This is a genomic window from Thioprofundum lithotrophicum (assembly GCF_055387065.1).
On record NZ_AP042379.1, the window covers coordinates 2,092,171 to 2,543,066 of the forward strand.

General features: G+C 66.0%; 438 protein-coding genes, 6 tRNA genes, 2 other RNA genes, 3 pseudogenes and 1 riboswitch (2 of these 450 only partly in view). Of the genes and pseudogenes, 308 read left to right on the forward strand and 141 right to left on the reverse strand.

All coding sequences use genetic code 11. The features are described 5' to 3' along the window. On the forward strand, window positions 1–131 hold the 3' portion of the coding sequence (mazG, locus tag ACZ5BH_RS09900) for a nucleoside triphosphate pyrophosphohydrolase (protein ID WP_464889097.1). 655 nt of this gene lie to the left of the window's left edge; the window shows 131 of its 786 coding nt (coding positions 656–786); its start codon lies off the left edge, out of view; the stop codon is at window positions 129–131. 192 nt (window positions 132–323) lie between these two features. Further along, a complete protein-coding gene (locus ACZ5BH_RS09905) occupies window positions 324–1,517 on the forward strand; it encodes an ammonium transporter (RefSeq protein WP_464889098.1) in 1,194 nt (397 codons plus the stop codon). A 353-nt stretch (window positions 1,518–1,870) separates the two neighbouring features. Here the strand turns inward: ACZ5BH_RS09905 and ACZ5BH_RS09910 are convergent, their stop codons facing one another. Further along, window positions 1,871–2,641: a ketopantoate reductase family protein gene (locus ACZ5BH_RS09910; RefSeq protein WP_464889099.1), complete on the reverse strand. Its 771-nt coding sequence runs from the start codon at window positions 2,639–2,641 to the stop codon at window positions 1,871–1,873. Window positions 2,642–3,005: 364 nt separating this feature from the next. On the opposite strand from ACZ5BH_RS09910, the gene ACZ5BH_RS09915 reads away from it, so the two are divergent. Together ACZ5BH_RS09915 and ACZ5BH_RS09920 are read left to right on the forward strand one after the other, a co-directional pair. Next, window positions 3,006–5,024, forward strand: a complete 2,019-nt coding sequence (locus tag ACZ5BH_RS09915; protein WP_464889100.1) for a sodium-translocating pyrophosphatase — start codon at window positions 3,006–3,008, stop codon at window positions 5,022–5,024. A gap of 117 nt (window positions 5,025–5,141) precedes the next feature. Then, window positions 5,142–5,657 carry a hypothetical protein gene (locus tag ACZ5BH_RS09920; RefSeq protein WP_464889101.1) on the forward strand — a complete coding sequence of 172 codons (516 nt, stop codon included), beginning with the start codon at window positions 5,142–5,144 and terminating at the stop codon, window positions 5,655–5,657. A gap of 57 nt (window positions 5,658–5,714) precedes the next feature. Here the strand turns inward: ACZ5BH_RS09920 and ACZ5BH_RS09925 are convergent, their stop codons facing one another. From ACZ5BH_RS09925 to ACZ5BH_RS09935, 3 genes are read right to left on the reverse strand one after another with little or no spacing between them, the layout of a single operon-like run. Then, entirely contained in the window at window positions 5,715–6,269 is a 555-nt protein-coding gene (locus ACZ5BH_RS09925) for a cob(I)yrinic acid a,c-diamide adenosyltransferase (protein WP_464889102.1), read from the reverse strand. A 2-nt stretch (window positions 6,270–6,271) separates the two neighbouring features. Further along, the gene (locus ACZ5BH_RS09930; protein WP_464889103.1) at window positions 6,272–6,973 is read right to left on the reverse strand and encodes an energy transducer TonB; all 702 of its coding nucleotides are present in this window, start codon (window positions 6,971–6,973) and stop codon (window positions 6,272–6,274) included. A gap of 1 nt (window position 6,974) precedes the next feature. Continuing rightward, on the reverse strand, window positions 6,975–8,786 hold the full coding sequence (locus tag ACZ5BH_RS09935) for a TonB-dependent receptor domain-containing protein (protein WP_464889104.1): 1,812 nt from the start codon (window positions 8,784–8,786) through the stop codon (window positions 6,975–6,977). A 117-nt stretch (window positions 8,787–8,903) separates the two neighbouring features. After that, window positions 8,904–9,124: riboswitch (cobalamin riboswitch) on the reverse strand. A gap of 244 nt (window positions 9,125–9,368) precedes the next feature. Here ACZ5BH_RS09935 and ACZ5BH_RS09940 point away from each other — a divergent pair. Together ACZ5BH_RS09940 and ACZ5BH_RS09945 are read left to right on the forward strand one after the other, a co-directional pair. Next, the gene (locus ACZ5BH_RS09940; protein ID WP_464889105.1) at window positions 9,369–10,052 is read left to right on the forward strand and encodes a nucleotide-binding protein; all 684 of its coding nucleotides are present in this window, start codon (window positions 9,369–9,371) and stop codon (window positions 10,050–10,052) included. Between the two features lie 100 nt (window positions 10,053–10,152). Continuing rightward, window positions 10,153–11,967 carry a sensor histidine kinase gene (locus tag ACZ5BH_RS09945; protein ID WP_464889106.1) on the forward strand — a complete coding sequence of 605 codons (1,815 nt, stop codon included), beginning with the start codon at window positions 10,153–10,155 and terminating at the stop codon, window positions 11,965–11,967. A 76-nt stretch (window positions 11,968–12,043) separates the two neighbouring features. Here the strand turns inward: ACZ5BH_RS09945 and ACZ5BH_RS09950 are convergent, their stop codons facing one another. The 4 genes from ACZ5BH_RS09950 to ACZ5BH_RS09965 form a co-directional block, all read right to left on the reverse strand. Then, window positions 12,044–12,709, reverse strand: coding sequence for a response regulator (locus ACZ5BH_RS09950; protein WP_464889107.1), 666 nt, complete (start codon window positions 12,707–12,709; stop codon window positions 12,044–12,046). Window positions 12,710–12,960: 251 nt separating this feature from the next. Then, window positions 12,961–13,758 (reverse strand): ABC transporter ATP-binding protein, encoded by a 798-nt coding sequence (locus ACZ5BH_RS09955; protein ID WP_464889108.1) that lies wholly within the window; start codon window positions 13,756–13,758, stop codon window positions 12,961–12,963. After that, window positions 13,755–14,744, reverse strand: a complete 990-nt coding sequence (locus tag ACZ5BH_RS09960) for a FecCD family ABC transporter permease (RefSeq protein WP_464889109.1) — start codon at window positions 14,742–14,744, stop codon at window positions 13,755–13,757. Before ACZ5BH_RS09960 ends, ACZ5BH_RS09955 begins: the two co-directional genes overlap by 4 nt. Window positions 14,745–14,747: 3 nt before the next feature. After that, complete coding sequence (locus ACZ5BH_RS09965) at window positions 14,748–15,449, reverse strand: histidinol-phosphatase (RefSeq protein WP_464889110.1); 702 nt, start codon at window positions 15,447–15,449, stop codon at window positions 14,748–14,750. 195 nt (window positions 15,450–15,644) lie between these two features. Here ACZ5BH_RS09965 and ACZ5BH_RS09970 point away from each other — a divergent pair, with 195 nt between their 5' ends. The 3 genes from ACZ5BH_RS09970 to tfpB all read left to right on the forward strand — a co-directional run bounded on the left by ACZ5BH_RS09970 (window position 15,645) and on the right by tfpB (window position 20,419). Then, window positions 15,645–16,148, forward strand: coding sequence for an RNA pyrophosphohydrolase (locus ACZ5BH_RS09970; RefSeq protein ID WP_464889111.1), 504 nt, complete (start codon window positions 15,645–15,647; stop codon window positions 16,146–16,148). Between the two features lie 200 nt (window positions 16,149–16,348). Further along, window positions 16,349–18,619 (forward strand): phosphoenolpyruvate--protein phosphotransferase, encoded by a 2,271-nt coding sequence (gene ptsP / locus ACZ5BH_RS09975; protein WP_464889112.1) that lies wholly within the window; start codon window positions 16,349–16,351, stop codon window positions 18,617–18,619. Window positions 18,620–18,634: 15 nt separating this feature from the next. Next, window positions 18,635–20,419, forward strand: coding sequence for a type IV pilus assembly ATPase TfpB (tfpB, locus tag ACZ5BH_RS09980; RefSeq protein WP_464889113.1), 1,785 nt, complete (start codon window positions 18,635–18,637; stop codon window positions 20,417–20,419). Between the two features lie 193 nt (window positions 20,420–20,612). On the opposite strand, the gene ACZ5BH_RS09985 is transcribed toward tfpB, so the two are convergent. The 4 genes from ACZ5BH_RS09985 to ACZ5BH_RS10000 form a co-directional block, all read right to left on the reverse strand. Beyond that, window positions 20,613–21,011, reverse strand: a complete 399-nt coding sequence (locus ACZ5BH_RS09985; protein WP_464889114.1) for a response regulator — start codon at window positions 21,009–21,011, stop codon at window positions 20,613–20,615. Between the two features lie 153 nt (window positions 21,012–21,164). Continuing rightward, complete coding sequence (locus tag ACZ5BH_RS09990; protein ID WP_464889115.1) at window positions 21,165–22,001, reverse strand: Dam family site-specific DNA-(adenine-N6)-methyltransferase; 837 nt, start codon at window positions 21,999–22,001, stop codon at window positions 21,165–21,167. Further along, the gene (gene argA, locus ACZ5BH_RS09995) at window positions 22,001–23,329 is read right to left on the reverse strand and encodes an amino-acid N-acetyltransferase (protein ID WP_464889116.1); all 1,329 of its coding nucleotides are present in this window, start codon (window positions 23,327–23,329) and stop codon (window positions 22,001–22,003) included. The genes ACZ5BH_RS09990 and argA overlap by 1 nt, the downstream gene beginning before the upstream one ends. Before the next feature lie 81 nt (window positions 23,330–23,410). Next, the gene (locus ACZ5BH_RS10000) at window positions 23,411–24,067 is read right to left on the reverse strand and encodes a TIGR04211 family SH3 domain-containing protein (RefSeq protein WP_464889117.1); all 657 of its coding nucleotides are present in this window, start codon (window positions 24,065–24,067) and stop codon (window positions 23,411–23,413) included. 240 nt (window positions 24,068–24,307) lie between these two features. Here ACZ5BH_RS10000 and phoB point away from each other — a divergent pair, with 240 nt between their 5' ends. The 7 genes from phoB to phoU all read left to right on the forward strand — a co-directional run bounded on the left by phoB (window position 24,308) and on the right by phoU (window position 33,282). After that, complete coding sequence (phoB, locus tag ACZ5BH_RS10005) at window positions 24,308–25,003, forward strand: phosphate regulon transcriptional regulator PhoB (protein WP_464889118.1); 696 nt, start codon at window positions 24,308–24,310, stop codon at window positions 25,001–25,003. Window positions 25,004–25,009: 6 nt separating this feature from the next. Next, window positions 25,010–26,338: a phosphate regulon sensor histidine kinase PhoR gene (gene phoR / locus ACZ5BH_RS10010; protein WP_464889119.1), complete on the forward strand. Its 1,329-nt coding sequence runs from the start codon at window positions 25,010–25,012 to the stop codon at window positions 26,336–26,338. A gap of 102 nt (window positions 26,339–26,440) precedes the next feature. After that, on the forward strand, window positions 26,441–27,415 hold the full coding sequence (locus ACZ5BH_RS10015) for a PstS family phosphate ABC transporter substrate-binding protein (protein WP_464889120.1): 975 nt from the start codon (window positions 26,441–26,443) through the stop codon (window positions 27,413–27,415). Window positions 27,416–27,797: 382 nt separating this feature from the next. After that, window positions 27,798–29,993 (forward strand): ABC transporter permease subunit, encoded by a 2,196-nt coding sequence (locus tag ACZ5BH_RS10020; RefSeq protein ID WP_464889121.1) that lies wholly within the window; start codon window positions 27,798–27,800, stop codon window positions 29,991–29,993. A 4-nt stretch (window positions 29,994–29,997) separates the two neighbouring features. Next, window positions 29,998–31,665 (forward strand): phosphate ABC transporter permease PstA, encoded by a 1,668-nt coding sequence (gene pstA / locus ACZ5BH_RS10025; protein WP_464889122.1) that lies wholly within the window; start codon window positions 29,998–30,000, stop codon window positions 31,663–31,665. A gap of 98 nt (window positions 31,666–31,763) precedes the next feature. Next, window positions 31,764–32,519 (forward strand): phosphate ABC transporter ATP-binding protein PstB, encoded by a 756-nt coding sequence (gene pstB, locus ACZ5BH_RS10030; protein ID WP_464891214.1) that lies wholly within the window; start codon window positions 31,764–31,766, stop codon window positions 32,517–32,519. Between the two features lie 31 nt (window positions 32,520–32,550). After that, entirely contained in the window at window positions 32,551–33,282 is a 732-nt protein-coding gene (gene phoU, locus ACZ5BH_RS10035; protein ID WP_464889123.1) for a phosphate signaling complex protein PhoU, read from the forward strand. Window positions 33,283–33,388: 106 nt separating this feature from the next. Here phoU and ACZ5BH_RS10040 read toward each other — a convergent pair whose 3' ends face one another. The 4 genes from ACZ5BH_RS10040 to sodB form a co-directional block, all read right to left on the reverse strand. Continuing rightward, window positions 33,389–33,964, reverse strand: a complete 576-nt coding sequence (locus ACZ5BH_RS10040) for a tetratricopeptide repeat protein (protein WP_464889124.1) — start codon at window positions 33,962–33,964, stop codon at window positions 33,389–33,391. A 266-nt stretch (window positions 33,965–34,230) separates the two neighbouring features. Beyond that, window positions 34,231–35,133: an ornithine carbamoyltransferase gene (argF, locus tag ACZ5BH_RS10045; RefSeq protein ID WP_464889125.1), complete on the reverse strand. Its 903-nt coding sequence runs from the start codon at window positions 35,131–35,133 to the stop codon at window positions 34,231–34,233. Between the two features lie 44 nt (window positions 35,134–35,177). After that, window positions 35,178–36,350: an acetylornithine/succinylornithine family transaminase gene (locus ACZ5BH_RS10050; protein WP_464889126.1), complete on the reverse strand. Its 1,173-nt coding sequence runs from the start codon at window positions 36,348–36,350 to the stop codon at window positions 35,178–35,180. Window positions 36,351–36,510: 160 nt separating this feature from the next. After that, the gene (gene sodB / locus ACZ5BH_RS10055) at window positions 36,511–37,089 is read right to left on the reverse strand and encodes a superoxide dismutase [Fe] (RefSeq protein WP_464889127.1); all 579 of its coding nucleotides are present in this window, start codon (window positions 37,087–37,089) and stop codon (window positions 36,511–36,513) included. Between the two features lie 234 nt (window positions 37,090–37,323). Here sodB and ACZ5BH_RS10060 point away from each other — a divergent pair, with 234 nt between their 5' ends. Both ACZ5BH_RS10060 and ACZ5BH_RS10065 read left to right on the forward strand, forming a co-directional pair. After that, window positions 37,324–38,889, forward strand: coding sequence for a hydantoinase B/oxoprolinase family protein (locus ACZ5BH_RS10060; protein WP_464889128.1), 1,566 nt, complete (start codon window positions 37,324–37,326; stop codon window positions 38,887–38,889). Between the two features lie 120 nt (window positions 38,890–39,009). Then, window positions 39,010–40,788 carry an N-acetylglutaminylglutamine amidotransferase gene (locus ACZ5BH_RS10065; protein WP_464889129.1) on the forward strand — a complete coding sequence of 593 codons (1,779 nt, stop codon included), beginning with the start codon at window positions 39,010–39,012 and terminating at the stop codon, window positions 40,786–40,788. Window positions 40,789–40,830: 42 nt separating this feature from the next. On the opposite strand, the gene ACZ5BH_RS10070 is transcribed toward ACZ5BH_RS10065, so the two are convergent. Next, entirely contained in the window at window positions 40,831–42,006 is a 1,176-nt protein-coding gene (locus ACZ5BH_RS10070) for a hypothetical protein (protein ID WP_464889130.1), read from the reverse strand. A 77-nt stretch (window positions 42,007–42,083) separates the two neighbouring features. Then, a complete protein-coding gene (locus ACZ5BH_RS10075; protein WP_464889131.1) occupies window positions 42,084–42,614 on the reverse strand; it encodes an outer membrane beta-barrel protein in 531 nt (176 codons plus the stop codon). 345 nt (window positions 42,615–42,959) lie between these two features. Here ACZ5BH_RS10075 and grxD point away from each other — a divergent pair, with 345 nt between their 5' ends. After that, window positions 42,960–43,301 (forward strand): Grx4 family monothiol glutaredoxin, encoded by a 342-nt coding sequence (grxD, locus tag ACZ5BH_RS10080; protein ID WP_464889132.1) that lies wholly within the window; start codon window positions 42,960–42,962, stop codon window positions 43,299–43,301. A 50-nt stretch (window positions 43,302–43,351) separates the two neighbouring features. Here grxD and rnt read toward each other — a convergent pair whose 3' ends face one another. Further along, window positions 43,352–43,996, reverse strand: a complete 645-nt coding sequence (gene rnt, locus ACZ5BH_RS10085; RefSeq protein ID WP_464889133.1) for a ribonuclease T — start codon at window positions 43,994–43,996, stop codon at window positions 43,352–43,354. 116 nt (window positions 43,997–44,112) lie between these two features. On the opposite strand from rnt, the gene ACZ5BH_RS10090 reads away from it, so the two are divergent. Next, a complete protein-coding gene (locus tag ACZ5BH_RS10090; RefSeq protein ID WP_464889134.1) occupies window positions 44,113–44,991 on the forward strand; it encodes a TraB/GumN family protein in 879 nt (292 codons plus the stop codon). 403 nt (window positions 44,992–45,394) lie between these two features. Here the strand turns inward: ACZ5BH_RS10090 and pyrC are convergent, their stop codons facing one another. The 7 genes from pyrC to ACZ5BH_RS10125 all read right to left on the reverse strand — a co-directional run bounded on the left by pyrC (window position 45,395) and on the right by ACZ5BH_RS10125 (window position 52,146). After that, window positions 45,395–46,429, reverse strand: coding sequence for a dihydroorotase (gene pyrC / locus ACZ5BH_RS10095; RefSeq protein WP_464889135.1), 1,035 nt, complete (start codon window positions 46,427–46,429; stop codon window positions 45,395–45,397). Window positions 46,430–46,618: 189 nt separating this feature from the next. Beyond that, on the reverse strand, window positions 46,619–47,542 hold the full coding sequence (locus ACZ5BH_RS10100; RefSeq protein ID WP_464889136.1) for an HPP family protein: 924 nt from the start codon (window positions 47,540–47,542) through the stop codon (window positions 46,619–46,621). A 105-nt stretch (window positions 47,543–47,647) separates the two neighbouring features. Further along, the gene (locus ACZ5BH_RS10105) at window positions 47,648–48,232 is read right to left on the reverse strand and encodes a DNA-3-methyladenine glycosylase I (protein WP_464889137.1); all 585 of its coding nucleotides are present in this window, start codon (window positions 48,230–48,232) and stop codon (window positions 47,648–47,650) included. Continuing rightward, window positions 48,219–48,863 carry a cytochrome b/b6 domain-containing protein gene (locus ACZ5BH_RS10110; protein WP_464889138.1) on the reverse strand — a complete coding sequence of 215 codons (645 nt, stop codon included), beginning with the start codon at window positions 48,861–48,863 and terminating at the stop codon, window positions 48,219–48,221. The genes ACZ5BH_RS10105 and ACZ5BH_RS10110 overlap by 14 nt, the downstream gene beginning before the upstream one ends. A gap of 69 nt (window positions 48,864–48,932) precedes the next feature. Next, entirely contained in the window at window positions 48,933–49,973 is a 1,041-nt protein-coding gene (locus tag ACZ5BH_RS10115) for an FHA domain-containing protein (RefSeq protein ID WP_464889139.1), read from the reverse strand. A 395-nt stretch (window positions 49,974–50,368) separates the two neighbouring features. After that, entirely contained in the window at window positions 50,369–51,757 is a 1,389-nt protein-coding gene (locus ACZ5BH_RS10120; protein WP_464889140.1) for a class II fumarate hydratase, read from the reverse strand. Beyond that, window positions 51,754–52,146, reverse strand: coding sequence for a Cif family virulence factor (locus tag ACZ5BH_RS10125; protein ID WP_464889141.1), 393 nt, complete (start codon window positions 52,144–52,146; stop codon window positions 51,754–51,756). The genes ACZ5BH_RS10120 and ACZ5BH_RS10125 overlap by 4 nt, the downstream gene beginning before the upstream one ends. Before the next feature lie 222 nt (window positions 52,147–52,368). Between ACZ5BH_RS10125 and pdhA the strand changes: the two genes are divergently transcribed. From pdhA to ACZ5BH_RS10150, 5 genes are all read left to right on the forward strand, one after another. Beyond that, window positions 52,369–53,379 carry a pyruvate dehydrogenase (acetyl-transferring) E1 component subunit alpha gene (gene pdhA / locus ACZ5BH_RS10130; RefSeq protein ID WP_464889142.1) on the forward strand — a complete coding sequence of 337 codons (1,011 nt, stop codon included), beginning with the start codon at window positions 52,369–52,371 and terminating at the stop codon, window positions 53,377–53,379. A 12-nt stretch (window positions 53,380–53,391) separates the two neighbouring features. After that, window positions 53,392–54,372, forward strand: coding sequence for an alpha-ketoacid dehydrogenase subunit beta (locus ACZ5BH_RS10135; RefSeq protein WP_464889143.1), 981 nt, complete (start codon window positions 53,392–53,394; stop codon window positions 54,370–54,372). Between the two features lie 74 nt (window positions 54,373–54,446). Continuing rightward, on the forward strand, window positions 54,447–57,530 hold the full coding sequence (locus ACZ5BH_RS10140; protein WP_464889144.1) for an FAD-dependent oxidoreductase: 3,084 nt from the start codon (window positions 54,447–54,449) through the stop codon (window positions 57,528–57,530). A 205-nt stretch (window positions 57,531–57,735) separates the two neighbouring features. Then, window positions 57,736–58,599, forward strand: coding sequence for a flagellar protein MotY (locus ACZ5BH_RS10145; RefSeq protein ID WP_464889145.1), 864 nt, complete (start codon window positions 57,736–57,738; stop codon window positions 58,597–58,599). Window positions 58,600–58,696: 97 nt separating this feature from the next. Next, window positions 58,697–59,914 (forward strand): argininosuccinate synthase, encoded by a 1,218-nt coding sequence (locus ACZ5BH_RS10150; RefSeq protein WP_464889146.1) that lies wholly within the window; start codon window positions 58,697–58,699, stop codon window positions 59,912–59,914. Between the two features lie 12 nt (window positions 59,915–59,926). On the opposite strand, the gene ACZ5BH_RS10155 is transcribed toward ACZ5BH_RS10150, so the two are convergent. From ACZ5BH_RS10155 to metG, 13 genes are all read right to left on the reverse strand, one after another. Continuing rightward, a complete protein-coding gene (locus ACZ5BH_RS10155) occupies window positions 59,927–60,403 on the reverse strand; it encodes an HvfX family Cu-binding RiPP maturation protein (protein ID WP_464889147.1) in 477 nt (158 codons plus the stop codon). An 83-nt stretch (window positions 60,404–60,486) separates the two neighbouring features. Further along, the gene (locus ACZ5BH_RS10160) at window positions 60,487–60,870 is read right to left on the reverse strand and encodes an HvfA family oxazolone/thioamide-modified RiPP metallophore (RefSeq protein WP_464889148.1); all 384 of its coding nucleotides are present in this window, start codon (window positions 60,868–60,870) and stop codon (window positions 60,487–60,489) included. 136 nt (window positions 60,871–61,006) lie between these two features. Continuing rightward, a complete protein-coding gene (locus ACZ5BH_RS10165) occupies window positions 61,007–61,666 on the reverse strand; it encodes an anti-sigma factor (RefSeq protein WP_464889149.1) in 660 nt (219 codons plus the stop codon). Beyond that, window positions 61,663–62,190, reverse strand: a complete 528-nt coding sequence (locus tag ACZ5BH_RS10170) for a sigma-70 family RNA polymerase sigma factor (RefSeq protein WP_464889150.1) — start codon at window positions 62,188–62,190, stop codon at window positions 61,663–61,665. The genes ACZ5BH_RS10165 and ACZ5BH_RS10170 overlap by 4 nt, the downstream gene beginning before the upstream one ends. Before the next feature lie 3 nt (window positions 62,191–62,193). Further along, window positions 62,194–62,622 (reverse strand): DUF1841 family protein, encoded by a 429-nt coding sequence (locus ACZ5BH_RS10175; protein ID WP_464889151.1) that lies wholly within the window; start codon window positions 62,620–62,622, stop codon window positions 62,194–62,196. 197 nt (window positions 62,623–62,819) lie between these two features. Next, window positions 62,820–63,455 carry an endonuclease III gene (gene nth / locus ACZ5BH_RS10180; protein ID WP_464889152.1) on the reverse strand — a complete coding sequence of 212 codons (636 nt, stop codon included), beginning with the start codon at window positions 63,453–63,455 and terminating at the stop codon, window positions 62,820–62,822. Between the two features lie 8 nt (window positions 63,456–63,463). Continuing rightward, window positions 63,464–64,153: an electron transport complex subunit E gene (locus ACZ5BH_RS10185; RefSeq protein WP_464889153.1), complete on the reverse strand. Its 690-nt coding sequence runs from the start codon at window positions 64,151–64,153 to the stop codon at window positions 63,464–63,466. Beyond that, the gene (rsxG, locus tag ACZ5BH_RS10190; RefSeq protein WP_464889154.1) at window positions 64,146–64,799 is read right to left on the reverse strand and encodes an electron transport complex subunit RsxG; all 654 of its coding nucleotides are present in this window, start codon (window positions 64,797–64,799) and stop codon (window positions 64,146–64,148) included. Before rsxG ends, ACZ5BH_RS10185 begins: the two co-directional genes overlap by 8 nt. A gap of 1 nt (window position 64,800) precedes the next feature. Next, window positions 64,801–65,841, reverse strand: coding sequence for an electron transport complex subunit RsxD (gene rsxD / locus ACZ5BH_RS10195; RefSeq protein ID WP_464889155.1), 1,041 nt, complete (start codon window positions 65,839–65,841; stop codon window positions 64,801–64,803). Next, window positions 65,838–67,484 carry an electron transport complex subunit RsxC gene (rsxC, locus tag ACZ5BH_RS10200; protein WP_464889156.1) on the reverse strand — a complete coding sequence of 549 codons (1,647 nt, stop codon included), beginning with the start codon at window positions 67,482–67,484 and terminating at the stop codon, window positions 65,838–65,840. Before rsxC ends, rsxD begins: the two co-directional genes overlap by 4 nt. Beyond that, on the reverse strand, window positions 67,481–68,056 hold the full coding sequence (gene rsxB, locus ACZ5BH_RS10205) for an electron transport complex subunit RsxB (RefSeq protein WP_464889157.1): 576 nt from the start codon (window positions 68,054–68,056) through the stop codon (window positions 67,481–67,483). The genes rsxC and rsxB overlap by 4 nt, the downstream gene beginning before the upstream one ends. 1 nt (window position 68,057) lies before the next feature. Next, complete coding sequence (gene rsxA, locus ACZ5BH_RS10210; protein ID WP_464889158.1) at window positions 68,058–68,639, reverse strand: electron transport complex subunit RsxA; 582 nt, start codon at window positions 68,637–68,639, stop codon at window positions 68,058–68,060. Window positions 68,640–68,865: 226 nt separating this feature from the next. After that, entirely contained in the window at window positions 68,866–70,911 is a 2,046-nt protein-coding gene (gene metG / locus ACZ5BH_RS10215) for a methionine--tRNA ligase (RefSeq protein WP_464889159.1), read from the reverse strand. 211 nt (window positions 70,912–71,122) lie between these two features. Here metG and apbC point away from each other — a divergent pair, with 211 nt between their 5' ends. Further along, a complete protein-coding gene (apbC, locus tag ACZ5BH_RS10220; RefSeq protein ID WP_464889160.1) occupies window positions 71,123–72,214 on the forward strand; it encodes an iron-sulfur cluster carrier protein ApbC in 1,092 nt (363 codons plus the stop codon). A 54-nt stretch (window positions 72,215–72,268) separates the two neighbouring features. Here apbC and ACZ5BH_RS10225 read toward each other — a convergent pair whose 3' ends face one another. The 4 genes from ACZ5BH_RS10225 to ACZ5BH_RS10240 all read right to left on the reverse strand — a co-directional run bounded on the left by ACZ5BH_RS10225 (window position 72,269) and on the right by ACZ5BH_RS10240 (window position 73,934). Beyond that, window positions 72,269–73,093 (reverse strand): hypothetical protein, encoded by an 825-nt coding sequence (locus tag ACZ5BH_RS10225; RefSeq protein ID WP_464889161.1) that lies wholly within the window; start codon window positions 73,091–73,093, stop codon window positions 72,269–72,271. Between the two features lie 81 nt (window positions 73,094–73,174). Then, the gene (locus ACZ5BH_RS10230; RefSeq protein WP_464889162.1) at window positions 73,175–73,504 is read right to left on the reverse strand and encodes a hypothetical protein; all 330 of its coding nucleotides are present in this window, start codon (window positions 73,502–73,504) and stop codon (window positions 73,175–73,177) included. After that, window positions 73,501–73,671, reverse strand: a complete 171-nt coding sequence (locus ACZ5BH_RS10235) for a hypothetical protein (protein WP_464889163.1) — start codon at window positions 73,669–73,671, stop codon at window positions 73,501–73,503. The genes ACZ5BH_RS10230 and ACZ5BH_RS10235 overlap by 4 nt, the downstream gene beginning before the upstream one ends. Then, window positions 73,668–73,934 carry a PqqD family protein gene (locus tag ACZ5BH_RS10240; protein WP_464889164.1) on the reverse strand — a complete coding sequence of 89 codons (267 nt, stop codon included), beginning with the start codon at window positions 73,932–73,934 and terminating at the stop codon, window positions 73,668–73,670. The genes ACZ5BH_RS10235 and ACZ5BH_RS10240 overlap by 4 nt, the downstream gene beginning before the upstream one ends. A 187-nt stretch (window positions 73,935–74,121) precedes the next feature. Here ACZ5BH_RS10240 and ACZ5BH_RS10245 point away from each other — a divergent pair, with 187 nt between their 5' ends. Beyond that, the gene (locus ACZ5BH_RS10245) at window positions 74,122–75,324 is read left to right on the forward strand and encodes a nucleotidyltransferase family protein (RefSeq protein ID WP_464889165.1); all 1,203 of its coding nucleotides are present in this window, start codon (window positions 74,122–74,124) and stop codon (window positions 75,322–75,324) included. 385 nt (window positions 75,325–75,709) lie between these two features. Here the strand turns inward: ACZ5BH_RS10245 and ACZ5BH_RS10250 are convergent, their stop codons facing one another. Genes ACZ5BH_RS10250 through ACZ5BH_RS10265 form a run of 4 tightly spaced genes read right to left on the reverse strand, consistent with a single transcriptional unit; the run spans window position 75,710 to window position 80,110 of the window. Beyond that, window positions 75,710–76,915, reverse strand: coding sequence for a glycosyltransferase family 9 protein (locus ACZ5BH_RS10250; protein ID WP_464889166.1), 1,206 nt, complete (start codon window positions 76,913–76,915; stop codon window positions 75,710–75,712). Next, entirely contained in the window at window positions 76,912–77,874 is a 963-nt protein-coding gene (locus ACZ5BH_RS10255) for a lysylphosphatidylglycerol synthase transmembrane domain-containing protein (RefSeq protein ID WP_464889167.1), read from the reverse strand. The genes ACZ5BH_RS10250 and ACZ5BH_RS10255 overlap by 4 nt, the downstream gene beginning before the upstream one ends. Continuing rightward, window positions 77,871–78,644 (reverse strand): phosphatase PAP2 family protein, encoded by a 774-nt coding sequence (locus tag ACZ5BH_RS10260; RefSeq protein WP_464889168.1) that lies wholly within the window; start codon window positions 78,642–78,644, stop codon window positions 77,871–77,873. The genes ACZ5BH_RS10255 and ACZ5BH_RS10260 overlap by 4 nt, the downstream gene beginning before the upstream one ends. After that, window positions 78,641–80,110, reverse strand: coding sequence for a glycosyltransferase family 39 protein (locus ACZ5BH_RS10265; RefSeq protein ID WP_464889169.1), 1,470 nt, complete (start codon window positions 80,108–80,110; stop codon window positions 78,641–78,643). Before ACZ5BH_RS10265 ends, ACZ5BH_RS10260 begins: the two co-directional genes overlap by 4 nt. Window positions 80,111–80,230: 120 nt before the next feature. Between ACZ5BH_RS10265 and dcd the strand changes: the two genes are divergently transcribed. After that, window positions 80,231–80,797, forward strand: a complete 567-nt coding sequence (gene dcd, locus ACZ5BH_RS10270; protein ID WP_464889170.1) for a dCTP deaminase — start codon at window positions 80,231–80,233, stop codon at window positions 80,795–80,797. Window positions 80,798–80,858: 61 nt separating this feature from the next. On the opposite strand, the gene ACZ5BH_RS10275 is transcribed toward dcd, so the two are convergent. The 3 genes from ACZ5BH_RS10275 to purM are packed head-to-tail and all read right to left on the reverse strand — an operon-like array spanning window position 80,859 to window position 83,386. Further along, on the reverse strand, window positions 80,859–81,596 hold the full coding sequence (locus ACZ5BH_RS10275) for a DUF3108 domain-containing protein (protein ID WP_464889171.1): 738 nt from the start codon (window positions 81,594–81,596) through the stop codon (window positions 80,859–80,861). Window positions 81,597–81,632: 36 nt separating this feature from the next. Then, the gene (gene purN / locus ACZ5BH_RS10280; RefSeq protein ID WP_464889172.1) at window positions 81,633–82,322 is read right to left on the reverse strand and encodes a phosphoribosylglycinamide formyltransferase; all 690 of its coding nucleotides are present in this window, start codon (window positions 82,320–82,322) and stop codon (window positions 81,633–81,635) included. Beyond that, window positions 82,319–83,386 (reverse strand): phosphoribosylformylglycinamidine cyclo-ligase, encoded by a 1,068-nt coding sequence (purM, locus tag ACZ5BH_RS10285; protein ID WP_464889173.1) that lies wholly within the window; start codon window positions 83,384–83,386, stop codon window positions 82,319–82,321. The genes purN and purM overlap by 4 nt, the downstream gene beginning before the upstream one ends. A gap of 152 nt (window positions 83,387–83,538) precedes the next feature. Between purM and ACZ5BH_RS10290 the strand changes: the two genes are divergently transcribed. From ACZ5BH_RS10290 to hda, 4 genes are all read left to right on the forward strand, one after another. After that, window positions 83,539–84,666, forward strand: coding sequence for a DUF2066 domain-containing protein (locus ACZ5BH_RS10290; protein WP_464889174.1), 1,128 nt, complete (start codon window positions 83,539–83,541; stop codon window positions 84,664–84,666). 66 nt (window positions 84,667–84,732) lie between these two features. Beyond that, a complete protein-coding gene (locus tag ACZ5BH_RS10295; protein WP_464889175.1) occupies window positions 84,733–85,296 on the forward strand; it encodes a CDP-alcohol phosphatidyltransferase family protein in 564 nt (187 codons plus the stop codon). Continuing rightward, entirely contained in the window at window positions 85,293–86,375 is a 1,083-nt protein-coding gene (locus tag ACZ5BH_RS10300) for an AI-2E family transporter (RefSeq protein ID WP_464889176.1), read from the forward strand. The genes ACZ5BH_RS10295 and ACZ5BH_RS10300 overlap by 4 nt, the downstream gene beginning before the upstream one ends. Next, on the forward strand, window positions 86,362–87,045 hold the full coding sequence (gene hda / locus ACZ5BH_RS10305; protein ID WP_464889177.1) for a DnaA regulatory inactivator Hda: 684 nt from the start codon (window positions 86,362–86,364) through the stop codon (window positions 87,043–87,045). The genes ACZ5BH_RS10300 and hda overlap by 14 nt, the downstream gene beginning before the upstream one ends. Before the next feature lie 9 nt (window positions 87,046–87,054). On the opposite strand, the gene ACZ5BH_RS10310 is transcribed toward hda, so the two are convergent. From ACZ5BH_RS10310 to arsC, 3 genes are read right to left on the reverse strand one after another with little or no spacing between them, the layout of a single operon-like run. Then, window positions 87,055–87,396 carry a DUF2069 domain-containing protein gene (locus ACZ5BH_RS10310; protein ID WP_464889178.1) on the reverse strand — a complete coding sequence of 114 codons (342 nt, stop codon included), beginning with the start codon at window positions 87,394–87,396 and terminating at the stop codon, window positions 87,055–87,057. Further along, a complete protein-coding gene (wrbA, locus tag ACZ5BH_RS10315; protein WP_464889179.1) occupies window positions 87,393–88,013 on the reverse strand; it encodes an NAD(P)H:quinone oxidoreductase in 621 nt (206 codons plus the stop codon). The genes ACZ5BH_RS10310 and wrbA overlap by 4 nt, the downstream gene beginning before the upstream one ends. Window positions 88,014–88,016: 3 nt before the next feature. Next, window positions 88,017–88,364, reverse strand: a complete 348-nt coding sequence (gene arsC / locus ACZ5BH_RS10320; protein WP_464889180.1) for an arsenate reductase (glutaredoxin) — start codon at window positions 88,362–88,364, stop codon at window positions 88,017–88,019. 130 nt (window positions 88,365–88,494) lie between these two features. Between arsC and ACZ5BH_RS10325 the strand changes: the two genes are divergently transcribed. The 8 genes from ACZ5BH_RS10325 (at window position 88,495) to ACZ5BH_RS10360 (ending at window position 94,536) form a co-directional block, all read left to right on the forward strand. Then, the gene (locus ACZ5BH_RS10325; protein WP_464889181.1) at window positions 88,495–88,818 is read left to right on the forward strand and encodes a DUF4398 domain-containing protein; all 324 of its coding nucleotides are present in this window, start codon (window positions 88,495–88,497) and stop codon (window positions 88,816–88,818) included. A 190-nt stretch (window positions 88,819–89,008) separates the two neighbouring features. Next, window positions 89,009–89,668, forward strand: a complete 660-nt coding sequence (locus tag ACZ5BH_RS10330) for a LysM peptidoglycan-binding domain-containing protein (protein WP_464889182.1) — start codon at window positions 89,009–89,011, stop codon at window positions 89,666–89,668. A 118-nt stretch (window positions 89,669–89,786) separates the two neighbouring features. Then, on the forward strand, window positions 89,787–91,049 hold the full coding sequence (locus ACZ5BH_RS10335; RefSeq protein WP_464889183.1) for a YihY family inner membrane protein: 1,263 nt from the start codon (window positions 89,787–89,789) through the stop codon (window positions 91,047–91,049). After that, window positions 91,046–91,609 carry a YqhA family protein gene (locus tag ACZ5BH_RS10340; RefSeq protein WP_464889184.1) on the forward strand — a complete coding sequence of 188 codons (564 nt, stop codon included), beginning with the start codon at window positions 91,046–91,048 and terminating at the stop codon, window positions 91,607–91,609. Before ACZ5BH_RS10335 ends, ACZ5BH_RS10340 begins: the two co-directional genes overlap by 4 nt. Window positions 91,610–91,611: 2 nt before the next feature. After that, window positions 91,612–92,172: a thioredoxin family protein gene (locus tag ACZ5BH_RS10345; protein ID WP_464889185.1), complete on the forward strand. Its 561-nt coding sequence runs from the start codon at window positions 91,612–91,614 to the stop codon at window positions 92,170–92,172. Window positions 92,173–92,198: 26 nt separating this feature from the next. Then, the gene (locus ACZ5BH_RS10350) at window positions 92,199–93,515 is read left to right on the forward strand and encodes a TolC family protein (protein WP_464889186.1); all 1,317 of its coding nucleotides are present in this window, start codon (window positions 92,199–92,201) and stop codon (window positions 93,513–93,515) included. Beyond that, window positions 93,512–94,270, forward strand: coding sequence for an efflux RND transporter periplasmic adaptor subunit (locus ACZ5BH_RS10355; protein ID WP_464889187.1), 759 nt, complete (start codon window positions 93,512–93,514; stop codon window positions 94,268–94,270). Before ACZ5BH_RS10350 ends, ACZ5BH_RS10355 begins: the two co-directional genes overlap by 4 nt. Beyond that, entirely contained in the window at window positions 94,267–94,536 is a 270-nt protein-coding gene (locus tag ACZ5BH_RS10360; RefSeq protein WP_464889188.1) for an acylphosphatase, read from the forward strand. Before ACZ5BH_RS10355 ends, ACZ5BH_RS10360 begins: the two co-directional genes overlap by 4 nt. A gap of 96 nt (window positions 94,537–94,632) precedes the next feature. Here the strand turns inward: ACZ5BH_RS10360 and ACZ5BH_RS10365 are convergent, their stop codons facing one another. The 4 genes from ACZ5BH_RS10365 to ACZ5BH_RS10380 form a co-directional block, all read right to left on the reverse strand. Then, entirely contained in the window at window positions 94,633–95,184 is a 552-nt protein-coding gene (locus tag ACZ5BH_RS10365) for a lytic transglycosylase domain-containing protein (protein WP_464889189.1), read from the reverse strand. 174 nt (window positions 95,185–95,358) lie between these two features. Continuing rightward, on the reverse strand, window positions 95,359–97,071 hold the full coding sequence (locus ACZ5BH_RS10370) for a proline--tRNA ligase (RefSeq protein WP_464889190.1): 1,713 nt from the start codon (window positions 97,069–97,071) through the stop codon (window positions 95,359–95,361). Between the two features lie 312 nt (window positions 97,072–97,383). After that, window positions 97,384–97,728: a phenylpyruvate tautomerase MIF-related protein gene (locus ACZ5BH_RS10375; protein ID WP_464889191.1), complete on the reverse strand. Its 345-nt coding sequence runs from the start codon at window positions 97,726–97,728 to the stop codon at window positions 97,384–97,386. Window positions 97,729–97,746: 18 nt separating this feature from the next. Beyond that, entirely contained in the window at window positions 97,747–98,190 is a 444-nt protein-coding gene (locus ACZ5BH_RS10380) for a DUF4124 domain-containing protein (RefSeq protein ID WP_464889192.1), read from the reverse strand. A 256-nt stretch (window positions 98,191–98,446) separates the two neighbouring features. Between ACZ5BH_RS10380 and ACZ5BH_RS10385 the strand changes: the two genes are divergently transcribed. The 22 genes from ACZ5BH_RS10385 (at window position 98,447) to radA (ending at window position 120,464) form a co-directional block, all read left to right on the forward strand. Continuing rightward, window positions 98,447–100,156, forward strand: a complete 1,710-nt coding sequence (locus ACZ5BH_RS10385) for an acetolactate synthase 3 large subunit (RefSeq protein ID WP_464889193.1) — start codon at window positions 98,447–98,449, stop codon at window positions 100,154–100,156. Continuing rightward, a complete protein-coding gene (gene ilvN, locus ACZ5BH_RS10390; protein WP_464889194.1) occupies window positions 100,156–100,650 on the forward strand; it encodes an acetolactate synthase small subunit in 495 nt (164 codons plus the stop codon). Before ACZ5BH_RS10385 ends, ilvN begins: the two co-directional genes overlap by 1 nt. 47 nt (window positions 100,651–100,697) lie before the next feature. After that, window positions 100,698–101,714, forward strand: coding sequence for a ketol-acid reductoisomerase (gene ilvC, locus ACZ5BH_RS10395; RefSeq protein ID WP_464889195.1), 1,017 nt, complete (start codon window positions 100,698–100,700; stop codon window positions 101,712–101,714). 181 nt (window positions 101,715–101,895) lie between these two features. After that, complete coding sequence (gene pssA, locus ACZ5BH_RS10400; protein ID WP_464889196.1) at window positions 101,896–102,687, forward strand: CDP-diacylglycerol--serine O-phosphatidyltransferase; 792 nt, start codon at window positions 101,896–101,898, stop codon at window positions 102,685–102,687. Window positions 102,688–102,700: 13 nt separating this feature from the next. Further along, entirely contained in the window at window positions 102,701–102,826 is a 126-nt protein-coding gene (locus ACZ5BH_RS10405; RefSeq protein WP_464889197.1) for a hypothetical protein, read from the forward strand. A 130-nt stretch (window positions 102,827–102,956) separates the two neighbouring features. Further along, entirely contained in the window at window positions 102,957–104,504 is a 1,548-nt protein-coding gene (locus tag ACZ5BH_RS10410) for a 2-isopropylmalate synthase (protein ID WP_464889198.1), read from the forward strand. Window positions 104,505–104,587: 83 nt separating this feature from the next. Further along, window positions 104,588–105,343 (forward strand): uracil-DNA glycosylase, encoded by a 756-nt coding sequence (locus ACZ5BH_RS10415; protein ID WP_464889199.1) that lies wholly within the window; start codon window positions 104,588–104,590, stop codon window positions 105,341–105,343. Then, window positions 105,340–105,810 carry a ribosomal protein S18-alanine N-acetyltransferase gene (gene rimI, locus ACZ5BH_RS10420; RefSeq protein ID WP_464889200.1) on the forward strand — a complete coding sequence of 157 codons (471 nt, stop codon included), beginning with the start codon at window positions 105,340–105,342 and terminating at the stop codon, window positions 105,808–105,810. The genes ACZ5BH_RS10415 and rimI overlap by 4 nt, the downstream gene beginning before the upstream one ends. Then, window positions 105,807–106,607, forward strand: a complete 801-nt coding sequence (locus tag ACZ5BH_RS10425; RefSeq protein WP_464889201.1) for an inositol monophosphatase family protein — start codon at window positions 105,807–105,809, stop codon at window positions 106,605–106,607. The genes rimI and ACZ5BH_RS10425 overlap by 4 nt, the downstream gene beginning before the upstream one ends. Window positions 106,608–106,961: 354 nt before the next feature. Continuing rightward, on the forward strand, window positions 106,962–108,542 hold the full coding sequence (locus ACZ5BH_RS10430) for a peptide chain release factor 3 (RefSeq protein ID WP_464889202.1): 1,581 nt from the start codon (window positions 106,962–106,964) through the stop codon (window positions 108,540–108,542). Window positions 108,543–108,774: 232 nt separating this feature from the next. Beyond that, window positions 108,775–109,506: a 6-phosphogluconolactonase gene (gene pgl / locus ACZ5BH_RS10435; RefSeq protein WP_464889203.1), complete on the forward strand. Its 732-nt coding sequence runs from the start codon at window positions 108,775–108,777 to the stop codon at window positions 109,504–109,506. After that, window positions 109,503–110,465: a glucokinase gene (gene glk, locus ACZ5BH_RS10440; protein ID WP_464889204.1), complete on the forward strand. Its 963-nt coding sequence runs from the start codon at window positions 109,503–109,505 to the stop codon at window positions 110,463–110,465. The genes pgl and glk overlap by 4 nt, the downstream gene beginning before the upstream one ends. Before the next feature lie 36 nt (window positions 110,466–110,501). Then, window positions 110,502–111,500, forward strand: a complete 999-nt coding sequence (locus ACZ5BH_RS10445; protein ID WP_464889205.1) for an HlyD family secretion protein — start codon at window positions 110,502–110,504, stop codon at window positions 111,498–111,500. 10 nt (window positions 111,501–111,510) lie between these two features. Further along, the gene (locus tag ACZ5BH_RS10450) at window positions 111,511–112,434 is read left to right on the forward strand and encodes an ABC transporter ATP-binding protein (protein WP_464889206.1); all 924 of its coding nucleotides are present in this window, start codon (window positions 111,511–111,513) and stop codon (window positions 112,432–112,434) included. Then, a complete protein-coding gene (locus ACZ5BH_RS10455) occupies window positions 112,427–113,395 on the forward strand; it encodes an ABC transporter ATP-binding protein (protein ID WP_464889207.1) in 969 nt (322 codons plus the stop codon). Before ACZ5BH_RS10450 ends, ACZ5BH_RS10455 begins: the two co-directional genes overlap by 8 nt. Further along, window positions 113,392–114,495 (forward strand): ABC transporter permease, encoded by a 1,104-nt coding sequence (locus ACZ5BH_RS10460; protein ID WP_464889208.1) that lies wholly within the window; start codon window positions 113,392–113,394, stop codon window positions 114,493–114,495. Before ACZ5BH_RS10455 ends, ACZ5BH_RS10460 begins: the two co-directional genes overlap by 4 nt. Next, a complete protein-coding gene (locus tag ACZ5BH_RS10465; protein WP_464889209.1) occupies window positions 114,492–115,568 on the forward strand; it encodes an ABC transporter permease in 1,077 nt (358 codons plus the stop codon). The genes ACZ5BH_RS10460 and ACZ5BH_RS10465 overlap by 4 nt, the downstream gene beginning before the upstream one ends. Before the next feature lie 112 nt (window positions 115,569–115,680). After that, window positions 115,681–116,301, forward strand: coding sequence for a class I SAM-dependent DNA methyltransferase (locus ACZ5BH_RS10470; RefSeq protein WP_464889210.1), 621 nt, complete (start codon window positions 115,681–115,683; stop codon window positions 116,299–116,301). 263 nt (window positions 116,302–116,564) lie between these two features. Next, window positions 116,565–116,837: a hypothetical protein gene (locus ACZ5BH_RS10475; protein ID WP_464889211.1), complete on the forward strand. Its 273-nt coding sequence runs from the start codon at window positions 116,565–116,567 to the stop codon at window positions 116,835–116,837. Between the two features lie 52 nt (window positions 116,838–116,889). Continuing rightward, window positions 116,890–118,689 carry a S8 family serine peptidase gene (locus tag ACZ5BH_RS10480; RefSeq protein WP_464889212.1) on the forward strand — a complete coding sequence of 600 codons (1,800 nt, stop codon included), beginning with the start codon at window positions 116,890–116,892 and terminating at the stop codon, window positions 118,687–118,689. A 128-nt stretch (window positions 118,690–118,817) separates the two neighbouring features. Beyond that, window positions 118,818–119,057, forward strand: coding sequence for a hypothetical protein (locus ACZ5BH_RS10485; protein WP_464889213.1), 240 nt, complete (start codon window positions 118,818–118,820; stop codon window positions 119,055–119,057). A gap of 39 nt (window positions 119,058–119,096) precedes the next feature. Continuing rightward, window positions 119,097–120,464 (forward strand): DNA repair protein RadA, encoded by a 1,368-nt coding sequence (gene radA, locus ACZ5BH_RS10490; RefSeq protein WP_464889214.1) that lies wholly within the window; start codon window positions 119,097–119,099, stop codon window positions 120,462–120,464. Window positions 120,465–120,618: 154 nt separating this feature from the next. Here the strand turns inward: radA and ACZ5BH_RS10495 are convergent, their stop codons facing one another. From ACZ5BH_RS10495 to ACZ5BH_RS10510, 4 genes are all read right to left on the reverse strand, one after another. Then, the gene (locus tag ACZ5BH_RS10495) at window positions 120,619–120,996 is read right to left on the reverse strand and encodes a PilZ domain-containing protein (protein WP_464889215.1); all 378 of its coding nucleotides are present in this window, start codon (window positions 120,994–120,996) and stop codon (window positions 120,619–120,621) included. A gap of 5 nt (window positions 120,997–121,001) precedes the next feature. Continuing rightward, complete coding sequence (locus ACZ5BH_RS10500; protein WP_464889216.1) at window positions 121,002–121,682, reverse strand: FHA domain-containing protein; 681 nt, start codon at window positions 121,680–121,682, stop codon at window positions 121,002–121,004. Between the two features lie 112 nt (window positions 121,683–121,794). Continuing rightward, on the reverse strand, window positions 121,795–123,090 hold the full coding sequence (locus ACZ5BH_RS10505; protein ID WP_464889217.1) for an HlyC/CorC family transporter: 1,296 nt from the start codon (window positions 123,088–123,090) through the stop codon (window positions 121,795–121,797). Window positions 123,091–123,150: 60 nt separating this feature from the next. Then, on the reverse strand, window positions 123,151–123,951 hold the full coding sequence (locus ACZ5BH_RS10510) for a cytochrome C assembly family protein (RefSeq protein ID WP_464889218.1): 801 nt from the start codon (window positions 123,949–123,951) through the stop codon (window positions 123,151–123,153). A 265-nt stretch (window positions 123,952–124,216) separates the two neighbouring features. Here ACZ5BH_RS10510 and ACZ5BH_RS10515 point away from each other — a divergent pair, with 265 nt between their 5' ends. The 7 genes from ACZ5BH_RS10515 to ACZ5BH_RS10545 all read left to right on the forward strand — a co-directional run bounded on the left by ACZ5BH_RS10515 (window position 124,217) and on the right by ACZ5BH_RS10545 (window position 130,834). Beyond that, on the forward strand, window positions 124,217–124,981 hold the full coding sequence (locus ACZ5BH_RS10515; RefSeq protein ID WP_464889219.1) for an MBL fold metallo-hydrolase: 765 nt from the start codon (window positions 124,217–124,219) through the stop codon (window positions 124,979–124,981). Between the two features lie 287 nt (window positions 124,982–125,268). After that, window positions 125,269–126,624, forward strand: a complete 1,356-nt coding sequence (gene ffh, locus ACZ5BH_RS10520) for a signal recognition particle protein (protein ID WP_464889220.1) — start codon at window positions 125,269–125,271, stop codon at window positions 126,622–126,624. 352 nt (window positions 126,625–126,976) lie between these two features. Continuing rightward, window positions 126,977–127,234, forward strand: coding sequence for a 30S ribosomal protein S16 (rpsP, locus tag ACZ5BH_RS10525; protein WP_464889221.1), 258 nt, complete (start codon window positions 126,977–126,979; stop codon window positions 127,232–127,234). A 44-nt stretch (window positions 127,235–127,278) separates the two neighbouring features. After that, window positions 127,279–127,803 carry a ribosome maturation factor RimM gene (gene rimM, locus ACZ5BH_RS10530; protein WP_464889222.1) on the forward strand — a complete coding sequence of 175 codons (525 nt, stop codon included), beginning with the start codon at window positions 127,279–127,281 and terminating at the stop codon, window positions 127,801–127,803. Window positions 127,804–127,812: 9 nt separating this feature from the next. Further along, the gene (gene trmD / locus ACZ5BH_RS10535) at window positions 127,813–128,556 is read left to right on the forward strand and encodes a tRNA (guanosine(37)-N1)-methyltransferase TrmD (RefSeq protein ID WP_464889223.1); all 744 of its coding nucleotides are present in this window, start codon (window positions 127,813–127,815) and stop codon (window positions 128,554–128,556) included. Window positions 128,557–128,591: 35 nt separating this feature from the next. Continuing rightward, entirely contained in the window at window positions 128,592–128,942 is a 351-nt protein-coding gene (gene rplS / locus ACZ5BH_RS10540) for a 50S ribosomal protein L19 (RefSeq protein ID WP_464889224.1), read from the forward strand. Between the two features lie 77 nt (window positions 128,943–129,019). After that, window positions 129,020–130,834: a hypothetical protein gene (locus ACZ5BH_RS10545; RefSeq protein WP_464889225.1), complete on the forward strand. Its 1,815-nt coding sequence runs from the start codon at window positions 129,020–129,022 to the stop codon at window positions 130,832–130,834. 84 nt (window positions 130,835–130,918) lie between these two features. On the opposite strand, the gene ACZ5BH_RS10550 is transcribed toward ACZ5BH_RS10545, so the two are convergent. Next, window positions 130,919–131,326: a flagellar basal body-associated FliL family protein gene (locus ACZ5BH_RS10550; protein ID WP_464889226.1), complete on the reverse strand. Its 408-nt coding sequence runs from the start codon at window positions 131,324–131,326 to the stop codon at window positions 130,919–130,921. Window positions 131,327–131,413: 87 nt separating this feature from the next. Here ACZ5BH_RS10550 and ACZ5BH_RS10555 point away from each other — a divergent pair, with 87 nt between their 5' ends. From ACZ5BH_RS10555 to dsbC, 3 genes are all read left to right on the forward strand, one after another. Continuing rightward, window positions 131,414–131,902, forward strand: a complete 489-nt coding sequence (locus tag ACZ5BH_RS10555; protein WP_464889227.1) for a methylated-DNA--[protein]-cysteine S-methyltransferase — start codon at window positions 131,414–131,416, stop codon at window positions 131,900–131,902. Then, window positions 131,899–132,807: a site-specific tyrosine recombinase XerD gene (gene xerD / locus ACZ5BH_RS10560; RefSeq protein ID WP_464889228.1), complete on the forward strand. Its 909-nt coding sequence runs from the start codon at window positions 131,899–131,901 to the stop codon at window positions 132,805–132,807. The genes ACZ5BH_RS10555 and xerD overlap by 4 nt, the downstream gene beginning before the upstream one ends. 272 nt (window positions 132,808–133,079) lie before the next feature. Beyond that, on the forward strand, window positions 133,080–133,817 hold the full coding sequence (gene dsbC, locus ACZ5BH_RS10565; RefSeq protein ID WP_464889229.1) for a bifunctional protein-disulfide isomerase/oxidoreductase DsbC: 738 nt from the start codon (window positions 133,080–133,082) through the stop codon (window positions 133,815–133,817). Window positions 133,818–133,981: 164 nt separating this feature from the next. Here the strand turns inward: dsbC and trxA (ACZ5BH_RS10570) are convergent, their stop codons facing one another. From trxA (ACZ5BH_RS10570) to mutS, 3 genes are all read right to left on the reverse strand, one after another. Further along, window positions 133,982–134,842 (reverse strand): thioredoxin, encoded by an 861-nt coding sequence (gene trxA, locus ACZ5BH_RS10570; RefSeq protein WP_464889230.1) that lies wholly within the window; start codon window positions 134,840–134,842, stop codon window positions 133,982–133,984. Window positions 134,843–134,953: 111 nt separating this feature from the next. Further along, window positions 134,954–135,277 carry a ferredoxin FdxA gene (fdxA, locus tag ACZ5BH_RS10575; protein ID WP_464889231.1) on the reverse strand — a complete coding sequence of 108 codons (324 nt, stop codon included), beginning with the start codon at window positions 135,275–135,277 and terminating at the stop codon, window positions 134,954–134,956. Window positions 135,278–135,644: 367 nt separating this feature from the next. Further along, window positions 135,645–138,197, reverse strand: a complete 2,553-nt coding sequence (gene mutS / locus ACZ5BH_RS10580; RefSeq protein WP_464889232.1) for a DNA mismatch repair protein MutS — start codon at window positions 138,195–138,197, stop codon at window positions 135,645–135,647. Window positions 138,198–138,418: 221 nt separating this feature from the next. Here mutS and ACZ5BH_RS10585 point away from each other — a divergent pair, with 221 nt between their 5' ends. Next, entirely contained in the window at window positions 138,419–138,724 is a 306-nt protein-coding gene (locus tag ACZ5BH_RS10585) for a PilZ domain-containing protein (protein ID WP_464889233.1), read from the forward strand. Window position 138,725: 1 nt separating this feature from the next. On the opposite strand, the gene ACZ5BH_RS10590 is transcribed toward ACZ5BH_RS10585, so the two are convergent. Continuing rightward, a complete protein-coding gene (locus tag ACZ5BH_RS10590) occupies window positions 138,726–138,998 on the reverse strand; it encodes a hypothetical protein (protein WP_464889234.1) in 273 nt (90 codons plus the stop codon). 108 nt (window positions 138,999–139,106) lie between these two features. On the opposite strand from ACZ5BH_RS10590, the gene pncC reads away from it, so the two are divergent. The 10 genes from pncC to ACZ5BH_RS10640 all read left to right on the forward strand — a co-directional run bounded on the left by pncC (window position 139,107) and on the right by ACZ5BH_RS10640 (window position 147,472). Next, window positions 139,107–139,625 (forward strand): nicotinamide-nucleotide amidase, encoded by a 519-nt coding sequence (gene pncC, locus ACZ5BH_RS10595; protein ID WP_464889235.1) that lies wholly within the window; start codon window positions 139,107–139,109, stop codon window positions 139,623–139,625. Further along, window positions 139,609–140,184: an RNA 2',3'-cyclic phosphodiesterase gene (gene thpR, locus ACZ5BH_RS10600; RefSeq protein WP_464889236.1), complete on the forward strand. Its 576-nt coding sequence runs from the start codon at window positions 139,609–139,611 to the stop codon at window positions 140,182–140,184. The genes pncC and thpR overlap by 17 nt, the downstream gene beginning before the upstream one ends. A gap of 129 nt (window positions 140,185–140,313) precedes the next feature. Further along, complete coding sequence (recA, locus tag ACZ5BH_RS10605) at window positions 140,314–141,357, forward strand: recombinase RecA (RefSeq protein ID WP_464889237.1); 1,044 nt, start codon at window positions 140,314–140,316, stop codon at window positions 141,355–141,357. A gap of 11 nt (window positions 141,358–141,368) precedes the next feature. After that, a complete protein-coding gene (locus ACZ5BH_RS10610; protein ID WP_464889238.1) occupies window positions 141,369–141,809 on the forward strand; it encodes a regulatory protein RecX in 441 nt (146 codons plus the stop codon). Window positions 141,810–141,867: 58 nt separating this feature from the next. Beyond that, window positions 141,868–144,495: an alanine--tRNA ligase gene (gene alaS, locus ACZ5BH_RS10615; protein ID WP_464889239.1), complete on the forward strand. Its 2,628-nt coding sequence runs from the start codon at window positions 141,868–141,870 to the stop codon at window positions 144,493–144,495. 96 nt (window positions 144,496–144,591) lie between these two features. After that, window positions 144,592–145,818, forward strand: coding sequence for an aspartate kinase (locus tag ACZ5BH_RS10620; protein WP_464889240.1), 1,227 nt, complete (start codon window positions 144,592–144,594; stop codon window positions 145,816–145,818). Window positions 145,819–146,101: 283 nt separating this feature from the next. Then, complete coding sequence (csrA, locus tag ACZ5BH_RS10625; RefSeq protein ID WP_464889241.1) at window positions 146,102–146,299, forward strand: carbon storage regulator CsrA; 198 nt, start codon at window positions 146,102–146,104, stop codon at window positions 146,297–146,299. Between the two features lie 172 nt (window positions 146,300–146,471). Next, window positions 146,472–146,564: transfer RNA gene (locus ACZ5BH_RS10630), tRNA-Ser, on the forward strand. 190 nt (window positions 146,565–146,754) lie between these two features. Continuing rightward, window positions 146,755–146,831, forward strand: a tRNA-Arg gene (locus tag ACZ5BH_RS10635). A gap of 119 nt (window positions 146,832–146,950) precedes the next feature. Then, window positions 146,951–147,472, forward strand: a complete 522-nt coding sequence (locus ACZ5BH_RS10640) for a hypothetical protein (protein WP_464889242.1) — start codon at window positions 146,951–146,953, stop codon at window positions 147,470–147,472. A 162-nt stretch (window positions 147,473–147,634) separates the two neighbouring features. On the opposite strand, the gene ACZ5BH_RS10645 is transcribed toward ACZ5BH_RS10640, so the two are convergent. Both ACZ5BH_RS10645 and ACZ5BH_RS10650 read right to left on the reverse strand, forming a co-directional pair. Then, on the reverse strand, window positions 147,635–149,245 hold the full coding sequence (locus tag ACZ5BH_RS10645; protein ID WP_464889243.1) for a cation:proton antiporter domain-containing protein: 1,611 nt from the start codon (window positions 149,243–149,245) through the stop codon (window positions 147,635–147,637). 171 nt (window positions 149,246–149,416) lie between these two features. Beyond that, complete coding sequence (locus tag ACZ5BH_RS10650) at window positions 149,417–150,268, reverse strand: N-formylglutamate amidohydrolase (RefSeq protein WP_464889244.1); 852 nt, start codon at window positions 150,266–150,268, stop codon at window positions 149,417–149,419. A gap of 194 nt (window positions 150,269–150,462) precedes the next feature. Between ACZ5BH_RS10650 and ACZ5BH_RS10655 the strand changes: the two genes are divergently transcribed. Both ACZ5BH_RS10655 and ACZ5BH_RS10660 read left to right on the forward strand, forming a co-directional pair. Continuing rightward, window positions 150,463–151,491: an IS110 family RNA-guided transposase gene (locus ACZ5BH_RS10655; protein WP_464891200.1), complete on the forward strand. Its 1,029-nt coding sequence runs from the start codon at window positions 150,463–150,465 to the stop codon at window positions 151,489–151,491. Window positions 151,492–152,017: 526 nt separating this feature from the next. Next, window positions 152,018–152,557 carry an NUDIX hydrolase gene (locus ACZ5BH_RS10660; protein ID WP_464889245.1) on the forward strand — a complete coding sequence of 180 codons (540 nt, stop codon included), beginning with the start codon at window positions 152,018–152,020 and terminating at the stop codon, window positions 152,555–152,557. A 61-nt stretch (window positions 152,558–152,618) separates the two neighbouring features. Here the strand turns inward: ACZ5BH_RS10660 and ACZ5BH_RS10665 are convergent, their stop codons facing one another. The 5 genes from ACZ5BH_RS10665 to flgA all read right to left on the reverse strand — a co-directional run bounded on the left by ACZ5BH_RS10665 (window position 152,619) and on the right by flgA (window position 155,266). Further along, entirely contained in the window at window positions 152,619–153,071 is a 453-nt protein-coding gene (locus ACZ5BH_RS10665; protein WP_464889246.1) for a host attachment protein, read from the reverse strand. A gap of 405 nt (window positions 153,072–153,476) precedes the next feature. Further along, window positions 153,477–153,553: transfer RNA gene (locus tag ACZ5BH_RS10670), tRNA-Arg, on the reverse strand. A gap of 154 nt (window positions 153,554–153,707) precedes the next feature. Then, on the reverse strand, window positions 153,708–154,181 hold the full coding sequence (locus ACZ5BH_RS10675; protein WP_464889247.1) for a flagella synthesis protein FlgN: 474 nt from the start codon (window positions 154,179–154,181) through the stop codon (window positions 153,708–153,710). A gap of 6 nt (window positions 154,182–154,187) precedes the next feature. Further along, on the reverse strand, window positions 154,188–154,505 hold the full coding sequence (gene flgM, locus ACZ5BH_RS10680) for a flagellar biosynthesis anti-sigma factor FlgM (RefSeq protein WP_464889248.1): 318 nt from the start codon (window positions 154,503–154,505) through the stop codon (window positions 154,188–154,190). Window positions 154,506–154,570: 65 nt separating this feature from the next. Next, window positions 154,571–155,266 (reverse strand): flagellar basal body P-ring formation chaperone FlgA, encoded by a 696-nt coding sequence (flgA, locus tag ACZ5BH_RS10685; protein WP_464889249.1) that lies wholly within the window; start codon window positions 155,264–155,266, stop codon window positions 154,571–154,573. Between the two features lie 147 nt (window positions 155,267–155,413). Here flgA and ACZ5BH_RS10690 point away from each other — a divergent pair, with 147 nt between their 5' ends. From ACZ5BH_RS10690 to ACZ5BH_RS10755, 14 genes are all read left to right on the forward strand, one after another. Next, on the forward strand, window positions 155,414–156,340 hold the full coding sequence (locus tag ACZ5BH_RS10690; protein ID WP_464889250.1) for a chemotaxis protein CheV: 927 nt from the start codon (window positions 155,414–155,416) through the stop codon (window positions 156,338–156,340). Between the two features lie 35 nt (window positions 156,341–156,375). Further along, window positions 156,376–157,221 carry a CheR family methyltransferase gene (locus tag ACZ5BH_RS10695; RefSeq protein WP_464889251.1) on the forward strand — a complete coding sequence of 282 codons (846 nt, stop codon included), beginning with the start codon at window positions 156,376–156,378 and terminating at the stop codon, window positions 157,219–157,221. A 319-nt stretch (window positions 157,222–157,540) separates the two neighbouring features. After that, window positions 157,541–157,939, forward strand: a complete 399-nt coding sequence (flgB, locus tag ACZ5BH_RS10700) for a flagellar basal body rod protein FlgB (protein ID WP_464889252.1) — start codon at window positions 157,541–157,543, stop codon at window positions 157,937–157,939. Between the two features lie 2 nt (window positions 157,940–157,941). Continuing rightward, window positions 157,942–158,358, forward strand: coding sequence for a flagellar basal body rod protein FlgC (gene flgC / locus ACZ5BH_RS10705; RefSeq protein WP_464889253.1), 417 nt, complete (start codon window positions 157,942–157,944; stop codon window positions 158,356–158,358). 13 nt (window positions 158,359–158,371) lie between these two features. Continuing rightward, a complete protein-coding gene (locus ACZ5BH_RS10710; RefSeq protein WP_464889254.1) occupies window positions 158,372–159,076 on the forward strand; it encodes a flagellar hook assembly protein FlgD in 705 nt (234 codons plus the stop codon). Window positions 159,077–159,103: 27 nt separating this feature from the next. Continuing rightward, window positions 159,104–160,360 (forward strand): flagellar hook protein FlgE, encoded by a 1,257-nt coding sequence (gene flgE / locus ACZ5BH_RS10715; RefSeq protein ID WP_464889255.1) that lies wholly within the window; start codon window positions 159,104–159,106, stop codon window positions 160,358–160,360. A gap of 18 nt (window positions 160,361–160,378) precedes the next feature. Then, window positions 160,379–161,119, forward strand: a complete 741-nt coding sequence (gene flgF, locus ACZ5BH_RS10720; RefSeq protein ID WP_464889256.1) for a flagellar basal-body rod protein FlgF — start codon at window positions 160,379–160,381, stop codon at window positions 161,117–161,119. A gap of 57 nt (window positions 161,120–161,176) precedes the next feature. Continuing rightward, window positions 161,177–161,962, forward strand: coding sequence for a flagellar basal-body rod protein FlgG (gene flgG / locus ACZ5BH_RS10725; protein WP_464889257.1), 786 nt, complete (start codon window positions 161,177–161,179; stop codon window positions 161,960–161,962). A 16-nt stretch (window positions 161,963–161,978) separates the two neighbouring features. Beyond that, window positions 161,979–162,668, forward strand: coding sequence for a flagellar basal body L-ring protein FlgH (locus ACZ5BH_RS10730; RefSeq protein ID WP_464889258.1), 690 nt, complete (start codon window positions 161,979–161,981; stop codon window positions 162,666–162,668). Between the two features lie 18 nt (window positions 162,669–162,686). After that, window positions 162,687–163,805, forward strand: coding sequence for a flagellar basal body P-ring protein FlgI (locus ACZ5BH_RS10735; protein WP_464889259.1), 1,119 nt, complete (start codon window positions 162,687–162,689; stop codon window positions 163,803–163,805). 284 nt (window positions 163,806–164,089) lie between these two features. Further along, the gene (locus ACZ5BH_RS10740) at window positions 164,090–164,299 is read left to right on the forward strand and encodes a hypothetical protein (RefSeq protein WP_464889260.1); all 210 of its coding nucleotides are present in this window, start codon (window positions 164,090–164,092) and stop codon (window positions 164,297–164,299) included. A gap of 60 nt (window positions 164,300–164,359) precedes the next feature. Next, window positions 164,360–164,809, forward strand: a complete 450-nt coding sequence (locus tag ACZ5BH_RS10745) for a hypothetical protein (RefSeq protein WP_464889261.1) — start codon at window positions 164,360–164,362, stop codon at window positions 164,807–164,809. Between the two features lie 65 nt (window positions 164,810–164,874). Further along, window positions 164,875–166,122: a hypothetical protein gene (locus ACZ5BH_RS10750; RefSeq protein ID WP_464889262.1), complete on the forward strand. Its 1,248-nt coding sequence runs from the start codon at window positions 164,875–164,877 to the stop codon at window positions 166,120–166,122. Between the two features lie 52 nt (window positions 166,123–166,174). Beyond that, window positions 166,175–166,573, forward strand: coding sequence for a phosphate-starvation-inducible protein PsiE (locus ACZ5BH_RS10755; RefSeq protein ID WP_464889263.1), 399 nt, complete (start codon window positions 166,175–166,177; stop codon window positions 166,571–166,573). Between the two features lie 119 nt (window positions 166,574–166,692). Here the strand turns inward: ACZ5BH_RS10755 and ACZ5BH_RS10760 are convergent, their stop codons facing one another. From ACZ5BH_RS10760 to ACZ5BH_RS10770, 3 genes are read right to left on the reverse strand one after another with little or no spacing between them, the layout of a single operon-like run. Beyond that, on the reverse strand, window positions 166,693–168,099 hold the full coding sequence (locus tag ACZ5BH_RS10760) for a PhoH family protein (protein WP_464889264.1): 1,407 nt from the start codon (window positions 168,097–168,099) through the stop codon (window positions 166,693–166,695). Continuing rightward, entirely contained in the window at window positions 168,096–168,596 is a 501-nt protein-coding gene (locus ACZ5BH_RS10765) for a peroxiredoxin (RefSeq protein WP_464889265.1), read from the reverse strand. The genes ACZ5BH_RS10760 and ACZ5BH_RS10765 overlap by 4 nt, the downstream gene beginning before the upstream one ends. A gap of 47 nt (window positions 168,597–168,643) precedes the next feature. After that, complete coding sequence (locus ACZ5BH_RS10770; RefSeq protein WP_464889266.1) at window positions 168,644–169,738, reverse strand: galactose-1-phosphate uridylyltransferase; 1,095 nt, start codon at window positions 169,736–169,738, stop codon at window positions 168,644–168,646. Between the two features lie 178 nt (window positions 169,739–169,916). Between ACZ5BH_RS10770 and dapA the strand changes: the two genes are divergently transcribed. The 7 genes from dapA to parC all read left to right on the forward strand — a co-directional run bounded on the left by dapA (window position 169,917) and on the right by parC (window position 180,313). Further along, window positions 169,917–170,798, forward strand: a complete 882-nt coding sequence (gene dapA, locus ACZ5BH_RS10775; protein WP_464889267.1) for a 4-hydroxy-tetrahydrodipicolinate synthase — start codon at window positions 169,917–169,919, stop codon at window positions 170,796–170,798. 59 nt (window positions 170,799–170,857) lie between these two features. Further along, the gene (bamC, locus tag ACZ5BH_RS10780; protein WP_464889268.1) at window positions 170,858–171,913 is read left to right on the forward strand and encodes an outer membrane protein assembly factor BamC; all 1,056 of its coding nucleotides are present in this window, start codon (window positions 170,858–170,860) and stop codon (window positions 171,911–171,913) included. Window positions 171,914–172,042: 129 nt separating this feature from the next. Beyond that, window positions 172,043–172,801, forward strand: a complete 759-nt coding sequence (locus tag ACZ5BH_RS10785) for an MBL fold metallo-hydrolase (RefSeq protein ID WP_464889269.1) — start codon at window positions 172,043–172,045, stop codon at window positions 172,799–172,801. Window positions 172,802–172,851: 50 nt separating this feature from the next. Next, a complete protein-coding gene (gene purC, locus ACZ5BH_RS10790) occupies window positions 172,852–173,568 on the forward strand; it encodes a phosphoribosylaminoimidazolesuccinocarboxamide synthase (RefSeq protein WP_464889270.1) in 717 nt (238 codons plus the stop codon). Between the two features lie 175 nt (window positions 173,569–173,743). After that, a complete protein-coding gene (locus ACZ5BH_RS10795) occupies window positions 173,744–175,813 on the forward strand; it encodes a HAMP domain-containing methyl-accepting chemotaxis protein (RefSeq protein ID WP_464889271.1) in 2,070 nt (689 codons plus the stop codon). Between the two features lie 298 nt (window positions 175,814–176,111). Continuing rightward, window positions 176,112–178,001: a DNA topoisomerase IV subunit B gene (gene parE, locus ACZ5BH_RS10800; protein ID WP_464889272.1), complete on the forward strand. Its 1,890-nt coding sequence runs from the start codon at window positions 176,112–176,114 to the stop codon at window positions 177,999–178,001. Window positions 178,002–178,075: 74 nt separating this feature from the next. After that, a complete protein-coding gene (parC, locus tag ACZ5BH_RS10805; RefSeq protein ID WP_464889273.1) occupies window positions 178,076–180,313 on the forward strand; it encodes a DNA topoisomerase IV subunit A in 2,238 nt (745 codons plus the stop codon). Between the two features lie 94 nt (window positions 180,314–180,407). Here the strand turns inward: parC and ACZ5BH_RS10810 are convergent, their stop codons facing one another. Further along, window positions 180,408–181,538, reverse strand: coding sequence for a hypothetical protein (locus ACZ5BH_RS10810; protein ID WP_464889274.1), 1,131 nt, complete (start codon window positions 181,536–181,538; stop codon window positions 180,408–180,410). After that, entirely contained in the window at window positions 181,535–183,091 is a 1,557-nt protein-coding gene (locus tag ACZ5BH_RS10815; protein ID WP_464889275.1) for an adenylate/guanylate cyclase domain-containing protein, read from the reverse strand. Before ACZ5BH_RS10815 ends, ACZ5BH_RS10810 begins: the two co-directional genes overlap by 4 nt. 196 nt (window positions 183,092–183,287) lie before the next feature. On the opposite strand from ACZ5BH_RS10815, the gene ACZ5BH_RS10820 reads away from it, so the two are divergent. Beyond that, window positions 183,288–184,193: a M48 family metalloprotease gene (locus tag ACZ5BH_RS10820; RefSeq protein WP_464889276.1), complete on the forward strand. Its 906-nt coding sequence runs from the start codon at window positions 183,288–183,290 to the stop codon at window positions 184,191–184,193. Between the two features lie 57 nt (window positions 184,194–184,250). Beyond that, entirely contained in the window at window positions 184,251–185,498 is a 1,248-nt protein-coding gene (locus ACZ5BH_RS10825) for a DUF1015 domain-containing protein (protein ID WP_464889277.1), read from the forward strand. A gap of 296 nt (window positions 185,499–185,794) precedes the next feature. Here ACZ5BH_RS10825 and ACZ5BH_RS10830 read toward each other — a convergent pair whose 3' ends face one another. The 4 genes from ACZ5BH_RS10830 to epmB form a co-directional block, all read right to left on the reverse strand. Beyond that, window positions 185,795–186,832: an IS481 family transposase gene (locus tag ACZ5BH_RS10830; protein ID WP_464889278.1), complete on the reverse strand. Its 1,038-nt coding sequence runs from the start codon at window positions 186,830–186,832 to the stop codon at window positions 185,795–185,797. Between the two features lie 215 nt (window positions 186,833–187,047). Continuing rightward, window positions 187,048–189,129, reverse strand: coding sequence for an EAL domain-containing protein (locus ACZ5BH_RS10835; protein ID WP_464889279.1), 2,082 nt, complete (start codon window positions 189,127–189,129; stop codon window positions 187,048–187,050). Between the two features lie 118 nt (window positions 189,130–189,247). Continuing rightward, entirely contained in the window at window positions 189,248–191,098 is a 1,851-nt protein-coding gene (locus ACZ5BH_RS10840; RefSeq protein WP_464889280.1) for a hypothetical protein, read from the reverse strand. A gap of 179 nt (window positions 191,099–191,277) precedes the next feature. Beyond that, window positions 191,278–192,288, reverse strand: coding sequence for an EF-P beta-lysylation protein EpmB (epmB, locus tag ACZ5BH_RS10845; RefSeq protein ID WP_464889281.1), 1,011 nt, complete (start codon window positions 192,286–192,288; stop codon window positions 191,278–191,280). Window positions 192,289–192,346: 58 nt separating this feature from the next. On the opposite strand from epmB, the gene efp reads away from it, so the two are divergent. Together efp and epmA are read left to right on the forward strand one after the other, a co-directional pair. Then, the gene (gene efp, locus ACZ5BH_RS10850) at window positions 192,347–192,916 is read left to right on the forward strand and encodes an elongation factor P (RefSeq protein ID WP_464889282.1); all 570 of its coding nucleotides are present in this window, start codon (window positions 192,347–192,349) and stop codon (window positions 192,914–192,916) included. Window position 192,917: 1 nt separating this feature from the next. Continuing rightward, entirely contained in the window at window positions 192,918–193,859 is a 942-nt protein-coding gene (gene epmA / locus ACZ5BH_RS10855) for an EF-P lysine aminoacylase EpmA (RefSeq protein ID WP_464889283.1), read from the forward strand. A 213-nt stretch (window positions 193,860–194,072) separates the two neighbouring features. Here epmA and asd (ACZ5BH_RS10860) read toward each other — a convergent pair whose 3' ends face one another. From asd (ACZ5BH_RS10860) to ACZ5BH_RS10870, 3 genes are read right to left on the reverse strand one after another with little or no spacing between them, the layout of a single operon-like run. Further along, entirely contained in the window at window positions 194,073–194,999 is a 927-nt protein-coding gene (gene asd / locus ACZ5BH_RS10860) for an archaetidylserine decarboxylase (RefSeq protein ID WP_464889284.1), read from the reverse strand. Window positions 195,000–195,010: 11 nt separating this feature from the next. Beyond that, entirely contained in the window at window positions 195,011–195,466 is a 456-nt protein-coding gene (locus tag ACZ5BH_RS10865; RefSeq protein ID WP_464889285.1) for a copper chaperone PCu(A)C, read from the reverse strand. Window positions 195,467–195,480: 14 nt separating this feature from the next. Beyond that, window positions 195,481–196,131: an SCO family protein gene (locus ACZ5BH_RS10870; RefSeq protein ID WP_464889286.1), complete on the reverse strand. Its 651-nt coding sequence runs from the start codon at window positions 196,129–196,131 to the stop codon at window positions 195,481–195,483. 110 nt (window positions 196,132–196,241) lie between these two features. Between ACZ5BH_RS10870 and lexA the strand changes: the two genes are divergently transcribed. Together lexA and ACZ5BH_RS10880 are read left to right on the forward strand one after the other, a co-directional pair. Beyond that, the gene (lexA, locus tag ACZ5BH_RS10875) at window positions 196,242–196,712 is read left to right on the forward strand and encodes a transcriptional repressor LexA (protein WP_464889287.1); all 471 of its coding nucleotides are present in this window, start codon (window positions 196,242–196,244) and stop codon (window positions 196,710–196,712) included. After that, window positions 196,709–197,173, forward strand: coding sequence for a DUF5615 family PIN-like protein (locus ACZ5BH_RS10880; RefSeq protein ID WP_464889288.1), 465 nt, complete (start codon window positions 196,709–196,711; stop codon window positions 197,171–197,173). The genes lexA and ACZ5BH_RS10880 overlap by 4 nt, the downstream gene beginning before the upstream one ends. A 262-nt stretch (window positions 197,174–197,435) precedes the next feature. On the opposite strand, the gene ACZ5BH_RS10885 is transcribed toward ACZ5BH_RS10880, so the two are convergent. Further along, on the reverse strand, window positions 197,436–198,254 hold the full coding sequence (locus ACZ5BH_RS10885; RefSeq protein WP_464889289.1) for a sulfurtransferase: 819 nt from the start codon (window positions 198,252–198,254) through the stop codon (window positions 197,436–197,438). A gap of 147 nt (window positions 198,255–198,401) precedes the next feature. Here ACZ5BH_RS10885 and ACZ5BH_RS10890 point away from each other — a divergent pair, with 147 nt between their 5' ends. Then, window positions 198,402–199,583, forward strand: coding sequence for a pyridoxal-phosphate-dependent aminotransferase family protein (locus ACZ5BH_RS10890; RefSeq protein ID WP_464889290.1), 1,182 nt, complete (start codon window positions 198,402–198,404; stop codon window positions 199,581–199,583). Between the two features lie 400 nt (window positions 199,584–199,983). Here the strand turns inward: ACZ5BH_RS10890 and ppsA are convergent, their stop codons facing one another. Further along, a complete protein-coding gene (ppsA, locus tag ACZ5BH_RS10895) occupies window positions 199,984–202,362 on the reverse strand; it encodes a phosphoenolpyruvate synthase (RefSeq protein ID WP_464889291.1) in 2,379 nt (792 codons plus the stop codon). A gap of 85 nt (window positions 202,363–202,447) precedes the next feature. On the opposite strand from ppsA, the gene ppsR reads away from it, so the two are divergent. The 8 genes from ppsR to ACZ5BH_RS10935 all read left to right on the forward strand — a co-directional run bounded on the left by ppsR (window position 202,448) and on the right by ACZ5BH_RS10935 (window position 210,732). Continuing rightward, on the forward strand, window positions 202,448–203,275 hold the full coding sequence (gene ppsR / locus ACZ5BH_RS10900; RefSeq protein WP_464889292.1) for a posphoenolpyruvate synthetase regulatory kinase/phosphorylase PpsR: 828 nt from the start codon (window positions 202,448–202,450) through the stop codon (window positions 203,273–203,275). A 103-nt stretch (window positions 203,276–203,378) separates the two neighbouring features. Next, on the forward strand, window positions 203,379–205,289 hold the full coding sequence (gene htpG, locus ACZ5BH_RS10905; protein ID WP_464889293.1) for a molecular chaperone HtpG: 1,911 nt from the start codon (window positions 203,379–203,381) through the stop codon (window positions 205,287–205,289). 135 nt (window positions 205,290–205,424) lie between these two features. Further along, on the forward strand, window positions 205,425–206,549 hold the full coding sequence (locus ACZ5BH_RS10910; RefSeq protein WP_464889294.1) for a 4Fe-4S dicluster domain-containing protein: 1,125 nt from the start codon (window positions 205,425–205,427) through the stop codon (window positions 206,547–206,549). Next, entirely contained in the window at window positions 206,546–207,373 is an 828-nt protein-coding gene (locus ACZ5BH_RS10915) for an FAD/NAD(P)-binding protein (RefSeq protein WP_464889295.1), read from the forward strand. Before ACZ5BH_RS10910 ends, ACZ5BH_RS10915 begins: the two co-directional genes overlap by 4 nt. Beyond that, window positions 207,370–208,155 carry an NADH-quinone oxidoreductase subunit B family protein gene (locus ACZ5BH_RS10920; protein WP_464889296.1) on the forward strand — a complete coding sequence of 262 codons (786 nt, stop codon included), beginning with the start codon at window positions 207,370–207,372 and terminating at the stop codon, window positions 208,153–208,155. The genes ACZ5BH_RS10915 and ACZ5BH_RS10920 overlap by 4 nt, the downstream gene beginning before the upstream one ends. An 80-nt stretch (window positions 208,156–208,235) precedes the next feature. Then, on the forward strand, window positions 208,236–209,531 hold the full coding sequence (locus ACZ5BH_RS10925; RefSeq protein WP_464889297.1) for a Ni/Fe hydrogenase subunit alpha: 1,296 nt from the start codon (window positions 208,236–208,238) through the stop codon (window positions 209,529–209,531). A gap of 169 nt (window positions 209,532–209,700) precedes the next feature. Beyond that, complete coding sequence (locus ACZ5BH_RS10930) at window positions 209,701–210,120, forward strand: hydrogenase maturation protease (RefSeq protein ID WP_464889298.1); 420 nt, start codon at window positions 209,701–209,703, stop codon at window positions 210,118–210,120. 303 nt (window positions 210,121–210,423) lie between these two features. After that, on the forward strand, window positions 210,424–210,732 hold the full coding sequence (locus tag ACZ5BH_RS10935; protein WP_464889299.1) for a DUF3301 domain-containing protein: 309 nt from the start codon (window positions 210,424–210,426) through the stop codon (window positions 210,730–210,732). A gap of 162 nt (window positions 210,733–210,894) precedes the next feature. Here the strand turns inward: ACZ5BH_RS10935 and ACZ5BH_RS10940 are convergent, their stop codons facing one another. Beyond that, a complete protein-coding gene (locus tag ACZ5BH_RS10940; RefSeq protein WP_464889300.1) occupies window positions 210,895–211,293 on the reverse strand; it encodes an RrF2 family transcriptional regulator in 399 nt (132 codons plus the stop codon). Between the two features lie 296 nt (window positions 211,294–211,589). Between ACZ5BH_RS10940 and ACZ5BH_RS10945 the strand changes: the two genes are divergently transcribed. From ACZ5BH_RS10945 to ACZ5BH_RS10960, 4 genes are all read left to right on the forward strand, one after another. Then, entirely contained in the window at window positions 211,590–213,992 is a 2,403-nt protein-coding gene (locus tag ACZ5BH_RS10945; RefSeq protein ID WP_464889301.1) for a Lon protease family protein, read from the forward strand. Window positions 213,993–214,069: 77 nt separating this feature from the next. Further along, entirely contained in the window at window positions 214,070–214,375 is a 306-nt protein-coding gene (locus ACZ5BH_RS10950) for a BolA family protein (protein ID WP_464889302.1), read from the forward strand. Window positions 214,376–214,961: 586 nt separating this feature from the next. Next, window positions 214,962–215,213 carry a type II toxin-antitoxin system Phd/YefM family antitoxin gene (locus ACZ5BH_RS10955; protein WP_464889303.1) on the forward strand — a complete coding sequence of 84 codons (252 nt, stop codon included), beginning with the start codon at window positions 214,962–214,964 and terminating at the stop codon, window positions 215,211–215,213. Next, complete coding sequence (locus ACZ5BH_RS10960) at window positions 215,210–215,632, forward strand: PIN domain-containing protein (RefSeq protein WP_464889304.1); 423 nt, start codon at window positions 215,210–215,212, stop codon at window positions 215,630–215,632. The genes ACZ5BH_RS10955 and ACZ5BH_RS10960 overlap by 4 nt, the downstream gene beginning before the upstream one ends. 103 nt (window positions 215,633–215,735) lie before the next feature. Here ACZ5BH_RS10960 and ACZ5BH_RS10965 read toward each other — a convergent pair whose 3' ends face one another. The 5 genes from ACZ5BH_RS10965 to ACZ5BH_RS10985 all read right to left on the reverse strand — a co-directional run bounded on the left by ACZ5BH_RS10965 (window position 215,736) and on the right by ACZ5BH_RS10985 (window position 221,045). Next, window positions 215,736–216,395, reverse strand: a complete 660-nt coding sequence (locus tag ACZ5BH_RS10965; RefSeq protein WP_464889305.1) for a hypothetical protein — start codon at window positions 216,393–216,395, stop codon at window positions 215,736–215,738. A 253-nt stretch (window positions 216,396–216,648) separates the two neighbouring features. Further along, window positions 216,649–217,851, reverse strand: coding sequence for a glycolate oxidase subunit GlcF (gene glcF, locus ACZ5BH_RS10970; RefSeq protein WP_464889306.1), 1,203 nt, complete (start codon window positions 217,849–217,851; stop codon window positions 216,649–216,651). A 5-nt stretch (window positions 217,852–217,856) separates the two neighbouring features. Continuing rightward, window positions 217,857–218,918, reverse strand: coding sequence for a glycolate oxidase subunit GlcE (glcE, locus tag ACZ5BH_RS10975; RefSeq protein WP_464889307.1), 1,062 nt, complete (start codon window positions 218,916–218,918; stop codon window positions 217,857–217,859). Further along, on the reverse strand, window positions 218,918–220,393 hold the full coding sequence (locus ACZ5BH_RS10980) for an FAD-linked oxidase C-terminal domain-containing protein (RefSeq protein WP_464889308.1): 1,476 nt from the start codon (window positions 220,391–220,393) through the stop codon (window positions 218,918–218,920). The genes glcE and ACZ5BH_RS10980 overlap by 1 nt, the downstream gene beginning before the upstream one ends. 271 nt (window positions 220,394–220,664) lie before the next feature. Next, complete coding sequence (locus tag ACZ5BH_RS10985; RefSeq protein ID WP_464889309.1) at window positions 220,665–221,045, reverse strand: RNA-binding S4 domain-containing protein; 381 nt, start codon at window positions 221,043–221,045, stop codon at window positions 220,665–220,667. Between the two features lie 71 nt (window positions 221,046–221,116). On the opposite strand from ACZ5BH_RS10985, the gene ACZ5BH_RS10990 reads away from it, so the two are divergent. Further along, a complete protein-coding gene (locus ACZ5BH_RS10990) occupies window positions 221,117–221,557 on the forward strand; it encodes an NUDIX domain-containing protein (protein WP_464889310.1) in 441 nt (146 codons plus the stop codon). Window positions 221,558–221,694: 137 nt separating this feature from the next. Further along, window positions 221,695–222,072, forward strand: coding sequence for a thioredoxin (trxA, locus tag ACZ5BH_RS10995; RefSeq protein ID WP_464889311.1), 378 nt, complete (start codon window positions 221,695–221,697; stop codon window positions 222,070–222,072). A 168-nt stretch (window positions 222,073–222,240) separates the two neighbouring features. Here the strand turns inward: trxA (ACZ5BH_RS10995) and moeA are convergent, their stop codons facing one another. The 3 genes from moeA to mobA form a co-directional block, all read right to left on the reverse strand. Next, on the reverse strand, window positions 222,241–223,512 hold the full coding sequence (moeA, locus tag ACZ5BH_RS11000) for a molybdopterin molybdotransferase MoeA (RefSeq protein WP_464889312.1): 1,272 nt from the start codon (window positions 223,510–223,512) through the stop codon (window positions 222,241–222,243). 62 nt (window positions 223,513–223,574) lie between these two features. Continuing rightward, a complete protein-coding gene (mobB, locus tag ACZ5BH_RS11005; RefSeq protein ID WP_464889313.1) occupies window positions 223,575–224,123 on the reverse strand; it encodes a molybdopterin-guanine dinucleotide biosynthesis protein B in 549 nt (182 codons plus the stop codon). Beyond that, the gene (gene mobA, locus ACZ5BH_RS11010; RefSeq protein ID WP_464889314.1) at window positions 224,110–224,721 is read right to left on the reverse strand and encodes a molybdenum cofactor guanylyltransferase MobA; all 612 of its coding nucleotides are present in this window, start codon (window positions 224,719–224,721) and stop codon (window positions 224,110–224,112) included. The genes mobB and mobA overlap by 14 nt, the downstream gene beginning before the upstream one ends. 82 nt (window positions 224,722–224,803) lie before the next feature. Here mobA and ACZ5BH_RS11015 point away from each other — a divergent pair, with 82 nt between their 5' ends. The 5 genes from ACZ5BH_RS11015 (at window position 224,804) to ACZ5BH_RS11035 (ending at window position 229,916) form a co-directional block, all read left to right on the forward strand. Further along, complete coding sequence (locus ACZ5BH_RS11015) at window positions 224,804–224,995, forward strand: hypothetical protein (RefSeq protein WP_464889315.1); 192 nt, start codon at window positions 224,804–224,806, stop codon at window positions 224,993–224,995. A 357-nt stretch (window positions 224,996–225,352) separates the two neighbouring features. After that, window positions 225,353–226,231 carry an HDOD domain-containing protein gene (locus ACZ5BH_RS11020; RefSeq protein ID WP_464889316.1) on the forward strand — a complete coding sequence of 293 codons (879 nt, stop codon included), beginning with the start codon at window positions 225,353–225,355 and terminating at the stop codon, window positions 226,229–226,231. Between the two features lie 14 nt (window positions 226,232–226,245). Next, entirely contained in the window at window positions 226,246–227,379 is a 1,134-nt protein-coding gene (locus ACZ5BH_RS11025; RefSeq protein ID WP_464889317.1) for a GGDEF domain-containing protein, read from the forward strand. Window positions 227,380–227,541: 162 nt separating this feature from the next. Next, window positions 227,542–228,423: a phosphate/phosphite/phosphonate ABC transporter substrate-binding protein gene (locus ACZ5BH_RS11030; RefSeq protein ID WP_464889318.1), complete on the forward strand. Its 882-nt coding sequence runs from the start codon at window positions 227,542–227,544 to the stop codon at window positions 228,421–228,423. Next, window positions 228,420–229,916, forward strand: coding sequence for a sensor histidine kinase (locus ACZ5BH_RS11035; RefSeq protein ID WP_464889319.1), 1,497 nt, complete (start codon window positions 228,420–228,422; stop codon window positions 229,914–229,916). Before ACZ5BH_RS11030 ends, ACZ5BH_RS11035 begins: the two co-directional genes overlap by 4 nt. Before the next feature lie 127 nt (window positions 229,917–230,043). Here ACZ5BH_RS11035 and queG read toward each other — a convergent pair whose 3' ends face one another. Further along, window positions 230,044–231,147 carry a tRNA epoxyqueuosine(34) reductase QueG gene (gene queG / locus ACZ5BH_RS11040; protein WP_464889320.1) on the reverse strand — a complete coding sequence of 368 codons (1,104 nt, stop codon included), beginning with the start codon at window positions 231,145–231,147 and terminating at the stop codon, window positions 230,044–230,046. A gap of 18 nt (window positions 231,148–231,165) precedes the next feature. Here queG and ACZ5BH_RS11045 point away from each other — a divergent pair, with 18 nt between their 5' ends. From ACZ5BH_RS11045 to ACZ5BH_RS11120, 16 genes are all read left to right on the forward strand, one after another. Beyond that, complete coding sequence (locus tag ACZ5BH_RS11045) at window positions 231,166–232,656, forward strand: NAD(P)H-hydrate dehydratase (protein WP_464889321.1); 1,491 nt, start codon at window positions 231,166–231,168, stop codon at window positions 232,654–232,656. Then, a complete protein-coding gene (gene tsaE / locus ACZ5BH_RS11050; protein ID WP_464889322.1) occupies window positions 232,656–233,123 on the forward strand; it encodes a tRNA (adenosine(37)-N6)-threonylcarbamoyltransferase complex ATPase subunit type 1 TsaE in 468 nt (155 codons plus the stop codon). The genes ACZ5BH_RS11045 and tsaE overlap by 1 nt, the downstream gene beginning before the upstream one ends. 242 nt (window positions 233,124–233,365) lie before the next feature. Next, complete coding sequence (locus ACZ5BH_RS11055) at window positions 233,366–234,673, forward strand: N-acetylmuramoyl-L-alanine amidase (RefSeq protein WP_464889323.1); 1,308 nt, start codon at window positions 233,366–233,368, stop codon at window positions 234,671–234,673. Window positions 234,674–235,063: 390 nt separating this feature from the next. Continuing rightward, window positions 235,064–236,764 (forward strand): DNA mismatch repair endonuclease MutL, encoded by a 1,701-nt coding sequence (mutL, locus tag ACZ5BH_RS11060; RefSeq protein ID WP_464889324.1) that lies wholly within the window; start codon window positions 235,064–235,066, stop codon window positions 236,762–236,764. After that, a complete protein-coding gene (gene miaA / locus ACZ5BH_RS11065) occupies window positions 236,761–237,699 on the forward strand; it encodes a tRNA (adenosine(37)-N6)-dimethylallyltransferase MiaA (protein WP_464889325.1) in 939 nt (312 codons plus the stop codon). The genes mutL and miaA overlap by 4 nt, the downstream gene beginning before the upstream one ends. A 137-nt stretch (window positions 237,700–237,836) precedes the next feature. Then, window positions 237,837–238,079, forward strand: coding sequence for an RNA chaperone Hfq (gene hfq / locus ACZ5BH_RS11070; RefSeq protein ID WP_464889326.1), 243 nt, complete (start codon window positions 237,837–237,839; stop codon window positions 238,077–238,079). A 38-nt stretch (window positions 238,080–238,117) separates the two neighbouring features. Next, window positions 238,118–239,440 (forward strand): ribosome rescue GTPase HflX, encoded by a 1,323-nt coding sequence (gene hflX, locus ACZ5BH_RS11075; protein WP_464889327.1) that lies wholly within the window; start codon window positions 238,118–238,120, stop codon window positions 239,438–239,440. Between the two features lie 75 nt (window positions 239,441–239,515). After that, on the forward strand, window positions 239,516–240,682 hold the full coding sequence (hflK, locus tag ACZ5BH_RS11080; RefSeq protein ID WP_464889328.1) for an FtsH protease activity modulator HflK: 1,167 nt from the start codon (window positions 239,516–239,518) through the stop codon (window positions 240,680–240,682). Continuing rightward, window positions 240,682–241,554: a protease modulator HflC gene (hflC, locus tag ACZ5BH_RS11085; protein WP_464889329.1), complete on the forward strand. Its 873-nt coding sequence runs from the start codon at window positions 240,682–240,684 to the stop codon at window positions 241,552–241,554. The genes hflK and hflC overlap by 1 nt, the downstream gene beginning before the upstream one ends. A gap of 27 nt (window positions 241,555–241,581) precedes the next feature. After that, a complete protein-coding gene (locus ACZ5BH_RS11090; protein ID WP_464889330.1) occupies window positions 241,582–241,770 on the forward strand; it encodes a DUF2065 domain-containing protein in 189 nt (62 codons plus the stop codon). Window positions 241,771–241,784: 14 nt separating this feature from the next. After that, complete coding sequence (locus tag ACZ5BH_RS11095) at window positions 241,785–242,960, forward strand: ATP phosphoribosyltransferase regulatory subunit (protein WP_464889331.1); 1,176 nt, start codon at window positions 241,785–241,787, stop codon at window positions 242,958–242,960. 192 nt (window positions 242,961–243,152) lie between these two features. Next, entirely contained in the window at window positions 243,153–244,463 is a 1,311-nt protein-coding gene (locus ACZ5BH_RS11100) for an adenylosuccinate synthase (RefSeq protein WP_464889332.1), read from the forward strand. A gap of 295 nt (window positions 244,464–244,758) precedes the next feature. Then, on the forward strand, window positions 244,759–245,193 hold the full coding sequence (locus ACZ5BH_RS11105) for a cupin domain-containing protein (RefSeq protein WP_464889333.1): 435 nt from the start codon (window positions 244,759–244,761) through the stop codon (window positions 245,191–245,193). Between the two features lie 138 nt (window positions 245,194–245,331). Then, the gene (locus tag ACZ5BH_RS11110; protein ID WP_464889334.1) at window positions 245,332–246,084 is read left to right on the forward strand and encodes a hypothetical protein; all 753 of its coding nucleotides are present in this window, start codon (window positions 245,332–245,334) and stop codon (window positions 246,082–246,084) included. 75 nt (window positions 246,085–246,159) lie between these two features. Further along, window positions 246,160–246,612: a hypothetical protein gene (locus ACZ5BH_RS11115; protein WP_464889335.1), complete on the forward strand. Its 453-nt coding sequence runs from the start codon at window positions 246,160–246,162 to the stop codon at window positions 246,610–246,612. A 69-nt stretch (window positions 246,613–246,681) separates the two neighbouring features. Beyond that, window positions 246,682–247,074 carry a hypothetical protein gene (locus tag ACZ5BH_RS11120; RefSeq protein ID WP_464889336.1) on the forward strand — a complete coding sequence of 131 codons (393 nt, stop codon included), beginning with the start codon at window positions 246,682–246,684 and terminating at the stop codon, window positions 247,072–247,074. A gap of 73 nt (window positions 247,075–247,147) precedes the next feature. Here the strand turns inward: ACZ5BH_RS11120 and ACZ5BH_RS11125 are convergent, their stop codons facing one another. Beyond that, window positions 247,148–247,810, reverse strand: a complete 663-nt coding sequence (locus ACZ5BH_RS11125) for an O-methyltransferase (RefSeq protein ID WP_464889337.1) — start codon at window positions 247,808–247,810, stop codon at window positions 247,148–247,150. Between the two features lie 73 nt (window positions 247,811–247,883). Between ACZ5BH_RS11125 and flgJ the strand changes: the two genes are divergently transcribed. The 41 genes and pseudogenes from flgJ (at window position 247,884) to ACZ5BH_RS11330 (ending at window position 288,280) form a co-directional block, all read left to right on the forward strand. Beyond that, window positions 247,884–248,930, forward strand: coding sequence for a flagellar assembly peptidoglycan hydrolase FlgJ (flgJ, locus tag ACZ5BH_RS11130; RefSeq protein ID WP_464889338.1), 1,047 nt, complete (start codon window positions 247,884–247,886; stop codon window positions 248,928–248,930). Further along, the gene (gene flgK, locus ACZ5BH_RS11135; protein WP_464889339.1) at window positions 248,920–250,986 is read left to right on the forward strand and encodes a flagellar hook-associated protein FlgK; all 2,067 of its coding nucleotides are present in this window, start codon (window positions 248,920–248,922) and stop codon (window positions 250,984–250,986) included. The genes flgJ and flgK overlap by 11 nt, the downstream gene beginning before the upstream one ends. 6 nt (window positions 250,987–250,992) lie before the next feature. Beyond that, window positions 250,993–252,225, forward strand: a complete 1,233-nt coding sequence (gene flgL / locus ACZ5BH_RS11140) for a flagellar hook-associated protein FlgL (protein ID WP_464889340.1) — start codon at window positions 250,993–250,995, stop codon at window positions 252,223–252,225. A gap of 403 nt (window positions 252,226–252,628) precedes the next feature. Beyond that, the gene (locus ACZ5BH_RS11145) at window positions 252,629–254,056 is read left to right on the forward strand and encodes a flagellin (protein WP_464889341.1); all 1,428 of its coding nucleotides are present in this window, start codon (window positions 252,629–252,631) and stop codon (window positions 254,054–254,056) included. A 79-nt stretch (window positions 254,057–254,135) separates the two neighbouring features. Beyond that, window positions 254,136–254,525, forward strand: coding sequence for a flagellar protein FlaG (locus tag ACZ5BH_RS11150; RefSeq protein WP_464889342.1), 390 nt, complete (start codon window positions 254,136–254,138; stop codon window positions 254,523–254,525). Window positions 254,526–254,636: 111 nt separating this feature from the next. Next, on the forward strand, window positions 254,637–256,682 hold the full coding sequence (gene fliD, locus ACZ5BH_RS11155; RefSeq protein ID WP_464889343.1) for a flagellar filament capping protein FliD: 2,046 nt from the start codon (window positions 254,637–254,639) through the stop codon (window positions 256,680–256,682). Window positions 256,683–256,741: 59 nt separating this feature from the next. Then, window positions 256,742–257,149 (forward strand): flagellar export chaperone FliS, encoded by a 408-nt coding sequence (fliS, locus tag ACZ5BH_RS11160; protein WP_464889344.1) that lies wholly within the window; start codon window positions 256,742–256,744, stop codon window positions 257,147–257,149. Continuing rightward, window positions 257,136–257,486, forward strand: a complete 351-nt coding sequence (locus tag ACZ5BH_RS11165; protein WP_464889345.1) for a flagellar protein FliT — start codon at window positions 257,136–257,138, stop codon at window positions 257,484–257,486. The genes fliS and ACZ5BH_RS11165 overlap by 14 nt, the downstream gene beginning before the upstream one ends. Continuing rightward, a complete protein-coding gene (locus tag ACZ5BH_RS11170) occupies window positions 257,483–258,016 on the forward strand; it encodes a PilZ domain-containing protein (protein ID WP_464889346.1) in 534 nt (177 codons plus the stop codon). The genes ACZ5BH_RS11165 and ACZ5BH_RS11170 overlap by 4 nt, the downstream gene beginning before the upstream one ends. Window positions 258,017–258,405: 389 nt before the next feature. Next, window positions 258,406–259,860, forward strand: a complete 1,455-nt coding sequence (locus tag ACZ5BH_RS11175) for a sigma-54 dependent transcriptional regulator (RefSeq protein ID WP_464889347.1) — start codon at window positions 258,406–258,408, stop codon at window positions 259,858–259,860. Window positions 259,861–259,963: 103 nt separating this feature from the next. Beyond that, on the forward strand, window positions 259,964–261,181 hold the full coding sequence (locus tag ACZ5BH_RS11180; protein WP_464889348.1) for a sensor histidine kinase: 1,218 nt from the start codon (window positions 259,964–259,966) through the stop codon (window positions 261,179–261,181). A 24-nt stretch (window positions 261,182–261,205) separates the two neighbouring features. After that, complete coding sequence (locus ACZ5BH_RS11185) at window positions 261,206–262,576, forward strand: sigma-54-dependent transcriptional regulator (protein WP_464889349.1); 1,371 nt, start codon at window positions 261,206–261,208, stop codon at window positions 262,574–262,576. Between the two features lie 19 nt (window positions 262,577–262,595). Beyond that, on the forward strand, window positions 262,596–262,928 hold the full coding sequence (fliE, locus tag ACZ5BH_RS11190; protein WP_464889350.1) for a flagellar hook-basal body complex protein FliE: 333 nt from the start codon (window positions 262,596–262,598) through the stop codon (window positions 262,926–262,928). 45 nt (window positions 262,929–262,973) lie between these two features. Continuing rightward, window positions 262,974–264,692, forward strand: coding sequence for a flagellar basal-body MS-ring/collar protein FliF (gene fliF, locus ACZ5BH_RS11195; protein WP_464889351.1), 1,719 nt, complete (start codon window positions 262,974–262,976; stop codon window positions 264,690–264,692). Between the two features lie 337 nt (window positions 264,693–265,029). After that, window positions 265,030–266,049, forward strand: a complete 1,020-nt coding sequence (fliG, locus tag ACZ5BH_RS11200; RefSeq protein ID WP_464889352.1) for a flagellar motor switch protein FliG — start codon at window positions 265,030–265,032, stop codon at window positions 266,047–266,049. Beyond that, window positions 266,036–266,680 carry a flagellar assembly protein FliH gene (locus ACZ5BH_RS11205; protein WP_464889353.1) on the forward strand — a complete coding sequence of 215 codons (645 nt, stop codon included), beginning with the start codon at window positions 266,036–266,038 and terminating at the stop codon, window positions 266,678–266,680. The genes fliG and ACZ5BH_RS11205 overlap by 14 nt, the downstream gene beginning before the upstream one ends. After that, window positions 266,673–268,052: a flagellar protein export ATPase FliI gene (fliI, locus tag ACZ5BH_RS11210; protein WP_464889354.1), complete on the forward strand. Its 1,380-nt coding sequence runs from the start codon at window positions 266,673–266,675 to the stop codon at window positions 268,050–268,052. The genes ACZ5BH_RS11205 and fliI overlap by 8 nt, the downstream gene beginning before the upstream one ends. Before the next feature lie 43 nt (window positions 268,053–268,095). Next, a complete protein-coding gene (gene fliJ / locus ACZ5BH_RS11215; protein WP_464889355.1) occupies window positions 268,096–268,551 on the forward strand; it encodes a flagellar export protein FliJ in 456 nt (151 codons plus the stop codon). A 333-nt stretch (window positions 268,552–268,884) separates the two neighbouring features. After that, on the forward strand, window positions 268,885–269,871 hold the full coding sequence (locus ACZ5BH_RS11220) for a flagellar hook-length control protein FliK (protein ID WP_464889356.1): 987 nt from the start codon (window positions 268,885–268,887) through the stop codon (window positions 269,869–269,871). Window positions 269,872–270,177: 306 nt separating this feature from the next. Continuing rightward, window positions 270,178–270,471 carry an STAS domain-containing protein gene (locus ACZ5BH_RS11225; RefSeq protein ID WP_464889357.1) on the forward strand — a complete coding sequence of 98 codons (294 nt, stop codon included), beginning with the start codon at window positions 270,178–270,180 and terminating at the stop codon, window positions 270,469–270,471. Window positions 270,472–270,493: 22 nt separating this feature from the next. Continuing rightward, the gene (locus ACZ5BH_RS11230; protein ID WP_464889358.1) at window positions 270,494–270,856 is read left to right on the forward strand and encodes a response regulator; all 363 of its coding nucleotides are present in this window, start codon (window positions 270,494–270,496) and stop codon (window positions 270,854–270,856) included. Between the two features lie 25 nt (window positions 270,857–270,881). After that, window positions 270,882–272,918 (forward strand): chemotaxis protein CheA, encoded by a 2,037-nt coding sequence (locus ACZ5BH_RS11235; protein WP_464889359.1) that lies wholly within the window; start codon window positions 270,882–270,884, stop codon window positions 272,916–272,918. A gap of 16 nt (window positions 272,919–272,934) precedes the next feature. Next, on the forward strand, window positions 272,935–273,450 hold the full coding sequence (locus ACZ5BH_RS11240; protein WP_464891215.1) for a chemotaxis protein CheW: 516 nt from the start codon (window positions 272,935–272,937) through the stop codon (window positions 273,448–273,450). Window positions 273,451–273,463: 13 nt separating this feature from the next. Beyond that, window positions 273,464–274,240 (forward strand): ParA family protein, encoded by a 777-nt coding sequence (locus tag ACZ5BH_RS11245; RefSeq protein WP_464889360.1) that lies wholly within the window; start codon window positions 273,464–273,466, stop codon window positions 274,238–274,240. Further along, on the forward strand, window positions 274,233–274,394 hold the full coding sequence (locus ACZ5BH_RS11250) for a hypothetical protein (RefSeq protein WP_464889361.1): 162 nt from the start codon (window positions 274,233–274,235) through the stop codon (window positions 274,392–274,394). The genes ACZ5BH_RS11245 and ACZ5BH_RS11250 overlap by 8 nt, the downstream gene beginning before the upstream one ends. Before the next feature lie 66 nt (window positions 274,395–274,460). Beyond that, a pseudogene (locus tag ACZ5BH_RS11255) lies at window positions 274,461–275,120 on the forward strand (globin domain-containing protein); the annotation flags it as partial. Between the two features lie 285 nt (window positions 275,121–275,405). After that, window positions 275,406–277,346 (forward strand): annotated as a pseudogene (locus ACZ5BH_RS11260) (methyl-accepting chemotaxis protein); the annotation flags it as partial. Then, complete coding sequence (locus tag ACZ5BH_RS11265) at window positions 277,347–278,198, forward strand: CheR family methyltransferase (protein WP_464889362.1); 852 nt, start codon at window positions 277,347–277,349, stop codon at window positions 278,196–278,198. A gap of 2 nt (window positions 278,199–278,200) precedes the next feature. Beyond that, window positions 278,201–278,842 carry a chemoreceptor glutamine deamidase CheD gene (gene cheD / locus ACZ5BH_RS11270; RefSeq protein WP_464889363.1) on the forward strand — a complete coding sequence of 214 codons (642 nt, stop codon included), beginning with the start codon at window positions 278,201–278,203 and terminating at the stop codon, window positions 278,840–278,842. 10 nt (window positions 278,843–278,852) lie between these two features. Then, entirely contained in the window at window positions 278,853–279,953 is a 1,101-nt protein-coding gene (locus ACZ5BH_RS11275; RefSeq protein WP_464889364.1) for a protein-glutamate methylesterase/protein-glutamine glutaminase, read from the forward strand. Window positions 279,954–280,181: 228 nt separating this feature from the next. Continuing rightward, window positions 280,182–280,895: an RNA polymerase sigma factor FliA gene (locus ACZ5BH_RS11280; protein ID WP_464889365.1), complete on the forward strand. Its 714-nt coding sequence runs from the start codon at window positions 280,182–280,184 to the stop codon at window positions 280,893–280,895. 220 nt (window positions 280,896–281,115) lie between these two features. Continuing rightward, window positions 281,116–282,564: a hypothetical protein gene (locus ACZ5BH_RS11285; RefSeq protein WP_464889366.1), complete on the forward strand. Its 1,449-nt coding sequence runs from the start codon at window positions 281,116–281,118 to the stop codon at window positions 282,562–282,564. Continuing rightward, entirely contained in the window at window positions 282,561–283,217 is a 657-nt protein-coding gene (locus ACZ5BH_RS11290; protein ID WP_464889367.1) for a vWA domain-containing protein, read from the forward strand. The genes ACZ5BH_RS11285 and ACZ5BH_RS11290 overlap by 4 nt, the downstream gene beginning before the upstream one ends. A 464-nt stretch (window positions 283,218–283,681) precedes the next feature. After that, a complete protein-coding gene (locus ACZ5BH_RS11295) occupies window positions 283,682–284,131 on the forward strand; it encodes a DUF1249 domain-containing protein (protein WP_464889368.1) in 450 nt (149 codons plus the stop codon). 17 nt (window positions 284,132–284,148) lie between these two features. Next, on the forward strand, window positions 284,149–284,829 hold the full coding sequence (locus ACZ5BH_RS11300) for an SPOR domain-containing protein (RefSeq protein WP_464889369.1): 681 nt from the start codon (window positions 284,149–284,151) through the stop codon (window positions 284,827–284,829). 227 nt (window positions 284,830–285,056) lie between these two features. Continuing rightward, entirely contained in the window at window positions 285,057–285,668 is a 612-nt protein-coding gene (locus ACZ5BH_RS11305; RefSeq protein ID WP_464889370.1) for an ankyrin repeat domain-containing protein, read from the forward strand. Between the two features lie 18 nt (window positions 285,669–285,686). Then, entirely contained in the window at window positions 285,687–286,325 is a 639-nt protein-coding gene (locus tag ACZ5BH_RS11310; RefSeq protein ID WP_464889371.1) for a YeeE/YedE family protein, read from the forward strand. Further along, window positions 286,322–286,747 (forward strand): YeeE/YedE thiosulfate transporter family protein, encoded by a 426-nt coding sequence (locus ACZ5BH_RS11315; protein WP_464889372.1) that lies wholly within the window; start codon window positions 286,322–286,324, stop codon window positions 286,745–286,747. Before ACZ5BH_RS11310 ends, ACZ5BH_RS11315 begins: the two co-directional genes overlap by 4 nt. Before the next feature lie 586 nt (window positions 286,748–287,333). Then, entirely contained in the window at window positions 287,334–287,666 is a 333-nt protein-coding gene (locus tag ACZ5BH_RS11320) for a hypothetical protein (RefSeq protein ID WP_464889373.1), read from the forward strand. Between the two features lie 12 nt (window positions 287,667–287,678). Beyond that, entirely contained in the window at window positions 287,679–287,957 is a 279-nt protein-coding gene (locus tag ACZ5BH_RS11325; RefSeq protein WP_464889374.1) for a hypothetical protein, read from the forward strand. Beyond that, complete coding sequence (locus tag ACZ5BH_RS11330) at window positions 287,942–288,280, forward strand: hypothetical protein (protein ID WP_464889375.1); 339 nt, start codon at window positions 287,942–287,944, stop codon at window positions 288,278–288,280. Before ACZ5BH_RS11325 ends, ACZ5BH_RS11330 begins: the two co-directional genes overlap by 16 nt. A 51-nt stretch (window positions 288,281–288,331) precedes the next feature. Here ACZ5BH_RS11330 and ACZ5BH_RS11335 read toward each other — a convergent pair whose 3' ends face one another. Together ACZ5BH_RS11335 and ACZ5BH_RS11340 are read right to left on the reverse strand one after the other, a co-directional pair. Then, a complete protein-coding gene (locus tag ACZ5BH_RS11335) occupies window positions 288,332–289,393 on the reverse strand; it encodes an AI-2E family transporter (protein ID WP_464889376.1) in 1,062 nt (353 codons plus the stop codon). A 516-nt stretch (window positions 289,394–289,909) separates the two neighbouring features. Then, window positions 289,910–290,938 carry an IS110 family RNA-guided transposase gene (locus tag ACZ5BH_RS11340; RefSeq protein ID WP_464891200.1) on the reverse strand — a complete coding sequence of 343 codons (1,029 nt, stop codon included), beginning with the start codon at window positions 290,936–290,938 and terminating at the stop codon, window positions 289,910–289,912. A 221-nt stretch (window positions 290,939–291,159) separates the two neighbouring features. Between ACZ5BH_RS11340 and ACZ5BH_RS11345 the strand changes: the two genes are divergently transcribed. Continuing rightward, window positions 291,160–291,813: a hypothetical protein gene (locus ACZ5BH_RS11345; protein ID WP_464889377.1), complete on the forward strand. Its 654-nt coding sequence runs from the start codon at window positions 291,160–291,162 to the stop codon at window positions 291,811–291,813. Between the two features lie 13 nt (window positions 291,814–291,826). On the opposite strand, the gene ACZ5BH_RS11350 is transcribed toward ACZ5BH_RS11345, so the two are convergent. Next, a complete protein-coding gene (locus ACZ5BH_RS11350) occupies window positions 291,827–293,413 on the reverse strand; it encodes a methyl-accepting chemotaxis protein (protein ID WP_464889378.1) in 1,587 nt (528 codons plus the stop codon). A gap of 249 nt (window positions 293,414–293,662) precedes the next feature. On the opposite strand from ACZ5BH_RS11350, the gene ACZ5BH_RS11355 reads away from it, so the two are divergent. The 3 genes from ACZ5BH_RS11355 to ACZ5BH_RS11365 all read left to right on the forward strand — a co-directional run bounded on the left by ACZ5BH_RS11355 (window position 293,663) and on the right by ACZ5BH_RS11365 (window position 297,554). After that, entirely contained in the window at window positions 293,663–295,819 is a 2,157-nt protein-coding gene (locus ACZ5BH_RS11355) for an EAL domain-containing protein (RefSeq protein WP_464889379.1), read from the forward strand. Window positions 295,820–295,923: 104 nt separating this feature from the next. Then, on the forward strand, window positions 295,924–296,133 hold the full coding sequence (locus ACZ5BH_RS11360; RefSeq protein WP_464889380.1) for a SlyX family protein: 210 nt from the start codon (window positions 295,924–295,926) through the stop codon (window positions 296,131–296,133). Window positions 296,134–296,399: 266 nt separating this feature from the next. Next, window positions 296,400–297,554 (forward strand): GGDEF domain-containing protein, encoded by a 1,155-nt coding sequence (locus ACZ5BH_RS11365; RefSeq protein WP_464889381.1) that lies wholly within the window; start codon window positions 296,400–296,402, stop codon window positions 297,552–297,554. Here the strand turns inward: ACZ5BH_RS11365 and ACZ5BH_RS11370 are convergent. The 4 genes from ACZ5BH_RS11370 to smpB form a co-directional block, all read right to left on the reverse strand. Further along, the gene (locus tag ACZ5BH_RS11370; RefSeq protein ID WP_464889382.1) at window positions 297,539–299,014 is read right to left on the reverse strand and encodes a protein adenylyltransferase SelO; all 1,476 of its coding nucleotides are present in this window, start codon (window positions 299,012–299,014) and stop codon (window positions 297,539–297,541) included. The genes ACZ5BH_RS11365 and ACZ5BH_RS11370 overlap by 16 nt on opposite strands. Before the next feature lie 164 nt (window positions 299,015–299,178). Next, window positions 299,179–299,622 (reverse strand): LAGLIDADG family homing endonuclease, encoded by a 444-nt coding sequence (locus tag ACZ5BH_RS11375; protein ID WP_464889383.1) that lies wholly within the window; start codon window positions 299,620–299,622, stop codon window positions 299,179–299,181. 505 nt (window positions 299,623–300,127) lie between these two features. Continuing rightward, window positions 300,128–300,470, reverse strand: a transfer-messenger RNA (tmRNA) gene (ssrA, locus tag ACZ5BH_RS11380). Window positions 300,471–300,567: 97 nt separating this feature from the next. Further along, window positions 300,568–301,053: an SsrA-binding protein SmpB gene (smpB, locus tag ACZ5BH_RS11385; RefSeq protein WP_464889384.1), complete on the reverse strand. Its 486-nt coding sequence runs from the start codon at window positions 301,051–301,053 to the stop codon at window positions 300,568–300,570. Window positions 301,054–301,183: 130 nt separating this feature from the next. On the opposite strand from smpB, the gene ACZ5BH_RS11390 reads away from it, so the two are divergent. Genes ACZ5BH_RS11390 through ACZ5BH_RS11400 form a run of 3 tightly spaced genes read left to right on the forward strand, consistent with a single transcriptional unit; the run spans window position 301,184 to window position 303,396 of the window. Beyond that, window positions 301,184–302,602: a sodium-dependent transporter gene (locus tag ACZ5BH_RS11390; protein WP_464889385.1), complete on the forward strand. Its 1,419-nt coding sequence runs from the start codon at window positions 301,184–301,186 to the stop codon at window positions 302,600–302,602. 34 nt (window positions 302,603–302,636) lie between these two features. Continuing rightward, a complete protein-coding gene (locus tag ACZ5BH_RS11395) occupies window positions 302,637–303,068 on the forward strand; it encodes a type II toxin-antitoxin system RatA family toxin (protein WP_464889386.1) in 432 nt (143 codons plus the stop codon). Further along, the gene (locus ACZ5BH_RS11400; RefSeq protein WP_464889387.1) at window positions 303,061–303,396 is read left to right on the forward strand and encodes an RnfH family protein; all 336 of its coding nucleotides are present in this window, start codon (window positions 303,061–303,063) and stop codon (window positions 303,394–303,396) included. The genes ACZ5BH_RS11395 and ACZ5BH_RS11400 overlap by 8 nt, the downstream gene beginning before the upstream one ends. A 10-nt stretch (window positions 303,397–303,406) precedes the next feature. On the opposite strand, the gene ACZ5BH_RS11405 is transcribed toward ACZ5BH_RS11400, so the two are convergent. Then, on the reverse strand, window positions 303,407–303,772 hold the full coding sequence (locus ACZ5BH_RS11405; protein WP_464889388.1) for an outer membrane protein assembly factor BamE: 366 nt from the start codon (window positions 303,770–303,772) through the stop codon (window positions 303,407–303,409). A 113-nt stretch (window positions 303,773–303,885) separates the two neighbouring features. Between ACZ5BH_RS11405 and fur the strand changes: the two genes are divergently transcribed. Further along, window positions 303,886–304,359, forward strand: a complete 474-nt coding sequence (fur, locus tag ACZ5BH_RS11410; protein ID WP_464889389.1) for a ferric iron uptake transcriptional regulator — start codon at window positions 303,886–303,888, stop codon at window positions 304,357–304,359. Between the two features lie 127 nt (window positions 304,360–304,486). Here the strand turns inward: fur and recN are convergent, their stop codons facing one another. Both recN and ACZ5BH_RS11420 read right to left on the reverse strand, forming a co-directional pair. Continuing rightward, complete coding sequence (gene recN, locus ACZ5BH_RS11415) at window positions 304,487–306,172, reverse strand: DNA repair protein RecN (RefSeq protein ID WP_464889390.1); 1,686 nt, start codon at window positions 306,170–306,172, stop codon at window positions 304,487–304,489. A 4-nt stretch (window positions 306,173–306,176) separates the two neighbouring features. Then, a complete protein-coding gene (locus tag ACZ5BH_RS11420) occupies window positions 306,177–307,058 on the reverse strand; it encodes an NAD(+) kinase (RefSeq protein ID WP_464889391.1) in 882 nt (293 codons plus the stop codon). Window positions 307,059–307,215: 157 nt separating this feature from the next. On the opposite strand from ACZ5BH_RS11420, the gene hrcA reads away from it, so the two are divergent. From hrcA to ACZ5BH_RS11470, 10 genes are all read left to right on the forward strand, one after another. Then, on the forward strand, window positions 307,216–308,253 hold the full coding sequence (hrcA, locus tag ACZ5BH_RS11425) for a heat-inducible transcriptional repressor HrcA (RefSeq protein ID WP_464889392.1): 1,038 nt from the start codon (window positions 307,216–307,218) through the stop codon (window positions 308,251–308,253). Window positions 308,254–308,320: 67 nt separating this feature from the next. Next, on the forward strand, window positions 308,321–308,923 hold the full coding sequence (gene grpE, locus ACZ5BH_RS11430) for a nucleotide exchange factor GrpE (protein ID WP_464889393.1): 603 nt from the start codon (window positions 308,321–308,323) through the stop codon (window positions 308,921–308,923). An 81-nt stretch (window positions 308,924–309,004) separates the two neighbouring features. Next, window positions 309,005–310,945 (forward strand): molecular chaperone DnaK, encoded by a 1,941-nt coding sequence (gene dnaK / locus ACZ5BH_RS11435; protein ID WP_464889394.1) that lies wholly within the window; start codon window positions 309,005–309,007, stop codon window positions 310,943–310,945. 246 nt (window positions 310,946–311,191) lie between these two features. Next, window positions 311,192–312,325: a molecular chaperone DnaJ gene (gene dnaJ / locus ACZ5BH_RS11440; protein ID WP_464889395.1), complete on the forward strand. Its 1,134-nt coding sequence runs from the start codon at window positions 311,192–311,194 to the stop codon at window positions 312,323–312,325. 176 nt (window positions 312,326–312,501) lie between these two features. Continuing rightward, window positions 312,502–313,317 carry a hypothetical protein gene (locus ACZ5BH_RS11445; protein WP_464889396.1) on the forward strand — a complete coding sequence of 272 codons (816 nt, stop codon included), beginning with the start codon at window positions 312,502–312,504 and terminating at the stop codon, window positions 313,315–313,317. A gap of 121 nt (window positions 313,318–313,438) precedes the next feature. Next, complete coding sequence (gene dapB / locus ACZ5BH_RS11450) at window positions 313,439–314,248, forward strand: 4-hydroxy-tetrahydrodipicolinate reductase (protein ID WP_464889397.1); 810 nt, start codon at window positions 313,439–313,441, stop codon at window positions 314,246–314,248. Between the two features lie 218 nt (window positions 314,249–314,466). Next, complete coding sequence (gene carA, locus ACZ5BH_RS11455; protein ID WP_464889398.1) at window positions 314,467–315,627, forward strand: glutamine-hydrolyzing carbamoyl-phosphate synthase small subunit; 1,161 nt, start codon at window positions 314,467–314,469, stop codon at window positions 315,625–315,627. Between the two features lie 121 nt (window positions 315,628–315,748). Beyond that, window positions 315,749–318,970, forward strand: coding sequence for a carbamoyl-phosphate synthase large subunit (carB, locus tag ACZ5BH_RS11460; RefSeq protein ID WP_464889399.1), 3,222 nt, complete (start codon window positions 315,749–315,751; stop codon window positions 318,968–318,970). After that, window positions 318,967–319,449 carry a transcription elongation factor GreA gene (gene greA / locus ACZ5BH_RS11465; protein WP_464889400.1) on the forward strand — a complete coding sequence of 161 codons (483 nt, stop codon included), beginning with the start codon at window positions 318,967–318,969 and terminating at the stop codon, window positions 319,447–319,449. The genes carB and greA overlap by 4 nt, the downstream gene beginning before the upstream one ends. A 206-nt stretch (window positions 319,450–319,655) precedes the next feature. Continuing rightward, the gene (locus tag ACZ5BH_RS11470; RefSeq protein ID WP_464889401.1) at window positions 319,656–320,099 is read left to right on the forward strand and encodes a DUF4149 domain-containing protein; all 444 of its coding nucleotides are present in this window, start codon (window positions 319,656–319,658) and stop codon (window positions 320,097–320,099) included. A 239-nt stretch (window positions 320,100–320,338) separates the two neighbouring features. On the opposite strand, the gene yhbY is transcribed toward ACZ5BH_RS11470, so the two are convergent. Continuing rightward, window positions 320,339–320,629: a ribosome assembly RNA-binding protein YhbY gene (gene yhbY / locus ACZ5BH_RS11475; RefSeq protein WP_464889402.1), complete on the reverse strand. Its 291-nt coding sequence runs from the start codon at window positions 320,627–320,629 to the stop codon at window positions 320,339–320,341. Window positions 320,630–320,734: 105 nt separating this feature from the next. On the opposite strand from yhbY, the gene rlmE reads away from it, so the two are divergent. From rlmE to ACZ5BH_RS11595, 24 genes are all read left to right on the forward strand, one after another. Next, window positions 320,735–321,361 carry a 23S rRNA (uridine(2552)-2'-O)-methyltransferase RlmE gene (gene rlmE / locus ACZ5BH_RS11480; RefSeq protein ID WP_464889403.1) on the forward strand — a complete coding sequence of 209 codons (627 nt, stop codon included), beginning with the start codon at window positions 320,735–320,737 and terminating at the stop codon, window positions 321,359–321,361. 256 nt (window positions 321,362–321,617) lie between these two features. Further along, window positions 321,618–323,498: an ATP-dependent zinc metalloprotease FtsH gene (gene ftsH / locus ACZ5BH_RS11485; protein ID WP_464891216.1), complete on the forward strand. Its 1,881-nt coding sequence runs from the start codon at window positions 321,618–321,620 to the stop codon at window positions 323,496–323,498. A 200-nt stretch (window positions 323,499–323,698) separates the two neighbouring features. Then, the gene (folP, locus tag ACZ5BH_RS11490; protein ID WP_464889404.1) at window positions 323,699–324,523 is read left to right on the forward strand and encodes a dihydropteroate synthase; all 825 of its coding nucleotides are present in this window, start codon (window positions 323,699–323,701) and stop codon (window positions 324,521–324,523) included. Between the two features lie 5 nt (window positions 324,524–324,528). Beyond that, window positions 324,529–325,872: a phosphoglucosamine mutase gene (gene glmM, locus ACZ5BH_RS11495; protein ID WP_464889405.1), complete on the forward strand. Its 1,344-nt coding sequence runs from the start codon at window positions 324,529–324,531 to the stop codon at window positions 325,870–325,872. Window positions 325,873–325,961: 89 nt separating this feature from the next. Then, complete coding sequence (gene tpiA / locus ACZ5BH_RS11500; protein ID WP_464889406.1) at window positions 325,962–326,714, forward strand: triose-phosphate isomerase; 753 nt, start codon at window positions 325,962–325,964, stop codon at window positions 326,712–326,714. A 23-nt stretch (window positions 326,715–326,737) separates the two neighbouring features. Further along, complete coding sequence (gene secG / locus ACZ5BH_RS11505; protein ID WP_464889407.1) at window positions 326,738–327,142, forward strand: preprotein translocase subunit SecG; 405 nt, start codon at window positions 326,738–326,740, stop codon at window positions 327,140–327,142. Between the two features lie 14 nt (window positions 327,143–327,156). Beyond that, a tRNA-Leu gene (locus ACZ5BH_RS11510) sits at window positions 327,157–327,241 on the forward strand. A gap of 650 nt (window positions 327,242–327,891) precedes the next feature. Further along, a complete protein-coding gene (locus tag ACZ5BH_RS11515; RefSeq protein WP_464889408.1) occupies window positions 327,892–328,248 on the forward strand; it encodes an NADH-quinone oxidoreductase subunit A in 357 nt (118 codons plus the stop codon). After that, a complete protein-coding gene (locus ACZ5BH_RS11520; protein ID WP_464889409.1) occupies window positions 328,239–328,715 on the forward strand; it encodes a NuoB/complex I 20 kDa subunit family protein in 477 nt (158 codons plus the stop codon). The genes ACZ5BH_RS11515 and ACZ5BH_RS11520 overlap by 10 nt, the downstream gene beginning before the upstream one ends. 4 nt (window positions 328,716–328,719) lie before the next feature. After that, entirely contained in the window at window positions 328,720–329,340 is a 621-nt protein-coding gene (locus tag ACZ5BH_RS11525) for an NADH-quinone oxidoreductase subunit C (RefSeq protein ID WP_464889410.1), read from the forward strand. Further along, window positions 329,333–330,586, forward strand: a complete 1,254-nt coding sequence (locus ACZ5BH_RS11530; RefSeq protein WP_464889411.1) for an NADH-quinone oxidoreductase subunit D — start codon at window positions 329,333–329,335, stop codon at window positions 330,584–330,586. Before ACZ5BH_RS11525 ends, ACZ5BH_RS11530 begins: the two co-directional genes overlap by 8 nt. Next, on the forward strand, window positions 330,583–331,095 hold the full coding sequence (gene nuoE, locus ACZ5BH_RS11535) for an NADH-quinone oxidoreductase subunit NuoE (protein WP_464889412.1): 513 nt from the start codon (window positions 330,583–330,585) through the stop codon (window positions 331,093–331,095). Before ACZ5BH_RS11530 ends, nuoE begins: the two co-directional genes overlap by 4 nt. 36 nt (window positions 331,096–331,131) lie before the next feature. After that, a complete protein-coding gene (gene nuoF, locus ACZ5BH_RS11540; protein WP_464889413.1) occupies window positions 331,132–332,421 on the forward strand; it encodes an NADH-quinone oxidoreductase subunit NuoF in 1,290 nt (429 codons plus the stop codon). An 8-nt stretch (window positions 332,422–332,429) separates the two neighbouring features. Then, window positions 332,430–334,805, forward strand: a complete 2,376-nt coding sequence (nuoG, locus tag ACZ5BH_RS11545) for an NADH-quinone oxidoreductase subunit NuoG (RefSeq protein ID WP_464889414.1) — start codon at window positions 332,430–332,432, stop codon at window positions 334,803–334,805. Then, a complete protein-coding gene (gene nuoH, locus ACZ5BH_RS11550; RefSeq protein WP_464889415.1) occupies window positions 334,802–335,899 on the forward strand; it encodes an NADH-quinone oxidoreductase subunit NuoH in 1,098 nt (365 codons plus the stop codon). The genes nuoG and nuoH overlap by 4 nt, the downstream gene beginning before the upstream one ends. Before the next feature lie 10 nt (window positions 335,900–335,909). Continuing rightward, window positions 335,910–336,398, forward strand: a complete 489-nt coding sequence (gene nuoI, locus ACZ5BH_RS11555; RefSeq protein ID WP_464889416.1) for an NADH-quinone oxidoreductase subunit NuoI — start codon at window positions 335,910–335,912, stop codon at window positions 336,396–336,398. Between the two features lie 18 nt (window positions 336,399–336,416). After that, window positions 336,417–337,016, forward strand: coding sequence for an NADH-quinone oxidoreductase subunit J (locus tag ACZ5BH_RS11560; RefSeq protein ID WP_464889417.1), 600 nt, complete (start codon window positions 336,417–336,419; stop codon window positions 337,014–337,016). Further along, entirely contained in the window at window positions 337,013–337,318 is a 306-nt protein-coding gene (nuoK, locus tag ACZ5BH_RS11565; RefSeq protein WP_464889418.1) for an NADH-quinone oxidoreductase subunit NuoK, read from the forward strand. The genes ACZ5BH_RS11560 and nuoK overlap by 4 nt, the downstream gene beginning before the upstream one ends. 19 nt (window positions 337,319–337,337) lie before the next feature. Beyond that, entirely contained in the window at window positions 337,338–339,302 is a 1,965-nt protein-coding gene (gene nuoL / locus ACZ5BH_RS11570) for an NADH-quinone oxidoreductase subunit L (RefSeq protein ID WP_464891217.1), read from the forward strand. A gap of 41 nt (window positions 339,303–339,343) precedes the next feature. Continuing rightward, window positions 339,344–340,867, forward strand: a complete 1,524-nt coding sequence (locus ACZ5BH_RS11575) for an NADH-quinone oxidoreductase subunit M (RefSeq protein WP_464889419.1) — start codon at window positions 339,344–339,346, stop codon at window positions 340,865–340,867. Window positions 340,868–340,889: 22 nt separating this feature from the next. After that, the gene (gene nuoN / locus ACZ5BH_RS11580) at window positions 340,890–342,329 is read left to right on the forward strand and encodes an NADH-quinone oxidoreductase subunit NuoN (RefSeq protein WP_464889420.1); all 1,440 of its coding nucleotides are present in this window, start codon (window positions 340,890–340,892) and stop codon (window positions 342,327–342,329) included. Between the two features lie 500 nt (window positions 342,330–342,829). Next, entirely contained in the window at window positions 342,830–344,785 is a 1,956-nt protein-coding gene (locus tag ACZ5BH_RS11585; RefSeq protein WP_464889421.1) for a sensor histidine kinase, read from the forward strand. Beyond that, window positions 344,775–346,154, forward strand: coding sequence for a sigma-54-dependent transcriptional regulator (locus tag ACZ5BH_RS11590; protein ID WP_464889422.1), 1,380 nt, complete (start codon window positions 344,775–344,777; stop codon window positions 346,152–346,154). Before ACZ5BH_RS11585 ends, ACZ5BH_RS11590 begins: the two co-directional genes overlap by 11 nt. Window positions 346,155–346,186: 32 nt before the next feature. After that, window positions 346,187–346,822, forward strand: a complete 636-nt coding sequence (locus tag ACZ5BH_RS11595) for a DsrE family protein (RefSeq protein ID WP_464889423.1) — start codon at window positions 346,187–346,189, stop codon at window positions 346,820–346,822. Between the two features lie 154 nt (window positions 346,823–346,976). On the opposite strand, the gene soxZ is transcribed toward ACZ5BH_RS11595, so the two are convergent. Both soxZ and soxY read right to left on the reverse strand, forming a co-directional pair. Next, entirely contained in the window at window positions 346,977–347,294 is a 318-nt protein-coding gene (gene soxZ / locus ACZ5BH_RS11600; RefSeq protein WP_464889424.1) for a thiosulfate oxidation carrier complex protein SoxZ, read from the reverse strand. A gap of 14 nt (window positions 347,295–347,308) precedes the next feature. Then, a complete protein-coding gene (gene soxY, locus ACZ5BH_RS11605) occupies window positions 347,309–347,761 on the reverse strand; it encodes a thiosulfate oxidation carrier protein SoxY (protein ID WP_464889425.1) in 453 nt (150 codons plus the stop codon). A 279-nt stretch (window positions 347,762–348,040) separates the two neighbouring features. Between soxY and ACZ5BH_RS11610 the strand changes: the two genes are divergently transcribed. Continuing rightward, window positions 348,041–348,117: transfer RNA gene (locus ACZ5BH_RS11610), tRNA-Met, on the forward strand. A gap of 97 nt (window positions 348,118–348,214) precedes the next feature. On the opposite strand, the gene ACZ5BH_RS11615 is transcribed toward ACZ5BH_RS11610, so the two are convergent. The 3 genes from ACZ5BH_RS11615 to nfo all read right to left on the reverse strand — a co-directional run bounded on the left by ACZ5BH_RS11615 (window position 348,215) and on the right by nfo (window position 351,103). Then, window positions 348,215–349,030: a class I SAM-dependent methyltransferase gene (locus ACZ5BH_RS11615; protein ID WP_464889426.1), complete on the reverse strand. Its 816-nt coding sequence runs from the start codon at window positions 349,028–349,030 to the stop codon at window positions 348,215–348,217. A gap of 146 nt (window positions 349,031–349,176) precedes the next feature. Next, complete coding sequence (locus ACZ5BH_RS11620; RefSeq protein WP_464889427.1) at window positions 349,177–350,112, reverse strand: TauD/TfdA family dioxygenase; 936 nt, start codon at window positions 350,110–350,112, stop codon at window positions 349,177–349,179. Window positions 350,113–350,251: 139 nt separating this feature from the next. Further along, window positions 350,252–351,103, reverse strand: coding sequence for a deoxyribonuclease IV (gene nfo, locus ACZ5BH_RS11625; protein ID WP_464889428.1), 852 nt, complete (start codon window positions 351,101–351,103; stop codon window positions 350,252–350,254). Between the two features lie 144 nt (window positions 351,104–351,247). Between nfo and guaA the strand changes: the two genes are divergently transcribed. From guaA to ACZ5BH_RS11665, 8 genes and pseudogenes are all read left to right on the forward strand, one after another. After that, window positions 351,248–352,825, forward strand: coding sequence for a glutamine-hydrolyzing GMP synthase (guaA, locus tag ACZ5BH_RS11630; protein ID WP_464889429.1), 1,578 nt, complete (start codon window positions 351,248–351,250; stop codon window positions 352,823–352,825). A 108-nt stretch (window positions 352,826–352,933) separates the two neighbouring features. Then, a pseudogene (locus ACZ5BH_RS11635) lies at window positions 352,934–353,353 on the forward strand (hypothetical protein); the annotation flags it as partial. Window positions 353,354–353,512: 159 nt separating this feature from the next. Next, a complete protein-coding gene (locus tag ACZ5BH_RS11640) occupies window positions 353,513–353,854 on the forward strand; it encodes a hypothetical protein (protein ID WP_464889430.1) in 342 nt (113 codons plus the stop codon). A 2-nt stretch (window positions 353,855–353,856) separates the two neighbouring features. Then, window positions 353,857–354,069: a hypothetical protein gene (locus ACZ5BH_RS11645; RefSeq protein WP_464889431.1), complete on the forward strand. Its 213-nt coding sequence runs from the start codon at window positions 353,857–353,859 to the stop codon at window positions 354,067–354,069. Between the two features lie 56 nt (window positions 354,070–354,125). Then, window positions 354,126–354,308 carry a hypothetical protein gene (locus ACZ5BH_RS11650; RefSeq protein WP_464889432.1) on the forward strand — a complete coding sequence of 61 codons (183 nt, stop codon included), beginning with the start codon at window positions 354,126–354,128 and terminating at the stop codon, window positions 354,306–354,308. Between the two features lie 597 nt (window positions 354,309–354,905). Beyond that, window positions 354,906–356,135 carry a phosphoserine phosphatase SerB gene (serB, locus tag ACZ5BH_RS11655; protein ID WP_464889433.1) on the forward strand — a complete coding sequence of 410 codons (1,230 nt, stop codon included), beginning with the start codon at window positions 354,906–354,908 and terminating at the stop codon, window positions 356,133–356,135. Window positions 356,136–356,139: 4 nt separating this feature from the next. Further along, window positions 356,140–356,595 (forward strand): tRNA adenosine(34) deaminase TadA, encoded by a 456-nt coding sequence (tadA, locus tag ACZ5BH_RS11660; RefSeq protein WP_464889434.1) that lies wholly within the window; start codon window positions 356,140–356,142, stop codon window positions 356,593–356,595. 128 nt (window positions 356,596–356,723) lie between these two features. Beyond that, window positions 356,724–357,704, forward strand: coding sequence for an MBL fold metallo-hydrolase (locus tag ACZ5BH_RS11665; protein WP_464889435.1), 981 nt, complete (start codon window positions 356,724–356,726; stop codon window positions 357,702–357,704). A gap of 79 nt (window positions 357,705–357,783) precedes the next feature. Here the strand turns inward: ACZ5BH_RS11665 and mltF are convergent, their stop codons facing one another. Next, complete coding sequence (gene mltF / locus ACZ5BH_RS11670) at window positions 357,784–359,196, reverse strand: membrane-bound lytic murein transglycosylase MltF (protein WP_464889436.1); 1,413 nt, start codon at window positions 359,194–359,196, stop codon at window positions 357,784–357,786. A gap of 412 nt (window positions 359,197–359,608) precedes the next feature. Here mltF and ACZ5BH_RS11675 point away from each other — a divergent pair. After that, window positions 359,609–359,699 (forward strand) — tRNA-Ser (locus tag ACZ5BH_RS11675). A gap of 59 nt (window positions 359,700–359,758) precedes the next feature. Here ACZ5BH_RS11675 and ACZ5BH_RS11680 read toward each other — a convergent pair. Together ACZ5BH_RS11680 and ACZ5BH_RS11685 are read right to left on the reverse strand one after the other, a co-directional pair. Further along, a complete protein-coding gene (locus ACZ5BH_RS11680) occupies window positions 359,759–360,538 on the reverse strand; it encodes an MBL fold metallo-hydrolase (protein ID WP_464889437.1) in 780 nt (259 codons plus the stop codon). Window positions 360,539–360,894: 356 nt separating this feature from the next. Beyond that, the gene (locus ACZ5BH_RS11685) at window positions 360,895–361,179 is read right to left on the reverse strand and encodes a hypothetical protein (RefSeq protein ID WP_464889438.1); all 285 of its coding nucleotides are present in this window, start codon (window positions 361,177–361,179) and stop codon (window positions 360,895–360,897) included. Between the two features lie 121 nt (window positions 361,180–361,300). Between ACZ5BH_RS11685 and ACZ5BH_RS11690 the strand changes: the two genes are divergently transcribed. Together ACZ5BH_RS11690 and arfB are read left to right on the forward strand one after the other, a co-directional pair. Then, complete coding sequence (locus ACZ5BH_RS11690) at window positions 361,301–361,483, forward strand: hypothetical protein (protein WP_464889439.1); 183 nt, start codon at window positions 361,301–361,303, stop codon at window positions 361,481–361,483. Window positions 361,484–361,505: 22 nt separating this feature from the next. Next, entirely contained in the window at window positions 361,506–361,925 is a 420-nt protein-coding gene (gene arfB / locus ACZ5BH_RS11695) for an alternative ribosome rescue aminoacyl-tRNA hydrolase ArfB (RefSeq protein ID WP_464889440.1), read from the forward strand. Between the two features lie 127 nt (window positions 361,926–362,052). On the opposite strand, the gene ACZ5BH_RS11700 is transcribed toward arfB, so the two are convergent. Next, window positions 362,053–363,759, reverse strand: a complete 1,707-nt coding sequence (locus tag ACZ5BH_RS11700; RefSeq protein ID WP_464889441.1) for a SulP family inorganic anion transporter — start codon at window positions 363,757–363,759, stop codon at window positions 362,053–362,055. 283 nt (window positions 363,760–364,042) lie between these two features. On the opposite strand from ACZ5BH_RS11700, the gene modA reads away from it, so the two are divergent. From modA to modC, 3 genes are read left to right on the forward strand one after another with little or no spacing between them, the layout of a single operon-like run. Beyond that, complete coding sequence (gene modA, locus ACZ5BH_RS11705) at window positions 364,043–364,723, forward strand: molybdate ABC transporter substrate-binding protein (RefSeq protein ID WP_464889442.1); 681 nt, start codon at window positions 364,043–364,045, stop codon at window positions 364,721–364,723. Between the two features lie 2 nt (window positions 364,724–364,725). Beyond that, a complete protein-coding gene (gene modB / locus ACZ5BH_RS11710; protein WP_464889443.1) occupies window positions 364,726–365,397 on the forward strand; it encodes a molybdate ABC transporter permease subunit in 672 nt (223 codons plus the stop codon). After that, complete coding sequence (gene modC, locus ACZ5BH_RS11715) at window positions 365,394–366,461, forward strand: molybdenum ABC transporter ATP-binding protein (protein ID WP_464889444.1); 1,068 nt, start codon at window positions 365,394–365,396, stop codon at window positions 366,459–366,461. Before modB ends, modC begins: the two co-directional genes overlap by 4 nt. Before the next feature lie 86 nt (window positions 366,462–366,547). Here the strand turns inward: modC and ACZ5BH_RS11720 are convergent, their stop codons facing one another. Then, window positions 366,548–368,416, reverse strand: a complete 1,869-nt coding sequence (locus ACZ5BH_RS11720; protein WP_464889445.1) for a TIGR00341 family protein — start codon at window positions 368,414–368,416, stop codon at window positions 366,548–366,550. 111 nt (window positions 368,417–368,527) lie between these two features. On the opposite strand from ACZ5BH_RS11720, the gene ACZ5BH_RS11725 reads away from it, so the two are divergent. Beyond that, window positions 368,528–368,809, forward strand: a complete 282-nt coding sequence (locus tag ACZ5BH_RS11725) for a polyhydroxyalkanoic acid system family protein (RefSeq protein ID WP_464889446.1) — start codon at window positions 368,528–368,530, stop codon at window positions 368,807–368,809. A gap of 4 nt (window positions 368,810–368,813) precedes the next feature. Here ACZ5BH_RS11725 and ACZ5BH_RS11730 read toward each other — a convergent pair whose 3' ends face one another. After that, on the reverse strand, window positions 368,814–369,020 hold the full coding sequence (locus ACZ5BH_RS11730) for a zinc ribbon domain-containing protein (protein ID WP_464889447.1): 207 nt from the start codon (window positions 369,018–369,020) through the stop codon (window positions 368,814–368,816). A 125-nt stretch (window positions 369,021–369,145) separates the two neighbouring features. On the opposite strand from ACZ5BH_RS11730, the gene ffs reads away from it, so the two are divergent. The 4 genes from ffs to recR all read left to right on the forward strand — a co-directional run bounded on the left by ffs (window position 369,146) and on the right by recR (window position 372,001). Then, an RNA gene (gene ffs, locus ACZ5BH_RS11735) (signal recognition particle sRNA small type) lies at window positions 369,146–369,242 on the forward strand. Window positions 369,243–369,428: 186 nt separating this feature from the next. Next, on the forward strand, window positions 369,429–371,027 hold the full coding sequence (gene dnaX, locus ACZ5BH_RS11740) for a DNA polymerase III subunit gamma/tau (RefSeq protein ID WP_464889448.1): 1,599 nt from the start codon (window positions 369,429–369,431) through the stop codon (window positions 371,025–371,027). Between the two features lie 51 nt (window positions 371,028–371,078). Further along, window positions 371,079–371,399, forward strand: a complete 321-nt coding sequence (locus ACZ5BH_RS11745; RefSeq protein ID WP_464889449.1) for a YbaB/EbfC family nucleoid-associated protein — start codon at window positions 371,079–371,081, stop codon at window positions 371,397–371,399. A 5-nt stretch (window positions 371,400–371,404) separates the two neighbouring features. Next, complete coding sequence (recR, locus tag ACZ5BH_RS11750; protein WP_464889450.1) at window positions 371,405–372,001, forward strand: recombination mediator RecR; 597 nt, start codon at window positions 371,405–371,407, stop codon at window positions 371,999–372,001. 51 nt (window positions 372,002–372,052) lie between these two features. On the opposite strand, the gene ACZ5BH_RS11755 is transcribed toward recR, so the two are convergent. After that, window positions 372,053–373,540 (reverse strand): HDOD domain-containing protein, encoded by a 1,488-nt coding sequence (locus tag ACZ5BH_RS11755; protein ID WP_464889451.1) that lies wholly within the window; start codon window positions 373,538–373,540, stop codon window positions 372,053–372,055. 188 nt (window positions 373,541–373,728) lie between these two features. Here ACZ5BH_RS11755 and motA point away from each other — a divergent pair, with 188 nt between their 5' ends. Next, a complete protein-coding gene (motA, locus tag ACZ5BH_RS11760) occupies window positions 373,729–374,586 on the forward strand; it encodes a flagellar motor stator protein MotA (protein WP_464889452.1) in 858 nt (285 codons plus the stop codon). Window positions 374,587–374,615: 29 nt separating this feature from the next. Then, window positions 374,616–375,572: a flagellar motor protein MotB gene (gene motB / locus ACZ5BH_RS11765; RefSeq protein WP_464889453.1), complete on the forward strand. Its 957-nt coding sequence runs from the start codon at window positions 374,616–374,618 to the stop codon at window positions 375,570–375,572. Window positions 375,573–375,974: 402 nt separating this feature from the next. On the opposite strand, the gene rsgA is transcribed toward motB, so the two are convergent. The 4 genes from rsgA to ACZ5BH_RS11785 are packed head-to-tail and all read right to left on the reverse strand — an operon-like array spanning window position 375,975 to window position 378,840. Further along, window positions 375,975–376,919 (reverse strand): small ribosomal subunit biogenesis GTPase RsgA, encoded by a 945-nt coding sequence (rsgA, locus tag ACZ5BH_RS11770; RefSeq protein ID WP_464889454.1) that lies wholly within the window; start codon window positions 376,917–376,919, stop codon window positions 375,975–375,977. Window positions 376,920–376,924: 5 nt separating this feature from the next. Continuing rightward, complete coding sequence (locus ACZ5BH_RS11775; protein WP_464889455.1) at window positions 376,925–377,257, reverse strand: 4a-hydroxytetrahydrobiopterin dehydratase; 333 nt, start codon at window positions 377,255–377,257, stop codon at window positions 376,925–376,927. After that, window positions 377,254–377,562: a c-type cytochrome gene (locus ACZ5BH_RS11780; RefSeq protein WP_464889456.1), complete on the reverse strand. Its 309-nt coding sequence runs from the start codon at window positions 377,560–377,562 to the stop codon at window positions 377,254–377,256. Before ACZ5BH_RS11780 ends, ACZ5BH_RS11775 begins: the two co-directional genes overlap by 4 nt. A gap of 15 nt (window positions 377,563–377,577) precedes the next feature. After that, window positions 377,578–378,840: a M48 family metallopeptidase gene (locus ACZ5BH_RS11785; protein ID WP_464889457.1), complete on the reverse strand. Its 1,263-nt coding sequence runs from the start codon at window positions 378,838–378,840 to the stop codon at window positions 377,578–377,580. Between the two features lie 103 nt (window positions 378,841–378,943). Between ACZ5BH_RS11785 and orn the strand changes: the two genes are divergently transcribed. The 26 genes from orn (at window position 378,944) to ACZ5BH_RS11915 (ending at window position 401,779) form a co-directional block, all read left to right on the forward strand. After that, window positions 378,944–379,495, forward strand: a complete 552-nt coding sequence (gene orn / locus ACZ5BH_RS11790) for an oligoribonuclease (protein ID WP_464889458.1) — start codon at window positions 378,944–378,946, stop codon at window positions 379,493–379,495. Window positions 379,496–379,976: 481 nt separating this feature from the next. Then, window positions 379,977–380,489, forward strand: a complete 513-nt coding sequence (locus ACZ5BH_RS11795) for a flagellar basal body-associated FliL family protein (RefSeq protein WP_464889459.1) — start codon at window positions 379,977–379,979, stop codon at window positions 380,487–380,489. A gap of 9 nt (window positions 380,490–380,498) precedes the next feature. Then, on the forward strand, window positions 380,499–381,512 hold the full coding sequence (gene fliM, locus ACZ5BH_RS11800) for a flagellar motor switch protein FliM (RefSeq protein WP_464889460.1): 1,014 nt from the start codon (window positions 380,499–380,501) through the stop codon (window positions 381,510–381,512). 22 nt (window positions 381,513–381,534) lie between these two features. Then, entirely contained in the window at window positions 381,535–381,978 is a 444-nt protein-coding gene (fliN, locus tag ACZ5BH_RS11805) for a flagellar motor switch protein FliN (RefSeq protein WP_464889461.1), read from the forward strand. 4 nt (window positions 381,979–381,982) lie between these two features. Further along, window positions 381,983–382,417 carry a flagellar biosynthetic protein FliO gene (gene fliO, locus ACZ5BH_RS11810; protein WP_464889462.1) on the forward strand — a complete coding sequence of 145 codons (435 nt, stop codon included), beginning with the start codon at window positions 381,983–381,985 and terminating at the stop codon, window positions 382,415–382,417. Then, window positions 382,414–383,151 carry a flagellar type III secretion system pore protein FliP gene (fliP, locus tag ACZ5BH_RS11815; protein WP_464889463.1) on the forward strand — a complete coding sequence of 246 codons (738 nt, stop codon included), beginning with the start codon at window positions 382,414–382,416 and terminating at the stop codon, window positions 383,149–383,151. Before fliO ends, fliP begins: the two co-directional genes overlap by 4 nt. A gap of 204 nt (window positions 383,152–383,355) precedes the next feature. Continuing rightward, window positions 383,356–383,625 carry a flagellar biosynthesis protein FliQ gene (gene fliQ / locus ACZ5BH_RS11820; protein WP_464889464.1) on the forward strand — a complete coding sequence of 90 codons (270 nt, stop codon included), beginning with the start codon at window positions 383,356–383,358 and terminating at the stop codon, window positions 383,623–383,625. Window positions 383,626–383,628: 3 nt separating this feature from the next. Next, on the forward strand, window positions 383,629–384,408 hold the full coding sequence (fliR, locus tag ACZ5BH_RS11825; protein WP_464889465.1) for a flagellar biosynthetic protein FliR: 780 nt from the start codon (window positions 383,629–383,631) through the stop codon (window positions 384,406–384,408). A gap of 1 nt (window position 384,409) precedes the next feature. Then, a complete protein-coding gene (gene flhB, locus ACZ5BH_RS11830) occupies window positions 384,410–385,537 on the forward strand; it encodes a flagellar biosynthesis protein FlhB (RefSeq protein ID WP_464889466.1) in 1,128 nt (375 codons plus the stop codon). A gap of 265 nt (window positions 385,538–385,802) precedes the next feature. After that, entirely contained in the window at window positions 385,803–387,920 is a 2,118-nt protein-coding gene (gene flhA / locus ACZ5BH_RS11835; RefSeq protein WP_464889467.1) for a flagellar biosynthesis protein FlhA, read from the forward strand. Between the two features lie 18 nt (window positions 387,921–387,938). Then, on the forward strand, window positions 387,939–389,192 hold the full coding sequence (flhF, locus tag ACZ5BH_RS11840) for a flagellar biosynthesis protein FlhF (protein WP_464889468.1): 1,254 nt from the start codon (window positions 387,939–387,941) through the stop codon (window positions 389,190–389,192). After that, window positions 389,179–390,066 (forward strand): MinD/ParA family protein, encoded by an 888-nt coding sequence (locus ACZ5BH_RS11845; RefSeq protein ID WP_464889469.1) that lies wholly within the window; start codon window positions 389,179–389,181, stop codon window positions 390,064–390,066. The genes flhF and ACZ5BH_RS11845 overlap by 14 nt, the downstream gene beginning before the upstream one ends. Continuing rightward, on the forward strand, window positions 390,063–390,797 hold the full coding sequence (locus tag ACZ5BH_RS11850; protein WP_464889470.1) for an RNA polymerase sigma factor FliA: 735 nt from the start codon (window positions 390,063–390,065) through the stop codon (window positions 390,795–390,797). Before ACZ5BH_RS11845 ends, ACZ5BH_RS11850 begins: the two co-directional genes overlap by 4 nt. 335 nt (window positions 390,798–391,132) lie before the next feature. Further along, entirely contained in the window at window positions 391,133–391,507 is a 375-nt protein-coding gene (locus tag ACZ5BH_RS11855) for a chemotaxis response regulator CheY (protein ID WP_464891218.1), read from the forward strand. Window positions 391,508–391,522: 15 nt separating this feature from the next. Beyond that, window positions 391,523–392,266 carry a protein phosphatase CheZ gene (locus ACZ5BH_RS11860; protein WP_464889471.1) on the forward strand — a complete coding sequence of 248 codons (744 nt, stop codon included), beginning with the start codon at window positions 391,523–391,525 and terminating at the stop codon, window positions 392,264–392,266. A gap of 289 nt (window positions 392,267–392,555) precedes the next feature. Next, window positions 392,556–394,619: a chemotaxis protein CheA gene (locus ACZ5BH_RS11865; protein WP_464889472.1), complete on the forward strand. Its 2,064-nt coding sequence runs from the start codon at window positions 392,556–392,558 to the stop codon at window positions 394,617–394,619. A 39-nt stretch (window positions 394,620–394,658) separates the two neighbouring features. Beyond that, window positions 394,659–395,708: a protein-glutamate methylesterase/protein-glutamine glutaminase gene (locus tag ACZ5BH_RS11870; protein ID WP_464889473.1), complete on the forward strand. Its 1,050-nt coding sequence runs from the start codon at window positions 394,659–394,661 to the stop codon at window positions 395,706–395,708. Next, the gene (locus ACZ5BH_RS11875) at window positions 395,708–396,448 is read left to right on the forward strand and encodes a flagellar motor protein (RefSeq protein WP_464889474.1); all 741 of its coding nucleotides are present in this window, start codon (window positions 395,708–395,710) and stop codon (window positions 396,446–396,448) included. The genes ACZ5BH_RS11870 and ACZ5BH_RS11875 overlap by 1 nt, the downstream gene beginning before the upstream one ends. A gap of 10 nt (window positions 396,449–396,458) precedes the next feature. After that, window positions 396,459–397,274, forward strand: coding sequence for a flagellar motor protein MotD (gene motD, locus ACZ5BH_RS11880; RefSeq protein ID WP_464889475.1), 816 nt, complete (start codon window positions 396,459–396,461; stop codon window positions 397,272–397,274). A gap of 142 nt (window positions 397,275–397,416) precedes the next feature. Beyond that, on the forward strand, window positions 397,417–398,217 hold the full coding sequence (locus tag ACZ5BH_RS11885) for a ParA family protein (protein WP_464889476.1): 801 nt from the start codon (window positions 397,417–397,419) through the stop codon (window positions 398,215–398,217). Next, on the forward strand, window positions 398,214–398,897 hold the full coding sequence (locus tag ACZ5BH_RS11890) for a chemotaxis protein CheW (RefSeq protein WP_464889477.1): 684 nt from the start codon (window positions 398,214–398,216) through the stop codon (window positions 398,895–398,897). Before ACZ5BH_RS11885 ends, ACZ5BH_RS11890 begins: the two co-directional genes overlap by 4 nt. A 460-nt stretch (window positions 398,898–399,357) precedes the next feature. Beyond that, complete coding sequence (locus tag ACZ5BH_RS11895; RefSeq protein ID WP_464889478.1) at window positions 399,358–399,834, forward strand: chemotaxis protein CheW; 477 nt, start codon at window positions 399,358–399,360, stop codon at window positions 399,832–399,834. Between the two features lie 11 nt (window positions 399,835–399,845). Next, window positions 399,846–400,013, forward strand: coding sequence for a hypothetical protein (locus ACZ5BH_RS11900; RefSeq protein WP_464889479.1), 168 nt, complete (start codon window positions 399,846–399,848; stop codon window positions 400,011–400,013). Window positions 400,014–400,022: 9 nt separating this feature from the next. Further along, a complete protein-coding gene (locus ACZ5BH_RS11905; protein WP_464889480.1) occupies window positions 400,023–400,439 on the forward strand; it encodes a DUF2802 domain-containing protein in 417 nt (138 codons plus the stop codon). A gap of 122 nt (window positions 400,440–400,561) precedes the next feature. Continuing rightward, the gene (locus ACZ5BH_RS11910; RefSeq protein ID WP_464889481.1) at window positions 400,562–400,912 is read left to right on the forward strand and encodes a hypothetical protein; all 351 of its coding nucleotides are present in this window, start codon (window positions 400,562–400,564) and stop codon (window positions 400,910–400,912) included. Between the two features lie 120 nt (window positions 400,913–401,032). Beyond that, entirely contained in the window at window positions 401,033–401,779 is a 747-nt protein-coding gene (locus tag ACZ5BH_RS11915; RefSeq protein WP_464889482.1) for a MipA/OmpV family protein, read from the forward strand. Between the two features lie 40 nt (window positions 401,780–401,819). On the opposite strand, the gene ACZ5BH_RS11920 is transcribed toward ACZ5BH_RS11915, so the two are convergent. Together ACZ5BH_RS11920 and fliK are read right to left on the reverse strand one after the other, a co-directional pair. Then, complete coding sequence (locus tag ACZ5BH_RS11920) at window positions 401,820–402,122, reverse strand: EscU/YscU/HrcU family type III secretion system export apparatus switch protein (protein ID WP_464889483.1); 303 nt, start codon at window positions 402,120–402,122, stop codon at window positions 401,820–401,822. Between the two features lies 1 nt (window position 402,123). Then, a complete protein-coding gene (fliK, locus tag ACZ5BH_RS11925; RefSeq protein WP_464889484.1) occupies window positions 402,124–403,416 on the reverse strand; it encodes a flagellar hook-length control protein FliK in 1,293 nt (430 codons plus the stop codon). A gap of 125 nt (window positions 403,417–403,541) precedes the next feature. On the opposite strand from fliK, the gene ACZ5BH_RS11930 reads away from it, so the two are divergent. Beyond that, on the forward strand, window positions 403,542–404,411 hold the full coding sequence (locus ACZ5BH_RS11930; RefSeq protein ID WP_464889485.1) for a pentapeptide repeat-containing protein: 870 nt from the start codon (window positions 403,542–403,544) through the stop codon (window positions 404,409–404,411). Between the two features lie 181 nt (window positions 404,412–404,592). Here the strand turns inward: ACZ5BH_RS11930 and amrA are convergent, their stop codons facing one another. Continuing rightward, window positions 404,593–405,156: an AmmeMemoRadiSam system protein A gene (amrA, locus tag ACZ5BH_RS11935; protein WP_464889486.1), complete on the reverse strand. Its 564-nt coding sequence runs from the start codon at window positions 405,154–405,156 to the stop codon at window positions 404,593–404,595. After that, window positions 405,153–405,956, reverse strand: a complete 804-nt coding sequence (gene amrB, locus ACZ5BH_RS11940) for an AmmeMemoRadiSam system protein B (RefSeq protein ID WP_464889487.1) — start codon at window positions 405,954–405,956, stop codon at window positions 405,153–405,155. Before amrB ends, amrA begins: the two co-directional genes overlap by 4 nt. Window positions 405,957–406,044: 88 nt before the next feature. On the opposite strand from amrB, the gene mog reads away from it, so the two are divergent. From mog to ACZ5BH_RS11965, 5 genes are all read left to right on the forward strand, one after another. Beyond that, complete coding sequence (mog, locus tag ACZ5BH_RS11945) at window positions 406,045–406,599, forward strand: molybdopterin adenylyltransferase (RefSeq protein WP_464889488.1); 555 nt, start codon at window positions 406,045–406,047, stop codon at window positions 406,597–406,599. Next, window positions 406,596–407,534 carry a 50S ribosomal protein L3 N(5)-glutamine methyltransferase gene (prmB, locus tag ACZ5BH_RS11950; protein ID WP_464889489.1) on the forward strand — a complete coding sequence of 313 codons (939 nt, stop codon included), beginning with the start codon at window positions 406,596–406,598 and terminating at the stop codon, window positions 407,532–407,534. Before mog ends, prmB begins: the two co-directional genes overlap by 4 nt. A 26-nt stretch (window positions 407,535–407,560) precedes the next feature. Further along, complete coding sequence (gene hemN, locus ACZ5BH_RS11955; protein ID WP_464889490.1) at window positions 407,561–408,943, forward strand: oxygen-independent coproporphyrinogen III oxidase; 1,383 nt, start codon at window positions 407,561–407,563, stop codon at window positions 408,941–408,943. A 278-nt stretch (window positions 408,944–409,221) separates the two neighbouring features. Then, a complete protein-coding gene (aroC, locus tag ACZ5BH_RS11960) occupies window positions 409,222–410,322 on the forward strand; it encodes a chorismate synthase (protein WP_464889491.1) in 1,101 nt (366 codons plus the stop codon). Between the two features lie 42 nt (window positions 410,323–410,364). After that, complete coding sequence (locus ACZ5BH_RS11965; protein WP_464889492.1) at window positions 410,365–411,513, forward strand: MFS transporter; 1,149 nt, start codon at window positions 410,365–410,367, stop codon at window positions 411,511–411,513. On the opposite strand, the gene ACZ5BH_RS11970 is transcribed toward ACZ5BH_RS11965, so the two are convergent. Further along, window positions 411,514–411,816: a BON domain-containing protein gene (locus ACZ5BH_RS11970; protein ID WP_464889493.1), complete on the reverse strand. Its 303-nt coding sequence runs from the start codon at window positions 411,814–411,816 to the stop codon at window positions 411,514–411,516. It lies immediately after the preceding gene. 181 nt (window positions 411,817–411,997) lie between these two features. On the opposite strand from ACZ5BH_RS11970, the gene ACZ5BH_RS11975 reads away from it, so the two are divergent. After that, a complete protein-coding gene (locus tag ACZ5BH_RS11975; RefSeq protein WP_464889494.1) occupies window positions 411,998–414,529 on the forward strand; it encodes a putative bifunctional diguanylate cyclase/phosphodiesterase in 2,532 nt (843 codons plus the stop codon). Window positions 414,530–414,815: 286 nt separating this feature from the next. Here ACZ5BH_RS11975 and ACZ5BH_RS11980 read toward each other — a convergent pair whose 3' ends face one another. After that, window positions 414,816–415,715, reverse strand: coding sequence for a LysR family transcriptional regulator (locus tag ACZ5BH_RS11980; RefSeq protein WP_464889495.1), 900 nt, complete (start codon window positions 415,713–415,715; stop codon window positions 414,816–414,818). 111 nt (window positions 415,716–415,826) lie between these two features. Between ACZ5BH_RS11980 and leuC the strand changes: the two genes are divergently transcribed. The 16 genes from leuC (at window position 415,827) to ACZ5BH_RS12060 (ending at window position 435,333) form a co-directional block, all read left to right on the forward strand. Next, window positions 415,827–417,245, forward strand: a complete 1,419-nt coding sequence (leuC, locus tag ACZ5BH_RS11985; RefSeq protein ID WP_464889496.1) for a 3-isopropylmalate dehydratase large subunit — start codon at window positions 415,827–415,829, stop codon at window positions 417,243–417,245. Window positions 417,246–417,405: 160 nt separating this feature from the next. Then, on the forward strand, window positions 417,406–418,062 hold the full coding sequence (gene leuD, locus ACZ5BH_RS11990) for a 3-isopropylmalate dehydratase small subunit (RefSeq protein WP_464889497.1): 657 nt from the start codon (window positions 417,406–417,408) through the stop codon (window positions 418,060–418,062). 127 nt (window positions 418,063–418,189) lie between these two features. Next, window positions 418,190–419,272 (forward strand): 3-isopropylmalate dehydrogenase, encoded by a 1,083-nt coding sequence (leuB, locus tag ACZ5BH_RS11995; RefSeq protein WP_464889498.1) that lies wholly within the window; start codon window positions 418,190–418,192, stop codon window positions 419,270–419,272. Window positions 419,273–419,304: 32 nt separating this feature from the next. Then, window positions 419,305–420,417: an aspartate-semialdehyde dehydrogenase gene (gene asd, locus ACZ5BH_RS12000; protein WP_464889499.1), complete on the forward strand. Its 1,113-nt coding sequence runs from the start codon at window positions 419,305–419,307 to the stop codon at window positions 420,415–420,417. Window positions 420,418–420,623: 206 nt separating this feature from the next. Next, on the forward strand, window positions 420,624–421,646 hold the full coding sequence (locus ACZ5BH_RS12005) for an aspartate-semialdehyde dehydrogenase (RefSeq protein WP_464889500.1): 1,023 nt from the start codon (window positions 420,624–420,626) through the stop codon (window positions 421,644–421,646). 122 nt (window positions 421,647–421,768) lie between these two features. Continuing rightward, the gene (locus ACZ5BH_RS12010; protein ID WP_464889501.1) at window positions 421,769–425,191 is read left to right on the forward strand and encodes a motility hub landmark protein FimV; all 3,423 of its coding nucleotides are present in this window, start codon (window positions 421,769–421,771) and stop codon (window positions 425,189–425,191) included. Between the two features lie 68 nt (window positions 425,192–425,259). Then, the gene (truA, locus tag ACZ5BH_RS12015; protein ID WP_464889502.1) at window positions 425,260–426,039 is read left to right on the forward strand and encodes a tRNA pseudouridine(38-40) synthase TruA; all 780 of its coding nucleotides are present in this window, start codon (window positions 425,260–425,262) and stop codon (window positions 426,037–426,039) included. 33 nt (window positions 426,040–426,072) lie between these two features. Beyond that, window positions 426,073–426,696, forward strand: a complete 624-nt coding sequence (locus ACZ5BH_RS12020; RefSeq protein WP_464889503.1) for a phosphoribosylanthranilate isomerase — start codon at window positions 426,073–426,075, stop codon at window positions 426,694–426,696. Continuing rightward, complete coding sequence (trpB, locus tag ACZ5BH_RS12025; RefSeq protein ID WP_464889504.1) at window positions 426,683–427,903, forward strand: tryptophan synthase subunit beta; 1,221 nt, start codon at window positions 426,683–426,685, stop codon at window positions 427,901–427,903. The genes ACZ5BH_RS12020 and trpB overlap by 14 nt, the downstream gene beginning before the upstream one ends. Beyond that, a complete protein-coding gene (gene trpA / locus ACZ5BH_RS12030; protein WP_464889505.1) occupies window positions 427,900–428,709 on the forward strand; it encodes a tryptophan synthase subunit alpha in 810 nt (269 codons plus the stop codon). Before trpB ends, trpA begins: the two co-directional genes overlap by 4 nt. Window positions 428,710–428,876: 167 nt before the next feature. Further along, window positions 428,877–429,737, forward strand: coding sequence for an acetyl-CoA carboxylase, carboxyltransferase subunit beta (gene accD, locus ACZ5BH_RS12035; RefSeq protein WP_464889506.1), 861 nt, complete (start codon window positions 428,877–428,879; stop codon window positions 429,735–429,737). 197 nt (window positions 429,738–429,934) lie between these two features. Further along, the gene (gene folC / locus ACZ5BH_RS12040) at window positions 429,935–431,215 is read left to right on the forward strand and encodes a bifunctional tetrahydrofolate synthase/dihydrofolate synthase (RefSeq protein ID WP_464889507.1); all 1,281 of its coding nucleotides are present in this window, start codon (window positions 429,935–429,937) and stop codon (window positions 431,213–431,215) included. A gap of 40 nt (window positions 431,216–431,255) precedes the next feature. Further along, complete coding sequence (locus ACZ5BH_RS12045) at window positions 431,256–431,867, forward strand: SPOR domain-containing protein (protein WP_464889508.1); 612 nt, start codon at window positions 431,256–431,258, stop codon at window positions 431,865–431,867. 8 nt (window positions 431,868–431,875) lie between these two features. Further along, window positions 431,876–432,361, forward strand: a complete 486-nt coding sequence (locus ACZ5BH_RS12050; protein WP_464889509.1) for a CvpA family protein — start codon at window positions 431,876–431,878, stop codon at window positions 432,359–432,361. Between the two features lie 52 nt (window positions 432,362–432,413). Next, complete coding sequence (gene purF, locus ACZ5BH_RS12055; protein ID WP_464889510.1) at window positions 432,414–433,922, forward strand: amidophosphoribosyltransferase; 1,509 nt, start codon at window positions 432,414–432,416, stop codon at window positions 433,920–433,922. 223 nt (window positions 433,923–434,145) lie between these two features. Beyond that, window positions 434,146–435,333 (forward strand): O-succinylhomoserine sulfhydrylase, encoded by a 1,188-nt coding sequence (locus ACZ5BH_RS12060; RefSeq protein ID WP_464889511.1) that lies wholly within the window; start codon window positions 434,146–434,148, stop codon window positions 435,331–435,333. A gap of 63 nt (window positions 435,334–435,396) precedes the next feature. Here ACZ5BH_RS12060 and ACZ5BH_RS12065 read toward each other — a convergent pair whose 3' ends face one another. After that, on the reverse strand, window positions 435,397–435,825 hold the full coding sequence (locus ACZ5BH_RS12065) for an NUDIX hydrolase (protein ID WP_464889512.1): 429 nt from the start codon (window positions 435,823–435,825) through the stop codon (window positions 435,397–435,399). 377 nt (window positions 435,826–436,202) lie between these two features. Beyond that, entirely contained in the window at window positions 436,203–436,409 is a 207-nt protein-coding gene (locus tag ACZ5BH_RS12070) for a hypothetical protein (protein WP_464889513.1), read from the reverse strand. Between the two features lie 92 nt (window positions 436,410–436,501). Here ACZ5BH_RS12070 and ACZ5BH_RS12075 point away from each other — a divergent pair, with 92 nt between their 5' ends. The 4 genes from ACZ5BH_RS12075 (at window position 436,502) to ACZ5BH_RS12090 (ending at window position 440,691) form a co-directional block, all read left to right on the forward strand. Next, window positions 436,502–437,725, forward strand: a complete 1,224-nt coding sequence (locus tag ACZ5BH_RS12075; protein ID WP_464889514.1) for a glycerate kinase type-2 family protein — start codon at window positions 436,502–436,504, stop codon at window positions 437,723–437,725. A gap of 84 nt (window positions 437,726–437,809) precedes the next feature. Further along, entirely contained in the window at window positions 437,810–438,610 is an 801-nt protein-coding gene (locus ACZ5BH_RS12080) for a ferritin-like domain-containing protein (protein ID WP_464889515.1), read from the forward strand. Beyond that, entirely contained in the window at window positions 438,607–439,395 is a 789-nt protein-coding gene (locus ACZ5BH_RS12085) for a hypothetical protein (protein ID WP_464889516.1), read from the forward strand. The genes ACZ5BH_RS12080 and ACZ5BH_RS12085 overlap by 4 nt, the downstream gene beginning before the upstream one ends. Before the next feature lie 267 nt (window positions 439,396–439,662). Beyond that, window positions 439,663–440,691 (forward strand): IS110 family RNA-guided transposase, encoded by a 1,029-nt coding sequence (locus tag ACZ5BH_RS12090; protein WP_464891200.1) that lies wholly within the window; start codon window positions 439,663–439,665, stop codon window positions 440,689–440,691. Between the two features lie 452 nt (window positions 440,692–441,143). Here ACZ5BH_RS12090 and ACZ5BH_RS12095 read toward each other — a convergent pair whose 3' ends face one another. The 4 genes from ACZ5BH_RS12095 to hpnC form a co-directional block, all read right to left on the reverse strand. Beyond that, window positions 441,144–441,893, reverse strand: coding sequence for a YciK family oxidoreductase (locus ACZ5BH_RS12095; RefSeq protein WP_464889517.1), 750 nt, complete (start codon window positions 441,891–441,893; stop codon window positions 441,144–441,146). After that, entirely contained in the window at window positions 441,890–443,224 is a 1,335-nt protein-coding gene (gene hpnE, locus ACZ5BH_RS12100; RefSeq protein WP_464889518.1) for a hydroxysqualene dehydroxylase HpnE, read from the reverse strand. Before hpnE ends, ACZ5BH_RS12095 begins: the two co-directional genes overlap by 4 nt. Continuing rightward, entirely contained in the window at window positions 443,221–444,078 is an 858-nt protein-coding gene (gene hpnD, locus ACZ5BH_RS12105; RefSeq protein WP_464889519.1) for a presqualene diphosphate synthase HpnD, read from the reverse strand. Before hpnD ends, hpnE begins: the two co-directional genes overlap by 4 nt. A 95-nt stretch (window positions 444,079–444,173) precedes the next feature. Further along, window positions 444,174–445,025 carry a squalene synthase HpnC gene (gene hpnC, locus ACZ5BH_RS12110; protein WP_464889520.1) on the reverse strand — a complete coding sequence of 284 codons (852 nt, stop codon included), beginning with the start codon at window positions 445,023–445,025 and terminating at the stop codon, window positions 444,174–444,176. A 48-nt stretch (window positions 445,026–445,073) separates the two neighbouring features. Here hpnC and ACZ5BH_RS12115 point away from each other — a divergent pair, with 48 nt between their 5' ends. Then, window positions 445,074–445,265, forward strand: a complete 192-nt coding sequence (locus ACZ5BH_RS12115; RefSeq protein WP_464889521.1) for a hypothetical protein — start codon at window positions 445,074–445,076, stop codon at window positions 445,263–445,265. Window positions 445,266–445,532: 267 nt separating this feature from the next. Here the strand turns inward: ACZ5BH_RS12115 and ACZ5BH_RS12120 are convergent, their stop codons facing one another. The 4 genes from ACZ5BH_RS12120 to ACZ5BH_RS12135 form a co-directional block, all read right to left on the reverse strand. Continuing rightward, the gene (locus ACZ5BH_RS12120) at window positions 445,533–446,834 is read right to left on the reverse strand and encodes a DNA recombination protein RmuC (RefSeq protein WP_464889522.1); all 1,302 of its coding nucleotides are present in this window, start codon (window positions 446,832–446,834) and stop codon (window positions 445,533–445,535) included. Continuing rightward, window positions 446,831–447,487 (reverse strand): phosphoglycolate phosphatase, encoded by a 657-nt coding sequence (gene gph, locus ACZ5BH_RS12125; RefSeq protein WP_464889523.1) that lies wholly within the window; start codon window positions 447,485–447,487, stop codon window positions 446,831–446,833. Before gph ends, ACZ5BH_RS12120 begins: the two co-directional genes overlap by 4 nt. 156 nt (window positions 447,488–447,643) lie before the next feature. Beyond that, on the reverse strand, window positions 447,644–448,405 hold the full coding sequence (gene ubiG / locus ACZ5BH_RS12130; RefSeq protein ID WP_464889524.1) for a bifunctional 2-polyprenyl-6-hydroxyphenol methylase/3-demethylubiquinol 3-O-methyltransferase UbiG: 762 nt from the start codon (window positions 448,403–448,405) through the stop codon (window positions 447,644–447,646). Window positions 448,406–448,715: 310 nt separating this feature from the next. Next, window positions 448,716–450,032: a TRZ/ATZ family hydrolase gene (locus ACZ5BH_RS12135; protein ID WP_464891219.1), complete on the reverse strand. Its 1,317-nt coding sequence runs from the start codon at window positions 450,030–450,032 to the stop codon at window positions 448,716–448,718. 211 nt (window positions 450,033–450,243) lie between these two features. Here ACZ5BH_RS12135 and mtnA point away from each other — a divergent pair, with 211 nt between their 5' ends. Then, window positions 450,244–450,896 carry the 5' portion of an S-methyl-5-thioribose-1-phosphate isomerase gene (gene mtnA, locus ACZ5BH_RS12140; RefSeq protein WP_464889525.1) on the forward strand. The gene runs 400 nt beyond the window's last position, so 653 of the gene's 1,053 nt are visible here — the first part of the coding sequence; the start codon lies at window positions 450,244–450,246; its stop codon lies beyond the right edge, outside the window.

A 450,896-nucleotide genomic window follows, 5' to 3' on the forward strand; every position in this document is an offset into this window, starting at 1 on the left:
CGGCCAACCGCAAGTTCGAGCGCCGTTTCCGGGCCATGGAGGAAAGCCTGGCCGCGGAGGGCGGCGTGGAGGCCGCGGAAGCCGACGCCCTGGAAGCGGCCTGGGCAGCGGTGAAGGACCGGGAAAAGTGAGTTCCTGCCCCATTTTGTTGCGCCAGGGCGGCTCCGTGGACATAATAGTGCGCCATCCGGACAGCGCAGCCCCACCGGTCGTTTTTCCAGGTTGTTGATTCTTAAGGGACAGGGAATCACGCCTGTCTCTTTCCGGTGCATGGGCGCGTTGCGTGATCAAAAAAAGCACACAACCATCCACTGGGGAATCACATGGAAAAACTCGTCGCCGCTTCCGATGTCCTGTTCGTTCTGCTGGGCGCGATCATGGTCCTGGCCATGCACGCCGGCTTCGCCTTCCTCGAAGTGGGGACGGTGCGCAAGAAGAATCAGGTCAATGCCCTGGTCAAGATCATCACCGATTTCGCCATCTCCACCATCGCCTATTTCTTCATCGGCTACCAGATCGCCTACGGGACCGACTTCTTCGCCAGTGCCGGTCAGCTGGCCGAGCGCAACGGCTACGAGCTGGTGAAGTTCTTCTTCCTGCTCACCTTCGCGGCGGCCATCCCGGCCATCATCTCGGGCGGCATCGCCGAACGGGCGCGTTTCTATCCGCAGCTCGTCGCCACCTTCGTGCTGGTGGCCTTCGTCTATCCCTTCTTCGAGGGCATGACCTGGAACGGCAATTTCGGCATGCAGGACTGGCTGCAGGCCACCTTCGGCGCCGGCTTCCATGATTTTGCCGGTTCGGTGGTGGTGCACGCCATGGGCGGCTGGCTGGCCCTGGGCGCGGTGATCCTGCTCGGCCACCGCCACGGACGCTATGGCAAGGGCGGTGAGATCTTCGCCCACCCCCCATCGAGCATCCCCTTCCTGTCGCTGGGTGCCTGGGTGCTGACCGTGGGCTGGTTCGGCTTCAACGTGATGTCGGCCCAGAGCATCGAGGGCATCTCCGGCCTGGTGGCGGTCAACTCCCTGATGGCCATGGTGGGCGGCATCCTCGCGGCCCTGTTCGCCGGCCGCAACGACCCCGGTTTCGTCCACAACGGCCCCCTGGCCGGCCTGGTGGCGGTGTGTGCCGGTTCCGATCTGATGCATCCCCTCGGCGCCCTGATCACCGGCCTGGTGGCCGGCGCGCTGTTCGTCTATCTGTTCACCGTCACCCAGAACCGCTGGAAGATCGACGACGTGCTCGGCGTCTGGCCGCTGCATGGCCTGTGCGGCGCCTGGGGCGGGATCGCCGCCGGCATCTTCGGGCTGGAAGCCCTGGGCGGGATGGGCGGTGTGACCTTCGCCGCGCAACTGGCCGGCACCCTGATCGGCGTGGGCATCGCGCTGGTCGGCGGTTTCGCCGTATATGGCCTGCTCAAGGCGATCGTCGGCATCCGCCTGACCCAGGAAGAGGAATACCAGGGCGCCGATCTGGCCATCCACAAGATCGCGTCGGAATCGATTGTCGACTGAGGCCGGCACAAGGAGTGTGTGGCGAGGTCGGTTTCGGGATCATCGGCCGACGCTTTTTGCTTCGTCTCTTGTTCCTTGCACTAGATTTAATTGTCTCAAAATGGTTTTCCCTCCCGTCCGTAGGGCGGCTCAAGCGTAGCGGAGCCGCCATGTTGGGACGACACGATTTTTGCCGGCTCCGCTGCGCTTGAGCCGGCCTACACCGTCACACACCGACTCCGTTTGTGCCAGCACAATTTTGAGACGTTCAATAGTTGTTCCGAATGCCAGCTCTTTGCTCGCTACATGCACAAAGCCCACGGATGGGCTTTTTCAACAGCCTGCTAAAGTAATGCGGCATTGGGAACAGCCATCTAATTGCCGATGTCTTCGGCGATGCGGCGCAGCTCGGGAACCGCGAGGCCGGCTTCGTCGGCCTGACGCAGGGCGCGCTCCAGCCTTGCCGGGGCCGAGCGGCCCATGCACTGGTGTTGCGGATCGCCTTCGATGCCTTCCACCAGTCCGGCCAGGAGCCGATCCCGATCCAGCGGCCCTTCCACCAGCGTGGCCTGGATGTCCATCACTTCGTGGGCGACCCGCGTGGCCAGCTCGCGGTGTGTTTGCCACAGTTCCTGCACCGTCCCTTCGGTCACCAGTCCGGCGATGTTGGTGGTGAGAATGTAGACGTTCTTGCGCACCAGCTCGTATTCCATCGCCGCGGCACTGTCCACCTCGCGGGCTGGAATGCCGAGGCGGGCCAGGGCCGCCACCAGGAGGCCGGCGCCCGGCCCGTGGACCGGCGAAGGGATCAGCACCTTGAATTCCTGTCCCGGCTTCTTTTCGAACCACACCGAGATGACGGTGGGATGGTCGAGCCCATGTGCCTGCCAGTCCCGCGGCAGCAACTCGTTCTGCAACAGGGCCACCCGGTCGCGCCAGGCTTCCGGCAGCCGCGCCAGGGTGGGATGCAGATCCTTTTCCGCCACCGCCACCAGTACCTGTTCCGGCGGGGGCAGCGCGTCCGCCTCGGCGGCGGGGTCCATTTCCCTGGTCACGGGATAGACCGGATGACCGAGCCGCAGCAGGCCGCGGGCGAACACGCCGCCCATCTCGCCAAGACCGATGATGACCACGGGGGATTTCATGCTGGCTGTTTCCTTGATTGATTGAGTGAAACCCGAACGGAAGGCGGGCAAGAATAGAGGAGTCACGGAGGCAGGCCAAGCCCCTGCGGCAGCACTGTCAGGTTGATCTGTATCAACACCTGCTAATGGAGTTTGTTGTTCAATGCACGCCGAAGCGGGCCGGAAAGCGCCTGAACACGGCCGGGATGGTAACCAAAAATCCATTCCGATCAATTCGTTAGCCTGTCGTTCTGGCGCCATTTTGCGACCCGTTCTAATATCAGGTGAATCCATGGCCGGATAAAAAGACACAATATCCGTTCGGAAACTTTTGGCGTAGCATTGGTCGCCAATTGCATTCCAACATCTCAATCGGGGGGAACCTATGTCAGAGGGTTTGGTGTTTGCACTTGTCGCCGCAGGCGCGGCCATCCTGTACGGAATCATCACCGCGTTCCGCATTCTCAGCCTGCCCCAGGGCAACGATGAGATGCAGCGGATCGCCAAGGCGATTCAGGAGGGCGCCTCGGCCTATCTCAAACGGCAGTACATGACCATCGGCCTGGTGGGCATCATCCTCACCGTATTGATCCTGTTCGCCCTCAACACCGCCACCGCGCTTGGTTTCGTCATTGGCGCCGTGTTCTCCGGGCTGGCCGGCTTCATCGGCATGAACGTCTCGGTCCGCTCCAACTCGCGCACCGCCGAGGCGGCCAGGAACGGCGTGCAGGCGGGCCTGTCCGTGGCCTTCCAGGGCGGCGCGATCACCGGTCTGCTGGTGGTGGGGCTGGCTCTGCTCGGGGTCGCAGGGTATTACGCCATCCTCGAATCCATGGGGGTCGAGGATTCGGTGCACTCGCTGGTGGGCCTGGCCTTCGGCGGCTCCCTGATCTCCATCTTCGCCCGGCTCGGCGGCGGCATCTTCACCAAGGGGGCCGACGTGGGCGCCGACATCGTCGGCAAGGTGGAAGCCGGCATCCCCGAAGACGATCCCCGCAACCCGGCGGTGATTGCCGACAACGTGGGCGACAACGTGGGCGACTGCGCCGGCATGGCCGCCGACCTGTTCGAGACCTACGCGGTGACCATCGTCGCCACCATGTTCCTCGGCAGCATGGTGCTCAAGGACGCCGGTGCCACCGCCGTCGTCTATCCGCTGGTGCTTGGCGGGGCGTCCATCATCGCCTCCATCATCGGCACCTTCTTCGTGCGCATCAAGGAAGGCGGCAAGATCATGGGCGCCCTGTACCGCGGCGCCATCGCCTCGGCCGTGCTCTCGGCCATCGCCTTCTACTTCATCACCGACAGCATGATGGGCGAGAACCTGCCCTACAGCGTCAACCAGCTCTATGGCGCCTCGCTCATCGGCCTGGCGCTCACCGTGGCCATGGTGGTGATCACCGAGTACTACACTGCCACCGAGTTCGCGCCGGTGCGCCGCATTGCCGAAGCCTCCACCACCGGTGACGGCACCAACGTCATCGCCGGCCTGGGCATCTCCATGAAGTCCACCGCCCTGCCGGTGCTGGCCGTGTGCGCCTCCATCTGGGGCGCCCATGAGCTGGCCGGCCTCTACGGCATCGCCGTGGCGGCCACCGCCATGCTCTCCATGACCGGCATCATCGTGGCCCTGGACGCCTACGGCCCCATCACCGACAACGCCGGCGGCATCGCCGAGATGGCGGATCTGCCCTCGGAGGTGCGCAACACCACCGATGCGCTCGACGCCGTGGGCAACACCACCAAGGCCGTGACCAAGGGCTATGCCATCGGCTCCGCCGGCCTGGCCACCCTGGTGCTGTTCGCCGACTACACCCACGCCCTGACCAACGTGGGCAGCGGGCATGTCACCTTCGACCTGTCCAACCACATGATCATCATCGGTCTGTTCATCGGCGGCCTGATTCCCTACCTGTTCGCCGCCTTCGCCATGGAAGCGGTGGGCCGGGCCGCGGGCGGGATCGTCAACGAGGTGCGCCGCCAGTTCCGGGAAATGCCGGGCATCATGGACCGCACCCAGACGCCCGACTATTCCAAGGCCGTGGACATGCTCACCATCGCCGCCATCAAGGAGATGATCGTGCCCTCCCTGCTGCCGGTGCTGGTGCCCATCCTGGTCGGCTGGGTGCTCGGCGTGGAGGCCCTGGGCGGGGTGCTGATCGGCACCATCGTCACCGGCCTGTTCGTGGCCATCTCCATGACCACCGGCGGCGGCGCCTGGGACAACGCCAAGAAATACATCGAGGACGGCAACTACGGCGGCAAGGGTTCCGACGCCCACAAGGCCGCGGTCACCGGCGACACCGTGGGCGACCCCTACAAGGACACCGCCGGCCCGGCCATCAACCCGCTGATCAAGATCATGAACATCGTGGCGCTGCTCATCGTGCCCATGCTGGTCTGATCACGCCATCAGCCATGACCGGGGAAACGGGCGCCAGCGGCGCCCGTTTCCTTTTGCGGGAGCCGCGTGCACGGTCTATGGTGAGAGGGCAGACCGATCTTTCCCAGGGAGAATGCCATGCCCGCACCCAATACCGTTCAGAAACGCTTTCGCCGTATTCGCGATCGATTCATCAATTCCCTGAATACCGGCCGTTTCCTCGGTCACTTCCGCCTGCAGTGGATCGGCCCCGATCTGTTCGAATACGCGCCCGATCCCGACGATCCCTTTCGCTACGAGCGCCGGGACAGGCAGGGCAACGTCATCGAGATCATCCAGCCCGAAGCCATGACCACCGACGGCGGCAGCATCCCCCGCCTGGCCCAGGGCCTGCCCGGCTACTCCCCCTGGGAATACGGCCCGGCCTATCTCATCCACGACTGGGAATTCGAGGCTCATGACCGCGCCCGCAACGGCGGCCCGCCCTTCGACAAATCCTTCGAGGCGGTCAATCTCACCCTCGCCGAAGGCATCCTGACCCTCATGCGCCACGGTTACCTGGACTACGCCAGACCGGCCATCAACAAGGATCACGTCTACAGCATCCACAACGCGGTCAATTCTGCCATTGGCCGGTCGATCTGGGACGAATGAGAGGGGCCGGATCTGCGCCGGGTAGCGCCGCGTACCCGGGCGGATTGGATGTTCCGGCTATTGCCGGTTGCGGCCGGGCTCCCAGAGCACTTCGCTGCCGCGTTCGTGGCGGGCGAGGACGCGGGCGATGACGAACAGCAGATCGGAGAGGCGGTTGAGGTAGGCGAGGGCCACGGGGTTCACGTCGGATTCGCGGGCCAGGGCGATGGCGCGGCGTTCGGCGCGGCGGCAGACGGTGCGGGCCAGGTGGCAGGTGGCGGCGGCGGGGCCGCCGCCGGGGAGGATGAATTCCTTGAGGCGGGGGAGGTCGGCGTTGAAGTCGTCGAGGATCCGTTCCAGCCGGTCCACATAGTCCTGGGGCAGGGCGGTGCGGCCCGGGGTGCTGAACTCGCCGCCCAGATCGAACAGGTCGTGCTGCACCGCTTCGAGACAGTCGCGGACGTTGGCGGGCAGATCACAGGCCAGCACCATGCCCACCACGCTGTTGAGTTCGTCCACGGTGCCGAAGGCTTCCACGCGGATGTCGTCCTTGTCCACCCGGCTGCCGTCGCCGAGGCCGGTGGTGCCCTTGTCGCCGGTGCGAGTGTAGATTTTCGAAAGGCGGTGTCCCATGGTCAGGTTCCTCGTTCCGGGATGAGCCGGTATTCCACCGGCAGTTCGATTTCGGTGGCCTGTCCGCCGCTGGCGGCCGGATACCACTGTACCCGATGCAGACGGCGGATGGCGCGCTCGGCGGCCAGATCGAGAATGGCGTGGCCGGAGCTGCGCATGATCCGAACATTGTGAATCGTCCCCGTGCCGTCGATGCCGAAGCCCAGCAGCACCCGGCCCTGGATGTTGCGCCGGCGGGCCAGGGGAGGATAGGTAAACCGGGCCCGCACTTCATCTTGCAGACGTGCCACGATCCGGGCGCGGTTCAGCGCCGGTGGCGGTTTCGCGTCCTCGGGCGGCTGCGCGGCGGCGGGCGTCTGACTGCGGGCCGCGCGCCGGGGCGTTTCGGCATGGGGCGCAGCGGCGCGCGCGGCCGTTGGCGGCTTTGCCGAGGCGCGCATGGGCTGCGGCAGCGCGGCCTCGTTTGCCGGCGGGCGCGTCTTCGCCTCAGCCCTTGTCTGCCGCGATGGTTCGCCGGTTGGCGATGCCGGCGCCGGAGGTTGTGGCGTGGGCCGTTGGCCTTCGATCACCACCGCCATGCTGGGCAGGGATTCGCGGAAGGCCAGTTCCGGCAGGGGGGGGCGTGCCAGGCCGAGCAGCCCGGCATGCAGGGCCAGGGAGAGGCCCAGCCCCCACCAAAGCCGCGCTGCCGGCCCGGCGTTCATGTCAGCCGCCGAAGTCGTACTTCACGCCGACCCAGGCCGTCAGGCCCGCCGTGCCGTAGCCGGAAACCAGTTCATAGTCGGTGGCCAGCAGGTTTTCGATACGTCCTTCCAGCCACAATCCCGTGTCCAGCGGGGTGCGGGCCGAGAGGTTGACGAGGTGGTAGGGATCGAGGACCACGTTGCCGTAGTCATGCCGCTTGCCGACGAACAGCCATTCGATGCCGTATTGACCACCGCTGGCGGTCTGGCGCTGGTAGGCGAGCGAGGCCTTCTCCCGGGCTCGGCGCAGCAGATCCTGTCCGGTGTCCGTGTCGATGGCTTTCTGGAGGGTGGCGGTGGCCTGCAGGGCCCAGCGGGGCCGCTGCCATTGCCAGGTCAGTTCCAGACCGTCGATCCGGGCGCGGCTGACGTTGATGGCCTGGCTGTTGGTGCCTTGGTAGGCAATCAGGTCCTCGATGGTGTTGCGGTAGGCATTGAGGGTCACGCGTTGTCCCGTTGCGGGACGGTAGCGCAGGCCCAGTTCCAGATTGAGCGAGGTTTCGGGTTTCAGGTTGGGGTTGCCGGCGTAGAAGCCGAAGAAACCGGGGTGATACAGCTCGTTGAGGGTCGGCGCCCGGAAGCCGGTGCCGGCGGAGGCGGTCAGGCGCAGGGCATCCGTGGTGTTCAGGCCCCAGGCGGCGTTGCCGGTGGTATGGGTGCCGAAGGTGTCGTAGTCGTCCACCCGGGCGCTGAGCTGGAAGTCGTGCCGACCCACAGTGGTCTGCAGCAGACCATAGGCGGCGTTGCTGTCGCGGGATTCATCGAAGACGGTACTGCCGGCGCCGGTGTCGATGTTCTCGGCCCGGTCGCGAATGGTATTGAGGCCCAGGCTCAGCAGGGCCGATTCGCCAAGGGTGATGTCGTGCTGCCAGTCGGCAGTCCAGCGCCGGGTGCGGATGAAGGAGGGGTAGGACGATTCGGTATCCACGTCGTCTGCGGCCCACCCGAGGCGCAAGGTCTGTTGCCAGCGGGCGGTGGTGCGGTGGACTAGCCGCGCGTCGAGGGTGGCATTGGTGCTGTTGTTGATGCCCTGGTCATATTCGGTGTAGCCGTCGCTGTACCAGCCGCTGAGCGTCAGATCGGCCTTTTTTCCGAGATCGAAACGCAGATCACCCGAAGCGCTGCGCTGGCGATAGCCATCGTCGTCCGGGTCATAGGAGAAACTGGTCGGGTCGGTGATGGCCGAAAAGCCTTCGGATGCCCGACTGGCGACGTTGAGGCTGTACTTCACGCGCTCGCCACCGCCGAAACCGGCTTCGACCTGCTTGCTTTCGTAACTGCCGATGCGGGCGCGGATATAGGCATGGCGATTGCGGCGAGTGAAGATCTGGATCACCCCGCCGATGGCGTCGGAGCCGTAGAGGCTGGCGTTGGGGCCGCGCACGATCTCGATGCGTTCCACGTCGGCCAGGTCGAGCTTGGACCAGGCGAAGCTGCCGGTGGTGGCGGAGGCGGCGCGCATGCCGTCGATCAGCACCAGTGTCTGGTTGTTGCCGGTGCCGCGCAGGAACACGCTGGTGGTGGTGCCGGGGCCGCCGTTGCGGGCCACGTCGATGCCGGCCTGCAGGCGCAGCAGGTCGATCACGTCCTGGGCGCCGCTGGCCTCGATGTCCTCGCGGGTGATGACGCTCACCGAGGCCAGGGAGTCGTCCACGGTCTGGGCCGTGCGGGTCGCGGTGACGATGACGGTGTCGGCGGTGTCGGCGGCGATGGCCGCCTGGGCCAGGGGCAGGGTCAGGAGCAGGCCGGACAGCAGGCCGGTTGGTTTGTTCATGGTTCGTTCCTCAGGGCTTGGCGCACACCCGCGCGCGTTGGCAACTGCGAGCCACGGAGGAGGACGAGGACGGGAAGAGGCTGGCTTTTCCGGTCGTGGCGCCGCCCTCCGCGGCACACCCGATAGCGACGCCAGGCCGGTCTCCGGGCTCGTGAGTGGACGTTGTGTCCCGGCTGGCGTCGCCTTCCCGCGGAAAGACCGCAGTGGCGTTGTGACGCAGCCTGACTCACCTACCGTTGCGGGGGCAGCGCCGGACTTGCTACACGTGGCAGCGCACCGGCTTCCCGTTTCACCCCGCTTCCGGCGGGAAGCGGGGCACCTGGCGTCGGGGATCCGGTGGCGGCCACCGGATCCGATCAGGCGCGCATTTTGGGACAAGGGCCGGAGCGAGTCAATGATTTGTGTCAATTGCAGATGGGTGGTACCAGATATAGTGATTGTGCAGGGACGGCTTTGGCAGGCCGTTGGTAATACCAATGTCACAGTGCAGGGTGGCGGGAAAAGGGGGACAATCTGCGCTGGAGTCCATTCTCTGCTTTAATTGAAGTCGGGGAATCATGTTCATCGGGAATGGTGAGAGGCATGCAACGCATTCTGGTCGTCAACGCCAAGGGGGGATGTGGCAAGACCACCGTGGCCACCAATCTGGCCAGCCTCTATGCCAGCCAGGGTTTCCGGACCGCGCTGATGGATCACGATCCGCAGGGGTCGGCCAGCCGCTGGCTGAAGCTGCGACCGGCCGACCGGCCGGAAATCCATGGGGTGAATGCCCATCAGCGCCAGGCGGTGAACGCCACGCGGGCCTGGCAGCTGCGGGTGCCGCCCGGCACCGAGCGGGTGATCCTCGATGCCCCGGCGGGCGTGGCGGCGCGCGATCTGCCGGGCTTTGTGCAGCAGGTGGACACGATCCTCATTCCGGTGCTGCCTTCGCCCATCGACATTCATTCGGCGACCGGCTTCATCCGCGATCTGCTGCTGGTGGGCAAGGTGCGCAGCCGGGGCGTGCGGGTCGGCGTGCTGGCCAATCGCACCCGGCGCAACACCCTCGTCTACAAGTCGCTCGAGCGGTTTCTCAACACCTTGCAACTGCCCTTCCTCACCACCCTGCGCGATACCCAGAACTATGTGCACGCCTTCGAGCGGGGCGTGGGGATCCACGAGATGTGGGATCGGCGCGTGGAGCAGGACAAGCTCGACTGGCTGCCCCTGTTCAACTGGCTGGAGAAGGTGTCCACGGCCCATGCCGTGCTGCAGGGCAACGGTTGACTCCGCATAGCCAAAGGGAAGACGGCATCATGACGCAAGAACCCCTGCCGGGCCGGTGCCCGGCACGAGGGGGCGGCGGGATCCCTGGGGAGGGAAAGGCATGAGTGTTCTCGATACCCTGTTCGGCCCCCGGCCGGACGATCGCATCCGCGCGGTCCAGCTGCGCACCCTGTACAAGAACGCCCAGGCCATCTACGTGGTCGGTTACATCAACACCCTGCTGGTGGTGCTGGTGATGTGGCAGAGCGGGGTTTCCCGGGTGGCCCTGTTGGGCTGGCTGGCGGCGATGTTCGTGCTGCTGACCTTCCGGGTGATCATCTGCCGCCGGTACTGGAAGGACCCCGAGCCCGAGCGGCAACTGGATCGCTGGCAGCACCTGTTCACCGCCGCCAGTCTCGCGTCGGGGCTGTTGTGGGGGCTGGCCGGCTGGCTCTTCTATGTGCCCGACGGGGGTATCTACCAGGCCTTTCTGGTCATCGTGCTGGTGAGCATCGGTTCCGGCTCGATGACCTTTCTGGCCATGCATCTGCCCACCTATTACGGTTTCTTCAGCCTGCTGATGCTGCCCCTGCTGCTGCGCCTGGCCACGGTGGGCGACATGGTGCACATGGTCATGTCCGTGATGCTGGTGCTCTACTACCTGGTCTTCGTCTATCTGGGCCGTAACGTCAATCAGGTCTTTCTCGAATCGGCGGTCCTGCGCTTCGACAATCTGGAGGCCATTTCGCGGCTGACCACGGAGAAGGAGGCCGCCGAACGGGCCAACATTTCCAAGTCCCGCTTCCTGGCGGCGGCCAGTCACGATCTGCGCCAGCCCCTGCATGCGCTCACCCTGCTCTCCGGCGCGCTCGCCGAACGTATCCAGTACAAGGAAGTGAAGGACATCGTTTCCAAGATGCGCTCGGCGGTGGCGGCGCTGGAGAACCTGTTCAATGCCCTGCTCGACATCAGCAAGCTTGACTCGGGAGTGCTGCAGCCGCAGGTGGAGAACGTGCCCCTGTGCACCCTGTTCCAGCGCATCGAAAACGATCACCGGCCCGAGGCGGAGACCAAGGGGCTGGAGTTCGTGGTGGAGGACTGCGGCGACGTGCTGGTACGCAGCGACGGCATCCTGCTCGAGCGGGTGTTGCGCAATTTCGTGACCAATGCCATCCGCTATACCGAGTCCGGGCGCATCACCCTGTCCCGGGAGATCCGCGATGGCGAGGTGATCATCCGGGTGGCCGACACCGGCATCGGGATTCCGCCCGAGGAGCAGGAGAACATCTTTGACGAATACTTCCAGGTGGACAATCCCGAACGCCAGCAGAGCAAGGGGCTGGGCCTGGGGCTGGCCATCGTGGCGCGCATCGCCCGCCTGCTGAATCACGAGATCGAGCTGGAGTCGGCGACGGGGCAGGGATCGGTGTTCTCGGTGCACGTGCCCCTGTGCGAGCGCCGTCTGCGGCGGCGGCCGGAAGCGCCCGTGCTGCCGGAGTTCCAGCGGGATCTGCAGGCCCTGCAGGTGCTGATCATCGACGACGAGACTTCGGTGCTCGAGGCCCTGCAGGTGCTGCTCGAAGGCTGGGGCTGCAAGGTGATCATGGCCCGCTCGCTGGACGAGGCCCAGGCCGCGCTGGCCGAACAGGATTCCCCGCCGGATGCGATCATTTCCGATTACCGTTTGCGCGGCGACATCAACGGCGTGGAGGCCCTCAAGCGGATCGAGGCGCAACTGGGGGTCAAGGTGCCGGCGATTCTGATCACCGGCGATACCGCAGTGCGGCCGGGCGAGGCGGAAAGCGGTGATTACCGTGTGCTGCACAAGCCGGTGCAGCCGGCCCGCCTGCGGGCCTTTCTCAAGCATGTACAGAGCCGCAGGCAGGAGGAAGGCGGTGAACGGGAAAGCGAGACGGCGGTGGCCGAAACCGACTGAGTGGGCGGCCTTGTTGGCGGCACCGCTGCGCTTGAGAGGTTGTTGAAAAGCCCGGAGAAGGCTTTTCAGCCGCCTGTCAGACCAGCAGCCCGGCCTCGCGGGCCATGATCACGGCCTGGGTGCGGTTGCTGGCATTCATGGCCTTGAGAATGGCCGTGACGTGGATCTTCACCGTGCCCTCGGCCATGCCCAGTTCGTTGGCGATGCTCTTGTTGGACAGCCCCCGGCACATCAGGGTCAGGACTTCGCGCTGGCGGGGGGTGAGATGGTATTTCTCCAGGCCCGGTGGCGGATTCAGGCCGGGCTGGATGCCCCCCTGCATGCCCTTGCGGATGTGGAAGGTGCCGGAGCTGGCGGCCAGGTCGGGCACGTAGACGTCGCCATCGAGGATCTGGCGGATCGCCTCGAGCATCTCCTTGCTGCTGGACGACTTGGGAATGTAGCCGGCCGCCCCGCATTCGAGCACCCGCAGCATGTCCTGTTCGTATTCCGAGGCGGTGACGATGGCCACCGGGAGTTCGGGATAGTCCTGCCGGAGCTGGATGAGGCCGTTGTAGCCATCGAGCCCGGGCATGTCGAGATCCATCAGGACCAGATCCAGATCCGGATAGTGGCGCACCATCTGCACCGCCTCGTTGCCGTTGCTGGCTTCGAGGATCTCCACGTTGTCGGCGAGGTTCTGGAGCGTGTAGTGCAGGCCTTCCCGGAAGAGGGTGTGATCGTCGGCGATGAGAATCTTCATGGTTTTGCTGCGGCTGCCCAGGTCGAGGAAATGGAAGCACAAATCCGTTTGTGGCTTCAAGTGATTGTAGCGGGTTTCCTGCGGGTCAGGCATATTGCACCCGCCATAGGCGAATGGTTCTAACAGGCGGTTGAAAAAGTCCATCCAAACCCGGGAACGGCAAATGCGGTTTCCCGTTTCCTCACATTTTCAATGACTTGGCGTGATTGGGAATGGCGATGCCTCACGGTGTTGCACGCGGCTGGCCCGGCTCAGGCGGTTTCCGGCGATTGGGTGGCGGCCGCGGGTTCCGGGAGGAAGACACGCTGGCGGCCGGCGTTGGGCAGTTCCCGGAAGGGGATGCCATAGAGCCATTCCAGACTGTGGCGGTCGAGCACCTCACGGGTGGGGCCCTGGCGCACCTGGCCGTCGGGGTGCAACAGCAGGACGTGGGTGCAGTAGCGGCTGGCCAGGTTCACGTCGTGCAGGCTCATGGCCACGCCCCGGCCCCTCTGGCGCAGGGCCTCGAGCCGGCCGAGGAGGGCGTGCTGATGGGGAAAGTCCAGGTGGTTGGTGGGCTCGTCGAGCAGCAGCAGGGGCGGATCCTGCACCCGGAGGGTGGCGAAGGCCAGGCGCCGGCGTTCCCCGCCGGACAGGGAGCTGACGAGCCGGGATTCGAAGCCGTCGAGAGCCATTTCCGCCAGTGCCGCCCGGGCCCGTTGGCGATCCGCCGGGCCTTCCCATTGCCAGCGGGAGAGATGGGGATGGCGGCCGATCAGGGCCGTCTCCAGCACCGTGGCCGGGAAGGGATCGGGGGTGTCCTGGGGCATCAGTCCCAGGCAGCGGGCGATTTCCCGGCGGGAGAGCTGCTCGAGCGGGCGTTCGCCCAGGCGGACTTCGCCGCCTGCCGGCGGATGCAGGCCGGCGAGGGTGTGCAGCAGGGTGGTCTTGCCGGTGCCGTTGCGGCCGAGGATGCCCCAGCTCTGGCCGGGCGCGATGACCAGATCCAGCCCCCGGATCAGGCGCCGCGAGCCGGCGGCCACGTCGAGACCGTGCGCCGTGAGCTTCATGGCGTGCGGGCTCCGCGCTGAAGCAGGTGCAGGAACAGCGGAATGCCGAGCAGGGCGGTGATGATGCCCACCGGCAGTTGCTGGGGCGCGAGCAGGGTGCGGGCCAGGGTGTCGGCCAGCATCAGCAGGCCGCCGCCGGCGAGGGCCGCGCCGGGCAGCAGCAGGCGGTGATCGGTGAGCCCCAGCAGGCGCACCAGGTGCGGCACCACCAGGCCCACGAAGCCGATGCTGCCGGCCTGCACCACCGCAGTGGCCGTGAGCAGCGAGGCCAGCAGGTAGAGCCGCCGCTGCAGGCGCCGGCTGTCCACCCCCAGCGCCCCGGCCTGCAGCTCCCCGCGCTGCAGCAGGTTGAGATCCCGGGCCAGGGGCCAGCACAGCAGCAGCCCGAGGGCCAGTACCGCCAGCGCCGGCAGGGGCGGCCCCGCGTAGCCCAGGTCGCCCATCAGCCAGAACAGCATGCCGTGCAGGCGCTGATCGGGGCTCACCACCAGCAGGAAGCCGATCAGGGCGCCCCAGCCGCTGGCCAGCACCACGCCGGTCAGCAGCAGACGGGTGGGGCTCCAGTCGCCGTTGCGGTGGGCCAGGCCGAAGACCAGCAGCATGGCCAGCAGGGCGCCGCCGAAGGCGCTGCCGGTCAGCCACACGCCGCCGATTCCGGCCAGCAGGGCCAGCAGCGCGGCCACGGCCGCGCCGCCGGAGATGCCCAGCACGTAAGGATCGGCCAGCGGGTTGCGCACCAGCACCTGCATCAGCGCCCCGGCCACCGAGAGCAGGGCGCCGGTGGCGAAGGCCGAGAGGGCGCGGGGCAGGCGCAATTCCAGGATCAGGCTGGTGGCCAGGGGCGAAGCCTTGCCGAACAGGGCGCTGGCCACCTCGGCGGGAGAGAGGGCCACGCTGCCCAGGCCCAGGGCCAGCCCCAGCGCCAGCAGCGGAACCAGGCCCAGCAGCAGGAGGAGGGCGAGGGAGCGGCGATCCGCGGGCGGCATGACTCAGGAGGCGGCGGCCGGCCAGGGGCCCTGGAGCACGGCGATCCGCTCCCCGCGCAGGCTGAGGATGGGCCAGCCCTTCATTTCGGCGTGATCGCGCAGGGTGTCGTCGGGATCCACGGCCACGGGCGTTTCGACCATCTCCAGCAGGGGAAAGTCGTTGTGGGAATCGCTGTAGAAATGGCTGCCGGCCAGGTGACGGCCGGTGTCGCGCAGCCAGGCGGTGAGCCGTTCCACCTTGCCTTCGCGGAAGCAGGGGGTGCCGGCCACCCGGCCGGTGAAGCGCTCGCCCTCGCGTTCGGGATCGGTGGCGATGAGCCATGGCACGCCCAGCAGCGCGGCGATGGGCTCGGTGACGAAGCGGTTGGTGGCGGTGATGATCAGCAACTCGTCGCCCCGCTTGCGGTGGTGTTCGAGCAGGGCCCGGCTGGCGGCGGGCACGATGGGGCGGATCACCGTCTCGACGAATTCGGCGCGCAGGGCCTGCAGCCTGGCGGGCGGGTTTTCCGCCAGGGGTTTGAGGCTGAAGGCCAGGAACTCCATGATGTCGAGATCCCCGGCCTTGTACTCCTCGTAGAAGCGCTTGTTTTCGCGCTCGTAGGCGTCGCCGTCCACCACCCCGCGCTCGGCCAGGAAGCGGCCCCAGAGATAGTCGCTGTCACCGGCGAGGAGGGTGTTGTCGAGGTCGAAGATGGCCAGTGGCACGGCTGCGGCTCCTGTGGGCATTCAATGGTCGCATTATCGGGAAATCTTTCCCAGTCTGCAAAAAATGGCTGCAAAAACAAGGCAATGAAGAACGAATCGGGCACGGATTCGATGGCCTTGTGAAAGTATGGTTATTTGCTGTCCATTCCCGAGTATGGAACAATCGTGATACGCGGCAGGAAGAGATGAACGCAAGTGATTGATAGGGAAGGTTACCGGCCCAACGTTGGCATCATTCTGTTCAACCCCCGGGGTGAACTGTTCTGGGCTCGCCGCATCGGCGAGGATGCCTGGCAGTTTCCCCAGGGCGGGATCCGCGCCGACGAGACGCCCGAGGAGGCGCTCTACCGCGAGCTGGCCGAAGAGGTCGGCCTGGCGCCGGAAGACGTGGAACTGGTCGGCAGCACCCGGGGCTGGCTGCGCTACCGGCTGCCCCGGCGGCTGGTGCGCCGGCGCCGCAAGCCGGTGTGCATCGGCCAGAAGCAGCGCTGGTTCCTGCTGCAGCTGGTGGGCCCCGAGGGTCGGGTGCGGCTCGATGCTTCCGACAAGCCCGAGTTCGACCACTGGCGCTGGGTGGACCCGGACCGGCCGGTGAACGAGGTGATCGGTTTCAAGCGCGAGGTCTACCGCCGCGCGCTGGACGAACTCCTGCCCCTGGTGCGTCAGCGCACCCGGCGCGAAGACGCGTCAGACCGTTGAAGACGGGGTTTGCAACGGCCTGACGCGCGGGCGCTGTCCGGTCTTCGCGTTGCGTGGCCCGACAGGCCAGCGAAAACGGCTCAACAACAAGATCGCCGCTGACGGCGACGCTTCGCCCCCGCCGCAAGGGGGCCCCGGGCCTGGCCCGGGCCTGACCACCCGTGGGCCGCCCTGGCGGCCGGAGAGACTGACGGAGTCCCATGCTCGATACCCTGCGCCGCCTGATCCAGGAACTCAACCTCGCCCGCAACCTCGATCAGGCGCTGGGGCTCATCGTGCGGCGGGTGAAGGAAATTTCCCGGGCCGACGTCTGTTCGGTATTCCTCGCCGAGCCCGATGGCCAGCATTACGTACTCAAGGCCAGCGACGGCCTGCGCCCGGAGGCCATCGGCCGCATCCGTCTGGCGCGCGGCGAAGGGCTGGTGGGGCTGGTGGCCCGGCGGGCCGAACCGGTAAATCTCGAGGATGCCCCCCTGCACCCCCATTTCCGTTACTTTCCCGACTCGGGCGAGGAGCGCTATCACGCCTTTCTCGGGGTGCCCATCATCCACCACCGGGAGGTGGTGGGCGTGCTGGTGGCGCAGCGGGCCGAGGCCGAGGTGTTCGACGAGGAGAGCGTGACCCTGCTGGTCACGGTGGCCGCGCAACTGGCCGGAGCCATCGCCCATGCCGAACTGTCGGGCGAGCTGAACGGCTACGGCCATGCCCGCCCGGCCGAGGAAACCAGCCGCGTCGCCCGCGGCCAGCCCGGCGCCCCGGGCGTGACCTTCGGCACCGCCCGGGTTCGCTATCCCTTCGCCGACATCCATGCCATTCCCGATCGGCCCTGCGAGGACGTGGAACACGAGCTGGCCGAATTCGATGCCGCCGTGGAGGCGGTGCGCGCCGAGATCGCCCAGCTCTCGCGGCGCATGACCGACAGCCTGCCGGCCGAGGAACGGGCCCTGTTCGACGTCTATGCCCTGATGCTGGAGAGCGATTCGTTCACCGGGGTCACCCGCCAGCGGATCCGCGACGGCAACTGGGCGCCCGGGGCCCTGCGCCAGACCATCGAGGAGCACGAAGAGGTGTTCCGCAACATGGAGAACGACTACCTGCGGGAGCGGGTGGAAGACATCCGGGATCTGGGCCGGCGCCTGCTGATGCACCTGCAGGCGGAAAAGGCGGAAGACCACGCCTACCCCGAGAAGACCATCCTGGTGGGCGAGGAGGTCACGGCCACCATGCTCGCGGAGGTGCCCCAGGACAGGCTGGTGGGGGTGGTCTCGGTGCGCGGCTCGCGCACCTCCCACGTGGCGATCCTGGCCCGGGCGCTGGGGATCCCGGCGGTGATGGGGGTGACCGAGCTGCCGGTGGGGCGGGTCGACGACGCCGAGCTGATCGTCGACGGCTATGCGGGCCGGGTCTACATCGAACCGCCGCCCCACATCACCGCCGAATACCGCCGCCTGGCGGACGAGGAGGCCTCCTTCTCGGCCGAGCTGCGCGAGTTGCGGGATCTGCCCTCGGAGACCCTCGACGGCCAGCACATTCCGCTGTACGTGAATACCGGTCTGCTCTCGGATCTCACGCCGACCACCGAGAGCGGCGCGGAAGGCGTGGGGCTGTACCGCACCGAGTTTCCCTTCATGATCCGCAACCGCTTCCCCGGCGAGGAGGAGCAGCGGCGGATCTACCGCCAGGTGCTCGAGGCCTTCGCTCCGCGTCCGGTGGTGCTGCGCACCCTCGACGTGGGCGGCGACAAGGCCCTGCCCTATTTTCCCATCGAAGAGGACAACCCCTTCCTGGGTTGGCGCGGGATCCGGATCACCCTGGATCATCCGGAGATCTTTCTGGTGCAGGTGCGGGCCATGATGCGCGCCAGCGAGGGGCTGGGCAATCTCAACATCCTCCTGCCCATGATTTCCGACGTGGCCGAGCTGCACGACTCGCTGGCCCTGATCCACCAGGCCCACGACGAACTGCTGGAGGAAGGGCTGGCTCTGCCCATGCCCCGGGTGGGGGTGATGATCGAGGTGCCCTCGGCGGTCTACCAGGCCGGCAGCCTGGCCCGGCGGGTGGATTTTCTCTCCATCGGCACCAACGATCTCACCCAGTATCTGCTGGCGGTGGATCGCAACAATCCGCGGGTGGCGGATCTCTACGATTCCCTGCACCCGGCGGTGATCCGGGCCATGCTCCAGGTGGTGGAAAGTGCCCGGGTTCACGGCAAGCCGGTCAGCGTGTGTGGTGAAATGGCCGGCGATCCGGCGGCGGCGATCCTGCTGGTGGGCATGGGCATCGAGAGCCTGAGCATGAGCGTGGCCAGCCTGCCCCGGGTCAAGTGGGTGATCCGCAACCTGAGCCGGGAGCGGGCCAACGAGATCCTCAGCAACGTGCTGGTGATGGAAGAGGTGGACGCCATTCGCGCCTATCTGCACCGGACCCTCGAGGAGGCCGGCATGGGCGGCCTGCTGCGGGCCGGCAGGTGAAGGGGAGGGAAGACCATGTGGCAGACTGAAACGCCCGGCCTCGAAGAGGGGCCGCTGACCCTGCAGGCCGTGGTGCGCGCCCTGGTGGCGGACGGCCGCCTGGCCGAGGCCGACGCCGAGCAGTTCCTGATCCCGGCGCGCACCGGGCGGCTGGAGATCCATCCGCTGGTCATGCTCGCCCAGCAGGACTGGGTCGATCAGGCCCGTCCCGAGCGCCGGCTGGATCTGGAGACGCTCACCCAGTGGCTGGCCGAACGGGCCGGGCTGCCCCATTTCCGGATCGATCCCCTGAAGGTGGACGTGACCCGCGTGACCAGCGTCACCTCCCACGCCTACGCGGCACGGCACAAGATCCTGCCGGTGAGCGTGGACGAGCAGAAGGTGGTGATCGCCACCGCCGAGCCCTTCGTACGCGACTGGGAGAACGAGCTGGCCCACGTCACCGGCCTGCACATCGAGCGGGTGGTGGCCAATCCGGTCGACATCGCCCGCTTCCTCGACGAGTTCTACACGGTCAGCCATTCCATCCGCCGCGCCACCTCCGACAAGGAAGGCCAGCATCCGGGGATCAGCAACTTCGAACAGCTCGTGGAGCTGGGCAAGTCGGGGCGCCTGGACGCCAACGATCAGGACATCGTACAGATCGTCGACTGGCTGCTGCAATACGCCTTCGATCAGCGCGCCTCCGACATCCACATGGAACCGCGGCGGGAGAAAGGCAAGATCCGCTTCCGGATCGACGGCGTGCTGCACCATGTGTACGACATGCCGACGCCGGTGATGTCGGCGGTGACCAGCCGCATCAAGGTGCTGGGACGCATGGACGTGGTGGAAAAGCGCCGCCCCCAGGACGGGCGGATCAAGACCAAGACCCAGAACGGCGACGAGATCGAACTGCGCCTGTCCACCATGCCCACCGCCTTCGGCGAGAAGCTGGTGCTGCGGATCTTCAATCCGGAAGTGCTGGTGAAGGATTTCGCCGCCCTGGGTTTCGGCGGCCGCGACATCGCCGCCTGGAACCAGATGGTCACCCAGCCCCATGGCATCGTGCTGGTGACCGGCCCCACCGGCTCGGGCAAGACCACCACCCTCTATTCCACCCTGCGCCAGCTCGCCCGCCCCGAGGTGAACGTGTGCACCGTGGAAGATCCCATCGAAATGGTGGTGGACGACTTCAACCAGATGCAGGTGCAGCACAACATCGGCGTGGACTTCGCCACCGGCATCCGCACCCTGCTGCGCCAGGATCCGGACATCATCATGGTCGGCGAGATCCGCGACCGGGAGACGGCCGAGATGGCCATCCAGGCGGCCCTCACCGGCCACCTGGTGCTTTCCACCCTGCACACCAACGATTCGGCGGCGGCCATTCCCCGCCTGCGCGAGATCGGCATTCCCGCCTACCTCATCAACGCCACCCTGCTGGGGGTGATGGCCCAGCGGCTGACCCGCAACCTCTGCCCCCACTGCAAGCAGCCGGGCGAGGTGGCGCCCGACGTGTGGGCGGCGCTCACCCATCCCTGGAAGCTCAGCGGCGAGGCCCGTTTCTACCAGCCGGTGGGCTGCGAGGAATGCCGGCACACCGGCTACCTGGGCCGCAGCGGGATCTACGAGATCCTGCGCATGACCCCGGCCCTGCGCGAGAAGATCGGCCCCGACAGCGACGCGGCCGCCATCCGCCGCGCCGCCCTCGCCGAAGGCATGACCCAGTTGCGCATCGCCGGCGCCCGCAAGATCGCCATGGGCCAGACCACCGTCGAGGAAGTGCTCAAGGTGGTGCCGCCGGACAGCGAGATTTGAGCCGACATCGTTTTCAACGCAAAGGCGAAAAATCCACTGTAGGCCGGCTCAAGCAACCCGTAGGTCGGCTCAAGCGCAGCGGAGCCGACATTACGAGATGTCGGATTGTTGCCGGCTCCGCTGCGCTTGAGCCGGCCTACGGGGCGCTACTGAGAGGTTTTTTCTCTTTCCTCTTGCCGCTTTCCTCTGCCGTTCACAAATTGATCGTGTATCGATGGATCTGGCCGAGCAGTTCGGCGTGATGAAAGGGTTGCACGATGTAGTCGCTGGCGCCGGCGGAGAGGGCGGGGGAGACTTCGCCGATGGTGTGGGGCTCCACCAGCATCAATACCGGGGTGCCCTGCCAGCCGGGGCGGTGACGGATGGCCTGCAGCAGCCCGAAACCGTCTTCCTTCGACAGTTCCAGATCCAGGAAGACCACCACGGGCATGTCCAGGCGGGCCAGCAGGCGGCGGGCCGTGCCGTTGTCGGTGACCGCCAGCACCTCGTAGCCTTCCCGGCGCAGCAGGTATTCCAGCAGACCGGCGGTGTGGGGATCCCGCTCCACCACCAGGATGGTGCCCAGCACCGGGCGCGGCGTCATGTCATTCATGCCCGGCCCACCTTGCAAAACCGAATCCCGTTGCCATGGTGGCTTGTATCGGCAGAGGGGAGAGGGAACTTTACCCCGCCATGCCGCACGGCGGCGGGGCTTCGGCGCCCGGACACCGGCCCGCGCGGGCGGCAGCCCGGTCACGGCTGGCAATCAGGCGAACAAGGCCAGCAGTTCGCCGGCGGCTTCCCGGCGGGCGATGTTGCAGCTGATGGAGCGGTGGACGGCAAAGGCGTCCAGGCTGCGGGCGGCGGCATAGGCCTCGCGGGTGAAGGGGGTGTCGTGGTTGGAGATCAGCACCGGCACCCCGCGCTCGGCCGTCTCGGCGGCCAGGCGGGCCAGCAGGCGCTGCTGATCCAGGTCGAAGCCGCCGCGGCTGTAGGTGGTGAAACTGGCCGAGAGCGACAGGGGCACGTAGGGCGGATCGCAATAGACCACGTCGCCCCGGCCGGTCTGACCCAGAGTGATCTCGAAGGACTGGACGCGGAACTCGGCCCGCTGGGCCTTGTCGTGAAAGGCCAGCATTTCCGCCTCGGGAAAGTAGGGGCGGCGATAGCGGCCGAAGGGCACGTTGAAGCCGCCGCTGGCGTTGTAGCGGCACAGGCCGTTGTAGCCGTGGCGGTTGAGGTAGACGAACAGGGCCGCCTTGTGGCGGCTCTGGCGGGCCCGGTTGAACTTCTCGCGCAGGGCGTAGTACTGCTCGGGGGTGTTGTAGCGCGGCTGGAAGTAGCGCCGGCAGTAGCGCACGAACTCGGCGCCTTCCTGCTTGAGCACCTCGTAGAGGTGGATCAGATCCGGATTGCTGTCGGCCAGCAGGTAGGCGTCGTAGTCGCTGTTGAGAAACAGGGCGCCGGAGCCGACGAAGGGCTCCACCAGCCGCTCGCCGGCCGGCAGGCGCCGGCGGATGTGGGGCAGCACGCGATACTTGTTGCCCGCCCACTTCAGGAACGGCCGGAGGGGAGGGCGGGTTTCGCCGGGCACGGCCACCATCAGGCGATGTCCTTGATGAAGACCTTGGCGTTGCGCTGGTAGTTGTAGAGTTCCCGCCGGCGCACCGGCAGATCGGCCAGCTGGCCGGGATGGAAACCCCGCTCCCGGAACCAGTGGGCGGTGCGGGTGGTGAGCACGAACAGGCGCCGGATCCCGAGCTGCCGCGACTGGCGCTCCACGCAGGCCAGCAGGGCGTCGCCGCGCTGCTGGCCCCGGTAGTCGGGATGCACGGCCAGGCAGGCCAGCTCGCTGACGTGTTCCTCGATGAAGGGATAGAGGGCGGCACAGGCGACGATCATCCCGTCGCGCTCCACCACGGTGAAATGGTCGATCTCCATTTCCAGCTGCTCCCGCGAGCGGCGTACCAGGATCCCTTCCCGCTCCAGCGGTTCGATGAGTTCCAGGATGCCGCCGATGTCCTCCAGCCGGGCCTGGCGCGTGTCCTCGAAGGGATCGGCCATGATCAGGGTGCCGCAACCGTCGCGGGTGAACAGTTCCTGGAGCAGGGCGCCGTCCACCTGGCGGCTGAGCACGTGGGCGCGCGGCACGTCGCTGCGCACCGCCTCGATGGCGCTGTGCAGGGCGTGGCGGGCGTCTTCGTCCAGGTGCCGGGCGCGCGCCAGCAGCGCCTCGGCCCGCTCCAGGGTCAGCTCCCGCAGCAGGCGCCGCCGTCCGTCGACGATGCCCTTGCCCTCCACCAGGTGGATCAGCTTGTCGGCGCCGAGCTGCACGGCGGCCGCGGTGGCCACGTCGTGCACGCTCAGGTTGAAGACCTCGCCGGTGGGGGAATAGCCCAGGGGCGGGAGCAGCACCAGATCGCCGGCAGCCAGGTGGCGCTGCACGCTCTCCCGATCGATGCGGCGCACCTCGCCCGTGTGGCAGTAGTCGATGCCGTCCCGCACGCCCAGGGGGCGGGCGGTGACGAAGTTGCCCGAGACCACCCGGATCCCGGCGCCGGCCATGGGCGAGTTGGGCAGGCCCATGGACAGCAGGGCCTCGATTTCCACCCGCACGCTGCCTGCGGCCTGTTTCACGCAGTCCAGGGCGTCGTCGTCGGTGATCCGCAGCCCGCCGGCATACTGCATCTTCAGCTTGCGCCGGCGCAGGCACTGTTCGATCTGGGGGCGCGCGCCATGCACCAGCACCAGGCGCACGCCCAGGCTGTTGAGCAGGGCCAGGTCATGAATCAGGCCGGGAAAGCCGGCCTCGGCGAGGATCTCGCCGCCGAAGGCCACCACGAACAGCCGTTGGCGGAAGGCCTTGATGTAGGGTGAGGAGTTGCGGAAGTCGTGAACGAAACCGGCTTGGGACGGACGGGCTCTGGCCATGGCGGACGCAGGGGATGACGGCGGCGGATTGACGCCCAAGTATGACAGGCGGGCGCGGAAAAATCACACGCCCGCGCCGGCTCACCAGGTGTTCTTGCGGCGCCAGCGGATGCGCGGCAGGATCAGGCCCAGCAGGAGGCCGCCCAGCAAGACCCCGGCCCCGGCGATGAACCAGTCCCGCTGGGTGCTGTTCTGCAGTGCCTGGTTCTCCTGGCGGACCAGTTGCAGCTCCTTCTCCAGCGAGACGTTCTGCTGCTTGAGGGTCCGGTTCTGTTCCTCCAGCTCAATCGGCTTGGCCGCCACCTCCCGCAGGTGTTTCAGTTCGCTGGTGAGCCTGGCGTTCTCGCTGCGCAGGCGATCGCGCTCGGCCTGCAGCTCGGCCGCCTGCTTGCGCAATTCGGCGAGCTGGGTTCGGAGCTTGCGGTTGCTGGCCTGGAGCCGTTCGAGCTGCTTCTGCGCCTTTTCCAGCCGGTCGCGGGCGATGGGTTCCTCGCTCAGATAGCGGCTCAGTACCCAGCCTTCCGCGCCGTCGGGGGTGCGCACCCGGCTGTAGCCGCCGTCGGTGGTCTCGAGCAGTTCCAGGGGGGTGCCGCTGGGGAGGGTCTTGATGATCTGGTACTGGCTGCCCTGGCCGGATCGCAGGGTGATGATCAGGTGATCGGTGACGTACCGGGTTTCGGCGGCCTGGACCAGCACCGGCAGGGCCAGGACGAGCAGGAAGATGGCAAGTCGTTTCACGCGTGCATACCCCGATGATTATTGTCGTTATGATGACCCGGGCTATTATATAGAGGAACCGTGGCCTGAAAAGGGGCGATTTGCGGCTCCTTGCGCCATTTCACGCTTTTGCGCCGCTGGCGGCCGTGGTGCGGATGTCATATGCTTGTCATCTCCCTTCAGTCTAATCTTCGGTGAACCGCCGGACAGGCGGCTCCGCCCGTCATCTGGCTGACACAATGCCGTAACCGGAAGGGAACCATGACCGAGACACAGCCTGCCAAGATTCTCATCGTCGAGGACGAGACGGCCATCCGCGAGATGATCGCCTTCACCCTGCAGCAGGATGGCTACACGGTGCTGGAGGCCGCCGACACCCGCGAGGCGGCCGAGCAGATGGCCGGGAAGCCCGATCTGATCCTCCTGGACTGGATGCTGCCGGGCCTCTCCGGCGTGGAGTTCGCCCGTCGCCTGCAGCGCGACGAGGAGAGCCGCAACATCCCCATCATCATGCTCACCGCCCGGGGCGAGGAAGAGAGCAAGCTCAAGGGCTTCGAGGCCGGGGTGGACGACTACGTCACCAAGCCCTTCTCCACCCAGGAACTGCTGGCGCGGATCCGCGCCGTGCTGCGCCGGGCCCGGCCGCCGGAGCCCGAGGTGGTGAAGATCGACGGCCTGGAACTGGACAAGGCCGGCCACCGGCTGCGGGTGCACGGCAAGCCCCTGGACCTTGGCCCCACCGAATTCCGGCTGCTCAACTTCTTCATGACCCATCCGGAGCGGGTCTACAGCCGCGACCAGCTGCTGGACCAGGTGTGGGGCGAGAACGTCTACATCGAGGATCGCACCGTCGACGTGCACATCCGGCGCCTGCGCAAGGCCCTGGCGCCCTACGGCTTCGACCGCCACGTGCAGACGGTGCGCGGCGCCGGTTACCGTTTCTCCCGCCAGGTCTGAGCGAGCATGCGCCGCACCTGGGTCTCGGAACTGGCGCAGTTTCTCTGGCTCGGGGCCGTGGTCGGCCTGTTCGGAGCGCTGGTGGGGCATCCCAGCCTGGCGCTGCTGCTCTACACCCTGGCCTGGCTCGGCTGGTACTTCCACAACCTGCGGCGTCTCGAAACCTGGCTGCGCCAGGGGCGCAAGTTCACGCCCCCCGATGCCCGGGGCCTGTGGGGCGAGGTGTTCAATGGCCTCTATCGGCTGCAGCAACGCAACCGCAAGCGCCGCAAGCGGCTGGTCAAGCTGCTCAATCGCTTCCGCGAGACCACCGGCGCCATGCCCGACGGGATCATCGTGCTGCAGCCCAACGGCGGCATCGAATGGTGGAACGAGGCGGCGGAACGCCTGCTGCGCCTGAAATATCCCCACGACGTGGGACAGCACCTCAACAACCTGATCCGGCACCCGGACTTCGTGGCCTTCATCACCGGCGAGACCGAGGCCGAGGACGTCACCATCCCCAGCCCCTACGATGCCCAGCAGCGGCTCAACATCCGGATCATCCCCTACGGCAAGAAGCAGCAACTGGTGCTGGTGCGCGACGTGACCCTGATGGAACGGGTGGAGCAGATGCGCCGGGACTTCGTGGCCAACATCTCCCACGAGTTGCGCACCCCGCTGACGGTGCTCATCGGCTATCTCGAGAACCTGGAGAACGGCGAGCACCCGCCGGAGGTGATGCGCCGGGCCATGCAGGTCATGGCCCAGCAGACCCGGCGCATGCGCCACCTGACCGAGGATCTCATGCTGTTGTCGAATCTCGAGAACCGCCGCGAACAGCGCCGCGAGAAGGTCGACGTGAACCAGATGCTCGGCAGCCTGCTGGAAGAGGCGCAACTGGTCAGCGGCGAGCGCAAGCACGCCATCTCCCTCGACGCCGAGGCCGGCCTGCAACTGCTGGGCGATGCCCGCGATCTGGACAGCATCTTCTCCAATCTGGTGATCAACGCGGTGAACTACACCCCGCCGGGCGGCGAGATCCGCCTCCGCTGGTATCGCGACGAGGAGGGCGGCGCCGTGTTCGAGGTGGAGGACAACGGCGTCGGCATCCCGGCGCACCATCTGCCCCGACTCACCGAGCGCTTCTACCGGGTCGACGTGGCCCGCTCCCGCGAGACCGGCGGCTCCGGCCTGGGGCTGGCCATCGTCAAGCATGCCCTGCAACGGGGGGGCGGACGGCTGGAAATCGAGAGCGAGGTGGGCCGCGGCAGCGTCTTCCGGGCCCGCTTCCCGGCCGAACTGGTGGTGCGGGAGCGCACCACCGGCGAGGATGGGCTGGAGCGCACGGCCTGAGCGTCCGTCATCGTTCCGTCACCGCGGTTTCATGGAACTGTCACATTCCGGCGCTAGAGTGGCCGTACACACTGATTGACCCTTCATCTTCAGGAGAACTGCATGTTCAGCAAGAAACGACTCACGGCGCTCGTCGCCACCGTGGCGCTGGTGACCAGCGGCTCCGCCCTGGCGGCCGCCAAGCTGGATCCCAAGCTGCCGACCTACAAGCCCACCAGTGGCGTGTCCGGCAACCTCAGCAGCGTCGGTTCCGATACCCTGGCCAACCTGATGACGCTCTGGGCCGAGGAGTTCAAGCGGGTCTATCCCAACGTCAACATCCAGATCCAGGCGGCCGGTTCCTCCACCGCACCGCCGGCCCTGACCGAGGGCACCTCCAACCTGGGGCCGATGAGCCGCAAGATGAAGTCCAAGGAACTGCAGAAGTTCGAGGACAAGTACGGCTACAAGCCCACCGCCTTCCGCGTGGCCCTGGACGCCCTGGCCGTGTTCGTCAACAAGGACAATCCCATCAAGGGCCTGACCATTCCCCAGGTGGACGCCATCTTCTCCTCCACCCGCAAGTGCGGTTATCCGGAAGACATCACCCGCTGGGGGCAGCTCGGCCTGACCGGCGCCTGGGTCAACCGCAAGATCCAGCTCTATGGCCGCAACTCGGTGTCCGGCACCTACGGCTACTTCAAGAAGCACGCCCTGTGCAAGGGTGACTACAAGCCGACCGTCAACGAGCAGCCGGGTTCGGCCTCCGTGGTCCAGTCGGTTTCCGCTTCGCTCAACGGCATCGGCTACTCGGGCATCGGCTACGTGACCACCGGCGTACGCGCCGTGCCCCTGGCCAAGAAGCCCGGCCAGCCCTTCGTGGCCGCCACCCCCGAACAGGCCCTGCGCGGCAAGTACCCGCTGGCGCGCTTCCTGTACATCTACGTGAACAAGGCGCCCAACAAGCCGCTGCCGCCGCTGGAGCGGGAGTTCATCAAGCTGGTGCTCTCCAGGCAGGGGCAGAAGGTGGTCGTCAAGGACGGTTACATTCCGCTGCCGGCCAAGGTCATCAAGAAGGAACTGGCCAAGCTGCGCTAGCCCGCACGCAGCCCACCGGCGATACGGGCCGGAGGCGGCCGGGGAAGGCTTTCCCCGGCCGCCTCCGGCCTTTTTCATTGCGGCGTCGTCTTTCGGCCTGCGGACTGTCATCTGCCGGTCATCTTGTGCCGGCATACTCAGGCTTCGACAGGCGGCGCAGGGAGAAGGATGTGGTGCCGGGCCAGGGAGGGCGGCCTGTTGCTCCTTTCCATTCCGAAAATGCTCCCAAAAACAGCAGCTTGCGCCCCGTGGCGGGGCGGCTTGCGGACTGTAACATTTCTGTCATATAAAGCGTGTACGCTTGCGCCACCCCCGCGACCACTCCAGGGCCCTTGCCGCGATGACCGATGTTCGCACTCCCCGTCAACTGATGCTGTGGCGCATGACCAAGGACCGCCTGGCCCGGTATCTGGTGGTCGGCGGCGGCATCGGGGTCATCCTGGCCGTGATCCTGATCTTCGTCTATCTCCTCTACGTGGTTCTGCCCATGTTCCGCCCCGCGGCCATCGAGCGGGTGGCCGCCTACAGCCTCCCCGAGCAGGCGCAGACCCTGGCCCTGTCGCTGGAGGAGCAGGCCACCATGGGCATGCAGCTGCTCGCCGACGGCCGCCTGCGCTTCTTCGACACCGCCACCGGGGCATTGGTGAGCGAGGAGAAACTGCCCCTGCCGGCCGGCACGCAAATCATGAGCGTGGCCCGGGGGGATCCGGCCACGGGGATCTTTGCCGTGGGGCTTTCCAACGGCCAGGCCATCGTCTTCCTCCAGAAGTACCGGGTCAGCTATCCCGAGGATCGGCGCACGCTGACGCCGGAGGTGGAATATCCCCTGAGCGAGAACACGCCCCTGGTGGTCGACGAGGAGGGCCTGCCGCTGGAGAAACTGGCGGTCCAGCTCGACGAGGAGCAGGCCACGGTGGCCGCCCAGACGCCCGACGGACGGGTGCTGCTGGCCCACGCCGCGCCGGGCGAATCGCTGTTCGCCGACGAGGAAGGCTGGAAGGTCACCCGCCACGAGGTGCCCCATTCGGGCAAGCCGGTGTTCCGGCTGCTGCTGGACAAGCAGCAGCGGGATCTGTTCCTCGCCCGGCCCCAGGGCATCGTGGACTTCTTCGACATCAGCGACTGGGACGAGGGGCCGGAGCTGATCCAGCAGGCTACCGTGGTCGCGCCCGGCCGCAGCCTCTCGGCCATCGAGTTCCTCACCGGCGACATCTCCCTGCTGGTGGGCGACGATCGCGGCACGGTCAGCCAGTGGTTCCCGGTGCGCCGGGAGGGCCGGCGGGTGCTGACCCATATCCGCGACTTCACCGATCTGCGCTCGCCGGTGAAGGACATCGTCTCCGAATACCAGCGCAAGGGTTTCCTCGCCACCGATGCCCAGGGGCGGGTGGGCATCTTCCACTCCACCGCCCACCGCACCCTGCTGGTCGAACGGATTTCCGAGCGGCCCCTGCGCATGGCCACCATCAATCCCCGCGCCGACGCCATGCTGCTGCTCGACGATCGGAAGGCCCATTTCTACGCCATCGACAACGAGTTCCCGGAAATCTCCTGGTCGGCCCTGTGGGGCAAGGTGTGGTACGAGAGCTATCCCGAGCCCCAGTACGTGTGGCAGTCCTCCTCGGCCAGCAACGATTTCGAACCCAAGCTGAGCCTGGTGCCCATCTCCTTCGGTACCCTCAAGGCCGCCTTCTACGCCATGCTGGTGGCCATGCCCCTGGCCATCATGGGCGCCATCTTCACCGCCAGTTTCATGTCGCCGCGTCTGCGCAAGGTGGTCAAGCCCACCATCGAGATCATGGAGGCCCTGCCCACTGTGATTCTGGGCTTCCTCGCCGGCCTGTGGCTGGCGCCCTTCGTCGAGAATCACCTGCCGGGCGTCTTTTCCCTGCTCCTGCTGATGCCCGCGGGGCTGCTGTTCGCGGCCTGGAGCTGGCGCATGCTGCCCGACAGCATCCGCCACCGGATTCCGGAGGGCTGGGAACCGGTGCTGATGGTGCCGGTGGTGGCCCTCATCACCTGGGCCTGCATCGAGGCCAGCCCCTGGGTGGAGGCCAACTGGTTCGGTGGCGACGTGCGGATCTGGCTCAAGCACACTTTCGACATCGACTATGACCAGCGCAATTCCATCGTGGTCGGGCTGGCCATGGGCTTTGCGGTGATTCCGACCATCTTCTCCATCTCCGAGGACGCCATCTTCGCGGTGCCCAAGCATCTCATCCAGGGCTCGCTGGCCCTGGGGGCCACGCCCTGGCAGACCCTGGTGCGGGTGGTGCTGCTCACCGCCAGTCCGGGCATCTTCTCGGCCGTGATGATCGGCCTCGGCCGGGCCGTGGGCGAGACCATGATCGTGCTCATGGCCACCGGCAACACGCCGGTGATGGACTTCAGCATCTTCCAGGGCATGCGCACGCTCTCGGCCAACATCGCGGTGGAAATGCCGGAATCGGAGGTGGGCAGCACCCATTACCGCGTCCTGTTCCTGGCCGCGCTGGTGCTGTTCGGCCTGACCTTCATCTTCAACACCGGAGCGGAGATGGTGCGCCAGCGCCTGCGCCGCCGCTACAGCAACCTGTAAGCCCATGAACATCCGACAGCAGACCCGGGAATGGTGGAAGAGCGGCAATCCGTGGATCTGGCTCAATGCCGGCGCCGTGACCATCAGCGTCCTGATGGTGGTGGGCCTGCTGCTGCTCATCGCCATCCAGGGCCTCAGCTATTTCTGGCCCTCGGACGTGTTCGACGCCCGCTACCGCAATCCCGATGGCAGCGTGGAGCGGCTGATCGGCGAGATCACCGATTCCGAGACCATTCCCGTGGCCCGCGCCCGCGACAACGGCTACACCATCGAGGAAGGCGGGCAGATCGTCCGCCACGTGGTGAAGGTCGGCAACCGGGATCTGTACGGTTTCGACTTCAAGCCGGTCTTCGCGCCCTTCCTGCTCGACGTGACCTATCCCGAGGAGATCATCGTCGGCGAGCGCCGCGAGTGGGGCAATTTCTACGGTTATCTGCAGCGGGTGCTGCACGATGGCAAGGTAGTGGCAGAAGGCAAGGCCGCCCGGGCCGCCCTGGCCGAGATGCTGCCGCGCAGTATCGCCCTGTTCGAGGAGGTGGAGAGCCTGCGCAAGCACGACATCGGCGCCATCAACTACCAGATGGAGCGCCTGCGCCTGGAGCGGCGGCGCCTGGAGCTGGACGGCGTCAAGGACCCCTCCGCCTACGAAGACATCGCGCAGCGCAAGGCCGAACTGCAGAAGGAATACGAGCGGATCAACGCCCGCATCGCCGAACTCGGGCGGGAACTGGCACGCGACAGCCTGGTGATCCGCACCCAGACCGATCAGGAAATGACCATCCCCCTGGCCAAGATCGTGCGGGTCTACTATCCCAATGCCATGTCGGTGTTCGAGAAACTGGGCACCTACTTCAGCAAGATCTGGGAGTTCGTCAGCGCCGAGCCGCGTGAGGCCAATACCGAGGGCGGGGTGTTCCCGGCCATCTTCGGCACCGTGCTCATGGTGCTGCTGATGGCCGTGCTGGTCACGCCCTTCGGCGTGATCGCCGCCGTGTATCTGCGCGAATACGCCCGCCAGGGCATCGTCATCCGCACCATCCGCATCGCGGTGAACAACCTGGCCGGGGTGCCGTCCATCGTCTATGGGGTGTTCGGCCTGGGCTTCTTCGTCTACTTCCTGGGCGGCAACATCGACGCCCTGTTCTTCCCCGAGGCCCAGCCGGCGCCGACCTTCGGCACGCCGGGGATCCTCTGGTCTTCCCTGACCCTGGCCCTGCTGACCCTGCCGGTGGTGATCGTCTCCACTGAGGAAGGCCTGGCACGGATTCCCCGGGCGATCCGCGAGGGCAGCCTGGCGCTGGGCGCCACCAAGGCCGAGACCCTGTGGCGCATCGTCATCCCCATGGCCTCGCCGGCCATGATGACCGGCCTGATCCTGGCCGTGGCCCGGGCTGCGGGCGAGGTGGCGCCGCTGATGCTGGTGGGGGTGGTCAAGCTGGCGCCCTCGCTGCCGCTGGACGGCAACTTCCCCTACCTGCATCTGGAGCGCAAGTTCATGCATCTGGGCTTCCACATCTATGACGTGGGCTTCCAGAGCCCCAACGTGGAAGCGGCCCGGCCCCTGGTCTATGCCACCTCACTGCTGCTGATCCTGCTGATCGTGCTGCTCAACCTCACCGCGATCCGCATTCGCAACCGCCTGCGCGAGAAATACCGCGCCATGGAACACTGACGCTGGACGACACCATGAACGAGACCCAAGCCCCGCTGACCCACGGCATCGATCTGGACAACCTCGAGCGCCCGCCCGAGGCCGCCGCCGAGACGGCCATGGACGTGACCCTCAAGGTCGTGGATCTGGATCTGTTCTACGGCGAGAAACAGGCCCTGAAGAAGATCAATCTCGATATCCCCCGGCACAAGGTCACCGCCTTCATCGGTCCCAGCGGCTGTGGCAAGTCCACCCTGCTGCGCTGCTTCAACCGCATGAACGATCTGGTGGACAACGTGCGCATCGAGGGGCTCATCGAACTGGACGGCCAGGACATCTATTCCAAGACCCTCAACGTGGCCGAGCTGCGCCGGCGGGTGGGCATGGTGTTCCAGAAGCCCAACCCCTTCCCCAAGAGCATCTACGAGAACGTGGCCTACGGCCTGCGGATCATCGGCATCAAGGATCGGCGGGTCATCGACGAGAAGGTGGAGTCGGCCCTGCGCGGCGCCGCCCTCTGGGACGAGGTGAAGGATCGCCTGGAAGACAACGCCATGGGCCTGTCCGGTGGCCAGCAGCAGCGCCTGGTGATCGCCCGGGCCATCGCCATCGAGCCGGAAATGCTGCTTCTGGACGAACCGGCCTCGGCCCTGGACCCCATTTCGACCCTCAAGATCGAGGAACTGATCTACGAACTGAAGGACAAGTACACCATCGTCATCGTCACCCACAACATGCAGCAGGCCGCGCGGGTTTCCGACTACACGGCATTCATGTATCTTGGCGAGATGGTCGAATACGCCGACACCAAGACCCTGTTCACCAACCCCAGCGAGAAACGCACCGAGGACTACATCACCGGGCGTTACGGCTGACGCGGTTCGGGCCACCGGAGGAGAGCACAGCATGGACAAGATCAAACTCGGCACCCACATCTCCCAGCAATTCGATGCCGAGCTGGAGGACATCCGCAGCAAGGTGATGGCCATGGGCGGCATCGTCGAACAGCAGCTGGGGGACGCCATCCGCGCCCTCAGCGACATCGACGCGGATCTGGCCGAAGTGGTGGTGACCTCCGACTACAAGGTCAACGCCATGGAAGTGGACATCGACGAGGAGTGCACCCAGATCCTCGCCCGCCGGCAACCGGCCGCCAGCGACCTGCGTCTGGTGATCGCCGTGATCAAGACCATCACCGATCTGGAACGGATCGGTGACGAGGCCGAGCGCATCGGCCGCATGGCCGTGCACTTCGCCGAGAAGGGCGGCAGTTCCAAGATGCTCGCCGGCGTCACTCACCTGGGCAACCGGGTCCGCTCCATGCTGCACAACGCCCTCGACGCCTTCGCCCGCATGGACACCGAAGCCGCCCTGGCCGTGGCCCGGGAGGATCTCGAGGCCGACAAGGACTACGAGAGCGTGCTGCGCGAACTGATGACCTACATGATGGAGGATCCCCGCTCCATCCCCTACGTGGTGGACATCATGTGGTCGGCCCGTTCCCTGGAGCGGATCGGCGACCGCGCCCAGAACATCGCCGAATACGTGATCTACCTGGTCAAGGGCAAGGACGTGCGGCATACCAGCTTCGAGCAGGTCGAAGCCGAAGCCCGCGGCAAGGAAGGCAAGAACGCCTAGCCAGGATTGCCTGTTCAGTCGTAGGTCGGCTCAAGCGCAGCGGAGCCGACATCGCGGGCTGTGCCCGTGCATGGTTGCCGGGGATGTCAGGGGCTCGTCTGTTGGCTCAGTTCAGCCGCCGTTTCCATTTTGCGGCTTTCGCCGGATCCTTTGGCTGACTGAACAGCCCTTCCGAATAGACCCGTACCAGCGCCGCGATGGCATTGCGGTTGCCCTGGCGGGCGGCCTTCTCCCACCATTTGATCGCCAGCGCGCCGTCGGCGCGGGTGCCCATGCCGTAGGCGTACATCACGCCGAGGTTGTACTGGGATTCGGGATGCCCGGCCTCGGCCGCCTGCCGCCACCAGTTGAGGGCATCCTTCTTGCTGGGATAGCCGTAGGTTTTGTCGATGTAGAGCACGCCCAGGTTGTAGGCGGCATCCACGCTGCCATACCAGGCGGCCTGCTTGAAGTAGTCCATGGCCTTGCGGATGTCCTTCGGCACCCCCTGGCCGTTCTTGTACAAAAGGCCCAGGTTGAACAGGGCGTCGGGATCGTGCTGCATGGCCAGCGGCTCCCACAGCCGGCGGGCGGTGGCGTAGTCCTTGCGCTCCCAGGCGGCATAGCCGTCCTCCAGCGGCCCGGCAAGGGCCGTTCCGCCCAGAGCGGCAAGCAGCATCAAGATGGGAAGAAAACGGCTCATGCCCCCTTATCGACCCGGCCGGCCCATTCTTTACCCGGCGTCTGCACAGGGACGTCGCGGCGGGGGCGCCGCACCTACGGAGGAGCGGATAGCGCCACGGTTTTTCATGGCTCCTCATTATGCTTTGTCGCGGCTTGCGCCGCTCCTACAGGATTGATGCCAACGGCGTAGGAGCGGCGCGAGCCGCGATGATGCGGTAGCGGGTAGCTGGGGCCGGGTGGCTGGTGAAGGCGGGAGTGTTGTTTTCCCTCGCCACTCGCCACTCGCTACCGCACCAGAAGATATTCCAGCAGTGCCTTCTGGCTGTGCAGGCGGTTCTCGGCGGCGTCCCAGACGATGCTGCGCGGGCCTTCCAGAACCTCGTCCGTGACTTCCTCGCCCCGGTGGGCGGGCAGACAGTGGGTGAAGAGGGCCTCGGGGCCGGCGGCGGCCATCAGTTCGGCGTTGACCTGGAAGCCGGCGAAGTCGCGGCGGCGTTGTTCCTGTTCCTCCTCCTGGCCCATGCTGGCCCAGACGTCGGTGGCCACCAGCTCCGCGCCCTGCACGGCCTCAAAGGGATCGTGGGTGAGGAAGATCCGGTCGCCGGCGGCGGCGACGATGTCTGCATCCGGCTCGTAGCCCGGCGGGGTGGCGATGCGCAGGGGGAAGTCGAACTGGCGGGCGGCGTTGATGTAGGAGTGGCACATGTTGTTGCCGTCGCCGATCCAGGCCACCGTGCGGCCGGCGATGCTGCCCCGGTGCTCCAGGAAGGCCTGCATGTCGGCCAGCAGCTGGCAGGGATGGAAGCGATCGGTCAGGGCGTTGATCACCGGTACCTGCGCGTATTCGGCGAAGCGTTCCAGCTTCTCGTGCTCGAAGGTGCGGATCATGATCACGTCCACCATGCGCGACAGCACGCGGGCGCTGTCTTCCACCGGTTCGCCGCGGCCGAGCTGGGTGTCGCGGGGCGAGAGGAAGATGGCATGGCCGCCGAACTGGGCCATGCCGGTCTCGAAGGAGACCCGGGTGCGGGTGGAGGACTTGTCGAAGATCATGGCCATCACCTTGCCCTTGAGCGGCTCGTACGGCTCGCCGGCATGGGTCATGGCCTTGAGTTCGATGGCGCGGCGGATCAGGCGGTTCAGATCCTCGGCGTCGATGTCCAGCAGGGTCAGGAAATGTCGGGTCATGGTGGGTTCTCCCGGGGCTCGCAGGACGGAATGGGGGGCCGCAGTCAGGTCAGGAAATCGCGAATCAGGCGGCTGGTGATGGAGACGATTCGGTCGGCCTCCTCGTCGCTCAGGATCAGGGGCGGCAGCAGGCGCACGATGCGTTCGGCGGTCACGTTGAGCAGCAGGCCGGCGGCCAGCGCCTGGTGCAGGATCTCGCCACAGGGCCGGTCCAGTTCCACCGCCAGCATCAGGCCGCAGCCGCGGATCTCGCGCACGCCCTCCAGCTCGCCGAGTTCGCGCTTGAGGCCCTCGAACAGGCGCTGGCCCAGTTCGGCGGCCCGGGCCACCAGCGCTTGCTGCTCGAGGACATCGAGCACCGTGAGCGCGGCACGGCACACGAGCGGGTTGCCGCCGAAGGTGCTGCCGTGGCTGCCGGGGCGGAACAGCCCGGCCGCCTCGCCGCGGGCCAGGCAGGCGCCGATGGGCAGGCCGTTGCCCAGGCCCTTGGCCAGGGTGAGCACGTCGGGCCGGACGTTGCTGTGCTCGAAGGCGAACAGCTTGCCGGTGCGGCCGATGCCGGTCTGGATTTCGTCCAGCATCAGCAGCCAGCCGTGTTCGTCGCACAGTTCGCGCAGCCCCGGCAGGTAGTCGTCATCGGGAATCTTCACGCCGCCCTCGCCGATCACCGGCTCCACCAGCACCGCCACCACGTCGGGGTTGTTGGCGGCGATGGTGCGCACCGCATCCAGATCGTTGTAGGGCGCGCGCACGAAGCCCTGCACCAGCGGCTCGAAACCGGCCTGCACCTTGCGGTTGCCGGTGGCGGTGAGGGTGGCCAGGGTGCGGCCGTGGAAACTGCCTTCCATGACCACGATGGCGGGGCGCTCGATGCCCTGCGCGTGGCCGTGCAGCCGGGCCAGCTTGATGGCCGCCTCGTTGGCCTCGGCGCCCGAATTGGCGAAGAAGGCCCGGTCCATGCCGGCCAGGGCGGTCAGGCGTGCGGCCAGGGCCTCCTGCTCGGCGATGTGGTACCAGTTGGAGACGTGCACCAGGGTCCGGGCCTGCTCGCAGACGGCCTCGGCCACGGCCGGGTGGGCATGGCCCAGGCCACAGACGGCCACGCCGGCCAGCGCGTCGAGGTACTTGCGGCCTTCGGTGTCCCACAGCCAGGCCCCCTCGCCGCGCACGAAGGTCACGGGCAGGGGGGCGTAATTCTGCATCAGGTGTTCGCTCATCGGGCGTCGTCCCTTCAGAAAAACAAACGGCAGTCGCCTGAGGCAGACCGCCGGAGAACCCTGAAGTTTACTCCCGGTACCGCACGGGAGCAACGGGATTGCCGGGTCCGGAACGAAAAAACCCGGCACGAGGCCGGGTTTTTTCCGTCGGGGGGCGGGATCAGCCGAGGTTGCTGGCCACGAAGTCCCAGTTCACCAGCTCCCAGAAGTGCTTGAGGTACTCGGGGCGGGCATTGCGGTAGTCGATGTAGTAGGCGTGTTCCCACACGTCCACGGTCAGCAGGGCGGTGTGGCCGTCGGTCATGGGGGTGCCGGCGCCGGTGGTGTTGACGATGTCCAGCTTGCCGTCGGCGGTCTTCACCAGCCAGGTCCAGCCGCAGCCGAAGTTGGTGGCCGCCGACTGGGTGAACTTCTCCTTGAACTCGGCAAAGGAGCCGAAGGCGTCGTTGATGGCCTCCAGCAGGGCGCCGGAAGGCTCGCCGCCGCCGTTGGGGCTGAAGCAGTTCCAGTAGAAGGTGTGGTTCCAGACCTGGGCGGCGTTGTTGAACAGGCCGCCGGATGCCTTCTTGATGATCTCTTCGAGGCTGGCGTTCTCGAACTCGGTGCCCTTGATCAGGTTGTTCAGGTTGGTGACGTAGGTCTGGTGATGCTTGCCATAGTGGAATTCGATGGTCTCTTTCGAGATGTGCGGCTCGAGCGCGTCGTTGGCATAGGGAAGCGGAGGCAGTTCGTGTGCCATGTTTATCTCCTGAGTCGTTCTGGTTTGTTGTCGAGTCCCTGATGCGGTGCGGGACGGGGCCCGCATCGCGGTGGTTGGTGTGCTTGGCGCAGGGAGCATAGCATGAAGCGATGGCCGCCGGATGGCGTTTGCGACTCCCTGGACAGGTGGCGCGAATCATACAATAACCAAGTGTTTTGGTCAAATAAGATTCCGGGCGCGGCGTCGGGCCGCTTCGGGTAAACTTCCGCACCCATGGACGTCATCGAACTGGGAATCTTCGCCAGCCGCCTGTCCGCCGTGTGCGACGAGATGGGCGCGGTGCTGCAGCGTTCGGCCATCTCGCCCAATATCCGCGAGCGGCTCGACTTCTCCTGCGCCGTGTTCGATGCCGCCGGCGAACTCTGCGCCCAGGCGGCGCACATTCCCGTGCACCTGGGCAGCATGGCCCATGCCATGGCCGGCATCGTCGCCGGCATCGACTGGCAGGACGGGGACATGATCGTGCTCAACGATCCCTATCTCGGTGGCACCCACCTGCCCGACGTGACCGTGATCGCGCCGCTGTTCCATGCCGGCCGACTGCAGGCCTTCGTGGCCAACCGCGCCCATCATGCCGACATCGGTGCCGCGACCCCGGGCTCCATGCCCCTGTCGCGCACCCTGGAGGAGGAAGGCATCATTATCCCGCCGGCCCGGCTCGTCCACCGGGGACGGCCGGATGAGGCGGTGCTGGAGAACATCCTCTCCCGCCTGCGCAGTGGCGAGACCGGCCGGGGCGACTTCGCCGCCCAGATCAGCGCCAACCGCGCCGGCCTCGCGCGTTTGCAAGAGCTGCTTACATTCCACGGGCCGGCCGGCTTCGCCCGGGCCCTGAGCGAACTCAATGCCTACGGCGAACGCCTGGCCCGATCCACCCTCGACGCCATTCCCGATGGCGAATACCGGTTCCGGGACGTGATGGACGACGACGGTCTCGGTCACCAAGACATTCCCATCGAGTTGACCCTGCGGGTGGAGGGGCACACGGTGCACGCTGATTTCACCGGCACCGCCGACCAGGTCGAGGGCAACATCAACTGCCCCCTGTCGGTGGCCGCGGCGGCCGTGTATTACGTGTTCCGCTGCCTGATGCCGAAGAACACCCCGGCCTGCGCCGGCAGTTTCCGCCCCATCACCCTGCATGCGCCCGATGGCTGCCTGCTCAATGCCCGCCGCCCGGCCGCCGTGGCCGCCGGCAACGTGGAGACCAGCAGCCGGGTGGTGGACGTGGTGATGGGCGCACTGGCCCAGGCCCTGCCAGAGGCCATCCCTGCCGCCAGCCAGGGCACCATGAACAACCTCGCCATGGGCGGCGACGGCTGGGACTACTACGAGACCCTGGGCGGCGGCATGGGCGCCGGCCCCCGGCATGCGGGCCTCTCCGCCGTGCAGACCCACATGACCAACACGCTCAACACCCCCATCGAGGTCCTTGAGAGCACCTGCCCCGTCACCGTCACCCGGTACGCCGTGCGCACCGGCTCCGGCGGCGCGGGTCGTCACCGCGGCGGCGACGGCCTGATCCGCGAATTCCGTTTCCGCGCCCCCGCCACCGTCACCCTCCTCACCGAACGCCGCCGCCACGCCCCCTGGGGCCTGGCCGGCGGCCAGCCGGGTGTCGCCGGCATCAACCGCCTCGATGGTGCCGTGTTGCCGGGCAAGACCTGTTTCGACGTGCAGGCCGGTAACGTGCTGACAATCGAGACGCCGGGTGGAGGCGCCCATGGCGCCTGTGGCGCCAGGGACGAGGGACGAGTGACACGTGGCGAGGTGAATTGAGATTTTGAGGCCTGAACACGGGAACCCCTGCGATGATATTTGAAATCTGCTTCCTGTCGGCAACGGACAAGGAACGAATGACGTGTCCTCGTCCCTCGTCCCTCGTCCCTCGCCCCTGACATGTGCGGCATCTGCGGCGAAATCCGTTTCGACGACCGGCCGGCCGATCGGGAGGTGGTGGCGCGCATGTTGCCGGCGCTGGCGCGGCGGGGGCCGGATGCGGAGGGCCTGTGGCAGGAAGGTGCGGTGGCCCTCGGGCACCGGCGCCTGTCGATCATCGATCTCTCGGCGCGGGCCAACCAGCCCATGGTGGACGAGGTGCTGGATCTGGTGCTGGTCTTCAATGGCGCCATCTACAACTATCGGGAACTGCGCGCCGAGCTGATCGCTCGCGGCCACGCCTTCTTCACCGATGGCGACTCGGAAGTGATCCTCAAGGCCTATGCCGAGTGGGGCGAGCGCTGTCCCGAGCATCTGCAGGGCATGTTCGCCTTCGCCATCCGGGACCGGCGCCGCCAGCGGCTGTTCCTGGCCCGCGACCGCATGGGCATCAAGCCGCTCTACTACAGCGAGCAGGCCGGCTGCCTGCGTTTCGCCTCCAACACCCAGGCCCTGCTGGCCGCCGGCGGCGTGGACACCACCATCGATCCGGTGGCGCTGCATCACCAGCTCACCCTGCATGCGGTGGTGCCGGCGCCGCGCACGATCCTTGCCGGGATCCGCAAGCTCGAACCGGGTACCAGTCTGACCCTGCACGCCGACGGCCGGCGCGAGACGCGGCGCTACTGGCGTCTGGTGGCCGAACGGCCGCAGGCGGCCATGGACGCGCGGGAATGGCGGGATCTGATCCACGAGGCCCTGCGCGACGCCGTGCGCAAGCGGCTGGACGTGGCCGACGTGCCGGTGGGCGTGCTGCTCTCGGGCGGGCTCGACTCCAGCCTGCTGGTGGCCCTGCTGGCCGAAGCGGGAGCGCCGGATCTGCGCACCTTCTCCATCGGTTTCGAGGATCAGCCGGAGGAGAAGGGCAGTGAATTCGAGTTTTCGGATCAGGTGGTCGAACGCTACGGCACGCGCCACCACAAGTTCCTGATCCCCAACGCCGAGGTGCTGCCGCGCCTGCCGGAGGCGGTGCGGGCCATGGCCGAGCCGATGGTGGGCCAGGACGCGGTGGCCTTCTACCTGCTGGCCGAACGGGTCTCGAGGGAAGTGAAGGTGGTGCAGAGCGGTCAGGGCGCCGACGAGGTCTTTGCCGGCTACTTCTGGTATCCGCGCATGGCGGCCGACATCAACGGTGCCGACGTGGACCGCTTCGCCCGCTACTATTTCGACCGGGATCACGAGGAATACCTGGAGACGGTCTGCGTTCCCTATCGCGGCGAGGACTGGACCCGGCAGAAGGTGGCCGAGCTGCTGGCCGAGCCGGGCGCCGAGACCTTCATCGACAAGGTGCTGCGCATGGACGTGACCACCCTGATCGTGGACGACCCGGTCAAGCGGGTCGACAACATGACCATGGCCTGGGGCCTGGAGGCCCGGGTCCCCTTCCTCGATCAGCAACTGGTGGAGATCGCCGCGCGCATGCCGCCCGAATACAAGCTGGGCGACGGTGGCAAGGCCATGCTCAAGCAAATCGCCCGCGGCCGGGTCCCCGACGCGGTCATCGACCGCCCCAAGGGTTACTTCCCCATGCCCGCCCTCAAGTACGTGCGCGGCGAGTTTCTCGACTTCATGCGCGACATCGTGAACTCGGACGCCTGCCGCTCACGCGGCCTGTTCAACCGCGCCTACGTGGACAAGCTCCTCGCAGCCCCGGACCGGTATTTCACCCGCCTCCAGGGCAGCAAGCTCTGGCATCTGGCCTTGCTGGAGTTGTGGTTGCAGTTGAATGTGGATGTATAGGTACAAACAGACCCGCTAGATACCTGCTTTTTCAGAAATACATTAAGGTGTAAAGGATATATCCAAACTGAGTGAATTTGTTTTGTCTCGTGAAAATTCGATTGATCCCGTCCCGGCTGCAGAACCACCCAAGTCATAAACAGTGACAACAGCTGATCCAAATTCATTAGTAACAAACGTGGCTTGCTTGACTGATGTTGTAGAATCAAATGACAGGTTGGTTTTCAGTGTGCCCGTAGCTGTATCGACATCATCCGTCAGACTTGCAGAAAACGTGGCAAATGGGATTTCAACTTTATCGCCACCATCTCTTAGGGTAACAGTTATCGCGGAAGAGCTGCCACCGGATAGACTGGGGGAACTTGGGGTTGCAGAGAAGTCACCACCTGCTATTGGATTAAAACAGAATGAATTGTCTATGGTGGCAACATTGTCATTCACCCAAGCAACAACATATACGCCTGCCGACCCCAACGGCAGATGACGGGTATCTATTGAAGAATTACCGCATCCTGTATTGATATAGTTTATTGAGTTTGGATAAGTTACATAAAATGTCGCAATCCCATTTTCATCTGTGACTGTGCTGTCAACAGTGCCCGAGGTTCCTTTGATAAAGGCGCCAAGTAAAGATGCTCCAACGATATATTCTACTGGGTCGTGCACCTGGGTTGGATAGCTATACAAGAATGAATTTAGTACAGATAGATCATTTGGCTGTGACGCATTAGGCGAGTCACTTACATAGCGACGTTTATCCGGATTTTCGGCACCAAGAATCAAAACATGATCGCCCGGCATAATGCCTCTAGGAGTAGTTCCATTGCTGCTAGAAGTCCCGTTTCTGAAAACTTGTGCAGTTGCAAAATTGACGCCGGTATCATGAACCACATTTCCTGAAATATAATCTGGGTTTGCCGCTGAATAATTCAATGTGTTTCTGGCTATGATTGAGTCAATCAGCTTCAAGTTGACCTTGACGCCGGCAATCCCATTTCCTTCACCATCTGTGACGATGACTTTTCCGTTGGCCCGGTAGACACCACCGCCGAGGTTTTCAATAGAATCGCTAACAGGCCTGGTAATGACAATAGTGTGAGGACCGATAGCACTATTTTGGGCACCGAGATTATTGCTGTTCGTATCAGCAGCCCCGCCACAGGCCTGTAACAGTAGTGTAGCAATGATGATAGAAAAGTTGGGGTGGTGAATTTTCATGGCATGTCCTCAAGCGGCTGGTGCTTGCATCCTGGTGGATTATTGAAATCTATCGGCAAAGACTGAAAAAAATTAATTCAGAAATGATGAACATAACCAATACTCAGGTTGTCCAGAGTATATTCCGTATTATTGATTTTACTGTCACCGTAGCGTACCCACTCCAGGCTGAGTGCCGAATTTTCATTTCCGAACAAAGCGATGCCAAACCCGTAGGAGACGGAAGTATCACTGTCATCGGTGGTTGCGCCACTAGGGCCCGTTCGCAACTGAAGGTAACTGCTGCCAACCATGCCGTAGATTTCGAAGTGTTTGGATTTCATGGGTTGCCAGTTGAGTTTGGCAAAAGCGCTGCCCATGTAGAGGAGCTGGTATTCGTAGTTGTTGACGGTATCCCCGCTGGAAGCGGCAAGGCGGGCTTCGATGTCGAGGAAGGAGGCAATCCGGTACCCGAGCTGGCCGGTGGCGGTAAGACCGTGGAAGGTGTTTCCGGGCTGCTGAAAATTGCTGTCGCCAACGGAAATCCCCAGATAGAGGCCTTCGGAATGAGCGGAATAGCTGGTGAAAAGCAGGGCGGCGGCGGCCAGCGGGAGGACGTTTTTCGACATGCCAAGCTCCATCGTTGTCGTTATTGATTCGGCAGGGATTGAACCCTGATGGTGTCAAGTGATTGTTTTTGTTGAAATGTTTCTGCCATACAGCCGGGCTCAGGCAGCCATTTCTTGATATTGTTCGTGAAAAATATGCTGTAAGCTATTGAACCTTTGGAAATTATAACAATCAATCCGGAAAAATCCAGGTAAATCGTGTTTCGCGAATCGGGCATCCTTGCCGCAAGAATAGTGCATGTTTAATAACATAGCAAAATAGTATGGTAAAGAAGGGTGCCATCGCGTAGAATCTCTTCAGCAACAGATTCCGGCTTTTCCTGAATTATCGTAGAGGTATGCAATATGGACGTAATGGAACGCATCGATCAGACCGTGAAGAACAACCCGGTCGTCATTTTCATGAAGGGCACCCCGCAGATGCCCATGTGCGGTTTCTCCAGCCGCGCGGCCCAGGCGCTGATGGCCTGTGGTCAGGAGTTCGCCCATGTGAACGTGCTGGCGGATCCGGAGATCTTCGAGAACCTGCCCCGCTATGCCAATTGGCCGACCTTTCCCCAGATCTATATCAATGGCGAACTGATCGGCGGATGTGACATCACCCTCGAGATGTACCAAAAGGGTGAGCTGCAGCGGATGGTGCAGGAAGCAGTCTCCCGCGGCCGTTCCGAGGGCAGTGAATCCTGAAGCCCGACGGTTGTCGCGACATGAAAAAACCCGGCTCTGCCGGGTTTTTTTCATGTCTGTGAGCCGGTGGGAGCCGGCGCGTGGGGGGTGCTGTCCCACAGATTGACGATGTGGCAGAACAGATCGGCGGTCCGCTCGGCATCGTAGACCGCCGAATGGGCTTCCGAATCCCGCCACGGGATGCCGGCCGCCTGGACCGCCTTGGCCAGCACGGTCTGGCCGAAGGCCAGGCCGCCCAGGGTGGCCGTATCGAAGCTGGAGAATTGATGGAAGGGCATTTTCTTGAAGCCGCAGCGGCGCACGGCGGATTTGATGAAGCCCAGATCGAAAAAGGGATTGTGGCCGACCAGAATGGCGCGGCTGCAGCCGGTTTCCTTCAGCCGCGCCTCGATGGGTTCGAAGATGTGGCGCAGGGCGTCGGCTTCGGGCTTGGCCAGGCGAAAGGGGTTGTAAGGATCGATGCCGGTGAATTCCAGGGCGCGGGGGTCGAGCACCGAATCGGGAAAGGGCTCCACGTGGGTGGCGATGGTCGGCCCCCGTACCAGCCGGCCCGTGTCGTCGTATTCCACCGGGATGGCGGCGATTTCCAGCAGGGCGTTGGTATCGGGGTTGAAGCCGGCGGTTTCCACGTCCACCACCACCGGCAGAAAACCGCGGAAACGCTCGGCGATCTTGCGTTGACTCGTCTCGTTCATGGGGTCGCAAGCATACCGGATGCCGCGAGGGATTGCGATTTCCATGCGGGAGGGGCATGGAGGTCACCCGGGGGTTCTGCTACGGTGTGATCAGTAACGGGGAGAACGGGAATATCGTGAAAGGAACCTGGACGGGCCATTGGCGGCAGCGAATCGTTCTGCTGTTGTGGGTGACCGTGTCGTCACAGGCGCTGGCCGGTCCGCAGCAGGGCCTGCTGTGGCGCATCGACGATGGGCGGGGCCATGTGAGTTATCTGCTCGGAACCATCCATGTGGGCGATCCGCGGGTGCTGGCGCTCCCGGCGCCGATCCGGGAGGCCTTCGACGCGTCCCGCACCTTCTGCGCCGAAGTTCGGCTCGACATGGCCAGTCTGGCGGGCCTGTCCCAGGCCATGCTGCTGCCGGCAGGGGAGTCGCTGCGCGAGCGGCTCGATGCGCAGACCTGGGCGGCGCTGCTCGCCGTGTCGGCGGAACTGGGGATGCCGGAGATGGTGCTCGAGCGGATGAAACCCTGGGCGGTGGCGACCCTGCTGAGTCAGCCGCGCATGGCCGAGCCGGTGTTGGACCTGCAGCTCTACCGGCAGGCCGCCGCTGCCGGCAAGGCACTATGCGGTCTGGAGACGACCGGGGAACAGCTGGGGGCGCTGGAAGCCCTTTCCCCGGCCCAGCAGGTGGCCATGCTGCGCAGCGCCATCCGCCAGTATCCGCGGCTCGGGCAGATGGTGGAAAAGCTGATCCGTGCCTGGCTGGCACGGGATCTCGCGGCCCTCGAGCGCCTCAGCGCCGAGGCCATGACCGGCGAGGATCCGGACATGGTGAAGGCGTTCGAACGGGAGGTGGTGATCCGGCGCAATCGGCGCATGGTCGAGCGCATGGCGCCGAAACTGGCCGAGGGGGCGGTGTTCATCGCCGTGGGCGCGCTGCATCTGCCGGGCGAGGAGGGGATTCTCGAACAGTTGCGCGAGCGGGGTTATGGGGTGACGGTCGTGTACTGAACCCCCGGCGCAACATCCGGGTTGAAAAAGCCCATGGATGGGCTTTTTCAACAGCCTGCTAAGCGCGGCGAAGCCGGCATTTTTACTGCGCCTGAGCCGAGCGGGATATTTTTCGTTGCCTTGATAGCTGTTCCGAAATAGGCGTCATTTTGTTGCTGGCCACCTGACCCGGACAACCGCCCTCATGGCCGGAAGGGCGTTACGTGACACGCCGTGAATACATCCATGTAGGCTCTGCGGCCCGCTGTCGCTTTGGGCATCCTGCCCTCTCGCGACACTTGTGCGTCCTGCACATCGTCCCTGCGGCCGAAGGTCACACAACGCCCTTCCGGCCATGAGGGCTTCGTGCCTGTAGCGCCTGTAGCGAGGAGGGATCGATATTTCGGAACGACTATCTTGTCGGTCAGACCAGTTGCCAGCCCACCGTTTCTCCGGCCCTCAGGGGCACCAGTTCCTCTTCGCCGAAGGGCAGACGCTCGGGAACCGTCCAGGGTTCCCGGCGCAGGGTAATCATTTCCGTGTTGTGTGGCAGGCCGTAGAAGGCCGGGCCGTGGCGGCTGGCGAAGCCTTCCAGGTGGTCCAGGGCGCCCGCCTCGGCGAAGGCTTCCGCATACAGTTCGATGGCGGCATGGGCGCTGTAGATGCCGGCGCAGCCGCAGGCCGATTCCTTGGCGGCGCGGGCGTGGGGCGCGCTGTCGGTGCCGAGAAAGAATTTCGGATTGCCGGACGTGGCGGCCTCGAGCAGGGTCTGGCGGTGCGCTTCCCGCTTGAGCACCGGCAGGCAGTAATGATGGGGACGGATGCCGCCGGTGAACAGGGCATTGCGGTTCAGCAGCAGGTGATGGGGGGTGATGGTGGCGGCGATGTGATCCTCGGTGGCCTGCAGGAATTCCACCGCCTGGCGGGTGGTGATGTGTTCCAGCACCACCCGCAGCCTGGGGAAGCGTTGCAGCAGCGGGATCAGGACCGTGTCGATGAACACCGCTTCGCGGTCGAAGACGTCCACGGCCGGATCGGTGACCTCGCCGTGGATCAGCAGTGGCAGGCCGTGGTCTTCCATCACGGCGAGAGTGTCGAAGGTGTGGGCCAGATCGGTGACGCCGGCGTCCGAGTTGGTGGTGGCGCCGGCGGGATAGTATTTCACCGCATGGACACGGGGAGAGGCCACGGCCCGTTCGATCTCCTCGGGGCGGGTGTTGTCGGTGAGGTACAGCGTCATCAGCGGTTCGAAGGCCACGCCGGCCGGCACCGCTTCCCGGATCCGTCCTGCATAGGCTTCGGCCTGGGCCACGGTGGTGACCGGCGGGCGCAGGTTGGGCATGATGATGGCCCGGCCGAAGCGGCGCGCGGTGTCGGGGACCACGGAGAAAAGGGCCGCACCGTCGCGTACGTGCAGGTGCCAGTCGTCAGGGCGGATCAGGGTGATTTCGTCGCTCATGTTGCTGATTATGCCATGGGTTGGATGCGGTGTAGGGAACACGGAGGGCTCAGAGAACTCGGCGTTTTGTGGGTGATGTCAGGTGAATGGCAATCCAACCAGGTCATGCGCCGTGTGCCTTCAAAATCTCTCTGTGTCCTCCGTGTCTCCGTGCCCTCCGTGTTCTCTTCCCGTCACTTTATCGAAGCCTCATGGCGCATTGGGAAAGACCTCTCTTGCCGCCCAGCGGGCGAATTCGGCCCGGGTGCAGCTGTCGGCCATGCCCTGGCCCGGGCCTTCGACCACGCGGTAGATGACCATTTCGCGTGCGGGATCGTCACGGCGTTCCTCGTCGATGATCTGGCGCACGGACCAGTCGGCGCCGTGCCTGCCGTTGGTGTAGTAGTGACCGAGCCGGATCTGTTCGGGCGTGAGGCGCTGGCGTTCCGCGTGTTCCATGGCCAGGGTGAACAGGCGCTGGAGATCCTCGGTGGTCAGATCCACGATGAGATCCATGTCGGCAAGGGCCTGTTCGATGTGCCGGCGGTCGATGGCCGGTGCGGTGGGCGCGCGCCCTTTCGGCGGTGAGTCGGTGAAGCGCATCAGGCTGACCGGATAGCGGCGCCAGGGAAACAGGCTGTTGAAGACGATGGCCACGGTGAAGATCACCGCGGTGTTGATCAGGATGGGGCTGAGCACGTAGCCATAGCCGAGCTGGTGGATGGCCGGCCCGCCGATGACCGCGGCCAGGGCCGTGGCCCCGCCGGGCGGATGGATGCAGCCGAGCACGTGCATCACGCCGATGGCCAGGCCCACGGCGAGGCCGGCGGCGAGAAAGGGTTCGGGCACCAGCATCTGGCAGGTGACACCGACCACCGCCGAAGACAGATGGCCGCCGATCAATGCCCAGGGCTGGGACAGCCGCCCGTGGGGCACGGCAAACAGCAGCACGGCGGAGGCACCCATGGAGGGCACGATGAGAACCGCCCCCTGGGCGCCGGTGACACTGTAGCTGATCTCGGCTACCAGGAAGATGCCGATGATGCCGCCCAGGGTCGAAACCAGTTTCTCTGCCCGGCTCACGGGTTCCGGCTCGAGATTCAGGAAGCGTCGCAGTCGTGGCAGCCAGGTCAAGCGGGTTTTCTCCTTGGATGGTGGACAGGGAGGGGCATGGGCGAAATGATGGATTTTGGCAAACGGGCAGGGCAAGTGCCCTGATCGGGGTCAAGCGTCCTCGTTTCAGGTGCCGGCGAGCTGGGCATGGCGGTAACAGCTTGTGAGGTGATCATTGATCATGCCGGTGGCCTGCATGAAGGCATGGCAGATGGTGGGGCCGACGAAGCGGAAACCGCGGGCTTTCAGATCCCGGCTCATGGCCTTGGCCTCGGGCGAGGTGGAGGGTACCTCTGCCTGGCGCCGCCAGCGGTGGTGGACGACCCGGCCCTCGGTAAAGCGCCACAGGGCGGCATCCAGCGAGCCGAATTCGTCCCGCAGGGCCAGCGCGCAACGGGCGTTGTTGACGGCCGATTCGATCTTGAGGCGGTTGCGCACGATCCCGGGATCGCCCAGCAGCCGTTCGATGCGGCGGCGGTCGAAACGGGCAACCTGCTCCATGTCGAAGCCGGCGAAGGCGCGGCGGAAAGCCTCCCGCTTGCGCAGGATGGTCAGCCAGCTCAGGCCGGCCTGGGCGCCTTCCAGGATCAGGAACTCGAACAGACGCCGGTCATCGTGCAGGGGAACACCCCATTCCTCGTCGTGATAGCGCACATAGAGCGGATCGGTGCCACACCAGGGGCAGCGGATGCGGGTGTCAGTCGTGCCCATTCCGGTTTTCCTGGCGGCGCAGACCGGCGAGGGAAATCACCTGTTCGCCGGGGATGGCGGGCTTTTCGATGCGGAAGATCCGGTAGCCGTGGAGCATGGCCGAAACGTCCGAATTGCCGCTGCGCCAGTCGTGCACCAGCACCGCCAGCACGTGCAGGATCAGAAAGCCGCCGATGGCCGTTGCCAGGGGAGCATGCAGGGTCATGGGATCGTGGCCGCCGGGAAAGCGATCCTGCCACAGGAGAATGCCGCTGCCGATCTGGGCCAGCAGAACGAGGAACAGAAGCAGGTAGAGTGGCGCCCACAGCGGATTGTGGGCATACCAGCGGGGCAGGGGCAGTTGCCCCAGCGTTACGTAGAAGCGCAGGGTGTCACGCAGGCCCTGCCAGCGTGGCAGCAGATCCCGCCAGCCGGCGGCACTGCCCTTGCCGGTGAACAGCAGCACCAGACGCAGGGCCAGAGCCGGGATCAGCAGCCAGGCCAGCATCAGGTGCGCGTCCCGGCTGGCGAGATGCAGACCGGGCGCATGCTGCATCAGCCAGCCGCTCAGCCACAGGCCGGTCAGCGACACCGCCAGCAGCCAGTGGCTCAGACGCAGAGGGGCGGACCAGACATAGGTGCGTTGGAGCATGTTCCGGCTTTCTCGAATTTGTGAGACCGGATCATACCGCGAATCGGCAGGTTCGTCCTGCTGCCGCTGCTACTGACAGGAAAAGTAGATGAGATGCTCGTTATCGATAGTGGTTGATTCGCCCAGGCTGATGAAGCCGGTGCCGGAGAGCGGGTAATCTTCTCCGTGGATGTAGACTTCCCGATTCCCCTGGTGTTTGATGAAAGTGCCATTCGTGCTGTGATCCGCAATCACGAATCGACCACGACGGAAAACGATGCGGGCATGTTCCCGTGAGGCCAAGTCAGAGGGAATGGTCAGATCACAGTGATTGCTGCGGCCGAGTACGATGCCATCATTGCCTGACGTAATTTCTTTCAGGTTTTCTCGATAGGTCAGGAACAGTTGCTTGCGCGATACTGTGAAGGAACGCAGGCGCGGAGGTTGCACCAATTCGGTAAGCGTCGATACTTCCGGTGAATCCGATGAGGTTTGTTCCGAAGGGAGCCGGAAGTGTTCAAGCTGCTCGATGAAATGGTTCTCCTTGCGCAGAATAAAGTTGCCCATTTCATCGAGCAGTTCGTCCGTGATGATTTCCGGTTGCAAGGCGAATTGTATAGGGCGCGTGGTTTCTACATTGTTGATGGTTAACGACAACAAATGCTCGTTGAAATTGGAACGGAACAGGAGGTTGGCCGAAAACTGGCCTTCGACCCGCAGAGTGTCGGATTCCGAAGTCTGCACGTCCAAGCCGAAATGTTGCAGCCTGGCAATCAGATCATCGAGTTCGGTTTTGTTTTCGAGGTAGACCTGGCTTTCTTGATGGCACTCCATGATAAAGGTGATGCCCAGCGAGACCTCATGAAAGGTGTGTTCGAAGAATTGACGGAACCGCTTTTGTTGCAAGGGGGCGATACGGCAATCCCCGTTGAAATCGATATGGGTAAGAATGCGGGGCTGAACAAGGTGCAGTTGCTCGATCAGGTTGCCAAGATAGCCATGGATCTTGTTGAGGCTCCCGGTAACTTCACTGCGGCGATGTTCCAGAAGTGCTTCGCTGACTCCGGTGGTTTTTTCTTTGTTGCGAATGACATGTTCGGCTCGCTGTTTGAGGTCGTCGATGAGCTGCATTGCCTGGGTCCCTCCTTGTAAAAGCGCGTGTGATTCGGAATGCTTCCGGAATCGTTGGGTCCAATTCTTGCGCTTGAAGGGGGATTTGAAAATATGTCATACGCGGTAGCCAGTATGCACTAGCAGATTGTGGAAGGTACCCGTAGTTTTTTCATGCTTTGGGCGCATAAGAAACGGCAGTATTTCTCTTTAACAGGCTGTTGAAAAACGCCGTTTTTCGACAGCCTGTGTGCGATGCATGGAGGCATCGCCATTTTCAATGGCGTCAAGCCATTGAAAATGTGAGGGAACGGGAAACCGCGTTTTCCGTTCTCGGGTTGAAAAAGCCCATGGATGGGCTTTTTCAACAGCCTGTTAAGGTAGGCCAGTGGAGGTTGTCAGCCACTGCGAAGGCGTTATGACGGAACGCCGCCTTCGGTGAGGCGGGCCGGGTCCAGCAGCTTTTCCAGTTCCTCGCGAGAGAGATCGGTCATCTCCAGTGCCACGTCGAGGATGGGGCGTCCCTCGGCGTAGGCGCGCTTGGCGATGGCGGCGCCCCGTTCGTAGCCGATCACGCGGTTGAGGGCCGTGACCAGGATGGGGTTGCGTGCCAGGGCATCGCGCAGGCGCTCGGTGTTGACCTCGAAGCCGGCGATGGCGCGATCGGCCAGCAGGCGGCTGGCCCGCGCCTGGAGGTCGATGGACTGGAGCAGGTTGTAGGCGATCACCGGCAGCATCACGTTGAGCTGGAAGTTGCCGGACTGCCCCCCCAGGGCGATGGTGGCGTCGTTGCCGAAGACCTGGGCGCAGACCATGGCCACCGCTTCGGGGATCACCGGATTGACCTTGCCGGGCATGATGGAGCTGCCGGGTTGCAGCACCGGCAGGGCGATCTCGCCCAGGCCCGCCAGCGGCCCGCTGTTCATCCAGCGCAGATCGTTGCTGATCTTCATCAGGCTGGTGGCCAGGGTCTTGAGGTGGCCGCTCATCTCCACGGCGGTGTCTTGGCTGGCCAGGCCCACGAAGGGGTTTTCCATGGGGCGGAAGGGCAGGCCGGTCTTCTCCGCAAGTACGTGGGCCACGAGGCGGCCGAATTCGGGATCGGCATTGATGCCGGTGCCCACCGCGGTGCCGCCCTGGGGGATGGCGACCAGCCGTCGCAGGCCGTCTTCGATGCGGGCGATGTCGTCGCGGATCTGATCCCGCCAGGCGCCCAGTTCCTGGCCCAGGGTGATGGGCATGGCGTCCATGAGGTGGGTGCGGCCGGTCTTGACCACGTGGGCCAGTTCGGCGGCGCGCCGGTCGAGGGTACCGGCCAGATGCTGCAGGGCCGGGAGCAGGCCGGTGTCGATTTCGCAGGCGGCGCTGACGTGGATGGTGGTCGGGATCACGTCGTTGGAGCTCTGGCTCATGTTGACGTGATCGTTGGGGTGGATGGGCAGGCCGCTGGCCTCGCTGGCCAGGCGGGCCAGTACCTCGTTCATGTTCATGTTGGTGGAGGTGCCGGAGCCGGTCTGGAACACGTCCACCGGGAACTGGTCCAGGTGGTTGCCGGCCATCACCGCTTCGGCGGCCTGCTGGATGGCGCTGCCGATGGCGGTGTCGAGCAGGCCGAGGCGGATGTTGGCCTCGGCGCAGGCATACTTGACGAGGGCCAGGGCGCGCAGGAAGGCCGGCGGCAGGGTCAGGCCGCTGACGGGGAAGTTTTCCACCGCACGCTGGGTCTGGGCGCCCCACAGGGCGTCGGCCGGCACCTCCAGTTCGCCAAGGCTGTCGTGTTCGATGCGGGTCTTGCGCGTGTTCATGTCGAATCTCCGTTCTCGATGCGCCAGTCGTGCACCGTTTCCTCCACCACCCGCCACTGGCCGTCGTCTTCCTCCTCCAGCAGGATGGTCTTGCGCAGGTGCAGGATCGGGCCGTCGCGGGCGGTCATGATTTCGTCCACCTCGAAACCGAGCCGGCGCAGGCCGATGGTCTTGATGCGCACGTTCTCGTGGCGCAGTTCGGCAAGGCGGTTCTGGCGGAATTCGTTGTCCCGGCGGCGCCGCCAGCCCTGGTAGTCGATCACGGGCTGGCCCGGGATGCCGTAGACCTGGACCTTGTCCGAGACCAGCGCCATGTGGGCCTCCAGATCCCGCCTCGCCACACTCTCGCTGAGGCGCCCCAACCAGTTGAGGATGAGTTCCTGTGACATGCCGGCCTGTCTGTCTCCATGGAACCGCCACAGATGGCGGCGGAATGGCTGCAAGTTGTTGTTTGTATTGGGATGCCGTGAGGCGCCGGGTTGCCCGACGACGACGTTTTCTTGACCTTGCCGGGCAAAACCCCGATCATACGCGCCTTTGATTTCGCGGTACCGGGGAAAACCGCCCGGGCCGGGCCGAATTCCTCACTGAAGATACCACAAAGGTTCCCTATGAACGACGCAGACAAGAAACGCCTGCTGCGGGAGATGATTTTCTACCGCCGCTTCGAGGACCGCACCTTCGAAGCCTACATGGAGCGCAAGATCGGCGGCTTCCTGCACCTGTATTCGGGCCAGGAGGCGGTGGCCACCGGTGTGCTGGAGAAGGCCCGCCTGGGCCGCGGCACCGACAACGACTACGTGATCACCGGCTACCGTGACCACATCCACGCCATCAAGACCGGCGCGCCGCCCCGCGAAGTGATGGCCGAACTGTTCGGCAAGGAAACCGGCTCGTCCCGGGGGCGCGGCGGTTCCATGCACATCTTCGATCCGAGCGTGAACTTCATGGGCGGCTACGCCCTGGTGGGACAGCCCTTCCCCCTGGCGGCCGGGCTGGCCCTGGGTTGCAAGCACAGGGGGACCGATCAGATCGCCATCTGCTTCCTGGGCGACGGCGCGAACAACCAGGGTACCTTCCATGAGACCATGAACATGGCCAAGGTCTGGAACCTGCCGGTGCTGTTCGTCTGCGAGAACAACCAGTACGCCATCGGCACGCGCATCGAGCGCACCACCGCCGTGGTGGATCAGTACAAGCGCGTCTGCGCCTACGACATGGAAGCCAGCCAGCACGACGGCATGGACATCGACATCGTCATGGAGGCCGCCGAGAAGGCCATCGACTTCGTGCGCAGCGGCAAGGGCCCCTATTTCATCGAGTTCATGACCTACCGCTTCCGCGGCCATTCCATGTCCGACTCCAAGGGCTACCGCACCAAGGAAGAGGAGGCCGAGTGGGAGAAGCGGGACCCCATCAAGATCTACAGCCGGCGCCTGATCGAGGCGGGCATCGTCACGCCCGAGGACATCAAGGCCATGGAGCGGGAGATCGACGACGAGATCGAGAACGATATCGTCAAGTTCGCCGAGGAGAGCCCGGAGCCGCGTGTCGAGGACCTCGACAAGTACGTGCTCGACGACAACCCCGATCCCCGCTGGATCGGCCCGCTGCAGCAATAAGAGGTTTCGACAATGGCAGAGACAGCATACTGGGAAGCGATCCGCCGCGCCCACGACGAAGAGATGGCCAACGATCCCATGGTCATCGCCATGGGCGAGGACATCGGCGTGGCCGGCGGCACCTACAAGGCCACCCTGGGCCTGTACGACAAGTATGGTCCCGAGCGGGTCATCGACACGCCGATTTCCGAGAACTCCTACACCGGGATCGGCATCGGCGCCTCGATGGTGGGCATGCGGCCCATCATCGAGATCATGTCCATCAACTTCGCCCTGCTGGCCCTGGACACCCTGATCAACGCCGCCGCCAAGATCCGCTACATGTCGGGCGGGCGCGTGCAGTGTCCCATCGTCATGCGTACCCCCGGCGGCACCGCGCACCAGCTCGCGGCCCAGCACTCGGCGCGGCTGGCGCGGATGTTCATGTCCACTTCCGGTCTGCGCGTGGTCACGCCGCGCGGGCCGCTGGATGCCTACGGCATGCTCAAATCGGCCGTGCGCTGCAACGACCCGGTCATCATCATCGAGCACGAGCAGATGTACAACCTCAAGGAAGACATTCCCGAGGAAGAGTTCTTCCGTCCGCTCGAAGGCGCCGAGATCGTGCGTGAAGGCACCGACATCACCCTGATCGGTTACAACTACAGTGTGCACCTGTGCCTGGAGGCCGCCCGCCGCCTGGAGGCCGACGGCATCGACGCCGAGGTCATCGATCTGCGCGCCCTCAAGCCCCTGGATCGCGAAACCATCCGCAAGTCGGTGGAGAAGACCCACCGCGTGCTGGTGGCCGAGGAAGACGAGGCACCGGTGGGCGTGGGCTCGGAAATCATCGCCACCGTCAACGAGGAATGCTTCTACGCCCTCGATGCCCAGCCGGTGCGCATCCATGCCGCCGACGTGCCGGTGCCCTACAACGCGCGGCTGGAGAAGGCGGCCATTCCCAGTGCCGACGACGTGTACGAAGGCGCGCTCAAGGTCATGGGCCGGATCTGACGCCGGTGCACGGGCCGGCCGGGCCGAATCTGTCGGGCTGAAGCCCGACCTACATCAATGACAAGAAAGCCAACATGTCTGAACCCTATACCATCAAGATGCCCCAGCTCTCCGACACCATGACCGAAGGGGTCGTGGTGAGCTGGGAGAAGAACATCGGCGACAAGGTCGAGCGCGGCGACGTGGTCGCCCAGGTGGAGACCGACAAGGCCATCATGGACGTGGAGGTGTTCCGCGAAGGCTATCTTTCCGGGCCGCTGGCGCCGGTGGACAGCACGGTCCCGGTGGGGGAGCCCATCGCCTACCTGGTGGCCACCCCCGAAGAGGTGCTGCCGGCCGATGCGCCCAACCCGCCGGGCGGCGGCGTGGCCGTGGCTCCGGCCAAGGCGCCGGAGACGGCGGAAGCGGCGCCGGCCCCGGCAGCGGAAGCCCCGGCCGACGACGTGCCTGCCGATGCCTACGTGATCAAGATGCCCCAGCTCTCCGATACCATGACCGAGGGCGTTCTGGTGAGCTGGGAGAAGGCCGTCGGCGACAGGGTGGAGCGGGGCGACGTGGTCGCCCAGGTGGAGACCGACAAGGCGGTGATGGACGTGGAGGTCTTCCGCGAGGGCTGGCTCTCCGGTCCCCTGGTGCCCGAAGACGCCACCGTGCCGGTGGGCGAGCCCATCGGCTACCTGGTGGACAGTCCCGACAAGGTCATGGACACCACCCGCACCACGGCGCCGAAGGCCGAGGCCGAGAAGCCCGCCGAGAAGGCCAAGCCGGTGCCGGCCGGCACCCAGAAACCCAAGACCCGCGTGCCAGCCATGCCGGCGGGCGCCACGCCCGCGCCGCGACCCAGGCACGCCAACGCCACGCCCTATGCCCGGCAGCTTGCCGGCGCCCACGGCATCGATCTCAACAGCATCACCGGCTCCGGCCCGGGCGGGCTGATCGTCGCCGCCGACGTGCTCAATTCCGAGGTGCAAAAGACCGCCACCAAGCGGATCTACCAGGTGCCCGGCGAAGGCCGGCCCATGACGCCCATGGAGAAGGCCGTCGCCCACAACATGGAATACTCCCTCTCCATGCCGCTGTTCCACGTCACCGTGCACATCGGCATCGACGCGCTCAAAAAGGCTTCCAAGGCCAAGGGCTTCTCTCTCACCGTGACCCTGGCCAAGGCCGCGGCCCTGGCCATCGAAAAGCATCCGATCATCAACGCCGTCTACCAGCACGAGGATCGGATCGTCGAGCGCGAGCAGGTGGACGTGGGCATCGCCGTGGAGACCGAGGGCATGGGGCTGGTGGTGCCGGTGCTGCGCGACGTGGTCAACCGCGACGTGGCCGATCTGGCCGCCGACTGGAAGGATCTGGTGGACCGCGCCCGCGCCCGCCGCCTCAAGCCCGAGGAATACTCCAACCCCACCTTCACCATCTCCAACATGGGCATGCTGGGGGTCAGCCAGTTCGACGCCATCCCCTCGCCGGGCACCTCGGCCATCTTCGCCATCGCCACGGTCGGCCCGCAGGGCATGCCGGTCACCATCACCGCGGATCACCGCATCGTCAACGGCGCCGATGCCGCCAAGTTCATGAACACCTTCCGCGAGCTGGTGGAAAATCCGGCCTGGCTGGAAGGCGCCCCCGCGGCCACCGCCGCGCCCAAGACGGCGAAGTTCGACTTCAGCCTGCCCGAGGGCGAGTGGGACTACGACGTGGTGGTCATCGGCGGCGGCCCCGGCGGCGAGGACTGCGCCCGGGATCTGGTGGAGCACGGCTTCAAGGTGGCCATGATCAACGACTCGCCCCTGCCCGGCGGCGAGTGCCTGTGGCGTGGCTGCATTCCCTCCAAGGCCTGGCGGGCGGCGGCCGATCGCATTCGCGACCGTGCCCACGACAAGCTGCTCGGCATCAAGGGCACCGACAAGCCGAAGCTGGACTGGCAGCAGCTCGAGAAACACCGCCGCGAGGTACTCGAGACCCGCGGCAAGATGGCCCTGAACACCGACAAGGGCGTGAAGATCGACGTCATCCAGGGCTTCGCCAGCTTCGTCGATGATCATCACGTGTTCATCGACACCGGCGCAAACCTGACCGATCCCTTCACCCGTCCGCAGCCGGGCGAGGGCAAGGAGGGCCGCACCGTGAGCTTCGCCGTGGCGGTGATCGCCACCGGCGCGCCGCCCTTCGTGCCGCACATCCCCGGCGCCCACGAGGGCCTGGAATCGGGCGGCGTGCTCACCTCCGACACCGTCTGGAACCTGCCCGAGACGCCCAAGCGCCTTGGCGTCATCGGCGGCGGCGCCATCGGCGTGGAGATGGCCCAGATCTTCCAGGACTTCGGCACCAAGGTGTTGCTGCTCGAAGGCCAGGATCGGATCCTGGCCGAAGTGGAGCCGGAAGTGGCCAAACAGCTCACGGCCATCCTCGACGCCGATCCGCGCCTGACCATCGAGACGGCGGCCAGGGTCACCGGCATCAAGGGCGAGCCGGGCGCCATGAAGCTCACCTGGGAAGGTGCCGACGGCAAGAGCCACAGCTTCACCTGCGACTACGTGCTGATGGCCACCGGCAAGCGTCCGGTGCTCGAGCCCCTGAAGCTCGACAAGGCCGGCGTGGCCGTGGAGAACGGCGTGATCAAGGCCGACGCGCGCTGCCGCACCTCGGTGCCCCACATCTTCGCCGTGGGCGACGTGATCGGCGGCCTGATGCTGGCCCACACCGCCGGCCAGCAGGGCCGTGTCGCGGCCGCCACCATCGCCGGCGAGGACATGACCTACGACGAAACCAAGGACTCGGGCGTGATCTTCACCCGTCCCGAGGCCGCCTTCGTGGGCCTCTCCCTGGATCAGGCCAAGGCCCGCGGCATCGACGCCGCCGAGATCAAGGTGCCCATGAGCATCGATGCCAAGGCCATGATCACCGGCGAGACCCAGGGCCTGATCAAGCTGGTGGCCGACAAGGCCAGCCACCGGGTGATCGGCGTCCACTTCCTCGCCGACCACGCCGACACCCTGATCGGCGAGGGCGTGATGATGGTCGCCGGCGAGATGACCCTGGAACAGGTCGGCCACGCCATCCACCCCCACCCCACCCAGACCGAACTGTTCGGCGACCTGGCCCGCCGCCTCGCCTCCCGCCTGCGCCGCGCCGAACGGCGCAAGAACAAATAGCGGGGCTCGGTGGAAGAAACGCGGAGGGCGCAGAGACGCAGAGAGCGCAGAGTAGTGATGGATTTTGAGCGCAACGATTGCCCATCCATCAAGGATCGATAAATTCGAAAATCCTCTGTGAACTCGGCGTCTCTGCGCCCTCCGCGTTATTTGCAACCCGTTTGAATCGAAGCCAATCTGGCACGGCCGTTGCATTTTTCCGGGCATGAATGGAAAACTGTCGCTTTTCGCCGCCCTGCTGGCCGTGGCCCTGCCGCTGCGGGCAGACTATCGCTATATCCACGCGCCGCTGGATACGGCCGGTTGGGCCAGTGACGGGGATCGGTTGCAGTGTGTGCTCACCCACGTGATCCCGGGGTTCGGCCAGGCGGATTTTCTGCGCCGTCCCAAGCACGGGCTGATCTTCCGGATCCAGGTCCTGCGGGGGCCCAAGGCGGGCGGTACGGCCCGGCTGATGTCGTTGCCGCCGGAATGGAAGCACTTCACCCATCCCCGCAATCTGGGCACGGTGCCGGTGGTGCCTGGCAAGACCCCCTTCTATCTCAACAACGGCTGGGCCCGGCGGCTGCTGGCCGAGCTGGAGACCGGCATGATCCCTGTCCTGCGCTACCGGGACTGGGCCGATGGCAGCGACATCGTCGAGCTGCGCCTGACCAGCCTGCGCTTCGGCGAGGCCTGGTCGCGTTTCCAGCATTGCGAACAGAACCTGCTGGGGTACGATTTCGACGACGTGCGTCACACCGTCTTCCAGTATGCCTTCGGCCAGACCTCGCTCGATGCGGGCATGCGCGCGCGTCTGGATCAGATCGCCGAATACCTGCAAATCGACCCTTCCGTGAAGCGGATCCGCATCGACGGCTGGACCGACAGCAAGGGCTTTGCCCGCATCAACCTCAAGGTGGCGCGCAAGCGGGCCGAGGCGGTGCGTGATTACCTGATCGGCAAGGGCTTGCCGGCGGCGCTGTTCCGGGTCGTACCCCACCACGAGAAAGACGTGAAGTTCAGCAACCGCACCCAGGCCGGTCGCAACCGCAACCGGCGGGTGGAGATCACGCTCATGAAAGGGTAAGTCCGGCACGTTCGTGCTGCCCATTTTGGTTCCGAAATCGGTATAATTCCGCTCTTTCCCGGCCCGCCGGGCAGCGATTCGACGCGACGGAGAACCCATGAGCGAGATCAAGAAAGTGGTCCTGGCCTATTCCGGTGGCCTGGACACCTCCATCATCCTCAAGTGGCTGCAGGACACCTATGGCTGCGAAGTGGTCACCTTCACCGCCGACATCGGCCAGGGTGAGGAGGTGGAGCCGGCCCGGGCCAAGGCCGAGGCGCTGGGCGTGAAGGAGATCTACATCGAGGATCTGCGCGAGGACTTCGCCCGCGATTACGTCTTCCCCATGTTCCGGGCCAATGCGGTGTACGAGGGCGAATACCTGCTGGGCACCTCCATCGCCCGGCCACTGATCGCCCGGCGGCTGGTGGAAATCGCCCGCGAGACCGGCGCCGACGCCATCGCCCACGGCGCCACCGGCAAGGGCAACGACCAGGTGCGTTTCGAACTGGGCGCCTATGCCCTGATGCCGGAGGTCCGGATCATCGCGCCCTGGCGGGAATGGGATCTCAATTCCCGGGAGAAGCTCATGGCCTATGCCGAGCAGCACGGCATCCCGGTCGATTTCAAGCAGGGCAAGAAGTCGCCCTATTCCATGGACGCCAACCTGCTGCACATTTCCTACGAGGGCGGGATTCTGGAAGACCCCTGGGCCGAGCCCGAGGAAGACATGTGGCGCTGGACCGTCTCGCCCGAGCAGGCGCCAGACGCACCCCGCTACATCGAGCTGACCTTCGAGAAAGGGGACGTGGTGGCCATCGACGGCGAGGCCATGAGCCCGGCCACGGTCATGGAGACCCTCAACCGGATCGGCGGCGAGCACGGCATCGGTCGTGACGACATCGTGGAGAACCGCTACGTGGGCATGAAGTCCCGCGGCTGCTACGAAACGCCGGCCGGCACCATCCTGCTCAGGGCCCATCGGGCCATGGAATCCCTGACCCTGGATCGGGAAGTGGCCCACCTCAAGGACGAACTGATGCCCCGTTACGCCACCCTGATCTACAACGGTTACTGGTGGTCGCCGGAGCGGGAGATGCTGCAGGCGATGATCGACGCTTCCCAGGCCACGGTCAACGGCGTGGTGCGCCTGAAGCTCTACAAGGGCAACGTGATCGTGGTCGGCCGCAAGTCCGACACCGACAGCCTGTTCGACGAGAGCATCGCCACCTTCGAGGACGATGCCGGCGCCTACGATCAGAAGGATGCGGAGGGCTTCATCAAGCTCAATGCCCTGCGCCTGCGGATCCGCGCCCAGCGTCAGCGCCGCGGCTGAGCGGCGCCATGTTCAGGCGCAGTCGGCGCGCAGACCGTAGCGGCGGGCGAGCCAGGCATCCAGACTGAGCTTGCCGGGGCCGCTGAACAGCAGCGGCAGGAACATGATCAGATACATCAGGGGCAACTGGTAGCCGTTGTTGCAGACGTTGTAGCCGTTGCCGGCATGCACGCTATACCAGGCCACCAGGGTCAGGATGATCAGCGCAAGGCTGAAGAAGCGGGTACCCAGCCCCAGCACCAGGCCGAGGGCGCCCAGCAGCTCGAACCAGGTGGAGAGGAACCAGCTGATGTCGGGTGGCATGAGGTTGAAGGGAAAGGGAAACTGATCCTGGATCTGGCCGAACCAGTTCTCGCCCCTGAACTTGGCCACGCCCGATTCCCAGAATTCCCAGGCCAGCAGCAGGCGCAGACCCAGCGGGGGCAGGAATTCGCCAATCCTGTTCAGTACGCAAAGCACCTGGCGGGCACGCCGGAGCAGGCTGTCCATGAGGGGGGTCTCCCGGGATGTAGTGTGAAGTCAGGCGGTGCCGTGCCGGCGCCCCCGGTAGGGGGCGCCAGCGGGGGGCCGGATCATTTCTTCATGCCGGTGCCGCACTTGCCGTCCTTCATGGGCTTGTCGCCTTTCATCATGCCCGACCCGCACTTGCCATTCTTCATGGGCATGTCGGACTTCTTCATGCCGGTGCCGCACTTGCCGTCCTTCATGGGCTTGTCGCCCTTCTTCATGCCGGAGCCGCACTTGGCATCCTTCTTGTTCATGTCGGATTTCTTCATGTTCATGCTGGCGCCGCACTTGCCCGCGCCGCACTTGCCGTCCTTCATGGCGGCCAGCTGAGTGCCGTTCGCAGACGGCGCCAGACTGAAGGGATTGGTGGCGGCGGACGCGTTGCCGGCGGTCAGGGCCAGGATCAGGGCGGTACCGATGCCCAGGGTCAGGGAATGAATCGATTTCATGGGTCTTCTCCGTGGTTGTTGTGATTGGCCTGCCGGGGCAGGCGGTTTGTATCGATATACGCACGATCTCCGGGGATGGATTCATGCGCATAACGAAAATTGTCGCATTCAACGTCAATGGGAACGGCGACGGGATTCATAGTTCAATCCAGTGGCCGCGGAACACGATTTTTCCCCGGGGCCGGAGCGGGGGACGGGGCCCTTGTTCGATGCTCACGGCCACCGTGGCCTGCATGGGATCGTGACGGGCGCTGCGGGGCAGGGGCATCACGTGTTCCCCTGGCTCCTCCGAGAGAATGCCGGCGGACTGCATGTGCCCGTCTGGCCATTCGAACCACAACACGCAGACCTTCTCCGCCGGCATGTTCATGGACTTGAGGGTGCGTACCTTCAGGCGCCGGTGTCCCACGGCCTGCAGCACCCAGACCGGCTGGGCCTGTGCGTCGGTGACCATCAGCAGGTGTGCCGGCCGTTGCAGTTGCCGGTAGAGCAGCCCGGTGGCCACGGCCAGCAGCAGGGTGGCGGCGGTGGCCAGCAGGCCAAGACGCCGCCAGCGGCGGGCGCTGGCGGCGCCCGTGCGAGCGGCGATGTGCTCCCACACGCTCGCGGGAGGCGCCACCGGGGGCAGATCCGCGTCCAGGGGTTCGAGCCGCGCCTGCCAGGCCCGGACCCGCTCCGCCAGGGCCGGCGTTTCGGCCAGCAGGCGTTCGAAACGCCGGCGGGCCCGCCCGTGCAGCGTGCCGAGGACGTATTCGGCGGCCAGGCGGTCCTGCAGTTCCGGTCGTTGGTATCTCATTGCAGGCATTGGCGCAGTTTTTCCAGACTCCGGCGGATCCAGGTCTTGACGGTGCCCAGCGGCAGCGCCAGGCGCGCCGCCAGCTCGGGATGGGTCAGGCCCTCGTGGTAGGCCAGCTCGATGCATTCGCGCTGGCGGGCGCCGAGGGTCTTCAGGCATTTTTCCAGCGCCAGGCGGTCCACCGGATCGAAGGCGGGGATCGCCGCCAGGCTCTCCGGGTCGATGGCGTCCCCGGTCTCGTGCCGGCGGCGCAGCATGTCCAGGGCCCGGTGGCGCAGAATCACGCTCAGCCAGGTCATCACCGCAGCCTTGCCGCCCTGGTAGGCCGCGGCCTGCTGCCAGATCTTCAGATACGTGTCCTGCAGGCAGTCCTGGGCGCGGCCTTCGTCCTTCAATATACGCAGCGCCACGGCATACAGTTTCGGGCTGGTGAGGCGGTAGAGGCGGGCGAAGGCCGTGCGGTCGCCGTCGGCGATGGCGGAAAGGAGTTTCTGCAGGGTGGGGTTCAGGGCATCGGCGCGCATGGCCTAGGCTTCCGTGAGCCGGCGCAGGCAGGCGAGATAGGCCTGTTCGTCGGGCGGGCTCCCCTGGCGCTGGGCCTGCCAGAGGCTTTCCATGAGGCAGTCCATCATCCGGTGTTCCGCGGCATGGGCGTCGTCCAGGCGACCTTGCAGTTGCCGGTGGATGTCGCCGATGCCGGCGGGCCGGTTGGTGCCGATCTGCTCCTGCAGGGCGATGTGCATGGCCATGTGCAGGAAGGGGTTGGTTTCGCCGGCCTCCGGCCGATAGTCCCGGTCCAGGGCCTGTTCGTTCTCCAGCAGGGAATGGTATTCGGGGTGCATGGCCACCACGCCGGCGATTTGCGCGCTGAGGGGGTCGAGCGGCGCACCGGTCCGGGCCGCCTGCCAGGCTTGGTAGAACAGCTTGCGCAGTTCGCGGCGATCTTGCGTGAACATGGCCTCTTCCGGACTCCTCGGTCCCCCAGTGGAGGGAGCAGGCAGTGTACTGAGAAGCACGGAAGGGGGTCAAACGACGGTGAAGAATGCCCCGGGCGTGCCTGGGGACCAATGACCGAAATTCACCAAGGTTTGGGAACGGTTGTCTGCCGATTCGGCAAGACCACACTGTGTGCAATACCGTGACAGTGCCCGTCTCAATCCAGGTTCTTTTCCGGATATTCACACAGATCCGCAATGATGCAGGAACCGCAGCGCGGCTTGCGTGCCGTGCAGGTGTAGCGGCCATGCAGGATCAGCCAGTGGTGGGCGTCCTTGCGGTAGCGGGGCGGGACCACCGTGTTGAGCTTGTCTTCCACCTCGCGCACGGTCTTGCCCGGGGCGAGACCGGTGCGGTTGGCCACGCGGAAGATGTGGGTGTCCACGGCGATGGTGGGATGGCCGAAGGCGGTGTTGAGCACCACGTTGGCGGTCTTGCGGCCCACGCCGGGCAGGCTCTCCAGGGCCTTGCGATCTTCCGGAACCTTGCCGCCGTATCTTTCCACCAGGATCTGGCAGGTTTGAATGATGTTCTTCGCCTTGGTGTTGAACAGGCCGATGGTCTTGATGTACTTCTTCAGGCCCCGTTCCCCGAGCGCCAGGATGGCCTCGGGGGTGTTGGCCACCCTGAACAGTTCGGCGGTGGCCTTGTTCACGCTCTTGTCGGTGGCCTGGGCCGAGAGGATCACGGCGATCAGCAGCTCGAAGGGTGTGCGGTAGACCAGCTCCGTGGTCGGTTCGGGATTCTGCCGTTTCAGGCGCTGGAAGATTTCGGCGACGGTCTTGCGGTCCATGCGGGCGATCAGGCCGTGGCGGTTTCACCGCCCGGGGCCGTGACGGTCTCGGCCTTGCGGGCCTGGCGGCGGTCGATCACGTTCTTCAGGGCGATGATGAGCCCCAGGCCCAGGAAGGCGCCCGGCGGCAGCACGGCCAGCAGGTAGCCACGGTAGTTCTCCCACAGGGTGACGGTCATGGCCTTGCCCAGCTCGCCGAACATGAGATCGGCATGGGCCAGCAGGGTGCCGAAGCCCAGCGATTCGCGCAGCGCGCCGAGCACCAGCAGCACGCCGGTGAAGCCCAGCCCCATGAACAGGCCGTCGGTGAGGGAGGGCAGCAGGGGGTTCTTGGAGGCGAAGGACTCGGCGCGGGCCATGATGCTGCAGTTGGTGACGATCAGGGGAATGAAGATCCCCAGGATCAGGTACAGCTCGTGGAAGAAGGCGTTCATCACCAGTTCGATGACGGTGACGATGGAGGCGATGATCAGCACGAACACGGGGATGCGGATCTCCGGCCGCACCCAGCGGCGGATCAGCGACACGGTGCCGTTGGAGGCCACCAGGGTGACGGTGGTGGCCAGGCCCAGCCCCAGTGCGTTGATCACCGTGTTGGTCACCGCCAGCAGGGGGCAGAGGCCGAGGATCTGCACCAGGGCCGGGTTGTTGTGCCACAGTCCGTCGTTGATGATGTGTCGATAGCCGGAGTTACTCATGCTCGATGGCCTCCACCGGCCGGGCCGGTTGCTGGAACAGTTCGTCGTGGTGTTTTTCGAAATAGACCAGGGTCCTGTACACGGCCTTGACCACCGCCCGCGGGGTGATGGTGGCGCCCGTGAACTGGTCGAAGACGCCGCCGTCGCGCTTCACCTTCCAGCCCTTTTTGTCGGGGTTGTTGAGTGAGCGGTTGTCGAATTCATGCACCCAGTCGCTCTTGCTGGCGTCGATGGCATCGCCCAGCCCCGGCGTTTCCTGATGGCCGACCACGCGCACGCCCAGCAGGGTGCCGTCGGCGCGGATCGCCACCAGCAGTTCGATGCGGCCGTTGTAGCCGTCGGGCGCCACCGAATTGATGATCACCGCCACCGGCTTGCCCTGCTTGCGGGCCCGCCAGACGCGCACCGGATCGTCGCTGCTCAGCCATTCTGGATCGGTGACCGTGATCATGTCGTTGATCAGATCGTTGTCGTGCATGTCGGGGGTGACCAGCAGGTGCAGCGAGCGGAGCAGGCGGGCGCGGTGATTGGCGGCGATGCGCTCGGCGGTCGCCTCGTGGGTGACGGCGACCATGCCGGTGCCGAGCACCGCGAACAGGCCGAGCAGGCTGGCGCTGATCAGCATCTGACGCATCAGGGCATTCATGTCAGCGCCGCTCCTCGCCGAAGACCCGGGGCGTGGTGTAGTAGTCGATGGTGGGCGTGGCCAGGTTCATCAGCAGCACCGAGAAGGCCACGGCGTCGGGATAGCCGCCCCAGGTGCGGATCACGTAGATCAGCAGGGCGATGCCGGCGCCGTAGATGAGCTGCCCGCGCGGCGTGGTGGCGGCGGTGACCGGATCGGTGGCGATGAAGAAGGCGCCGAGCATGGTGGCACCGGTGAACAGGTGGAACCAGGGGGAGGGCCGCAGATCCGGATCCGGCAGGGCGAACAGGGTGGCGACGAGGAACAGGGTGAGGATCACGGCCGCCGGGATCCGCCAGCTGATGACCCGCAGCGCCACCAGGGCCACACCGCCCACGGCGTACCAGAGATTGACCCACTCCCAGCCGCGCCCGCCGAAGGGACTGACCAGGTGTTCGTATTTGGCGAAGATCTCGTTCAGGGTCAGATCCATGCCCAGGGCGGTACGCAGGGTGTCCAGCGGGGTGGCGGCGGTGAGGGCGTCGTAATCCAGGCCGGCCGGCAACTGGCCGGTGAGGGTATAGCGCCACTGCTCGAGGAAGCCGAGGCTGTCGCCGCCGATGGGCTGCCAGGCCGTCATCTCGCGGGGGAAGGCCACCAGCAGCATGGCGTAGCCCACCATGGCCGGATTGAAGGGGTTGTAGCCGAGTCCGCCATAGAGGTGCTTGGCCACGATCAGGGCGAAGGCGGCGCCGGTGACGATCAGCCACCAGGGCGAGAGGGTGGGCAGAGCCAGGCCCAGCAGCAGGCCGGTCAAAAGGGCGCTGCCGTCACCAAGGAACGGCAGGACGGGGCGACGGCGCAGGCGCAGCATGAGGGCCTCGGCCCCGAGCGCCGTGGCCACGGCCAGCACCAGGTTGACCACCACGCCCCAGCCGAAGAAGTGCACCTGGGCCAGCAGGCCGGGGATCAGGGCCAGGATCACCAGGATCATCATGCGCCGCACCGAATTGGTGGGTGGCAGATGGGGGGAGCTGTGCAGGGTCTGTTCCGGCAGGCTCATTGGGAATCTCCACTGTCACCGCCCTTCTGCAGGCGCTGGCGTCGGGCCTCGACGGCGGCGATGGCCTGCTTCTGCGCGTCGGTCAGGTTTTCGGTGTTGGCTCGGGCCGCCTGCCGGCTGGCCTTCTTCGCCTTGACCCGGGCCAGGGCGGCCTCGATTTCGGCCTTCTTGGCGGCATCGCCGCCTGCGGCCTTGCTCTTCTTCAGCAATTCCTTCTTGCGCCGGCGGCGTTCTTCCTCTTCGCGCTTGCGCCGTTCCAGGCGTTCGAGATGCCATTCGTGCCGCTGGCGGGCCCGGTCGGCCTTCTGTTTCTGGCGCTCCTGGGCCCAGATCTCGGTCTTGGCGAAACGGTAGTACTGCACCAGCGGGATGTGGCTGGGGCAGACGTAGGCGCAGCAGCCGCATTCGATGCAGTCGAACAGGTGGTAGTCCTGGATGCGATCGAAGTTGCGGGCATGGGCATACCAGTAGAGCTGCTGGGGCAACAGTTGCGCCGGGCACACCCGGGCGCACTGGCCACAGCGGATGCAGGGCATGGCCGGCTGGCGATGGGGCTGGCTGCGGGGGCGGGCCAGCAGACAGTTGGTGGTCTTGACCACCGGCACGTCGAGATCCGGCACCGCAAAACCCATCATGGGGCCGCCCATCAGCACTTCATCCGTATCGGTCTCGCGCCACTGGCCGGCTTCCAGCAGCAGGGAGAAGGGCGTGCCGATGCGCACCGTGAGGTTGCGGGGGCGATCCAGGGCCTCGCCGGTGACGGTCACGATCCGTTCGATGAGCGGCGTGCCCTCGGCGATGGCGTCGTGCACGGCGGCGGCGGTGGCCACGTTGTGGCAGACCATGCCGATGTCGATGGGCAGGCCGTTGGAGGGCACCTCGCGGCCGGTGAGGACCTTGATGAGCTGTTTCTCGCCGCCGGTGGGATACACGGTTGGCACCTGCACGATCTCGATGAACTCGGCCTCGTGTTCCTGCAGGGCGTTGACCAGCACCGTGTGGGCCACCTTCTTGTTGTCTTCGATGGCGATGATGCAGCGTTTCGCGCGCAGGGCATGGCGCATGATCAGCAGGCCGTCGATGATCCGCCGGGGATGCTCCTGCATGAGCATGGCGTCGCAGGTGATGTAGGGCTCGCATTCGGCGCCGTTGAGGATCAGCAGATCCACCACCTTGTCGGGTCCCGGATTGAGCTTGATGAAGCTGGGGAAGCCGGCGCCGCCCAGGCCCACGATGCCGGCCTCGCGGATCACGTTGCGCAGGGCGCTGGGGTCGAGGCTTTCGTAATCGGGCACCGGCTGGCGTTCGATCCATTCATCCTGGCCGTCGGCCTCGATGACGATGCAGGGGGCGGGCAGGCCGGAAGGATGCGGCACGGCCCGCTCCTCGATGGCCACCACGGTGCCCGAGGTGCTGGCATGGATGGGGGCGCTGACGTATTCGGTGGCCCGGGCGATGCGCTGGCCCTTGCGCACCTTCTCGCCCACCTTCACTTCCGGCTCGGCCGGAGCGCCGATGTGCTGGGCCAGGGGCAGCACGATGCGCGCCGGCAGCGGCGCCGCGGCCACCGGCTCGTGCATGGAGAGATCCTTGTGGCCCTCCAGATGGAGGCCGCCGTGGAAATGCCAGAGCCGCCGCCTCATGCGGTTTCCTCCGCGACATCCACCGGCTGTTCCAGATCGATCTTCGGCTCCGGCCAGCGCCAGGTGCTGATGTCCTCTTCCACCGGCACGATGCGGATGCAGTCCACCGGGCAGGGCGGGATGCACAGATTGCAGCCGGTGCATTCGGCCTTGAGGATGGTGTGCATCTGCTTGGGGGCACCGAGGATGGCGTCCACCGGACAGGCCTGGATGCACAGGGTGCAGCCGATGCACAGGTTCTCGTCGATTTCGACCACCGTGGGCGTGTCCTTGGCCTCGCCGCGTTCCTCGTCGAGAGGAATGGGCTCCCGGCCCAGCAGATCGGCCAGTTGCACGATCACCGTTTCGCCGCCGGGCGGGCAGCGGTTGATCTCGGCCTCGCCTTTGGCGATGGCTTCGGCGTAGGGTCGGCAGCCGGGATAGCCGCACTGGCCACACTGGGTCTGGGGCAGGATGGCGTCGATCTGATCGACGATGGGATCGCCTTCCACCTTGTAGCGTACCGAGGCATAGCCCAGCAGCAGCCCGAACAGCAGGGCCAGCACGGTGAGCACCAGGATGGCCGTCAGCATGTCAGCCCTTCACCAACCCGGCGAAGCCCATGAAGGCGATGGACATCAGGCCCGCCGTGATCAGGGCGATGGAAGGGCCGCGGAAGGGCTCGGGGACGTCGGCCACGTTGACCCGCTCGCGGATGGCGGCGAACAGCACCAGCACCAGCGAGAAGCCCACGGCTGCGCCGAAGCCGTACAGGGCCGATTCCACGAAACCGTGTTCGGTCTGCACGTTGAGCAGGGCCACCCCCAGCACCGCGCAGTTGGTGGTGATGAGCGGCAGGAAGATCCCCAGCACCTGGTAGAGCAGCGGGCTGGTCTTGTGCACCACCATCTCGGTGAACTGCACCACCACCGCGATCACCAGGATGAAGGCGATGGTGCGCAGGTATTCCAGCCCCAGCGGTGCCAGCAGGTATTCGTTGACCAGATAGCTGCACACCGCCGAGAGGGTGAGCACGAAGGTGGTGGCCAGCCCCATGCCCGTGGCCGTCTCCAGCTTGCGCGACACCCCCATGAACGGGCACAGCCCCAGGAACTTCACCAGCACGAAGTTGTTGACCAGGATGGTGCTGACGAGGATGAGGAGGTAGTCGGTCATGACGGCAGGGCCGAGGGACGAGGGACGAGGGACGAGGAATGGTGACGGGATACGGGCATGCTGCAATGATATGCCGCTCTCTGCGGAGCAACAACACACGATTGACGGGGAGATCCCGTGAAGGCCCCGGAAATCATCGGTTATCCCACCTCACCACTCGGCTCTGGCTTCCTGCTTCGCTCTACCTCCTGCATCCCTGCAGTCGTCGGCCCTCGTTCCTTGGCCCTCATTTGACGCGCATCCCCGGTTGCGCGCCTTCATCCGGTGAGAGGAGGAACAGTTCCTTCCCGCCGGGGCCGGCGGCCAGGACCATGCCTTCGGAGACGCCGAAGCGCATCTTGCGGGGTTGGAGGTTGGCCACCATCACCGTGAGGCGGCCTTCCAGCGTGGCCGGATCGTAGGCCGACTTGATGCCGGCGAAGACCTGGCGGGTGCCGAGGGCGCCCAGATCCAGGGTCAGTTTCAGCAGTTTGTCGGCACCTTCGACGTGCTCGGCCCGGGCGATGCGCGCCACGCGCAGATCGATCTTCGCAAAATCGTCGAAGGCGATTTCCGGGGCCAGCGGTTCCGTCCCGTCGGCGGGTTCGGTTTTGGCAGGTTTGGCCGGTGCAGCGGGTTCGAGGTGTTCCTTGGCCTCTTCCAGCATGGCCTCGACACGTTCCTTCTCCACCCGGGTCAGCAGGGGCCTGAAGGGATCGATGACATGATCGGTGAGCGGCTCGGCCACGTCGTCCCAGCGCAGAGGCGCGATGTTGAGGAAGTCCTCGGCGGCTTCGGCCAGGCGCGGCAGCACCGGCTTGAGCCAGGCCACCAGCACCCGGAACAGGTTGAGGCCGGTGCTGCACACGGCCTGGACGTCCGCTTCCCGGCCCGCCTCCTTGATCAGCACCCAGGGCTTGTGCTGATCGATGTACTGGTTGGCCCGGTCGGCCAGGGCCATGATTTCGCGGATGGCGTGGCCGTATTCGCGGGCCTCGTACAGCTCGGCGATGCGCTCGCGGGCGGCGGCGAATTCGGCGTACAGGGCCGGTTCGGAACAGGTGGCCGAAAGGCGTCCCTCGAAACGCTTGTTGATGAACCCGGCGCAGCGGCTGGCGATGTTGACCACCTTGCCCACCAGATCGGCGTTGACCCGCTGCTGGAAGTCGTCCAGATTGAGATCGATGTCGTCGATCCCCGGGCCGAGCTTGGCGGCGAAGTAGTAGCGCAGGTATTCAGGATTGAGGTGGTTGAGGTAGGTGCGGGCCTTGATGAAGGTGCCGCGGGACTTGGACATCTTCTGGCCGTTGACGGTCAGGAAGCCGTGGCACCACACGGCGGTGGGCAGGCGGAAGCTGCTGCCGTAGAGCATGGCCGGCCAGAACAGGGTGTGGAAATAGGCGATGTCCTTGCCGATGAAGTGGTACAGCTCGGCCTGGCTCTCGGGGCCCCACCAGGCGTCGAAGTCGGTGCCGGTGCGCTCGCACCAGTGCCTGAAACTGGCCATGTAGCCGATGGGGGCGTCCAGCCAGACGTAGAAGTACTTGCCCGGCGCGTCGGGGATCTCGAAGCCGAAGTAGGGGGCGTCGCGGCTGATGTCCCAGTCCTGCAGGCCGGCCTCGAACCATTCGCGCAGCTTGTTGGCGATCTCCGGCTGGGTATGCCGGCCTTCCAGGGCCCACTGGCGCAGCATGTCCTCGAACTCACCCAGGGCGAAGAAGTAGTGCTCCGATTCCTTCTCGACCGGGGTGGCGCCGGAGATCACCGAAATCGGGTTCTTCAGTTCGGTCGGGCTGTAGGTGGCGCCGCAGACCTCGCAGCTGTCGCCGTACTGATCCGGGGCGCCGCAGCGGGGGCATTCGCCCTTGATGAAGCGGTCCGGCAGGAACATCTTTTCCACCGGATCGTAGGCCTGCTGGATGACCCGGGTGCGGATGTAGCCCCCGTCCTTCAGGCGCCGGTAGATGGTTTCGGCCAGTTCCCGGTTTTCGGGCGAGTGGGTGGTGTGATAGTTGTCGAAGCCGATGTGGAAGTCGGCGAAATCGCGGGTGTGCTCCTCCCAGGTGGCCTGGATCAGTTCCTCGGGGGTGATGCCTTCGCTCTGGGCGCGGAGCATGATGGGGGTGCCGTGGGCGTCGTCGGCACAGACGTAGATGGCCTCGTGGCCTTGCATCTTCTGGAACCGCACCCATATATCGGTCTGAATGTACTCCACCAGATGCCCGAGATGGATCGAACCGTTGGCGTAGGGCAGTGCGCTGGTGACGAGAATCTGGCGGGGTTTCTGCGGCATTGTTTCAACTTCTTGTTCTGAAAGGGAAAAGTGCCGGAGCGGGCGTGTCGCCGGTCGGAGGCCGCGCCGGGCGAGCGGCCGGGCCGCTGCAAGACCGGCTATTCTACGCCAATTAGAAGTTGGCGTGGAATTTGTGTACTATTGCGCTCCCCCGACTATTACTTTATTATTTTGCTAGGTTATTTACCCATGCACTTTGCAGGAGAATCACATGGCTGACGTATCCCCCACCCAGATCGAAGAAGCCATCAAGGGCTATACCGATCCGTATCTGGACAAAGACCTGGTCAGCGCCAAGGCCGTGAAGGACATCCGAATCGACGGCGACAAGGCGACCGTCGACGTGGTTCTGGGCTTCCCCGCCGAGGGTTACAAGGCCGAACTGGCCGAGAAGCTGAAGGAAAGGATCACGGCCGTCGAGGGCATCAGCGATGCCACCGTCAATGTTTCCCACAAGATCGATGCCCACAGCACGCAAAAGGGCGTCGAGCCCATCAAGGGGGTGAAGAACATCATCGCCGTGGCCTCGGGCAAGGGCGGCGTGGGCAAGTCCACCACCTCGGTGAACCTGGCCCTGGCCCTGGCCGCCGAGGGCGCCACCGTGGGGATTCTGGACGCCGACATCTACGGCCCCAGCCAGCCGCGCATGCTGGGCATCAGCGATCAGCCCGAGTCGAAGGACGGCAAGAGCCTCGAGCCGCTCGAGAATCACGGCATCCAGTCCATGTCCATCGGCTACCTGATCGACGAGGAAACGCCGATGATCTGGCGTGGCCCCATGGTCACCCAGGCCCTGGAGCAATTGCTCAACGACACCAACTGGCGGGACGTGGACTACCTGGTGATCGACCTGCCGCCGGGCACCGGCGACACCCAGCTCACCCTGGCCCAGAAGGTGCCGGTCACCGGCGCGGTGATCGTCACCACGCCCCAGGACATCGCCCTGCTCGATGCGCGCAAGGGCCTGAAGATGTTCGAGAAGGTGGAAGTGCCGGTGCTGGGAATCATCGAGAACATGAGCATCCACATCTGCTCCAACTGCGGACACGAAGAACACATCTTCGGCGCCGGCGGCGGCGAGCGCATGGCCGAGGAGAACGACGTGGAGCTGCTCGGCGCCCTGCCGCTCGACAAGTCGATCCGCGAGACCACCGACAGCGGCAAGCCCTCCGTGGTCGCCGATCCCGAAGGCCGCATCGCGCAGATCTACCGCGACATCGCCCGCCGGGTGGCCGCCAAGCTGTCACTCAAGGCCAAGGACTACAGTGCCAGCTTCCCGAAGATCGTGATTCAGAACAACTGATGCGCTCACGGTATCGTGCCCTTTCGAAACCGGCCTTCTGGCCGGTTTCGTCGTTCATGGGGCTGCAAAGTTTTGCAACTGGTTTTCGAGCAGTTGGCAACTGGCCCGCAATTCGCCTGTCATGAAATGCAGGCAATGGGTTTGTTGCACAACCCCAGACAGAGCGGGCAGGCCGGCTTGAGGGTGGGCCAGACCATTGAGGAGATTGGGATAGAGCCGGGAAATCGCTTCGGCGTGTCGCAATGGGACAATCCGGGGTGGCGTACGATTACCAGCGTATTCGATGATCAATACATCCGTGACGGGACGCGGCTGTCGTTCACAGCCGGATGGGAACAGCCGGGTGGGGATGTGCAGCGCGTGCTCGGTTTCGAGGCAGCCTATGGGTGGCTCATGGGGTGGGGGCAGGGGCTGTTTCAGATTGATGGCTCTGAGATAGGGCCAGACCCGACCGGTTGCCGGATCGATGGCTGCCAGTTCGTCACTCAGATAGGCATAGCCTGCATGCAGCAATCCCCAGGTCAGGGAGGACTTCCCAGCGCCCGACGGTCCGCTAAGAAGCAACGTCCGTTCGTTGTGTGTGACCACGGCGGAATGCAGGAACAGCAGATCCGGGCGTTGTTTCTGGATGGCAATGGTGAGGTGTTTCTCGAGCCGGTAGAGCAATTCCCCTGTCCGGGGAGTGGTGGATTCGTGTTCACCCGTACCCAGAATGAAATCGCGTTTCATTTTACGCCAACGAAGGCGATAGCGCAGGCGGGGCGGGGCGGTTGCCGGGATCTGATGTGCGCCGAAGATTGTCAGCACCAGTGGTTGCGTGACGGGACAGGCTTCGATGTGGATCGGGACGTCGAAGATGGAGAGGGTGATGGTCGTCAACAGCAGATAACCGGCTCGATTTCGACGCCGACGGGTCCTTTCACGCCGGTCGGCGGGTAATGCAAGACAGCGTGCAGCGCGTCAATCGTGTTCGCGGCGGAAGCGCAGGTGACTCAGGTTATGCTCCCGGACGCGGCGCAGGCGTATCCGGGGATGCTGCTGCAAGTAACGGCGAATCCGTTGCCGGACCCGTGGCGGGAGCGGTCGGTTCGGACGGGACTCACGATAACCTGAACCGGCCGAAGCAAATGACGGAATGGCCTTCAGGGTGATGATAGCCGGTGCCAGATAAGCCGCCTTGCGAACAAAGTTCCTCCGCGATTGCTGCAATCCCGAATTTGTTTCCATGGTTTTGCCCTCGTTTGCGTTGTCCGGCAATGTCTCGCGGTAGGGATTGTCGGTGCGTCTCATTCGCTTAGGTTCGTGGTTGAGGTGGTGTTCGGTGCCGTATAACCCGAGCCGGCTGCGGCAAAGGAGGGAGTAACCTTCAAAGTTACGATGGCTGGTACCAGATAGGCGCTCTTCTTCAGAAAACCACGCCGCCCAGTGGATACGGTCTGCTCAGGCGTCTTCTTCATGGCTCACCCCCTTCGATGAGTTCTTTTTTCTGGAGGTCGGATATCAACTGCTCGATATCATTACGGGCAGTGGTCTCGTCGACTGCATACCGTGCGGTGAGTAGCTGTACAATGTCGTCGAGTGCCGTTCCGCTCGCCAGTTTTTCCCAGATCAGGCTAGCAACGGAATTCAGTTGATGAATCTGCTCGTGTTCCCGGTCCAGCAGAACCAACTCGTCATCGATTCTCTGGCAAATGATCCCCTGGCAGGTACGAAACGGCATTGAGTCCGTCGCCTCTGGCTACTTTGTAATATAGCAGAGTCTAGCAATGATCCAATGGGAGTTTTATCTACCCAAGCGCTTATGACCTTTAGGTTACTGCCATGGAATTGTCGAGAATGACTTGTATAGATTGGACGATATCGGCAAGCTCGATCCGCGTGTGGGTCGGTCTGGGCTACGTGTAATCATGAGTAACAAAGTTAACAATGGCAACGCGGAGCGCAGTTTGGCCGGAAGCAGAAGAGATGTCGTCGCAAGGATCGGTGAGCGACCCTCACCATCGCCGATCCGGGCGCTGTTGGGAGCCATTGCCACCGGGCACGAACCGGTGATCTCTTCATCTGCGGATCCGGAACATTTGCGGCGCAACTGTCTCGTACCGTTGTATCGGACGTTGGCTGACAAATCTGACGTCTGGTTTGAGCAACGGGGTATTCCCTGGCAGGGCGACGTTCTGACGGCCAGATTGCTCTATCAGAGCCAAGCCGATGCCCTGCATGATCTGCTGGCTCGGCTCCCGGACAATGTTCCCCCATTGGTGCTGCTCAAGGGGATGTCTGTTGCCCAAACGTTTTATCCTTATGCCCACTGCCGGCCGATGCGGGACATGGACGTCCTGATTGAAAGGCCATTTCTCGAACCGGTAGAAACGGCCTTGCGGGAACTCGGCTTCGTGCAACGTTCGACCCATGATCACGCGTTTTATGAGCGCATGCATCATACGATGCCTTTTGTGCATCCGGATTGGGGTGTCTGGGTCGAAGTGCACACTGACTTGTTTGCCCCGGCCTCGCCGCTGTCACGCCTGCCCGTCTTTCGGGCTGAGTCGGTGTTTACGAGTGCCCGACCTGCCCGCTTTGCCGGCCACCCCGTCCGGCTGTTGCAACCCGAATTGCAGTTCCTATACCTGATCGGACACTGGGCGGAAGATTTTCGTGATGTCGGGGGTGTCGTGGGTATTCTGGATTGCCTGTTGCTATTGCAGAAGCATCCGGATTTGAATTGGGCTTGGGTCCGGACACAGCTCGAATCTCCCCAGCTTGCAGAATACGTCTGGTTGATGATGCAATTGCTCGAGGAAAATGGTTGGTGGTCTTTCATGCCGTCGTTTCGTGCGGCGGTCAGGCAGCGCATTCGACCGGGCTATGCCCGTATGGCGACAGTGCAGCGGTTGATGTGCGAAGCCTATTATATCGATGGCCGTCTCCCGGGTCGGGTATTGACTCTAAATAATTTGGGCACGATCTGGAATACCTTGCGCCTGGACTGCGCACCCTGGCAACGGGTGCTGCGGCTGCCGGTACACCTGCTCTTCCCACCGGGTCGATCCGATCGTTATCATCCGCGCTTCTGGTTGGCGCGACTTGGCCGTTTCCTATTCTCCCGCTGATATCCTGCCATTGCTAAATAGAAGTTCCAAATATCAGACCATGGTGCATTGTGTGCACTGATCCCTGCGGGACAGGGAGTCGTTTCGTGACCTTTGGCTGCATGGACGATGTGCAGAACGCACAAGTGTCGCGAGAGGGCAGGATGCCCGAAGCGACTGCGGCCGTAGAGCCTACAGGGATGTATTCGATGCGCAGCCAGATACGGCCTGAAATCGAATAGGCGCAAATCGTGTCAGCCATCCATGGCCTTTCGGACGGATTTGGCTCGGAAGATACCGAACCCAACCCGTTCAAGTCGGCCGCCTTGGTGCAATATCCGGGTTAGGTGTGAGGAAGTGGATTATCGCAACCTCTGGGGGGCTGTCGTCGCAGCCGGAAGGCCGTTCAGCGCAGCGCTTTGCACAAGTGTGAGAGAACCGTTTCCACCTCGATGGCCTGCAGACAGACGTTGTCCTTGCAGGGCGTCTTGCGGTGATTGGCCGCGCTGACGCAGGGGGAGCAGGCCAGGCCGGCGTAGAGGGGAGTGCTGTTGCCGAGGGAGCCGTAGAGCTTCGGGGTTTCCGGGCCGAAGATGACGAAGGTGCGCAGCGGGGTGATGGCGGAGAAGTGGGCCGGTCCCGAGTCGTTGGTGAGCATGAGGGTGGCGAGGCTGTAGAGTACCGGCAGTTCCTCGAGCTTCAGGGCGCCGGCGAAGTTGACGCAGCGGGGGTGGTCGACCAGATCCCGCAGTTGTTCGGCTTCGGCGATTTCGTTCGGCGCCCCGGTGATCAGGATCAGGATGTCGTCGTACTCAGCCAGCAGGCGCCGCATCACTTCCACGTAACGCTCGGGCATCCAACGGCGCTGGGGCAGCAGTTCGCTGGCGTTGGGGTTGATCAGCACCAGGCGCAGGGATGGATCGTAATCGGGATGGCGGTCGCGAATGCGCTCGCGCAGGGCGTCCTGGCGGGCGGCGTCGATGTCGACCTGGGCCAGGCGGATTTCCTCGTCGGTGATCACGGTCTTCGAATAGGGCAGTTCCTCGCGGGTGCTCAGCAGGGCGTTGACCAGGGCGATGAAGTTCTTGCTGATGTGGAGGTGGGGGTTGTAGGCCACCTTGTGGGTGAGCATCTCGCCCCGGTAGAGCCCTTCGTTGTGAAAGGCATGGTAGCCGACCCGGTTGCCGGCGCCGGAGAGGCCGGTGAGCAGGGCGGTGAAACGGGAGAACAGCTCCAGATCGATGACCGAGTCGATGCGCTGCCGGCGTACCCAGCGCAGGTAGCGCAGGGTGTCGATGGCCAGATGCCAGAGGCTGTCTTCGCGCAGGGTGAAGATGTTTTCCTTCGGCACCGTGCCCAGCAGGTGCAGGCTCGGCGCGTTCTTCGCGAAGATCAGGAAGTACAGCTCGGCGCCGTTGGCCTTGAGCTTGCGCATGGCCGGATCCACGAGGATGGCGCTGCCCATCTCCGACAGTTCGATGAGCAGCACCCGCCGGGGCCGGATGCGCCCGGCCGGGCGCAGCCAGTGCCACAGGCGCAGCCAGGCGCTGACCAGGGCACACAGGGGAACGCCGGCCCAGTAGTCGATGCGGCGCATGGTATCCACGTTCATGCGGGTGGTTCCTTTTTCTGTCGGTCGGGCGCGCGGCGGTGCAAGCGGCCGCGCAGGGTGATCAGAAGCCCCGGCAGGCTGGCAAGAATCAGGATGATGCCGTAGAGGATGGACATGGACAAGACGACGGTCTTGTCGGCGCCCAGCAGCGTGAACAGGCCGATCATGGCCCCTTCGCGCACCCCCCAGCCGGCCAGGGAGACGGGGATCAGGGTCAGCAGGAACACCGGCGGCGCGATCACCGCAAAGGTGACGATGTCGTAGTCCAGCCCTACGCTGCGGCCCACCAGGAAGATGTTGAGGATCGACAGGGCATGGATGGCCAGCGACAGGCCCAGCTGGCGCAGCAGCCGCCGGGGTCCGCGCAGCACCTGATGCAGCTTGCGCGAGATGTCGAGCAGATAGGCGGTGGGGCGCCAGCGTTCGAATCCCCGCAGACGGTGCAGGAAGACCAGGGTGAGAAAGCCCGCCACGCCGCCGGCCACGAGGGCGTTGATGATCCAGAACACGCCGCGCGGCAGCAGATCGGGCAGCAGGGCGTTGGCCATCAGGTTGAGCAGCAGCAGACCCAGCAGGCCGAGGATGCGATCGATGAATACGCCCTTGAAGGCGTCACGCTTGCGAAAGCCGCTGCCGGCCACGTCGAGCACGCGCATGGCGTCGCCGCCGATGCTGGTGGGCAGCCCCTGGTTGAAGAAGGCGCCCTTGAAGTAGCTGCGCACGTAGAAGCCGGAGCTGAAGCCGAAACCGAGTTCGCGCATCACCAGGTACCAGCGGAAGCCGGCCAGCCAGGTACTCAGCAGCTGCATCAGCAGGGCCAGGGCCAGGGCGGGCCACCCGGCGGTGCGGATCACGGCAAGCACCCCGTGCAGATCGATGTTGCGGAAGATCAGCCAGAGAATGCCGAGCGTCACGGCCAGGCGCAGCGCCAGCCCCAGGCGTTGACGGGCAGCGCTCATGCGTTCGCTCCCGGCCGGAACAGCCGCTTCAGGCCCGGCAGGGCCAGCGCCAGGGCGAGCAGGGGCACGGCGATCTCCAGGGCGCGGGCCTCGGCATCGCCCCGGGTGTGGAGCACCACCAGATAATAGACGGTGAACAGCAGCAACAGGGCCGCGCCCCGCTGCGCCCAGCGGTGCTCGCCGGGGAGGCGCCGGGCCAGGTGGACGCCGGCGATGGCCGCAACCCAGCCGGTCACCATGCCGGCGGCCACGTCCAGGGGCCAGTGGGCGCCCACGGCGATCCGGGACAGGCCGATCAGCACCGCGGCGGCGAGGGCCAGCCAGCGCAGCCCGTTCGGATTTGGCAGGAGGGCCAGGACCCCGGCCAGGGCGAAGGCCGCTGCCGTATGTCCCGAGGGAAAGGCGCTGGCGCCGAAACGGTTGCCGAGCTGGTGGAAGGCGTCGGCCGGCAATACCGCGGGTGGGCGGGGGATCTGGAAGAACTCCTTGCCTCCGTTGACCAGCAGGGCCGCGACGACCCCGGCCAGCAACCCGGCCCAGATGATGTCCGGTCGCCGGCCCACCAGGGGCAGGACCAGGATCATCACCATGCCGGCGTCGCCGAACAGGGTCACGTTGAGCCAGAAGGTTTTCGAGAACTGCAGGTGGCCGTTGAGCCACAGGAACAGTTCCCGGTTGCTGTCGCCGAGGCCGATGCCGGCCAGCAGCAGCATCCCGGCCAGCGGCACGGCCCAGGTCCAGGGAGAGACGAGGGGGAGGGGGCGGATCACTCGGCCCCCCGGTAATCTTCACAGGCGTACAGCCGATAACGGCTGGCGGCGACGCCGCCGATCCGCGCCTCCACCAGCACTGGCGCCGCGCAGTGGCGAAACTTGCCGAAGCCGGCCGTGGCCGGACGGTTCCAGTAATACTCGGGCACCACCACGATGCCGCGATCGCCCGGTGCCGGCGAGCCGTACCAGAGGTCCGACTGATCGAAACGGCTGTCGGTCACGCGCACCGGTGTCGGCCGGGCATACCAGGCCACGTGGCTGAAGATGGACCAGTTGCCCACGTAGAGGGCCGGCTCCGGCCCGGGTGTGGCCGCCATCTGCGCGCGCAGGGTTTCGGCCCGCTCGGCGCTGGCCCGCCAGCCGAGCAGATCGCCGAGGGGATGCCGGCCCGGCGGAAAGGGATTGACGGGCAGCAGGATCAGCAATTCGATGGCGGCGATCAGCAGCAGTGAATAGCCGCCGCCGGCCAGGGCGCCGAAGCGCACCCCCCGGGACGGCCAGTGGCGCGCCAGCCAGCGCGCGATGAGCGGCGCCATGGCCAGCCAGCCGAGGGCCGGCCAGTGGGGCAGGGTGGTTTCGTAGCCGCCGCTCCAGGCGAACAGCAGCAGCACCGGCAGCGCCAGTGCCAGCAGCAGGCGCTCTCCCGGCGCCCTCGAGCGCAACGCTGCCCCCAGGGCGGCCAGACCGAACAGGTAGATGAGCGGACCGTAGGCGATGAGCTGTCCGGCCTGGGCGGTGAGGAAGCGCTTGAGCGACCAGGCCCGTTCGGGCGCGCCGTGGCCGAGCTGGTAGGCGAAGGAGATCCAGTCGTGCCGGGCGTTCCAGTAGAGCACCGGGCTGATTACCAGCAGGGCCACGAGGATGGCCAGCCAGGGGCCGGGGCGACGCAGGGCGTCCAGCCGGCGGTTCCAGAGCACGGCGACGAGGGCGGTGACGACCAGGGTGATGGCCGTGTACTTGGCCAGCCCCGCCAGGCCGAAGAGCAGTCCCACGCCGAGCCAGGCGCCGATGGCCCCCGTGCGCAGGGCGCGGTGCAGCAGCAGGGCGAGGGCCAGGGCGATGGGCAGCAGCGGGGTGTCCGGCAGCATGGCCATGTTCAGGAGCTGGAACATCACGCCGCTTTCGTAGACGGCCACGGCCAGCAGGGCCACGAAGGCCGGTTCTTCCGGAAACAGCTCGCGGGTCAGGCGGAAGAGCAGCCCGGCGGTGAGGGCGCCGAGGGCCACCGGCCACAGGCGCAGGGCGAATTCGCTGTCGGCGGCAGGCAGGATCAGGGCGTTGAGCCAGCCCACCAGGGGCGGGTGGTCGAAGTAGCTCCAGTCGAGGTAATAGCCGTAGAGGGCATAGTGGGCCTCGTCGCCGGACAGTTCCACCCGGCCGATGACGAGCAGGTGCAGGAGGGCGAAACCGGCAATCAGCCACAGGGTGCTGCGCCAGGGTTGTCGAGCGAGGGTTGCGAACATGGCGGTGGCGGTTCCGGTAAACGGCGGATTCTAGCAGACTCCCCGCCGGCCCGCCTTTGCGCCGGAGCCGCTTTCCGGTGCACAATATCGGCCCTTTGGTGGCGGCGGCGAGACAGCCCGATGAGTATCAAGTCGGATCGATGGATCAAGCGGATGGCGCAGGAACACGGCATGATCGAGCCCTTCGAGCCGGGGCAGGTCAGGGAGGCCGATGGCCGGCGCATCGTCTCCTATGGCACCTCCAGCTACGGTTACGACGTGCGCTGCGCCGATGAATTCAAGATCTTCACCAACATCAACTCGGCGGTGGTCGATCCCAAGGATTTCGATCACCAGAGTTTCGTCGACTACCAGGGCGAGGTGTGCATCATTCCGCCCAACTCCTTCGCCCTGGCCCGCACCGTGGAGTATTTCCGCATTCCCCGCAGCGTGCTGACCGTGTGCCTGGGCAAGTCCACCTACGCCCGGTGCGGCATCATCGTCAATGTCACCCCCCTCGAGCCGGAGTGGGAAGGGCACGTGACCCTGGAGTTTTCCAACACCACGCCCCTGCCGGCCAAGATCTACGCCAACGAGGGCGTGGCCCAGATGCTGTTCTTCGAGTCGGACGAGGTGTGCGAAACCTCCTACCGCGACCGGGGCGGCAAGTATCAGGGCCAGCAGGGCGTGACGTTGCCGAAGGCCTGAAAGCAGGACCGGGCGGCGAGGCCGCTATCCCAACCGCCTGTGGGCGAGGGGAAGGAAGTATCTATCGCGTTTTCTCGCCACTCGGCCCTCGGCCCTCGGCCCTGATCCGCAGGGTTTTCAGCTCCGTGGTGCTGCCCATGTCCAGATCCGTGCGCACGATTTCGATGCGCACCGGCAGGTAGTCCAGTTCCGGCGCGCACCAGAAGGAGAAACGCAGGTTTTCCTCGGGATTGAAGGAGTCCACCCGCAGGGTCTGCAGGTCGTCGCGCCAGGCGATGCTGATGGTCTCGGTGCCGATCACCGTGGCCTCGTAGGTGTGCAGATCGTGGTGATCGGCCACATGGAAGGTGAAGGTCTTCGGTTGCCGCGCCAGCTTGAGCATCATGGCGATCTGGAAGGACAGCATGTCGTAGGTATTGGCGACGATGGGGTAGGTCCGTCCGTTCTTGGTGATGGTGAGGGTCTTCTTCTCCCAGTCGAAGAGCACCTTTTCGTGCACTTCGTCCTTGCCGGTCTGATCGTAGCGGTATTCGAGGGGCTGCACGTCGCCGTCCGTCCGCTGCATGATGCTGGTTTCGGTCACCACGTCGCGGGTGAACAGGCGGGCCATGCCCCGGGGTTCCGAATGGGCGCGGTAGACGATGATGCCGTCGTTCACCGCCACGTTGCGCTGGCTGATGCCGGCCGGGATGCCGGCCATGTAGACCTTGTATTCGGCATCGAAGCCGGCGTCGAGCAGACCGGCCCGCACGGGCAGGGCCAGCCACAGGCCGACGAGGAGGAGCAGCGTTGCGCGCATGGCGAGTTCCTGGGAAAGGCCGTATCGCCTGGATAGTTAGTCGGGGCGGAGGGCGCCGGGTTCAACCCGGATCCGTTTTTCCGTCTCGGCCAGGGGCCGGCCGTCGAGCAGCACCCGGTCGCCGTCGAGGCGCAGCCGGCCTTCGGCGAACCAGCGGATCACCCGCGGATAGATCACGTGCTCCTCGGCATGCACCTTGCGCGCCAGATCTTCCTCGGTGTCGCCCGGTTCCACCGGCACCTCCGCCTGCAGCACGATGGGGCCGCTGTCCAGTTCGGGAGTGACGAAATGCACGCTGACGCCATGGATGGCATCGCCGGCTTCCAGCACCCGCCGGTGGGTGTCGAGCCCCTGGTAGCGGGGCAGCAGCGAGGGGTGGATGTTGAGCATGCGCCCGGCATAGTGTTCCACGAAGGCCGGAGTGAGGATGCGCATGAAGCCGGCCAGCACCACCAGATCCGGCGCGTAGCGATCGATGACGGCGCGCAGGGCCTGGTCGTAGCGTTCCCGGTCGGGATAGTCACGGTGATCGACCACCGCGGTGGGGATCCCCGCGCGGCGCGCCCGCTCCAGGCCGTAGGCGTCGGGATTGTTGCTGATCACGGCGCCGATTTCGGCCGGGATTTCGCCGGCGGCGATGGCGTCGATGATGGCCTGCAGGTTGGAGCCGTTGCCGGAGATCAGCACCACCAGCCTGCAGGTGGCGTTGCGGGGGTTGCCGGTCATGCCAGTCCGTCCAGCTCCACGGCGGGGGCGCCCTCGCGGCTGTCGATGTGGCCGATGATCACCGGATGCTCGCCCTCGGCCCGCAGCCGGCTGACGATGGCGCCGGCCTCGGCGGCACTGGCCACCAGCACCATGCCGATGCCGCAGTTGAAGGTGCGATACATCTCCCGGGTGTCGATGCCGCCCTGTTCCTGCAGCCAGGCGAAGATCGGCGGCAGGGTCCAGCTGCGGGTGTCCACGTGGGCCACGGTGTTCTCCGGCATCACCCGCGGCAGGTTTTCCAGCAGGCCGCCGCCGGTGATGTGCGCCAGGGCATGGATGTCGAACTCGGCAAACAGGGCCAGCAGGGGCCTGACGTAGATCCGGGTCGGCGCCAGCAGCCGCTCGCCCAGGGTCGCGCCGTCGAAGGGCTGGTCGAGACGGGCGCCGGTGGTCTCCAGCACCTTGCGGATCAGCGAATAGCCGTTGGAGTGGGGGCCGCTGGACGGCAGGCCGATGAGCACGTCGCCGCTGTGCACCCGGCTGCCGTCGATGATCCTGTCCTTCTCCACCACGCCCACGCAGAAGCCAGCCAGATCGTATTCCCCGCCCTGATACATGCCCGGCATCTCCGCCGTCTCGCCGCCGATCAGGGCGGCCCCGGCCTGCCGGCAGCCTTCGGCGATGCCCTTGACCACGTCGCTGGCGATGTCCACGTCCAGGTGGCCGGTGGCATAGTAGTCGAGAAAGAACAGCGGCTCGGCGCCCTGCACGATCAGATCGTTCACGCACATGGCCACCAGATCGATGCCGATGGTGTCGTGGCGGTGCAGTTCCATGGCCAGCTTGAGCTTGGTGCCCACCCCGTCGGTGCCGGCCACCAGCACCGGCTGGCGGTAACCTGCGGGGATCTCGAACAGGGCGCCAAAGCCGCCCAGACCGGCCAGCACGCCGGGGCGGCGGGTGGCGGCGGCCAGTGGCTTGATGCGTTCGACCAGGGCGTTGCCGGCATCGATGTCCACGCCGGCGTCGCGGTAGCTCAGGGAAGAGGAAGGTGAGGCATCGTCGCCACGGGATGAGGACACGGAGGACTCCTGCGGACTCGGGATGGGAAGAAACGCACCTTTTTCCTTCGGAATCGGTGCATAATAAAGGCCTCGGATTGTACCAATTCACGGCCCTGGACGAAACGACACTGCTCGTGCCGACCCAACCTTTCAGGATGCGCACCAATCCCATGCCTTCGTTCCCCTTGCTTCTTCTGTGGCTCGGCCTGTGGCTGCTGCCGGCGCTGAACACCTCTGCCGAGGTGGTGGAAAATCTCTATCTGGTGGAGGTGCCGGTGGCCGATCAGGAGCGTGACACCCGCACCCGGGCCCTCACCGATGCCCTGCGGCAGGTGCTGATGCGGGTCTCGGGGCGGGACGAACTGGCGCTCATGGAGCCAGGCGTGGAACAGGCCCTGGCGCTGCCCACCCGCTACGTGGAACGCTACCGCTACACGGTGCGCGAGGCGAATGGCGAACGCCGACTGCTGCTCCAGGTGCGTTTCGCGCCCGAGGCCGTCAACCGGGTTCTGCGCGACAGTCGCCTGCCCGTGTGGGGCCGCAACCGCCCCGGCGTGCTCGCCTGGGTAGTGATCGACGACCGCCACGGGCGCAAGCTGCTCTCCTCCGGCAGCCCGGCCGCGTGGCGTGACGAAGTGGCCCGCGAGGCGGCCCGCCGCGGGCTGCCTCTGCGCCTGCCTCTCTACGATCTGACCGATCGCGCCCGGCTGACCGTGGCCGACGTGTGGGGCAACTTCGAGGATCGCATCCTCGACGCCTCCCAGCGCTATCAGGTGCAGGCGGTGCTGGTGGGCAAGATCTACAAGACCTATGGCAACCGTTGGCGCAGCCGCTGGACCCTCTACAACGAAGGTCGCCGGGACGACTGGGAAAGCGAAGGCAAGACGCTCGGCGCGGCGCTGGCCGCCGGCATCGCCGGCAGTACCCGGCAGCTCGCCGAACGCTATGCCCGGGTGGCCGCCACCACGCTGCCCGGCGTGGTGCGGGTGCGGGTGGTTGGCATCCGCGATCTGGCCGACTACACCCGGGCGTTCCGCTATCTGGCCAGGCTCGACGGCGTGACCCGGGCGGCGCCGGACGAGGTGCGGCCCGCGTCGGCCCTGTTCAGCTTGGCCAGCCGCAACGGCCTGCCGGCCATCTCCCGGGCCATCGAGCTGGGGCATACCCTGGTCCCCGAAACCGCGACCACCGTACCGGCACCGGTTGCGCCTTCCGCGGCGGGGGAGGCGGACCGGGCCGCTGCCGCGCCGGCCCGCGAACCCCTGACGGCCGATCTGGTGTATCGTCTGGTTCCGTGAACACCGTCCGGCCCGTCCCGTCCGCGACCTCGGTCCGTCCCTCCACGGCGGACGGCGGGAGCTGACATGCAGGCCCGCCAGCTCCCCAACCTGATCAGCATCCTGCGCATCCTGCTGGTGCCCCCCGTGGTGGCGCTGCTGTGGGAGGGGCGCTACGGCTGGGCGCTGACCCTGTTCCTGATTGCCGGCATCTCCGACGGCATCGACGGTTATCTGGCCCGCCACTACCGCTGGACCTCGCGCCTCGGCGCCATTCTCGATCCCCTCGCCGACAAGCTGCTGATGGTGTCCACCTACCTGGTGCTGGGCTGGCTGGACGATCTGCCCGGCTGGCTGGTGGGGCTGGTGATCTGGCGGGACGTGGTGATCGTGGCCGGCACCCTGCTGTACCGCTGGCGGGTGGGACCGGTGGTCTTCGAACCCCTGATGATCAGCAAGATCAACACGGTCTGTCAGATCGCCCTGGTGGTGGTTACCCTGCTGCGCCTCTCGGGCCTGGAGGCCATGGCCTGGCTGCAGGGGATCCTGGTGGCCGTGGTCACGGCGACCATCCTGGCCAGCGGCCTGGCCTATGTCTTCATCTGGAGCCGGCGCGCCCGGCAGGATCTGCAACGCAAGGAGACGCCATGAACGTGATGCGCGAGGCCTTCTGGCTGGCCCTGTTGCTGGTGACGGGCTGGCTGATCTGGCTGCTGGCGCCGGTGCTCACCCCCTTTCTGATCGCGGCGGTACTCGCCTATCTCGCCGATCCGCTGTGTGACCGGCTCGAGGAACGGGGCCTGTCGCGCACCTGGGCCACCGTGCTGGTATTCGGTGGCCTGACCCTGCTGGCGCTGCTCCTGCTGCTGTTTCTGGTGCCCCTGTTGCAGAAACAGCTCCACGTGCTCGTGACCCGGGTGCCCCTCTGGCTGCAGACGGCGGAAGCACATCTGCTGCCCTGGCTGCAGCGCCAGTTCGGTTTCGACGTCAGCGAGTTCGATCGCGGCGAGCTGGCCCGCCTGCTCGGCCAGAACTGGTCCACCGCCTCCGGCCTGCTGGCCACCCTCGTCGCCTCGCTGACCCGCTCGGGGATGCTGATCGGCAACTGGCTGATGAACCTCACCATCGTCGCCGTGGTCACCTTCTATCTGCTGCGCGACTGGGATCGGCTGGTGGCCGCGATCCGCGATCTGCTGCCCCGTCACCTCGAGCCGGTCGTCTCCCGGCTGGCCCGCGAATCGGACGAAGTGCTGGGCGCCTTCCTGCGCGGCCAGCTGCTGGTGATGCTGGCCCTCTCGGGGGTCTATTCCGTCGGCCTGTGGCTGGCGGGACTGGAGCTGTTCCTCTCCATCGGCCTGCTGGCGGGCCTGGTGAGCTTCGTGCCCTATCTCGGTTTCATCGTCGGGATTGGCGCAGCCGGCCTGGCCGCCGGGCTCCAGTTCCAGGACGTGCAGCATCTGATCTACGTCCTGGCGGTGTTCGGCGTGGGTCAGGTGCTGGAGAGCACCGTGTTCACGCCGCTGCTGGTGGGCGATCGCATCGGCCTGCACCCGGTGGCGGTGATCTTCGCCGTGCTCGCCGGCGGACAACTGTTCGGGTTCGTGGGCGTGTTGCTGGCTCTGCCGGTGGCGGCGGTCATCGCCGTGCTGCTGCGCCATCTGCGCCAGCGTTACCAGGCCAGCGAACTCTATGGGGAGACGGCCGGAGAGGGAGACGATGGGGGCGGATAGTTCGGGTCAGTTGCCCTTGCGGCTGCAGTTGCGCGACAGCGCCACGTTCGACAACTTCCACGACGAGGGCAACGAGCTGGCCCTGCAGGCCCTGCGGGCCGGCGGTGGCGACAGCCTCTATCTCTGGGGGCCGGCCGGTTGTGGCAAGAGCCATCTCTTGCAGGCAGCCTGTCATGCCGCGCCGGGGGCGGTCTATCTGCCCCTGGGCGGGATCGCGGGCGCGCAGCCGGCGATCTTCGACGGGCTGGAAGCGATCCCGGTGGTGGCGATCGACGATTTGGGCATCGTCGCCGGCGCGGCGGACTGGGAGGCCGCCCTGTTTCACCTCTACAACCGGATCCGCGAGGCCGGCGGGCGGCTGCTGCTCGCGGCCGAGGGCTCCCCGGCGGCGCTGGGTTTCCGGCTTCCCGATCTGGTCACCCGCCTGGGCTGGGGGCTGGTGTTCCGGCTCCAGCCCCTGGGCGACGCCGGCCGCCGCCGGGCCCTGCAACTGCGCGCCCGCCACCGCGGTTTCGAGTTGCCCGACGAGGTGGCCGACTACCTGCTGCGCCGTCAGCCCCGTGACATGAACAGCCTCTTCGCCCTTCTCGAGCGCCTCGACGAAGCCTCCCTCGCCGCCCAGCGCCGGCTGACCATCCCCTTCGTGCGCGGCCTGCTGCACGCGAGCTGACGATGCCCGTCAGTTTGCGCCGGGCTGCCGCGCCCAGCGCGCGAACAGGATCGCGCCGGTATAGACACCGACGCTGAGCAGGATCTCCCCCAGCGCCAGCAGGCGCGCGCCCGGGTTGGCCCAGGCTTCCACCACGCCGTGAATGAAATAGATCAGGATCAGGAAACTGGTCCAGGCGTGGGTGTAGGCGCGTCCCCGGATCAGGCCACGCAGGGGCAGCAGCAGGGGCAGGGCGAAGAGGGCCAGCCAGATCGGCGCCGGCTGCAGCACGCCGTACCACAGCACCAGCAGCCCCAGCAGCAGGAGGATGCCGCCGAGGGTGGCGGCATGGGCCAGGCGCAGGCGGCTCACGCGCCGCCCGAGCCGATCAGGCCGGCCGCCTGCTGGGCCCTGGCCACTTCGGCCAGGCGCCGTCCCAGGGTGTGGCACTGGCGGATTTCCTCCTCGCTCAGGGGCAGATCGTTGTCGCTGCCGGCCAGATGGCTGGCGCCATAGGGGGTGCCGCCGGTGGTGGTGGTGAGCAGGGTGGTCTCGCTGTAGGGCAGGCCCACCAGCAGCATGCCGTGATGCAGCAGGGGCAGCATCATCGACAGCAGGGTGGTCTCCTGGCCGCCGTGCAGGCTCGAAGTGGAGGTGAACAGGGCCGCCGGCTTGCCGCTCAGCCCCCCGGCCAGCCAGACCGGCGTGGTGGAATCCAGAAAGTATTTCAGGGGCGCGGCCATGTTGCCGAAGCGGGTCGGGCTGCCCAGCGCCAGGCCGATGCAGTCCTGCAGATCGTCCAGCGTGGCATAGGGCGCGCCTTCGGGGGGGATCGTGTCTTCCACGGCTTCACAGACCGTCGACACTTCCGGCACCGTGCGCAGGCGTGCCGTGATGCCGCTGACCTGTTCGATGCCATGGGCGATCTCGTGGGCCATCTTTGCCGTGGCGCCGTGGCGGCTGTAATAGAGCACCAGGATTTCGGACATGGTCTAGAGCACCTCCAGCACGTTCTCGGGCGGACGGCCGATGGCGGCGCCCTTGTCGGTAAGCACGATGGGCCGTTCGATGAGCCGCGGATGTTCGATCATGGCCTGGATCAGTTCCGCGTCGCTCAGTTCCGGATTGTCGAGCCCCAGGGCCTTGTACTCGGCTTCCTTGCGCCGCAGCAGATCCCGGGGGCCGATGCCCAGTTGCGCGAGGATCGCACGCAGGGTGTCGGCATCGGGCGGTGTCTTGAGGTATTCGATCACCTGCGGTTCGATACCGCGCTCCTGCAGCAGTTGCAGCGTCTGCCGCGACTTGCTGCAGCGGGGATTGTGATAGAGGGTCACGGACATGACGGAAGTTCCTCGGCAATCGTTGTCGGCGCGTCATTCTAACCCAACAGGATGCGTATCCGCTTCGGCACGTTTCTTGACACTCGCTCGGGGCCGGTGATAGCTTGCCTGCAGGTTGCCACCCACACCCATGCCGATGTTCCGCACCCCCGCCCGCCACTGCCTGACGTTCCTGATCCTGATCTCCGGACTGCTGCTCGGCTGCGCCGTCAATCCGCCCGTGCAGGAGATGAGCAACGCCCGGCAGGCCATCGAGGCGGCGATGGCGTCGGGAGCGGAGATCCATGCCCCGGCCCTGCTCGACGAGGCCCGCGCCCTGCTGCAGGAGGCCAGTGACGCCCTCGGCGTGGGCGACTATCCGGCGGCCCGCCGCTTCGCCCTGGAGGCCAAGGAGGCGGCCATCCGGGCCCGCCAGCAGAGCCTGCGCAAGCGGCAGCGGGACAGCGCTTCCTGAGCGCCTGCCAAAGCGGCTGACCACCTCGCATCGACGACGGAATCTGCTAATATTTTTGCAGGATGGAATTTCGGGCGCGGTTCCTTGACAGCCCGAATCGGCCAATGCTACGTTGCCACAACAGAATTGGACCTCCCCGCCGGGGTTTCTGGAAAAGACGGATAAATCAACAACTTCGGAGTCGATAAGAATGAAAACATTCAAAGCACTGAGACTGACCGCACTGCTCCTGCTGGTCATCGGTTTTGCCGTGGGTTGCGCCGGCACCACCGAAGAAGCCGCCACCGGTGCCGATCAGGCCGCTGCCGAGGCCGCCATCGCCGCGGCCAAGTCCGCCAATGCCAAGGCCAAGGCCGAAGGTTACGAGTGGCGCGATACCGGCAAGCTCATCAAGAAGGCCGAGAAGGCCCTCAAGGCCGGCAAGTACGAGGACGCCATCAAGCTGGCCAACAAGGCCAAGCGGCAGGCCGAACTGGCCGTCGAGCAGAAATACCGTGAGCTGGATCGACTCAAGAAACAGGGCATCATCTCGGAGAGCGAGGCCCCGGCACCCGCCCCCGCCGCCGAGAGCGGTGCCGCCAACACCTATGAGGTGGTGCGTGGCGACAACCTGTGGGACATCTCCGCCAAGCCCAGCATCTACGGCAATCCCTACGAGTGGCCGCTCATCTACAAGGCCAACAGCGACAAGATCAAGGATGCCGATCTGATCTATCCGGGCCAGGTCTTCACCATCAACACCAATCCGTCGGCCGCCGAAGTGGACGCCGCCGTGCGCCACGCCAAGACCCGCGGCAGCTGGGCGCTGGGGGTGGTCGAAGAATCGGACATGGCCTATCTTGCCCAGTAATCCGAAATCATCCGTCGGTTGAAAAAGGCCCGTGCATACGGGCCTTTTTTCTGTCTGGTGCGCGGGAACCATGACTGCCCTGCCGTCTGCACGGCGGCCAGACGTCGACGCTGAACAGATGAGCCGGAATTCGGAACAGCCGCCCCGCTGGCCCTTTTCGCGCCGCCACGTGCGGCGTTTTCTGGGGCTGCTGTTCGGCCAGTGCCTGCGCGACGAGTGCACCCGGGTCGCCGCCTCCCTGGCCTATACCACCATCCTGGGCCTGGTGCCGCTGCTGGCGCTGATCCTGAGCCTGTTCCAGTGGCTGCCGGGGTTTCCCGACTGGCGCGAGCTTCTGCAGGAGGGGATCCATCGGGTCTTCAATCCCCATCTGGGCACGGCCATCGAGAACTATCTGCTGGTCTTCGCCAACAAGGCCCGTTCGCTGACGGCGTTCAGCGGGGGCGCCTTCTTCGTCACCAGCCTGTTGCTGCTCAACAGCATCGATCGGGCACTCAACCGGATCTGGCACGTGCGCCGGCATCGCGGTTTCTGGCTCACCCTCGGCATCTACGTGCTGATCCTGGTGTTCGGACCGTTGCTGCTGGGTCTGAGCCTCAGCCTGACCACCTGGCTGCTGACCTTGCCGTCCCTGGCGCAGGCCCTGGCCATCACCGGCCTGCAAAGCCTGTGGCTGTCGCTGTTGCCCGTTCTCTTCAGCGCCGGGCTGTTCGCCATGGTCTATCGCACGGTGCCCAACGTGCCGGTCCGCGGAACCCATGCCCTGATTGCCGGCGCGGTTGCCGCGGTGCTGTTCGAGCTGGCCAAGCAACTGTTCGCCATGTACCTGCGCTGGTTTCCCACCTATGAGCTGATCTACGGCGCGCTGGCCACCATTCCCCTCTTGCTGGTCTGGATCTACGTCTCCTGGCTCATCACCCTGTTCGGTGCGGAGATCGCCTATGCGCTCGGCGTGGGGCTCAAGGAACAGCGCCGGCGCGGCGCTCGACTGCTGATGCTGGTGCGCCTGCTGGTGGAGTTGTACCGGCATCCCGGCGGACTGACCCTGCGGCAACTGGAACGGCGCGGTGACTGGAGCGGCCCCCAGTTGCTGGACCTGCTGCTGGCTCTGCGCAAGCGGGGTTTGGTGATACGATATGGCCTTTCCCGCTGGCGCCTGGGAAACGGTCTGGACGAACTGACCCTGCATGATCTGGTCGAACTGGCCGGGGGACGAATTCCACTGGAAGCCACCGGTACCGATGCGGTGGAACGGGCGGTGCTGCAGGCCCTTGGCGATGCCCGGCATGCGCTTGCGGCCCTGCGTGCGGTTCGCCTGAAGCCGCTGCTGGCCGGCGCGGCGTCGCCGTCTGCCGACGAGAACAGGAAGCACAGGACATGAAGCAACTCGAGACGTTTTTCGAAGCCTTTCTCTGGCGCAGCCGCCTGGTGGTGCTGTTTGCGGTGCTTGGCAGCCTGCTCACCGGTTTCGGCATCTTCTACGTGACCACCGTCGACGTGTGGTACATGCTCTCCCATGTGCTGGAATACGGGTCGCCCGCCCTGGCGGCCGAAGAGCGGGCGCAGTTGCGGTCCGGTTTTCTCACCCATGTGGTCGAAGCCGTGGACGGCTATCTGCTGGCCACGGTCATGCTGATTTTCGCGCTCGGACTCTATGAGTTGTTCATCAGCAAGATCGACGAGGCCGAAGGGGCGGAAACCTCCTCCAAGGTGATGGTGATCCACAGTCTCGATGATCTCAAGGCGCGGCTGATCAAGGTCATTTTCATGATCCTGGTGGTCAAGTTCTTCGAACATGCCGTGCGCATGGATTATGCCGATACCCTGGAGCTGCTGGCCCTGGCCGGTTCGATTGCCCTCATCGGCCTGGCGCTGTTCCTCAGCCATGCGGGCGAGGGACAGGCCCGGCCCGGCAAGCCAAAGGCCGCGGAGGACGCCTGAAGATGCTGCGCCCGCTCGCCCTGCTGGGTTTGCTGATCATCGGCTGGACGGGGGCCGTGGCGGCAGAGGCCGGCCGTGATCCCTATACCCATTTCTTCGATGACACGTTCGGCGATTTCCAGGAAGAATTGCAGCGGGCCCGCGAGGAAGGCAAGCAGGGGATTTTCATCTTCTTCGAGATGGACGAGTGCCCGTTCTGCCATTACATGAAGGAGCACGTGCTCAACCAGCCCCGGGTGCAGGCCTATTATCGCCAGCATTTTCTGAATTTCGCCGTGGATATCGAGGGCGATGTGGAGATCACCGACTTCCAGGGGCGGCCCACCACCATGAAGGATTTCGCCTTCAGGCAATACCGGGTCCGGGCCACGCCGGTTCTGGCCTTCTTCGATCTGAACGGCAAACTGGTCTTCCGTTACACGGGCCGGACCAAGGGCGTGGAAGAGTTTCTGTGGATGGGTGAGTACGTGGCCGAAGGCCATTACCGAAAGACGTCCTTCACCCGCTTCAAGCGCGCCCGGCGCCAGGCCCGCGAGGCGGACGGAGGCGGTCGCGCGCGATGAGGCCTGTCCCCGCCGGGAAGCGCCGCATGGCGATGGGGCTCGTGCTGCTCGGCACGCTGCAGACCGCCCTCGCCGGCACGCCGCCGGCGGTGATGCCGGATCCCCTGACCCTGGATGCCGCCTTGTCCTTCGTCAGCCGGGCCCATCCCCGGGTGCGGGCGGGTGAGGCGGATCTGGAGGCGGCCGAGGCCGAAATCCTGGCGGCCCAGGCCGAGACCGGTTTGCGTTCCCGGCTCGAGGCCCGTCTCCGCTATACCGATCCGCTTTTCAAGTACGAGGGCTGGACCAACGAGGACCATCGCCTCGGTCTGGTCGTCGCCAAGCGGCTGTACGATTTCGGCCGTTCCAGCGCGCTCGTGGCGGCCTCCCGCTTCGACGTGGCGAGCCGCCGCCTGCTGCTGGACGAGATTCGCCAGCAACGGCGTATCGAGATCCTGCAACGCTATTTCGACGTGGTGCTGGCCGATCTGCGCTTTGCCCGTTACAACGAGGAAATGGCCGTGGTCTACGTGGCTTTGGACAAGCTGCGTGATCGTCACGAACTCGGTCAGGTTTCGGACATCGTGGTGCTGGAGAAGGAAAGCGAATACCAGCGCGTACGGCGCTTGCGCGCCGCCAGTCAGAACCGGCAACGCCTCACCCGCGCCCGGCTGGCGTTTGCCATGGGCCTGCCCGGGCAGTTGCCCGCCGAAGTGCGGCGGCCGGGGCGCCTGCCGCAACTGGCCCGGACGCTGCCGGAGGTGGCGGAGTTGCAGAAACAGGCGCTGGAGGGCAATCGCCGCCTGCAGGCCCTGCGCCAGGAACTGGCCGCGGCGCGCAAGCGGCTGGCCGGGGCCCGGGCGCTGGATCGTCCCCGGATCGACATGCGGGCGGAAGCCAACAAGTACAGCCGACCCCGGGCCGGATACGACAACTGGCGAGTGGAACTGAATCTGGATGTGCCGTTGCTCACCGGCGGGGCCACCGATGCGGCCGTGGCCCGGGAGCGGGCGGAAGTGTATCGCCTGCAGGCGGCGCTGGCCGAAACCGAGGAAGCCGTGCGCCAGGAGGTGCTCGAACTCCGTCTGCAGCTCGAGGCGCTGGGGATCCAGCGCGAGGAAATGCGCACGGCCGGGGCGTATCGGGAACTCTATCTGGATCGCAGCCGGGCGCTCTACGAACTCGAGGTGACGACTGATCTGGGAGACGCCATGGTGCGCCTCACCGAAACCGAAAGCGAGAGCCTGCGAACCGATTTCGCCATGGCCCTGGCCTGGGAGCGCCTGGATCTGCTGTTGGGCAGGACGCCCGGCGCGCAGACGGCGCCACCGCGTGAACCCGTCGCGGAGGAAACGCATCCATGAAACGCAAACTGGCCGTCTCCCTGATGCTCTGGTGTTGGCTGGTCGGATCGGCCGGGGCCGCCACTGTGCCGGCGCTGCTCGACTGGGATCGGGAAACGGTGCTCAGCCTGCCCGTGAAGGGCGTCGTCACCCGCCTCGAGGTGCGTCCTGGCGACACGGTGAAGAAGGGAAGGCTGCTGCTGGAACTGGATCAGCGCCCGTTTCGCAACCGTGTCGAGGCGCTGGTGGCGAAATTGCGCAAGCTCGAGGCCGTGCTGCAGGAGGCCAAACGCGAACTGGAACGGGCCGAGGAACTGTATGACCGCACCGTGCTTTCGGAACACGAATTGCAGGTGACGAAGAATGCGCACATCGCCGCCCAGGCCGACTACGAGGCCGGCCGGGCCGAGCTGACCGCGGCGCGCCTGGCGCTCGAATACAGTCGTCTGCGCGCGCCCTTCGCCCTGCGCGTGCTGGAATGCCGCGTGGCGGTGGGCCAGACGGTCGCCGCCGATCTGCAACCCACGCCGGTTCTGCGGGTGGCGGCGGAGGATACCCTGCGGGCGGTGGCCATGCTCGATGCCGCGACCGCGTCCACCCTGCAGCCGGGCCAGGCGCTGGCCGTGCGCGTCGGCCCGGTGCGGCGGCAAGGTCGCCTGGTGGCCATCGAGCCCGTGACGGTGGACGAGGGCATTGCCTATCGCATCGCCGTGCGGGTGGCGCGAAGCGGCCAGGCCTGGCTGGCGGGACAGGCCGCGGAGATCACGCTGCCATGAGCCACTGTCGCCGCTGCCGGGTGAGTGGACGGGTGCAGGGCGTCTTCTACCGGGTCAGCACCCGGGATCAGGCCCGCCGGCTGGGCGTCACCGGGCACGCCATCAACCTGCCGGACGGCCGGGTGGAAGTGCTCGCCTGCGGCGCGCCGGCGGCGGTGGAGGCACTGTGCAACTGGTTGTGGGAAGGTCCGCCAGCCGCCCGGGTCGAGGCCGTGGAGTGCGAACCCGCCGATGTCCCGCCGCCGACGGACTTCACCACCGGCTGAGTCGCAAGCAAGCGGGGGTGGCTTCCCCGTAGGTCGGCTCAAGCGCAACGGAGCCGGCATTGGCAGGCGGTTGAACTCCCTGTTTTCAACAACCGGTCAGAACCGCCGCCACTTCTCCCGCAGGGCCTCGAAGACCTTGTTGGTGTAGCGATAGCTGCCGAGGCTGCCGTTGTAACGGCCCAGCGCCCGGGTGAGGTTGCCGTTTTCCTTGTCGAGGTAGTACTTGAGGATGGTGGTGCCCAGGCGCAGGTTGGTGCGGGCATCGAACAGATTGTCCTCGGGATGGCCGATTTCCTTCAGCCAGAAAGGCATCACCTGCATCAGGCCGATGGCGCCGGCCCGGGAGATGGCAAACTGGTTGAAATTGCTCTCCACTTCGATCACTGCCAGCACCAGCTCCGGAATGAGCCCGGCGCGGGTGGCCTCCTGGTGGATCATGCGCAGCAGGCGCAGGCGCCGCTGGGGATCGGGAATGGTCGGGGCCAGCCGGGCGGACATGTCCACCAGCCACACTTCCGCCTCGAAGCGATCCCCGAAGCTGTCGCTGGCCTCGATGGCCTGCTTCAGCGCCGCCCGCAGATCCGGATCGACCGTCCCGGCAGATGCGAGGCCCGGCAGAAGCCAGAGGAGGAGCAGGAGCGGCCACAAGGCAAAGCATTTCTCCGCCGGGGGAATACGGTCCGCAGGAGCGGCGCAAGCCGCGATTTGCAGTCCAGGCAGCAGTTCGACGGCAGATTGGCCTGACGGGCAGCCTGCACGTTGTATCGCAGCTTGCGCCGCTCCTACGGGCAGGTTCCTGCTCGCCATTTCCACAGGCCGATCCTATCGTCCCCCCAGCCGCGCCAGCAGAAACGCCTCGATTTCCGCCAGTGGCACGTCCTGGCTGGTTTCGTCGCGGCGGCCCTTGTATTCGACAAGGCCCTTGTCCAGGCCCCGCTCGCCGAGCACCAGGCGGTGGGGGATGCCGATCAGCTCCATGTCGGCGAACATCACCCCGGGGCGTTCCTTGCGATCGTCCAGCAGGACCTCGATGCCGGCGGCCTGGAGGCGGGTGTACAGGTCTTCCACCGCCGTGCGCAGGCGCTGGGACTTGTGCATGTTCATGGGCAGCAGGGCCACCTGCCAGGGGGCGATGGCCTCGGGCCAGATGATGCCGCGCTCGTCGTGGTTCTGCTCGATGGCGGCGGCCACCACCCGGGAGACGCCGATGCCGTAGCAGCCCATGGTCATCACCACCGCCTTGCCGTTCTCGTCGAGCACCGTGGCGTTCATGGCCTGGCTGTACTTGGTGCCAAGCTGGAAGATGTGGCCCACCTCGATGCCGCGCTTGATGTCGAGCACGCCCTTGCCGTCGGGGCTGGGATCGCCGGCCACCACGTTGCGGATGTCGGCGGCCTCGGCCTCGGGCAGATCGCGGCCCCAGTTGACGCCCGTCAGATGCCAGCCGTCGCGGTTGGCGCCGCAGACGAAGTCGGCCACGGCCAGGGCGCTGTGGTCGGCAATGACGGGGATGTTCAGGCCAACGGGACCGACCGAGCCCGGCCCGGCGCCCGTGGCCTCGCGCACCTGTTCCTCGCCGGCGAAGGCAAGCGGACTTTTCACCGCGTCGAGTTTTTCGGCCTTGACCGTATTGAGTTCGTGATCGCCGCGCAGCACCAGGGCCACCACGCCGCCGTCGGCACCTTCCACCAGCAGGGTCTTGAGGCACCGTTCGGGCGGCACGCCGAGGAAGGCGCTGACCTCCTCGATGGTATGGGCGTCAGGGGTGGCGATCTCCTGCATCGGTTGTGACGGGGCGGGGCGGGGTTCGGCCGGCGGCAGGGCCTCGGCCAGCTCCACGTTGGCGGCGTAGTCGGATTCTGTGGCGAAGGCGATGGCGTCCTCGCCCGATTCGGCCAGCACGTGGAACTCGTGGGACAGGCTGCCGCCGATGCTGCCGGTGTCGGCCCGCACCGGCCGGTAGTCCAGACCCAGGCGGGAGAAGATCCGGCAGTAGGCGTCGTGCATCACCTGGTAGGTCTCGTCCAGGGAGGCCTGATCCAGATGGAAGGAGTAGGCGTCCTTCATCAGGAACTCGCGGGCCCGCATGACGCCGAAGCGGGGCCGGATCTCGTCGCGGAACTTGGTCTGGATCTGGTAGAAGTTGGCCGGCAGTTGCCGGTAGCTGCGGATTTCCCGGCGCACCAGATCGGTGATCACCTCCTCGTGGGTCGGCCCCAGGCAGAATTCGCGGCCATGGCGGTCCTCGAAGCGCAGCAGTTCCGGGCCGTATTGATCCCAGCGGCCCGATTCCTGCCACAGCTCGGCCGGTTGCACCACCGGCATCAGCAGTTCCTGGGCGCCGGCGGCGTCCATCTCCTCGCGCACGATGCGCTCCACCTTGCGCAGCACCCGCAGCCCCAGCGGCAGCCAGTTGTAGAGGCCCGAGGCCAGCCGGCGGATCAGGCCGGCACGCAGCATGAGCTGGTGGCTCACGATTTCCGCATCGGCGGGCACTTCCTTGACGGTGGCGAGCAGCAGGCGGGAGGTACGCATGTTCTTCAGATTCCCCGTGAATGAACGAAGCCCCGAATTCTATCCCGCCTGCTCCCCGGCGTCTCCCCCCCGGCTTCGAGGGACCGAGGTGGAAGGAACGCAGAGGACGCAGAGACGCAGAGCCTGATGAGAGGATGCGTCATCACAGCCAGGGTATGGGATAGATTTACCACTAAGCCGGTTGCACGGATTTTCAGCACGGCTGACATTGCTATGCTCGTTTCGCACCCCCAATAAAAATCTCTGCGCCCTCTGCGTCTCTGCGTCCTCTGCGTTCTTTGCAGGCAGCTGGCCGCTTTTCGGGCAGTGCGCTCAGAATGTTCCGCGGTTCCAGCCCCAGAAGGCGCGGGGGGCGTCGCTGAATTCGATGTAGATGCGCTCGGGCGCGAGGTCGAGGCGTTCGGCGATGAAGTCGCAGAGCACGGCCGACAGCTCGGTGGTGCGGGTCTCCGGCAGGCCGATGCTCTTGAGTTCCAGGTAGGCGAGGGGGGCGTCGTCGCCGGCGAAGCACATGGGCACGGCGTCCTGCAGGGCCACCATCACGTAGCGTTCGGGCTTGCCGAGGGCCTCGGCCACGGTGCGCGAGGCGGCGGCCAGCAGTTCGGCGCGGTCGTTTTCGGCCACCGAGCGGTTGGTCTGGATCAGCAGGTAGGGCATGGCGGTTCTCCCGAGGCGTCAGTCACAGAATTCCTTGATGGCTTCCTTGGCCTCCTCGATCTTGCGCAGGCGCTCGTTGTCGTCGAGACGGATCACGCTGCCGTCCTCCTGCTGGATGCGCTTGTGCACGGTATAGACCTGCAGGTTGTGGCGGGCCGCCTCGCAGTTCTTCTTGCGCAGTTCGAGATTCTTCTGGTATTCCCCCTGAGCCTTCTGTTCGGCCTGCCGGGCGCGCTTTTCCTGTTCCACCTGCTCGAGGAAGGCGGAGGACGGTTTCCGGCTTGCGGCAGAGGGGGGACGCGGGCGGCCGGTGTCGATGGTCTGGTAGGGCACGCCGGCCGGCGGCCGGTTCTGGGAGTAGACCACGGTGCCGCTTTCGTCCACCCACTTGTAGGTGACGGCCAACAGCGGCGTGGCGGCGAGGCTCAGGGTCAGGAACACGAGGGGGCGGAGGGCTTTCATGGCAACGTCCGTTTCGGTCGATGGAGGAATCCGGCGGTTTCCGGGATTTGCCTCGAAAAGTAAGTGAAATTTCCGGCACCTGCAAGCGGTGACCGGTTTGCCCCCGCTGCGGGCAGGGCCATTGGGCGAAAGGCCGGCGGTGGCGCGAAAGAAGTGCATTTCCCGGGTCATGCTGATTATAATAGGCGGTTTCACGCGCAGGTTGCGTGAAACCGGTCGAAATCGCCGGTTCAGACTCATTCGGGAGACACTCACGGTGAAACTCAGCGGTGCGGAAATCGTCGTCCAGTTCCTCAAGGACGAAGGCGTGGAGTACGTCTTCGGTTATCCGGGGGGCGCGGTCCTGCATATCTACGACGCCATCTTCCAGCAGGAAGACGTCCGGCACATCCTGGTGCGCCACGAGCAGGGCGCCGTGCATGCCGCCGACGGCTATGCCCGGTCCACCGGCAAGCCCGGCGTGGCCCTGGTGACCTCCGGTCCCGGCGCCACCAATGCGGTCACCGGCATCGCCACCGCCTACATGGACTCCATTCCCCTGGTGGTGCTCACCGGCCAGGTGGCCACCCCCTTCATCGGTTCCGACGCCTTCCAGGAGGTGGACTCGGTGGGCATCACGCGCCCCTGCGTCAAGCACAACTTCCTGGTGCGCAATCTCGAGGATCTGGCCGAGACCCTGAAGAAGGCCTTCTACATCGCCACCACCGGCCGGCCCGGCCCGGTGGTGGTGGACATCCCCAAGAACATCACCGATCCCAACATCAAGATCGACTACGCCTACCCGGATCGCGTCGAGATGCGCTCCTACAACCCCACGGTGAAGGGCCACACGGGCCAGATCAACCGGGCGGTGGATCTGATCCTCGACGCCCGGCGGCCCATGATTTACACCGGCGGCGGCGTGGTGCTGGGCGACGGCGCCGAGGAGCTGGTGAAATTCACCCGCACCCTGGGCTATCCCATCACCAACACCTTGATGGGGCTGGGCGCCTACCCGGGCACCGACCGGCAGTTCCTGGGGATGCTGGGCATGCACGGCACCTACGAGGCCAACATGGCCATGCACGAGTGCGACGTGCTGATCGCCATCGGCGCCCGCTTCGACGACCGGGTTACCGGTGACGTGAAGCAGTTCTGCCCCGAGGCGAAGATCATCCACATCGACATCGATCCCTCGTCCATCTCCAAGAACGTGCGGGTGGATGTGCCCATCGTCGGCGACATCAAGCACGTACTGGCCGACATGAACCGGGTCATCGAAGCCAGCGGCAAGCGCCCGGACGAGGCGGCCCTCCGGCGCTGGTGGGAGCAGATCGAACAGTGGCGGGCCAAGGACTGTCTGCGCTACGACCGCAACAGCGCCCTGATCAAGCCCCAGTTCGTGATCGAGAAGTTGTGGGAGGTGACCGGCGGCGACGCCTTCGTGACCTCCGACGTGGGCCAGCACCAGATGTTCACCGCCCAGTTCTACAAGTTCGATCAGCCGCGGCGCTGGATCAACTCGGGGGGGCTCGGCACCATGGGCTTCGGCCTGCCGGCAGCCCTGGGCGTGCAGATCGCCCATCCCGACGCCACCGTGGCCTGCGTCACCGGCGAGGCCAGCATCCAGATGTGCATCCAGGAGTTGTCCACTGCCCTGCAGTACATGCTGCCGGTGAAGATCGTCAACCTCAACAACCGCTACATGGGCATGGTGCGCCAGTGGCAGGAGCTGTTCTACGAAAGCCGCTATTCCCATTCCTACATGGACGCCCTGCCGGACTTCCTCAAGCTGGCGGAGAGCTACGGCCATGTGGGCATGCGCATCGAGAAGCCGGGCGACGTGGAGGGTGCCCTGCGCGAGGCCTTCGCCATGAAGGACCGGCTGGTGTTCATGGACTTCATCACCGACCAGACCGAGAACGTCTATCCCATGATCGCCGCCGGCAAGGGGCATCATGAAATGCACGAGAGGGAGCTGGCCTGATGCGTCATATCATTTCGCTGCTGATGGAAAACGAGGCGGGCGCCCTGTCGCGGGTGGCCGGCCTGTTCTCGGCCCGGGGTTACAACATCGAATCCCTGACCGTGGCCCCCACCGAGGACCCCAGCCTGTCGCGCATGACCATCGTCACCCGCGGCTCGGAGGAAATCATCGAGCAGATCACCAAGCAGCTCAACAAGCTGATCGACGTGGTCAAGCTGGCCGACATCACCGAAGGCCGGCACCTGGAGCGGGAGCTGATGCTGATCAAGGTGCGCGCCGACAACCCGGCCCGGCGCGAAGAGGTCAAGCGCCTGAGCGACATCTTCCGCGGCCGCATCCTCGACGTGAGCGAGGACACCTACGTGATCGAGCTGACCGGCACCGGCAGCAAGCTCGACGCCTTCATCGACGCGCTGGGCGCCGGCGTCATCCTCGAGACCGTGCGCTCGGGGACCACCGGCATCGCCCGCGGCGAGCGCACCCTGCACGTCTGAACCGTTTACTTCCCCTTGCCAGAGCAAAAAGAAACAGGAAACTGCCCATGAACATCTACTACGACAAAGACTGCGACCTGTCCATCATCAAGGGCATGAAGGTCACCATCGTCGGCTACGGCTCCCAGGGCCATGCCCACGCCAACAACCTCAAGGACTCGGGTGTCGACGTCACCGTGGCCCTGCGCGAAGGTTCCGCCTCCGCGGCCAAGGCCGAGGCCGCCGGCCTCACCGTCAAGAGCGTGCCCGAGGCGGTCAAGGGTGCCGATCTGGTGATGATCCTCACCCCCGACGAGTTTCAGGCCGTGCTCTACCGCAACGAGATCGCCCCCAACCTGAAGGAAGGCGCCACCCTGGCCTTCGCCCATGGCTTCTCCATCCACTACAACCAGATCGTGCCGCGCCAGGATCTGGACGTGATCATGATCGCCCCCAAGGCGCCGGGCCACACGGTGCGCTCCGAGTTCGTCAAGGGCGGCGGCATTCCCGATCTCATCGCCGTCTTCCAGGACGCCTCCGGCAAGGCCAAGGACACCGCCCTGTCCTACGCCTCGGCCATCGGCGGCGGCCGCACCGGGATCATCGAGACCACCTTCAAGGACGAGACCGAAACCGACCTGTTCGGTGAGCAGGCCGTGCTCTGCGGCGGCGCCGTGGAGCTGGTCAAGGCCGGTTTCGAAACCCTGGTGGAAGCCGGTTACGCCCCGGAGATGGCCTACTTCGAGTGTCTGCACGAACTCAAGCTGATCGTCGATCTGATGTATGAAGGCGGCATCGCCAACATGAACTACTCCATCTCCAACAACGCCGAGTACGGCGAGTACGTCACCGGGCCCAAGGTCATCAACGAACAGAGCCGTCAGGCCATGAAGGAAGCCCTGCACAACATCCAGACCGGCGAATACGCCAAGCGCTTCATCCTCGAGGGGCAGACCAACTACCCCGAGATGACCGCCCACCGCCGCCTCAACGCCGAGCACGAGATCGAGAAGGTCGGCGCCCGCCTGCGCGCCATGATGCCCTGGATCTCGGCCAACAAGCTGGTGGATCGCGAGAAGAACTAGTCTGCGGAAAGCCTGCACCGGCGGGTTTTCAACGCAAAGACGCGAAGGGCGATTATGTCGGTCGGCCTTCAGGCCGACGAACATCCTCATGTCGGGCTAAAGCCCGACCTACATCATTTTGTGCGTTCTTCGCGTCTTTGCGTTACCATCATCGCAGAATCCCCCACCACCGGAGCCCACGGTGAACGACGAAACGGAACAGCCTCTGGCCGGGCGGCGCCGTCGCCGCGGCATCTACCTGCTGCCCAACCTGTTCACCACCGCGGCCCTGTTTGCCGGTTTCTATGCCGTGATCGCCGCCATGAACCAGCATTTCGAGGCGGCGGCGGTGGCGGTGTTCGTGGCCATGCTGCTCGACGGGCTCGACGGGCGGGTGGCGCGCCTGACCAACACCCAGAGCGACTTCGGCGCCGAGTACGACAGCCTGGCCGACATGGTCTCCTTCGGCGTGGCGCCGGCGCTGGTGGCCTACCAGTGGGCGCTGTCCGACCTGGGCAAGCTCGGCTGGCTGGCCGCCTTCATCTACACCGCCGGGGCGGCCCTGCGCCTGGCCCGCTTCAACACCCAGGTGGGGATCGCCGACAAGCGGTACTTCCAGGGCCTGGCCAGCCCCTCGGCGGCGGCCATCGTCAGCGGCCTGGTGTGGACCGGCGAGACCCTCGGATTCGGCGGTTCCGGCGCGGCGGCCGCCACCTTCGCGATCACCGTGCTGGCCGGCCTGCTGATGGTCAGCAACATCCGCTACTACAGCTTCAAGGGCATCAACTTCCGGGACAAGGTGCCCTTCGTGGCCATCCTGCTGGCGGTGCTGATCATCGTGCTGGTGTCGGTGAATCCGCCGCTGGTGCTGTTCGGCGCCTTCCTGATCTATACCGTCTCCGGCCCGATCCTGACCCTGGTGCACCTGCGCCGCCGCCGGGCGGCCCGGCGGGCCGCCAAACGGGCCGCGAAGCAGGACTTGGAAAATCCCTGAGCAGCCGCTATAGTTGGAACGAGTCCAAATCCATTTCGCCATGCGCCAGACCCGCCCCCAGTCCGATTCCCTCCGCCAGCCCGCCCGGGCCGGCCGGCTCGCGTCTGCGCTCCTGCTCGACCTGCGACTGCTGCCCTGAGGGGCAGCCGAACGACACCCCGCGCCAGGGTCACGGCGCAACCCAGACCACTGCCTGTTCCCCTCCCCAAGGGAGAGGATGAGATTTGTTCGAGGCCCGTGTCATAATCGGGTCCAGCGTGGAGAACACCATGACCGACAAACTGATCATTTTCGACACCACCCTGCGCGACGGCGAGCAGAGCCCCGGCGCGTCCATGACCCTCGACGAGAAAGTGCGCATCGCCAAGGCGCTGGAGAAGCTGCGCGTGGACGTGATCGAGGCCGGCTTTCCCATCGCCAGCCCCGGCGATTTCGAGGCCGTCAAGGCGGTGGCCGACGCCGTCCGGGACAGCACGGTCTGTGGCCTGGCCCGGGCGCTGGACAAGGACATCGAACGGGCCGGCGAGGCGCTTGCCGGCGCCAACTCGGGGCGCATCCACACCTTCATCGCCACCTCGCCCATCCACATGAAGATGAAGCTGCGCATGGAACCCGATCAGGTGGTGGAACAGGCGGTCAAGGCGGTGAAGAAAGCCCGCCAGTACACCGACAACGTGGAGTTCTCGCCGGAGGACGCCGGTCGCTCCGAGATCGACTTCCTGTGCCGGGTGCTGGAGGCGGTGATCGACGCCGGCGCCCGCACCGTCAACATTCCCGACACGGTGGGCTACAACGTGCCGGATCAGTTCGGCACGCTCATCCGCACCCTGCGCGAGAAGGTGCCCAATTCCGACCAGGCGGTCTTCTCGGTTCACTGCCACAACGATCTGGGCCTGGCCACCGCCAACTCCCTGTCGGCGGTCTTGAACGGCGCCCGCCAGGTGGAGTGCACCATCAACGGCCTGGGCGAGCGGGCCGGCAACGCCGCCCTGGAAGAAGTGGTCATGGCGGTGCGCACCCGCCGCGACATCTTCCCCTGCACCGTCGATCACATCGACACCACCCAGATCATGAACTGCTCGCGGCTGGTCTCGAGCATCACCGGTTTCCCGGTGCAGCCCAACAAGGCCATCGTCGGCGCCAATGCCTTCGCCCACGAATCGGGCATCCATCAGGATGGCGTGCTCAAGAGCCGCGAGACCTACGAGATCATGCGCGCCGAGGACATCGGCCTGACCACCAACAAGATGGTGCTGGGCAAGCATTCGGGGCGCAACGCCTTCCGCACCCGCCTCAAGGAACTGGGCATCGAGTTCCGCAGCGAGGCCGAGCTCAACGAGGCCTTCGCCCGCTTCAAGGAGCTGGCCGACAAGAAGCACGAGATCTACGACGAGGATCTGCAGGCCCTGGTCACCGAGACCAACCTGGAACTCGAGAACGAGCGGGTGAAGCTGGTCTCCCTCCACGTCTGCTCGGAAACCGGCGAGACGCCCGAGGCCCGGGTCACCCTGGAGTTCGACGGCCGGGAGCAGGAAAGCACCGCCACCGGTGGCGGCCCGGTGGACGCGGCCTTCAAGGCCATCGACAAGGTGGTGCAAAGCGGCACCGAGCTGCTGCTCTACTCGGTGAACAACATCACCACCGGCACCGACTCCCAGGGCGAGGTGACCGTGCGCCTGGAGAAGGGCGGGCGGATCGTCAACGGCCAGGGGGCCGACACCGACATCGTCATCGCCTCGGCCAAGGCCTACGTCAATGCCCTGAACAAGATCCTGGCGCCGGAAGAGCGGGCGCATCCGCAGACCGGTGACGTTTGACGGCAGCGGAAAGAGGCAAGTGGCAAGAGGAAAGGGATGGTCAGAAGCCAGCATGAAGCCGTCTCCCTGACTGGGCGGCAGGCATGAGTCTTTCGCCCCGACAGCGGGCCTGTCTCGATGCCATGGGTATCGAGGTGTGGGTGCGGCGGGATGTGCCGGTGGTGGAGGCCGTTGACGAGACGGTGGCGCCGGTGGATGCCGAACCGGCACCCGTTCCGGCGGAACCGGTGGTGGAGCCGGTGTCCCCCGCGGTTCCCGGCGGGGAGGTTGCCAGTCTCGACTGGGCCGCCCTCGAGGCGCGGGTCGCCGACTGTACCCTCTGTGATCTCCATGCCGGCCGCACGCAAGCGGTGTTCGGCGTCGGTCAGCGCGAGGCGCGGCTGATGTTCGTGGGCGAGGCCCCGGGCGCCGAGGAGGATCGCCAGGGCGAGCCCTTCGTCGGTCGGGCCGGCAAGCTGCTCGATGCCATGCTCCGGGCCATCGGGCGGGATCGCAATTCGGTCTACATCGCCAACATCCTCAAGTGCCGCCCGCCCAACAATCGCGATCCGAAGCCGGAGGAAGCGGCGGCCTGTACCCCCTACCTGTGGCGGCAGATCGCGCTGGTGCAGCCGGATCTGATCGTGGCCCTGGGGCGCATCGCCGCGCAGCGCCTGCTCGATACCTCCTCCAGCCTGGCGCGGCTGCGGGGCACGGTGCATGAACTGGCGCCCACCGGCACCCCCCTCATCGTCACCTACCATCCCGCCTACCTCCTGCGCTCGCCGGGCGAGAAGCGCAAGGCCTGGCAGGATCTCAAGTTCGCCCGCGATTTCGTGGCCCGCAGGTCGGCCTCATGAGCGCCGTGGTCGAACCGGACCGCTTCGGCGTGCGTCCCATGACGCCGGACGATCTGGATGCGGTGATGGCCATCGAGACCGCCATCTACGACTATCCCTGGACCCGGGGCATCTTCCGCGACTGCCTGCGGGTGGGCTACGACTGCCAGGTGTACGTGGAAGACGGCGAGCTGCTGGCCTACTGCGTGCTCTCCCTGGCCGTGCACGAGGCCCACGTGCTCACCGTCTGCGTGCATCCGGCCCGCCAGGGGCAGGGGCTTGGCCGCATGCTCATGAACATGATGATCCACAAGGCCCGCCGGGCCGGGGCCGAGACCATCCTGCTGGAGGTGCGGCCGTCCAACCGCCGCGCCATCGGGCTCTATCACAGCCTCGGCTTCAACGAGGTGGGCCTGCGGCCGGACTACTATCCGGCCCCCCGGGGACGCGAGGACGCCCTGGTCATGGCGCGCAGCCTGCGGGCATGAAGGCGGATCTCGAACGGCTGGTGCCATTGGTGCGCCGCGCCGCGCAGGAGGAGCTGCTGTCCCGCTTCCGCCGTGTCGCCTCCAGCCACAAGGCCGACGGCAGCCTCATCACCGAAGCCGACCTGGCCATGCAGAACCGGCTCCTCACCGAACTCGAGCGGCACTGGCCCGAGCGGCGCCTGCTCGGCGAGGAGATGTCGGCGGCCGAGCAGCAGGCGCTGCTGGAGAGCGGCGAGGCCGGCCTCTGGTGCCTCGATCCCCTCGACGGCACGCGCAACTTCGCCAGCGGCTTCCCGGTGTTCTCCGTCTCCCTGGCGCTCATCCGCGGCGGCGAGGTAGTGCTGGGCCTGGTGCTGGATCCGCTGCGTGACGAATGCTTCACTGCCGTGCAGGGCGAGGGCGCCTGGCTGAACGGCACGCCCCTGACACTGACCGGCGAGGACGGCGAACTGGCCGGCACGCTCGCCATCGCCGATCTCAAGCGCCTGCCGCCGTCGCTGGCCGCTCGCCTGGCCACCGCGCCGCCCTTTGCCTCCCAGCGCAGCATCGGTTCGGTGGCGCTCGACTGGTGCTGGCTGGCCACGGGCCGCGTGCAGCTCTACGTCCATGGCAGGCAGAACCTGTGGGACTACGCGGCCGGCCGCCTCGTGTTCGCCGAGGCCGGCGGCCACCACGGGACACTTGAAGATCGGGGGAGCGGTCCCGCCGATCTCGCACCCCGTTCGGCGGTGGGCGCGGTCGGTGCCGAACGGTACCGGCTGTGGCAGGAATGGTTGCGGAAGGCGGTCACCGTATAGGCGGAACCGGTGTCGCGTAACAACTCCCCAGCATGACCGATTGTTCGAAGCGGCTGAATAGTTGTTCCGAATGTTGGATCACTGCTTGCAGCAGGCACTAAGCCCGCATGGCTGGTAGGGTGTTTCGTGACCGTCGGCCGCAGGGATGCGGCCGTCGAGCCTACAGGGATGTATTTACGGCGGGTCACGAAACACCCTACCAGCCATGTGGGCGGCTCGGGGATTTGTATTCGCCAGATCGTGAGGGTGATTAGGAACAGCTGCCTGGTCGGACAGGGTTGTGCTTCCGCACCCGGTCGGCCTCGGATTCGGGTAGAATGGGCGACTTTTTCCAGAGACGTCACAGCCGTATCCATGTCCCAGTTCACCGACGAAATCCAGCGCCGCCGCACCTTCGCCATCATCTCCCACCCCGATGCCGGCAAGACCACCGTCACCGAGAAGCTGTTGCTGTTCGGGCGCGCCATCCAGCAGGCCGGCACGGTCAAGGGCCGCAAGGCGGATCGCCATGCCACCTCCGACTGGATGGCCCTGGAACAGCAGCGCGGCATCTCGGTGACCTCGGCGGTGATGCAGTTTCCCTACCGGGAGCGGATCATCAACCTGCTCGACACCCCCGGCCACGAGGATTTCTCCGAAGACACCTACCGGGTGCTTACCGCGGTGGACTCGGCGCTGATGGTCATCGACTGCGCCAAGGGCGTGGAGGAGCGCACCATCAAGCTGATGGACGTCTGCCGCCTGCGCGACACGCCCATCCTCACCTTCATCAACAAGCTCGACCGCGAGGGCCGCGACCCCATCGAGCTGATGGATGAAGTGGAAGAGGTGCTCGACATCCAGTGCGCGCCGATCACCTGGCCCATCGGCATGGGCAAGCGTTTCAAGGGCGTGTTCCACCTGCACGACGACAAGGTGCACCTGTTCAGCCCCACCCACGGTGGCGGCATTCAGGAAGGCGAGGTCATCGAGGGGCTCGACAACCCGGCCCTCGACGACCACCTGGGGGCCATGGCCGACGAGCTGCGCGAGGAGATCGAACTGGTGCGCGGCGCCAGCCACGAATTCGATCTCGAAGCATTCCTGGCCGGAAAACAGACGCCGGTGTTCTTCGGCTCGGCCATCAACAACTTCGGCATCCAGGAACTGCTCGACACCTTCGTCGAAGTGGCGCCGCCGCCCCAGCCGCGGGCCACGCTCAGCCGCCAGGTGGCGCCGGACGAGCCGACGTTCTCCGGCTTCGTGTTCAAGATCCAGGCGAACATGGATCCCCAGCACCGGGACCGGGTGGCCTTCCTGCGCATCGTCTCCGGGCGCTACGAGAAGGGCATGAAGATGCGCCAGGTGCGCCTGGGCAAGGACGTGCGGGTGGCCAACGCCATCACCTTCATGGCCGCCGACCGCGAACACGTGGAGGAGGCCTATGCCGGCGACATCATCGGCCTGCACAACCACGGCACCATCCAGATCGGCGACACCTTCACCCAGGGCGAGGATCTCAAGTTCACCGGCATCCCCAACTTCGCCCCGGAACTGTTCCGCCGCGTGCGCCTGCGCGATCCGCTGAAGATGAAGGCCCTGCAGAAGGGGCTCGATCAGCTCAGCGAGGAGGGCGCCACTCAGGTCTTCCGGCCACTGGATCGCAACGACGTGATCGTGGGCGCCGTGGGCGTGCTGCAATTCGACGTGGTGGCCTTCCGCCTCAAGCACGAATACGGCGTGGAATGCAGCTTCGAGAACGTCAACGTCCAGACCGCCCGCTGGGTGACCTGCGACGACGAGAAGAAACTGGCCGAGTTCCGCAAGAAGGCCAGCGACAACCTCGCCCTCGACGCCGGTGGCAGCCTCACCTACCTGGCCCCCACCCGGGTCAACCTGCAACTCACCGAGGAACGCTGGCCGGAGATTACCTTCCACGCCACCCGCGAACACTGAGCGCGAAGCGCTCAGTGTTCGCGGGTGGGCCGAGTGGAAAGGTTTTTGTAAAATTACTGATCCAAAAACCCTGTCATCACGCTGTTGTCTGTACACAGCCCTTGAGACCGGTGAGGCGTTTCGTGACCGTCGGTCGCAGGGATGTATTCACGGCGTGTCACGAAACGTCTCACCGGTCTCAAGGGTGTGCCAGCATCTGGCACGATGCGCCAGCATCTGGCACGATGCGTTCATGACCGATCGCATCCACTGCTTCCCCGAACCCGAAGCCCTGGTCCAGGCGGCGGTGGCCGATTTCCTGGCCCTGCTCGACGCCTGTGAAGGGGAATGCCACGTCGCCCTGGCCGGGGGCAACACGCCTCGGCGGTTCTACGCCGCGCTGGCGCAGGCCGGGGCGGGGCGGGACTGGTCGGCGGTGCATTTCTGGTTCGGCGACGAGCGGGCGGTGCCGCCCGATCATCCCGACAGCAACTTCCGCATGGCCCGTGAAACCCTGTTCACGCCGCTGGGGATCGCCGCCGGCCGGATCCATCCCATGCCGATCCCGGATCCCGTGCTGCCCGTGTCGCTGGACGCCGCCGCCCGTGACTACGAAGCCGAGCTGCGCCGGCACCTGCCGGGGACGGACGACGGCTGGCCCCGTTTCGACCTGGTTCTGCTGGGCATGGGCGAAGACGGTCACACTGCATCCCTGTTTCCCGGCACCGCGGCGCTCGACGAAACGCGTCGCGCGGTGGTGCCCGTGCACGTGGCCAACCGCAACGCCTGGCGGCTCACGCTCACCCTGCCGGTCCTCAATGCCGCAACTCATGTGTGGGTGATGGTCACGGGCGCCGCCAAGGCGCCGGCCCTGCGGCGGGCCCGCTCCCGCCTCGATCCGCCGCTGCCCATTCAGCGGGTGCAACCGCCCGGCGGGCGCGACTGGTTCGTGGATGCCGCCGCCATGGGAGGCGCCTGCCCGTGATCTTCCTGGCCGGCGACATCGGGGGCACCCACACCCGCCTGTTGCTCGGCGAGGTCCGCAAGGGAGGCTGGCAGACGCTGGCGCGGGCCGACTATCCCTCCGACCAGTTCGCGACCTTCGATGATCTCCTGCGCCTGTTCCTCGAGACCGGCCGCTTTCGGCCGGTGAGCATGGTGCTGGCCGTGGCCGGTCCCGTGCGCCATGGCCGGGTCAAGGTCACCAACCTGCCCTGGACGCTGGACGCCCTGGAACTGGCGCGGCAGCACGCGCTGGAAGACGTGATCCTGCTCAACGACTTCGAGGCCCAGGGCCATGCGCTGCCCCTGCTGGGCGCGGAGGACGTGGTGACGCTCCAGGCGGGCGAGCCGGACCCGGACGGCGTGCGGGCCCTGATCGGCGCCGGCACCGGCCTCGGCATGGCCCAGGTCGTGCCCTGCGCCGGCGGCTGGCGGGTGATTCCGGGGGAGGGCGGGCACGTCGATTTCGCGCCCCGCAACGAGGCGGAACTGGATCTCTGGCGCCACGTGCGCAAGGAACTGGGACGGGCCAGCGTGGAGAGCCTGCTCTCGGGGCCCGGCATCGAGCGCATCCACCGCTACCTGTGCCAGCGCGACGGGGTGGCGACCTCCGAAGCCGGCACGGCGCAGATCAGCCAGGTGGCGCTGGCCGAACCGGGCAGCCGCGAACGGCAGACCCTGCGCCTGTTCGTGCACCTCTACGGCGCCGTGGCCGGCAACCTGGCCCTGCTGGATCTGCCCCGGGGCGGGCTGTACCTGGGCGGCGGCATCGCGCCGAAGATCCTGCCGCTGCTGCAGGCGGAAGGCTTTCTCGAGGCCTTTCTCGACAAGGCGCCCATGGGCGAGCTGCTGAAGACCATTCCGGTGCAGGTGGTGGCCAACGAGGCGCTGGGCCTGCTCGGCGCCGCCGAAGTGGCCGTGCAACTGGCCGAAGGGCGCTGAACGCGCCGCCGGTAACGCGAGGCGAGGAAACGCATCATGAAAAAACCGCTGCAGCGCAGACTGCGCATCCTGATCCCCGTGCTGTTGCTGGCCCTGGCGGCAGCCGCCGCCTGGCAGTGGCGCCAGCGGCAGGCGGCGCCTGCAAGCCAACTGATCCTCTCCGGGACCGTCGAGGCCCGGCAGGTGCGTCCGGCCTTCATGGTGGCGGGCCGGATCCGCAAGCTGCACGTGGACGAGGGCCTGGCCGTGGAGCCGGGCCAGTTGCTGGCCGAGCTGGACGACCGGGACTACCGCCTGGCCCTGCAGCAGGCGGCTTCCCGGCGCGATGCGGCCGCCGCGGCCCTGGCCCGGCTCGAGGCCGGCAGCCGGCCCGAGGAGATCCGCGCCGCCGAGGCGGCCCTGGCGGAAGCCCAGGCACGCCTGGCCTACACGGTCACCGAGGTGAAACGGCTGCAGAAACTGGTGCCCAGGGGGCTGGCCAGCCAGGATCTGCTGGATCGGGCGCGCATGGAGCGGGAGGCCGCGCGTGCCGCCCGCGACCGGGCCAGCCAGACCCTGCGCCTGCTGCAGATCGGGCCGCGTCAGGAAGACATCGATCAGGCCCGGGCCGAACTGGCCGCCGCCACCGCCGCCCTGCACGAGGCGCAGCGCCAGCTCGATTACACCAGGTTGCGCTCGCCGCTGGCGGGCATCGTCAGCGTGCGCCTGGCCGAGGCCGGCAACGTGGTCGCCACCGGCATGCCGATCTTTGAGATCGACGGCCTCCATCAGCCCTGGATCCGGGCCTGGCTCAACGAGCCCGATCTGCCGCGGGTGAAGCTGGGCCAGAAGGTGACCGTTCGCGCCGACGGCCTCGACACGCCCCTCGAGGGAACGCTCGCCTTCATCTCGCCGCGGGCCGAGTTCACGCCCAAGACCGTCGAGACCCGGGCCCTGAGGGTGGATCTGGTCTATCGCATCAAGGTCGATGTGGCCAATCCCGAGGGCCGGCTGAAGCTGGGCATGCCGGTCGATCTGATCCTGGATACCCACTGAGGCGCCGGCTGTGGCCGAACTGCGGATCCACCTGCGCGACGTGGCCTTCGCCTGGGGCGAGGTGCCGGTGCTGCGGGGTGTGAGCCTGGAAGTGGCCGCTGGTGAGATCGTCGGGCTGGTGGGCGCCGACGGCGCGGGCAAGAGCACCCTGCTGCGAATCGCCGTCGGCCAGCTCGAGCCGGCCTCGGGCACGGTTCGGGTGCTGGGCCGCAGCCATGCCGATCCGGCCCTGCGCGCCCGGCTGGCCTACATGCCCCAGGGGTTCGGGCTCTATCCCGATCTCTCGGTGCAGGAGAATCTCGAGTTCTTCGCCGATCTGCACGGCCTGCCGGCGGCGACCACCGCCGCGCGGATCGGCGATCTGCTGGCCCGCACGGGCATGGCGGCGTTTCGCGGGCGACGCGCCGGCAAGCTCTCCGGCGGTATGATGCAGAAGCTGGCCCTGGCCTGCGCGCTGATCAGCGAACCGCAGGCCATGTTTCTCGACGAGCCGACCACCGGCGTGGATCCCGTCTCCCGGCGGGCCTTCTGGCAGCTGCTGAGCGGCGTGCGGGCCGAAGGGGTGGCGATTCTCTATGCCACCGCCAATCTCGATGAGGCCGAGCGTTGTGATCGGGTGGCCATGCTCGACGAGGGGCGCATCGTGCGTGAGGGTACGCCCCTGGAACTGGCGCGGGTGGAAGGCCGGCGGGAGCGGGTGGTCAGCGGGCCGGGCGTGCGCGAGGCCCTGCCGGCCCTGCGCCAATTGCCGGGGATTGAGCTGGTGTTTCCCCGCGGCCGCACGGCCACCCTCTGGGTAATGGACGACGTCTCCGACGGCGCATTGCGCCAGGCGCTGCAGGCAATCGATCCGGAACTGACGCTGCGCGAACGGCTGCCGGATCTGCAGGAGACCATCCTGCGGCAACTGGCACTGGAGGCGGTCCGTGGCTGAAGCGGCAAGCCGGCCGGCCGCCGAGGCGGTCATCACCGCCACCGGGCTGGTCCGCCGCTTCGGCGAATTCACCGCCGTGGACCACGTGCACGTGAGCGTGGCGGCCGGCGAAGTGTTCGGCCTGCTCGGCGCCAACGGCGCCGGCAAGACCACCACGATCCGCATGCTCTGCGGCCTGCTGCCGCCCAGCGCCGGGCACATCCGCCTGGCCGACGTGGACATGGTCCGCCATCCGCGCCGGGCCCGTGGCCGGCTGGGCTACGTGACCCAGCACTTCGCCCTGTATGGCGAACTCTCGGTGTGCGAGAATCTCGCGCTGCAGGCCGGGCTCTACGGCCTGCCGCTGGGCCGGGCCCGGGAGCGTATCGCCTGGGCCCTGCAGCATCTGGATCTGGAACACTTGGCCGATCACAAGGCCCGCGCCCTGCCGCTGGGGCATCGCCGGCGGCTGGATCTGGCCGCGGCCCTGCTGCACGAACCGCGCATCCTGTTCCTCGACGAGCCCACCTCGGGCGTCGATCCGCTCGCCCGGCAACGGTTCTGGGAGCTGATCTACGCCCTGGCCGCTTCCGGCATCGCCATCCTGATCACCACCCACTACATGGACGAGGCCACCTACTGCGATCGCCTGGCCCTGATGCACGCCGGGCGGATCATCGCCGAGGGCAGCCCCGACGACCTGCTGGCCCGGCCGCTGCCCACGCCCCTGCTGGAGGTGCGCGGGGAGGGCTGCGCCGCCTGCAGCCGCTGGCTGGCCGACTGGCCCGAGGTGCTGGAGATCATTCCCCACGCGGGCTATCTGCGCCTGCGCCTGCGGCCGGGCGCCGATCCCCAGGCGGTGATCCGCCGCCTGCAGGAGGAAGCCGCGCGGCGGGGCCAGCGGGTGGCGTCGGCCGAACCGGTGGCGCCCGATCTCGAGGATGTCTTCGTCACCCTGCTGGAACAGGATGCCTTGGCATGAATCTGCAGCATGTCCGGGCCATGGCCCGCAAGGAATGGTGGCACCTGTTGCGCGATCCGCGCAGCCTGGCCCTGATGCTGCTGATGCCCACCATGCTGCTGTTTCTGTTCGGCTACGCCATCCGGCTCGACATCAGCCAGGCGCCGGTCGCCGCGCTCGATCTTTCCCGCAGCGCCGAAAGCCGGCAACTGCTGGCCCGCTTCGATGCCAGTCATGCCTTCTCCCTGGTGCGGACTCATGACAGCCGCCGGGCGCTGCGCGAGGCGCTCCAGCGTGGCGAGGTGTGGGGCGCGCTGATCGTGCCGCAGGACTATGCCCGCCGTCTGCAGGAAGGCCGGGCCCGGGTGCAGTTGCTGCTCGACGGCGTGGATGCCAACACCGCCCGCCTGGTGCGCAACTACGCGCTGTTGATCCTGCAAACTCTGGGTGAGGAACTGGGCGACAGCCCCGCCCTGGCGATCCGCGATCGGGTCTACTACAACGAAACCCGGGAGAGCCGTCTGGCCATCGTGCCCGGCGTGATCGCGCTGCTGATGGCCGTGATCGGCGCCCTGATGACCTCACTGACCATCGCCCGGGAGATGGAACTGGGCAATCTGGTGATGCTGCGCACCACGCCGCTGACCCGGGGGGAATTCCTGATTGGCAAGCTGGTGCCCTATTTCGTGCTGGGCATGCTCGACCTGGCCGTGGCCACCGCGGCGGCAGTCTGGATCTTCGACGTGCCCTTGCGTGGCAGCCTGGTGGAACTGGTCGGGGTGTCCGCCGTCTTTCTGCTGGTGGTGATGCTCCAGGGCGCGCTTATCTCCATCCTCGCCGGCAACCAGTTGCTGGCCAGCCAGATTTCGCTGGTCCAGACGTTTCTGCCCGCCTTCCTGCTCTCGGGGTTCGTATTCGCCATCGAGAACATGCCGGCCGTTCTGCAATACGTGACCTATCTCGTCCCGGCGCGTTACTACGTCACCCTGTCCAAGGCCATCTTCCTCAAGGGGCTGACTCCCCTGGCGCTGTGGAGTGTGACCCTGCCCCTGTTGCTGATGCTGCTGGCCCTGCTGGTCCTGGTCCGGCGGCGCGCCCGCAAGCTGAGATTGCTGCCATGAGCGGTTCGCTGGCCGTCGGCCTGCGTCGCCTGGGTGCCCTGCTGCGCAAGGAGTTCCTGTTGCTGCTGCGGGATCCGCGCATGCGTTTCTTCGTCGTCGTGCCGCCGCTGATCCAGTTGATCATCTTCGGTTACGCCGCCACCTATGACGTGCGCCATGCCGACATCGGCCTGGTGGATCAGGCCGCCAGCCGCGAAAGCCGCTCCCTGGTGGCCGCCATCTACGGCACCGGACACTACCGGCTACAGCGCCATGCCGACATGGCGGCGGCCGAAGCGGCCCTGGCGCTCGGCCGGATCCGGGCCATCATCCGCTTCGCCCCGGATTTCACCCGTAGCCGACGCGTGCAGATCGTGGTCGATGGCACCGACTCGAACAGCGCCCAGGTCATCCTCGGCCAGCTGAACCGGGCCCTGCAGCAGGCGGCCACCGCCCAGCCGCCCCGGATCGAGCTGGTGGAGCGCAACTGGTTCAATCCGAACCTCGAGGACCGCTGGTACTTCATCCCCGGGATCATGGCCAACGTCATCCTCATCGCCACCTTGATCCTCACGGCCATGAGCGTGGTTCGCGAGCGCGAGCTGGGCACCCTCGAGCGGCTCATGGTCACGCCCCTGGGCCGCCTGGAATTCGTCATCGGCAAGCTCCTGCCGGTGGCCCTGATCGGCCTGTTCGACGTGCTGCTGATCATGGCGCTTGCCACGCTCTGGTTCGAGATTCCCTTCCGCGGCAGTTTTCCGGCCCTGCTCGTCAGTTCCCTGCTCTACCTGCTCAGCTCCCTGGGCATCGGCCTGCTCATCTCTACCTACGCCAGCACCCAGCAACAGGCCATGCTCCTGGCCTTCTTCGTGATCATGCCCCTGGTGATCCTCTCCGGTTTCGCCTTCCCCATCGCCAACATGCCCCGGGCCGTCCAGTGGCTCACCTGGCTCGACCCGCTGCGCTACTACCTCGTCGTCGTCCGGGATCTGTTCCTCAAGGGCAGTGGCCTGTTCGACCACGGTTTCGAATACGCCATGATGACCCTGCTCGGTCTCGCCAGCATGGGACTGAGCATGCTGCGCATGCGCTGATGCGTGGAAGCGAGGGGCGCGGGCGCGTGGTACGATCCCCTACTTTCTATCGGCATCGGTTCCGGCAGCCATGGCCTGTCCGGGTGCGGTGAAATCACTTGAGGAGTGGATTGTGGAAGAACAACCCAAACGCGATCTGTTCAGCGAAAAGGCGCAGGACTGGGACGGGAACGAACTGGTGCGGGAACTTTCCGCGGCCATCGGCGGGGCGATCCTGCAACAGGTGCCCTTCGACGCGCAGATGACGATTCTGGACTTCGGCGCCGGCACCGGCCTCATCAGCGCCCAACTGGCGCCAAGGGTGGGCCGGATCGTGGCCGTCGACACTTCCCAGGCCATGCTCGAGCGCCTCGCCGCCAAGCCCGAACTGCAGGGCAAGGTCGAAGCCGTGTGCCAGGACATCACCCAGGCGGGGCTGGATCGCCGTTTCGACCGCATCGTCAGCGCCATGGCCATGCACCACGTGGCGGATACGGATCGCCTGATCGGGACCTTCGCCGAGCACCTCGTGCCGGGCGGCCTGCTGGCGGTGGCGGATCTCGACACGGAAGACGGCACTTTCCATCCCGAAGACGCCCAGGGCGTGCACCATCACGGCTTCGACCGGGATGCCCTGGCCCGCATTCTCGAGCGCCACGGCTTCGAGGACATCCGCTTCGTCACCGCTCACACGGTGAACAAGGAAGGCCGGGCGTATCCGGTGTTTCTGGTCACGGCCAGGAAGGGCGAATAGCACGGCCTTTCCCGGCGAAAATCGTGCGAGGCGGTTCACATTTTGGCTCAGCGCCCGGCTGGGGAGGCTGCAGCAGGGGCGTGAACGGCCGATAATGGCGGAAAAGACCATGCCGCGGTGCCGTTACGGGCGCTGTGGCCTGTCAGGAGAGATGCCAGCCCATGTTCGCAATGTTTCCGGCAAGGTGGGGCGCCTTGCTGAGTGCCGCTTTGCTTGCCGCGTGTAGCGGGGGCGCATCGGACGCCCCGGCGACGATTGGCCAGGTGGAACTGCGCTGGACGCCCAGCCGCGCCAGCGGCGTCAATGCCGCCGGGGGCGGTTACCGGGTGTACTGGAGCACCACGTCAGGTTTCGCCCCAGGGGATCCCGGCGTCCAATCGCTCGACGTGCCCTGGCCGGGCAGCGGGCAGACCCCTGCCACGGCGAGCCTCACGCTGAGCAGCGGCAACTACTATTTCAAGGTCGTGGCCTATGCGGCCACCGGCGGCGGGATTGAAAGCGCGCCCTCCGCCGAGGTCGCGCTTGCCGTGCGTTGAGAAAGCCATGCCGCGTTCGAGCTTCTTCCTCCTTTGCCTTTGGACCAGCGCCGTGCTCCTGCCCGCGCACGCCGGCGTGCCGCGAAGCGGACCAGGCCAGCTGCCCGGTGAATACGTGCCCGGCGAGCTGCTGGTGAAGTTCCGCGCGCCGGCCCGGGCCGCGGCCACGGTGCAGGGCCTGCAGATGCAGACCCTCCCCTCGGGGCTGCAGCGGGTGCGCCTGCGCCCGGACGAGACGGTGGCCGGCATGATGCAGGCGCTGGCGGCCGATCCCAACGTGGCCCACGTGCAGCCCAACTACCTCTACCGGGCCACGGCCCTCCCCAACGATCCCGATTTCGGCCAGCTCTGGGGGCTCAACAACACCGGCCAGGCCATCACCAACGCCAGTTATGGCGCCAACCCCGGTACCATCGATCGGGACGTGGATGCCGTCGAGGCCTGGGACATCAATACCGACTGCCAGGCGGCCGTGGTGGCGGTGCTCGACACCGGCATCGACTACACCCACCCCGATCTCGCCGGCAATTTCTGGGACGGCGGCGCCACCTGGCCCAACCACGGCTGGGACTTCGTGGGGACGGGCGACAATGATCCGGCTCCGGTGGGCGGTGGCGAGCATCACGGCACCCACGTGGCCGGCATCATCGCCGCCCTGGGCAACAACGCCCGGGGCACCACCGGCGTGTGCTGGCGGGCCCGGCTGATGGCCGTGCGGGTGCTCGATGCGCAGGGTTTCGGCAACTCGGCCGACATCATTGAAGGCATCGACTTTGCCGTCAGCCAGGGCGCGAAGGTCATCAACATGAGCCTGGCTGGCGAGCATGCGTACGACCAGTTCACTGCAGACGCCATCGAACGGGCCCGCCAGGCCGGCGTCCTGGTGGTGACGGCCGCCGGGAATGGCGGGGTGGACGGCGTGGGTGACGACGTGCAGGTTGGGGATGACGGTTATGGAACCGCTACACGAATCTACCCCTGCGCTTATCCTCACGAAAACGTGCTCTGCGTGGCGGCGCTCGATCAGAATCACGATCTGGCCACCTTCTCCAACTATGGCACCAGTGGCGTGGACCTCGGTGCCCCCGGCACCAACATCCTGGCCACCCTGCCGGGGCGGGAACTGGCGGATAACTTTTCCGGCTGGGCTGTCACCGGCGGCTGGACCAGCCTGGCCTGTACGACTGCCTATGGCATCTTGAACATGCTCGTGAATCCTTCCGACTGGTGTGTGACCAATCCCGGCGACTATGCGGCAAACGCCGATGACGTGGCTTACAAAACCTTCGATCTGTCCGCGGCCAGTGCGGCTGCGGTGAATTTTTATGTCTTCATGGACGTGGCCAGCGGTGATGGCTTCAGCGTTGCCGGAGATTCCAGTGGTAACGATCCTTTCGCAGGGACCGGAACTCTCCTGTTGGGGCCATTGGCTGGCAGCAGTATACAACCTTTGCCCTATTCAGTACCCACGCCATATTCGGTTGATCTGAACGGTTGCCTCACCAGCACCTGCGCACTGGGTTTCCGCCTGAAAGAGAATGGCGATGCGATTACGGCCAAGGGCGTGGGTCTCGCGGGGTTGCGGATCCTCACCCTCGAGCCCGGCAGCGACCTCTATGGCCTGTACAACGGCACCTCCATGGCCGCGCCCATGGTCGCCGGCATCGCCGCCCTGGTGCGGGCCTTCAATCCCGACTATACCGTGGCCGACACCACCGAGGCGCTGATCGCCGGCGGCGATCCGGCGGTGGGCACCTTCGTCGGCAAGTCGGAGAACGATCGCAGCGCCAATGCCAACGGCGCCCTGCGCTATCTGGCGCCGCCGGCGAACGTGACCGTGAGCGTGCGCTGATGGGACGCGCCGGGATCCTCGTCGCCCTGCTGCTGCCTCTGCTCGTGGCCTGCGGCAACGGCCGGCCTCCGGGGAACGGGGCCGGGTGGCCGCCAGCCGCCGAGGCCCCGGCCCCGACCGGGGATCGCATGCCCGGCGAATACCTGGTGCTCGCCGATCCGGCGCTGGATGCCGACGCGCTGCGCGCGCGGCTGGCCCCTTACGCCGTGCGTGCGATCAGGCCGCTTGGCCCCGGCCGCTGGCAGGTGCGCCTGGAGCCCGATCCGGGCCCGGCCGCGTTTGCCGGCGCGCTGCCCGAGGGCCTCCTGCGCATCCAGCCCAACTACCGCTACCGGACCCAGCCCGCCGTCCCCCTTCGGGCCGAATGATGGGGTAAGATTCGGGCTTTCTCCGTCACGGACATCGCCATGGCCAGGGCCAAGGTTCTCTACAGTTGCAGCGCCTGCGGCGCCACCTCGCCCAAGTGGATGGGCCAGTGCGGCGACTGCGGCGCCTGGAACACCCTCAGCGAAGTCGCGCCCGCCGCGCCGGTCGGCCGGGGCGGGCGCTTCGGCGGCTTCGCCGGCAGCGCCGGGGCCCAGCCGGTGCAACGCCTGGCCGAGGTCTCGCCCGAGGACGTGGCGCGCACGCCCACCGGGATCGGCGAATTCGACCGGGTGCTCGGCGGTGGCCTGGTGCCGGGCTCGGTGGTGTTGATCGGCGGCGATCCGGGGATCGGCAAGTCCACCCTGCTGCTGCAGACCCTGGTGGGCATGGGCCGGGACGGGCGGGCCCTGTACGTCACCGGCGAGGAATCCCTGCAGCAGGTCAGCCTGCGCGCCCACCGTCTGGGGCTGGCGGCCAGCGACATCCGCCTGCTGAGCGAGACCCGGGTGGAGAACATCCTGGCCACGGCGGCGAAGGAGCGCCCGGAGGTGATGGTGGTGGATTCCATCCAGACCGTCTACACCGAGGAACTTCAGTCGGCCCCGGGAGCGGTGGCCCAGGTGCGCGAATCGGCGGCCCAGCTCGTGCGCCATGCCAAGCAGACCGGCGTGGCCCTGTTCCTGGTGGGCCATGTGACCAAGGAGGGCACCCTGGCCGGCCCGCGGGTGCTGGAGCACATGGTGGACACGGTGCTCTACTTCGAGGGCGATTCCGGCAGCCGCTACCGGCTGATCCGCGCCTTCAAGAACCGCTTCGGCGCGGTCAACGAACTGGGCGTGTTCGCCATGACCGACCGCGGCCTGCGGGAGGTGAGCAATCCCTCCGCCATCTTTCTCTCCCGCCACGACGAGCCGGTGCCGGGCTCGGTGGTGATGGTGACCCTGGAAGGTAGCCGGCCCCTGCTGGTGGAGGTCCAGGCCCTGGTGGACGAAAGCCACCTGGGCAATCCCCGCCGGATCAGCACCGGCCTGGAGCACAACCGCCTGGCCATGCTGCTGGCCGTGCTGCACCGCCACGGCGGCGTGGCCACCTTCGATCAGGACGTGTTCGTCAACGTGGTGGGCGGCGTGCGGGTGACCGAGACCGGCGCCGATCTGGCCATGGTGCTGGCCATGATGTCTTCCCTGCGCAACCGCACCCTGCCGCAGGATCTGGTGGTGTTCGGCGAAGTGGGCCTGGCCGGCGAGATCCGCCCCGTGCCCTCCGGCCAGGAACGCCTCCACGAGGCCGCCAAGCACGGCTTCAAACGCGCCATCGTGCCGAAGGCCAACGCTCCCCGCCAGCCCATCGAGGGATTGCAGGTCACGCCGGTCACGCGCCTGCACGAGGCGTTGTCGGCGGTGGCGTAGGAGAGGAGAACCTTCAACGCAAAGCGGTTGTTTGCGCGTTTGGCCGGAATGTAGGTCGGGCTTTAGCCCGACATGGCCATGTACGTCTGCCGTTGTCCGCCATGACCATGTTTGTCGGCCTGAAGGCCGACCTACAGTGCCTCGGTCTTGAAAATCACCCCCCTGAATGAATCAGCTCCGCCAGCTCCCGTTCCAGGATCGCCGGATCGCCCAGGTTGAGTTCCACCAGCCGGTGCAGGTGGGTGGCGGTGTCGAGATCCATGTGTTCGCAGTGGAAGCCGACGCGATCCGTTTCCATGTGGGCCACGGTCACTTCCATGTGCAGCACCACCGCGTCGCCGGCCAGGTGCAGTTCCAACTGCCAGGGATGGCCGGCCTCGGTGAGCCAGTTGGCCGGGCGGGTGGTGAGGGCGCCCTTGAGGCACACGTCGATCAGGCGGGCCGCGTAGCGCCGGCCGCTGGCCGGGTCGATGAGCACCGCCTCGGCGTCGAAGGGGATGCGGGTGAAATGGCGGTGTTCCTCGAAGGGCATGGTCGTCAGTCCAGGAAGAATTGCATCTGCACGTTGCCGATGGTGATGATGTCGCCGTCGTTGAGCTTCACGCTGTGCTCGCCGATGGGCCGGTCGCCCACCAGGGGGCATTTCTCGCCTTCCAGGTGGGAGAGGAAATAGCCGTCCTTGCGCCGGGTGACCACCGCAGTGGCCACGCCGGGCTTGCCGAGATTGGTCATGGAGCGGTTGAGGCTCAGGGTCTTGCCCAGGTTCTGGCCGGTGAGGATCTGCAGCCAGGCGCGCCGCTTGCCTTCGGGCACCTCGGCGGGCGCGGCCGCGGCCGGCGCGGGTTCGGCGGCCGGCGGGGCATCGCTGGCGTGGGGGATCTCCCCGGCCAGATCGATCTCCATGGTCAGGGTCTCTTCGTCGGGCAGCGGCGGTTCGTACTTGAAGCTCAGGGTGTGCTTGCCCACCCGGATCACGTCGCCGTCCTTGAGCATGTGCTTGGTGATCCGCGCGTTGTTGACGAAGGTGCCGCCTTCGCTGTCCAGATCCACCAGGACGGAGGTGTCGTCCTGGGTGTCGATGCGGGCGTGTCTCGGCTGCAGCGCCAGGCTGTCGATGTGGATGGTGCACTCGGGATCATTGCCGATGGTCATGCTGCCGGCGAGGACGGGATAGACGCGCAGCACGGTACCTTTGAAGGAAAGGGTCAGCTTCGACAATGGGCTCGCTCCAGAAAACTCTTTATATATCGGTAGATTATAGACGTGATGTCAAGTGCCGTGGCAACTTTTCCCCGGCCGCGACGGGCGGTGGCGGGCACCGGACGGGCGGTCACTCGTCGTCGGCGTCCGCGTCCTTCTTCTTTATCGGTTGCAGCGCCGGATTGATGAGGACGGTTTTCACCGCGTTCTGGGTGGTCTGCACGATCTCCACCGGATGGCCGTCCAGCAGCAGGCTGGTGCCCGGGTCCGGGATCGATTCCAGGTGCTCGATGATCAGGCCGTTGAGGGTCTTGGGCCCGTCGGTGGGCAGGTGCCAGTGGAAGAACTTGTTCAGCTCGCGGATGGTGATGCTGGCGTCCACCAGGTAGTTGCCGTCTTCCTGGCGGTGGATCTCCCGGCTGCGGGCGGCCGGATCGGTGGTGAATTCGCCGACGATCTCCTCGAGGATGTCCTCCAGCGTCACCAGCCCCTGGATTTCCCCGTATTCGTTCACCACCAGCCCGATGCGCCGCCGTTCCTTCTGGAAGTTGATGAGCTGGGTGTTGAGCGGCACGCCTTCGGGAATGAAATAGGCCTCGTGGATCACCTGGCGAAAGTCTTCCAGGGTGGCGTCGCCCTTCTGAAACAGCTTGATCACCCGTCGCAGGTGCACCATGCCGATCACGTGGTCGATGTCGTCCTCCCAGACCGGCAGGCGGGTGTGCTGGCTCTCGGTGAGCTGGGTGACGATGTCCTCCCAGGGATCGGTGATGTCGATGCCCACGATCTCGTTGCGCGGCACCATGATGTCTTCCACCGTGGCCTTTTCCAGGTCGAGGATCGACAGCAGCATCTGCTGGTGACGCTGCGGGATCATCGCCCCCGCCTCGTTGACCACCACCCGCAGTTCCTCGGCGGACAGGTCCATCTGGCCGCCGCCTTCGGCGCGGATCCCCAGCAGGCGGAACAGGCCGTCGGTGATGCGGTTGATCAGCCACACCAGCGGGTAGAGCAGCTTGAGCAGCGGCTCCAGGAGCAGCGAGGCGGGGAGGGCGTACTTTTCCGGGCGCAGGGCGGCGAGGGTCTTGGGGGTGACCTCGGCGAAGATCAGCACCACGATGGTCAGCGCGAAGGTGGCCACGGCGATGCCGGTCTCGCCCCACAGCCGCAGGCCGATCACCGTGGCGATGGCCGAGGCCAGGATGTTGACGAAGTTGTTGCCCAGCAGGATCAGGCCGATCAGCCGCTCCGGGCGCTGCAGCAGGCGCTGGGCGCGCATGGCGCCCCGGTGCCGCTGATCGGCCAGATGCCGCAGCCGGTAGCGGTTGATGCTCATCAGGCCCGTTTCGGAGCCGGAGAAGAAGCCGGAGAACAGGATCAGGACGAAGAGTGCCGAAAACAGCACCCACAAGGGAATGTCATCCAAGAGAGGACGAACCTCGTGTGATGGCCGGCCCGATATTACGCGGGAGAAGCGGGGGCGCTGTCAAGCCTTGCCCAGCAGCAGTTCGATGACGAACTTGCTGCCGAAGTAGGCCAGCATCAGCACCACGAAGCCGCCGATGGCCCAGCGGATGGCCACCCGGCCACGCCAGCCGAAGCGCCAGCGGCCGAACAGCAGCACGGCGAAGATCAGCCAGGCGATCACCGAGAGCACCGTCTTGTGCACCAGGTGCTGGCCGAAGATGTCGTCCAGATAGAACGCCCCGCTGGCCAGCGACAGGGTGAGCAGCACGAAGCCCAGGGTGATCATGCCGAACAGGAGCTTTTCCATGGTCTCCAGCGGCGGCAGGGCGCGCACGAAGCCGCCCGGCTGATGGCGGTGCAGGTGACTGTCCTGGACGTAGAGCAGGGCGGCCTGCACGGCGGCGATGGAAAGCAGGCTGTAGGCCAGGATCGACAGCAGGATGTGCAGGCGCAGGCCCGCGTCCAGGGCTTCGGTGAGGTAGTGGCCGGGCGGCGCGAAGGCCAGGCCGATCACGGCCAGGGCGGCCACGGGATAGACCACGATGCCCAGGCTGGCCACCGGCAGCGAGAGGTTGGCCAGGGTCAGCAGCAGCGCCACCAGCCAGCCCACCAGGCCGACGATGGCGAACAGCTCCACGTTCAGCCCCTGGGGGGTGATGAGGGTCTGCCAGGCCAGCAGGGCATGCAGCAGCAGGGCCGCCACGGCCGGTAGCAGTTCCCGCCGCGGCGGCGCCTTGTCGGCGGGTTGCCGGAGGCGGCGATAGAGCCACACACCGGACAGGCAGTAGAGCAGGGCGGCCGTGAACGCGAGCGGGATCATGGGCGGGGCGTTTGTTGTTGTCGAAGCCGGGATGATGACATAATCGCGCCATGCAGCGGAAGTGGCGCCGGGCGCGGGTGCGCACGGGTCGAGTTGTGACCACTATAACAGTTTGCAGGGGCGACCGGTGGCAGGATGGAGCCTGTCCAGACGACGGGTGCCACGGGTAATGCGACCTTTTCGACAGAATCGACTCCACGGGTATGACGAGGCCGTGGCCGAACCGGCCGCGGACGACACCCCCGCGAACGGGCCGGAGGAAAACATGGAGCTGACGGTCCTCGGCTGCAGTGGCGGCGTGGGCGCCGGATTGCGCACAACCACCCTGCGCCTCAACGGCCAGGTGCTGATCGATGCCGGCACCGGCCTGGGCGATCTGTCCCTCGACGAGATGGCGCAGATCCGCCATATCTTTCTCACCCATTCCCACCTGGATCACGTGGCCAGCATCCCCCTGCTGCTGGACAGCATCTTCGATCGCATCGAGGAGCCCATCGTGATCCACGGCCTCGAGGTGACCCTGCAGGCCCTGCGCACCCACATCTTCAACAACGTGATCTGGCCCGATTTCGCCATCCTGCCCAACCGGGCCAACCCGGTGATGCGCTACGCGCCGATGGCGCCCGGCCAGATCCGCGAGGTGGCGGGGCTGCGCATCGAGATGATCCCCGTCAATCACGTGGTCCCGGGCGTGGGCTACCGGGTGGAGACCCCCGGCAAGGTGTTCGCCTTCAGCGGCGACACCTCCACCAACGACACCTTCTGGCAGGCCCTCAACCGCTACTCGGAACTGGACATGCTGCTGGTGGAAGCCGCCTTCCCCGACCGCGACCAGGATCTGTGCCGCCGCGCCGGCCATTACTGCCCCTCCCTGCTGGCCGCCGATCTGCGGAAACTGAATCTCGATCCCGATGTCTATATCAGCCACAACAAGCCGGGGGCCGAAGACGAGATCTTCCGCGAATGCCAGGCCGCCATCACCAGCCACCGGATCCACCGGCTCGGCGCCGGGGATCGGTTCACGCTATAATCCCAAGCATTGTGCGTTTAACAGGCTGTTGAAAATAAGCGAGTCGTCGTGTCGACTTCTGTTGGGCCGGCGAATCGTGCAGCTCGTTCGGGCACCGCCCCGCAGGGAGGAGAGACGTTTCGGGACACGCCGTAAATACGTCCCTGTAGGCTCGACAGCCGCATCCCTGCGGCTGACGGTCCCGAAACGTCTCTCCTCCCTCCGGGGCTCCGTGCCACTCTGCGCCGTCATGCCAGCCGATGGCACGGGAACACGTTTGAAGACGGACAAAACGACAGCGAGGCACCATGTTTGACGGACTGACCGATCGCCTCGGCCAGACCCTGCGCAACCTGCGCGGCGTCGGCCGGCTCACCGAAGACAACATCAAGGACACCCTGCGCGAGGTGCGCATGGCCCTGCTGGAGGCCGACGTGGCCCTGCCGGTGGTCAAGGAATTCACCGAACACGTGCGCCAGCGGGCGGTGGGCGAGGAGGTGCTCAAGAGCCTCTCGCCGGGCCAGGCCTTCGTCAAGATCGTCAACGACGAGCTGGTCCGCCTGATGGGCGAGCACAACGACCGGCTCAACCTGGCCGTCACCCCGCCCGCGGTGATCCTGATGGCCGGCCTGCAGGGCTCGGGCAAGACCACCACCGTGGCCAAGCTGGCCCGCTGGCTGCGCGAGCGGGAGAAGAAGAAGGTCATGGTGGTCTCCGCCGACGTCTACCGTCCGGCCGCCATCGAGCAGCTGAAAACCGTGGCCGGCGAGGTGGGCGCCGAGTTCCTGCCCAGCTCGCCCGACGAGCAGCCGGAAGCGATCGCCCGCCGGGCCCTGCAGGAGGCGAAGGTGAAACACGCCGACGTGCTGATCGTCGACACCGCCGGCCGCCTGCACGTGGACGGCGAGATGATGGACGAGATCCGCGCCCTGCACGCCGTGCTGCAGCCGGCCGAGACCCTGTTCGTGGTCGACAGCATGACCGGCCAGGACGCCGCCAACACCGCCCGCGCCTTCGACGAGGCCCTGCCCCTGACGGGCGTGATCCTCACCAAGACTGACGGCGACGCCCGCGGCGGTGCCGCCCTGTCGATCCGCCAGATCACCGGCAAGCCCATCAAGTTCCTCGGCGTGGGCGAGAAGATGGCCGATCTGGAGCCCTTCCACCCCGATCGCATCGCCTCCCGGATCCTCGGCATGGGCGACGTGGTCAGCCTGGTGGAGCAGGCCCAGCAGCACGTGGACCGGGCCAAGGCCGAGAAACTGGCCACCAAGATCAAGAAGGGCAAGGGCTTCGACCTCGAGGACTTCCGCGACCAGTTCCAGCAGCTCAAGAAGATGGGCGGCATGGCCAGCCTGCTCGACAAGCTGCCGGGCATGCCCAACCTCCCCAAGGGCGCCATGAACGCCGTCGACGACAAGCAGATCGCCCGTCTCGAGGCCATCATCAACTCCATGACCCCCGAGGAACGGCGTTTCCCCAACATCATCAAGGGTTCCCGCAAGCGCCGCATCGCCGCCGGCTCGGGCACCCAGGTACAGGACGTCAACCGCCTGCTCAAGCAGTTCACCCAGATGCAGAAGATGATGAAGAAGATGGGCAAGGGCGGCATGGGCAAGATGCTGCGCAACATGAAGGGGCAGTTGCCGCCCGGATTCATGTAACCCCGCGCCTGTGGCGCGGGGCTACAGGGACGAGGGCCGAGGGACGAGTGGCGAGGTATTGCAAGTTGTTGATTTGTAGAGTGTAGGAGCGGCGCAAGCCGCGATTTCCGCCAAATCTTCGTTCTGCCCCATGTCGAAGCCGCGCCCTTCGACGCCTCCCGTCACTTCGCGCCACCCTCCCCATCCGGGTTGCCACGACCCCGCCTTTCCTCGCCACTCGCCACGCGGCCCTCGCCACTGCATTTACTTTTCCCGCAATTCCAGTAAAATGCGCCATCCTGTTTCTCCGGGCTGTCCGGCGGCGCGCCGTGACGGCCCGAATTCATTGGTCTGACGAGGAATTGCAAACGGTATGGTCACCATTCGCCTGACACGGGGCGGCGCCAAGAAGCGGCCCTTCTACCACATCGTGGTCACCGACAGCCGCAACCGCCGCGACGGTCGCTACATCGAGCGGGTCGGTTTCTTCAACCCGCTGGCCACCGAGAACGAAGTGCGCCTGAAGGTCGACACCGATCGCATCCAGCACTGGATGGGGCTCGGTGCCAAGCCCTCCGAGCGGGTCAGCAAGCTGCTGAAGGAGTCGGCCAAGGCCGCCTCGGCCGCCTGAGCCCCTTGCGCAGCCGGAGCGGCCCGGCCGGCGACGACCGCGCCATGACGCCCCCCGACGACATGCTGCTGCTGGGCCGGATCACCGGCGTCTCGGGGGTGCGCGGCTGGGTCAAGGTCCATTCGGACACCGATCCGCGGACCAACATCTTCAACTACTCGCCCTGGTACCTGCAGCACCAGGGCCGCTGGGAGGCCTTCGAGGTGCTCGAGGGCCGGCCCCAGGGCAAGACCCTCGTCGCCCGCCTGGCCGGGTTCGAGGATCGGGATGCGGCCATGCAGCTCGTCGGCCGGCCCGTCGCCATCCGCCGCGAGCAGTTGCCGGCGGCGGGCGAGAACGAATACTACTGGCACCAGCTCGTGGGCCTGGAGGTGTTCACGCCCGATGGCGTGGCCCTGGGCACGGTGACCGGCCTGCAGGAGACCGGCGCCAACGACGTGCTGGTGCTGCGCGGCGAGCGCGACGGCAAGCCCTGCGAACGCCTGATCCCGTGGCTGCCGGAGCAGGTGATCCGGGAAGTGGATCTGAACGCCGGGCGCATCACGGCCGACTGGGACCCGGATTTCTGAGGTGTGGTGATGCGCATCGACGTGATCACCCTGTTTCCGGAGATGTTCCGGATCCTCACCGCCCACGGCATCACCGGGCGGGCGGTGGCGCGGGGCCTGCTGGAGGTGGCGACCTGGAACCCCCGGGACTACACCACCGACCGGCACCGCACCGTGGACGACCGCCCCTACGGCGGCGGCCCCGGCATGGTGATGCTGTACGAGCCGCTGCGCGCGGCCATCGAGGCGGCCCGGGCGGCCGCTGCGCCGGGGGCGAAGCTGGCCTATCTCTCCCCCCAGGGGCGGCGGCTGGACCAGCGGGGCCTCGAGGAACTGCGCCGGCGGGAAGGCCTGATCCTGCTCTGCGGCCGCTACGAGGGCATCGACGAGCGCCTGATCGAGGCCGAGGTGGACGAGGAATGGTCCATTGGCGACTACGTCCTCTCCGGGGGGGAGTTGCCGGCGATGGTGATCATCGACGGCCTCACCCGGCTGCTGCCGGGGGCGCTGGGCCACGAAGACTCGGCCGCGGAGGATTCCTTCGTCGCCGGGCTGCTGGACCATCCCCACTACACCCGGCCGGAGGTCGTCGCCGGGCGGAAAGTGCCGGCGGTGCTGCGCAGCGGCGATCATGCGGCCATCCGCCGCTGGCGGCTCAAGCAGGCCCTGGGCCGCACCTGGCTGCGGCGGCCGGATCTGCTGGCCGAGCTGCAGCTGAGCGACGAACAGCGCGAGCTGCTCGCGGAGTTCATCCACGAGCAGCCGACCGATTGAACACGAACACCAGCGACATGCGTGGGAGCAAAACCATGAGCAACATCATCGATCAACTCGAAGCGGAACAGATGAAGGACGTGCCGGCCTTCGCCCCGGGCGACACCGTGGTGGTCCAGGTGAAGGTGAAGGAAGGCAACCGCGAGCGTCTGCAGGCCTTCGAAGGCGTGGTCATCGCCAAGCGCAACCGTGGCCTCAACTCCTCCTTCACCGTGCGCAAGATCTCCCACGGCGAGGGCGTGGAGCGCGTGTTCCAGACCCACAGCCCGGCGATTGCCGAGATCAAGGTCAAGCGCCGCGGCGACGTGCGCCGGGCCAAGCTCTACTACCTGCGCGAGCGCACCGGCAAGGCCGCCCGCATCAAGGAAAAGCTGGCCAGCCGCTGAGCGGGCCCCGTCCCGCCATGTCTGGCGCCGGGCGTCGCAAGCCAACGGGCAGGCTCGTATCGAGCCTGCCCGTTTTCGTGTGCGCGGCGCTGCTGCATGCGGCCGTGGCGCGCGCCGCGCCGGACCCGGAACCCGCTGCGGCCGAATCCGCCGCCCCGGCGCCGGCCCTGGCCGAAGTCCGGGCCCTGGCCGAAACCGGCACCCCGCAGCTCGCCCTGCGCACCCTCGACCGTCTCCAGCCTCCGGCTGCCCGTGATCCCGAGACGTGGATGGCCTGGGAACGCCTGCGCATCGCCATCCTGCGCGAGACCCGGAACTGGGCCGGCATCGCCGCCCGCCTGGCCAGCCTGCCCGCGGATCTGCCGGCGGAGTTCGTCCTCTGGGCCCGCACCGCCCGCGCCGAGGCCCTCTCCCGGGGCGGCCAGCCGCGCGAGGCGATTGCCCTGTTGCGGGTACTGATCTGGCAGGCGCCCGCTGACACGGCCAGCGCCGAACGCCTGCAACGCTGGCGGCGCCTGATCCTGGAAGCCTATCTCGCCGCCGGCCTGGCCGAGGATGCCCGCCTCGCGGCCCTGCGCCACTTTCGCGACTATCCCGAGCACGGTCTCGAGGACCGGCTGCTGCGGGCCCGCATCGCCCTCAGCGCCGGCCGCCCCGAAGAGGCCATGGAGCGCCTGGCCGGCGACACCGCCGATCCCCGCGCCGGCATGCTCTACCTGCTGGCCCAGTTGCGCTCCGGCCAGCGTCCGGCGCGCAAGGTGATGCAGGCCGGGCTGCGCCAGATGCGCGGCAAGTGGGCCGACGAGCGGCTCAAGATCTACCTGTGGGCGGTGGTGGCCGAGGCGGCCCGCCAGGCCGGCGACCGGGCCACCACCGCGCTGGCGCTGGAGAACGTGATTGCCGCCGGCGAGAAGACCCCGCTGCCGGAAGGCCTGTTCGACTTCACCCCCGACAGTCTCTGGCAGGCCTACCGCGACTACGCGGTGCAGGTGGGCAACCGCGAGCAGTACCTGATCGGCGAGGACGGCCCCTGGTTCGAGAAGGCCGGGAAGATCGCCGCCAAGCTGCCGGTGCAGTCCCGGGCCCTGTATGCCCTGCTGCTGTTCGAAAGCCAGAGCGAGGCGGATCGCAACCGCGCCGCTCTGCGCTTCGTGCTCTCGGCCCGCGAGCGGCCCCGGGGCGGCGTGATGCTGCAGCGGCTGTTCCTCGAATCGCGCCACTTCGCCGACTATCGCACCATCCCCCCCGGCGCCCGTTACGTGCTGGCCGACGTGGCCCTGCGCCGGGGCGACATCCGCCGCGCCTCGGCCCTGATGGCCACCCTGGACGCGCCGCCCGAAGGCACCGATCCCTTCTTCTGGCACCTGCGCCGGGCGCGGATCTTCGTGCTCGGCGGCGATGCCGGGCGCGGCGCCCGGGCGCTGGAAGCCCTGCTGGCCGCCACCGCCGCGCCGACCCGCGAACAGCTCGACCGCCTGCTGCAGGTGGTCTTCGATCTGCAGACCGTGCAGGCCCACGATGCCGCCTACCAATTGTTCGAACAGGTGCTGGCGCGGGCGCCGGACGACGAGCTGCGCCGCGAGCTCTACTACTGGATGGCCGAGTCGCGCAAGGCGCAGCACCGCTACGCCGAAGCGGCCCGGCTGTATCTGATGTCGGCCAACTTCCCCGAGCCGGGCGCCATGGATCCCTGGGGCCAGACCGCCCGTTACCAGGCGGCCGAAGCCCTCGGCCAGGCCGGCCTGGTGAGCGATGCCCGCAATCTCTTCCGCCGGCTGCTCAAGGTCACCAAGGAGCCCGGCCGCCGTGCCCTGCTGCAACGGCAACTGCAAAAACTCCTGCTGCTGAGACAGGTGCGGGGAAAGGAAGACAAGGAACCGTCCGACTCGTAGGCCGGCTCAAGCACAGCGGAGCCGGCGAGGCAGACAGGCGCATTCGCGGCCTTGCTTTGGGTTTTCCTGAATGCCCCGTCAAGCCTACTGAATGATGAGCCCCGTGAAGTACAGCGCCTCGATGCCCTTGGTGCCGGCGTTCTCCTCCAGCACCTTCTGCACGGCCTCCAGCGCTTCCTGACGCAGCTTTTCCTTGCCCTGCACGGTGCGCACCGTCTTCACTTCCTGCCCGGAGAGCAGCAGCACCAGGCTGTGGCGGATGGCGGGCATGTGTTCCTCGATGAGGCCCGCGGCCTCGGGACCGGCCAGTTTCACCTGGATGTCCACCTGCATGTGATGGACTTCCTCGCCGTCGTTCACGTTGACGACGAAAGGCGGCTTCAGGGGCAGATAGGCGCTGCTGCCCCCACCGCCGCCCTCGGCGCTGGCGGCCGCCGGACCGAAGGGGGCAAGAGCGAGCAGAAGACAGGCGAAGAGCAGGCGTAGGGACATGACATTTTCTCCGTGGCGGGTTGCCCTTCCTATCGGCGCGGTTCGGCAAAGGTTTAGCGCTCGCCCTCGGGGTGATAGGGTATCCGCATGCCGGAAAACGACGCACGGTATTTCTGTCGCAACCCGCTCGGGGGCATCGTTTTCACCCTGCGGGACGGGCGGCTCGTGGCCCTCGAGCTGACGGGGGCCGGTGGCGCGCTACGGACGAAACCGGCGGCAGTGGGCCTGGCCGCCGAAGTGGCGCGCCAGCTCGAGGCCTGGGCGGCGGATCCGCGCTTCGTCTTCTCGCTGCCCCTCGCCCCGGCGGGAACCCCCTTCCAGCGACGGGTCTGGCAGGCCCTGCGGGCCATCCCGCCCGGCGAGGTGCGCACCTACGGCGAACTGGCCCGCCAGCTCGGCAGCAGCGCCCGGGCCGTGGGCGGCGCCTGCCGGGCCAATCCGCTGCCGCTGGTGGTGCCCTGTCACCGGGTGGTGGCGGCCGGCGGCCTGGGCGGCTTCGCCGGCCGCACCCGGGGTGCGGCGCTGGCGCTGAAACGGCGCCTGCTGGCGCGGGAAGGCGTGAGGCTGGAGACATGAACGACCCGGCGGTGGAGGGCGATCCGCTCATCGAACCCTTTCTCGATGCCCTGTGGATGGAGCGCGGCCTGAGCGAGAACACCCTGGCCGCCTATCGCAGCGATCTGCTCGGCTTCGCCCGTGCCCTGCGGGCGCGGGGCATCGACGATCTGGCCCGGGTCACCCGGGCTGACATCCAGGCCCATCTGGCCCGGCGCCTGGAGGCCGGCGCCCGCCCGCGCAGCACCGCGCGGCTGCTGTCCACCCTGCGGCGTTTCTATGCCTGGCTGCGGCGCACCGGTCGCATCGGCGAGGATCCGGTGGCGCTGATCGAAACCCCGAAGCTGGGCCGGCCCCTGCCCGACACCCTCAGCGAAACCGAGGTGGAGGCCCTGCTGGCGGCGCCCGACGTGGCCACGCCCCTCGGGCTGCGCGACCGTGCCATGCTCGAGGTGATCTACGCCAGCGGCCTGCGGGTCTCGGAACTGGTGGGCCTGCTGCCGGGGCAGGTGAACCTGCAACAGGGGCTCGTGCGGATCCGGGGCAAGGGCAGCAAGGAGCGGCTGGTGCCCCTGGGGGAGGTGGCCCAGGACTGGCTGGTGCGCTACGTGCGTGAAGCCCGCCCGGCGTTGCTCGGCCAGCGGGAGGCGGAGACCCTGTTTCTCTCCAACCGGGGCACGCCTCTCACCCGCCAGGCCTTCTGGTACCGCATCAAGGCCCACGCGGCGGCGGCGGGCATCCACAAGCCCCTTTCGCCCCACACCCTGCGCCACGCCTTCGCCACCCACCTGCTCAATCACGGCGCCGATCTGCGGGTGGTGCAGATGCTGCTTGGCCACAGCGATCTCTCCACCACCCAGATCTACACCCACGTGGCCCGCGCCCGCCTCCAGGAACTCCACGCCCGGCACCATCCGCGGGGGTGAGGGCCGGGGTTGGGCTGGAGTGGAAGGGAACACGGAGAACACGGAGGCACGGAGGTCACGGAGGTCACGGAGGTCACGGAGAGATGAATGGAGCGGCAAGCATTGCAGGGCGGCTCAAGCGCAGCAAAGCCGCCAGGCCGGGAGGCGGTTTTTCCTCCGGGCATCCCCGGGAACCCCTCTCATCGCTGACGGTCACACTTTTCATTCATGGCATGCCGTATAATGGCCGGCCATTTCCCTGTCACCGAACATCCCCCGAGGTCATCCGTATCATGAAGTCCATCCTGATCGCCGGCGCCCTGGCGCTGGGCCTGCTGAATCCTGCCCTGGCCGCCGAGCAGGCCGATCCCGGCCTCGAAAAGGCGCGCGCCGCGCTGAAGAAGATCCTGCCCGAGCTCGATCCCAAAGCCGTGCAGCCTTCGCCGGTGCCCGGCATCTATCAGGTGTTCATGCCGCCGCAACTGTTCTACATCAGCGCCGACGGCCGCTACGCCTTCGATGGCGACATCATCGATCTGCACACCAATACCAACGTCTCCACGCCGGTGCGGGATCGTCTGCGCCTGGCGGCCATCGAACAGGTGGGCGAGAAGAACATGATCATCTACGGGCCGAAGGAAGCCAAGCACACGATCACCGTGTTCACCGACATCGACTGCGGCTACTGCCGCAAGCTGCACAGCGAGATGGCCCAGTACAACCAGGCCGGCATCCGGGTGCGCTACCTGGCCTATCCCCGCGCCGGCCTGCACTCCAATTCCTACAACAAGGCCGTTTCGGTCTGGTGCGCCAAGGATCGCAACAAGGCCCTCACCGAAGCCAAGCAGGGCAAGGATCCGGAACCGAAGACCTGCGACAACCCGGTGGCCCGGGAATACGAACTCGGTCAGCGCCTGGGCATTCGCGGCACGCCCGCCATCGTCACCGAAGCGGGCCAGGTGATCCCCGGCTACGTCCCGCCCGACCGCCTCAAGGCGATCCTCGACGCGGAGAAGGTGGCGAAAAGGTAGCAGGCGGCGGGCATCTTTCATGCAATGTAGGCCGGCTCAGGCGCAGCGGAGCCGGCATTTCGTGATGGCGTGTTTTGCCGGCTCCGCTGCGCTTGAGCCGGCCTACGTAACTTGAGCCGCCCGGCGCTGCTTTTCGCTTTTTCCTTGCCCCTTGCCTCTGCCCATCAATGCAGGGCCATCGCCAGCCGCCGTCGGCCGCTTTGCACCCGTGCGTCGTCGTCGCCGAGCATGTCGAAGATCTGCAGCAGGGTGCGGCGGGCGATGTCGTCGCCGTAGTGGCGGTCGCGCATCAGCAGTTGCAGCAGGCGGTCGATGGCCGTGTCGTGATCGCCGGCTTCCAGGGCGCGCATGGCGGAAAGATAGAGGGCGTCCTTGTCGCCGGGATTCTCGGCCAGGCGTTTTTCCAGTTCCTCGCGTGAGGGGGCGTCGGCCAGGGTCTTTTCCAGTTCCAGGCGGGCGCGCAGGGATTTGGCCTCGGGTTTGTCCTGCCAGTCCAGGGGCAGGGCCTCGAGCTGTTCACGGGCCTGGTCGAGGCGGCCGGCTTCGAGCAGCGCCTCGGCATAGCGCAGGAAGTTGCGGGCGTTGCCCGGATCGGCTTCCAGCACGGCGCGCATCTTCTCCAGGGCGGCGTCCCGGTTGCCCTGATCGAACAGTTCCCGGGCCGCCTGCATCTGGCGATCCGATTCCTTTTCCACATGGCGGTCGAGGAATTCGCGGATGGCGCTCTCGGGCAGGGCGCCCATGAATTCGTCCACCACCTCGCCGTTGCGGAACAGTTTCACGGTGGGCACGCTGCGCACGCCGTAGCGGCTGGCCAGATCCGGATTCTGATCGATTTCCACCTTGGCCAGCAGGAAGGCGCCGCGGTAGTCCTCGGCCAGTTTCAGCAGCACCGGCATCAGGCTCTGGCAGGGGCCGCACCAGGTGGCCCAGAAATCCACCAGCACCGGGCGCTGGCGGGAAGCCTCGATGACCTGCCGCTCGAAATCGTTTGCGGTGACGTCGATGTGTACGGGTGTGTTCATGCCTCGTTACCTGGGTGTGGGTGGCGCAATGGCGCGCACGCCATGCTGGTGTCGCCGGGTGAGAAATTCAAGAGGCGGGGCAGGGCCGGCCGGCACCCGCCCGCGGCGGGATCAGGTTTCGAGATACTGCAGCTTGTCGGGCTTGCCGTCCCATTCCTCGGCATCGGGCAGGGGATCCTTCTTTTCGGTGATTACCGGCCATTTCTTGGCCAGCTCGGCATTCAGTTCGATGAAGTTTTCCTGGCCCGGGGGCACGTCGTCTTCGGCGAAGATGGCTTCGGCGGGGCATTCCGGTTCGCACAGGGTGCAGTCGATGCACTCTTCCGGGTCGATGACCAGGAAGTTGGGCCCTTCGTGAAAACAGTCCACGGGGCAGACGTCGACGCAATCGGTGTACTTGCAGAGGATGCAGTTCTCGGTCACCACGTAGGTCATGTTGTGCTCCTTGTGCGAATGTTCGGCTGGACAGCCGTTCCGAATCCCCGTTCATCGTTGGCTGGCGACGTTGAATCTGGCGCGCCCCTGAGGCCGGGGGTGACGTTTCGTGACCGTCGGCCGCAGGGACGATGTCCAGGACGGACAAGTGTCGCGTGAGGGCAGGATGCCCGAAGCGACTGCGGCCGTCGAGCCTACAGGGACGTATTCACGGCGTGTCACGAAACGTCACCCCCGGCCTCAGGGGCTTAGTCCACGTCACGGTCAAGTGTCCTGAAATTCGGAACGGCTGTCCGCCTTATGGTAGCGGGAATCGCGAACGGGCGCGAGTATGCCACGGCCGGCAGGCCGGGCACCTTGTTCTGGATCAAGTCGCGTTTTCCAGTTGCGCCCGCAGCCGGTAGAGCAGATCCAGCGCCTCGCGGGGGGTGAGGGCATCGGGGTCCGTGGCGCGCAGCGCTTCGAGGAGCGGCGAGGGGGGCGGTGCCGGGGAGGCGGAGGGACGGACGGGGGCGTCGCCGGGGCTTGCGCGTTCGAGTTCGGCGAGCTTGGCGCGGGCCCGCGCCAGCACCGCTGCGGGCACGCCGGCCAGGGCGGCCACCTGCAGGCCGTAGCTGCGGCTGGCCGGGCCTTCCTGCACCGTGTGCAGGAAGACGATCCGCTCGCCGTGTTCCACCGCGTCCAGATGCACGTTGGCGCAGGCGGGCAGTTCACCGGGCAGGCGGGTCAGTTCGAAATAGTGGGTGGCGAACAGGGTCAGGGCCCGGCGCTCCTCGGCCAGGGCGTGGGCCGTGGCCCAGGCCAGGGCCAGGCCATCGTAGGTGGAGGTGCCGCGGCCGATTTCGTCGAGCAGCACCAGGCTGTGTTCGGTGGCGTTGTGCAGGATGTTGGCGGTCTCGGTCATCTCCACCATGAAGGTGGAGCGGCCCGAGGCCAGATCGTCGGCGGCGCCGATGCGGGTGAAGATCCGATCCAGCGGGCCGAATTCGGCGGCCTTCGCCGGCACCGGACTGCCGAGGTGGGCGAGGACCGCGATCAGGGCGATCTGGCGCATGTAGGTGGATTTGCCGCCCATGTTGGGGCCGGTGATGATCAGCATGCGCCGCGCGTCGTGCAGTTCCGCATCGTTGGGCGTGAAGGGGACGTCCCGGGCCTGTTCGATCACCGGATGCCGGCCCTGTTCGATGCGCAGGCCCGGCTCTTCGCGAAAGCGCGGCCGGTGCCAGTCGAGCGCCTCGGCGCGGCGGGCCAGGTTGACCAGCACGTCCAGCTCGGCCAGGGCCGCGGCACAGGTCTGCAACGGGGCGAGTTGCCCGGCGATGTCTTCCAGCAGTTCGGCATAGAGCTGCTTCTCGCGGGCCAGGGCCCGTTCGTTGGCGGACAGCACCCGGTCTTCCAGTTCCTTCAGTTCCGGGGTGATGTAGCGCTCCGCGGCCTTGAGGGTCTGGCGGCGCTGGTAGTGTTCCGGCACCTTGTCCGCCTGGGCCTTGCCCACTTCGATGTAGTAGCCGTGCACGCGGTTGTAGCCCACCTTGAGGGTGGCAATGCCGGTGTGTTCCCGTTCGCGGGCCTCCATGGCCGCCAGCACGCTGCCGGCATTGGCCTGCAGGCTGCGCAGTTCGTCCAGTTCCGCGTCGTAGCCCTCGGCGATCACGCCGCCGTCGCGGATCACCTGGGGCGGGCTCTCCACCAGGGCCCGTTCCAGGCGGCTGGCCAGATCGGGGAAGGGGCGCAGCCCTTCCCGCAGGGCGGGCAGGCGGCCCGCCGTGGGCGTGCCGAGCGTCGCGCACAGCGCGGGCAGGGCCTGGAGCGCTTCGCGCAGGCGCGCCAGATCCCGGGGCCGGGCCGTGCGCAGGGCCACGCGGGCCAGGATCCGCTCCATGTCGCCGATGCGTCGCAGGATGTCGTGCAGGGCGTCGGCCAGGCCCTCTTCGCGCAGGGCGTCGATGGCGTCGAGCCGGGCTTCGAGCACCGGCCGTACCCGCAGGGGGCGGCGCAGCCAGCGTTGCAGCAACCGGCTGCCCATGGGCGTGGCGGCGTGATCGAGCAGGGCCAGCAGGGTGTTGCGCTCGTGGCCCGCGAGCGAGCGTTCCAGTTCCAGGTTGCGGCGGGTGGCCGGATCCAGGTGGAGCATCTCGTGGGGCCATTCCACGGCCAGGCCCTGCAGGTGGGGCAACACGCTGCGCTGGGTCTCCTGCACGTAACCGAGCAGGGCGCCGGCCGCGGCGATGGCCGCCGGCAGCGCCTCGCAGCCGTAGCCGGCCAGGTTGTCCACCCCGAACTGTTCGCACAGCAGGCGGCCGGCGCGTTCGGTGTCGAAGTGCCAGGGCGGGCGGGGCGTGAGGCAGGCCGCGCCGGCCGGGGGCGGGGTCTCGTCGGGGTGGATCAGTTCGGCCGGCTGCAGGCGGTCCAGTTCGCTGGCCAGGGCCGCCTCCGTTGCGGGTTCCTGCAGGGTGAAGCGGCCGCTGCCCAGATCCAGCACCGCCAGGCCGAAGCGCTCGCCCTGCCGGGCGACGGCGGCCAGCAGGTTTTCGCGCCGGGCTTCGAGCAGGGCGTCGTCGGTGGCCGTGCCGGGGGTGACGATCCGCACCACCTGGCGCTCCACCGGCCCCTTGCTGGTGGCCGGATCGCCGATCTGTTCGCAGATGGCCACCGAACGGCCCTGGCGGATCAGTTTGGCCAGGTAGCTGTCCACGGCGTGATAGGGCACGCCGGCCATGGGAATCGGTTCACCGGCGGACTTGCCGCGGGTGGTCAGGGTGATGTCGAGCAGGCGGGCGGCTTCGTGGGCGTCTTCATAGAACAGTTCGTAGAAGTCGCCCATGCGGTAGAAGAGCAGGATGTTCGGATGCTCGGCCTTGATGCGCAGGTACTGCTGCATCATGGGCGTGTGTCCGGCCATGTCGGGTCGCGCCGCCATGGGCGGGGAGTTTACCGGATCCGCCAGGCCGCTGCAGTGGGGGCGGGAACGGGGCCGCCAGTCCCTGCAATCGATGCCATGGCGGAAGTTGCAAATACGAGACCTGTCGGCAACGTTGCCTGCCGTCGGCACCGCCCTCTCTCGACCTGCCGTCCTATCCGGGCTAAAGTTGGCCTGACAAACAGGACGCTTGCGCAGGATGCGCGCAACGGGGGAGAGGCATGCCGCGAGAGTACGACGAGAAACGCGATTTCATCCGCGTGGAGGTGGATTGCCCGATCGTGTTCCGGGCCGATGGCAGCACGGAGGCGGAGACGGGCAAGGTGCGCAACCTCAGTGGCCGCGGCATGATGTTCATCGCCCAGCGGGAGCTGCCGGTGGAATCCTATCTGGAGGTGGTGGTGCAGCCCGAGAACGATCTCACCCCGCCCCTGCACGCCCGGGTGCGGGTGGTGCGGGTGGCCCGGCCCCGGCGGGGCGAGGGTTTCGAGATCGGCGCGGTGATCCAGGAGATGCTGGACGAGTGAATCAGACCCGCATGTCGATGCGGCCGATCCAGGTGTCCGTGCCGTCGCCGGGCAGTCGCTGCACGTCCCGGTAGAGGGTCAGGGCAGGATGCCCGCGTCCGCTGCCGGATGGCGTCGGCGCCAGGACGGGACCGTTGCCGCCCGCCGGCAGCGGTGGCGTGGCGACAGGGGCGTCCGCCCGTGTTCCGGCCGCGGGCGTGCGCTGCGGCGGCCGGGCATCCGGCGCGGCAGACGGGTAGGCTGGCAGGCGGCTGACGGGCGAGACGCTGGTCATCGTCGTGATTTCCCTTTCCCGGGAACGATCCAGTGTAGACTGTAGCACGGCATCCTGCCGCCTTGTCCGCCCTTTCCCGTCAGGCCGGCCAGCACGCCGAGGAGTCCCATGAGCCGCAGCACCATCCCCGACGACATTGCCCTACAGACGCTCGCCCGGCGGGTCGGGGAGCGCCTGCAGGCCACCGGCGAGATGCTGGCCACGGCCGAGTCCTGCACCGGGGGCTGGGTGGCCAAGGTGGTGACCGACATCGCCGGCAGTTCGGCCTGGTTCGATCGCGGCTTCGTCACCTATACCAATGCCGCCAAGCAGGAGATGCTGGGGGTGCCAGATGCCCTGCTGGCCCGTCACGGCGCGGTCAGCGAGCCGGTGGTGCGAGCCATGGCCGAGGGGGCGCTCGATCACGGCCAGGCGGCCCGCAGCCTGGCCATCTCCGGCATCGCCGGCCCCACGGGCGGGACGCCGGAGAAGCCGGTGGGCCTGGTCTGGTTCGCCTGGGGGCACGACGACGGCGGCACCGTGCGGCTGCGCTCGGCCCACCGGGTCTTCTCCGGAGACCGGGAGGCGGTGCGCCGTCAGGCAGTGGCCGCCGCCCTGTCGGGACTGCTCGATGGCCTCGAGCCCTGAGGCGGCGGTCTCCTCGCGCCTGTTCTTCGCGCTCTGGCCCCCGCCCGAGGTGGTCCGGGGGCTGCGCCGGTTGCAGGAACGGGAGCTGGCGCAGGTGCCGGGCCGGCGGATCACGCCCGAGCGGCTGCATCTGACCCTGCGCTTCGTCGGCGCAGTCAGCGAGCCGGTGGCCGAGTGCCTGCGCCGCGCCGCCGCGGCCGTGCGCATCCCGCCCTTTACCTTGCGCATCGACCGGCTCGGGGCGTTTCCCCGGGCCAAGGTGGTGTGGGCCGGCATCGCCTCTCCGCCGCCGGCGCTGCTGGCTCTGGCCGCGGCGCTGGAGCAGGCCTGCCAGGGCTGCGGCCTGCCGGCCGAGACGCGGGAGTTCGCCCCCCATCTGACCCTGTTGCGCAAGGCCCATCGTCATCTTCCGCGGCGCGACACGTCCATCGAGCCCCTCGTCTGGCCGGTGTCGGAATTCGTGCTCGCCGCCTCGCAAACCCGCCCCGAAGGGGCGGTCTACCGGGTGCTGGCCCGCTGGCCCCTGCGGGCCGGCGAGGGGCGGCCGATGGGCGGTTGAAAAAGGCCGTCCTTCGGCCCGCCGGTAACAACTGGCCTGCCGATTGTGAAATAATGGCGGCCGTGGAGATCCGGCGCCGGCCCATGGAGGGCGGGCCGCGCCAACGACGATAACGAGGGGTTGACTGGAATGGATGAAGCGAAGAAGAAGGCGCTGAGCGCCGCATTGAGCCAGATCGAGAAGCAGTTCGGCAAGGGATCGGTCATGCGCATGGGCGACACCACCGCCGTGCGCGAGGTGGACGCCATCTCCACCGGCTCCCTGGGCCTGGACATCGCCCTGGGCATCGGTGGCCTGCCGCGGGGCCGGGTGGTGGAGATCTACGGGCCCGAATCCTCGGGCAAGACCACCCTTACCCTGCAGGTCATCGCCGAGGCCCAGAAGGCCGGCGGCACGGCTGCCTTCGTGGACGCGGAGCATGCCCTGGACCCGCTGTATGCCGAGAAGCTGGGTGTGGACGTGGACGAACTGCTGGTCTCCCAGCCCGACACCGGCGAGCAGGCCCTGGAGATCACCGACATGCTGGTGCGCTCCGGCGCCGTGGACATCGTGGTGGTGGACTCGGTGGCGGCCCTCACGCCCAAGGCCGAGATCGAGGGCGACATGGGCGACTCCCACGTGGGCCTGCAGGCCCGGCTCATGTCCCAGGCCCTGCGCAAGCTCACCGGCAACATCAAGCGTTCCAACACCATGGTGATCTTCATCAACCAGATCCGCATGAAGATCGGCGTGATGTTCGGCAATCCCGAAACCACCACCGGCGGCAACGCCCTCAAGTTCTATTCTTCCGTGCGCCTGGACATCCGCCGCATCGGCGCCATCAAGCGTGGCGACGAGGTGGTGGGCAACGAAACCCGGGTGAAGGTGGTCAAGAACAAGGTGGCCCCGCCCTTCAAGCAGGTGGAGTTCGATCTGCTCTACGGCGAGGGCATCTCCCGCGAGGGCGAGATCATCGATCTGGGCGTGAAGGAAGGCATCGTCGACAAGTCCGGCGCCTGGTACAGCTACAACGGCGATCGCATCGGCCAGGGCAAGGACAACGTGCGCAAGTTCCTCAAGGAGCACCCGGAGATCGCCGCCGACATCGAACGTCAGATCCGCGAGCGCCTGCTGCCCGGCGCCCAGCCCGAGAGCCCGGCCGAGGCCGCGGCCGAGATGGAAGTCGAGGCCTGATCCCGCCTGCCGTGGCCCGCTCGGTCCGCGAGGCGGCAATGGACCTGCTGGCCCGTCGCGAGCACGGCACGGCCGAGCTGCGCGGCAAGCTGCTGGCCCGGGGGCACGATCCCGCCGAGGTCGATCCGGCCCTGGAGGCCCTTTCCCGCGAAGGCCTGCTGAGCGACGAACGCTTCGTCGAGGCCTTTGTGCACGGGCGCATCGAACGGGGCCAGGGGCCGGTGCGGATCCGCGCCGAACTGCGCCAGCGCGGCGTGGCGGAGGCGCTCATCGATGCCTGGCTGGACGAACGGGACCCGGCCTGGCTCGAGCGCGCCGAGGCGGTGCGCCGCCGCAAGTTCGGCGCCGAACGCCCGGCCGACTACCGGGAGCAGGCCCGGCAGGGCCGTTTTCTGCAGTACCGCGGCTTCACCGCCGAACAGACCCGCCGCGTGATGCGGCACGAGGATTGAAACCCGCCGGCCCGGCACCGGGCCGGTTCCCTTGGGCGTAACGACGAAAACGCGACAGATGAAAAGCAGCGCAGAACTGAGACAGGGCTTTCTCGATTTCTTCCGCAAGCGCGGCCACGAGATCGTGCCCTCCAGCCCGCTGGTGCCCGCCAACGACCCGACCCTGCTGTTCACCAATGCCGGCATGGTCCAGTTCAAGGACGTGTTCCTGGGCAAGGAAACCCGGCCCTACACCCGGGCCGCCAGCGTGCAGCGCTGCGTGCGTGCCGGCGGCAAGCACAACGATCTGGAAAACGTGGGCTACACCGCCCGCCATCACACCTTCTTCGAAATGCTGGGCAACTTCAGCTTCGGCGACTACTTCAAGCGCGAGGCCATCCAGTTCGCCTGGGACTTCCTGGTGGAGGAGCTGGGCATCCCGCCCGGGAAGCTGTGGGTGACGGTCTACGAGGAGGACGACGAGGCCGCCGACATCTGGCTCAACGAGATCAAGGTGGATCCGGCCCGCTTCACCCGCATCGGCGACAAGCCCGGCGGCAAGCGTTATGAAAGCGACAACTTCTGGTCCATGGGCGACACCGGCCCCTGCGGCCCCTGCACCGAGATTTTTTACGATCACGGCCCCGAGGTGCCCGGCGGCCCGCCCGGCACGCCCGAAGAGGACGGCGATCGCTACATCGAGATCTGGAACCTGGTGTTCATGCAGTATGACCGCGACAAGGCGGGCACGCTGCATCCCCTGCCCAAACCCTCGGTGGACACGGGCATGGGCCTGGAGCGGCTGGCCGCGGTCATGCAGGGCGTGCACAGCAACTACGAGATCGATCTGTTCGTGCACCTCATCGAGGCGGCGGCGCAGATCACCGGCTGCACGGATCGCCGGAACAACTCCCTCAAGGTGATCGCCGATCACATCCGCTCCTGCGCCTTTCTGATCGTCGATGGCGTGATGCCGTCCAACGAGGGGCGCGGCTACGTGCTGCGGCGGATCATCCGCCGGGCGGTGCGCCACGGCCACAAGCTGGGCGTGCGCGAGCCCTTCTTCCACAAGCTGGTGCAACCGCTGGCCGACGAGATGGGCCAGGCCTATCCCGAGCTGCCACGCGCCCAGGCCCTGGTCGAGCGGGTGCTGAAGCAGGAAGAGGAGCGCTTCGCCGAGACGCTGGAGCAGGGCCTGCAGATCCTCGAACAGGCCATCGCCGGGCTCGAAGGCGACACCATCCCCGGCGAAACCGTGTTCCGCCTCTACGACACCTACGGCTTCCCGGTGGATCTGACCGGCGACATCGCCCGCGAGCGGGGCCTGAAACTGGACATGGCCGGGTTCGAGCGGGAGATGGCCGCCCAGCGCGAGCGGGCCCGGGCGGCCAGCGGCTTTGCCGCCGACTACGGCAAGGCGCCGCCGGTGGAGGGCGAGACCGAGTTCACCGGCTACGAGGCCACCGCCGGGACGGCCACCGTCACCGGCCTGTACCGCGACGGCGAGCCGGTGGACGAACTGGCCGAGGGCGAGAGCGGCCTGCTGGTCCTGGATCGGACCCCCTTCTACGCCGAGTCCGGTGGCCAGATCGGCGACACCGGCAGCCTGATTGCCGACGGCGGCCGCTTCCGTGTGACCGATACCCGCAAACAGGGCAGCGTGTTCGTGCACGTGGGCGAGGTGACCGATGGCGCGATCCGGGTGGGCGACAAGGTGGAGGCGCTGGTGGATGCCGAGCGGCGGCACGACATCGCCCTCAACCATTCGGCCACCCACCTGCTGCACGCGGCCCTGCGCCGGGTGCTCGGCGAGCACGTCACCCAGAAGGGATCGCTGGTCGAGGCCGACCGCCTGCGTTTCGACTTCTCCCATTTCGAGCCGCTCACGCCCGCGCAGCTGGCCGAAATCGAGGATCTGGTCAACGCCCGGATCCGTGACGATCTGCCGGTGGAAACCCGCGTCATGGCCCCCCAGGAGGCCATCGCCCAGGGGGCCATGGCCCTGTTCGGCGAGAAGTACGGCGAGAAGGTGCGGGTGCTCTCGATGGGGGATTTCTCGGTGGAGCTGTGCGGGGGCACCCACGTTGCCCGCACCGGCGAGATCGGCCTGTTCAAGATCGTCGGTGAAACCGGCATCGCCTCCGGCGTGCGCCGGATCGAGGCCATGACCGGCCAGCACGCGCTGGATTACGTGCGCGAGCAGGAGCGGCGCCTGGGCGAGATCGCCGGTCTGCTCAAGACCGATCGCGAGAAGGCGGTGGAGCGGGTCCGGCAGCTTCTGGAGCGCAATCGCAGCCTGGAGAAGGAAATCGAGCGGCTCGAAGGCAAGCTGGCCAGCGCCCAGGGCGACGAGCTGGCGTCCCAGGCCATCGCGATCGGCGACATCAAGGTGCTGGCGGCCCGGCTCGACGGCGTCGATCCCAAGGCCCTGCGCGAAACCGTGGACCAGCTCAAGAACAAGCTGGGCCAGGCGGTGATCGTCCTCGGCACCGTGCGGGGCGGCAAGGTGGCCCTGGTGGCGGGGGTCAGCAAGGCCCTCACCGACCGGATCAAGGCCGGCGAGGTGGTCAACGTCGTGGCCCGGGGGGTCGGCGGCAAGGGCGGCGGGCGGCCGGACATGGCCCAGGCCGGCGGCAACCAGCCAGAAAAGTTGCCAGAAGCATTGCAGAGTGCAATAGAATATATACGAAAAAAGGTTGATACCTGACCTGGAGCAGGAATTGGCCTAGACTGCGTCCAGAGCGCTTCCAAAGCATCGGGATTTCGTGTTTAATTGCGCCTTTTGCGAGGAACCCCTGGCGAAATGGCGCTAATTGTCCAGAAATATGGTGGAACTTCTGTCGGCACCGTCGAAAAGATCGAGCAGGTCGCCGAGAAGCTGATCGCCACGCGGGACGCGGGCAACGACGTGGTCGTGGTGGTCTCGGCCATGTCGGGGGAGACCAACCGCCTCATCGAACTGGCCCACCGGATCGCCGAGCACCCGGATCCGCGGGAATACGACGTGCTGGTCTCCACCGGAGAGCAGGTGACGATCGCGCTTTTGAGCATGGCGCTCAAGAAGCGGGGCTGTCCGGCGGTTTCCTACACTGGCTCCCAGGTCCACATCCTGACCGATGACGCCCACACCAAGGCGCGGATCCTGGACATCGACGAGAGCCGGATCCGCGGCGATCTCGAAGCCGGACGGGTCGTGGTGGTGGCCGGCTTCCAGGGCCGTGACCAACACGGCAACATCACCACCCTGGGGCGTGGCGGTTCCGACACCACGGCAGTGGCGCTGGCCGCGGCGCTCAAAGCGGACGAATGTCAGATTTACACTGATGTGGATGGGGTGTATACCACCGATCCGAGGGTCGTGCCCAATGCCCGCCGCCTCGAACGCATCACCTTCGAGGAAATGCTGGAAATGGCCAGCCTCGGCTCCAAGGTGCTGCAGATCCGGTCCGTGGAGTTCGCCGGGAAGTACAACGTCCGCCTGCGGGTGCTGTCTGCCTTCGAAGACGGCCCCGGAACGCTGATTACTTTCGAGGAAGAGAACATGGAAAACCCGGTCATCTCGGGCATCGCCTTCAACCGCGACGAGGCCAAGCTCACCATTCTCGGCGTGCCGGATCAACCGGGTGTCGCCCACCGCATCCTCGGCCCCATCGGCGAGGCCAACATCGAGGTGGACATGATCATCCAGAACGTGGGCGCCGACGGCACCACCGACTTCACCTTCACCGTACATCGCAACGACTACGAGCGCGCGCTGGGCATCCTCACCCGCACCGCCGGTGAACTCGGCGCCCGGGAAGTGGTCGGAGACGACACCATCGTCAAGATCTCCCTGGTCGGCGTCGGCATGCGTTCCCATGCCGGGATCGCCAGCACCATGTTCAAGGCCCTGGCCGACGAAGGGATCAATATCCGCATGATCTCCACGTCCGAGATCAAGATTTCCGTGGTGGTGGACGAAAAGTATCTGGAACTCGGCGTGCGCACCCTGCACGACGCCTTCCATCTGGAACAGGCGCCTGCGGCCTGACATCGAGGTTCAACGCAGGAAGGAAGCAGAGCATTAACAGGCTGTTGAAAAAGTCTCTGACGAGTGCGAGACAAGGCGGAAAGTGGCGAAAAAGCGCAGTTTACACGCCAGTAAATGAGCATTTGGAGCCACTTTCCAACGCCGGATCGTGCCGTCAGAGGTTTTTTCAACAGCCTGTTAAAGATTCGAACCATCCTGACGATAGTACAAGGGAGCGTGCCCAGACAGCCTTTGCAGGGATCGCACCGCCAGGAAATTCAGCAAAAACCAGGAGAGAAAATTCATGTTGATTCTGACACGTCGAGTGGGCGAAACGCTCATGATTGGAGACGATGTTTCCGTAACCGTCCTGGGCGTCAAGGGCAATCAGGTCCGGATTGGCGTCAATGCGCCGCGCGAGGTCTCCGTGCATCGCGAAGAGATCTACGAGCGCATCAAGCAGGAAAAACAGCAGGGCGGCGGCGAGGAAGGCAGCGAGTAAGCGCGCGGCAACGCGCTGCCGGTCACGCCTTCCGCCGCGCCGGCACCTGACCCCCCACACCGACCGAACGCCGCGGACCGGCACACCTGCCGGTCCACCCGCCTCAGCGGAATGTGGCCGCCGGATCTGGCAATCGGCCCGCCCATTTAGTATCCTTCCGCCCTCGAATACCGGAGAGATGGCCGAGAGGCTGAAGGCGCTCCCCTGCTAAGGGAGTATGGGGTGAATAGCTCCATCGAGGGTTCGAATCCCTCTCTCTCCGCCAATTACGCAACGAAAAAGGGGGCCAATCGGCCCCCTTTTTCGTTGCGTGGAGGGACAAGTATCAAGTGGCGAGGGCCGAGGATTTTGCTTGCCAGTGCGGGGGGAAATGGCGTATATTTCGCCTCCCGGACGACATCGAGCCTGGCCGGTTTTCCTCGCCACTCGTCCCTCGTCCCTCGCCACTTTCCATAGCGCCCGTAGCTCAGCTGGATAGAGTACCTGGCTACGAACCAGGCGGTCGCACGTTCGAATCGTGCCGGGCGCGCCAAATCTTGAGACAAAGCCCCCGCCCGGGGGCTTTTTCGATCCCCCACCCTGCCCGCGCTGAACACCTCTGCAGGGTTTTGCTAAGGTAGGTCTCCAGGCTTGGCAAACAGGAGTCCTGCAATGCAGAGCGTTCTTGCGGGGAAGGCCTTCCGGATCCGTTATGCCTGGCAGGAAATGGATCCGGATCCCACCCTCAGCGGCGAAGGTGTCATCCACTACGATGCTAACAGACAGGCCTATGCGCTGCACAACCGTTTTGCGGCATCGCCGCGTCGGCTCGATTACCTGCTCGATGAGGCTGTCGGCAAGGCCTGGGTGTCGGAATGGCGGGATGGGCAGCGGCACTGTTCGGCGCATCGCACGGATCGGCGTGTTGAATTGCACCGGCACCTGATTGAGGGCCGGGAACGCGGCGAGGGCTGTGTGCTTGGGCAGAAGGCGCGGATCGTCGAGTGGAAGGAAGCCGGGGATCACGATCGCTGGTTGTGGTTGGTGGCGGAAGATGGCCGGCCGCTGCGCTTTCTGACCTGGACGCATCATGGCCGGATCCTGATCCTGCATGACGTGACTGAAATCGAGACTGACGTCTGCTTTACCGAGGCTGACTTTCTGCCGCAGCCGGATTGGCAGTGTCCTCGATAACCGGGCGAATGACCCGGGCGCCGGATGATTGCGGGCTCGATTATCAGTCAGACTGAGGTGAAACGATGTCGTCCGGCACAAGCGCATCGGCGCCGGCATTTCGCGTCGCGACTTCATGCCGGATCCATTGCGCCCGAAGCGCATGCATCACAGACAGCACTGTCAGCGGGTTGTCGGCGGTGGATTCGTCGCCAACAGGTCCTGACATACGCTGACGGCGAAACCGGCGCCGGCCTCGGCATAGAGGTTGAATGCCGCGTCCACGCCCGCCTGGCGCAGGGTGGTGATGTCTTCGTCGTATTTGGCCGTGGCGGCCACCTTGCCGGTGAAGCCGTGGTCCCGGATCTGGCGGATGGCGAAGAGGTTTTCCTGCACGTGGGGCAGGGCCAGCAGGATGATCCGGGTCTTGCCTTCGTCGAGGTGCATGCGATCCCAGAATTCCGGATCGGTGGCGCTGCCCCGAATCACGTTCCGCCCGGCGGCCTGGTGGCTGGCGACCACCTTTTCGTTCTGATCCACGCCCAGCACGGGATGGTCCATCAGTTCGTGGAGGTTGTCATACGCGCCCGTGCCCACGCGCCCCATGCCGAAGATCAGCACCCGGGCGTCTCCCGGCACGATGTCGGCCTCTTCGGGGATGTGGCGCGGGTTCTCGAAGCGGCGCAGCCAGCCGCGCAGTTGCGGATAGCGGTTGTAGGCGAGGCTGTTGAGCGGCGCGGCCAGCATGAAGGAGAGGGAGAGGGCGATGGCCACCGTGACCAGCCACTGGTTTTCGACGATGCCCTGCTGGGCACCGATGGCCAGTACGATGAGGCCGAACTCACTGAAGTTGGCCAGGCTGGCGCTGGCCAGGAAGGCGGTGCGCGCCCGCAGGCGGGAGAGGGCGAACAGCGCAAAGTAGAGCAGGCTCTTGAGCGGAATCAGCAGGAGCAGCAACAGCCCCAGCCGCAGATCGTCGGCGGTCAGCGGCGCCGACAGGCCGATGCCGAGAAAGAACCCCACCAGGAACAGATCCTTGAAGCCCATGAGCTGCCGGGACAGGTCGGTGCTGCGGCCATGCCCGGCCAGCAGCGCGCCGAGGATCAGGGCGCCCAGGTCGCCCTTGATGCCGAGCATCTCGAACAGCTGGGCGCCGCCCAGCGCCAGGGTCAGGCCGAAGAGGATCTGCAGTTCGCCGCGGCCGCTGACGTCGAGCAGGCGTTGCAGAACGGGGCGCAGTGGCCACAGCAGCAGCAGGCCCAGCGCCCACATCGAGGGCACCTTGCCGGTGGAGGCGCCCAGAAAGACGACGGCGGCGATGTCCTGGATGATCAGCACACCGATGGCGATGCGCGCATAGAGGGAGGCCGATTCGCCCTTTTCCTCGAGAACCTTGATGGCGAACACGGTGCTGGAGAAACTCAGGCCGAAGGCCAGCAGGAGCAGGGCGTCGCCCGGCAGGCCGACGAGGCCGCGGGTGCCGAGGAAGCCAAGCAGCAGCAGGAAGCCGGCGCCGATGGCGATCATGAGCAGCATGTGCGAGACGCCCACGGCCCAGATCTGGGGCATCAGCAGCTTGCGTACCTCCAGCTTGAGGCCGATGGTGAACAGCAGCAGGGTCACGCCAAGTTCGGCGAACTCTTCGAGTACGGGGCTCATGCGTGCCCCGGCTGCGTACAACCCAAACCCCGCGAGCAGATACCCCACCAAGGGTGGCAACCCGATTCTGCGAGCCAGCAACCCGCAGAGGAACGCCGTTGAGAGTGCGAGCAGGTCGCCTTGCAGTGTGGTCATGGTGATGCGCCAGGCCCCGGGTGTTTTGCGGCAGTGGGATCGAACGATTTGTGCATCGCGGTCTGATGATACAGGCTGGGAAGGTGAATGCGCACATGTGGCAATACCCTCCAAGGATACCATGTGACAGGCGTGGATCGCCGCTTGCGGTGAGCGGTGGTTTGTGAACGCTCAGGCAGGCGTCGGCTCATTGGTCGGTGCCCAGGTGCGGGCAAACCACTGTGCATGCCGCGTGATGGCCATTTCGAACTGATCGTGAAGTGGCTCGAGAATGGCGGGTATCGGGGTGCCGCGCATTTCGTCCATGTAGACCTTCTTGACTTCGGAAGGCAGAATCAGGGTGTTTCTGAAATGTTTTCGCACGAATGTTGCCTGGTAGCCGCGGCCATAGAAAATGGCATTTATCAGGGCTTCGACCAGAAGGCCCGGCAATCGGATGCGTGACAGTTCGGCAATCCAGGCGTCAATCGCGGGTTGCCAGCGTGCGAGGTCGATTTGGTCGGTGCCAACATTGAATACAGGGGTTTCGGGCATGGCGGGACGCCGGTAATTGAATGCGTGCACGTCATAGACGAGTACGGCCGGGTATCGCGATTCGAGTTTATGGTATAGGGCGTTCAGCACCGTGTAGAAGGCGGCGTGTTTGTCGCGGCTTCGTTGGCGTTCGGCAGGGGTCAAGGGTTTTCGCCAGACGGTTTTTCCCCAGGCTTCTTCGTGGATGCAGGCGTCTGGCGCACGATTCAGATCATATTCAAAGCGCGAATCCCGGGCGATCACGGTGATGGGTTGGTTGGCGATCAGGTAGTCGGTATAGGGATCTTCTTCGTAGAGACGTTCGGCGTCACTCAGTGCGCATTTGACGAGCAATTCGTCCCGCATGCGATGGCCGGCGTGGATGGCGGTGCAGACGTGAACGGCATAATCATGGATGCAAATCTCGAACGCGCCATCATTGACCCGGGCATGAAAGGTCTCGCCGGCCTCGATGCGTTCCTGACATTCCGCTGTGCTCAGTTCGATCATCTTTTTTTGACCCCTGTGAAAATGCCGATTGCTGCCTGACCGGACCGGGGCAGGGTATGTTATTAATGGTCTCAAAATAGTTTTACCTCCCGTTCGTAGGGCGATGAGATGGTCTCCTCCCCCCCTTAAAAACGGCGTCACGATGCGCCAAGATGGAAGCACTTCACCATCCATCGAAGAAGGAGGAGGAGACCATGAGCAAGATTACGACGGTTGGACTGGATTTGGCAAAGCACGTGTTTCACGTGGTGTGCTGCGACGAGCGGGGCAAGGTGGTGCGCAAGCGGATGCTGAGGCGAGGGCAGGTGCTGGCGTATTTTGCGAACCTGGAGCCGGTCCTGGTGGGGATGGAAGCCTGCGCGAGCGCCCACTACTGGGCGCGGGAGCTGCAGGCACTGGGCCACGAGGTGAAGCTGATTCCGCCGCAGTACGTGAAGCCGTTTGTGCGGGGGAACAAGCACGATTACAACGACGCGCTGGCGATAGCCGAAGCGGTGGTGCGGCCGGAAATGCGGTTTGTGTCGGTGAAGACACCGGAGCAGCAGGACATCCAGGCGCTGCACCGTCTGCGCGAGCGCTGTCTTGCGGACCGCACGGCGCTGGTCAACCAGATACGGGGTCTGCTGGGGGAATACGGGATTGTTCTGCCCAAGGGGGTGAATACGCTGCGGCGTCGCCTGCCGGAGGTGCTGTCGGAGGCGGAGAATGGCCTGAGCGAGTGGTTTCGGCAGCTGTTGTGGGAGAGTTACCGGCGGTTTCAGGAGCTGGACGCGCACATTGCGTTTTACACCCGGGAACTGGAAGGCTACAGCCGCCGGAACGAGGCGGTGAAGCGGCTGCGGGCGATCCCGGGTTACGGGCCGGTGGTGGCGCCGGTTTTCTACAGCCAGATCGGCGACGGCCGGGCCTGGCGGCGGGGACGGGATGTGTCCGCATCCCTGGGTCTGGTGCCCCGCCAACACAGTAGCGGAGGGAAGGAACGGCTGCAGGGGATCAGCAAGCGGGGAGACGGCTATCTGCGCAGTCTGCTGGTGCATGGAGCGCGGTCGGTGGTGAAGGCGGCGGCGGGGAAGGATGACCGGCTCAGCCGCTGGATCAACCGGATCCGGGCGGAGCGCGGCTACAACAAGGCGGTGGTGGCGCTGGCCAACAAGATGGCCCGGATGGGGTGGGCGGTATTGAGGAACAAGACGGAATACCGGGCGGATTACCGCCCGGTCTGAAGGCGGGCAGGGCCCGCGAGGAACGATTTGGAGAGTTAGCCTGCCGACGATTGCGAAGACGCTGTGGCGAGCGATGACAAACAGGTCAGACCGGCGTATCGAAAACCTGCTTGAGCCGTAGGCTGGGACAAGCCGCTAGGGCGATTAGGACGATACGCGCAGATCTCATCGAGGCCAGAGGCGCAAAAAGCCTCACAAACAGGCCGGATATACGAGCGCAATCCTGTCCCTGTCGAAGTTTGGTACAACGTCTTGCAAAACGGGAGGAGACCATATACGGCTCAAGCGCAGCGGAGCCGCCATCTCGGGAGGACTCGATTTTTGCCGGCTCCGCTACGCTTGAGCCGGCCTACACCTGACCGGCCCGGGGCAGGGTATGCTATGTTGTGTGTGTGAAAGACGTCGAGATCAAGTCGCCGGCCTGGCTGCATCGAGTCGGGCATGCCTGTTCGTGGGTGGGACTTCGCCGCCCATTGTGCATGTCAGGCGCCGTGGCTCTGGATGCGCATCCGCGGGAAGCGGGACGATGAGCGGCGATCCGCCAGTGCGCTTTCGCGGCCGTATCATCACCCTCGAGCAGGAAGAGGTGACCCTGCCCAATGGTCAGCGCACGACGCTGGAGATCGTGCGCCATCCGGGGGGCGCGGCCATCGTGGCGCTCGACGATCGGGGCCGGGTGTGCCTGCTGCGCCAGTACCGCCATGCGGTGGCGAGCTGGTTGTGGGAACTGCCGGCGGGCAAGATCGATCACGGGGAGCCGCCGGAGGCCACCGCGCGGCGGGAATTGCAGGAGGAAGCCGGCTGCACGGCCGGCCGCTGGCAAGCACTCGGGTATCTCATCGCCTCGCCCGGCGTGTTCACCGAGCGGGTGTGGTGCTATCTGGCCACCGAGCTGCAGCCGGTGGCCACGGCCCACGAGGCGGAGGAGGTCATCGAGATCCACTGGCTCGATTTCGCCAACGCCCTGCGCATGGCCATGGACGGCCGGATCACCGATGCCAAGACCATCGTTGGCCTGTGCCGGGCGGCGGCCGTGCTGGAGCAAGCGGGAAGCGATTCGCCGTGATAGCAAGGCAGGCGGGGCGGAATCCGCTTTCCGCCCCGGCCGGTTTTGGTCAGACCGCCTGTCAGGCCACGTCGTGAGGCAGGTATTCGGGCAGATGGGCCCGGATGTCTTCCGGCGTGTGCTGGGTGAGGTTCTTGTCCAGGGTGTAGATGACCGTCTTGCGGGCGGCGTCGGGCAGTTCGTTGCGCAGCAGCCCGAGGAAAGAGGGGGCGGCCACCAGAATCAGGCGCTGGAAGCGGTTCTTCTTGCGGTTGTCGTCCAGGTGCCGGGCCAGGTATTTGGCGAAGTTGATGGTTTCCTGTTCCTTGGGCTCCACCTCGTCCTGGAAGCCGTGGGCGCCGATGCCGGTGTCGTTGCGATGCTTGCCCGGCAGGTCGGTGACCAGATCCTGTTCGTGTTCGCGGCTTTCGGGGTGGGTGAGATCCTCCAGTTCCTCGAGCGGGGCCGAGGGGGTGGCCGCGGTGAAGATGCGGGCCCGGCTGCTGTCGGCGACGAGAATCCAGGTCGGTTTCATGCGTTTCCCCTTTGTGTGGTTGTGTGTCGTCAGTTTCTGCTTTACGCCGATCCGGCGGGGCGTGCCCTGATCCGGATCAAGCCGTGTGGCAGGGAGGGATTGGCACGCCCAGGAAACTCAATGGGTGGCGTGGGCGGGATTTTCAATGGGTACCAAGACCAACGACAGTAAAGCCAGGTTCAGCGGGCGTCTGGGCGGTCAGGCGCAAGGCGCCGTGCACTCCCATGGCAAGCCACGGCAACGCCGCGAATGGCCGCCCAGAAGCCCGCCCGGAGGGAGCGCCCCAGACGCCCCGGCTCGGCGTTGCAGCCCTTGGCAAGGGCGCGCCATTCCCTGCGGGCTGCGCCTTGATCCGGGGCGTCTGGGGCGCTCTGAATCTGGCTTTACTGTCGTTGGTCTTGGTATTGGCGCCCCGGAGACGATTCGAACGTCCGACATCACCCTTAGGAGGGGTGCGCTCTATCCAGCTGAGCTACCGGGGCCGAGGAACGGCTATTCTACCTGCTGGCCGGCGGTGGAAAAACCGCGTTTTTCCTTCCTCGGGGCGGGGTCGGGCACATCGCCATGTCCATGACGCCAAGTCATTGAAAACGTGGGAGAACGGGAAAACGGGACATGCGCCCCGGGAGGCGGGTGTCAGGCCTTGGCCAGGGTGTTGCCGGGGCCGGTGCCCGGTGCGGTGCCGTGGGCGGTGTACAGTTCGCTGCCGGCGGTCTGTCCCTGCAGGATGTGCAGCGCCTGGGCGGCGCGCCGGCGGCGCTTTTCGATGACGATGCCATTGATCGCGTTCAGGCGGCGGCAGTCGCGGGTCAGGGTTTCGATCCGCTGCCAGAGCACGTTGAGGGGTTCGCGTTCGCTTTGTGCCTGGCGGTCGAGATAGGCCAGCACGCCGGTGCGGTCCAGATCCAGGCCGGCTTCGCGCAGCAGGGCGCTGCGTTCGCGGTCGAGATCGCCGAGAATGTCGCTCAGCCGTTGCTTGACCTCGGCCAGGTTCGCCAGACGTTCGCTGTCCTCGGCACTGAGGGCCTCGTATTCCGCCACCAGGGCCTGGCGCAGCTCGTCCAGATAGGCGGCGATATCCTGCAGGACGGGCAGCATGGGCGGGGACATGGCGGCTTACTCGTCGAAGGATTTTTCGAAGTTGAGCATCTTGTCGGCCACCCGGCTGGAATCCACCCGGTATTCGCCGCTGGCGATGGCCTGTTTCATGCGGTTGACCCGTTCGGCATCGAAGGGCGGCTGATCGGTGGCCAGGCGGCGCTCGATGTCCTTGAGACGGGCGGCGGTGGAAGTGAGGCTGACCTTGTCGTCCCCGCTGCTGGCACGCTCACCGGCCCGGCTGGGGGCCTCGGCGTCGTTGCCCACCCGGCTCGTGTTCCGGTTGCCTGCCTGTCCGGTGCGGGCAGAGTGGATGCCGGTGATGTCGTTTGCCATGAACTGCTGCTCCTGGATCTATTTCTGAGGGATGTATCGTCCCGCTGCGCGGAAACTTTAGCCTGTTACAGGTTTACCCGCACCGTGCCGGGGTCGACCACGGTGGCCTGCACGATCCGCTGGCTGCGAGTGTTGCGTACCCGGATGGTATCACCCCGCCGGCCGTCGCCGAGGGCCTTGCCCCGTACCCGGATCACCAGGTTGCCCGCCCGCGCCAGGATGGTGACCAGTTGGCCTCGCTTCACCAAGCGCGGCGGGGTGACCACGGCGGGGGTGAGCACCCGGCCCTTGCGCAGGCTGCGACGGGCCACCATGTCGCGGATTTCCTCGCTGCGCCGGAAGTAACCGCTCACCAGACGGGAGATGTCGCGGCGCACGCCGATCACGTCGTCCGGCCCCAGCACGCTGCCGCGCGGCAGGTTGTGACGGGCCACCAGCACCGTGTCGAAGCGGCGGATGGTCACGCCGATCCGGATCTTCCAGCCGCGCGGATCCGGGCAGCGCACCTGGAGGCTGCTGCGGCCCAGCTCCCGCGCGCCTGCCGGCCGGGAAACCTCCAGCGGCTGCCGGCAGGGAACCAGGCGCAGGCGCGGGTCCAGGTGGCCGATTTCCACCCGGGTATCCGGGTCGTCGTATTGCCGGGCGAGGAAATCGCTTGCCGCCTGGCGAATGCTTTCCGGCGATTGCCAGGCGGCCAGGGCCGGGCCGCTCAGGAGCAGCAGGGCCAGCAGCAGAGGGCGGGTCGGGAATGGCCGGTGCATGATCTCTCTCCCAATAGGGCAGTCGGTGTCTGGCTGGGATCAAGCAATTGCCGTGCCAGGGCATCATTTGCGGTCCGCTGCCTCAAGCTTCCCCCGGCGGGGCCGATAGGGGGTACAGAATCCGAACAGGCAACCCCGGGAGGCAACATGGCCGGCATCATGGCGGAAGTGGACCAGCGCACCAACCTGGTGGGCGAGAACCGCATGGAACTGCTGCTGTTCCGACTCGGCACCCGTCAGCGGTTTGGCATCAACGTGTTCAAGGTGCGGGAGGTCATCCAGTGCCCGGGCCTGACGCGCATGGTCAGTGCCGATCCCAATGTGCGGGGCGTGGCCAACCTGCGGGGGCAGACCATTTCGGTGATCGATCTGGCCCAGGCCATTGGCATGCGCCCCCTGCCCGAGGCGGCGGAGTGCTTCGTCATCGTGACCGAATACAACCGGAGCGTGCAGGGTTTTCTGGTCTCCGGCGTGGATCGGATCGTCAACCTCAACTGGAAGGAGATCCACTCTCCCTCCCGGGGACTGGGCCGATACAACTACATGACCGCGGTCACCGAGGTGGATGGCGAGCTGGTGGAAATCATCGACGTGGAGAAGGTGCTGGCCGAACTGACCGGTGTCACGACCGATCTCAGTGAGCCGGAAGACTATGCGGAACTCACCGAACAGCGGATCCGGGTGCTGGTGGTGGACGATTCGAGCGTGGCCCGCAACCAGATCAAGCGCACCCTTGAACAGATGGGCATGGAATGCACCCTGGCCGCCAATGGCCGGGAGGGGCTGGAGATCCTGCAGGGCTGGGTGGCCGAGGGTGATGCGCTGCGGGATCACGTGGACATCCTGATCTCCGACGTGGAGATGCCGGAGATGGACGGCTACACCCTCACCACCGCGGTCCGTGACGACGAACGGCTGAAATCGCTGCCGGTGCTGCTGCACACCTCCCTGAGCGGGGTGTTCAACAAGAACATGGTGGAAAAGGTGGGCGCCGATCGCTTCGTGCCCAAGTTCAATGCCGACGAGCTGGCCCGGGAGGTGAACGACCTGCTGGAAAGCAAGGGTCTGGTCTGAGCCGGACCTCACAGGGACAGGAATACGTGCAGGCCGTGACCAAGAACGTCCTTTCCAGTCAGGACTACGAAGCCTTTCGCCGCTTCCTCGAGGAAGCCAGCGGCATCGTGCTGGGCGACAACAAGCATTATCTGGTGACCAGCCGTCTCAACCGGCTGACCGAGGAGTTCCGCTTCGAGTCGCTGGGCGCGCTGCTCGAAGCGCTCCGCCAGGGGCGGGACCGCAAGCTGCAGGAACGGGTGGTGGACGCCATGACCACCAACGAAACGAGCTGGTTCCGCGACACCTACCCCTACGAGATGCTGAAAAACAGCATCCTCCCCGAACTGGCCCAGCGCAAGGTCAATCCCCTGCGGATCTGGTCGGCGGCCAGCTCCACCGGCCAGGAGGCCTATTCGATCAGCATGGTGATCCACGAGTTCCAGCAGGCCAACCCGGGGGCCTTGCCTGGGCGAGTCGAGATTGTCGGTACCGACATCTCTGCCAGCGTGGTGGCCCAGGCCCGGGAAGGCCGTTACGACGATCTGAGCATGGCCCGCGGTCTCACGCCCGAGCGCAAGCAGCGCTTCTTCACCGACAACGGTGACGGGAGCTGGAGCGTGAAGCCCGAGATCAAGGCCCGCACCCGTTTCACCGAACTCAACCTGCTCAAGAGTTACGCCCTGCTCGGGCGTTTCGAGATCATCTTCTGCCGCAACGTGCTCATCTACTTCTCCAGCGAACTGAAGACCGACATCCTCGACCGCATGGCTCAGGTCCTCAATCCCGGCGGCTACCTCTTCCTGGGCGGCTCCGAAACCCCCAGCGGCTACTCCCGCGCCTACGAAATGGTCCGCTTCCCCGAAGGGGTGGTGTACCGCAAAAAGGATAACGGCCGGTAGGCACCCGCGCCGCCGGAAAATCCAACGCAAAGGCGCGAAGGCGCAAAGCATGCAAAGTTTTCCCTGGAGGAGCGGCGCAAGCCGCGATACCGCGCAATGTCCGGATTCCCCGGATTGCATGACTTCGCCCTTGCGTCGATGCCGGGGGATTGGCTCCCCTGATTTTTTCCGTTGTCCCCTCCTGCCGTCCTCCGGCAACACCTTGCCGTCGCACCGCGTTTTCTGCCGCGCTTTCGCGGCAAGTAACTGATTATCCAAGCCAAATCAATCCTGGCACGGCCGTTGCACCTTACGGGCAGAACCCGAAGGAAACACGACCATGCCCCTTAGCATCGACAAGACCATCGACGTCCATACCCGGGCCCTGCACCTGCAGGCACGGCGGGCCGAGCTGCTCGGCGCCAACCTAGCCAACGCCGACACCCCCGGATACAAGGCCCGTGACATCGATTTCCGGGCCGCCATGGCCGCGGCGGCCGAAGGCGCCGCCGGCGGCCCCCTGAAAGTGACCCACGTCGGGCACGTACAGCCGGAGGGCTTCACGCCCGACGGTGAGCTGCTCTACCGCCAGCCCCTGCAGCCCTCGCTGGACGGCAACACCGTGGAAACCCAGGTGGAAATGGCCGAGTTCGCCGAGAACGCGGTGCGTTATCTCGCCACCCTGCGTTTCCTCTCCGGCAAGTTCAACACCTATCGAACCGCATTCCGGGGTGAATGATCATGAGCCTGTTCAATGTTTTCGACACCGCCGGCACCGGGATGTATGCCCAGTCGGTACGTCTCAACACCACCTCGAGCAACCTGGCCAATGCCAACAGCGCCAGCAGCAGCATCGACCGCACCTATCGTGCCCGTCAGCCGGTGTTCGGCCAGATCCTCAAGGACCCCTTCCGTGCCGACGGCACGGCCATCGGGGTGAAGGTGCTGGGCGTGGTGGAGAGCCAGGCCCCGCTGCGCCGCGAATACAACCCCGGCAATCCCAACGCCGACGAAGAGGGCTACGTGTACATGCCCAACGTCAACGTGGTGGAGGAGATGGCCAACATGATTTCCGCTTCCCGCAGCTACCAGACCAACGTGGAAGTGATGAACACCGCCAAGGAAATGCTGATGCGGACCCTGGCCATGGGCCAGTAGTCAGGAGAAGACCATGAGCGAAATCAACAAACCCGACGTCACGTCTTTCGAAAGCCTGGGACTGAAGACGGCCCACAAGCCGCTTCAGGCGCAGCGCCTGGGTCAGGAAGACTTCATGAAGCTGATGACCACCCAGCTCAATCACCAGGATCCCTTCAAACCGATGGAAAACGGCGAGTTCCTGACCCAGATGGCCCAGTTCAGCGCGGTCACCGGGCTCAAGGAAATCAAGGAGGAATTCAAGGATCTCTCCGCGGCGCTGCAGTCCAGTCAGGCCCTGCAGGCCTCGAGCCTGGTGGGCAAGCGGGTGCTGGTGCCCGGCAACCAGACCACCCTGCCCGACAAGGGCCCGCTGCGAGGCGCGGTGGAGCTGCCGGCCAGCACCAGCAACCTGCGCATCCAGATCACCGATGCCCGGGGCGAGCTGGTCAAGACGCTCGACCTGGGCAGCAAGCCGGCGGGTACCGTGCACTTCTCGTGGGACGGGAAGATGAGCGTGCCGGGCCGCGACGGGGAGGCCGACAGCGAACAACGGGCGCAGGCCGGCACCTACCGGATCACCGCCGAGGCCCTGGTGGACGGCAAGCCCCAGGCCGTGAACACCCTGGTGGTGGATGCGGTGGAGAGCGTTTCGCTCGGCCAGCCGGGGCAGCCCATGACCCTCAACCTGAGCCAGGCCGGCAGCACCCGCCTGACCAACGTCAAGCAGATCCTGTAACCGGATTTCGCCAGAAGGAGACTCATCATGCCATTCCGTTCAGCCCTTTCCGGCATCAATGCCGCCAGTGAAGAACTCAAGGTGATCGGCAACAACATCGCCAACGCCGGCACCACCGGTTTCAAGCAGTCCCGCGCCGAGTTTGCCGACGTGTATGCGGCCACCGAGGGGGGCAGTTCCAACTCCATCGGTGCCGGGGTGCGCCTGGCCGCGGTGACCCAGCAGTTCGGCCAGGGCAACATCGGCTTCACCGACAACAAGCTGGATCTGGCCATCAACGGCCGGGGCTTCTTCATTCTCGACGACAACGGCACCCGCAGCTATACCCGCTCCGGCGCGTTCCAGGTGGATCGGGACGGCTATGTGGTAAACAACAACAACCAGAAGCTGATCGTCAACAACGCCGACGAGCAGGGCAACATCACCGGCGCGGTCGGCCCCTTGCGACTGGACAATGCCAACATCGTGCCCAATGCCACCGACATGATCGACGTGGGCGTGAACCTCGACAGCGCCCAGAAGCCGCCGACCACCCAGCCCTTCGATCCGGAGATCCCCAACTCCTTCAACCATTCCACCTCGCTGACCATCTACGATTCGCTCGGCACCGCCCACCTGGCCACCATGTACTATGTGAAGACCGATCAGCCCAACGAGTGGAAGACCTACCTGTTCATCGACGGCAAGGATGCCCGCGGCGCCCAGCAGCCGCCCTATTCGGCCGACACCCTCAAGTTCGACGGTGCCGGCGCCCTGGCCAGCATCAACGGCACACCGGTGCCCCCCGGCACCATCGACTACGACAACATCCAGGTGGGCAACGGTGCCGATCCGCTGAATCTCACCATCAACCTGCTCTCGGCCACGCCCATCACCCAGTACGGCAGCCGGTTCAACGTCAGCTCCCTGAAGCAGAACGGCTTCACCTCCGGACGCCTGAGCGGCTTCGACATCAACGATCAGGGGATCATCAAGGCCCGCTACAGCAACGGCCAGTCCAAGGTGATCGGCCAGGTGAGCCTGGCGGACTTCAAGAACCCGCAGGGTCTGCGGCCGCTGGGTGACACGAGCTGGGCGGAGAGCTTCTCCTCCGGCCCCGCGCTGGTGGGCACGCCCGGCTCGGGCAGCCTCGGTGTGCTGCAGTCGGGGGCGCTGGAGAACTCCAACGTCAACCTGACCGAGCAACTCGTGAACATGATCCATGCGCAGCGCAACTTCCAGGCCAACGCGCAGATGATCAGCACCGCCGACACCATCACACAGACCGTCATCAACATCCGCTAGGCTACCGGGAGCTGAACCATGGATCGCATGCTCTACACCGCCATGACCGGCGCCCGCCAGATCCAGCAGGCGCAGAAACTCACGGCCAACAATCTCGCCAACATCAGCACCGGCGGATTCCGGGCGGATCTGGCGGCCATGCGCAGCATGCCCCTGTTCGGCGACGGCCTGCCCACCCGGGTCTTCGCCATGACCGAAAAGGCGGGCGTGGATTTCACGCCGGGATCGCTGGTGACCACCGGCCGCGAGCTGGACATTGCCATCAATGGCGACGGCTGGATTGCCGTGCAGGGGCGCGACGGGCGGGAGGCCTACACTCGTGCCGGGGCCCTGGAGATCAACACCGCCGGCCAGCTCACCACCGCCGCCGGTCTGCCGGTGCTGGGTGACAACGGCCCCATCAACGTGCCGCCCGCGGCGCAGGTGGTGATCGGCAAGGACGGCACCCTGAGCATCGTGCCCCGTGAGAGTACCGCCAACGACATCACCCAGGTGGATCGCATCAAGCTGGTGCGGCCGCCGCTTGCCGATCTGGTCAAGGGCGCGGACGGGTTGTTCCGCATGCGCAGCGGCCGGCCGGCCGAGGCGGATGCTGCGGTCGAGGTGGTCGCCGGCACCCTCGAGACGAGCAACGTCAACGCGGCCTCGGAACTGGTCAACATGATCGAGCTGGCGCGCCAGTTCGAGATGCAGGTCAAGCTGATGCGCTCGGCCGAAGAGAACGAACAACGGGCGGCACGGATCCTGCAATTGTCCTGATATCACAGGCCTGAGCACGGACCTGAACCGACCCCATCATCACAGGAGTCAACCACCATGAGCGGATCCCTCTGGGTCTCCAAGACCGGCCTCGAAGCCCAGCAGAACCGGCTGTCGGTCATCAGCAACAACCTGGCCAACGTCAACACCACCGGCTTCAAGCGTTCCCGCGCGGTGTTCGAGGATCTGCTGTACCAGCACGTGCGCCAGGCCGGCGGCGCCAGCAGCCAGGATACGGAGCTGCCCTCGGGCCTGTCCTACGGCGTGGGCGTGCGTACCGTAGCCACCCAGAAGCTGCACACCCAGGGCAGCATCGTGCAGACCGAGAACCATCTCGATGTGGCCATCCAGGGGCACGGCTATTTCCAGATCGAAATGCCCAACGGCGACATCGCCTACAGCCGCAATGGCGAGTTCCAGCTCAACTCCCAGGGCCAACTGGTCACCGCCAGCGGCTACCGGCTGTCGCCCAACATCATCATTCCCGAGAACGCCATCAACGTCACCATCGGGCGCGATGGCACCGTCTCGGTACTGCAGCCCGGCAACGCCACCCCGGCCCAGGTGGGCACCATCCAGCTTGCCGATTTCGTCAACCGCGCCGGCCTGCAGCCCATCGGCGAGAACCTCTACCTCGAAACCGCGGCCAGCGGTGCGCCGCAGGTGGGCAACCCCGATTCGCTGGGGCTGGGGTCGCTGGTGCAAGGCGCCCTGGAGACCTCCAACGTCAACGTGGTGGAGGAACTGGTGAACATGATCGAAACCCAGCGCGCCTACGAGATGAATTCCAAGGCCATTTCCACGGCCGATCAGATGCTGCAATACGTGAACAACAATCTCTGACAAGAGGTAGCATGAGATGAAGACAACCTGGCAACTGCTGATCCTGCTTGGCCTGGCTGCCGGCCAGATGGCCTGTGCCTTCAAGCCCGTGGGCCAGGACATCAAGGACGAGGAATTCGCCGCCGCCCGCCCGGTGGTGAAATACATTCCGCCAAGAGAGAACGGCGCGATTTATCAGCCGGGCATGGCGGTGGGCCTGTTCGACCGGGTGACTGCGCGGCGTATTGGCGACATCGTCACCATCATTCTCAAGGAGAACACCAACGCCAGCGCCAGCTCCAACACCTCGGCCAGCAAGGATCAGAAAGTGGAGATGCCCGGGCCGACGCTGGCCGGGCAGAAGGTGGAAAAGGACGGCGTGGAAGTGCTCGAAAACCAGGTGGATGCCGGCCGTGAGTTCAACGGACAGGGCACTTCGGCCCAGAGCAGCACCTTCAGCGGCCATATCACCGTCACCGTCTCGGAAGTGCTGGCCAACGGCAACCTGGTGGTGCGCGGCCAGAAGCTGATGCTGTTCAACCAGTCCCAGGAATACATCCGTCTCACCGGCATCATCCGGCCGGTGGACATTCGCCCCGACAACACCATCGATTCCTTCCGCGTGGCCGACGTGAAGCTGGCCTACAGCGGCGACGGCGTGCTGAGCAATGCCAATTCCATGGGCCCGCTGGCCCGCTTCTTCCAGAGCAACGTCTGGCCCTACTGAGGGCAGGAGGTTTCCGTCATGTTGAGAACCCGTGAATTCCTCTTCGTCCTCTGCGCCGGCCTGATCCTCCTGCTGAGCCTGCACAGCAATGTGGCCCGCGCCGACCGGATCAAGGACGTGGCCAAGGTTGCCGGCGTGCGCAGCAACCAGCTCTATGGCTTTGGCCTGGTGGTGGGCCTGGATGGCACCGGCGACAAGTCCAACGGCGCGGCCGAGGAGACCCTGCGCAACATGCTCACCCGGCTCGGGATCGTCCTGCCGCCCAACCAGCGGCTCAAGGTGGACAACGTGGCGGTGGTGGCCATCAGCGCCACCCTGCCGCCCTTCGCCAAGCCGGGCAAGACCATCGACGTGACCGTCTCCTCCTTCGGCAAGGCCAAGAGCCTGCGTGGCGGTACCCTGCTCATGACCCCCCTGCGCGGTGCCGACGATCAGGTCTATGCCGTGGCCCAGGGCAACGTGATCGTCAGCGGCTTCGGCGCCGAAGGCCGCGATGGCTCCAAGGTCACCGTCAACGTGCCCACCGTGGGCCGCATCCCCAACGGTGCCACGGTGGAGCGGGTGGTCCGAACCCCCTTCGGCCAGGACAAGGACATCACCCTGAACCTCAATCAGCCCGACTTCACCACGGCGCACCGCATGGTCGAGGCCATCAACAGGGCCATCGGTCCCGGCACGGCCTATGCCGTGGATGCCGGCGCCGTGCGCGTCAACGCCCCGCAGGATGCCGCCCAGCGCGTGGCCTTCATCTCGCTGCTGGAAAACCTCACCATGACCCCGGCCGAAGCCACCGCCCGGGTGGTGATCAACTCCCGCACCGGGACCGTGGTGATCGGCAAGCACGTGGTGGTGCTCCCTGCCGCCGTCTCCCACGGCAGTCTCACCGTCACCATCACCGAATCGCAGGACGTCAACCAGCCCGCGCCCCTGGGCCAGGGCCAGACCGTGGTCGTGCCCCGGTCCGATATCAACATCAGCCAGGAAGACAATCCCATGTTCCTGTTCAAGCCCGGCGTCTCGCTGGACGAAATCGTCCGCGCCGTCAATGAAGTCGGCGCCGCCCCGGGCGATCTCGTCGCCATCCTGGAGGCCCTCAAGGAAGCCGGCGCCCTGCGGGCCGAGCTCATCGTCATCTGAGCCTCCCTCGGGAGGGGGCGCCAGCCCCTTTCCCCTGTCGCGCCGTCCGGAGCCCCAGGGCGGCTCAAGCGCAACGGAGCCGCCACGCCTGCCGGCTCGGCTGCGTTTGAGCCGGTCGACATTCGATCCTGAACGGTCATTTTGTGACCGCAAGTTGGTGGCGCTGTGAACATGCTCGCGGGGCTTGTTCCGGCTACGGGACCTGATTATCCTTGGTGGAAGTATTTCGCTAATCCGATGCGCGAATTGTTGCATTGACGGGATACCGGATGGGGGTTCAGGCCATGAGCAAGCTGAAAGGTCGCTGGTCAATCACGGAAATGGAGTTGTGGGACAAGGACTATATCGATCTCGTCGAGCCCGGTTATATCAAATTCGAGGACTACAACGTGGGCGAGTTCGTGTTTGGGACGATCAATGGGTTCATTGACTACCGGCTCACGAAGGAAGGCGGTGCGGAAAAGGCCGAGTTCTCGTGGAGCGGGCTTACGTAAGACGAGTCGCTATGTGGGCGGGGCTGGGCCGAACTGACTGACGAGAACACGATACACGGGATGCTGTACATCCACCAGGGTGATGAATCCTGGTTCAAGGGCGAAAGGCAGTCGGCCTTGGATGTCGACCTGGATGCCTATGACCCCAATATCGCACCCGACCCTGAAGCATGGCTGGCGCTAAGTGAAGCGGAGCAGATTGACCTGATTCAGGCATACCATGAGGATGAGGGGGTCGAGCTGGAGGACGAGGCGATGCTGATTCACGCAGGGCTGCATGCGACTGTTGAGTCTCAGGCCGCCGCGGGCCTCGAGCCCGTTCAGGAAACGCTGGACAGGCTCATGCGTGAAGGGCTGGGCAGGCACGATGCCATTCACGCCCTCGCTGCGATCATCGGCGATGAGTTGTTCAATATTGCCGCCGGCAAGCAGCGTAGCCATGATCCAAAGCACTATCGCAAGCGCCTGAAGAAATTGTCTGCCCGAAAATGGCTGCAAGGCCGCTATTGAGGCAGAGGCGGATTAGGTAGGCAACAAGGCGCGACAAAAGCATGTAAACAGTGATTGGAAAAAACATGACACAAGACCTGAGAACACTGATAGAAAAATACAAGGAAGACAAGGAGACTGTCTACAACAGTTGGTTTGTAAATAATGAAGAAAGGTTGAAGGCGTTCCGATCGATCCGAAGAGGTGTTATCGACGTCATTCAGGATATCAAGAGTGGAAATTTTGGCAATGATTTCAAAGGATCGTCGTTGGAGTTCGTTCTGAATTGCATTACTGAACAAAAACAGGTTTTCAAAGGTGCCGCACATCCGTTTTACTGGAAGCCGAAATTGCGGATACCTGACATATACGAAAATGAAAATAACAAAATTGCCTTTGGCCAATTTCTTGAAAAGTGTCTTAACGCAACGAGCGAAGATCAATTGTTGAGAGAAATAATTTTACTTGATCAAAAGAACATCAAGGGGCTAGGTCCTGCTGTTGCCAGTATCTTGTATTTTCTGCATCCGACGATAATACCGCCTTTCAATACGGCGATTGTGAACGGGTTCAACCGATTGTTTCAAGACAAGGTCAAACTGGGAGCGTGGTCAGAATATCTAAGAATGAGGGAGGTCATTATAAGCAAGAACAATCAGTTCAGATCTGACCTCTCAAATGATCTTGGGGCTTTCGCTGGTTTATTATTCGATATCGGTGAGCAAAAACTCTTGATAAGCGAGGGGCATCTTTCAGACAAAGAACGTGAAAAAATCGAAAAGAAGCTCAAAAAAAGACACAAGGAGGTTGTCAGTGAGAAGGAGGAAGAAGATCTGCACACCGAAATGCAATACCATCTCATGACCATAGGTGGATCAATTGGTTATGATGTCATCTCGGCTGCAAATGATCGTTCCAAATGCCACGAAGGAAAAAGTCTGTCGTTTCTCGGTCTTGAAAGATTTCCTGATCTGGACATCGATAAAGATACGTACAAAACAATCAAGCTCATCGATGTGGTATGGTTTGAGAAAGGAACAAATAAAATTGCTTGCGCATTTGAAGTGGAAAAAAGTACTTCAATATACTCGGGGATATTGCGGCTGACAGATCTGCATTTTTCCTTCAAAAACGATCCACCCATGCTGTTTCTGATAATTCCGGACGCCAGAGAAAAAGAGGTTCTCGTTCAGATGCAACGTCCTTCAATCAAAAATAGTGATATTGACATCCACTATATATTGTTCTCGGAGTTAAGAGATAATTGCGGTGCGATATGCAAGTTCGGTGAAGACAGGGAGATTCTCAAAAAAATCGCAAAAGTTGCACATTGAGGTGATCGTGTCTGGGCGACTTGTTTGACTTTTTCAGAATCGGCGAGAAAAAATGAGCAAACTCAAAGACACCAGTACCAAAATGCTGGTCGTGGTGGAAAGCCTCGGGTTGTTGATCATCGCCCTGTCAACGGTTATCGCCATCGGTTTCGAGGTGATGGTGATGGTCGAGGCCATGAAGGTGACATTGGCCGATCTTCTGCTGCTTTTCATCTATCTCGAAGTGCTGACCATGGTGGGGATATACCTCAAGACCGGACAATTGCCGGTCCGCGTGCCACTCTATATCGCCATCGTGGCCATAGCGCGATACGTGATTCTCGACATGAAGAATCTGGACACGCTGCGGCTGCTGGGCCTGGCGGGCGCGATACTCGTCGTGTCCTTGTCCGTGCTGGTGATTCGTTACGGTCACAACCGGTTCCCGTATGACGACAAGGAAGATCATTGACCGCCGGTGAAAAGACCGTGCCTGCATCAGGCGCAAAGGCAGGCGGCGGGATGGCCGCAAGACGGCGGCATCGCGTCTGAAACGCCGTCGAAGAAGGGGGCGGTTATCCCGCGTTTTGCCTACAACACTTCCGAGGAGAAATCCGCCAGTCTCGAGCGTTCCCCCCGCACCAGCGTCACATGGCCGCTGTGCGCCCATTGACGGAAGCGATCCACCACATAGGTCAGGCCGGAGGTGGTTTCGGTGAGGTAGGGGGTGTCGATCTGTGCGATGTTGCCCAGGCAGACGATCTTGGTCCCGGGGCCGGCACGGGTGATCAGGGTCTTGAGCTGCTTGGAGGTGAGGTTCTGCGCCTCGTCGATGATCACGTAGCGGTTGAGGAAGGTGCGGCCGCGCATGAAGTTGACGGAGCGGACCTTGATGCGCTTGGCGATCAGTTCGTTGGTGGCGGCGCGCCCCCATTCGCCGCCCTCGCTGTGGGTGAGCACTTCCAGGTTGTCCATCAGGGCGCCCATCCACGGCGTCATCTTCTCTTCCTCCGTGCCGGGGAGGAAGCCGATGTCCTCGCCCACGGGCACGGTGACTCGGGTCATGACGATTTCGCTGTAGCGGTTGTCTTCCAGGGTCTGTTGCAGGCCGGCGGCGAGCGTGAGCAGGGTCTTGCCGGTGCCGGCCATGCCCAGCAGGGTGACGAAGTCGATCTCCGGATCCATGAGCAGGTTGAGGGCGAAGTTCTGCTCGCGGTTGCGGGCGGTGATTCCCCAGACCGCATTGGCCGGTGAACGGTAGTCGCGCACCGTTTCGATGATCGCGGTCTCGTTGTCGAAACCGCGCACCACTGCCTCGAAGCTGCCATCGGCGCTGTAGAGGAATTCCCCGGGCACCCAGCGGGTGGTGTCCGGCCCTTGCAGACGGTAGAAGGTGCGCCCTTCCTCGAGCCAGGAATCCATGTCGCGGGCGTGACGATCCCAGAAATCCGGCGGGAGTTCGTAAGTGCCGCGATACAGCAGCTCCACGTCTTCCAGCACCTTGTCGTTGTGATAGTCCTCGGCGGGGATGCCGACCACGGCGGCCTTGATGCGCAGGTTGATGTCCTTGGTGACCAGGGTCACGTCCCGCTCGGGCATGCGTTCGCGCAGGGCCAGGGCGGTGCCGAGGATGTTGTTGTCGGGCAGGTTGCCCGGCAGGTGCTCCGGCAGGGCGCCAGGGTAGGCCACGGTCTGGAAGAACAGGCGGCCGCCGGCATTGGGGGGCGGTTCGTCGGTCTCTTCCAGCACTTCGTGCAGGTGGCGGTCGAGGGGCAGGCCCTGTTCGATGTCGGCATGACTGGCGCCCTGCATCAGTTCATCCATGAAGCGGCTGGCCTGGCGGGCGTTGCGGGCCACTTCCGAATGGCCTTTCTTGTTGTTGTCCAGCTCTTCCAGGACCATCATGGGGATGAACAGGTCGTGTTCCTGGAAGCGGAACAGGGCGGTGGGATCGTGCATCAGCACGTTGGAGTCGAGCACGAACAGGCGCTTGCTCATCCCTTGGCCTTCTCCCTGGCCCGTTTCTCCCGGTTCAGGGCCTTGACCGCCTCGAGCACCTCGTCCACATGGCCGTCTACCTTCACCTTGCGCCATTCGCGCACCAGGCGGCCGTCTTCGTCGATCAGGAAAGTGCTGCGCTCGATGCCCCGCACCTGCTTGCCGTACATGTTCTTGAGCTTGATCACGTCGAACAGCTTGCAGACTTCCTCGTCGGCGTCGGAGAGCAGATCGAACCTGAAGCCCTGCTTGGCCTTGAAGTTCTCGTGGGACTTGAGGCTGTCGCGGGAGATACCGAGCACCACGGTGTTCTGGCGCTTGAACTTGGCCAGGTTGGCGTTGAAGTCCTGCCCTTCGCGGGTGCAGCCGGGGGTGCTGTCCTTCGGATAGAAGTAGAGCACCACGTTCCTGCCGCGCAAATCCTTGAGGGCGATGGTCTGGTCGCCGGTGGCGGGCAGTTTGAAATTGGGCACCTTCTTGCCGATTTCCACACTCATCTCGGGTTCTCCTGGATGGGACGTCGGGAAGGCCAGTGTACCGCAGTTCAGAGATCGTCCGGCAGTTCCGCGTTGCGCAGCTGTTCGGCCGCTTCTTCCGGGCTGATGGTGTTGACGAACAGCCCCGATCCCAGCTCGAAGCCGGTGGGGATGGAGGTGCGGGGGCAGATCTCCAGGTGCCAGTGGTAGCTCTGGTGGCAGTCCTCGAAATCCTTGCCGCGCGGGCGGGAATGCAGGAAGTAGTTGTACTGGGCGCCGCCGATCACCGCGTCCAGCCGGGCCATGGTGCGCTTCATCACCCGGGCCAGATCGGCCAGATCCTCGGCGCTGGCGTCCAGATAGTCGCTCTGGTGATGCAGGGGCAGGATGTGCACCTCCCATTCGTAGCGGCTGGCGAAGGGCTTGATGGCGATGAAGCGCTCCCCGCGCTCGACCACGTATTGCCCCACGTTGATGCGCCGCACCACCTCGCCGGAATGGCGATCGTAGATGGTGGTCTCGAAGGTCAGGGCCTCGTCGATCAGGGTGCAGAAGATGCAGTGGTGGTGCTTCTCGTAATAGGTGCGGCTGTTGGTGACCTCGTCCTGCAGGTTCTGGGGCACCACGGGCAGGGCGATGATCTGGCTGTGGGTGTGGGCCATGCTGGCGCCGGCGGCGGGGCCGAAGTTCTTGAACACCAGCACGTAGCGCAGCCGCTCGTCGCTGGCGTAGAGCTGGCCCATGCGCAGCTGGTAGACCCCGAACAGCAATTGCAGGTGGTCCTCCGACATCTCGTGGATGGCGATGCCGTGCTGGTGGTGGTCCACGATCACTTCGTGGCGGCCGTAGCCCTCGATGGCCTGCTGCAGGCCGAACACCAGGTTCGACTGGCTGCGGTCGTCGCCCAGCACCGGGTACAGGTTCTCGACGATGCGGATGGCCCATTCGTCCGACTCGGGCCGGCGCAGGATCTCCGGCGGTGTCTTGTCCTCGTTGCCGCGGCAGAAGGGGCAGGTGGGGACGTGCTTGCGGGTGTCGCGCGGCGCCGGCTCCTCGCTCTGGCGGGGGCGCATGCTGCGGGCCGTGGCGATCAGCACCGATTCGGTGGGCACGATGGGGTTGATGCGGATTTCCCGCACTCCTTGTCTGGAATTGTCGGACATGACGGGAGAGACCTCGGCTTTCGGAAATGCAGGCAAGATACCCCGATCCCGCCGGCTTGTGCAGCAGAGGGTTTTTATGGGGGCCTCAGGGATTTTTGCCGGCGGGTGGCGCGCGGGCCGCGATTCTTGTCAGCGGCCATGGGCCCAAGTACCATGCACCTTTTTTGCGGAGAGTGGCATGTTTCAAGGCAGTATGGTGGCCCTGGTCACCCCCATGCATCCCGACGGCTCGGTGGACGACGCGGCCCTGGCGCGCCTGGTCCAGATGCACGTGGACGCGGGCACCGATGCCATCGTCGCCGTGGGCACCACCGGCGAGTCGGCCACCCTGGACGAGGCCGAGCATTGCGAGGTGGTGCGCCGGGTGGTGGAGCTGGCCGCCGGCCGCATTCCCGTGATCGCCGGCACCGGCTCCAACTCCACCCGCGAGGCCATCGAACTGACCGAATGCGCCCGCCAGGCCGGCGCCGACGCCTGCCTGCTGGTCACCCCCTACTACAACAAGCCCACCCAGGAAGGGCTGTACCGGCATTTCCGGGCCATCGCCGAGGCGGTGGACATCCCCCAGATCCTCTACAACGTCCCTGGCCGCACGGCCGTGGATCTGCTCCCCGAAACGGTCGAGCGCCTGGCGCCGATTCCCAACATCATCGGCATCAAGGAAGCCACCGGCGATCTGGCGCGGGGGCGGGAGATCCTGCGCCGCTGCGGACCCGATTTCGAGCTCTACAGCGGCGACGACGCCACCGCCATGGCGCTGATCCTGGAAGGCGCCCGGGGCGACATCTCGGTGACCGCCAACGTGGCGCCGGGTCCCATGCACGCGATGTGCGCCGCGGCCCTGGCCGGGGATCGGGACAAGGCCGCCGCCATCAACGACCGGCTGATGATCCTGCACCGCAAGCTGTTCGTGGAGGCCAATCCCATCCCCGTGAAATGGGCCCTGCATGCCATGGGGCTGATCGAAGAGGGCATCCGCCTGCCGCTCACCGTGCTTTCCGAAGCCTGCCAGCCCGAGGTGCGCGATGCCCTCGAGCAGGCCGGCGTGCTGTCCCGCTGAATCAAACACCAATCTTGCAGGAATCCCTTATGAACCGGACTTGTCGTGCCTTTGCCTGGATGTTACTGCTGTTCTCGGTGCTGGCCGGGCCGGCGGGTTGCAGTCTGTGGGGCGGCAAGGACACGCCTGCCACCGGCAGGCCCTCATCGGGCAAGGCACTGGAGGTTCCCCCGGGGCTGGACCTGCCGCAGGTCGATCAGCGTCTCAGCGTGCCGGCACATGCGGGGTATACGGATGGTGCGGCAGGCGCTCGCCTGCTGCCGGCAACCCCCCGGGGACGGCTGGTTCAGGAAGCCGGCCTCCGCTATCTGGAGATCAACCTCCCCCCCGAGAAGGTCTGGTCCCGGGCGCAGGCCTTCTTTCGCGCCCTGGGCTTCAAGATCGAAAAACAGGACCCGGCCGTGGGGGTCTTCGAGACCGACTGGCGCAAGAGCCGCGACTTCGAGCCGGAAAGCTGGTTCGGCAAGTTGTTCGGAACGGTCTCGGCTGCCGGCAAGATGGACAAGTACCGGGTCCGCCTGGAACGGGTGGAAGGGGCCCCGGAGAAAACCCGTGTCTATGTGACGCAGCGGGGGGTGGAATCGGTCATCGTCAACGAAGACGACACCAGCGAACTCGATGAAATCCGCTGGCAGTCGCGGCCCAGCGATCCCGAGCTGGAAGCGGAAATCATGCAGCGCTTCCTCGTCTTCCTGGGATTGAGCGAGGCCGAGGCAAAACAGGCCATGGCCGGCGGGCCGCCTGCCGAGCGCGCCACGATTCAGGAATCCGGTGGAGTGCCGGTGCTGGCGGTGAAGGAAAACTTTGCCCGCACCTGGCGCCGGGTTGGCCTGGCCCTCGATCGTCTTGGCCTGGTCGTGGACGATCGGGATCGCAGCAAGGGCCTCTATTTCATCCGCCTGGGGGAAGACTTCATCCAGCACCGGGTGGAGAAGAAAGGCTTCTTCGACCGGCTCTTCCCCGGTGAGGAAAACGTGGCCGACAAGCGCTATCTGATCCGCGTGGCAGCGCAGGGCGAGGGCAGCGTGGTGACCCCCCTGGCGGCCGACGGCCAGCCCGAGAAGGGGGAAATCGGCAAGCTTCTGATCAAGCTGTTGCACGAACAGTTGCGCTAAATGAAAGTTCCAAATACCAGACCATGGTTCATTATGTGCGCTGAGCCCTCTGTCCCAGAGGGCGGTGTTGGAATCAGGCGCCCTTGCCTAAGTGGTTCGGTATTTGGAACTTCCATCTAGGAGCACGGCGTGCGTTTCGCCTCGCTGGGCAGTGGCAGCAAGGGGAATGCCACGCTGGTGCAGGAGGGGGAGACCTGTCTGCTCGTCGACAGCGGTTTCTCCCTGCGCGAGCTGGAGCGGCGCCTGGCGCGTGTGGGTGTCGCGCCGGCGGCGCTCAGTGGCGTTCTGGTGACGCACGAGCACGGCGATCACATCGGTGGCGTGGGGCCGCTGGCGCGCAAGTACGGCCTGCCGGTGTGGAGTACGCGGGGCACCGCGGCGGACGGCCACCTGGGCAGGCTGCCCGACTGGCGACCGCTGGACGTGCACGAGCCCCTGGCCATCGGCGATCTGGCCGTGCAGGCCTATCCGGTGCCCCACGATGCGCGGGAGCCCTGCCAGTTCGTGTTCGGCAATGGCGACGTGCGCCTGGGGCTGCTGACCGATACCGGTAGCGGTACGGCCCACATCACGGCCATGCTGAACGGCGTCGAGGCCCTGATCCTCGAATGCAATCATGACGAGGATCTGCTGGCGGCCGGGCCCTATCCGCCGTCCCTCAAGGCGAGGGTGGGAGGGCGATTCGGTCACCTCAGCAACCGCCAGGCAGCGGCGCTGCTGGCCAGCCTGGACACCGGCGCCCTGCGCCACGTGGTGGCGGCCCATCTGAGCGAGCAGAACAATACGGAACGCCATGCCCGCGCCGCCCTGAGCGAGGCGCTGGGGTGCCAGCCCGAGTGGATCGGGGTGGCGGATCAGGAAAATGGCTGCGCCTGGCGGGAACTTTGAGCGCCAGCGTGTTCCAACCCGAAAATCCACAATCCTTTCGAGGTACAGGCATGAAAAAACAGGCTGAACTCTACGCCGGCAAGGCCAAGACGGTCTACACCACCGACGAGCCCGACAAGCTGATCCTGCACTTCCGCAACGATACCTCGGCCTTCGATGGCGAAAAGATGGCCCAACTCGACCGCAAGGGCATGGTCAACAATTATTTCAACGCTTTCGTCATGGAAAAGCTCGAGGCGGCCGGCATTCCCACCCATCACATCGAACGGATCTCCGACGAGGAATCGGTGGTCAAGCGCCTGGAGATGCTGCCCATCGAATGTGTGGTGCGCAACATCAGCGCCGGCAGCCTGTGCAAGCGCCTGGGCGTGGAAGAGGGACTGGATCTGGAACCGCCCATCTTCGAGTTCTTCCTGAAGAACGACGAACTCCACGATCCCATGATCAACGACTACCACATCATCACCTTCCAGTGGGCCACGGAGACGGAAATCGCGCGCATGAAGGAGCTCACCTTCCAGGTCAACGCGGTGTTGAAGAAGCTCTTCGCCGATGCCGGCCTGCTGCTGGTGGACTACAAGCTGGAGTTCGGCCGTTTCGGCGGCGATCTGGTGCTGGGCGACGAATTCACCCCGGACGGCTGCCGCCTGTGGGATGCCGAAACCCGCAAGAAGCTGGACAAGGACCGTTTCCGTCAGGGGCTCGGCGGCGTGGTCGAGGCCTACGAGGAGGTCGCCCACCGGCTCGGCGTGCCCCTGCCGGCGTGAAAACGGCATTCCCCGTACAGAAAACGGGATCAAGCGTTTTCTGTCATCTGAAAAACGCACTACAAACAAGGGCTTGAGAAAAGACGGGCAGAACGTCCGGTGCTAAAGAAACGGCGCTGCGGGCCGAAGTTATCCATACAAGACGTTTTCGTCTGCGATAACGAAGGTCACGCTCATGGAGATGCCCGTAAAACCGTCTTTCCTCGAAGGCCGTCTGTTCGGTCTGTTCGCCCGCCTGCGGATCAGCCACAAGATCTGGATCGGTTTCGGCCTGCTGATGGGGCTAATGCTGATCATCGCCGTGATCGCCGTGCAGGTGCTCGATTCGGCCCGGCAGCGGCTCGACAAGGTGGTCAACGTCAGCCAGCCGGCCATGCTGAAGGCCATGTCGGTGGCCGCCGCGCTGGATCGCACCAATGGCGCCCTGGGCTTCTATCTGCTGAGCAAGGAGCCCCGGGATCGGGCCATCTATGAATCCATGCTCAAGGCGCTGGAAAAGCGGCTCGCCCAGCTCGAGGCCATGGACGCCGTCAGTGGCAATCCCGCCGAGGCCGAACGGCTGAAGCAGATCCGCGCCGGTGTCGATCGCTACAAGTCCTACCAGGCACGCCTGTTGCGGCTGGCCGAAAATGACAACGAAAACTTCCCCGGCATCGGCTTCTCGGCCAGCCAGATGGCGCCCCTGGCTTCGGCCATTCAGCAGAACCTCACCCAGATGCTCGACTCCGAGCAGGGCGAGGACAATACGGCCGAGCGCAAGGCCCTGCTCTACAAGCTCATGGAATTGCGCCAGACCTGGATGAATCTGCTCAATACCAATCGGGCCTTCATCGCCTTTCGGGGCGAAGACAACATCGCCAACCTCAAGCTGTACCGGGAAGGTTTCACCGAACAGGTGAGGGCGCTCAAGGCGCTGGACGAAGACGTGCTGACGTTCGAGGAGGTGGAGGCCCTGGACGCCATCGAGGGTGACATGCAGAAGTATTTCGACCTGCAGGATCAGCTCATCCAGGTCCACAACAGCGAGAAATGGCGCACCGACGCCTGGCTGTTGCGCAGCGAAATCGGTCCGCTGGTCGAGCGCATCCGCCAGGATCTGGATGCCCTCGGACAGAGTGAACAGCAGATCGTGCGTACCGCCAGCGCCAGCCTGCTGGATTCGATTGACCACACCCGGGGGCTGCTCATGGGTCTGACCCTGGCCGGTTTGATCCTCGGCGGCCTGGGGGGTGTGCTGCTGGCCGCGTTCGTTTCGAGGCCCCTGAAGCGCACGGTGGAGGCCATGGAAGACATCGCCCAGGGCGAGGGCGATCTGACCCGCCGCCTGCCGGTGCGCGGCGCCGACGAAATCGCCATGCTCTCGGCGGCCTTCAACAGCTTCGTGGAGAAGGTGCAGACCCTGGTGCGGGAAGTGACGGGCTCCATCTCCCAGCTCGCTTCGGCGGCCGAGGAGATGTCGCTGGTCACCGACGAGACCCGCAACGGTGTCCAGCGCCAGCGCAACGAGACCGAACAGGTGGCCACGGCCATGAACGAGATGACCGCCACCGTCCAGGAAGTGGCCCGCCATGCCGAATCGGCCGCCGGCGCCGCCCGCCAGGCCGACGAGGAGGCCAATGCCGGCCGCCAGGTGGTGCAGGGCACCGTCGATGCCATCGAACGGCTGGCCGCCGAGGTGGAAAAGGCCGCCGGCGTGATCGGCAATCTGGAACAGGACAGCGAGCAGATCGGCGGCGTGCTCGAGGTGATTCGCGGCATCGCCGAGCAGACCAACCTCCTGGCGCTCAATGCCGCCATCGAAGCGGCGCGGGCCGGCGAACAGGGCCGCGGTTTCGCCGTGGTGGCCGACGAGGTCCGCTCCCTGGCCAGCCGCACCCAGGAATCCACCGAAGAGATCCAGCAGATGATCGAGAAGCTGCAGTCCGGTGCCCGGGATGCCGTGCAGGTGATGGCGCAGGGGCGCAGCATGGCCCAGGAGAGCGTCGAGCAGGCCAGCCAGGCCGGCCAGGCCCTCGACGGGATCACCGGCGCGGTGGATCAGATCAACACCATGAACAACCAGATCGCCGAAGCCGCCCGCCAGCAGGGCGAGGTGGCCGAAGAGATCAACCAGAACGTCATCAACATCAGCCAGGTCGCCGACGAAACCGCCAACGGCACCGACCAGCTCGCCGCCGCCTCCGCCGACCTCGCCCGCCTTTCCGCCGAACTCCAGTCCCTGGTGGCGAGCTTCAAGGTCGAGTGAGCGCGGGTTCACGAGGCTGGTGTGGAAATAACGCAGAGGGCGCAGAGCCGCAGAGAGCGCAGAGGAATTAATCAGTAGGTCGGGCTTCAGCCCGACAATCCTCGGTCGGGAAATCCCCTTGTGTATGTCGGGCTGAAGCCCGACCCACACAAAACAAATCCTCATATCGCTCGGCGTCCTCTGCGTCTCTGCGCCCTCCGCGTTTCTGCCACCGAGTCATTTCCTTCCCCCGAGGGATTTCGCGTACAATGGCGCCGCCCGGCGTGGGCCGGGTCCGTGACCATTTCGTGCGCAATTCATGAGCAAAGAGACCTATACCGCCGAAGCCATCGAGGTCCTCACCGGGCTGGAGCCGGTGCGCAAGCGGCCGGGGATGTACACCCAGACCGAGCGTCCCAACCATCTGGCCCAGGAGGTCATCGACAACAGCGTGGACGAGGCCATCGCCGGCCATGCCACGCAGGTGGAGGTGACGCTGTTCAAGGACGGCTCCCTGCAGGTGCGTGACGATGGCCGCGGCATGCCGGTGGACATCCATCCGAAGGAGAAGCTGCCGGGGGTGGAGGTGATCCTCACCCGTCTGCACGCCGGCGGCAAGTTTTCCGACAAGAACTACAAGTTCTCCGGCGGCCTGCACGGCGTGGGCGTCTCGGTGGTCAATGCCCTGTCGAAGCGGCTGGAGGTGTGGATCCGGCGCGGCGGCAAGGAATACCACATGGTGTTCGAAAATGGCCGCCCGGTGACGAAACTCGAGGTGATCGGTACGGTCGGCAAGCGCAACACCGGCACCACCATCCGTTTCTGGCCCGATCCCCACTACTTCGATTCCCCCCATTTCTCGGTGCCGCGGCTGAAACACGTGCTGCGCGCCAAGGCCGTGCTCTGCCCCGGGCTCACGGTGATCTTCCACGACGAGAACACCGGCGAGACCGAGACCTGGCACTACGAGGACGGCCTGCGTGCCTATCTGGACACGGCCCTGGGCGATGCCGAGCGACTGCCCGCGGATCTGTTCACCGGCAGCTTCAGCGGGAATACCGAGGCGGTGGACTGGGCCCTGGCCTGGGTGCCCGACGGCAGCGCGAGCGTGGCCGAGAGCTACGTGAACCTGATCCCCACCGCCCAGGGCGGTACCCACGTCAACGGGTTGCGCACCGGCCTCACCGAAGCCTTGCGCGAGTTCTGCGAGTTCCGCAACCTGATTCCGCGGGGCGTGAAGATCACGCCCGAGGACGTGTGGGACAAGGTTAGTTACGTGCTGTCGGTGAAGCTGGCCGATCCCCAGTTCTCCGGTCAGACCAAGGAGCGGCTCTCTTCCCGCGAATGCGCGGCCTTCGTCTCCGGGGTGGTCAAGGACGCCTTCGCCCTGTGGCTCAACCAGCACATCGAGGAGGCCGAGCGGATCGCCGAACTGGCCATCGGCAACGCCCAGGATCGGCTGCGGGCCGGACGCAAGGTGGTGCGCAAGAAGGTGACCCAGGGGCCGGCCCTGCCCGGCAAGCTGGCCGACTGCACCGCCCAGGATCCCGAGCGCACCGAGCTGTTCCTGGTGGAGGGCGACTCGGCCGGCGGTTCGGCCAAGCAGGGGCGGGACCGCGAGTTCCAGGCCATCATGCCCCTGCGCGGCAAGATTCTGAACACCTGGGAGGTCGAACCCGGCCAGGTGCTCGCCTCTCAGGAGGTGCACGACATCTCGGTGGCTATCGGCGTCGATCCCGGTTCCAGCGATCTCAAGGGCCTGCGCTACGGCAAGATCATCATCCTCGCCGACGCCGACTCGGACGGCGCCCACATCGCCACCCTGCTCACGGCCCTGTTCGTGCGCCACTTCCGCAGGCTGGTGGAAGAGGGTCACGTCTACGTGGCCATGCCTCCCCTGTACCGCATCGACGTGGGCAAACAGGTCTTCTACGCCACCGACGAGGCCGAACGCCAGGGCATTCTCGACCGCATCGCCGCCGAAAAGCTCAAGGGCAAGATCACCGTCACCCGCTTCAAGGGTCTCGGCGAGATGAACCCCATGCAGCTGCGCGAGACCACCATGGACCCCGACACCCGCCGCCTCGCCCGCCTGGTCATGCAACCGGGCGACGACACCCTGCAACTGCTGGACATGCTCCTGGCCAAGAAACGCGCCGCCGACCGCAAGCACTGGCTCGAGGAAAAGGGCGATCTGGCGGAGATCTGAAGTAGGGGGTGGTGGAAGGAACACCCGTGTTATTTACAGTAACCCGGAACAGAAGAAAGTAACCGATGGCCAGCATGCCGCAAGACGACAACATCGAGATCCTCCCCCTCAAGGACTTCTCCGAGAAGGCCTATCTCGACTATTCCATGTATGTGATCCTGGACCGGGCGTTGCCCCACATCGGGGACGGGCTCAAGCCGGTGCAGCGGCGGATCGTGTATGCCATGTCGGAGCTGGGGCTGAAGGCCGGCAACAAGTTCAAGAAGTCGGCGCGCACGGTGGGCGACGTGCTGGGCAAGTTCCATCCCCATGGCGACTCCGCCTGTTACGAGGCCATGGTGCTGATGGCTCAGCCCTTCAGCTACCGGTATCCGCTGCTCGAGGGGCAGGGCAACTGGGGTTCGCCGGACGATCCCAAGTCCTTCGCCGCCATGCGCTACACCGAGGCGCGGCTGTCGAAGTTCGCCGAGCTGCTGCTGGCGGAGCTGGGGCAGGGCACGGTGGAATGGGTGCCCAACTTCGACGGTACCCTGGAGGAGCCGAAGCTGCTGCCGGCTCAGGTCCCGCACGTGCTGCTCAACGGCACCACCGGCATCGCGGTGGGCATGACCACCGACATTCCGCCGCACAATCTGCGCGAAGTGGTCGAGGCCTGCATTCATCTTCTCGATCATCCGAAGGCCACGGTGGCCGAGCTGTGCGACTTCGTGCCCGGTCCCGACTATCCCACCGAGGCGGAGATCATCACGCCGCGCCGCGAATTGCAGCGGATCTACGAACAGGGCCATGGCGGTCTGCGCATGCGCGCCCGTTACGAGAAGGAAAACGGCGACATCGTGATCACCGCCTTGCCGTACCAGGCTTCGCCGGCGCGCATTCTCGAGCAGATCGCCAGCCAGATGAACGCCAAAAAGCTGCCCATGGTGGTGGATCTGCGCGACGAGTCGGATCACGAGAATCCCACCCGTCTGGTGATCGTGCCGCGCTCCAACCGGGTGGACACCGAGGCGCTGATGGCGCACCTGTTCGCCACCACCGATCTGGAGAAGACCTACCGGGTCAACATGAACGTGATCGGCCTCAACGGCCGCCCCGGCGTGCGCAATCTGCGGGAGATGCTCAGGGAGTGGCTGCAGTTTCGCACCGACACGGTCACCCGCCGCCTGCAATACCGGCTGGACAAGGTCAGCAAGCGCCTGCACATTCTCGACGGCCTGCTGATCGCCTACCTGAACATCGACGAGGTGATCCGGATCATCCGCGAGAACGACAAGCCCAAACAGGTGCTGATGCAGCGCTTCGGGCTCAGCGACGAACAGGCCGAGGCGATCCTCGAGCTGAAGCTGCGCCATCTGGCCAGGCTGGAAGAGATGGCGATCCGCACCGAGCAGGCCGAGCTGGCGAAAGAGAAGGCCGAACTGGAGAAGATCCTCGGCTCGAAAGCGCGCCTGAAGACCCTGATCAAGAAGGAGCTGAAGGCCATCATCGAGGAACACGGCGATGCCCGCCGTTCCCCCCTCGTCGAGCGCGCCGCGGCCCAGGCCCTCGACGAGACCGCCCTGGTCAGCGCCGAACCCATCACCGTGGTGCTCTCGGAGAAGGGCTGGGTGCGTGCCGCCAGGGGCCATGACGTGGACCCGGCCGGCCTCAACTACAAGGCCGGCGATGCCTTCCTGGCCGCGGCCCGCGGCAAGACCAACCAGCTGGCCGTGTTCATCGACTCCACCGGCCGGACCTACGCCATTCCCGCCCACACCCTGCCCTCGGCCCGCGGCCAGGGCGAGCCGCTCACCGGCCGCCTCACGCCGCCCAGCGGGGCCACCTTCCGCGGCGTGATGATCGGGGATGCCGAGGATCGCTGGCTGCTGGCCACCGATGCCGGCTACGGCTTCGTGGCGAAACTGGGCGATCTCGTCACCCGCAACAAGAAGGGCAAGGCCGTGCTCAAGGTGCCCGAAGGCGCCCGGGTGCTGCCCCCGGTCCCCGTGCCCGATCCCGAACACGACTGGGTGGCCGCCGTGTCCAACCTCGGCAAGCTGCTCATCCATCACGTGGGTGAACTGCCCGAACTGCCCCGGGGCAAGGGCGTGAAGATCATGAACATCCCGTCGAAGAAGCTGAAGGCACGGGAAGAATACGTGGCGGCCCTGACCGTCTTCCACGAAGATCAGAGCCTGAAGATTTTCGCCGGCAAGCGCCACAAGACCCTCAAACCCGCCGAAATGGAACCCTACACCGGCGAACGCGCCCAACGCGGCCACCTGCTGCCCCAGGGCTTCCGCAACGTGGAACGCCTCGAGCCCATCGAGTAGGACCGAGGGACGAGTGGCGTGGGCCGAGGGGACGCTTGTTGCCGCTTATGGCACGAAGCCGCTCCTACGGCAAATTGCCAAAACGACACACACCTTACTCGCCCCTCGTCCCTCGTCCCTCGCCACTCTCCCTGGGCGGGGTGATTTCCGCGCCTTCCGTGCGCAGATGTTCCAGTTTTTCCAGCACCCGCTTGGCCCGGGCGATGTGGTCGGCGAGTTTTTCGTTGTCGGGATCGATTTTCGCCAGGGATTGCCAGATGGCCAGGGCGCCGGCCACGTCGCCGCGGCTGTAGCGCTTGCGCCCGGCGGCGATGCCCTGTTCGATGCCCTGGTGGAACTGCCGTTCCAGCGCCTGGCGCAGTTTGCGTGAGGTGGCGTCGCTGGCCGGGTGTTCGGCCAGGCGGTCGAGATGCCGCCGGGCGCGCAGCAGATTGTCGTGGCTGTAACCCTGCTTGAGCTCGGCGATGAGGGCGCGGGTGGTGTCGTTTTCCTTGCGGCGCTTGCGGGCCTGGAATGCGGCCAGGGTCTTGCGGGCCTGGCCGATCAATTCCTGGTCGGGTCGCGGTTTGTCGAGCTTGAGGCGCAGTTCGAGGCAGGCTTCGAGCAGGCCGTAGCGTTTTTCCTCGAGCGCCTCGTGCAGGCACTGATCCAGCCCGCGGGCGGTCTTGCGCACCTGCCGGTCGTAGTCCCGCAGGGCCGGGTAGCGCCGGTAGTCTTCGGGCAGGACGCGGACCACCTCGGTGCGGATGGGCGCGTTCTGGATCAGCCAGTTGGCGCGGTTCATCAGCAGGGCCAGTTCCAGCCGGTGCAGATAGCGTTCGCGGCGGGCCAGAAAGGCGGCATGGGCCTGGCGCAGTTTTTCGCTTTGCGGATAGCGTTCGAGCGCCTGTACGAAGCGCTGCTCGGCGCCATACCAGTCGCCCTGTTTTTCCAGCCGGGCCGCTTCGTGAAGCGTGGCGCGTTCCAGTTCCCGGGCCTTGCGGCGGGCGGTCTCCCGCAGGCGCATGAGGCGGGCGTAGTGGGGATGATCCGGCTTGATCCAGCGCAGGGTGTCGAGTGCCTTGCCGTATTCGCCCGCGGCGATTTGCTGTTCGATGGTTTCCGGCAGATGGCGGCCGAAGGAGGCCAGGTAGGCGCAGCCGGGCAGGCCGGACAGCAGCAGCATCAGCAGGGAGACGCGCAGCGCCACCCGGATCGGCGCGGCAGCGGAAGGCGATCCGATCATGCCACGATCCGCGAACGCAGGATTTCCGCGATCTGGCTTTCCATGGCCGTCCGCCAGGCGCGCGCCACGTCGGTGACCACGTAGGTGGAGACCGGTTCGCTGATCCCGCGCAGCTTGATGGAGCGGAAGCGCTGCGCCTCGATGCGCCATTGCACGTCCTTGTGGGTGTAGAGGGGTTCGGCGATGACGATCTGATCCTGCTCGGCCACGCTCTGCAGGCGCGAGGCCAGGTTCACCGCTTCGCCCACGACCGTGTACTGCATGCGCTGGGCCGATCCCAGGTTGCCGGCCAGCATGGGCCCGCTGTTGACACCGATCCGGAAGTGGATGGTGGGCCGGCCGTCACGCGCCCGCTGCACGTTGAGGCGGGCCACCAGTTTCTGGATCATCACCGCGCAGGCCAGGGCATGGAAGCGGTGGTTCGGATCGTCTTCGGGCACGCCGAAGACGATCATGGCGCAGTCGCCCATGTACTTGTCGATGGTGCCGTGGTGCAGCTCGCTGGCCAGGCTGATGTAGGAGAAGTACTCGTTCAGCATGCCGGCCACCTCTTCCGGCGGCAGGCGCTCGGAGAAGCGGGTGAAGCCGACGATGTCGGCGAACAATACCGTGGCTTCCACGTGCTTGCCGCCGAGCCGGATGTGATCGAGGTTGGCCATGATCTGCTTGGCCACCGAGGGAGAGACGAAGCGGGAGAAGGCGTTCTCCACCTGCGATTTCTCCAGCAGCCCTTCGGCCATCTTGTTGAATGCCTCGGTGAGGTAGCCGATCTCGTCGTTGCGCCGCTCGCTCACGCTCACCGGATAGTGCCCCTGGTGCAGGGCGCGGCTGGCGTCCATCAGGCGGTGGATGGGGCGGGTGAGCCGGTCGCCCATGTAGAAGGCGATGACGATGGCCAGCAGGATCATCAGGGCGGTGGCCAGCACGATGGCGCTGATGGTGTCGTGCAGCGACTGGTTGAGCCGCTCCCGGCTGAAGGTGACCAAGGCGTGGCCGGCGATGACCTGCTGGAAACGGATGGGCGCAATGAAGGAGATCGCCGCCACCGGCCGGCCTCCGCCGTCGCTGGCCGTCCATTCCACGCTGTAGCTTTCCTCGCCGATGCGGCGGGAGCGGGCATAGAGGCGGATGATGTCGTCCGCGGGCTGGATGCCGGCCGCGGCGAGCACCTTGCCGTTGTCGGCATAGACCACGGTGCCCAGCACGCTGTCGTTGCTGCCGATGTTGCTCACCACCACCATCAGGCCGAGAATGTCGTCGGAGAGCACCAGCTCCTTGGAGGATTCGGCGAGCTGATCCACCACCGCCTGGCCGAAGTCGTTGATCTGGTTGCGCAGCAGCTCGGTCTGGTTCTGGACGATGATCAGCCCCAGCAGGCCCATGCCGGCGCTGATCAGCAGAAAGAGCACCAGGGCCAGCTTGTAGGCGATGGGAAAATAGGCCGGCGTGTGGGCGCTGATGAAATCCCGCAGCGCCAGCCGCCAGCGGCGCGGCAACAGGCGCAGCCGTTGCAGGCGGGAAATCGGCGGTGGCGTGTCGGTGGGCTGGTTCATGGGGGCAGGATCCGCCGGCGGGCAGGGGGACGGCTGGTCGTCATGGGCGCGATGGCACTATTATGCCTCATGGGCGTCGGTTTCCGGTGAGGACAAGTCTATACCCGGATTGTTGATATGATCGGGCCCGAGGCCGGCCTTTTTCCCGTGCAAGTGTGAATTCGTGAACCCGTTCAAAAAAAACCTGCCGCAAAACGTGCCGAGTGAGTCCCTGCGGCTCTCGCCCTGGCGTGAAGGCGTTCAGGCGCTCACCATGCTGGGCGCCGTCTGGCTGGCCATGGGGCTGAGCCTGAGCCTGTTCCTGGGGCTGCCCGGCGCGCTGACGCTTGAGGCCCAGGAGGCGGTCGAGGTGGTGATTCTGGTGAGCGTGGCCGGAACGGCGCTGGTCTGGCTGACCGCCCTGCCCCTGAGCCGACACTGGTTCGGCGTGCGGATCCTCCAGCAGCCGGCCGATGCCCAGGAACTGCGCCTGCTGATGACGGTGCGCGAACTGGCCCGCCGGGCCGGCCAGCCGGTGCCGCGGGTCGGGATCGTGGATGCGCCCCTGTGCAATGCCTTCACGCTGGGCTTCGGGCGCCGTTCAGCCTGCATCGTGGTGGGACGGGGTTTGCTCGAGGCCCTCGACGACGAGGCGTTGCCGGCCATCCTGGCCCATGAGTTGGCCCATGTCCTCAATGGCGATCTGCGCACCCTGACCTGGCTCAATGCTGCCGTCAACATGGTGACCGTCCAGCCGGCGCGCCTGGTCGGGCGGCTCGTCGATCAGGGCCTGCTGCGCCGCCGCCGTCCCGGCCTTGGCTATTACCTCACCCTGTTCCTGGCCCAGGCGAGCTGTGGCTGGCTGGCCAGCCTGTTGAGCGGCTGGTTCAGTCGCCAGCGGGAATTCGACGCGGATCGCACCGCCGCCCGGCTGGTCGGCATCCAGGCCATGCGCGGCGCCCTGGAGGCGCTGCGCCGCCTGGAGTCGGAACAGACCTGGTCCTGCCCCGGCTGGCTGAGCGCCGCTGGCTTCGCTTTTCCCTGGGTGGCGCTGCAACGCCTGCTGCGGACCCATCCCGGCCTCGATGAACGCATCCGGCGCCTGGCCGGACCTGTGGCATGACGGGCGCATGGCAGGGCAGTACAATCGCGCCAGTCCATTCATTGCCGAGGAATCTTCATGCCCCTGATCCTGCCCTTCGCCGGACTGCGGCCGGTGCCCGAGCATGCCGCCGACGTGGTGGCCCCGCCCTATGACGTGCTGAATAGCGAGGAGGCCCGGGCCCGGGCCCGGGGCCGGCCCTGGAGCTTCCTGCACATCTCCAGGCCGGAGATCGACCTGCCCGAGGGGACCGATCCCCATGCCCCGGAAGTCTATGCCCGGGGTGCGGAGAACCTGGCGCGGCTCGTCGACGAGGGGATCCTGATCCGGGAAGACCGGCCCGTGTACTATCTCTACCGCCTGATCATGGGCGATCACCAGCAGGTGGGGCTGGTGGCGGCCGCCTCGGTGGCCGACTATGCAAGCAACCGGATCCGCAAGCATGAATTTACCCGTCCCGAAAAGGAGACGGATCGGGTCCGGCAGATCGATGCCCTCAACGCCCAGACCGGGCCCGTGTTCCTCACCTACCGGCACGACGACACGGTGGATGCGCTGGCCCGGCAGATCATGGCGGGCGCGCCGCTCTACGATCTCACCGCCGACGATGGCGTGCGCCACACCTTCTGGATCATCGACGATCCGCAGATTATCGACACGCTCACCCGCCGCTTCGATGCCATGGATCATCTCTACATCGCCGACGGACATCATCGCTCCGCCGCCGCCGCGCGGGTAGCGGAACAGCGCCGCGCGGCCGGCAAGGGCGGCGGGGCGGCCGACTACTTCCTGGCCGTGCTGTTCCCCGACGATCAGATGCAGATCCTCGACTACAACCGGGTGGTGCGGGATCTCAACGGATTGACCCCCGCGGCCTTTCTCGAGGCCATCGGCGAGGCCTTCACGGTGGAAGCGTCCGACGTTCCCGTGAAGCCGCAGCAGCCGGGCGAGTTCGGCCTCTATCTGGATGGCCGCTGGTACCGCCTGCGCATCCGTCCCGGGCAGGTGCCGGCGGACGATCCGGTGGCCCGGCTGGACGTGAGCCTGCTGCAGGATCGGCTCATCGGGCCGATCCTTGGCATCACCGATCCCCGCCGGGATGCCCGTATCGATTTCGTCGGCGGGATCCGGGGACTGGGGGCGCTGGAAAAGCGCGTCGACACCGGTGAGATGGCCGCCGCCTTTTCCCTGTATCCCACCGCCATGTCCGATCTGATGGCCGTGGCCGATGCGGAAAAGGTCATGCCGCCCAAATCCACCTGGTTCGAACCCAAGCTGGCCGACGGGCTGGTCTCGCACGTGCTGGACGAGAAGGGGATCTATTAATCGTCTCATAATTGTCTTAACCGAAATTTGAAGCTCCCATCCTGTAGGAGCGGCGCGAGCCGCGAACTGTGCAGGGACGAGTGGCGAGGGACGAGGGACGAGGAAAAGCGTTTGTGCGGGGCTTCGAATGACGATGGGGACGGTCAAGAATTCGTTATCCCAAGATGAACCTGTTTTCGGGGGGTTACCAAAGGCAATGGCGAGATAGACAGGAGTATGCAGTCCCCGTCATCTGTAGTAGTTCAGACTTGATCTGACAGTTACCGGTTTTTCCGGGGGCGACTGTCAGGTCAAGCTCAGCCTACGAACTTCTCCTGCCAGATTTTCTTGCCGTCCTCCAGCGTTGCCATGGGGGTACGCCCACAACACATCTTGCCCTGGTGGGTTCGTTCCGTATTGTAGTACTCCAGCCATTCATCCAGGTCGGCCTGGAGCGATGCCAGATTCTCATAGAGTTTCTTCCGGAAGGTCACCTGATAGAACTCCTGGAGAATGGTCTTGTGGAACCGCTCGCAGATCCCGTTGGTCTGCGGAGATTTGGCCCGGGTTTTCGTGTGGTCGATATCATTGACCGCCAGGAACAGCTCATAGTCATGGGTGTCGGGCCTGCCGCAGTATTCGGTACCCCGGTCAGTGAGGACCCGCAGGACAGGCAGGCCCTGGGCTTCGTAGAAGGGCAGTACCCGGTCATTCAGCAGGTCGGCGGCCGTAATCGGCGTCTTGGTTGTGTACAGCTTGCAGTGGGCCACCTTGGCGTAGGTGTCCACGTAGGTCTGCTGGTAGATACGGCCTACCCCCTTGAGGGTGCCCACGTAGAAGGTATCCTGTGAGCCCAGGTAGCCGGGATGGGCAGTTTCGATCTCGCCGTGGTTCTCCTCGTCGAGTTTCTTCTTCTCCAACGCCTGGACCTGGGCTTCCGTCAGAATCAGCCCTTCTTCGGCGGCCATCTTCGCCTCCAGGGCCTTCAGGCGGCTCCGGAAGTTGGCCAGCTCGTGGCGCAGCCAGATGCTGCGCACGCCGGTGGGGGAGACGAAGATCCCCCGTTTGCGCAGTTCGTTGCTGACTCGGACCTGGCCATGGGCCGGAAAATCAATGGCATACGCCACCACCGCCTCTTCGACCTCCGGCGCCACCCGGTTCTTGGGGTTCGGGCGCCGACGGTCCGGCTCCAGCAGGGCATCGATTCCGCCTTCCTCGACCGCTTTCTGATACCGGTAGAAGGTATCTCGGGACAGCCCCATGATCTTGCAGGCTCGAGAGACGTTTCCCAATTCCTCGGCCAGATTCAGCAAGCCGAGTTTGTGTTTGATGATTCGTTCGCTACTATGCAACATGAGGGTTACCTCCGTCGTGTTTTGATTGGGTTGGGTTCGCACCCCCATCAAAACCGGTAACCCTCACTTTTTCAACTGTGAGGTGTCAGATCGGGTCTGAACTAATACACCGTCATCGCAACACCGCCTTTCCTCGGCTTTGGCTTCCTGCGTCGCTCTACCTCCTGCATCCCTGCAGTCGTCGCCCCTCGCCCCTCGTCCCTCGCCACTGTCTTTCAGAACGCGCTTTCGAACTCGTAGTCCAGCTCTGCCGCCGGCATCTGCAGGAAGTGGCCCTGGATGAAGTCCACGCTGCACTGCCAGAGCACGGCGAGGCTGTTGGCGTCTTCCACGAAGGCGGCGATCACCTGCATGTTGCGGTTGTGGGCTTCCTGGGCGATCTGCTTGACCTTTTCCTGGTTCTCCACGCTCTGGGCCAGGTTGTGGATGAGCTTGCCGTGGATCTTGACGAAGTCCACCGGCAGTTTCTCGATGGACTGGAAGGTGTTGGGCTCGAGGCCGAAGTTCTCAAGGGCCGTGCGGCAGTGGAGTTCATGGAAACCGTCCACCAGGGCCCGGGCCTGGGCCAGATGATTGAGGGCGGTTTCCTCGTTGATCTCGAAGATCAGGCTCTGGGTGTCGAGCTGCAGGGCCCGCAGGCGCTCGGCGATCCAGGGCAGGAATTCGGCATCGAGCAGGGTGCCTTCGGAGATCTTGACGAAGAAGCGGGTTTCCTGGCCCTCGGCCCGCTTCTGCTGCAGGAGGCGGAACACGTTGGCGATCACCCAGCGGTCGATGAACTTGGTCAGATCCGCCTGATCCGCCGGCGGGATGAATTCGCTGGGCGGAATTTCCTCGGCGTTTTCGTCCAGCATGCGCACCAGCACTTCGTAATGGGCGCCGGGCACACCGTGCAGGCTGACGATGGGCTGGAACAGCAGCTTGAACTCGTTGTTGCGCAGGGCTTCCTTGATGCGGTGTGACCAGGCGCTGACCTGCTGCTTCTCCTCCAGTTCCTCGAGTTTGGGGTTGTAGACGTTGTAGCGGTTGCCGCCTTCCTTCTGGGCGATTTCGCAGCCCTTCTCGGCGCGGATCAGGCAGTCCTGAAGGTTGCTGATGGTCTCGTTGATGTGGGTCACGCCGATGCTGGCGGTGGCCGTGATCACCCGCCCATTGATGGTGGAGCGGTGTTCGACGATGGCGTCGAGAACCTGCCGGGCCACGTCTTCGGCGCGGGCCAGATCGCTGGCGTCCAGCAGCAGGGTGAAGTTGGCGCCTTCGAAGCGGGCCAGAAGGCCCAGATCACCGAAGCGCTGCTTGAGCAACTGGGCCACGTCGTTGAGGAAGTGATCGGCATCGGCGAAACCGATGGTGTTGCGGATCGCCTCGAAGTTGTCCACGTCGATGTAGAGCAGGGCGCCCTGGGTTTCACCGGCCACGGCCTGGCTGATCAGCTTGTCCATCTGATCGAGGAAGTAGGTGCGGTTGTACAGGCCGGTGAGCAGATCCTGCTTGCTGAGGATGTTGAGCTGTTGTTCCAGTTCCTTGCTGTCGGTGCGGTCGCGGATGATGATCTGGGTGCAGGATTCGCCCTCCATGCTGGCGGGGGTGAATTCCATGGTGATGTCGAAGGTGTCGCCGCTGGTGTGGCGGGCGGTGATTTCCAGGGTGTCGTCGGTGCCGATGCCCTTGCTGTAGTTGCGCAGGAACTGCTTGAGGGTGGCGTGATCCTCCTGGCTGACCATGTCGAGGATGGGCATGCCTTCCACGTCTTCGAGGCTTGCCACCCCGAACATGTCCAGATAGGCCTGGTTGGCGTAGATGTGCATGCCGTCGTGCACATAGGCGATGGCGTCGCGGGATTCGTCGATCAGGTTGCGGGCGCGCTTTTCCGACTCGTGCAGCATCTGCTCGCAGCGGCGCAGGCCCTTGCGGTGGCGCAGGCTCGCCACCTCGCGCCGGACCACCAGCAGCAGCCGGGATTCCTGATCGGCGCACACGGCGTCGGCGGCGCCGGCCTCCATTTCCTCGATCCCGGCATCCGGGGTCTGGGGCTCGCAGATCACCACCAGGGGGATGTCGCGGCCGAGCCGTTGCAGGATTTCGAGGGCTTCGCGGGCGGAGAAATAGGTCAGGCGCTGCTTGGCGAGGATGATGTCGACGGGGTTTTCCTGGAGGATGGTTTCCATGTCCTCGGCGTCCTCGGCCCGCAGATCACGGACGATCTGGCCTGCATTGCGCAGGACGTTCACCATGCGTTCGGCTTCTTCCGACGCCTCGAAGAGGGTCAGGACGCGCAGCAGATCTTTTTCGCTCACTCGGTTTCCTTGTGGGGGGCGTTGGCACTCTTGCCTTACCTAATGATGTCGGGATTGCATGACAAAGGCAAGGGGCAGTCCACCGGCGTCAGAAACGGCAGGAAACGGGCCTTCCCGCTCAGATGGCGGACCAGATCTGGCCGAATTCGCTCTCTTCGGCGGTATCCGTGCGGTTTTCCGCCGGTGTGGCCCGGGCGCTGTCCAGGTAGGCGAATTCGAACTGGGCGAACAGGCCGGTGTTCTGCAGTTGCCGGGTCAGGGCGACCTTCACTTCCCGCCCCAGGATGTTGAGCACCAGCTTGTTGCCTTCCCGCCAGGGAACGGGGCCGGTGATCAGGCTGGCCGGCTGGCCGATGGCCGGGTTTTCGGGCAGCAGGAGGGTGCGCTGGTAGGCGGGATTCTCGCCGCCGGCGGCGGCCAGGCTGCGCATGCCGATGGCGGCCGCGTCGGGATTGAGCAGCTCGATGCCCAGTTGCAGGACCCGCTGGGGATTGAATTTCATCCAGCGGATCACGCCGATGCTCCATTTCCAGGCATGGGCGCTGAGCCGGCGGCGGATCCCCACCAGTTCGCCCACCTGGGAGCGAGTGCTGTCGCCCTTGTCGTATTCCAGGCAGAATCCGTTGGCGCTTTCGTTGGTGATGCGCCACTGGGTCAGCGGCGGCAGCTTGGGGGGTTGGGCGCCGTCAGGGCCCGGTTTGCGGGCCGTGGCCGTCTGTTCTGCGAGCGGGTCGGCCAGCGACAGTTCCTCGTGCACAATCCGGGTCAGGCGCACATCGGTGCCTCGGGGATAGACCATTTCCCAGACGTCCGGTTTCTCGTCGCTCACGGCTTCGACCGTTTCGGCCCGGTATTCGGCCGGACGATCGAACGCCTCGTCCTCCAGGTGGCTCTGGTGCTGGTGGCGCAGGTGCTCGTGGATGGTGGTCAGCCCCACCGCCACCTGCACGGCCTCCCGGCGTTCGCTGCGGGGGAAGGCCCGCTGTCTCTCCTCGCCCCAGGCCACCAGCAGGCGCCGCAGCAGGTCATGGGAGAGGTCGGGGCGGCCCATGTCGATGCCGGTGAGCGTGGTGGAGATGACGTCCTCGCTCTCCTGGATGTCCTGGCGGATACGCGCGATGAGGCGGGTGGTGTCGAGCATCCGGCAGTCCCTGCCGCAGCGCAGGCGGGATTTCAGAAAGGCGGTGGGTGGCTGATCGTGGCTCAGCAGAACCACGAACTGGCCGTCCCGCCCGGGTTCGTCGGGCGACTCCGGCAGATGCAGCCGGCAATGGCGGACCCAGCGTTCCAGGGTATTGTAGATCTTGATCACTTCGCCCTGGCGCAGGCGATAGGGGGTGGCCAGCCAGGTCAGCAGGTTGCGCAGGTATTCGTCGGCCACGCTCGACTTTTCCACGAACAGGTGGGTGAAGTCGCTCACGGCGTGGCGGTGCAGGCGGTGGCTCTCCGCGTAGGCGTACATCTTGTGCAGTTCGCCCCAGATGCCGGCGGGATAGGGCGCATAGACCTGGTAGGCGGTGAGCAGGGTGTGGCCGCTGTAACTGATGGCCCGCTGCAGCAGCAGGGCCATGTGCTTCTTGTCGAAGAACAGCCCCGGACGGCTCGCCATGTCTTCGATGGCGATCTTGTAGCCGGTGGCCATGGCCGCGTAGATCCCGCGGGTGGCGGCGGCGATCTTCTGGTTCTTTTCCGGCAGGGGATAGGTGACGCCGAGAAAATGCTTGCGCATGGACTCGGTGACGTATTGCACCGTCTCGCGCAGGCTCTCGAGGAAGCGGGCGCGATCCTGATGGGGCAGTTGCAGACGGTTGGTTTCGGTGAGGGCCAGATAGACCTGGCGGGCGGTTTCGCCCAGGTTGGCCTTGGGCAGGTTGTCCAGCCACGCTTCCACGTTGCGGGCCCGGATGCTGAAAGCGTGCTTGCCCGGCTTTTTTCGTTCAGGGATGTCCAGACCCAGCGATTTGCCCACCACGTGTCTCCTGCAGAAAACGTCATGCTCCTTCGTTTCGGATGCTGGGGGGATCATCCTTGAGATTCGGATCCCGGCGGCACGGGAAGCCGACATGCTCAAATTATGACACGTTTGCTTGACTTTCACATACAAAAGCATGAGGAAAACGTGAAAAATGGCAAAACATAATCAATAAGTTATAGGTCGGAGGGCGGGAGCAGGGGGGTCTTGGAGGCCATCCCGGCCTGTTCGCGAACCAGGCGCGGCACGAGGTAGCCCGGCTGGGTCTCGCGCAGGGCCCGATGCAGGGCCAGGGCCTCCGCGTCCGGCACCTCGAAGTGGCCGGCGCCGGCCACCCGGTCGAGCTGATGCAGGTAGTAGGGGATGACACCCGCGGCGAACAGGGCTTCGCCCAGTCCGGCCAGGCTCTCCAGGCTGTCGTTCACGCCCCGCAGCAGTACCGCCTGGTTGAGCAGAACGGCGCCGCTCGCGCGCAGGCGCGCCAGGGCGTCGCGCACCTCGGCATCGATTTCCTGGGCATGATTGCAGTGGATCACCACCGCCACGGGCAGCCGGCAGGCCGCCAGCCGCTGACAGAGGGCAGCGGTGATCCGCTCGGGCAGGAAGATCGGATAGCGGGTGTGCAGGCGCAGGCGGCGCAGGTGGGGAACGGCCTCGAGCCGGTCGAGCAGCGCGCCCAGGCGGGCATCGGACAGGCTCAGGGGATCGCCCCCGCTCAGGATGATCTCGTGCAGCGTGGCATCGGCTTCGATTTGCGCCAGGGCCGCGGCCAGATCGTGGTTGTCCTGATAGGGAAAGTGGCGCCGAAAGCAATAGCGGCAGTGGCCGGCGCAGGCCCCGGCGGCGATCAGCAGGGCCCGTCCCGGATACTTGTGCAGCAGGGCAGGCGCCCGGCGCGCGGCGTGATCGCCCACCGGATCGGCCTCGAAACCGGGGCGGGATTCGAGTTCCCCGGCCAGGGGCAGCACCTGCCGGAGCAGGGGATCGTGCGGATCGCCGGGCCGCATGCGCGCCACGAAACTCCGCGGCACCCGCAGCGGAAAACGCGCGGCCGCCGCCCGCGCCGCCGGCAGCAGATCGTCGGGCAGGGCCAGCCGGCGCAGCAGTTCGGCCGGATCGCGGATGGCCTGTTGCAGGGCCTTCTGCCAGGCGTTGGTCTGACAGGATGGAAGGGGCTGGGTTATCATATTTGTTTGCCTTTCCGGATTCGGGACATCGAGACGATTCAGAGAGTAGAGGATACCCATGGCAACCTACAGTACCAACGAATTTCGCAGCGGCCTGAAGATCATGCTCGACGGCGATCCCTGCGCCATCATCGAAAACGAGTTCGTCAAGCCCGGCAAGGGCCAGGCCTTCAACCGGGTGAAGATCCGCAATCTCAAGACCGGCCGGGTCCTGGAGAAGACCTTCAAGTCGGGCGAGACGGTGGAAGCGGCCGATGTCATCGATACGGAAATGCAGTATCTGTACAACGATGGCGAGCAGTGGCACTTCATGCACCCCGAAACCTTCGAGCAGGTGGCGGCCGATGCGACCGCCGTGGGCGAGGCGGCCAAGTGGCTCAAGGAGCAGGACATCTGCACCGTTACCCTGTGGAACGGCGTGCCCATCAGCGTCACGCCGCCCAACCACGTGGTGCTGACCGTGGTCGAGACCGATCCGGGCGTGCGCGGCGACACCTCGGGCGGGGGCGGCAAGCCGGCCACCACCGATACCGGGGCGGTGGTGCGCGTGCCGCTGTTCATCAACGAAGGCGACCGGATCAAGGTGGACACCCGCACCGGCGAATACGTTGGCCGCGTCAAGGAGTGACGTGAGCGACTGGCGGCCCGCGGCCAGCCTGGCCGTCCTCCGGCTTCGGGCCCGGCTCCTGGAACGGATCCGGGCCTTCTTCCAGGCGCGGGGCGTGCTCGAGGTGGAAACGCCCTGCCTCTCCCGCGCCGCCAATCCCGATCCCCACATCGAAAGTTTCCGCCTCGCCGGCGTTTCCCGCTGGCTGCACACCTCGCCGGAATTTGCCATGAAACGCCTGCTGGCGGCGGGGATCGGCGACTGCTACCAGATCGCCCGGGTGTTTCGCGCCGGCGAAGCCGGCCGGCGGCACAACCCCGAGTTCACGCTGCTCGAATGGTACCGGGTAGGCTGGGATCAGCACCGCCTCATGGACGAAGTGGCAGCCCTGCTCGGCGAACTGCTCGACGCGCCCCCCGCCCGGCGCCTCACCTACCGCGAAGCCTTTCGCGAGTTCGCCGGCATCGATCCCTTCAACACGGATGCCGCCGGCCTGCGGACGCGGGCCATGGAGGCCGGCATCGCCGTCTCCGGTCTGGGCGAGGACGTCGATGCCTGGCGGGATCTGCTGCTGACCCATCTCGTCGAACCGCATCTGCCGCGGGAGACACCCGTCTTCCTCCACGACTGGCCGGCGAGCCAGGCGGCGCTGGCCCGGATCCGCCCCGGCACGCCGCCGCTGGCCGAACGCTTCGAACTGTTCTGGCAGGGGATGGAACTGGCCAACGGCTATCACGAGCTGACCGACGCCGGCGAACAGCGCCGCCGCTTCGAGGCCGAGAACCGGCGCCGGCAGGCAGCCGGCAAGCCGCCCCTGCCCCTGGACGAATACCTGCTGGCCGCTCTCGAACACGGCCTGCCCCCCTGCGCCGGCGTGGCCCTCGGCGTCGACCGCCTGCTGATGCTCGCCGCCGGCGTCGACGACATCCGCCAGGTGCTGGCCTTCGACTGGGAGCGGGCCTGAGTGTTTTTTTTGGACAGTGGGGAAGGGGAGACGGTGTTGTGTGCGTCTCCAGGGTGGTCTTGATTCGCCGCCGAATCCGGCTGAGGAGCGGCGCGAGCCGCGATTCGGCGGTAGCGGGTGGCGGGTAACTGGTTGCTGGTAAAACCAAAAGGCTTTTCCCCGCGACTTGTCCCCAGCGACCAGCGACCGCATTGTCGCGGCGAGGCGCCGCTCCTACGGGGTGGCCGTACCTCCACGTCCTCCGTGTCCCCTGCCACCATCCCTCATCGAAGCCACCGTCCCGATCCGTTCGCCCATTTTCACGCAGCGGCCGGGCTGCAGATCGGCCTCCCATTGCACCCGTTCGTCGGCGAACAGCAGGATGACGGTGGAGCCCATGTTGAAGCGGCCCATCTCCTGGCCCTTTTCCAGGGTGAGGTTCAGGTGGATCTGATCCCAGTGGCGGATGGTGCGGCCGGTGGGGGGCGTGATCTCGCCCTGCCAGACGGTTTCGATGCTGCCCACGTTGAGGGCGCCCACCAGCACCATGGCCATGGGCCCGGCGGCGGTGTCGAAGACGCAGACCACCCGTTCGTTGCGGGCGAACAGGCCCGGCACCTGGCGGGTGGTGGCCTCGTTGACGCTGAACAGGCGGCCCGGCACGTGGATGGTTTCCTGCAGGGTGCCGGTCAGCGGCATGTGGATGCGGTGATAGTCGCGGGGCGAGAGATACAGGGTGGTGAACACGCCGCCGCGGAACACGTCGCTCCAGCGGCGGGTCTCGCCGAGCAGGGTGTGCACCGAAAAGCGGTGGCCCTTGGCCTGGAACACCGCATCGCCTGCGATGCGCCCGGCCTGGCTGACCTGGCCGTCCACCGGCGAGACCACCGCCTCGGGGGCCGGATCCACCGGTCGGGCTTCCGGTTTCAGGGCCCGGGTGAAGAAGCTGTTGAAATCGGGATAGGCGCGGTAGTCGGGTTCGGCGGCTTCCTCGAGACGCACGCCGAAGTGGCGGATGAACCAGCGGGTGAAGGGGGTCTTCAGCCAGCCGATCCGCATCCGGGCGAGGCGGTGCACGAGGCGCGAGATCAGGTGCTGGGGCAGCACGTACTGCAGCGCCACGAACAGGCGCTCGCGCAGGGCGGGGGCTGCAGGCTTCACGGGGGACGACATCAGTGCGGATGCGGGTGGGGGGCGTCGTCCCGGGACACCACCGGCAGGGTCAGTTCCAGGCGGCTGCCGTCGTCCAGATCGAGGGTGACGGGGACATGGTCACCGGCCCGCAGGGGGCGGCTCGGCTCGATGAGCATGAGGTGCAGGCCGCCCGGCGCCAGTTCCACCTTGCCGCCGGCCGGGATGGTCAGCGACGGCAGCCGCTGCATTTCCATCATGCCGTCTTTCATGCGCATTTCGTGGATCTCCACGGCGGCGAAGAGGGGGCTGCTGGCGCCGGTGACGCGCACGTTGCGCGCACCGGGATTTTCGATGATCAGGTAACCGGCCAGCACGGGTGCCACCGGCGGCCCTTCGGGCACCCGGGCGTGCTTCACCGTGAGGGTGGCGGCCAGGGCCATGGAGGAAAGGAACAGAAACGGCAGCAGCCAAAGCCGGGAAAGGGGGAACGTCATGGGCGAACTCCGGTTCAGGGCAGGGTTTCAAGATGGCGCAGCGAACGGATCACCGCGTCGGCGTCGTAGGGCGGATTGAGCACGGCGGCCATGCGTCCCTGCGGGTCGATGAACACCAGCTGGGCGCTGTGATTGACGGTGTAGCCGTCGCCCTCCCTGTCCTCGAAGCCGTAGACGATGCCGAGCTGACGGGTGAGCTTGTCGATCTCGTCGGCCGGGCCGGTCACGCCGGTGAAGTCCGCATGGAAATAGGTCACGTACTGCTCGAGCAGTGCCGGGCTGTCCCGATCCGGGTCGACCGACACGAACCAGGCCCGGGGGCGGGCGGGATCCTGCGGGTTCACCGCCAGTTGCCGCCAGGCCAGGCGCAGGGTCTGCAGGGCCAGGGGGCAGACGTCGGGGCAGTGGGTATAGCCGAAGAACAGCACGTTCCAGTGGCCCCGGAAGCTGGCGGGGGTGAAGGGCTGGCCGTCGTGGCGCTCGAGACGGAAACCGGAGACGGGCCGCGGCGTCTCCAGCCGCACCAGATTGACCCCCTCGAGGGGCGTGGCCGGCGCTCGGGGCGGGGCATCGTCTCTGCTGCTTGCGAGATAACCGATACCGAATCCGATCAGCAGCAGGCCAGGCAGCAGGAGGAAGAGCGGGGGGCGGCGGACATCCGTCATCCGCGCATTATCGCCAATCGCCGGGTGGCTGACCATGCCCGGGATGAGCGGATTTGAAAAAAATCCCGTGCCGGACTATGGTTGCAGGCAAAACCTGAGGAAAATTCTCAATGTCCAACGTCAGCTATCTGATTCCCAAGCGCCAACGCCCCGTCTGGACTCCGGATCTGGAAGCCCTGGAACTGGTGGCCGAGCCACTGGCGGAGATCCCCCTGCTGGGCTGGGTGGCCGCCGGCGAACCGGTGGATCTCACCCGCGACGACGAGCGGGTGTCGGTGCCGGCCAGCATGGTGCGCCGCAACACCTACGCCCTGCGGGTGCGCGGCCATTCCATGATCGACGACAACATCCAGGATGGCGACATCATCGTCATCGAGAAGACCGAGACCGCGGCCAACGGCCAGTCGGTGATCGCCATGATCAACGGCGAGACGGTCACCCTCAAGAAGTTCTACGTGGAGCGCGACGGCATCCGCCTGCAGCCGGCCAATCCCGACATGGAACCCATCTGGCTGCGCAACGAGGAAGTGCAGATCCTCGGGATCGTCACCGGGGTGATCCGCCAGACCGACGAAGAGTGAAGTTCCTGGTCGACGAGATGCTGCAGCGGCTGGGAAGCTGGCTGCGCGCCGCCGGCTACGACACCGTGATCGCCCGCGACGGGCGTGACGACTACGCCCTGCTGCGTCAGGCCATTGCCGAGGATCGCCTGCTCATCACCCGGGATCGGGAACTGGCCCGCCACCGCCGCGCGCCGGGGCGGGTGATCCTGCTCGAATGTGAAAACCTCGACGACTGCATCCGTGAGCTGGGCGAGCGGCTCGACATCGACTGGCTGCACCGTCCCTTCCAGCGCTGTCTGGTCTGCAACACCGAACTCGTGCCCGCCGACGAAGCCGCCCGCGCCCGCATCCCCGCAGGGGCCCGCGCCCACGCCGACGACGCCTGGTACTGCCCCGTGTGCCGCAAGGTGTACTGGGAAGGCAGCCACGTGGATCGCATGCGCCGGCGGCTGGAGGCATGGCAGGGCGCGGATTCATGAGACGGGGGGATGGAAGTAACACGGAGGTCACGGAGACACGGAGGACACGGGGGGTGTTCTTGATGTTGGACAATCCGTAGGCCGGCTCAAGCGCAGCGGAGCCGGCGAAACTCGCGTCATCCTGCCGTGGCGGCTCCGCTGCGCTTGAGCCGCCCTACGGAACTTGCCCCGATGAAATAGAAACCCCCGTGTCCTCCGTGTCTCCGTGACCTCCGTGTTCATTACACTTCCGCCTGAAAAGAAGTGACATTCCCTGCCGCCGTCATTTTTCGATCGGCGTGTTCGGCTCGTTCCCCCAGTCGGACCAGGAGCCCGGGTAACCCTTCACCGTCTCGAATCCCAGGTATTTCAGCACGAACCAGGTGTGCGCCGAGCGGTGATGGGTCTGGCAGTAGACCACCACGGTCTTGTCGGGCGTCACGCCACGTTCGGCGAGCATTTCGTGCAGGTCTGGTTCGGGCTTCAGACGCAGATCCCGTTCCCGATCCATGGCCTCGGTCCATTCCATGTGTACGGCGCCGGGGATATGCCCCCCGCGTTTCGCATACAGTTTCTCGCCGATGTATTCGCCGCGGCTGCGCACGTCCAGCAACACCACGTCCCGGTCCGAGAGGTGATCGAGAATGTACTGACGGGTGGCCACCGGTTCGAAATTCATCTGCGGCACGTAGCGGCCGGGCGTGGGCCAGTGGATTTGCGTGTCGATGGGGTGGCCGGCATTGGCCCAGGCGCGCAGGCCGCCGTCCAGCAGCGACCAGCGGCGGTGGCCGGCCACCTCCAGGGTGTAGAGCAGCCGGGCCGCCTTGCCGCCGCCCTCGTCGTCGTAGGCCACCACGTGGGTGTCGGGTGTCAGGCCGTAGGCGGAGAAGACGTGTTCCAGCCGTTCCGGCACCGGCAGCAGGCCCATGCGTGGCCGTTCGGTGCGCACGATCCAGGCGTAGTCCATGAACACCGCGCCCGGCACGTGATACTGCACGTAGGTGCCCGGTTCGGACAGATCCACCAGCAGCAGGGAGCCGCTGTCGCGGTGCGCCTCGAGTTCTTCCGGGCTCAGCAGCAAGGGTATGTCCGCGTGATTCATGGGGAAACTCCTGCGTGAATCGGAAGCGCAGTATAGGCAATCCGGGCGCGGACTCCCATCGGCGCGAGGGAGCCTGTATCATTGACCGCCCTGCTCGGGTATTGGCCGGGCACGCACATCCACAACAACCCTTGCACAGAGGCAGTCATGGCAGAACACAGCTTTCATCCCCCCCAGCGCACCCTGATGGGCCCCGGCCCCTCCGACGTCAGCCCCCGGGTTCTCGAGGCCCTGGCCCGGCCCACCATCGGTCATCTCGATCCGGTCTTCGTGGAGATGATGGAGGAGATGAAAGGCCTGCTCCAGTACGCCTTCCAGACTCGCAACGAACTCACCTTCCCGGTTTCCGCGCCCGGTTCGGCCGGCATGGAGACCTGCTTCGTCAACCTGGTGGAGCCGGGCGACAAGGTCATCGTCTGCCAGAACGGCGTGTTCGGCGGGCGCATGAAGGAGAACGTGGAGCGCTGCGGCGCCACCCCGGTGATGGTGGAAGACGAATGGGGCAAGGTGGTCGATCCCCAGAAGCTGGAGGATGCCCTCAAGGCCAATCCCGATGCGAAGCTGGTGGCCTTCGTGCATGCGGAAACCTCCACCGGCGCCCAGTCCGATGCCAGGACCCTGGTCGAACTGGCCCACGCACACGACTGCCTGGCGCTGGTGGACACGGTCACCTCCCTGGGCGGCTCGCCCCTGAAGGTGGACGAGTGGGGCATCGACGCGGTCTACTCCGGCACCCAGAAGTGCCTTTCGGCCCCGCCCGGCCTGTCGCCGGTGAGCTTCTCCGAGCGGGCAGCGGAAGTGATCCGCAACCGCAAGCGCAAGGTGCAGAGCTGGTTCCTGGATCTGAACCTGGTGATGGGCTACTGGGGTTCCGGCGCCAAGCGCGCCTATCACCACACCGCGCCCATCAACAACCTCTACGGCCTGCACGAGGCGCTGGTGATCCTGAAGGAAGAGGGCCTGGAGAACGCCTGGGCCCGCCACGAGAAGCACCACCAGGCCCTGCGTGCCGGCCTCGAGGCCATGGGCCTGTCCTTCGTGGTGAAGGAGGGGGATCGGCTGCCCCAGCTCAACGCCGTGACCATCCCCGAGGGTATCGACGACGCCGCCGTGCGCGGCCGCCTACTCAGGGACTTCAACCTGGAGATCGGCGCCGGCCTCGGCGCCCTGGCCGGCAAGGTCTGGCGCATCGGCCTCATGGGCCACGCCTGCAACGCCCGCAACGTGCGCTACTGCCTGATGGCCCTGGAATCGGTCCTGGCCGACATGGGCGCCGACATCGCCACCGGCGTGGCCCTGCCGGCGGCGGACAAGGTGCTTGCTGACTGATGGGGTGCAAATAACGCAGAGGACGCAGAGACGCAGAGGGCGCGGAGGATTTTGTGCAGATCGGGCTTCAGCACCGATGGGTCGAGCTAACAGGCTGTTGAAAAAGCCCATCCATGGGCTTTTTCAACTCGGGAACGACAAACGCGGTTTCCCGTTCCCTCACATTTTCAATGACTTGGCGTCATTGAAAATGGCGATGCATCCATGCATCGCACACAGGCTGTCGAAAAACGGCGTTTTTCAACAGCCTGCTGGCTCGACCTCACGTGGCCTGGAAGCCGGAATCAAGCAATGCTGCCTGTGGTTTGACGAACAGGTGGCATGACGTAAAACCATCCAACAATCAAATCTCCGCGTCCTCTGCGTCTCTGCGCTCTCGGCGTTCATTCCACCGAACCCGCTATTTTTTCTCCGCCTCGAGCTGTTCGGCCAGGTACAGCCACGTTTCGATCACGCTGTCGGGGTTGAGGGAGACGCTGTCGATGCCCTGTTCCATGAGCCAGAAGGCCAGTTCGGGATAGTCGGAGGGGGCCTGGCCGCAGATTCCGATGTACTTGTTCTGGCGGCGGCAGGCGCGGATGGCCATGCTCATCAGCGACTTGACCGCTTCGTTGCGCTCGTCGAACAGTTCGGCCACCAGCCCCGAATCGCGGTCCAGCCCCAGGGTGAGCTGGGTGAGATCGTTGGAGCCGATGGAGAAGCCGTCGAAGTACTTGAGGAAGCGGTCGGCGAGCAGGGCGTTGGCCGGGATCTCGCACATCATGATGATCCGCAGCCCGTCTTCGCCGCGCACCAGGTCGTTTTCCTTGAGCAGATTGATCACCGTGTGCGCTTCCTCGGGCGTGCGCACGAAGGGAATCATGATGTCCACGTTGGTCAGTCCCATCACCTCGCGCACCTTCCTCAGGGCGAAGCATTCCAGCTCGAAGCAGTCCTCGAAGCGGTGCGACACGTAGCGGGCGGCGCCGCGGAAGCCGAGCATGGGGTTCTCCTCCTCCGGCTCGTAGGCGGCGCCGCCGATCAGGTTGCGGTATTCGTTGGACTTGAAGTCGGAGGTGCGCACGATCACCCGGCGGGGATGAAAGGCGGCGGCGATGGTGGCGATGCCCTCGGTGAGCTTCTCGATGTAGAAGCTCACCGGATCGGCGTAACCGGCGCTGCGCCGGTCGATCTCGGCGCGCACTTCCGGCGGCTGCTTGCGGTATTGCAGCAGGGCCTTGGGATGGATGCCGATGTTGCGGTTGATGATGAATTCCAGCCGCGCCAGGCCCACGCCGTGATTGGGCAGCGTGGCGAAGGCGAAGGCCCGGTCCGGCGTGGCCACGTTGAGCATGATTCGGAACGGCAGTTCCGGCATCTGCGCCAGATTGATCTCCTCCACCCGGTAGGGCAGGGCGCCGCGATAGACGTGGCCCGTCTCCCCCTCGGCGCAGGAGACGGTCACCGTCTCGCCGTCGGGCACCGTCTCGGTGGCGTTGCCGCAGCCGACCACCGCCGGCACGCCCAGCTCGCGGGCGATGATGGCGGCGTGGCAGGTGCGTCCCCCGCGGTTGGTGACGATGGCCGCGGCCCGTTTCATGATCGGCTCCCAGTCGGGATCGGTCATGTCGGTGACCAGCACGTCGCCCGCCCGGATGCGTTCCATCTCGTCGAGAGAGCGGATCACCTTTGCCGCCCCGCTGCCGATCCGCTGGCCGATGGCCCGGCCGCTGGCGAGCACGTCGCCGCGCGCTTCCAGCGTGTAGCGTTGCAGCACCTGGCCTTCGCGGCTTTTCACCGTCTCCGGCCGGGCCTGCACGATGTACAGGCCGCCGTCCAGCCCGTCCTTGGCCCATTCGATGTCCATGGGCCGGCCGTAGTGGTGTTCGATGGCCAGGGCCTGGCGGCCCAGCTCCGCCAGCTCCTCGTCGTTCAGGCAGAAGCGTTGCCGATCCGCCTCCGGCACCGCTTCGATGCGGGTGGCCGAATCGCAGCCCTGCCCCTCGCCGAAGACCATGCGCTGCGCCTTGCTGCCCAGGGTGCGTTGCAGCACCGGGAAGTGGCCGCTGTCCAGGGCCGGCTTGTGCAGATAGAACTCGTCCGGATTCACGGCCCCCTGCACCACCATCTCGCCCAGCCCCCAGCTGCCGGTGACGAACACCACCTGATCGAAGCCGCTTTCCGTATCCAGGGTGAACAGCACCCCGCTGCAGGCCAGATCGGAGCGCACCATCATCTGCACCCCGGCGGAGAGGGCGATCTTTTCGTGGGCGAAGCCCTGGTGGACGCGATAGGCGATGGCCCGGTCGTTGTAGAGGGAGGCGAAGACCGCATGAATGGCCTGCAGCAGGTTGTCGAGGCCGCGGATGTTGAGGTAGGTCTCCTGCTGGCCGGCGAAGGAGGCGTCGGGCAGATCCTCGGCGGTGGCCGAGGAGCGCACCGCGTAACTGGCGGTTTCGCCGTAGCGCGCGGTCAGTTGCCCATAGGCGTCCACCAGCGCCTGTTCCAGTTCGGGCGGAAAGGGCGTGGCGCGGATCCATTCGCGGATCTCCCGGCCGGTCTCGGCCAGGGCCACCACGTCGTCCACGTCCAGCCGGGCCAGGCGTTCGGCGATGCGCCGATCCAGCCCGTCGGTGGCGAGAAAGGCGCGGTAGGCCTCGGCGGTGGTGGCGAAGCCGCCGGGCACATTGACGCCGGCGGCCTGCAGATGGCGGATCATCTCGCCCAGGGAGGCGTTCTTGCCGCCCACTCGGGGCAGATCGTCGAGGCCGATTTCGTCGAACCAGAGGATGGCTTGCATGGGGGCTCCCGTACGGTGGCATGGCCGTCGGTGCAGAACCGGGTTTCTGCTATCCTGCGCCCAGTGTAGTGAGCGGAGCCGCCCGATGGCAAATCCTTCCCGCCCCGTGTTCCTCGTCTCCGACAGCACCGGCATCACCGTGGAGACGCTGGGCCAGAGCCTGCTGCACCAGTTTCCGGAACTGGCGTTCGAGGTCCAGGTGCTGCGCTACGTGAACGACGCGCAGAAGGCCCGCGCGGCGCGCGACCGGATCCGGGCCGCCGGCGAGGCATGCGGGCAGCGGCCCGTCGTCTTCAGCACCCTGATCGAGGACGGCCTGCGCGCCATCCTGGCCGAGAGCGGCGCCCTGTGCCTGGATCCCTTCGCCACCTTCCTGCCTGCCCTGCAACGGGAACTGCATGCCCGTCCCCACCATGCCGCCGGCCGTACCCACGGCGTGATCGACGACGACGATTACACCGCCCGCATCGAGGCGGTCAACTTCGCCCTGCAGAACGACGACGGCGTGAGCACCCGCCACTATCCCGAGGCCGACGTGGTGCTGGTGGGCGTCTCGCGCACCGGCAAGACGCCCACCTGTCTGTACCTGGCCCTGCATTACGGCCTGCGGGCCGCCAACCATCCCCTCACCGAGGAGGATCTCGACGGCGAGCGCCTGCCCGCCGAGTTGCGGCCCTTTCGCGACAAGCTGTTCGGCCTGACCATCGCCCCCGAGCGGCTGCACCGGATCCGCAGCCAGCGCCGCCCCGGCAGCGACTATGCCTCCCTGGAACGCTGCCGCCACGAGGTGCGCCAGGCCGAGGCCATCCTGCGCGCCGCCGGGGTGCCCCTGCTCGACACCACCAGCATGTCGGTGGAGGAGATCGCCACCACCATCATCCAGAGCGTGGAGGAAAGGCGGCATGCCAAATGAAAACAATGGCTTGCGATACGGACCGAGGAAGGTTGAAATCGTGGCGGGGCGCCCCCACTGAGCAGGGGCATTCCGAGTTTGCAAACCGAGGAGTCTGACCGACATGAGCGTGGACACCCACAAGGAAACCCTGAGTTTCCAGACCGAGGTGAAGCAGCTGCTGCACCTCATGATTCACTCCCTCTATTCCAACAAGGAGATCTTCCTGCGGGAGCTGGTCTCCAACGCCTCCGACGCCAGCGACAAGCTGCGCTTCGAGGCCCTGGGCGACGATGCCCTGTACGAGGGCGATCCCGAGCTTTCCATCCTCATCGATTACGACAAGGAGGCCCGCACCCTGTCGATCACCGACAAGGGGATCGGCATGACCCGCCAGGAGGTGATCGACAACATCGGCACCATCGCCCAGTCGGGCACCCGCCAGTTCCTCGAGAACCTCACCGGCGATCAGGCGCAGGATGCCCAGCTCATCGGCCAGTTCGGCGTGGGCTTCTACTCGGCCTTCATCGTCGCCGACCGCGTGACCCTGGAGACCCGCCGCGCCGGTCTCACGGCCGAACACGGGGTGCGCTGGCGCTCCAGCGGGGAAGGGGAATACGAAATCGAAACCATCGAACGGGCCGAGCGGGGCACCACCGTCACCCTGCACCTGCGCGAAGGGGAAGACGAGTTCCTCGATCCCTACCGCCTGCGCAACCTGATCCACAAGTATTCGGATCACATTCCCATCCCGGTCTACATGTACAAGCTCGACGACAAGGGCGGGAAGACCGACGAGAAGGAGCAGGTCAACAAGGCCTCGGCCCTGTGGGCCCGCCCCAAGGCGGAGATCGAGGACGAGGAGTACAAGGAGTTCTACAAGCACATCGCCCACGACTTCGACGATCCGCTCACCTGGTTGCACAACCGGGTGGAGGGCAACCAGTCCTACATCACCCTGTTCTACGTGCCGAAACACGCGCCCTTCGATCTCTACGATCGGGATCGCCGCTATGGCGTGAAGCTCTACGTCAAGCGCGTGTTCATCATGGATGACGCCGAGCAGCTCATCCCCAGCTACCTGCGCTTCATCCGCGGCGTGGTGGATTCGGACGATCTGCCGCTGAACATCTCCCGCGAGCTGCTCCAGCACAACAAGCTCATCGACACCATCCGCGCCGCCTCGGTCAAGCGGATCCTCGGCCATCTCGAGTCGCTGGCGAAGAACGACCCGGAAACCTACCAGACCTTCTGGGACACCTTCGGCAAGGTGCTCAAGGAAGGCCCGGCCGAGGACTTCGCCAACCGCGAGAAGATCGCCAAACTGCTGCGCTTCGCTTCCACCCGCAGCGAGGGCGAGGCCCAGACCGTGTCGCTGGACGACTACGTGGGGCGCATGGTCGATGGCCAGGAGAAGATCTACTACCTCACCGCCGAGACCTGGGCCGCCGCCCGCCACAGCCCCCACCTGGAGCGGCTGGAGAAGAAGGGCATCGAGGTGCTGCTGCTCTACGACCGGGTGGACGAATGGATGATGTCCCACCTCACCGAGTACGACGGCAAGCCCCTGGTCAACATCGCCAAGGGCGAGCTGGATCTGGGCAAGCTGGAAGACAAGGAAGAGAAGAAGCAGCGCAAGAAGGCGGAGAAGGAATACAAGGCCCTGCTCGAGCGCATGAAGGACGTGCTGGGCGGCAAGGTCAAGGAAGTGCGCATCTCCCACCGCCTGGCCGAATCGCCTTCCTGCCTGGTGGTGGCCGAGCACGACATGGCCGTGAGCATGCAGAAGCTGCTCAGGCAGGCCGGCCATCAGTTGCCGGACATCGAGCCGACCCTGGAGATCAACCCCGAGCACCCGCTGGTCCAGCGCCTCAGGGACGAGCAGGACGACAAGCGCTTCGAGGACTGGACCTGGATCCTCTTCGACCAGGCCCTGCTCAGCGAGGGCGGCCAGCTCGACGATCCGTCCACCTTCGTGCACCGCATGAACGAACTGCTGCTGCTCCTGAGCGGCGAGCCGCCGAAACAGGACTGATCCGGGATGCCGCGCTGCATCGCGGCTTGCGCCGCGCCTGCAGGGTGACGCAACCTCTGCAGGCGCGGCGCAAGCCGCGACATCCAAAATCCCCCGCCCCTGCGATCTGCTATGCTCCCCCCTGGGAGGAGCGCAATGGCAACCGACTGCACCCTGGTGGGGGAACTCCGGTTTCTGGCGGCGGCCGATCGGCAACGGTTGATCGAGGCGCTGCGCGAGGCCGGCTACGCCGTCCACGGACCCCGCGTGCAGGAAGGCGTGATCCGCTACGCGCCCGTCGAGCGCATCGAGGATCTGCCGCGCGGCTGGCGGGACATTCAGGAACCGGGTCGCTATCGGCTGCGGCAGACGGACGAAAACCGGCTGTTCGCCTGGGCCGCGCCCGCCGTCTCGCTCAAGCCCCTGGTCTTCCCGCCCCGGGAGATCCTGTTCCAAGCCCGGCGTGACGCCGACGGCCGCCTGCGCTTCGAGGCCCCCGGCAGCGCGGCGCCGAAGCTCGCCGTGCTCGGCGTGCGGGCCTGCGATCTGGCCGGCCTGTTCCTGCAGGATCGGCACTTCCTGCAGGGTGTCCAGCCCGACGAGGCCTACCGCCGGCGCCGCCGCAACCTGTTCCTGGTGGCGGCGCACTGCGCCCATCCCGCCGACACCTGTTTCTGTGCCGCCACCGGCGACGGCCCCGTGGCCCGCTACGGATACGATCTGGCCATCTCCGAGCTGGAGGAGGGCTGGCTGCTGGAGGCCCGCAGCCACGCCGGCCAGGAAATCCTCGATGCGCTGCCCACCCGTGCTGCCGCTGACACGCAGCGCAAGGCGGCCGAAGCGGCCTTCCGCCAGGCCGCCGCGGCCCAGCGGCGGCGCCTGCCCGGAGGCGATCTGCCCGCCCGCCTGGGCGGGCGGCTGGACGCCGAACTGTGGCAGGCGGTGGGCCGGCGCTGCCTGGCCTGCGGCAACTGCACCGCCGTCTGCCCGAGCTGCTTCTGTCATGCCCATGTGGAGGAAACGCCCCTGACCGGGGCGCGCACCACCCGCCTGCGCCAGTGGGATTCCTGCTTCACCGCCGGCCACAGCCTGCTCCACGGGCGCCCCGTGCGCGAGGACACCGCCAGCCGCTATCGCCAGTGGCTCGTGCACAAGCTCTCGGCCTGGCACGAACAATACGGCCGTTCCGGTTGCAGCGGCTGCGGCCGCTGCATCACCTGGTGCCCGGAAGGGATCGACATCACCGCCGAGGCGGCGGCCATTGCGGGGGAAGAGGCATGACGGCCCTGCCGATGGAAGCGGAGATCCTGACCCGCCGCGAGGAATCGCCGGGTCTGTTCACCCTGCATCTGCGGCTCACCGACAGCGCGGCCCAGCGGGCCTACCGCTTCCGCCCCGGCCAGTTCAACATGCTGTATCTGTACGGCGTGGGCGAAGTGCCCATCTCCATCGTCTCCGATCCGCGCGAGACCCGGCACATCGGCCACACCATCCGCGCCGTGGGCCGGGTCACCCGCGGCCTGGAATGGCTGCGGCCGGGGGATCGGCTCGGCCTGCGCGGCCCCTTCGGCAACGGCTGGCCGCTTGGCGACTGCGAGCAGCGGGACGTGATCGTGGTCACCGGCGGTCTCGGTTGCGCGCCGGTCACCGGGGCCATCCAGTACCTGATGCGCCGGCGGGAGCGTTTCGGGCATGTGAACATCGTGCAGGGCGTGAAACATGCCGACGATCTGCTCTGGCGCGAGCAGTACGAATGCTGGGATCGCATGCCCGACACCACCGTGCTCATCGCCGCCGACGAGGCCGGTCCCCTGTGGCCCTGGCACGTGGGCCGGGTGACCGATCTCTTCGATCGTTTGCGCTTCGATCCGGCGCAGGCCATCGTGCTGTGCTGCGGCCCGGAAGGCATGATGCTCGCCGTGGCCGAACAGTTGCAGGAGCGCGGCATCGACGCGGGGCGGATCTGGCTGAGCCTGGAGCGCAACATGCAGTGCGGCATCGGCCTGTGCGGCCATTGCCAGCTGGGGCCGAAATTCGTCTGCCGCGACGGCCCCGTGTTTTCCTGGCGCGAGATCGCGCCGCTGCTGCGGGTGCGTGGACGATGAGCGCGAAACCGCGCATCGCCGTGCACAAGTTCGCCTCCTGCGACGGCTGCCAGCTCGCCTTTCTCAATGCCGGCGAGGATCTGCTGACCCTCGCCGAACTGGTGGAGATCGTCCACTTCCCGGAAGCCGGCCCCCTCGACCCGGCGGCAAAGGTGGATCTGGCCTTCGTCGAAGGCAGCGTCTCCACCCCCGAGGAGGCCGAACGGATCCGGGACATCCGCCGCCACAGCCGCGTACTGGCCACCCTCGGCGCCTGCGCCACCGCCGGCGGCCTGCAGGCCCTGCGCAACTTCGCCAATGCCGGAGAATGGCTCGCCGGCGTGTACGCCACGCCCGAGACGGTCGCGGCCCTGGATACCGCCACGCCGATCCGCGAACACGTGAAGGTGGATTTCGAGCTGTGGGGCTGCCCGGTCAATGGCGAGCAGGTCCTGCAGGCCGTGCGCGACGTGCTCTTCGGCGTGCTGCCGGCGATCCCCGACGAGAAGATCTGCCTCGAATGCAAGCGCCGGGGCAATCCGTGCGTGCTGGTCACCCGCGGCGAGCCCTGCATGGGGCCGGTGACCCGTACCGGCTGCGGCGCCCTCTGCCCGGCCATGAACCGTGGCTGTTACGCCTGCTTCGGCCCCGCCGAAAACCCCAACACCGCCGCCTTCGCCAACCGCCTCGAAGGCCTGGGACTGCTGCCCGATGAAGTGGCCCGGCGTTATCATTTCATCACCAGCCAGGCCCCGGCCTTCCGCGCGGCCGGAAAAAAGGAAGCAAAGGATGAAACGCCCTGATCCTCCCGCAGGCGCGGCGCAAGCCGCGATACTGCCCTCATGACGAACAGGGCGGCCTACGGTGGGGAGGATTCGTAACCATGGCCAATGACCGCATCATCGACGTCCCCGTCCTCACCCGCGTCGAAGGCGAAGGCGCCCTGGATCTGCGCCTCCGCGACGGGGCGATCACGCAACTGCAACTGCGGATCTTCGAGCCGCCCCGGCTGTTCGAGAAACTGCTTGAAGGGCGTCCCTGGTCCGACGTGATCGACATCGTGGCGCGGATCTGCGGGATCTGCCCGGTGGCCTACCAGATGACCGCGGCGCAGGCCCTCGAGGAAATCTTCGGCGTGACGGTGGAGCCGGCCATCGCCGAGCTGCGCCGGGCCATGTATTTCGCCGAGTGGATCGAGAGCCATGCGCTGCACATCCACCTGCTGGCGGCGCCCGACTTCCTGGGCTTCGACAGCGTCACCGCCATGGCCGAACAGTACCCGGACGAGGTGCGCCGGGGCCTGCATCTGCAGGGGCTGGGCAATCGCCTGCTGGCCCTGCTGGGCGGGCGTTCGGTGCACCCGGTGAGCGTCTGTGTCGGCGGTTTCACCCGCCTGCCCCAGCGCAGGGAACTCGATGCCCTGCTCGAGGAATACCGCGAGGCCCTGCCCCTGGCCGAAGCACTGCTGGCCTGGACCGCCGCGCTGGAACTGCCGCAGACGAGGCAGGACTTTCCCGCCGTGGCCCTGCGGCATCCGACCGACTACCCCATCGAGCACGGTCGCCTCGTCTCCAGCGAGGGCCTCGACATCGCCCCCGCAGCCTTCACCGAACACTTCCACGAATCCCAGGTGGCCTATTCCAATGCCCTGCATTGTCACCTGCACGGCCGGCCCTACCTGGTGGGGCCGCTGGCGCGCCTCAACCTCAACCGGGATCGCCTGCCCGGGGCGGTGGCCGCGGTGCTCGAGCGCACCGGCATCGCCTTCCCCAGCGCCAATCCCTTCCACAGCATCGTGGCGCGGGCCGTTGAGATCCTGCTGGCCTTACACGAGGTGATCCGCCTCCTCGAGAACTGGCAGGCGCCGGAACGTTCCCGGGTGCCGTTCACGGTGCGCGGCGGCGTGGGCCACGGTTGCACCGAGGCCCCGCGCGGGATCCTCTGGCACCGCTACGAGCTGGACGAGGCGGGCATGGTCCGCGCCGCCACCATCACCCCGCCCACCAGCCAGAACCAGGCGCGCATCGAAGAAGACCTGCGCCAGGCCCTGCCCCGCTTCGGCCTGGATCGGCCCGATGCCGAACTGCGCGCCTTCGCCGAACAGGTGATCCGCAACTACGATCCCTGCATCTCCTGCGCCACCCATTTCCTGCGCCTCGAGGTGGAGCGGGAATCGTGAACATCACCTCTGCATGCTCCGGAAAGGGACACGGAGGACAAGGAGAGACGCAGAGCACAGACGCAGGCCGTTGTCGGCCCTTGAACATGCTTCGCCTCCGGCAACAAAAGACGCCGTGTTCTCCGTGTCACCGGGTTTCTTCCATCACGGCCCGGCACGGAGTCTCGCCATGACCCCCGTGCGGATCCTCGGCATCGGCTCGCCCTTCGGCGCCGATCGGCTCGGCTGGCAAGCCATCGACGTCCTGGAGGACGTGGCCGACTGGCCGCTGCCGGTCGAGCTGATGCGCCTGGACCGGCCGGGGGTGAACCTGCTGACGGCGCTCGAAGGGCTGGCGGGCGCCATGCTGATCGACGCCCTGGCCGGCGAAGACGGTCCGCCCCGGTGCCTGGACCCGCAAAACTTGGCCCCGGCCGGGCGGCTTTCCTCCCACGCGGTCGGTGTGGCCGACGTGCTGCGTCTGGGCCAGGCGCTCGATCGCCTGCCGCCCCGTCTGGCCATCGTCGGCATTCCCGCCGAGGCGAAGATCCTCGACGGGAAACGCCTCATTCGCATCGTGCGCGATCAGCTCCAGGCCTGGGCCGGATGACCCTCCCGCCGGATCGGCGCCCTCGCCGCGATCACGCAGGGACGAGGGCCAAGGGCCGAGGAAAAGTATTGGCTTCAGATTTCAGTTCACCTCGTCACTCGGCTTTGGCTTCCTGCGTCGCTCTACTTCCTGCATCCATGCAGTCGTCGGCCCTCGTCCCTTGGCCCTTTTCTTGTCGCGGCTCGCGCCGCTCCTACAGGGTGCCGAAAACGCTGTAGGAGCGGCGCAAGCCGCGATATCACACACCCCGCCGCCAGGCGGAAAGCGCACCACCGCCGGCAAAAAGCTACAATACCGCCTCCCATGCTGGATTATCTCGTGCTCTTCGTCCTGGCCCTGCCGGCCGCCTTCTGGTGGAGCAGCTTTCACGCCCGCGAGACGGCCAGACGGGCGGCCCGCCGCCATTGCGAGGCGCAGGGTGTGCAGTTTCTCGACGATTCGGTGGCACTCACGCGATTGCGCGTGCGGCGGGAGGTGACGGGGCGGCTGGCTCTCTACCGGGAATATCGCTTCGAGTTCAGCCACGATGGTGAAGACAGGTTCGCCGGCCAGATCCGCGTCATCGGCCGGCGGGTGCTGGGCGTGGACGGGCTGTGGCAGGCGGTGCACTGAGAGGCGGTTGGAAAACAGAGACGGAAAATCCCGCGTTATTCCGGATTCAGGGAGGCTCGCAGGCCGGATCAAGCGAAGCGGATCCGGCACAAGCGCTTGTCGATGGGTCCGCTTCGCTTGACCCACCCGACGGGTTTGTCCGATCCCCGCCGCGACCCGGGCTCAGGCCGCCTGATGCACGTCCTTGTCGGCTGCCCGGTGGATGTCGGCCAGGGAGATGGTGTCGAGATGGCCGTAGACCAGGTTGGAGAGCTGGTGCCAGAGGCGGTGGGTGCGGTCTTCCTCGGCCCCGCCTTCCTGGGGGGAGATGTTGTCGATGGCGCGCACGATGTCGCCCACGGAGATCTGATCCAGGGGCCGGTTGAGGATGTATCCGCCACCCGGTCCGCGAACGCTCTTGACCAGACCATGCTTGCGCAACTGGGCGAAGATCTGCTCCAGGTAGGAGATGGAGATGTCCTGCAGACGGGCCAGGTAGGAGAGCGTCACGGGGCGGTCCCGGTTGATGGACAGTTCCAGCATCGCCTTGGCGGCATAATCGGCTCGAGATGAGATTTTCATGATTCGCGTCCCCTGTGAATGTTGAACTCGATGATCCCCACGATAGGCTCTATTCCCCAATCATACAATGTGTATATTGTGAACAAATGTTAAATCCGGCCTGCGGACCGCAGGCAAGTGCATGACATTAATGACATTTTCCGATACGAGCCGGAAGGGTCCGGCGCGGGACGATCGATTGAATACTGAATGGGATGGCCAAGCGCATTTTTCAAGTCTTCGTCCCTGCGACAGGTGCTCCCCGCCGGTGACCGGCGTATCCTGCGCTCTGCCCGACCGGAGGAACCCCCTTGTCCATGACCACACCGCAACCGCTCAAGCCCCAACAGCTTCGCCAGACCATCGACCCCGCCCGCCTGCCTTATCGCCGCAGCGACGAGGCCCGCGCCTTCGCCGGCGTGCTCGGCCAGGAACGGGCCATGACCGCCATCCACACCGCGCTGGGCATCGATCAGGAGGGCTACAACCTGTTCGTCTGCGGGCCCACCGGGGTCGGCAAGCACAGCCTGGTGCTGCAGCACCTGCGCGAGCGGGCGGCGGCCATGCCACGGGCCGACGACTGGCTCTACGTGGCCAACTTCCGCGAACGGGGCCGGCCCCAGGCGATCCGCCTGCCCGCCGGCGAGGGCCGGCGCTTCCGGGAGGCCATGGGCAAGCTGCTCGAGTCGCTGGCGGCGGCCATCCCCGCGGCCTTCGCCAGCGAACAGTACCAGCAGCGCGTTCAGGCCCTGCGCGACGCGGAACAGGCCAAGGTGGACAAGGCCTTCGAGGCCCTGCGTCAGGAGGCCGCCCAGGCCGGGATGATCGCCGTCCACGAAGCGGAGCAGATCACCTTCGTCCCGGCCCGCGACGGCAAGCCCCTGACCGACGAGGAATACGATGTCCTCTCCGATGCCGAGAAGCAGCGCATCGACGAGACCGTCAAAACCCTGCAGGGCCGGCTGCAGGCGTTCCTGCGCCAGCGCCAGAGCTGGCACAACGCCATGCACGACGCCCTGGCCGAGCTGAACCGGGAAGTGGGCATGTTCGCGGTGGCCCACCTGTTCGAGGAACTGCGCGCGCGTTACCAGGAGCATGCCGGCATCGTCCAGTACCTGCAGGCCATGGAAGCGGACGTGATCGACAACCTGAGCCTGTTCCTGCCCGACACCCCCGGCGAGCGGATCGATACCGACGCGCCGCCGTTTCGCGCCTATCAGGTGAACCTGCTGGTGGACAACGGCGAGGCCGAGGGCGCGCCGGTGGTGCATGAAACCTTCCCCCTGCACCAGAATCTGGTGGGGCGGGTGGAATACCAGCCGCAGATGGGCGTGCTGGTCACCGATCACACCCTGATCCGGCCCGGGGCCCTGCACCGGGCTAATGGCGGCTTCCTCGTTCTCGACGTGCTCAAGGTGCTGCAGCAGCCCAATGCCTGGGAGAGCCTGAAACGGGCCCTGGCCACCCGCCGCATCACCATCCAGTCGCTGGCCGAGATCTACAACCTGTTCTCCACCGTCACCCTCGATCCCGAGCCCATCCCCCTGCAGGTGAAGGTGATCCTGATCGGGGAACGCCAGCACTACTACCAGTTGCTGCAGGCCGATCCCGAATTCGAAAAGCTGTTCAAGATCCCGGCCGATTTCGACGACGCAATCCATCGGAGCGACGAGGCCCTCGCCGACTATGCCGGACTGGTGGCCACCCTGATCCGGCGCTACCGCCTGCGGCCCTTTGCCGACGACGCCGTCGCCCGGGTGCTCGAGTACAGCGTGCGCAAGGCCGAGGACATCACCCGTTTCTCGCTGCACCTGCAGGCCATCACCGATCTGCTGCGCGAGGCCGACTTCTGGGCCGGCGAGGCGGGCAGCGACCTGGTCCGCCGCGACGCCGTGCAGCGGGCGCTGGACGAACAGGTGGCCCGCCAGGACCGCTACTACCGCCGCCAGCTCGAGGAATACCGCCGCGGCACCCTGCTGCTCGATACCGAGGGCGAGGTGATCGCCCAGGTCAACGGCCTGTTCGTGGTGGAGATGGGCCAGTTCAGCTTCGGCCAGCCGGCGCGCATCACCGCCACCGCCCGCCTCGGCGACGGCGACGTGCTCGACATCGAACGCGAGGTGGAACTGGGCGGCGCCATCCATTCCAAGGGGGTGTACATCCTCACCGCCTTCATGGCCGCCCGCTACGCCCGCAACTGTCCGCTGTCCCTCTCGGCCACGCTGGTTTTCGAGCAAAGCTACGGCCACGTGGAAGGCGACAGCGCCAGCGTCGGCGAGCTGTGCGCGCTGCTCTCGGCCCTGGCCGAAGTGCCGGTCAGGCAGTCCCTGGCAGTCACCGGCTCGGTCAACCAGCACGGCCAGGTGCAGCCCATCGGCGGCGTCAACGAGAAGATCGAAGGCTTCTTCGACGTGTGCCGCGAGAAGGGCCTCACCGGCGACCAGGGCGTACTGATCCCCGCCACCAACCTCGACAACCTGATGCTGCGTCAGGACGTGGTGGACGCCGTGGCCGAAGGGCGTTTCCACATCTGGCCCATCCGTACCATCGACGAGGCCATCGAGCTGCTCACCGGCCAGCCGGCCGGCGCAGCCGACGCCGAAGGCCGCTTCCCGCCCGGCACCGTCAACGAAAAGGTCGACACCCGCCTGCGCCGCTTCGCCGAACTGCGCCACGAATACGGCAAGGGCGAAGAGCACGACGACGGCAAGGACGGCTGAAAACCCCTACATTCAGCCGGATGAAGTCGCCGGTGTGGCGCGGTATCATCGCCGTTCCCACCCTGCGAGGTTTCTTCATGAGCATTCAGGCCACCATCGAAAGAAAACTGCAGTCCGCCCTCGAGCCCGTGCATCTCGAAGTCATCAACGAGAGTCACATGCACAACGTGCCGCCCGGCTCCGAATCCCACTTCAAGGTGGTGGTGGCCAGCAAGGCGTTCGAGGGCCAGCCGCTGGTGGCCCGCCATCGTCGGGTCAACGAAATCCTCGCCGAGGAACTGCAGCAGATCCACGCCCTGGCCCTGCACACCTACACCTTCGACGAATGGCAGGAACAGGGCTTCGCACCCCAGTCGCCTCCTTGTCATGGGGGTAGCGGGTAGCGGGTGGCTGGTGGCTGGTGGCTGGGAAAGGCGTTGGGTTTTTCCGGCTACCCGCTACCAACATATCGCGGCTCGCGCCGCTCCTACCGCCGGCAGGGGTCTTGGACAGTGTCGTGTAGGAGCGGCGCAAGCCGCGACCCATGCAGGGCCGAGTGGCGAGGGACGAGGGCCGAGGAAAAACGCGACTGGTTGGCTTCGGTGACCTCGGTCCTCGCCACTCGTTCCTCGGCACTGTCTGTTCGCGGCTTGCGCCGCTCCTGCAGCCGGTAAGGTACGTAGGCGCAGCGTAACGCACCGCCAGGGCGGTTGGCCGGTAATCGCATCCTACCCGCTCTCCGCCACCATCAAACGCGACAGATTCTCCCGCGCCCGCCGCATGTCGTGTCCGGCGGCTTCCAGTTCCGCCAGGCGGCGTTGAGTGATGGCGCATGACATGCACGGACGATCCCATTCAATTCAATTCTCCGTGTCTCCTTGCCAGGGCACCGGAACAAGCCCCGGTCTGCGGCAGACGTTATGGCCGGTATGGATTGGGCGCCGCGGATCTGCTATCTTCTGACCAGAATGGTCAGTATGGAGGTGCGTCATGCGTTACTGGCAACTGCAGGAGGCGAAGGCCAGGCTCTCGGAGGTCATCAGGGAAGCGGAGCGGGAAGGGCCGCAGGAAATCACGCTCCATGGCAAGCCGGTGGCGGTGGTGCTGTCGCGTGAGCAATACGAGCGGCTGACCGGTACGGGGGAATCGCTGGTGGATTTCATGCGTCGCTCGCCGCTGTACGGCATGGAGGAAATTGATCTGGAGCGGGTGCAAGACCTCACCCGTGACATTGCGCTTTGAGCTATCTGATCGATACCAATGTCCTCTCCGAGCTGCGCCGCAGGGCGCCGAATCCGGGGGTTGTGGCCTGGTTCGAGGAACGTCCGGCAACCACACTCCACCTCAGCGTGCTGACCCTTGGCGAAATCCGCAAGGGTATCGAGGCGCTTGAGCACGGCCGGCGTAAACTCGGGTTGCTGGACTGGCTCGAAACGGATTTGCCCGCCTTTTTTGCAGGACGCATCCTGCCCATCGATGAAGCGGTGGCCGATCGCTGGGGGCGCTTGCTTGCCGCCGCGGGGCGCCCCCTGCCGGCCATCGACAGCCTGCTTGCCGCCACCGCCCTGACCCACGGGCTGGCCCTGGTTACGCGTAACGTGAGCGACTTTCCTGCCCAGGACCTCGAAATCATCAATCCCTGGCGGGATGCGCCGCCCTGACTCGCATCGCGGCCGATTCATACGAAAACCCCAAAGCACAATTCTCCGTGCCCTCCGTGTCTCCGTGCCCTCCGTGTCCCTTTCCAGAGCGCCGGAACGAGGCTCAGCCTTCCGGTCTCAGCAAAGCCAGTTTTTCCCGCGCCCGCCGCATGTCGTGTCCGGCGGCTTCCAGGTCCGCCAGCAGGCGTTCGCCTTCCGCGTGCAGGGCGGCGAGCTGTTCCGGCTCGAACAGGTTCACGGCCGCTTCCAGGGCTTCGGTTTCCTCGCACAACAGGGTGGGCAGCAGTTCGTCCTCGCCGATGGGGGAGTCGGGCAGCAGCAGATCGGCTACCAGGGGGTGTTCCACGAGCTGCATGTGAAAGGCGCGGGCCTGTTCCTCTTCGTCCAGCTTCTGCAGGGCCAGGGGATCGCCGGCCGCGCCCTTGCGCACCGCGCGCATGATCACCTCGATGAGCTGCCGGATGGCCTGGCGCACGGCGTCATGATCGCCGGGCAGGGCGCAGACGCGGGTATAGCTCTCGTCCAGCCGGGCCTTGATGTCCAGCACGGTCTCGGCCTCGGCGTTCGGCGGCAGGGCCACCGCCGCTTCCACCAGCTTGCGAAAGTCTTCGAGAAAGCGGTTCTGCGCCGCGGCATCGGCCATGCGCGCGGCGTCCACGGCGGCCTGATCCACGCGCAGGCCCGCCTCGCCGAACAGTGGATTGGCGTGCCGGCGCTGCAGGTGGCGTTCACGGGGTCCGGGATCGGGGCTGAAACGGAGCATGGGATTCGGCTCTGGCAAGGGGCGGGAGATTATCCGCCAGGAACCGGCGCCGATCCACCTTGGCGGGAGGAGTGGAAGGGAACATGGATGTCACGGAGATTTGGCGTTTTGGGCTTTCGTATCTCCTCAGCCACCCGCTCCCGTGGGCGCGGCGCAAGCCGCGATTCGGCTCAGGGCGGTGCGCTGCGGCGCGAGCCCGCTGCGCAGGCTCGAATTTCCGCCGCCCGTTCCGGCGCGCCCGCAACCGGATTGTTCAACCGTTGCCGTGCGGGTCGAGCAGGGTGATCCAGTGCACCACCGGCACGGGGCTGTTGGCGGCCAGGTGGGTCTGGCAGCTGACGTTGGCGGTGGCGACGAGTTCGGGGCCGCGGGCGAGGAGTTTTTCCAGCTTGTCGTCGCGCAGGCGGCGGGCGAGGTCGGGTTGCAGCAGGCTGTAGGTGCCGGCGGCGCCGCAGCAGATCCGGGCGTCGTCGAAGGGCAGCAGTTCGAAGCCCAGGCGGGCCAGCAGGCGTTCGACCCGGCCGGCCAGTTTCTGGCCGTGCTGCAGGGTGCAGGGCGGGTGGAAGGCGATGCGCCGGCCGCGGCCGGGCTGGCCGAGGGGGGAGAGATCTTCCCGCTCCAGCAGTTCCACCAGATCCAGGGTGGCTTCGGCCACGGGGCGGGCGCGGTCGTCGTCCGGCAGCAGATCCGGATATTCCTTGAGCATGAGGCCGCAGCCGCTGGCGTTGCTGAGCACCGCTTCGGCGCCGCCGTCGAGCAGCGGCTGCCAGGCAGTGAGATTGGCGCGGGCCCGTTGCCGGGCCCGATCCGGAGCGGACAGATGCAGATCCACGGCGCCGCAGCAGCCGCCGGCGCGGACCACGCCGATCCCCAGGCGGTCGAGTACCCGTGTCGTGGCCGCGTCGATGCTCGGGTCCAGCGCCGGTTGCACGCAGCCGCCCGGCAGGATGACCCGCCGGGGATGATCGCTGGCCGGCAGCGGTCCGCCGTCGCCGGGTGCCGGAATGCGCGCGCGCAGGCCGGCCGGCAGGAGCGGGCGCAGCCGCCGGGCGAGGCCGAGCAGCCGGGCGAAGCGCCGGGCGTCGGGCAGCAGCCAGCGCAGGACGGCCCGTTGCAGACGCTGGAGGCGGGGGCGGGGATGGCGTGCTTCGAGCCGTTCCCGGCCGATTTCCAGCAGCCGGGAATAGCGCACGCCGGAGGGGCAGGTGGTCTCGCAACTGCGGCACAGCAGGCAGCGATCCAGATGGCGGCGGGTGTGTTCGCCCACCGGCTGTTCCTCCAGCATCTGCTTGATGAGATAGATGCGCCCGCGCGGGCTGTCCCGTTCGTCGCCCAGCAGGCGGTAGGTGGGGCAGGTGGCCGTGCAGAAGCCGCAGTGCACGCAGCGGCGCAGGATGGCTTCCGCCTCGCGGCCTTCGCGGGTGTTCAGCACGGATTCGGGGAGGCGGGTCTGCATGGCGGTTACAGGTCGGGATAGAGGCGGCCGTAGTTGAACAGCCCCTGGGGGTCGAAGACTTCCTTCAGGCGCAGGTGCAGCTGCCAGGCGGCCATGGGCAGGGGATGGAAGGCGTCCACGTCGTCCGGCCGGTGGCGGAAGGCCGTGGCGTGGCCGCCGTGGGCCTCGGCCGCAGCGCGGATGGCTGCGGCCGGCCGCGTCGAGCGCAGCCAGCGCTGGGCGCCGCCCCAGTCGAGCAGCAGGGGTTCGTCGTGCGCGGGCAGGGGCGCCGCCGGCGGCAGCGAGAGCCGCCACAGGGGCGCCTCGCCCGCGAAGAAGGGATGGGTCTGCTCGCGCAGGGCGGTCCAGAAGGTGTCGGCGTCGTCCAGGGTTTCGCCGCCGATCCGGCGCGCGGCGTCGGCCACGCCGGCGGGGCTGCCTTCCAGGCGCAGGCAGAGCCGGCCGTCCACGTGCGCGGCGCCGCCGAGGGGCAGGGATTCCCCGCCCAGGCGCCGCAAGGTGTCGAGGGCCGCGTCGGCGGCACATTCGAGCACGCGGGTTTCGCTCGCCTCGGGACGGGGCAGGACCTTGAGCGAAACGTCGAGCAGGATGCCGAGGGTGCCGAAGGCGCCGCACATCAGCCGGGCCACGTCGTAGCCGGCCACGTTCTTCATCACCTCGCCGCCGAAGTGCAGGATGTCGCCCTTGCCGCTGAGCACGGTCACGCCCAGCACGTGATCACGCAGCGAGCCGCTCCAGGGCCGACGCGGGCCAGAGAGGCCGCTGGCCACCGTGCCGCCGAGGGTGGCGCCGGGGCCGAAGCGGGGCGGCTCGAAAGGCAGGTGCTGTCCCTCCGCCGCCAGCACCGCCTCGAGCTCGGCGAGGGGGGTGCCGGCGCGGGCGGTGACGACCAGCTCGGTGGGTTCGTAGCTGAGGATGCCGCGATGGCCGGCCAGGGACAGCGGCTCGCCCCGCACCGGGTTGCCCAGAAAGGCCTTGCTGCCGCTGCCGGTGAGACACAGGGGCGTGTGCGTTTCCATGGCTTCCCGGACCCTGGCCTGCAGGGCATCGCGCTGATCGGCATCCATCAGAAACGCTCCAGCTCGGGATGGGGCAACCGGCCGTGATGGACGTGCATGGCCCCGAACTCGGCGCAGCGGTGCAGCGTGGGGATGGCCTTGCCGGGATTGAGCAGGCCGTCCGGGTCGAAGGCCTTTTTCAGGGCATGGAAGTATCGCAGCTCGTCGGCGTCGAACTGCACGCACATCTGATCGATCTTCTCCCGCCCCACGCCGTGCTCGCCGGTGATGGTGCCGCCCACCTCCACGCAGATCTCGAGGATTCGGCCGCCGAATTCCTCGGCCTTGCGCAGCTCGCCGGGGCGGTTGGCATCGTAGAGGATCAGGGGGTGCAGGTTGCCGTCGCCGGCGTGGAACACGTTGGCTACCGACAGGCCGTATTCTTCCGAGAGGGCGGCGATGCGCTCCAGCACCTCGGCCAGGCGCTTTCTGGGAATGGTGCCGTCCATGCAGTAGTAGTCGGGGGCCAGCCGCCCCACGGCCGGGAAGGCCGCCTTGCGACCGGCCCAGAAACGGGCCCGTTCCTCGTCGTCACGGGCCACGCGCACCTCGCTTGCGCCGGCTTCCTGCAGCAGGGCACGAACCCGCTCGGTCTGGGCCGCCACTTCCGCCTCGCAACCGTCCAGCTCGCACAGCAGGATCGCCGCCGCTTCGGTGGGATAGCCGGCGTGCACGTAGTCCTCGGCGGCCCGTAGCGAGGGATTGTCCATCAGTTCCAGGCCGGCCGGGACGATGCCGGCGCCGATGATCAGCGCCACCGCCTCGCCGGCGGCCGGGATGCTGTCGAAGGCGGCCAGCAACACCTGGATGGTGGGCGGGCGCGGCAGCAGGCGCAGGGTCACCTCGGTAACGATGCCCAGCAGCCCTTCCGAGCCGTGCATCACCGCCAGCAGATCGTAGCCGGGTCCGTCCAGCGCCTGGCCGCCGAGGCGCAGGCGCTCGCCTTCCATGGTCAGCATTTCGATGCCCAGCACGTTGTGCACGGTGAGGCCGTATTTCAGACAGTGCACGCCGCCCGAGTTCTCGGCCACGTTGCCGCCCAGGGTGCAGGCAATCTGGGAGGAGGGATCGGGCGCGTAGAACAGGCCGTGAACGGCGGCCGCCTCGGAGACGGCCAGGTTGGTCACGCCCGGCTGGACGGTGGCGGTGCGGTTGGCTGCATCGATTTCCAGGATCCGGTTGAAGCGGGCCAGGCTCAGCAGCACACCCTCGCGATGGGGCAGGGCGCCGCCCGACAGCCCGGTGCCGGCCCCGCGCGCCACCACCGGCACTTCGTTCACCTGGCACAGTTCCAGGATCGCCTGCACCTGTTCCACCGTCTCCGGCAGCACCGCAATCAGCGGCAGCGCCCGGTAGGCCGACAGGCCGTCACACTCGAAGGGCCGCAGATCCTCCTTCTCCGTCAGCACCGCCTCGGACGGCAGGATCCGGCGCAGCGCCCGGGCCAGGGCCGCGCGGTTTCGTTCGTGCAGCGATTGCGTCATGGGGCCGCATCATAGCAGGCCTTGGCGGGGCAATAACCCTGGAGAATGTCGAGGAAAATGCTTGAACGTGCAGGTGTTCGGGATGGGGTGGAAGGGAACACGGAGGGCACGGAGGCACGGAGGACACAGAGAATCGGTTGATATTTCGTAAACACGAACACCGCTCGCTCTCGCCAAACCCCCTTTTCTGTCGCATCACCAGCCAATCGCATCCTCCGTGAACTCCGTGCCTCCGTGCCCTCCGTGTTCTTTCCACCGTGGCGCCGATATGTCACCGATCATGGATGTTCCGGAAGCGAACGATTCGCCGGCGCTGGCGCTTGTCGGGGCGTTTTGCCGGGCGGGGGGCGGCGAGGCGGCGCTGTTCGCGCAGGGCTTCGCGGCGGGCGCGGCTGGTTTCGTCCTCGCTGTAGAGGGTCCGGGCTTCGCTGGCGGGGCCACGGCGGTCGGCCAGGGCCGTGATGGTGATTTCCCAGATGTCGCCGCCGCGGGTGATGCGCAGGCGGTCGCCGGGGCGCACGGCTTTCGATGGCTTGACCCGCTGGCCATTGACGTGCACGTGGCCGCCCTGGATGGCTTCCACTGCCAGGGCCCGGGTCTTGTGGAAGCGGGCGCACCAGAGCCATTTGTCGAGGCGTTGGGATTGGTCCATGCGGAGATCATCCCACAGCCCGGCCGCCTGTGCGAACATGGCGATCCGTTTTCCGGCTTCAGGAGAGTGTCATGCCCGCGCCCCGTACCCCGCTGCTGGCGGTGGACATCATCATCGCCCTCGCCGATCGGCCCGGGCGGCCCATCGTGCTCATCGAGCGGCGCAATCCACCGCCCGGCTGGGCGCTGCCCGGCGGTTTCGTGGACGTGGGCGAGCCGCTGGAAGCGGCGGCGGTGCGCGAGGCGAAGGAAGAGACCTGTCTCGACGTGACCCTGCGCGCCTTGCTGGGTTGTTATTCGGATCCGCGGCGCGATCCGCGCGGCCATACGGTCAGCGCCGTGTACGTGGCCGAAGCCGTGGGCGAGCCCCGCGCGGCGGACGATGCCCGCCACCTGGCGCTCGTGGATCCCCGTGCCCCGGGGCGGCCGCTGGCCTTCGATCACGAACTCATCCTGGCCGATTACCGCCACTGGCTGGACACCGGCGAACCGGCGCCCTTGCGCCACGTGTGACGTCAGGTCTCTGAAATCTCAGGCACTTTTTTCCAACGCGCGGCCGCATTTCCATTCCGGTATAATCGGGCACTTGTGTTTTTCGCACCTTCCCCCATATCGATTTCATTCCCCAGCCATTTTCAGGAGAACGCCCCATGGCGACCATCGAACTGACCAAAGAAAACCTGGTAAACACCGTCAACGAGAATCCCTTCGTCATCATCGACTTCTGGGCGCCGTGGTGTGGACCCTGCCAGTCCTTCGCTCCCGTGTACGAGCAGATTTCGGAGAAGTATCCCGACATCGTCTTTGCCAAGGTGAACACCGAAGAGGAGCAGGAAATCGCGGCCCAGTTCAACATCCGCTCCATCCCCACGCTGATGATTTTCCGTGATCAGATCATCATCTATTCCGAAGCCGGCGCCCTCCCGGCCCAGACCTTCGAACAGCTCATCGAGCAGGCGAAGAACCTGGACATGGACGAAGTGCGCAAGCAGGTGGCCGAGGAACAGCAGCAGGCCCAGGGACAGTGACGAGCGCCAAGAAAAAAGCCCCGGCGATTCCGATCGTCGGGGCTTTGTTGTTGATGTAGGCCGGCTCAAGCGCAGCGGAGCCGGCGTTTGGGTATAACGCATTTTTTGCCGGCTCCGCTGCGCTTGAGCCGGCCTACGGAGCTGTTTCCTTTCGCCGCAGCCGGTTCGTTATGACAGAACCCCCTCGAAGGGCTGCACGTCCACCAGGGTGCCGGCGTCCACGCCGCCGCTTTCGCGGGGGAGGACGATGAAGCAGTTGGCGCGACTCATGCCGCTGAGGATGTGGGAGGCCTGCTGGCCGACGCTGCGCACCACCAGTTCGCCTTCGGCGTTGCGCGCGAGGATGCCGCGCTGGAAATCGGTGCGGCCGGGGCGTTTCTTCAGGGGCTCGGCGGCCGGGACGCGGATCGTCAGCGGGGCGGGGATGTCGCGCTCGCCCATCAGGCGGCGCAGGGCGGGGCGGGCGAACTGGTAGAAGGTCACCAGGGTGGAGACCGGGTTGCCCGGCAGGCCGAAGAAATAGGCCCCTTCCACCTCGCCGAAGGCCAGCGGCTTGCCCGGTTTCATGGCGATCTTCCAGAAGTCCACCTTGCCCAGCCGGTCGAGGGTTTCCTTCACGTAGTCGGCATCGCCCACGGAGACGCCGCCGGAGGTGACGATGGCGTCGGCCTGCGCGGCGGCGTCGTGGAAGGCCTGTTCCACGGCTTCGCGGGTGTCGGGAATCACGCCCAGATCCAGCAGTTCCACCCCCAGTTCCCGCAGCATGCCGAAGATGGCATAGCGGTTGGAATCATAGATCTGGCCGGGGCCGAGGCTGCCGCCGGGGGCCACCAGCTCGTCGCCGGTGGAGAAGAAGGCCACCTTCGGTTTGCGGTGAACCATGACCTCGGGCACGCCGAGCGAGGCGAGCAGGGCCAGTTCGGCGGCGCGCAGGCGCTGGCCGGCGTCCAGCACGGTGTCGCCGGCGCGGATGTCCTCGCCCGGCTGGCGCACGTTCTGGCCGGGCCGGTGGCCGCTGGCGATGACGATCGCATCGCCGTCCCTTTCCGTATGTTCCTGCATGATCACCGTGTCGGCGCCGGCCGGCACCTCGGCGCCGGTCATGATGCGCACGCACTGCTCCGGCGCCACTTCACCCGCCCAGGGCCGTCCGGCCCACGCGGTGCCGACCACCGTGAGACGGGCCGTGCCTTCTGCCGGCAGATCGGCGGCGCGCACGGCATAGCCGTCCATGGCCGAGTTGCGGTGGGGCGGCACGTTCACCGGGGAGACGACGTTTTCCGCCAGCACGTGCCCCAGCGCATCGAAAAGCGGCAGGCGGCGGGTTTCGCTCACCGGGGAGACGAGGGCGAGGATTCGCTCCCGGGCCTGTTCCACGGTCAGGGTGCCGGGGGGCAGTTCGTCACAGCCGCAGGGGCTGGGGGGAATGGCGCTATTCATGGACGACTCGGTTCTGTTGAGACTGGGGATGTCGGCCTGAAGGCCGGCCTACGGGGGCGAAACTATACCATCGGGGCCTGCGGAGTGGATCGCAGGAAGTCCAGCACGAACCCGGCGATGGCGTCGGTATCGTTGAGATCCAGCACCGGCAGGCGGGTCTCCACCGGCAGCGGCCCGTCACTGGCCACGGCGACGATGTGGGGATCCTGGGGAAACAGCAGGGGTTTGCCGAGGGCCGGGCGGTGCAGCTCGATCTTGGGAAAGGCCTCGTGGCGGAAGCCTTCCACCAGCACCAGATCGGCGCGCGCCGGATCGATCAGCCGGACCAGTTCCGCGAGCCGCGGATCGGCCGTCTGCGCCGGGGTTTCGACGATCAGCGCCCGCCGGTGGCGGGAGGCGATCAGCACCTGGTCGGCGCCGGCCTTGCGAAGCGCGTAGCTGTCCTTGCCTGGCACGTCGATCTCGAAATCGTGATGGGAATGCTTGATCAGCGCGGGCCGCAGGCCCCGCTCGCGCAGGGCCGGGATCAGTGCCTTCAGGAGGGTGGTCTTGCCGGTCCCGCTGTAGGCGGCGAAGCCGAGCAGCGGCAGGGGAAAATCAGTCTCGGACATGTTGCATTCGCTCCTGGAAACGGGAGAGATCCCGGGGAGTGTTGAGGTTGTCGAAGGCGTCGGGCTGATCGCGGAAATCCACGACCACAGCCGGCTGCCGGGCCAGCCAGGCGCCCAGGCGCCGTTCGCCCCGGGCGAGATAGTCGGCCAGGTCCGTCCGGCAGCGGCGATGGACCAGACAGAAGGCCGGCTGGATGCGGTCGGCCACGCTGGCCACGGCCGCGCTCGCCGGGCGGGCGGTGGCCGCCGACAGCAGGCGCGCACCGAGATCGGCGGGGAGCACCGGACAATCCACGGGCACCACCAGCAGCCATTCGCTGTCGATGCGTTCAAGCGCGGTCAGGATGCCGGCCAGCGGGCCGGGCCGATCGGGCAGGCTGTCCGGCCAGACCGGCAGGCCCAGGGCCCGGTAGCGGTCCAGGTTGCGGTTGGCGCTGATCGCCACCGTGCGTACCTGCGGGCGCAGCCGGCGCAGCACGTGCTCGACGAGGGGCAGGCCGTCGAGCGTCAGCCAGCCCTTGTCGCGGCCCTGCATGCGCCGGCCGCGCCCACCTGCGAGGATCAGGCCGGTGAGGGATTCTGGAGCGGTGGCCGACATGCCTGGCAGTATATCAATGGCCGACTAAAGATATGCCCATCCCGGCCGATACTGCCCATACAACCCGTTCGAGTCGGCATGCATGAGCATATCCTCCATCCTGAACAAGGCGATCTTCGGCGCCGAAAAAGGACTGCGCGACGCGCGCGACGTTTCCAGCCAGCTGGCCGTGGCCACGCCGGACCCGGCCGAAGCGCCGTCCGGGACTTCCGGTGCCCGGGTGGAAAAGGCCCGGGATGCGGATCTCGGCCGGATCGTCGACGAACAGGCCTAGCCCGGATATTGCACCATGTCGAGGGCGGGCGGTGACTCAAGCTATTGAAGAGAAATGGCATATTGAGGATTATCGGCTTGTTTCGGCAGACACATTTCGTTCCTGCCCGCCCTCTGCGCCGGCCCTTGCGGCTTTGGTGGCAGACCTTCCCTGGTCTGCCCCCTTCGGGCGCGCTTTGCGCGACCCGTTTCGTTCCAGACGAAACGGTCGCTCGCGCTCGCTTGCGCTTCACGAAAGCCGTAGCGATGGCTACGCCTTTCGCTCCAGCGCGGCGCGAGCGCGGCTGCAAAGACCGCAATCATCCGGCGCCCATGGTGCAATATCCGGGCTAGCCCCGTCACGGAGACACGACATTCCATGCAGGAAATCGAAGTGGAAAAGCTCCGGGTTCGCGTGCAGGATCTGACCGAACTGCCGGCCGCGTCCCCCCTGGTGGCCAGCCTGCTCGATGCCATTGGCAACGAGGACGTCACGATCCGCGAACTGGCGGCGCTGATCCGCCAGGAGCCGGCCCTCGTGGCGCGCATCATCGGCCTGGCCAATTCCGCCTATTTCGGCCATCCGGAACCCATCACCTCGGTCGAGGAGGCCATTTTCAAGTCGCTGGGGCTGCAGCTCACCAAGAGCCTGGCGCTGAGCATCGCGCTGGTCGGCAGTTTCGGTCAGCAGCCCGGCACCCACCGCTTCGACCTCTACCATTTCTGGAGCGATGCGGTGCTGGCCGCCACCCTGGCACGCATGCTCAGTGGCCATGTGCAGGCCACTCCCCGGCCCACCTCCGACGATGCCTATCTGGCCGGCATGCTGCACAACTTCGGCATGCTACCGCTGGCCTTTCTCTATCCCGAAGCCACCGATGACGTGTGCGAGGCGGCCAGCGGCGAGGCCGATTTCGCCCGCCGCATGCAGCAGGCCATCGGCACCAATCAGTACGAGGTGGGCGTACTGCTGGCCCGCCACTGGCAGATCCCCGAGCAGGTGGTGGCCGTGATCGGCCATGCGCACGAGGCCGATTACGAAGGCGACTACCAGCCGCTGGTGCGTCTGCTGCACGGCGTCACGGGGGTGGTGCATCACCTGCGTGAGGGCGAAGCGCCCGATGGGGATGAGGGCGAGGAAGTCTTCGCGCCGCTGCGCTCCCTCGGCATCGACGAGGTGCGCATTCGCGGCTGCCTGGAGAGCCTGCAGCGCAAGGAAGCGGCGCTGGAATCCATGGTGCATGTACTGGCCCACTGAGCGGACAGAGAACCATGGATACCCAGCCGTTCGTCGCCGCCTTCCAGGAGATCAACAACCGGCTGATCCGCCTGATCGGCTCCATGTCGGCCCTGCGCGAGCTGTCCACCCTCGAGCCGCGCCACGTGGACGAGCAGGCGCTGCTGGACACCTCGCTGCGCATCCTGCTCGACAACCACGAACTCGATCATGCGGTGATCTTCCTGCGCGAAGACGAAGCGCTCGAGGCGCGGGCCAGCCGGGGCTGGCAGGCCGGCGCACCGTTGCCGGACGAGGCCGTGATGCCCCGCCTCTCCGAACTGGCCGCGGAGGCGCTGGCCCGGCGCGCGGTGTGCTACCGGCGCGAGACGCCGGGCCTTCCGGCTACGGAAGGCTCGGCCATCGCCCTGCCGCTGGCCAGCGGCGACAATCCCCTCGGCGCCCTGTGCGCCTGGGCGCCCGACAGCGACTTCTTCACTCCGTCTCATGAGCGCAGCCTGGTCATCTATTGCAACTTTCTCGCCCAGTCGATCCTCAACAACCGCCTGCTGCAGCAGATGGATGCGCTGGTGAAGGCGCGCACCGAACAGTTGCACGACGCCCTCTCCGAAGCCAAGGAACTCAAACGGCGCTACGAGGAACTGTCGGTCATCGACGATCTGACCGCCCTGCACAACCGCCGCTTCTTCTTCCCCGAGGCCCGCAACCTGGTGGCGGCCGCCATTCGCTACGAAACCCCCATGTCGATCCTGATGATCGACATCGACCGCTTCAAGCAGATCAACGACACCTACGGCCATGCCACCGGCGATCGGGTGCTCAAGCGCATGGCCAAACTGCTGCTCGCAGAGAAACGCGAGGCCGACATCCTGGCCCGCTTCGGCGGCGAGGAGTTCATCATGCTGTTGCCCGAAACGGGCGTGAAGGGCGCCACCACCTTTGCCGAACGGCTGCGGCAGAAGATCGCCGATCTGGACTGCGACGGCGGCGAACGGCCCTTCCGGCTCACCGCCAGTTTCGGGGTGGCCAGCCTGACCTTCCCCGCCGGCAGCGATGCCGGGCAGGTGCTCGAAACCCTGGTGCAGCAGGCCGACGCGGCCCTCTACCGCAGCAAGGCCGACGGCCGCAACCGGGTCAGCCGCTATTCGGACATCGGTTGCGCGATCTGAGGGTGAGTACCAGGGATCGGGTTTTTTCGGCGCCGCCGCGCCCGCCCTGACCAAAGGCAGATAGGCAAATCCGCCCCCCTCACCCATACTACTGTCAAACAAAAGGCAGGGAAGGCACAACAACAACCTCGTCCTGGCCGGTTACCGGCCCGGAGGTGTGTCATGCGGTCACGATGCCAGCGCAGGCGTTACCTGCGCCTGCTGTTTCTGTCGTTCCTGCTGCCGTTTCCGGTGGCCACGCTGGCGGCCGATGCGCCGGCGGCGGCCATTCGTCTCGGCATTCTGTCCATCGCGCCCCCGGCGCGCATCCATCGCAACTGGCAGCCGTTCGCCGATCATCTTGCCCGGGTGCTGCATCAGCCTGTGGTGCTGGTGGTGCCGCGCGGTTTCGGCAAGCTGGCCCGGGCCGTCGAAGCCGGCGAGGTGGATTTCTTCTACGTCAACTCCTACGTCTTCTACCGTCTCAAACAGGCCGGCCGGGCGCAGGGCGTGGCGCAGATGGAGAACCTCGACGGCAAAGTGACCAGCCGCAGCGAGATCTTCGTGCGCCGCGATTCGGGCATTGGCAGTCCCGCCGATCTCAAGGGCCGCGCCATCGCCTTCGTCAGCCCGCTGGGCGCCGGCGGCTACCTGGCGCCCCGGGCCTATCTGGCCCGCAACGGCCTGGCCACCGGGCAGGACGTGCAGCCGGTCTTCACCCGCAATCTCGCCAATTCCATTCATCAGGTCCTGCTCGGCGACGTGGAGGCGGGCACCATGTGCGGCGTGAACTTCCGGCTCATGCAGCGCAAGCTGAATACGGGTGAACTGAAGATCATCGGCCACACCGAGGCCTACCCCGAGAATCTCATCGCCGCCCGCGCCGATCTCGACCCGGCCCGCGTGGCCCGTTTCCGCGAAGCGGTGCTGAACATGGCGCAGACGGCGGCGGGCCGGCAGGTGCTCGACCGGATGCGCGGCATGAAGATCCGGCGCTTTGTGCCCTACGATCCGGCCATCGAGGCCATCACCCGGCGGCTGCTGCGGGAAAGCGGACTCGAATGAGCCTCGTTCCCCGCAGCCTGTTCGCGCGCCTGGCCTGGAGCCTGACCGTGGTGCTCACCCTCGCCATGCTGGGCATGGGCTATCTGCTCCTCGACGAAAGCCGGCAGCGCTTCGAGCAGGAACGCCACCGCCTGGCCGTGGCCAGCGCCCGGGTGCTGGCCGAAGCCGGCGTGGATGCCCTGGCCGCCCGTGACTACGAGCTGCTGGATCGCTGGGTGCACTCGGTGATGCTCACCGACGACATGGCCTGGGTCTATCTGGATCGGGCCAACGGCCAGATCCTCAGTCATACGGATCTCGACCAGGTGGGCCGTTACGCCGAGGCCCTGGGCGCCCTGCCGCGGCCCCTGACCCGCCTGCGCCGCGATGCCCGGGGCGAGCCGGTCTTCGAGGCCGTGCACCCGGTCTGGCTGGGCGAGCGGCACCTGGCCAACGCCCATGTGGCGTACTATCCCGGCCGTGTAGCCTTCTTCTCCAGCCTGGCCTTCGACAAGCTGGTGGGGATGCTGGCCGTTGCGCTGCTGTTCATGCTCCTGGCCACCCTGCTGATCGTGCGCCGCCATCTGCATCCGCTGGGGCGGTTGGCCGAACAGGTCGAACACCTCTCCCTCGATGCGCTGAACCTGAAACTGGCCCCGGCCCTGCTGCAGCGGAACGACGAGGTGGGCGCCCTGGCCCGGGCCTTCGATGCCCTGGCGCGGCGCATCACCCGTCTGGTGAGCGAGCTGCGGGATGAGGAGCAGCGCCTGCAGGCCACGGTGGCCGAGCGCACCCAGGCCCTGCAGCACAGCAACCGGGAGCTGGAATCCTTCTGTCACAGCGTCTCCCACGATCTGCGCGCTCCGCTGCGGGCCATGGACGGCTTCAGCCAGGCCCTGCTGGAGGATCACGGGGAAAAGCTGGACGAGGAGGGGCGGCAATACCTGCAACGGATCCGTGCCGCGGCCGAACGCATGGGCCAGCTGATCGACGATCTGCTGCGCCTGTCGCGCATCTCGCGCCAGGCCCTGCAGGTCGAACCGCTGGATCTGGTGCCGCTGGCGCGGCGCATCTTCGACGAGTTGCAGGCCGGCGAGCCCGCGCGGCAGGTCACGCTGCGGCTGCCGGAAAGCCTGCCGGCCAGCGGCGATGCGCGGCTGCTGCGCATCGCCCTGGAGAACCTGCTGGCCAATGCCTGGAAGTACACCTCGCGGCGCGAGGCGGCCGAAATCGCCCTGGGCGCCGAAACGGAAGCAGGCGAGACCGTCTACTGGATCCGCGACAATGGCGAAGGCTTCGACATGACCTACGCCGACAAGCTGTTTCACGCCTTCCAGCGCCTGCACCACCAGGACGAGTTTCCGGGCACCGGCATCGGCCTGGCCACGGTGTCGCGCATCGTGCAGCGCCACGGCGGCCGGATCTGGGCCGACGCCGAACCGGGCCTGGGCGCCATCTTCTTCTTCACCCTGGGCCAGACCGCGTCTGCCGTTACTCCGCCAGAAAGAGCGTAGGCCGGCTCAAGCGCAGCGGAGCCTGCATGGCGACATGATACGAGTTTGCCGGCTCCGCTGCGCTTGAGCCGGCCTACGGGGGCCTATTACGGGCGGTATCAAAGCGTGGTGACCACGCCCCAGGCACTCATTCGCCTTGCCTCTTTCTCCCCAGCCGCGCCAGCGCCCAGCCCACGTGTTCGCGCACCAGCGCCGAGGGGTGATCGCGGCGGGCCGCCAGCGCAGCGACGGCTTCCGGGGAGGCCGGGCCGTTGCCCAGGGCCACCGCGAGGTTGCGCAGCCAGCGCTCATGGCCGATGCGGCGGATGGGCGAGCCGGCCAGGCGGTCGAGGAACTGGCGCTCGGACCAGCCAAACAGATCGACGAGCGCCGGGGCATCCAGGCCGTGGCGGGGCGCGAAGTCGGCCAGAGCCGCCGGCCGGGCGAAGCGGTTCCAGGGGCACACGAGCTGGCAGTCGTCGCAGCCGTAGATCCGGTTGCCCATCAGAGGGCGCAACGGCTCGGGAATGGCACCCGGATGTTCGATGGTCAGATAGGAGATGCAGCGCCGCGCGTCCACTTGGCGCGGGCCGACGATGGCGCCGGTGGGACAGTCGTCGATGCAGGCGGTGCAGTCGCCACAATGTTCGTTTTGCGGCGCATCCACCGGCAGATCCAGATCCGTGTAGATCTCGCCCAGGAAGAACCATGAACCGGCTTCCCGGGCGAGCAGGTTGGAATGCTTGCCCACCCAGCCGAGCCCCGCGCGGCGGGCGATGGCCTTCTCCAGCACCGGCGCGCTGTCCACGAAGACCCGGTAACCGAAGGGGCCGACGGCCTCGGCGAGGCGTTCGGCCAGCCGTTGCAGCCGCTTGCGCATCAGCTTGTGATAGTCCCGCCCCAGCGCATAGCGCGACACGTAGCCGAGGCGGGAATCGCCCAGCACCGCCCAGGCGTCGGCGGCATCGGGGGGCAGGTAGTCCATGCGCACGCTGATGATCCGGCGGGTGCCCGGCACCAGTTCCGCGGGCCGGCTGCGCAGCGTGCCGTGGCGCTGCATCCATTCCATCTCGCCGGCCATGCCCGCCTCGAGCCAGGCCAGCAGACGCGGCTCGTCCTCGGCGAGATCCGCATCGCAGACGCCCACGGCGGCAAAGCCCAGCTCGGCCGCCCACTGCCGGATCCGGCTGACGAGATCCGCCGCATCGTCGATCGTGAGGGCCTTGGCCTGCTGGTTTTGTCCGGGTTGCATAGGGACTATGATAGCGGCATGTCTTCGCTGCCCGTGAACCTTTATCGCGCCGAACAGTGCCGGGAACTGGATCGCCTGGCCATCGAAACCCACGGCATCTCCGGCAACATCCTCATGGAGCGCGCCGGCGAGGCGGCTTTCGACGCCCTGCGCGAAGCCTGGCCGGCGGCCCGGCGCGTGGTGGTGCTGTGCGGCGTCGGCAACAACGGGGGCGACGGTTTCGTGCTGGCCCGCCTGGCCCACGAACGGGGGCTGGAAGTGGATGTCTATCAGGTCGGCGACGCCGAACGCATCCGCGGCGATGCCCTGGCGGCCCGCCAGCGGCTGATGGGCGTGGACGTCACGCCCCGGCAGTGGAGCGGCCAGCCGCTGGAGGGCGCCGACGTGCTGGTGGACGCCCTGCTCGGCACCGGGCTCGGCGGCGAGGTGCGCGAGCCCTTCCGCGGCGCCATCGAGGCGGCCAATGCCAGCGGGGCGCCGATCCTGGCGCTCGACATTCCCTCCGGCCTGGATGCCGATACCGGCATGCCCCATGGCCTCGCCATCCGCGCCGCCGAGACCATCACCTTCATCGGCCTCAAGCCGGGCATGCTCACCGCCCGCGGTCCCGACTACTGCGGCCACATTCGTTTCGACGATCTCAAGCTGCCGGAAGAACTCTACGCCCAGGTCCCGCCGGCGGCCCGCCGTCTGGTGAGCGGGGAACTGCGCCGGGCGCTGAAACCCCGCCCCCGTTCCGCCCACAAGGGCGAATTCGGGCACGTGCTGCTGGTGGGCGGCAACCAGGGCATGAGCGGCGCGGTGCGCCTCGCCGGGGAGGCGGCCCTGCGCACGGGAGCGGGGCTGGTGAGCATCGCCACCCGCCGGGATCACGCCCCCCTGATCAGCGCCTGCCGCCCGGAACTGATGAGCCACGGCATCGAGTCGGCCGAGGCGCTGAAGCAGCTCTCGGCCCGGGCCACGGTGATCGCCGTGGGCCCCGGCCTCGGGCAGGACGACTGGGCGCGGGAGATGATCGCCATCGCCGTGGCCCGCAATCTGCCGGTGGTGATCGACGCCGACGCCCTGAACCTGCTGGCCCACATTCCCCTGCAACGGCCCGACTGGGTGCTCACGCCCCATCCGGGCGAGGCGGCGCGGCTGCTCGACACCGACACCGCCAGCGTGATGGCCGACCGCTTCGCCGCCGCGCGCGAGCTGTCCGAGCGCTTCTCCGCCACCGTGGTGCTCAAGGGCGCCGGCACCATCGTTCAGCCGCCGGAGGCGCTGCCCGGCGTCTGCACCGCCGGCAACCCGGGCATGGCCACGGCCGGCATGGGCGACGTGCTCACCGGGGTGATCGCCGCCCTGGCCGCGCAGGGCCTGCCCCTGCCCCGGGCCGCGGCGCTCGGCGTCTGCCTGCATGCCGAGGCGGGCGATCTGGCGGTGCGCGGCATCGGCGAGCGGGGCCTGGTGGCCGGCGACATGATGGCGCCCCTGCGCCGCCTGGCCAACGAAGAGGGCAACTGATGGAGCGTTATCTGCCCGACGAGGCGGCCACCCTGGCCTTCGGCGCCGAGCTGGCCCGGATCATCCCGCCGGGCCTGCGGATCTGGCTGCACGGTGATCTCGGCGCCGGCAAGACCACCCTGGTGCGCGGACTGTTGCGCGCCCTCGGTCACAACGGTCCCGTGCGCAGCCCCACCTACACCCTGGTGGAAACCTACCCCCTCGCGGAGAAGTCACCGGTGCATCACTTCGATCTCTACCGCCTCGCCGATCCCGAAGAGCTGGAATACCTCGGCGCCCGCGACCTGCTCGGTGGCAGCGAAACCTGCCTGGTGGAATGGCCGGAGCGGGGGACTGGCTTTCTCCCGGCGCCCGATCTCGAAATCTTCCTCAGCCACCGCCCCCCCGGCCGCACCGTGCGGGTGCTCGGCCACGGCGAACGGGGCCTCGTCGTGGCGCGACAGCTCGAGCGTTCTCTCCCGGCCTGACGCTGCCCCGAAACCGAATCGAAGGGCACCCTCTCCCCGCTTTGCGGGGGAGACGACTGCAGGGATGCAGGAGGTAGAGCGGAGCAGGAGCCAGAGCCGAGGGACGGGGTGAGGGGGGCAACATTTCAACATTTTTCTCAAGAAGATCCCCTATCCCCCTAAGTTATATGGAAAATCGCTTGAATTTTCCGTAACCTCGTGCACAATTGAAGGAAACACCACCAACCACCGTGGGGGATGCCATGAAGGCATGGTTGCGGAACATCGGCGGCATCGTGCTGCTGGCGGGCCTGGCCCTGCCGGCAGTGGCCGACGTGGCGGTGAAGGGCGTGCGCATGTGGCCCGCGCCCGACAACACGCGGCTGGTGTTCGACCTCAGCGCCCCGGTGGAACACACCATCTTCACCCTGCGGGTCCCCGATCGCCTGGTCATCGACCTCAAGCAGGCCCGCTATCCCGCCGGCAAGCTCCCCGCCCTCGCGTTCGACAAGTCCTACGTGCGCCAGATCCGCTATGCCCGCCGCCAGGACCGGGTGTTGCGCTTCGTGCTCGATCTGCGCCAGCCGGTGCGCCCCAAGAGCTTCGTGCTGCGTCCCCAGGGCAGCTACGGCCACCGCCTGGTCATCGATCTGTATCCGCTCGAGGCCACGGGCAGGCCGAAGCCCCGCCCCGTGCCCCATCAGCGGCCGCGCTCCCGCGACGTGATCATCGCCATCGACGCCGGCCACGGCGGCGAGGATCCGGGCGCTATCGGCCCGCGCGGCACCCGCGAGAAGGACGTGGTGCTGGCCATCGCCCGGCGCCTGGCGGAACTGGTGCGCAAGGAACCGGGCATGAAGCCGGTGCTGATCCGCAGCGGCGACTACTACGTGGGCCTGCGCAAGCGGGTGGAGAAGGCCAGCCGGGCGCGCGCCGATCTGTTCGTTTCCATCCATGCCGACGCCTTCCGCAACCGCCGCGCCCGGGGCTCCTCGGTGTTCGTGCTCTCCAACCGCGGCGCCACCTCGGCCATGGCCGCCTTCCTGGCCGAAAGCGAGAACCGCGCCGACCTCATCGGCGGCGTGAGCCTCGACGACAAGGACGATCTGCTCAAGATGGTGCTGGTGGACATGGTCAAGAACTCCACCCTCGAAGACAGCCACGAGGTGGCCCAGACGATCCTCACGGATCTCGGCAAGGTGAATCATCTGCACAAGCGGCGGGTGGAACAGGCCGGCTTCCGGGTGCTCAAGTCCACCAACATTCCCTCCATCCTGGTGGAGACCGCCTTCATCTCCAATCCCGAAGAGGAGCGCAAGCTGCGCAGTCCGCGCCACCAGCAGGCCCTGGCGCGGGCCCTCATGAACGGCATTCGTCGCTATTTCCGCGCCAACCCGCCGCCCGGCACCCGCCTGGCCCAGGCCCCGCGCCGGCACGTCATCAGCCGTGGCGAGACCCTCTCCGGCATCGCCGCCCGCTACCGGGTCAGCGTCAACGCCCTGCGCCGCCACAACGGCCTGCGCTCCGACCGCATCAAGCCGGGCGACGTGATCCGCATCCCCTACAGTTGATGCCATTAAATAGCTGTTCCGAATCCCCCTACACTCAGTGACAAGCATGAAGCCCTCAAGGGGGGCAGATCGTTTCGTGACCTTCGGCCGCAGGGACGATGTGCAGGACGCACAAGTGTCGCGAGAGGGCAGGATGCCCGAAGCGACTGCGGCCGTAGAGCTTACAAGGATGTATTCACAGCGTGTCACGAAACGATCTGCCCCCCTTGAGGGCGTGCCTGGTTCTTGTTGCTCCAGTTTAAAGTGTCCGAGGATTCGGAACACTTTTAGCCCGGATATTGCACCAAGGCGCCGGATGATTGCGGTCTTTGCAGCCGCGCTCGCGCCGCAGCGCGGCCGTCGTTCGCCCCCGCTACCCACGCCTCCCCGGGAATTGTTAAGCTACGGGCCATGCCCGTCCCCGACCCCATCGCCGGGCGTCCGGCGATCCGCCGCCTGCCCGACTATCTCGCCAACCAGATCGCCGCCGGCGAGGTGGTGGAGCGGCCGGCCTCCATCGTCAAGGAGCTGCTCGAGAACAGCCTGGACGCCGATGCCCGCACCCTCACCGTGACCCTGGAGCAGGGCGGGATGCGCCGCATCCAGGTGCAGGACGACGGCTTCGGCATTCCCCGCGAGGAACTGGCCCTGGCCCTGCAATCCCATGCCACGTCCAAGATCGCCCGGCCCGAGGATCTGGCGGCCATCCGCAGCATGGGCTTTCGCGGCGAGGCGCTGGCCAGCATCGCCTCGGTGGCGCGGGTGGAGCTGGTGTCGCGGCTGCGGGGGGCCGAGCAGGCCTGGCGCCTCGCCAGCCTGCCCGGCGAGGCGCCAGGCGAGCCGGAACCGGCCGCCCACCCGCCGGGCACCAGCGTGAGCGTGGCGGATCTGTTCCACAACACCCCGGCACGGCGCCGGTTCCTGCGCGCCGAGCGTACCGAGTACCGCCATTGCGAGGAGGTGGTGCGGCGCCTGGCCCTGGGCCGTTTCGACATCGGCTTCCGCCTGCGTCACAACCGCCGCACCGTCTTCGAACTGCCGCCGGCGACCGACGAGGCGGCCCGGCGCCGGCGCCTGGCCCGTCTGTGCGGCAAGGCCTTCGCCGAGCACGCCCTGCAGCTCGACTTCCGCCGCGGCGATCTGCGCCTGCACGGCTGGCTGCTGCCGGCCAGGCACGCCCGGGCCCAGGCCGACATCCAGTACGTCTACGTCAACGGCCGGACCATCCGCGATCGGGTGCTCACCCACGCCCTGCGCCAGGCCCATGCCGCCTGGCTGCCCGACGGCCGGCATCCGGCCTGGCTGCTGTTCCTCGAACTGGACCCGGCCGAGGTGGACGTGAACGTGCATCCGGCCAAGCAGGAGGTGCGCTTCCGCCAGACCCGCCTGGTGCACGACTTTCTGGTGCACTGCCTGGAGCGGACGCTGGCCGCGGAGGCGCCGGCGGATCAGACGCCGGCGCCGGCCTATGCGCCGCAACCCCTCGACTGGCACCGTCCGGCCACCGGCCCGGCCAGCCCGGTCACGCCACCGCCGCGCCGTCCGTCGGCGCCGCCGCGGATCGCCGAGCGCCCGGTGCCGGCCTATGCGCCGTCGTCGCCGGGCCAAACGGTGGAGGAGGGCGCGCGCCGGATCGGGCGCTATCTGCTGTTTCTACACGAGGAAAAGGTCGGCGTGGCGGATTTGGGCCGGCTGGTCGGCGAGCGGGTCCGGGCGCTGCCGGCGCAGGGCGAGGTGCCGGGCCGGCCGTGGCTGATCCCGGCGCCGGTGCCGGTTCCCGCCGCGCTGGTGGCCGGCCTGCCGGCGTGGGCCGAGGCCCTCGCCGCGCTCGGTTTCGACGTGAGCGAGGCCGGCCCCGAAACCCTGCTGCTGCGCCAGAGCCCGCTGGCGCTCGAGCCGGTGGACGTGCCGGCCCTGTTGCCGGGATGGCTGGCCGACCTTGCCGCCGGCGCCGAGCCCCGCGCCGCGCTGGCGGAACGCGCCGCCGGCCACCTGCGGCCCGACTGGCAGGGCGAACAGTGGCTGGCCTGGCTTGCGGCCGAAGGCTTCCCGGCCGCCGCGGTGCGCTGGCTGGAGGAAGGGGATCTGCGGGATCTCTTCACCGCGCCATGAGCGGTACGCCCCTGCCCGTGTTGTGCCTGATGGGCCCCACCGCCTCGGGCAAGACCGATCTGGCCGTGGCCCTGCACGAGGCCCTGCCGGTGGACATCGTCAGCGTCGATTCGGTGATGGTCTACCGGGGCATGGACATCGGCTCGGCCAAGCCGGCGCCGGCGATCCTGGCGCAGGCGCCGCACCGGCTGGTGGACATCCTCGATCCCGCCGAGCCCTATTCGGCGGCCCGTTTCCGCGAGGACGCCCTGCGCGAAATCCGCGCCATCCACGCCGCTGGGCGGGTGCCGTTGCTGGTGGGCGGCACCATGCTCTATTTCCGGGCCCTGTTCGGGGGGCTGTCGGCCCTGCCGTCGGCCGATCCGGCGGTGCGCGCCCGGCTCGAGCAGGAAGCGGCCGAGCGGGGCTGGCCGGCCCTCCATGCGCGGCTCGCGCAAGTGGATCCGGCGGCGGCGGCCCGCATCCATCCCAACGATCCCCAGCGCATCCAGCGCGCCCTCGAGGTGCATGAACTGACCGGCCGCCCGCTGAGCGAGCTGCAGGCGGCGCCGGCCGGCGAGGCGCTGCCGTACCGCTTCGTCAAGCTGGCGGTGGCGCCAGCCGAGCGCAGCGTGCTCCACGAACGCATCTCCCGACGCTTCCGGCAGATGCTCGAGGCGGGGCTGGTGGAGGAAGTGGAAGGGCTCTTCCGGCGCGGCGATCTGCATCCGGGGCTGCCTGCGATCCGCGCGGTGGGCTACCGGCAGGTGTGGCAGTACCTGGCCGGTGAACTCGACCGGGAGGCGATGGTCGAACGGGGCATCATCGCCACCCGCCAGCTCGCCAAGCGCCAGTTCACCTGGCTGCGCTCCGAGACGCAAGTGGCCTGGTTCGACAGCCTGGCGGCGGATCGGCTGCCGCGCGTCTTGAAAATGGCGGAAAAGGCCATATCCTGAGTACAAGATCCACGAAAAGTGTGGTGAAAGTCTGACCATCTTCCGATTTTGCTTTGCCCCCGCATCAGTTACACTAGCTGCAGGATGGTGAACAAAGCCGACGTGACAAAACAATATAAAACGCGGAGACAATAATTATGAGTAAAGGACAATCCTTGCAGGATCCGTTTCTCAATGCCCTGCGCAAGGAGCGCGTACCCGTGTCCATCTTTCTGGTCAACGGCATCAAGCTGCAGGGCCAGATCGAATCCTTCGACCAGTTCGTCGTGCTGCTGCGCAACACGGTGAGCCAGATGGTCTACAAACATGCCATTTCCACCGTCGTCCCGGCCCGGAACGTCAAGCTGCCCATGGCCGACGAGCACAAGGGTAATGTCTGACCGCCCGGCACGCGTGATGGAAGTGAGGGTGGTGCCGGTTGTTTGAGCGTCCCCAGGGCGGCGAGCGCGCCGTCCTCGTCCATGTCGATCTCCCCGCCGAGGCGGACCGCGAATCCCTGCAGGAATTCCGCGATCTGGTGGTCTCCGCCGGTGCCGAGCCGGTGGCCACCGTCACCGGGACCCGCAGCGCCCCGCATCCCCGCTATTTCGTCGGCACCGGCAAGGCCAAAGAGATCGGCGCGGCGGTGCGCGAGGCGGGTGCCGACATCGTCCTGTTCAACCACGCCCTCACCCCGGTGCAGGAACGCAACCTCGAGAAGTTGTTCCAGTGCCAGGTGCTCGACCGCACCGGCCTCATCCTCGACATCTTCGCCCAGCGGGCCCGCACCCACGAAGGCAAGCTGCAGGTGGAGCTGGCCCAGCTCCGCCACCTGTCCACCCGCCTGGTGCGGGGCTGGACCCACCTCGAGCGCCAGAAGGGCGGCATCGGCCTGCGGGGGCCGGGCGAAACCCAGCTCGAAACCGACCGCCGTCTGATCGGCGATCGCATCCGCCAGCTGCGGCGGCGGCTGGAGAAGGTGGGCCGCCAGCGCGAGCAGGGCCGGCGGGCAAGGCGCCGCGCCGAGCTGCCCACCGTCTCCCTGGTGGGCTACACCAACGCCGGCAAGTCCACCCTGTTCAACCGCCTCACCGCGGCCGGGGTGCATGCCGCCGATCAGCTTTTCGCCACCCTCGATCCCACCCTGCGTCGGGTGGAACTGCCCACCGGCTATCCCATGATCCTGGCTGACACGGTGGGCTTCATCCGCCACCTGCCCCATGATCTGGTGGCGGCCTTCCGCTCCACGTTGCAGGAAACCCGCGACGCGGATCTGCTGCTGCACGTGGTGGACGCCTCCGACGAGCGCCGCCAGGGCAACATCGAACAGGTGCAACAGGTGCTCGAGGAGATCGGCGCCGGGGAACGGCCGGTGCTGACGGTCTACAACAAGATCGACCGCCTGCCCGGCGCCGAACCCCGGGTGGAGCGGGATGCCGAGGGCCGGCCGGTGCGGGTCTGGGTGTCGGCCATCACCGGCGAAGGCATCCACGAACTGCTGGGGGCCATCGACGCGCGGCTCAATGCCGACATGCGCCGCCACACCCTGCACCTGCCGCCCGCCGCCGGGCGCCTGCATGCCCGCCTGCACCAGATGGGCGTGGTCAACGACGAGACGCCGGCCGACGACGGCGGCTGGCACATGACCGTCGCCATGCGGCAGATGGACTGGCAAAGTCTCGATCGCCACGAGAACATTTCCCGCTTTCTGGGGTCCGATGACAGGGCGCCGCGCCTTGCGGCCGCCGGCGAAGCCCCATAGAATCGCACATTCGGCCGAAACGCCTACACCAACAATCGGCCGTCATCGCCCGATTATCATCCACGGAGACCGTCAATGGCCTGGAACGAACCTGGTGGCTCGGGGGACAAGGATCCCTGGGGCCGGCGCAACGACGAGCAGGGTCCGCCCGATCTCGACGAAGTGCTGAAGAAACTGCAGCAGAAGTTCGGCGGCCTGTTCGGCGGCGGCGGACGCGGCGGCCGTGCCGGCGGCTCCGGCGGTGGCGGCATGAGCCTGAGCATCATCCTGGCCGGGCTGCTGGTGGTGTGGGCCCTGTCCGGCATCTACATCGTCAAGGAAGGGATGCAGGGCGTGATCCTGCAGTTCGGTGCCTTCAAGGGCATTGCCGGCCCCGGTCCCCACTGGTATCCGCGCTTCATCCAGTCGGTGGAAATCGTCGACATGAACCAGGTGCGCAGCGTCAATCTCGGCCGGGTACCCGACGAGGCGCTGATGCTCACCCAGGACGAGAACATCATCGACATCAAGTTCACCGTGCAGTACAACATCAACGACGCGCGTGAGTACCTCTTCGACGTGCGCGATCCCGATCTCACCCTGCGCCAGGCCACCGAAAGCGCCGTGCGCGAGATCGTGGGCAAGAACACCCTCGACTTCATCATCACCGAAGGCCGCACCCAGGTGGCCGCCGATGCCCAGCGCCTGATTCAGCAGATCCTCGACGGCTACAAGACCGGGATCACCGTCATCAAGCTCAACATGCAGGACGCCCAGCCGCCCCAGCAGGTGAAGGCCGCCTTCGACGACGCCACCAAGGCCCGCGAGGACCGGGTGCGCCAGGTCAACGAAGCCCAGGCCTACGCCAACGACGTGCTGCCCAAGGCCCGCGGCCGCGCCGCCCGCATGGTGCAGGAGGCCGAAGCCTACCGCGCCGAGGTGGTCTCCATCGCCCAGGGGGAAACCCGCCGCTTCAGCCAGATCCTGAGCCAGTACCGCAAGGCACCCAAGGTCACCCGCGAGCGCCTGTACCTGGAAACCATGGAAGAGGTGCTCGGCAAGACCGGCAAGATCCTGGTGGACGTGAAACAGGGCAACAACCTGATCTACCTGCCCATTGACAAGCTCGAAGGGGCCCGCAAGGGCCGCGCCCTGAACGAGACGCCCCTCGATGCCATGCAGGTGGCCCCCGGCCCCGATTCCACCGCCGGCTCGCCCGGCACCCGCCTGCGTGACCGGCTCCGCACCCGGGAGGTACGCTGATGAATTCCCGTCAGATTCTGATCCTCGTTGGCCTGGTCGTGGTCCTGGTGCTTGGCCTGTCCTCCATCTTCACCGTGGACGAGCGCGAGCTGGCCATCAAGTTCCGCCTCGGCAAGATCGTGCGTGCCGACTATGAACCGGGCCTGCACTTCAAGGTGCCGCTGATCAACAACGTGCGCAAGTTCGACAAGCGCATCCTCACCCTGGATGCCCGGCCCGCCAACTACCTGACCAAGGAAAAGAAGAACGTCAACGTGGACTTCTTCGTCAAGTGGCGGATCCATGACGTGGTCACCTACTACAAGGCCATGTCCGGCTCCGAGCGCAAGGCCATGGAGCGGATCTACGCCACCATCAACGACGGCCTGCGCAGCGAGTTCGGCAAGCGCAGCATCCAGGAAGTGATCTCCGGCGAGCGCAGCGAGATCATGAATACCATGACCGAAGAGGCCAACCGCCAGCTCGGCAAGTTCGGCATCGCCGTGGTGGACGTGCGGGTCAAGCGCATCGACTTCAGCGAAACCATCAGCGAATCGGTCTACCGGCGCATGGAAGCCGAGCGTCTGCGGGTGGCCAAGGACTTCCGCTCCCGCGGCGCCGAGGAGGCCGAAAAGATCCGTGCCCGGGCCGACAAGGAGCGCACCGTGCTGCTGGCCGAAGCCTACAAGCAGGCCCAGACCGTGCGCGGCGAGGGTGACGCCAGGGCCGCCGAGATCTACGCGAAGGCCTACAAGCAGGATCCGGAGTTCTTCTCCTTCTACCGCAGCCTGCAGGCCTACCGCAGCGCGTTGGGCGGGCAGGGCGACGTGCTGGTGCTCGAGCCCGATTCGGACTTCTTCTCCTATTTCGGCAGCCGGGAGGCGGGGCGCTAACAGGCCCACGCCAGCGGGAGGAGGATCATGTGGCACACGCTGTTGCTGGCCTTCGGCCTGATGCTGGTGCTCGAAGGCCTGATGCCTACCCTCAACCCCGGCGGTTACAAGCGCACCCTGCGCATGCTCCTGGAGATGGACGATCGCACCGTACGGCGCATCGGCCTGGCCAGCATGATCAGCGGGGCGCTGCTCGTCTATCTTCTCACGCACTGACCGGCTGAACCGCCATGACCACGTCTCCACGCTGGCTCCTGCCCGACGGCATCGAGGAAATCCTGCCCGCCCCGGCCCGGCAACTGGAACAGCTCAGCCGCTGCCTGCTGGATCATTTCGATCGCTGGGGTTATGACTTGGTCATCCCCCCGCTGGTGGACTACCTCGAATCCCTGCTGGTGGGCAGCGGCCACGATCTGGATCTGCAAACCTTCAAGCTGGTCGATCAGATCAGCGGCCGTACCCTCGGCATCCGTGCCGACATGACCCCGCAGGTGGCGCGCATCGACGCCCACCACCTGCGCACCGCCGCGCCCACCCGGCTTTGCTATCTCGGCACCGTGCTGCACACCCGGCCCGACGGTTTCGCCGGCGCCCGCAGCCTGCTGCAGGTGGGCGCGGAGCTGTACGGCCATGCCGGCATCGAGAGCGATCTGGAAATCCTGCGCCTGATGGCCGAAACCCTGGCCCTGGCCGGGGTGGCGCCGGTCTATCTCGATCTCGGCCACGTGGGCATTTACCGGGCCTTGGTGGCCGACGCCGGCCTCGACAGCGAACGGGAAAGCGAACTGTTCGATGCCCTGCAACGCAAGGCCAGGCCGGAGATCCACGAGCTGCTCGCCGAATGGGCGCTTCCCGCGGAACATGCCAAACGCCTGTTGGCCCTGGCCGATCTCCACGGCAGCGTCGAGGTGCTGGCCACCGCCCGCGACGCCCTGGCCGGCGCGCCCGAAGCCGTGTTCGGCGCCATCGACACCCTTGATCAGGTGGCCCGCCGGGTGGCCGAGCAGATCCCCGCCGTCACCCTCCATTTCGATCTGGCCGAGCTGCGCGGCTACCACTATCACACCGGCCTGGTGTTCGCTGCCTACACCCCGGGCCGGGGCCAGGCCATCGCCCTCGGCGGCCGTTACGACGGCATCGGCCAGGTTTTCGGCCAGGCGCGACCGGCTACCGGCTTCAGCACCGATCTGCGCACCCTCGCCGCCGTCGGCAACCTGCCGGCCGAAGCCCCGGCCGCCATCTTCGCGCCTGCCGGCGCCAGCGACGAAGTCATCGCCGAACTGCGCAAGCGGGGCGAGCGCGTGATCCGCGAACTGCCGGGGCAGGCCGGCGAGCCGGACGAGCTGGGCTGCGATCGCCGTCTGGTCGAACGCAACGGCAAATGGGAGGTCGCGCCGCTTGAGTAAATCCGCACGTTGCAAAATCGTTCTGACACAAACGGCGCCGCTTCGGGCCGGATGTGACCGGATGTAGGCCGGCTCAAGAGCAGCGGAGCCGGCGAAAGTGCCATCAACCGACCTCCCGCCGCAAGAACGCTTGCAACGCCCGGAAAACGGTCCGGTTTCATTACAGGTAACACAATGGTTCAGGAGTCCAGCATGGGCAAGAATGTCGTCGTCATCGGAACCCAGTGGGGAGACGAAGGAAAGGGCAAGATCGTCGATCTGCTCACCGATCGGGCCAGCGCCGTGGCCCGCTTCCAGGGCGGACACAACGCCGGCCACACCCTGGTTATCGGCGAAGAAAAGACCGTACTGCACCTCATCCCCTCGGGCGTGCTGCGCGAGCACGTCCAGTGCCTGATCGGCAACGGCGTGGTGTTGGCCCCGGATGCCCTGATCAAGGAACTGCGCATGCTCGAGGAAAACGGCGTGCCGGCCCGCGAACGCCTGCGGATCAGCGAAGCCTGCCCGCTGATCCTGCCTTACCACGTGGCTCTGGATCATGCCCGGGAGAAGGCCCGCGGCAAGAAGGCCATCGGCACCACCGGCCGCGGCATCGGCCCGGCCTACGAAGACAAGGTCTCCCGCCGCGGCCTGCGCCTCGGCGATCTGTTCCACCGGGAACGCTTCGCCGCCAAGCTCGGCGAAGTGCTCGACTATCACAACTTCGCCCTGCAGCACTATTTCAAGACCGATCCGGTCGATTTCCACAAGGTGCTGGACGAAACCCTGGCGATGCGCGAGGAACTCGAGCCCCTGGTGGCCGACGTCACCGCTCTACTGCACGAGCACCGCGAAGCCGGACGCAACATCATGTTCGAAGGCGCCCAGGGCGCGCTGCTGGACATCGACCACGGCACCTACCCCTTCGTCACCTCCAGCAACACCACCGCGGGCGGCGCCGCCACCGGCACCGGCATGGGCCCGCGCCACTTCGACTACGTGCTCGGCATCACCAAGGCCTACACCACCCGCGTCGGTTCCGGCCCGTTCCCCACCGAACTGTACGATGGCGACAGCCTGCTCGACGAAGTGGGCGAACACCTGGCCCGCGCCGGCCACGAATTCGGCTCCACCACCGGTCGCCCTCGCCGCTGCGGCTGGTTCGACGCCGTGGCCCTGCGCCGCTCCGTGCTCATCAACAGCGTCTCCGGCCTGTGCATCACCAAGCTCGACGTCCTCGATGGCCTCGACACCATCCGCATCTGCGTCGGTTACAAGGTCGATGACGAAATTCGCAACGATCCCCCCGTCGGCGCCGAAGGCTTCGAAGCCGTCGAACCCGTCTACGAAGACATGCCCGGCTGGAAGGAATCCACCGTCGGCGTCCGCGAATACGACGCCCTCCCCGCCAACGCCCGCGCCTACCTCAAGCGCATCGAGGAAATCGTCGGCATCCCCATCGACATCATCTCCACCGGCCCCGAACGCAACGAAACCATCGTGCTGCGGCATCCCTTTGATTAGGGCCGAGGGACGAGGGCCAAGTGGCGAGGAAACGGCCGGGCTTTGCCCGGCCGTTTTCGTATTGGGGTACATAAAAAGGCGTATCGGAAGTGGTTGAAAGAGGGCAGGGCGCGGTCTACGCTTGAAAAGTCAATGAGGAAAAGCCCTGGAAGGCGAAAACCCGCCCAACCAATTCTGCCTAGGACACAAATGTCAAATTAGGCCGAATTCTGCCTATCCTGGTTTTCTACCATCAATCTAATACGATGCTGGGCTAATAAATCAATCGAGATATTCCAAAATGGAGAAATGCATTATGAGTCAGAAAGAAAAGGTCATTACGCCAAGCGATAGAAATACGGCACTTAATGTTATTGGAGTAAGCGTTACTGTACTCACTGATTCAAAAGCGCAAAAGATTACCCTTCAGTCTGGTGTTGAAGGTGCAGGTCCACCTCCTCATAGCCATCCTTGGGATGAGTCATTTTATGTGACAAAAGGCAGTGTTCAGTTTACCTGTAATGGTCAAACGACCAGCTGTCACGAGGGCACTCTTGTCAATGTGCCTGCTGGCACTGTACATGCATTTAGCTTCGGTGAAGGGGGTGGTGAGATGATTGAAATAACATCATCCAATAGCAAAGCCATTCCAATGTTCTCGGCGCTCGATCGTGAAATACCGCCAGGCCCACCAGATGTCGCAAAAGTTGTAGATGTGGCAGGCGAATATGATGTCAAGTTTCATCTTTGATACCGCCCAACAAGCCGCTCCAGCTGACAGGCAAAAGCGTCGCGATTTTTGCAAAGCAAAAATACGCGCCACTTTTGCCTGCCGCTGAGCTATGTCGTTAGACTCGAGAATAGGAGAGCGTGAAATCGGGAGGAAATCATGAAATCCAGAACAAATATGATAAACATTATATTCGGCATGATTGTGCTTATTGCATTGGCTGCTTGTGGTGGAGGTGGCAGCGGAGATGGGGGGACAACAGGAGGTGGAGGAACAACTACTATATCGGCGAATGGGCTATGGGAAGGGACGTTTACAGAAATTGGAGTAGGAACATTTGATGTTAGCGGCCTACTCTATAATGGAAGAATTATTGCAATAAGTGAGTCAGCCGGTGCAATTTATGACGGAAGTTATACCGTAAGTGGTAATAGTATCTCGGGTAACGTAACAGCATATCAAATTAATGGCGGCCCATATGCTACCGCAACAATTTCGGGAACCGTGACAGAGCAAGGATCGATATCAGTTTCTTTTAATACATCTTATGGAACGAGTGGAACAATGTCGCTCACCTTTAATAGTATTTACAATCGCGCATCGTCATTGTTGCTGGTTGCTGGTAGTTGGAACTACACAAGTGGTTCTTATAGTCTCACTGTAACCGTGCAAAATGATGGGGCATTTTTTGGTCAGGACTCTGCTGGATGTGTTATATCCGGAACTATTGGGTTATTGGATACAACGCACAACCTGTACAGCATGACTACTTCTATAACCTCTTGTGGTAGCCTGAATGGCTCATATACTGGATTAGCTGGGTTGCTTGATAATGTCTCTACCAACGATACGTTACAGGTAGCTATATCAAATAGTAATTATATATTGCTTTATCCATTTTCCAGGCAATAGCCTAACAATGGGCTCCAAGGGACGTCGGCGCTAGCGCGCCGTCGCCCCTGAGCCCAAACGTTATGTGCAATAAAAATGATCGACAGAGAATCAAGAAATAAATTAGCAGAAGAAGTCAGGCACTTCGTAGAAGGATTCAATACAAATTTTGAATATGATGACGTTGCATATGATATTAATACAAAAGACATCGGTATAATTGAGATCAGGAAAAATATTTGGCTTATATATGATGACTTACAAGAGCATAAAATGGAAGGTAAATGGACTTTGTCTAATGAACAAATGGATATTATTAAAAGAGCCATTGTTTTTTTAAAAAGCGATATTGAGTACAAGTGGCCTAAATGGCCGCTTTACTACAGAATTACTCGCCCCATTACTTGGCTACTCTCTTTGGGCTACCTTACAAAAGTGCTAGATAATCATTTCAACAGTCACGGTGACCCAAATACATGGCCATTTTTATCAGAAGAAGAATATGAGAATGCTAAATCAGCTCCAATATACTGTTCAAAAAGCACATAACAAACTCATCCAGGGGACTTTCAAACCTGTCGCGGCTTTTGCAAAAAAACCACAAAAGCCCCGCCAGCTTTGAAAGCCCCTGATGATGGCGTTATGCTTAAAATGAAAAAGATACGGAAGTCGCTAAATCATCAAGTTAATGGAAAATTTGCAGCAACCATTATTGGGGTTGTGGCCATTACCATTCCGATTATTGCTTTGCGAGATATAGATTGGGAAAACGTAGAGCCTAGCTTTCTATCAGTGGTTGTTCCTATCTTATATGCAGTTTCGATGGCTGGGTTTATTTTTCTCGCTCTTGGAAAACAAGGAAGAAACATCACATCAAAAGAGATGGATGAGAAGATGGCAAGGGTTCATTCGCAAATTAAGAAAAAGTCGCTTCCAGTTTGGTGGCTACTTGCCATGGTGTGGTTGATATGGTCTCTATATCTTGTCTGGAAATTAAGAACAGTAGCATAGCAAGGCAAATTCACTTGGTCGGCAAAAACCCTGCTCGTTCCTCGCTCTGTTTTACCGCCTGTGAATTGCGGCGTCATCTCCGCCTCACCAACGTCACCCCATCCCCAATCGGCACCATCGCCATCTCCACCCGCTGATCTTCGTGCAATTTCCGGTTGAGCTGGCGGATTGCCTCGGTATCAGGGTCTGTTGCAAACGGATCGGCCACGGCACCACCCCACAGGGTGTTGTCGATGGCAATGAGTCCACCCGGCCTGACGAGGGTCAGGCAAGCTTCATAGTAAGTATCGTAGTTGACCTTGTCTGCATCGATGAAGGCGAAGTCGTAGGTGTCTGTTTCCCCTGTGTCCTGCAATGCCTGCACAGTGTCGCGGGCATCGCCCAGGTGTAGGGTGATGCGGTCGGCGAGGCCGGCTTTTTGCCAGTAGCGTTGGGCCAGGCCGGTCCATTCCCGGCTACTGTCGCAGGTGATCATCTGGCCATCTTCCGGCAGGGCGCTGGCGAGCCAGAGGGTGCTGTAACCAGTGAAGGTGCCAATCTCGAGCACGCGCCGGGCGCCCATGAGGCGCAGCAGCAGGGCCATGAACTGGCCCTGTTCCGGGCTGATCTGCATCACGGCTTCGGGCAGGCGGGCGGTTTCGGTGCGCAATTCGGCAAAGACCGGGGGTTCGCGCAGGCCGTGCGCGCGCAGATAGGCGAGCAGGTCCGGGGTGAGATTCAGGGTCTGGTTGGCCATGTGGGCATTATACGGAGGATAGGGCCGGCCGAGGCGGGATCGGGGCTGGCACGGAATCTGCAGTATTGCGGGCATGCAGACTGCCATCCCCAACCTTGCCACTGCTTCGCCACCCGAGAGTTATACAGATTTCGGGGGGCTGGCCGATCTGCGCCGGCAGGCGCAGGCCGATCCGGAGCAGGCCCTGGCCGGCGTGGCCCGTCAGTTCGAGAGCCTGTTCATCAAGATGATGCTCAAGAGCATGCGCGAGGCGAGTTTCGGTGATCCCTATTTCGACAGTGCCCGGCAGGCACTGTACCGGGACATGTTCGACAACCAGATCAGCCTGGACATGGCCAAGGGCCAGGGGATCGGGCTGGCCGAGGCGCTGATGCGCCAGTTGCGGCGTTATCTGCCGCCGTCGTCCCGCAAGGCAGAGAACGGCGCGGGCACGGCAGGGGCGGCGGACGGCTTCGTCTGGCGGGCTACGGCTCCGCAGCTTCCCCGGCCAGGGCCGGTGTCCGCCGCCCCGACGGAACCGGGGCCCACCGATCCGGCTCCGCCGGGCAGGACGCCGGCTGCCGCCACCACGGCAGCGGCAAGCACTCGCCGGGAGCCGGGTGAGGATTTGCCGGCCTTTGCCGGGCCGGCGGATTTCGTGCGGCGGCTGTGGCCCCATGCGGAGCAGGCCGGCCGGGAGCTGGGTGTCTCGCCCCGGGCGCTGCTTGCCCAGGCGGCGCTCGAGACCGGCTGGGGCAAGCACATCAGCCGGGATGCCGAGGGCCGTTCCAGCCACAACCTGTTCAACATCAAGGCCGATGGCCGCTGGCAGGGACCTGCGGTGACGGTCAGCACCCTCGAATTCCGGGATGGCCTACCGCAGCGGGAGATGGCCCGCTTTCGGGCCTACGATTCCTTTGCCGACAGCTTCCGGGACTATGTGCAGTTCCTGCGCGGCAGTCCGCGCTACCGGCAGGCGCTGGAACGGGCCGACGATCCGGAGGCCTTCGTGAGCGAGTTGCAGGCCGCCGGCTATGCCACCGATCCGCGCTATGCCGACAAGATCATCGACATCCTGCGCCGCGACACCCTGCAGACGGCGGCCCTGGATGCAAGCGAGGTGATGCGCCATGGCGGGTGACATCCTCGGGATCAGCACCTCCGGTGCGCTGGCGGCCCAGCGGGCGCTGTCCACCACCGGACACAACATCGCCAACGCCAATACCGAGGGCTATTCCCGCCAGCGGGTGGAGCTGGACGCCCGGCCGCCCCAGATGAAGGGCAACGGGGCCGTGGGGACCGGGGTGCAGGTGAGCAATGTGCGCCGCATGTACGACGACTTCGTGACCCGGGAAGTGCGGGACAACACCTCGGTCAGCTCGGAACTCGACACCCATTACCACTACACCAGCCAGGTGGACAACCTGCTGGCCGATCCCAAGGCCGGGATGGCGCCGGCCATCCAGAGTTTCTTCGCCGCAGTCAACGGGGTGGCGGACGATCCCCAGTCCACCTCGGCCCGCCAGGTGCTGGTGAGCGAGGCCCGGTCGCTGGCCGATCGCTTCGACTATCTGAACAACCGTTTCGCCTCCCTGCGCGAAGGCGTGACGGCCGACATGAAATCCACGGTCACGCAAATCAATGATCTGGCTTCGGCCATCGCGCGGGTCAACGACATGATCGTCAAGGCCCGGGAGGTGGGCGGGCGGCAGCCCAACGATCTGCTGGATCAGCGGGACAGACTGATCCGCGATCTGTCGCGCCTGGTGTCGGTGCGGGTGATGGAGCAGGACGACGGCCGGGTCAACGTGTTCGTGGGCAACGGCCAGGGCCTGGTGATCGGCTCCGACCATGCGAAACTGGAAGTCCAGGTGAGCCGCTTCGATCCGGACGAGAGCGAGATCGCCTTCATCGGCAACGGGGCTTCGTCCGTGGTGACCCGCTTTCTCACCGGTGGGCATCTGGGCGGGTTGCTGGACTTCCGCCGCCAGATCCTCGACTCGGCCCAGAACGAACTGGGCCGGATCGCCATCGGCATGGCCGAGACCTTCAATGCCCAGCACCGCAAGGGCATGGATCTGCACAGCCGCCTTGGCGGCGACTTCTTCGCGCCGCTGGCGAAGACCACGCCCAAGGTGCTGCCCCATTTCGACAACCGGGGCGACACCATCCTGGGCGCCGAGATCACCGACATCGACAAGGTGAGCACCAGCGACTACACCCTCAGCTTCAACAACGGCCAGTACCGGCTGGTGCGGCTCAGCGACGAGGCCCTGATCGGCACCTGGGATCAGTTGCCCATCGAAGTGGAAAGCGAGGGCCTGCGCCTGTTCGTCGACAGCGGCTCCCGCATCGAGGAGGGCGACAAGTTCATCATCCGGCCCACCCGGGCTGGGGCCGAACAGTTCCGCCCGGTGATCGAAGACGTGTCGCAGATTGCGGCCGCCGGCCCCCTGCGTACCGAAGCGGCCATCGACAACATCGGCGACGGCGTGATCGGCCCGGCACAGGTGGTGGATGTGAACAATCCGGTCTTCGACCACGCCAGCGATACTCTCAAGCCGCCCTTCGTGATCCGCTTCCTCGACGAGACCCATTTCGAGGTGCTGGACAACACCGGCGAGCCGATCCGCTTCCGCACCGCGGCAGTGCCGCCCGCGCCGGCCATCACCACCGATGCCGAGGGCAATCCGGTCCCCGCGCCACCCCCGGCCGATCCCGAGGCGCCGGCCCTGACCACGGTGCTGAGCTACGATCCCAAGACCGGCACCGACGTCTTTCCCACGCCCGGTGGCGACGATTTCGGCTTCCGGGTGCGGATCACCGGCAATCCGAAGGCCGGCGATCGCTTCCGCATCGACTTCAACACCGATGGCACCGGCGACAACCGCAACGCCCTGGCCCTGTCGGATCTGCAGGCCGCGCCGGTGCTGGCCAATGGCACCACCAGTTACACGGAAGCCTATTCCCAGCTCGTTTCCCGCGTGGGCAGCAAGACCCACGAGCTGGACGTGAACGGCAAGGCCCAGCGGCTGCTGCTGCAGCAGTCGGAGGAGCGGGCCAGCGAAATCGGCGGGGTGAACCTGGACGAGGAGGCGGCCAACCTGGTGCGTTACCAGAACCTCTACCAGGCCAACGCCCAGGTGATCTCCGTGGCCAACAAGATGCTCGAAACCCTGATGAACGCCTTCCGGTAAACCGTCATGCGCATTTCCAGCCATCAGGCCCAGCAGGTGGCCATCGACGCCATGCTCGAGCAGCAGGAAAAGCTCAGCCACGTGCAGAAGCAGGTGGCCACCGGGCGCAAGATCTTCAAGCCCTCGGACGATCCGGTGGCCGCGGCCAAGATCGTCAAGCTGCACGACATTCTCGGCACCAACAAGCAGTATCAGGACAACATCGCCGCGGCCCGCGCGCGGCTGAACCTGGAAGAAGGCGTGCTGACCAACGTCACCACGGTTCTGCAGCGGGTGCGCGAGCTGGCGGTGATGGCCAACAACGACACCCAGACCAACGAGAGCCGTGCTTCCATCGCCGAAGAGGTGGATCAGTTGCGGGAGGAGCTGGTGGGGCTCGCCAACTCCATGGACAGCACGGGCGAGTTCCTGTTCGCCGGCACCCGCAGCCGTTTCCGCCCGTTCACTCGTAACGAGTTCGGCGAATACGACTATCATGGCGACGACGGCCAGCGGCATTTGCAGATCGGCCCCCGGCGCCAGATCGCCACGGGGGATTCGGGCACCACCGTGTTCCGCAACATCCGTGATGGCAACGGTGATTTCACCATCATCGATCATCCCGACAACCGGGGCTCGGGGATCGCCGATCCCGGCAACATCGTCGGCGCCTACGATCAGCGGACCTATGCCATCGTCTTCGAAACGGTGGATCCGGCGCAGCAGGGCGGCGAAGGCGAGCCCTATCTCAGCTTTTCCGTGATCGACGATCAGGGCAATACCATCCGCCCCGCCGGCACGCCCTATACCCCCAGGGCGTCGATCCAGTTCGCCGGCATCGTCACCAGCATCGAAGGCAAGCCTGAGGCCGGTGATATCTTCGTGATCCGGCCCAGTTACCGCCAGGACATGTTCACCACCGTGCAGCAACTGGCCGAAGCACTGCGCGAGCCGCGCGGCGACGAGCCTTCCCGGGCCAAGCTGCACAATACCGTGAACCGGGTGATCGCCGGCCTGGACCAGGCCCTGGGCAACGTGCTCGACGTGCGCGCCGACGTGGGCGCCCGGCTCAACGCCCTGGACGGCCAGGAATCCATCAACGAGGGCTATTCCCTGCAGGTGAAGGAAGTGCTCTCGGAAGTGGAGGATCTGGACTACGCCAAGGCCGTGGCCGAACTCAACCTCAAGCTCACCGGCCTCGAGGCCTCCCAAAAGGCCTTCACGCGGGTGCAGGGCATCTCGCTGTTCAACTATATTTGAGAGGCCATCGCAGGCTGGCGCCGCAAGGGCCGGTTCACTCCGGATAACCTCTCCCCCGCTTGATGTGCATTTCCCGTAGGAGCGGCGCAAGCCGCGAACTGACTGTAGTCGTCGCCACTCGTCCCTGCACGGTTCGCGGCTTGCGCCGCTCCTACAGGAGATAGCCTGAAAATTCAGCCCCGCCCTTCTTCCCCCTTGCTCCTGCACCCTAAAATCACCCCGGTTTTCAACCATTTGCGCAACGGCCAATTTTTGCCACCCGAGGTATAAAGCTTCCCCGTTCCCGGACGCTAGTGTTCCCGGGAGCGGTGAATATATCGGGTTTCCGATGTATATCCGCTAGAGATGAAAGACTGCAACCGTCCCGCCGGGTCGCTTGCAGGGCAGAACAGGAGAGTGCGTTATGCCTCAGGTAATCAACACCAACATCATGTCGCTGAACTCGCAGCGTAACCTGAACAAGTCCCAGGAAGCCTTGCAGACTTCCCTGCAGCGGCTGTCTTCGGGCCTGCGCATCAACAGCGCCAAGGACGACGCGGCGGGTCTGGCGATTTCCGAGCGCTTCACGGCGCAGATCCGCGGCCTGAATCAGGCCGTGCGCAACGCCAACGACGGCATTTCCCTGGCCCAGACGGCCGAGGGGGCGCTGTCCGAGGCCGGCAACATCCTCCAGCGGATCCGTGAGCTGGCCGTGCAGTCGGCCAACGCCACCAACTCCGCATCGGATCGTCAGGCGCTGCAGGCGGAAGTGGGCCAACTGGTCTCCGAGCTGGATCGCATCGCCACCTCCACCGAATTCAACGGCCAGAAGCTGCTCGACGGCACCTTCGGCGCGGCCGTGTTCCAGGTGGGCGCGAACGCCAACCAGACCATCCAGACCACCACCGCCAACTTCCGCACCAGCCAGTACGGCAACTACCGCGTGGAAGGCACGGCGACCAGTGCTGCCGGCACCAACCGGGTAGCAGGCGGCTCCCTCACCGTGGCCGGGTCGCTGGGCACCGAAACCTTCACCATCGATACCGGCGAATCGGCCAAGAAGATCGCCGAGATGGTCACTGCCAAGGCGGATGAGACCGGCGTGAAGGCTTACGCCACCACCGAGCAGAAGGTGAGCTTCGACACCGCCGGCGCCTATGTGCTGAGCATCAAGTCGGACAACGCCGATCCGCAGCAGATCTCCTTCACCATCTCCGGCACCGAGGGCAACGATGGCCTGGCCGGCGCGGTCACCGCGTTCAACGACGTGGCCTCCAAGACCGGTGTGACCGCTCGGGTCAGCGACGATGGCAAGAGCATCGTGCTGATGAACTCCACGGGCGAGAACATCGACATCACCGTGGCCGCCGGCAACACCAACTCCGGCAACATGGTCATCGGTGGCGCCACCCTCAGCTCCGGTACCGCCGGTGCGGCCTACATCACCGGTCAGGTGGTCTTCGACTCCGACAAGTCCTTCTCCGTCTCCGGCGACGTGGGGCAGGTGGTCGATGCCGCCACCGTGGCGTCCGAACTCAACTCGGTGGCCGAGCTGGACATCAGCTCCGTGGAAGGGGCCAACCTGGCGCTGGCCACCGTGGATGCCGCCCTGGCCAACGTGAACAACCAGCGGGCCAAGTTCGGCGCCATCCAGAGCCGCTTCGGTTCCACCATCGCCAACCTGTCGACCAACGCCGAGAACCTGTCGGCTGCCCGGTCGCGGATCCGCGATGCCGACTTCGCGGCAGAGACTGCCGAGCTGACCCGCGCGCAGATCCTGCAGCAGGCCGGTACGGCGATGCTGGCCCAGGCGAATGCGATGCCCCAGAACGTTCTGAGCTTGTTGCAGTAAGCCATGACGGTGACACGGTGGCCCGCCCCGGCCGAGACCGGCCGGCGCGGATCGCCCCGACAACAAGCGAGGTGACGTTATGGCAGCACAGAGCATCGCCAATGTGACACTGCTGGCCGGGACTGTCGAAACCCGCAGTACCCGCGATTCCGGTGGCACAACGGTCGAAACCCGGCAAGGGATTGCCGCGGCTGCCGTCGAGGTCGAGGCCTCGGAATCCATCAGCCAGGAGACGCTCCAGGAAGCCGTCAGTCAGCTGCAGGCCTTCGTGCAGAAGCAGCAGCGGGAAATGGACTTCAGCGTGGACGACGACACGGGACGGTTCGTGGTCCGCGTCTACGACCGGCAGACCAAGGAGCTCATACGCCAGATCCCCTCGGAAGAGATGTTGGCCATCTCCCGGCACATTGCCGCGGCCCTGGAAGGCCAGGAGGAAGCCAAGGGATTTCTCATCGAGCTGAAGGCGTAAAAGGTGGTATCGGATTTGCATACGGGTCTCCATGGAGGGAGACAGGGCGGCCGGCTGGGATGCCGGGATTGCCGCCTCCCGTATGCAAAACCGCAACCCCCGAGGTAGGACATGCCCGCCATTCCATCCACAGGCAACGGTTCCGGACTCAACGTGCCCGAGCTGGTGGACAAACTGGTGTCGGCAGAAGGCGCCCCCGTCACGGCACGGCTCGATCGCAAGGAAGCGAAGGTCCAGGAAGGACTGACCGCGATGGGCGCATTCAAGGGAGCGGTATCCGGGTTGCAGGCCACCCTCGGTGGCCTGGCCCGTCCGGATACCTTTGCCCACATGCGCGTCGCCGTGGACGACGAAGCGGCGCTCAGCGCCACGGCCACGGCCCGGGCCCGACCCGGGCGTTACGAGGTGGAAATCGTGCAACTTGCCCAGGCACAACGACTGGCCAGCGACCCCGTCGAATCGGACGTGGCCCCGCTGGGTACGGGCACCCTTACCATTCAGCTTGGCCATGTCGATCCCGACAGCGGCCAGTTTCGCATTCAATCCGGACAGACGCCGAAAACCGTCACCATCGAGGCGGCGGACGGCTCGCTGCGCGGCATTGCCGAGGCCATCAACCGTGCCGAGGCCGGCGTGCGCGCCTCGGTGGTCAACGACGGCAGCGGCTATCGGCTGCTGGTCTCCTCGACCTCGGCCGGGCGCGACGGCAGCGTGCGCCTGCTGGTGGACGACGACGATGGCGACAGCACCGATCGCCAGGGGCTGTCGTTCCTGCTGCACGATCCGGCCGCCGGCGGGAGCGTGGACGCCAACGGCCAGCCCCTGCCGGCGGCCGGCAGCCACTTGCAGGAACTGGTGGCGGCCCAGGATGCGGTATTGCGCATCGACGGGCTGACCATCCACCGTTCCGGCAACACCATCGACGATGCCATCGAGGGCGTGAGCCTCGAACTGCAACCGGGCAGTGAGGGTCAGCGCGCGGTCTTGCAGGTGGCGCCGGATACCGAAAAGGTCGTCGGCGACGTGCGCGACTTCGTGGCCAGGTACAACGAGCTGATGCAGATGGTCAATCAGCTCACCGGCTACGACCCCGAGAGCCGCACGGCCGGCCCCCTGAGCGGCGATGCTGCGGTGCGCGGCATCGCCCAGCAGCTGCGCAACCTGATCGGCCAGGACTTCAGCGCGGTCAACGATCGCTGGACCTCCCTGGCCAGCATCGGCATCGAGACCCAGCGCGACGGTACGCTCAGCCTGGATGAAACCCGTCTGCAGCAGGCCATCGAGGACGACCTGCAGGAAGTGGCCCGGCTGTTCGCGGTGGCGGGCGAGGCCAGTGATCCGCTGGTGGACTATCGCGGCTACACCGAGGCCACCCGTCCCGGACGCTATGCCTTGACCATCGAGCGCCTGCCGGCGGCCGGCGAGCTGGCCGGGGCGCCGATTGCCGGCCCGCTCGAACTGACCCAGGATGCCACGTTCCGCATCGCCGTCGATGGCGTGCAAAGCGGTACCCTCACGCTGGCGGCCGGGCAGTTCGCCTCGTTGCCCGCGCTGGCGGCGGCGCTTCAGTCCGCCGTGCAGGCCGATGCCGCGCTCGGCAACGCCAAGGTGGCGGCGAAGGTGGCCGTGGACGGGGACCGGCTGGTGATCCAGTCGGCCAAGGTGGGGGCCGATTCGACGATCGCGATCCTCGCCATCGACCCGCGGCTGGCGGAACTGACGGGCCTGGCCGCCGGCCCCGGCCGGCCGGGCCAGGACGTGGCCGGCCGCTTCGACGGTGTACCGGGCGAGGGCCGGGGCCGGGTCCTGATCGGCACCGGCGCGGCAAAGGGACTGGAGGTGGCGATCCGCGGCGGCAGCACCGGGCCGCGGGGCGTGGTGAACTTCTCCAACGGCATCGCCGCGCAGATGGAGAAGCGGATCACCGGCTATCTGGATCCGGATGGCCTGTTCGATGCACGGATGGAAGGCTATGACGCCCGCCTGCGTGACATCCAGCAACAACGGGATCAACTGGCGCGGCGGCTGTCGCAGGCGGAGGAGCGCTACACGCGCAAGTTCTCGGCCCTCGACGCTACCCTCAGCCAGATGCGCAGCACCAGCGAACGGCTGGCCCGGGAACTCGAAGGGCTGCCGGGCGCGCGCAAGAGCAAGTAGGTTCTCCGTTCACCGGCGGGGAAGACGTGATGACACACCGCAAGCAGAGGAGCAACAGCATGAACATGGCGAAGCTGCACAGCGCAGTTCAGGAATACACCCGCGTGGGCGTGGCCAGTGGCGTGGCGGCGGCCGATCCCCATCGCCTGATCCAGATGCTGATGGATGGCGCCCAGGAGAAGATCGCCATCGCCAAGGGCCACATGGAACGGGGCGACATCGCCCGCAAGGGTGGCCACATCAGCTGGGCCATCTCCATCATCGACGGCCTGCGGGCCAGTCTCGACGTGGAGAAGGGCGGCGAGATCGCCCAGAACCTCGACGATCTCTATGACTACATGACTCGCCGCCTGGCCCGGGCCAACATCGAGAACAATCCCGACATGCTCGACGAGGTGGCGTCCCTGCTGCGCTCCATCAAGTCGGCCTGGGACGAACTGCCGGGCGTCACCGATGACTCGGCCTGATGCCGCCGCGGTGGATCACCTGGATTGCGATCGGCATGCCGAGGTGCTGTGCAGCCTGACCCGGCGCATGCTCGCCGCCGCGCGGCAGGACGACTGGACGACGGTGAGCCGGCTCGAAAACACCCGGCAACGGGTGCTCGACGAACTGCTGGCCCATCCCCGCTTTCATGATCGCCTGCCGGCGCTGGCCGAACGTCTCAACGCGGTGCTGGCCATGAGCCGGGAGTGCATCTTGCTCGGCGAACAGTCCCGGCAGAGCACCACCGTGCAACTGCTCACCCTGCAGCGCGGCCGGCACATGTCCCGCGCCTATCTGCAGAATCCGGTCCGGCCGTGAATCCCGGCGGGGACGACCATCGCGGCCTGCACGTCTCGCTGCGCGTCCCCCTGGCGTGGCGCCCCCTGAGCGCGGGCGAGGCGGACGGGGTCCTGCAACGCACGGCCATGGTTCTGCAGTTGCTCAATCTTCAGGGCGAGGGCAGTCCGCTGCCCGAAGCGGGCGAAGAGGCCAGGCAGGCCTGGCGACATCTGGATCGCAAGCTCGATGTCATCATCGCCATGCTGGGCCTGCTGCTGGAACAGGCTGGCGAAGGGGGGGACGTGGTGCCGAGCCGGCTCGATCCCCGGGGCATCGAATGGGCGGCCCGGACGGGGCCGGAAGCGGGTCGGCCCGTGGTGGTGCGCCTGCAGATCCCGGGCGCGCCGGCGCTGGAACTGCCGGGCACGGCGCAACCTGCCGCCGACGGCCGGTGGCGGGTGGCCTTCGACGCCTGGCCCGAAGCGGCCGCCGAGCAACTGGAGAAATGGATCTTCCGCCAGCACCGCCAGGCCGTGGCCCGCGCCCGCCAGAAGACGCCACCGTCCTGAACCTCGCAAGCGCTTCGACCTGCCTCCCCCTGCCACGCCATTCAACGCAACACGCCCCATCGGACAACGATACGAATCGCCACGGAAACGGCGGCTCCGCTGCGCTTGAACCGCCCGACATCTGATGCACGTTCAAACCCTGTTCGTGATTCTTGCCCACAAAACCATCACGGCTTTGAGGCGCTCAACCTGTAACCAATGTCACATTTCCCGCCTGACAAAGATTTAGGTAAAGAAATTCCGCGAGTGTCCGATTTTTGACAGGGCAAGGGCCGGGGCGCTAGTATCGCTGCACAGAGATGGTGTCCCCCGCCGTCGTCCCGCACCTGTCACCTGCGCCAGCGGTGCTCGGGTGAACCGGGTTCTCCCTACGCGAACGGAATTTTCAGATGGCACCCATGGACAAGACACTCTCCGATCGAAACGTCCTGATCATCGACGACAACCCCGAACAGCGGGAAGCCCTCCGGCAGATTTTCGAATTCGTGGACTACGGCGAGGTGGACACCGCCACCCACGCCCAATGGCGCGACCGGCTCGCGGCGCCCGATCAGTATGAACTGGTGGTCAGCGGCTGCCTGCAGGACGAGGCGGCTACCCGGGAGGCGGTCAAGGCCCTGCGCGATGCCCTGGCGCCCGAGGTGCCGATCCTGCTCATCTGCCAGCGGGATGCGCCCCATCCGGTCAGCGCCGCCCTGTCCCGGCTCATCACCGGCGTCATCGAGCAGCCGGTGCGCTACCGGCAGTTCCAGCACGTGCTGCGGCAGGCCGACATCCACCGCCGCCAGACCCTGCGCCCCGGCAGCGGCACCCAGACCCTGTTCCGATCGCTGGTGGGCAACAGCACCGGCATCCAGGTGGTGCGCAAGCTGATCGAGCAGGTGGCCAACACCGGCGCCAACGTGCTCATCACCGGCGAGTCGGGCACCGGCAAGGAAGTGGTGGCCCGCAATCTGCACTATAACTCCTCGCGGCGCGACAAGCCCTTCGTGCCGGTCAACTGCGGCGCCATCCCGCCGGATCTGCTGGAGAGCGAGCTGTTCGGGCACGAGAAGGGCGCCTTCACCGGCGCCATCAGCAGCCGCCAGGGCCGTTTCGAAATGGCCCAGGGCGGCACCCTGTTCCTCGACGAGATCGGCGACATGCCCCTGGCCATGCAGGTCAAGCTGCTGCGGGTGATCCAGGAGCGGGTTTTCGAGCGGGTCGGCAGCAACAAGAGCATCCAGACCGACGTGCGGATCATCGCCGCCACCCACCGGGATCTGGAAAAGGAGATCGCCGAGGGGCGTTTCCGCGAGGATCTGTTCTACCGCCTCAACGTCTTCCCCATCGAGATGCCTCCCCTGCGCGAGCGCGCCGAGGACATCCCCCTGCTCATCGACGAGCTGATCACCCGCATGGAACACGAAGGCCGTGGCAGTGTGCGCCTGACCCCGGCCGCGGTGGCGGCCCTGCAGCAGCACAAGTGGCTCGGCAACGTGCGCGAGCTGGCCAACCTGATCGAACGGCTGATCATCATGTTCCCCAACGGCGTGGTGGACGTGCGCGACCTGCCGGAAAAATACCGCAAGGACTTCAACCTCGACGAGCTGCCCACGGTGGAACTGGAACAGCCGGCCAGCGGACCCACGGTGGTGGATCTCAACGCGCCCGTGCGCCTGCCGGACGAAGGCATCGATCTGAAGGAGCACATGCTGCAGCTCGAATCCTCCCTGATCAAGCAGGCCCTGGACGAGGCCAATGGGGTGGTGGCCCATGCCGCCCGGCGGCTCAACATGCGCCGCACCACCCTCGTCGAAAAGATGCGCAAGTACGGCCTGCAACGGGCCGAAAAGGTGTCGTAATCTTGACTCTTTCCCGCGCCCTGCCTCCAAGTTATTGAATCACAAGTAGTTCAAAATCAGGCACGCTTCTTGCTCCTGTCTCTCCGACGTCAAGGGGAGACACATGAACGAGAACGCGATGCCCACCGCAGGACTGGACCGGCAAGGCCTGGAAGACGCCTTCCGCCTGTTCAACCAGCTCTCGCAGCAACTGACCGATTCCTACCAGCAGCTCGAAGGCCGGGTGGCCGAGCTCAGCGCCGAGCTGGCCGCGGCCCGCGATGCGCGCATGCGCGAGCTGACCGAGAAGGAACGCCTGGCGGCGCGCCTCGAAGGGCTGCTGCAGGCCCTGCCCGGTGGCGTGGTGGTGCTCGACGGGGAAGGCATCGTGCAGGAATGCAATCCCGCGGCGGTGGATCTGCTGGGCGAGCCCCTGCGGCATCGCGCCTGGAGCGAGATCATCGCCCGCACCTTCGCCCCCCGCGCCGACGACGGCCACGAAATCTCCCTGGCCGACGGCCGCCGGGTGAACCTCTCCACCTGCCCGCTCGGCGACGAGCCGGGCCAGATCATCCTGATCACCGACGTGACGGAAATGCGCCGCCTGCAGGATCGGCTGCATCACCAGCAACGGCTGGCCGCCATGGGCGAGACCGCCGCCTCCCTGGCCCATCAGATCCGCACGCCCCTGGCCTCGGCCCTGCTGCATGCCAGCCAGCTCAAGCGGCCGCGCCTCGCCGATGCCGACCGGCAGCGCATCGGCGAGCGGATCGTCGAACGCCTGCGCCATCTCGAGCAACTGGTCGACAACATGCTGCTCTACGCCCGCGGCGGCGAGACCGGCGAGGCGCGTTTCACCACCGCCGCGCTGTTCGAGGAACTGGCCCAGGTGCTCGAACCCCAGTTGCACAGCGCCCGCATCGAACTGGTCATCGACAACACCTGTCCGCACGCGCTACTGCAGGGCAACCGGCAGATGCTGGTGAGCGCTCTGCTCAACCTGGGCATGAACGCCATCCAGGCCATGGGCCGCGACGGCTGCCTGCGCCTGAGCGCCACCGCCGGTGAGGAGGCCATCTGCCTTGCGGTCAGCGACACCGGCCCCGGCATTCCGCCGGAACAGCAGGCGGCCGTGTTCGATCCCTTCTTCACCACCCGCCAGGAAGGCACCGGCCTGGGGCTGGCGGTGGTGGCGGCCGTGGTACGCAACCATCAGGGCCGCATCGAACTGGATTCGGTACCGGGGCAGGGCTGCACCTTCCGCCTGTGCCTGCCGCGGTGCCAGCGCCAAAACCCGCCGGATGCCGAGGGGGCACCGGCCGACATTTCCATCGCCGGCTGAACCGGCAAGCGAGAGGACGTGAGCATGCAAACCACCATCCTGGTCGTCGAAGACGACGCCGCACTGAGCGAAGCCCTGGCGGAAACCCTGAGCCTGGCCGGTTATCGGGTCCACACGGCCGACAACGGCCAGGCGGCCCTGCCGATCCTGGAGACGGAGGCGATCTCGCTGATCGTCAGCGACATCAACATGCCGAAGATGGACGGACAGGCCCTGCTGCGACAGGTGCGCAAGGACCATCCCGACATCCCCGTGGTGCTGATGACCGCCTACGGTTCCATCAGCCAGGCGGTGGACGCCATGCGCGAGGGCGCGGTGGACTACCTGGTCAAGCCCTTCGAGGCGGAAGTGCTGGTCAACATGGTCGGCCAGTACGTGCAGAACGACACCGACGGCCGCGACATGGTGGCCGAGGACCCGGCCAGCCAGGAGCTGGTGCGCCTGGCTCGCCGCGTGGCCGAGAGCGACGCCACGGTGCTCATCACCGGCGAAAGCGGCGTGGGCAAGGAAGTGCTGGCGCGCTTCATCCACGGCCATTCGCCCAGGGCCGACGGCCCCTTCGTAGCCATCAACTGCGCGGCCATTCCCGAGAACATGCTCGAGGCCACCCTGTTCGGTTACGAGAAGGGCGCCTACACCGGTGCCTACAAGGCCAGCCCCGGCAAGTTCGAGCAGGCCCAGGGCGGCACCCTGCTGCTCGACGAGATCTCCGAGATGGATCTGGGCCTGCAGGCCAAACTGTTGCGGGTGTTGCAGGAGCGGGAAGTGGAACGGCTCGGCGGCAGCAAGACCATCGAACTGGACGTGCGGGTGCTGGCCACCTCCAACCGCGACATGAAGCAGGCGGTGGCCGAAGGCCGTTTCCGCGAAGACCTCTACTACCGCCTCAACGTATTCCCGCTGCATATCCGGCCCCTGCGGGAACGGCCGGACGACATCGTGCCCATCGCCCGCAGCCTGCTGCAGAAACACGCGGCGCGGGCCGGGCGCCCGGGCCTGCAGCTCACCGAGGCCGCCTGCGAACGCCTGCGGGCCTATCCCTGGCCGGGCAACATCCGCGAGCTGGACAATGCCATGCAGCGGGCCCTGATCCTGGCCGGCGGGCAGACCGTGGACGTGGGCGATCTCCATTTCGAAACCGACGCCGCGCCGGCCGCGCCGCGCACGGCGGCGGCCCCCGCGCCGGCCGAGGCCCCGGCCGGCGGCCATCTCAATTCGGATCTGCGGCAGCGGGAATGGGAAGTGATCCTCAAGACCATCCGCGACGTCAATGGCAGCCGCAAGGCCACCGCCGAGCGGCTCGGCATCAGCCAGCGGACCCTGCGCTACAAGCTGGCCCGCATGCGCGAGGCCGGGATCCGGATTCCCGATCTGCACGGCATGGAACCGGCTTGACACCGTTGGAGGGCAGACCATGAGCAACGCAACCATCAGTCCCGATGCCCTGCTGGCGCAGATGCGCGCCATGGCCGAGGCCGCCCAGGGCCAGAGCGCGAAACCGGCCGCTGCCGAAGGCGCGCCCCAGGCCGATTTCGCCGATCTGCTCAAGCAGTCCATCGAGAAGGTCAACATGACCCAGCAGGAAGCCGATCGCCTGACCACGGCGTTCCAGAACGGCGATCCCAACGTGCAGCTCGCCGACGTGATGGTGGCCCTGCAGAAATCCAACGTTTCCTTCCAGGCCATGATCCAGGTGCGCAACAAGCTGGTGAACGCCTATCAGGAAATCATGAACATGCAGATCTGAGGCATGGCAACGCGCACACACCACGCAACCATCGGGTAAGGCAACATGAGCGATGATCTGATCAAGGCCGGTGAGGCCACGGCCATGGAGCCGGCTGCTTCCGGCGCCGTGCCGGCGCCGGGGCAGGCGCCGCTCGGCGGTCCGGCCAGCCTGCAGGGCATGCTGGCCCTGCCGGTGGTGCGGCAGGTGGGGCTGCTGCTGGGGCTGGCGGCGAGCGTGGCCCTGGGGATCGCCGTGGTGCTGTGGTCCCAGTCGCCCGATTACCGGATCCTGTATGCGGGCGTGGACGGCCGCGATGCCCAGCGCATGATCGAGGTGCTGGATGCCACCGGGATTCCCTACCGGCTGGATGCCGAGAGCGGCGCCCTGCTGGTGGCGGCCGATCGGCTCAACGACGCCCGGCTCAAGCTGGCCGCCGAGAACCTCACGCCCACCCAGGGCCAGGGCTTCGAGATCCTCGACAAGGACAGCGGCTTCGGTTCCTCCACCTTCATGCAGTCGGTGCGCTACAAGCGCGCCCAGGAGGGCGAGCTGGCACGCACCATCATGTCCATCAACGCGGTGCAGACCGCCCGGGTGCATCTGGCGATTCCGAAGGATTCGGCCTTCGTGCGCAACCGGCGCAAGCCCAGCGCCTCGGTGATGGTCAAGCTGGCGCCCGGCCGCCGGCTCACCGCGGAGCAGATCACGGCCATCGTCAATCTGGTGGCGGCCAGCGTGCCCAACCTCACCGCCGAGGAAGTGACCCTGGTGGACGACAAGGGCCGCCTGCTGTCGTCCGGCGATCGGGACCGGGATCTGTTGCTCACCGCCAGCCAGTTCGACTACACCCGCAAGCTGGAGCAGACCTACGCCGAGCGCATCGAGAACATCCTGGGGCCGCTGGTCGGCCTGCACGGCGTGCGCGCCACGGTGAATGCGGACATCGACTTCACCGTGACCGAGCTGACCCAGGAGCGCTTCAATCCCGACCTGCCGGCCATGCGCAGCGAGCAGCAGTTCGAGGAAAGCTCGAGCGGCGGCATCATGGAAGGCGGGATCCCCGGGGCCCTGTCCAACACCCCGCCGGGGCCGGCGGCGGCGCCGGAACAGGCGACCAATGGCAACGCCAATGGCGAGGCCAACACGAAACCCGAACCGCCGAAGCGCTCCATCAAGCGTACCACCCGCAATTTCGAACTGGACAAGACCATCAGCCACACCCGTCAGGCGCCGGGGCGGATCCGCAAGCTGTCGGTGGCCGTGGTGCTCGACGTGCCCACCACCACCGACGAGGAAGGCAAGGTCGTCCCCCAGCCCTACACCCAGGAACAGTTGCAACGCTTCACCGAACTGGTGCGCGAGGCGGTGGGCTTCAACGCCCTGCGGGGTGACACGGTCAAGGTCATCAACGCGCCCTTCAACCTGCCACCGGCGCCGGAGGTGCCCGAGGAGGCCATCTGGGAGAAGCCCTGGTTTGGCACCGTGGTGCGTCAGGTACTCGCGGGCCTGCTGGTGCTGGGGCTGCTGTTCGGCGTGCTGCGCCCGGTCATGCGCTCCCTGGCCAAACCCCAGGTGCGGTACGTGACCGAAACCGGCGAGGAGATCCCCGAGGATCAGCTCACCCTCAGCCACGACGGCGCGGCGGCCGCCGCCGGCGAGAGCCCCGGCCGGCTGCCCAAGCCATCGAGCTATGAAGACAACCTCAACATGGCCAAGCAGCTCGCCAGCCAGGAACCCAAACGGGTGGCCCTGGTGGTGAAAGGCTGGCTGGAGGATGGCTGAGCAGCGGAATTGCACGTATTGGGTGTCTCAGGATTGCCTTGACGTGATTTCTTCGTAGGAGCGGCGCAAGCCGCGAAAACACAACGCATCGCGGCTCGCGCCGCTCCTACAGGATGGGCGATTCAGGTTTCGGGCAAGACAATGGTGCAATGACAAGGTGAACGTAAACCTGACACTTGCATAAACCTGATCGTTACAATCAATCCGACCGTAGGTCGGGCTTTAGCCCGACATGTCGGCCTGATAACAAAAGGGTACTGCGCCTGATTTGCTGCACCGATTTGTTGCAACGATCAGGCAAACGCCATTCCCTTCATGGACGCAAAGCGTATCGACGATGAGCGAATCTGCACAAAACGCCAAGAAACTGACCGGCATCGAACGCTCGGCCATCCTGCTGATGACGCTCGGCGAGAAGGATGCAGCCGAAGTGCTCAAGCTGATGTCGCCCAAGGAGGTGCAGAAGGTGGGCGAGGCCATGGCCCAGCTCGGCGCCGTGGATCGGGAGACGGTGGACGCGGTTTTGGCCGAGTTCTGCGACAAGGTGGACGAGCAGACCGATCTGGGGATCGGCAACGAGGAATACCTGCGCAAGGTCCTGGTGGGCGCCCTGGGTGAGGACAAGGCCGGCAACATCATCGACCGGATCCTCATGGGCCACAACGCCAAGGGCCTGGAGTCGCTCAAGTGGATGGAACCGCGCGCGGTGGCCGACATCATTCGTCTCGAACATCCCCAGATCATCGCCATCATCCTCTCCTATCTGGAAAGCGATCAGGCGGCCGAGATCCTCGCCTATCTGCCGGAGAACATGCGCGCCGACGTGCTGATCCGCATCGCCACCCTCGACGGCATCCAGCCCAGCGCCCTCAACGAGCTGGACGAGATGCTCGAGAAACAGTTCGCCGGCAATTCCGACAACATCAAGACCGCCGGCTTCGGCGGCGTGAAGACGGCGGCCAATCTGCTCAACTTCGTGGATTCCGCCCTCGAGCAGCAGATCATGGAGCAGATCAAGGAGAACGACGAAGAGCTGGGCCAGAACATCCAGGATCTGATGTTCGTGTTCGACAATCTGGTGGACGTGGACGACCGCGGCATTCAGGCCCTGTTGCGCGAGATCTCCTCCGAGAACCTGATCGTGGCCCTCAAGGGGGCCGACGAAGCGGTGAAGGAAAAGATCCTCAAGAACATGTCCAAGCGCGCCGCCGAGATGCTGCGTGACGATCTGGAGGCCAAGGGCCCGGTGCGCCTGAGCGAAGTGGAAGCGGCGCAGAAGGAAATCCTGGCCGTGGCGCGGCGCATGGCCGAGGCGGGCGAGATCTCGCTGGGCGGAGGCGGCGATGAGTTCGTCTGATCATCCCGCGCCGGAGCAGCTCAGCGCCTACGAACGCTGGGAACTGCCCAACGTGGGCGAAGAGCCGGAAGAGGAACTGCCGGCGCCGGTTACCGCCGAGGAGATCGAGGCGATCCAGCAGCAGGCTCGCGAAGAGGGTTTCGCCGAAGGCAAGGAAGCCGGTTTCGCCGCCGGCGTGGAAGAGGCCCGCGGGCTGATGGAGGCCCGTCTGGCCCAGTTCGATGCGGTGCTCTCCACCCTCACCACGCCCCTCGAGGAACTGGACGAACAGGTGGTGGAGCAGATCGCCCATCTGGCCATGGCCGTGGCCCGGCACCTGGTGCGCCGCGAACTGCGCACCGATCCGGGCCAGGTGGTGGCCGTGGTGCGCGAGGCGCTCGCCGCGCTGCCGGTGGGCGCGCGCAAGGTCTGCGTGACCCTGCATCCCGACGACGCGGCCCTGGTGCGCGAGGCCCTGGCGGTCCACGACGAGGATGAGGACGCCCTGCGCTGGAAGATCGTCGAGGATCCGCTGCTGACCCGCGGCGGCTGCAAGGTGGAGGCAGAAGACTCGCGCATCGATGCCAGCGTCGAAAAGCGCCTGAACCAGATCATCGTCACCGTGCTGGGCGGAGATCGGGCCGATGACTGAGCGGCCCGAAACCGAACGCAGCGAACGCTGGCGCCAGGCGCTGATCGATCTGGAGGCCCGCCTGCAACACGTGCCGGAACTGGTGGTGGAAGGGCGCCTCGAACGCATGGTGGGCATGACCTTCGAGGCCGTGGGCTGCGAAGCGGTGATCGGCGCCCGTTGCCTGGTGGAAGCCGGTGCGGGTCGGGACATCGAAGCGGAAGTGGTGGGCTTCGACGGCAACCGGCTGTTTCTCATGCCCACCGGCAACGTGCAGGGCATCCGGCCCAACGCCCGGGTCACGCCCACCCAGCGGGTCTACGAAGCCGCGGTGGGCGAAGCCCTGCTGGGACGGGTCATCGACGGCACCGGCCGGCCGCTCGACGGGCACGGACCGCTGCACCTGGAGGACCGCATCCCCCTGAGCGGACGACCCATCAACCCCATGGAACGGGCCCCAATCCGCGCGCCGCTCGACGTGGGCGTGCGCGCCATCAACGCCCTGCTCAGTGTCGGCCGCGGGCAGCGCATGGGCCTGTTCGCCGGCAGCGGGGTGGGCAAGAGCGTCCTGCTCGGCATGATGACCCGTTACACCACCGCCGACGTGATCGTGGTGGGGCTCATCGGCGAGCGCGGCCGCGAGGTCAAGGAGTTCATCGAGAACATCCTGGGCGAGGAAGGCATGCAGCGGGCGGTGGTGGTGGCCGTGCCCGCGGATCAACCGCCGGTGATGCGCATGCACGGCGCCTACCAGGCCACCGCCATCGCCGAATACTTCCGCGACCAGGGCCGCCAGGTGCTGCTGCTGATGGACTCCCTGACCCGCTTCGCCCAGGCCCAGCGCGAAATCGCTCTGGCCATCGGCGAGCCGCCGGTCACCCGGGGCTATCCGCCTTCGGTGTTCGCCCGACTGCCGCAACTGGTGGAACGGGCCGGCAACGGCCCGCCCGGCGGCGGTTCGATCACGGCGTTCTACACGGTGCTCACCGAAGGCGACGATCAGCAGGATCCGGTGGCCGACGCCGCGCGGGCGATCCTCGACGGCCACGTGGTCCTGTCGCGGGAGCTGGCCGAAGCGGGCCACTACCCGGCCATCGACATCGAAGCCTCCATCAGCCGCACCCTCAACGAGATCGCCACCCCCGAACACGTGGCCATGGTCCAGCAGTTCAAGCAATGGTATTCGCTCTACCAGCAGAACCGCGATCTGATCACCGTGGGCGCCTACACCCCCGGCAGCGACAGCCGGGTGGACGAGGCCATCAACCGCTATCCCGAACTGGAACGCTTCCTGCGCCAGGATCTGAACGAGGCGGCCACTTGGGAAGACTGCCTGGCGGCGCTGCGCGCCGTGACGGGCTCGGCCGCCAACGCCTCGTCCTCCGCATCGTGATGGCATGCCTTACCATGACTGAATGCACGAGGTGACCGATACGATGGCCCGCAAACCCCGCAGCCAACGCTTCCAGCCCCTGCAAAAGCTGGTCGAACGCAAGGAAGAAACCGCGGCGAAACAGCTGGGTCTGGCCCGGCGCAAGCTGGCCGAGGCCGAGCAACGCCTGCTCGAGCTGCGCCGCTTTCGCGAGGAATACTGCCGCCAGCTTCAGCAAAGCGGCCAGCAGGGCCTGGACGGGCGGCGCCTGCAATCCTTCCACCAGTTCCTCAGCCAGCTCGATGTCGCCATCGGGCAGCAACAGGAACAGATCGAAAGCTGCCGCCTCGATTGCGAACGGGAAACCCGCCACTGGGAAAACTGCCATCGCGAGCAGCGCATCCTGCAAAAGACCGTGGAACGCTTTCGCGTCGATGAACAGCGCCAGGCCCGCCGCCGCGAACAGAAACTCGAAGACGATCAGACCACCGGCCGCTATGCGCGGAAGCGAAAAGGCTAAGCGGAATCCATCACCTGAAGCCGCGGTTCTTTTCCCTTTCATCTTGCACCTTTCCCTTGTTAACTGTCTCATCATTGTCTTGACCGAAATTTGAAGCTTCCATCCTGTAGGAGCGGCGCGAGCCGCGATGAATTGCGTTTTCGCGGTTCGCACCGCTCCTACAAAAAATCGTGTCAAAACAATTTTGAGCCATTTAAACCTGGCATATCCCTTGCAAATCACCCCGCAGAGTTCCATCGAAACCTGCGAGGCAACATGTCCGACTCTCTTCCCGTACCCCAGACACCTCCGGCCTCCCCGACCGCGCCGTCGAACGCCAGTGGGAACAGCGCCGTGCCGGCATCGCCGGATGGCGCGGCGCCGGGTGGTGCCGAGCGTCCGCCTTTCGAGGGGCTGCTCGACGCCGCGCTGGCGGCGCCCGAGGGAACGATGCTCGAAATGCTGCCGCTGACGGCGGCGGCAAATCCACTGGCCCCCTTGCCGCAACCCGGCAAGGATCTGCCGGACGATGGCGGCCTGCCCTTGGCCTGGAACGGCTTCTTCCTGGTCGGTGAGCCGGCTACTCCCACGCCGGCGCCCGCCGCCGGGAACGCCCCGCCGCCCTCCCTGCTGCTGGCCGCCGTGGAAGGCGAGGGCGCAAACGACACCACCCAGGCCCATGTGCAACTGCTGGCCGCCCGGACCCGCCTGCAGGGCGACGATGGCAGCGTGCCGATGCGCGATCCGGCCTTCGCCCGCCGCCTCGAAATCCTGGCCGCCAATCCGGCCGACGTGCAGGGCGCCATGGCCACGAACCACGGCCACCGCGCCGACATGGCCGCGCTCGCCCCCCTGCCGGCCCATGCGCTCGCCGGTGGCGATCGGGCCCTGCCCCAGGCGCCGGCCATCACCGTGCCGCCGCAGCACCCCCAATGGAGCCAGGCCGTCGGCGAACGGCTGCACTGGATGGTGGGCCAGCAACTGCAATCGGCAGAGATCCGCCTCGATCCGCCGGAACTGGGCAGCCTCGACGTGAAGGTGATGGTCAACAAGGACCATGCCACCGTCCACTTCGTCACCCACAACCCTCACGTGCGTGACGCCCTGGAAGCGGCGACCCCCCGCCTGCGGGAGATGTTCGCCGAAGCCGGTCTCAACCTGGGTGACGTGAACGTCTCGCAGGAATCCTTCCAGCAGCAGGCGGCCCGGGAAGAGGCCGGCGGCCAGGCCATGGCTGGTGCCGGCGGCCCGGGCGATGAGGAAGGGGCCATCGACGCGGTGGGGGAGGTGAGCGCGTTGCCGGTGCGCCGGGGGCGGGGATTGCTCGATACCTATGTATGACCGGCTGTCTTGACCGGCGCCAAATCGAATCTTCGTGAAAAACCCTGTCGGATTGCCGTCAGACAAACATGGCCACCAGCCCTGATATGTTTCGTGACAAACCGAAATGGCGGTTGTGCCACCGATATTTACCGGCCGGTGCACAAGGTAGGCCGGCTCAAGCGCAGCGGAGCCGGCGAGTTTCTGATGGAAGTGACGGCAACATCGTCATGAATTTTTCCATCCACCTGCCTAAAGCCCCGCGGATCGCGGCCGATGGATAGGGAAAGCCACCCGCGTCACGGTGGCAGCACGACAGGAAACGACATGGCCGAGAGCACGCCGATTCAATGTCCGCCGACGCTGGACATCGCCGCCGTCGCGGACTTCCACCGCCAGCTGTGCGAGGCCCTCGATGCCGGTACAGCGCTGGAACTGCGCGCCGCGGACCTGGAGCGCATCGACACCGCCGGCCTGCAGTTGCTGGCCGCCTGCTGCCTGGATGCGGTCAGCCGGAACATTCCCGTGCAGTGGGCGGAGACCTCCCGCGGGCTGCACGAGGCGGCGGCGCGTCTGGCGCTGGCCGATGTGCTGCAACTTCCCGAACCCCCGAACTCCTGAACCTTCCAAGCGAGACGAAACCATGGCTACGATTCTGGCAGTTGACGATTCCGCCTCCATGCGACAGATGGTCGCCTTCACCCTCAAGGGCGCCGGGCACGACGTGGTGGAAGCCACCGATGGCGTCGATGCCCTGAACAAGGCGAAAGGCAAGCGCTTCGACCTGGTGATCTCCGACGTGAACATGCCCAACATGGACGGGATCACCCTGATCCGGGAGCTGCGCAGCCTGCCGGCCTTCAAGTTCACGCCGATCCTGATGCTCACCACCGAAAGCACGGCTGACAAGAAACAGGAAGGCAAGCAGGCCGGGGCCACCGGCTGGATCGTCAAACCCTTCAATCCCGATCAGTTGCTGGCCACCATCCGCAAGGTGCTGGGCTGAACGCCGATCGCCAGGGAGGCGCCCCATGAGCATCGACCTTTCCCAGTTTCTCGACACCTTCTACGAGGAGAGTTTCGAAGGCCTGGAGACCATGGAGCAGGAGCTCCTCAATCTGGAATCGGGCAACCACGATCCGGAAACCATCAATAGCATCTTCCGCGCCGCCCATTCCATCAAGGGCGGCAGCGGAACCTTCGGCCTCGACAGCGTGGCCGAATACACCCACGTGCTGGAAACCCTGCTCGACGAGATGCGCGACGGCCGCCGTGCCGTCACCCCGGAGATCATCGCGCCGCTGCTCGAATCGGTCGACGTGCTGCGTGACATGCTCACCGCCCTGCGCGCCGGCGAGGAACCGGATCCGGCCCCCGTGGCCGCCTCCCGGCAGAAGCTCGAAGCCGTGCTCGGCGCCGCCGAAGGCGGGGATGCCGCGTCCGCCGCCACCGAAGCGGCTCCCGGCGCCCCGGCGGCAGGCTGGCGGATCCGCTTCCGCCCCCATCCCCACCTGCTGCAGACCGGCAACGATCCGGTGCGCATGTTCCGCGAACTGGCCGAGCTGGGCGACCTCGAGGTGGAGGTCGACACCGACGCCCTCCCGGCCCTGGCCAACCTCGCCCCGGAGGACTGTTATCTCGGCTGGACGCTCACCCTGCGCGGCGACGTGGCCCGGGAGGCGGTGGACGAAGTGTTCGACTGGGTGGAGGGCGACTGCGACCTGACCATCACCCCGCTCGATTCGGCGCCGCCCGAAACGCCTTCGGCACCGGCCGAGACCGCCGCCGCTACGCCATCGCCGGCGGCGAAGGCCGACGCCCCGGCGGCGTCCGCCCCGGCAAAGAAGCCGGCGCGACCGGCCGAGGCCAGCTCCATCCGCGTGGCCATCGACAAGATCGACGAACTCATCAACATGATGGGCGAGCTGGTGATCACCCAGTCCATGCTCAGTCAGCTCGGCGAAGCGGAACAGTTCGGGCCGGAGCACATCGAGCGCCTGCGCGACGGCCTGGCCCAGCTCGAACGCAATACCCGCGAGCTGCAGGAAAACGTCATGCGCATCCGCATGCTGCCCATCAGCTTCGCCTTCCAGCGCTTTCCGCGGCTGGTCCACGACCTGGGCGCCAAGCTGGGCAAGCAGGTGGAGCTGCAACTGTCCGGCGAACAGACGGAACTGGACAAGACGGTCATGGAGAAGATCGGCGATCCGCTGGTGCATCTGGTGCGCAACTCGCTCGATCACGGCATCGAAACCCCCGAGCAGCGGCGCGCGGCGGGCAAGCCGGAAACGGGCATCATCCACCTCAATGCCTTCCACGAAGGCGGCAACATCGTCATCGAGATCCGCGACGACGGCGCCGGCCTCAACCGGGATCGGATCCTGGCCAAGGCCATTGAGAACGGCCTGGTGGCGCCGGACGAGCACCTCAGTGACGAGCAGATCCACGATCTGATCTTCGCCCCCGGCTTCTCCACCGCCGAGGTGGTCTCGGACGTCTCGGGCCGCGGAGTGGGCATGGACGTGGTGCGCAAGAACATCCGCGCCCTCGGCGGCACGGTGGAGGTGCACAGCGAGCCGGGACAGGGTTCCACCTTCACCATCCGCCTGCCGCTGACCCTGGCGATCCTCGACGGCCAGAGCGTGCGGGTGGGCAAGGAAATCTACATCGTGCCGCTGATCGCCATCATCGAATCGCTGCAGGTGGAGCCGGAGGCCGTCAAGTCGGTCACCGGCGCGGCACAGGTCTACTGCCTGCGCGACGAATACATTCCCATCGTCCACCTGGCCGAGGTGTTCGGCGTGCAGGCCGATGCCCGCCGCCTGGAAGACGGCCTGCTGGTGGTGGTGGAGGGCGAAGGCAGCAAGATCGCCCTGTTCGTGGACGACCTGCTCGGCCAGCAGCAGGTGGTGATCAAGAGCCTGGAAACCAACTTCCGAAAGGTGGATGGCATCTCCGGCGCCACCATCCTGGGCGACGGCACGGTGGCGCTGATTCTCGACATCACCGGCCTCATCGGCCTGTCACGCACGCGGGGCCGGCGCAGTGACGCCAGCCGGGCGGCCTGAGGAGAGACGGTTCATGATGGACGCCATGCAGATCGATTCGGCTCTCACCGGCGAGGTGGGCGACGGCAGCGAAGACCAGGTGCTGACCTTCACCTTGGCCGACGAGGAATACGGCGTGGACATCCTGCGCGTGCAGGAGATCAAGGGCTGGGATTCGGTGACCGGCATCCCCAACACTCCCGACTACATCCGCGGCGTGATCAACCTGCGCGGCACCATCGTGCCGGTGATCGACATGCGCCTGCGTTTCGGCCTGCCGCCACTCGAGTACGGCCCGCTCACGGTGGTCATCGTGCTGCGGGTGGAGAGCGGCAGCCGCACGCGCATCATGGGGATCGTGGTGGACGCCGTCTCCGACGTGTACAACCTGCCCGAGGACCGGATCCGCCCGGCGCCCGATTTCGGCGGCGCGGTGGAGAGCGAGTTCATCACCGGCCTGGCCGGCGTCGAGGACAAGATGGTCATCGTGCTGGACGTGGATCGGCTGCTCAATTCCCGCGAACTGGCGGTGATGGACAGCCTGGGCGAGTGAACGGCAGGGGATCATGCGCATGCTGGCCGTAATCAACCAGAAGGGCGGGGTGGGCAAGACCACCACCACCCTCAACCTGGCCCACGCCCTGGCCCGCCAGGGGCGGCGCGTGCTGGCCATCGATCTCGATCCCCAGGCCCATCTCACCGCCGGCTTCGGTGCCCTGCAGCACGAACAGGCCGGGGTCGACAGCCTGATGCTGGGCGAAGCGGCGCTGGCCGAACGGGTCCTGCCGGTGCGCGAACGGCTCGATCTCCTGCCTGCCGGCAGCCGTCTGGGGGAACTGGAACACCTGCAGGAAGGCGGCGCGCGGCGCGGATTCCTGCTGCGCGAGGCACTGGATGGCGCCGCGCACTACGATGCCGTGCTGATCGACTGCCCGCCTTCGTCGGGGATCCTGGGCATGAACGCCCTGCTGGCCTGCCGCGAGGTGTTGATCCCGGTGGCCGGCGATTTCTTCTCCCTGCAGGGCCTGGCGCGGCTGATGGCCATCTTCGAACACATCGAGTCCACCCTGAATCGGGAGATCCGCAAGTGGGTGGTGCTCACCCGCTTCCACGCGCGGCGGCGCCTGGCCCGCGAGGTGCGCGACAAGCTTCTGGGCTATTTCCCTGACCAGGTCCTGCGCACGCCGATCCGCGAATCGGTCGCGCTGGCCGAAAGCCCCGGCTTCGGCCAGACCATTTTCGAATACCAGGCCCGCAGCCACGGTGCCCGGGATTACCAGGCGCTGGCCGAGGATCTCTGGCAGGGACAGACCATGACCAGCGAGGCGCCTTGCCATGCCTGAACGCGCCGCCCCTGAACCGGACAAGGCCCGGCGCCGCCTGACGCGCCCGCGCAAGCGCCGCGCCCCCGAGTGGCCCTGGCGGGCCCGGGTGGCGGCGAGCCGTTGTTGCATGCTGGACGAGATCCTGGCCGGGATTTCCTTCTCCGGCGGCTGACTTTCTTTCCAAGGAGCGAACATGACTGCCAAGAAACAGAAACTGGGCTTCGACCCGCTGGCCTGGATGAACGAGGAGGCGCCGCCGGCCGACGAACCGGCGCCCACCGCCACCCGGCGCACCACGAAGCGCAAGGCCGTTCGCAAGGCCCCGACCGGGGACGGCCTGCCGCTCGACGTGGAGACCCTGGAGAAGAGCTTCGCCAAACTCGAGCCCAAACTGGAGACGGTGGTGAGCCGCTTCTACGAAGAGCTGTTCGCCCGCCATCCCGAAGTCAAACCGCTGTTCGCCAACACGAGCCGGGCGCGTCAGCAGCAGAAACTGGCGGGCGCCCTGAAACTGGTGGCCGCCAACCTGCGCAAGCCCGACGCCCTGGTCAAGGCCCTGCGGGAGATGGGCGCGCGCCACCAGGGCTATGGCGCCCGGCCCGAACACTATGCCGCCGTGGCCGACACCCTGCTCGACGTGATGGGCGAGGCCGCCGGCCGCGCCTGGACCCGTCCCGTGCAGAAGGCCTGGCGGGACGCACTGAACCTGATCGCCGAGACCATGATCGGCGCCTACGAAAAGGAGGACGAACCCATGCCCATGACAGCAACGGCTGCGGCCGCGCAGGGCGGCGAAATACTCGGCGACATCGAGGTGCTCAAGCAGATCCTCGAACACGCGCCCATCAACATCATGATTGCCGATGCCGACGAGAACATCGTGTTCGTCAACCGGCAGGCCCGCGAGGTGCTGACCGAACTGGAAGACGAGCTGGCCAAATACCTGCCCGGCTTCAAGGCCGAGATGGTGCTCGGCGGCAGCATCCACCGCTATCACAAGGATCCGGAGGCCATCAAGCGCATCCTGCATGCCCTGCAACCGGGCGAGGTGCGCAAGGGCGTGATCACGCCGGGTCCCTTCCTCTTCGAGCACGAAACGCGGGTGCTGGCCGATGCCGAAGGCAACCGCCTCGGTTACGTGGTGCAGTGGCACGACAACACCGAGCGCCGGCGCAAGGAAGAGGAAGCCTTCCGCCTGCAGCGGGCGCTCGACAGCGCCCAGACCGCATTCATGATGATCGACCGGGATCTGGTGATCACCTACATCAACGACACCACCCGGGATCTGCTCAAGTCCCACGAGGCAACGCTCAAGAGCCTCTACCCGGCCTTCGATGCCGATGCCATCGTCGGCACCTGCATCGACATCTTCCACAAGCACCCGGAACACCAGCGCCGGCTGCTGTCGGATCCGGCCAACCTGCCCTACGAGACCGACATCCAGGTGGGCCCGCTGGTGTTCCACATCCGGGTCGGCGCCATCCACGATCTGGACGGCAACTACATCGGCAACACCCTCGAATGGGACGACGTGACCGAGAAGCGCGCCTCGGAGCTGGAGGTGATGCGCCTCAAGTCGGCCATCGACGGCGCCACCACCAACATCATGCTCTGTGACGAGAACCTGAACATCACCTACGCCAACCCGGCCGTGGTGCAGATGCTGGAGAACCGCCTGCCCGAGCTGCGCAAGACCTGGCCGAGCCTGGATCCGCGCAACCTGGTGGGTCAGAACATCGACCAGTTCCACAAGCACCCCGAACACCAGCGGGCGCTGCTGTCCGATCCGGCGCGCCTGCCGTATCGCGCGGCCATCCAGGTCGGCGATCTCGATTTCGAGGTCAATGCCACCATGGTCACCGATGCCGACGGCAACTACATGGGCAACATGGTGGAATGGAAGGATCTCACCGAACAGCGCCAGGCCGAGCAGGCCATCGAACGGCTGATCAACGCCGCCATCGAAGGGCGTCTCGACGAACGGCTGGAGGCCGACAACTACCAGGGCTTCATGCAGGAGCTGGCCGTGAGCATCAACCGGCTGATGGATGCCATCGTCGAGCCGGTGCAGGCCGGCAAGGAAGCCCTCAAGCGGCTGGCCGAGGGCGATCTGACCCGCGTCATGGACGGCGAGTTCCAGGGCGAGTTCACCGAACTGCAGGATGCCATCAACAGCTCCATCAACAACCTCAAGGGCATGGTGGGGCAGATCATCACGGCGGCCGGCAGCATCACCGCCAGCGCCGGCGAAATCTCGCGCGGCAACCAGGATCTCAGCCAGCGCACCGAGGAACAGGCGTCCAGTCTCGAGGAGACCGCCTCGAGCATGGAGCAGATGACCTCCACCGTGCGCCAGAACGCCGACAATGCCCGCCAGGCCAACCAGCTTGCCGCCGCGGCCAGCGAACAGGCCAGCAAGGGCGGCGAAGTGGTCAACAAGGCCGTGGAAGCGATGGCCGACATCAACCAGTCGAGCCGCAAGATCGCCGACATCATCGGCGTGATCGACGAAATCGCCTTCCAGACCAACCTGCTGGCCCTCAACGCCGCGGTGGAAGCGGCGCGCGCCGGCGAGCAGGGACGCGGCTTCGCGGTGGTGGCCGGCGAGGTACGCAACCTGGCCCAGCGGTCCGCGGGGGCCGCCAAGGAGATCAAGGCCCTGATCAGCGACAGCGTGGACAAGGTCGAGGAAGGTTCCAAGCTGGTGGACGAATCGGGCCGCACCCTGAACGAAATCGTCGAGGCGGTGCGCAAGGTCAGCGACATCATCGCCGAGATCGCCGCCGCCAGCCAGGAACAGTCCAGCGGCATCGAGGAAGTCAACAAGGCCGTCTCGCAGATGGACGAGATGACCCAGCAGAACGCCGCGCTGGTGGAAGAGGCGGCGGCGGCCTCCGAGTCGATGGAAGAGCAGGCCCGGCAGCTCATGGAGCTGGTGCGCTTCTTCAAGACCGGTGACGAACAGTTCGCCGCGCCGCCCAGCACGGCCGCCTCCGCCGGCGCCGGGGCCTCGAGCGGCGCGCCTGCCGCCGCGCCGCCGGCCGCGGGCGAGCCGCCCGCCCGGCCCCGTCCGGCGCCGCACGCCAACCCGGTCGAGGACGACGACGAGTGGGAAGAGTTCTAGATGGCCACCTCGGCAGCGGCGGCGGCCGGGCGCGAACGGGAGTTCGAGCTCGGTGACGCCGAGTTCGAGACCATCCGCCGCCTGGTCGGCGAGCGCACCGGCATCGTGCTCTCCGACGCCAAGCGCGACATGGTCTATGGCCGTCTGGCCCGCCGCCTGCGGGCCCTGGGCCTGCGCAGCTTCGGCGACTACCTGGCCCGCCTGCTGGACGGCGACGCCGAGGAGATGGTGGCCTTCACCAATGCCCTGACCACCAATCTCACCGCCTTCTTCCGCGAGGCCCACCATTTCGACTATCTGCAGCAGACTCTCCTGCCGGCCCTGCTGCGCGAGAAGCGCCAGCGGCGCCTGCGGATCTGGTCGGCCGGCTGTTCCACCGGCGAGGAGCCCTATTCCATCGCCATGGTGGTGCGCGAAACGGTGCCCGACGACTGGGACGCGAAGATCCTCGCCACCGATCTCGACAGCGACGTGGTCAGTCACGCCCGGGAAGGCATCTACCGCGCCGAACGGGTCGAGGGCCTGAGCCGCGAACGACTCAGGCGCTGGGTGCGCCGGGGCAGGGGGGACAAGGCCCACCTGGTGCGCATGGCGCCGGCCCTGCGCGAGATCATCACCTTCAAGACCCTGAACCTCATGGAGCGCTGGCCCATGCGCGGGCCCTTCGATCTGATCTTCTGCCGCAACGTGGTGATCTACTTCAGCAAGGAGACCCAGCGGGTGCTGTTCGATCGTTTCGCCGACTACCTGCCCAGCGGGGGGCATCTGTTCATCGGTCATTCCGAATCCCTGCACCGGGTCAGCGATCGCTTCCGCCTCCTGGGCCAGACCATCTACCGGAAGGTGAAATAGCCATGGCCGCCCGCCCGGCGCCCGTCGCTCCCGCCACCACTCTGCGCGGTTTCGAGCACATCAACCGCTACTGGGACAAGGTGCACCGCCTGTATGCGGCCAAGATCCTGCCGGGCCAGTTCTACGTGACCCTGCACGACGAGGCCATCGTCACCGTGCTCGGCTCCTGCGTGGCCGCCTGCATCCGCGACCGGGTGTTCGGGATCGGCGGCATGAACCACTTCATGCTGCCCGACGACGGCGGGGGCGAGCGGCTGCTGCAGCCGGGCAGCCTGGCCACCCGCTACGGCAACCATGCCATGGAACAGCTCATCAACGAGATCCTGAAAAACGGCGGACGGCGGGAGAACCTGGAAGTGAAGATCTTCGGCGGCGGCCAGATCATCCGCAACATGCGCACCCTCGACATCGGCCGGCGCAACATCGACTTCGTGCACGAGTACATCCGCACCGAAGGGCTGACGCTGGTGGCCGAGGACACGGGCGACATCTATCCGCGCAAGGTCATGTATTTCCCGGCCACCGGCCGCGCCCGGGTCAAGCGCCTGCGGCACATGCACAACGACACCATCGTCCGCCGCGAACTGGACTACCGCGAGGCGCTGGTGCAGCAGCCGGTGGCCGGCGACGTGGAGCTGTTCTGAAGGAGAAGTCATGCAACCGATTCGCGTGCTGATCGTCGACGACTCGGCCCTGGTGCGCCAGGTGCTGAGCGAAATCCTGGGCACCGATCCCCGCTTCGAAGTGCTCGGCACCGCCAAGGATCCCTACGACGCCCGGGAGAAGATCAAGCAACTCAATCCCGACGTGCTGACCCTGGACGTGGAGATGCCGCGCATGGACGGCGTGACCTTCCTGCGCAATCTCATGCGCCTGCGTCCCATGCCGGTGGTGATGATCTCCTCGCTCACCGAGCAGGGGGCCGAGATCACCCTGCAGGCCCTGGAGCTGGGCGCGGTGGACTTCGTCTCCAAGCCGAAGATCGGCGTGGCCCAGGGCCTCGAGGAATATGCCGACACCATCCGCGAGAAGGTGGCCATGGCCGCCCGGGTGGACGTGCAGCCCCTGGCCGACCGCCTGGCTCGCCGCCGGCAGGCCACGCCGGACGATCTGCCCGCCGTGGATCCCAAGCTCAGTGCCGATGCGGTGATCGCCCGGGGCGGGCGGCGGACCTTCCGCACCACCGAGCGGATCATCGCCATCGGCGCCTCCACCGGCGGCACCGAGGCGATCCGCGAGATCCTCGAGGCCCTGCCGGCCGACGCGCCGGGCATCGTGATCAGCCAGCACATCCCGGCCGCCTTCAGCGCCCCCTTCGCCGCGCGCATGGATCGCCATTCGGCCATGACCGTCTGCGAGGCCGCCGACGGCCAGCAGATCCTGCCGGGCCACGTCTACATCGCGCCCGGCGATCGGCATCTGCTGGTGGAGCGCAGCGGCGCCCGCTATCTGTGCCGCCTCAACGACGGCCCGCCGGTCAACCGCCACAAGCCGAGCGTGGACGTGATGTTCCGCGCGGTGGCTCAGCACGTGGGCCCCAATGCCATCGGCGCGCTGCTCACCGGCATGGGCGACGACGGCGCCCGCGGCCTGCTGGAGATGCGCGAGAACGGCGCGCCCACCCTCATCCAGGACGAACGCACCTCGGTGGTCTGGGGCATGCCGGGCGAGGCGGCAAGAATTGGCGCGGCCGACGAGGAATTGCCGCTGCCGCGCATCGCCGCCCGCCTGCTGGCCCTCGCGCGCGCCGAGTGATCTTCATAACCATCTGTCTTTTCAGACGATTTCTCCCTCGCCGGCCGGCTCGCCGCCCTCCGGCACGAATCCTGCAATGAATCCGCCACGGACGGCCGCGCCCCTTCCCCGGGCGGCGGCCCGGAAAAAGGTGACCGGGTTCTCAAGTTTTTCCCGGGTCTGTCGACACAGAGAGACACGCGCCGACAGCCACAGCCGGCTGGCGGGCCCTGCAGGACGAGCCAGAGCATGTATCCCGTACAGAAGACGCACGAAGCCGACGACCTCATCGAACAGCATGCGCCCCTGGTGCAGCGCATCGCCTATCACCTCAAGGCCCGTCTGCCGGCCTCGGTGCTGGTGGACGACCTCATCCAGGTGGGCATGATCGGCCTGCTCGACGCCTGGCAGCAGTACGACCCCAGCCAGGGCGCCAGTTTCGAGACCTACGCCACCATCCGCATCCGCGGCGCCATGCTCGACGAGCTGCGGCGCAACGACTGGGCGCCCAAGTCGGTGCACCGCAAGGCCCGCGAACTGCACGAGGTGGTCAAGCGCATCGAGGACCGCACCGGGCGCGAGGCCCGGGCCTCGGAAATCGCCGCCGAGATGAACATCAGCCTCGAGGAATACCACCGGCTCCTGCAGGAATCCAACGCCTGCCGCATCCACAGCTTCGTCGATCTGGGCGTGGACGAGGACGGCCTGGGCCTGGACGGACGCTCCCATGCCGCCGGCCCCTGCGACGGGCTGCAGGAAGAACAGTTCCGCGACAACCTCATCGAAGCCATCGAAGCCCTGCCCGAACGGGAGAAACTGGTGGTCAGTCTCTACTACGACGAGGAATTCAACCTGCGCGAGATCGGCGAAATCCTCGGCGTCAGCGAATCCCGGATCAGCCAGCTCCTGAGCCAGGCCCACAACCGCCTGCGCGGCTTCCTCAGCGACTATACTGGGAAGTGACAAAGGCAAAAGAACCGCAGGGTGTGCTCGCACCGCAGCCTCGTAGATCGGCTCTAGCGCAGCGGAGCCGACATGCCGGCAGTCTTCATCCAGTCAACCGTACCGGACCCATAACATAGTGTGATCCGCGCCACGGTTTGTCACGCCCCCTGGGCGCTATGATGAACGTTCCCCAGACCGGGGCACACCGGTCGGCGGTACCCACCATGAGGAGAGCACGATGTCCGTCTCGAACATCTACATGATCACCCCCAGCCCCCTGCTGTCCGGGCTCATCTGGTTCATCGGCATCACCATCGTCCTGTACCTGGCGCGCAGCCATGCCCACCGCACCATCAGCGCCCTCGCGCGCGTGGTGCACAACGCCATGCGTCTCAGCGCCCGCGCCGTCAGCGGGGCCGAACAGCGGCTGCAACAGCGCAACCGCGAGGTGCTGCTCGAACAGGGGCGGGAAGCCACCGAACGGCAGATCGAGCGGGAATTCGAACGCATCGACGCCACCGTGCGCCGGGATCTGGCCGAGTATCCGGCCCTGCACCGCCACCTGAGCGAAGAGATCCTCAAGATCGACGAAGACTACAACGCCAGCATCGAGGTCCCCCCGGCCCCGCCCGGCTGGGTCAAGGCCGTGGAGGCGGTGGCCAAGATTCCCGCCGCCAAGGGCGACCCCATGGTCGGCCGGGTGCTGGAAGACATCCACCAGTCCCTCAACAAGGCCAGCATCAAGGCCATCGAGGAATACCGCAAGGAGAGCCACGAGCGGCATCGCATCCTCAACCGCATGATGCCCCACTGGCGCAAGCTGCAGCAGCTCCTCGGCCAGGTGGACAAGAACGTCACCAGCCTGCTGCAGCGTTCCGCCGCCATCGACCGGCACATGGAGAACTACGAGGCCATCATCCAGCAGACCGATCCGGCCGTGCGCATGCTCTCCTCCTCGTCGCTGACCCGGTTCTTCATCTCCGCCTTCGTGCTGGCCATCGCCGTGGGCGGGGCGCTGATCAATTTCCACCTCATCGCCCGGCCCCTGTCGGAGATGGTCGGCGGCACCAGCATGATCCTGGGCTTCCAGCTCAACAACGTGGCGGCCCTGGTGATCATTCTCGTGGAGCTGACCATGGGGCTGTTCCTCATGGAGGCCCTGCGCATCACCCGCCTGTTCCCGGTGATCGGCGCCCTCAACGACAAGACCCGGGTGCGCATGGCCTGGACCTTCTTCTTCATCCTGCTGTTCCTGGCCACCGTCGAGGCCGGCCTGGCCTTCATGCGCGAACTGCTGATGGAAGAGGATGCCGCCACCCGTGCCCTGCTGCGGGGCGACGAGACGGCTCAGCTCACCCAGAGTTCCTATCTGTGGATCACCACCGCGGCGCAGATGGGCATGGGCTTCGTGCTGCCCTTCGCCCTGATGTTCGTGGCCATCCCGCTGGAGACCTTCGTGCACTCCCTGCGCACCGTGTTCGGGCTTCTCGGCGTGGGCCTGCTGCGCAGCCTGGCCTGGCTGCTGCGGGTGCTTGGCAACGGCGCCCGCTATGCCGGCATCGCCTTCAACAACTTCTATGACCTGGTGATTTTCGCGCCCCTGTGGGTCGAGCGCCTGATCCAGCAGAAGCGGGCCGCCGCCCCGCCCGGCGAGAAGTCGCAGGACTTCCAGGAGGTGGCCTCATGATCCGCCGCCTGCGCAATCTCACGGCACTGCTGCTGTCCGCCACCCTGCTGGCCGCCTGCGGTGACGACACCCCGCGCACCCGCGGCGTCTACATGCTGATGGACACCTCGGGCACCTACACCAGGGAACTGAAACAGGCCCAGCGGGTGATCAACTACATCCTCGCCAACCTGCAGCCCGGCGACTCCTTCGCCGTGGCCCGGGTCGATACCGGCAGCTTCAGCGAGAAGGACATCATCGCCAAGGTCACCTTCGACGATCGGCCCAGCCGCGCCAACCAGCAGAAGCGCGAATTCCGCGACCGCATCGACCGCTTCGTCAAGTCGGTCAAGGGCAGCGCCTACACCGACATCACCGGCGGCATGCTGCAGGCCATCGAATGGCTCAACGAATCCCGCGCCGGCCACAAGACCATCCTGATCTTCTCGGATTTGAAAGAGGACCTGAAGGAAGGCTACGTGCGCGACATCCCCCTGCAACTGGGCGGCTTCAAGGTCGTGGCCCTCAACGTCACCAAGCTGCGCTCCGACAACGTGGACCCCCGCGAATACCTCAACCGCCTCGCCGCCTGGCAGGAACGGGTCGAATCCGGCGGCGGCTCCTGGCAGGTCGTCAACGACCTCGAACGCCTCGAATCGGTCCTCGTACTGTAACCCCCGCATATCCCGGCCCCGCCACACCCCATCACGGCGGGGCCGCCACCGCGCCTGCCCTGGCCACCACGCCCCAGGCGCGGCACAAGCCACGACACACCCGCCATGCTTTCCCCCTTCACCTGCGTAGGCGCGGCGCAAGCCGCGATACCCCCACGATGCTTCCCCCACCCGTAGGAGCGGCGCAAGCCGCGATACCCCCGATGCTTCCCCCACCCGCAGGAGCGGCGCCCCCGCCGCGACACGCCTGCGATGCCTTCCCCCTTCACCTGTGTAGGAGCGGCGCAAGCCGCGATACCCCCCGATGCTTCCCCCACCCGCAGACGCACCACCCCCCATTCTTGTCGAAAGGCCCTCCCCTCGCTACACTCGGCAAACCGCAGCCATTTTCCCCATCGGCTAAAGTCAATCGCCACACCGGCCGATGCAAGGAAAAACACCGCCCGATCCCGACGAATGAGCACATGAGCCACACCATCCGCCAGATCCGCCGCCGCACACCCATGTGGGTGTTCGAGAAGAACTACACCCTGTTGCGGCGGTTGCTGCCCTTCCTGCGCGAGGTGGCGCCGGGGACCCGCATGGAGGCCCGCCAGGACGGGGAGCGGGTGATCGTCACGTTGCTCGAGAACAGCCCCTATACCCAGGTCCTGGCCCTGCGCCAGGACTTCCCGGAAGGCAGCGGTTTCCTCCAGGCGCTCGATTTCCACGTGCGCCTCTACGACGACGCCTGCGTGGCCGACGTGATTCGCTACCAGGCCGAGCGCCGCCTGCGCGGCCGCTATCCCTATCCCAACGAGCGCATGTATCAGCCGGACGAGAAGCGCCAGTCCAACCTGCTGCTGCACGACTGGCTGTGTCTGTTGCACCGCCGCCGTTTCCGGATCGACGCCGCCTGTCCCCAGGCCTGCTGAACGACGGAGCGACAGGGATGCCACAGCCAGCACGTCGAGGAACGACCTCTCACCGCCGCAGCCTGCCGGCAAGCCTTCTGCTTCTGCTGGCCCTGATCCCCATGCCCCTCCCGGCCGCCGGCAACCTGGCGCCGGCCCTCGATGCCCTGCAGGCGGGCGATCTCGCCTCCGCCGTCGGCCAGCTCACGGCGCCGGCCCAGAGCGGCGATGCCGCCGCGGCCTACGATCTGGCCATCGCCATCGAGCGTCAGGGCGGCGATCCGGAGCAGGTGCGCTTCTGGCTGCGCCAGGCGGCCCGGCACGGCCTGGTGCAGGCCTACCAGCGCCTCAATGCCGGCGCGGTGAAACCGGCGCCCCAGGCCCGGGCCCTGGTGCTGGTGACCCCCGACGACTGGATCCGCCACCAGAACCCCCGCCACTACACCCTGCAACTGGCCAGCAGCACCAATCGCCGGGTCATCGATCGCTATTACCGCGAGAACGGCCTGGAAGGGCAGGGGGGTTACTACCGCAATCGCCGCGAGGGCCAGGACTGGTATGCCCTGGTCTACGGCGCCTATCCCACCGTGAGCGAGGCCAAGGCGGCCATCGGCAACCTCCCCGAGGCCCTGCGCAAGTGGTCTCCCTGGGTGCGCCGCCTGCGCGACATCCAGCGGATCATGCAGCCGCTCGCCCCCCCGGCTCCCCCCGGCGGTTGAGTGCCCGCCATCGCCTTCCCGCCTGGGCCAATTTGTGATACGAATCACATCCTGATACCATCCGCGGGGATATGCAATTAGTCATATTCTGCATAACGCATTGAAATAAAAACAAGAAATGTATCGCGCCGGACTCTGTGAGACTAAAGTCACACTGCGGCTCTGCCGATACACGATACAGTCCCTGGCCGTCGCGCCATCGTTGACCTGACCACGAGAGAGGAGCCATGTCCTGCAGCCACTCCACCCATTGCGAACTCTATCCCCTGATGGCCATGGAACCGGCGCTCAAGCTCTGGAAGCAACACTACTGCGAAGGGAACTTCGAAAAATGCGCCCGCTATGTCCTCTCCACGGAGGGCAAGCCGGTGCCCCTGACCCTGCTGCCCAACGGCAAGCAGCTCGCCCCGCGCAGCAAGGATGAAATCAACGCAGCGGCCCTCTTCAACGCCATCCAGAAGCACCGCCTGCCGCTGATCCGCTCCATGTACAAGACGGGCGTGGCCAACACCGAGGCCACCATCAGTGACGGCACCACGCCGCTGATGGCCGCCGCCACCCTCGGTCACCTGGATATCGTCGAGTTCCTGCTGGAGCACAACGCCAATCCCTTCCGCCGCAACAAGGCCGGCCAGACGGCCCGGGATCTCGCCGAAGCCGGCGGCCACGCCGAATGCGTGGCCCGGCTCGATGCCGTCATGCAGGCCCACAGCCCGGAGGAATACGACAGCCCGGCGCCGCGCGAGGCAAACGCCGACGAATCGGCCGAGGACAGGGAGGGGTCGAGCATCGTGTCCTTCCTGCGCAAGCTCAATCCATTCAAGACCGCCACGTCCTGAGGTCGGGAGGCGAAAACGATGACGGAATACTGGCCCTGGTGGCTCGGCGCCCTCGGACTCGGGGGCGTGAGCATTCTCTATCTGCTGTTGATCGGCCGGCTCCTCGGCGTCTCGGGAAGCTGGGCCAAGGTGGTGGCCTGGAAGGAGAACCGTGAACAGCTCGAGGCGGCCGAAGCCCTGGTGGAAGACACCGAGGCCATGGAAAACGCCCTCATGGCCGAGACCCTGGCCGAGTTCGGCGAGGACGCCATCCGCGAGCTGCAGGCGGAATCCGCGACCAACGAAGCCGCCGAACCGACCGCCACGGCGTCGCTGGACGATCTGGAATCCACCACGCCCTGGACGGCGCACTTGGTGTTCCTGCTCAGCATGTTCGTGGGCGCGTTCCTGGTGGCCTGGTTCACCGGCCAGTTCGAATTGCGGCTGGATCTGTCCGCAACCCATAGCCGGATCTTCGGCTCCCTGTGGGAAGTGTGGCTGGCCCTGCTGGTGGGCGGCATGATGGTCGGCTTCGGCACCCAGATGGCCGGTGGTTGCACCTCCGGTCACGGCCTCTCGGGCTGTGCGCGCCTGCTGCCGGCCAGTCTGCTGGCCACGGCGGTGTTCATGGCCAGCGCCGTCTTTCTCTCCCTGCTGATGGAGGTGATGATCCGATGAACGTCCGTCGCGTGAAACAGCACCTGGCCTACGGCATCGTCGGCCTCATCTTCGGCGGCGTGCTCACCCGCATCGGCTTCGCCGATTACGACGAGCTGCACAAGATGTTCATTTTCGCCGATCTGCGCATGCTCTACGTTTTCGCCGGTTCGGTGGCGCTGACCATGATCGTCTACGTGATCCTCAACCGCCGGATCCCCAGGCAGCACAAGATCATCCAGCCGGGCACCGTCCCCGGCAGCATGCTGTTCGGCTTCGGCTGGGCCATCACCGGCGCCTGCCCGAGCCTGGTCTTCGTCCAGCTCGGCATGGGCGCCCTCCCGGCATTGATCACCGGCGTCGGCATCTTCATCGGCGTGTGGCTCTACCGCAAGGTCCACGGCCGCTTCTTCGGCTGGGACACCGGCACCTGCGGCGTCTGAACCCCGTGCCCCGTATCCCCCTGTAGGCACTGCGCAAGCCGCGACCCCGCACGGTCTCTCACCGTCCCCCGTAGGAGCGGCGCAAGCCGCGACCCGCGCGGCCTTTCCCCCGTCACCCGTAGGAGCGGCGCCCTCGCCGCGACCCTGCGGTAACTGGTGGCAAGGAACGGGTTGCTGGCAAAACCGCAAAGCCCTTCCCGGCGACCTGTTCCCCTGCCACCCGCTACCAGTCTCTCCTGCCGAGCCCCCACGCCTGCCACGTCACCTTGCTTGACACTCCCTCGCCCCCGGGCGTAACTTGCAACGAAGCCTAGCCCGGATATTGCACCATGGGCGCCGGATGATTGCGGACTTTGCAGCCGCGCTCGCGCCGCGCTGGAGCGAAAGGCGTAGCCATGGCTACGGCTTTCGTGAAGCGCAAGCGAGCGCGAGCGAAAATCCGCAAGGGCCGGCGCAGAGGACGGGCAGGAACAAAATGTATTTGCCAAAACAAGCCGATAACCCTCAATATGCCATTGCTCTTCAATAGCTTAAGTAACCGCCCGCCCTCGACATGGTGCAATATCCGGGCTAGGTGGAGGAAGCCATGACTTCACGCACCACTTCGCAGGATGAACTGGAAGAACTCAGGCAGGCCTTCGAAAGCCTGCGCGCAGACGTGGCCGCCCTGAACGACCGGCTGCAACAGGTGCTGCAATCCCGCCCGGCCGAGTCGGCCGAGGCCGAAACCGGCAGTGGCGGGGAAGACGTGGCGCCCGATCTGGAAGCCCTGCGCCGCAAGGCCGAGGAACTGCGCCAAAGCGGCGAGGCCGCGGCCCGCGAACTGGCGCGGGAAGTGGAAGCCCATCCCCTGCTCAGCGTGGGGGTCGCCTTCGGCGTCGGTTACCTGCTGGCCCGGATCAGCGGCGCGTTTCGCTAGGGAGCAGGACTTGTGAAGACCACCATCTCCGATCTCGTCATTGCCTTCTTCGATCTGCTCGAGGCCGAGGGGCGGGCCCTGCGCCGCAATGCCATGAACGTGGGTTATGGCCTCGGCATCGTGCTGCTGGCCATGCTGGTGGCCGGCGTGGCCGTCGCTTTCCTGTTGTGGGGCCTCTACCAGTTGCTGCTCGGCTGGTTCTCGCCGCCGGTGACGGCGCTGCTCATGTCCCTGCTGGCGCTGTTGCTCTCCCTGCTGCTGCTCGGTGTCGCCCGATGGCTGACCCGCTGAATCCCGACGAAGCCCGCCGCCGTTTCCTGGCCGTCAGCCAGGGGCGGCGTCCGGCGGATCCCGCGCTCGACATCGCCACCGCCAAGGCCCGCCTCCGCCAGGCCGATCCGGGGCTCGACATCGCCCCGGCCCTGCGTCTGCTCGGCGAAGGCCGCTGGCAGCCGGCCCTGCTGAGCGTCGTTCCCTGGCTGCTCAGCGAAACGGGCCGCGCCTGGCTCGCCCCGGCCCTGCTGCGCGCCATGCAACTGGCCATCGACGGGCTCGCCCGCCTGCGCAGCCGGCGTACTGACGACCCCCCGGATACGTCCTCGGCCGGTACGTAGGCCGGCTCAAGCGCAGCGGAGCCGGCAAAACCCTTCATCCGGTCTAACGCCCTATTTCGCCATCCCCCTGCGCGCCTCGTCGCCGGGGCCGATCAGGATGGCGATCCAGCGGGTCTCCTCCCGGCTGCCCAGCACCACCTTCAGAAACATGGTCAGGGGCACCGACAGCAGCATGCCCACCGGCCCCAGCACCCAGCCCCAGAAGATCAGTGACAGGAACACCGCCAGCACCGACAGGCCGAGGCCGTGCCCCATGACCTTCGGCTCCAGAATGTTGCCCATCACGATGTTCACGGTCAGATAGCCACCGGCGGTCAGCAGCGCCAGTTGCAGGCCGCCTTGCACCAGGGCCAGCACCACCGCCGGAATTGCCGCAATGATGGAGCCGATGTTGGGCACGAAGTTGAAGAGAAAGGCCAGCAAGCCCCACAGCAGGGCGAAGTCCACGCCGAGGAACGCCAGCCAGAGCCCCACCGCCAGGCCCGTGATCAGGCTCACCGTGGTCTTGATGGCGAGATAGCGCAACAGATCCTGGCCGAAGACGTGAAAGCTGTCGAGCGTGCGTTGCGCGGTGGCGCTGATTTGCCGCAGCTTGTGGGGAAAGCTCGGCACCTCCAGCAGGATGAAGATGGTGGTCAGAAAGATGAAGAAGGCATTGGTCAGCATGTTGCTCAGGCTGGCGAACAGGCTGCCGGCCAGTTGCATGATGGCGCCCGGATCGAACACCCGCGTGGCCTTGCGGAAGAAATCCTCGGAGAGGGGAATGCCCTGGGCGCCCAGCCAGGCCTGAAGTCCGGCCAGGCTCTCGTGCAGGCGCTGGTTGTAGAGGGGATAGCTGCGCGAGAAATCGGTAATCGAGGCGCCGAGTACCGCCACCAGCAGCACATCCAGCAGCAGCCCCACGAGGATGATCACGGTGAGCGCCGCCCAGTAGGGCAGGCCACGGCCCTGCAGCCACAGCAGCGGCGGCATGGCCACGAAGGCGGCGAACACGGCCAGCAGGAACGGCACCAGCACCGGCGCCGCATGCTTGAGGCCGGCGATGATGATCACCAGCGCCGCGCCCTGCACCAGCAACCCGGCGCGGCTCGGCAGCGGAAGGGGCTCGGTCATGGCCTTGCGATTCCTGGACAGGGTGTCATCGCCATCGACCATAGCGAATCCCGTGCACCCTGTCCATTGGCAGCAGACGGCCCGGGTGGCTGCGCCTCGACGGGACGGCATGTTAAACGTCTCAAAATTGTGCTGACATAAACGGGATAGGTGGGGGACGGGGGCAGGCCGGCTCAAGCGCAGCGGAGCCGGCAAAAATCGTGTCGTCCAGACATGGCGGCTCCGCTACGCTTGAGCCGTATATGGTCTCCTCCCGTTTTGCAAGACGTTGTACCAAACTTCGACAGGGACAGGATTGCGCTCGTATATCCGGCCTGTTTGTGAGGCTTTTTGCGCCTCTGGCCTCGATGAGATCTGCGCGTATCGTCCTAATCGCCCTAGCGGCTTGTCCCAGCCTACGGCTCAAGCAGGTTTTCGATACGCCGGTCTGACCTGTTTGTCATCGCTCGCCACAGCGTCTTCGCAATCGTCGGCAGGCTAACTCTCCAAATCGTTCCTCGCGGGCCCTGCCCGCCTTCAGACCGGGCGGTAATCCGCCCGGTATTCCGTCTTGTTCCTCAATACCGCCCACCCCATCCGGGCCATCTTGTTGGCCAGCGCCACCACCGCCTTGTTGTAGCCGCGCTCCGCCCGGATCCGGTTGATCCAGCGGCTGAGCCGGTCATCCTTCCCCGCCGCCGCCTTCACCACCGACCGCGCTCCATGCACCAGCAGACTGCGCAGATAGCCGTCTCCCCGCTTGCTGATCCCCTGCAGCCGTTCCTTCCCTCCGCTACTGTGTTGGCGGGGCACCAGACCCAGGGATGCGGACACATCCCGTCCCCGCCGCCAGGCCCGGCCGTCGCCGATCTGGCTGTAGAAAACCGGCGCCACCACCGGCCCGTAACCCGGGATCGCCCGCAGCCGCTTCACCGCCTCGTTCCGGCGGCTGTAGCCTTCCAGTTCCCGGGTGTAAAACGCAATGTGCGCGTCCAGCTCCTGAAACCGCCGGTAACTCTCCCACAACAGCTGCCGAAACCACTCGCTCAGGCCATTCTCCGCCTCCGACAGCACCTCCGGCAGGCGACGCCGCAGCGTATTCACCCCCTTGGGCAGAACAATCCCGTATTCCCCCAGCAGACCCCGTATCTGGTTGACCAGCGCCGTGCGGTCCGCAAGACAGCGCTCGCGCAGACGGTGCAGCGCCTGGATGTCCTGCTGCTCCGGTGTCTTCACCGACACAAACCGCATTTCCGGCCGCACCACCGCTTCGGCTATCGCCAGCGCGTCGTTGTAATCGTGCTTGTTCCCCCGCACAAACGGCTTCACGTACTGCGGCGGAATCAGCTTCACCTCGTGGCCCAGTGCCTGCAGCTCCCGCGCCCAGTAGTGGGCGCTCGCGCAGGCTTCCATCCCCACCAGGACCGGCTCCAGGTTCGCAAAATACGCCAGCACCTGCCCTCGCCTCAGCATCCGCTTGCGCACCACCTTGCCCCGCTCGTCGCAGCACACCACGTGAAACACGTGCTTTGCCAAATCCAGTCCAACCGTCGTAATCTTGCTCATGGTCTCCTCCTCCTTCTTCGATGGATGGTGAAGTGCTTCCATCTTGGCGCATCGTGACGCCGTTTTTAAGGGGGGGAGGAGACCATCTCATCGCCCTACGGATGGGAGGTAAAACTGTTTTGAGACGATGAATACCTCCTTGCCGGACCGGCATGATGAACTCGACCTGGCGCCCTGTTCGGGCTAAGCTGAAAGGCGTGTTTCCAGCCGTTTGACCCGACATGCCTTCCCTGTTGTCCCTGCTTCAGCAACTCCTGCAACGTCTCTATGGTGTCGAGGTGGAGGAATCCATCGACGACTACGTGATCAGCGATGCCCGTCTTGCGCACATTCTGCGCGGGCGACCGAGCACGGCGCCGGAAGAGCTGCTGGTGCGGGAAGGGGAGGAGACGCTGGAACTGAGCCTCTACCTGGCGCCCGAACTGCTCGAGGCCCTGGAACGAAGCCGCCCGCTGGAGCGCCTGGAAGGGCAGGAGATCAACGCCTTTTGCACCCTGCTCGAAGGCGTGAGCCATTTTCTGTATCTGATCAGCCGCGCCCGGGAGGCGCGCAGTGTCACCCGCCTGGAGCTGGAGTTGCAGGCGGAAATCGACAAGTATGCGGTGCTCGGCTATCTGCTGAGGGCCCAGCGCCAGGGCACCCTGCCGGCCTGGCTGCCGCGCTGGCTGTTCGAGGCGGTGCGCTACCGTGCCGATCTCGCCGCCGAGGAGCGCGTGCGCTACGTGACCGCCAACGCCTATGCGCGCCGCTATTGCCGGCGCCTCCAGGCCCGCTTTCAGTGGGCCTGGAACGGAAGGGCGCTGCAGGTTGAGCTGCGCCGTTTCCACGCCTTCGGCCAGGCCGAGAAGTTGCGTTACATCAATCGCCTGGCCTGATTGCTGCCGGGAGTCAGGGCCGGCGCTTGTCCCAGAACTGTTGGGCCAGACGTTTCATGGCTTCGGCGTCCTCGGCCATCTGCGCGCTGGCACTCTCGCTGATCCGGATTCGGTCAACGCTGGTTTCCGAGGTCTGCTTGATGGTGACGATGTTCTCGGTCACTTCCTGGGCCACGGCGTTCTGTTCGTCCAGCGCGGCGGCGATCTGGGCGCTCATGTCGTTGATCACGCCCACGGCCTCGGCGATGGCGTTGAGAGACTCCACCGCTTCCTGCCCGGCCGAGACGCTCTGTTCGGCCTGCTGGCGGCTTTGCTCCATCACGTCCACGGCGCGGCGGGAACCGGTTTGAAGCTGCTCGATCATCTCCTGAATCTCGCGGGTGGAATCGTGGGTGCGGTTGGCCAGGGTGCGCACCTCGTCGGCCACCACGGCGAAGCCCCGGCCCTGCTCGCCGGCCCGGGCGGCCTCGATGGCCGCGTTGAGGGCCAGCAGGTTGGTCTGCTCGGCGATTTCGCTGATCACGCTGACCACCGAGCTGATCTGTTCGCTGTCCTGGCTCAGTTGCGCGATCACCTGGCTGGCCTGCTCGATGTCGCCGGCCAGGCTCTGAATGGCCTCCATGGTGCGATCCACGACCTGGCGGCTGTGGCCCACTTCCTCGTTGGCCCGGGTGGCCGACTCGGCCGAGAGCGAAGTATTGTTGGCCACCTCCTGGATGCTGGCCGACATCTCGGTGACTGCCGTGGCCACCTGATCCGTTTCCTGATGCTGTTGATCGACGGTCTGGCGGTTGTCGTTCAGCGCCTCGCTCACCCTGCCGGCCTGCTGGACGATGCTGCTGGCCGCTTCGTTTATGCGGCCCACGATGCCCGCCGTCTCCGCCTCCAGGTAGCGCAGGGCCAGCAGTAGGGTGCCCGTTTCATCGTTGCGGCCGGTGAACACGTAGCGGGCGATGGGGTTGTTGAAAATCTTGCGCGCCTTGGCGATGCTGCAGCAGATGGGCGTTACTTCCCGCCACATGAACGCCGGTACGATGACCGCGGCCGGCAAGAGGGCCAGCAGGGCCTGCACGGGCGAAATCGCGCCCATGGCCAGGGGCACGGCGGCAGTGGCCAGGGCCACGCCGGTGAAGGTCAGCGCCAGCTTGACCTGGAAGCGCATCGGCCGGCGTTTCAGCCAGCGGGGCGGCTTGCCGGCATTGAGCCGGGCATAGAGCTTCTCGGCGCGGGCGATGTCCTCGGGGTGGGCCTTGCGCCGCACCGACTGAAACTCGACGATCTCGCCGTTGTGCATGATGGGAGTAACATAGGCATTCACCCAGTAGTGATCGCCGTTCTTGCAGCGGTTCTTGACGATGCCCATCCACGACTGGCCGCTCTTGATGGTGGCCCAGAGATCGGCGAAGGCCGCCGGCGGCATGTCGGGATGCCGCACGATGTTGTGGCTCTTGCCCACCAGTTCTTCCCGGGTGAAACCGCTGATGGCCACGAACTCGTCGTTGGCATCGGTGATGATGCCCTTGGGATTGGTGGTGGTGAGGATATTGGCATCTTCCGCCACGGGTTGTTCGTGGTTGGTGACGGGGTAGTTCTTCTTCATTCTTGTTGTACCTCATGCAGGCAGCATTGGCAGATCAGTCAGCTTTGCTGCCGGAGAGGGCAGCGCTGCGTGTACCATTCTTAGCGTCCTCTTCCGTCAAACCTTTACTCCTTTCAGTGAGTGTGCGTGTACAGTGGCGGTAGAGGGGCAAATGCGGTAAAGATCCGGTTGCGTTGACCGCTAAAAAGACAATGAACCGCCCGCGAGCGCCGCTGTGTGTCGCGCCGGCGGGAGAGCTTCGGGAGCCAGATGGATCAGTTCGTCGACAAGGGGCACGGGGTGCCCATTCACTTCATGGCGCAGGCGGAAGTGGAGCCGTTGCGCCGGCTGCTTGCCAGGATTCTGCGCACGCTCGTGCATCTGCCCTGGTTGCATGCCGATGCCGGCGGGATCTTCCTTGCCGATGCCGAGGATGGCACCCTCGAGCTGCTCACCCACATCAACTTTCCACCCCATATCCAAGGGGCATGTACACGGGTGGCGCCTGGGTACTGTCTTTGCGGGCGAGTGGCCGAAACTGGCGAGTTGCTGCACGCGGGCTGCGTGGATCACCGCCATGACATCACCTACCCGGGAATGGCCGATCACGGCCATTACGTGGTGCCCATCAAGGCCGGGGAGCGGCTGCTCGGCGTGCTGACGCTCTATGTGCCGGCCGGGCACCGCGCCTGTGAAGAGGAAACCGATACCCTGCGCGATTTCGCTGCCACCATGGCGGCGGTCATCCAGACCATGCAGCTTCGCCGTGACAAGGCGCTGATGGACATGGTGGTGGAGCAGAGCAGCCACGGCGTGATGATTGCCGATCGCGCACAGCGCATCCAGTGGGTCAATCCGGCTTTCGAACGGACCACCGGTTACCGCCTCGACGAGATCCGCGGCAAGACACCCCGGCTGCTCTCCTCCGGCCGGCACGACCGACACTTCTACCGGCGCATGTGGCGGGCCATCCAGCGCCACGGCCAGTGGCAGGGGGAAATCTGGAATCGCCGCAAGTCGGGGGAGATCTACCCCGAATGGCTGAACATCGTGGCCCTGCGCAACGCCCATGGCGAGGCCGAGCGCTATGCGGCCATGTTCGTCGATCTGACCGAGATCCGGCGCGCCGAGGAACACATCCGCCGCCTGGCCTATTTCGACAGCCTCACGGGGCTGTCGAACCGCAACCGTTTTCTGGAGGAACTGGCACGACTCCTGGCGGAGGAGGGCGGCGTCATCGTGCTGGTGGTGGACCTCGACTGTTTCCACGAGGTGAACGATGGTCTCGGCCATGCGGTGGGCGATGCCATGCTCCGCGAAGCGGCCCGCCGCCTCGAGTCGCTGGTGGCCGATGGTCTCCTGGCACGCGACAACCCCGACCAGTTCCTGATCGCCGTGCGGCCGGCGGACCGCGAAGGGCTTGCCGAACACTGTCAGGCCCTGGTCGATACCATCGGCCGCGCCTTCCGCGAGGACTTTTCCCACGGCCAGCAGGCCCTGAACATGAGCGCCACGCTGGGGGCGGCGATCGCCGCTGGCGATGATGCCCCGGGGGAACTGCTCAAGCGCGCGCTCCAGGCGTTGCGCCAGGCCAAGCGTGACAGCCGTGGAGGATACCGGGTTTTCGACGCGGAACTGGGCCGGCAGTCGGAATTCGACAACTTCGTGATGCTCAACGTGCGCCACGTGGTGGCGCGGGGCGAGCTGGAACTGGCCTATCAGCCCCAGGTCGATGCGCACGGCCGGGTGGTTGGCGCCGAAGTGCTGGTCCGCTGGAACAGTCCCGAACGGGGCGCGATCCCGCCGGATCGGTTCATTCCCCAGGCCGAGGAGAGCGGCGCCATCGTCGACATCGGCCGCTGGGTGGTCGAACAGGGCGCCGCGCAACTGGCGGCCTGGCGCCGCGGGGCGGTGGTGAGCTGCGACGGTTTCCGGCTGTCCATCAACCTTTCGCCCGCCCAGGTGATCGGCTGCGACGTGAGCGACGGTTTCGCGGCCATCTGCCGCCAGCATGATCTGCCGCCTTCCACCATCGAGGTGGAAATCACCGAAACGGCGCTGGTGCGGGGGTTCGGCCGGATCCGCAGCCAGCTCACGGCGCTGTCGGACCACGGTTTTCACATCGCCATCGACGATTTCGGCACCGGCTACTCCTCTTTGTCACGCCTGCATGCCTTTCCCATCGACGTCTTCAAGATCGATCGCAGCTTCATTGCCCGCATGGAGGAGGGTGGCCCCCACCTGGCCATCGTGCGCGCCATGATCGACATGGCCCATTCCCTGGGCTACGCGGTCGTGGCCGAAGGCGTGGAGACCGAACACCAGTTCAACCGCCTGCGGGAACTGGGCTGCGACCGTTTTCAGGGATACTGGCTCGCCAGACCGCTGACCGCCGATGCCCTGGCCGCGTTTGTGCAGGCCCACTGAAACGGAGGCGGTTCAATCGGTTCGGACCGCCCTGTTCCCGGGCGCAGGTGCGAATCGGGGAAAAATGGGCGAAAATGATCCGCCGTGCACGCCGGGAGGCCATCATGTCCCCCATTGAACAACGTCTCGAAGCACTGGAAAGCCGTCTGGCTTTTCAGGACAGCACCCTGGAATCCCTCAATGCCGAGCTGGCCACCCAGCAGCAGCGGATCGCCGAACTGCAGGCAACCGTGGCGCGGCTCGAGCAACAGCTTGCCCAGGCCATCGCCCGCGCCGCCGTCGCTCCGGTGGACGAGCCACCCCCGCATTACTGACAGGATGTGGAAAATCCCCTCCCTGGGCTTTTTCAAGGCGGGAATGGAAAACGCGGTTTCCCGTTCCCTCGCATTTTCAATGACCTGGCGTCACTGAAAATGGCGATGCCTCCATGCCTCGCAACAGCCCGTTGGGTTCCGCTCAACACTTCAGAAAACGTCACGAAAACCGATATTGTGTAAATGGACTGGAACCCATATGCCACCTGCATGCTTCGGCGCCACGAAAACCCGGCCGGCTTGACAGGTGCCGGCGCACTGCGGACATGACATTGCCTGATCCGGACGAGATTCACCGCCTGCTGGCCCGGCCGGCGTGGCGGCTGGGTTTTCGGGGGCGGCTGGAGAAGGACTACCGGCAGCACCTGCTGGCCGAATGGCAACGGCCGGCAACGCTGGCCGTGGCCCTTGGGGCGCTGCTGTTCGCGGCCTACGGGATCCTCGACAAGCTCGCATTCCCGGCGTATGCCCCGGTTTTGTGGCGGATACGGTTCGGGGTGGTGTTGCCCCTGGTCCTGGCTTGTCTTCTCGTGCTGCCCCGTCTGCGAACAGAAAGCGCCTTTCAGCGCATCCTGCTGGCGATGATCCTCATCGTCGGTTTTGGCATCACCGCTTTCAATATGGTCATGCACACCCATTATTATCAGGGACTGGTACTGGTATTGTTGTTCGGGTGCGTGGTCCTGCCCATGCGGTTCCCCTATGCGCTGATCAGTGCCATCGTGTTGCTGGCGGCTTACGTGGCTATCCGACCGGCGCTGGATCCCCACGAGTTGGCATCCTTCGTCGGCATGTTCGACACCACCACGGCTGCCCTGTTCGGCCTGTTGGCCAATTTCCTCCTCGACCGCTATCGCCGCCGGGACTACCTGCGCAGCCGGCTGCTGGAACGGTTGTCCCGACAGGACGGGCTGACCGGTGTCGCGACCCGCAAGGCCTTCGATGACAACCTGGCCAGCGTGTGGGCGCAGGCAGGGCAGGCTGCGAGGCCGGTTGCGCTGCTGTTCCTCGATCTCGATCATTTCAAGGCGCTCAACGATCGGGCGGGTCACCAGGTGGGGGACGAATGCCTGCGGCGGATCGCAGAGGTCTTGCGGCGGCACACCCGCCGGGAAGGGGATTGCGTCGGTCGTTATGGTGGTGAGGAGTTCACCCTGCTGTTGCCAGGGGTATCGGAAGCAGAAGCCCGACAGGTGGCCGAGCGGATTCGGGAAGAAGTGGCGCGCCTGGATCTGACATCACTGCTGCCGGAATCGGTACCTCACGGGGTGACGGCCAGTATCGGCGTGCTGTGGGTGGCCCGGCCCGGGGAGTTGCCCTGGGCAGAGGCGCTCAAGCGGGCCGATGCCGCCATGTACCGGGCCAAGCAGGCGGGCAGGAACCGGGTGGAAGTCGAAACCGATGGTCAGGTCCCGCAATAGGTCACGAAGGGGCCGAAATCGTCCGGCGGGGGGCTGGCATGGGCGTCCGCCTCCGGCTGCACGGTGAACGGCTGGCGGACGACGGCGAGAAGACGCCGGAACGGCGCCAGATCCCCTTCCACGGCCGCCGACAATGCCGCTTCCACCAGGTGGTTGCGCGGAATGTACAGGGGGTTGACCCCATCCATGGCGGCGGCCCGCGCCTCTGCCGTCTGCGGCTCCCGGGCCAGCCGCGCCTGCCAGCGTTCGAGCCAGTCACGGGCTTGCCGGGGGTGGCTGAACAGATCCAGAAACGGGCCGTTCGCGCCCCGCAACACATCAGACAGGTTCCGGAAGGCGAGCGTGTAATCCGCGCCACCGCGGTGCATGCGCTCCAGCAGATCGTCGATCAGCGCCGCGTCTTCGTCCTCTGCCGTCGTCAGCCCGAGTTTCTGCCGCATGCCGGCCAGCCAGTGGTGGCGATAGCGTTCCGGCACGGCCCGGATCACCTCGCTGGCCCGCTCCACGGCCCGCCGGGAATCCTCGTCGATCAGCGGCAACAGCGCTTCGGCCAGGCGGGCGAGATTCCAGACCAGAATGGCGGGCTGATTGCCGAACGCATAGCGACCGTCCCGATCGATGGAGCTGAACACGGTGTCCGGCGCGTAGCGGTCGACGAAGGCGCAGGGGCCGTAGTCGATGGTCTCGCCCGAGAGGGTTACGTTGTCCGTGTTCATCACCCCGTGCACGAAACCTGCGCGCATCCAGCGGGCCACGAGTTGCGCCTGCCGCTCGGCTACCCGCTCGAGGAAGGCCAGGTACCTGTCCGGGCGGTCGGCCAGATCCGGATCGTGGCGGCTGATGGCGTAATCGGCCAGCCGCCGCAGATCGGCCACCCGTCCGCGCGCGGCGGCGAATTCGAGGCTGCCCACCCGCAGGTGGCTCGCCGCGACCCGGGCCAGCACCGCGCCGGGCTGGGGGGATTCCCGGTACACGGGCTCGCCCGTGAGCACCGCCGCCAGGGCCCGTGTAGTGGGGATCCCCAGCGCGTGCATCGCCTCGCCCATCAGGTACTCCCGCAGCACCGGCCCCAGCGCCGCCTTGCCATCCCCGGCACGGGAGAAGGGCGTCGGCCCCGAGCCTTTCAGATGCAGATCGCGCAATTTGCCGGCGGGATCGCGGATCTCGCCCAGCAACAGGGCCCGCCCGTCGCCAAGTTGCGGCGCGAACTGCCCGAACTGGTGCCCGGCGTAGGCCATCGCCACCGGCCGCGCCCCGGCCGGCACGCTCGCGCCACAAAGAAGCTGCGCCCCCTCGCTCGACTCCAGCTCGCCCGGCAGCCCCAGTTCCCCCGCCAGTTCCGCGTTGAACAGCAGAATCCGCGGCGAGGGCACCTCGTCCCCTTTCCAGGGCACGTGAAAGCCTTCCAGCTTGCGGGCATAGTCGTCTTCGAGGGGGAGATGCAGGGCAGGGGAGCGCATGGTCGGAATACCGCTGAGAGATTGGAATGAGTATAAACAGGTGGGAGAAGGGCTTCTACGACACAAGTTGCAGGGGATTGGCCCGTCTGGCTTTTCTTATCATTGAAAAGCCTTGTGTTTTCAATAGCCTGACGTGAAGGGAAAGATTGGCCTGTTCTGCTCTGTCAGCCGGAGTGTGGGCGGATCGCCATCACTCGTCTGACAAATTCTTCTCTCTCCCTCCGTTGTTCCGCCGTATATTTTCCATTCCGTTTGGTGAGACGAACATAGTCTTTGAGAATGATGGCAGCACGTCTGACCTTGTACGTTCGCAGATAGGGAAACAGTTGTGCCAGGAGGGTCAGCGCCTGTCGGTTGTATAGTGCGTAGGTATGGCTGGGGGTGTGATGACATCGGGTGGTGCGCTTGCTGGTGATTTTTCCCGCGCCAACGGTCTGGAGAACATACTGCAGTAACGAGTGATCGGTGTTGCTGATGGTCAGGGCGAGCTGGTGATTTTCATTTCGATGCTTGCGCGTGAGGGTGATCGTGCCTTCGCCGTCGATCAGACCGGCAATATAGGCTGCATCGGCCGTGCAGAGGGTATTGACGATCCGGTAACCAACCATTCCCTGTCGTTCCAGCTTCCGCTGCCGTGTGAGACTGTATTGGTTGTCTCAAAATTGTCTTGACGTGAATTGTTTAATGCAGGAGCGGCGCAAGCCGCGAAAACGTTTCTCTTCGCGGCTTGCGCCGCTCCTACAGGATAGCACCTGGCAATTTCGGTCAAAACAATGATGAGACGATTAATAAAACCCCTGGCCGGATGGCCAGGGGTACGGATTGGTGGAGGCGGCGGGACAGCGATTCCACATCTTTCGATATGGGCTGGACTATACCTTCATCCTGCCGGAGCAGGATGCGGGGCGTGTTATCCACCGCGCAGTGTTGCGATGAATCCTAGTGCCGGCTCCATCCTGGTGGATTCAGCCGGTCTATGAGTCTCTACAGGGCAGGCCTGAGGTTGGCCCTCTTCCTACCCCTCGGTATTGCCATGACGGCTTGCGCCGCTTTAGGTTTCACCGATGTGAGCCCCGTTTTCACTCTACCCTTGCGGGCAGAGGCGACCCGTGTTGATCGAACCCGCGTCCGCAGGTCCTCCGCCTTCGGCTCTACATGCTTAGCCGCGTCTATTGATTTGACTGGCCGTTACCCGACGGGCAGGGAAAGCGGCCAGCGAGTCCGGTAAGGTTTTAACGCCGCGGTCCCGGACGAACCTTGGCGCGATCCTGTGAAAGATGACCCCTGGGATCCGGACCGCACAGGCACGGTACCGGCCAGAGGGCACCCTACCGGGTTTTAAGCGGCGAGTGCGTAGTTGTCGTCGTTGGCAACTATATTAATGTGCAGCTGGATTTACGAGGTTCTCTGCCCCTCGGCATGCACCTCCGGTTTCGCGACCTGCGTCGAAGCCATGTCGCCCCCTTGGTGTTCAATCCCTTGAGACATTCATTCTAGCGTAAAGTTCGGGGGATTTGGGGATTCTGGGCCTGGCTGGGAGCGGGTGGCGGGGTTTAGCGGCGGCTGCCCTTGAGCAGGCGCTGTTTGTCGCGCTGCCAGTCGCGCTCGCGGGCGGTGGCGCGCTTGTCGTGGGTCTGCTTGCCCTTGGCCAGGGCGATCTCCAGCTTGGCGCGGCCGTTCTTCCAGTACATGGCGGTGGGAATGAGAGCATAGCCCTTGCGCTCCACGGCGCCGATCAGCTTGTTGAGTTCCTCCCGGTGCAGCAGCAGCTTGCGGGTGCGGGTGGGATCGGGCTGAATGTGGGTGGAGGCGGTGGGCAGGGGGGTGATCAGGGCGCCCAGCAGCCAGGCCTCGCCGTCCTTGAGCAGGACATAGGCATCCCGCAGCTGGACCCGTCCCTCGCGCAGGCTTTTCACTTCCCAGCCTTCCAGCACCAGCCCGGCCTCGAAACGTTCGCCGAGGGTGTAGTCGTGGCGGGATTTCTTGTTGAGGGCGATGGTGCTGCCGGCGGGTTTGGTTTTCTTCTTTGCTTTGCCCATGCCGGCATTATACCCGGCTCCCGGCCCGATTCGGCATGGGGGCTTGAGCCGGCGGCGGCTTTTCCACAAAATGGCGGGGTTTGTGCCCGGCGCAGGGGCGGGGCTCCCGGAACCACGACAGGAAGAGGACATGAGCGAGATTCGCGAATCGGTGCACGGCCAGTGGTCTTCCCGCTGGGCCTTCATTCTGGCGGCCACCGGCTCGGCGGTGGGGCTGGGGAACATCTGGAAATTTCCCTACATCACCGGCGAGAACGGCGGGGGCGCCTTCGTGCTGGTGTACCTGGTGTGCATCGCCATCATCGGCATTCCCATCATGATGGCGGAGATCATGCTCGGCCGCCGGGGCCGCCAGAGCCCCATGAACACCATGCGCACCCTGGCCCTGGAGGCCGGCGCCCCGGGCCACTGGGCCTGGCTGGGCTGGCTGGGGGTGCTGGCGGGCTTCCTGATCCTGTCCTATTACTCGGTGATCGCCGGCTGGGCCCTGGCCTACGTGTTCCGCACCGCCGTGGGCACCTTCGACGGCCAGACGGCGGACGGCGTGGCCCACATTTTCCAGAGTTTCCTCGCCGATCCGGAAGGGCTGCTATTCTGGCACACCCTGTTCATGGTGATGACCATGCTGGTGGTGGCCCGCGGCGTGCGGGGAGGGCTGGAGAAGGCGGTCAAGTTCATGATGCCGGGGCTGTTCATCATCCTGCTGGTTCTGCTGGGGTATGCGCTGAGTACCGACGGTTTCGCCCGGGGCGTGAGCTTCCTGTTCAAGCCCGATTTCGATGCCCTGCTGTTCAAGGTGGGCGAGGACGGGGCGAAGATCTGGAATCCGGGGCCGGTGCTCACGGCCCTGGGGCACGCCTTCTTCACCCTCAGCCTCGGCATGGGGGCGATCATGGTCTATGGCTCCTACCTGCCCTCCCATACTTCCATCGCCCGCACCACCTTCTTCATCGCCGGCGCCGATACCCTGGTAGCCCTGCTGGCGGGGATGGTGATCTTTCCCATCGTGTTCGCCAACGGCCTGGAACCGGGGGCGGGGCCGGGGCTGCTGTTCCAGAGCCTGCCGCTGGCGTTCGGCCACATGCCCTGGGGGGGCTTTTTCGGCACCCTGTTCTTCATTCTGCTGACCTTCGCCGCCTGGAGTTCGAGCATCTCGCTCATCGAGCCGGCGGTGACCTGGCTGGTGGAGAACCACGGCATGGACCGGCTCAAGGCCTCGGTGATCATGGGCATCGCCTGCTGGGCGGTTGGCCTGCTGACCGTGTTTTCCTTCAACGTCTGGTCCGACGTGCATCTGATCACCGGGTTCGAAACCTTCAGGGACAAGACGATCTTCGATCTGCTCGACTATCTCACCGCCAACATCATGCTGCCGCTGGGCGGACTGCTGATCGCCCTGTTCGCCGGCTGGGTGATGCGCACCGAGGCCAGCCGCGACGAGCTGGAGCTGGGTGACGGCCTGGCCTACAAGCTGTGGCTGGCGCTGGTGCGTTTCGTGACCCCGGCGGCCGTGCTCGTCGTCTTCCTGCACGCCATCGAGATCATCTAGGTGGGGTGAAGGTGTGCTCTGGTAGAATGATCCCATGACCGAAGTTCGCAAGAGCGCCCTGGTCCCCTACACGGTGGAGCAGATGTACCGTCTGGTGGCCGATTTCGAGCGCTACCCGGAGTTTCTGCCCTGGTGTGGCCGGGCGGAGCTGCTCAAGCGGGAAGGGGAACTGGTGGAGGCGCGGCTCGACATCGCCTACAGCGGTCTGCACAAGTCCTTCACCACCCGCAACCGCCTGATCGAGAACGAGCGCATCGAGATGGGCCTGCTGGAAGGGCCGTTTCGCGCCCTGCAGGGCGTGTGGATGTTCCAGCCGCTGGGCGAGGCCGGTTCCAAGGTGGCCATGGAGATGGAGTTCGAATTCGCCAGCCGCCTGCTGTCCGCGACCCTCGGCCCCATTTTCAACCGCATCGCCGGCTCGTTGGTGGATGCCTTCATCGAAAGGGCGAAGCGCGTCTATGGCTGACAAACAGACCATTTCCATCGAAGTGGCCTATGCGCCGGATCCGGATCGGCAGGTGGAAATCCCGCTCGAGGTGCCGCTCGGCACCACCCTGGAGGAGGCGATACGCCTTTCCGGGATTCTGGAGGAGTTTCCCGACATCGAGCTGGGCGGAAAGAACAAGACCGGGATCTACGGCAAGCTGGCGAAGCCGGACACGGTGCTGCAGGACCGGGATCGGGTGGAGATCTATCGCCCCCTGATCGCCGATCCGAAGGCGGCGCGGCGCAAGCGGGCCGAGAAGAAAAAGGCGGAGACCACCGCCGGCGAGGCCGCCACAGGCGACACCTGATCCGGGGCGGTCAGTGGGCGTGACCGCCAGTCGTGGCTTCCCGCGATACCGGTGGATAGTCGGGATCGAAGCCCATTCCTACCTCGTCCGTCCCGCCCCGCAGGGCGCGCTTGTCGATCCGGGCCACCCTGTCTCCCTCGAAGAAGACGGTCAGATGCTGGCGGGTCAGCTTGCCGCCGCCCGGCTTGAAGGTGTAGACGTAATCCCAGCGGTTCTTGTGGAACGGATCCTGGACGAGCGGCGTGCCCATCAGGAAGCGCACCTGCTTGCGGGTCATGCCTTCCTTGAGCTGGGCGATGATTTTCGTGTCCAGGGTGTTGCCCTGCTGCACGTCGATCCGGTAGATGCTGCAGGCGGGCAGGAGGAGGGCGGCCAACAGAGCTGGAATGAGAAGATTTCGCATTTAGAAGTCGAATCTCAGGTATAATCGTCGTACCCGGAATGGTACCCCATCCCGACGGGGTCCGACAGCGACGCGAGGCCAGCCAAATGGAAAGCCAGGATCTGAAACGGGCCGGACTCAAGGCCACCCTGCCACGCCTGAAAATCCTCAGGTTTCTCGAAGAGAGCGACCAGCGCCACATGAGTGCCGAGGAGGTCTACAAGGCCCTGCTCGAGGCGGGTGACGAGGTGGGCCTGGCCACCATCTACCGGGTGCTCACCCAGTTCGAGTCGGCGGGGCTCGTGACCCGTCACCACTTCGACGAGGGCCATTCGGTCTTCGAACTCAACCTCGGCGAGCATCACGACCACATCGTCTGCGTCCGCTGCGGCCGGGTGGACGAATTCGTGGACGAGGTCATCGAAGAGCGCCAGCACCGGATCGCCGAGGAAAAGGGCTACGAAATGACCGATCACGCCCTGTACATCTACGGCGTCTGTCCCGACTGCCAGAAAGGACAGGGCCGAGGGACGAGGGGCGAGGGACGAGGAAAGGCAAGTTTGCGGGGAGAAAAATCCTGACAGTATATTGAGATTCGGCGTTTTCAATCTCCGGTTGATCCCCCAACATCCGTTCCCTCGTCCCTCGTCCCTCGTCCCTCGTCCCTCGTCCCTCGTCCCTCGTCCCTCGTCCCTCGTCCCTCCACGCCTACGGCGTGCCTGGCGTGCCCGCCCGCTCGATCATCTCCCGCGCATGGGAGCGGGTCTGCTCGGTGATTTCGATGCCGCCGAGCATGCGCGCCAGCTCGTCCACCCTGGCCTCCCGGTCCAGGACGGCGATGTGGCTGTGGGTCCGGTTCCGCTCGGCGGTCTTTTGCACCTGCAGATGATGATGACCCAGGGCGGCCACCTGGGGCAGGTGGGTGACGCAGATCACCTGGCGCTGCTCGCCCAGGGTGCGCAGCAGCTGGCCGACGATCTCCGCCACCCGGCCGCCGATCCCCACGTCCACCTCGTCGAAGATCAGGGTGGGGATGCGTGAATTCCGGGCGGTGATGACCTGGATGGCCAAGCTGATCCGTGACAGCTCGCCGCCCGAGGCCACCCTGGCCAGGGGTTTCAGGGGCTGGCCGGGATTGGCGCTCACCTGGAAGGCGATCCGCTCGAGGCCGGTGGCGGCCGGGGTGTCCGTCTCCAGTGGCGACACGCTCACCTCGAAGCGCCCCCCCTCCATGCCCAGCGTCTGCATGCTCTCGGTCACCGCCTTGCCCAGTTTCTGCGCTGCGCTGCGGCGGCTCTTGCCCAGTTTCTGCGCCAGTTTGCGGTAGGTTTCCAGGGCCGCATCCACCTCCGCCTGCAGGTTGCCGGCGCGCACCTCCGCCTGTTCCAGATCCGCCAGTTCCGCCTGCAGGCGCGGCAGCAGGGCCGGCAGTTCGCCCGGGTCGCAATGGTGCTTGCGGGCCAGATCCTGAACGCTGGCCAGGCGCGCCTCGAGCCAGGCCAGGCGCTCCGGGTCCAGTTCCAGGCCGTCCAGATAACGGCGCAGCTCCGAGGCGGCCTCGCGGGCCTGGATCACGGCGCTGTCGAGCAGCTCGGTGACGCCGGCCAGTTGCGGATCGGTTTCGCTCATTTCGCCCACGTCGTGCAGGGCGCTGGCCAGCAGGTTGCCGGCGCAGGCCGGATCGTCGCCGTCCAGGGTCAGCAGCACCCGCTGGCCGGTCTCCAGCAGGCCGCTGGCGTTGGCCAGGCGCCGGTGCTCGGCCTCCAGTTCCGCCAGCTCGCCCTCGGCCAGGGCCAGCTCCTCCAGCTCCTGCACCTGGTAGCGCAGCAGTTCCAGGCGGTCGTCCCGTTCGCTGGCGGCCTGGCGCAGGCGCGCCAGCTCGGTCTGTTTCTGCCGCCAGTCCTGCCAGGCGTCCGCCAGTTCCGCCAGCAGCTTGCCGTGGCCGGCGAAATCGTCCAGCAACTGGCGCTGGGCGTCCTGGCGCAGCAGCGACTGGTGTTCGTGCTGGCCGTGCAGGTCCACCAGCATCTCGCCCAGCTCCCGCAGGCTGGCGGCGGGGGCGGGCTTGCCGTTGATGAAGGCCCGCGATTTGCCGCCGGCGCTGATCACCCGGCGGATGATGCACTCCCCGGCGCTGTCCAGCTCGTGTGCCCGCAGCCAGGCCTCGGCCTCGGGGGCATCCTCGGTGCTGAAGGTCACGGAAATCTCGGCCTTCTCGGCGCCGTGGCGGATCACGCCGCTGTCGGCCCGGTCGCCCAGGGCCAGGCCCAGGGCATCGAGCAGGATCGACTTGCCGGCGCCGGTCTCGCCGGTGAGCACCGTCAGGCCGCCCTCCAGCGGCAGATCCAGGCCCTCGACGATGGCGAAGTTCCAGATGTGGATGTGGGTCAGCATGGTCTCAGTACTGTTCGCTCCAGTGCAGCTTGGCGCGCAGGATTTCGTAATGATCGTGCTGGCAGGGGTGCAGCAGGCGGATGGGTTTCTCCTTGCGCCGAATCAGGATGCGGTCGCCGGAGACCACGCCCAGGTTGATCTGCCCGTCGCAGGTCACCTGGGCATGGGAATGGGGATTCTCCTTCACGATTACCTCGATTTCCGAATCGCCGTCGATGAGGATGGGGCGGTAGCTCATGGTGTGGGGGCAGATGGGCACGATCAGCAGGGCGTTGAGATCCGGCTCCAGAATCGGGCCGCCGGCCGACAGGGCGTAGGCGGTCGAACCGGTGGGGGTGGAGATGATCAGGCCGTCGGAGCGCATGGTGTTGACGAAGCGGCCGTTGATGAAGGTCTCGGTCTCGATCATCCGCGCCACTTCCCACTTGTGCACCACCACGTCGTTGAGGGCGTCGCCCACGCTGTCCTCGCCGCCGGCGTGGTGCACGATGCGGGTGGCGAGCATCAGCCGGCGCTCCTCCTGGAACTGGCCGTCGAGGATGGCGCCGATGCTCTCGGCCATGTTGATGGGCGGCACGTCCACCAGAAAGCCCAGGCGGCCGAGGTTGACGCCCAGCAGCGGCACGTCGTGATCCACCATCTGGCGGGCGGTGCTCAGCAGGGTGCCGTCGCCGCCCACGGTGATCACCAGGTCGCAGCGTTCGCCCATTTCCGCCAGGCTGGCGGTGGGCAGGCCGGGATTGGCGATGTTGCTGGCGGTCTGCTGGTCGAGGAGCACCTCGCAGCCCCGCTGTTCCAGGATCCGGCTCAAATCGAGCACGGTGGCGGAAACGTCGGCTTCGCCATATTTGCCGATCAGGCCGATGCGGTTGAAAGCGTTGTCCATGAATGGTCCCGGTGGTTGGTGGGCCTGTCGGCGGAAGGGGCCCGGCTTGACAGGGTCGTGTCCGGCCGGTACCGTTTTATCGTTTTGGCACTCCGATGGCAAGAGTGCCAGAAGGGCCCTTGAAAGGGGGCAAAGCCCGCCCCATCCAGGAAGTACCGTGACGAACCTGCCCAGTATAAATGATCGTGCCCTGACGCTGCTCAAGACCCTGGTGGAACGCTACATCCAGGAGGGTCAGCCCGTGGGTTCGCGCACCCTGGCGCGGGAGTCGGGCATGAACCTCAGCCCGGCCACGATCCGCAACGTGATGGCCGATCTGGAGAATCTGGGCCTGGTCACCTCGCCCCACACCTCGGCCGGCCGGGTGCCCACGGTGCAGGGCTATCGCCTGTTCGTGGATCGCCTGCTCACCGTCCAGCCCCTCGATACCGAGACGATCAGCCGCTTTCGCGAAGAACTGGCCGCCGGCCAGAATCCCGAAGACGTGATCGACACCGCCTCCTCCCTGCTCTCGGAGGTGACCCGCCTGGCCGGCCTGGTCATGCTGCCGCGGCGGGAGCGGATGGTGCTGCGGCACATCGAGTTCCTGCACCTGTCCGAGCGCAAGGTGCTGGTCATTCTGGTCATCAACGACCAGGAGGTCCAGAACCGGATCATCACCACCCAGCGCGACTTCACCCCGGCCGAGCTGCAGCAGGTGGCCAACTATCTGAATGCCGAATTCGCCGGCCGCGAGCTGGAGAGCATCCGCAGCGGCATCATCGAGAGCATGCAGCAGAGCCGCGACGACATGCAGGCCCTGATGCAGACCGCCGTGGACATGGCCGACCAGGTGGTGCGCAGCCGCCGCGAGGGCGACTGCGTGATCGCCGGCGGCACCAACCTCATGAATTACGCCGAGATGGCCGACGTGGACAAGCTGCGCCAGCTCTTCGAGGCCTTCGAGCGCAAACTGGACATCCTGCACATCCTCGATCAGTCCATCGAGGCGGAAGGGCTGCAGATCTTCATCGGCGAGGAGTCGGGCTACTCGGCCCTCGGCGACTGCAGCCTGGTCACCACCCCCTACAAGGTCGACGGGGACGTGATCGGCGTGCTGGGGGTCATCGGCCCCACCCGCATGGCCTACGACCGGGTCATCCCGGTGGTGGACATGACCGCGAAAATTCTCGGCTCCCTCTTGAGCCCGGCCTGATCACGCCCCATATCGGCGCCACATCCCGTTTTCCAATCCAACCCAGACCATGGAGTCCAGGAACCACATGAGCGAACAAGAACCCACCCCGGAAGCCGGGGCCGAGGAGCGCCCGAGCGGGGCGAGCGACGAGGCGCCCAGTCTCGAGACCCTGCAGGCGGAGCTCGACGAGGCCCTGCGCAAGGCCGAGGAAGAACACGATGCCCTGCTGCGCGCCCGCGCCGACATCGAGAACATGCGCCGGCGCCACGAACAGGAGCTGGAGAAGGCCCGCAAGTATGCCCTGGAGCGTTTCGCCCAGGCGCTGCTGCCGGTGGTCGACAGCCTGGAGATGGGCGTGGCCGCCGCCCAGGCCGAGAACGCCACCCTCGACAAGGTCCGTGAAGGCACCGAGCTGACGCTCAAGATGCTCCAGGACGTGCTCGAGAAGTTCGGCATCGAGGCCGTGCACCCCCACGGCGAGCCCTTCAATCCCGAGCTGCATCAGGCCATGTCCACCCAGGAGAGCGACGAGCACGCCCCCAACACGGTCATGAACGTGATGCAGAAGGGCTACACCCTCAACGAGCGCCTGATCCGCCCGGCCATGGTGGTGGTCTCCAAGCCGGCCAGCGGCGGGAAAGCGGAAGCGGCCCCCGAAAAGGGCGGAAAAATCGACGAACAGGCTTGAAGCGGCCCGTTCCGGCCCCATTGATGGGCTATAGAAAAGTACCAACACGAATACGACAAACCCCAACCGGAGAAACAAGGCATGGGCAAAATCATCGGAATCGACCTGGGCACTACCAACTCCTGCGTGGCCGTCATGGAGAACGGCAAGCCCAGGGTCATCGAAAACAGTGAAGGGGATCGCACCACCCCGTCCGTCGTGGCCTTCACCGCCGACGGTGAGGTGCTGGTCGGCGCGCCCGCCAAGCGGCAGGCCGTGACCAACCCGGAGCGGACCCTGTTCGCCATCAAGCGCCTGATCGGCCGCAAGTTCGACGACGCCGAGGTGCAGAAGGACATCGAAATGGTGCCCTACAAGATCGTCAAGGCCGACAACGGCGACGCCTGGGTGGAAGTGGACGGCAAGAAGATGGCCCCGCCGGAGATTTCCGCGCGCGTGCTGCAGAAGATGAAGAAGACCGCCGAGGACTACCTGGGCGAGGAAGTCACCGAAGCGGTGATCACCGTCCCGGCCTACTTCAACGACTCCCAGCGCCAGGCCACCAAGGACGCCGGCCGCATCGCCGGGCTCGACGTCAAGCGGATCATCAACGAGCCCACCGCCGCGGCCCTGGCCTACGGCATGGACAAGAAGGGCGGTGACCGCAAGGTGGCCGTGTACGACCTCGGTGGCGGGACCTTCGACATCTCCATCATCGAGATCGCCGACATCGACGGCGAATCCCAGATCGAGGTGCTGTCCACCAACGGGGACACCTTCCTCGGCGGGGAAGACTTCGACATGCGCCTGATCGACTACCTGGTCGACGAGTTCAAGAAGGAGCAGGGCATCGATCTGCGCAACGACCCGCTGGCCCTGCAGCGCCTCAAGGAGGCCGCCGAGAAGGCCAAGATCGAGCTGTCCTCCTCCAGCCAGACCGACGTCAACCTGCCGTACATCACGGCTGATGCGTCCGGTCCCAAGCACATGAACATCAAGGTCACCCGCGCCAAGTTCGAGTCGCTGGTGGAAGACCTCATCGCCCGTACCATCGAGCCGTGCAAGATCGCGCTCAAGGATGCCGGCCTCTCCGCCTCCGACGTGGACGACGTGATCCTGGTGGGCGGCCAGACCCGCATGCCCAAGGTCCAGGAGGTGGTGAAGGACTTCTTCGGCAAGGAGCCGCGCAAGGACGTCAACCCCGACGAGGCCGTGGCCGTGGGCGCCGCCATCCAGGGTGGTGTGCTCGGTGGCGAGGTCAAGGATGTGCTGCTGCTCGACGTCACCCCGCTGTCGCTGGGGATCGAGACCATGGGCGGCGTGATGACCAAGCTGATCGAGAAGAACACCACCATTCCGACCAAGGCCACCCAGATCTTCTCGACCGCGGACGACAACCAGACCGCCGTGACCGTGCACGTCCTCCAGGGCGAGCGCGAGCGTGCCGACGCCAACAAGTCGCTGGGGCGTTTCGACCTCACTGACATTCCGCCGGCACCCCGCGGCGTGCCGCAGATCGAGGTCACCTTCGACATCGACGCCAACGGCATCCTGCACGTCTCCGCCAAGGACAAGGCCACCGGCAAGGAGCAGTCCATCGTGATTAAAGCTTCTTCCGGTCTGTCCGAAGAAGAGATCGAGAAGATGATCAAGGACGCCGAGGCCCACGCCGCCGAGGACAAGAAGTTCCACGAGCTGGTCGAGGTCCGCAACCAGGCCGACGCCCTGATCCACGCCACCCGCAAGTCCATGGACGAGCTGGGCGACAAGCTGGAGGCCGACGAGAAATCGAAGATCGAGGCCGCCATCAAGGATCTGGAAGAGGTCATCAAGGGCGACGACAAGGAGGCCATCGAGGCCAGGACCAAGGCCCTCTCCGAAGCCTCCGCCAAGATGGCCGAGCGCCTCTACGCCCAGCAGCAGGGCGGCGCCCAGGCCGCCGGTGGTGCCGGCGGGGCGGAAGCGGCCTCCGGCCAGGCCACGGGCACCGACGACGACGTGGTCGATGCCGAGTTCGAGGAGGTCGACGACAGCAAGAAGTAACGTTCGATCAGAACGTTATGCCCGGCAAGTGGCTGCGTGCGGGAGCACGCAGCCACTTGCGCGTTAATGACCGTCTCATCGTTGTCTTGAACGAACCTGGCCAGGTCCTATCCTGTAGGAGCGGCGCAAGCCGCGAAAACGTACTCTCGCGTCAAAACGATTTGAGACATTTGAAACGATCTGGATCCGAACGCGGCCGGCGGGCACAATGACGCCCGTTTCGCCGCAGCAACCTGACAGCAGCCGATGTCCAAGCGTGACTATTACGAAATCCTCGGGGTCAGCCGCACCGCCACCGAGGCCGAAATCAAGAAGGCCTTCAAGCGTCTGGCCATGAAATACCATCCGGATCGCAATCCGGACGACGAGGAAGCCCTGGAGCGCTTCAAGGAGGCCAAGGAGGCCCACGACATCCTCACCGACGCCCAGAAGCGCGCCGCCTACGATCAGTTCGGCCATGCCGGCGTGGATCCGGGCGCCGCGGCCGGCGCCGGCGGCTTCGGCGGCGCCAGTTTCTCCGACATCTTCGGCGACGTGTTCGGCGACATCTTCGGGGGCGGTGGCGGCCGGGGCGGCCAGCGGGTCTACCGGGGCGCCGATCTGCGCTACAACCTGGAACTCACCCTCGAAGAGGCGGTGCGCGGAACCACCGTCAACGTGCGGGTGCCGACCCTGGTGACCTGTGACGAATGCGGTGGCACCGGCGCCCGCAAGGGCACCCGGCCGGTGACCTGCACCACCTGCGGTGGCCACGGCCAGGTGCGCATGCAGCAGGGCTTCTTCTCCCTGCAGCAGACCTGTCCGCGCTGTCACGGCAGCGGGCAGATCATCGAAACCCCCTGCCCCAAGTGCCATGGCCAGGGCCGGGTGGAACAGCACAAGACCCTCTCGGTGAAAATCCCCCCCGGCGTCGACACCGGCGATCGGATCCGCCTGGCGGGAGAGGGGGAAGCCGGCGAGAACGGCGGCCCGCCCGGCGATCTCTACGTGCACATCCATGTGCGCCCGCACGAGATCTTCGAGCGCCGTGGCAACGATCTCTACAGCGAAGTGCCCATCTCGGTGGTCACCGCCGCCCTCGGCGGCGAGCTGGACGTGCCCACCCTCGACGGCCGCGTGAAACTGAAGATCCCGCCGGAAACCCAGAGCGGCAAGCAGTTCCGCCTCCGCGGCAAGGGCGTCAGGGCCGTGCGCGGCCAGGAAGTGGGCGATCTGATCTGCCGCGTGGTGGTGGAAACGCCCGTCAACCTCACCAGGAAACAGAAGGAACTGCTGCGCGAGTTCGAAGCCTCCATGGCCGCCGACAGCGTCCACCACAGCCCCCGCGCCTCCTCCTGGCTCGACGGCGTGAAAAAATTCTTCGAGGACATGAAAGGCTGAAAACCCCCTTGGTCGCAGCTTCCCCCCGGCTGCCAGTAATTCGAAAATCAACAGTAGGAGCGGCGCCCCCGCCGCGATAGAATGCCACAGGCTCGGTGTGCAGGATGCGCACGCTCCGCAGCACACCCACGAAACGCCCCGGCCCAATGGAAACACGCTGAGTAAGGGAGAACGGCATGGGACTGCTCGATGATCTCCGTAACCAGAAAGAGAGTCGCGAGGCCCGCGAGGCCCGGGAAAAGGCGCGGCAGGCGCGCCTCCTGGAGGCCTACCGCGAGGAAATCCACCCCCGCATGCTCGATGCCTATCGCTATCTGAGCGAACTGGCCGACCACCTCAACTACCTCAAGCCCCGTACGGTCGCGCGTTACCCCCTGCTGCCCGGTGGCCGGGAACTGGAATTCCTGCAATCCGATTACAAGATCACCATTGACAATGCCGAGGAGATACGGAGCATCAATCTCCGCTGTGTCTGTAGCTTGCCCAAAAAAGTGCGTTTCGAGATGGAAGGGCAGGAACGGATCCTGAGCCAGACCGAATTGCTGGATCGCTACAAGCTGAAGTACTACCGCAAGGATCGCAAGGACGACGATTACGAACTGATCGCCACCGAATTCGTGCTGGAAGGCCCCATCAACATCAATGTCAGCCTTGAGGGAGATGTGGAGAATACGGCCATCAATCTGTATCTGCGCAATATCGACAAGGCGGGTACGACCCGTCACGTGCTCAAGGCCCGGCATGTCACGGATGAATTCCTCGACAAGCTGGGCAAGTTTCTTCTGCGGGAATCCGACAAGCTGATGGAACTGGAAATCTCCGAGGAAGAGAAACAGCGGATCCGGGAAAAGGTCGAGGCGGAACGCCAGCAACGCCTGCGGGAACTGGAAGAAGCCGAACGCCAGGCGGCGGAGGCCGCCAAGGAAGCGGCGCGGCAGAAATCCTACGCCGAATCCCTGCGTCGCCTGTTCCGGCGCGAACGCGACGACTGATGTCGTCCTTGCGGCACATCGCTGCCCTCGAATGTCCCGGAAATTATCGGTAGGAGCAGCGCCCCCGCCGCGATAGAATAACGTCTCACAACCACAACACACATTCCGGGAAAACAGCAACATGAACCACATCGGAATCGCCGGCGCCTCCGGGCGCATGGGCCGGGCGCTGGTGGAAGCCGTTCATCACACGCCGGGCATGCGGGTGACCGCGGCCGTCGAGCGGGCCGACAGCCCGGTGCTGGGGACGGACGCCGGGGCCATCGCCGGGATCGGGGAGATCGGCGTGCCGGTCACGCAGGACCTGGCCGAAGCCCTCAGGCAGGTCGACGTGCTCATCGATTTCACCCTGCCCGAACCCACCCTCGAACATCTGCGGATCTGCCAGCAGGCGGGAACCCGCATGGTCATCGGCACCACCGGTTTCGACGCGGCCGGCAAACAGGCCATCCGCGAGGCGGCCGACGACATCGGCATCGTCTTCGCCCCCAACATGAGCGTGGGCGTGAATCTCTGCTTCAAGCTGCTGGATCTGGCTGCCCGGGTGCTGGGCGACGAGGTGGACATCGAGATCATCGAGGCTCATCACCGCCACAAGGTCGATGCCCCGTCGGGCACCGCCCTGCGCATGGGCGAGGTGGTGGCCGAAGCCCTGGGCCGCAATCTGGATGAGGTGGCTGTCTATGGTCGCCAGGGCCACACCGGTGAGCGGGAGCGGCGCACCATCGGTTTCGAGACCATCCGCGCCGGCGACATCGTCGGCGAGCATACCGTCATGTTCGCCGACATCGGCGAGCGGGTGGAGATCACCCACAAGGCCTCCAGCCGCATGACCTTCGCCAAGGGCGCGGTGCGGGCCGCCGGTTGGCTGATGGAGCGCGACCGGGGCCTATTCGACATGCAGGATGTGTTGGGGCTGAGGGAAAAGTGAAAAGATAAAGGATACAAGGGGTTGGAAGAACCTCCGGGTTGAAATCCCTCGAAGTGGCCTCGCAATCCGGCTTCCTTTCCTCTTTCATCTTTTTCCGGCTTCCCTTATAATTATGCCGGTCTAGAGGGATTTTCCGGACCTTTCCTTGAAATTTCGAAGCGGGAGGCGCCCCGGCGGGGTAGCCTCCCGCTTTGTACGTGCGCCCTGCGGAGGTTCATTTGAGGCATCCTGCCCTGCTCGCCCTGGAAGACGGCACCGTGTTCCGCGGTGAATCCATCGGTATTGCCGGCCAGACGGTCGGGGAAGTGGTCTTCAATACGGCCATGACCGGCTATCAGGAAATCCTCACCGATCCCTCCTACGCACGCCAGATCGTCACCCTGACCTATCCCCACATCGGCAACACCGGCACCAACGAAGAGGACGAGGAATCCTCGGACGTGCATGCCGCCGGTCTGGTGATCCGGGATCTGCCGTTGGTGGCCTCCAACTGGCGCTCGGAGGAAACCCTCGAGGAATACCTGCGCCGCCACAAGAAGGTGGCCATCGCCGGCATCGACACCCGCAAGCTGACCCGCCTGCTGCGGGAGAAGGGCGCCATGAACGGCTGCATCACTGCCGGCGACGACATCGACGAGGCGGCCGCCATCGAGGCGGCCCGGGCCTTTCCGGGCCTCAAGGGCATGGACCTGGCGAAGGAGGTCACCACCGGCCAGCCCTACGAGTGGGCCCAGGGCAGCTGGAGCCTGGAGGAGGGCCTGCCGAACGCGCCCCATCCCGTGGAAGAACACCTGCCCCGGCACGTGGTGGCCTACGATTTCGGCGTCAAGCGCAACATCCTGCGCATGCTGGTGGATCGCGGCTGCCGCCTCACCGTGGTACCGGCCCGGACCCCGGCCGAAGAAGTCCTGAAGCTCGATCCCGACGGCGTGTTCCTCTCCAACGGCCCGGGCGACCCCGAGCCCTGCGACTACGCCATTGAAGCCATTCGCCAGCTTGCTGACCAGAAGGTGCCGATGTTCGGGATCTGCCTGGGCCACCAGCTCCTCTCCCTGGCCTCCGGCGCGCAGACGGTGAAGATGAAGTTCGGCCACCACGGGGCCAACCATCCGGTGCAGGATCTGGACACGGGCCAGGTGATGATCACCAGCCAGAACCACGGCTTCGCGGTGGACGAAGCCAGCCTGCCCGACAACCTGCGGGCCACCCACCGTTCCCTGTTTGACGGTTCCCTGCAGGGCGTGGAACGCACCGACATTCCCGCCTTCAGCTTCCAGGGCCACCCCGAAGCGAGCCCCGGCCCGCACGACGTGGCGCCGTTGTTCGACAAGTTCATTGAACTTGTCGAACAGGGCCGAGGGTCGAGGGAGACGTCGTAGGAGCGGCGCGAGCCGCGACCATGCGGTGGCGTATGGTTTTCCCAGCGACCAGCCACCAGCAACCCGCTACCGCCGCATCGCGGCTTGCGCCTTTGCGTTGGATTTTTTGAATCAAAGACCCATGCCAAAACGTACCGACATCCACAGCATCCTCATCATCGGCGCCGGCCCCATCGTCATTGGCCAGGCCTGCGAATTCGACTATTCCGGCGCCCAGGCCTGCAAGGCGCTGAAGGAGGAGGGCTACCGGGTCATCCTGGTCAACTCCAACCCGGCCACCATCATGACCGATCCGGAGATGGCCGACGCCACCTACATCGAACCCATCACCTGGGAAGTGGTGGCGCGGATCATCGAGAAGGAGCGGCCCGACGCCCTGCTGCCCACCATGGGCGGACAGACGGCGCTCAACTGTGCCCTGGATCTGGCCCGCGAAGGGGTGCTGGAGAAGTACGGCGTGGAGATGATCGGCGCCAGCCGCGATGCCATCGACAAGGCCGAGGATCGCGAGCGCTTCCGCGAAGCGATGACGAAGATCGGCCTCGACATGCCCCGTTCGGCCATCGCCCACAGCCTTGAGGAGGCCCTGCAGGTGCAGGCTTCCATCGGCTTCCCCACCATCATCCGGCCCTCCTTCACCATGGGCGGCTCCGGTGGCGGCATCGCCTACAACCGCGAGGAGTTCGAGGAGATCTGCCTGCGCGGGCTGGATCTGTCGCCCACCAACGAGCTGCTCATCGAGGAATCCATCCTCGGCTGGAAGGAATACGAGATGGAGGTGGTGCGGGACCGCAAGGACAACTGCATCATCGTCTGCTCCATCGAGAACCTGGACCCCATGGGCATCCACACCGGCGACTCCATCACCGTGGCCCCGGCCCAGACCCTCACCGACAAGGAATACCAGATCATGCGCGACGCCTCCCTGGCGGTGCTGCGCGAGATCGGCGTGGACACGGGCGGCTCGAACGTGCAGTTCGCCATCAACCCCGAGAACGGGCGCATGATCATCATCGAGATGAATCCCCGCGTCTCCCGCTCCTCGGCCCTGGCCTCCAAGGCCACCGGTTTCCCCATCGCCAAGGTGGCGGCCAAGCTGGCGGTGGGCTACACCCTCGACGAGCTGCAGAACGAGATCACCGGCGGCGCCACCCCGGCCTCCTTCGAGCCGGCCATCGACTACGTGGTCACCAAGGTGCCGCGTTTCACCTTCGAAAAGTTCCCCAAGGCCGATCCGCACCTCACCACCCAGATGAAATCGGTGGGCGAGGTGATGGCCATCGGCCGCACCCAGCAGGAGTCGCTGCAAAAGGCCCTGCGCGGTCTCGAGATCGGCGTGGACGGCTTCGACGAAATCCTCGACCGCGAGGCCGACGACGCCATGGACAAGCTCAAGCAGGAGCTCAAGAGCCCCGGCCCCATGCGCCTGTGGTACGTGGCCGACGCCTTCCGCATGGGCCTGGACGTGGAAGATCTGTACCGGCTCACCTTCATCGACCGCTGGTTCCTGGTGCAGATCAGGGAGATCGTCGAACTGGAGGAACAGGTACGCGCCGGCACCCTGGCCGATCTGGACAAGGATCGCCTGTTCCGCCTCAAGCGCAAGGGCTTCTCCGACCGCCGTCTGGCGAAGCTGCTCGGGATCAGCGAGCAGGCCATGCGCGAGCACCGGCAGGCTCTCGGTGTGCGCCCGGTCTACAAGCGGGTCGACACCTGCGCCGCCGAATTCGCCACCAACACCGCCTACATGTACTCCACCTATGAAGAGGAGTGCGAGGCGGCCCCGACGAATCGCGACAAGATCATGGTCCTCGGCGGCGGCCCCAACCGGATCGGCCAGGGCATCGAGTTCGACTACTGCTGCGTGCATGCCGCCTTCGCCATGCGCGACGACGGCTACGAGACCATCATGGTCAACTGCAACCCGGAGACCGTCTCCACCGACTACGACACCTCCGATCGTCTCTACTTCGAGCCGCTCACCCTCGAGGATGTGCTGGAGCTGGTGGAACTGGAGAAACCGAAAGGCGTCATCGTCCAGTACGGCGGCCAGACCCCGCTCAAGCTGGCCCGGGATCTGGAGGCGGCCGGCGCGCCCATCATCGGCACCAGCCCCGATTCCATCGATCTGGCCGAGGACCGCGAGCGCTTCCAGCAGATGATCGAGGCACTGGGCCTGCGCCAGCCACCCAACCGCACCGCCCGCGCCGAGGAGGAAGCCGTGCGCCTGGCGGAGGAGATCGGCTATCCGCTGGTGGTGCGCCCGTCCTACGTGCTGGGCGGCCGGGCCATGGAGATCGTCTACAACGAAACCGAGCTGCGCCGCTACATGAACGAGGCCGTGCGCGTCTCCAACGACTCGCCGGTGCTGCTCGACCGCTTTCTCGACGATGCCGTGGAGGTGGACGTGGACGCCATCGGCGACGGTGAACAGGTGCTGATCGGCGGCATCATGCAGCACATCGAGCAGGCGGGCGTGCACTCGGGTGACTCGGCCTGTTCCCTGCCGCCCTACGGCCTTTCGCAGCAGGTGCAGGACGAGATGCGCGAGCAGGTGCGCAAGATGGCCCGGGCGCTGAACGTGGTGGGCCTGATGAACACCCAGTTCGCCATCCAGGGCGATACCGTCTACGTCCTGGAGGTCAACCCGCGCGCCTCGCGCACCGTGCCCTACGTCTCCAAGGCCACCGGCCGCCCGCTGGCCAAGATCGCTGCCCGCTGCATGGTCGGCAAATCCCTGGCCGAGCAGGGCATCACCACGGAAGTGGTGCCCGACTATTTCTCGGTCAAGGAGGCCGTGTTCCCCTTCAACAAGTTCCCGGGCGTGGATCCCCTGCTGGGACCGGAGATGAAGTCCACCGGCGAGGTGATGGGCGTGGGGCGCAGCTTCGGCGAGGCCTATGCCAAGTCGCAGATCGCCGCCGGCGTGAACCTGCCGCGCGGCGGCAAGGCCTTCCTCAGCGTGCGCGATACCGACAAGCCGGGCATCGTCGAAGTCGGCCGGCAACTGGTCGAACTGGGCTTCGAGCTGGTCGCCACCCACGGCACCGCCCGGGTGCTGATCGCCGCCGGCCTGCCGGTGCAGGCCGTCAACAAGGTGAAGGAAGGGCGGCCGCACGTCGTGGACATGATCAAGAACGACGAGATCGCGCTTATCGTCAACACCACCGAAGGCAGCCAGGCCATCGCCGATTCGGCCACCATCCGCAGCAATGCCCTGCAGCACAAGGTGACCTACACCACCACCCTCGCCGGCGGCCTGGCTCTGTGTACTGCCCTGCGTGAAACCGACCTGACGGCGGTCAACCGCCTTCAGGATCTGCACAAGGAGATTGCCTCATGAGCCGAGCCCCCATGACCGTCAAGGGCGCCGAGAAACTGCGCGCCGAACTGAAGGAACTCAAGAGCGAAAAGCGGCCCAGGGTGATCCAGGCCATCGCCGAGGCCCGCGAGCACGGCGATTTGAAAGAGAACGCCGAATACCACGCGGCCCGCGAGCAGCAGAGCTTCATCGAAGGCCGCATCAAGGAGATCGAAGCGATCCTCTCCAACGCCGAAATCATCGATCCCGCCAAGGTGGGCGAGTCGGCCGGCAGCAAGATCGTCTTCGGCGCCACCGTCGATCTCTACGACATCGAGGCCGACAAGGAAGTGACCTACCAGATCGTTGGCGAGATGGAAGCCGACATCAAGCACAACCTCATCTCCGTCACCTCACCCATCGCCCGCGCCCTGATCGGCAAGTCCGAAGGCGACGAAGTCGTGGTTCAGGCGCCGGGCGGCGAGCGGGAATACGAGATCGTCAAGGTCCGGTACGAGTGAACCAGGCGCGTACTTCAGTGGAAGTTACGCAGAGGGCGCAGAGACGCAGAGGACGCCGAGTTCATGTTATATGGGGTGGTTTGTTGATCAACGATGCTGGGCTCAATTTTCCCGATATCTGTCGGGACATGAAAATCATTCAACACAATTCCTCTGCGAACTCTGCGTCTCTGCGCCCTCTGCGTTCCTTCCACCGGACCCACTAGATGCACGCCGGCGAACGCATCCTTCTCACCCTCTGGATCGGCGGCATGTGGACCGTCGGTTACGTGGTCGTGCCAACCCTGTTCGACATGCTCGATTCGCGGATCCTGGCCGGGGCCATCGCCGGCAGGCTGTTCACCATCCTGAGCTTCATCGGCATCCTCGCCGCGATCGTGCTCATCGCCGGGCAGTTCCTGCGTGCACCGGTGCCCTGGCGGCGCAACTGGCGTCTCGGGGTGCTGGCGGGCATGCTGGTCATCCTTTTGATCGGCCAGTTCGGCCTGCAACCGCAGATGGCCGCCCTCAAGGCCGCCGGCCTCGCCGATCCCGCCACCGCCGCGGCTTTCGGCCGCCTGCACGGCATCGCCTCGGCCCTGTTCCTCGTCAACAGCCTCCTGGGACCGGTGCTGGTGATCTTCGGCCTCGGCGCCAGCCGCGAGGAATGACGATCCACCACAAAGGCGCAAAGGACGCAAACCCCTGTAGGAGCGGCGCAAGCCGCGATACAAACTCCGCCGGAATCCCCTGTAGGAGCGGCGCCCTCGCCGCGACCTTGCGGTTGCGGGTAGCGAGTGGCGGGTAGCGGGTAAAGCTCAACGCCGTTCCCAGCGACCCGTTACCGCATTTTCGCGGCGAGGGCGCCGCTCCTACACGCCGGATCCCTTCGCGCCTTCGCGTCGGTTCTTCAGGGCAACACGATCCTGGGCTTTTCCGCCGGCCGGTAGAAGGCCGCCACGTGGCCGATGCTGAGTACCCAGTCGGCACCGGTTTCCCGGGCGATCCGGTCGATCATGGCCTGGCGTTCCTCCCGGTCGGCGGCGTTGACCCGCACCTTGATCAGCTCGTGGTGGGCCAGGCGGCCGTCGATTTCGGCCAGCACCGTCTCGGTGAGGCCGGCGCCGCCGACGATGACCACGGGCTTGAGATGATGGGCGAGCTTGCGCAGATGACGGCGCTGAGTTTGCGTAATGGGCATGAAATCAGAGAAACGTGAAAGGATACAAGAGGAAAGAGGAACGGCGTATTATACCCCTTACCGGCATCCTTGTATCTTTCCACTTTCCTCTTTTCGCTGATTTCCATGGCCAAACGCAGCAAGACCTCCGGCAAGTGGCTGAAGGAACACTTCGACGATCCTTACGTGAAGCGCGCCCAGCAGGAAGGCTGGCGCTCGCGGGCGGTCTACAAGCTCATGGAGATCGACGAGCGGGATCGCCTGCTGCAGCGGGGGATGACGGTGGTGGATCTGGGCGCGGCGCCCGGGAGCTGGTCCGAATGGGTGGCGCGCAAGGTGCAGCCCGGCGGGCGGGTCATCGCGCTGGACATCCTGCCCATGGACAGCCTCCCCGACGTGACCTTCATCCAGGGCGATTTTCGCGAGCAAACCGTTCTGGATCAGTTGCTTGCCACCATCGGCGAGCAGCCGGTGGACCTTGTAATCTCGGACATGGCCCCCAATATCAGTGGCATGAAAGCCGTCGATCAGCCCCGGGCCATGTACCTGGCCGAACTGGCGCTGGATCTGGCGGAACAGGTGCTCCGTCCCGGTGGGGATCTGCTGATCAAGGCCTTCACCGGCGAGGGCCTGGACGCGTTCAAGCGCCAGTTGCGCGCCCGGTTCGGCAAGCTGCAGGTGCGCAAGCCCAGGGCCTCCCGGCCCCGTTCCCCCGAAATCTACCTCCTGGCCCGGGATTTTCGCCCCGGCTGAGGGCGTTTCGGACAAAAATCGGGGACATTATTCCCCGCGGGGACGCAACCTGCCGTGTTTTGCGTAGTCCAATAGCCGGAAAACCGGAATGGATGCGGGGATGACTTCTCCGGCCATTCCTATATTATTACCCTGTTGGAAACCGATTCATCCATCAACCCGAACGAGGCACGGAGTCTGACTCCGGCGATGAGGTAACGTTTTGAACGATCTAGCCAAGAACATTCTGCTGTGGGTGATTGTCGCCGTCATCCTGATGATGGTGTTCAACAATCTCAACACCACGTCCGCCAGCACGCCCCTGGCCTATTCGGACTTCCTGCAGAGCGTGCGCGCCGGCGAGGTGAAGGAAGTGGTGATCAAGGGCGGCAACGTGATCAGCGGCAAGCTGACCAATGGCGCGCGTTTCTCCACCTACAGCCCCGAGACCGACAACAAGGCCATGATTGGCGAGCTCATGGACCACGGCGTGAAGATCACCGCCCAGCCCAACGAGCCGTCCATCTGGACCCAGATCTTCATTTCCTGGTTCCCCTTCCTGCTCATCATCGGCCTGTGGATCTTCTTCATGCGCCAGATGCAGGGCGGCGGGGGCGGCAGCCGGGGGGCCTTCTCCTTCGGCAAGAGCCGCGCGCGCCTGCTGGGCGAGGATCAGGTCAAGATCACCTTCGCCGACGTGGCCGGCGTGGACGAGGCCAAGGAAGAGGTGGCCGAACTGGTGGAATTCCTGCGCGATCCGGGCAAGTTCACCCGCCTGGGCGGCAAGATCCCTCGTGGCGTGCTGATGGTCGGCCCGCCCGGCACCGGCAAGACCCTGCTGGCCAAGGCCATCGCCGGTGAGGCCAAGGTGCCGTTCTTCACCATCTCCGGCTCCGACTTCGTGGAGATGTTCGTGGGCGTGGGCGCCTCGCGGGTGCGCGACATGTTCGAGCAGGCCAAGAAGCACGCGCCCTGCATCATCTTCATCGACGAGATCGACGCCGTGGGCCGCCATCGTGGCGCCGGCCTGGGCGGCGGGCACGACGAGCGCGAGCAGACCCTCAACCAGCTGCTGGTGGAGATGGACGGCTTCGAGGGCAACGAGGGCGTGATCGTCATCGCCGCCACCAACCGGCCGGACGTGCTCGATCCGGCCCTCCTGCGCCCCGGCCGCTTCGACCGGCAGGTGGTGGTGCCTCTGCCCGACATGCTCGGCCGCGAGCAGATCCTCAAGGTGCACATGCGCAAGGTCCCCATCGCCGACGACGTGGATGCCAAGATCATCGCCCGCGGCACCCCCGGCTTCTCCGGCGCCGATCTGGCCAACCTGGTCAACGAGGCGGCCCTGTTCGCCGCGCGCGCCAACAAGCGCCTGGTGAGCATGGAAGAGTTCGAGAAGGCCAAGGACAAGATCATGATGGGTGCCGAGCGCCGCAGCATGGTCATGAACGAGGACGAGAAGAAGCTCACCGCCTATCACGAGGCGGGGCACGCCATCGTCGGCCTGTCGGTACCCTCCCACGATCCGGTGTACAAGGTCACCATCATTCCCCGCGGCCGTGCCCTGGGCGTGACCATGTTCCTGCCGGAGGAGGATCGCTATTCCTACAGCAAGGAGCGCCTGGAGAGCCAGATCGCCAGCCTGTTCGGCGGGCGCATCGCCGAGGAGCTGATCTTCGGCCCCGAGCACGTTACCACCGGCGCCAGCAACGACATCCAGCGGGCCACCGAGATCGCCCGCAACATGGTCACCCGCTGGGGCCTGTCGGAGAAGCTCGGTCCGCTGACCTACGGCGAGGAGGAGGGCGAGGTGTTCCTGGGCCACTCGGTGACCCAGCACAAGAACGTCTCCGACGAGACCGCCCACATCATCGACGAGGAGATCCGCTCCATCGTCGATCGCAACTACGCCCGGGCGCGCAACATCCTCACCGACAAGATGGACAGGCTGCACATGATGGCCGAGGCCCTGATCAAGTACGAAACCATCGATCAGGATCAGATCGCCGACATCATGAACGGCCGCGAACCCCGGCCGCCGGCCCACTGGGACGATTCGGAACCGCCCCGGGGCTCGGCCCCGGCCGGCGAAACCGACGATCGCCGCGGCAAGGAAGCCGGCGAAGGCCCCATCGGCGGCCCGGCCTCCGAACACTAGCTCGCTGCACGTGGGCGTGGCGGTAGGTCGGGCTTCAGCCCGACACTCGCCCGCCTGCTGATTGCCGACATGCGTATCGGATGGGTGTCGGCCTGAAGGCCGACCTACAGCGCCACCGGATGTGGAACCGCACGTCCGGTGGTTTGAGAGGACGGCGGGGGTGATCCCCTCTCTCCCTGCCCGCTCCTGGATTCCGCATCATGCTGAAGCTTGGCGATTACCCCCTCCCCACGCCCGCGGTCATGGGCATCCTCAACGTCACCCCCGACTCCTTCTCCGACGGCGGGCGTTTCATCGGGCGCAACGCGGCCCTGCGGCGGGTGCGGGCGATGATCGCCGAGGGCGCGGCCATCATCGACGTGGGGGGCGAGTCCACCCGCCCCGGCGCCCGGGCAGTGAGCGTGGACGAGGAACTGGCGCGGGTGATTCCGGTCATCGAGGCCATTCGCAGCGACTCGGACATCCCCGTTTCCATCGACACCAGCAAGCCCGAGGTGATGCGCGCGGCGGTGGCCGCCGGCGCCAGCCTCATCAACGACGTGCGCGCCCTGCGCGAGCCGGGGGCCCTCGAGGTCGCGGCGGCACTGGGCGTGCCCGTGTGCCTCATGCACATGCGCGGCGAGCCGCGAACCATGCAGCAGAACCCCCATTACGACGATGTGGTGGAGGAAGTGCTGGCCTTCCTCGACGCCCGCGTGGCCGCCTGCGAGGCCGCCGGCATTCCCCGCAGCCGCCTGATCCTCGATCCGGGCTTCGGTTTCGGCAAGACGCTCGAACACAACCTGGCCCTGTTCCGGGCCCTGCCGCGTTTCGTCGCCACCGGCCTGCCGGTGCTGGTGGGCGTCTCCCGCAAGTCGATGATCGGCCAGGTGCTGGAGGTGCCGGTGGAGGATCGCCTGGCCGGTAGCCTGGCCCTGGCTACCCTCGCCGTCGGGTTAGGTGCCGCCATAGTTCGTTCGCACGATGTCAGGGAAACCGTCCATGCGGTTAGAATGGCCGCCGTGGTCAGCAACGGAGAGGAGTGAGCGACATGGAAAAACGCCGTTATTTCGGCACCGACGGGATCCGCGGCCGGGTAGGGGAAGGGCCCATCACCCCCGAGTTCGTGCTCAAGCTGGGCTGGGCGGTGGGCCGGGTGCTCGGCCGCGATGGCGGCAAGGTCCTGATCGGCAAGGACACCCGGATCTCCGGTTACATGTTCGAGTCGGCCCTGGAGGCGGGCCTGTCGGCCGCGGGCCTCGACACGGCGCTGCTCGGCCCCATGCCCACGCCGGCCATCGCCTATCTCACCCGCACCCAGCACGCCCGCACCGGTATCGTCATCTCCGCTTCCCACAACCCCTATCACGACAACGGCATCAAGTTTTTCTCCGCCGAAGGCACCAAGCTGCCCGATGATGTGGAGCTGGCCATCGAAGCCGAGCTGGACAAGCCCCTGGCCTGCAACGACTCGGCCCGCCTGGGCAAGGCCACCCGCCTCGAGGACGCCGCCGGGCGTTACATCGAGTTCTGCAAGAGCACCTTCCCCTGCGGCCGGGATCTGGCCGGGCTGAAGATCGTCGTGGACTGCGCCCACGGCGCCACCTATCACGTGGCCCCGGCGGTGTTCGACGAACTGGGCGCCCGGGTCACCGCCATCGGGGTCGAGCCCGACGGCCTGAACATCAACGACGGCGTCGGTTCCACCCACCCCGCAGCCCTGCAGCGCCGGGTGGTGGAAGAGGGCGCCGATCTGGGCATCGCCCTGGACGGCGACGGCGACCGTGTGCTGATGGTGGACGGCGACGGGACCCTGCTCGACGGCGACGAGCTGCTCTACATCATCGCCATGGAACGCCAGGCCCGCCAGGCCCTGGAAGGCGGCGTGGTCGGCACGCTCATGACCAATCTGGGGCTGGAACACGCCTTCGCCCGCGAAGGCGTGCCCTTCGCCCGGGCGAAGGTCGGCGATCGCTACGTGCTCGAACGCATGCGGGCCAGCAACTGGCGGCTGGGCGGCGAATCCTCGGGCCACATCATCTGCCTGGATCGCACCACCACCGGCGATGGCATCGTCTCCGCCCTGCAGGTGCTCGCGGCCATGGCCCACACCGGCCGCAGCCTGGGCGAACTGCGCGCCGGCATGACCAAGTACCCCCAGGAGCTGATCAACGTGCGCCTGGAGCGGCGTATCGACGTGCTCGGCCTGCCGGCCGTCCAGGCCGCCGTGGCCGAGGCCGAGGCCCGCCTGGCGGAGCGGGGCCGGATCCTGCTGCGGCCCTCCGGCACCGAACCGCTGATCCGGGTCATGGTCGAAGGCCAGGACGCCGCCGAAGTGGCCCGGGTGGCCAGCGAACTGGCCGAGGTGGTGCGCACCGCCATCACCGCCGCCTGACTTCCCGCATTGATTTATGCGCCGCCGGCGGGTATCCTTTCGCGCTTTCCGAAGACCGTCCGCAAACCGCAGAATCTGGAGAGGCATCCATGCGTCAACCCCTGATCGCCGGCAACTGGAAGATGAACGGCACCCGCGAGTCCATCAAGGCCCTGCTCGACGGGATCAAGGCCGGGATCGGGGACGTGAAGGTGGCCGAAGTGGCCGTCTGCCCGCCCTTCGTCTATCTGGCCGACGTGCAGGCCCAGCTCGAGGGCACGCCCATCGCCTGGGGCGCGCAGAACCTCAGCACCGAACTCAAGGGCGCCTTCACCGGCGAGATCGCCGCGCCCATGCTGAATGATTTCGGCTGCAAGTACGTGATCGTCGGTCACTCCGAGCGCCGCACCCTGTTCGGCGAGGACGATGCCACCGTGGCCACCAAGTTCGCCGTGGCCCGCGCCAATGGCCTCAAGCCCATCCTCTGCGTGGGCGAGACCCTCGAGGAGCGCGAGAAGGGCGTGACCGAGGACGTGGTGGCCCGCCAGATCCAGGCCGTCATCGACAGGGAAGGCGTCGCCGCCCTGGCCGACGGCGTGATCGCCTACGAGCCCGTCTGGGCCATCGGCACCGGCAAGACCGCCAGCCCGGAACAGGCCCAGGCCGTGCACGCCTTCATCCGCGGCATGATCGCCGGGCAGGATGCCGGCGTGGCGGAGGCCCTGCGCATCCAGTACGGCGGCAGCATGAACGCCGGCAATGCCGCCGAACTGCTGGCCCAGCCCGACATCGACGGCGGCCTGATCGGCGGCGCCTCGCTCAAGGCCGAGGATTTCCTGACCATCTGCCGCGCCGCGGGCTGAGCCCGGCGCCCGAAGAAACCGAGATGCTGCACAATATCATTCTGGTCATCCACGTCCTGATCTCCGTTGCCCTGATCGGGCTCATCCTGATCCAGCAGGGCAAGGGCGCCGAGGCCGGTGCGGCCTTCGGCAGCGGTGCGTCGGGAACCGTGTTCGGCGCCCGCGGCGCCGCCTCGTTCCTGACCCGCACCACGGCCATCCTGGCCACCCTGTTCTTCATTACCAGCCTGAGCCTGGCCTACCTGGCCTCCATGGAGTCCAAACCGGTCAGCGCGGCGGAGAAACTGGAGCAGATCCAGACCCCGGCCCCGGTCTCCGACGTCCCCAGCGTCGAGACCCCGGCCACGGCCCCGGCCGGCGGCAGCGACGTGCCCGCCGCCCCGGCGGCGCCGGCCCAACCGCCTGCGGAGAATGCCGGGAAACCATAGGAAAACGATTTCAAGCCGAAGTGGTGGAATTGGTAGACACGCTATCTTGAGGGGGTAGTGGCGAAAGCCGTGCCGGTTCGAGTCCGGCCTTCGGCACCATACGCTGTAAGAAACAACCGGGGCCTGTCCCCGGTTTTTCTTTTTTTCCCGTCGACCCGTCACGGTTCCGTGCCGGCTGACGCGGGCCCTCCATGGCCCGCGCCCTGCGGGCGCCGCTGCCGCGGCGTCCGGTTCCGCTCCCGGCGGAACCGTCGAGTCCGGCCTTCGGCACCAACTTGAAACGAAAAAACCGGGGCTTTGCCCCGGTTTTTTCGTTTCAGGGACGAGGGACGAGTGGCGAGGGCCGAGGAGGGGGAAATCGTTGCCTTGTTCCCCGTAGCGTAGGGCGGGTCAAGCGAAGCGGACCCGCCATGGAAGAATCCCCTGCATTTCACGTTGTAAAAATCCGTTTTCCTGGCGGAAAAGACCGTTCTCCCTGCCGGTGATCTTTTTCGATTTCGGGAAAATCCGCAGGGTCAATCCCTCGCAAACGGGAATGGCTCGCGATTCCTGATGAAAGGATTAAGGTACTGTTTTATCTGTCATATTTGTTCCATTCCTGGACAGCGTTTACTTTATGCAACGATAAGAATCGCAAACTTGACACCCCCTTGCCGCCTGCCTAGACTGCCTCGAATGTGCTGCCACGGCAGACGCGATAACGAAAAGAAAACCGCCCTCGCGGTCAACCATCGGGGTAGAGGAAACGCATGCTGGAAAACTACCTGCCAATCCTGATCTTCATCCTCGTTGGACTGGCAGTCGGCGGCATGATGATCATGCTGGGTTTCATCCTCGCCCCCAACCGCCCCGACAGCGAAAAGCTCTCGCCCTACGAGTGCGGTTTCGAGGCCTTCGAGGATGCGCGCATGAAGTTCGACGTGCGCTATTACCTCGTCGCCATCCTCTTCATCATCTTCGATCTGGAAATCGCCTTCCTGTTTCCCTGGGCCATCGTGCTCAAGGAGATCGGCTGGTTCGGTTTCATCGCCATGAGCCTGTTCCTCGGCATCCTGGTGATCGGTTTCATCTATGAATGGAAGAAGGGGGCTCTGGAATGGGAGTAGAAGGCGTCCTCAAGGAAGGTTTCGTCACCACCCAGGCCGACAAGCTCATCAACTGGGCGCGGACCGGTTCCCTGTGGCCCATGACCTTCGGCCTCGCCTGCTGCGCGGTGGAGATGATGCACTCGGCCGCGGCCCGTTACGATCTGGACCGCCTGGGGATCATCTTCCGCCCCAGTCCCCGCCAGTCGGACGTGATGATCGTGGCCGGGACCCTGGTCAACAAGATGGCCCCGGCCCTGCGCAAGGTCTATGACCAGATGGCCGAGCCGCGCTGGGTGATCTCCATGGGCTCCTGCGCCAACGGCGGCGGCTATTACCACTATTCCTATTCGGTGGTGCGCGGCTGCGACCGGGTGGTGCCGGTCGACATCTACGTGCCGGGCTGTCCGCCCACCGCCGAGGCCCTGATCTACGGCATCCTGCAGTTGCAGAACAAGATCCGCCGCACCAACACCATCGCCCGCTGAGCCCATGTCCGCCTACTACGAAGAACTGCTGGAAACCCTGCAGGAGCGCCTCGGCGAGGCCGTGGTCAACCCGCGCGTGGCCTTCGGCGAGCTGACCTTCGAAACGCCGCCGGAGAAGCTGCTCGCCACCTGCCGCGCCCTGCGCGACGACGACGCCTTTGCCTGCGCCCAGCTCATCGACCTGTGCGGCGTGGACTATTCCGAATACGGCGAGATGCCCTGGGACGGGCCGCGCTATGCGGTGGTCTATCACCTGCTGTCGATCCGCCACAACCACCGTATCCGGCTCAAGTGCTTCATTGACGGCGAGCCGCCGCGCATCGACTCGGTGCTCGACATCTGGGCCTCGGCCAACTGGTTCGAGCGCGAGGCCTTCGATCTCTACGGCATCCTCTTCGAGGGCCACCCGGATCTGCGCCGCATCCTCACTGACTACGGTTTCGTCGGCCACCCCTTCCGCAAGGACTTTCCCCTCTCGGGCAACGTGGAGATGCGCTACGACCCGGAACGCCAGCGGGTGGTCTACGAGCCGGTGACCGTGGAGCCGCGCATCAACCAGCCGCGGGTGATCCGCCACGACAACCGCTACCTGGATCCGGCCAGCGAGGAGGGCGGCGATGCCTGAGATCCGCAATTACACGGTCAACTTCGGGCCCCAGCATCCGGCCGCCCACGGCGTGCTGCGCCTGGTGCTGGAGATGGACGGCGAGGTGGTGCAGCGCGCCGATCCCCACGTGGGCCTGCTGCACCGGGCCACCGAGAAGCTGGCCGAATCCAAGATCTACAACCAGTCCATTCCCTACATGGACCGGCTCGACTACGTCTCGATGATGGTCAACGAGCACGCCTACGTGCTGGCCATCGAGAAGCTGCTGGGCATCGAGGCACCCATCCGCGCCCAGTACATCCGTGTGATGTTCGACGAGATCACCCGCCTGCTGAACCACCTCATGTGGCTCGGCACCCACGCCCTCGACGTGGGCGCCATGACCATGTTCCTCTACTGCTTCCGCGAGCGCGAGGATCTGATGGACATGTACGAGGCGGTCTCCGGCGCGCGCATGCACGCGGCCTATTACCGCCCGGGCGGGGTGTACCGGGACCTGCCCGACAGCATGCCCAAGTACACGGAAACGAAGTACCGCGACAAGGACGAAGTCCGGCGCATGAACGCCAACCGCGAAGGCAGCCTGCTCGACTTCATCTGGGACTTCACCGAGCGCTTCCCCGGTTACGTGGACGAGTACGAAACCCTGCTCACCGACAACCGGATCTGGAAGCAGCGTACCGTCGGCATCGGCGTGGTCAGCCCCGAACGGGCCCTGCAGCTCGGCTTCACCGGCCCCATGCTGCGCGGCTCGGGGATCGAATGGGATCTGCGCAAGAAGCAGCCCTACGAGGTCTACGATCGGCTCGACTTCCAGGTGCCCATCGGCGTCAACGGCGACTGCTACGACCGCTACCTGGTGCGGGTGGAGGAGATGCGCCAGTCCAACCGCATCATCCGCCAGTGCGTGGAATGGTTGCGCAAGCACCCGGGCCCGGTGATGCTCGAGAACCACAAGGTCACCCCGCCGAGCCGCGAGGAGATGAAGAGCGAGATGGAAGCCCTGATCCATCACTTCAAGCTCTTCACCGAAGGCTACGTGCTGCCCGAGGGCGAGGCCTATGCCGCCGTCGAGCACCCCAAGGGCGAGTTCGGGATCTACCTGGTGTCGGACGGCGCCAACAAGCCCTACCGCCTCAAGATCCGGCCGCCCGGCTTCATCCATCTCGCCGCCATGGACGAGATGGCCCGCGGGCACATGCTGGCCGACGTGGTGGCCATCATCGGCACCATGGACATCGTATTCGGAGAAATCGATCGATGATGACAGGCACCACCGCAAGCGCCGGCCGCATCGAACTCATCAGCGAGGCGTCCCGCGTCGAGATCGATCGCTGGATCGCCAAGTACCCGCCCGAGCAGAAGCGCTCGGCGGTGATGGCCGCCCTGCGCATCGTCCAGGATCAGAACGGCGGCCACCTGACCACCGAACTGATGGACGCCGTGGCCGCCTACCTGGAGATGCCGCCGGTGGCCGTGTACGAGGTGGCCACCTTCTATTCCATGTACGAGCTGGAGCCGGTGGGCAAGCACAAGATCTGCGTGTGCACCAACATCTCCTGCATGTTGCGTGGCTCCGACGAGGTGGTGGCCCACCTGAAGGAACGGCTCGGTATCGGTTTGGGCGAGACCACCCCCGATGGCCGCTTTACCCTCAAGGAAGTGGAATGCCTCGGCGCCTGCGTGGAGGCCCCCATGTTCCAGATCGGCCAGACCTACTACGGCAACCTCACGCCGGAGAAGATCGACGAAATCCTGGAGGGGCTGGACTGATGCGCAGCACCGTCAATCAGGCAGGAGGGCCGCGGCATGGCCAATGAAGTCTGCTTCCGCACCCTGCACCTGGAGCGGCCCTGGACCCTCGACAGTTACCGCAGCGTCGGTGGCTACCGGGTGGTGGAGAAGATCCTGCGCGAGAAGATCCCGCCCGAGGAACTGATCGAGGAGCTCAAGACCTCGGCCCTGCGCGGCCGCGGCGGCGCCGGCTTTCCCACCGGCCTCAAGTGGAGCTTCATGCCGCGCAACGCGCCCGGGCAGAAATACATCGTCTGCAACTCCGACGAGGGCGAGCCCGGCACCTGCAAGGACCGCGACATCCTGCGCTACAACCCGCATCAGCTCATCGAGGGCATGATCATCGCCGGTTACTGCATCGGCGCCACGGTGGGCTACAACTACATCCGCGGCGAGTTCTGGGAGCCCTACGAGCGCTTCGAGGCGGCCCTGGAAGAAGCCTACGCGGCCGGCCTGCTGGGCAAGAACCTGTTCGACTCGGGCTTCGACTTCGATCTCCATACCCATCTCGGCGCCGGCGCCTACATCTGCGGCGAAGAGACCGCCCTGCTCGAATCCATCGAGGGCAAGAAGGGCCAGCCCCGCTTCAAGCCGCCGTTCCCGGCCGGCTTCGGCCTCTACGGCCGGCCCACCACCATCAACAATACCGAGACCCTCGCCTCGGTGCCGGTGATCCTGGAAAAGGGCGGCCAGTGGTTCCTGGAGATGGGCAAGCCCAACAACGGCGGCACCAAGCTGTTCTGCGTCTCCGGCCACGTCAACCGGCCCGGCAACTTCGAGATCCCGCTGGGCACGCCCTTTGCCGAGCTGCTGGAGATGGCCGGCGGCGTGCGCGACGGGCATGAATTGAAGGCGGTGATTCCCGGCGGCTCCTCCACCCCGGTGATTCCCGCCGAGGTGGCCATGGAGATGGACATGGACTACGACTCCATCGCCAAGGCCGGCTCCATGCTCGGCGCCGGTTCGGTGATCGTGATGGACGAGACCACCTGCATGGTCCGCGCCCTGGCCCGCCTGTCCCATTTCTACTACGAAGAGTCCTGCGGCCAGTGCACCCCCTGCCGCGAAGGCACCGGCTGGCTGGCGCGGGTGATCCACCGCATCGAGCACGGCGAAGGCCGGCCCGAGGATCTGGACCTGCTCGACGACGTGGCCGGCCGCATCGCCGGCCGCACCATCTGCGCCCTGGGCGACGCCGCGGCGATGCCGGTGCAGAGTTTCCTCAAGCATTTCCGTGACGAGTTCGAGTATCACATCGAACACCGCACCTGCATGGTCGGGCCCGGGGCCCGAAACGAAGGCTGAGACGCGCCATGGTCACCATCGAAATCGACGGCAAGACGCTCCAGGTGCCCAAGGGCAGCATGGTCATCGAGGCGGCCGATGCGGCCGGCATCGTGATCCCCCGTTTCTGCTATCACAAGAAGCTGTCGGTGGCCGCCAACTGCCGCATGTGCCTGGTGGAAGTGGAAAAGGCGCCCAAGCCCCTGCCGGCCTGCGCCACCCCGGTCACCGACGGCATGAAGGTCTTCACCCGCTCGCCGCTGGCCCTCGAGGCGCAGAAGAGCGTCATGGAGTTCCTGCTCATCAACCATCCCCTCGACTGCCCCATCTGCGATCAGGGCGGGGAGTGCGATCTGCAGGATCTGGCCATGGGCTTCGGCAAGGACGTCTCGCGCTTCACCGAGAACAAGCGGGTGGTGCCCGATCCCGACATCGGCCCGCTCATCGCCACCGGCATGACCCGCTGCATCCACTGCACCCGCTGCGTGCGCTTCGGCCAGGAGATCGCCGGCATCCAGGAACTGGGCGCGGTGGGGCGTGGCGAGCACACCCGGATCGGCACCTACGTGGCGCGCGCCGTCACCTCCGAACTCTCCGGCAACGTCATCGATCTGTGTCCGGTGGGCGCGCTCACCTCCAAGCCCTTCCGCTTCAAGGCCCGGGCCTGGGAACTGACCCACCACGCCGGCATCGCCGCCCACGACTGCATCGGCTCCAACATCGAATACCACGTGCGGCGCAACGAAGTGATGCGCGTGCTGCCGCGGGAGAACGAGGCGGTCAACGAAACCTGGATTTCGGATCGGGATCGCTTCAGCTACCCCGGCTTCTACAGTGACGATCGCGCCACCCGGCCGCTGATCCGCCAGGGCGAGGAGTGGAAAGCGGTGGACTGGGAGACCGCCATCGCCTATGCCGCCGAAGGGCTCGGCCGGGTTCGCGAGAAATACGGCGCCGAGCGCCTCGCCGCCCTGACCTCGCCCAACGCCAGCGTGGAAGAAGGCTACCTGCTGCAGAAGCTGATGCGGGCCCTCGGCGCCCACAGCGTGGATCACCGCCTGCGCCGGCTCGACTTCCGCGCGCCCGACAGCGAACCCCTGGCGCCGGCCCTCGGCATGGCCATCGCCGATCTGGAGACGCTGGACGCGGCCCTGCTGATCGGCTCCTGGACCCGCAAGGATCAGCCCCTGCTCGGCCACCGTCTGCGCAAGGCCGCCCTGCGCGGAGCGCGCATCGCCGCGCTCAATCCCCTGCGTTACGAGTTCAACTTCCCGCTCTCCGAGCATCTGGTGCATGCGCCGCCGGTCCTGCCCGCGCAGCTGGCGGCCATCGCCAAGGCCCTGCTGGTGCTCAGCGGCCGGCCCGCGCCCGAAGGCCTGGAGCGGCTGCTCGAGAACGTGGAGGTCCACGAAAGCCACCGGCGCATCGCCACCGATCTCTACGAAGGCGAGCGGACCGGCGTGTTCCTCGGCCTGCAGGCCCAGAGCCTGCCCAACCTGACCGAACTGCGGGCCCTGGCCAACGTGATCGCCGAACAGGCCGGCGCGGCGCTGGGCCATTTCAGCGACGGCGCCAATGCCGTGGGCCTGGCCCTGGCCGGCGTGCTGCCTCACCGGAGCGTGGGCGGTCAGGCGGTGGAGAAGGCCGGCCACGCCGTGGATGCGATTCTCGGCGGCGAGTCCCGCGGCCTGATCCTGCACGGTTTCGAACCCGAATTCGACACGGCCAACCCCGGCGCGGCCCTCGCCGCCCTGCAGACGGCCGATTTCGTGGTGGTGCTCAACGGCTACGACACCCCGGCCATGCGCCGCTATGCCGACGTGATCCTGCCGGTGAGCCTGGTGCACGAGAGCGGCGGCACCTTCGTCAATGCCGAGGGCACCTGGCAGACCTGGCGCGGTGCCGTGCGCCCCTGCGGCGAGGCGCGGCCGGCCTGGAAGGTGCTGCGGGTGCTCGGCAATTTCCTGAAACTCGACGGTTTCGAGCAGGAAACCGTGGAAGCCGTGCGCGACGAGCTGCGCCAGGCCCTCGGGCAGATCGCGCCGGATACCCGCTCCCCCTGGCAGGCCCCGGCGAGCCTCGCGGGGCAGGGCGGCGAGCTGTACCGCATCGGTCATCTGCCCCTCTATGCAGTGGATGCGGTGGTGCGCCGCTCCCAGCCGCTGCAGGAGACCACCGATCACATCGTCGGCGCCCTCTATCTCAACCGCGCCACGGCCGATCGCCTGGGCCTGTCCGAAGCCGACACGGTGCAGGCCAGTCAGGACGGCCACACGGCCACCCTGCCGCTGGTGATCGACGAAGGGGTGCCCGATGACTGCGTGTTCATTCCCCAGGCGGTGCCGGGCAGTGATTCGCTGGGCCCGGCCTGCGGCCCCGTTGCGTTGCAGAAGGTGACGGCATGATGGACTGGTTCGTGGAACTGTGGCAGGCGGTCCCCCTCGGGGTGCAGACCGTGGTGATCATCCTCCTGCAGATCATCGCCATCGTGCTGCCGCTGATGCTGTGTGTCGCCTACCTCACCTACGCCGAGCGCAAGGTGATCGGCGCCATGCAGATCCGCATGGGGCCCAACCGCGTGGGCTTCTTCGGCCACCGGCTGTGGGGACTCGGCCAGCCCATCGCCGACGCCGTGAAGCTGATGTTCAAGGAGATCGTCATCCCCGCCGGCGCCAACCGCGGCCTGTTCCTGCTGGCGCCGGTGCTGTCCATCGGCCCGGCGCTGGCGGCCTGGGCCGTGGTGCCCTTCGATGCCCATCTGGTGCTGGCCGACATCGACGCCGGCCTGCTCTACGTGCTGGCGGTCACCTCCATCGGCGTGTACGGGGTGATCATCGCCGGCTGGGCCTCCAACTCCAAGTACGCCCTGCTTGGCGCCATGCGTTCCGGCGCGCAGATCGTCTCCTACGAGATCGCCATGGGCTTCGCCCTGGTGGGCGTGCTGATGGCTGGCGGCTCCCTGAACCTGGGCGAGATCGTGCGTGCCCAGCAGGGCAGCGTCCTGCACTGGTTCTGGCTGCCGCTGCTGCCCCTGTTCGTCATCTATTTCGTCTCCGCCGTGGCCGAGACCAACCGCGCGCCCTTCGACGTGGCCGAGGGCGAGTCGGAAATCGTCGCCGGCTTCCACGTGGAATACTCGGGCATGGCCTTCGCCGTGTTCTTCCTCGCCGAATACGCCAACATGATCCTGGTCTCGGGCCTGACCGCCATCATGTTCCTGGGCGGCTGGCTCTCGCCCCTGCAGGGGCTGCTGCCCGAAAGCGCCTTTGGCGTGCCGGTGATCGGCGCCCTGCTGGGCGACGGCATCCACTGGTTCATCATCAAGACCGCCTTCTTCCTGTTCCTGTTCCTGTGGTTCCGCGCCACCTTCCCGCGCTACCGCTACGATCAGATCATGCGTCTGGGCTGGAAGATCTTCATTCCCATCACCATCGTCTGGCTGCTGGTGGTGGGTGTCATGATTCTCGCCGGGCTGCCGCCCTGGTTCGACGGGGCGTAGGAGGACTGCCATGACCGCATTCGCCCGTTTCCTCAAGAGCCTGTTCCTGCTGGAGCTGTTCAAGGGCCTGTCGGTGACCGGCCGCTATTTCTTCGCGCGCAAGTTCACCCTGCAGTACCCCGAGGAGAAGACCCCGCTCTCGCCGCGCTTTCGCGGCCTGCACGCGCTGCGCCGCTATCCCAACGGCGAGGAGCGCTGCATCGCCTGCAAGCTCTGCGAGGCCATCTGCCCGGCCCTGGCCATCACCATCGAGGCCGAAGAGCGGGAAGACGGCACCCGCCGCACCACCCGTTACGACATCGATCTGACCAAGTGCATCTTCTGCGGCTTCTGCGAGGAATCCTGCCCGGTGGATTCCATCGTCGAGACCCACATCTTCGAATACCACGGCGAGGAGCGGGGCGATCTCTACATGACCAAGGACCGCCTGCTGGCGGTCGGCGACAAGTACGAGGCCGAGATCGCCGCGGCCCGCAAGCAGGACGCTCCCTACCGCTAACCGGACGAGACGCAGGACATGGGCATCGAAAAAATCATCTTCTACGTCTTCGCCGCGCTCTCCGTGTACGGGGCGCTGATGGTGATCACCGTGCGCAACCCGGTCAAGGCGGCGCTGTACCTGGTGTTCACCTTCTTCGCCAGCGCCGGCGTGTGGATCCTGCTGGAGGCCGAGTTCCTGGCCATCGTGCTGGTGCTGGTCTACGTGGGGGCGGTGATGGTGCTGTTCCTGTTCGTGGTCATGATGCTCGACATCAATCTCGCCCAGTTGCGGGCCGGTTTCGTGCGCTACCTGCCGGTGGGCGTGGCCGTGGCGGTGGCCTTCGCGGTGATGCTCATCATGCTGGTGGGCGGAGACTGGTTCGGCGGCTTCGCGCCGCCCCCGCCGTCGCCGGCCGAGGTCAGCAATACCCGCGAGCTGGGCCGCCTGCTGTACACGGTGTATGTCTATCCCTTCGAGATCGCGGCGGTGATCCTGCTGGTGGCCATCGTCGCCGCCATCGCCCTGACCCTGCGCCGGCGCAGCGGCGTGAAGTACCAGACCCCGGGCCAGCAGATCGCCGTGCGTCGCCAGGACCGGATCCGCATGATCGACATGCCGTCGGAGGAGCGCAAATGATCACCCTCAACGATTACCTGATTCTGGCGGCCGTGCTGTTCGCCATCAGCATCGCGGGGATCTTTCTCAACCGCAAGAACGTGATCATCCTGCTCATGTCCATCGAGCTGATGCTGCTGGCGGTGAACCTGAACTTCATCGCCTTCTCCCATTTCCTGCAGGACATGGCGGGGCAGGTGTTCGTGTTCTTCATCCTCACGGTGGCCGCCGCCGAGGCGGCCATCGGACTGGCCATTCTGGTGGTGCTGTTCCGCAACCGGCAGACCATCAACGTGGACGACCTGGACTCCCTGAAGGGCTGACGACGTGAGCGCAGACGACATCAAACTCATCGCCATCGCCATCGTGCTGGCGCCCCTCGCCGGGGCCGCCCTGGCCGGCCTGTTCGGCGCCTACCTGGGGCGCAAGGGCGCCCACTGGGTCACCATCCTCGGCGTGGCCGTGGCCTTCGTGCTCTCCGCCGTGCTGTTCAAGGCCCTGGTCTTCGACGGCGCCGAGGCCTTCAACGGGCCGGTGTACACCTGGCTGGCCACCGAGGGGATCCGCTTCGAGATCGGCTTCCTCATCGATCGCCTCACGGTGATGATGATGGTGGTGGTCACCTTCGTCTCCCTGATGGTGCACGTCTACACCATCGGCTACATGCACGACGATCCCGGCTACACCCGCTTTTTCAGCTACATCTCGCTGTTCACCTTCTCCATGCTGATGCTGGTGATGGCCAACAACTTCCTGCAACTGTTCTTCGGCTGGGAGGCCGTGGGCCTGGTCTCCTACCTGTTGATCGGTTTCTGGTACAAGCGGCCCACCGCCATCTACGCCAACCTCAAGGCCTTCCTGGTCAACCGGGTGGGCGACTTCGGCTTCCTGCTCGGCATCGCCGCGGTGCTGATGGTCTTCGGCAGCCTCGACTACGCCACCGTCTTCGAGCGCGCCCCGGCCGTGGCAGGGCAGTATTTCACGATCCTCGAAGGGCACGAGTGGGAAGTGCTCACGGTGATCTGCCTGCTGCTGTTCGTCGGCGCCATGGGCAAGTCGGCGCAGGTGCCCCTGCACGTGTGGCTGCCCGATTCCATGGAAGGCCCCACGCCCATCTCGGCCCTGATCCACGCCGCCACCATGGTCACCGCCGGCATCTTCATGGTGGCGCGCATGTCGCCCCTGTTCGAGCTGTCCGAGACGGCCCTGTCCACGGTGCTGGTGATCGGCGCCACCACCGCCTTCTTCATGGGGCTGCTGGGCCTGGTACAGAACGACATCAAGCGGGTGATCGCCTATTCGACCCTCTCCCAGCTCGGTTACATGACCGTGGCCCTGGGCGTGTCGGCCTATGCCGCCGGCATCTTCCACCTGATGACCCACGCCTTCTTCAAGGCCCTGCTGTTCCTCGGCGCCGGTTCGGTGATCGTGGCCCTGCACCACGAGCAGGACATGCGCAAGATGGGCGGCCTCTACCGCTACATGCCCATCACCTGGATCACCTTCCTGATCGGCAACCTGGCGCTGATCGGCACGCCCGGCTTCGCCGGCTTCTATTCCAAGGATTCCATCATCGAGGCGGTGGCCGAATCCCACATCTGGGGCGCCGGCTACGCCTACCTGGCCGTGGTGGCGGGGGTGTTCGTCACCGCCCTGTACAGCTTCCGCCTCTACTTCCTGGTGTTCCACGGCAAGGAGCGCATGGACGAGCACACCCGCGCCCACCTGCACGAGACCCCCTTGGTGATCACCGTGCCCCTGATCCTGCTGGCCATCCCCTCGGTGGTGATCGGTGCGCTGTACGTGGGCGACATGGTCTTCGGCAACTGGTTCGGCAGCGCCATCGTGGTCAGCGAGGGCCACGACGTGCTCGGCGAGCTGGCCCGCGAGTTCCACGGGCCGCTGGCCATGGCCACCCATGCCCTGACCACGCTGCCCTTCTGGCTGGCCGTCGCCGGCGTGGCCACCGCCTGGTTCCTGTACATGAAGCGGCCGGATCTGCCGGACAGGCTGGCCCGGCGCCTGGCCTGGCTCTATCGCCTGCTCACCGAGAAATACTACTTCGATCGCTTCAACGAAGTGGTCTTCGCCGGCGGCGCGCGAGCCATCGGCGACTTCCTCTGGCGGCTGGGGGATCGCCTCCTGATCGACGGTCTGGTGGTCAACGGTTCGGCGAAGCTGGTCGGCTTCTCCGCCGCCGTGCTGCGCCATCTGCAGACCGGCTATCTCTACCACTACGCCTTTGCCATGATCCTGGGGCTGCTGGCCCTGCTGGGCTATTTCGTCCTGTGGACGCCACAGGGCTGAGGACTGCGACAGAACAATGAGAACGACAGGGGTTGACGGGAATGTTTGCTGACTGGCCGCTGCTGAGCCTGGTGATCTGGGTGCCCATCTTCGGGGGCCTGCTGGTGCTCGCCACCGGGGGCGACGAGAAGGCGCCGGCGGCCCGCATTCTGGCCCTGGCGGTGGCCATCCTCACCTTCGCGCTGAGTCTGCCCCTGTGGACCGGCTTCCAGCTCGGCACGGCCGAGATGCAGTTCGTGGAACGCTCCGCCGAACCCTGGATCCCGGCCTTCAACATCTACTACCACCTGGGCGTGGACGGCATCGCCATGCCGCTGATCCTGCTGACCACCTTCTCCACGGTGCTGGTGGTGATCGCCGGCTGGGAGGTCATCCAGACCCGGGTGGCCCAGTACATGGCGGCCTTCCTGATCATGGAAGGCCTGATGAACGGCGTGTTCGCGGCGGTGGATGCGGCCCTGTTCTACGTGTTCTGGGAGGCCATGCTGATCCCCATGTTCATCATCATCGGGATCTGGGGTGGCCCCAACCGGGTCTATGCCACCCTCAAGTTCTTCCTCTATACCTTCTTCGGCTCGGTGTTCATGCTGGTGGCGCTGCTCTACCTCTACAACGTCTCCGGCAGCTTCGCGATCCCCGACTTCCACCAGATGAAGCTGGGCATGAATGCCCAGATCCTGATCTTCCTGGCCTTCCTCATCGCCTTCGCGGTGAAGGTGCCCATGTGGCCGGTGCACACCTGGTTGCCGGACGCCCACGTGGAGGCGCCGACCGGCGGCTCGGTGATCCTGGCGGCCATCATGCTCAAGCTGGGCGCCTACGGCTTCCTGCGCTTCTCCCTGCCCATCACGCCCGATGCCAGCGGGGCGCTGGACTGGCTGATGATCAGCCTGTCGCTCATCGCCGTGGTCTACATCGGCTTCGTGGCCCTGGTGCAGGCCGACATGAAGAAGCTCATCGCCTATTCCTCCATCGCCCACATGGGCTTCGTCACCCTCGGTTTCTTCCTGGCCTGGCGGATCCTCGACAACAGCGGCGATCTGCGCGGCGCGGCCATGGGCATCCAGGGCGGGCTGGTGCAGATGATCTCCCACGGTTTCATCTCCGGCGCCCTCTTCCTCTGCGTGGGCGTGCTCTACGATCGCATGCACAGCCGCCAGATCCGCGACTACGGCGGCGTGGTCAATACCATGCCGGTGTTCGCCGCCTTCATGGTCCTGTTCGCCATGGCCAACTCGGGCCTGCCCGGCACCTCCGGTTTCGTGGGCGAATTCCTGGTGATCCTCAGCGCCTTCAAGGCCGATTTCTGGTTCGCCTTCCTGGCCGCCACCACCCTGATCCTGGGCGCCGCCTACAGCCTGTGGATGGTCAAGCGGGTGATCTTCGGTGACGTGGCCAACGAGCGGGTGGCGAAACTGCAGGACATCACCGGCCGGGAGTTCCTGTTCCTGATGCTGCTGGCCATCGCGGTCATCGGCCTGGGCGTGTGGCCCGCGCCGCTGCTGGAGGTGATGGACGCCAGCGTCGCTCACCTGCTGCAGCAGATGATGACCAGCAAGCTATGATTCCGCGAGCCGAGAACGCCTCATGACCTTCGAACTGTCCGATCTGCTGACCCTGTTGCCCGAAACCGTGCTGCTCGGGATCACCTGCGCGATCCTGATCGCCGATCTGTTCATCCCCCAGCGCAGCCGCATGGTCACCTACCTGATGGTCCAGACCGCCCTGCTGGTGACCCTGCTGCTGATCCTCACCTCCTTCGCGGGCGAGCGCCAGGTGATCCTCTCCGGCACCTTCGTGCGCGACACGGTGGGCGACGTGCTCAAGATCGCCGTGCTGCTGGCGGCCTTCGTTACCTTCCTCTATGCCCGCGACTATCTGCGCGCGCGCGACATGTTCCGCGGCGAATACTATGTGCTCGGCCTGTTCGGCGTGCTGGGCATGCTGATCCTCATCTCGGCCCACAGCCTGCTCACCCTCTATCTGGGACTGGAGCTGCTGTCCCTGTCCATGTATGCCATGGTGGTGCTGCAGCGGGATTCGAGCCTGGCCTCCGAGGCGGCCATGAAGTACTTCGTGCTTGGCGCCATCGCCTCCGGGATGCTGCTCTATGGCATGTCCCTGCTCTATGGCGTGACCGGCAGCCTGGATCTGGCCGCCATCGCCGCGGCCCTGCAGGCGGGCCAGGCCCCTGGCGTGATCCTCTCCTTCGGCCTCGTGTTCATCCTCATCGGGGTGGGATTCAAGCTCGGCGCCGTGCCGTTCCACATGTGGATCCCCGACGTGTACCACGGCGCGCCCACCGCCGTGACCCTGTACATCGGCGGCGCGCCCAAGATCGCCGCCTTCGCCATGCTGTTGCGCCTGCTGGTGGAGGGCATGCCCGGCCTGCACGAACACTGGCAGGCCATCCTGGTGGTGCTGGCGGTGCTGTCCATGGCCGTGGGCAACGTCCTGGCCATCGCCCAGACCAACATCAAGCGCATGTTCGCCTATTCCACCATCTCGCATGTGGGCTTCCTGATCCTCGGCGTGCTCACCGGTACCGACAGCGGGGTGGCCGCGTCCCTGTTCTACACCCTGACCTACGTGCTCATGGCGGTGGCCGGCTTCGGCATGATCCTGTTCCTCAGCCGCCAGGGTTTCGAGGCCGACGAACTGGACGACTACAAGGGGCTGAACCAGCGCAGCCCCTGGTATGCGGCCATGATGATGGTGATCATGTTCTCCATGGCCGGGGTGCCGCCCTTCCTCGGCTTCTGGGCCAAGCTGGCCGTGCTCGAGCAGGTGGTGGCCGCCGGCATGACCTGGCTGGCCGTGGTGGGCGTGGTGTTCTCCATCATCGGCGCCTTCTACTACCTGCGCATCGTCAAGCTCATGTACTTCGACAAGCCGGAAGACACCAGCCCGCTCAATCCCAACGTGGAGATGCGCATGGCCCTGAGCCTCAACAGCCTGGCCATCCTCTACCTGGGCGTGTTCCCCGGCGGCCTGCTGGCCCTCTGCCAGGCGGCCATCCTGCCGTAACCCCTGCCTGCCCAGCAGATAGCGTAGGCCGGCTCAAGCGCAGCGGCGCCGGCCTACGCTTGCCACAGACCGGTCCCGTTTGTGTCAGCACAAATTTGAGACGTGTTATTGCGGGTTTACGGCTCGTCCGTCCTGGAAAGGCGTTTGGGTGCCTGACAGCCCCCCCTGCAGGCCAGTCAACGTCAAGGCGTATCATGTCGGTCGGGCTTCAGCCCGACACGCAATCGGTGCCATACCCGTGTCGGTCTGAAGGCCGACCTACGGGAAGGGGGTAGGCCGGGCTTCAGCCCGACATGCAATCTCCCGCCTCCCCTGGTGTAATATCCGGGCTAGCCGGTAGTTGCAAATCATTGAATCCTTTAAAAATCCTGCCGCACTTATTGCAATCTGCACCAAAATAGCGGATTTTTATGTCTTCCCGCCCTCAGGCGCTTCCCCCTCGCGCCGAATTGGGCTTTAATTGTCCTGTCATTTGCAATCTGCAATCCCGGTCGGCCCCCATGCAATTGCGGCACAAGTTCTTCATCGTTCTCTCCCTGCTCAGCGGGATCCCCTTGCTGATCCTGCTGTTCGGCGTGGTGGATCAGATGGAGGCGGAAGTGACCGCGCGCACCCGCAGCGAGATGCTTGGCACGCTCGACAAGATGGCCGGCGAGATCGGGCTGATTCTCAACAACCAGAAAGCCATCGCCCGCGGGCTGTCCCGGGTGCCGGCGGTGCGGGAGTTCGCCGCGGTTGCCGCCGATCCCGGGCATCCCGATTACCATCGCTATGCGGATCGACTCGAGCAGTTCTTTCTCAATTACCAGCTCTCGGTGCCCGCCATCCAGGCCTTGCGGTTCATCGATCGCAACGGCCATACCCTGGTCAAGGTGAAGGAAGGCCGGCCCATCGAACCGAAGCGGATCGACGAGGAAAGCGGCCGGCTGTTCATCGCCGATCAGGCCAATCGCAGTTTCTTCAAGCAGGCCATCCAGGAAGGCAACGGCATCTACATGTCCAACTTCGAGCTTGGCCAGGTGGCCAAGGGGGCCGATTTCTGCCCGGCCATGGTGCGTTATTCCGTGCCGCTTTTCGATGAGGTGGATCGCCTGGAGGGAGTGCTGGTGGTCAACATGTGGGGTCAGCGGCTCGACACCACCATCGAAAGCGCCCTGGGCGGCCACGACGTGAATGCCTATATCGTGGAAATGGACTGGAGCGGGCCGCGGGACGGCATCTACCTCTATCACCGTGACAGCGCCAAGCGTTTCGCCAACCAGCTCGGCAGTGAATATCGCCTGTCCCGTGAGCTGAGCGATGCCGAGTGGCAGCAGATCCACGAATCGGTCGATTACGGCAGCCTGTTCCGTGACGATGGACGGATGTTGTTCTATCGCAAGATCAATCCCTACCCGGATCGGCTCAACCAGTGGCTGCTGGTGCTGGAGACGGATCGGGCCACGGTCTATGCCCCGATCATCCGCATGCGCACCTCCATCTGGCTGTTGCTGGGCGCCCTGCTGCTGGCCAGTCTGATCATTGCCAGCTGGGCATCGGGACGCCTGACCGCGCCGGTGCACCGTCTGGCCGGGATCATCCGCCGTTACGCCGATGGCGATCGTGGCGCCCGCTACGCGCCCCAGGTGAACCGGCGGGACGAGGTGGAGCAGGCGGGCACGGCGTTCAACTATCTGGTGCAGCGGCTGGAGGAGACGGAAAAGGAGCGGGAATCGGCCGTGCGCGCCGCCTGCCAGTCGGAACGGCTGGCAGCGCTGGGCCAGATGGCCGCCGGCATCGGCCATGAGATCAACAACCCGCTGATGAACATCATGTCCCTGGCGTCCCTGGTGGAGGAATCGCTGCGGCCCGATCAGGGCGGGCTGCGTGAGGATCTGCAGATTCTCAAGAAGGAAGGCGAGCGGTGTGCGCGCATCGTGCAGGGGATCCTGAGCTTCGCGCGGGAGAAGGAGCCGACCTACGAAGCCTTCGACATGCGCCGCCTGCTGGAAGACACGCTGGAGTTGCTGTCCCACCGGCTGCAATCGGGCGGAATCGTCGTCGACAAGCAACTGGATCCGCGCATGCCGATGGAAGGCGATCCGAATCTGTTGCAGCAGGTGCTGGTCAACATCCTCCTCAACGCCATCCAGGCTTCGCCCGAGGGGTCGCGCATTCGCATCCTGGCGCGCCAGCGGGATGACGAAATCGAAATCGAGATCACCGATTCGGGCAGCGGCATCGCTTCCGAGCACTCGTCGAAGATTTTCGATCCCTTCTTTACCACCAAGCGCGAAGGGGAGGGGACCGGCCTGGGGCTGTCCATCAGCTACGGTATCGTCAAGCGCCACCAGGGGCGGCTGTGGATCGAGAACAATCCCGAAGGTGGGGCCAGCGTGTATATCCGCCTGCCCGTGAAAAGTGCCCGGGACAAAGACGTCATGCAGGATGTGGAGGAGATGCTCAATGCCGGATAAGAAACCGCGTATTCTGTTCGTGGATGACGACATGGTGACCTGTCGGGTCATGCAGCGCAACTGCGACAACGCCAACTATGACTGCGAGGTGTTTCAGGACCCGCGCGCCTGCCTCAAGCGATTCGAGGCCGAGGGCGCGGATCTGGTCATCACCGATCTGCGCATGCCCGGCATGACCGGCTTCGAACTGCTCACCCGCCTGCGCGACATCGACAGCGACGTGCCGGTGCTGGTGATGACCGGCTACTCTTCGGTGGAAAATGCCGTGGAGGCCATGAAACGGGGCGCTACGGATTTCATCAAGAAGCCCTTCGACTTTGCCGAGTTGCGCCTGCTGATGGAGCGTTCGCTGAAGAATGCGCGGCTGCGTGACGAATACCGCCTGCTCAAGCGTCGTCTCGGCGAAAAGCGTCATCACTATGGCATGATTGGTGACACGCCGGCGATGAAGCGCTTGTACGCCACCATCGACAAGGTGGCCGAGGTCAGTTGTTCGGTGATCATTACCGGTGAATCCGGCACCGGCAAGGAACTGGTGGCCCGCGCCCTGCACGATCACGGACCGCGCAAGGACAAGCCCTTCGTGGCCGTGGACTGCGGCGCGCTCACCACCACCCTGCTCGAAAGTGAACTCTTCGGCCACGAGAAGGGCGCCTTCACCGGGGCCACCCAGCGCAAGCACGGCCTCATGGAACAGGCCGATGGCGGCACCCTGTTCCTGGACGAGATCTGCAACATCTCCGATACCATGCAGATCAAGCTGATGCGGGCCATCGAGGAGAGCACCATCACCCGTGTCGGGGGCAGCACCCCGATCCCGGTGGACGTTCGGATCATCGTGGCCAGCAACCGCAATCTGGCGCAGATGGTCGAAGATGGCCACCTGCGCCATGATTTCTACCATCGTTTGAACGTGGTGACGATCCATGTTCCGCCGCTGGCCGAGCGACGGGAAGACATTCCCGCCTTGGTCGAGGCGTTCGTGCAGGAATTTGCACAACGCTATGGCCGCCAGATCCGGGGCTTCGACAAGACCTCACTCGTCCGCCTTTGCGAAGCCCACTGGCCGGGCAACGTGCGGGAATTGCGCAACGCCATCGAACGCTGCGTCATCCTTGCCGATGGCCCGATCCTGCACTGGGAGCCGGAGTCCGCATCGGCCGTGGGGGCGCTTCCCGGCGGTGAACAGGCGGTCGTCTTCTCCGACAGCCGTTTCTGCTCCCTGAATGAACTGGAACAGCAATACATTGAGCACGTCCTTGCCTGTTGCCAGGGCAAGAAAACCCGTGCCGCCCAGATCCTCGGAATCGACAAGACCACACTGTGGCGCAAACTCCGGCGCTACGAAAGCGAGGCCGAAGCAGTGTAAATTACACTCCTGCCACCGACAGGTGCTGCAAAATGCAAGCGCTGCGCCGCCAACCGGTCGGCCCGGATTTGCCTACAAGCTGCAAGCGATTGATCTCCATTGAAAATACCCAGGGCGATGGATGTGGAACGATGCTTGCACGTCCATGGCTGGCTATCGCCAAGCATTACAACAATGACTCTGGAGGAGATATGATGAAGCTTACCGTGCAGAAGATGCTGTTGCTGTTTGCCACCACGCTGCTGGCCGTGGGGCTGTCCGTTGCCCAGGCCGGTGACGCCAGGAATGGCTACAGCAAGCAAAAGGTCGTCTACCATGTGAACAACATCCACCATGCCAAGGGCGCATTTCGCAACATCAAGAACCACCTCAACGCCGTGGGGGATGAAAACGTCGAGATCATCGTGGTCACCCACAGCAGCGGGGCATTCTCGCTGGTCGACGATGCCATGGGCAAGAAGGATCCGAAGACCGGCAAGCCCTACGACTTCACGGACACCATCGCCAGCCTGGCCAATCGGGGTGTGAAGTTCCAGATCTGCGCCAACACCATTCGTGGCAAGAACATCGACAAGAACAAGATCAGCGAATATGCCGAAATCGTTCCCTCGGGCGTGGCCCAGGTCGCCGAACTGCAACAGCAGGGGTACGTCTACATCAAACCCTGATCCTGCGCAATTGGCAGATAACGAAAACGGGCGCTCTCGGGCGCCCGTTCTTGATCCACGGGCCGGAAAACGCGTTGGCGCCGCCGCAAGGGGCGCAAAAAAAAGGCGTACCCACAAGGAGTACGCCGGACCACAAGGGAGAAATCGTCGGTCGTCAGTCGTTGATGCGGGCTTCCTGGCTGCCGCTGTTGCCCTGGTTGTCGACCCAGGCGATCTTCAGGGTATCGCCGGCCTTGGCGCCACTGAAGCGGAAGGAGATGAAGGGGTTCTTGGAGACCCCCGGTCCCCACAGGCAACGCAGCACGGTCTTGCCGTTGTGTTCGCAGTTGACCTCGGTGATGTAATGGGCCGGGATTTTCTTGCCGGTCTTCTTGTCCTTGCGCATCCCGGTTTCCATGGGGTGAAAGATGATGGCTTTTACGGTGGTTTTGCCCTTGTCCATCCAGGCACGGATTTTCATCTTGTTTTTCATGCTTTTCTCCTTCGTCAACCGCCGCAACCGCCGAGCGTCACCTTGACCCCCTTCTTGGCGCGGTAGAGTTTGCCGCCGGCCTTGACCACGGCAATCACGTCGGAAGTCTTGGCCATCTTGATCCGGCCGGTCACGAAACCATCCGTCATGTCCGAAAGTTCGTAACTGGCGGTGAGGGGGAAGGTGTTGACCGGAACGAAGACGGAAATGCTCTCTACCCCGGGCAGATCGGTGGTGACCGTGACCGAAACCACTGCCCCGTTTTCGGCGATGTCCGGTGCCTTGACGGTGACCCGGTCACTGTCGATGGGGGCCGCGTCGCCCAACAGGGCCGACAGGGCCTCGGGCAGCTTGCGCGCCTCGAAGGCGCTGGCCGGCCACGCGGCCAGAACGGCGCGGGGCGAGAGGAGACCGGCACTGGCCGCCAGGGCCAGGCTGCCGCCGGTCAGGGCGGTCTGAATCAGCATCCTGCGTCTTGTGGGCACGTTGAACTCCTGGTTGGGAAACTCCCATCCATCGAAGCAAAACACATGCCACTACTGAAAATCCAATAAAATCAATGCATTAAGTTTTTCTTCTCCAGACTGGCCGAATGGCGGCATTGCAATTGGCAATCCGCAGGCGTGCCTTGCACCCCTGGCGGGGGCGTGAAGGCGGCGGGGGAGCGGGTTTTCAGCCGGTTCGTTAAGTCGCTGTGCGGACTTGAAAAAAATCGGCAACTTGGTAGAATGCGCAGCCTCAACGGATGCGGGGTGGAGCAGTCTGGTAGCTCGTCGGGCTCATAACCCGAAGGTCGTTGGTTCGAATCCAGCCCCCGCTACCAATTCCTTACGAAAAAAGCGCCTTCGGGCGCTTTTTTCGTTTCCGTGGTGTGTCCAGGTATTGCGGTGCTGACCGGAACCCCATCGCCGGCGATTCGGCTAGCGGCTGCCGTGAATCAGCAGGTATTCGTGGGGGACGACAAGCTGGCCGTCTTCGCGGATGAAGTCCCGGGCCAGATGGGCAATCGTTTGGCGTATCGCCGGCGCCTCTTCGGGGGGAAGCGCGTCATATTGCTGTTTGAGGATCTCGGAGGCTTCCACCAAATCCCAGTAGGCGTCGAAAGTGTTGAAACGGTAGTCGAACTGGCGGCGCTCGACGGTATATTCGCGGAATCCTGCTTCCTTCAGCAGTGTCTCCATGCGCCCCGGGGCGCCCAGTGAAGTGACCTTGGGCAAGGGGGGATACTCGGATTCGGGGATCCGGCCCCGAAAGGCCTGATGGGACCAGTACAGGGTGGGCATGGTTTCCGGCGTGCTCCAGACCGCCAGGGCGAAGCGGCCGCCGGGTTGCAGCACACGGTGCATCTCTCGCAGGCCCGCGAGCGGATCCTCGAACAGCATGACGCCGAAGCGGCAGAGAACCCGGTCGAAGCTGTGAGCCTCGAAATCCAGTTTCTCCGCCGGCATGGGCAGGAACCGGAGCCGCCGGAGGTTGGCATCTTCGGCCTTCTTTTGGGCCACGTTCACCATGCCCGGGGCGGCGTCGATACCGATGATTTCGGCCTTGTCTTCCAGGCGCCGGGCCAGGGTCAGGGCGGGTTCACCGGTGCCCGAGGCCATGTCCAGAATGCGATGCGCCGCGTTTGCCTGCAGGGCATCGATCAGGGCTTCGCCGACCGGTGCGATCTGTGGCAGCCAGAGATCGAATTTTTCCGCGATCCGGTTCCAGTCCGGCTGATTGTCTTCTGCGCCCATGGTATGCCTCGCTTGCGTCGGGACGCAAAGCATAGCGCATGTCTCGGGGGGAGGGGAGAAAGCCGGCAGGGGCGCCGGAACTGCCGGGTTCCTCTCACAGGTGGATGGCCTGCTTCGAGGGCGGTTGAACCGGGGCCCGCGACAGCCTATGAGCGGATTTCCGCGTCGCCCAGGCCGGTTCCTGCCAGCCGGAAGATGTAGCGGCCCCGGTAGTAGTGCCGCTTGTGCTCTGCGTCATCGGTGAAGGCGGCGCGGTCGTGAAGCACGTTGTTGCTCACCAGTCCCATGCCCGGTTCGAGCAGGCCGCGGAAAATCCAGGGTGAATCGCCGTGCAGGATCGCCTGGAGGGCAGCCAGGGCCTCGCGGGTGAGCGCGTCCTCCTTCCAGATCACGTTGTTCACGCGGATAGTGTAGCGCATGTGCAGGTTGCCCTCGGGGGTGATGCGGAACACCGGGCCGGTCTCCTCGGGGCGGGCGATTCGGCCGTCCTCGATGCGCGCCGGGATGGTCAGCACGTCGGGGGCCATGAGGGCCCGGATGTAGTCGGGATTCTGCTCGCGCAGCAGGAGGTAGGCGATCTCGTGATCGAGCAGGGCGTTCTCCCCGCCCTGCGCGGCCCGTTGCACCACATGCAGCAGCAGTGCCTGGATCTGGCGATCCGCCGGGTTGTAGTAGCCGTCGGTGTGCCACTGGATGGCCCGGTTGGTGTAGGGAATGTAATGCCGCCGCACACCGTCTTCGCGCACGGTGAGCGAGGTCAGGCCGGTATCGTCGGCCAGCCAGTTGCGATCCATGCCGGTGAGGCCGAAGTGCCGCGCCAGCGACAGGGGGATCTCCGGATCCGGATCGGTTCCGGTGCGGCTGGCGTACAGGGCCATGTTGGTCTTGCGGCAGCGGACCAGCAGGGCGTCGAATTCCTGGGGTTTCAGGCGCCGCGGATCGTCCAGTTCCACGACCAGATCGCCGAGATCCCGCGGATAGTCCTGCAGTTTGCGATCCCGCCAGTAGCGATAGGCGTCCTCGTCATCCGGGTGAAAGGGATTGGGACGCGTGAGAGCGGTTTGGGGATGGGCTGTGAGCATGTGCAATGTTCCCGTAATGGCCGAGAGGGGCAGTCTAGCGCCAGGGCCGAAACGGGATCTTGATGCAGGTCAACAGGCGTGGCCGTCTCGGGCCATCAACGCCGTTTTCCGAAGGGACAGCCCCGGACGGATGGCCCGATCAGTCCCGGTCGCGGGTGAGCCCGTATAGCCGCCTGATTTCCGCAGGCCAGCGTTGGCGATCCGGGGTTTCGAGGATCAGGGGCAGATCGTCGAAGCGCGGATCGTTCATGATGTATTCGAACACGGCCATGCCCAGGTGGCCCTTGCCCAGGCTCGCATGGCGATCCACCCGGCTGCCCAGTTCCGGCTTGCTGTCGTTGAGGTGCATGCCCCGCAGATAATCGAATCCCACCACCCGGTCGAACTCGGCGAAGGTGGCCTCGCAGGCTTGTGGCGTGCGCAGATCGTAGCCGGCGGTGAAGGTATGGCAGGTGTCGAGGCAGACCCCTACGCGGGAGGAGTCTTCCACCTTGTCGATGATGTGGGCCAGGTGCTCGAACCGATGGCCCAGGTTGGTGCCCTGGCCGGCGGTGTTCTCGATCACGGCGATCACGCCCGGCACCTGCTCCAGGGCCAGGTTGATCGATTCGGCGATGCGGTCCAGGCAGGCGTCTTCAGGGATCCGCCCCAGATGGGCACCCGGATGGAAATTGAGCCGGTCCAGCCCGAGTTGCGCGACCCGTTGCATTTCGTCGATGAAGGCGGCGCGGGACTTGGCCAGTCCGTCCGGGTCGGGATGGCCAAGGTTGATGAGATAACTGTCGTGGGGCAGCACGTGGCGGGTTTCGATGCCCGCCGCGTCGAGGTTTTGCCGGAAGGCGGCGATGGCAGTCTCCGCGAGGGGCGGGGCCGACCACTGGCGCTGGTTCTTGGTGAACAGGGCGAAGGCCCGGGCGCCGATTTCCCGTGCGTTGAGCGGGGCATTTTCCACCCCGCCGGCGATACTGACATGGGCGCCGACGTATTTCATGGCGTGAAGTATCCGCAACCCCGCTGCCCGCCGCAAGCCGGATTCGAACGTCCTGCCGGCAGAACGGTTGCTTGAATTGTGCTCCGATTTCCCCGATCATTGCGCCTCCAGCCGACCCATCCCCTTTCCGGAGATTTCCTGCCCATGTCCACGGATATCCATGCCGATCGCGTCCTGATCCTCGATTTTGGCTCCCAGTACACCCAGCTTATCGCGCGCCGGGTGCGCGAGGCCGGGGTCTACAGCGAGATCCATCCCTGGGACATGGCCGAGGAGGATATCCGGGCCTTCGCGCCGAAGGCCATCATCCTCTCGGGCGGGCCGGAGACGGTCACCGCCGAGGAAGCCCCGAAGGCGCCGGAGGTGGTCTTCGAGCTGGGCGTGCCGGTGCTGGGGATCTGCTACGGCATGCAGACCATGGCCGCCCAGCTCGGCGGCAAGGTGGAGATGGCCGAACATCACGAATACGGCTACGCTCAGGTGCGCGCCCGTGGCCATACCGCCCTGTTGCGCGACATCGAGGATCACACCAGCCCCGAGGGCTATGGCCTGCTGGACGTGTGGATGAGCCATGGCGACCGGGTGGTGGAGATGCCGCCCGGCTTCAAGCTCATGGCTTCCACCGATAGCGCCCCCATCGCCGGCATGGCCGACGAGGCGCGCCACTTCTACGGTATCCAGTTCCATCCGGAGGTGACCCACACCCGCCAGGGCCAGCGCATCATCGAGCGTTTCGTGCTCGACATCGCTGGCTGCGCTGCCCTGTGGACCGCCGACAACATCATCGAGGACAGCGTGGCGAAGATCCGGGAACAGGTGGGTTCGGATCAGGTGCTGCTGGGCCTCTCCGGTGGTGTGGACTCGTCGGTGGTGGCGGCTCTGCTGCACAAGGCCATCGGCGACCAGCTTACCTGCGTGTTCGTGGACAATGGCCTGTTGCGCTATCAGGAGGGCGATCAGGTGATGACCACCTTCGCCAAGCACATGGGGGTGAAGGTGATCCGCGTGGATGCCGAGGATCGCTTCCTGCGCGCCCTCAAGGGCGTCACCGATCCGGAACAGAAGCGCAAGATCATCGGCAACCTGTTCATCGAGGTATTCGAGGAAGAAGCCGAGAAACTCACCGACGTGCAATGGCTGGCTCAGGGCACCATCTATCCGGACGTGATCGAATCGGCCGGCGCCAAGACCGGCAAGGCCCATCTGATCAAGTCCCACCACAACGTGGGCGGCCTGCCCGAGTTCATGAAGCTCAAGCTGCTCGAACCCCTGCGCGAGCTGTTCAAGGACGAGGTGCGCAAGCTGGGCGTGGAGCTGGGCCTGCCCTATGACATGGTCTATCGTCATCCCTTCCCGGGCCCGGGCCTGGGCGTGCGGATCCTCGGCGAGGTGAAGAAGGAATACGCCGATACCCTGCGCCTGGCCGATCACATCTTCATCGAGGAACTGCGCAAGCAGGATCTCTACGACCAGGTGAGCCAGGCCTTCGTGGTCTTTCTGCCGGTGAAATCGGTGGGCGTGACCGGCGACGGCCGCCGCTACCAGCACGTGGTGAGCCTGCGCGCCGTCGAAACGGTGGACTTCATGACCGCCCGCTGGGCTCACCTGCCCTACGAATTCCTCGAGAAGGTCTCCACCCGCATCGTCAACGAGGTGCCGGGCCTGTCCCGCGTGGTGTACGACGTGACCGGCAAGCCGCCGGGCACCATCGAGTGGGAGTGATGGCACCCACAGGCAATGACTGGCACTGGCAGGTATTTCGGCAGAAGCTTCAAGATCTCGCAGTTAGGCGATAGACTGTATAAATACAGTGTCGCAAGGACGCGTATCATGCTCCAACTGGCGGCGGCCGGGATGGCTACCTGGGACCGGGATGCTGGGTGTTACCAGCGCCACCGTCCCGAGCAGACCCTTCTCTATCAAATCGTCGAGGAGTATTACCCGGCGTTCATGGCGCACATGGTGTCGCAGGGCAGAGACTGCCAGGGTGTGTCGAGCAGGAGTTTGAAGACTGCCTCAGGTGTGGCCGTCTCGAACATGGCTTTTGCCCGAGCTGCGGGGCGCGACGCATGGCCGAAAGTGAAGCGTTGCTGATCGATGAAGTCTTACCCGGACAGCCCATACGCCAGTGGGTGTTGAGTTTCTCGTTTCCATTGCGCTTTCTGTTTGCCAAGCCAGCCCGAGATCATGGGAAGTGTGCTGGGCATCGTCTACCGTGTCATTGCTACGCATCTGGTTAAAAAGATTGGTTTCTCAAAAAAGACCTAAAAAGACAGGTCAAACGCTTGATCAATCAGGCGTGAACTCCCGTGGACTTGGTGGAAAAGGGCGTCTATTCTTCCTATACGTCAGGCGAGACGGACGAAGACACCTGAATCATTCACTCAGCCAGATCAAGGAGAACAAGCCATGACGACCAAGATCCTCGAAGACATCCAGGCCAATCCTGTCACCACCAACGACCCGAAGCTGGTCATCCAGATGCCCAATGGCAAGTTGCCGGTTGGTGGCCACAGCTTTCAGCTAGAAGTGGAAGACGATTCCGGCAACGTGTCCCAGCCCGCCCAGGTGATGGTGATCGTTATCGATGACCAGGCGCCCACCGCTGTGCTGACCGTGTACGACGAGGATGGGAGGCCACTGCCAAACAACCGCTTGCCCTTCGGCAAGGGCCTCATCCTCAGTGGCAAGAGATCCGTCGATGTGGGCGGCGGAAAAATTGTCAAGTACACCTGGTCATTGGTGGACTAAGCATGATCGCCGACTTTACCCGCCGTCGGCTCTACACTACCCACCACCCGCAGCTGGCGGTGAAGGGCAACCTGCCTGTGGGGGTGCATACCTTCGAGCTGGTGGCGCAGGACGACAGCGGCAACCGCAGCCGGCCGGCGCGGGTACGGGTGATCATCACCCCGCTGTTCCCTGTTCCGCTGCGTGACGACATTCTACGCCCGTCGGGACGGTGATCGTCCCGCAGCTGCCCATCATTCGCTGAACGCCGTTTCGCGCAGGAGAGAAGAGCGTGTCGACCACCACCGACACATTGTCCCGGCAGGAGGCCGTGGAGCGGGTCCACTACGCCACCGGCGTGATGCTGGGCACCGAGGATTTCCAGGCCGTGCAGGACTATCTCCGCCGGCGCCTAGCCCGTACCCTGGCCTATGGCTCCGGTCACGGCACCCTAGTCGGGCTGGAGGTCAGCTAACAGTCGGCGCAGGCGGCCACGGACACCCACCAGCTGCAGGAGGAGGCCCTGAAGGTTGCGCCCGGGCTGGCCATCGACCGCATCGGACGGCGCATCGAGGTGTCCGCCACCCACCCGCTGACGAAAGATTTTAAGGACACCATTCAGGCATGCACCCAACTGGATCCAGCGCGGCGTTTCGCAAGGCCCTGTTGTAAGAAGGTGTCGTCTGCCTGCTTGCCGGTGATGTCGATACCGGTAAGGCAGTGCTGCACGACTACATCAGTGCTACGATAGGGTTTGAGGGACTGTCCCCGGTTTTCGACAAGTCGAGCAAGAGTCTCCTGCGCATGTTCGGTCTGAAAGGGAACCCCAGGCGAGCAACCTGTTCGCGGTGATTGGTTATCCGCAGAAACAGGAGGGAAACACCTGGGAGTCAAAGCCCGGAACGTTGCCAAATGCGATGTGTATCAGTGTTCAATCGACAATATTTTTCGAGCATTTTGAAGGATTTTCTGAGCATGGTATTTCTCATGGAATTACCGTTTAGCTGGAAACTAAACCGTTGAAAATAAAAGCTAAAAGAGGCCTGTTGATAATAGAGTTGGGAATGACGCCGTGAGCGAAGTGGTGCTGATCACGGTCACGGGCCGCGACCGCCCGGGCCTGACGGCGGCTCTGTCCGCCATCCTGGCCCGCTACGATGTGCCGGTGCTCGACATCGGCCAGTCGGTGATCCACGACAGCCTGCTGCTGGGCATGCTCATCGAGGCGCCGGGCGAGGAGGGCTGCGCGGTGTTCAAGGAACTGCTCTTCAAGGGCCACGAGCTGAACCTGACCCTGCGCTTCACACCCATCAGCCTCGACGAATACGAGCAGTGGGTCGCCGCCCAGGGACGGGCGCGGCACATCGTGACCCTGCTCGGCCCGCGGATCACGGCAAAGCACCTGGCCCGGGTGACCGAGGTGGTCAGTCGACACGGTTTCAACATCGATCAGATCACCCGCCTTTCCGGGCGTATCTCCCTGCGCCACCCCGAGACGAAGCCGCGCGGCGCCTCGGTGGAGATTGCGCTCTCGGGCGAGGTGGAGGACATTGCCGCCATGCATGCGGACTTCCTGGCCATCTCCCAGGACTGGGAGCTGGACGTGGCCGTGCAGGAAGACAACCTCTACCGCCGCAACCGCCGCCTGGTCTGCTTCGACATGGATTCCACCCTGATCCAGACGGAAGTGATCGACGAGCTGGCGAAGGCGGCCGGGGTGGGGGAGCGGGTGGCGGCCATCACCGAGGCGGCCATGCGCGGCGAGCTGGACTTCGCCGAAAGCTTTCGCCAGCGCCTGGCCCTGCTCGAAGGGCTGGACGAAGCGGTGTTGCGGCAGATTGCCGAGAACCTGCCCATCACCGAGGGCGCCGAGCGCCTGATCCGCCATCTTCGCCACTTCGGGTACAAGGTGGCCATTCTCTCCGGCGGCTTTACCTATTTCGCCGAATACCTGCAACGCCGGCTGGGCATCGACTACGTGTATGCCAACCAGCTCGACATCCGCCACGGCAAGCTCACCGGACGGGTGAAGGGCGAGATCATCGACGGCGAGGCCAAGGCCCGCCTGTTGCGCGAACTGGCCGAGCAGGAAGGCATCAGCCTGGAGCAGGTCATCGCGGTGGGCGATGGCGCCAACGATCTGCCCATGCTGGCCATCGCCGGTCTGGGCATCGCCTTCCACGCCAAGCCGCTGGTCAAGGCCCGTGCCCGCCATTCCATCGCCACCCTCGGTCTCGACGCCATTCTCTATCTGCTGGGGATGCGGGATCGGGAAATCGCCGAGCTCGAACGCCAGGGCTGAGATCATGACCGCGGAAATCGACGCGCGCTTCATGTGCCGGGCGCTGGCGCTGGCCCGTCAGGCCGAGCAGGCGGGCGAGGTGCCGGTGGGCGCCGTGCTGGTACACGAGGGCGAAATTGTGGGCGAGGGATTCAACGCCCCCATCGGTGAGCACGATCCCACCGCCCATGCCGAGATCCGCGCCCTGCGTGACGCCGCCCGGCGGCTGGGCAACTACCGGCTGCCCGGCACCACCCTCTACGTGACTCTGGAGCCATGCAGCATGTGCGCCGGGGCCATGATCCACGCCCGCATCCAGCGCCTGGTCTTCGGCGCGGCAGATCCGCGCACCGGCGCCGCCGGCAGCGTTTTCGACATTGCCATCTCGCCGCGGCACAACCACCGCATTGCCGTCACCGGCGGGGTAATGTCCGAAGAATGCGGTGATCTGCTCAGGGCCTTCTTCCGGGCCCGGCGCTGAGCGGCCCGCGTGCCGGGTGCGGAATGCACCGGGGAACCGGGCTTTCCCGGCCGTGGTCCAATTCCCTGTTGCATGGCCGTACCCAGCGGCGATAATGCCAGCCCCCTGTTCATGGAGAAACCCGCCTGATGAAATCCGTCGTCACTTCCCTGATTTTCATGTGTCTGATGCTTCCCGCGCTCGCTCGCGCGGCCGGCGAGGATCTGGCCGCCATTCTCAGGAAATATCCGCCGGCGCCGGTGGAGATGACCCTGCGCAAGGTCAGCGAGCATGTGTATTACGTGCAGGGGGCAGCGGGCACCGCCATTGAGAACGAAGGCTTCATCTCCAACGCTGGCGTGGTGATCACCGGCAAAGGCGTGGTGATCATCGATGCGCTGGGCACGCCTTCCCTGGCGGCCATGCTGTTGCAGCGGATCCGGAAGGTGACCCGCCAACCCATCGTCAAGGTCATCCTCACCCATTATCACGCCGATCACATCTACGGTCTGCAGGTCTTCAAGGAACTGGGTGCCGAGATCATCGCCCCGGCCGGGGCGATGGACTATCTCAATTCACCGCAGGCCGCCGCACGGCTGGAAGAGCGGCGCTTCTCGCTCGATCCCTGGGTCAATGAGCGAACCCGCCTGATCAATCCGGACGTGTATCTGAAAAAAACGCAAACCTTCTCTCTGGGGGACGTCCGGTTCCAGCTCAGCTTGCTGGGGGCGGCCCATTCGGACGGGGATTTGACGGTTTACGTGGAACCGGATCGGGTGCTGTTTTCCGGAGACATCATCTTCGAAGGCCGGGTGCCCTATCTGGGCGATGCCGATACCAAACGCTGGCTGGAAACGCTCAGGAAGATGGAAACGGGCGGGTTGGCCGCGCTGATTCCGGGCCATGGGCCGGCCGCCCGCGATCCGCTTGAAGCCATCCGCGCCACACGCCATTACCTGGAACGGATCCGCGAGGTCATGGGGCGTGCCGTGGAAGAGATGATTCCGTTCGACGAAGCCTATTCCGCCGCTGACTGGTCCGAATTCGAAAAACTCCCCGCTTTCGAGGCCGCCCACCGGCGCAACGCGTACCAGGTCTACCTGTCGATGGAAGCCGAACAGTTACAGTAGGTCGGCCTTCAGGCCGACGCGAGACGGATGGTCTTCTCGCAGGCCGACACGCCGGATTGATAACGGCCTTGAACCACCGTCAGAGCACGGGCGAAGAGAACACCAGAATCGACTTCGGCGTCTTTGCCGGCGGGGCTTCCCGCTTGATGGTCCAGCGCAGGATTTCATGATAACTGCGGATGTTCTCCACATACCGCACCGGCTCATGACCGCGGGCATAGCCGTATTTCGTCTTGCGATACCACTTCTTGCGCCGTAACAGGGGCAGGTTTTCCTTCACGTCTGCCCAGCGCGTCGGATCGCCATCGCGCTGTTCGGTGATCCACATGGCGTCGCGCACATGCCCGTAGCCCACGTTGTAGGCGGCCAAAGCGAACCAGGTCCGATCCGGTTCGGGGATGTCGGCGAAGCGGTCGATCAGGCCCCGCAGATAGCGTGCGCCTCCCTCGATGCTCTGGACCGGATCGGTGCGCTTCGCGATGCCGAGCTGACGGGCGGTGGTTCGGGTCAGCATCATCATGCCGCGCACGCCGGTGGGCGAGACGGCCAGCGGATTCCAGTGAGACTCCTGGTAGGCCACGGCCGCGAGCAGCATCCAGTCCAGATCGTTTTCCCGTGCTGCCTTTTCGAACAGTGCACGGTAGTTGGGCAGGCGCCGATTCACGTGGCGCAGATAGGTGGGTGTGCCCGCGTAGTCGTAATTGCTCACATGGCCGTAATGCCGTGCCAGAAGATGCTTGAGTTCCCCGCTCTTGCGCAGCTTTTCGAAAAACTGCCTGGCGGCTTGCAGAAGGCTGTCATCGGCAGTACGCGGAAAGGCCCAGGCCAGATGCTGTTCGGCGGAGATGTCGAACGCCACCTGCACTTCGGGATGGTAGCGGCGCACCAGCGACACCTCGTTGGAATCGGCAATGGTGAAATCGATTACCTCTTCGGCCACCAGGTTGAGCAATTCGGTGCTGGTGGTGTCCTCGCTTTCCGCCCAGTCCAGCTCGGGATATTTCGCCTGCAGGGCTTCGAGCTGCTCCACATGGGAACTGTGGGCAACGACTTCCAGATGCCCCTCGATCAGATCGTCGATGCCGCGTGGACGCAGGCCGCCACGACGATAGACGACCTGCTGGGTGATGCTCTGGTAGGGCGGGGCAAAGCGCAGGAAGCGCTTGCGGCTCTCCGTCACCGTCAGACCGGCGGCAGCCAGGTGCGCTTCGCCGCGGGCAATCCGCTTGAGCAGAACGGGAAGGTTCTCCTCCTCGATGAGGCGAACCTTTACCCCCAGCGAATCGGCGAACGCCTTCACCAGATCGTATTCCGGGCCCGTCGGACCCTGAGGGCCAAGATAGTAGGTAGTAGGACTGTTGCGGGTAAGCACCCGCAGCTCACCGCTGGCGAGAACCTCCTCCAGCGTACTGCGCTGGGGCGCACAGGCGTTCAGCGCCAGCCCGACTACGGCGGCAAGAACGACAAGGCTGGAGAAAAGGAGTTTCCGCATATCCGGCTGACCATGAATTCCGAAAATATATCGACTGGTTCACATTTTTCTGAACCGTCGAATCCGATCGGACCGCGATTCCAGCGGCGCCATGCGGGGGGACATGGAAATCGATCATACTTTATTATAAGTTCCTAATATTCAGTTTCCATAGCCAAATCGGAGTATTCAGCTAAGGAATTGCTTGTGAAAAATGTCGCAAATTGCTGAAAGTAAATGAAAATACATGAATGTGAACCAATGTCACATGTGACATTTTCAGCGCTCACGGTCAAAAAATGAACATTCCGTGGAAAAACAGGCAAATCCATGAAATAAATGTGGGCTGAATCTCCGCAATTGTTCCGAATCTGCGGTATGATCCCGGCTCGAAACACCCCACCCCACCAATGACCTCTTTCACCACCACCCCGGAGAGGTGCCGGAGCTGGCCGAACGGGCTTGACTCGAAATCAAGTGTGCCCTTGCGGGCACCGTGGGTTCGAATCCCACCCTCTCCGCCAATATTCTTTTTTAATCAATAGTTTGAGTTTTGGTTCAGGCCATTTCCACGCACTGCTCATCAGGGGATCTCGCGGCCTTCACCGAAATCCAGCGTCCAGAAGCGCGGCTTTGGCGCGGGTTGGCTGGCAAGGGTGCGGCTCAGGGCTTGCACGGGTTCGGTCTGGCCGTCGTCGGCCAGGCGGAAGGTGCCGAAGTGGATGCCGATGCTGGTGTGGGCGCCGAGCAGGTGGTGGGCGCGAACGGCTTCGTCGGGGGAGATGTGGACGCGGGCCATGAACCATTCGGGACGGTAGGCGCCGATGGGCAGGAGGGCCAGGCGAGGGGCGCCCAGGCGCTTGCGGATCTGCCTGAAGTGGGGGCCGAAGCCGGTGTCGCCGGCGAAATAGACCCGGCCTGACGGGCCCTCCAGGACGAAACCGGCCCACAGGGCCTTGTCCCGATCGCACAGCCCCCTGGCCGAGAAGTGCTGGGCGGGCACCACGTGCAGACGTCGGCCGTCGCCAAGCTTTGTGGTTTCCCACCAGTCCCGCTCCACGATCCGGTATTTGTCAATCCCGAGTTTCGCCAGCAATGGGCCGTTGCCGAGGCCCGTGACGAAGCGGGGGTGGTGGGCGGCTTCGAGCCGGCGGAGGGTGGGGGCATCGAAGTGGTCGTAATGGTTGTGGCTGAGGAGAACCACATCGATGGGTGGGAGATCGGCAAAACGGATGCCGGGCGGGCGCATGCGCCTGGGCCCGATCCAGGAGAAGGGGCTGGCGCGTTGCGACCAGATGGGATCGGTGAGGACGTTGAGGCCATCCATCTGGATCAGCACGGTGGCGTGGTTGATGAAGGTCACGCGCAGGCGACCGTGAGTTACTTGCCTGGGCGGTGGCGGGCCCGGTTTTGCCGCGATCCAGTGCCAAGGCCCCGGCGCCCGTGTGCGCATCCAGCGCAGAAATTCATTGAAGCTGCGGTGCCGGATGGGGAGCTGGTTGATGAAGCGTTGGCCGTCGAAATGATCCGAGACGGGTCCCCAATACCCCGGACCGGACAGCAGACAACCCGTGACCCATGCGCCCACCAGAAACAGGGCCAGCAAGCCGATCGGAACGAGCAGGATTCGCAGGCTTCGGCGGGCAAGCCGGGCGAGAATTCCAGGGTGGATGGGGGGTGGCATGGGGCGGCGTGGCGGGGATGCCGATTGGGCCGGATTCAGCGGTTGCCGATGCGCGCCAGGGCGAGATGGGCATATGGCCAGATCAGCACGCTCAGGAACAGCAGCCCGGCATACAGCGGTGACTTTCCGAACAGCCACACGGCGAGGGGAAAGGCGAGGACGATGGTCAGGGTACAGTCGATAAGCAGGGTGCGCGTGCGCCGGCGGCGCAGTTCCGGGGATTCCCGGCCACTGAGATGCAGCACGGCCAGGGGGCCGAGGTAGTGCAGGGGCAGGAAGAAGCCGAGGGCGATGAGCCAGATGGCGGTGTCGCTGAGCATGGTTCCTGACGCTTTCGGGCGTTGGCGTGCGATCCGGTTCGTTTCCGCCATCATGTTAGCATGATGCGTGGGCCGGAATCCGGGGGATGGTGGCCGATTGGTACAGGACAGGAGGGCTTGGATGACGACGAAAGCATCACCGCCGGAGACCTCGGTCTTTCGGGAGCCGAAGTTCTGCCGGTGCCGGGTCTGTCATGCCCATTTCTATGGTGAGACCGTGGCCGAGGCGCGGGAGGCCTGTCTCGATCATGCCTATGCCGAGCATCCGGAATGGGAAGAGGTGGCCTGCTGGTGTCCGGATTGACGGGGTTGAAGGCGTGTCAATCATGTTGCATGTGAACGATCGGGTGGCGATTCCCGAAAGCGAGATCGCGTGGCGGGCCATTCATGCCGGCGGGCCCGGCGGGCAGAACGTCAACAAGGTGGCGACGGCGGTGGAGTTGCGCTTCGACATCACCCGCGCCTCCCTCCCCGAGTCGTGCCGCCAGCGCCTGTTGGCGATGCGCGACCGGCGCATCAGCCGGGACGGGATACTGGTCATCAAGGCCCAGACATACCGCAGCCAGGAGCAGAACCGGGCGGAAGCCCTGCGTCGTTTGCGGGAACTGCTGGCTGCCGCCTGCCGGGAGCCGAAACGGCGGCTCCCCACCCGGCCGACCCGCGCGGCGCGGCGCCGGCGGCTGGAGGCGAAACGCCATCGTTCCCGGATCAAGGCACAGCGCCGCGCGCCTGGCCCGGAGGAGTGAACGTTTCCCCGTTGCTCAATCCCTGGCGACAGTGTTTTCGCGGCGAGGACGCCGGTTTTAATCGCGGCGCGGGTGGCGCTCCTGCGGCGGGAGGTTGCCCTCCCTGGATGCAAGATGGGTGCGCCGATCAGGCTCGGGCCTTCTCTGCCGCTGCCGGCTGCGCGGCACAGGCTTCGGGATCGAGGCCCAGTTGCCGGGCGGCCTGGCAGAGGGCCGATTCCCGGGTATCGAAGCGGTTTTCCGGCGGCACCTGGGCGAGGATCTGCTGTTTTTCCAGGAAGGCGCGGACCCGGGGCTGCATGCCCACGAGGAAGACGGTGCGCCCGGCGTTGCGGGCGTCGTTGATCATGTCTTCCAGGGCGCGCGAGGAGGTGAAGTCCACCGCCGGCACGTCGGTCAGATCCAGCAGCAGGATGTCGTATTCGTCGAAAGCGGCCAGTTGGCGCACCATCCCCTTGGCGGCGCCGAAGCTCAGGGGGCCGGCCATGTGATAGAGCAGGATTCGGCCCCGGGCCTGTTCCAGAATTGCCGCTTCACGGGGCGAGAGCGGGGCTTCGGGATGAGGTTCGGTCATGGCCTGGATGCTCTGCAACTGCAGATCGGCCATGCGCTTGAGGAACAGGAAGCTGGCCATGATCATGCCGACCGCAACGGCGGTGATGAGATCCACGAATACCGTGATGAAGAAGACGGTGAACATGATGACGACACCGCCGCGCGGGGCGGTGCGCAGGCGGCGCAGGTAGTCCCAGTCGATGATGTCGGTGCCCACCTTGATCAGGATCCCGGCCAGCACGGCATTGGGAATGAAGCGGGCATAGCGCCCGGCGCCAAGGACCACCGCCAGCAGGATGAGGGCATGCAGGGCGCCCGAGAGAGGCGTCTGGCCCCCGGCGCGAACGTTGACCACGGTGCGCATGGTGGCGCCGGCGCCCGGCAGCCCTCCAAACAGGCCGGCGATGGTATTGCCGATCCCCTGGCCGATGAGTTCCCGGTCCGAATCGTGGTGGGTGTGGGTGATGTTGTCGGCCACCAGCGAGGTGAGCAGGGAGTCGATGGTGCCGAGCAGGGCCAGCACCAGCGCAGACTTGATCATGCCCACGATGAGGTGCCAGTCACTGACGAAAGTCGGCCAGTGGGGCTGGGGCAGGCCGGAGGGCACGTCGCCGAGGATCGGCGCCTGGCCACGGAAGAAGATCAGCATCAGCCCGGTGCCGACCAGCAGGGCGAGCAGGGGGGCAGGGAGAATGCGGTTGATGCGGGCCGGCAGCAGGTAAACGATGCCCAGCGAGAGCAGTCCGAGGACGGTGGCGGCGGTGTGGGGATGTGCCAGCACCGAGGGCAGATGCTCGGCCGAGGCCAGCGGCCCGCCGGCGGCCGGATGGCCCAGCAGGGGGCCGATCTGCAGCAGGATGATGATGACCCCGATGCCGCTCATGAAGCCGGATGTGACCGGATGTGGCACGAGGCTGATGAACTTGCCGAGTCGGAGCCAGCCGAAGAGGATCTGGAACAGGCCGCCGAGCATGACCACGGTAAAGGCAATGGCCGCCCCCTGGGCCGGATCCTGCGGGAACATGCCCGTGTACTGGGTGAAGATGGCGGCCATGACCACGGTCATCGGACCGGTCGGGCCGGAGACCTGGGCCGGCGTGCCGCCGAACAGGGCGGCAAAGAAGCCCACGAAGATGGCGCCATACACCCCGGCGATGGGGCCGGCGCCGGAGGACACCCCGAAGGCCAGGGCCAGCGGCAGGGCCACCACGGCAGCGGTGAGACCGCCATAGATGTCGCCCCGCAGATTGCGGAAATGCAGACCGTGGATTCCGAACATCAGTTTGTCCTCCGCTGAACTGCAAGACGGAAAAGGCGGCATTATACGCTTCTTCCCGGCAGGGAGACGAGGAGTGGAAAAACCGTGCCGGTTTGCCGCAGCGAGGTCGCCGCGCCGATGGAGGAAAGGCAGGGAGTCGGGATGCGGGGCATAATACGCCGGCTTGCCCTGGAGATGTGCCGTGTCTTTATCGCGTTCGTTTATCGCCCGAATCTGCGGACTGGTTTTCGCGCTGCTCGCGTTTTCTGCCGGGCCCTTGCAGGCGGGGCAGGCGCGGGTCGCGGTGGCAGCCAATTTTCTTGGCGTGCTGCGGGATCTGGCGCCTGCCTTCAGGGCGGCCAGTGGTCATCGCCTGCGGATCAGTGCCGGCTCCACGGGCAAGCTGTATGCTCAGATACGCAACGGCGCACCGTTCGACGTGTTCCTGGCCGCCGATGCCGAGCGTCCGCGGCGGCTGGAGGCGGAAGGCTTCGCCGTGCCCGGCAGTCGCTTTACCTATGCCGAGGGAAGGCTGGTGCTGTGGTCGCCGCAGGCGGGCCGCTTTGCCGACGGGCTGGCGTGGTTGCGCCGCGGCGAATTCCGGCGCCTGGCCCTGGCCAGCCCGCGAACCGCGCCCTATGGCCGGGCGGCCCGGCAGTTCCTGAGCCGTCATGGCCTGTGGGATCGCCTGTCGCGCCGCCTGGTTCGCGGGGAGTCGGTGGCGCAGGCTTACCAGTTCGTGGCCACAGGGGCCGTGGAGGCCGGCTTCGTGGCCCTGGCCCAGCTTCGCCGGGGCTCGCCGCAGGGCGGCAGCCGCTGGCGGGTGCCGGCAGCGGATCACGCGCCCATCGTGCAGCAGGCGGTGCTTCTCAAGCGGGGTGAGCAGAATCCCGCTGCCCGCGCCTTCCTGGCCTTTTTGCGCGAGCCGGCGATCCGCAAGCGGATCACGAACGCCGGTTATGATCTGCCCGACGATCGCCTCTGAACATGGACTGGCAACCCTTCTTTCTGAGCCTGAAACTGGCGGCGGTGACCACCGTCATCCTGCTGCTTATCGGCACCCCGCTGGCCTGGTGGCTGAGCCGGACCCGGCACTGGCTGCGGGAGCCGCTCAACGCCGTTGTGGCCCTGCCCCTGGTGCTGCCGCCAACGGTGATCGGCTTCTATCTGTTGCTGCTGCTGGGAACGGAAGGGCCGGTGGGGCGGCTCACCGCCCAGCTCGGTCTTGGCACCCTGCCGTTCACCTTTCCCGGGCTGGTGGTGGCCTCGGTGTTCTATTCCCTGCCGTTCGTGGTGCAACCGTTGCAGAACGCCTTCGTGGCCATCGGCGAGCGGCCGCTGGAAGCGGCGGCCACCCTGCGCGCCGGTCCATTGGATCGGTTCTTCAGCGTGGTGGTGCCGCTGGCCCGGCCGGGTTTTCTCACCGCCGCGGTACTGGCCTTCGCCCATACCATCGGTGAATTCGGGGTGATTCTCATGATCGGGGGCAACATTCCCGGCGAGACGCGGGTGCTGTCGGTGGCCATCTACGATCACGTGGAGAATCTGGAATATGCCCAGGCCCACTGGCTCTCGGCGGTGATGATCGGCCTGGCGTTCGTGATCCTGCTGGTGCTGTACCGCATCAACGGCCGGCTCGACCCGGATCCCCGGCCATGAGCGAATCCCTGCTCGTACGCTTTCGCCTGCAGCGGGCGGACTTCTCCCTCGATGTGGATCTGGAACTGCCGGGGCAGGGGATCACGGCGGTGTTCGGGCCTTCCGGTTCGGGCAAGTCCACCCTGTTGCGTTGCATCGCCGGCCTGCAGCGGGCCGAAGGCTGCCTGCGCGTGGCCGGGGAGACCTGGCAGGCGGGCCGCGAGTTCCTGCCTACCCATCGCCGTGCCGTGGGGGTGGTGTTCCAGGAAGCCAGCCTGTTTACCCATCTTGGCGTGCGCGGCAATCTCGAATACGGCTGGCGGCGGCTGCCGGCGGCGCAGCGGCGGATCGAAATGGCCCAGGTCATCGAGTGGCTGGGGCTCGGTCCCCTGCTCGAACGCCATCCCCGCACCCTCTCCGGCGGCGAGCGTCAGCGGGTGGCCATTGCCCGGGCCCTGCTCACCAGCCCGCGGCTGCTGCTGATGGACGAACCCCTGGCGGCGCTGGATCTGCGCAGCCGGGAGAAAATTCTGGGCTATCTGGAGCGCCTGCACGAACATCTGCCGGTGCCGGTGCTCTACGTGACCCACGCGCCGGACGAAGTGGCGCGGCTGGCCGATCACCTGGTGCTGCTGGAAAACGGCCGGGTGCGGGCCTGCGGCGAGCCGGCCGAACTGCTCACCGATCCGGGCGGCCTGGCCGCGCGTCACGGCGGCGCCGCGGTTCTGCGGGGGCGGGTGCTCGTCCATGACGAAAACTGGCATCTGACCCGCATCGGCAATGACCACTGGGCCATCACCGTGCCGCGTTCGGATCTGCCGCCGGGTCACGAGGCGCGGGTGCGCGTGCAGGCCAGCGACGTGAGCCTGGCCCTGACCGCCCCCGGCGACACCAGCATTCTCAACATCCTGCCGGCCACGGTCGGGGAGGTTCGCGATCTCGACGCCGCCCAGCAGATCGTGCGCCTGCGCCTGGCCGACGGCCAGCCCCTGCTGGCCCGGATCACCCGCCTCTCCGGCGAACGGCTGGCGCTGGCGCCGGGCAAGGCGGTGTATGCCCAGATCAAGAGCGTGGCGCTGGTGTGACTGGTCCCTCGCCCCTTACCCCGACCCTCTCCCCGACGGGGAGAGGGAGCCCTTCGTTCGGGAAATGACCGCATCAGGTGAGGGGCTCACGGCCGTGGATAGAACGCCACCACTTCCAGTTCGATCGCCGCGTCGAGCCTCTGCTGCAGGCGGCGCACGAGGGCGTCGCGGTCGAAGCGCGTCTCGCGGGCGCGGGGCAGGATGAGGCGCACCCGGGCCACCGGCCCTGCCGGGGTCTGGCGCACCGCCAGCAGTTCCAGGCGCTCGCCGTGGCCCAGACTGCGCAGGCTGGCGAACTGCCGGTAGATCCGGTTTTCCTGGATGAGGACCTGGGTGGAGAAGAACAGCGGGACGGCCACGGCCAGCAGCACCAGCAGCTTGTAGAAGAAGGCCGTGCGGGCATAGCGCAGGGAGGTGAAGCCCAGCAGGTAGAAGGTGGCGCCGGCGGCGAAGACGATGCCCACCAGGTTGGTGAGAAACAGCAGGAAGGCGCCGCCGAAGAGGGTGGCGTTGCCCAGGCCGATGCCGATCCCGGCCACGCTCAGGGGCGGGATCAGGGCCACGGCGATGGCCACGCCGGCCAGGCTGCGGGCCAGTTCCTCGCGGGCATGGGCATAGGCCGCGGCGATGCCCGAGACCACGGCCACGCCCAGATCCAGCAGCGTGGGGTTGAGGCGGGCACGGATTTGATCGGTGAGGTGGGCCAGGGGCAGGCTCCAGGCGAACAGGGCCGCCAGGGCCAGCGCCATCAGCACGCCGGCCAGCAGGGTGCGGGTGCTGTGGCGCATGAGCATCGTGTCGAGCCGGATCAGGCCCATGGAGAGGGCGACCAGCGGGGCCATCAGCGGGGCGAGGATCATGGCGCCGATGATCACCGGGCCCGAATTCTGGTACAGCCCGATGGTGGCCAGCAGAGTGCTGAGGAACATCAGCACCAGATAGACGGAACCGGTGCGGGCCTGCCTGCGCAAGAGGGTGAACAGCTCGGCAAACTGCGCCTCCGGGGCGATGGGCAGCAGGGGCAGGCTGCGGCGGGTGAAGAATTCCACCGCCTCGCTGCCGGTGGGCACGGGATCGAGGCGGATGCTTTCCTTGTCTTCGGCTGTTTGCAGGTTGTCCATGGCCTGGGGGATGCGGCAGCGCGTGGGTACCGCTTCAAGCGTGATCCGTTCCACGTCGCGGGGCAGGCCGTCGATGCGGCAGGGCACCGGGCCGCCGATGGCCTCGACGACCAGCTGCGAACTCTTGACGAAACCGAGGCCGCGCGGCAGCGCCTCGCTGGCCCGCCCCCGGCGCGGACGGAACAGGCTCTGCAGCAGCGAGACGAGACTGGTGGGCGCATGCACCAGGGCGGTGACGCGGCCCTGGAGCGGCGGATCCGCAAAGCGTTCCGGATGATGGCGGGCCATCCAGGCTTCTTCGGCCGCCTCCAGGGTCAGGGCGGCCAGCTCGATGCGCTGTCCCTTGGCAGTGGTGAGCCGGAAGGCTCGCATGCGCAGGAAGAACAGGGTGCGGAAGAAGGTGCGCAGGCGCGCCAGTCCCGTCTGCCCGTGCAATTCCGGCACGCTGCCGAGGCGCACGGCATTGAGCACCGGCTGCCCGTCGGCCAGCAGCATGAAGCGGGCGGGGGCCAGATTACCGTCTTCCAGGCGCTCGAGCAGCCTGGCCGGTTCGGCCTCGAGGCCGAAGGCCTGCCGGGTCAGCGGATTGCCGGACCAGGGGAAGGGCAGAAGCACGATGGGCCGTTCCCGCGCCTGCTGCCACAGGTCGATGAAGCGGGTGTCGTCGAGCAGGCAGGTGGCCAGGGCTTCGTCGGGAAGCGACGGCAGGGTGCCCGAGAAGCGTTCGGGATTGACCGGCATGCCGTAGCGCGCCTGCAGGGCCGCCAGGATGCCGTCCACCGTCTCGGGCGGCACGTCGTCCTGGATGAACAGATGAATGGCGGGATAGGACATGCCGGATTGACGCTGCGGGCCTGGGCCTTTGGAAGGAAACCGGTTCGATGGTATGCGCTGGCCCCGGGATGTGCAAACATGTGCCGGCCAAGCGTCCGGAGTCTGCAGAACATGAGTACCATCGCCATCTCCCGTTCCCACCGGCTGTCCCGCGAGGAACTGCGCCGGCGCGTCGAGGCGCTGGCGCGCAAGCTCGAATCCGAGTTCGATGCCCGCTGCCACTGGGAGGGCGATTGCCTGCACGTGGCGCGCAGCGGAGCCAGCGGGGTGATCGAAATGGACGCGCAGTGCGTGCGCGTCAGCCTGAAACTCGGCCTGCTGCTGCGTCCCCTGCAGGGCACCATCCGGCAGACCATCGAGGAGACGCTGGATCGGGAACTGGGTGCCGGCTGAGGCGCTAGTCGTCCGTGTCGCCGTCCACCCGGTGGATCTCCGCGCCGACCACGGCGCCGGTCTGGGGATCGAGCACCAGGCGAAGGTCGAGCGGATGGCCACAGAGGGGGCATTCCTCGATCAAGTCGTCTTCGGTGGCGTTCTCCTGCAGCTCGATGTTGAAGTCCTTGCCGCAATAGGGGCAGTGCAGATCGACCTGGATGAGGGGCATGTCGTTCTCCTTGTTGAATTGACGGACAGGATACCGAAACTTCGGCACGGATGCCTGATCGGGATATCGTGCTTTCGTCCGGGCCTTGCAAGGGGTAGAATGCGGCTCGCTTTTATGGCGGCCCGCATGGGTCCCCCCGCGACGACTAGCCGTGAACCCCGCCAGGCCCGGAAGGGAGCAACGGTAGCGGTGAACTCGGGCGCCGGGGTGTGGCTGGTGCGGGTTGCCACCCTTCATGCCGTGGCGAGGGACGAGGACAGACGGTTCGGTGCCCCGTGTTCCCTTGCACCGTGTGCCGGCCATTCTTCGCCAGGGCTTTGTGCCGCTGTCTTTCCCCTCGCCTGGGCCGGGCTTATCCATTAGAATGATTTTTCCCTTTCCGAATCCCCGGCGTTCTACGCAAAATCAATGACTTATCAGGTTCTGGCGCGCAAGTGGCGGCCGCGCAACTTCGAGGAGATGGTGGGCCAGGCGCACGTGCTGCGGGCCCTGGTCAATGCCCTCGACAGTGACCGGCTGCACCATGCCTTCCTCTTCACCGGCACGCGGGGCGTGGGCAAGACCACCATTGCGCGGATCCTGGCCAAGTCGCTCAACTGCGAGCAGGGGGTGAGTTCGAAGCCCTGCGGCGAATGCGCCACCTGCCGGGAGATCGACGAAGGCCGCTTCGTGGACCTCATCGAGGTGGACGCCGCCTCCCGCACCAAGGTGGACGAGACCCGCGAGCTGCTCGACAACGTGCAGTACGCGCCCACCCGTGGCCGCTACAAGGTGTATCTCATCGACGAGGTGCACATGTTCTCCGCCTCCAGCTTCAATGCCCTGCTCAAGACCCTGGAGGAGCCGCCGCCGCACGTGAAGTTCCTGCTGGCCACCACCGATCCCCAGAAGCTGCCGGTGACCATTCTCTCCCGCTGTCTGCAGTTCAACCTGCGGCGCCTGCCGCTGGAGCAGATCCAGGGACAGTTGCAGAAGATCCTCGAGGCGGAGGGGCTGGAATACGAATCGGCCGCGCTGCGGCGCCTGGCGCGCGCCGCCGACGGCAGCATGCGCGACGGCCTGAGTCTGCTGGATCAGGCCATCGCCTTCGGTGGCGGCGCGGTGCGCGAAGCCGACGTGCAGGCCATGCTCGGCACCATCGATCAGGATGGCGTGTTGCGTCTGCTTGAGGCGCTGGCGGCGGGCGAGGGCGGGGCGGTGCTCGAGGTGGTGGCCGATCTGGCCGAACGGGCCCCCGACTTCGGCGATCTGCTGGCCGAACTCAATTCCGCGCTGCACCAGGTGGCCCTGCTGCAGCAGGTGCCCGGCGCGCTGGACGAGAGCCTGGGCGATGTGGAACGGCTGCAGGCGCTGGCCGGGCGGCTGGCGCCGGAAGAGGTACAACTGTTCTACCAGATCGGAATCACGGGGCGGCGCGATCTGCCGCTGGCCCCCGATCCGCGCAGCGGCCTGGAAATGGTGTTGCTGCGCATGCTGGCCTTCCGGCCCGACGAGGGCCCGGCGGCGGGCCGCCCGCGCCCCGCTGGCGCCGCGTCTCCGGCGGCCGTCGAGGCCACGGGCAAGGCACCGACGCCGGCGGCGACAGCGCCGGTGGCCGGCAGTGCCGCGCCCCCGACCGAGACGGGAGACTGGCACACGATCGCCGCCGCCCTCCCGGTCAAGGGGCTGCTGCGCCAGCTCGTGAACCAGTGCGTGCTGGAAGAACTGGCAGACGACCATGTGCGCCTGGCCCTGGGCCCGGCCGGCGCGCCCCTGCTCACGCGGGAGCGGGAGGCGGCGCTGGCGAAGGCGCTGAGCGAATACCTCGGCCGGCCGGTGAAGCTCACGGTGGACGTGAAGGCGACCGAGGGCGAAACGCCCGCCGCCCGCGAGGCCCGCCTGACGGCCGAGCGCCAGGCCCGCGCCGAGGAACGGATCGCAAACGATCCCAACGTCCAGTCGATTCTCGAGACCTTCGATGCCCGGGTGCGGCCGGGGTCGGTGCAGGCGGTGGACGGCAACGACTGAATGAACTCATCCGCCCGGCCCGTCCGGGTTCACCCTGTTGGAGGAGATGATATGAAAGGTGGTATTGGCAACCTGATGAAACAGGCCCAGCAGATGCAGGCCAACATGCAGAAGGCCCAGGAAGAGATGGCCCGCATCGAGGTGACCGGGCAGGCCGGCGGCGGCCTGGTCAAGGTCACCATGACCTGCCGGCACGACGTCAAGCGGGTGGAGATCGACGACAGCGTGATGGACGACAAGGAAATGCTGGAGGATCTGGTGGCGGCGGCCATGAACGATGCCGTGCGCCAGGTGGAGAAGACGGTGCAGGAGAAGATGAGCAGCCTCACCGCCGGCATGGGCCTCCCGGCCGGATTCAAGCTGCCGTTCTAGGGGCCATGACCTCGCCGCTGATCGGCCAGCTCATCGAGGCGCTGCGCTGCCTGCCGGGGGTGGGCCCCAAATCGGCCCAGCGCATGGCCTATCACCTGCTGGAGCGGGATCGCGCCGGCGCCCGGCAACTGGCCGAAGCGCTGGAGGCGGCCGCGGAACAGGTGGGCCACTGTCAGCGTTGCCGCACCCTGAGCGAGCAGGCACTGTGCGCCGTCTGCGCCAGCGAGAAGCGCGACCGCGGCCTGCTGTGCGTGGTGGAATCGCCCATCGACGTGCAGGCCATCCTCCAGGGCACCGATTATGCCGGGATGTTCTTCGTGCTCATGGGACACCTGTCGCCGTTGGACGGAATCGGCCCCGAAGCCATCGGGCTCGATCAGCTCGCCACGCTGCTCGACAGCGGCGAGATCCGCGAAGTGATCCTGGCCACCAACCCCACCGTGGAAGGCGAAGCCACGGCCCACTACATCGCCGAGATGGTCAAGCGCCGCGCCATTCCCGTCTCGCGCATCGCCCACGGCGTGCCCATGGGCGGCGAACTCGAATACGTCAACAGCAGCACCCTCGCCCAGGCCCTCGCCGGCCGGCAACCCATCGGCTGAATCCTTCCGGCCGCCGCGTCTGCCGCTGTGACGAACAGTGGCAAGGGCGGATCAACGCTCGCTGAAATCCAGCCGCGGCAGTTTGGCCAGCACTTCGCCGGCGCGCAGGCAGACGCGCTTGAAATACTGATAGCTTCGTTCGTCGATGGTGCAGGCGTTGCTGTGGCGGTCGGCATAGAACAGGCCGATGGGCCGGCCGTCGATGACCACCGACATGGCGGCGAAACTGTTCACCTGCACGAGGTCCCGGAAGGCCTCGGGCACCAGTGGCCAGAAGCGCTCGCGGGTGGTGTCATTGATCACTACCGCTTGGGTTTTGGCCATCAGGCGGGTTAGCAGGTGCGGTTCGTCCAGGGACACGATGAAGCGGCCGAAATCCGGATCGTTGTCGGCGCCGATGATCTTGGCGGCCACCAGCCGGTTTTCCTCGGCATCGTGGCGGGCGAAGACCACGCGGTTGAGGCCGATCCCGTCGTGCATGCCCTTGAGCACCAGGCTGATCACGTTGTAGGCGTGTTCCCGCAGCAGTTCGGGGCGCTGCAGGGTGGCCAGCAGGTTCTGCAGGATCCGCAACTGGGGCATGAGGCAGACTTCGGCCGTCTCGTCTTGCGCCGTCTCCACCTTCGCCTCGTCCGCGACCGGCTCAACGTGAATCAGCGGCAGGCGGGCGGCGGCCGGCACGGCCCGGTAGATCCTGCCGTCCCGAGCCACGCTCACGGCCAGCCGGTGGATGCGCCCAATCAGCTCCGGGGCATCCATGTCCAGCCATTCGGCTGCCCGCGCCTCGATTTCCCGGGTCTTCTCGCCGTACCAGTCGATGGCCGCGCCGCGGGCGAGTTGCACCGCCAGCATGATGCCGTAGGCGCGGGGGAATCGGGCGTTCTCGGGGTGCAGGGCTTCGAGCACCAGGCGGGGCAGGCGCCACAGGCGGGCGAGGCGGGCGGTGAGCTGGTCGAGGGTGAAGCCGAGTACCAGGTACTGGGCCTCTTCCGAGGAGACATGCTGTTCGTGCCGCAGCCGGTCCACCTCGTCGAGTTTCTCCGGCGCATGCAGGGAGAGAAACATTTCGCCGAGAAAATGCAGCTGGGTGGCGGCGAAGACTTCGTCGGGGGTCATGTCACGGCGCAGGCTGGCCCAGTCGGTGGCCTGGCGGGCCGCGTGGTAGGCCCGGGCGAAGGTCTTGTGCAGGCGATCCCGGCCGGCGGCATCGGGATGGTCGTCCACCACCGGAAGGCGGGCCGGCAGTTCGCTGACCTTTTCCGTGCCCAGCATCATCAGCGCCTGCTGCACCGAGGTCACGTCGGAACGCAGGGGACCCGCGGCCATGGCGTTGGTGACCCGCAAAAGGTGCACCACCAGGCCCGGATCCTTCTCCACCTCGGCCACCAGTTCGGCAATCGGGGCGTTGTCACGGGCGCAGTGGCGACGCAGGATGGCGATGGTGTCGGGCAGGACCGGCACGGCCTGCCGGCCGATGCGTTCGATCCAGGCCTCGATACCGTTTTCCGGGGCGCCGGCCTGCGTGGTTGGGGTTTGCATATCCCCCCTATCGTCCACGCGCTTCCTTCCTTTAGCTGCGAAGTGAAAAACCTGACGCCTGGCCGTGGGGCAAAAAAATTTTTGGCCAGGGGTCAAGTTTGCCGCCAGGCGAGACGATAAGAGGTCAGACCCGTTCCGTTCATCACCGCCACGGGTGATGCCGCACAACAAGGGAAGCCTGATCGCCCATGAAAGTCATAATTGGTGTCATCGTCGTTCTGGGTTGCGTGTTTGGTGGCTATGTGCTTTCGCACGGAAAACTGGCCGCGCTTTGGCAACCATTCGAACTGCTGATCATTGCCGGTGGCGCCACCGGCGCCTTCATCATCGCCAACCCGCCCACGACCATCAAGGCCGTGTTCAAGGGGCTGCCGGGGCTGCTCAAGGGCAACAAGTACAACAAGCAGACCTACATGGACCTGCTCACCCTCATGTACAACCTGTTCGCCAAGGCGCGCAAGGAAGGGCTGATGGCCCTCGAGGCCGACATCGACGAGCCGGAACAGAGCGATATTTTCAAGGAGTTCCCGAAGCTGGCCAAGAACCATCATCTGATCGAATTCATCTGCGACTACCTGCGCCTGATGGTGGGCGGCAACATGAACGCCTTCGAGCTGGAGAGCCTGATGGATCTGGAACTGGAGACCCATCATCACGAGGCGGAAAAACCCAGTCATGCGGTGACCAACACCTCGGATGGCCTGCCGGGCTTCGGTATCGTCGCGGCGGTGATGGGCGTGGTGATCACCATGGGTTACATCAGCGAGCCGCCGGAAGTGCTCGGCGCCCACGTGGGCGCGGCGCTGGTGGGCACCTTCCTCGGGATTCTCCTGGCCTACGGTTTCGCCGGGCCGATGGCCAATGCCATGGCCGAGCAGGCCGAGGAAGACAGCAAGCTGCTGGAGTGCGCCAAGATCTGCATCATGGCCACGCTCAACGGCTATACTCCGCAGATCGCCGTGGAATTCGGCCGCAAGGCCCTCTACAGCCACCTGCGGCCCAGCTTCGCCGAGCTGGAAGAGCACATCAAGAACCAGAAGAAGTGACGGCGTAGCGCGCAGGCGGGATACGGACCGTGGCAGAGGACAAGAAACAACCGATCGTCATCAAGAAGGTGGTCAAGGGGGGCGGCGGCCATCACGGCGGCTCCTGGAAGGTGGCCTATGCCGACTTCGTGACCGCCATGATGGCCTTTTTCCTGCTGCTGTGGCTGTTGGGCATCACCGACGAAATCCAGCGGGAGGGCATCTCCGACTGGTTCAAGAATCCCACCGGCATCAAGGGGCCGGGCGGGGCCAGCACCAGCCTGATCAAGCTCGGCGGCGCCAAGGACATTCCCAAGGGCCGCGGCAAGAAATCGGAACAGCACAAACCGGAAACCACGCCGATCCCCGAAAACAAGGTGCAGGTGGTGGAGATCGAGAAGGACAAGCGGCGGCTCGATCAGTTGCTGACCAAGCTGAAGGCGGCCATCGAGAGCTCCGATCAGCTGCGCAACTTCAAGGATCAGTTGTTGCTGGAGATCACCCCGGAAGGCCTGCGGGTGCAGATCGTGGACAAGGCCAACCGGCCCATGTTCGACTCCGGCAGCGACGAGCTCAAGCCCTATACCAAGGTGATCCTGCGCAAGTTGGCCCGGATCATCACCCAGGAGGTGCCGAACCGGATCAGCATCACCGGCCATACCGATGCCACTCCTTTCCCCAAGGGCTATATCGAATACGAGGATCGTTACGGCAACGACTACCGCAAGCCCTACAGCAACTGGGAACTCTCGGCGGATCGCGCCAACGCGGCCCGGCGGGAACTGCTCAAGGGCGGCATGCCGCCCGATCAGATCGGCCGCGTGGTGGGGCTGGGCTCCTCGGTGCTGTTCAACAAGGCCAACCCCCGCGATCCGGTCAACCGCCGGATCAGCATCATCATCATGAACAGGCAGGCCGAAGAAAACCTGCAGAAGAGCGAAGGCCCGAAAGCGCCGGGGGCGAAGGAAGCGCCGCCCCACGGTGGGCACGTGCCGGCGCATTCCTGAAGGGCTGTTACCGATGTGTCGCGGCTTGCGCCGCTCCTACGCGGCTGGTGGCAAACCCTGTAGGAGCGGCGCGAGCCGCGAGAGGCAGGGACGAGTGACGAGGAACGAGGGCCGAGGAAAAACGCGGATTTCGCGGTTTCAATCGTTCTGGGCAATCTGATCTGGTGTCTTGCAATCGTTCATCGCGGCGGGGCGCCGCTCCTACGCGGCTGGTGGCAAACCCTGTAGGAGCGGCGCGAGCCGCGAGAGGCAGGGACGAGTGACGAGGAACGAGGGCCGAGGAATAACGCGGATTTCGCGGTTTCAATCGTTCTGGGCAATCTGATCTGGCGTCTTGCAATCGTTCATCGCGGTGGGTGGTGTCAATCCCTGTAGGAGCGGCGCCCTCGCCGCGACCGCTTGTCATGACTGCGGATTCTCCAACGACTCCAGAATCCGCAGATAGCTTTCATATCGCCGGCGCGAGATACGGCCGTCTTCCACGGCGGCGCGCACGGCGCAGCCCGGTTCGTTGCGGTGCAGGCAGTCGCGAAAGCGGCAGGCCTCGGCCAGCGGCCGGAACTCCCGGAATCCCGTGGCGACCTGGTGGAGCTCGATGGCCCACAGGCCGAATTCGCGGATCCCGGGGGAGTCGATCACGGCCCCGTTGCCACCGGGCAGAGGATAGAGCCAGGCGGTGGTGGTGGTGTGGGTGCCCTTGCCGGTGGCTTCGGAGATGGCGCCGACCCGGGCCTTTGCATCGGGCAGGATGGCGTTGATCAGGGAGGATTTGCCCACGCCCGACTGACCGACGAAGATGCTGGTATGGCCCTCGAGGGTCCTGGCCAGGTCGGCGAGGCCGGTGGGCCGGGTGACGCTGGTTTCCACCACCGGGTAGTCGAGCGCCCGGTATTCTTCCAGCCGCGGCACGAGCCGGGCGCGACTGTCTTCATCGAGCAAATCCACCTTGTTGAGCACGATGACCGGCGGGATGCCGAGCACTTCGGCGGCCACCAGGTAGCGGTCCACCAGGCCGGGGCTGAATGCCGGTTGGGGGGCGGTGACGATCAGGATCTGATCGACGTTGGCGGCGATAATCTTCTTGCGTCCGTGTCCATCCGGACGGGCCAGTTCGGTGCGGCGGGGCAGACGTTCCTGGACGATGCAGTCGCCCCGGGCGTCCTGGCCCCAGCGCACCTCGTCGCCACAGACCAGATCCCCCAGTTTGCGGCGGCTGGTGCAGCGGTGCAGCGTGCCTTCGGCGTCCTCCACGATCAGGCGGGCACCGAAGCGGGCCACCACCCGCCCGGTTTGAAGGCTGGCGGGGGCCGGGCGGGGGGAGGCTTGTCCGCGTTTGTGTTGCCCCATGCGGATCAGGCGTCGAGGCGATCGATGCGGGCGGCGCAGATGAAATCGTTTTCGGAGAGGCCGCCGATGGCATGGGTGCTGTAGCGCACCACGCAGCGGTTGTAGCCCACTTCCAGATCGGGGTGGTGATCGCTGTGATGGGCAATCCAGGCCACGGCATTGACGAAGGCCATGGTGTGATAGTAGTCGCGGAAGTGGAAAACCCGTTCGATGGCGGTGTGATCCGCGCTCAGGGTCCATTCGGGCAGTTCGGCCAGCAGTTCGGTCGCCTGCTCCAGGTTGAAGGGCGCCGTGTCCGGCGCGATGGCGTGGCAGGGGCGATCGGCAAGGGCGGTCATGGCCGGTCTCCGAAGTGGTAGAAATCGTGATTCAGATAGTGCACGACGTCGTCGATCTGATCCGCCGGCCAGGGCATGCCCAGGCTGTCCTTGCAGCGGTTCACCTGGCGGCGCAGGCCCTCGAGGCTGTCGATGCGGCGATCCGGGCGGGTGTAGATCGCGGTGCCGTCGCCGCCCACCATGCCCGCGTGGCACTTGATGCAGTTCTCGTCGTGCAGGGACTTGCCACGAGCGAGATCGGGTGAGGCGTTCGCACCGGCGGCAAGGCCCCCGAGCAACACGATCAACAGGGTTCTTGGCAACATTCTCTCGCTCCTCGTTCAGGCCGGTTGGGGTTGTTCCTTCAGTTTACGCGACAAGTGGGCGATGCGCACCGGTGCCGGGGGGTGGGAGTCGTGAAAGGCCGAGTAGAGCGGATCGGGAGTGAGCGTGCTGGCGTTTTCCTCGTACAGTTTCACCAGGGCGCGGATCAGGGTGCGCGGATCGGCCTGGCGGGCCGCGAAATCATCGGCCTCGAATTCATGCCGGCGGCTGAATCCGGCCAGCAGGGGCGAGAGGAACACGCCGAACAGGGGGGCAACCATCATGAAGAGGATCAAGCCCATGTAGGTCGAGGGGGTGCTCACCCCGAGGCCCTGGTAGAACTCGGGCATCTGCATCAGCTGCGCCAGGAGCCACAGGCCGGCCAGGGAGAGGAGCGCCATCAGGATGATGCGCTTGCGGATGTGGTGGCGCCGGAAGTGGCCGAGTTCGTGGGCCAGGACCGCTTCCACCTCCTCGGGGCTGAGCGACTTGAGCAGGGTGTCGTAGAAGACGATCCGCTTGTTGGTGCCCAGCCCCGAGAAATAGGCGTTGCCGTGGCTGGAGCGGCGGGAGCCGTCCATCACGAAGACCCCGCTGCTGCGGAAACCGCAGCGTTCCAGCAGGCGCACGATGCGCTGGCGCAGGGCCTCGTCGTCCAGGGGCTCGAACTTGTTGAACAGGGGCGCGATGAAGGCCGGCCAGGCCCACTGCATGAGCAGGCTGAAGCCGATCCACACGGCCCACACGTAGAGCCACCAGAGCGGCCCGGCCGAGTCCATCAGCCACAGGACCAGCGCGATCAGCGGGGCGCCGATGAGCAGCGTGAGCAGGAACTGCTTGACGAGATCCGAGACGAAGGTGCCCGGCGTGGTGCGGTTGAAGCCGAATCGGGCCTCGAGCCGGAAGGTGCGATAGAGGGCGAAGGGCAGCTCCAGCAGGCTGCCGATCACCAGCACGCTCAGGATCACGCCGACGCCGGTGGCTAGGGGCGGGAGCCCCAGCCCGCGCCAGGTCTGATCCAGCCATTCCAGGCCCCCGCCGAGTGTCCACCCCAGGAGCAGGAGGCTGCCGTAGAGCAGTTCCCCCATGCCGAGGCGGGTGCGGGCCACGGTGTAGTCGGCCGCCTTGCGGTGCGCCGCCAGCGGGATCTGATCCCGGAAGGCCTCCGGCACCGCGTCGCGATGGGTCAGCACGTGCCGGATCTGGCGGCGATCCAGCCAGATCTGCAGCACCAGGGAGAGGGCCAGGGCGGCCAGGAACAGCTCGGTGATCAGGTTCATGTGGTAAGCTTCGCGTGCGTGTCGGTGGGCAGGTTAGCGGCTGCGCTTCGGCATGGCAAGAATCCCCTTTTAGAACCCCTTTGGCGGGAAAGGTTTTGTCGACATGGCGCAAAATCCCAATCACCTCATCTGGATCGACCTGGAAATGACCGGGCTCGACACCCGCAACGACGTGATCATCGAAATCGCCACGGTGGTCACCGACAGCGAGCTGAACATCGTGGCCGAAGGGCCGGTGATCGCCATTCACCAGAGCGAGGCGCGGCTGGCCGGGATGGACGAATGGAACACCCGCCAGCACGGCCAGTCGGGCCTGGTGCAGCGGGTGCGCGACAGCCGGATCGACGAGGCCGAGGCCGAGCGCCAGACCCTGGCCTTTTTGCGCCAGTACGTGCCCGCCAAGGCCTCGCCCATGTGCGGCAATTCCATCTGCCAGGATCGCCGTTTCCTGGCCCGCTGCATGCCCGATCTGGAAGACTACTTCCACTACCGCAATCTCGACGTGAGCACCATCAAGGAGCTGGCCAAACGCTGGGCGCCCGAGGTCTACAAGGGCTTCAAGAAGGACTCCAGCCACCTGGCGCTCGACGACATCAAGGATTCCATCGCCGAGCTGCGCTACTACCGGGAACACTTCTTCCGCCTGCCGGCCTGAGATGCCTGTACGCCGTTGCCCTGCCGCGACAGGATGACGGGGGGCGCATGGCTGGCCGTTCCGAATTGCCGAACGGTTTCAGCCAATGATTCAGTCTCCGGCTCGCCCTTGAGGCGGGAGAGACGTTTCGTGACGCGCCGTGAATACATCCCTGTAGGCTCGGCGGCCGCATCCCTGCGGCCGACGGTCACAAAACGTCTCCCCCGCCTCAAGGGCTCTGTGCTCTCAGAAAGCCGATGTCCCGTTGCCGGAGAGACGTCATGCGCACCGCCGCACCTCTCCAACCCGGGGGCTGTCGCGTTCCGATCCCGTCACCCCCTGCCCGCCGTCTGCTTCCCATCGCGTCAAGTCTTCGACGCCGGTCCGGTCCACCCTCGCCAAGTCCCTGATCGAAAAGCCGCTTCGCTTTTCCGGCTGGCATGGTACAGCTCTTGCATCCGAGTTCGGGAAAACCGGTTTTCCACGCGGAGCGCAAACAGGCATGGCAGACGAAGAACTCGATCTCGATACCCAGGGCGGCGGCAAGCTGACCAAGATCCTCATTCTCCTGGTGATTGTGCTGCTGCTAGCCGTCGGCGGGCTGGGCGCCTGGCTGTTTCTGGGCAAGGGCGGTGAAGAAGGCGAAGGCAAGGCGGACGCCGGTGCGCAGGCGGAGCATGCCGCAGTGGAACACGCGCCGGCCCACTATCTGCCGCTGAAGCCCGAGTTCACGGTCAATTTCGCCGACGATCGCAAGGCGGCCTATCTGCAGGTGGAGATCACCGTCATGGCCCGCAAGCCCGAGGCGCTGACGGTGGTGGAGGAGGAGATGCCGGTGATCCGCAACGACATTCTCAACCTGCTCTCCAGCAAGACCTATGACGAACTCAGCCACCGGGCCGGCAAGGAGGCCCTGGCGGCCGAGATCCTCAAGACCATTCAGGGCATCGTGCAGGCCCGCCTGCACGAGCCCGGGGTGGAAGCCGTGTACTTCACCAGTTTCGTGATGCAATAGGCCAGTCTCATGTCCGTCAACGATCTGCTTTCCCAGGACGAAATCGACGCGCTCCTGCACGGCGTCGACGAAGGCGAGGTGGAAACCGAGGGCGAGGGCTTCTCCCAGGACGGGGTGGTACGGCCCTTCGACTTCGCCAGCCACGATCGCATCGTGCGCGGGCGCATGCCCACCCTGGAGATGATCAACGAGCGATTCGCGCGCAAGATGCGGGTGGCCCTGTTCAACATGCTGCGGCGGTCCGCCGAGATTTCCGTGGGCGGCGTGCAGATGGTCAAGTTCTCCGAATACGTGCACAGCATGTTCGTGCCGACCAGCCTCAACATCGTCAAGGCCAAACCGCTGCGCGGCTCGGCCCTGTTCGTGTTCGATCCGCGGCTGGTGTTCATCCTGGTGGACAATTTCTATGGCGGCAACGGCCGCCACGCCAAGATCGAGGGGCGCGATTTCTCGCCCACCGAGCAGCGGGTCATCCACATGGTGCTGGAAGACTGTTTCCGTGAAATGGCCGATGCCTGGAAGCCGGTGCTGCCTCTCGAATTCACCTTCAGCAGCATGGAGGTCAATCCCCAGTTCGCCAACATCGTCAGTCCCAGCGAGGTGGTGGTGGTGTCCACCTTCCACATCGAGCTCGACGGCGGCGGCGGGGATCTGCACGTGACCATGCCCTATTCGATGCTCGAGCCGATCCGCGAATTGCTCGATGCCGGGATCCAGAGCGACACCAGCGAGAAGGACGAGCGCTGGAGCATTTCCCTGCGCGAGGAGGTGAAGACGGCCGAGGTGGAACTGTCCTCCACCCTGACCCGGATCACGACGACCCTGCGTGACGTGCTCAAGTGGCAGGCCGGCGATGTGCTGCCCATCGAGATGCCCGAGACCGTGATGCTCAAGGCCGAGGACGTGCCCATCCTCAAGGGCAGGTTCGGGGTCAGCAACGGCAATCTCGCCATCAAGATCACGGGCCAGGTGGAGCGGCCCAAGACCGCCAATCTGACCCTGGCCCCGGTCATCAACCAGTGACTGCCGAATCGAGGAAGCCAAGATGAGTGACGAAAACGAAAGCGACGTAATGGACGAATGGGCCGAGGCCATGGCCGAAGCCGGGGCCGCCGAGAGTGAAGGCGGGGAGACGTCTGCGGAGCAACCCCAGGCGGCCGGCGGCGACGTGGCCCAGGCCGAACTGGAGACGCTGGAAGACACCGGCACCCGTCACGACGGGGACGAGGAGATCAATCTCGACGTGATCCTCGACGTGCCGGTGACCGTCTCCATGGAGATCGGCCATACCAAGATGAACATCCGCAACCTGCTGCAGCTCAACCAGGGCTCGGTGGTGGAGCTGGACCGGCTGGCCGGCGAGCCGCTCGACGTGCTGGTCAACGGCACCCTGATCGCCCATGGGGAAGTGGTGGTGGTCAACGAGAAGTTCGGTATCCGGCTGACGGACATCATCAGTCCCTCCGAGCGAGTCCGGAAACTGGGCTAGGGCCATGCGGGGACAGGGGGGAACAGGCGGGATACTGCTGCTGCTCTGCGGCTGGGTTCAGGCCGCCGAGCCGACGCAGGTCGAGGCCCTGCGCAACGCCGGGGAGGCCGTGGGCACCGGCAGTCTGTTGCAGATGCTGGCGGGCCTTGCGGTGATCCTCGGCCTGATCCTCGGCATGGCCTGGTTCATGCGGCGGCTGGGCGGCCTGCCCGGCACCGGCGGCGGGGCCCTGAAAGTGCTGGGCGGGGTTTCGCTGGGCCAGCGGGAGCGGGTGGTGCTGCTGCAGGCCGGCGACAAGCAGTTGCTGATCGGCGTGGCGCCCGGCCAGATCCGCACCTTGCACGTGCTCGACGAACCGATCGTCACCGGCTCGCCCGAGCCGGCCGCCGGGTTCGCGGCGCGCCTCGAGGCCGTCATGAAGCGGGGCGGTGGCAAATGAAACGTGTGGTGTTGCTGGCCTTCCTCGCCTTCCTGCCGGGCCTGGCGGGGGCCGCGCCCGGCCTGACCGCCATCACCGTCACGCCCGACGGCCAGGGTGGCGAAACCTGGAGCGTGAGCATCCAGATCGTTGCCCTGATGACGGCCCTGACCCTGTTGCCGGCGCTGCTGCTGATGATGACCTCCTTCGCCCGGATCCTCATCGTGCTGTCCATCCTGCGCCAGGCCCTGGGCCTGATGCAGGCCCCCTCGTCGCAGATTCTGATCGGGTTGTCGCTGTTTCTGACCTTCTTCATCATGGCGCCGGTGTTCGACCGCATCTACAGCGAGGCGCTCACGCCCTATCTCGACGAGAAGATCAGCCTGCAGCAGGCCGCCGAACGGGCCAAGCAGCCCCTGCGCCAGTTCATGCTCGGCCAGACCCGCGAGGCGGACATCGCCATGTTCGCCCGCATCGGCAAGGAAGCGGAATACGCCACGCCGGCCGACGTGCCCTTCACCGTGCTGGTGCCGGCCTTCGTCACTTCCGAACTCAAGACGGCCTTCCAGATCGGTTTTCTGCTGTTCATTCCCTTCCTGATCATCGATCTGGTGGTGGCTTCGGTGCTCATGTCCATGGGGATGATGATGCTCTCGCCGATGATCATCTCCCTGCCGTTCAAGATCATGCTCTTCGTGCTGGTGGACGGCTGGAACCTGATCATCGGGACGCTGGCTTCCAGTTTCTACCTCTAGCCACCTGTTTTCATCTTTGATGAAAACAGGTGGCAGGGCCGAGGGACGAGTGACGAGGGACGAGGAGGGGATGACAAAAGACGTCGTTCCATGGTGCAAACATCAAGATCTGCATGAGACAAAGAAAATGACAGGAAACAACTCGAAGCCGGGGACCCGCCTTTCCTCGTCCCTCGCCACACGTCCCTCGGCCCTGCTTGCATCATGACGCCTGACAGCGTCCTCACCATTTTCCAGCAGGCTCTGCAGCTGCTGTTGCTGATGATCATGGTGGTGCTGGTCCCGGCACTGATCATCGGTCTGCTGGTGAGCATGTTCCAGGCGGCGACCCAGATCAACGAGATGACGCTGAGCTTCATTCCCAAGTTGCTGGTTACCCTGGTGACCCTCCTGCTGGCCGGGCCATGGCTGCTGCGCCTGTTGGTGGACTACACCCAGAATCTGATCCACGACATTCCCTTCCTGATTGGGTGAGCCATGGTCATCAGCGGTCCGGAAATCAATGCGCTCGTCGGCTCCTGGCTCTGGCCCCTGTTCCGGATTGGCGGCATGGTGATGACCGCGCCGGTGTTCGGCACCCGCAGCGTGCCGCCCCGGGTGCGGCTGATGCTGGCACTGGCGATCACCCTGGTGGTGGCGCCCCTGCTGCCGCCGGGCCCGCAACTGCCGCTGGGCAGCCCGCTGATGCTGTTTCTGCTGGTGCAGCAGGTTCTGATCGGCGTGCTGATGGGTTTCGCGGTGCAACTGGTGTTCGCCGCGGTGATCACCGGCGGCCACACGGTGGCCATGCAGATGGGCCTGGGCTTCTCGATGATGGTCGATCCCCAGAACGGCCAGCAGGCGCCGGTGCTCAGCCAGTTCTACGTGCTGATGATCATTCTCGTCTACCTGGCCCTCAACGGCCACCTGGTGCTGATCGAGGTGCTGGTGGACAGCTTCCGCACCCTGCCCATCGGACCGAGCGGTCTGCAGGCGGAGAGTTTTCGCCAGGTGGTGGGCTGGGGCAGCCACATCTTCGCCGGCGGGCTGGCGCTGGCCCTGCCGGCGGTGGCGTCGCTGCTGCTGGTGAATCTGGCCTTCGGGATCATGACCCGGGCGGCGCCCCAGCTCAACCTGTTCGCCATCGGCTTTCCGGTCACCATGATGATCGGTTTCGCCGTGGTGCTGATCACGCTGCCCGGCGTGATTCCCCAGGCCGGCAGCCTGTTCAACCAGATCTTCCATCTGCTGACGCGGATCCTCGCCGGGGGAGGCTGAGATGGCCGAAGACACCGGACAGGAACGCACAGAACAACCCACACAGCGACGGCGCCAGCAGGCCCGCGAGAAGGGCCAGATTGCCACGTCGCGCGAGCTCAACACCATGCTCATGATGCTGTTCGGTGGCGGGGCCCTGCTGATGCTGGGGCCCCACCTGGCCGGCCAGCTCGCGGATCTGTTTCGTGAGCACCTGGTCATGTCCCGCGAGGTCATCTTCGATCCGCTGGCCATGCTGCAGCAGTTTCGCCGGGCCCTGATCGATGCCCTGTGGATCGTGCTGCCGTTCTTCGCCGTGGTGGTGGTAGCCGCCGTGGCCGGGCCGGTTTCCATGGGCGGCTTCAACTTCAGCACCAAGGCCCTGGCCTTCAAATGGGAAAAGCTGGATCCGATCAAGGGGCTCAAGCGGGTGTTCGGCTGGCGCGGGCTGGTGGAGCTGGTCAAGGCGCTGGTCAAGTTCGCGATCATCGGCGGCGTGGCGCTGATCTACCTCCAGCACCAGTCCGAGGCCTACCTGAATCTGGGCAACGAGCCCCTGCCCGAAGGGCTGGAGCATGCCGGGCACCTGTTGCTGGTCGGCTTCCTGGTGATCTCCTCGGCACTTGTCCTCATCGCCCTGGCCGACGTGCCCTACCAGCTCTGGGAGCACACCCGGCAACTGAAGATGACCTTCCAGGAAGTGAAGGACGAGAACAAGGATACCGAAGGCAACCCGGACGTGCGCGGCCGCCTGCGTCGCCTGCAGCGGGAGATGGCCCAGCGGCGCATGATGGCCGAGGTGCCCAAGGCCGACGTGGTGGTGACCAACCCGGAACACTATGCCGTGGCCCTCAAATACGATCCGGACAGCATGGGCGCGCCGAAGGTCATCGCCAAGGGCACCGATCTCATCGCCATGCAGATCCGCACCATCGCCCGCGAACACGAGGTGCCGGTGATGGAAGCGCCACCCCTGGCCCGCGCCCTGCACCACACCACCGAAATCGATCAGGAGATCCCGGCCGCCCTGTACCTGGCCGTGGCCCAGGTGCTCGCCTACGTGTTCCAGTTGCGCCGCGCCGGCGGCAAGGCCGAGGAACGGCCGGCCTTCGTCAAGGATTTGCCGATCCCCGATGACATGCGGTTCTGATGACCAACAGGTGATGAGTCACATGCGCGATCCCAATCCGAACCGTTGTTCAGAGCCCTTGAGGCCGGAGAGGCGTTTCGTGACACGCCGTGAATACGTCCCTGTAGGCTCGACGGCCGCATCCCTGCGGCCGACGGTCATGAAACGCCTCTCCGGCCTCAAGGGCATGTCAGATGTCTGGGGATGCGCTGAAGCGATCGGAAATTCGGCGCCGATAATCCCCGGGATGATCCCTTCACCCCGTTTCGGATGGAGATGAGAGAACATGGCTGAACAGGTCGCCGTTCTGAACACCTTGCGCAACGTCAGCCGCCAGGGGCTGGGGGCGCCGCTGCTGCTGATGGTCATCATGGCCATGATCGTGGTGCCGCTGGCGCCCTTCGTGCTCGATGGCCTGTTCAGTTTCAACATCTCGCTGGCGCTGGTGGTGCTGCTGGTGACGGTCTACACTCGCCGTCCACTGGACTTCGCCCTGTTTCCCACCATTCTGCTGATGACCACCCTGATGCGTCTGGCCCTCAACGTGGCCTCCACGCGGGTGGTGCTCCTCGAAGGCCACACGGGCCCGGATGCGGCCGGCCAGGTGATCAAGGCCTTCGGCGAATTCGTGATCGGCGGCAACTACGCGGTGGGCATGGTGGTGTTCGCGATCCTGGTGATCATCAACTTCGTGGTGATCACCAAGGGGGCCACCCGGATCTCCGAAGTCAGCGCCCGGTTCACCCTGGATGCCATGCCCGGCAAGCAGATGGCCATCGATGCCGATCTCAACGCCGGGCTCATCGATCAGGACGAGGCCCGGGCCCGGCGCGAAGAGATCAGTGCCGAGGCCGAGTTCTACGGTTCCATGGACGGGGCGAGCAAGTTCGTGCGCGGCGATGCCGTGGCCGGGATCCTGATCCTGTTCATCAACATCATCGGGGGCCTCATCATCGGCATGGCCCAGCACGATCTGAGCTTCGCCCAGGCGGCCCGCAACTACACCCTGCTGACCATTGGCGACGGCCTGGTGGCGCAGATCCCGGCGCTGTTGCTCTCCACCGCCGCCGGCATCATCATCACCCGGGTTTCCAGCTCCCAGGACATGGGCGAGCAAATTATCCGCGAGCTGTTCGCCAATCCCCGGTCCCTGGCCGTGACCTCGGGCATCCTGGCCGTGATGGGCCTGATCCCCGGCATGCCCAACTTCGCCTTCCTCACCATGGCGGCCCTGTGCGGCGCGGGCGCCTGGTGGCTGCACAAGCGGCAGCAGGCGGTGCGTGAGGAAGAGGCCGCACCGCCGCCGGCGGCGGCCGAGCCGGAGAACAGGGAACTGAGCTGGGACGACGTGACCCCGGTGGACGCCATCGGCCTGGAAGTGGGCTACCGCCTGATTCCGCTGGTGGACAAGGCCCAGGGCGGCCAGCTCATGGCCCGCATCAAGGGCGTGCGCAAGAAGCTCTCCCAGGAGCTCGGTTTCCTGATCCCGCCGGTGCACATCCGCGACAACCTGGATCTGTCGCCCACCGGCTACCGGCTCACCCTGATGGGGGTCACGGTCGGGGAGGCGGAGATCTATCCGGACAAGGAGCTGGCCATCAATCCCGGTCAGGTGTTCGGCACCATCGAGGGCATCCCCACCACCGATCCGGCCTTCGGCCTCGAGGCCATGTGGATCGATCCCGCCGATCGGGACCGGGCCCAGACCATGGGCTACACGGTGGTCGATCCCAACACCGTGATCGCCACCCACCTGAGCCAGCAGTTGCAGTTGCATGCCAGCGAGCTGCTGGGGCACGAGGAGGTGCAGCACCTGCTGGACAAGCTGGCCAAGTCGGCCCCCAAGCTGGTGGAGTCGCTGGTGCCCGACACCCTCGGCCTCGGGGTGGTGGTGAAGGTGCTGCAGAACCTGCTGGCCGAGGGCGTGCCGATCCGCGACATCCGCACGATCGCCGAAACGCTGGCGGAATACGGCAGCCGCAGTCAAGACCCCGACACCCTCACGGCGGCCGTGCGGCAGGCCCTGGGCCGGCTGATCGTCCAGCAAATCAACGGGATGCAGGCCGAGCTGCCGGTCATCACCCTCGATCCGGCGTTGGAACAGATATTGCAACAATCCGTGCAGGCCAACGAAGGGGGCGGCATGGGTGTCGAACCGGGCCTGGCGGAACGGCTGCACTCGGCCCTGGCCGACGCGGCCCGGCAACAGGAAGCCGCCGGCCAGCCGGCGGTGCTGCTGGTCTCCAGCGCCATCCGCAGCCTGCTGTCCCGCTTCGTCCGCCACGGCATTCCCGGACTGCACGTGCTGGCCTACAACGAGATCCCGAGCGACAAGCAGATCCGCATCGTTGCCACCGTGGGCCAGCCGGCCGGGGTGGACGATCAGACGCAACAGCCCGGATAAACCAGAGGGTGGAGACGCATGAACATCAAACGATTTCACGCCCGCGACATGCGCAGCGCCATTCGCCAGGTGCGCCAGAGCATGGGGCCCGATGCGGTGATTCTCTCCAACCGCAAGGTCGACGGCGGCGTGGAACTGGTGGCGGCGATGGACTACGACGAGTCCCTGCTGGCCGCCCGCGTGCCGAGCCCGTCGGCCGACGAGGCCTCGCCCCGGGAGGAAGCCTGGAAGGACGTGCGCTACAGCCGCGACATTCCCGAACCGCCGCCGAGCTTCACCGCCACCGGCCCGGCGTCGGCCGCCGAGCCCCCGCGGGCCCGGACGGAAGCGGAGGATCCGGCCATCGTCGAGATGCAGAACGAACTGAAGTCGCTGCGCAGCCTGCTCCTGGGCCAGTTGTCGGGGCTGGCCTGGGGGCAGGAGACGGCGCGCCATCCCAACCGTGCCCGGCTGCTGCAGCGGCTGCTGGCCATGGGGCTCAGCTCCAGCCTGGCGCGGGAGCTGGCCGACGGCTGCGACGAGCGGCTGGACTTCGAAGACAGCTGGCGGCAGGCCCTCGGCCGCCTGGCCCATCGCCTGCCGGTGGCCGACAACCCCATCATCGACCGCGGTGGCGTGGTGGCCCTGGTGGGCGCCACCGGCGTGGGCAAGACCACCACCATCGCCAAGCTGGCGGCCCGCTACGCCCTGCGCCACGGCAACCGCGCCGTGGCCTTCATCACCACCGATCACTACCGGGTGGCGGCCCATGAACAGTTGCGCAGCTACGCCCGCATCATGGGCGTGCCCATGGTGGTGGCCACCGATGCCGCCGCCCTGCAGACGGCCCTCGACAACCTGGCCGACAAGCGCCTGATCCTGATCGATACCGCCGGCATGAGCCAGCGCGACATGGCCCTCAACGAGCAGCTCGCCCTGCTCACCAGCGGCAGCCGCCCCATCGACACCTGGCTGACCCTGGCCAGCAACGCCCAGCGGGGCGTGCTGGGGGAGATCGTCCAGGCCTGGCGCAAGGTCCCCCTGTCCGGCTGCATCCTCACCAAGATCGACGAGACCACCAGTCTCGGCGGCGCCCTGTCGGCGGCCATCGAGCACGATCTGCCGGTGGCCTACACCAGCGACGGCCAGCGGGTACCGGAAGATCTGCATGCCGCCCGCGCCCACAGCCTGGTGAGCCGCGCGGTCAGCATCATGCAGCAGGTGGCGGCCGGCAGCCGCGACGAACACATTTCTCTGGCAATGAGTGGAATGGTGGCCCATGCCCACGGTTGAACAAATGCGCGATCAGGCCAGCGGCCTGCGTCGGATCCAGTCGCCCCGCCCGGTCCGGGTGATTACCGTCACTTCCGGCAAGGGCGGGGTCGGCAAGACCAATGTTTCCCTGAACCTGGCCATGGCCCTGTCGGAGCTGGGGCAGCAGGTGACCATCATGGATGCGGACCTGGGCCTCGGCAACATCGACGTGCTGCTGGGCCTGCATCCCGAATACAACCTCTCCCACGTGATCAACGGCGAACGGGATCTGGAGGAGATCATCGTGCCGGGGCCCGGCAACCTGTCGGTGATTCCCGCCGCCTCGGGGGTGCAGATGATGGCCGAATTAACCCCTTCCCAGCATGGGGGATTGATCCGGGCCTTCAGCGAACTGCACCACGAGATTGATGTATTATTGGTGGATACGGCGGCGGGCATTGCCGACAGCGTGATCAGTTTCAGCCGCGCCGCCCAGGAAGTGCTGGTGGTGGTGTGCGACGAACCGGCGTCCATCACCGATGCCTATGCGCTGATCAAGCTGCTCAACCGGGAGCACGGCCTGTTCCGCTTCCGCATCCTGAGCAACATGGTGCGCAGCGCCCAGCATGGCCGCGAGGTGTACGAAACCATCACCCGCGTCACCGATCGCTTCCTGGACGTGGCACTGGACTATGTGGGGCACGTGCCCCATGATGAGCACGTGGTGAAGTCGATCCGCAAGCAGCGTTCGGTGCTCGAGGCCTTCCCCCGCAGCCGCGCGGCCCAGGCCTATCGCACCCTCGCGGACAAGGTGAACAAATGGCCCATCCCGGGCGGGGCGGGCGGACATCTGGAGTTTTTCGTGGAACGACTGGTACAGGGCATTCCCGACACCGTGGAGGCACTGCCATGAACGGCATCGCCATGTATGCTTCGACCCGGCCCCACAATCAGGATGACCTGGTGGAAAAGCATGCGCCGCTGGTCAAGCGCATCGCCTGCCACCTGATCAACCGCCTGCCGGCCTCGGTCCAGCTCGAGGATCTGATCCAGGCGGGCATGATCGGCCTGCTCGAGGCCTCGCGCAATTACGACGAGACCCAGGGTGCCAGCTTCGAGACCTATGCCGGCATCCGGATCCGCGGCTCCATGCTCGACGAAATCCGCAAGAACGACTGGGCCCCCCGCTCGGTGCACCGCAAGGCGCGCATGGTGGCCGAGGCGGTGCGCGAGATCGAACACACCCAGGGGCGTGACGCCCGCGACACCGAAATCGCCGAATCCCTCGGCATGAGCCTCGACGAGTACTACAAGATCCTGCAGGACAACTGCTATCACAAGGTGCTCAGCTTCGAGGACATGGGCAACGGCGAAGACTCCATGCTGGACAACATGACCGACGGCGGCCCGGGGATCCTCGACGGCCTGCAGAAGGAAGACATGCAGCGGGTCATCTCCGAAGCCATCGCCAGCCTGCCCGAACGGGAACGCCTGGTCATGGCCCTGTACTACGACGACGAACTCAACCTGCGCGAAATCGGCGCCGTGATGGGCGTCTCCGAATCCCGCGTCAGCCAGATCCACAGCCAGGCCGTGATCCGCCTCCAGGCCCGCATGGCCGCCCGCTTCGACACCGACCGCTGACCTTCCGGTACCACGCCTGTTCCCTGACGCCCCCCTGTAGGAGCGGCGCGAGCCGCGATGCGGCGGTAGCGTGTTTCGGGTGGCGGGTAGCTGGGAAAACCAAACGCCTTGTCCCGCCACCCGTCCCCAGCCACCCGCCACCGCATGGTCGCGGCTCGCGCCGCGCCTACAGATGCGATCCTTTCCTCCCTTGTCACCCCCACATCTCCCCTCATTTTCTTTCTCCCTCCACCCTCAAGTTTCCCCGTCAGCGGGCCGATAGTGTCCCCAGAGACAACCATCCCGCATCAGACACATCGACCCAGCATTGCCGGAGGAACTGCGTGGACAAGAACATGAAGATTCTCATCGTGGACGATTTTTCCACCATGAGACGGATCATCAAGAACCTGTTGCGTGATCTCGGCTTCACCAATACCGAGGAAGCCGACGACGGGACCACCGCGCTGCCGATGCTGCAGACCGGCAAGTTCGACCTGCTGGTCACCGACTGGAACATGCCCGGCATGCAGGGCATCGATCTGCTGCGCGCCGTGCGCGCCGACGAGAAACTGGCCAACCTGCCGGTGCTCATGGTCACGGCCGAGCAGAAACGCGAGCAGATCATCGAGGCGGCCAAGGCCGGCGTGAATGGCTACATCGTCAAGCCCTTCACCGCCCAGACCCTCAAGGAAAAGCTCGAGAAGATTTTCGAACGGGTCGGCGCCTGACGACGGGGAGGGGGCATGAACGACGCAGCACACGCCGAACGGCGCATCATCGATGAAGACAATCTGGCCCGGGTACGGGATCTGCTCGAATGCATGGAGCGGGGTGACGAGGAGGGCGCCCGCGAGATCGTCGACGAACTGGCCGACGTGCGCGAGACCACCCTCTACCAGGAAGTGGGCAAGCTGACCCGGGAGCTGCACGACGCCATCTCCGCCTTCGGCATGGACGACCGCATCGCCAATCTCGCCGAGCACGACATCCCGGATGCCCGCGAACGACTCAACTACGTGATCGCCAAGACCGACGAGGCGGCCAACCGCACCCTCACCGCCATCGAGGAATCGCTGCCGCTGTGCGAGAAGCTGGAAAGCGAATCGGGGGATCTGCATGCCCGCTGGCAGCAGTTCCGGCGCAAGGAGATGAGCCTCGACGAGTTCCGCGAGCTGAGCCGCACCCTGGAAGCCTTTCTGGCCGAACAGAACCGCAACGCCGGCGAAGTGCGGGCGCACCTCACCGACGCGCTCATGGCCCAGGACTTCCAGGACCTCACCGGCCAGATCATCAAGCGGGTCATCACCCTGGTGGAAGAGGTGGAAGCCAACCTGGTGAACCTCATCAAGGTGGCCGGCCTGCCGGAGCGGGAGAAACCCGCCGACGATGGCAGCCTGGCCGGGCCGGTGGTGCCCGGCAAGGAAACCGCCACCACCGTATCCGGCCAGGACGAAGTGGACGATTTGCTGTCGAGCCTGGGTTTCTAAATGAAAGTTCCAAATATCAGACCATGGTTCATTGTGTGCACTGAGCCCTCTGGGACGGAGAGTCCTTTCGTGACCGTCGGCCGCAGGGACGATGTGCAGGACGCACAAGTGTCGCGAGAGGGCAGGATGCCCGAAGCGACTGCGGCCGTCGAGCCTACAGGGAGGTATTCACGGCGTGTCACGAAACGACTCTCCGTCCCAGAGGGCGGTGTTGGAATCAGGCACTCTTGCCCAAGTGGTCCAGTATTTGGAACTTGTATTTAGGCACGCACCACGAAGAAGAGAAACGATGGACGACGAACTCCTGCAAGATTTCCTGGTGGAAGCGGGCGAGATCCTCGAGCAGCTCGATGAGCAGCTGGTGAGTCTCGAGCAGCAGCCGGACGACATGGACATGCTCAATGCCGTGTTCCGGGGCTTTCACACCATCAAGGGTGGCGCCGGTTTTCTCGGCATCGACCCCATGGTGCAGCTCTGTCACCGTTCCGAAGACATCTTCAACCTGCTGCGCAACGGCGAGCGCACCATCACCCCGGAACTGATGGATGCGGTGCTGCCGGTGCTGGACGTGCTGCGCGAACAGTTCGAGCTGCTCTCCGCCGGCGAGATGCCCCAGGACGCCGACCCGGCCATGCTGGCGGCGCTGGAACGCTACACCCAGCCTGAAGGGGCGGTCCCGTCGGAACCGGCCGCCGCAGCGCCGGCCGAACCTGCCCCGACAGGCGAGGCGGCCGCCGCCGAAGACGACATCACCGACGAGGAGTTCGAAGCCCTGCTCGATGCCCTCGAGAACCCCGAGGCGGCAAAGCCGCAGGCCGCCGAGCCGGCCAGCGACGAGATCACCGAGGAGGAGTTCGAGGCCCTGCTCGACGAATTGCACGGCAAGGGCCAGTTCAAGGGCGCGCCGGTGCCGCAGGACAAACCGGCGGACGCACCGGCTGCGGCGGATGCGTCGGCCAGTGACGAGATCACCGAAGACGAGTTCGAAGCCCTGCTCGACGAGATCCACGGCAAGGGCCAGTTCAAGCCCGAAGCGGTGAAGGCGTCGGATGCCGGTGCCTCTCCGGCCCCCGCGCAACCGCCAGCCACTCAGGCCGGGAGCGCCGGCCAGCAGGCGCCGGCTACCGGCGAAGTGCTGCCAAAGAAGACCGCCGCCAAGGCGGTGGCCAGGCCGGCGAAGGAAAAGCCCCAGGCCGAGACCTCGGTGCGGGTGGACACCGCGCGCCTCGACGAGATCATGAACATGGTCGGCGAGCTGGTGCTGGTGCGCAACCGCATCGCCCGCCTCGGCGAACGCTCCGGCAACGAGGAGATGCAAAAGGCCGTCGCCAACCTCGATCTGGTCACGGCCGATCTCCAGTTGTCGGTGATGAAGACCCGCATGCAGCCGATCAAGAAGGTCTTCGGGCGCTTTCCCCGGGTGGTGCGGGATCTGGCCCGCAGTCTCAACAAGGAAATCCGCCTGGAGATGATCGGCGAGGACACGGATCTCGACAAGAACCTCGTGGAAGCCCTCGCCGATCCGCTGGTGCACCTGGTGCGCAACTCGGTGGATCACGGCATCGAAATGCCCGACGAGCGCGAGAAGGCCGGCAAGCCCCGGGAAGGCACGGTGATCCTCAGCGCCTCCCAGGAGGGCGATCACATCCTGCTGTCCATCGAGGACGACGGCCGCGGCATGGATCCGAACAAACTGCGGGACATTGCGGTGGAAAAGGGCCTGATGGATCGGGAGGCGGCCAACCGCCTGGAGGACAAGGAGTGCTACAACCTGATCTTCGCCCCGGGCTTCTCCACCAAGAAGGAGATCTCCGACATCTCCGGCCGGGGCGTGGGCATGGACGTGGTCAAGACCTCCATCACCCAGCTCAACGGCTCCATCGACATCGACTCCCAGCTCGGGCGCGGCACGCGCATCGATATCAAGGTGCCGCTGACCCTGGCCATCATGTCCACCCTGATGGTGCGCCTGCACAACCAGCTCTTCGCCCTGCCGCTGGTCAACGTGAGCGAGATCTTCCATCTGGATCTCACCCGCACCAACGTCATGGACGGCCAGCTGGTGATCCTGATCCGCGAGCGCACCCTGCCCCTGTTCTATCTCAATCACTGGCTGGTGCGGGGCCAGCGCAACGCGCCGCTGCCCAAGGAAGGCCACGTGGTGGTGGTGCACATCGGCAACCAGCGGGTGGGCTTCATCGTCGACGAGCTGATCGGCCAGGAGGAAGTGGTGATCAAGCCGCTGGGCGCGCTGCTCCATGGCCTTGCCGGGCTGGCCGGGGCCACCATCACCGGGGACGGGGGGATCGCCATCATCCTCGACGTGCCCGGCCTGCTGAAGATGTATGCCTGATCCCAGGCACCACGGAAAGACACAAGAAGGAAGTCAACCATGGCCATTCGGGTACTGGTCGTCGACGATTCGGGATTCTTCCGCCGGCGAGTGAGCGAAATGCTCAACGCCGACCCGGCGCTGGAGGTGGTGGGGCAGGCGGCCAACGGCGAGGAGGCCATCGCCCAGGCGGCCAAGCTGCGCCCCGACGTGATCACCATGGACATCGAGATGCCGGTGCTCGACGGGATCAGCGCCACGCGGCGGATCATGGCCCGCACGCCGACCCCCATCATCATGTTCTCTTCCCTGACCACCGAGGGCGCCAAGGCCACGCTCGACGCCCTCGATGCCGGCGCGCTGGACTTCCTGCCCAAACGCTTCGAGGACATCGCCAGCGATCGGGAAGAGGCCAGGCGCCTGCTCTGCCAGCGGGTGCGGGATCTGGGCCGCAAGGGCCGCGCCGGGATCCGCAAGCCGGTCACCACGCGGCCGCCGGTCACGGCCCGTCCGGCGGCCCGTCCGCAACGGGCCGCCAGCGGCCCCATCCGCCTGCTGGCCATCGGCACCTCCACCGGCGGGCCGGTGGCCCTGCAGAAGGTGCTCACCCGCCTGCCGGCGAATTTTCCGGCGCCGATCCTGCTCATCCAGCACATGCCCGGCACCTTCACCCCGGCCTTCGCCAAACGGCTGGATCAGCAGTGCGCCATCCGCGTGCGCGAGGCGGCCGACGGCGACCGGCTCGAACCGGGCCTGGCCCTGCTGGCCCCGGGCGGCCGCCAGATGCTCCTCGACGGGCGCCCCGGCAGCGCCGTGGTGCGGATCGGCGACGATCCGGGCCAGACCTACAAGCCCTCGGTGGATCTCACCTTCACCTCCATCGCCAAGGTCCATCCCCGCGACACCCTGGCGGTGGTGCTCACCGGCATGGGCGCCGACGGCGCCCAGGGAGCCCGCCTTCTCCATGAGCGGGGCTCCAGCGTCTGGGCCCAGGACGAGGCGAGCTGCGTGGTCTACGGCATGCCGGCGGCCGTGGTGGAGGCGGGGATCGCCGAGCAGGTGCTGTCGCTCGACGAGATGGGTGACGCCATCGCCAGACGGGTGCGCTGATGGACGTGCTGAGCCTTCTGGGCCTGGTGCTGGGGATCTCGGCGATCCTCTTCGGCCAGTATCTGGAGGGCGGCCACGTCACCACCCTGCTCAACGGCCCGGCCCTGCTGATCGTGATCGGCGGCACCTTCGGCGCGGTGATGCTGCAATCGCCGCTGAAGGTCTTCCTGCGCGCCATGCGCATGCTGTTCTGGGCCTTTCGCGCCCCGCGGCTGGATTTCGAGGACGGCATCGACAAGCTGGTGAAGTGGAGCCACATCGCCCGCAAGGAAGGCCTGCTGGGTCTGGAAGACGTGGAGGAGCACGAGGCGGATCCCTTCACCCGCAAGGGGCTGCAACTGCTGGTGGACGGCAGCGAGCCGGAGAGCATCCGCAGCATCCTCGACGTGGACATCGGCACCCGCGAACGCTTCGACATGCAGGCCGCCCGGGTCTTCGAGAGCATGGGCGGCTATGCCCCCACCATCGGCATCATCGGCGCGGTGCTGGGCCTCATCCAGGTGATGGGCAATCTCTCGGACCCGAGCAAGCTGGGCGCCGGCATCGCGGTGGCCTTCGTGGCCACCATCTACGGCGTCGGATCGGCCAACCTGATCTTCCTGCCCATCGCCAACAAGCTCAAGGCGCTGGTCCGCCAGCAGACCCACTACCAGGAGATGATCGTCGAAGGCATGGCCTCCATCGCCGAGGGCGAGAATCCGCGCAACATCGAAACCCGTCTGCTGGGTTTCCTCCACTGAGGCTGCCAGCATGCGAGGCCGTCGCCGCCGCCACGAGGACGATCACGAAAACATCGACCGCTGGCTGGTCTCCTATGCCGACTTCATTACCCTGCTGTTCGCCTTCTTCGTGGTGATGTACTCCATGTCCTCGATCAACGAAGGCAAGTACCGGGTGCTCTCCGATACCCTGCTGGAAGCCTTCAAGACGCCGCCCAAGTCGGCCGAGCCCATCCAGGTGGGCGAGCCGAAGAAATCCCTCGATCCGGTCGAGCCCGTGATCGAAAAGCCCGACATCGTCTCCCTGCGCCCCGAACCGGCGGTGGACACGGCCCAGACGGCGCGCATCGCCCAGCGCCTGCAACAGTCCCTCAAGTCGCTGGTGGATCGGGACATCATCCGCATCAAGCATGACAAGCTGTGGGTGGAGGTGGAACTGAACAACCGCATCCTCTTCGCCAGCGGTGAAGCGGAGCTGCAACCCTCGGCCTATCCGGTGTTGCGCCAGCTGGCCCGGGAACTGCGGGACCTGCCCAACCACATCGACGTGGAGGGCCACACCGACAACCTGCCGATCCGCACCGAGCTGTTCCGCTCCAACTGGGAGCTGTCGGCCGCCCGCGCCGCCAGTGTGGTGCACCTGCTGACCCGGGAGGGGATCGACCCGGCCCGCCTGTCGGCCATCGGCTATGGCGAGTTCCGGCCCATCGCCGACAACCGCACCGCCGAGGGCCGCCGCCGCAACCGCCGGGTGGCGATCATCATCCTGGCCGACAAGCACGCCCGGCGGATGCTCGAAATCGAACGCCACGGCCGCCTGCCGCCCGCGGCCTCCCCCGCGCCGTAAATCGCGGCACGAATCTTGTATCATTCCGACCTGAGTCCCCGGGCCCCCGTGTGTCCCGGGGGCGGGCACGGCCATGGCCTTCCGCCCCGGAAGACGGATGCCGCAGGCCTTGCCGCCATCGAAACCGACGCAGGAGCCTGCCTTGCAAGTCTGGGCCGTTGCCAATCAGAAGGGCGGAGTGGGGAAGACCACTACCGCCGTCTCCCTCGCCGGCCACCTGGTCCGCCGGGGACAGCGCGTGCTGCTGGTGGATCTGGATCCCCACGGCTCCCTCACGGCCTATTTCGGTCACGACCCCGACAGCCTGGAAAACTCCATCTACCGCCTGTTCCAAGGGCCGGGCGCCACGCCCGAGGTGCCGGCGGCGGAGTTGCTGCTGCCCACGGGAATCGAGGATCTGGCCCTGCTGCCGGCCTCCACGGCCCTGGCCACCCTGGATCGTCAGCTCGGCAGCCAGGAAGGCAAGGGCCTGGTGATCCGCCAGGCCCTGCAGAGCCTGGCGGGGCGTTACGACACCGCCCTCATCGACTGCCCGCCGCTTCTGGGGATCCTCATGGTCAACGCCCTGGCCGCCTGCCGGCTGCTGATCCTGCCGGTGCAGACCGAACCGCTGGCCCTGAAGGGACTGGAACGCATGATGCGCACTCTGGAGATGATCATGCGGGCCCGCCGCGACGGGCTCGACTATCTGATCGTGCCCACCATGTTCGACCGCCGCACCCGCGCCGCCCTCGACAGCCTGCGCCAGTTGCGCGAGACCTATGGCGACAAGGTCTGGGAGGCGGTGATCCCGGTGGACACCAAGTTCCGCGAAGCCAGCAAGCGCGGCGTGCCCCTGCCCATGATGCTGCCCTCGTCACGGGGCGCCCGGGCCTACGAGGCCCTGCTGCGCACCCTCCTCGGCGAGGCGCCCGAACCGCTGCGCGCCGGAGGCGAATCATGAGCGCCGAGAAGCCCGGCATTCTGGTGGACGAGAAGGCCGCGCTGGATCTGTTCCTCGAGGCCCTGCTGCGCGAAACCGAAACCGAAACAGTCGAAACCGCGGCACCCGAAGCCCCGGCCGAGGCCCCGCCGGCCGACCCCGCGCCGGTGATCCCGGCCGTGGAAGCGGCGGCCCAAACCGCTACTGAAACCGAAACCGAAACCGCAAGCCCCCTGCCGCCCGGGGTGCCCGAATGGGCCCGGGAACCCTTCCAGGCCATGCTCTTCAAGGTCGCCGGCCTGACCCTGGCCGTGCCCCTCGAGGCGCTGGGCGGCGTGGTGGAATGGCCGGAGAAGCTCACCGAGATGCCGGGCCATGCCGATTTCTTCCTCGGCCTGCTGACCCACCTGGACGCCACCGTGCCGGTGGTGGATACCGCGCGCCTGGTCTTCCCCGCCGATCGCCTGCCCGCGGACGACGATCCTCTGGCCCGGGTGCGGCGCATCGTCCTGATCGGCGGCGGCCGCTGGGGCCTGGCCTGCGACGCGGTGGAGGAGGTGATCACCCTCCGTCACGACCAGGTCCGCTGGCGCAGCGAACGCACCCGCCGCCGCTGGCTCCTGGGCACCGTCATCGATCACATGTGCGCCCTCATCGACACCGACGCCTTCGCCGAAAAACTGGCCAGCGGTGAGGAATGAGAAACGGGCCGTTTCAGGCCTGGGTGGAAGGAACACGGAGATCACGGAGGCACGGAGGGCACGGAGAGAAACAGGGTAGCTCAGACATCCCAACAAAAAGTAGGCCGGCTCAAGCGCAGCGGAGCCGGCAGCGGCAAGGTCTAACAGGCTGTTGAAAAACCCTCTGACGGCACGATCCGGCGTTGGAAAGTGGCTCAAAATGCTCATTTACTGGCGTGTAAACTGCGCTTTTTCGCCACTTTCCGCCTTGTCTCGCACTCGTCAGAGACTTTTTCAACAGCCTGCTAAAGGTTTTTTTCCTTTCACCATCAAGATCCCCCCGTTCCCGCCGATGATGTAGCAAAGCGGACCGTCTGTCCGCCCACGCCTGAATGGCATGGTTCCTGCAACCTGTCTTGCGAGTCTCCCGCCGTGCGTCGGCAATTTGACGCCCCGGGATCGCCAGAGGAGAAACCGCGGAATGACTGAACTGGCCCAAGTGGAAAACGACCCCATCATCCAGTGGGTGACCTTCAAGCTGGACAACGAGAAGTACGGCATCAAGGTGATGCAGGTCCAGGAAGTGCTGCGCATGACCGAAATCGCGCCGGTGCCCGGCGCGCCCGACTACGTGCTCGGCATCATCAACCTACGCGGCAACGTGGTCACCGTGATCGACACCCGCCTGCGCTTCGGCCTGCCCGAACGGGAGCCGGACGACGACACCCGCATCGTGATCGTCGAGGCCGAGGGCAACGTGGTGGGGATCCTGGTCGACTCGGTGGCCGAAGTGGCCGATCTGCAGGCCTCGGAAATCGAGACCGCCCCCAACGTGGGCAATGACGAAAGCTCCAAGTACATCCAGGGCGTAAGCAGCCGCGGCGACGAACTGCTGATCCTGGTGGACGTGAACAAGCTCCTCAGTGACGAGGAGTGGGCGGAGGTCGCCTCCCTGTAGGCGCAGCGGTCATGGCGGAGATCGGCAAGCTCACTCCGATCACCGGCCTGCCCTGGCCATCGCGCCACGTGCAGGCGCCCGGCGGCGAGTCCCGCCGCGAACGCCCGCCCCGGCGGCCACCGCCGCCGTCCGAGCACCGGGACGAAGACGACGCCCCCCACATCGACGAATACGCCTGAGGCGCCACCATGACCGAACTCACCGCAATGGCCTTCGATCTCACCAACCTGCTGCTGGCCGGCTGCCTGATCCTGCTGCTGCTGAACCTGCTGCGTGGACGCCGGCAGGGGAGGGCGGCACGCGATCCCCGCCTCGAGTCCCTGCAACGGGATCTGCGTGCTCTCACCGCGGCCGCCGTCGGCATGGGCGAACGGGTCCTGGAAGTGGAACGCCGCCAGCGGCGTCTCGCCGAGAAGCAGGAAAGCCTCGATCTCTTCGACGCCGCCAACCAGCCCTACGAACAGGCCATCCATCTCGCCCGTCAGGGCGTCGGGGCCGAAGAGCTGGTCGCCACCTGCGGCCTGTCCCGTTCCGAGGCCGAACTCATCACCATCATGCACCGCCTGGAAGGCGACCAGGAACCCCCCTCCCGCGCCGCAAGCTGACACCGCCCGTCCTCGACTTGGTGCAATATCCGGGCTAGGCGCGGCGCCCTCGCCGCGACCTCACCCTTGCCCCGCTCCCCATCTCCCGCCACAATGCCATCCCGCTACCCCGTGGCCCGACCATGCCCGAAACCCCCGTCATCCGTCTCCCCCGCAGCCGCGACGCCCTCGGCACGCCCCGGGCCGCCGCGATCCTGAAACAGGAGATCGAAGCCCTGCCGGCGGCCTGTCTGCCCCTGCAGGCCCTGCTCACGCGCACGGCCTGTGCCCTCGACGACTTCGGCGTGACTGTCCTTGCCATCGATGAGAACACCGATCCGATGCGCATCCGGATCGGCGTGTTTCTCCAGGGGCTCGATCCCGGCTGCAGTTGCGCGGACGATCCCACCCCCGTCGAGCCGCTGCCCGAATACGGCGAACTGGAAGTGGAAATCGACCGGCGCACCGCGCAGGCGCGTTTTCGCCTGCCCTGATTTCCGGCACCGACGCACGGGCCATGCCGGATTCGCCTCCGCGCCTTGGGACGGCCCCGACGATTGGGTAAACTTGCGGCTCGCTGACAGCTTCTTTTCGCCGCCGCACGAGGATTCCCCATGAAGCGACTGATCTGCCTGCTGGCCGGTTGCCTGCTGCCGGTTGCCGTGGCCGTGGCCGCCGACGAGCCCCGCCATGTCTACGTGGGAGGCGGGGCCTATTTCCAGACCCAGCCCTATGCCGGCGCGGATGCCATCGTCCTGCCCTCGCCGGTGCTGTTCGCCGACAACCGCCTGTTCTACGTGCGCTGGACCCGCGTGGGGATGTACGTCTTCGGTCAGCAGAACTGGGGTGTGTCCGTCACCGCCCAGCCCCGCCCCTTCGGCTACAAGGGCAGCGATGCGCCCATCCTGGCGGGGATGGCCGAACGCCGGTTGAGCTGGGAGGCCGGACTGGCCCTGGGCGGGGAGTTCGACTGGGGATTCGCCGAACTCACCTGGTTCCGCGACGTTCTCGACAACTCCAACGGATCGCTGTTGCGCCTGGAGCTTGGCCGCTTCATCGAACGGGGCAAGTGGACCTTCGTGCCCAGCGTCTTCGCCATCCGCTATGACGCGGCCTTCAACGACTACTACTACGGCGTGCGCCCGGGCGAGGCGACCACCTGGCGGCCGGCCTACCGCGCCTCGGCCGGCGTCAACTTCGCGGCCCAGGCCTACGTGAAGTATTCCTTCACCCCGCGCTGGCACTTCCTCGGCAACCTGCGCGGCGATTTGCTGGCCGGCACCATCCAGGACAGCCCGCTGGTGGACAAGGGCGCCATGTTCTCCGGCCTGCTGTCGGTGATGTATTCCTTCGATTACTGAGGCGACGCCGACTCGCGCCCCGCACATTCTCCACCGCCGGTCAGGCAGGGTTTTCCGCCTCCGGCTCGCCTGCCGGTGTCTTGCCCTGCATGTGATAGGCGAAGGCAATCACCTCGGCCACGGCCACATAGAGCGCTTCGGGTATGGTTTCGCCCAGTTCCAGACGGAACAGCAGGCGGGTCAGTTCGGGGTTGTCCTGGAGGGGGATGCCGTGGCGGCGGGCGATTTCCCGGATCCGTTCGGCCACGTCGCCGGCGCCCTTGGCGGTGACCCGCGGCGCCCGCTCGCCATCGTAGTGCAGGGCCACGGCCAGCGGCGGGGCGGGTCTGGATACCTTGCTCATCTCAGGCTTCCTCGCGCAGCAGGGGAGGCGGCTCGTCGCCGTCGTCCGGGGGCGGACCGCAGCGGCATTCCAGGGCGCCGACGTTCAGGCCGGCCTGGCGCAGCCGGCTGCCCAGGGTGTCGAGCCAGTGACTGAAGAGGCGGGCGGTGTCGGTCCGTTCCACCCAGAAGCGGGTGGCCACCGCGTCGTTCTGCAGGGTGATGATTGCCGCCACCGGCCCCAGGCCCTCGAGTTCGAAGGCCAGGCGCACCGACCAGCGCCGGGCATGGGCGGGCGCGTCGCGCTGCCGGCTTTCCTCCTCGATCCGCAGATCGAACAGATCCACCCCCGCGTCGTGGCGGATGGGCAGCTCCATGGCCCACAGGGGGCGGCCCTCGGCCTGCGCATGCAGCGCATGCAGGGCGTGGGAATGGGTCCGGGCGATGGCGCCTTCTACCTGTCGCAGCAGATCCGCCACCGCCGCCTCGGGACGGCCGGCATTGGCCAGGCTCGGGGGCGCCGGCGGCTGGGCCGCCGGGGTGACCCGCACCGCGTCGTGATGCCGCGCATGGGCCTGCGCGCCGGCCGCCGCCCAGGGATTGGGCGGGGCCGGGGGGGGCGGCGGCATGGCCGGTGTCTGGCGCGGGGGCGGATAGTCGCTGGCCGGCGGGCTGGCGGGCGCGGGCGGAGGGCCGGGCAGATGGCGGCGCAGGACCGCGGCCAGGCGCAGGAGCTGGCCGCGCAGATCCGCCCCGGGCCGGGCCGGGTCGCCCTGCAGGCTCGCCGCCAGGGCCGCTTCCAGGAACGGCCCGCTGGCCCGCATGGCCTGGGCGAGACGCTGCGGCTGGCTCAGGGCTTCGCGGCTGGCCAGGCTCAGCCACAGATCCCGCAGCAGGGTCAGCACCTCGCGGGGCAGGGGCAGGTTCTCGCCCTCGCGCCGGGCCAGGGCCAGGTTGGCCAGCAGGGGCGGCAGGGGGAGCTGGCGGGGCAGGGTCTCGCGCAGGGCCTGTTGCACGCGGGCCGGATCGATGGCCTGCGCCGGCGGCGCCAGCAGGCGCAGTTCGAGCTGGGGTTCCTTGGCCAGGATCTGCACCGGCAGGCGCTCGCCGGCGCGAAACGGCAGCGTGGGCGGGCGGGCGGCTTCGAGCAGCGCGCCCTGGATGTTCAGCAGCAGGCTGCCCCGTTCCCCGCGGCCGACCACGGTGGCCTGGAGGATGTCGCCCACGCGCCAGCTCTCGAGCAGGGCGGGGAGGTCGCGGGCGGCAACGGTCGGGGCGGGGCGAGCGGTTCCCGCCTGCAGGGGCTTAAGGTCCATGGCGATGGGGCCGATAAGAAGCTGTCGGGTCTTTCCCTATCAGCGGACGGTCCGGCGGAAACTTGACCGGCAGGCCGCCATGGGGCGCCGCCGGTTCCACATTTTCCGGGAGATGGCCTGAGTCGATGAGCAAACCTCTCTACGTGCGCCGGGAAAACCGGGTCCAAGGCCCGTTTCCGCCCGGCCAGATCGCCCAGTGCCTGCTGATCGGCCGTTTCCGGCTCAGTGACGAGGTGAGCGAGGATCGGGAAACCTGGCAGCCCATCCGCAGCCGCGGCGATCTGATCCCGGAGGTCCTCAAGGGCGATCCCCAGGATCCCGCCTTCCAGGAACGCCTGCAGGCGGCGCGGCGCTGGGCCGACGAACGGCGCCCGGCGCATGCGCCGCAGGCAGGCGACCGCCGCACGCCCGAGGATCTGCAGACCCTCGAATACCGTCACAACCGGGAATCGATCTACCGGCAACTGAGTCGCCGCCGGGAGTGGTCCATCCGCCAGGCCCTGTTCGTGCTGGCCCTGGCCGCGGGCGTGGTGTGGCTGGGCTTTCGCTTCGCTCCCCAGGAACGGCCCGCCGAGGCCAGTTGCCAGGCCCCGCCGGCGCCCGGCGTGGACTGGCACAACTGCCTGCTGTCCGGATTACAGGCCCTGAAAGTCGATCTCAGCCGGGCCCGGCTCGACAGTGCGGTGCTGGTGGGGGCCAACCTCTTCGCCAGCCGCTTCGACGGCGCCCGGCTCGACTATGCGGATCTCAGCGTGGCCAACCTGAGCTTCGCCAGTTTCCGGGGCGCCTCGCTCAAGGGCGCCACCCTGCGGCAGGCCGATCTGACCCGTGCCGATCTGCGCAACGCCAACCTCGCCTACGCCAATCTCACCGGCGCCCGAATCGCCGGCGCCCGTCTCGAAGGCGCCCGTCTCGACAACGCCATCTGGATCGACGGCCGCACCTGCCTGCCGGGATCCGTGGGCACCTGTCGGGTCGCCACGACCGACAACTGACCTTGCCGATATGTCTGTCATGCCGGCATCTGGCACGCCCTTGAAGCCGGAGAGTAGGTCGGGCTTTAGCCCGACACGTCGGCCTGATACCCAAGGGACACGCCGAGCCCGACCTACCGCTTATTGTAACGATCAGGTAATAGAGTAGGCCGGCTCAAGCGCAGCGGAGCCGGCAACCCCCTCAGTTCCCGAATTCCTCCACCGTATAGCGTTCGAAACGAATGGTGTCCGACCAGTAGTCCACCGGCAGGCTGGCCTTGATCTTCAGGTTGGCCAGGAACTGGCGCGGGTCGGGCAACTGTTCCCACACCGAAGGCAGGAAGGTGGCGCGGTGGTTGCCCTCGATGAGCACCAGTCCGTCGATGCCGGGGCGCAGTTTGGCGAGCAGATCGGCCTCCGATTCGACAGGGAAGGGCTCGGGCTTGCTGAGGATGGAGATATGGTATTCCAGGCGCGGATATTCCTCCGCCGTCACGGGCGGGAAACGGGGATCGCGGAAGGCCGCGGCGAAGGCGTTTTCGGCCACGTCCTCCACCAGGGGGCGAATGGCCTGGAGGGAGCCGATGCAACCGCGCAGGCGGCCGTCGAGGTTCAGGGTCACGAAGGCGGCGCCGGGCTCGCGCAGAGATTCGGGATAGTCCTCGAGGCGCACGGGCAGGGGGTGACCGGTCTCGAGACCGTGGCGAATGGAGGCGGCGGCCACCTCGAGCAGGATGCGGCGCTCTTCGGGCGTATGTTCGTTCATGACACCACCCAGGCGCCGTAACCCACCACCTGATCGCGAGGGCCGGCGGTGTCGCCGGAATTGCGCAGGTCGAGGGTGTGCACGTGCAGGTCGTGCCGCCGGGCCAGATCCAGCAGGCCGGTCACCGGGATCCGGCCGCAGGCCTGTTCGAAACCGATGGCCTCGGGTTCGCGCTGTTCGATGGCCCGGGCGGTGGCCGCATCCAGGCGCCGGGCGGTCTCGTAGTCGTGATAGTGGCTCAGATCGGAACTGATCACGAACAGGGTGTGGGGATCGCCCCACAGGCTTTCGAGCACCTCGCTCACTTCGCCGGCGGTGGCATCCCCCACCACCAGCGGCACCAGCACGAAGCTGTCGAGTGCCTCCTGCAGGAAGGGCAGGTGCACTTCCAGGCTGTGTTCCAGGGCGTGAGCCTCATCGAGGCGGATCACCTGGGGAAAGCGCGCTTCCAGTGCTTCCACCGTGGCCCGATCCACCGGAATCACCCCCAGCGGGGTCTGGAAATGGGTGGCCGAAGAGGTGGCCAGGCCGCGGAACGGCACCCGGTGGGAAGGGCCGAGCAACACCACCCGGCGGAACCGATCCCGGAAGGGGATCAGCCGCGCATAGGCGCTCGCGGCCACCGGCCCGGAATAGACGTAACCGGCATGGGGCGCGATGATCGCCCGCGGCGGCTCGGTCAGATCGTCCTGGCGCGCCAGGGCCGCCTGCAGATAGCCGTCCACCGTCCGCCGGAGTTCCTCGGGATCGGCGGGGTAGAACATTCCCGCCACCGCCGGTTGTCTGATAAGATCGTTCATGCCGTCGTAATGGTGCTGAAAGTCCTCCGCTTCAAGCCCCCGCCGGCGCCAATCCCGACGCTTCCGGCCAGCCCAGGACCGCATGACCATGAGCGACACTCCCATCCGTATCGGCATCGTCACCGTCTCCGACCGCGCCAGCCGGGGCGAATACGAGGATCTCGGCGGTCCCGCCCTGCGCGAGTGGTTCGAGAAGGCGCTGGCCAGTCCCTGGGAAGCGGTGACCCGCATGGTGCCCGACGAGGTGGACCGCATCGAGGAGGTGCTGCGGGAGCTGTGCGACGTGGAAGGCTGCTGTCTGGTGGTCACCACCGGCGGCACCGGGCCGGCGAAGCGCGACGTGACCCCCGAAGCCACCGAAGCGGTCTGCGAGAAGATGCTGCCGGGCTTCGGCGAGCAGATGCGCGCCGTCTCCCTGAAGGTGGTGCCCACGGCGATCCTTTCCCGGCAGACCGCCGGGATCCGCGGCGAGAGCCTGATCGTCAACCTCCCGGGCAAGCCCTCGGCCATCGACGATTGCCTGCGTGGCGTGTTCCCCGCCATCCCCACCTGCATCACCCTGATCGACGGCCCCTGGCTGGAAGTGAACGAGGACTTCATCCAGGTGTTCCGGCCCAAGCACATCCCCCGCCCCGCGTCGTGAGCGACGCCCCGGCCACGCTCACCCTGCGGGATCTGATCCTCGAAGGCCGCGACGCGCTCGATACGGCGGGTGTCTGGTTCGGCCACGGCACCGACAACGCCCTGGACGAGGCCGCCTGGCTGGTCTCCCACGCCGTGGGGTTGCCGCCCGACTTTCCCGATGCCGAGCTGGACCGGGTGCTGACCCCCGGCCAGGTCCAGGCGGCCCGCGATCTCGTTGCCCGGCGCATCGAAACCCGCCAGCCTGCGGCCTATCTGATCGGCGAGGCCTGGTTCGCCGGTCTGCCGTTCTTCGTGGACGAACGGGTGCTGGTGCCGCGCTCCCCCCTCGCCGAGCTGATCGCCGAGCGTTTCCAGCCCTGGCTGGTGCCGGAGCGGATCCGGCGGGTCCTGGATCTGTGCACCGGCAGCGGCTGTATCGCCATCGCCACCGCCCTGGCCCTGCCCGAGGCGAAGGTGGATGCCAGCGACATCTCTCCCGGAGCGCTCGAGGTGGCGCGGCGCAACGTGGACCGCCACGGCGTGCAGGACCGGGTGGGGCTGTACGCGGCGGATCTGTTCGACGGCCTGCCAGCGGGGGAGTATGATCTGATCCTCAGCAACCCGCCCTACGTGGACGCCGAAGACATGGCCGCGCTGCCGGCCGAATACCGGCAGGAACCGGCCCTGGGGCTGGCCGCGGGCGAGAAGGGGCTGGACCTGGTGATCCCCCTGCTGCAACAGGCCGGCCGCCATCTGGCGCCGGACGGGGTGCTCATCGTCGAGGTGGGCAACAGCGCCGAAGCGCTGCAGGCGGCCTTCCCCCGGGTGCCCTTCGTCTGGCTGGAGTTCGCCCACGGCGGGGAAGGCGTGTTCCTGCTCGACGCCGCGCAACTTTCGGCCCATCAGGCGGCCTTCGACGCCGCCGCCGACCGCCTTTCGCAGGGCCAACCGTAACCGGCAGCGTGCCGGGGAGAGACCTCATGAGCAACATCCTCTTCGACAAGGACCTCATCCGCCGTTACGACAAGGCCGGTCCCCGTTACACCTCCTATCCCACGGCGGTGCAGTTCACCCCCGAATTCGACAGCGCCGCCTACCGCGCCGAGGCCGAAGCCAGCAACGCCGCGGGCGGCCCCCTGTCGCTGTATTTCCACATTCCCTTCTGCGACACGGTCTGTTTCTACTGCGGCTGCAACAAGGTGGTCACCAGGAATCGCAGCCGCGCCGCGCCCTACCTGGAGCGGGTGCACCGCGAGATCGCCATGCAGGCGGCGCTCTTCGATACCGCCAACCGGCCCGTGGAGCAGCTCCACTGGGGCGGCGGCACGCCCACCTTCATCAGCCACGAGGAAATGCGGGCCCTGATGGCCGTCACCCGCGAACACTTCCGCCTGCTGGACGACGATACGGGCGAGTATTCCATCGAGATCGATCCCCGCGAGGCCCATGGCGACACCATCGCCGTGCTTCGGGCGCTGGGCTTCAACCGCATGAGCCTGGGCGTGCAGGACTTCGACCCCCAGGTGCAGAAGGCGGTCAACCGCATCCAGTCCGAGGCCGAGACCCGTTACGCCATCGAGACGGCCCGCGAGGTGGGCTTCAAGTCGGTGAGCATCGATCTGATCTACGGCCTGCCACTGCAGAACGTCGAGACCTTCGATCGCACCCTCGACAAGGTGCTGGCCCTAGACCCGGATCGCCTCTCGGTGTTCAACTATGCCCACCTGCCCGAGCTGTTCAAGACCCAGCGCCAGATCCGCGCCGAGGATCTGCCCAGCCCCGACACCAAGCTGGCCATCCTCAGCCACTGCATCGACCGCCTCACCGACGCCGGTTACGTCTACATCGGCATGGATCACTTCGCCAAGCCCGACGACGAACTGGCCATCGCCCAGGCCAACGGCACCCTGTACCGCAACTTCCAGGGCTACTCCACCCATGCCGAATGCGATCTCGTGGCCATGGGCGTCACCGCCATCAGCATGGTGGGCCGCAGCTACGCCCAGAACGTCAAGACCCTCGACGAATACGCCGAACGCATCGATGCCGGCGAGCTGGCCGTCTTCCGCGGCGTGCGGCTCGACGACGACGACGTGCTGCGCCGCGAGGTCATCTCCCAGCTCATCTGTCACTTTACCCTCGACATGCCGGCCATCGAAGACCGCTTCGGCATCGACTTCCGCGACTACTTCGCCACCGAGCTGGCCGAACTGGAACCCATGCAGGCCGACGGCCTGCTGCGCCTGTCCGACACCCGGATCGACGTCCAGCCCCCCGGCAAGCTGCTGATCCGCAACATCTGCATGGTGTTCGACAAGTACCTGCGCCAGCAGAAGGCCCAGCGTTTCTCGAAGGTGATCTGAGTCACTTCTTCAGTGAGTCGAAGTCGTTCCGAATTTCCTGTCATCAGGTTGTCAGCAGTACAAAGCCCCAGAGGCTGGCGAGGCGTTTCGTGACCGTCGGCCGCAAGGATGCGGCCGTCGAGCCTACAGGGAGGTATTCACGGCGTGTCACGAAACGCCTCGCCAGCCTCTGGGGCGTGCCAGAAAGTGGTTCAATAGCCGATAATGTTCGGAAATTCGGAACAACCATCGTCAGGTCGCGCTATCCGCCCCACCCGCAAGCGGCTACAATAGCCGCCATGTCAGGAAACAGCTTCGGAAAACTCTTCACGGTCACCACCTTCGGTGAGAGTCATGGCCCGGCCATCGGCGGCATCGTCGACGGCTGTCCGCCCGGCCTCGAACTGAGCGAGGCGGATCTGCAGCGGGACCTGGACCGGCGCAAGCCCGGCCAGAGCCGCCACACCACCCAGCGCCGCGAGGCCGATCGGGTGCGCATCCTCTCCGGGGTCTTCGAGGGCGTGACCACCGGCACCCCCATCGGCCTGCTGATCGAGAACACCGATCAGCGCTCGAAAGACTACTCGGACATCAAGGACAGCTTCCGTCCCGGTCATGCCGACTACACCTACCAGCAGAAGTACGGGCTGCGCGACTATCGCGGCGGCGGCCGTTCCTCGGCCCGGGAGACGGCGATCCGGGTCGCCGCCGGCGGCATCGCCAAGAAATACCTGCGCGATCGCTGCGGGATCGAGATCCGCGGCTATCTGGCCCAGCTCGGCCCCATTCCCTTCGAACGCTTCGACTGGGCGGCGGTGGAGACCAACCCCTTCTTCTTTCCCGATGCCGACAAGGTACCGGAACTGGAAGCCTACATGGACGCCCTGCGCAAGTCGGGCGACTCCATCGGCGCACGGGTCAACGTGGTGGCCACCGGCGTGCCGCCGGGCCTCGGCGAGCCCGTCTTCGATCGCCTGGATGCGGAGCTGGCCCATGCCCTGATGAGCATCAACGCCGTCAAGGGCGTGGAGATCGGGGCCGGTTTCGCCTGCGTGGAACAGAAGGGCACCGAACACCGCGACGAGATCACCCCCGAGGGCTTTCTCTCCAACCACGCCGGCGGGGTGCTCGGCGGCATCTCCAGCGGCCAGGACATCCTCGCCAGCATCGCCCTCAAGCCCACCTCCAGCCTGCGCCTGCCGGCGCGCAGCATCGACGTGCACGGCGAGCCCATCGAGGTGATCACCAAGGGCCGCCACGATCCCTGCGTGGGGATCCGCGCCACGCCCATCGCCGAGGCCATGATGGCCATCGTGATCATGGATCACCTGCTGCGCCACCGCGCCCAGAACGCCGACGTGGAATCCCCCACCCCCGTCGTCCCCGCGGGGCGTACGTAGGTCGGGCTTCAGCCCGACCATTCAACTTTGCGTTGCACGCAAATGCCCTACTGGCGCCTGTCCGGCTTCTATTTCTTCTATTTCGCCAGCCTCGGCGCGCTGATCCCCTACTGGAGCCTGTACCTCAAGGCCGAGGGATTCGCGGTCGCCGAAATCGGCAACCTCATGGCCATTCTCATGGCCACCAAGATCGTGGCCCCCAACATCTGGGGCTGGATCGCCGATCACACGGGCCGGCGCATGGCCATCGTGCGCAGCGGCTGCCTGCTGGCGGCCCTGAGTTTCGCCGCCGTGTTCTTCGCCAACGGCTTCTGGGCCCTGGCCGCGGTGATGATGGTGTTCAGCTTCTTCTGGAATGCCGCGCTGCCCCAGTTCGAAGCCACCACCTTCCACCACCTGCGTGGCCAGACCCACCGCTACAGCTCCATCCGGCTGTGGGGCTCCATCGGCTTCATCCTCACCGCCTGGGGACTCGGGGGGCTGATGGCGGGGCAGGGGGTGAGCCTCTTGCCATGGCTCCTGCTGGGCCTGTTCGCCGCCATCTGGATCAGCAGCCTGCTGGTGCCGGAAGAGGCGGCCGGCCATCTGTCCCTGGATCACGAACCGCTGCGACGCATTCTGCGCAAGCCCCACGTGGCAGGCCTGCTGGTGGTGTGCTTCCTGATGCAGGCCAGTCACGGGCCCTATTACACCTTCTACACCATCTACATGGAGAGCTTCGGCTATTCGCTGGGGGTGATCGGCGCCCTCTGGGCCCTTGGGGTGATCGCGGAGGTGGGGATCTTCCTGCTCATGCCCCGGCTGGAACCGGCCTTCGGTCTGCGCCGGCTGCTTATCGTCAGCCTCCTGCTGGCCATGCTGCGCTGGTGTCTGATCGGGCTGTTTCCCGAGGTAGTGTGGCTGATGGTGCTGGCCCAGACCCTGCACGCGGCCAGCTTCGGCATCTACCACGCCGCCGCCATTCACCTCGTGCACCGCTATTTCGGCGCCCGCCACCAGGGCAAGGGCCAGGCGCTCTACAGCAGTCTGAGCTTCGGCGCGGGCGGGGCGCTGGGCAGTTTCGCCAGTGGCCAGATATTCGGCACCCTGGGGCCGCAGAGCATGTTCCTGGGCGCCGCCCTGCTGTGCCTGGCCGGTGGCCTCATCGCCTGGCGAACGATTCCCGCCGACAGCGTCCCGGCCCGGGACTGATCAGCGCACCACCAGGCGATCTTCCACCCGCTCGACGCCGGCCTGCTGGGCGACGAAGCGCACCAGGGCCTGGCGGCTTTGCGCCGAGGAGACGACACCCCGCAGATACACCACGCCGCCCCGGCATTCCACCCGGATCGCTGCCGGCTCGCCAAGCTGTTGCCACAGCCGCCGGCTGCACTCGGCATCCTGCCGCGCCCCGGCCAGATCCCGGCCGCCGGCGGCATGTGGCGCGCCCGAGCCCAGGTAGACGCTGGCGCAGGCGCCCAGCAAGAGGGCCAGAAAGGGAAGGAATCGCCACATCCTTTCAGTATACCCCTTTTGTGGTAAAGGGCATGGCAGGGAAAGTGAAGAAATTCCCGCCATTGTCCGATAACATTTTCAGGCAAAGACGGTAACCGAGCGAGACAGGGATGCACAATCTTTTCCACCCCACCGGCAGGTGCTTCATCGGTTTCCGGGCGTTGCAGGATACGCTGCCCCCATGCTGAGCCGCTGGTGGCAGGAACTGCGCCATTCGGGCCTGCGTTTCCGTTACTGGGGCGCGTCCTCGGTGATGGTGATCCTGCTGGTGGCGGGGGCCTACAACGCCCACCGTTACATCGGCGAGGTGAGCCGCCACAATACCGCCGATCTGCAGACCCAGCAACGCATCGGGCATCTGGTGCGGCAGGTGCGCGACGAGCTGTGGCAGGCGGAAACCGTGCTCAATGCCACCCTGATCACCCCCCGCCTGGAGGCCTCCGAAAAGATCAGCGAACACCTCGAGGCGGCCTCGGTGCTGGTCCGGCGTCTGCAGAAGATGGCCTTCCCTCCGGAGGTGCCGTTGCGCAAGTCCATCGACGACCTGGCCGAATACATCGACCGGATCCGCAAACGGGTCGAGCGCCTGTTGCGCTATCGGCGCAACATCGAGTGGGTCTATCCCATGCTGCCCTTCATCGATCGCTATCTGCGGCAGAACCATGAAGCCTTTGTCACCCAGGCGGATCTGGCGCTGGCCGAAATCGCCGAGTCCGAACCCACGGCCGAAAACCTCCGCCTGCTGCACAAGCTGGAGCGGGTGAAGAGCCTCTGGACCAGCAAGGTGCTCGATTTCCGCGCCCTGGTGATCCGCTACGCCGGCCTCAACGAGCGGCGCTATATCGCCCAGGAACGCAACATCGACATTCTGCAAAAGCGCATCGACACCCTGCTGGCGGAACTGGTGGCGGAGGCCACGTCCGGCGAGGTGGGGCTGCAGACCGAGGAGAGCCTGGCGCAGATGCAGCGCCTCTCCCGGGAGTGGCAGCGCCAGTATGGCCGCTTCCGGGATCTGCGCGAAACCCGGATCTGGCGCAACGATCTGCATTTCGTGCAGACCCAGATCCGCCCCTTGCAGAGCCGCGTCAACCAGATCATGCATGAAGTGGACGATGCCCTGGCCGCCTGGAGCGGGCAGAACGTCCGGCGTCTGGAGGCCGCGACCGTGCAGTTGACGGCGGAAATCTGGATCTTCCTGCTGCTCGCCGTCGGCTTCATCCTCTTTGTCTACCTGCTCGTGGATCACTCCATCCTCAAGCCCATCCAGCGCATCGCCACCCAGATCGCCGGCGAGGGCCGCAAGCTCGAGCACCTTTCCCTGCAGGAAACCGGCAGCCGCGAGATCCAGTTGCTGGTGGATGCCTACAACCACATGCGCCGCGAGATCCACCAGCGGCAGACGGCCCTGGAGCACCAGGCCATGCACGATGCGCTGACCGGCCTGCCCAACCGGGCGCTGCTCCAGGACCGGCTCGAGCAGGCCATGCACCTGGCCAACCGCCAGCAGGCCGAAATGGTCTTCGTGCTGATGGATCTGGATCGATTCAAGGAAATCAACGACACCCTGGGGCATCCGGTCGGGGATCAGGTGTTGCAGCAGATCAGCCAGCGGTTGGCCGCGAACCTGCGGGAATCGGATACGGTGGCGCGCCTCGGCGGGGACGAGTTCGCCATCGTGGCCACCGATTTGCGGGCGCACGAAGTGCCGGCCTTCCTCAACAAGATCGTGCACGTGGTCAGCCAGGTGCTCACGGTCGGCGGTCAGGATCTCTATGTGGGCGCCAGTCTCGGCGTGGCCCTCTATCCGCGGCACGGCCAGGATGCCGCCACCCTGATCCGGCGCGCCGACATCGCCATGTACCGGGCCAAGCGCAACAAGCGTGATTTCGTCATCTACGATCCGGCCTACGAGAAAGACGGTATCGACAATCTCTCCCTGCTCGGGGATCTGCGCGCCGAACTCGATCGCCCGAGCGGCGCCCTGCGTCTGCACTACCAGCCCCAGATCACGCTGGCCGGCGAGGCGCCGTCCAGCGTCGAGGCCCTGCTGCGCTGGCAGCATCCCCGCCAGGGATTCATCTCCCCCGAGTCCGTCATCCGGCTGGCCGAGCAGTCGGGGCTGATGAATCCGCTCACCCGGCGGATCCTGGCCCAGGCGATCGCCGACTGCGCCGCCTGGCAGGCGGCGCATCCCGAACTGGGCGTGGCGATCAATCTGTCGGCCTGGGATCTGCAGGATGCCGATCTGCCCGACCACATCCGCGCCCTGCTGGAGCAGTATGGCCTCGCCGGCGAGAAACTGACGCTGGAGATCACCGAAAGCGCGGTGATGAGCGACCCGGTGCGGGCCCGCGAGGTCATGCAACAGCTCAATCGCCTCGGCGCGTCGCTGGCCATCGACGACTACGGCACCGGCTTCTCCTCGCTCGCCTATCTCAAGCTGTTGCCCGTGGCCAGCCTCAAAATCGACCGCTCCTTCGTCATCGACATGCTGGAAGACGAGAACGACGCCATCATCGTGCGTTCGACCATCGAACTGGCCCACAACCTCGGCCTTGAGGTCGTGGCGGAAGGCGTGGAAAACGACGAAGTGCTCGACCTGTTGCGAGCCCAGGGCTGCGACGCCGCCCAGGGCTACCACATCGCCCGCCCCATGCCCCTCGACAGCCTGCGGCAATGGCTACGCGGCACCTCCGACAAGGCCTCCGCCTAGCCCGGATATTGCACCAAACCTCATGACAGGCGACGCGAATCGGGACAAGTGTGTTACCGGGCCATTGGTGCGCAGGCAAGCACCAATGGCCGGCTCAAGCGCAGCGGAGCCGGCATCTCCAGGTGCGATGTATATCGTCAGCTAAATGAAAGTTCCAAATACCAGACCATGGTTCATTGCGCGCACTGAGCTCTCTGTCCCAGAGGGCAGTGTTGGAATCGGGCATGCTTGCCTAAGTGATTCGGTATTTGGAACTTCCATTTGTAGCACGCAGCCCTTGAGCCACCTACAGTGCATCCCGTCCCGCCTCGCGCTCCTCGCGCGCCACCGACAAGGCCTCGAGCATCGCCCGCGCGGCATTGGACAGGGTTCGGCGGCCATGCCACACCACCCCCAGCCGGCGTGAAAGCCGCATGCCGTGTACCGACAAGGCCTGCAGTTCACTGCCCAGCATGCTCTGCGGCAAGACGCTCCAGCCCAGGCCCACGCTCACCATCATCTTGATGGTTTCCAGGTAATTGGTTTCCAGACGCACGGGAATCGCCAGATCCGCCGGCCGGAACGCCGCCTCGATCACCTCGCGGGTATAGGTGCCCCGGGCCGGCAATACGGCCGGATGGCGGCACAGTTCCGCCGGCGCGACGCAGAGCGTATCGGCCAGCGGGTGTTCGGGGCCCACCACGAAACAGAGCGGGTCGGGCCAGATTTCCCGGCTCTCCAGCTCCGCCGGTGGCGAAAGCGGCAGGGTCACGATGCCCAGTTCCCGCTCGCCGCGGCGCACCTCCTGGCAGGCCTGTTCCGAGTCCATGAACTGCAGATCCAGCTCCACCTCCGGCCAGCGGGCGGTGAAGGCCCGCAGCACCGGCGGCAGCCGGTGCAGTCCGATGTGGTGGCTGGTGGCCAGATGCAGCGGACCGGCCACCTGCCCCGAGAGATCGTGCAGAGCGCGGCGGGCATCCTCCAGGGCCAGCAGGATGTCCCGAGCCCGGGGCAAGAGTGCCCGTCCGGCCTCGGTCAGGCTCACATGGCGACCGATGCGGTCGAACAACCGGGTGTCGAGTTCGCTTTCGAGCTGGGCGATGCGCTTGCTGACCGCTGGCTGGGTCAGAAACAGGGCCATTGAGGCGCGGGAGAAGGAACCGTGCTCGGCCACGGCCACGAATGCCTGCAGTGCCTGAATATCCATAACTAACAAGAATATAAATTATGAAAATAATGAATTTGCGTAATAGGCTAACACAACCCTAGACTATCCAGCCATGGAGAAAGCCTGGAAGGCATCCCGCAGGAGAACCCGATGACCGGCAAGACCCTCTACGACAAGCTCTGGGACGCTCACGTGGTGCGCGACAATGGTGACGGCACCGCGCTGATCTACATCGATCGCCACCTGGTGCACGAGGTCACCTCGCCCCAGGCCTTCGAGGGCCTGCGCCTGGCCGGGCGCAAGCCCTGGCGGGTGGAGGCCAACCTCGCCGTGCCCGATCACAACGTGCCCACCACCGATCGCTCCCGGGGCATCGCCGATCCCGTCTCCCGCCTGCAGGTGGAGACCCTCGACGAGAACTGCCGCACCTTCGGCATCACCGAATTCCGCATGGACGACATCCGCCAGGGGATCGTGCACGTGATCGGCCCGGAGGAGGGCGCCACCCTGCCGGGCATGACCGTGGTCTGTGGCGACTCCCATACCTCCACCCACGGCGCCTTCGGCGCCCTGGCCTTCGGCATCGGCACCTCCGAGGTGGAGCACGTGCTGGCCACCCAGTGCCTGGTGCAGAAGAAATCGAAGGCCATGCGCATCACCGTGGACGGTCCGGTGCCCGAGGGCGTCACCGCCAAGGACATCATTCTCGCCATCATCGGCCGCATCGGCACCGCCGGCGGCACGGGCCACGCCATCGAGTTCGCTGGCGAGGCCATCCGGGCCCTGTCCATGGAAGGGCGCATGACTCTGTGCAACATGGCCATCGAGGCCGGCGCCCGCGCCGGCATGGTGGCGGTGGACGACAAGACCATCGACTACGTGAAGGGCCGGCCCTTCGCCCCGCAGGGCGAATTGTGGGACCAGGCGGTGGCCGACTGGCGCAGCCTGCACAGCGATCCGGATGCGGTGTTCGATGCCGAAGTGACTCTCGATGCCTCCACCCTGGTACCGCAGGTCACCTGGGGCACCTCGCCCGAGATGGTCACCGGCATCGACGGCCGGGTGCCGGATCCGGCCGCCGAGTCCGATCCGGTGAAGCGGGAAGGGATGCAGAAGGCCCTCGACTACATGGGCCTCGAACCCGGCACGCCCATCACCGCCATCCGGCCCGACGTGGTCTTCATCGGCTCCTGCACCAATTCGCGGATCGAGGATCTGCGCGCCGCCGCCGCCGTGGCGAAGGGCCGCAAGGTGGCCGACAGCATTCAACAGGCCCTGGTGGTGCCCGGCTCCGGCCTGGTGAAGAAACAGGCCGAAGAGGAGGGGCTCGACCGGATCTTCATCGACGCCGGCTTCGAATGGCGCGAACCCGGCTGCTCCATGTGTCTGGCCATGAACGCCGACCGCCTCGAACCGGGCCAGCGCTGCGCCTCCACCTCCAACCGCAACTTCGAAGGCCGCCAGGGCCCCGGCGGCCGCACCCACCTGGTCAGCCCGGCCATGGCCGCGGCAGCGGCGATCACCGGCCACTTCGTGGACGTGCGGGAACTGCCGGTGAACTGCAAATAACTCGGAGGCCACGGAGACACGGAGGACACGGAGTATGCAAATGCACGGAAACCGTTTTGGGTGGCGTTCAATGCCGGGCTGCTCTTTTCCTGTCAATCTCCGTGATCTCCGTGTCTCCGTGACCTCCGTGTTCATTACACTCAAAGGTTGAAAGAAGCCGATGGAAAAATTCACGAAACTGACCGGCATCGTCATGCCCCTCGACCGGCCCAACGTCGATACCGATGCCATCATTCCCAAGCAGTTCCTGAAGTCCATCAAGCGCACGGGGTTCGGGCCCAATCTGTTCGACGAGTGGCGCTATCTGGATCACGGCGAGCCGGGCATGGACAACAGCCAGCGGCCGATCAACCCGGACTTCGTGCTCAACCAGCCCCGCTATCAGGGCGCGCAGATCCTGCTGGCGCGGGAGAACTTCGGTTGCGGCTCGTCCCGGGAACATGCCCCGTGGGCGCTGCTCGACTACGGGTTTCGGGTGATCATCGCGCCGAGCTTCGCCGACATCTTCTACAACAACTGTTTCAAGAACGGCATCCTGCCCATCGTGCTGGATGCCGAAACGGTGGACGAACTGTTCCGCGAAGTGGAAGCCAACGAGGGCTATACCCTCACCGTGGATCTCGAAAGGCAGACCATCACCAAGCCCGACGGCACGGTGATCCGTTTCGAGATCGACGAATTCCGCAAGCACCGCCTCCTCGAAGGCCTCGACGACATCGGCCTGACCCTCGAACACGCCGACGAAATCCGCGCCTACGAAGCACGCCGCAAAAAAGCGGCCCCGTGGCTGTTCAGACACCTGCCGGAGTCGGTGTAAGGAACACGGAGGGCACGGAGACACGAAGAACACGGCGTTTTCCATTTCCAACTATGACAATCTCCGTGTCCTCCGTGCCTCCGTGTTCTCCGTGTTATTTGCAGAGTACCCGATAAAGGAAACATACATGACAAAGAAAATCGCCATTCTCCCCGGTGACGGCATTGGCCAGGAGATCGTCGCCGAGGCCGTGAAGGTGCTCGAATGCCTGCGGGACGACTACGGCCTGCAGGTGGAGCTGGAAGAAGGCCTGGTGGGCGGTACCGCCTATGACGCCACCGGCACGCCGTTGCCCGAGGAAACCCTGAAACTGGCCAGGGAGGCCGATGCCGTGCTGCTCGGCGCCGTGGGCGGTTACAAGTGGGAGTCGCTGGACATCGCGGTGCGGCCCGAGAAGGGGCTGCTGGGGCTGCGCGCGGAGCTGGGGCTGTTCGCCAATCTGCGCCCGGCGATTCTCTATCCTCAGCTCGCCGACGCCTCCACCCTCAAGCCCGAGGTGGTCTCGGGGCTGGACATCCTGATCGTGCGCGAGCTGACCGGGGGCATCTACTTCGGTCAGCCGCGCGGCGTGCGCACCCTGGACAACGGTGAGCGCCAGGGCTACAACACCCTGGTCTATTCCGAATCGGAGATCCGCCGGATCGGCAAGGTGGCTTTCGCGATCGCCGCCAAGCGGCAGGGCCGGGTCTGCTCCGTGGACAAGGCCAACGTCCTCGAGTGCACCGAGCTGTGGCGCGAAGTGATGAGCGAGGAGGCCAAAGCCCATCCCGACATCGAACTGAGCCACATGTACGTGGACAACGCGGCCATGCAGCTGGTGCGGGCACCCAAGCAGTTCGACGTGATGGTTACCACCAACATGTTCGGTGATATCCTCTCCGACTGCGCGGCCATGCTCACCGGCTCCATCGGCATGCTGCCCTCGGCCTCTCTCGACGAGAACGGCAAGGGCATGTATGAACCGATCCACGGTTCGGCCCCGGACATTGCCGGGCAGAACGTGGCCAACCCGCTGGCGACCATTCTCTCGGTGGCCATGATGCTGCGCTACACCCTCGACGCCCCGGCGATGGCCGAGCGCATCGAGCAGGCGGTCAGCACGGTGCTCGACGAGGGTCTGCGCACCCAGGACATCTGGAGCGAGGGCACCCGCAAGGTCAGCACGTCCGAGATGGGCGACGCCGTCGTCTCCGCCATGCGCAGACAGTGAAGAAGCCCGAATTCTGAAACGAGGAATACAAGATGAAAAAAGTCGGTCTGATCGGTTGGCGCGGCATGGTCGGTTCCGTGCTCATGCAGCGCATGCGCGAGGAACACGATTTCGACGCCATCGAGCCGGTGTTCTTCACCACCTCCCAGCACGGCCAGCCGGGCCCGGACGTGGGCAAGCCCGTCCCGCCCCTCAAGGACGCCATGGCCATCGACGCGCTGCAGGCGATGGACGTGATTCTCACCTGTCAGGGCGGGGGCTACACCGAGAAGGTCTATCCGCAACTGCGCGCCGCCGGCTGGCAGGGTTACTGGATCGACGCCGCCTCCACCCTGCGCATGGAGGACGAGAGCATCATCGTGCTCGATCCGGTCAACCGCGAGGTGATCGACCGGGGGCTGGCCGAAGGCGTGAAGACCTACGTGGGCGGCAACTGCACCGTGAGCCTCATGCTGATGGCCCTGGGCGGGCTGTTCCGCCGTGATCTGATCGAATGGATCACGCCCATGACCTATCAGGCGGCCTCCGGCGCCGGCGCCCGCAACATGCGTGAACTGCTGGCCCAGATGGGCTCCCTGCACGCCAGCGTGCAGGATCTGCTCGACGATCCGGCCGCCGCCATCCTCGAAATCGACCGCCGGGTGACCGCGCACATGCGCAGCGACGCCTTCCCGGTGGACAACTGGGGCGTGCCTCTGGCCGGCAGCCTGATCCCCTGGATCGACAGCGAACTGCCCTCCGGCCAGAGCCGCGAGGAGTGGAAGGCCGAGGTGGAGACCAACAAGATCCTCGGCCGCGGCGAGCACCCCGTGCCCATCGACGGCCTGTGCGTGCGGATCGGCGCCATGCGCTCCCATTCCCAGGCGCTCACCATCAAGCTGCGCCGCGACGTGCCGCTCGACGAGATCACCGACATGCTCGATGCCGACAACGACTGGGTCAAGGTGATCCCCAACGAGAAGGAAGCCACCATGCACGAGCTGACCCCCGCCGCGGTCAGCGGCACCCTTACCATTCCCGTCGGCCGGCTGCGCAAGCTGAGCATGGGCAACGAATACCTCTCGGCCTTCACGGTCGGCGATCAGCTCCTGTGGGGCGCCGCCGAACCCCTGCGGCGCATGCTGCGGATCCTGCTCGAAGCGTGAGCGCAACGGTCCCGTGACGACAATGCATCCGACTACAATGTAGGAGCGGCGCAAGCCGCGACAATGCGGTAGCGGGTGACGGGTAACAACACGTATTGCCCAGCCACCCGCCACGAGCGACCAGCCACCGCCTCGTCGCGGCTTGCGCCGCTCCTACAGGTGTTCATGAACCCTCATCCCACCCGTCACACAAGTTACCGTCTCCCATGGAAAGCAAACCCGACATCGCCATCGTCGGCGCCACGCATCTGATCGGCGAAACCCTGATCCAGCTCCTTCACGAGCGGGATTTTCCCCTGGGGAGCCTGCATCCCCTCGACACCGGCGAGGCCGTGGGCGAATTCGTGGCCTTCGGCGAGGAACGCCTGCGGGTGCGGGATGCCGAAAGCTTCGATTTCTCCGGCGTGGCGCTCACCTTCACCGTCGGCGATCCGGAAACCGCGCGCCGTTACGGCGAGGCGGCGGCCGAGGCCGGCAGCCGGGTGGTGGATGCCAGCGGCGCCTGGGCAGAGGATCCCGACGTGGCCCTGGTGATCCCCGAGATCAATCCTCACGAACTGGACGCGATCCGCTACCGCGGCATCGTTGCCAGTCCCGACTGTCACACCGTGTTGCTGTGGCTGGCGCTCGCCCCCCTGCGCGAGCGCTTCGGCCTGCGGCAACTCTTCGTCACTGCCTGCAACGCGGTCTCCCGCCAGGGCAAGCCCGGCATCGAGGAGCTGGCCAGACAGACCACGGATCTGCTCAATGTGCGGCCCATCGAACCCGAACGGTTTCCGCAGCAAATCGCCTTCAACGTTCTGGCCCGCACGGCCGATATCCTCCAGGGAGGCCACAGCGCCGACGAGCTGCGCCTGGTGGAGGAGACCCGGCGGCTCCTGCCCCATGCCGAGTTGGACATCATGGTCACGGTGGCGCAGATCCCCGTGTTCTTCGGTGACGTGCTGCAGATCTATGGCGTGCTCGAGGTGCCGGTGGACGTGGACAGCCTGCGCGCCGTGCTGGCCGAAACGCTGGGGGTGGAATACATCGAAGCCGGCGGGGAGGAAGCCGAGCCCAGTCCGGTGACCGACGCGGCCGGCTCCGACGCGGTCTATCTCACCCGCCTGCGCCTGGCCCCGGAACGGGGCGACGTCTTCGGCGCCTGGATTCTCGGCGATTGCAGCCGCAAGGGAAGCGCCCTGAATTGTGTTCAAATCGCGGAAATTTTGGTAAAAGACTATTTGTAAGCTATAGTTACTGCATACTTATAAAGATTATTCAAAGATAGATTCTGCAAGTCATTGAATTATTTGGAAAATTGAGGGCACGCCGTCGGCGTGGACAGATTCCCCTAAGGAGTGGAGACGTAATGATGATGCGCAAGCTGGTCGTTTTCCTGGCCACCGCCCTTTTGCTCATGCCGCTCGGCGCCCAGGCCCTGGGCTTCGGCCGGATCATTGTCCATTCGGCGCTCGACGAACCCCTCGATGCCGATATCGAACTCATCTCGCCCACGCCCGAAGACATCACCAATCTCAAGGTCAAGCTCGCCTCTCCCGAAGCCTATCTGCGGGCCGGCATCGACCGCTCCTACCTGCTCGGGGATCTGCGTTTTCGCATCCGGCAGGACGAGCAGGGCAAGTACTACATCCACGTCAGCAGCAAGCAGCGGATCAAGGAGCCGTTCCTCGACTTCCTGCTCGAGATGAACTGGCAGAACGGCCGCATGGTGCGCGAATACACCATCCTCCTGGATCCGCCGGATCGCATCCAGCGCCAGCCGGCGATGGTCGAGGCTCCGGCCACCCAGGCGCCGGTCAGCGCGCCTGAACCCGTTCCCGCCCCGGTTCCCGCTCCGGCCGTGGCGGCCGAGCCCGCTCCTCCGGCCCCGGTGGCCGAAGCCCCGGCGGAAGCCGCGCCGCCCGCGCCGGCCGTGCCCGAGGAGCCCTTCCCGCGGACCGAGATGAAGGAGGCCGCCGTTCCGGCCGAGCCGGAACCGGCCGCCGCTCCCGAGACCCCGGCGCCCGCGCCGGTGGCTGAAGCCGAGGCGCCGGCACCTGCCCCCGTACCGGAACCGGCTGCCGAGACCCTGGCCGAGACCCCGGTACCGGCCCCCGAAGGCGAAGCTCCGGCAGCGTCCGATGCCGAACCGGCCCTGCCTGAGCCGGCCGCCGCCGCGCCGGCGCCGGCCGAACCGGCGCTCGCCGCCGAAGAGGAAGAACTGTTCCCGCGGATCCCCCTGGCCGAGTTCGCCGAGGCCGCACGCGCCGCCCCCGCGCCGGTTACCGGCGAGCTGGACTACGGCATCGTGCAGAAGGGCGACACCCTGTGGAAGATCGCCGAGAAGCTGCGGCCCAGCGATTCGGTTTCCATCTACCAGGTCATGATGGCCCTGCTGGTGAGCAACCCCGAGGCCTTCGTCGACGGCAACATGAACCGGCTCAAGGTCGGCCACGTGCTGCGGATCGACGATCCCGACATCATCACCTCCGTCAATCCCCGCGAGGCCGAGATGGAATACCGGGCCCAGCTCCAGGCCTGGCAGGACTACCGGCAGAGCGTGGCCGGCGAGATGCCGGCAGAGACCCAGCCCGTGGTGGCCGGGGAGGCCGCGGCGGGTGAGACGGAAGGCGAAGCCGCCAGCGGCGAACTCACCCTGGCCTCGCCGGACGGGGGCGATCTGCAGGCCGGCACCGGCACCAGCGAAGAGGCGGCCCGCAACGAACTGCTGACCCTGCGCGAGGAACTGCGCCAACTGCGCGAGGACAGCGCGGCCATGGGCGGTCACAACGAACAGCTCAACCGCGAACTGCAGGCCCTGGAAGAGGAACTCAACCGCAAGCAGCGCGCCCTGTCGATCAGCGACGACGAACTGGCGGCGCTCCAGCAGCAACTGGCCAGCGCCCGCGAAGCGGCCGCCGCCCAGCCGGCACCGGCCGCAGCTGAAGAAACCGCCGGCGAGGCGGCCGCCGGCAGCCAGGCGCCGGCACCGGCCGAGACGCACGAAGCCGACCAGGGCCACGAGGCCGGCACGCACGACCAGGCCATGGCCGAAACCGAAACGCCGGCGACCGCGCCCGCCGCGCCTGCCGGGGGCGAGGAAGAGGTGGCCATGGCCGAGACCAAATCCCCGGTCGAGCTGGCCGAGGAGATCGCCCAGCGCGAGGAACAGCGGCCGCAGGCTGCCCCGGCTCCGGCCGCGCCTGCCGCCCAGGACGAAGGCGGCATCATGCAGACGGTCATGGGCGTGGTGGCCGGGATCGGTGACGGCCTGCGGGGCGCGTTCGGCGGCCTGCCCGGCAACTCCCTGCTGATGTTCGTCGGCCTGCCGGTCCTGCTGGTGCTGCTGCTGATCGCGGCCATCGTCATCCGCCGCCGCCGTTCGGCAGAGGACTACCAGGAGAGCATTCTCACCGGCGAACCGGCGGCCGCCGCGGCCGGGGCAGGGGAGGCGGCTGCCGCCGGCCCCGAGTCCGAGGAGGAGTCGTCCTTCCTGAGCGACTTCGCGGTCAGCGGCGCCGGCGCCATTCAGACCGAGGACAGCGAGGTCGATCCCCTCACCGAAGCCGACGTGTTCGTCGCCTATGGCCGCTACGAGGCCGCCGAGGAGCGCCTCAAGGAAGCCATCGAGAACGATCCGAACCGCGCCGAGCTCAAGCTCAAGCTGATCGAGCTGTATCACACCACCAAGAACAAGCCGGCCTTCGAAAATGCCGCCGAGGAGTTCTATGCCAGCCTGGGTGACGGCGCGGCCGAGAACCCCATGTGGCAGAAGGTGGTGGCCATGGGCGTGGAACTGGTGCCCAACAATCCGCTGTTCAGCAATGCGGGCAGTGCCGCGGCCGCCGAGGCCGCGGCCGAAGTGGCCGCCTCCGACACCTCCAGTGTCAGTCTCTCCGACAGCCAGGTGATGGACATCGGACTCGATACCGGCGTCTTCGACGTGGCCGATCTGGGCACCAGCGAGCCCAAGACCGAGGCGAAGAGCGACACCGGGGCCGAGGCGCCCGTCAACCCGATGGACTCGGGCGTGATGGAATTCACCCTCGACACCGAACCCGCCCCGGCGGCAGCGGAAGAAAGCGCCGCGCCGGCGAGCAGCCCGACCGCGAGCGAAGAGAGCGGCCTGGACTTCAACCTCGATCTCGAAACTCCGGCGGAGACGGCCAGCGAGCCCGCGCCGGAGAAAGCGACGCCGGCTGCCGAAGGCGGTCTCGATTTCAGCCTCGATACGGAAACCGAAGCGAGCGGAGAGACCGAAACACCGGCCGCCGCCGGCGAAGACAGCGAGGCGACCCTGGACTTCAATCTCGAAGTGGACGAGGCGCCCACCGCCCAGATGACCGCCGAGGCGGCCGCCGAAGCGGGGCTGGACTTCACGCTCGACACCGACACCGGCAAGGAAGACTCGGGCACCCTCGACTTCGATCTCGATCTGGGTGCCCAGGCCCCGGCCGGCGACGAGGACGAGACGGCGGAAATGAGCCTCGATCTCGAGGCCCCGGCCGCAGAAGCGCCTTCCGCCTCCGATACCAGCATGGCCATCGACATCAGTGACGACAGCACCGCCACCATGCCCGAGCCCAGCGGCATGGACTTCGAGCTGGATGCCACCGATGCCAGTCTCGACATCGGCACCGGCGACGAGGTGGGCACCAAGCTGGATCTGGCCAAGGCCTACATCGACATGGGCGATCCGGAAGGCGCCCGCAGCATCCTCGACGAGGTGCTCGACGAAGGCAACGAGGAACAGAAGCAGGAAGCACAGCAACTGCTCCAGCAGATCGCCTGATCCCTGTTTCGCCAACCAGCCCGCGGGCCCCGGCAAGTCGCTTGCCGGGGCCCCTGCACGTCTGAATCATGCGTATCGCACTCGGCATCGAATACGACGGCCAGCCCTTCTGCGGCTGGCAGTATCAGGATCACAGCCCCTCGGTTCAGGAAGCGGTGGAGAACGCGCTCTCCTTCGTCGCCGCTCGGCCCGTGCAGGTGGTCTGCGCCGGGCGTACCGACACCGGCGTGCATGCCGCCTGCCAGATCGTCCATTTCGACACCGAAGTGGAACGGGATGCCGAAGCCTGGATCCGGGGCGGCAACGTCAACCTGCCCAAATCGATCAGCATCCTCTGGGCGCAACCGGTGGCCGAGGATTTCCACGCCCGCTTCAGCGCCGTGCGCCGCCGCTACCGTTACGTGATCTTCAACCGCAAGGTGCGCCCGGCCATCCTGTACGGCAAGGTGGCCTTCGAGTACCGCCCGCTGGCCGTCGAACTCATGCAGGCGGCGGCCGCGTATTTGCTCGGCGAGCACGATTTCAGCGCCTATCGGGCCATGGCCTGCCAGGCCAGGAGCCCCGTGCGCACCCTCTACCGCCTGGACGTGACCCGCCGCGATGAACTGGTGATTCTGGATCTGGAAGCCAACGGCTTCCTGCACCACATGGTGCGCAACATCGCCGGCGTGCTCATGACCATCGGCGCCGGCGAACGGGCGCCAGAGTGGGCCCGTGAGGTGCTGGAGACCCGGGATCGCCGTCTCGGCGGTGTCACCGCCCCGCCCGGTGGCCTCTATTTCATGGAAGCGATCTATCCCGAGCATTTCGGGATTCCGCGGCTTCCCCCCATCTCGTCGCTCTGGTAACCTGCAGGGTTTTTCATCGACCCCCGCGAACATATGCGAACCCGCGTCAAGATCTGCGGCATTACCCGGGCGGAAGACGCCCTGGAGGCGGCCCGCCTCGGCGCCGACGCCATCGGCCTGGTGTTCTACCCGCCCAGTCCCCGCGCGGTCACGCCCGCCCAGGCGGCGGAAGTGGTGCGCGAGCTCCCGCCCTTCGTCACCCGGGTGGGGCTGTTCGTGAACGCGGAGCGGGAGGACATCGCCGCGGCCATCGAGACGGCCCAGCTGGATCTGCTCCAGTTCCACGGCGACGAGAGCCCGGCGGCCTGTCGCGGCCACGGCCGCCCCTGGATCAAGGCCCTGCGCATGGCCCCGGAGATGGACGTGGCGGCGCAGATGGCCCGCTATCCCGATGCCCAGGGGATCCTGCTGGATGCCTGGCGGCCGGGGGTGCCGGGCGGCACCGGCGAAACCTTCGACTGGGATCGGATCCCCGCGCAGCGCCCGCGGCCCCTGATCCTGGCCGGCGGCCTGGCACCGGAAAACGTGGCCGGGGCGATCCGCCGCGTGCGTCCCTGGGCGGTGGACGTCTCCGGCGGGGTGGAACGGGCCAAGGGCATCAAGGACGCCGATCGCATGGCGGCCTTCATTCGAGAGGTCATGAATGTTGAGCACTGAAGCTGCAATCGAACCCTACGACATGCCGGACGAACGGGGCCATTTCGGCCCCTATGGCGGCATGTTCGTGGCCGAAACCCTGATGGGGCCGATCCGCGAGCTGCGCGAGGCCTACGCGAAGTATCTGCGGGATCCGGACTTCCAGGCGGAGCTGGACTTCGAACTCCAGCAGTACGTGGGCCGTCCCAGCCCCCTGTACTTCGCCGAACGCTGGAGCCGCGAACTGGGCGGGGCGCGGATCTACCTCAAGCGCGAGGATCTCAACCACACCGGCGCCCACAAGGTGAACAACACCGTCGGCCAGGCCCTGCTCGCCAAGCGCATGGGCAAGACCCGGATCATCGCCGAGACCGGCGCCGGCCAGCACGGCGTGGCCAGCGCCACGGTGGCCGCGCGCCTGGGCCTGGAGTGCGTGGTCTACATGGGCGCCGAGGACATCGAGCGCCAGGCCATGAACGTCTATCGCATGAAACTCCTGGGCGCCACCGTGGTGCCGGTCACCTCCGGTTCGCGCACCCTCAAGGACGCGCTCAACGAGGCCATGCGCGACTGGGTCACCAACATCGACGACACCTTCTACATCATCGGCACCGTCGCCGGCCCCCATCCCTATCCGGCCATGGTGCGCGACTTCCAGGCCATCATCGGCCGCGAGGCCCGCGAGCAGATCCTCCAGCACGAGGGCCGGCTGCCCGATGCCCTGGTGGCCTGCGTGGGGGGCGGCTCCAACGCCATCGGCCTGTTCCATCCCTTCATCGGGGATCGGGACGTGGCCATGTACGGCGTGGAGGCGGCCGGATACGGGCTCGACACCGGCAAACACGCCGCGCCCCTGTGCGCCGGCAAGCCGGGCGTCCTGCACGGCAACCGCACCTATCTCATGGAAGACGCCCACGGCCAGATCATCCCCACCCACTCCATCTCCGCCGGGCTCGACTATCCGGGAGTGGGGCCCGAACACGCCTGGCTCAAGGATACCGGCCGCGCCGAATACGTCGCGGTCACCGACGACGAGGCCCTGCAGGCCTTCCACGATCTGACCCGCATCGAAGGGATCCTGCCGGCCCTGGAATCGAGCCATGCCCTGGCGTATGCGAAGAAACTGGCCCCGACCCTGGGCCGTGACCAGATCCTGATCGTCAATCTCTCCGGCCGCGGCGACAAGGACATCCACACCGTCGCCAACCACGAGGGGATCACGCTGTGAGCCGCCTGCAGACCCGCTTCGCCGCCCTGCGCGCCGCCGGCCGCAAGGCGCTCATTCCTTACGTCACCGCCGGCGATCCGGCACCCGAGCACACCGTGCCCCTGCTGCAAGCCATGGTCGAGGCGGGCGCCGACATCCTCGAACTGGGCGTGCCGTTCTCCGATCCCATGGCCGAAGGGCCGGTGATCCAGAAGGCCATGGAGCGGGCCCTGGAGCACGACGTGACCCTGGACGAGGTGCTGGACATGGTGCGCCGCTTCCGCGAGCAGGACGCCGAGACCCCCGTGGTGCTGATGGGCTATCTCAATCCGGTGGAGATCAAGGGCTATGCCGCCTTCGCCCGGGACGCCGCCGAAGCCGGCGTGGACGGCGTGCTGGTGGTGGACATGCCGCCGGAGGAGGCCGACGATCTGGTGGCCGCCCTGCGCGCGCACGATCTGGATCTGATCTTCCTCATCGCGCCCACCACCGATCCCGCGCGCATGCGCACGATCACGGAACTGGGCAGCGGATTCCTCTATTATGTCTCCCTCAAGGGCGTCACCGGCGCCGGCCACCTCGACGTGGACTCGGTCCGGGAAAAGGTGGCCGCCATCCACGAGTTGACAGAATTGCCCGTGGGAGTAGGCTTCGGGATCAAGGACGCCGAATCGGCCGCCGCCATCGCCGCCGTGGCCGACGCCGTGGTGGTGGGCAGCGCCCTGGTCAGGCGCATCGAGGCCCACGTGACCGAGCCGGAGCGCATCGCCCCGGCCGTGACCGAACTTCTCGGCGAGATGCGCCGGGCCCTCGATGCCGGAGCGTGATAGGGTTCCCCCTCACCCCGGCCCTCTCCCCCTGAGGGGGAGAGGGAGTGAACGTGCCAGGGCAGGCAGAGCACAATATCGAACGAAGGATTCCCTCTCCCCTCCGGGGACAGGGTGAGGGGGAGAACGCAAAGCCTCCCCCCACCGGAAACAAGCAGGACTGACACATGAACTGGTTCTCCAAACTCCTCCCGTCCCGGATCCGCACCGAGACGAGCACCAAGAAGAGCATCCCCGAAGGCCTGTGGGATAAGTGCACGGCCTGTGGCGCGGTGCTCTACCGGGCCGAGATCGAGCGCAACCTCTACGTCTGCCCCAAGTGCGATCACCACATGCGGGTCGGCGCCCGCTGGCGCCTGGATCACTTCCTCGATCCGGAAGGCCGCATCGAGATCGGCGAGAACCTCAAGCCGGTGGACGCCCTCAAGTTCCGGGATCTGAAGAAATACAAGGATCGCCTCCACCAGGCCCAGAAGGCCACCGGCGAGAACGATGCCCTGATCGTCATGCAGGGCCAGCTCAAGCAGATCCCGGTGGTGGCCGCGGCCTTCGAATTCCGTTTCATGGGCGGCTCCATGGGTTCGGTGGTGGGCGAGCGCTTCGTGCGCAGCGTGGACCGGGCCATCGAGCTGCGCGCGCCCCTGATCTGCTTCTCCGCCTCCGGCGGCGCGCGCATGCAGGAAGCCCTGTTCTCCCTGATGCAGATGGCCAAGACCTCCGCCGCCCTGGCCCGGCTGGGCAAGCACGGCGTGCCCTTCATCTCGGTGATGACCGATCCCACCATGGGTGGCGTCTCCGCCAGCCTGGCCATGCTCGGCGACATCAACGTGGCCGAGCCCAATGCCCTGATCGGTTTCGCCGGCCCGCGGGTCATCGAACAGACCGTGCGCGAGACCCTGCCCGAAGGCTTCCAGCGCAGCGAATTCCTGCTCGAACACGGCGCCATCGACCTCATTATCGACCGCCGCGAAATGCGCGACCGCCTCGCCCGCCTGCTGGCCATCATGACCCACAAGCCGACGCCGTAGGCGTCGGCAGGGCCGAGTGGCGAGGGACGAGTTGGGCATGCCAGTAGGAGCGGCGCAAGCCGCGATAAAAGGGTAGCGGGTTGCTGGTGGCTGGCAGCTGGGAAAACAAACGCTTTTACCAGCCACCCGGCCCCAGCTACCCGCTACCGCCGCATCGCGGCTCGCGCCGCTCCTACAAGGAATCTCTCTGATCTTTCGTGAGCCCCGTGGTTGATCATCCCCGCTTTTCTTCCCTCGACGACTGGCTCCGCTACCAGGAATCCCTTCACCCCGCCGAAATCGAACTCGGCCTCGATCGGGTGCGCGCCGTGTGGCAGCGCCTGCACGCTGGGCCGCCGCCTTTTTTCACCATCACCGTGGCCGGCACCAACGGCAAGGGCTCGAGCGTGGCCATGCTGGAGGCCGTCCTGCGCGCCGCCGGGCATGCCACCGGCGCCTACACCTCGCCCCATCTGCTGCGTTACAACGAGCGGATCCGCCTCGGTGGCGAGCCGGTCGGCGATGCCGAGCTGGTGGCAGCGTTTGCCCGCGTGGATGCGGCGCGGGGCGAGGTGCCGCTCACCTATTTCGAGTTCGGCACCCTCGCGGCCCTCGACATCTTCTGGCGCCAGGCACCAGCCGTGGCGCTGCTGGAAGTGGGGCTGGGGGGGCGGCTGGATGCGGTGAACATTCTCGATCCCGACATCGCCCTCATCACCGGCATCGGCCTCGATCACACCGACTGGCTGGGGCCCGATCGGGAAGCCATCGGCGCGGAGAAGGCCGGCATCCTGCGTCCCGCCCGCCCGGCGGTGTTCGCCGGAGACGACATGCCCGCAAGCATCGCCGCGCGGGCCGCCGACCTCGGCGTGCCGCTGGCCGTGGCCGGCCGGGACTACGCCTGCCGTTGCGACGCCAGCGGGCTGATCTGGCAGGGCAGGGAAGGGGCGCGGCGCCATCCGCTGCCGGCCCTGCCGGGCCGCCACCAGTGCGCCAACGCGGGAGGCGTGCTGGCGGTGCTCGAGCACCTGCCGCCGGCCCTGCGGCCGGCGGCGGAAGCCATCGACCGGGGCCTGCGCGCTGTGCGCCTGCCGGGCCGCTTCACCCGCCGTCCCGGCCGGCCCGAATGGATCCTCGACGTGGCCCACAATCCCGACGGCATGCGTGCGCTGGCGGCGCTGCTGAAGCGACCGCCCGGCGCCGGCCGCACGCTCGCCATCGTGGGCATGTTGCGCGACAAGGCGGTGGCCGAGGCCATGCAGGCCCTTTCTCCCCGCGTCGATCACTGGCTGGCCTGTTCGCCCGGCGGGCCCCGCGCACTGCCGGCAGCGGAACTGGCGCAGGTGCTCGGCGGACTGGATCGCGGCGCGCCGGTGGAAACCTGCGCCGATGTCGCCGTGGCGGTGGCCCGGGCCCGCGAACTGGCTGGGCCGGACGACCGGGTGCTGATCTGCGGTTCCTTCCTCACGGTGGCGGGGGCCATGGCCGCCGGCGTATAATCGCGCTTTCCGGCCATCCCGCAGCGGTCAACCAGGTTTCGTGGACGAGCATTCCTTCAAACAACGCATTGTCGGCGCAATCGTCCTGGTGGCCCTGGCCGTCATCTTCGTGCCCATGATCCTCTCCGGCAACCGGGATCGGGACTTCATCGACGCCGACACGGTCATCCCCGAAAAGCCCCCGGAACTGCAGTCGCTGCGGGTGCTCGAGATCGAAAATCCCGTGCCACCGCCCCGGGCCGAGGAAACGGTGCGGATCCCCATCGACGAGCGTTCCCCGTCGGCAGCGCCCGCCCCGGCCACCGGCAAGGTGCCGAAGGCCCCCGCCGCTCCGCGTGCTTCCGCCGGCGAACCTGCCAAGCCGGCCGCGCCGGCCCCCGGCAAGGCCCCGTCCACCGCCAGGCAGGGCGAGGCGCTGGCCTGGGCCGTGCAGGTGGCCAGTTTCCGCAAGCGTGACAATGCCCTGGCCCTGAAGGCGAAGCTGGCCAAGCAGGGCTTTCCGGCCTTCGTGGAGAAGGTGACGCTGGCCGGCGGGCAGCCCCGTTACCGCGTCCGGGTCGGGCCCTGGGTGAAGAAGGCCGATGCCGAGGCCCAGCGCAAGCGCATCCTGGCCCGCTTCAAGCTCGAGGGCCTCGTGGTCCGCCATCCCTGAAACCCGTCATGCTGATCGTCGACTACGCCATCCTCGCCATCCTGCTGGTCTCCACCCTGATCAGTTTCGTGCGCGGCTTCGTCAAGGAAGCCCTGTCGCTGGCCGGCTGGGTGCTGGCCTTCTGGGTATCGCTGGGCTTCGCTTCGCCGCTGGCCGGGTATTTCCGCAACAGCATCGGCGATCCCAACCTGCGCCTGATCACCGCCTTCGCGGTGCTGTTCGTGGCCACCCTGATCGTGACCAGCGTGGCCAACTTCTTCGCCTCGCGGCTGGTGCAGGCCACCGGCCTGTCGGGCACCGATCGGTTTCTGGGGCTGATTTTCGGCTTCCTGCGCGGCGTGCTGCTGGTGGCCGCGCTGGTCTTCATCGGCGGGCTCACGAGCCTGCCCCAGGAAAGCTGGTGGAAGGAATCGCTGTTGCTGTTCCGCTTCGAGGTGATCGCCCAGTGGATGCGGGCTCTCCTCCCGGCGCACCTGCCGGGCGGAATCGGATAATCACGCTGTCGATGGGCCCCGCCGGGTCCGTGTTGAACGAGGAAAGCCATTCATGTGCGGAGTCATCGGGATCTTTGCCAGAAGTCCGGTCAACCAGGCGCTGTATGACGGCCTCACGGTCCTGCAGCACCGGGGCCAGGATGCCGCCGGCATCGTCACCTGCGACGACGACCGGCTGTTCATGCGCAAGAGCAACGGGCTGGTGCGCGACGTCTTCCACACCCGCCACATGCTGCGCCTGAAGGGCAACATGGGCATCGGCCACGTGCGCTATCCCACGGCGGGCAACTTCTCCTCGGCCGAAGCCCAGCCGTTCTACGTCAACTCGCCCTTCGGCATCACCCTGGCCCACAACGGCAACCTCACCAACGCCGCCCGGCTCAAGCGGGATCTGTTCGTGGAAGACCGGCGCCACATCAACACCGATTCCGACTCGGAGATCCTGCTCAACGTCTTCGCCCACGAACTGCAGAGCTGTGGCAAGCTGAAGATCGAGCCGGGCGACATCTTCGACGCCGTGGCCGGCGTGCACCGCCGCTGCCGTGGCGCCTATGCGGTGGTGGCCATGATCACCGGCTACGGCATCCTGGCCTTTCGCGATCCCCACGGCATCCGCCCCCTGGCCATCGGCCGCCGCCAGACGGCCGACGGCCCCGAATACATCATCGCCTCCGAGAGCGTGGCCATCGACGTGCTCGGTTTCGAGCTGCTGCGCGACGTGCAGGCCGGCGAGGCGGTGTTCATCGACATGGCCGGGGCCCTGCACGCCCGCCAGTGCGCCGAGGCGCCGGAGCTGACGCCCTGCATCTTCGAGCACGTCTACTTCGCCCGTCCCGATTCGCTGATGGACGGCATCTCCGTCTACAAGGCCCGCCTGCGCATGGGCAAGTACCTGGCGCGCAAGATCGAACGGGCGTTTCCCAACCACGACATCGACGTGGTGCTGCCGATCCCCGACACCAGCCGTACCGCCGCCCTGCAGCTGTCCTACACCCTGGGCGTGAAGTACAGCGAAGGCTTCATCAAGAACCGCTACATCGGCCGCACCTTCATCATGCCGGGCCAGACCCAGCGCAAGAAGTCGGTGCGCCAGAAGCTCAACCCCATCGGCCTTGAGTTCAAGGGCAAGAACGTGCTGCTGGTGGACGACTCCATCGTTCGCGGCACCACCTCCCGGCAGATCATCGAAATGGCCCGCGAGGCCGGCGCCAACAAGGTCTATTTCGCCTCCGCCGCGCCGCCGGTGCGCTATCCCAACGTCTACGGCATCGACATGCCCGCCGCCCACGAACTGATCGGCCACGGCCGCAGCGAGGACGAGATCTGCGAGGCCATCGGCGCCGACCGCCTGTTCTTCCAGGATCTCGACGATCTGGTCAAGGCCGTGAGCAAGAAGGTGGACATCAAGCGTTTCGACACCTCCGTGTTCAACGGCGAATACGTCACCGGTGACGTCACCCCCGAATACCTGGCCGAACTCGAAGCCCGCCGCAACGACAAGGCCCGCGCCGACAAGCTCGACAAGGACAACGAAGTTCTGGAGATTCACAACACGGCGTGAGCGTGTGCATTCGACGCAAAGGCGCGTAACGGATTGTGAATCATCGGTGAACACGGACAACGCCCCGTAGGAGCGGCGCAAGCCGCGACATGGTGGTTGCGGCTTGCGCCGCTCCTGCCTCTCCACGCTGAATGCGGTCCGGGTTCTCCCCATGACGATTTCGCACTCTTTGCGTTGGTTCGCTCCTTGATTTAGCCTGTCTCTTCCATTGAGGACGACGACCATGGATTTCGACAACGACGACTGGGGTTTCGACACGCTGGCGGTGCGCGCCGGGCAGCATCGCACCGCCGAGCACGAGCATGCCGAGCCCATCTTCCCCACCTCCAGCTACGTGTTCGACAGCGCGGCCCAGGCCGCGGCGCGATTCCGCGGGGACGAGTCGGGCAACATCTATTCCCGTTTCACCAACCCCACCGTGCGCACCTTCGAGGAGCGCCTGGCGGCGCTGGAAGGCGGGGCGCGCTGCGTGGCCACGGCGTCGGGCATGTCGGCCATCCTGGCCACGGTCATGGGGCTGCTCCAGGCCGGGGATCACATCGTCTCCTCGCGGGCCATCTTCGGCAGCACGGTGGTGCTGTTCAACAAGTACGTCAAGCCCTTCGGCGTGGACGTGAGCTTCGTGCCGCTCACCGATCTGGCCGCCTGGGAGGCGGCCATCCGGCCGGAGACGAAGCTGCTGTTCCTGGAGACGCCCTCCAATCCGCTCACCGAGATCGCCGACATTCGCGCCCTGGCCGATCTGGCCCATGCCCACGGCTGCCGGCTGGTAGTGGACAACGCTTTCTGCACGCCGGCACTGCAGCGGCCGCTGTCCCTGGGGGCCGACATCGTCATCCACTCGGCCACCAAGTACATCGATGGCCAGGGCCGCTGCGTGGGCGGCGCCGTGGTGGGCGATGCCGAGGCGGTGGGCGAGGGGGTGTTCGGCTTTCTGCGCACCGCCGGGCCCAGCATGAGCCCCTTCAACGCCTGGGTGTTCCTCAAGGGCCTGGAGACCCTGCGCCTGCGCATGCAAGCCCACAGCGCCAATGCCCTGCGTCTGGCCCGCTTTCTCGAAGCTCATCCGGCGGTGGAGACGGTGTTCTATCCGGGCCTGCCCAGTCATCCCCAGCACGAACTGGCGAAAGCCCAGCAAAGCGGCTTCGGCGGCATCGTCTCCTTCGTGGTGCGCGGCGGCCGGGCAGGCGCCTGGACGGTGGTGGACCACACCCGCCTGTGCTCCATCACCGCCAATCTCGGCGACACCAAGACCACCATCACCCATCCTGCCACCACCACCCACGGCCGGCTCTCCGAGGAGGAACGGGCCGAGGCGGGGATCGCCGACGGCCTGATCCGCGTGGCCGTGGGCCTGGAAGACGTCGGCGACATCGAGAAGGATCTTGCCCGGGGGCTGGAAAAGATCTGATCCGCCTCATGGGCGTACCCGATCCTGGATCGGCGGCCCAAAATGTTCGGGGATTCGAAACGGCTATCTGGCTGCCAGCGCCGGATACCACGTTGCCAGCAACTGCCGCGTGTCGGGATTCAGGGAAAGCCGCTGTAGCGCTTCGGCACCGAACCAGCCGGCAGCGCCGGCATCGTCGGCGGCGCGGGGTTCGCCGTCGAGGTATTCGCCCATCAGATCCACGATCACATAGTGCCAGCGCAACGCTCCGTCCGCGTCCCGTTCGATGAGATCGAAGGCATGCACCGGCTCACCGGCGCGGATCCGGATACCGGTCTCCTCGCGGATTTCCCGCTCGGCCGCGGCCTGCAGGGTCTCGCCCGGCCGCACCTTGCCACCGGGAATGGCCCACTCGCCGGCGCGCGGCGGCCGGGCGCGGCGCACCAGCAGCACTTCGCCGTTGCGGAATACCACCGCACCCACGCCCACGCGGGGCAGACAGGGATCATGCATGCGAATGTCTCAGCGTGAAGGTTTCCTTCCGGAATGATACCTTGCCCGGATATTGAACCAAGGCGCCGGATGATTGCGGCCTTTGCAGCCGCGCTCGCGCCGCGGTGGAGCGAAAGGCGTAGCCATGGCTACGGCTTTCGTGAAGCGCAAGCGAGGGCGAGCGAAAAGCCGCAAGGGCCGGCGCAGAGGGCGGGCAGGAACAAAATGTGTTTACCAAAACAAGCCGATAACCCTCAATATGCCATTGCTCTTCAATAGCCTGATTAACCGCCCGTCCTCGACTTGGTGCAATATCCGGGCTTGGCACAGGCAAAAAGAGTCGGACGCGACCTGGCCGGCAGCCGCGTCCTGGGGGAGGAAAGGAAGGGCCGGGTCCGTCAGAAGGCCAGACGGCGCCGGCTCTGGCGCCGCCCGCGCCGCCGGGCCCGGAACCGCTGCCGTTGCACGAGAATCGCCAGTCCCCCCAGCGCTAGGACGATGCCGGAGACGAAGGGCAGGGGTTCGGGATGGGTAAAGGCCACGGCGATGCCGCCGAGCACGTAGGACACCGGCAGGATCTCGTAGAGTGGAGTGGGCAGTTGCATGGCAGGCCTCCTTGTGCCTCGCGTCATTCAGTTATAGCAGCCAGGGCAGAAGCGTCAATGACACAAGCACCGAATCCGATCAGGGATATGCCATGAACGGGGCTTCCCCGGCGCAGCCCCGGGCCTACCTGTTGCGGCTCTTCGCCTCGGCCTTGGCGGCCGTGAAGGGCGATGTGGCCGTGCGCCGGGCCCTGGCGGCATCGGCAACGGATCCCCGTCCGGTGCGCCTGCTGGCCATGGGCAAGGCGGCGGTGGCCATGGCCGGGGGCGCCGCCGAAGTCCTGGGAGCACGCCTGGCCGACGGGCTGGTGATCACCCGGCACGGCTATGGCGGGCCGTTGCCGCACCGGCTGCGGCTACTCGAGGCGGGCCATCCGGTTCCCGATGCCGACTCGCTCCTCGCCGGCGAGGCGGCCGCCGCGGCGGTGGCCGATTTGCCGCCAGGCTGGTTGCTGTTGGCCCTGATCTCCGGCGGCGCCTCGGCATTGGTTGAGGTGCTGCCGGAAGGCATGACCCTCGAGGAACTGCAACGCCTCAACCGCTGGCTGCTCGGCAGTGGCCTTTCCATCCACCAGGTCAACCGGATCCGCCAGACGCTCTCCCGGGTCAAGGGTGGCCGGCTGGCGGCGCAGCTCGGCCGGCGCCCGGCCGAGGTGCTGCTCATCTCCGACGTGCCCGGTGACGACCCGGCCCTGATCGCTTCCGGGCCCTTCCATGCGCCGCCCGCCACGCCACTGCCGCCGGCGTTGCCCGATTGGGTGGCGGCCCTGCTGGCGCGTCATGCGCAGCCTTTTCCCGACGTGCCGGCCATTCCTCACCGAATCGTGGCCAGCAACCGTGTGGCCCGCGAAGCGGCAGCCAAAGCCTGCCAGGACTTCCCGGTGTTCGATCATGCCGAACCCCTGCAGGGCGAGGCGGAGGCCATGGCCCAGCGGATCGTCGCCGAACTGGCGCAGGCGCCGGTCGGCCTCCATCTGTGGGGCGGCGAGACCACCGTCACGCTTCCGCCTGATCCCGGCCGCGGCGGTCGCAATCAGCACCTGGCCCTGGCGGTCGCCCTGGCCATGGCCGGCCGGCGCGATCTCTGGCTGCTGGCGGCGGGCACCGACGGCAGCGACGGCAACAGCCATGCCGCCGGCGCACTGGTCGACGGGGATACCGTGCGCCGAGGCGAAGCCGAGGGCCTGTCGGCCGCCGACTGCCTGCGCCGTGCCGATGCCGGTACCTTCCTCGCCGCCAGCGGCGATCTCGTCGACACCGGCCCCACCGGCACCAACGTGATGGATCTGGTCCTGGCTCTCAAAACCGGCACCTGAACTCACCGCAGGAGCGGCGCCCTCGCCGCGATGCGGCGGTGGCGGGTAGCAGGTGGCCGGGAAAACCCCGGTATAATGCCGGTAATGACCCACACCAACCTTCACCTCCAGGCGCACGCGGCGCTGCTCGAGACCGATCCCGATGCCAAGATCGCCGCCGTGGGCCGGCTCGAGAGTGACTGGCAGGCGGGACGGCTGGCGGCGGAACCGGTCGCGGTGGAGGCGGTGCCGGTGCCGGGGCGTCCGCCGCGGCCGGAACTGGTGGCGCCGCGCGATCTGGCCAGGCGCCGGCTCGGTACGCCCGAGGGCCACGCGGCGCTGATCCATGCCATCTGCCACATCGAGTTCAATGCCATCAACCTGGCCCTGGACGCCGTGTACCGCTTCCCCGATCTGCCCGCCGACTTCTACACCGACTGGCTCCGGGTCGCCCGGGAAGAAGGGGCGCATTTCGGTCTGCTGCGGACGCATCTGCGCGGCCTGGGTTTCGACTATGGCGACTTCCCCGCTCACAACGGCCTGTGGGAGGCGGCAGTGGAGACCGATCACGATCCGCTGATCCGCATGGCGCTGGTGCCCCGGGTACTGGAGGCCCGGGGCCTGGACGTCACCCCCGGGATCATGGCCAAACTGGAAGAGATCGGCGATACGGCGGCGGTGGAGATCCTGCGGATCATCCAGCGTGACGAGGTGGGGCACGTGGCCATCGGCACCCGCTGGTTCCGGCATCTGTGCGCGATCCACAAACTCGAGCCGGAAAGCACGTTCCGGTCGTTGCTATCGGCCAGCCGACAGGGCAGAATCCGGGGACCGCTCGACCGGGACGCCCGCTTGCGGGCCGGTTTCACCGAGGCGGAACTCGACTATCTGGAAGGAACGGGATGAATCCAATGCTGCGCATCATCGGTTTTACGCTTCTGCTGATCCTCGTCGGCGCCTGTCAGCAGGCCGAACCCGAGGCCACGGCGCAAAGCGCTGAACCGGCCGCCGCCGGCCACGACATCCTGCTGACCTTCATCGAATTCGAGAAAGGCGTCGAACCCTACCGCACCCGGGTCATCGTCACGCCCGACTTCATGCGTTTCGACGATGGCGAGGGTTCGGTGGACTTCGTGCTCTTCGACCGGCGCAAGCGGATCGTCTACAGCGTCAACAGCGAGGATGAAACGGTGCTGGCCGTGCATCCCAAGTCCATCGAGATCGAGCCGCCCATGAAGCTGAACCTGGAGGCCCATGCGCTGGGCAACATGCAGGATGCGCCGGCCATCGACGGCAGGATCCCGCAGCATTACCAGTTCCTCGCCAACGGCGAGATCTGCTACGACACGGTGAGCGTGAAGGGCCTGCTGCCCGATGCGGTGGATGCCCTGCGCGACTTCGCCGCCGTGCTGGCCTCCGACAGCAAGGTGACCTTCAACACCATCCCCGCCGATCTGCACGACGCCTGCGACATGTCCATGAACACCTTCGCCGCGGGCCGCCACTTCGCCTACGGCTTCCCCATCCAGGAATGGAGCCCCAAGGGCGCCGGACGCACCCTCATCGACTTCCGCACCGACTACCGCGCCGATCCGGCCCTGTTCGTCCTGCCCAGGGAATACACCCATTTCACCGTGCAGGAATTCCGCGAGGGCAAGGTCAACCCGGAGGCTGACGCGACCACCCTCTAACAGCCTGCCAAGGCACGCAGGCGCCAGGGAGGCATAGAGCCGGTTTTTCTCCCTCCATTGTAGGTCGGGCTTAAGCCCGACACGCCCCATCGGTGCAATGCATGTCGGGCTGAAGCCCGACCCACGGATCGCTTGTTAATCGTCTCAAAATGGTTTCACCTCCCATCCGTAGGGCGATGAGATGGTCTCCTCCCCCCCTTAAAAACGGCGTCACGATGCGCCAAGATGGAAGCACTTCACCATCCATCGAAGAAGGAGGAGGAGACCATGAGCAAGATTACGACGGTTGGACTGGATTTGGCAAAGCACGTGTTTCACGTGGTGTGCTGCGACGAGCGGGGCAAGGTGGTGCGCAAGCGGATGCTGAGGCGAGGGCAGGTGCTGGCGTATTTTGCGAACCTGGAGCCGGTCCTGGTGGGGATGGAAGCCTGCGCGAGCGCCCACTACTGGGCGCGGGAGCTGCAGGCACTGGGCCACGAGGTGAAGCTGATTCCGCCGCAGTACGTGAAGCCGTTTGTGCGGGGGAACAAGCACGATTACAACGACGCGCTGGCGATAGCCGAAGCGGTGGTGCGGCCGGAAATGCGGTTTGTGTCGGTGAAGACACCGGAGCAGCAGGACATCCAGGCGCTGCACCGTCTGCGCGAGCGCTGTCTTGCGGACCGCACGGCGCTGGTCAACCAGATACGGGGTCTGCTGGGGGAATACGGGATTGTTCTGCCCAAGGGGGTGAATACGCTGCGGCGTCGCCTGCCGGAGGTGCTGTCGGAGGCGGAGAATGGCCTGAGCGAGTGGTTTCGGCAGCTGTTGTGGGAGAGTTACCGGCGGTTTCAGGAGCTGGACGCGCACATTGCGTTTTACACCCGGGAACTGGAAGGCTACAGCCGCCGGAACGAGGCGGTGAAGCGGCTGCGGGCGATCCCGGGTTACGGGCCGGTGGTGGCGCCGGTTTTCTACAGCCAGATCGGCGACGGCCGGGCCTGGCGGCGGGGACGGGATGTGTCCGCATCCCTGGGTCTGGTGCCCCGCCAACACAGTAGCGGAGGGAAGGAACGGCTGCAGGGGATCAGCAAGCGGGGAGACGGCTATCTGCGCAGTCTGCTGGTGCATGGAGCGCGGTCGGTGGTGAAGGCGGCGGCGGGGAAGGATGACCGGCTCAGCCGCTGGATCAACCGGATCCGGGCGGAGCGCGGCTACAACAAGGCGGTGGTGGCGCTGGCCAACAAGATGGCCCGGATGGGGTGGGCGGTATTGAGGAACAAGACGGAATACCGGGCGGATTACCGCCCGGTCTGAAGGCGGGCAGGGCCCGCGAGGAACGATTTGGAGAGTTAGCCTGCCGACGATTGCGAAGACGCTGTGGCGAGCGATGACAAACAGGTCAGACCGGCGTATCGAAAACCTGCTTGAGCCGTAGGCTGGGACAAGCCGCTAGGGCGATTAGGACGATACGCGCAGATCTCATCGAGGCCAGAGGCGCAAAAAGCCTCACAAACAGGCCGGATATACGAGCGCAATCCTGTCCCTGTCGAAGTTTGGTACAACGTCTTGCAAAACGGGAGGAGACCATATACGGCTCAAGCGTAGCGGAGCCGCCATGTCTGGACGACACGATTTTTGCCGGCTCCGCTGCGCTTGAGCCGGCCAACCCCCGTCCCCCACCTGTCCCGTTTATGTCAGCTCAATTTTGAGACGTTCAATAACAGGATCCCGATGGCCTGACAGGTAACGATCCCAGGCCCGGTCCTTCAGACCGTAAAGATCTCTCCTGTCACCCCCTGGCTGTCCGGCCCCATCAGGTAAAGGTAGGCCGGCATGAGGTCGGCCGGTTGGGGGAGGGTGCGGGGATCCTCGCCGGGGAAGGCGTGGCGGCGCATGGGGGTGGCGACGGGGCCGGGGTCGAGGCTGTTGGCGCGAACCGAGGTATTGTTTTCGGTTTCGTCGGCGATGATCTGCATGAGGTTGTCGGCGGCGGCCTTGCTTACACCGTAGGCGCCCCAGTAGGCCTTGCCGTGACGGGCGACGGCATCGGAGGTGAAGATCAGGGCGGCATCCGGGGCCTGGCGCAGCAGGGGCAGGCAGGCGCGGCTGAGCATGAAGGGGGCGTTGAGGTTGATCTGCATGATCCGCGCCCAGAGCTTGAGATCGAACTGCTCGATCATCATGCGGGCGCCGAGCAGGGCGGCGTTGTGCAGCACGCCGTCGAGGCGGCCGAATTCCCGCTCAATGGTGGCGGCCAGTTCCTCGTGATGCTGATAGTGGGCGCCTTCCAGATCCATCGGATAGATCGCCGGCTGAGGGTGGCCGGCACCTTCGATGGCATCGTAGACCATCTCCAGCTCCCGCACGATGGGCCCGAGCAGGATCACGGTGGCACCGTGGGCTGCGTAGGTCTTCGCCGCCTCGGCCCCGAGGCCGGAGCCGGCGCCGGTGACGAGGATGACGCGATCGCGGAGCAGGTCGGGAGCGGGCCGGTAGTCGGCGGGAATGGTCTTCATGGAACGGCCTGTGGCGTGGGTGAGTCGAGGATCGAAAGCGCGCATTGTACCCCACTGCGCACCGCGCCTTCGAGGGTGGCGGGGTAGCCGGTGTCGGTGAAGTCGCCGGCCAGCCACAGCCCCGGCAACGGGGTGGCGTTGCCGGGTCGCCGCGCGTCGATGCCCACCTCGCAGCGGAAGGTGGCCCGCTTCTCCCGTACCACGAAACCGGCACGGGGTGGTGGCCAGAGAGGAAAATGATTGGCGAGTTGGGCGCTTACCGCCTGGATCAGTGCATCCTTCGACAGTGTCATGTGCGAACCGCCGGCACTGATCACCACGGCCATCATGCCCGGCTCTCCCGCTACGCGCCGATCGAACAGCCACTGGCCCGGGGCCGACAGCAGGCCGAGCATCGGCTGCGTCAGGCGCACCTGTGGCGGATAGTGCAGATAGACGGTGGTTATGGGTTCGTTGCCGAAACGCCGGGCCATGTCCGCGATGCCCTTCAGGGACGGATGATCGGGCAGCAGCCTGGCCAGGGCATGATGGCCGGGGGCAAGGACCAACCGGGCGTGTCGCCGTATGCCGAGGCCGCGGCCCTGCAGCCGGAAGCGTCCATCGGCTTCCAGCGTGATTGCGTCGATGCGACCGCGCACCACTTCCGTGCCCCGCGCGCGCAGCCAGGCGACGGCCGGCTTCGGCAGCAGGGCGCCCAGGGAGCGCCGCGGGACGAGCAGGTCGGAGTCATGCCGCCGGCGCAGGAAGGCATCGCACAACACGCGGGCGAACACCCGGGCCGAGGCCGTGTCGGGAGGCGTGTTCATGACGGCCAGACACAGGGGTTCCCAGAGCGTCTTGCAAAGGCGTGACGACTGACCCTGTTGGCGCAACCATTGTGACACGCTGATGTCGTCGTCCGCCGGCCAGCGAGCCGCCTTCCAGCCGGCACCGAAGCGCAGGGCGCGCAGGCGATCGGTGAAGTCAAGTCCCTGTGCGCGCAACAGCCCGGCGAGCAGATGCAGCGGCGCCGGCAGGGCAGGGGCGCGCAGGGCCAGTTCCGCCTGGCGCGGCGTGCCCAGCAGGGTCAGGTCGAGAGGCAGGCGCAGGAAGGCCTGTTCCGGATCGAGGCCGAGGGTGCGCATCAGGGCCAGGGTCTGACGATAGGCGCCGATGAACAGGTGCTGGCCGTTGTCGAGGACGAGATCCTGCCAGGGCAGATCGCGGGCCCGGCCGCCGGGGCGGGTTGCGGCCTCGTAGAGGGTGACGGGCTGGCCGGCATCGACCAGGGTGATCGCCGTGGCCAGGCCGGCCCAGCCGGCCCCCACGATGCCGATGCGCGCTTCGTTCATGCGGCCCGCGGCAGGCCGCCGCGCAGCCGCCAGCGGGCGCTCAGCGCCAGCCAGAGCTTGCGCAGGGGAGTGAGCCGTACCCGCCGGCTGAGCACGTGCAGGCCGTCGGCCACCACTTCGTCCAGGGTGGCGCGGTAGATGGCAGCCATCACCAGGCCGGTGCGCTGGCGGCGGGCGTCCTCGGCCGGCAGCAGCGACAGCGCCTTGTCGTAGTAGCCGTAGGCGCGTTTGGCCTGGAAGGCCATCAGGTCGAGAAAGGCCGGGGTCTCCCGATGGGCGAGGAGGTCGGATTCCGGCACGCCGAAACGCTGCAGTTCGTCCTGCGGCAGGTAGATCCGGTCCCGTTCCGCATCCTCGCGCACGTCGCGGATGATGTTGGTGAGCTGGAAGGCCAGGCCCAGGTGGTGAGCGTACTTGCGGGTCTCGTGCCGGCTGTAGCCGAAGATCTCGGCGCTCATCAGCCCCACCACGCCGGCGACCCGGTAGCAGTACAGCGACAGGGCGGTGAAATCGGGATAGCGCCGGGTGTCCAGATCCATGGCCATGCCGTCGATGATTTCCAGGAACTGCTCTTCGGCGAGGTTCACGCGCTCGATGACCGGCTGCAGGGCGCGGGTGACCGGATGCAGCGGCCTGCCCGCGTAGAGGCGCCCAATCTCCTCGCGCCACCACGCCAGCTTGGCTCGGGCCACGCCCGGATCTCCTGCCCGATCCACCACGTCGTCCACCTCCCGGCAGAAGGCATACAGCGCAATGATGGCGCGGCGCTGTTCGGCGGGCAGGAAGAGAAAGCTGTAATAGAAACTGGAGCCGCTGCGGGCCGCCTTGTCCTGGCAGTACTGGTCGGGCGTCATGAAGGGAACCGGCGGTTGACGAAGGGCGATCTTAGCATCGACCGTCGCCGTTGGAGCGGCGCAAGCCGCGAAAAACCATGGATATCGTGAGCGGGCTATCTGGTGATCATGGCCCGCCACAGGATCCCGGCGTAATCCCGCCGACGCAGCCGCGGCCGGCGGAACACGTCACCGCCGTGCTCGGCAAGCCGGTCGAGCACCGTGAAGGCAGCCTGGATAATCAGGCGGATCTCCAGCCCGAAGCGGCCGCGCAGCCGCCGCCCCAGCGGCGCGCCGGCGTGCAGGAAAATGCGCGCGCGGCGGATTTGGCGCTCGACCAGGCGCTGCATGGCCGCGTCGCTGAGCCCCTCGGCAAGGTGTCGCTCGCTCACGCCGGCCTCGCGCAGCTCGTCCTGTGGCAGGTAGATCCGCCCGTGTTCGTGGTAATCCTGCTGCAGGTCCTGGAGGAAGTTGACGAGTTGCAGGGCGGTGCAGATCCGATCCGAGTCGGCCAGGTTGGCCGCGGAGGCTTCCCCGGCCAGATGCAGCAGCAGCCGCCCCACGGGATTGGCGGAACGGCGGCAGTAGGCGTGCAGGGCGGCGAAATCGGGATAGCGCCGCACGCTCACGTCCTGGCGGAAGGCGCTGAGCAGATCCAGGAAGGGCTCGCGGGGCAGGTGATGTTCGTTGATGACGGCTTCGGTGGCCACCAGGATCGGATCGGCTGCCGGGATCTCGGCCTGGCGCAGGGCTGCGCTCCAGGCATCGAGCCGTGCGAGGCGCTCCGCGGGGGAAAGATCGCCCTCGTCGGCGAAGTCGTCGGCGGTGCGGGCGAAGGCGTAAATCACGGCCACCGGCTCCCGCAGGGGCCGGGGCAGGAGACGGGAGGCAACCGGAAAGTTCTCGTAATGGCGCCGGGCCAGTTCTCGGCAATGGGCGATGGCCGCTTGCACGGTGGGGGTGGTCATCGGTATGGTGGGGAAAAATCCGCTGGCAAGGGAGATGAAACCGTGCGCATGTTGAAATTCCTGCTCTCCGGTGTGCTGCTGGGGCTGTTGCTGGGCCTGTGGTTCGGCTACAACCTGGGCCGTGACGAACCGGTGTTCAGCAATCCGTTCGCGGAAAAGCACCTGCAGGACAAGGTCAGGGAGACCGCCTCGGAAGTGCTCGACGAGACGACCAGGGCCGTCAAGGAACGTCTCAAGTAGGCTGTCTAAAATACAGACACCTGCATGGTTGTTCGGGAATATTAAGTCATTTTGCTGCTGGCAACCTAACCCTGACGACCGCCCTCATGGCCGGAAAGGGGTTGCGTGACACGCCGTGAATACATCCATGTAGGCTCTGCGGCCGCATCCTTGCGGCCGAAGGTCACGCAACCCCTTTCCGGCCATGAGGGCTTCGTGCCAGTAGCGAAAATTGATCGATATTATCGGAACAACTCTCTAGCACGCCCGCCATGTGACACTGGCCAATTACGTCTTTGACCCATTGTTTTCCGCTGTGTCGCTTTCTCTTTCCACCGGAACCCGGGTGCCGCTTTCCACCGGCTCCAGGGCCTGCAGCGCCTTGCGGGCCTCGATGCCCATCTCGGCGAACTTCTGCGCGCCCGGCAGCACCCGGCTGTCGAAGGAGCCGACGGCGCTGTTGTAGTGTTTGACGCTGGTCTCGAGACTGCGGCCCAGTTTTTCCAGGTGGCCGGTAAAGGTCAGCAGGCGCTTGTAGAGATCCTCGCCCAGTTCGCGGATCTTCTCGGCGTTCTCGGCGAGTTGTTCCTGCCGCCAGCCGAAGGCCACGGCCCGCAGCAGGGCCACGAAGCTGGTGGGCGTGGCCAGGATCACCTGCTGGCGCAGGGCGTCTTCCAGCAGCACGTGATCCTGATCCAGGGCGGCGGCCAGGAACTGATCGCCGGGGATGAACAGCACCACGAAGTCGGGCGTGTTGGGAAACTGTGACCAGTAGGCCTTGCTGGCCAGTTCGGTCACCCGCTGGCGCACGTTGCGCGCGTGGCGCAGGAGTTGCGTGCTGCGTTCGCCGTCGTCGCCGGCCTCGATGGCCGCCAGGTAGGCGTCCAGCGGGGTTTTCACGTCCACCACGATCTCGCGCCCGTCGGGCAGGCGCACGATCATGTCGGGGCGCTGGCGGCCCTCGTCGGTGTGCACCGTTTCCTGCTCCACGAAATCGCAGTGCTCCACCATGCCGGCCAGCTCGGCCAGCCGCTTGAGGGTCAGCTCGCCCCACTGGCCGCGGACCTCGGGCCGGCGCAGGGCCTGCACCAGGTTCCGGGTCTGGTCCTGCAGGTTGGCCTGGGTCTGGGCCATGCTCTGCAGGTGTTCCTTGAGCGAGCCGTAGGCTTCCTTGCGTTCCTTCTCGATTTCGCGGATTTGCCGTTCGGTCTTCTCCAGGGCTTCGCGGATGGGGCGGACCAGGTGTTCGATGGCCTTTTCCTTCTTCTCCAGCTCGGCGCCGGCCTGGGCCTGGAGCTTTTCCAGGTTCTCGCGGGCCAGGCGCAGAAACTCTTCGTTGTTGCGGGCCAGGGCCCGGGCCGAGAGGGCGTCGAAGGTCTTGCCCAGTTCCTCGCGGGCGGCCTCCATGGCCGCGATCTTTTCCTCGTGGTTGCGCCGTTCCAGATCGAGGGTGGTGGTCAGTTCGGTGTTGCGTTCGCGCAGTATCGCCAGGCGGCGGCCGAGCCAGACGGCCACCATCAGTCCGCCCAGCAGCAGGCCGGCCAGGGCGACGCCGAGGAGCGTGAGCACGGTGGGATCGGTGGGGTTCAAAGTCGCTCCAGCCAGGTCAATATGTCGTCGGGGCGATCCACCAGGCCATGGGCGCCCCAGGTTTCGGGTTGGTCGTCGGCAGCCAGATAGCCGAAGCGGGCCACCAGGGTCGGCATGCCGGCCTGCCGTCCGGCCAGAATATCACGCTTGGCATCGCCCACGTAAACGCATTCGGCCGCGTGGCTGCCGGTGAGCCGGCAGGCGTGATGGAGCGGCGCCGGATCGGGCTTGCGCTCTGGCAGGGTATCGCCGCTGACCACGCAGGCGGCCCGCGGCAGCAGGCCCAGTTTCCCGAGCAGCGGTTCGGTGAGCCAGCCGGGCTTGTTGGTCACCACCCCCCAGCGACGACCTTCGGTTTCGAGCTGCGTCAGCACGCGTTCCATGCCGGGGAACAGGCGGGTCTCGTCGGCGATGTGGGCGGCGTAGTGATCGAGCAGTTGCCGGCGCAGCGGCTCGAAGTCGGGATGTTCGGGTTCGATACCGAAGCCCAGACGGATCAGCGCCATGCCGCCGTGGGAGACGGCTGGCCGGATGGCCGCAAAGGGCAGGGGCTCGCGGCCATTGGCCTCCAGCACGGCGTTGAGCGCATTGGCCAGATCCGGCGCCGTGTCCGCCAGCGTACCGTCGAGATCGAAGAGAACCGTTTTGATCATGAAATGGCGTGAGCGCGAATACGGACCGCGAGATTGTTGGCTCCTCGCGTAGGCCGGCTCAAGCGCAGCGGAGCCGGCGTTTCCGAATGACATGATTTTGCCGGCTCCGCTGCGCTTGAGCCGGCCTACGGTGTGAGGAAGAAGCAGGGGAGATGATTAACGATTTGCCGTTGCGTCCTCGCCACTCGTCCCTCGTCCCTCGCCACTCTCGCGCACACAGTGCGCGAGATAGTTCACGTCCACGTCCGCCCCCAGCCGGTAGATCCGGGTCAGGGGGTTGTAGCTCATGCCCGTGATCTCGCGCACCTGCAGGCCGGCGTGGCGGGCCCAGGCTTCCAGCTCCGAGGGGCGGATGAACTTCTCGTACTCGTGGGTGCCTTTCGGCAGCAGGCGCAGTACGTATTCGGCGCCGACGATGGCGAACAGCCAGGCCTTGGGATTGCGGTTGATGGTGGAGAAGAACACGTGCCCGCCGGGCCTGACCAGGGTGGCGCAGGCCCGGATCACCGATTCGGGCTCCGGCACGTGCTCCAGCATCTCCAGGCAGGTGACCACGTCGAACCGCCCCGGCTTCTCGGCCGCCAGTTCCTCGGCGGTGGTCTGGCGATAGTCGATCTCGAGCCCCGATTCATGCTGGTGCAGCCGGGCCACGGCCAGGGGCGCCTCGCCCATGTCGATCCCGGTCACCTCGGCACCCTTCGCGGCCAGGCTCTCGCTGAGAATCCCGCCCCCGCAGCCCACGTCCAGCACCCGCTTGCCCGCCAGGCCACCGGCGCGGCGCTCGATGAACTCGAGGCGCAGGGGGTTGATGTCGTGCAGCGGCTTGAATTCGCTCTCCGGATCCCACCAGCGATGGGCCAGGGCCTCGAACTTGGCAATCTCGCGGGAATCGACGTTGGTTTCGGCGCTCGTGTTCATCCCGCGAAGGATACCCCAGAACCCGGCCGGCGGGAACTTCGTTCGGCACACCGGCAGGGGACACGAAGGTCACGGAGTCTGTTTGAATGAGGTGCTTGCACCATTCGGCTGCGGTTTGCACAGACCCGTAAAAGCGACTGTAGGAGCGGCGCAAGCCGCGAACATTCGGTAACCGATGTCTGGTGGCTGGGAAAACTCAATGCCACTTCCAGTCACCCGTCCCCGCTTGTTCGCGGCTCGCGCCGCTCCTACCGGCTTGCACCTCTTGCCCTGCTACGGCTGAGGTCGATATGCCGCTTTCCTCTGCCTTTCAGGCATTCCCCAGCAGTTTGTCCCGCCAGTGTCTTGCCCGGCCCAGCAGCTCGGCCTCGTCGAGCGTGGTCAGCTCGCGATCGCGCAGCAGTGGCTGCCCGGCCACCCAGACATCGGTGACGTGTTCGCGGCCGGCGGCATAGATCAGTTGCGAGAGGGGATGATAGACCGGTGCGGTTTCGAGCGTGTCGAGGCGCACGGCCACCAGATCCGCCGACTTGCCGGGCACGAGGCTGCCGATCTCGTCGTCGAGGCCGAGGGCGCGGGCGCCGGCCAGGGTGGCCATCTCCAGTACGGCCGGGGCGGGCAGGGCAGCGGCGTCGGCGGCCACGCCCTTGCCCAGCAGGGCGGCGGTGCGCATCTCGCCGAGCAGATCCAGATCGTTGTTGCTGGCCGCGCCGTCGGTGCCCAGGGTCACGTTCAGACCCGCCTCGCGCAGACGCGCGGCGGCGCAGAAGCCGCTGGCCAGTTTCAGGTTGGATTCGGGGCAATGCACCACCTGCACGCCACGCTCGGCGCAGTGGGCGATCTCCGCTTCGGTGAGCTGGGTCATGTGCACGGCCACAAGGCGCGGGCCGAGCAGGCCGAGATCGTCGAGCCGCTGGATGGGCCGCCGGCCGTGTTCCTTCAGGGACTGTTCCACTTCCGCGGCCGTCTCGTGCACGTGCATGTGGATGGGCAGATCCAGCTCCTCGGCCAGGGTGACGATCCGGCCCAGCGGGCCATCGGCCACCGAGTAGGGGGCGTGAGGGGCGAAGGCGGTGCGGATCCGGGCATGGCCACGCAGTTCGTCGTGCAGGGCGATGCCCTTGTGCAGGTAGTCGTCGGCGTCGCGCGCCCAGGCGCTGGGGAAGTCGATGACGATCAGCCCCATCACCGCCCGCAGTCCGGCCTGATCCACCGCACGGGCCGTTTCCTCGGGGAAGAAGTACATGTCGTTGAAACAGGTGGTGCCGGACCGGATCATCTCGGCGCAGGCGAGCAGGCTGCCGTCGTGAACGAAACCGGCGCTCACCTGCTGCTGCTCGGCCGGCCAGATGTGTTCCTGCAGCCAGGTCATCAGCGGCAGATCGTCGGCCAGGCCACGCATCAGGCTCATGGCGGCGTGGGTGTGGGCGTTGACCAGCCCCGGGATCAGGATGTGCTCGTCGAGCCGCACGCGGCGGCGGGCCGAGAGCCGCTCTGCCTCCTCGGCAGGCAGGATGGCCGTGATGCGGCCATCGCGGATGGCCACGGCGTGATTCTCGAGCAGCGTCTCGGCCGGCTCCACCGGCGCGATCCAGGCGGCGTGGATGAGGGTATCGACTTCGGTCATGGTCATGGACGGTTTTTCGGGGAGTATACCCTCTGGCCGCGGGTTTCCGGAAAGAACACCGCCGCGCGGGGCGGCTCAAGCGCAGCGGAGCCGCCATGTGGCCGGGGTATTCCCGCCCTTCTGCGTTTCTTCCACCATCGTTCAATGAAGCCGCTTGACCCCACGCCGGCAGGAAACAACAATGCCGCTTCCGTTTCGTCCGGAGAATGCCATGTCCCTGGAGACGCGCCCCCACGATACCATTCGCGCCATGCGCTGGGCGGAGAATCGCCTGCAACTGCTCGACCAGCGCCGCCTGCCCCGGGAAGCGGTGTGGCTCGACTGCCGTACGGCGCAGGAGGTGGCCACGGCGATCCGGGAGATGGTGGTGCGGGGCGCGCCGGCCATCGGCATCACGGCTGCGTTCGGTGTGGTGCTGTCGGCCATGGCCCACGCCGAGGCGCCGGATCTTCCGCAGGCCATGGAAGCGGATCTGCGCCTGCTGGCCGAATCCCGCCCGACGGCAGTCAACCTGTTCTGGGCCCTGGACCGCATGCGCCGGGTGCTCGCGGCGCGGCCTGCCGATCCGCTGGCGGCGCTGCTGGCCGAAGCCCGGGCCATTCACGAGGAAGACGTCGCTGCCAACTACCGCATGGGCGAGCTGGGCGCGGCCCTGATCGCCAGCGGCTCGGGCGTGCTCACCCACTGCAATACGGGTTCCCTGGCCACCGGCGGTTTCGGCACGGCCCTGGGGGTGATCCGCCAGGCCTGGGGGGAGGGGCGCCTGTCACGGATTTTCGCCGACGAGACCCGGCCCTGGCTGCAGGGCGCCCGGCTCACCGCCTGGGAACTGGTGCGGGACGGCATCCCGGTGGAGCTGCTGGT

Coding starts and splice junctions, on each gene's coding strand:
- ACZ5BH_RS11970 (WP_464889493.1), bottom strand. CDS start 411,816: ATGTGGCGATTCCTTCCCTTTCTGGCCCTCTTGCTGGGCGCCTGCGCC.
- ACZ5BH_RS11265 (WP_464889362.1), top strand. CDS start 277,347: ATGGCCACCTCGGCAGCGGCGGCGGCCGGGCGCGAACGGGAGTTCGAG.
- rsxD (WP_464889155.1), bottom strand. CDS start 65,841: ATGAGCCTGCCGGAACAGACCCTGCACAGCTCCCCCCATCTGCCACCC.
- nfo (WP_464889428.1), bottom strand. CDS start 351,103: ATGAAATACGTCGGCGCCCATGTCAGTATCGCCGGCGGGGTGGAAAAT.
- ACZ5BH_RS11530 (WP_464889411.1), top strand. CDS start 329,333: ATGCCTGAGATCCGCAATTACACGGTCAACTTCGGGCCCCAGCATCCG.
- ACZ5BH_RS10135 (WP_464889143.1), top strand. CDS start 53,392: ATGGCAGAGACAGCATACTGGGAAGCGATCCGCCGCGCCCACGACGAA.
- purN (WP_464889172.1), bottom strand. CDS start 82,322: ATGACCGGCAACCCCCGCAACGCCACCTGCAGGCTGGTGGTGCTGATC.
- amrB (WP_464889487.1), bottom strand. CDS start 405,956: ATGAACGATCTTATCAGACAACCGGCGGTGGCGGGAATGTTCTACCCC.
- soxY (WP_464889425.1), bottom strand. CDS start 347,761: ATGCTGATTCAGACCGCCCTGACCGGCGGCAGCCTGGCCCTGGCGGCC.
- ACZ5BH_RS11890 (WP_464889477.1), top strand. CDS start 398,214: ATGAGCGCCGAGAAGCCCGGCATTCTGGTGGACGAGAAGGCCGCGCTG.
- ACZ5BH_RS11330 (WP_464889375.1), top strand. CDS start 287,942: ATGGCTGACCCGCTGAATCCCGACGAAGCCCGCCGCCGTTTCCTGGCC.
- hpnC (WP_464889520.1), bottom strand. CDS start 445,025: ATGACCACCCCCACCGTGCAAGCGGCCATCGCCCATTGCCGAGAACTG.
- flgK (WP_464889339.1), top strand. CDS start 248,920: ATGGCGGGTGACATCCTCGGGATCAGCACCTCCGGTGCGCTGGCGGCC.
- ACZ5BH_RS10015 (WP_464889120.1), top strand. CDS start 26,441: ATGTTCAGCAAGAAACGACTCACGGCGCTCGTCGCCACCGTGGCGCTG.
- tfpB (WP_464889113.1), top strand. CDS start 18,635: ATGTGGCAGACTGAAACGCCCGGCCTCGAAGAGGGGCCGCTGACCCTG.
- ACZ5BH_RS11090 (WP_464889330.1), top strand. CDS start 241,582: ATGTGGCACACGCTGTTGCTGGCCTTCGGCCTGATGCTGGTGCTCGAA.
- phoB (WP_464889118.1), top strand. CDS start 24,308: ATGACCGAGACACAGCCTGCCAAGATTCTCATCGTCGAGGACGAGACG.
- leuB (WP_464889498.1), top strand. CDS start 418,190: ATGACAAAGAAAATCGCCATTCTCCCCGGTGACGGCATTGGCCAGGAG.
- fliD (WP_464889343.1), top strand. CDS start 254,637: ATGCCCGCCATTCCATCCACAGGCAACGGTTCCGGACTCAACGTGCCC.
- ACZ5BH_RS11020 (WP_464889316.1), top strand. CDS start 225,353: ATGCAGGAAATCGAAGTGGAAAAGCTCCGGGTTCGCGTGCAGGATCTG.
- dcd (WP_464889170.1), top strand. CDS start 80,231: ATGAGTATCAAGTCGGATCGATGGATCAAGCGGATGGCGCAGGAACAC.
- bamC (WP_464889268.1), top strand. CDS start 170,858: ATGTTACTGCTGTTCTCGGTGCTGGCCGGGCCGGCGGGTTGCAGTCTG.
- ACZ5BH_RS10915 (WP_464889295.1), top strand. CDS start 206,546: ATGACGGCCCTGCCGATGGAAGCGGAGATCCTGACCCGCCGCGAGGAA.
- aroC (WP_464889491.1), top strand. CDS start 409,222: ATGTCAGGAAACAGCTTCGGAAAACTCTTCACGGTCACCACCTTCGGT.
- pncC (WP_464889235.1), top strand. CDS start 139,107: ATGAGCCGCAGCACCATCCCCGACGACATTGCCCTACAGACGCTCGCC.
- ACZ5BH_RS11310 (WP_464889371.1), top strand. CDS start 285,687: ATGACGGAATACTGGCCCTGGTGGCTCGGCGCCCTCGGACTCGGGGGC.
- ACZ5BH_RS10675 (WP_464889247.1), bottom strand. CDS start 154,181: ATGTCCCCGCCCATGCTGCCCGTCCTGCAGGATATCGCCGCCTATCTG.
- ACZ5BH_RS10690 (WP_464889250.1), top strand. CDS start 155,414: ATGGCCGGCATCATGGCGGAAGTGGACCAGCGCACCAACCTGGTGGGC.
- ACZ5BH_RS10870 (WP_464889286.1), bottom strand. CDS start 196,131: ATGACGGATGTCCGCCGCCCCCCGCTCTTCCTCCTGCTGCCTGGCCTG.
- flgL (WP_464889340.1), top strand. CDS start 250,993: ATGCGCATTTCCAGCCATCAGGCCCAGCAGGTGGCCATCGACGCCATG.
- greA (WP_464889400.1), top strand. CDS start 318,967: ATGAGCCGAGCCCCCATGACCGTCAAGGGCGCCGAGAAACTGCGCGCC.
- ACZ5BH_RS10355 (WP_464889187.1), top strand. CDS start 93,512: ATGAAACGCAAACTGGCCGTCTCCCTGATGCTCTGGTGTTGGCTGGTC.
- ACZ5BH_RS11150 (WP_464889342.1), top strand. CDS start 254,136: ATGGCAGCACAGAGCATCGCCAATGTGACACTGCTGGCCGGGACTGTC.
- guaA (WP_464889429.1), top strand. CDS start 351,248: ATGTCCACGGATATCCATGCCGATCGCGTCCTGATCCTCGATTTTGGC.
- ACZ5BH_RS11350 (WP_464889378.1), bottom strand. CDS start 293,413: ATGAAGAAGAACTACCCCGTCACCAACCACGAACAACCCGTGGCGGAA.
- ACZ5BH_RS10935 (WP_464889299.1), top strand. CDS start 210,424: ATGCTGGATTATCTCGTGCTCTTCGTCCTGGCCCTGCCGGCCGCCTTC.
- ACZ5BH_RS10650 (WP_464889244.1), bottom strand. CDS start 150,268: ATGATCGAACTGAGCACAGCGGAATGTCAGGAACGCATCGAGGCCGGC.
- ACZ5BH_RS12090 (WP_464891200.1), top strand. CDS start 439,663: ATGAGCAAGATTACGACGGTTGGACTGGATTTGGCAAAGCACGTGTTT.
- ACZ5BH_RS10940 (WP_464889300.1), bottom strand. CDS start 211,293: ATGAAAATCTCATCTCGAGCCGATTATGCCGCCAAGGCGATGCTGGAA.
- ACZ5BH_RS10430 (WP_464889202.1), top strand. CDS start 106,962: ATGTCCCAGTTCACCGACGAAATCCAGCGCCGCCGCACCTTCGCCATC.
- flgE (WP_464889255.1), top strand. CDS start 159,104: ATGCCATTCCGTTCAGCCCTTTCCGGCATCAATGCCGCCAGTGAAGAA.
- ACZ5BH_RS11095 (WP_464889331.1), top strand. CDS start 241,785: ATGACCACGTCTCCACGCTGGCTCCTGCCCGACGGCATCGAGGAAATC.
- ACZ5BH_RS11730 (WP_464889447.1), bottom strand. CDS start 369,020: ATGCCCCTCATCCAGGTCGATCTGCACTGCCCCTATTGCGGCAAGGAC.
- ACZ5BH_RS10050 (WP_464889126.1), bottom strand. CDS start 36,350: ATGAGCGAACACCTGATGCAGAATTACGCCCCCCTGCCCGTGACCTTC.
- fliF (WP_464889351.1), top strand. CDS start 262,974: ATGAGCGATGATCTGATCAAGGCCGGTGAGGCCACGGCCATGGAGCCG.
- moeA (WP_464889312.1), bottom strand. CDS start 223,512: ATGAATAGCGCCATTCCCCCCAGCCCCTGCGGCTGTGACGAACTGCCC.
- miaA (WP_464889325.1), top strand. CDS start 236,761: ATGAGCGGTACGCCCCTGCCCGTGTTGTGCCTGATGGGCCCCACCGCC.
- ACZ5BH_RS09940 (WP_464889105.1), top strand. CDS start 9,369: ATGCAACGCATTCTGGTCGTCAACGCCAAGGGGGGATGTGGCAAGACC.
- argF (WP_464889125.1), bottom strand. CDS start 35,133: ATGACCCGACATTTCCTGACCCTGCTGGACATCGACGCCGAGGATCTG.
- ACZ5BH_RS10070 (WP_464889130.1), bottom strand. CDS start 42,006: ATGAAAATTCACCACCCCAACTTTTCTATCATCATTGCTACACTACTG.
- fliM (WP_464889460.1), top strand. CDS start 380,499: ATGTCCGTCAACGATCTGCTTTCCCAGGACGAAATCGACGCGCTCCTG.
- flgC (WP_464889253.1), top strand. CDS start 157,942: ATGAGCCTGTTCAATGTTTTCGACACCGCCGGCACCGGGATGTATGCC.
- nuoK (WP_464889418.1), top strand. CDS start 337,013: ATGATCACCCTCAACGATTACCTGATTCTGGCGGCCGTGCTGTTCGCC.
- recN (WP_464889390.1), bottom strand. CDS start 306,172: ATGCTGACCCACATCCACATCTGGAACTTCGCCATCGTCGAGGGCCTG.
- ACZ5BH_RS09935 (WP_464889104.1), bottom strand. CDS start 8,786: ATGAACAAACCAACCGGCCTGCTGTCCGGCCTGCTCCTGACCCTGCCC.
- ACZ5BH_RS11035 (WP_464889319.1), top strand. CDS start 228,420: ATGAGCCTCGTTCCCCGCAGCCTGTTCGCGCGCCTGGCCTGGAGCCTG.
- ACZ5BH_RS11910 (WP_464889481.1), top strand. CDS start 400,562: ATGCCCGAAACCCCCGTCATCCGTCTCCCCCGCAGCCGCGACGCCCTC.
- ACZ5BH_RS10495 (WP_464889215.1), bottom strand. CDS start 120,996: ATGCCCTTCGAGGAACACCGCCATTTCACCCGCATCCCCTTCGACGCC.
- rplS (WP_464889224.1), top strand. CDS start 128,592: ATGAGCAACATCATCGATCAACTCGAAGCGGAACAGATGAAGGACGTG.
- ACZ5BH_RS10235 (WP_464889163.1), bottom strand. CDS start 73,671: ATGAAGAAGACGCCTGAGCAGACCGTATCCACTGGGCGGCGTGGTTTT.
- fliG (WP_464889352.1), top strand. CDS start 265,030: ATGAGCGAATCTGCACAAAACGCCAAGAAACTGACCGGCATCGAACGC.
- flgG (WP_464889257.1), top strand. CDS start 161,177: ATGAGCGGATCCCTCTGGGTCTCCAAGACCGGCCTCGAAGCCCAGCAG.
- ACZ5BH_RS10550 (WP_464889226.1), bottom strand. CDS start 131,326: ATGTCCCTACGCCTGCTCTTCGCCTGTCTTCTGCTCGCTCTTGCCCCC.
- ACZ5BH_RS10160 (WP_464889148.1), bottom strand. CDS start 60,870: ATGAAATCGATTCATTCCCTGACCCTGGGCATCGGTACCGCCCTGATC.
- ACZ5BH_RS10065 (WP_464889129.1), top strand. CDS start 39,010: ATGTGCGGCATCTGCGGCGAAATCCGTTTCGACGACCGGCCGGCCGAT.
- parE (WP_464889272.1), top strand. CDS start 176,112: ATGAGCAAAGAGACCTATACCGCCGAAGCCATCGAGGTCCTCACCGGG.
- ACZ5BH_RS11975 (WP_464889494.1), top strand. CDS start 411,998: ATGCTGAGCCGCTGGTGGCAGGAACTGCGCCATTCGGGCCTGCGTTTC.
- ACZ5BH_RS11110 (WP_464889334.1), top strand. CDS start 245,332: ATGAAATCCAGAACAAATATGATAAACATTATATTCGGCATGATTGTG.
- trxA (WP_464889230.1), bottom strand. CDS start 134,842: ATGAACACACCCGTACACATCGACGTCACCGCAAACGATTTCGAGCGG.
- ACZ5BH_RS12005 (WP_464889500.1), top strand. CDS start 420,624: ATGGAAAGCAAACCCGACATCGCCATCGTCGGCGCCACGCATCTGATC.
- ACZ5BH_RS10290 (WP_464889174.1), top strand. CDS start 83,539: ATGCCTTCGTTCCCCTTGCTTCTTCTGTGGCTCGGCCTGTGGCTGCTG.
- ACZ5BH_RS11915 (WP_464889482.1), top strand. CDS start 401,033: ATGAAGCGACTGATCTGCCTGCTGGCCGGTTGCCTGCTGCCGGTTGCC.
- ACZ5BH_RS11585 (WP_464889421.1), top strand. CDS start 342,830: ATGCAATTGCGGCACAAGTTCTTCATCGTTCTCTCCCTGCTCAGCGGG.
- leuD (WP_464889497.1), top strand. CDS start 417,406: ATGGAAAAATTCACGAAACTGACCGGCATCGTCATGCCCCTCGACCGG.
- epmB (WP_464889281.1), bottom strand. CDS start 192,288: ATGATAACCCAGCCCCTTCCATCCTGTCAGACCAACGCCTGGCAGAAG.
- ACZ5BH_RS09950 (WP_464889107.1), bottom strand. CDS start 12,709: ATGAAGATTCTCATCGCCGACGATCACACCCTCTTCCGGGAAGGCCTG.
- mutL (WP_464889324.1), top strand. CDS start 235,064: ATGCCCGTCCCCGACCCCATCGCCGGGCGTCCGGCGATCCGCCGCCTG.
- ACZ5BH_RS11165 (WP_464889345.1), top strand. CDS start 257,136: ATGACTCGGCCTGATGCCGCCGCGGTGGATCACCTGGATTGCGATCGG.
- motD (WP_464889475.1), top strand. CDS start 396,459: ATGCGAGGCCGTCGCCGCCGCCACGAGGACGATCACGAAAACATCGAC.
- fur (WP_464889389.1), top strand. CDS start 303,886: ATGGAAAGCCAGGATCTGAAACGGGCCGGACTCAAGGCCACCCTGCCA.
- ACZ5BH_RS11275 (WP_464889364.1), top strand. CDS start 278,853: ATGCAACCGATTCGCGTGCTGATCGTCGACGACTCGGCCCTGGTGCGC.
- xerD (WP_464889228.1), top strand. CDS start 131,899: ATGAACGACCCGGCGGTGGAGGGCGATCCGCTCATCGAACCCTTTCTC.
- ACZ5BH_RS11855 (WP_464891218.1), top strand. CDS start 391,133: ATGAAGATTCTCATCGTGGACGATTTTTCCACCATGAGACGGATCATC.
- ACZ5BH_RS11900 (WP_464889479.1), top strand. CDS start 399,846: ATGGCGGAGATCGGCAAGCTCACTCCGATCACCGGCCTGCCCTGGCCA.
- ACZ5BH_RS11185 (WP_464889349.1), top strand. CDS start 261,206: ATGCAAACCACCATCCTGGTCGTCGAAGACGACGCCGCACTGAGCGAA.
- ppsA (WP_464889291.1), bottom strand. CDS start 202,362: ATGCAAGCCATCCTCTGGTTCGACGAAATCGGCCTCGACGATCTGCCC.
- orn (WP_464889458.1), top strand. CDS start 378,944: ATGGCGCAAAATCCCAATCACCTCATCTGGATCGACCTGGAAATGACC.
- ACZ5BH_RS11930 (WP_464889485.1), top strand. CDS start 403,542: ATGAGCAAACCTCTCTACGTGCGCCGGGAAAACCGGGTCCAAGGCCCG.
- ppsR (WP_464889292.1), top strand. CDS start 202,448: ATGGCAAATCCTTCCCGCCCCGTGTTCCTCGTCTCCGACAGCACCGGC.
- ACZ5BH_RS11105 (WP_464889333.1), top strand. CDS start 244,759: ATGAGTCAGAAAGAAAAGGTCATTACGCCAAGCGATAGAAATACGGCA.
- ACZ5BH_RS11390 (WP_464889385.1), top strand. CDS start 301,184: ATGAGCGAGATTCGCGAATCGGTGCACGGCCAGTGGTCTTCCCGCTGG.
- dnaK (WP_464889394.1), top strand. CDS start 309,005: ATGGGCAAAATCATCGGAATCGACCTGGGCACTACCAACTCCTGCGTG.
- ACZ5BH_RS10710 (WP_464889254.1), top strand. CDS start 158,372: ATGAGCGAAATCAACAAACCCGACGTCACGTCTTTCGAAAGCCTGGGA.
- ACZ5BH_RS10155 (WP_464889147.1), bottom strand. CDS start 60,403: ATGGACAGCCTGCTCCGGCGTGCCCGCCAGGTGCTTTGCGTACTGAAC.
- ACZ5BH_RS09925 (WP_464889102.1), bottom strand. CDS start 6,269: ATGGGACACCGCCTTTCGAAAATCTACACTCGCACCGGCGACAAGGGC.
- ACZ5BH_RS10250 (WP_464889166.1), bottom strand. CDS start 76,915: ATGAACGTGGATACCATGCGCCGCATCGACTACTGGGCCGGCGTTCCC.
- ACZ5BH_RS09910 (WP_464889099.1), bottom strand. CDS start 2,641: ATGAAATCCCCCGTGGTCATCATCGGTCTTGGCGAGATGGGCGGCGTG.
- ACZ5BH_RS10660 (WP_464889245.1), top strand. CDS start 152,018: ATGAGCGGCGATCCGCCAGTGCGCTTTCGCGGCCGTATCATCACCCTC.
- truA (WP_464889502.1), top strand. CDS start 425,260: ATGCGTATCGCACTCGGCATCGAATACGACGGCCAGCCCTTCTGCGGC.
- mobB (WP_464889313.1), bottom strand. CDS start 224,123: ATGTCCGAGACTGATTTTCCCCTGCCGCTGCTCGGCTTCGCCGCCTAC.
- leuC (WP_464889496.1), top strand. CDS start 415,827: ATGACCGGCAAGACCCTCTACGACAAGCTCTGGGACGCTCACGTGGTG.
- nuoF (WP_464889413.1), top strand. CDS start 331,132: ATGGCCAATGAAGTCTGCTTCCGCACCCTGCACCTGGAGCGGCCCTGG.
- ACZ5BH_RS10275 (WP_464889171.1), bottom strand. CDS start 81,596: ATGCGCGCAACGCTGCTCCTCCTCGTCGGCCTGTGGCTGGCCCTGCCC.
- ACZ5BH_RS11755 (WP_464889451.1), bottom strand. CDS start 373,540: ATGCAAACCCCAACCACGCAGGCCGGCGCCCCGGAAAACGGTATCGAG.
- ACZ5BH_RS10075 (WP_464889131.1), bottom strand. CDS start 42,614: ATGTCGAAAAACGTCCTCCCGCTGGCCGCCGCCGCCCTGCTTTTCACC.
- ACZ5BH_RS10165 (WP_464889149.1), bottom strand. CDS start 61,666: ATGAGATACCAACGACCGGAACTGCAGGACCGCCTGGCCGCCGAATAC.
- sodB (WP_464889127.1), bottom strand. CDS start 37,089: ATGGCACACGAACTGCCTCCGCTTCCCTATGCCAACGACGCGCTCGAG.
- ACZ5BH_RS11230 (WP_464889358.1), top strand. CDS start 270,494: ATGGCTACGATTCTGGCAGTTGACGATTCCGCCTCCATGCGACAGATG.
- ACZ5BH_RS11395 (WP_464889386.1), top strand. CDS start 302,637: ATGACCGAAGTTCGCAAGAGCGCCCTGGTCCCCTACACGGTGGAGCAG.
- ACZ5BH_RS11875 (WP_464889474.1), top strand. CDS start 395,708: ATGGACGTGCTGAGCCTTCTGGGCCTGGTGCTGGGGATCTCGGCGATC.
- ACZ5BH_RS11240 (WP_464891215.1), top strand. CDS start 272,935: ATGGACGCCATGCAGATCGATTCGGCTCTCACCGGCGAGGTGGGCGAC.
- ACZ5BH_RS12095 (WP_464889517.1), bottom strand. CDS start 441,893: ATGAAGACCATTCCCGCCGACTACCGGCCCGCTCCCGACCTGCTCCGC.
- arfB (WP_464889440.1), top strand. CDS start 361,506: ATGTTGCATGTGAACGATCGGGTGGCGATTCCCGAAAGCGAGATCGCG.
- efp (WP_464889282.1), top strand. CDS start 192,347: ATGGCAACCTACAGTACCAACGAATTTCGCAGCGGCCTGAAGATCATG.
- ACZ5BH_RS11315 (WP_464889372.1), top strand. CDS start 286,322: ATGAACGTCCGTCGCGTGAAACAGCACCTGGCCTACGGCATCGTCGGC.
- tsaE (WP_464889322.1), top strand. CDS start 232,656: ATGGAGCGTTATCTGCCCGACGAGGCGGCCACCCTGGCCTTCGGCGCC.
- ACZ5BH_RS10830 (WP_464889278.1), bottom strand. CDS start 186,832: ATGTTGCATAGTAGCGAACGAATCATCAAACACAAACTCGGCTTGCTG.
- ACZ5BH_RS10145 (WP_464889145.1), top strand. CDS start 57,736: ATGAATGGAAAACTGTCGCTTTTCGCCGCCCTGCTGGCCGTGGCCCTG.
- ACZ5BH_RS11560 (WP_464889417.1), top strand. CDS start 336,417: ATGGGCATCGAAAAAATCATCTTCTACGTCTTCGCCGCGCTCTCCGTG.
- ACZ5BH_RS11780 (WP_464889456.1), bottom strand. CDS start 377,562: ATGTTGCCAAGAACCCTGTTGATCGTGTTGCTCGGGGGCCTTGCCGCC.
- ACZ5BH_RS10020 (WP_464889121.1), top strand. CDS start 27,798: ATGACCAAGGACCGCCTGGCCCGGTATCTGGTGGTCGGCGGCGGCATC.
- argA (WP_464889116.1), bottom strand. CDS start 23,329: ATGGCCAGAGCCCGTCCGTCCCAAGCCGGTTTCGTTCACGACTTCCGC.
- mog (WP_464889488.1), top strand. CDS start 406,045: ATGAGCGACACTCCCATCCGTATCGGCATCGTCACCGTCTCCGACCGC.
- ACZ5BH_RS09920 (WP_464889101.1), top strand. CDS start 5,142: ATGCCCGCACCCAATACCGTTCAGAAACGCTTTCGCCGTATTCGCGAT.
- ACZ5BH_RS10300 (WP_464889176.1), top strand. CDS start 85,293: ATGAACGTGATGCGCGAGGCCTTCTGGCTGGCCCTGTTGCTGGTGACG.
- ACZ5BH_RS11850 (WP_464889470.1), top strand. CDS start 390,063: ATGAACGGCATCGCCATGTATGCTTCGACCCGGCCCCACAATCAGGAT.
- flgM (WP_464889248.1), bottom strand. CDS start 154,505: ATGGCAAACGACATCACCGGCATCCACTCTGCCCGCACCGGACAGGCA.
- pyrC (WP_464889135.1), bottom strand. CDS start 46,429: ATGAGCGACGAAATCACCCTGATCCGCCCTGACGACTGGCACCTGCAC.
- ACZ5BH_RS11700 (WP_464889441.1), bottom strand. CDS start 363,759: ATGTTCGGAATCCACGGTCTGCATTTCCGCAATCTGCGGGGCGACATC.
- ACZ5BH_RS10105 (WP_464889137.1), bottom strand. CDS start 48,232: ATGGGCACGACTGACACCCGCATCCGCTGCCCCTGGTGTGGCACCGAT.
- ACZ5BH_RS10040 (WP_464889124.1), bottom strand. CDS start 33,964: ATGAGCCGTTTTCTTCCCATCTTGATGCTGCTTGCCGCTCTGGGCGGA.
- ACZ5BH_RS10515 (WP_464889219.1), top strand. CDS start 124,217: ATGGAGCTGACGGTCCTCGGCTGCAGTGGCGGCGTGGGCGCCGGATTG.
- ACZ5BH_RS10750 (WP_464889262.1), top strand. CDS start 164,875: ATGACACAAGACCTGAGAACACTGATAGAAAAATACAAGGAAGACAAG.
- ACZ5BH_RS12010 (WP_464889501.1), top strand. CDS start 421,769: ATGATGATGCGCAAGCTGGTCGTTTTCCTGGCCACCGCCCTTTTGCTC.
- ACZ5BH_RS11375 (WP_464889383.1), bottom strand. CDS start 299,622: ATGGTTGGTTACCGGATCGTCAATACCCTCTGCACGGCCGATGCAGCC.
- ACZ5BH_RS11360 (WP_464889380.1), top strand. CDS start 295,924: ATGTCCCCCATTGAACAACGTCTCGAAGCACTGGAAAGCCGTCTGGCT.
- ACZ5BH_RS10175 (WP_464889151.1), bottom strand. CDS start 62,622: ATGTTCACGCAAGATCGCCGCGAACTGCGCAAGCTGTTCTACCAAGCC.
- ACZ5BH_RS11520 (WP_464889409.1), top strand. CDS start 328,239: ATGGGAGTAGAAGGCGTCCTCAAGGAAGGTTTCGTCACCACCCAGGCC.
- ACZ5BH_RS11590 (WP_464889422.1), top strand. CDS start 344,775: ATGCCGGATAAGAAACCGCGTATTCTGTTCGTGGATGACGACATGGTG.
- ACZ5BH_RS11225 (WP_464889357.1), top strand. CDS start 270,178: ATGGCCGAGAGCACGCCGATTCAATGTCCGCCGACGCTGGACATCGCC.
- ACZ5BH_RS11340 (WP_464891200.1), bottom strand. CDS start 290,938: ATGAGCAAGATTACGACGGTTGGACTGGATTTGGCAAAGCACGTGTTT.
- ACZ5BH_RS10255 (WP_464889167.1), bottom strand. CDS start 77,874: ATGAGCGCTGCCCGTCAACGCCTGGGGCTGGCGCTGCGCCTGGCCGTG.
- ACZ5BH_RS11015 (WP_464889315.1), top strand. CDS start 224,804: ATGAGCATATCCTCCATCCTGAACAAGGCGATCTTCGGCGCCGAAAAA.
- ACZ5BH_RS11250 (WP_464889361.1), top strand. CDS start 274,233: ATGCCTGAACGCGCCGCCCCTGAACCGGACAAGGCCCGGCGCCGCCTG.
- ACZ5BH_RS12115 (WP_464889521.1), top strand. CDS start 445,074: ATGTTGAAATTCCTGCTCTCCGGTGTGCTGCTGGGGCTGTTGCTGGGC.
- ACZ5BH_RS10120 (WP_464889140.1), bottom strand. CDS start 51,757: ATGAACACGCGCAAGACCCGCATCGAACACGACAGCCTTGGCGAACTG.
- ACZ5BH_RS10755 (WP_464889263.1), top strand. CDS start 166,175: ATGAGCAAACTCAAAGACACCAGTACCAAAATGCTGGTCGTGGTGGAA.
- ACZ5BH_RS10815 (WP_464889275.1), bottom strand. CDS start 183,091: ATGAACCAGCCCACCGACACGCCACCGCCGATTTCCCGCCTGCAACGG.
- ACZ5BH_RS11055 (WP_464889323.1), top strand. CDS start 233,366: ATGAAGGCATGGTTGCGGAACATCGGCGGCATCGTGCTGCTGGCGGGC.
- ACZ5BH_RS11355 (WP_464889379.1), top strand. CDS start 293,663: ATGGATCAGTTCGTCGACAAGGGGCACGGGGTGCCCATTCACTTCATG.
- ACZ5BH_RS09945 (WP_464889106.1), top strand. CDS start 10,153: ATGAGTGTTCTCGATACCCTGTTCGGCCCCCGGCCGGACGATCGCATC.
- ACZ5BH_RS11640 (WP_464889430.1), top strand. CDS start 353,513: ATGACGACCAAGATCCTCGAAGACATCCAGGCCAATCCTGTCACCACC.
- pgl (WP_464889203.1), top strand. CDS start 108,775: ATGACCGATCGCATCCACTGCTTCCCCGAACCCGAAGCCCTGGTCCAG.
- fliP (WP_464889463.1), top strand. CDS start 382,414: ATGAAACGTGTGGTGTTGCTGGCCTTCCTCGCCTTCCTGCCGGGCCTG.
- nuoG (WP_464889414.1), top strand. CDS start 332,430: ATGGTCACCATCGAAATCGACGGCAAGACGCTCCAGGTGCCCAAGGGC.
- ACZ5BH_RS10555 (WP_464889227.1), top strand. CDS start 131,414: ATGCCGGAAAACGACGCACGGTATTTCTGTCGCAACCCGCTCGGGGGC.
- ACZ5BH_RS11595 (WP_464889423.1), top strand. CDS start 346,187: ATGCAAGCGCTGCGCCGCCAACCGGTCGGCCCGGATTTGCCTACAAGC.
- fliN (WP_464889461.1), top strand. CDS start 381,535: ATGAGTGACGAAAACGAAAGCGACGTAATGGACGAATGGGCCGAGGCC.
- accD (WP_464889506.1), top strand. CDS start 428,877: ATGAACTGGTTCTCCAAACTCCTCCCGTCCCGGATCCGCACCGAGACG.
- rsxA (WP_464889158.1), bottom strand. CDS start 68,639: ATGACCGACTACCTCCTCATCCTCGTCAGCACCATCCTGGTCAACAAC.
- ACZ5BH_RS10325 (WP_464889181.1), top strand. CDS start 88,495: ATGCCGATGTTCCGCACCCCCGCCCGCCACTGCCTGACGTTCCTGATC.
- fliR (WP_464889465.1), top strand. CDS start 383,629: ATGGTCATCAGCGGTCCGGAAATCAATGCGCTCGTCGGCTCCTGGCTC.
- ACZ5BH_RS10350 (WP_464889186.1), top strand. CDS start 92,199: ATGGCGATGGGGCTCGTGCTGCTCGGCACGCTGCAGACCGCCCTCGCC.
- ACZ5BH_RS10060 (WP_464889128.1), top strand. CDS start 37,324: ATGGACGTCATCGAACTGGGAATCTTCGCCAGCCGCCTGTCCGCCGTG.
- ACZ5BH_RS10735 (WP_464889259.1), top strand. CDS start 162,687: ATGTTGAGAACCCGTGAATTCCTCTTCGTCCTCTGCGCCGGCCTGATC.
- parC (WP_464889273.1), top strand. CDS start 178,076: ATGCCGCAAGACGACAACATCGAGATCCTCCCCCTCAAGGACTTCTCC.
- ACZ5BH_RS10335 (WP_464889183.1), top strand. CDS start 89,787: ATGAGCCGGAATTCGGAACAGCCGCCCCGCTGGCCCTTTTCGCGCCGC.
- ACZ5BH_RS10370 (WP_464889190.1), bottom strand. CDS start 97,071: ATGCGTACCTCCCGCCTGCTGCTCGCCACCGTCAAGGAAGTGCCCGCC.
- tadA (WP_464889434.1), top strand. CDS start 356,140: ATGACCGCGGAAATCGACGCGCGCTTCATGTGCCGGGCGCTGGCGCTG.
- ACZ5BH_RS12135 (WP_464891219.1), bottom strand. CDS start 450,032: ATGACCGAAGTCGATACCCTCATCCACGCCGCCTGGATCGCGCCGGTG.
- ffh (WP_464889220.1), top strand. CDS start 125,269: ATGTTTGACGGACTGACCGATCGCCTCGGCCAGACCCTGCGCAACCTG.
- asd (WP_464889499.1), top strand. CDS start 419,305: ATGAAAAAAGTCGGTCTGATCGGTTGGCGCGGCATGGTCGGTTCCGTG.
- hpnD (WP_464889519.1), bottom strand. CDS start 444,078: ATGACGCCCGACCAGTACTGCCAGGACAAGGCGGCCCGCAGCGGCTCC.
- ACZ5BH_RS11235 (WP_464889359.1), top strand. CDS start 270,882: ATGAGCATCGACCTTTCCCAGTTTCTCGACACCTTCTACGAGGAGAGT.
- ACZ5BH_RS10340 (WP_464889184.1), top strand. CDS start 91,046: ATGAAGCAACTCGAGACGTTTTTCGAAGCCTTTCTCTGGCGCAGCCGC.
- dapA (WP_464889267.1), top strand. CDS start 169,917: ATGTTTCAAGGCAGTATGGTGGCCCTGGTCACCCCCATGCATCCCGAC.
- dapB (WP_464889397.1), top strand. CDS start 313,439: ATGAACCACATCGGAATCGCCGGCGCCTCCGGGCGCATGGGCCGGGCG.
- trpB (WP_464889504.1), top strand. CDS start 426,683: ATGTTGAGCACTGAAGCTGCAATCGAACCCTACGACATGCCGGACGAA.
- ACZ5BH_RS10890 (WP_464889290.1), top strand. CDS start 198,402: ATGGCAGAACACAGCTTTCATCCCCCCCAGCGCACCCTGATGGGCCCC.
- ACZ5BH_RS10980 (WP_464889308.1), bottom strand. CDS start 220,393: ATGACGCAATCGCTGCACGAACGAAACCGCGCGGCCCTGGCCCGGGCG.
- hda (WP_464889177.1), top strand. CDS start 86,362: ATGGGGGCGGATAGTTCGGGTCAGTTGCCCTTGCGGCTGCAGTTGCGC.
- fliO (WP_464889462.1), top strand. CDS start 381,983: ATGCGGGGACAGGGGGGAACAGGCGGGATACTGCTGCTGCTCTGCGGC.
- ACZ5BH_RS10640 (WP_464889242.1), top strand. CDS start 146,951: ATGCAGAGCGTTCTTGCGGGGAAGGCCTTCCGGATCCGTTATGCCTGG.
- ACZ5BH_RS11180 (WP_464889348.1), top strand. CDS start 259,964: ATGAACGAGAACGCGATGCCCACCGCAGGACTGGACCGGCAAGGCCTG.
- soxZ (WP_464889424.1), bottom strand. CDS start 347,294: ATGAAAAACAAGATGAAAATCCGTGCCTGGATGGACAAGGGCAAAACC.
- ACZ5BH_RS10330 (WP_464889182.1), top strand. CDS start 89,009: ATGAAAACATTCAAAGCACTGAGACTGACCGCACTGCTCCTGCTGGTC.
- purC (WP_464889270.1), top strand. CDS start 172,852: ATGAAAAAACAGGCTGAACTCTACGCCGGCAAGGCCAAGACGGTCTAC.
- rpsP (WP_464889221.1), top strand. CDS start 126,977: ATGGTCACCATTCGCCTGACACGGGGCGGCGCCAAGAAGCGGCCCTTC.
- ACZ5BH_RS10375 (WP_464889191.1), bottom strand. CDS start 97,728: ATGCCCTACCTGCTGATCCAGACCAACCGCTCGGTGGCCGAAAACGAC.
- rsxG (WP_464889154.1), bottom strand. CDS start 64,799: ATGAATGCCCTGATGCGTCAGATGCTGATCAGCGCCAGCCTGCTCGGC.
- ACZ5BH_RS10795 (WP_464889271.1), top strand. CDS start 173,744: ATGGAGATGCCCGTAAAACCGTCTTTCCTCGAAGGCCGTCTGTTCGGT.
- ACZ5BH_RS10930 (WP_464889298.1), top strand. CDS start 209,701: ATGACCCCCGTGCGGATCCTCGGCATCGGCTCGCCCTTCGGCGCCGAT.
- mobA (WP_464889314.1), bottom strand. CDS start 224,721: ATGTCGGCCACCGCTCCAGAATCCCTCACCGGCCTGATCCTCGCAGGT.
- ACZ5BH_RS11745 (WP_464889449.1), top strand. CDS start 371,079: ATGAAAGGTGGTATTGGCAACCTGATGAAACAGGCCCAGCAGATGCAG.
- ACZ5BH_RS10150 (WP_464889146.1), top strand. CDS start 58,697: ATGAGCGAGATCAAGAAAGTGGTCCTGGCCTATTCCGGTGGCCTGGAC.
- fliJ (WP_464889355.1), top strand. CDS start 268,096: ATGGCCCGCAAACCCCGCAGCCAACGCTTCCAGCCCCTGCAAAAGCTG.
- rsgA (WP_464889454.1), bottom strand. CDS start 376,919: ATGGGGCAACACAAACGCGGACAAGCCTCCCCCCGCCCGGCCCCCGCC.
- fliK (WP_464889484.1), bottom strand. CDS start 403,416: ATGGACCTTAAGCCCCTGCAGGCGGGAACCGCTCGCCCCGCCCCGACC.
- ACZ5BH_RS10590 (WP_464889234.1), bottom strand. CDS start 138,998: ATGACCAGCGTCTCGCCCGTCAGCCGCCTGCCAGCCTACCCGTCTGCC.
- ACZ5BH_RS09905 (WP_464889098.1), top strand. CDS start 324: ATGGAAAAACTCGTCGCCGCTTCCGATGTCCTGTTCGTTCTGCTGGGC.
- ACZ5BH_RS12075 (WP_464889514.1), top strand. CDS start 436,502: ATGAACGGGGCTTCCCCGGCGCAGCCCCGGGCCTACCTGTTGCGGCTC.
- ACZ5BH_RS11365 (WP_464889381.1), top strand. CDS start 296,400: ATGACATTGCCTGATCCGGACGAGATTCACCGCCTGCTGGCCCGGCCG.
- flhB (WP_464889466.1), top strand. CDS start 384,410: ATGGCCGAAGACACCGGACAGGAACGCACAGAACAACCCACACAGCGA.
- ptsP (WP_464889112.1), top strand. CDS start 16,349: ATGCTCGATACCCTGCGCCGCCTGATCCAGGAACTCAACCTCGCCCGC.
- ACZ5BH_RS10620 (WP_464889240.1), top strand. CDS start 144,592: ATGGCGCTAATTGTCCAGAAATATGGTGGAACTTCTGTCGGCACCGTC.
- ACZ5BH_RS11145 (WP_464889341.1), top strand. CDS start 252,629: ATGCCTCAGGTAATCAACACCAACATCATGTCGCTGAACTCGCAGCGT.
- ACZ5BH_RS10230 (WP_464889162.1), bottom strand. CDS start 73,504: ATGAGACGCACCGACAATCCCTACCGCGAGACATTGCCGGACAACGCA.
- ACZ5BH_RS10985 (WP_464889309.1), bottom strand. CDS start 221,045: ATGGACCAATCCCAACGCCTCGACAAATGGCTCTGGTGCGCCCGCTTC.
- ACZ5BH_RS10810 (WP_464889274.1), bottom strand. CDS start 181,538: ATGATCGGATCGCCTTCCGCTGCCGCGCCGATCCGGGTGGCGCTGCGC.
- arsC (WP_464889180.1), bottom strand. CDS start 88,364: ATGTCCGTGACCCTCTATCACAATCCCCGCTGCAGCAAGTCGCGGCAG.
- glmM (WP_464889405.1), top strand. CDS start 324,529: ATGGAAAAACGCCGTTATTTCGGCACCGACGGGATCCGCGGCCGGGTA.
- ACZ5BH_RS10510 (WP_464889218.1), bottom strand. CDS start 123,951: ATGATCCCGCTCGCGTTCACGGCCGCCCTGCTCTACTGCCTGTCCGGT.
- amrA (WP_464889486.1), bottom strand. CDS start 405,156: ATGAACGAACATACGCCCGAAGAGCGCCGCATCCTGCTCGAGGTGGCC.
- ACZ5BH_RS10745 (WP_464889261.1), top strand. CDS start 164,360: ATGCTGTACATCCACCAGGGTGATGAATCCTGGTTCAAGGGCGAAAGG.
- ACZ5BH_RS10295 (WP_464889175.1), top strand. CDS start 84,733: ATGCAGGCCCGCCAGCTCCCCAACCTGATCAGCATCCTGCGCATCCTG.
- ACZ5BH_RS10345 (WP_464889185.1), top strand. CDS start 91,612: ATGCTGCGCCCGCTCGCCCTGCTGGGTTTGCTGATCATCGGCTGGACG.
- ACZ5BH_RS11575 (WP_464889419.1), top strand. CDS start 339,344: ATGTTTGCTGACTGGCCGCTGCTGAGCCTGGTGATCTGGGTGCCCATC.
- ACZ5BH_RS11685 (WP_464889438.1), bottom strand. CDS start 361,179: ATGCTCAGCGACACCGCCATCTGGCTCATCGCCCTCGGCTTCTTCCTG.
- ACZ5BH_RS10445 (WP_464889205.1), top strand. CDS start 110,502: ATGAAAAAACCGCTGCAGCGCAGACTGCGCATCCTGATCCCCGTGCTG.
- ACZ5BH_RS10945 (WP_464889301.1), top strand. CDS start 211,590: ATGACCACACCGCAACCGCTCAAGCCCCAACAGCTTCGCCAGACCATC.
- phoR (WP_464889119.1), top strand. CDS start 25,010: ATGCGCCGCACCTGGGTCTCGGAACTGGCGCAGTTTCTCTGGCTCGGG.
- ACZ5BH_RS10645 (WP_464889243.1), bottom strand. CDS start 149,245: ATGACCACACTGCAAGGCGACCTGCTCGCACTCTCAACGGCGTTCCTC.
- ACZ5BH_RS11320 (WP_464889373.1), top strand. CDS start 287,334: ATGACTTCACGCACCACTTCGCAGGATGAACTGGAAGAACTCAGGCAG.
- ACZ5BH_RS11245 (WP_464889360.1), top strand. CDS start 273,464: ATGCGCATGCTGGCCGTAATCAACCAGAAGGGCGGGGTGGGCAAGACC.
- flhA (WP_464889467.1), top strand. CDS start 385,803: ATGGCTGAACAGGTCGCCGTTCTGAACACCTTGCGCAACGTCAGCCGC.
- ACZ5BH_RS09955 (WP_464889108.1), bottom strand. CDS start 13,758: ATGAAGCTCACGGCGCACGGTCTCGACGTGGCCGCCGGCTCGCGGCGC.
- ACZ5BH_RS11620 (WP_464889427.1), bottom strand. CDS start 350,112: ATGCTCACAGCCCATCCCCAAACCGCTCTCACGCGTCCCAATCCCTTT.
- ACZ5BH_RS10910 (WP_464889294.1), top strand. CDS start 205,425: ATGGCAACCGACTGCACCCTGGTGGGGGAACTCCGGTTTCTGGCGGCG.
- ACZ5BH_RS10140 (WP_464889144.1), top strand. CDS start 54,447: ATGTCTGAACCCTATACCATCAAGATGCCCCAGCTCTCCGACACCATG.
- nth (WP_464889152.1), bottom strand. CDS start 63,455: ATGGACCGCAAGACCGTCGCCGAAATCTTCCAGCGCCTGAAACGGCAG.
- ACZ5BH_RS11030 (WP_464889318.1), top strand. CDS start 227,542: ATGCGGTCACGATGCCAGCGCAGGCGTTACCTGCGCCTGCTGTTTCTG.
- ACZ5BH_RS11895 (WP_464889478.1), top strand. CDS start 399,358: ATGACTGAACTGGCCCAAGTGGAAAACGACCCCATCATCCAGTGGGTG.
- ACZ5BH_RS11445 (WP_464889396.1), top strand. CDS start 312,502: ATGGGACTGCTCGATGATCTCCGTAACCAGAAAGAGAGTCGCGAGGCC.
- ACZ5BH_RS11515 (WP_464889408.1), top strand. CDS start 327,892: ATGCTGGAAAACTACCTGCCAATCCTGATCTTCATCCTCGTTGGACTG.
- secG (WP_464889407.1), top strand. CDS start 326,738: ATGCTGCACAATATCATTCTGGTCATCCACGTCCTGATCTCCGTTGCC.
- ACZ5BH_RS10965 (WP_464889305.1), bottom strand. CDS start 216,395: ATGCTCCGTTTCAGCCCCGATCCCGGACCCCGTGAACGCCACCTGCAG.
- ACZ5BH_RS10955 (WP_464889303.1), top strand. CDS start 214,962: ATGCGTTACTGGCAACTGCAGGAGGCGAAGGCCAGGCTCTCGGAGGTC.
- ACZ5BH_RS10990 (WP_464889310.1), top strand. CDS start 221,117: ATGCCCGCGCCCCGTACCCCGCTGCTGGCGGTGGACATCATCATCGCC.
- flhF (WP_464889468.1), top strand. CDS start 387,939: ATGAACATCAAACGATTTCACGCCCGCGACATGCGCAGCGCCATTCGC.
- wrbA (WP_464889179.1), bottom strand. CDS start 88,013: ATGTCCGAAATCCTGGTGCTCTATTACAGCCGCCACGGCGCCACGGCA.
- ACZ5BH_RS10115 (WP_464889139.1), bottom strand. CDS start 49,973: ATGCAGCTCATCGACGACCTCAAACAGCGAGCCGAACATGTCATTCGC.
- ACZ5BH_RS11720 (WP_464889445.1), bottom strand. CDS start 368,416: ATGTCCTATCCCGCCATTCATCTGTTCATCCAGGACGACGTGCCGCCC.
- ACZ5BH_RS11100 (WP_464889332.1), top strand. CDS start 243,153: ATGGGCAAGAATGTCGTCGTCATCGGAACCCAGTGGGGAGACGAAGGA.
- ACZ5BH_RS11300 (WP_464889369.1), top strand. CDS start 284,149: ATGCCACAGCCAGCACGTCGAGGAACGACCTCTCACCGCCGCAGCCTG.
- carB (WP_464889399.1), top strand. CDS start 315,749: ATGCCAAAACGTACCGACATCCACAGCATCCTCATCATCGGCGCCGGC.
- ACZ5BH_RS11045 (WP_464889321.1), top strand. CDS start 231,166: ATGTCTTCGCTGCCCGTGAACCTTTATCGCGCCGAACAGTGCCGGGAA.
- ACZ5BH_RS11285 (WP_464889366.1), top strand. CDS start 281,116: ATGTCCGTCTCGAACATCTACATGATCACCCCCAGCCCCCTGCTGTCC.
- cheD (WP_464889363.1), top strand. CDS start 278,201: ATGGCCGCCCGCCCGGCGCCCGTCGCTCCCGCCACCACTCTGCGCGGT.
- smpB (WP_464889384.1), bottom strand. CDS start 301,053: ATGGGCAAAGCAAAGAAGAAAACCAAACCCGCCGGCAGCACCATCGCC.
- pdhA (WP_464889142.1), top strand. CDS start 52,369: ATGAACGACGCAGACAAGAAACGCCTGCTGCGGGAGATGATTTTCTAC.
- hpnE (WP_464889518.1), bottom strand. CDS start 443,224: ATGAACGAAGCGCGCATCGGCATCGTGGGGGCCGGCTGGGCCGGCCTG.
- recR (WP_464889450.1), top strand. CDS start 371,405: ATGACCTCGCCGCTGATCGGCCAGCTCATCGAGGCGCTGCGCTGCCTG.
- folP (WP_464889404.1), top strand. CDS start 323,699: ATGCTGAAGCTTGGCGATTACCCCCTCCCCACGCCCGCGGTCATGGGC.
- ACZ5BH_RS10460 (WP_464889208.1), top strand. CDS start 113,392: ATGAATCTGCAGCATGTCCGGGCCATGGCCCGCAAGGAATGGTGGCAC.
- alaS (WP_464889239.1), top strand. CDS start 141,868: ATGAAAAGCAGCGCAGAACTGAGACAGGGCTTTCTCGATTTCTTCCGC.
- purF (WP_464889510.1), top strand. CDS start 432,414: ATGTGCGGAGTCATCGGGATCTTTGCCAGAAGTCCGGTCAACCAGGCG.
- ftsH (WP_464891216.1), top strand. CDS start 321,618: ATGATGGTGTTCAACAATCTCAACACCACGTCCGCCAGCACGCCCCTG.
- ACZ5BH_RS11980 (WP_464889495.1), bottom strand. CDS start 415,715: ATGGATATTCAGGCACTGCAGGCATTCGTGGCCGTGGCCGAGCACGGT.
- flgA (WP_464889249.1), bottom strand. CDS start 155,266: ATGCACCGGCCATTCCCGACCCGCCCTCTGCTGCTGGCCCTGCTGCTC.
- nuoI (WP_464889416.1), top strand. CDS start 335,910: ATGACCGCATTCGCCCGTTTCCTCAAGAGCCTGTTCCTGCTGGAGCTG.
- ACZ5BH_RS11290 (WP_464889367.1), top strand. CDS start 282,561: ATGATCCGCCGCCTGCGCAATCTCACGGCACTGCTGCTGTCCGCCACC.
- fliE (WP_464889350.1), top strand. CDS start 262,596: ATGAGCAACGCAACCATCAGTCCCGATGCCCTGCTGGCGCAGATGCGC.
- flgB (WP_464889252.1), top strand. CDS start 157,541: ATGCCCCTTAGCATCGACAAGACCATCGACGTCCATACCCGGGCCCTG.
- ACZ5BH_RS10885 (WP_464889289.1), bottom strand. CDS start 198,254: ATGAATCACGCGGACATACCCTTGCTGCTGAGCCCGGAAGAACTCGAG.
- modC (WP_464889444.1), top strand. CDS start 365,394: ATGAGCGAATCCCTGCTCGTACGCTTTCGCCTGCAGCGGGCGGACTTC.
- ACZ5BH_RS11335 (WP_464889376.1), bottom strand. CDS start 289,393: ATGACCGAGCCCCTTCCGCTGCCGAGCCGCGCCGGGTTGCTGGTGCAG.
- ACZ5BH_RS11870 (WP_464889473.1), top strand. CDS start 394,659: ATGGCCATTCGGGTACTGGTCGTCGACGATTCGGGATTCTTCCGCCGG.
- ACZ5BH_RS11345 (WP_464889377.1), top strand. CDS start 291,160: ATGCCTTCCCTGTTGTCCCTGCTTCAGCAACTCCTGCAACGTCTCTAT.
- nuoE (WP_464889412.1), top strand. CDS start 330,583: ATGATGACAGGCACCACCGCAAGCGCCGGCCGCATCGAACTCATCAGC.
- trmD (WP_464889223.1), top strand. CDS start 127,813: ATGCGCATCGACGTGATCACCCTGTTTCCGGAGATGTTCCGGATCCTC.
- pstA (WP_464889122.1), top strand. CDS start 29,998: ATGAACATCCGACAGCAGACCCGGGAATGGTGGAAGAGCGGCAATCCG.
- flgJ (WP_464889338.1), top strand. CDS start 247,884: ATGCAGACTGCCATCCCCAACCTTGCCACTGCTTCGCCACCCGAGAGT.
- ACZ5BH_RS11370 (WP_464889382.1), bottom strand. CDS start 299,014: ATGCGCTCCCCTGCCCTGCATCTCCCCCTCGAAGACGACTATGCCCGC.
- dnaX (WP_464889448.1), top strand. CDS start 369,429: ATGACTTATCAGGTTCTGGCGCGCAAGTGGCGGCCGCGCAACTTCGAG.
- ACZ5BH_RS10925 (WP_464889297.1), top strand. CDS start 208,236: ATGGCCAATGACCGCATCATCGACGTCCCCGTCCTCACCCGCGTCGAA.
- ACZ5BH_RS12050 (WP_464889509.1), top strand. CDS start 431,876: ATGCTGATCGTCGACTACGCCATCCTCGCCATCCTGCTGGTCTCCACC.
- ACZ5BH_RS10425 (WP_464889201.1), top strand. CDS start 105,807: ATGAAGGCGGATCTCGAACGGCTGGTGCCATTGGTGCGCCGCGCCGCG.
- ACZ5BH_RS10485 (WP_464889213.1), top strand. CDS start 118,818: ATGCCCGGCGAATACCTGGTGCTCGCCGATCCGGCGCTGGATGCCGAC.
- gph (WP_464889523.1), bottom strand. CDS start 447,487: ATGATCAAAACGGTTCTCTTCGATCTCGACGGTACGCTGGCGGACACG.
- ACZ5BH_RS10110 (WP_464889138.1), bottom strand. CDS start 48,863: ATGCTCCAACGCACCTATGTCTGGTCCGCCCCTCTGCGTCTGAGCCAC.
- ACZ5BH_RS12080 (WP_464889515.1), top strand. CDS start 437,810: ATGACCCACACCAACCTTCACCTCCAGGCGCACGCGGCGCTGCTCGAG.
- fliI (WP_464889354.1), top strand. CDS start 266,673: ATGACTGAGCGGCCCGAAACCGAACGCAGCGAACGCTGGCGCCAGGCG.
- ACZ5BH_RS12070 (WP_464889513.1), bottom strand. CDS start 436,409: ATGCAACTGCCCACTCCACTCTACGAGATCCTGCCGGTGTCCTACGTG.
- ACZ5BH_RS10740 (WP_464889260.1), top strand. CDS start 164,090: ATGAGCAAGCTGAAAGGTCGCTGGTCAATCACGGAAATGGAGTTGTGG.
- ACZ5BH_RS10825 (WP_464889277.1), top strand. CDS start 184,251: ATGCCCCTGATCCTGCCCTTCGCCGGACTGCGGCCGGTGCCCGAGCAT.
- ACZ5BH_RS10360 (WP_464889188.1), top strand. CDS start 94,267: ATGAGCCACTGTCGCCGCTGCCGGGTGAGTGGACGGGTGCAGGGCGTC.
- ACZ5BH_RS11305 (WP_464889370.1), top strand. CDS start 285,057: ATGTCCTGCAGCCACTCCACCCATTGCGAACTCTATCCCCTGATGGCC.
- ACZ5BH_RS11205 (WP_464889353.1), top strand. CDS start 266,036: ATGAGTTCGTCTGATCATCCCGCGCCGGAGCAGCTCAGCGCCTACGAA.
- rimM (WP_464889222.1), top strand. CDS start 127,279: ATGACGCCCCCCGACGACATGCTGCTGCTGGGCCGGATCACCGGCGTC.
- trxA (WP_464889311.1), top strand. CDS start 221,695: ATGGCGACCATCGAACTGACCAAAGAAAACCTGGTAAACACCGTCAAC.
- queG (WP_464889320.1), bottom strand. CDS start 231,147: ATGCAACCCGGACAAAACCAGCAGGCCAAGGCCCTCACGATCGACGAT.
- ACZ5BH_RS10765 (WP_464889265.1), bottom strand. CDS start 168,596: ATGAGTGTGGAAATCGGCAAGAAGGTGCCCAATTTCAAACTGCCCGCC.
- csrA (WP_464889241.1), top strand. CDS start 146,102: ATGTTGATTCTGACACGTCGAGTGGGCGAAACGCTCATGATTGGAGAC.
- rimI (WP_464889200.1), top strand. CDS start 105,340: ATGAGCGCCGTGGTCGAACCGGACCGCTTCGGCGTGCGTCCCATGACG.
- pstB (WP_464891214.1), top strand. CDS start 31,764: ATGGACGTGACCCTCAAGGTCGTGGATCTGGATCTGTTCTACGGCGAG.
- ACZ5BH_RS11865 (WP_464889472.1), top strand. CDS start 392,556: ATGGACGACGAACTCCTGCAAGATTTCCTGGTGGAAGCGGGCGAGATC.
- ACZ5BH_RS10760 (WP_464889264.1), bottom strand. CDS start 168,099: ATGAGCAAGCGCCTGTTCGTGCTCGACTCCAACGTGCTGATGCACGAT.
- ACZ5BH_RS10410 (WP_464889198.1), top strand. CDS start 102,957: ATGACCGACAAACTGATCATTTTCGACACCACCCTGCGCGACGGCGAG.
- thpR (WP_464889236.1), top strand. CDS start 139,609: ATGGCCTCGAGCCCTGAGGCGGCGGTCTCCTCGCGCCTGTTCTTCGCG.
- ACZ5BH_RS10655 (WP_464891200.1), top strand. CDS start 150,463: ATGAGCAAGATTACGACGGTTGGACTGGATTTGGCAAAGCACGTGTTT.
- ACZ5BH_RS11860 (WP_464889471.1), top strand. CDS start 391,523: ATGAACGACGCAGCACACGCCGAACGGCGCATCATCGATGAAGACAAT.
- ACZ5BH_RS11965 (WP_464889492.1), top strand. CDS start 410,365: ATGCCCTACTGGCGCCTGTCCGGCTTCTATTTCTTCTATTTCGCCAGC.
- ACZ5BH_RS11125 (WP_464889337.1), bottom strand. CDS start 247,810: ATGGCCAACCAGACCCTGAATCTCACCCCGGACCTGCTCGCCTATCTG.
- flgF (WP_464889256.1), top strand. CDS start 160,379: ATGGATCGCATGCTCTACACCGCCATGACCGGCGCCCGCCAGATCCAG.
- ACZ5BH_RS11645 (WP_464889431.1), top strand. CDS start 353,857: ATGATCGCCGACTTTACCCGCCGTCGGCTCTACACTACCCACCACCCG.
- ACZ5BH_RS10170 (WP_464889150.1), bottom strand. CDS start 62,190: ATGCGCGCCGATGCCCTGAACCCCACCCTGCAGAAACTCCTTTCCGCC.
- ACZ5BH_RS11295 (WP_464889368.1), top strand. CDS start 283,682: ATGAGCCACACCATCCGCCAGATCCGCCGCCGCACACCCATGTGGGTG.
- ACZ5BH_RS11420 (WP_464889391.1), bottom strand. CDS start 307,058: ATGGACAACGCTTTCAACCGCATCGGCCTGATCGGCAAATATGGCGAA.
- rsxB (WP_464889157.1), bottom strand. CDS start 68,056: ATGCTGACGGCCATCCTGGTGCTCACCGTGCTGGCCCTGCTGTTCGGG.
- ACZ5BH_RS10380 (WP_464889192.1), bottom strand. CDS start 98,190: ATGAAAGCCCTCCGCCCCCTCGTGTTCCTGACCCTGAGCCTCGCCGCC.
- ACZ5BH_RS11785 (WP_464889457.1), bottom strand. CDS start 378,840: ATGAACCTGATCACCGAGCTGTTCCTGGCCGCCCTGGCCCTCTCCCTG.
- ACZ5BH_RS10585 (WP_464889233.1), top strand. CDS start 138,419: ATGCCGCGAGAGTACGACGAGAAACGCGATTTCATCCGCGTGGAGGTG.
- ACZ5BH_RS09985 (WP_464889114.1), bottom strand. CDS start 21,011: ATGAATGACATGACGCCGCGCCCGGTGCTGGGCACCATCCTGGTGGTG.
- tpiA (WP_464889406.1), top strand. CDS start 325,962: ATGCGTCAACCCCTGATCGCCGGCAACTGGAAGATGAACGGCACCCGC.
- hflC (WP_464889329.1), top strand. CDS start 240,682: ATGAATTCCCGTCAGATTCTGATCCTCGTTGGCCTGGTCGTGGTCCTG.
- glcF (WP_464889306.1), bottom strand. CDS start 217,851: ATGCAGACCCGCCTCCCCGAATCCGTGCTGAACACCCGCGAAGGCCGC.
- ACZ5BH_RS11845 (WP_464889469.1), top strand. CDS start 389,179: ATGCCCACGGTTGAACAAATGCGCGATCAGGCCAGCGGCCTGCGTCGG.
- ACZ5BH_RS09990 (WP_464889115.1), bottom strand. CDS start 22,001: ATGGTGGCCGTGCCCGGCGAAACCCGCCCTCCCCTCCGGCCGTTCCTG.
- nuoH (WP_464889415.1), top strand. CDS start 334,802: ATGATGGACTGGTTCGTGGAACTGTGGCAGGCGGTCCCCCTCGGGGTG.
- dsbC (WP_464889229.1), top strand. CDS start 133,080: ATGAAGTCCATCCTGATCGCCGGCGCCCTGGCGCTGGGCCTGCTGAAT.
- ACZ5BH_RS12020 (WP_464889503.1), top strand. CDS start 426,073: ATGCGAACCCGCGTCAAGATCTGCGGCATTACCCGGGCGGAAGACGCC.
- ACZ5BH_RS11525 (WP_464889410.1), top strand. CDS start 328,720: ATGTCCGCCTACTACGAAGAACTGCTGGAAACCCTGCAGGAGCGCCTC.
- dnaJ (WP_464889395.1), top strand. CDS start 311,192: ATGTCCAAGCGTGACTATTACGAAATCCTCGGGGTCAGCCGCACCGCC.
- nuoN (WP_464889420.1), top strand. CDS start 340,890: ATGACCTTCGAACTGTCCGATCTGCTGACCCTGTTGCCCGAAACCGTG.
- ACZ5BH_RS10245 (WP_464889165.1), top strand. CDS start 74,122: ATGAGTAACAAAGTTAACAATGGCAACGCGGAGCGCAGTTTGGCCGGA.
- recA (WP_464889237.1), top strand. CDS start 140,314: ATGGATGAAGCGAAGAAGAAGGCGCTGAGCGCCGCATTGAGCCAGATC.
- glcE (WP_464889307.1), bottom strand. CDS start 218,918: ATGGATGCCGATCAGCGCGATGCCCTGCAGGCCAGGGTCCGGGAAGCC.
- ACZ5BH_RS11665 (WP_464889435.1), top strand. CDS start 356,724: ATGAAATCCGTCGTCACTTCCCTGATTTTCATGTGTCTGATGCTTCCC.
- ACZ5BH_RS10465 (WP_464889209.1), top strand. CDS start 114,492: ATGAGCGGTTCGCTGGCCGTCGGCCTGCGTCGCCTGGGTGCCCTGCTG.
- ACZ5BH_RS11905 (WP_464889480.1), top strand. CDS start 400,023: ATGACCGAACTCACCGCAATGGCCTTCGATCTCACCAACCTGCTGCTG.
- ubiG (WP_464889524.1), bottom strand. CDS start 448,405: ATGAACACGAGCGCCGAAACCAACGTCGATTCCCGCGAGATTGCCAAG.
- ACZ5BH_RS11400 (WP_464889387.1), top strand. CDS start 303,061: ATGGCTGACAAACAGACCATTTCCATCGAAGTGGCCTATGCGCCGGAT.
- ACZ5BH_RS11280 (WP_464889365.1), top strand. CDS start 280,182: ATGTATCCCGTACAGAAGACGCACGAAGCCGACGACCTCATCGAACAG.
- ACZ5BH_RS11470 (WP_464889401.1), top strand. CDS start 319,656: ATGCACGCCGGCGAACGCATCCTTCTCACCCTCTGGATCGGCGGCATG.
- ACZ5BH_RS10265 (WP_464889169.1), bottom strand. CDS start 80,110: ATGTTCGCAACCCTCGCTCGACAACCCTGGCGCAGCACCCTGTGGCTG.
- grpE (WP_464889393.1), top strand. CDS start 308,321: ATGAGCGAACAAGAACCCACCCCGGAAGCCGGGGCCGAGGAGCGCCCG.
- ACZ5BH_RS11025 (WP_464889317.1), top strand. CDS start 226,246: ATGGATACCCAGCCGTTCGTCGCCGCCTTCCAGGAGATCAACAACCGG.
- ACZ5BH_RS12085 (WP_464889516.1), top strand. CDS start 438,607: ATGAATCCAATGCTGCGCATCATCGGTTTTACGCTTCTGCTGATCCTC.
- mutS (WP_464889232.1), bottom strand. CDS start 138,197: ATGGCGGCGCGACCCGACATGGCCGGACACACGCCCATGATGCAGCAG.
- mltF (WP_464889436.1), bottom strand. CDS start 359,196: ATGCGGAAACTCCTTTTCTCCAGCCTTGTCGTTCTTGCCGCCGTAGTC.
- metG (WP_464889159.1), bottom strand. CDS start 70,911: ATGCCGCAGAAACCCCGCCAGATTCTCGTCACCAGCGCACTGCCCTAC.
- rnt (WP_464889133.1), bottom strand. CDS start 43,996: ATGAACGAGACGAGTCAACGCAAGATCGCCGAGCGTTTCCGCGGTTTT.
- rlmE (WP_464889403.1), top strand. CDS start 320,735: ATGGCCAAACGCAGCAAGACCTCCGGCAAGTGGCTGAAGGAACACTTC.
- radA (WP_464889214.1), top strand. CDS start 119,097: ATGGCCAGGGCCAAGGTTCTCTACAGTTGCAGCGCCTGCGGCGCCACC.
- ACZ5BH_RS10865 (WP_464889285.1), bottom strand. CDS start 195,466: ATGACGTTCCCCCTTTCCCGGCTTTGGCTGCTGCCGTTTCTGTTCCTT.
- ACZ5BH_RS10415 (WP_464889199.1), top strand. CDS start 104,588: ATGAGTCTTTCGCCCCGACAGCGGGCCTGTCTCGATGCCATGGGTATC.
- fliQ (WP_464889464.1), top strand. CDS start 383,356: ATGACGCCTGACAGCGTCCTCACCATTTTCCAGCAGGCTCTGCAGCTG.
- ACZ5BH_RS12060 (WP_464889511.1), top strand. CDS start 434,146: ATGGATTTCGACAACGACGACTGGGGTTTCGACACGCTGGCGGTGCGC.
- ACZ5BH_RS09930 (WP_464889103.1), bottom strand. CDS start 6,973: ATGAACGCCGGGCCGGCAGCGCGGCTTTGGTGGGGGCTGGGCCTCTCC.
- ACZ5BH_RS10185 (WP_464889153.1), bottom strand. CDS start 64,153: ATGAGTAACTCCGGCTATCGACACATCATCAACGACGGACTGTGGCAC.
- phoU (WP_464889123.1), top strand. CDS start 32,551: ATGGACAAGATCAAACTCGGCACCCACATCTCCCAGCAATTCGATGCC.
- ACZ5BH_RS10125 (WP_464889141.1), bottom strand. CDS start 52,146: ATGTCACAGGAACTCATCCTCAACTGGTTGGGGCGCCTCAGCGAGAGT.
- ACZ5BH_RS12065 (WP_464889512.1), bottom strand. CDS start 435,825: ATGCATGATCCCTGTCTGCCCCGCGTGGGCGTGGGTGCGGTGGTATTC.
- ACZ5BH_RS11775 (WP_464889455.1), bottom strand. CDS start 377,257: ATGACCGCCCTTGCCGATCGCCCCTGCCACGCCATCGCGCCGGACACG.
- ACZ5BH_RS11725 (WP_464889446.1), top strand. CDS start 368,528: ATGAGTACCATCGCCATCTCCCGTTCCCACCGGCTGTCCCGCGAGGAA.
- hemN (WP_464889490.1), top strand. CDS start 407,561: ATGAGCAACATCCTCTTCGACAAGGACCTCATCCGCCGTTACGACAAG.
- htpG (WP_464889293.1), top strand. CDS start 203,379: ATGAGCGTGGACACCCACAAGGAAACCCTGAGTTTCCAGACCGAGGTG.
- lexA (WP_464889287.1), top strand. CDS start 196,242: ATGTCCAACGTCAGCTATCTGATTCCCAAGCGCCAACGCCCCGTCTGG.
- ACZ5BH_RS10770 (WP_464889266.1), bottom strand. CDS start 169,738: ATGTCCGACAATTCCAGACAAGGAGTGCGGGAAATCCGCATCAACCCC.
- ACZ5BH_RS11115 (WP_464889335.1), top strand. CDS start 246,160: ATGATCGACAGAGAATCAAGAAATAAATTAGCAGAAGAAGTCAGGCAC.
- ACZ5BH_RS11615 (WP_464889426.1), bottom strand. CDS start 349,030: ATGGGCGCAGAAGACAATCAGCCGGACTGGAACCGGATCGCGGAAAAA.
- modB (WP_464889443.1), top strand. CDS start 364,726: ATGGACTGGCAACCCTTCTTTCTGAGCCTGAAACTGGCGGCGGTGACC.
- ACZ5BH_RS11690 (WP_464889439.1), top strand. CDS start 361,301: ATGACGACGAAAGCATCACCGCCGGAGACCTCGGTCTTTCGGGAGCCG.
- ACZ5BH_RS11795 (WP_464889459.1), top strand. CDS start 379,977: ATGGCAGACGAAGAACTCGATCTCGATACCCAGGGCGGCGGCAAGCTG.
- ACZ5BH_RS10665 (WP_464889246.1), bottom strand. CDS start 153,071: ATGAAACCGACCTGGATTCTCGTCGCCGACAGCAGCCGGGCCCGCATC.
- apbC (WP_464889160.1), top strand. CDS start 71,123: ATGGCTGACGTATCCCCCACCCAGATCGAAGAAGCCATCAAGGGCTAT.
- ilvC (WP_464889195.1), top strand. CDS start 100,698: ATGAACATCTACTACGACAAAGACTGCGACCTGTCCATCATCAAGGGC.
- ACZ5BH_RS10950 (WP_464889302.1), top strand. CDS start 214,070: ATGAGCATTCAGGCCACCATCGAAAGAAAACTGCAGTCCGCCCTCGAG.
- ACZ5BH_RS11920 (WP_464889483.1), bottom strand. CDS start 402,122: ATGAGCAAGGTATCCAGACCCGCCCCGCCGCTGGCCGTGGCCCTGCAC.
- hfq (WP_464889326.1), top strand. CDS start 237,837: ATGAGTAAAGGACAATCCTTGCAGGATCCGTTTCTCAATGCCCTGCGC.
- grxD (WP_464889132.1), top strand. CDS start 42,960: ATGGACGTAATGGAACGCATCGATCAGACCGTGAAGAACAACCCGGTC.
- ACZ5BH_RS09960 (WP_464889109.1), bottom strand. CDS start 14,744: ATGCCGCCCGCGGATCGCCGCTCCCTCGCCCTCCTCCTGCTGCTGGGC.
- yhbY (WP_464889402.1), bottom strand. CDS start 320,629: ATGCCCATTACGCAAACTCAGCGCCGTCATCTGCGCAAGCTCGCCCAT.
- fdxA (WP_464889231.1), bottom strand. CDS start 135,277: ATGACCTACGTGGTGACCGAGAACTGCATCCTCTGCAAGTACACCGAT.
- ACZ5BH_RS09915 (WP_464889100.1), top strand. CDS start 3,006: ATGTCAGAGGGTTTGGTGTTTGCACTTGTCGCCGCAGGCGCGGCCATC.
- fliS (WP_464889344.1), top strand. CDS start 256,742: ATGAACATGGCGAAGCTGCACAGCGCAGTTCAGGAATACACCCGCGTG.
- hflK (WP_464889328.1), top strand. CDS start 239,516: ATGGCCTGGAACGAACCTGGTGGCTCGGGGGACAAGGATCCCTGGGGC.
- ACZ5BH_RS10920 (WP_464889296.1), top strand. CDS start 207,370: ATGAGCGCGAAACCGCGCATCGCCGTGCACAAGTTCGCCTCCTGCGAC.
- ACZ5BH_RS10240 (WP_464889164.1), bottom strand. CDS start 73,934: ATGCCGTTTCGTACCTGCCAGGGGATCATTTGCCAGAGAATCGATGAC.
- ilvN (WP_464889194.1), top strand. CDS start 100,156: ATGCGTCATATCATTTCGCTGCTGATGGAAAACGAGGCGGGCGCCCTG.
- rsxC (WP_464889156.1), bottom strand. CDS start 67,484: ATGAGGCGGCGGCTCTGGCATTTCCACGGCGGCCTCCATCTGGAGGGC.
- ACZ5BH_RS10730 (WP_464889258.1), top strand. CDS start 161,979: ATGAAGACAACCTGGCAACTGCTGATCCTGCTTGGCCTGGCTGCCGGC.
- ACZ5BH_RS11175 (WP_464889347.1), top strand. CDS start 258,406: ATGGCACCCATGGACAAGACACTCTCCGATCGAAACGTCCTGATCATC.
- motA (WP_464889452.1), top strand. CDS start 373,729: ATGAAAGTCATAATTGGTGTCATCGTCGTTCTGGGTTGCGTGTTTGGT.